The organism is Paraburkholderia sp. DD10, from assembly GCF_049177125.1.
GTDB lineage: Bacteria > Pseudomonadota > Gammaproteobacteria > Burkholderiales > Burkholderiaceae > Paraburkholderia > Paraburkholderia terricola.
The window spans coordinates 3372120-3833492 of record NZ_CP185393.1; the positions used below are offsets into that span (position 1 = coordinate 3372120).

A 461373-nucleotide genomic window follows, 5' to 3' on the forward strand; every position below is an offset into this window, starting at 1 on the left:
AAGCGGCAGCCAAACCCGCAATGGCGAAAAGAAGGGCGATTTGCTTTTTCATATTTCCTCCGGTGCGGGTTTCAATACTCAAGGTTAGCTATGTATTTAACTTTAACGTCGAACCCGCACCTTGCACTTTAGGCAAACCGGAGAGAACGACAAGCACATCTTGTGTGCGGTCGCAACAGTGGCGAATTGTCGCACCACGCGCCGCGCTTGCCTAAACGATAGGCAGCGCCTCGAATAGACAGATTGGTGACGGGTAATTGGTCGATGCGCGGCACTCGTCGCTTTATCCAGTAACGCTTTGCGGCGCTTATTCACGTAAACGAGAGGCTCAAATTAAGTGATTTACTACAATCAATCCGGGGTTTTTGTGCGTTGCACACAAAGTCGTTCGGTTGATTCATCCAGGATCACGAAATAACGGTGTACGTGCAGAAGATAAACAATGCCAGGCGTCAATCGGTGGGCTGAATTCGTCGCGACGGGGTAGACCTTGCGCACGTTGAGCACCGGGGAGAAGTTCTTGCAACGGTTCACTCCGGCGCAGCGCATTCTTGCAATGAGCGAGGCGCAATGCAATTGCGGCGAGTGCTGGGCGGTGCGTTGTCCCAGGCGAGCGAGCCCGCGTTATGAGTGGCGCGCAACGGTACGGGCACGTGCGGTGCTCTACAATGAATTGATGCTCCCACGCCTGGAGGCTACCGTGATCGAGCAATTGATACTGGGCGCGTTTCTGGTGATTCCGCTGCTCATCGTCGCGTTTCTTTTCTCCGACGAATTGTGGCAGGAACACCGTCATCTGCATGACATGCGGCCCATGCACGCGCCACCTCGTCGGCACGACTGGCGGCATCCGCTGCGCCGCTCGCGGCACCGCCCATGAGCCGCCGCGGACAGTCGACCACCCTAGCCGCGCTTAGCCAGCGCCTCAGTCTGCGCGCCAATGATCGCGAATGCGTTTTGCCAGCGCTTCGAGCGTGGCCGCATCGGCGACGTCGCGTGCGTGCATGCGCAGCGGCTGACCTTCCCAGCGCGGAATCACATGAAAATGCACGTGCGGCACGGTCTGTCCCGCCGCGGCGCCGTTGAACTGTCCAATGAATACGCCGTCCGGCCGCAGCGCCGCGCGAACCGCAATGGCGAGCTTCTGTGTCATGCGCATGCAGGCCACGACCGACGCGTCCGACAACTCGAAAATCTCCGCCACCGCTTCTTTCGGCACGATCAGCAAGTGGCCGTCGGCTTGCGGCATCAGGTCCATGAAGGCGAGGGCGGCGCCGGTCTCCGCCACTTTGATGCAAGGTAGTTCGCCACGCAGAATCCTCGCGAATGGATTGCTGTCGTCGTAGTTCATCGCGCTTTCTCTCCAGGTTGAGGTGGTATCGGGGCGTTGCCGCTGCTGCCGATATTGTCCACCACATCGGTTACAGCGCGCGCCGCGCGGTCGGGCGCTTGCGGCTGCTTGAACGCAGCCTAGCGCCAGTCGGTCGCAATGTCGTCGGGATCGGTCAGCGTCAGTCCCGACGACGGCAGCGGCAGCGCCGTCTTATAGCGCACCTGCTTGAGCGCGAAACTCGAGCGGATATTGGAGATGCCCGGAATCTTCGTCAGATGATCGACGATGAAACGCTCCAAGGTCTGCATATCCGGCATCACCACGCGCAGCAGATAGTCGGCGTCGCCGGTCATCAGATAGCACTCCATCACCTCGGGGCGCTCGGAAATCGCCTGCTCGAAACGCAGCAGCGCGTCTTCCACCTGCTTTTCCAGACTCACCTGAATGAACACGTTGATGCGCAAGCCCAGCGGCTCCGGGTTCAGCAACGTGACCTGCTGCTTGAAGAGGCCGAGCCTTTCGAGCGCGCGCACACGGTTGAAGCACGGCGTGGGCGACAGGTTCACTGCGCGGGCGAGATCCGCATTGGTGATGCGCGCGTTCTGCTGCAACTGGCTCAGGATGCCGATGTCGATCCGGTCGAGCCGTCTGGGTGGCGTGGTCATGGATGAAATATTCCGTGGAAGGTGCGAAATCCGGAATAAATAGCCTATCGCAGCGCGGCACCGCAAGCAAATGAGACGCTCATTTTGCGGATGCATGGTTACCATTGTCTCACTCGATCTTGAACCGAACGCGTCGATGCGGGAGTGGTGACATGACGGATTTGTCCAGCGGTAGCGAGCAGTTGCGGTCCTTGCACGTTCAGCGCGCGCAAGGCGAAAACGGCACAGCCGGCACGGACGGCGCGCGGCACGAGGACGTCGATCCGCAGGAAACCGCCGAATGGCTGGAGGCGCTCGACGCGGTGGTCGCGCACGTCGGCCGCGAGCGCGCGCAATTCCTGTTCGACCGGCTCGCGAGCCACGCGCTCTCGCTGGGCGTCGAATCGGCGCACAGCAACGTCACGCCGTACCGCAACACGATTCCGTTCGAAGACCAGCCGCGCTATCCGGGCAATCTCGAACTGGAGGAGAAGCTTGCGGGCGCGCTGCGCTGGAACGCGCTCGCGATGGTGGTGCGCGCGAACAAGGCTTACGGCGAACTCGGCGGGCATATCGCGAGCTACGCGTCGGCGGCCGATCTGTTCGAAGTCGGATTCAATCATTTCTTCCGGGCTGCGGCGCCGGGCGGCGAGGCAGGCACGGGCGACCTCGTTTACTTCCAGCCGCATTCGTCGCCGGGCGTCTATGCGCGGGCGTACCTCGAAGGCTTTTTGAGCGAGCAACAGCTTCAGCACTATCGCCGCGAGATCGGCGGTCCGGGTTTGTGTTCGTATCCGCATCCGTGGCTGATGCCGGACTTCTGGCAGTTCCCAACCGGCTCGATGGGCATCGGCCCGATCAACGCCATTTACCAGGCGCGTTTCATGCGCTACCTCGCCAATCGCGGCCTCGCGCAAACAGAAGGCCGCAAGGTGTGGGGCTTTTTCGGCGACGGCGAGATGGACGAGCCCGAATCCACCGGCGCGCTTTCGCTCGCCGCCCGCGAGGGGCTCGACAACCTCGTGTTCGTGATCAACTGCAACCTGCAGCGTCTGGACGGTCCGGTGCGCAGCAACGGCCGCATCATCGACGAACTCGAAGCGCACTTCATCGGCGCGGGCTGGAACGTGATCAAGGTCGTGTGGGGCTCGGACTGGGACGCGCTGTTCTCGCGCGACCGCAGCGGCGCCTTGCTGCGCGCGTTCGCGCATACCGTCGACGGGCAATTCCAGACCTTCTCCGCCAACGACGGCGCGTACAACCGCGAGCGCTTCTTCGGCCAGAACCCGGAACTCGCGGCGCTCGCCGAGCAGCTTTCAGACGAAGAGATCGACCGCCTGCGCCGCGGCGGCCATGACGTGCGCAAACTGCACGCGGCGTATGCAAGGGCGCTCGCGCATCGCGGTCAGCCGACGGTGATCCTCGCGAAGACGATGAAGGGCTTCGGCATGGGCGCCGCCGGCCAGGGCCGCATGACCACGCATCAGCAAAAGAAGCTCGGCTTCGACGATCTCAAGGCGTTTCGCGACCGCTTTCGTCTGCCGCTCACGGATGACGACGTCGAACAGGTGAAGTTTTACAAACCAGCGGAAGACAGCCCCGAGATGCAATACCTGCATGCTCGCCGGGCTGCCTTGGGAGGCTATCTGCCCAGAAGGCGGAGAGTTGCATCGGCGGGGCTGACCGTTCCGCCGATGTCCTCCTGGGGACAATTCGCGCTGGACGCGAACGGCCGCGAGATGTCCACGACGATGGCGCTGGTGCGCATGCTGACCGCCTTGCTCAAGGACGGCGAAGTGGGTCCGCGCGTGGTGCCGATCGTCGCCGACGAGGCGCGCACGTTCGGCATGGCGAACATGTTCCGCCAGGTCGGAATCTATTCGCCGCTCGGGCAAATGTACGAACCGGAAGACCTCGGTTCGATGCTGTATTACCGCGAGGACACGAAGGGGCAAATTCTCGAAGAGGGCATTTCGGAAGCGGGCGCGGTGTCGTCGTGGATCGCGGCGGCGACTTCGTACAGCGTGCACGACCTGCCGATGCTGCCGTTCTACATCTACTACTCGATGTTCGGTTTTCAGCGCATCGGCGACCTGATCTGGGCCGCGGCGGATCAGCGCGCACGGGGCTTCCTGATTGGCGCGACCTCGGGCAAGACGACGCTCGGCGGCGAGGGCTTGCAGCATCAGGACGGCACGAGCCATCTGGCCGCGTCGACGATTCCGAACTGCCGCGCGTACGATCCGGCGTTCGCCTACGAGCTCGCCGCGATCGTCGACGAAGGCATGCGCGAGATGGTGGAAGCGCAGCGCGACGTGTTCTATTACGTCACCGTGATGAACGAAAATTACGCGCAGCCGTCGGTGCCGGGTGGTGACTTGCAGGCGTTGCGCGAAGGTATTCTCAAGGGCATTTATCCGCTTGGCGAGCAAACGCAGCCGGCAACTTCAGCAGTTTCAGCCCAGGTGCAGTTGCTCGGCGCGGGCGCGATTCTTGGTGAGGTCATTGCTGCGCAGCGGTTGTTAAGGGATGACTGGCAAGTTGAAGCGGCCGTGTGGAGCGTGACCAGCTTCACCGAGTTGCAGCGTGACGGCATGACGTCAGAGAGAGAGGCGCGGCTTGGCGAGGCGACTAGCGCGCCATACATCACGAAGGCGCTCGAAACGTCGCAAGGCCCGGTCATCGCCGCCACCGACTACGTTCGCGCGCTGCCCGAACTGATCCGCGCTTACGTGCCGCGGCGCTACGTGACGCTCGGCACCGATGGGTTCGGACGCAGCGACACGCGCCAGGCGTTGCGCGAGTTCTTCGAAGTGGACCGCAAGGCGATCGTGATTGCGGCGTTGAAGGCGTTGGCGGACGAGGGCGCAATCGAGGCGAGCGTGCTCATGGAAGCGCGTCGGAAGTATCGAGGCGATGCGGCAGTTGGCGCGGCTTCGTGGGAATGCTGATCGATCAAGCGGTGATCGTCTTCTGATTCTGTCCATCGCGCTCGCGCGAGACAGCCCGACGCGGCGTCCGCTCGGGCGTTACACCGGTAATGCCCGGTTACCACTTGCAGCATCTATTTCCGCTCGCGCCGTCCACAATCTGTTCATGCCTGAACGGCGGGAGTCCAACATGAAAAAGATTGCGGTGGCGTTGTTGATGGTCGGAAGCCTGAGCATGGCGGGGCAAGCCTCGGCTCATGGCAATGGTGGCGGCGACGTGATCGGTGCGCTGATCGGCGGGGCGGTGCTCGGCGCGGTGGTGACGTCCGTGCTGAATCCAGCGCCCGTGGTCGCATACCAGCAGCCTGTCTACGCGCAGCCGGTGTATGCACAGCCGGCGTATCAGCCGGCTCCGGCCTACGCGGGGCCGCCGCCGGGATATTGCTATGACCGGTACCAACGCGCGTATGTCGCGTGCGGCGCGCCGCCGCCCGGACAGTATGGCTATTCGGAGCCTCAACCGGGTTGGTAAGCGCGTAGCCGACGCTGCGCCAAACGTAAAAAGCCGTTCCTGCGTAGGCAGGAACGGCTTTTTACTGTCCGCCGCTCAATGCTTGTGGTGCAGCCACTCCGCGTAATGTGTATCCAGCCAGCGCTCCAGCCGTTGCGGCCTTGTCTTCCGGTGATAGTGCGACGCGGCCCAGATGGCAACGCCGACGAACAGCATGACGAGGGGCCCCAGCAAATAAGCGATCAACGATTCAGACATGGGAGCCTCCGCATGAGTTGGGTCACTGCTCCAGTGTAGGCGATGAAATGCGGGAAGAAAGGAGGGCGTGATGGTTCGTGACGAGTGCCGGGACATCGCTGAACCTTGAGGTTCAAAACCTGACGACAAAGCCAATTTCGCTTTTTCTACAAGGTCTTGAGTTCGTTGCATGGTTCGTTGTGTACCAACTAGCCGGCTCTTGCGCGGACGGTGGCGAGCCGCTCACCGCTTTGCAGCGCCTTCAATCTGCGCATCCACGAAATCCGCCCAACGTTGCGCGATTCGACGCTGCCCGGTTGCGTGTTCCTCAGCCGTGGGTTGTTGCCCCAGACCTTCGAGCGCATCGGAGCGTTGCGCCATGTCGCGCAGATGCGCCGAGGCCGTGCGCCGGAAGTCGTGCAAAACGAAATGCTCCACGTCGAGCCCGAGTGCCTTGACCGCCTGATTCAGCGTGCTCCTGGCGATGGGCCGATCGTCGCCCCTGACGCTCGGAAATACAAAATGTCGGCCCGCTCTCGCGCGATGAAGCTCGCGCAGCATGTCGACCGCCTGGTGCGCGAGATGCACGCGCTGGTCCCGGTCCTTCTTCAGACGCGCGGCGGGTATCGTCCACAGCGCCCGGTCCAGATCGAATTCGGCCCACGTGGACTCCACCAGGTCGGACTTGCGCACCATCGTCAGCACCAGCAGATGCAGCGCCAGTTTTAGCGGGCGGCGAATGCTCGACGCGTCGATCGCGCGCAGCATCGTGCCGATTTCATCTCCGCTGAGCACGCGGGTGCGGCTGTCGACGGTGGCGATGGAGCGCGCCGGAATGATCTCGGCCGGGTTGGTCGTCGCGAGTTGGCGGGCGATCAGATACTCGTAGAGACGCTTGACCACGTTGCGCGTATGCAGCGCCATTTTCGGCGAGCCACGGCTTTTGATTCTGTCGCAGATCGCGGCGATGTCGTCGGAGGTGACCGCTTTGATCGCCTTGCCGCCGATGGCGGGCAACACGTCCTTGTCGAGCGTGCGGCGCGTGGTGCGGCGATATTCTTCCGATTTGCCGGCCATTTCCGTGGTGAGATAAAGCTCGGCGGCTTCCCGCAGCACGTCGGCCTTGCTTTCCGCGCCGCGGTCGCGCCGCGCCGTGGCCACCGGCGAGACGCCTTGCGCGACCATCTCCGCATACTTCTGCGCTCGCGCGCGCGCGACGCGCAGCGAGATCATCCTGTAATCGCCGATCGTGGCAAGCGGCTGCCGCTTGCCGTTCAGCGAATAGCGGAAACGCCAGACCTTGGTGCCGGTCGTCATGACTTCGATCACGAGACCGTTGCCGTCGGCGACGGAGTAGCGGGTCGCGCGCGGTTCAAGCGCGCGAATCTGACTTTCGGTGAGAGGAACGGCTAGTTTGGGCATGCTCGAAACCGTGATACATGGGCAGCCGCGATTCTAAACCTTGCGATGTCCGTGTACCAAAGATTTCGCGCCTTTTGGGTCAACCGGCGGGAATGCCGAGGCTGCCGAGGCGGTCGGGAAGAAGTCCGCAAGGCCTTTGTTTCAAGCTAGACGGCGGAAATCGCCAGCTCGCTCTACTTGCCGATGCAGAACCGGCTGAAAATCACTCCCAGCAGGTCGTCAGAACTAAATTCACCTGTGATCGAGTTCAACTGGTCCAGCGCGAGACGCAGCTCCTCGGCGAACAGATCGAGCGCTTGCGAGTTCTGATCGGCGTGCGCGGCCGCCGTCGCCAGATGCTCCGCGGCGGCGCGCAGCGCAATCAGATGCCGCTCGCGGGCGAGGTAGACGCTTTCCGCACCCGCTTGCCAGCCGGCGATTCGCAGCAGTTCGTCCCGCAGCAGCGCCACGCCGTCGCCCTGTTTCGCCGACAGACGCACCTCGCTGAGTTCGAGATCGGGATCGAGCGCGTTCACCGTCGGTGCGAGATCCGTCAGGTCGGTCTTGTTCAGCACGCGCACGACTGGCACGCCGCGCGGAAAGCGCTCGGCGATCGTCTCGTCTTCAGCGGTCATGCCGGTGCGCGCGTCGAGTAGATGCAGGACCACATCCGCGCGTTCGATCTCGCTCCAGGTGCGCGCGATGCCGATTTTCTCCACCTCGTCCTCGGTGTCGCGCAGGCCGGCGGTGTCGATCACGTGCAGCGGGATGCCTTCGATCTGGATGGTTTGCGCGACCTTGTCGCGCGTCGTGCCGGCAATCGGCGTGACGATCGCCAACTCGGCGCCGGCGAGCGCGTTCAACAGCGACGACTTGCCGACGTTCGGCTGCCCCGCGAGCACCACCGACAGCCCCTCGCGCAGCAGCGCCCCTTGCCGCGCCTCGCTCAGCACGAGCGCAAGCCGCTCGCGTATGCGCGCGAGCTTGCCGCGGGCGTCGGCGGCTTCGAGGAAGTCGATTTCCTCTTCCGGGAAATCGAGCGTCGCTTCGACCAGCATGCGCAGCGTGATCACTTCTTCGACCAGCGCGTGGATGTCGCGCGAAAACGCGCCGTCGAGCGAGCGGCCCGCCGAGCGTGCGGCGGCTTCGGTGCTGGCCTCGATCAGATCGGCGACGGCTTCGGCTTGCGCCAGATCGAGCTTGTCGTTGAGGAAAGCGCGACGCGTGAATTCCCCCGGCTCCGCGAGACGCAGGCCGAACGCGCGGCCGGCGTCGATGCAACGCTGCAGCACCAGTTGCAGCACGACCGGACCACCGTGGCCTTGCAGTTCCAGCACGTGTTCGCCGGTGTACGAGTGCGGCGCCGGGAAGTACAACGCGATGCCGCGGTCAAGCACGTTGCCGGTGCCGTCGAGGAACGGCGCATAGCTTGCGTGGCGCGGCGCGAGTGTTTGACCGGTGAGCGCCAGCATGAGCGGCTCGGCCGCCGCCTCTCCCGCGCGACCGAACGAAATCCGCACGACACCGATGCCGCCTCGTCCGGGCGCGGTGGCGATGGCGATGATGGGATCGGAATCGGTGGTCAGCATGGAAAGAAAGGTGGCAAAAAACGGAGAGAAGGGAGGTGCGGGGTGCGTCGACACGGCGCGAGGCATTGTAACGCGGACGCCTCCAGCGACTGCGGCGCTCCCCTGCCGGTCGGTGGCCCCTACCGTTCAATACCGGCGATTCAGATTTATCTCATGCAAGCTAGGATTGATACCGTGTTTCTTAGGAATAACCAGGCTTTGATAGGACAAGGAAGCGCGAGCAGGCCATATCAGACAAGGAAAAGACCAAAAAACCGCGATATGACGAAAGGCTTTGTGGGAAGCGGCATGCAAGCTAAATTTATCTCAAATACGAGAAACCTAAGCTTGTCTGGTTGTCAACTGGGCGCGCGCCGAATTGCACAATCTCGCCCATGCCGACCAACAAAGAAAAAGCCGCCTTCGCCAAGAGGTTGAAGGATCTTCTGGAGCCGCTGAAGATTCGCGGCGGGACCAAGCTTGCCCAGCAGTTTAACCTTCGCTATCACGGCGAGCGGCCGGTCACGCCGCAAACCGCGCATAAGTGGCTCACGGGTACGACGATCCCGAAGCCCGATAAGTTGCGGACCCTGGCCGAGTGGTTGAACGTCAAGGAGCATTGGCTTCATTACGGGCCGTCGCCCGGCATGAATGCGAAGCCGCTGGCGCGCGGCGAGAAATATCCGGTGACGCCCGAGACGATCGAACACGCCTCCAGACTCGTCTCAAAGGTCGTGTCGCTTAATCCAAAGGACCGCTTTCTGGTCGAGGAAATGATCGAGCGGCTGGCCGGCGAGGATCCTGACGAAGCGTAGCCGGCGCGTCGAGCGACTTGCCACGCTGCACCAATAAAAAAAGCCGCCCGGTGCAAACCGGGCGGCTTTTTTTGCAACTGCTTTTCGTGTTTCGTCAGCCGACCATCAGGCCGTTTTCGCCTTCGACTGTCCCATCATTCGCGTGATGTAGTACTGCTGGGCGATCGACAGTACGTTGTTCACCACGTAGTACAGCACCAGACCCGCCGGGAAGAAGAAGAACATGACCGAGAACGCGATCGGCATGAACATCATCATCTTGGCTTGCACCGGGTCCGGCGGCGTGGGGTTCAGCTTGGTCTGCAGGAACATCGAGACCGCCATCAGCACCGGCAGGATGAAGAACGGATCCTGTTGCGACAGATCGTGAATCCACAGAATCCACGGCGCGCCACGCATTTCCACCGACGACAGCAACACCCAGTACAGCGAGATGAATACCGGAATCTGGATCACCACCGGCAGACACCCGCCGAACGGATTGACCTTCTCGGTCTTGTACAGCTCCATGAGCGCGGCGTTCATCTTTTGCGGATCGCCCTTGAAGCGTTCGCGCAGCGCCTGCATGCGCGGCGTGATCGCCTTCATGCGCGCCATCGACTTGTAGCTCGCAGCGGACAGCGGGAAAAACACGGCCTTGATCAGCACCGTGAGCAGCACGATCGCCCAGCCCCAGTTGCCGACATAACCGTGAATCTTCTCGAGCAGCCAGAAGAGCGGCTTCGCGATGATCGTCACGTAGCCGTAGTCCTTCACCAGTTCCAGGCCCGGCGCGATGCCCTCGAGCATGCGCTCTTCCTCGGGGCCGGCGAACAGGCGCGCGGAAACGTCGACCGTTTGACCCGGCGCGATGGCCGCCACCGGCTGCTGCACGCCGACGCGATACAGCGCCGGATCGATCTTCTCGACGTAGATCTTGCGCTTCGCGCCTTGCTGCGGAAGCCACGCCGACGCGAAGTAGTGCTGCACCATCGCGATCCAGCCGTTGTCGGCCGAGTCCGCGAAAGTCGCCTTGTTCTTGTCGATGTCGCTGAAGTCGATCTTCTGGAAGTGATGCTGCTCGGTGTAGACAGCCGGTCCGATGAACGTATGCGAGAAGCGCGGCGTTTCCACCGGTTGATCGTCGCGCACCAGTTCCATATAGACCGACGGGCTCACCGGCGCCGTGCCGACGTTCTGGATCTTCGTGTCGACGCCGATCACATAGCTGCCGCGCGTGAACGTGTAGGTCTTGATGACCTTCAATCCACCCTTGACCGGCGACTCGAAGCTGAGCTGGAACGACTTGGCGTCGCCCGTCAGGTCGTGCGGCTGATTCTGCAACGGCGTATAGACATCGTTATGGTTCGGGAAATCGCCGCCGAGCAGGCCCGTGCGCGCCAGGTACGTGTGATTCGCGGTGCGGTCGAACAGCGTGATGACCAGATCGGGCTGCTTGCCGTCGCCTTGCTTGACGAGCGACAGCTTCGACAGCGTGCCGCCGCGGGTGTCGATTTCGCCGTTATAGACGTCGGTGCTGAATTTGATCAGTTGCGACTGCGTTGCCGCCGGCGCGTTGCCCGGCGCCGCTGCGTTCGTTGCTGCGTTGGTGGCCGGCAGATCGGCGGGCTGGGTTCCCGGCGTCGTGGTTCCTGGTGCGGCGCTACCGACGGTCTTGGTCGGCGTGGCACCCGGGAAGAACATCGACGGGCGTCCGTGGTCGCGTTGCCAGTTGTCGAACAGCATGACAGCTGACATGAAAAAGATGACCCATAGGACGGTGCGTTTGATATCCATGCGTTGTCTCAGTGTCGATGGAACGGCGCGTCAGCGCTTTTCAGAAGTGGGAGGCGGGACGAGATCGATGCCGCCCGCGGAAAACGGGTGGCAGCGGCAAATACGCCTGGCGGCGAGATAAGTCCCGCGCGCGGCGCCATGATACTGGATTGCTTCGCGCGCGTAATCAGAGCAGGAAGGGTAAAAACGGCACCGGTTGCCGAGCATGGGGCTGACGGCAACCTTGTAGAAACGCAATAAAGCGATGAGTACCGTTTGCATGACTGGTGCGGCCCGACGGCGCCGCGCAACGTGGAGTACCGGACGACGCCCTGCGATACGTGCAATACGGGCGGTCACTTGAGCGTCATTCCGTCTTGGGCGCTTCCGCGGGCGGCGCCTCGCGACGGACAATTTCGCGCGCCGCCTTATCGAGCAGCGCCTCGATCTCGCTGCGGCACAGCGCCTTCAACGGCGGCGACGAGGCGCTCGGCAAAGCCTTCTTGTCGAAGCGCGTATGCAAGCGCAGCAGCACATCCCAACCGCCGAATTCCGCGCGACGCAGCCGGAAGGCCTCACGCGCGATTCGGCGTACCAGATTACGCGTGGCCGCGCGCGGCGCATACTTCTTGCCGATGACGAGCCCCAAGCGAGCGTCTTTGCCGGTGGGCCGGCCGTACACCACGAAATGCGCAGTGCGGCGCCACGGGCGCAAACGAAAAACGGATGAAAATTCATCCGTTTTCAGCAGCCTTGCGGCTTTGGGGAAGGCGGCTTGCGCTCGCAACGGAACCGAGCCCTGTTGCTGCGCTCCAGCCGCTCCCGCTTTACCGCGGGCTTCGCTTTCCGGCACAGAGGGAGCGCGCAATCCGCTCGCTGCCTTAGATGGCGAGGCGCTTGCGGCCCTTCGCGCGACGTGCGTTGATGACCTTGCGGCCACCGGCGGTCTTCATGCGAACGCGAAAGCCGTGGGTGCGCTTGCGACGGGTAACGGAAGGTTGGTAAGTACGTTTCATGTTGCTCTCACTTGATCGAAAAATAACCGCGCGATCATCGCTGAAAGCGCAATGGCCGGAGGTCTACAGAACTGGTTTTCGCGGAACCCGCTATTTAAACCCGTTTTCCGTTGGTCGTCAATAGTTTAGCCGGGCCCGGCCGCCGGCCGAGCGTGCTTCCCGAGATGATCGGTCCCTGTGGATAACTCCCTTTTGGCTCCGATTTGGCGTTAGAATCTCGCCTTACTTCCCAAAAATCCTGCACGCCGCTCCGGCCCGCTTGCCCCGCAAACCCTTGTGGCACAAGCGCCTGGAGCCATTGCGCCTGGCTGCTCAGGGCCTCGTTGCGTGCGCGCGACAGGGGCAGCGGCGAACCGCCGTGCACACCATAACGACAGCAACTCGATGAACGATTTCTGGCAACACTGTTCCGCATTGCTGGAGCGCGAGCTCACGCCCCAGCAGTACGTGACGTGGATCAAACCGTTGGCCCCGGTCGCCTTCGACGCCGCTGCGCACACGCTCAGCATCGCCGCGCCGAACCGCTTCAAGCTCGACTGGGTCAAGAGCCAGTTCTCCGGCCGCATCGCCGATATGGCCCGCGATTTCTGGCAGGCCCCCGTGGATGTTCAATTCGTGCTCGACCCGAAAGCCGGTATGCGCGCGCCGGCGGCAACGGCGCCGGCCCAGGCGCGTCCGTCTTCCGGGCCCGGTTCGATGGGCGGTGGCCAGCCGTCTGGCTCGAACGGCGGCGGGGTCGCCGTGGACGCGGCCGTCGGCGCGGTGCAAGTGGCGCACGCCGCGCGTGCCAACGGTGCGATGGCTATGCATCATGCGAACGCCCGCGCGGCGGCTGACGATGCCGCCGACCTCGATCTTCCTGGCCTCGACGCGAACGAAGCGGCAGCCGCCCGCCGCACCTGGCGTCCGGGTCAAAGCGCGAGCTCGAACGGCAACGGCGATAACGACTCGATGTACGAGCGTTCGAAGCTCAACCCGGTGCTGACCTTCGACAACTTCGTGACGGGTAAAGCCAACCAGCTGGCGCGCGCCGCGGCGATTCAGGTCGCGGACAATCCGGGCATCTCGTACAACCCGCTGTTCCTGTACGGTGGCGTGGGTCTCGGCAAGACCCACCTGATCCACGCGATCGGCAACCAGCTTCTGATGGACAAGGCCGGCGCGCGGATTCGCTACATTCACGCGGAGCAGTATGTGTCCGATGTGGTGAAGGCGTACCAGCGCAAGGCGTTCGACGACTTCAAGCGCTACTACCACTCGCTCGACCTGCTGCTGATCGACGATATTCAGTTCTTCTCCGGCAAATCACGCACGCAGGAAGAGTTCTTCTACGCGTTCGAGGCGCTGGTGGCGAACAAGGCGCAGGTGATCATCACCAGCGACACGTATCCGAAGGAAATTTCCGGCATCGACGACCGCCTGATCTCGCGCTTCGACTCCGGCCTCACGGTGGCGATCGAGCCGCCCGAACTGGAAATGCGCGTCGCGATCCTGATGCGCAAGGCGCAATCGGAATTCGTGAGCCTAAATGAAGACGTCGCGTTCTTCGTCGCCAAGCATTTGCGCTCGAACGTCCGCGAACTCGAGGGCGCGTTGCGCAAGATCCTCGCGTACTCGAAGTTCCACGGCCGTGAAATCACGATCGAACTGACGAAAGAAGCGCTGAAAGATCTGCTGACGGTGCAAAACCGGCAGATTTCGGTGGAAAACATCCAGAAGACCGTCGCCGACTTTTACAGCATCAAGGTCGCGGACATGTATTCGAAGAAGCGTCCGGCGAATATCGCGCGGCCGCGGCAGATCGCCATGTATCTGGCGAAGGAGTTGACGCAGAAAAGTTTGCCGGAAATCGGCGAACTGTTCGGCGGGCGCGACCACACCACCGTTCTGCACGCGGTGCGCAAAATCGCCGACGAGCGCAGCAAGGACGCGCAACTGAACCACGAATTGCACGTACTGGAGCAGACCCTGAAGGGCTAGGCGGCTCCATGGAAAAATCGATCTGTTTATTTCGGAACTCGCCCCCATTTTAGGGAAGCGGTTCCGTTTTCAGGCACAATACAGGTTTAACCGCCCGGCGGCCGCGGGCGGATTTCACGCCGTGACGGGCGCTGCGTGGCGCCGGCGGGGGGCCGGGGCTGCGTGCCGGAAAACTGGTAAGCCAGGCGCGCAGGTCGTCATATCAACGAAGGAACTCTATGCAACTGGTCAAGACCGAACGCGATAACCTCCTCAGGCCGCTGCAAACCGTGAGCGGCATCGTCGAACGCCGCCATACGTTGCCGATCCTCGCCAATTTGCTGATTACCAAGAACGGCCCGGACGTGTCGTTCCTGTCGACCGACCTCGAGTTGCAGATCACCACGCGCGCCGATTTCGGCGTGGGCGGCGATTCGGTCGCGACCACGGTGGCGGCAAGAAAGCTCCTCGACATCTTGCGCGCGATGCCTGACGGACAGGTCACGCTGACCCTGAACGACAAGCGCTTGACCGTGCAATCCGGCAAGAGCCGCTTTGCGCTGCAAACGCTCGCGGCCGATGAGTTCCCGACCGTCGCTCAGGCTAAAGACTACGGCGCGAACCTGGTGGTTCCCCAGAAAACGTTCCGCCAGCTACTCGGCATGGTCCATTTTTCGATGGCCCAACAGGACATCCGCTACTACCTGAACGGCATGCTGCTGGTGGTGGACGGCGACCAGTTGATGGCGGTCGCAACCGACGGCCATCGCCTGGCGTTCTCGTCGATGAAGATCGAAGGCTCGTTCGCACGCCAGGAAGTGATCATTCCGCGTAAGACGATTCTCGAATTGCAGCGCCTGCTGGAAGACATCGACGACACCCTGGAGATCGACATCGCGCCCACGCAGGTGAAATTCACCTTCGGCCAGGTCGAACTGGTGTCGAAGCTGGTGGAAGGCAAATTCCCCGACTTCCAGCGCGTGATTCCGAAGTCGCACAAGAATCAGTTCGTGATCGGCCGCGAAGAACTGCAGCGCTCGCTGCAACGCGCCGCGATTCTGACCTCGGACAAATTCAAGGGCGTGCGCTGCATCATCGAGCCGGGCCAGTTGAAGATCATGTCGACCAACGCCGATCAGGAAGAGGCGCAGGAAGAACTGGAAATCGCGTACGACGGCGACAGCGTCGATATCGGGTTCAACGTCACGTATCTGCTCGACGTGCTCGCGAACCTGAAGGTCGACATGTTGCAAGTGAGCCTGGGCGACGCCAGCTCCAGCGCGTTGATCACGATTCCCGAGAACGACGAATTCAAATACGTCGTGATGCCGATGCGCATCTAACGCGTCCAAAAACCACGAACACACCAAGGGGCGCAGCGCCCCTTTGGCGTTTTTATGGTGTTTTGAAAAGTCCCGAGCAGCAACCTTGCAGTAACGCAGAACCGGAAAAAATCCATGACTGAAACGAACAATTCGCAACCCGATAACAGCAGCTACGGCGCCTCCTCGATTCAGATCCTCGAAGGTCTGGAGGCGGTGCGCAAGCGGCCCGGGATGTACATCGGCGATACATCGGACGGGACCGGTCTGCATCACCTCGTATTCGAAGTGCTGGACAACTCGATCGACGAAGCGTTGGCCGGTTACTGCAACGACATCCAGGTGATCATTCACGCGGACAACTCGATCTCGATCACCGACAACGGCCGCGGCGTGCCCACCGGCCTGAAGATGGACGACAAGCACGATCCGAAGCGCAGCGCCGCTGAAATCGTGATGACCGAGTTGCACGCGGGCGGCAAGTTCGACCAGAACAGCTACAAGGTGTCTGGCGGCCTGCACGGCGTGGGCGTGTCGTGCGTGAACGCGCTCTCGGCGTGGCTGCGCCTCACGGTGCGCCGCGACGGCAAGAAGCACTTCATGGAATTCCACCGTGGCGTGCCGCAGAACCGCGTGCTGGAAGAGATCGACGGCGTGACGGTGTCGCCGATTCAGGTGATCGGCGACACGGAAAACCGCGGCACCGAAGTGCACTTCCTCGCTGACGCGACGATCTTCGGCAATGTCGAATACCACTACGACATTCTCGCCAAGCGGATTCGCGAACTGTCGTTCCTGAATAACGGCGTGCGGATTCGCCTGCTCGATCAGCGCAGCGGCAAGGAAGAAGATTTCGCGTTCGTGGGCGGCGTGAAGGGTTTTGTCGAGTACATCAACAAGAACAAGGCCGTGCTGCACCCGAACATTTTCCACGTGAGCGGCGAGAAAGACGGCGTGGGCGTGGAAGTGGCGATGCAGTGGAACGACAGCTACAACGAAAACGTGCTGTGCTTCACGAACAACATTCCGCAGCGCGACGGCGGCACCCACCTGACCGGATTGCGTGCGGCGATGACGCGCGTGTTGAACAAGTACATCACCGATCACGAAGTCGCGAAGAAAGCAAAGGTCGAGACGGCCGGCGACGACATGCGTGAAGGGCTGTCGTGCGTGCTGTCGGTGAAGGTGCCGGAGCCGAAGTTCAGCGCGCAGACCAAGGACAAGCTGGTGTCGTCGGAAGTGCGCGCGCCGGTGGAAGATGTGGTCGCGAAGGCGCTCGAGGAATTCCTGCTGGAAACGCCGAACGACGCGAAGATCATTTGCGGCAAGATCGTCGATGCGGCGCGGGCGCGCGATGCGGCTCGCAAGGCGCGTGAAATGACGCGTCGCAAGGGCGTTCTGGACGGCGTCGGTTTGCCCGGAAAGCTGGCGGATTGCCAGGAGAAGGACCCGGCGAAGTCGGAGATTTATATCGTCGAGGGCGACTCGGCGGGCGGCTCGGCGAAGCAGGGGCGTGATCGGAAGTTTCAGGCGATCTTGCCGCTACGCGGCAAGGTGCTCAATGTGGAGAAGGCGCGCTATGACAAGCTGCTTTCTTCGGAGCAGATTGTGACGCTGATTACTGCGTTGGGTTGCGGGATCGGCAAGGAAGATTACAACCTGGACAAGCTGCGTTATCACCGCATCATCATCATGACCGATGCTGACGTGGACGGCGCGCACATTCGGACGCTGCTGCTGACGTTCTTCTATCGGCAGATGCCGGAGATGATCGAGCGCGGGTATATCTATATCGCGCAACCGCCGCTCTTCAAGATCAAGGCGGGCAAGGACGAGCGGTATATGAAGGATGAGTCCGAGGTTAATGCTCACATTCTGAAGCTGGCGTTGCAGGGGTCGGAACTCGTGCCGGCTGAGAACGCGACGGCGATTACCGGCGATGCGTTGGGTGAACTGGCTCGGGCTTATTTGCTTGCTCAAGCCGTGGTGAATCGTCTGAGCCGGTTGTATGACGCTGGGGCGCTCGAGGCGGTGATGGACGGGGTCGTGATCGACCTTTCCAGTGAGGAAGCGGCGGAGGCTTCGGCTAAGGCGCTTGAGGCCAAGCTGCGGGATGATGCGTTAAAGCCCGAGGTCACCGTTACGACGATGTATGACCCGGTGCGTGAACTGCGCTCGCTGAAGGTGGCGCGGACGCATCATGGGAATCAGAAGGTGTCCGTGCTGGATCAGGATTTCCAGTTGACCGCTGATTACCAACAGCTGATTAATACCGCTAATACGTTTAAGGGGTTGATCGGGGCTGGAGCTGTCATTAAGCGCGGTGAGCGGAGTATGGCGGTTAATGACTTCAAATCTGCCATGAAGTGGTTGCTGGCGGATGCTGAACGCAATATCTCGAAGCAGCGATATAAGGGCCTCGGTGAAATGAACCCCGGGCAGCTTTGGGAGACTACGATGGATCCGACCGTGCGTCGCTTGCTTCGGGTGCAGATCGAGGATGCTATTGCGGCTGATGGGATCTTTACTACGCTCATGGGGGATGATGTGGAGCCGCGTAGGGCTTTTATTGAGTCGAATGCGTTGCGGGCGGGGAATATTGATGTTTAGTGTTCGTCCGTGTCGCGTAGGGCGCCAGAGTAAGTGCGACTGGCGCCACAGTTTTGCGACTGTGGGACGTAGTTAATGAGACTGGCCTACTTAGACGTGAAGTGCAGGGAAATAGAAATTGTTGGACTAGCGCTGAGTTAGCTAGACTCGAATGCACGGAAATGATTGGATTTTCCCTCCTGTCATCCGACAGCAGTGGTCGTTAGGCCCACGCGGAACGTTTTCAGGGTGGAAGCCGGCTCTCAATCCGATGGTGGACGGCCGATTGGCGGCTACTGTTCTAAAGGTGACGGATTGCGACCCGCTTAAAAACGCTTCGTCCCTTGCTAGACGCGGCGGCCTGGTTCTGGCCGGGACTCTCGGCGCTAGAATTGTTCCCATCAACGAAATTAAAAGGGTTACAGTCGACTAGCCTGTAACCCTTTTGGCGTTTGGCTCTCTGGCAATTGCTATGGTGGCGGGTTCAACCAATATTTTTTCAAAGCAGCCGCTTCCGCACGATTGGACGACGGAGTGCATCAGGTCAACCGGTGTCTCCGACCGTTGCCTTTGGTGCCGTAGATCGGGCCAAAACAGTGCCGTGCCGCCTCAGGAGCGAGGCGTTTGCGAGCTTTTGGGAACACGCCTCGGTTCTTCTGTCCGGCGTACCGCTCAAGAATCGCCTTGGAGGAGGACCGAACTAATCTTCCTGTTTCCTCACACATAAGCGCACCAGGCGTCCAAACGGAATAGATGCCCCCATAAGTATTCTCAATTTTGACGCTTGCCCAACTATCTGGTGAAGGTGCTTAGCTCGCTTTGACGCGCAGCCCAACTCGACTAGCTCGGCCCACCAGTGTTGCAGAAATGGTACACGTCGTCCCAGAGGCTTATAAGTCGCGCACTGTGCGCATGATGCAGTCAAGACGGTTCTAATCTGCTAAAGGTCGGGTGTCCAAGTCACTCACGCCCCACCAAGCTGCCCAAGGGTTTGCCGGTTTTTGCTGGCAAGCCCTTTTTCTTTTTCCGTGTAACCGGCATGTAATCGGATTTCATCTACGTGCGCCCACCGTTTCGCAGTCGGCTGCGGCAGGCTGGCGAAATCCGGGTCGACTTCCCACAACATTCGCATCGCCCCCGATTGCTCAGCAGAATTGTTTAGCGCAAACTCGTGGCCACCAGTGAAGCTTGTAAAAATAGAATAATGGGGGCCCTCCATGGCGGCAGCCAACTTGCAGAGCGCGAAAGCGGACGCTGCGACGCGAACCAATGTAGAGCGAGACATTGACTCTACCGGAGAGGCTACCGCGAGTTTAACGCCGGAACTGGTTATCGCCCTGTGCGGGCCGATCGGATCTCCGCTCCACGCTGCTGCTGAACAAATTACGCATGCGCTGAGCGAATTTGGCTATCGGACCGAAAGGGTTCGACTGAGCGAATTCATCCGCCTTAACGCCGAAGACGGGGCGATTGATCTCACAAGCGAGTTCGCCAGAATCGAGTCTTTGATTCGAGTCGGCGACAAACTCCGTCGGACCCACAAGAGCGACATTCTCGCCAAACTCGCAATCGCCAAGATTGGAGCCGATCGGCAGAAGGCCTTTGGTGGATTCAAAGACACTGCAAACGACGCGAACGCGCCAGAAGGAACGCGGATCCGACGGCATCGCATTTGCCACGTCATCGATTCGATCAAAAATAGTTCAGAGCTCGACCTCCTGCGGCTTGTGTACGGGGACGCGTTATTTGCTATCGGAGTCTTCTCACCGCTCGAGGTGAGACAGCGCAACCTTGAGCGCCCGGGTGCGCTGTTACCCGACGAAATCAAGCAGCTCATTGATATGGACTCTGGCGAAGAGTTCTCTCACGGGCAATCCGTTCGCGATACCTTTCCTCGCTGTGATTTCTTCCTGCGTGTCGATCATTCGGAGGTAGCGCCCTCCGAATCCAAGGCCGTTGCTCAACTGGTCGAAAAGCTTCGCAGATTTTTCAATCTGATTTTCAGGACGTCAATCGAGACACCATCGCCTGAGGAAACCGCGATGTACTCAGCAGCCTCAGCCGCAAGGAACTCTGCGTGCATTTCTCGCCAAGTGGGTGCGGCAGTAACAACGACGACTGGAGAATTGCTGGCGGTAGGTTGGAACGACGTACCACGCAGCGGCGGCGGACTTTACGGAAAACCACCCTTTGACACAAAATTTCGTGGACTGCCGATCGCTAGCGCCGAGGAGCGCTGCTTTGCCCAGACAGGAGCGGCCTGCCACAACGATCGTGAAAAGAAAACGATCGCGGCGAAGATCGTCGAGTCACTCGTAGCGACGGGCATGCTCCCCGAGGAGCATCAGCAAAAGGCAGCCCAGACGATCCTCGACGACTCACGTGTGAGGGATCTCATCGAGTTTTCCCGCGCTGTCCACGCCGAAATGCATGCCATCTTGGGCGCCAGCAGGGTTGCAGGCGACCGCGTCATAGGTGGGAAACTTTACGTGACGACCTATCCGTGCCACTCGTGCGCGAGACATATCGTGGCGGCCGGCATTTCAGAGGTGCATTATATCGAGCCATATCGGAAAAGCCTGGCAACACGCCTGCACGCAGACGCCCTCACTGAATCGAGTGAAGCCGGCGAAAAAGTTCGACTTCTTCAATTCGACGGAATCGCCCCGCGTCGGTTCATCGAGCTATTTGAGGGCGGATCAAGGAAGAAGGACGGCGTGCTAAACTTGACAAGGCGTTTGGAAGCCGTGCCTTCGACGCGCGTTAGTCTGAGGGCGATTCCCCGACTTGAGGAAGTTGTTGTTGCGGAAATCACGAGCAAGCAACTGAGATTTCCAGAACTAATTCAACAGGAGAATGCGCATGCGCAAAACCTCAACTCGCAACCGCCAGCTTGAGTTGCCAGTACTCGTTACCTTAGATGGCGGGCAAACACCGCCGGCCGGTTCCGGAAATAAGGCAGGTCCGCCGACACCCTCCCCCCCCGTCAAGGCCCCAGCTCAGGCATCCACTCAGGATCAGGCGATCTACCGCGCGATCAGCGACAATTACTTCCGAAATTTGGATTGAGGGAAGTCGCGCATCCTTTGTCGGAGCTGACCGATTCGGCCGTGACTGTTTTTAGAGCTTGATTTGTTCGAACTGACCAGCGCCGAACCGCCATGGAACTCGGAACGCCGCCCCGCCTTTGATACGCCGACTCTGGTCCATGATCGCTGGCCACCACTTGACTAGGTTTTGCGCTTTGTCCCAGTGCCGCCGCTCTGCCCACTGACGCTGGAGCACGAAAACGATTAGGCCCGACTCTCGAAGTGCCTTCCGCTCAAGATCGTTTTTGCGCAGTCCGTCCTGGGACAATATCACCCAGTGCCCCTCCGAAGCCAGAGCGGTGATCCAGTCGTGGTCCTTGGCGTTTGCGGCGAATTTGTCGCGTAGGTGAATTACTGCTTCGACAGATTCCTCGACCTTACAAAGCTCACTTACGGCGTGAGCGAGATGAGGCGAGAGGTTGTTGTCGAAGAAATACCTCATGCAACCAACCGCTCGTAGCGGATGGCGGCGTCAACAGCAGAGATGGGGATGCCATACAGTGAAGCGGCCATCTTTTTGCTCTTCTCCACCCTGTACGTCTCGACAACCAGATCGGTTCTCACCCCGTATTCGGCCAACACGGGTTTGCCGAAAGCAATCTCAGGGTCGAGGACCACAACGCTACTGCGCTTCAGAGGAAACCAACGCTTGGCCTGACCATCAGCCGTGAATTCGATGCCGGCGTAAAGCTCCGGCCGAACGATATGTTCGAACACAAGCTGTCGCCTCACAAGGTCTGTTAGTTCGATCTCGCCCTGTTCCTTCAAAGCTTCGTAGAAGACCGTTTTCCCGTCCGTGAGGAAGCGGTTCGCCGTGAAGGGGTACTCTGTCCCAAATATCGCCTTCGCGTTATCAATGGCGGCACGGATCACCCGCAGCGGAACGTCGTGATTTCGGAAAGCCTTCACGATCCGCAACTCCAGCAAATCCTTGAAGCCAATGACCTTCTCGCTAAGCTCGGCAAGTTGGGTGGTCCAAAGTGGCGGACTGATGCCATCCTTGAACGAATAGCCGAACAGCCACCGGCTCACTTCTCGCGCGTCGGCGCCAGTGAGCCTTTCCGCTTCCTGAAGCGTGTAGAGGCCAATTCCGGTCAGATCCATGACCGCATTCTACCGTTTATCCGAGGACGACCTCCACAGCCAAGGAGCGTCTTGAGGACGCGCCCTGCCTAACTGGAACGCCTGACTTTCAGGATTACCTCGAGCTCACCACGCGTCGACGATGGTGCGGGGCTGCTGGATATATGCACAGAGCATTTGTTCAGCGGCAATAAAAGGCCCGAGCGCGGCGACCTATGCGCCTTACCGATCTTGCTCTGCACCGCGCTTGATAGCGGCTGCCTCGCTGGCGCGCATTGTGAGGCCGTAAAGCTGCTCACAAGCAGGACTCACGCGTAAGTAGTAGTTCGTGCCGTCCGGCTTTCGCGGGTGTCCCCGCGGTGAATTCGACTCCTCGAGTAGACCGATATTCCTAAGCTTCAGTGCAAATGGGCCGATGTCGTTGAAAAGATTCAATGGACTTTCATCGTTGGTCATTGGCACCCTCGGCTGGTAAGAGATTGTTGGTGCTATCCCAGTTCTAGTGATAGTCACGGCTGGCTGATAACCGCCTTTGACTAACACAGCTATCGGGCCGCGCGAACCAATGCCCAGCGTCTGATTTTCCAACGCTTTCTTATATTCCATGTCATCGTGGACAAACCCTTTCATCCACGCCTGCAATGACGTGAAGTCGCGATCGTTGAGTACTTCGGCGCCTTCGAAGACCATCTCCTCAATCTCGTCAGCACTTCGATCTTCAAGCACGATACGGGCGGTAAGGAGCCCGATCACCATCGGGCCGATGTCCTTGCTTGCTGAAAGCGCTACCCGGCGGTACGCGTCGAATATAGCGCTCGTCCGTTCATCGTTATTTGCGATCGACTGAAGCATGTCGTTCAGTTCCGCCGACGTGGTTAGAACGTCGTCTTCTTTGCGGACCTCATCGATGAAGGCGCCAAAGAATTGCCGCGCTCGATGCTCGGTCCACCGTCCGATGACCTTGTCTTTGACCATGTCAAAGAGTGCATCCTTTGCCTTGTCCAGTGCTAAATCTGCAGCGCCAGCCAAGACCGTCGCAGTAGTGATCACCATGTTTTGTCTCTCAGACAACGATATGAGCGGAAATGTAAGCACGGCGAAACGTCCGATTACTTATGGCTCTCCAGTCGGCTTTCGCGGTAGTAGACGCCAGCTAATCGAAGTCCAGAGAGCGGCCTTCGCCATCCTCTTACGGTAGCCGTCACGGAGACAAACCCAACTGGCTGGACGCAACGCGCGAATTGTGCCGGTAGATCTATGGCTGGGGAATGATCTTACCCAACCTCCCAGCAAGGCGGGACGTAGAGACCGACATGCTTCGGTGATCCCTTCAATTCTGGCCATGATACGTCAGGGGCCGCCAAGCACCTTCAACGCCGCGGTCTTCGGATCGCCATAGAAGATCGGGTCGACGTGTTCCATAATGTCGGCGCTGACGTCTAGAAAGCTCCGCTTGTTCTCGATCGGAATCAACGCGCGCTTTGCACCGTTATCCCTTGCGACCTGGAGAGGTTCGGTCAGCGAGCGAAGCGGCTTGATGTTCCCTTGCACACTCATGTCGCCCAGGATCAGTAGGGCCGGGCTGACCGGAGCCTTGCGCAGCGCCGAGTAACAGGCAACGAAGAAAGCGACCCCCAACTCGGCCTCGACCCGGTTCGCCAGTAGATCGATGACCTCAACGTGGAAGTCGGCGACGTCGAAGTCCCGAGCGACCCCGAGTTCCGACTTCTTGGCCTGCAGATAGCTGAACGCACGCTGCACCGACTCCTTCATGGTGCCCGATACGCCGCCCGCCAGCCTGAGCTTGCCTGTGCCATTCGACATGGACACTTCCATTCGGTACAGGCCGACGGTTCCGTCTGAGGTCACGCCAGCGGTGTAGGCGGTGCCGGGCGGCAGCGGATCGATCGCGATTAGATCGCGCCCTCCCTGCTCGGGAACACCGACGAACTTTTCCTCACCCGTTTCCTGCAGCGTGTAGCTGAATGAGGTGTGGTAGTACTCGAAGGAGCCCATCTTCTTGAGCTGCTCCTTTACCCGTCGCCGCCCCTCCAGCGCAAGCTCAAGAATTTCACCGAGCTCGTCGTGAGTCACTCCCCCGTGCGGATACAGGATCTTCATAAGCCCGGAAACCGTCTTGCGTACAGCCTTACGATCACGAGCGTTGAGATGAGCTCCCAAGGAAAAATGGCGATCGATGATCTCGGTGAAGTTGTGCTTCCGCATTTCGCGGAGCGCCTCCGCAAGATAGTCGACCACGAAACCATAGTGGTTCGTGAACAGATCGTTCCGCATCTTCGGGATCTCCCAGCCTGGAAGATAGAAGTGCATGCGGTCGATGAACGCCATGTCGTCGCGGATGATGTCCGGCATGGGGGCGAACAGATGGCCTGTCTGCACCATCACGTCCACCGGCTGATTGGTGTTGCCGAACATAGCGATGCTAGCGTCGCCGGATACCGCCTCCTGGCCGCGCTGGAAAGTGCCGGACTCACAGTAGGTCTTCATCGTTGTAATGACCTCTTTCGGCATCTTCTGCAGGTCGGCCACTTCGTCAAATCCAACGACGTCCCAAATCTGCACCATACCCTTCTGCCGCCCCGACATGTGACCGAACAGGTTCGCCACCGTGGTTCCCCCCGTCAGCAATGCGGAGTATGGTGACACTTCCTGCACCACGTAGCTCTTGCCTGTACCACGCGGCCCGAGTTCGACGAGGTTGTAGTTGCGCTCCGCGAGTGGAATCAACCGCACGAGGAACAGCAGTTTGAGGCGTCTCGACATCTCGCTGGGCTCATAACCCATGCTCCGCATGATGAAATCGAGCCACTCATCGCCAGTGAACTCGCTGCGGATACGCCGGTACTCCTCGAGATCGAAGGTGGCGATCTGGATCGGAGTCAGCTTGTCGATCCAGAAGGGGTTCTTCCCGCGCGATTCCTCGTCGTACTCAAAACGCATGTCCACCTGCGCCCAGACGCCGCCCATCACAAGGCGCTCATAGTCTCGTACGTAGTGCTCGGGGATATGCACGTTCTTGTGGCCGAAGTTCGCGACCTCGGCCCAGTAGTTCGAGTCGACAAGGCGTACCTTCACTTTGTCGATGAAGGTGTGGCGGCCGCGGTCCTTCACCATGGCCTGCGCCCGCATCGACTCATCCGAGCGGATGTAGTTGTTGGCCAGCGTGTCGTTGACGACCTGCAGGCCCATCTGGATGGCAATCTCGTCGCTTGAAGCGCAGTACTTCCCGAGGAGGAACTCAAGGACGAAGACCGGCACGTTTGCGCCGACCTTCACCTTTCGGACGAGGTCCTTGCGCACCACCTTCCCGGCAAACAGGCGGTTGACTTTGTCGTCGAGCGCGTCTCGTGTCGGGGTCGCTCCGTTGCTCATGGCTTACACTCCAAGTCGAACCGGGATGTCGGTGGGCGAGCGGAAAAGCTCCGCGTCGGTTGCCGGGTCCTGCACCACGACGCGCAAAGAGGCGGCGCTCTCATCGCTCAACAGGAAAGCGATAGTTACCTGCTTGTTGGGCTCGAGCTCCACGGTGCCCGTGGCGCGGTCAAACTGCGCGTCGACCGCCATACCGACGGTCCCCACCTGCTTGCCAGCCGCCATCAACAGCGGCCGAACTTGAACTCCCGTCGCGCCGAGCGCCATCTGCTTGGCACCGTAGGTGAACGTAACGCTAAAGATGCGGTTTGTCACCGCCTCCGGGAGCCCGGTCGCTTCGATTGGGGCCGCCGTGGGTCGCGCCAACTCGCGCGTTTTCGTGCGCACGGTCAGCACCGGGATGGCCAGCTCCTGGAGCGACGGCCCGCCGTGGTGGAAAGCAAGGTCACCGCCTGCCTTGAAGACCCCCGACGCTGCCGGGAACACGAGATCGAGGTCGGAGGCGTAGCCGAGGGACGACGCCGACACGCGCACACAGCCGGGCGGCGTGGTGCCGCCTCGCCCGATCCAGCAGCGCCGGTGTAGCTCTACGGTGTCACCGCCGGGGGCATCGGTGCGCATGGACTCGTCACGGTCGTTGGCGAAAAACAAATGGCCGTGGTCTGCGCTCACCACAGCGTGCTCGATGCCTGCAGCCGCGAGCTTGCGGATCGCGCGCGCAAGGTTATCAATGACGGTGTCCATCACCTGACGCGCCTGGAAGGTAAAGCCCGTCTCGCCCGCGTGGTCGATCTCCTGCGAGCGAACGACGACGACCTGTGCGCCGTCGAACTTCTTCGCGAGCTTTGAAGGCTGGAGGCTCAAGAGCTCGTCGAGCGCCATGTCGACTACGTTTGGCACACGCGCGGCCGCGTGCTTCTTCCGGCCCGCGAGGTCGGGCAGGAAGCTGTCATCGATGCGGGCGCCGAGTTTGCCGCCTTGCTCGATGACCGAGAAGCTCGCAGAAGCACCGGGCTGCAGCGCCGCCATGCCGACAGACGTGATGCTGGGCAGCGCGCCGACGGCCGCGCGAACTGAGACCTCGGAGGTCTTTGGCAGACGCTCGGCGAGCTCAACGCCCATTTCGAAGCGCATAGCGTCGACGAGGAAGTAGGCGACGGGCTTGGGCCTTTCAGCGACTACTTCGCTCCAGATGTGTGTCTGTTGCAGTGCGCCCGGGACGTTCCACCCGGCCTTGACGAGCGCTTTGGTGAAGCCCTCAGCCATCGCGTGGCAGGCGTCCTCGTGGGCACGGCGGACGACGCCTAACGGACGCTCCTCGGGCTCCTCGTCGAGGTTCGCGACCCACGCTTCCAAGCGGCGCTGAGCTTGATCGAGTCGGAACCAACCATCCTTTGACACATAGGCTTCCAGCCACGCGGCCGCGTCCCCCGAAGTTTTGTTGACTGCGTTCCGCACTTCCACCGCCACTTTACCCAGCTCGGCCATTCTCCGAGTGGCTTCCCACTGGGCCTTCCTGCTGACGTCACGGTCAAGCCAGAAGCTCTGCTCGCGCTCGGCAACAAGTCCCAGCGCCTCACTGAACCTGGTATTCGAGATAAGTTCGCCCGCGTGACGAAGCAGGACACGCTCCTCGAAGCGGAAGGTGTCGATTGCTCCAAGCCCGCCGGGCGGCAGCGTCGCGTTCTTGAGGCCCAGCTCCTGTTCGACGCGGTCCGCGAGTGGCGCGTACGCATCGGGAAATCCCATGCGCAGGCGCCGCGCGAGGTCACGCACAGCAGACTCATCATCCTTTGATGAAGGCTTGGGGACGCTGTCGAAGGAAGCTGGCGAGTCGCACGACAGGTCGAGGCGGAACTCCCCGGCGAGCACATAGCGGAGCGTGATGGCGCGCAGTTTCGCGAGCGGCGCGTCCGATTGCAGCTCGAGCCCGAGACGTGCCTTCACGAGCTTCGTCAGCTCGCGCGTGGCCTCCTTGCTGACGATCTCCGCGTCGCGGGCGTCGCTCACGAGCCAAGTGGCCAGGAGTGTATCGTTGCCGCTCGTGTTGTGGAAGATGCTTTTCAGAATCGAAGGCGGCTCTGCGCCGGGGTCTCCCGCCGCTGCGCGTGCGATATCCTCGTAGGAGACCTTTCGGTCAAAGGGCAGCATCTCGTCGACGACGCCGAGCGTGTACTTCTGGAGGAGAACATTCTTCGCCAGCTGCTTGAGCTGCGGCTCCCACGTCGTGCCGGCCTTCTCCAGCTCCATCAGGACGGAGGAGTGGCGGTCCCGGGCGACATTCGGCATGTAGACGATAACTGCGCCTGGAGCGTCGCTGCTCAAGTGCGGCTCGAGCACCGCGCGCAGCTCGAACATCGATCCGGCATACTCCGCAAGGCTCGTCTTCGTGCCGCCGACGTCAACCGGAACGGGATCGCTTGCTCTGCGAGGACCACTGCGCACTTCGTCGACGAAGGACTGGAACTCGCCGCGCTCGTCGTACCAGACGACGACGCAACGGGACTTGAGCTTGTCGGCGAGTTGCTTCGCCACGTAGTCGTGAAGTGGGTGCATCAGGTGTTTCCTCCCTCGGCAGCAGTCTTGCTGCGGTCACCACGACCGCGCCCGGCGTTGCCGGTGGCGGCGTGCGCTTCGAGCAGGCTCTTGAGCGCTGATTTCACGGCAAGCGAAGTTCGTTCGCGGACGAGCTCCTCCACGCTGCGAGTGGGCGTCGTGCGTACGGTCCACTTGCCGTCAGTTCCCGCGACCCAGAACACGTCCTCGAGACTGTGGGCGATAGCGAGACTCCGGTCCTTTGCGCATTCCGGAACCACGCGCTCGGGCCATAGATACATCGCGAGGTGCGCCCAGTCGTACTTGCCCTCACAGAGCGCGTCCCAAGTGGACTTGAGCTCTTTTTGCCAGGACTTGTTATGTGGAACTAGTCGCCAGAGCGGCGCAAAGTTGACGATGACTCCATCGTCGAGGTTCGGCCTCCAGAGCGGCGCGACACGCTTCACCTCTTTGAGGAACGCGCGCAGCTCGTCGACGAAGCACTGCTGTATAGCTAGCCCTTTACGCTCAGTTGCGGTCGCCTTGTCGCGCAGTTCGCTGATGATCGACGCGAGGCGGCGCTCTTCGTGGGCAAGCTTCGGTGCGGCATAGTCGTTCTGGACGCGGAAGAGCGTGTCGTTGCTGAAAGCGTGGATGTAAATCCAGACCGAGTAGCTCGCCGAGGGCGTCGCGAGCTGCCAGTAGATCGGAGCCTTGCGACGGCTCTTCGAGTACATCTTGATGTGAAGCGGGAAGAGCTCACTCGCGAGCCGAGCGCGAAGGTTATCCGGCACGTCGACGTGGACGCGATCGGCAACCGCGTGAACGCGCGCGGCGAGGTCCTCGGCGTGGCCTTCGTCGTCGACGAGAACGTCGGGGCGATCAGCGAGACCTTCACCCGCGGGGTACATGCCGGGCGAGCGCGAAGGTAGCGGGTCGAAAGGCTCCGACTCGGTCGGGATCGGCCGTTCGCCGGTGGCAAGGCGCGGATCGAAGCGTCCAAACGCTACGCCAACTGCCCAGGAGAGCAGGGCGTCCGAGGTAGCACCACCCGGCGGATCGTCCTCGATCACGTCAACGTCGTTCTCTTCGCTGCTCTCGTAGGTCGCCTCGGCACCAGACGCAGCGCGCTTCGAGGAGGCCTCGACGAGAACGCGATCATCGGCACCAATGCCGTACAGCCCGATGGCCGCGTCATCGACGTCCTTCTGGATCGACTCCAGTTTTTGCTCGACGGTGGCGCGGTCGAGACCGGATACCTTCTCGTTCAACAGCGGAGGCAGGACGAACGCGTGGGACGTCTCGTTGGTCGAATCGAGAGCTCGCTTGAGCGACCATGCTCGCCCAGCCAGCTGCGCGAGCGTTGCGGCATCTCTCTCGGAAAGGTCTGGAACCGGGGTTTGCTGGATGAGACCAACTTCGTATGACTGTGCAAGCTCGGTCCGCGCAAGCTGTACGCTTACGAGGTATCCAAATGCTCGAGAGTTGACGATCGCGCTGAGGGCAAGGAGCCGCTCCGACGAGTCACTCCCCTCGAAGACAGCCGGTCCCTTGTCGGCGAAGATGCAGCCCCGAGGCAGCGCGCGGAACGAGAGACCGTTGGTTCGACGAGGCCATGTGAGACCTGGACGGAAGTAGTGGTCGTGACCGTTGAGCGCAGCGGTCCAGTGGTAGCCCCACCCACGGCTCCCTCGATACTCAGCGATGTCGGACTTTAGCTCAGCACCGTCTTGATACCAGTTCACAACAAGATGGATGTCGGCGTAGTGCGGCGAATGCGCCCCCCCCTTGGCAAAAAGACTCCATCGCTTCCTCGACGAATCCGCTCGGCTTTGCGTGACGTTGTCGTCACCAACCTCACACCAGAGGCGGAGATAGCGCCGATCGTCTTTGGTCGAACCGCCAAACACCGCCTCGCGATTCCCATGTTGTAGCGGCGAGTGCTTCGCGAAGGCTCCGCGAATCTGATCACTCACCCAGTACGCGAATGGGCTTCCGGGCACGGAGACAAACGCCTCCGGGTCCGGCGTATAGATTGCGCCTTCGGAATCACGTCCGGCTGCGCCCCGGTAGGCGGACACCGCTTGAAGGAGCGCCTCAGCCTTTTGATCTACCGACGCGTCGAGCACTCGAAAGAAAACGGTCATGACAGCGCCTCCAAGCAGTATGCAGCGGTTTCCACCATTGCGCTGTCGAGCACCCCAGCGCCAAGATCGGCGAACACCACGGGAGGAGCCTGTTTGAGAAGCACCTGCTCGCGCCACTTCTGGAAACTCGAAAGGAAGAAGCCGGTGCGTGAAGTTATCGCGCCAACGCGACCACACGACGAGAGCAACTCGACGCCGCGCTCTACGAACGCTGCGTACACGTCGCTCTTCGACCTCGGATAAGCTTTCTCGAAGTCTTTCTTTGCGCGCGCGCTTCCAGCACCGAACGGCGGATTCATTAGCACCACATCGAACTTCTTCTCGGCCACGCCGAGCAGCGCCACACCATGCGCGGCGTCGTCGGCGAAGAGGCGCCTTCGCGTGTTCGCGCGTCCGCCCTCGTCGCTCACAAAGCGCGCGAGCGCCGCACGGATGCGCTCCTCGGGCGGAGCGAAAAGGTCGCCTGTCTGACCTCGCTTGGCCTGCCGCCCCACGAGTTGCTCGACGCGCAGGAGGAGGCCCATGTCGCCCGCGAGGTTCAGCGACTTCACGAGCGAGCTGAACACGCGCCCGAGCTCTACGTCGCCGAGCTTCTCGACGAACTCCTTGGCGATCTGCTCGTCGGCGACGAGCGGCTCGGCCACAACGATGTTCGAGCGGCGGATCTGCGCGCGGCCGGCGCGGCCGATACCTAACTCACGGTACGCCTTCTGCGCCCGCATCCACAGCGCGAGCTGGGCGATCTGCGCACAGCGCGGGTCAATGTCGACGCCATGAAGGTTGTGCGCGAGGACGAGCACCGGGACCGCGTTCCGAAGCGCCTCGACGGTCGGGTAGTCCTCCACGAGCGTCCTGCCCGTGGCCTCGCTCTTCGGGCTCTCGGGATCGGTATATGCCTCCTGGTAGATCGCAAGGAGCAGGTCGAAGGCGTAGAGCAGAAAGTGTCCGCTGCCGCACGCCGGGTCGAGCACGCGCAAGTCGCGCGGATCTTTCTTGGCGCGCGGCACGAATGCCTCTCCGAGCTTGCGGACCATGTACTCGCACTTCTCGGCGAGAACTGTCTCGGCGCGACGCATCTCGTACCAGATGCGCCCAAGTGTATTGTCGGTAAGGAACTGGACGACGTAACGGGGCGTAAAGAACTGGTTGCGTACCGCCAGCTCGCGGCTGTTGCGCGGCGCTTGGCTCTCCTCACGCATCTTCCGGCGCTCGTCTTGGCCGTTGAAGAATTGATAGACCCAGCCGATGGTCTCGTCCTCACTCCAAACGCTGGCAAGCGCGGTGGAATTCAGGATCTCGAGAAGCTGCTCGAACGTCGCCCGCTTCGGCCAGAGCACACTCGACGGGTCTCGCCTGTCGAATAGGACCTTCACCTCGGTCGATAGCTCGTCGAACAGCGACTCGATGTAGAGTCGGTAGCCTGCGCTGTTGGGCAAGAGCAGCAGCCCAGGCGCCATGCCGCTGTACTCGAGGAAGCCGGCGGACTGCTCGCCTTTGGTGATGCACTCCTGCACGAGCTCGCGCGCCTCCAACATTTTGAGCGCGACGAAGCGATTGAGCGTGGTAAAAGCGGCGTCGCGCAGGTAGTCCGAAACCGAGTCCGCGATGCCCATGCCGGAGGCACGCTTGTGCTCGATCGCGGCGACGATCCGTTCACGCTGGAAGGCTTGGCGGGGCGAGAGATGCCCACCAGCCTTCGCGGCAACGGCGCCGTCTCGGTGCACGTCGAACTCGCCCTCGAGCTGCGAGGCGAAGTCCTCCTCGAGGAGCTTCCGCGCTCGCTGGGTCGCGCGTTCGATGGCGTTGCGTGTGTCCTTGTCCATGTTAGAGTCCTTCGGTTTCGGACACGGCGACGGCTGGCGCCGCAGAAAACTCGATGAACCGCTCGGCGAACCACCGCACTCTCGCAACGCCCTCTGTCGGCGCCTCAGCGAGCGGAGTCTGAAGGTGCTTGCCGATTTTCGGGAGCAGGAGCACCAGCAGCACATCCGACGAGTCGCGGTCAAGTCTGAACCGTGTCGATTCCTCTGCGTTCATCCGCTGCGCGAACGCCTCAAGCGCTGCTTGTGCAGGATCCGTCATCGGCTCTGGCAGATTGAGCAGCTTCCGGATGCTGTCGGGGTTCAGTAGTCGGATAGGCAGGAGCGATTCGAAAAGCGCCCCGGCGTTGCGGGCGAACTCGATCCCCGGAAACCAGCCGCGCAGCCGCGCGACGAAGTCGTATACGTCGCTAAACGTGCCGCCTTGCTCCCGCTGCCGTCGTTCGGTTTCGGCGAACAGGCTCGAAATAGTGCCGTCGCCCATGCGCACCGATTGGCCAAGCATGACCAGGAAATTCCGCTCCTGCTCTGAAAGCGTGCCAGCGGCCGGCTTGTACCCAAGATCGTGCTCGATCTCGTTCCAGACGTGAGCCATCATGCTGCACACCTGCACCTCACAGGGGACGTCCATAACATTGGCATACGTGCCGACACCGTCGGCCTTGGTCAGGAACACCTCGATGTGGCTCGCGCGATAGAAGTTGCCGGGGTCGTCGCGGTTCTTGTCCTTGCGCTCATGGGGCAGCCGCTGGTCGCTGGAATCGACGAACCGCCGGCAGACGAGCTCCACGACCTGCTCCTCGTGCCGCTGCTCGTAGGTTGCAACTCGCACCGCGGCGAGGTCACGAATCTGCTCGAACACGGCGTCGACGTCCGGGATCGACTTCTTGCCGTTGGCGGCAAAGCGGCGCAGCTTGCCCTCGAGGCTCTTTGGGCTCTTCGCCCGGGACGTCACCTGGGCGCGGATGGCGTTTCCCTCAACGATTTCGGAACGGCAGATCTCGGCCACGCGCGCCGCGAGCTTGAGGTAACGGTCGTACTCGCGGTGGTAGCGCTGAACTGCCTTCTTGATGGTGTCATCAGAGATCGTCATGTCGGCCTCTACTGGACAATGACTTTCTTGCCGGCGCCGATGAGGCGGGAGCACTCCTCTCGAATGCCGTCCAGTGCAGCCTCGAGCTGTTCTTCGGTCTCGATTCCCTCCGCGAAGTAGCTGCCGACGCTGACCGTGGCGACGCGCTCGCCGTCAATGATGCGGCGAAGCTCCGCGACGGCTGCGCGCAGGCGCCCCTCACAGGCATCCCGGTCGGCGCGAAGCTGTGGAATAGGCACAGGGTCGGCCTCACGCTTCTGCCCGCGCTCAAAGGGTTCTGCAAGGCGGCGTTGCTGGTCCTCGTCGATCTCCGTCCAGCCCGGCGTCTTCACAAGCTTCTCGAAGGCCTTGGTGTAAGCGGCCACGCGGGCGTCGAGTGCCTCGTCGAAGCGACGGCTGTACTCGGTCTCGATCGCCTTGGTGTGCTGCTCGATCGATGGCAGCTCCTTGAAGAATGTCTCGCGCGCGAGGAGATCATCAAGCGACAACGCGCGCGTGCGCAGTTCGTCGGCGATATCAGATTCCTGGCTCAGAAAGTTCCAGAGAACGCCTTGAACCTTGCGCGCGCGCTCAAGGTCGTGGAGGCGCGACTCGGAGAGCACCTGCTCGAGCTCGACCGCGCGCTTGATGGCATCCTTGATGGCGCGGTGGCTCGTGTTGAAGGTCGCGATGGCGTTGTCCTCCGAGCCCCGGAGGATGGCCTTCATCTGTCCGATGGCATCGTCCAGCACCACCACTCCCGGCAAGCGATGGGCGTTCAGAGTTGCGAGCGCCGAGGAGACGGTGTCCTCATTGCGCGCAACTTCTTTGCGGAGCTCCGCCACGATCGCTCCCGCGTTCAGCTCCGTCACCTCGCTGCCGAAGGTCTCGCGGAACGCTTCTGAAGCCTTCACCAGCTCCTCGAACTCAATGCCCTTCTTCGGCCGAAACGCCGCCTGACGAAAGAGATTGTTGTTTGAGAAGGTGTCGCGCGCCTCCACTCCGGTGACCGTGTCGAGCGTCAGCCCCTTGCTGGTCGCCTCGATCTTCCCGGCGCGCAGTAGTGACAGAACCAGAAGGCGCACGACCTCGAAGTCCCAGCCGAACGGCTCCTTCGCAAACTCGTCGGTGAGGTAGCGGCCACTCGCAGTGTCGCCGTAGTTCGCGCGCTCCTCGATGCGGTCGAGCACTTCCTTCAGCGGCCCGCTCTCGGTGCGGAAGACCGTCTTGCCTTTCTCGTCACGCAGAAGGCCGATGCCGCCGAACACGCTCGGCAAGCCTTGGAGGTTCTCTGCGGTGAAGAGGGCGTCGGTGCCCTTCTTCACGTCCGTCGCCTTGGCGGCGGCCTCCTTGAAACGGTCGAACACCTCGGGCAGCACCTGCCCGAGCACCTCGGCAGCGGTCTTGCCCACGTCGACGGCGCGGTCAGTCGGGCTGCGGTCGTTACCTCGGAAGTAGATGCGACCCGAGAGGCACGCGGCACGGAACAGGCGACGAAGCTCGTCGCTGTGGCGGCGAAGGCGAACACGCTCCTCAGCAATCAGAGCGGGCGTGTCCTCGCCCTTCGTTTCGCGTTCCTTACGGGCAAGCATCTCCTTGCTGCGGAACAGCTCGACGGTTTCCCGGTCTATGGCATCGGTCAGGCCGATGGCCCAAAAGACGTGCTTGCGCTCCTGCTGACTGCGTGTCCGCAGCTCTGCTGCAAGCGAGTCGAATTCCTTGCCGTCGTCGGCGAGGTGGGCCTGGAACATTAGGTCGCCGCCCGTAATCTCACGGCCGTGGATGGCGAGACCAGCTTTGAAGGTCTTGGTATCGAAGAGCGTATGCGATGGCTGCGGCTGCCAGAATGCGGACAACACCTCCGAGTAGAGGCGGTGCGAGTCACCGAGCTTCGGGCTGATACCGTTGCGCAAACGCTCCCAATCGTCCTCGGCAGGCGTCGGGATGCGGTAGCCGTCGTCGCCGTGGCGTACCTTGTGGGTCGTCTCGAGCTCGCGTAGGGCCTCCTTCACAGAAGCGAGTTGCGAGTCGCCGCTGACGCTGCCGTGCAAAGCCGCCGCGATGTTTTCCGCGCTGCGGTGGACGCTCTTCACGTACTGGAGCAAGCAAATCACTTTCGCGACCGGCTGCGTGAGCGGGTGCATCAGCTCCTTCGAGATAGCAGCGATTTTCGCGCGGACCTCGGAGCCGATGTTGCCCTCGACGAGGTCGTAGACATGGTCGAGGCGCACGAGGTCGCCGAGCTTCGCATCCGAGAGGTTCACCGCCGGGTTGATCAGGAGCTGCTGCGCGAGCTTGATGATGGTGCGGTTTGCGCCGCCGACGTGCTTGCTCGCGCCACCTTGCGTGCGCAGGCCTGAGACGACCTGGATAATGAGGTCGATTTGGTACGGCAGCAGCGGGTACAGGTCGATGAAGGTCTCGCGCGACAACTCCGGGAGCCTGATGTCGGCGGTGAGTCGGGTGTGCTCTGTTAGCCGGCCGCGGTGTTCGTCGAAGAGCTTCCCGAGCGCGGTCTGCGCTACGGCGTTCTTCGAAAGCACGCGGCGGCTGGTGACCTCGGAAATATCCGACGGCTCGAGGTGAACCTGCAGCGGAAAGCGGTCCATCAAGCGGGCCAGCTCGATCTTCTTGTCGTCGAGGCCGCTGACTAATTCGCCGAGCTTTTCCTGAGAGGTGACGACGACCCAATGCTTACCTCGGCCTTTCACACCGAGGCTCTGTACGACGGCCTGTAGATCGAGCATCTTCTGGACGTCTCGCGCGACGAACTGTCCAACCTCGTCGACCACGAACATCAGCGACAGCCCCGGCTTGCGGCGCTTCATCAGTTCGCCCGCGCGCTCGGCGAGCTTACCCGGCGTGATGTCGGCCTTGTTCTTGACGGCCTTCACCCACGAGTCGGCCATCGGGTACGTGTCGGGATCGAGGCTATGAAGTACGCGGCTCGCTTCGGAGAGCGCGAAAGCAACCTTACCCTTCTCGACGGACCAGTCCTTCTTGAAGAGCCGCTTGTACTCCTCCTCGAAGCGGGCAAGCTGGCCCTTCTCCTCAAGCCCGATCTCCAGCTCCGAGAGGTCGAGGTCCTTCGCGTACCCCAAGCTTTGGAGGAAGAGCCCGTACATGATCTCAGTCAAAGTCTGGTTGCCGCTGCGGATGCCTCGGTCCGTCGAGACGTCGAAGATAACAGCGTGGGTCGGTATTTTCTCGTTGATGGCCTTCAGCAGAACCGAGAGCTTCTTGTCGCCAGCGCGCCCGGCGAAGCGCTCGGCGGCGGACTCGCCCGCGACGGTACGGTTCGCGATAGAAAGCCCGAGCATCTTGGCGAAGCTTGACTTACCGGAGCCGAAGAAACCCGAGACCCAGATGGCGATGCCCTCGTGCGGCTTGTTCGGCGTCTCTTGGTAGGCGTCGAAGATGCCGGTGTAGTGCGAGCGGATCGCGTCCGTGACGACGTACTCGTTGATCTCGTCGCGGATGAGCTCTTCGTCGGTCTGGTCGACCTTAATGACTTCTTCGATGCGACGGTGAATGTCATTGGCGAAGAGTGTATTGATGGTGGTATTCGTCGTCATCATCGGCAGTCTTCAGAAGATCTTCGGGCGGTAGTTGTGCTCCGCGTCGAGCACGCCCATGAAACGTAGGCCCGCCGCGCCATCGAGGTCGCCGGGGTAGAAGAGAACGGTTGGAACGTGGACGCGGCCCTTAAGCTGCTCGAGCAGCGAAAAGGTCCGGTACATTGGGAAGAGCGAGCCGGTGCGCAGGACGAATACGACGTCGCGCAGTGGATCGGGGTCCTCTGGCATGCGGGCGGCGACAAGGTCGACGAGCGGCGAGTACTCCGAGAGCACCGAGTGAACGGTCTCGACAACGGTTTCGACGCCCTGTTCGCGCTCGGCGGTGAACCACTCCTCCAGCGGCCGCTGGGACCTCATCGCCTCGTCGAGACACTCGGCGAGCGAGATGCGCTTCACACGCTTGCCCTTCTGGGAAAGTCGCGTCTCGAGAAGGGTCACCTGCTTGCGCAGGTCGAACTCGTCCTCAGGGTCGTAGCGAAACAGGGCGTACGGCATGTCGTGGTACGCGCTGATGCGCTGCCGGGGATCGGGCAGCTCGAGGACTGGCTCGAGGTTCTGCTTGATCCGGTAATCGAGGTCGCTCATGCAACCATCCTCTCTGCGTATTCGCTGGAGGTCGTGCAGGGCAGATTCAGCTGCACGAGGCTACCAGCCACGTGGTATTCGAGCTTGCGAAATTGATGCAACCGTAACAACTCCTGCTCGACGTCGGACGGCCGCATCAGAAAAAGTCTCCAGTCCGGCGAGTTGATGACCTTGCCGGGACTCACCTTCGCGTCGCGCATCGCATGAAGCAGATACATGAAGCTCTGCTCCGGCAGATGGTACGACGCGAATTCCCTTCTTGCCGAACCACGAAGAAGACCGAAATCCGCTGCTATCTTCAATAGCCCTGCAGCGACCCGATTCGTGGTCCGATCGGACCACGCGTGCTCGGTAACTGCGCCGCGTTTTTCAATCTCGATGAGATACGTTTCAATTTCGTCCGTTCGGATACGAAAGGTGCCAGCCTCGTATGCGTCGAAAAGCCATGTTTCAAGGAAGTCGCGTACGAGAAACTCGTCTCGCGTCATGTGCCATAGCAGCAGCGGCTTCCACTCTTCGATGCGGACGCCACGATTTGCTAACAGGACCAGCGCTCGATCGCGCCCTTCGGGATCGAACCTGCGATTTAATACCTTCGCGACATCACGCAGCCACGTGGCACTCTTGGCTCCGATAAAGTTCATGTTGCGAAGGTGATCCAGGTTTTCACGCTTTGAGGCGTTAAAATCCCATGCCGAGAAAACTGCGTAGGTTTCCTCGACCATCGCGCCCTTGATAACCGTAAACGACGAGACAACGTTGGCCCGGGACTTCGACGTCATGTGTCGTCCCTCTTGGCATATGGAACAACCAGAGCGCCAATTTCGCCGCGCGCAAAGCCGAGCGCAAGCAGAGCGACACTCGCGTCGGTGCCATCAAAGATGCCAGGCAGCGGAACGGCGCGCCCCTCCGCTGCGCGACGTAGCCTTGAGTAGGCATCAACTTCTGTCTCGGTCACTAGCCCGACATCGCGGAGAATGTCGACCAGATCAGTGCTGCCCAGCGTCTCGATCCGCTCGAAGAATGGCGTCCAATTACTTGCGTGATCCAGCCACCGCTCCCAGCACGCGTCGAAATCCTCCTCAATGGCCTCGGGCATACTCCAGAGCGTCACACAGCCCGGTGGCCTAAAGACCTCATCGCATCGCTGCGCGGCGACGGCAAAAACCGAGCGCGCTTGCGCAAATCGATAGGTGAGGGGAAATCCGCGTCGCAGCACCGAAGCACCCAGCTTACCCAACTGGCCCTTCGTGTTCCACCAGCGAGCGTTATCAAGCTCCCCGAAGCGCGCCACGACGAGGCGCAGGCGAAGTAGTTTTTCAAAGTCAATCATGCGTCCGCACTCTAAGGCGCCGCTTGCTCGTCTGCGTTGACGTGCATTGTTATCGTTCTCCCGTCGGCTTCGTAATGAATCCGACGGTCAGGTCGTACTTAGTCCAATCGTCGTTCTCGGCACGCGAAAACCGTCGGCCTCTGACAACCTCAAAGCAGGGATCTTCTTGACAACCGTCAGTCAGTAAATCGTCGGCCCGCGAACCTCTGCCAGACGGCGAGCTACGCGATGGCGACAATCTGTCCTGACCGACGGGTCATTGACATGGCGCGATCAATCCGTGTTGGCGGCCTCGGAATGGTACAGGATTTTTCAAGGCGGCAATGAAAACCGGGTGCTCCTGCGCGACTCGTTCCTTACGCGGTCACGCCCCCCGTCGTTGATTGTCGGACGCGAATACTAGCCGAACGTTCGATCGCTTGTTGGCAGGTTCACGACGAAATACCCATAGACTTCGTGGCAGCCGTTGACTCGGCGTAGCAGCTTCGCGAACGTTAGACCTCTCGCAGCTACCCGTCGAACCGCCAGAACTGCCCCGTTTCGCGCGCTTCGGAGAATCTGACTCCGCAAAGCTCGCTGGGCCCGCGACGATGTAGTCGTTGAGGAGGCCAGGTTCAGGGGAACGCGTCGCGGCATGTCGGCTGGCATCTCCCCAACCCCAAAATCCATGGAAGTACAGAGCGCGTTGATCTTCGTCTTCGATGACGCCGATCTGATTTGCGAAAAAGTCTACATCGACCGTGCGACGATCCTACGCCAGTTCGGGGGCCTGCCCTGATTGGTGCCGAAATCAGCGGTGTGCGCAGACTCTGGATGACGCCACAGGCTCCTTCTCCCTGTAGCGGCCTTTCGGTTAAGCCGGTCGAATGTCAGATATTCGGTGGAGTCTGCGAACGGGCCTTCAATCGTTGATATTTATCGAATGGTCATATAACGGGTCACAGCAGCAGCTCGCTCCGGGCCGCATATCTCGTCAATCGCCTGCCGGGCTTGTGGATCGAAGATCGAGCAGACATGCTGAAGAGAATCAACCCGTTCTTTCGAATGAACGAACACAGTTCCATCGTGGTGAACGATCGGGTACGTCGAGCGTCGGCTGTCTTTGTCGGAGACCTCAATGAGCGACTCATGCTGGGAGCCCAACTTCTCTCTCACACGACTGATCGCCGATTGGAACTCTGCTGACTCCAACGAGTGCGCTGTTGACACACGAGCGCCAGGGCCTAGAGGCATGTACTGGTAAATGCTCCAGCGCCACGGCGCCAGATCACTCACGTGCATGGCCAGTTCCGCGAGCGAGTCAACATTGCGCCGGGAAACGACCGTATTGATCTTGAATTGGGCGCCGATGCAGTTGAGCCACCGGAGGCGCCTCATCACGATGTCGAAATGACCGGGCGTGTTCCTCATGTCGTCGTGCACATTCGAGTTAGGACCGTCGAGTGGCAGACCTATCAGATCGATGGTCTTGCTGACTAGCTGCGTGTTTGCCAGCGACTGCGTCAGTGATTTACCGTGGGTGTCGATATGAACGATCAGCCCTGCGGCCTTCGCCCGTTCAGCCAACTCACCGATGTATGGGTACTGAAAAGGATCGCCGCCACCGAACGTAATTGTTTGGAATCGCAGCGATGCAATCCGATCTACTATCCCTGTAACCACCGGCCGCTGGGCTCGGGTGGTTTCGAAGGGTACGTAGCACCATTCGCAATTGAGCGCGCAGCGATGAGAAAAGTTCAGTACGACCCGAGTCGCACGTGCGTTGAAATCAGCAGTCACAAAGGGTTAACCTAGACCGTGTACTGGCGGGGTTTAAGCGCAGGCATGTCCTCCGGAAGTAGCTTCTGTTTCTTTGACTCCTCAATCCACTCTTCGAAGGACGCTCCGGATCGCCAAAGCGTATCCAGATGACCTTTAAACAGACGATATAGCCCCACCCCTTCGGCAGGCGTTGCGGGCTTGACCTGCAAGCAAATGCTTCGGTTCTCGATGCGGTTGTCGATGACGCCTACGTGATATGGGTCAATGAACATGGTCGCCGCAGTAGCGAAGACTGTGGCGTGCATGCCGTAGCGAACAAACCGTACCTCAAGCGTTGGATAAGTGTTGTACAGCTTGATCAGCCCAGGCACGTTCAATTTGGAATCGAAACGCTCGCCGTCGACATTGAGCCTGTTTCGAAAACCCTTCTCCGCTGAGAATGGATCGAGCAGCACGACACGAAATTCCACGCCCTCCTTGAGGCGCCTTTCCACCGCAGGCCAATGCCGATAGACGCCAGGGTCTAGATAGGATGCTCCCGAGTTCGCGCACAACCACATAGCAGTGGCGGCAGCGACCTCATTTTGGGTCGTGCGATTGCGGCGATCCTGTTCGGCTGACTTCTGCATATCAAAGTAGTCAACAGCACCTTGTGGGATAGCCGATGCTGCGATCTTGGCTGCGAGATCCTCCCGCAATAAGATTTCCATCAGCGCGGGCCGAGCTTCGACCAGCTTGATCACCGCAAAGATCACGAAGGCGAGAGCCGAGAACGTGAAGAACATCGGCCACTCGCTGTTCTGACTCAGATAGGCGGTCACCACCGCGACGATGAAAAGGATAAGTTCGCAGGCAACAAGGGTGCGGTGAAGAAATACTCTATTGGAATGCGCCATGGATGCTGGGGCTGGGGCCGTGACCGCCCTTGCTCATATCTGTGATGGCGCAGAGGGTACACCAACGCCAAGCCGCTGGGTACTCTCCGCGTCATTTCAACGTCTCACAGAAACCGTGGGGCAATAGTGCATGTGCCCCGGGACGGCGCAGGTGCACGCTTCGTCACCCTTCCCTGACACCGATCTGTTTGCAAGCTATCTGGTTAATAATCTATGGCTAAACCGAAGCGTCCATCAATTCTGAATTACCATGAGCAAACCTAAAGCACCTCGAATCGGTACTTGTACCTACTGCGGAGAGGAAAAACCGATAACCGCAGATCACGTGCCACCCAAAAATCTATTCGACCGCCCGTTTCCGCCGAATCTGCTAACCGTGCCTGCCTGCGCGGATTGCAACGGAGGGTTCAAGAAGGATGATGAGTATTTTCGAATAGCGCTGACCATCACTGACAAGGCCAAAGGCCAGCGTGGGCGTGACGGCATACTGCCTACCGTGTTGCGAGGCATCAATAGCCCGAAAGCAGGTCGCTTTCGAGCGACTCTACTATCAAACACTCAAATTGCGCCCCGGTTCAGCCCGAGCAGGATCTTTCTCGGCAACCAGCGCCAGATAATCTTAGACGGGGCGCGAATTGAGGGCATTGCTCGTCGCATCGTCCAAGGCCTGTTTTTCCACGTGAAGGGGCAGCGACTACCGGATGATCACGCGATTACTGTGGTCCCGGTGGGACGTTTTCGCGAGATGGCCAACCTTCATCCGGAAATGGATCTCGCGCTGCGCGAGTTTGTTGCGCGGATCATGGCGGAGCCGTTAAAGGAGCATGGGGACGTGTTCGGTTACCGCTGGACTCAATCTCCTAACGGACCATCTCATACCATGTGGCTGCTTTACTTTTACGAACGGCTTGAGTTCTTCTGCACGACTTTCTCCACGGCCAGCATTGAAGGAACCACGCTTGAGGGAGAGATCGAGCGCGTCCGCGCGATTGCGAAAGGATAAGGCGTTCGGCTATAACAACAGCGGGACGTCGGCCATCGGTCTTGAAGCAGTTGTTTTTCGGGAAGCGTCCAATGACCGGCAAGACAGAGGATCTGGCCGCTGATCCGAGCGTTTTGTCGGCCGCTTCCAGGACTGAACTGTCATTTGAACGACACGGGTGGCGCAAGGCCGAACGTCTCTTCCTGGTCGCACTCAGCCTGCCGCCCGCCAGCGATCAGCTTTTGACATAAAACCTGCTCTCGAGCTGTAACGGGTGTAGTAGCTTTATAGATGGAATGGTCGCCTCCCGCCTTAGCGGTCATCTGAAGGCCGCCGTCTGGACGCCAATATCCTGACGCGGGCGATGTGCAACAGTATCGTTTCCGCAAGGTCATGCGGTAAGGAGAAACCAGATGGAACCCACAACCATTGCCATCGATTTGGCCAAACGCGTATTCCAGATCCATTTCGTTGAACCGGGAACTGGCGTAATCCACAGTAAGGCCCTGAAGCGCGCCCAACTCACGCCGTTCTTTGCCAACCGTGCCCAATGCCGGATTGTGATGGAGGCTTGTGGAAGCGCGCATCACTGGGCCCGACAGCTTGCGGCGCTCGGCCACGATGTCCGGTTAATTGCAGCGCAGTTCGTCCGTCCATTCGTCAAATCCAACAAGAACGATGCTGCGGATGCTGCAGCAATCTGGGAGGCAGCTCAACGACCCGGTATGCGGTTCGTCGCCATCAAATCGGAGGATCAGCAGGCCATGCTTGCTTTACACCGGATGCGCCAGCAACTCGTGAGATTCCGCGTGATGCAGGTGAACCAGTTGCGCGGCCTGCTGTACGAGTTTGGCGTGATCCTGCCGCAAGGCCGGCGTGCCTCAATTGACGCGGCCAAAGCATCGCTCGCATCGATCGCCGATCAAGTGCCAGCCATGTTAATCGACAGTCTGCAAGATCAGCTATCAAGGCTGTTAGCCCTCGACGAGCAGATCCTGCACATCGAACAACGCATCACTGAATGGCGTCGCGGCGACGAAGCATGCCGTCGCATCTCCGAGATTCCTGGTGTCGGTCTGTTGACTGCAACGGCTGCAGTTGCAGTCATCGGTAACGCACACGCGTTCAGGTCCGGGCGAGAATTCGCCGCCTACCTGGGGCTGGTACCGAGACAGAATGGCTCCGGTGGCAAGGTCAAGCTGGGCGGCATCAGCAAACGCGGCGACGTCTATTTACGCACGTTGCTGATCCACGGCGCCCGATCCGTCATATCGAGTTCAAAACATCTGCCTGAACGGATGCGAAGCATGCTTGCCCGACGACCCACGAACGTCGTGGCTGTCGCACTGGCGAACAAGGTTGCGCGAATAATCTGGGCATTGCTTGCATACGGTCGAACGTATCAGTGTCCTACGGCTGCGCCAGCCTGAAAATGCGTTGTAGTTGATACAAACCCACTCACGGTTGCATTGGTGATGTTGAACGATGGCAAGACAGGTTGGACCGCGCAAAGGCAAGCCTGAGACATTTCTCGGACTTCGAGTCCGTTATTTAGATTAGGACCTTTGCGGCGAAATCCATCGGGGCCGGCGGGTATGTTCCGCAATCGAGTCCGGATATAAGTCCGCAACCACCCTCCTCGCCAACAACGATATCTCCTTGCAAATGGGAGGCGACCATATAAGAAATGTCGCGTTCTAGCCATTTAGAGATGTCGTGTTCTGCTCTGGGTATGCTTGCCGGTTCCCCGCGGGATTACGGAGCCGGCCATGCATCCAGCGACACTGGTGACATTGAACATGCGCGAACTCGACCGACTGAAGGTGATCCAGGCTGTGGTGGACACCGGTCTGAAACCTGGACGTGCTGCCGACCGTCTGGGCCTGACGGTGCGGCAGATCGAGCGGCTGGTAATCCGGTATCGTGAATCAGGCGCAGCGGGCCTGGTCTCACGCAAACGCAGCCGACCGGGTAACCGGCGGCTGGACGACGACGAGGCCCAGCGCGCCCTGGCGATTATCCGCGAGTACTACGCCGATTTCGGCCCAACGCTGGCCTGCGAGAAGCTGCACGAATGCCACGGCATACGTCTGGCGAAGGAAACGGTCCGCAGGCTGATGACGGACGCGGGCCTATGGGTGCCGCGCCGGCAGCGGCCGCCGAAGGTCTACCAGCCGCGCGCGCGGCGGTCGTGCCTGGGCGAGCTGATCCAGATCGACGGCAGCGAGCATCCCTGGTTCGAGGACCGGGCGCCGCAGTGCACGCTGCTGGTGTACGTCGACGACGCAACGAGCCGGCTGATGCACGTGCTTTTCACGGCCACGGAATCGACCTTCAGCTACTTCGAGGCGACGCGTGCGTACATCGAGCGTCACGGCAAGCCGGTGGCGTTCTACAGCGACAAGGCGAGCGTGTTCCGGAACACGGCCGCAAGCAGGACCGGCAATAGCGTGACGCAGTTTGGTCGCGCGATGTACGAGCTGAACATCGACACGATCTGTGCAAACAGTAGCGCGGCCAAGGGCCGTGTCGAGCGCGCGCACCTGACGCTGCAGGACCGGATGGTGAAGGAAATGCGCTTGCGCGACATCCGCACGATCGCTGCGGCCAATGCCTGGGTGCCCTCCTTCATGGCGGCCTACAACGCGCGTTTCGCAAAGCCTCCGAAGAGCGACTTTGACGCACACCGTCCGCCGAGGGCTGACGAGAACCTTGAACTCGTGCTCACGTGGCGCGAGCCGCGCAAGGTGACGAAGGCGCTGACCGTGCAGTACGACCGCGTCATGTATCTGCTGGACGATACGCCGGCGCATCGCAAGCTGATCGACCGGTATATCGAGGTCTGGGAGTATCCGGATGGGCGAATCGAACTTCGGGCAGATGGCGGTGCATTGTCGTGCAGGCAGTATGACCGGCTGACAGAAATCGATCAGGGCGCGATCGTCGAGCATAAACGTTTGAGCCACGTGCTGCAGGTCGCGCAGGTGATTCAGGCTCAACGCGATAACAGCCGGATCGGCAAGGCGCCTTCACGAACGCATCTGGGGGTTGCAACCAGGGCTGAGGGCAGCTCGCCGGGCAAGAAGAAAGAACGCGAATTCACCCAGACTGACATCGAGCATGTGATCGTGGATCTTGCCCAGCAAAGACAGATAACCCGCAACCCGTAAACCTGGCCGGTGGTCTGCAGGGTCAGTCGAAACAGACGTCGGCGCCCTGCCCATTCACGGCGGATCCTTCGACACTGGGTGATCAGTAACCGATGAAAGACCGACCTTTTAACCCTGAAAACACGACATTTGTATTTAGCCGCCGCCACGACATCTTGAAATGGCCTCGACAAACGGGTGCCCTGCGCAACAGCGGGCGTTTTCGATTGGCACCGCCGCACGGCCGTGCGGCAAGACGCGAGGCATTTGTGGTGATCAAACCGGCAGCAAAGGGCGGCGCTGCGGACTATGAGCCCCAGCATCTGAGTCTGATCTTGGTCGGCTTGCCGACGCTGATCGCCACAGGGTTTCGCGATCTGGATGCGAAGCTCGACGGTGGCATGAACGCCGGTGAGCTGATCGTGATGGCCGGCCGCCCATCGATGGGCAAGACCGCACTGGCCGTCGGCATGGGGGCTTACGTGGCGCGCACAGTCGGCACGGTGCTGGTGTTCTCGCTGGAAATGCCAGGCAGCCAGCTGACCCAGCGCAGCCTGGCACGCGACGGCCGCATCCCCATGCCGCACATCAAGAACGGCGCGAACATGACGGAAGCGGACCTTGCCAGTCTGACGAAAACCGTTGAAGACCTGACGCATCTGCTGATGCTGATCGACGAAAGCCCCTGCCTCTCACTGGCCGAGATTGCCAGCCGCAGCCGCGCTGTGAAGCGCCGGCACGGACTGAGTCTGATCATCGTCGATTACATCGGCCTGATGAGCGGCGGCGAAGGCGAAAGTCGCACACAGCTGTCATCCACGAGGAGTTCACGGCATGAGTGCCCAAAGGACGGACGCAGCCGAAAGATATACGCCCGTGGTCGCCTACCCCACCTGCAACAGTCGAACGCCGGACATCGTGAATTCGGCCTGGCGTTAATAACGGTCTTGTGCTATTTTGCCCCCAAGCGCCCACTGGCGCACTACCACAAACTAGCCGCCAAGAAAAGCCGTGACCGACAAATCCAGAGAGGGCGCCCGATCGCATGTGGAGTTCACGAAGCCGCCGGTCGTCGAGGTAGCCTGCGGCGTCCTATTCTTCAGTCCGCAGCCGCTTCTCAGTGCTCACGTAGGAGCATTTTGGGACCGGGTTCGATCGGAATTCCCTCGCGTGGAGGATGCACCACCCCTACCCAGTGTTGTCGAGCAACTCGGCGTGGGAACTGGACAGGCCCTCGAGTTCAGTAGTGTGCCGCCCCTTCGGCGGTCTTGGATGCTTAGCGAAGATGGCCGCAACCTTATTCAGCTGCAGCAGGATCGTTTTTTGTTTAACTGGAAGCGGACGGCGGACGGGGACTCATACCCGCACTATTCGGCTGTAGTTGAACAGTTCGAACGTCACCTGGATTCATTCCTGACCTTCTTCCGCGAAGTGGCTTCTGCTGAAGTCTCGTTCAGACAGTTCGAACTCGTTTACGTGAACCATATATCGAAGGCGAATGGGCTCGACATTACGGGACTGGATTCCCTGTTGGTCGACCATATCCGAGATCGGAATGCCGAGCGGTTTTTGCCTGAGCCCGAAGGCCTCAGTTGGTCCACGGCCTACGCATTGCCAGACGGGCGGGGGCGACTTCATGTCGCAGCGCAGACGGCGATCAATCTGCCCACGAATGAAAAGCTTGTCCGACTAGATCTGACGGCGCGTGGCATTTCTCCTGATGCTTCAGCAGAGGGCCGTCGGCAGTGGTTTGACATGGCGCACGAATGGATAACGCGTGGGTTTGCCGACGTCACGTCGCCGGCATTACATAACGAAAGTGTCTGGGGGCGAACATCATGAATAATTTCTGCTTCAACGATGATGATCGGCAGTTCAGCATATCGTCCTTTGCCCCGGTTTCTACTGGCGTCACACCGGGAGCAAGAAGTGGCTACATGCAGTCGTGGCGCCTCGTCGAGAGCAACCAGACCGCTCGGGAAATCAAACGACGCGAGGCTGTGGTGGTGACAGAGGTGCCGGATGTGGACGTTGCTGTCCTGCCAGGTCATGCCGTAACAGAGGAAGCACTCAGCTCGGTCAGGAACAAGGCCCAGCTAATCGAACTGATCGAACGCTTCAAGGCAGAGGGTTTCGCCCGCGGCGACGAAGATTTGAAGATTACAGAGGCAACGGCACAAGCATCCAGTTGTCTCTTTGAGATGCTACCTCTAGCGGCACCGCTCCCTAAGATCGCGCCTGACGGTGAAGGGGGCCTAACGGCAATATGGACACAGACGGCTGATGCTGTTGTGCTTGTCGTCGCCGGTTGGCACGTTAGCATGGTTGTCGCCGCCGCTACGCCGCGTGCCGAATACTTTGACGATCTTCCGTTCGACGGCGCGCATCTGCCGCAAGCTTTGATTGAAGCGATCTCATTGCGTTAGGAGTGAACGCTCTTGGTCGACGAGAACGCAAATGAACTGGCGCACGGGGCGCTGGTAGTGGAAGAAATTCCCAATCAAGATGCTGTGAGTCGCCTCATCGATTTTCCGCACAAGTATGACGATTTCCGACATCTGATTTTGGACACGGCCTTTGTATTTACCAAGAGTAAAGGCACGGGCGAATACACCGGCGAATCTGTCAATTGGAGTAAGTATTGCGCGACCGCCGAAGCGATCCACGCGCTCGGCTGCGCTTGGCAAAAAGCGAAGCGCGAACGGAAGCCGGACATGCGATATGTCGGTTACATCGCCTCAGGAGTAGCGGATATTCGGCAGGTGGAGTCGAACCGTGGCCACCGTTTTCAGGTGGTACACGCGCCAGAGGATGGCCAAGGTCTTCATCATGCAGAGGTTAGATACCTTCCAAATGCCGTCGCAGGGGCGCGGTTTGAATCGATCGATAGGGAGGAGTTGAAATTGGCATTGCGGCAAAAGTTTGGCGATCTGGTCGCGCACGACTGCGAGGAATAACTGACCGTCGAGCGATCATTTCGGCGTCGAGCGCCTAGCCGACTTTTTATGCCATTGATGAAGTAACCGCAGTCCCCTAGGGGCAACTTTGGGGGCAACTTCCATGGATCTGCAAAGCGAAGCCTTGTCCGGTGGACGTTTGTAGAAGTTGTTTGGTAGTCCTACTCACCGCATAGCCGACTAACGCTTTCTGCAGCAGAGGATTCGCGCCCGTACGGTGTGATGAGTAGGTCCGCCTCGCCTGTACGGTAGCTTGGACTCCATTGCTTGGCGCGCAGTCGAATGAAATTGCATAGCGGAGATTTGAATCATCCGAGTCGTCGAACTGTCGATCGAGAGCGTCCGTGGATCGCACAATATGCGAGCGATGGATCTGGTGCGACGCCCCCGGATCCCGCGGCGCCGGTGCGGGACGCTGTACGTCCTACATAGGCACTCCAAACAACAATGCAATGCGCGAAATCTGAACGGGGTAATGCATTCAAAAATCAATAGGAAAATTTCATCCCTGCAAGCTGCCCTTCAGATGCTCGCGAGTCAAGCCGAGCACTTCTCGCGTTGATACATCTGACGCGTAGGCTTCCCTAACAAAATCAATCAGAAATTAACTGCGGTCGCAGATATTAGACGTAGCGCGTTTGCCAAGGGAAGAAAAACATATATCTAATTGGCTCCGTTAGAGACGGTTTCCCTAAAGTGCGTGTCTCGTGCCGAGAATCGGCGGTACGGTCGGCCAATTGCTCATCGATTACGCGATCGCTATGCTGTGAGGTAACCTCCCATCCCCCTTTCGTAGTCGATCAAATGACCGCTCTTGGTGCCTTCGTCCGCGATCGTCGAAACGAACTCGGCCTCACGCAGGCCGCGCTCGCGATTCGCGTCGGCGTCGACGATACATACGTCAGTGCTGTGGAAACTGGGCGCAGGACGCCCGATGGCTCGCCCTTCTTGGACGATCTGGCACGGGCTTTGGAACTCGACGGCGATCAGCTTTGCGAGCTATTCCTAGCGGCCCGTCGGTCCCAGCGACTTTTCCGATTGCCGGAGGAGCTTTCAGCGCGCAAGCACGCCGTATTTATGGCGATTGCGGATGATCTTCCGCAACTCAGTGAAGGCGACATCGAGGTTATCGCAAGCGTGCATTCGGCCTTAGTTCGGAACCGAAAGTCCTTCGCCGCAGACATCTCAAAGGTAACCGAAGGAGGGCCTATGTAAACCAAAAAACGCCGCAACCCCGAAGGGAGTGCAGCGCTCTCTGGTCGGGACCTGTGCAGATCCGCGAATGGCCAATTCCAGTCTGCCCTGTCCCAATCTCAGAGTCAAGCCCTTCCTTTTCCCATCGATTTGCTGCCGCTCGAGACTTGACTACTCCGTGTCAAGTCTCGAGACCACGCTCGTCCATTGGGCCGAGAACCCGTCAACAGTTTGTTGATGGGCAGGCAGCGGTATGCCGAAAGGAGGCATCTTGAAAAAACCACAGACACGATTGAGTGGCCCGGCGTCAGCAATTCTCCCGAAGAGTAGTCCCCGGGCACGCAGGCCCCGCCGAATCGTCACCGTCTCAGGTCGAGGCGCACGGGGATACGTCCCTATCCGGAAGTCGGCTTTGGCCCAGTTTGAGAGCCTTGTGGAACTAAAGGCTCTTCAGGCTTTGGAAGTAGCTCCGTCTGTCAAGTCGATCACAACCCAGCCACGAGTGTTTGAATACACAGAAGGTGCGCGCCGTCGACGATATACGCCTGACGTAGAAATCGAGGTCGAGATCGGGGCCGCCATTGAAGCAGTGTTCCTCGAGGTCAAGGACGATGAAACCTTCACCCCGGATTCGGAGGCTGCCGAGCGGATACAGGCCGCGTTATCGCATCTTCGCCAACAGGGCGAGCGATTGCATATCGTTTTGCGGTCCGATCTCATTGCAAACGAGCTCGACCAAAAGCTTGCGCTGATACTCGGGCAGCGTCCACGTCGCATCAGATTCCGCACAGATATCGATCCAACTATCTGGGATCCGGAAATGGGCACGGTTCCTTCAGCCGACATACAGCAACGATGGGAAGACGCAAAGCGCGAATGCGATGAACTGCTTCGGCGGATCACGAATCGCGATCCGGATGACCTTCTACCGGTTTCCACTCGTTAACGGGAGCATCCACCATGGCCAACTTTACTAAAGATCAAATCATTTTTCGCGGTGAGGGAAGGTATCGGCTCGTCCGGGTTCAGGATGACATTGCCTATCTGGAAAACACCGTTACAGGCGAGCTTTCAAATCACAGTGAAGCAGATCTGCTGGAAGAGTATTTGCGAGGATACCTACGTACTGGTAATAGCAAGCAATTTCAGCGACCGCCAAGCTGCAGCGTAGTCAAAGACGCACTCGAGGCCGCAACATCACCGGTCAAGCCAGGAGATTTCGAGACACGGCGGCGCGTGAACTATCTGGTGATGCTTGATCGCCTCGGCGCATTCGATGGCTCCCGATACGCCCTGCGTCGGGCCATCCAAAGCGTGGCGGTGGAACTGAACGACATAAAGCCGCCTCATGAAACGACCATCTATCGATGGCGCAGACGGTACCGGCTCGCAAAATTTGATATTCGAGCATTACTCGATGTAAGCAGTCGGCGGGGGGGTAAAGGAGAGTCGCGACTGGAGCCTGCGGTTGAAGGAATTGTGCTGGAGAAAATCGAAACGGCTTTCCTGAACAGCAAACGCGGGACGGCTGAAGACGTCTATAACGCTGTATTTCTTGAAATTCAGCGACTGAACACAACTCGTATAGAGTCTGAATGGCTCAAGGTACCAGGGCTTCGGACCATTCAGAGGCGAATCCACGGCATGGACGCATTTGAGCGGGCAGTCGCTCGCTATGGCGAGCGGGAAGCTCGGCGGCGGTTCGCCGACCAGTTTTGCGCCCGAAGGGTAACCAGAATTCTTGAGATCGTCGAGATCGACCACACGCCGATGGACGTGATGTATACGGACGCCGAGGGCAGAGTGATTGATCGGCCAGACTTCACGGTCGTGCTTGACCGGCTCTCTCGATGTGTCCTTGGATTCTGCATCAGTTCGGCCGGTCACGGTGTTCACGCCGTGTTCGAAGCGCTACGCCACTCGATGATGCCTAAAAGCTACCTGAGAGAGCGATTTCCCGAACTTCGAATGGAGTGGCCCTGCCACGGTTGGCCCGAACGCTTGCTCATGGACAACGGGCGTGAATTCCATGCGCGCGCCGTCGTTGATGCTCTAACAAACCTTGGCGTGGTTTGCGAATACGCGGCTTCGCGCGACCCGAACGACAAGCCATACGTTGAACGCTTTCTTAGGACGTTTAACTACGCCTTCGTCCACAAACTGCCAGGAACAACCCTGGCAAAAGTCCACCAACGCATAGGCTTCAAGTCGGAAGACGAAGCCTGCATTACATTCGAGCAACTCAATCAAATGGTCCACGTCTGGATCACGTCTGTGTATCACTTACGGCCTCATAAAGGTCTTCAGGGACGCGCACCACTTGATGTGTGGAAGGAGAGCGCAGCTGCATACCCGCCTCTCTTGAAATGCAACGCTGATGATCTCAGCATCGAATTTGGTGAGTTTGCCGAGTCTGCGGTACAGCACTACGGGATCGACCTCAAGACCTTCCGCTATGCCTCTCCCGAATTGCTAACCTTGCGCGCGATGCTTCCAGCTAAGCAAAAGGTGCAAGTCAAGGCCCCGTACGAGAACGCTGGCTTGATCTGGGTGTGGGACCCATTCGACAATAAATATATCCCCGCTTACAACACCGATGAACGGTACAACAACTTGACGGTGGAGCAAGCCAAGGCTCTGAGGCACGGATATAAGACCTCCGATGCCCACCAGCGGACTCGAGCAAACGGCGAGGAATGGATCCGTGAGAGAGCCAATGAGGCGATGCAATCGAAGAAATTGGCAACGCGTAAACAGGGTGCCCGTCAGGCGCATACGACTTCGAAATCCGCCAATCGACCTTGGCCCCCTGCCCCTGATGCCCAAGCTGCGGATCTGCCCCGCACACTCACCCCAGATTCGGACGAGCTTTCCGATTTTGAAGCTGAGTCTATCAACATCGAGGTGAAGCATGAAAACCAATAAAATTTGTGGGGAGATTGTTAAGGATATCAGATCAAGTTTCATAAGATTCCCTCACGTCGAGAGAATATTGATTTCGTTCGACCGTCTATACGAGTATCAGTGCGAAAATGAAGAGGCTGAGCACATCATATTGCTCGGCGAGTCTGGGGTCGGTAAGTCAACATTGGTTAAAAGGTACGCCCATAGGCATCCTCCCATAGAACACGAGGAGTTTACCGAGATACCAGTGCTTTACTTGGTTCTCGGTCCATCGCCGACTCGAAAAAGCCTTGCCCAAACGTTTCTTCGAGCCATGGGAGATCCAATGTGGCGTAGAGGCAGTGAGCCCGAGTTGACTGAGCGAGTTATTGATCTCTTTGCGAAATGCCGCGTGCGGCTCGTGATCATAGACGAGGCCAATCACCTGATAGATAGAGGTGGAGAAAAAACGTTGCACACCGCGGCTGACTGGCTCAAGGTTGTAATCGACAGTTCGCAGGTTTCGTTTGTGTTCGCAGGCATACCCCGAATCAAACGCTTGCTCGCGACCAACGATCAATTGCGCGGGAGGCTCAGAGAGGTCATCGAAATTGAAAGGTTTTCAGTTGCGAACGAGTCCGCGGAGCTCGACCTCCGTAGCGCTCTGAAGCGCTTCAAAAGCTACATGGGAGACCTCCCGACAATTGATATCTCCGGGGCAGCTGTTGCGCGGCTGTTTGCGTTTGCGACTGATGGGCGGTTGCGTGACATCCGTAGGCTCCTGGTGCGAGCTGTCGAACTTGCATACGAAATGCCCGATCCCAGGCTGACCGACGTGGTTTTGGCCGAGGCGTTCCGGACCGTCATTTACTCGGGCTCGCCAGATAGCCGGAATCCTTTTCACAAAACATTCAATCAGATGCCTCTCGTGAAGAGCGACGAGCCGTTCGCACCTGTGGAGCGCTGACATGGACTTTCATTGCAAAACTGACCGACCACTCTGTCGTCCCAGGATGCTTCCCGGTGAGTGGGTCGAGACATATCTTTTCCGTGTTGCAAGAGCCAATGGTATTCGGCGCCCTCGGCTAAGGGATGCAGATGACCTTCGCCCGACACTCGCGGCAACCGCCTTGAGCAAGCCTGATGGCTATCCACTATGGGGCGAAATTACGTTACCGCGGTGGGCTGTCGTCACCCGTAATAATGCCATCCGGTATTGCCCTGCGTGCATGACCCAGTCCAGGCACATTCGCTCGTGGTGGCGCCTTAGGCTATTCGAGATTTGTACCATTCACTATATCCGGCTGAAAGACGATCTGGCCGAACCTGTGATGACGAGAGGCTACAACAAGTCCGGGAAACGCTTCATTACCGAGGTGACTGATGAACAGATGTGGGAAGGAGCAGTATGTCCGATGCCCAGAGAGAGAAGTTATGTCGAGCGACTGTGGTCGGGCTTTGAAAGCTCGATCATCGAAGACGATACTCAGACCGCTATCGAGACGCTCCCATTCGTCCTGCTTCTGGATGCACTGTTCGACGCGATCGCAGCCAGAACCGGCGTCCGGAGAGCTCTACAGCTCGGAATTCCCCGATCAGCCAGCCTAGCCGAACTTGTTGAACAATTCGAATATCCCGTGACGCCAGACTTGGCAGGAATTCGCGCGCTCCTTAAGCTGATTGCGGCCAGGCACCGTTGGGCAGCGCTTACACGGCTCCGCCGAGTGCTGATGGACGAGGTGGACAGGCCGACATGCCTGTCCGGGCTGCCCGTCGCCGAATTGCGAATGGTACTGCGGAATAACCGTCGGAAAATGGCCGATAAGCCGGCACGAAGCCTCGCATGTCCGCTGCAGGCACAATCCGATGAATTCGTGAGTTTCGAGAACGCGAGGTTGCTTATTGGATGCACATCAGGCTGTTTAGGGCGCCTGGTCCGTAACGAGTTACTTCCCGGTATGAAAGCCGTATTACCTGGCCAGAGGCGTTGCACCTATCTCCCTTGGCGGTCAGTAGAGGCGTGCCGTAGCTGGTTCGCGTTGCATGCAACCCGCGAGACCGTGATGAAGGAACTTCACATAAATCGACGCACCTTTTCTGTCCTGCTGGGCGCGGGTCTGCTGCGCGCGGTCGAGGTCGATGCCTATCGCTTTGTTCCGCGAGACGTACTGACTGATCTGTGTCGGCATCTGGCGAATATTTCCAGACCCGACGTTGCACCGACTACTCACCGCTATCCGTTGTTCGGAACATTGTTGTCCGTGGGTGGTATCGGAACAGCGGCGTCGATTGAACTGTGCAAGGAGGCGTTCGCCGGCAAATTCCCTATTTATCGGCGAAATGGAGAACCTGGCTTGTCCGCGTTTTTTGTCGACGAGAGCGTGCAGGATCGTATACGCGTACTCAAGAGGTTCGATTTGGCAAGGCGCCGGTGTCAGGAGCAGTCGTCTCAGCAGCTCGCGTTAGCGTTGTGATGACTCGCGAGTCGGTCCGATTTGCTGATTGGCGATCTCTAAGAACTGCCCTGTTCGCGGGGCAGTTCCTCGTTCGCCCTGCCGCCCACTCGGATGAAAGTTTCCTCGGCTATCGCCTGCGGGTAGCAGATGCCAACGGACTGGCGAACCCTAACTGGCTTGAGTGCATTCAAAGGACCTTGCCAAAATCACATGGCTTGGCACGATGGTGTCCGCATTGCCTCGCGACAGTGAATGGCTACTGGCGAGAGGAATGGCACACTGGTCGGGCAGCGTGCTTAATTCACGGTTGCTGGCTCGCCTCAGTATGCGGTCGGTGCCTGCGGGCCTTGCGCTGGAAGCAGGTTCGTTTTGTCCTGTGCATTTGCGGCGCATCGTTGTGTGATGTGAAAGTCGATAATTTTTCGCCCGAAGTCCTGAGGCTGATTGGCGGGCAAACCGATTCGAATACCGAGTTGCTGTCGGTTAAGGAGCGCTGGAGCCTCGCACGGTTTATTGGCGCACTAGCGCAGTTCGGTCTTCAAGGCAAGCCATTGAAGAAGGCGTCGCGTCGGACGGAAAATATCGAACAGACCTTGCTAACGACAGGCGCATCGCTGATCGCTGATCAGTCAGCCTGTTTCGATTTGCTTGATCGCCTCCGTACTCCTCAGGTTGGTGGGAACAATGTTCCCTTGCTGTCCGAAGTCTTCCCGCATCTGCTCACTATGTTGCGCAAGCAGCTAAATGAAGCAGAACGTGGCTGGATGTTCAACTTGCTGAATGCCTACACCACGTATTCTTCGCTTCGTGGAACTGCAATGATATGGGAAAGGAGAGGTGTTGGGGATCCGTTGAATAAAGGGACGCAAGACAGTCGCAAGGCACGTAATCCTGCCATTGCCAACGTGCTTGGGCAGACTGGCGTGGTTATACCCATCAGGCGAACCCAATCCGGGCGGCAAAAATTCGTGATCAGCCGAGCCGAGTTGCATGGCCTACGGGAAACGCAGCGTCGGCTAGTTTCGGTGAAGACGGCGGCTCGATGTGCCGGATTGTCCACGCGGCGTATTCAGGCACTGGCAAAGGCTGGCCTGATTGCGTCAGCGGGGGTGCGAATTGACATGCGGTCCGTTGACTCCCTGGTAGGCGAACTGGCGACAGCTTGTGTCTGGGATATGTCGGCGTTGGTAGATCCGGTCAGTTTGGTTGAGGCATTACGTCTTTATGTCCCTGTCGACGGATCAGCAGCATTCTTCGATCGCCTCAAGAACGGTTCAGCGCGCCTTGCCTGTGAGCCGAAGAACGTTCCGACGTTGCATCATATGTTTTCCGAGCGCAATGAGGTGATCTCAGCTGTAGCTGTGCCGGTCGCGGAGAGTTCTCAGATATCTATCGTCGAGGCGGCCCGGCGGATTAGTGTCAAGCAGGAAGTCATGTACCACCTGATCAACATTGGCCTTGTCAAGACTCGAATGGGTAAGCTGCGGCGGCGAGCAGCGCGGGTCGTCGATGTTGATGATCTGCAGAAGTTCACTGAGCAATTTCTGCCGCTGTTCACGGTGGCGAAGACGATGGGAATCTCCGCTCGCGAAGCGCCCGATTGGGCCCGGCAGCATGGCATTGAGATCGTCACCGGACCATCTGTCGACGGCGGACGGCAATATTGGATCCGCAGGCGGACCAGTGTGGAAATTCTCCGCAGCGTAGGACGTGAAGCATGAAACATTGGTCTTCGTAGGTCGTATCACCCTGCCCTGCAATCAGGAGCGTATATGGGAATCTGGAAATCTCCGCCTGTTGAGTTACAACCTATGGTCTTACTTTCCTGCTGGCAAGTCATGGAGACGGACGAGGGCTTCCGCTATTTCATTGGGCACAACATGGAAACCATGAGCGGGCGGGTAACTACCTTTATCGTGAAATTTGACCCAAAGACGCGCCGAGGGGTGACCGGATCCGGGAGAATCTACGAACTGGTCGGGGAAAGCGGCGTCGACACGGCGGCCAACTATCTGTGGGCCGTCACCTGCGCTCAGGCTGGCACGACTTCGACGGATGTCTCGTGCGATTACGATCAACCGGTAGTTGCTTTCCACCGACCTGTCGCGCCGTTCGTAGCCCATCTGTTCTATGAAGGCAGGCTGGGTTGCCTGAGCGCCACAATCCCGGCCGCCGGTCAATCCTTCGAGGCGCGGGATCCGGAGGACCTTGCGGAACAGCTGTTTGCCAGAGGCGTGAGACAGGGTTACTTGCGCCTCCCGCCCTTCGACAGGACCGAGAATCGACCCGAGTTAGTCGACCTTGCGCGCGCAGTTGAGCATCGGCTCAATCAATTGGAGCGGGGCTTGCCGCGCGACGCGGATGGAGCTCAAAGTACAGAATGGTCGTCATGACCCTGTGACCTGCCGCAATATAACGCCCTGAATTGGCGTCGGCCAGTCAGCTCAGCAACCAAACCCTGGATCGTGAAACCATGAAGCTGCTCGTCCTGTCTGATCTGCACAATGAATTTGAGTCACTCGCGGCCGACGCTGAGGTCATCGCGCAGGCGGATGCAGTCGTACTTGCCGGCGATATCCATACGAAGGATCGAAGCGTCGAATGGACTCAGTCCTTCGTTAGCGATCCAGCGAAGCCAGTCATTCTGGTGGCCGGAAATCACGAATTCTACGGGGGCCACTTTGACTACACGCTGGGCAAGCTTCGCGAGCGTGCGCACGGCACCAATATTCATGTCCTGGAGAACGATAGCCTGGTTTTGGGTGACGTTCGCTTTCTCGGATGCACGCTATGGACGGATTTCAGGCTATCTGCCAGCGATATCACCCCCGCGATCTGCATGCGGGATGCGCAAAGCGCAATGCAGGACTTCCGGCTGATTCGCGCGACGCCGTCGTATCGGAAGCTGTACCCGGCAGATACGGTGCGGCGACATGAGTTGTCGCGCGCGTGGCTCGCCAATACCTTGAATGAGCCATTTGACGGTAAGACCGTGGTCGTCACACATCACGCGCCATCTCCGGGGTCTGTCGAGGCGGAGTATGAGGGAGATTCGTTGACACCAGCTTACGCGTCCGATCTTGAGCGTCTTATGGGACCCGCAGTCTGCTTGTGGATTCACGGTCACATGCATACAAGCTTCGATTACATCGCTCCGGCCGATGATGATTCCAATGGGTGTGGTACACGTGTGATCTGCAACCCGCGCGGGTATTCGCCCCGGCATCTGAACCCAGGCTTCAATCCTGGCCTGCTGGTCGAGGTATGAGCTGGGGTCCATTACCGACAACGAACATCACGGCGATGCGAATTTTTGTCGATACTGAGTTCACCGATTTCATAGACAGCTAGCCGATCCGTATCGCGCTGGAATATGGATATGACGACTGGCGCGCACTTTCCGGTGCATTGGATCAACGGTCGCAGAGTCGGACGGATGGTCCTCCTCCGCGGGAGTGGGCTCCGCGTCCGGCGTTCCGGGAAAGCCAGCCACTCCCTTGGAGCAACTACACGGCACCGTCCGGCGTTACGATAACCCGACCGATGCTGCATGGCCGAGCAACGACGAAATCTGATTGTAGGGATGACACAACATGAGCACCAAAGCGACCCTCGCGCATCACCACTCGGACGAAGCAGACAAGCCGTCCTGGCATCTCTACGAAGAAGTGTTTGAGCCAGGCGTGGTTTATCTCCAGTTGGAAGGGGTGACCATGGAGTTACGCACGCGGGAACAAGGCGGAGCTGACGTAGTAGTACGATTGCCGATCGAAACGGCAAAACAGCTTGGCCTCGATACAAATGTGCCGCCGGACCGTTGGGCGCTCGCGTGCGATATCGACAAGCCGTGAAAGCCAATTGATATGACCGAATTCCATCGTTCCTACGTTGAAAGCGAGGAGATCGCAGTCAACAGTCTGATATTGAAGCCGGTCAACGTTGATTACCTGGCAGTGGTCTGCCGACAATGTCAGCCAATGAAATCCATGAATTCGGCGCTTCAAACTGAGCGATGTATCGATAATCTAGGTGCGCAAGAATGAGTCAGGTGGATGAGGCCAATCCCGGACCTTCGACCGGTTCATCGCGATTCTGTTGAAGCACGACGACGGATGGCTTTCTGCGTGGCTCGCGCCAGAACGGATCATCGTCGCTGCGGCGGTCGCCCTGTCGCATAATTGTGGCCTCAGTCGCACGTACTCTGGCGCCCTACGCTTCAATCCGGCTCGCGCACGGCGACGGATCCAACCTGTCTTCAACGGGGTAACGCATGCGGCTTTTTGTGGACACGGAATTTACCGACTTCATCGACTGTGACCTCGTGAGCATCGCACTGGTGGCCGACGACGGCCGCGAGTTCTATGGCGAGCGATCGGATTACGATCGCGCGAGTTGCAATGAATTCGTGCGTGCGGCGGTACTGTCCCAGCTCGGCCAATATCCTGACCGCGTATTTACACGCGAGGCGCTGGTCGCCTGGCTTGACCAGTTCGCGGACGAACCCGAACGCGTACTGTGCTTCGATTACGGCGGTGACTGGGAATTGCTGTGCGATCTGCTCGATGGGCCGCCTGCAGGATGGCAGGCGCACCACGTGGGCCAGCAACTCGATCCGGGACGCCAGGAGGATTACTACCGCGAGCATCGCGGCCGGCACCATGCGCTGGTAGACGCGCGCGCAAACCGCCATGCGATGATGGACAGCGACCCGCGCCAGACACGCCGTAAATGAGCCGGCGCGCGTTCGCCTAAAATGAAACAGCGTGGTCAGTCGGCAGCTGGGCTTCGACGACAGGCGTCTCATGAAAAAATGGACAGACAACGGTGCACGGCGCGCATTCACCAACGCAGCGGCTCCGGATCGTACTAACAGCCCTGGCCCCGACCTGACGACGATCATCCACAAGATGTGAGCGGTTCGGCTCAGAGAAAAGTCGAGGCTGTAGCGTAGGAAATCCTCGATATTCCTGATCACCAGCGGGTCATCCAGGCCACGTGCTGGGTCGCAAGCGATGAGCCGCGGCAGCAGCGCCGGGGCAGACGAGAATTCTTTTGGCGCGTCGTCCAAGATCAGATAGTCTGAGGGTGAAAGACGTCTGCGTCGTATGTAGTCGAGAACCCTGAGCGCGCGGCTTTCAATGCGCCTGTTTGTCAGCTGGATGCGCGCTACTGCGCCTAGCCGGGGCAAGTATTCGTCTTGAAGTTTTCGCGCGTCGAACATATAGATCCATGTGCTATGGATCGCGATATCGATCGTTTTTCCAGTGACGATTTCCGCCAGCTTTGCCTCAAGCGCACAAACGCCGACCCGCCTGATCCAGAAATAGGTGGGACGCACCCTAGCGCTGCCGCATTGGAGTTAGAGCGCGCAGCGTCCGGGTCATCGCACCGAAAACGGGATGATGCAGCTGAATGCGGCGCCCGCGATTGTCGGCGCCGATGATGCCGCGGCCGTGCGCTGCTTTGCAGGCGACTCACGAATCCGGAGAAAATGCGAGGCGGCGCACGTCATTAATACCGATACGAGGCCGCCCAGCCGGACTTGGAAATAAATTCCGATTTAACAATTGCTTTTGAATATACGATTGCTGTAAACGTCTTATCTTTTGTATTATCGCGCGATGGCGCGGGGGCGCAATTTGCATAAAAAGAGGCGGTATGGGTGCGCAGGACATTATCGCAGCAATAAAAGGCGGGCTCGCGCAAAGCGATCGACTGCTTAAACTGGACACGCCACTGGGCACCGACGTCCTTTTGCCACAAAGGCTGTTGGGCCATTCGCGCCTCGGCCGGGATTACGAGTTCACACTGGACGTCGTTTCAACCAATGACAATATCGAGCTGAAAACCCTGATCGCCCAGCCGGTCACGCTCTGGATCCAGCAAACCGACCAGCCGTACGCGCCTCACCACGGTTATGTTCATACCGCCCGTCGGTTGGGCTCTGATAGCGCGATTACCAGTTATCAGATCGGTTTTGTCTCCTGGATGCATTTTCTGCGTTTCAGAAAAGATGCACGGATCTGGCAGGATAAAGCCGTCGATGAGATTCTCACCGATGTATTCAATATGCATCCGCAGGCGCAGGGTGCATTCCGGTTCTCATTGCGTAATCCTTTGCCTCGGCGTTCGTTCTGCGTGCAGTACGAGGACGACTGGAATTTCTGTCACCGGCTGATGGAAACGGAAGGCCTGTTCGGCTACTTCGAACAGGCTGCCGATGGTAAATCGCACACGCTGGTTATCACCGACGATATCGGCAGCCTGCGACCGATTTCGCCGCAGGTGGTAGATTTCTACCGCTCGGGCACCAACAGCGAAGCCGACGCCTTCGTGCAGTGGAGCGGTACGCGCACGCTGCAAAGCACTACGCTTACTACGCGTACGTTTGACTACAAGGCCCCGTCGGCACCTGCCAATCCCAAAGGCACGACGATCCCGACGCTGACTACTCAGGGCAACCTTCCGCAGCAGGCGGAAGTGTACGAATACACGGGCGCGTATACGTACGGACAGCAGGACCGCGGTGATCACCTCTCGAAGGTGAGGATGGAGGAATGGGAATCGCAAGCGAAGCGTTTCCACGGCGTAGGCGCAGTCCGTCGCATCGACGCAGGCCGCTGGTTCGAACTGCAAAACCACGCGGAGCACGACACTGGCAGTCAGCAGGACCGACAGTTCGCCGTTATCGCCGTCGAATGGGTCATCGAGAATAACCTGCCGGTCTCTGCCGGCACGACGGACTTCCCGCATAGCCTGAAGCAAACGATAGCCGCAGCCCGTGCGCAGCACGCGAACGATCCCACGTTGCTCATCAAGTCGGCAGACGGCAGCGAAGGTTTCTTCATGGCGACGGTCGAAGCGCAGCGCAAGGCCATCCCGTTCCGCAGTCCGCTCGAGCATCAGAAGCCCAGGATGCACATGCAGACGGCGACGGTGGTAGGCCCCGCGAACGAGGAGGTCTTCACGGACCAGTTGAACCGCATCAAGGTACAGATGCACTGGGATCGGCTGAGCTCCGGAGATGAAAACGCGTCCTGCTGGATGCGGGTGGTTCAGTCAGATACGGGCGGCAGCTACGGTGCAGTCAACGTGCCCCGCATCGGTGAAGAGGTCATTGTGTCTTTCCTCGACGGCGACTGCGACAAGCCGCTCGTTACCGGCCGCGTCTATAACGGCGCAAAGACTCCCGACTGGCATTCGAACGGGATTCTCTCGGGCTACAAATCGAAGGAATATCAGGGCAGCGGCTATAACCAGATGGTGATGGACGACGCTACCGGCCAGAACCGGGTGCAGATGTACAGCAGCAGCGCAAACTCCCAGTTGCATCTGGGCTATCTGATCGCGCAAACGGGCAACTCGCGTGGGGAGTACCTGGGTAGCGGTTTCGACCTGAAGTCGGACGCATTTGGCGCGGTCCGGGCGGCACAAGGCATGTACGTGTCGACGCATCCGTCGACCGGGACCTCCAGCCAGCCCCTCGCCGTCCGTGAGGCGAACAGTCAGCTGGTCAATTCCGAAAGCATGATGGAGTCGTTAAGCCAGGCGAGCGAAACCCATCAGGCTGAAAGCCTGAAAGACGGCTACGACTCATTGAAGTCCTTCACGGACGCGACGCAAAACAGTGTCACAGGCGCCGCAAGCGACGGCGGCAATACTGCCGGCGGTGGCACGGGCAGTGCGAACGCGTTCAAGGAACCGATCATGCTGTTTGCGACGCCTTCGGGCATCGCGATGTCAACGCAAAAATCGGGCCACATCGCGGCAACGGACCACATAAACCTGGTCGGCGGCCAGACCACGCATATCGCGACAGGCAAATCGCTACTGGCAAGCGTCGGCGAGAAAATCAGTCTGTTCGTTCAGAACGCAGGCATGAAGTTGTTTGCTGCCAAAGGTAAGGTTGAAATCAAAGCGCAGTCCGACAACGTGGAATTCACTGCGCAGAAAACGTTCAGGTTGCTCTCGGCAACCGAAAAAATCGAAGCGGCAGCCGATCAGGAAATCCTGTTGACGAGCGGCGGCGCATACATCCGTATATCTGGCGGCAACATCGACATCCATGCGCCGGGAAAGGTCGATGTCAAAGGCGCGCAGCACAGCTTCAACGGTCCGACCAGTCAGGGCTATCCGCTGCCGGCCGCGCGCCCTGATCAACCGGGCCAACTCGAGTTGCTGCACCAGTATGCGAATGGCGAGGCGTTCAAGGGTGGAACGTTCTCGGTGCTGGACGCCAACGGCGCAATTCTACGCAAAGGCGCACTGGACGGGAGCGGGCACACGATCGTGAGCGGCTTGCCGGCCGGTGCTGCACAGGTCCAGTTCGGCGAAGATCCGCGCAACCAGTACGACCCGTCCAGCGTATTCAAGACCGCGACATGGCCTGCACAGCCGCCTCAGTCAGGCGGCGTCGCCACATCGGCACTCTCGCAGCTTGGTGGGTTGTTGCCGTCCGCCACCGGCGGCGCCGGTAAAGCGCTTTCCGGCGCAACGCAGCTCGCGAGTGTGGCGGGACAGGCGGCGCAAGGCAGCAGTGGGCTGACGCAGGCGCTAGGCGGTCAGGCCGTCGGACTCGCTCAAGGCGCACTTTCGCAAGCCCTTCCAGGGCAAGCCAGCGCCGCCTTGTCGAAGGCGAGCCAACTGGGAGCCGCGGCGAAGCAAATCAGCACGCTGGCGCAAACCGCGCGCGCGTCCGTACCTGCATTGACCTCTCTCTGAAGCTCGCGTCAGACGCGAAACCTCACCTTCCCAGAAAAAACCGCTATGGCCGAGTCTTCCGGTGTCCTTCTTCCCAAACCGACAGAGGTGTTCGTCGGTCCGCTGCTCCAGATAGAAACCGTCGATGTGAGCGCTGGCATCAAGGCCTGTGATCGCTGGCTGCGCAGCATTAGCGATGACTTCATCACCATCGAGCGCATCCAGATGGTGGCCAACGCCTTGCCCGTCGTAGCAAACATCATGGCAGCCGTGGATCTTGTGCTCGATATCAAGGACATGGTCGAGCACAGCCAGCAACGGAAAGATCCCGATGTGTTCGACTGGATGAACCTCGGTCTCGACCTGATCGGCATCATTCCGATTCCGCTTGGAACTGCGGAATTCCGCATGGGCGCGCGGCCGGTGATGAAGCTGGTTCGACAAAAGATCGTCGAAAGCGGCAAAGCAGTCGGAGAGGCGACGTTGCAGGTGATGCAGACTGCACTGTTGCAAGCGGTGATCGACAGCCTGAGCGAACAGTTCGCCGGCCGGATACAAAGCTTCGTGGACGGCGTCAAAAAGGAGCTGGATAGCCTGCTCAAGACCTGTGCGGAGTACATCGAGAAGTTCATGCTGGGCTTCGCTCATCTGTTCGCTCAGGCGGCCGGTGACGAGCCGCTCAGCGCAGCGGGAAATGTCCGTGCGGCTGGCCAACACCTGGACCAGGCAGCCGCTGGATTTGCGGCTCACGATTCCCGTAAAACCGCCAGCGGTCTCGGCCATCTGATCGTCGACTTCGTCAAGATTGAGGCGAAGGGGCTAATCAACACCGGCACGTACGTGGCGAAGGCGCTAGACGTCTCGTATCAGAAACCGTTACGTGAGATGGCGGCTGCGTTGCGGGCGATGGTGCCAATGGTCAAGGAGCGAATCCTGGCACTCGGTGGAACGGATGCTGGCAAGATCGGCTGGCTGATCAACCTCATTCAGGTCGCAATCGAAAAGAAGCGCGACATCCTGGCGCGTCAGCGCTTGCATTCGACCGGCATTAAAGAGCGTGGCACGACGAAAGTGCATCGTCAGGAGGGGGAGGGACAGAAGGAGACATTGCGGCATACGGAGGATGCGAAACATCCGGGCCCCAACGACGGCAAGGTTCATTGTCCAAGACCATCCCCACCTGCTCGCACCGGTCACTCAGTGGGCTTTGCGCTGGGTGACGAGCGGCTGAATCATCAGGATTTCGTCCTCCCCGGCGCGATGGCGATCGATTGGACAAGAACTTACCGTTCGTTCTTCGACGCGAACGACGAGCGAGGCGAACTGGGTGCACGCTGGATCACCGCGTACACCACGCGGCTCGATGTACGTCTCGACAAGCTGGTGTATCACGACGCCACGGGACGAAGCCTCGATTACCCCCTTCTTGCACCGGGTGATGAGCACGACGATCGATCCGAGGGGTTCACGCTCGTCCGTCTCGATGAGCAATGGCTGACGCTTGCACGCGACCATGTGCTACTCGAAGTGTACGAAAAGCGAAACGACGCTTTTCGTCTCGCGTTCTATCGCGACAAGTCAGGCAACCAGGTCACGCTTGACTATGACGAGGCGCAGCGTTTGCACCGGCTGATTACGCCGCAAGCCGTGGTGGCGCTCCGGTACGACACCCAAGATCGAATCATCGAGATAGCTCATCACGACGTGGAGGGCAAGCGAGTCGGCACGCTCGCTACGTACGCTTACAACGCCGATGGCGACTTGGTCAGCGCGACGGATCGCTTCGGCAACCGGCGTGAGTATGCTTATCGCCATCACCTGATTACGCGCTACACGGATCGGACCGGACGAGGAATGAATCTCGAATGGAGCGGGACCGATCCAAAGGCCAAATGCGTCCGCGAATATGCGGACGACGGCAGTCATGACACACGCCTGGCCTGGCATCCGGATTTCCGTAAGGTGAGCGTGACGGACGCAACAGGCAACGTTACGCAGCACTACTACGATCTGCACGGTTATACGTTCCGTATCGTTTATCCCGATGGTCGTGAGGAGTGGATGTATCGCGACACCAATCACAATCTTGTCCAGCATGTCTATCCGGACGGCACTAGCGAGCGCATGACCTACGACGCTCGTGGTCGAATGGCGCGACATGCACGCCCGGACGGCAGCACGATTGAAATGGTCTACGACGAAAAGGACCACATGGTTCAGATCGTCGACCCCGAGGGGCATGCCTGGAAGCGCGCTTATGACGATGCTGGCAATCTGGTGGAGGAAACGGATCCGCTAGGCCATTCCACGAAATACAGCTACAACGCGCAGGGCTTGCCTATCGAGGTAACGGATGCCAAGGGCGGCGCCAAGGTCATCGCTTACAACGAAGCCGGACAGATGACCTCGTACACGGACTGTTCAGGCAAAACGACGGCTTGGGAGTACGGCGTCGATGGGCGCCTGAAAACCGTAAAAGATGCGGCGGGTGGCACGACGACCTACCGCTATGGTTCGAATGGTTTTCCTCAGGAAATCCAGAGTCCGGCCGGCATCGAACGCATTCAGTTCGACGCCGAGGGACGCTTGCTGACGAGAACCGACCCGCTGGCGCGCACCACTCAGTACAGCTACGACGGCGCTGGGCGGATCGCCAGCCGTATCGATCCGATGGGCTATTCTCTGAGCTATGGCTACGACCGGCAGGGCCGTCTGGTTCGGCTGACCGATCAGAACCAGGCGACCTACCAGTTCAAGTACGATCCGGCCGGCCACCTGCTCGAATCGATCGGTTTCGACGGGATGCTAACTCGTTACGAATATGACGCGGAAAGCGGTCGGTTGTGCGCGATCGAGGAAGGCGGACAGAAAACGCATCTGGACTTCGATCGAGGTGGCCGCCTGACGAGTCGCGCCAGTGGCGAAGTTGAGGAACGATTCGCCTACGACGCAATGGGGCGGTTGATCGATGCCCAGAACGCCTATAGTCGCGTACAGCATTTCTTCGACGCGACGGGCAACCTGGTACGCGAGCATCATGCCTACAATCTTTTCGGTGTGCAGCGTAGCTACGTGTGGCACCACGCCTACGACGAGCTGGGTATGCGCGTTCGAACGGTGCGACCGGATGGTCACGCGATCGACTGGCTGACCTACGGCTCGGGCCACGTCCACGGCATGGCGCTCGATGGTGAGGAACGTCTTCAGATTGAACGTGATGATCTTCACCGCGAAGTGAAGCGCATTCTGCCCAGCAAGATTGTTCAGCGCACGGACTACGATTCGGCGGGACGGATGCTGCGGCAAACCATCCAGCGCGGCAACGCGCCGGCGCCGCTTGCTGCGCGCATATACCGTTACGATGCGGCCGGCCAGCTCTCACACATTGAGGATAGCCGTAAGGGCCTGACGGATTATCGCTATGACCCGCTCGGCCGGTTGGTCGAATCGATTGGTCCGGGTGGCACGGAACGGTTCTCGTTCGATCCCGCCAGTAACCTACTTGACGCAGGTACCCCGGAAAGGGCTCGCACCCATTCCACCTTGATCGCCTCTCGACCGGAGAGCACGTTGCCGGCAACGGCGCCCAAGGTGCTGGGAAATCTTCTCAAGGAATACGCAGGGACTCATTTCAATTACGACGAACGCGGAAATCTGACGGAAAAGCGTTCCCCCGGACGGATACAGAGCTTCGAATGGGACGGTTTTAACCGCCTGACGCGAGCACGCACGGAGAGGCTCAATGAACGTGTCGAAGCACGTTACTTCTACGATGCGTTTGGTCGAAGAATCGCGCGAGAGGTGGACGGCGAACGGACTGTGTTTGGATGGAGCGGCAATACTCTCGCGTACGAAAGCAGTGTAAAGCGCAGCACGCATTTTGTTTACGAGGCCGGGTCGTATGTCCCGCTTGCACAGTATGCCGGGGAGCCGGTATCTGGGACACCAACACCGGTGGCTGGTGCGCATGAGCGGTATGCACCTGAAGACGATCCATTGCAACGCATCCCGGCGCCTGTTTCGGATGTACACCTGTTTTTCTATCACTGCGACCAGATTGGCACACCGCTTTTGCTCACCGATGAGCTGGGCGATGTAGCCTGGGAAGCATCGTACAAGGCTTGGGGCGAAGCAAAAGAGGTGATCGCCCGCGCCTCCAGTGCGACTGGAACCGCGCCGCAGAATCCGATCCGTTTTCAAGGTCAGCAGGCAGACGGCGAAACAGGGCTTGTCTATAATCGGCACCGTTACTACGACACCGATTCAGGGCGGTTCGTCAGCAAGGATCCGATCGGGCTGGCGGGTGGCATCAATCTTTATCAATATGCACCGAACGCCATTGGCTGGATTGATCCATTAGGTTGGGCTGGTGGCAACATACTTGCGCTGCCCGCTCCTACCAATGCGGAACCATGGATGCCCAATACGCCGCTGATGTCGGCGCCTGCCCCGGCAGGCGGACTGACGGTCCAGATGGCGATGGCTCCTGGTCAGACACGTCCGGGGGGATGGGCGACAACGGATAACATCACCAGCGTCGATTACGTGCGCAACGATCTGGCTGTCACGCCCGAGTTTAAGCAGGACGTGTCTCACGTCCAGACTTTCCATATCCCCGAAGGTGTGCAGCTACAGCACGGTACCGTTGGTCCTCAAGAATACGGTTGCGCGTTGTATCCGGGGGGAGCAAGTCAGGTACAGATCCTAAACTACTCGGATCGGGCCAAGCTGGTTCCGATCGGAGCGCCGAGACCTATTGAATGAGTACTTTAGAAAAAATCGCGGACCTTCGGATCGTCGACCGCCACCCCGGTTACGACAAGGTCAACAATCCTCAGCGATTGAGCGTTGCGGAATTGGCGCCTGTCGGCTTTACGTGGCAGTCGGGCGGCGTTCAACACGCCATTCACAGTCTGGCGGGTGTGAGTGGACGACTTCTTGGTGACGCGAGCGGTATCGCAGTCGTTGAAGGGCCATACGACCCTTCGGCGAATCGGGCTTATATCGTCAATGCAGACGGGTCATTGAGGGCGAAAATTCCCGCACAAATCGGCGGCGAGCGTGTCATGTTTTATGACGTGATCGAAGCTAACGGCTCAGTCGCATTTCTGGCTGCGGCGCCTGGAAGAGATGTTCGTATCGAAGTGCGAGAGGCAGACGGTGCCATCGTGCAAGTCACAGAAAGTCGGTAAGTGCACGTCGACGCGATGAACAGCGGTCTGACGCCTTGGTGCGACTCGACGCGTCGTGTCCAATGATGGGTAGGTCGCATCGCAGGTCGTCAAACTGGATTAGATTCGAACGGTTGCGGTAGACCTCGGAGACACATTGAAACGATATCTGGTTTTGAACGGCGACAAGACGACGGCCAATGGGGTCGTCCAAGCGACGCCAACTTCGATTCGATTGAGTGACAAAGACGTCGCCCATGACGGCGACGAGATTGCGTGCCCGGCTTGCAATTCGACGGGGAAAATCCAATGCGATGGACCGCGTCAGATCATGACGGCGCTGGACCGAAGGCACGCCGCCTTAAGTGATGACTTGTCTATATGTGGTTGCCATCCGCCGGCACGCTTGGTGACATCGCAGCAAATGATGTCTACCGAGGCGTAGCTAGATGGGACAGCAGAGTTCCGCATGCGGGCCCGGCCGGTTTGACTAAATCATGAACATCGATACAACGAACGGTACCCTAACGGTCAATCAAATTGTCATTCCGGCGACGCTGACATTGCAAGAATTCCTGCCCGGCGCCATGTATCAGCCTCACACGAAGGTGCTGGAGAATGGCCCTTTCGTGACGTACAAGACAGAGTCAATATGCGACGACCATAAGTACACATTTGTCTTGTACTTTCAGTCCGGTCTCCTTGATTCGATTTCACTGTGTGTCTCTGACTCAAGCCCGGCGACAGGCCGCGGCAGTTGGAGCGAAGCCGAGGAACAGAAGTGGTTGCAATCTCTTGTCGATCTTCTCACACAGCAAGGAATTGCCAACGGACAGCGCTTTGCCTGGGGTATTGTGAGTGCTTCGTACGACCAGCGTTCAGGGGACTCAAGCATTACGATCAGATATGCACGGCCGTAGATCAATGTTCAGCGGGTCCGGTCTACGACGATGTGATCGTCGGTATCTGGGAACGCGTCGAATGATTCCTCGATGCAGCATACGTCGACGGCGGCAGTCGTTATTAGGCGGCTATGTTTGATTTTTCCGCGGGCACGCTGACCATTGATGCGTCTACGAGCCTGGTTCACGGCAGCCCTTCGCCTGAAGACCGGCCGTTGCCCGGGGCAACGGAACTGGCGAAGTACGGCGAATGGGAAAACTATGGCATCAAGAACGTGAAGGTCTGGGGGAAAACCTTTGGCGTGACGGCCCGCTATTGCAACAAGAAGCTCGTAATGATCGACTTCGTATGGGTAGACGGCGTCGCAAGGAAAACCGACTGGTCGGTGACCGAAGACGACCTTGTGAAGGAAAAGAAGACGCTATCGAAAATGATCGCTTCGGAAGCGCAACAGGCTTGCCTGGCTTCTACGCTCGGCGCGGATACGTTTGTTTTCACCTGGGGAACGCTTACGGTGCGGGCGGATCTGCGCTCAATGGTTGTTACGACCAGCGTCGCGTACACGGACTCGAAGAAAGAGTAGGCGGGTAACGTAGCGGCTCGCGAAACAGGATTGAATTCCCGAGAAACCTTAAGCTCCAGAGACATCATGAAACGATTTCTAATTTTGAACGGCGACAAGACGACGGCTAACGGCGTCGTTCAGGCAGTGCCGGCCACCATTCAATTGAGCGATAAAGACGTTGCCCATGAAGGGGATCCGATCGCGTGCCCCGCTTGTAATACAACGGGGAAAATCCAGTGCGACGGACCGCGCCAGGTTATGACCGCGCCGGACGGAAGGCATGCCGCGTTGAGTGACGATTTATGCATTTGCGGCTGCCATCCACCGCCGCGACTGGTGTCCTCGCAGCAGATGATGTCCGTCGATGCCTAACGATTGACCCGCGCCTCCGCCTCTGTCTTAATCCACAACGGGGCACCGCGCGTGGGGGTACCTGACCAACGAGGAAAGGGTCCACGTGCACGATAGTTTCTATCGAGGTTTGAAAGATGAGTTCACGCAGACTTTGTCCGCGCCATGGTTTTCAGGGGTACATCGAATCATCAAAGGATATTGATGCCTGCATCGGTGCGAGGGGACAGTTTGCTGCTGGTCAGCTAGTCAAGGTGTCGTTCGACAGACCGAAGCGCAGCAGGGAGGTCTGGGTGCACCTAGCTGAACTGGCCGAGTACGCACACCTCATCACTTACGCGGGAAAGACCGCTCATCTGAAAGACTTTCCGTCTATAGCCGCAATCGAAAGGTCTTTGGTTCCGGTCTGCCCGCGCTGTCTCGGCGAATTGTTGGCGCGCTCCGACGAGCAGCCCTTGCAGGTCACCTCAAGAGAAAGCGCTTTCGACACTTCTCTCGTCGCTGAAGACGCCAATGTGTCGGAAGACGTTCTCTCCTGCCCGATACATGGCCTTGTGCGTCCGAAGAGAACTTCGCCGCAGATTGCTGACGCAATCGATTCAGGTGGGGCGCTTCCAAGTAGCCCTTTGATTAAAACCATTCTCGAATCCGACAAACATGAAGACGTGTTCTGGTTTGAGGCCAGCTATTTGCGTAGGCGGTTTGGCCCGGGAATCGATTTGACATCGTCGACCTATCGGTTGAATTGGGGGGAGCAAAAGGAAGCACTGCTGGAAGGCGCCGTGCGGGTCTGCCCTTTGTGTTTACGCGACTTTCTTATTCGTAACGGTATCGAAGTCTGAACGACTACTTCAAGCCCGAGATATTTCATTAAACGATATTTGATTCTGAACGGCGACAAGACGACAGCTAATGGCGTCGTTCAGGCTGTGTCAACCACCATTCAATTGAGCGATAAGGATGTTGCCCATGAAGGGGATCCTGTCGCCTGCCCCGCTTGCAATACAACGGGGAAAATCCAGTGCGACGGACCACGCCAGGTTATGACTGCGCCGGACGGAAGGCACGCCGCGTTAAGTGACGATCTATGTATTTGCGGCTGCCATCCGCCACCGCGGCTGGTGTCCTCGCAGCAGATGATGTCCGTCGATGCCTAATCCAAGACGCGTGCCTGTGTCGCTGGCTTAGCCCACAACAAGACGCCCAAAAAAAGCAAGAAATATCCTTGCTGCAGCATTTATGGACATGCATGTTGTTTTTACCGAATCCATATGTGCATCGAACCAAGGCGAAACAAATTCCGATTTAACATTTGTTTTTGAATATACGATTGCTGTAAACGTCTGATCTTTTGTATTATCGCGCGATGGCGCGGGGGCGCAAATTGCATAAATAAGAGGCGGTATGGGCGCGCAGGACATTATCGCGGCAATAAAAGGCGGCTTGTTGCAAAGCGACCGCCTGCTTAAACTGGACACGCCATTGGGCGCTAATGTTCTTCTGCCACAAAGACTGGTGGGCCAGTCGCGCTTGGGCCGTGATTACGAGTTCACGCTGGATGCCGTTTCCACGTATGACAACATCGAACTCAAAACGCTGATCGCCCAGCCAGTTACGCTCTGGATGCAGCAAACCGACCAGTCCTACGCCCCGCACCACGGTTATGTCCACACCGCCCGCCGTTTGGGCTCCGACAGCACCTTAACCAGCTATCAGATCGGGTTTGTGTCGTGGATGCATTTTCTGCGCTTCCGGAAAGATGCACGGATCTGGCAGGATAAACCGGCTGATGAAATTCTCACCGATGTATTCAATATGCATCCGCAGGCGCAAGGTGCATTCCGTTTTGCGTTGCGCAATCCTTTGCCGCAGCGCTCGTTCTGCGTCCAATACGAGGATGACTGGAATTTCTGCCACCGGCTGATGGAAACGGAAGGCCTGTTCGGCTATTTCGAACAGGCCGCCGATGGTAAATCGCACACGCTGGTGGTCACTGACGATATCGGCAGTCTCCAACCCTTGTCGCCCCAAACGGTCGATTTCTACCGCTCAGGTACCAACAGCGAAACTGACGCTTTTGTGCAGTGGAGCGGCACCCGCACGCTGCAGAGCACGACGCTCACCACCCGCACGTTCGACTACAAGTCGCCATCATCGTCTGCGAATCCGAAGGGCACGACGGTCCCGACGCTGAGCACCCAGGGCAACCTGCCGCAGCAGGCCGAGGTGTACGAGTACACGGGCGCGTATACGTACGGACAGCAGGACCGTGGTGATCACCTCTCGAAGGTGAGGATGGAGGAATGGGAATCGCAAGCGAAGCGTTTCCACGGCGTAGGCGCAGTCCGTCGCATCGACGCAGGCCGCTGGTTCGAACTGCAAAACCACGCGGAGCACGACACTGGCAGTCAGCAGGACCGACAGTTCGCCGTTATCGCCGTCGAATGGGTCATTGAGAACAACCTGCCGGTCTCTGCCGGGACGACGGACTTCCCGCATAGCCTGAAGCAAACGATAGCCGCAGCCCGTGCGCAGCACGCGAACGATCCAACGCTGCTCATCAAAGCGGCAGACGGCAGCGAAGGTTTCTTCATGGCGACGGTCGAAGCGCAGCGCAAGGCCATCCCGTTCCGGAGTCCACTTGAGCATCAGAAGCCCGAGATGCACATGCAGACGGCGACCGTGGTGGGTCCGGCGAACGAGGAAGTCTTCACCGATTCGGTGAACCGCATCAAGGTGCAGATGCACTGGGATCGCCTGAACCCCGGCGATGAGAACGCGTCGTGCTGGATGCGCGTTGCGCAATCGCATGCTGGTGGCGGGCATGGCGGCGTACATGTACCGCGCATCGGCGAAGAAGTCATTGTGTCGTTCCTCGACGGCGACTGCGACAAGCCGCTCGTCACCGGCCGCGTCTATAACGGTGCGAAGACTCCCGACTGGCATTCGAATGGGATCCTGTCGGGATATAAGTCGAAGGAATACCAGGGCAGCGGCTACAACCAGATGGTGATGGACGATGCCACCGGCCAGAACCGGGTGCAGCTCTACAGCACGAGCGCAGACTCCCAACTGCATCTTGGATATCTGATCGCGCAAACAGGCAACTCGCGCGGCGCCTATCTCGGCAGCGGCTTCGATCTGAAGTCCGATGCGTATGGTGCGGTCCGGGCGGGGCAAGGCTTGTATGTGTCGACGCATCCAACGACCGGGACATCAAGCCAGCCTCTCGACATCCGTGACGCGAGTAATCAGTTGGTCAATTCGGAAAGCGTGATCGAAGCGCTAAGCCAGGCAAGCGAAACCCATCAGGCAGAAAGCCTGAAAGACGGTCACGACTCGCTCAAAACTTTTACCGATGCGACACAGAGCAGCGTAGCGGGCGCAACAGGTAGCGGTGGCAATACCGCAGGCGGTGGCACTGGCAATGCCAACGGCTTCAAGGAGCCGATCATGCTGTTCGCGACGCCATCGGGCATCGGGATGTCGACACAACGGTCAGCACACGTAGCCGCGACCGAGCATGTCAACCTCGTCAGCGGCCAGAGTACCCACATCGCAACCGGCAAGTCGCTGCTCGTGAGCGTTGCCGAAAAGATCAGCCTGTTCGCACAGAACGCGGGTATGAAGCTTTTCGCGGCGAAGGGAAAAGTCGAAATCCAGGCGCAAGGCGATAACCTTGAAATCACCGCCCAGAAGACGCTGAAGTTGCTCTCCGCGACCGAGAAAATCGATGCGGCTGCCAAGCAGGAAATTCTTCTCACGTCGGGTGGCGCGTACGTGCGCATTTCCGGCGGCAACATCGAGATTCATGCGCCGGGAAAGATTGACATCAAAGGAGCCCAGCACGCTTTCAGCGGCCCGACGAGTCTCGATCGAACTTACAACGCGGAAGGCAAGAAAGCCGACATGCGCATCCGCTACATGGATGCGGAGGGCAAAGTGCCCGAAGGTGAACCGATCAAGCTCGCGTCGGAGGATGGCGCGCTGCATATCGTCGTTCTCGATGGTGAGGGCAAAGGCGAACTGAAGGGCATCGATTTCGGCAAGTTCGTGGCAGACCAAGTCAAGCGAAGCGGAGAATAACAATGGCCGACCGTCCCCTGATCCAACATACCGTGTGCATCGATTTACCGGGTGAACCGGTCGAATGCTGGGCCGAGACTGATATCACCGTTCTGCTACGCAAGCACCGCGACGTGATATTCGATATTCAGGTGAAGAAGGGAGCAACCTATACCGTCGAAGCAACCGAGGACTGGATTTACGACGTGGTCAGGAAAAAGCGCGTCAAGCAGGGGCAGTTCCAGGACGGCCAGCGTTATCACATCTGGATTAGCAGGGATTTCAAGGGACATCTGATACTCAAGCAGAATGGCAAGGTGTATCAGAACTATTCTATGCAGATGTTCGGTTTGACGAACACCGCCGCTTCGCCGAAAGCCAAGCCTGAGCCGATCATCATCGCGATCGGTACGAATCACGCCTCGCATCCGCCTACCGCTCCAACGTCATCGAAGTCGACGAACGTATCGCCACTGATCACGTACCCGCAAGCGCCCACCCCCGAGTATCTGCGCCTTGCGCCGCCGTTTGATCCGCTGCGCGCAGATCAGCTATGGTCGTGCCCGTTGCCGATCAAGTTGGCGCCTGGCACCACGGTCGAGCCGACGCAGGAGGCACATGTCTTCGAAGTCGACAAGAGCTCGGTTCCCAAGGAAGTTGTAGATGCGCTGGCCGCGGGCGGCTCTGACGAAACGGCGATCGACACTAACAAGATTGCGACACGTAACTGGCTAATTGGGCAACTGGCCGGTACAACGGCGTTTCTAAACGATAACAAGCAATGGATTCAGGAGCTCTGGGGAGAGAAGTTCAGATTGACGAAGGTTGTTCACAAAAACGTCGGAGAAAGGCTGTATGTCGTTTTCACCGGCAACCCGAGATTGCGCAAGCTGGTGACGGCCGCGCGGTATGGCGTGAAGAACGAAAAGGTGCTGACGATTGCTGGCGGCGCTGGCACGGCAGAGTCGGGCGCGGCGGCCGCCTGGGAAGGATCCAAGGGCGCATTCAAGAAGGCCGGTTTGATTGCGTTGATTTTTACCGTCACGCTCGATACGGCTGAATGGCTTCACGATTACGAAGAGATCGGTCCGGACGGAAAGCGAAAGAAGGACTTTGCGGATTTGCTCGGCAAGATAGGCATCGATCTTGCCAAAGCAGGCTTAAGTGCCGCCATTGCTTCCGTCGTGGTTGGTGCCATTGTGGCCGGACTGGCGGGCACTGTGGCCCTGCCGGTTGCCGCAATCGTGGTGGGAACCATTGTCGTGGCGATCGCGGTGGGTTACGGGCTCGACTGGGTCGACAAGAAAACGCACGCGACGGAGCATGTCACCTCGTGGTTCCGCTCCATCGGCGAGTCGATGAAGCACGCGGCTGAATACTTGGAAAAGTCCATGCCAAAAGATTACGATACGTACCCAATGATGTACATGCCGTGATAGGACATCCACCGGAAAGCGAACCTAGATGCCACGAGCACAATCGATGACGAAGCCCCAGGCGGAACCGAAAGACTCGGTTTGGGAGATGACGAAGAAAGCCGCGCCGATGAGCCTGTTGCTTCCCTTGCTGGGCACGGGTATTTCGTACGCGGCATATGCGGACGATCTTGCGGTATCTGGATGGCCATGGAAAATCGGCCTGCTCGTTACGCTGTTTTGCCTTTTCGTACCGTTCGCTGTCTCGATGATGTACCGCCGCACGAACCTGTTGTGGGTGTGCGGATTGGTACTGTCGACCGGAATATTTGCCGTCTATTTTTTCTTTGGTGTATTCGCTTATTTTTACTATTTTGTGTTTGCACCAATGTCCCCCGTTCTGCGTTGGCCAGGACTATTGGGCGGGATTGCATTGACGCTGTACTGGATCGTCATGTCGCGGCAAACAGTGAAGCATACGATCACGACAACCTCTTTCGTCATGGAGGCCTTCGACGAAAATGCATCTGACTTTCGCTATCGAACGCAAGCCGGAATGGCGCTGTTCGAGCGGCTCAATAAAGAGCGTTCGCCGTTTCCAAAAATCTATTCCTACATTGCCTTCGGTATTGCCCCTTTCTATCTGATATTGGGTCGATTATTGTCGTCGAGCTTTGGGACGAACGGTGTGTTGTTCGCCTTGGCGGTGTTGGGTATGCCAGTGTCGCTTTGGTTTGTTGGCCTGCTCGTCCGCATCTATCTCGTGATGATCCGATTACCTAGAAAGCTGGAGCAGGAACATCGCAAGCCTGTGTTGGTGGCCGATTAGGGAATGGGGCATTTTATGCAAGTGATGCGCCACCATCTGTCGGGACTGAGGGTTTGTGCCACGCGCGGTGGAGCGTGAAGGTGGAAGACGATCTGCCGGCCTACAAGATCAGACTTCGATAGAAGTCGAGCACTGAGCGGCAACCAGTTTCGGCGGCGGAGTGCACTGGCAGATGCACAGATCGTCGCTCGGTGCCGATAGTCGCGTGCATGCCTGCGTGCTGCCCCGGCACTGGCGCCCGACCGAACCGCTGCACCGCGCCATAGTTGAAGGGGCGGTGCCGGTCTCGAACCGAACCAGTGTACCGGCTTCTTTGGCACTCGGCGCCCGATGAGGCGCGCATCCCAAGAAGAGCTGCGAAGTCACCACGGTGACCGCTTGTCGCTTTTTCCGAAATGCAGCACACGCTGCTGGGCTTCGCCAATTGCATAAACCGGGGCACGCTGCAACTGCTGTTCGTGCAAATCGAGAATCCCGGTAATCAGCAAGCAGTCGGCTGCTTCGATGAGCCAGATGTTTTTCCTTGCGTTTCTGGCCGCAGCATCCAGGATGCGTTCTGCATCAAGATAGAGTTCACGCTTCGCTGCACCGAACCCAGCCTCCTGAAGATACCAGGCGAGATAGAGCCTCTTTACCAGTTCTGCCAGCAGATCGCCGTTACCCTTGCCGGCCCGAAATGCTGCCAGGGCGAGGTGCCAGTGCAGCGACTGTTCGCGCACAAAAGTAGCCGTGTGTGGCAAGAGCATGGTCTTGCCAAGCGGCTTTCTGCTCGACCGCCCCCCTGCGGACCGCCTCTTACGATTTTGTGACATGAATTATGCTTTCTGATTGGTATCTGTTTACGCCGACCGGAAATTGAGCCACTTGTAGGAGTCGCGCCGACTGAAAACTGAGCCGGGCAATCAACCTATCCTGCTAGTTTTTCTGGCAGGGTGTTTGGGGATGATCCCGATGACCATGATTGGCAAGGTGCGGCGGATGTTCCACCGCCAGAACAAGTCGGTACGCGAGATAGCGCGTCTCACAAGCCTGTCGCGCAACACGATCAGTAAATATCTGAACATGGATGTTCAGGAGGAGCCGAAGTATCAGCGGCGCTCGCAGCCGACCCGGTTGACGCCGTTTCATGAGGTGCTGGTGCAGGCGCTCGGTGTCGACGCGCGGCGACCGAAGAAGGAACGCCGCACTGCCTGGATGCTGTTCCAGGAGATCAAGGCTGGCGGCTACGACGGCTGTTACTCGCGGGTGACCAATTTCATCCGGACCTGGCGGCAAGGCGAAGGCAAGGCGGTTTCGAAGTCGGCGTTTGTGCCGTTGCGATTCGAGCTGGGCGAGGCATTCCAGTTTGACTGGTCTGAGGAAGGACTGGTTGTCGGCGGCATTTACCGCAAGCTGCAGGTGTCGCACATGAAGCTATGTGCGTCGCGGGCGTTCTGGCTGGTTGCCTATCCGAGCCAGGGTCACGAGATGCTGTTCGATGCCCATACGCGCTCGTTCGCGGCCTTCGGCGGGGTGGCCCGCCGGGGCATCTATGACAATATGAAAACGGCCGTAGACAAGGTGCACAAAGGCAAGGGTCGCACGGTCAATCCGCGTTTCGCAGTGATGTGTTCGCACTACCTGTTCGATGCGGACTTCTGCAACGTGGCCAGCGGCTGGGAGAAAGGCGTCGTCGAGAAGAACGTGCAGGACAGCCGCCTGCGTATCTGGATTGAGGCGCGTGGGCAACGCTTCGGCAGTTTCGCCGAGCTGAATGCATGGTTGGCGACGCGGTGCCGGTCATTGTGGGATCAGGTGAAGCATCCTGACTATCGTGAGCTGAGTGTCGCCGACGTGTTCGAGCAGGAACGCGCCCATCTGATGCCGATGCCAACACCGTTTGACGGTTATGTTGAGCGCGCAGCACGGGTCTCGTCGACCTGCCTGGTGGTGATTGGCCGCAATCGCTACTCCGTGCCATGCGAATTCGCAGGCCAGATGCTGAGCACGCGGCTCTATCCTGGCCGTGTCGTGGTGGTGGGCGACGATGCCGTGGTGGCCGAACACGATCGACTGGCCGATGAAGGTCTGGTGCGATATGACTGGCAGCATTACATCCCGCTGATCCAGCGCAAGCCAGGAGCCCTGCGCAACGGTGCACCGTTCCAGGATATGCCCGAGCCGCTGCAACGGCTGCGTCGGGCGTTACTACGCGAGCCAGGTGGTGACCGGGTCATGGCGAAGGTGCTGGCACTGGTTCCGGAAAGCGGTCTGGATACCGTAGTGGTTGCCGTCGAACTCGCATTGGAGCAGGCGCCGCCCTCAGGGCGCGTGAGCGTCGAGCATGTAGTGAACGTGCTGTCGCGCATGCGCAGCGTGCAGATGCCGCCGAAGATCGATACTGCGCTACAACTGACGACACCGCCGCTGGCCGACACATCGCGCTACGACGGGCTGCGCCCGGCACTGCAACAGCCGGAGGCCGGTCATGCGTGATCTGATCGTCGAACTCAAACACTTGCGGCTGCACGGCATGGCTGCCGGCTGGGCCGAACTGCTCGAACAGGTGAATGTCGAGGCGGCGTCTTCGCAATGGCTGCTCGAACGGCTGTTGCAGGCTGAGGTCGCGGATCGGGCCGTGCGTTCGGTCAGCCACCAGATGAACGCGGCGAAGTTCCCGGTGCATCGCGACATCGCGGGCTTCGACTTCGATGGCTCGCCGGTCGACCGTCAGCTCGTCACGCAACTGGCCGCCATGACGTTCACCGAGGGCGCACAGAACCTGGTTCTGGTCGGTGGCCCGGGCTCGGGCAAAACGCATCTGGCGACCGCCATCGGCGTGTCCGGAATCATGCATCACGGCAAGCGGGTGCGCTTCTACTCGACGGTAGATCTGGCCAACGCACTGGAGCAGGAAAAAACGCAGGGCCGTGCCGGACGGATCGCGACGAGTCTGCTGCGTCTTGACCTGGTCATTCTGGACGAACTCGGGTATCTGCCCTTCAGCCAGGCCGGCGGGGCGTTGCTGTTCCATCTGCTGAGCCGCTTGTACGAACACACGAGCGTTGCCGTCACAACAAATCTGGACTTCGCCGAATGGTCCAGTGTATTCGGCGACGCGAAGATGACCACGGCATTGCTGGACCGGCTGACGCACCACTGCCACATCGTGGAGACCGGCAACGAGAGCTACCGTTTCCGGCATAGCAGCGCCAGTGCAAAGAAACGCATCCGCTCGCGTGAAGCGATGCGCAGAGGCGACGGCGCGAACCCCGCCGAATCAGCCTGACGTCGTTCGCCAGCGCAGGGGAATCTGCTACGGGCTACGCCCTTCGCAGAATCCCCTGCGCAACGCGCCCTCATACGCAGGAGGACAACGACCCCGGAAACCCATACACTTATCCACAACCGGTTCTGCTTCAGACCTGTCTCCACCCCGGCTCAAAATTCAATCGGCCCGGTGGCTCAAAATTCCGTCGGCGCGGACACGGCACGGGCTTTGTTTGCTCCACTCATGCGTTTCGCATATTCCGCTAAAGACGTTTTCGGTTCTCGTGTTTTGCTGGCATGATGCACTCCTGCTTAATACGTCCAACCGTTTATGTTTCGTATTCCGTCGCAACACGTCAAGCTACTCGTGCGCTGCTCCGCGGTGTACTTGGCCCTGTGCAGTTCACAATTGAACGCCACCGCCGCCGAAGTGCTCGCAGCACCTTCGAGAACACTGCCGGCCTCCGGTACGACATGGTGCTATAGCATCGGATCTCCCCAGCCATCCACCATGACGCTTAAAGGTGTGTCCGCAGGTATTGCAAGCTATGACATCGGTGGCCCCGGTGCAATCACGCGCATCGATGAACAGACCGCCACGTATACGTCGGTCAACGCGACCCGGCGCGGGCAGCGAAAACTGCTTGTATTCCCGCTCGCGAAGGACAGGAAGTGGTCCGACGAGTTCACAGAAGACCTCACCTCGCATCTCGGTGGCGATGCCGAGTGGCAGTTCACCTATCACGCCATTTCCCAAAGTCATGTCATTGGCACTGAGAAACGACATGTTGGCGCTGGGACCTTCGATACGTTTGTGATCGAGCGCAATACTGCCTGGACGAAAAGCAATCCGCACTCTTCAAGCAAGCTGTTGCAAGCCCAGAAATGCGGCGATGCCGACTGCACCGTCACCGGCTACAGCAAGGAAGTGTATTGGTATGCGCCGTCGGTCGGTCGCGCAGTCCTGCGGGCGTATTCGCAGAGCGGAGATTCCGACTTCATCTGGAATCTATCTCCGGACGACCTCCTCAGCAACGCTAGCTCGCTCGTCACTGAACTCGTCGGGTACGGCCGTGCTGCGTCCTGCGAAGCCCTCCATCCGCCATTGCACGCCCGCGTACCGTCAGCACCATGGTACGGTTTTCCGTTGCTCATGAACGACACTTGGGAGTTTCTGATGCTACGGAACATAGCACCCGAATAGGCGTCCCGTAGTGCTTTGATGAACCGGTTTCCGACCACGAGTCGATAGTCGTATGGAGCATTTTGTTGAAGTCACCAATCGTCGTAACACTTCTCGTCGCGTGCTGTATGAATAGCTACGCACAGGTTTCTGGAACGGATCACGATGCTATCCAGACAACGGCGGGCGTAGTGTCGATTTCGAAGATTGGGAAAGCGCAGGCGGACGGCGTGACCTTTAATGTGACATTGAGGGGGGCACACTTCGACCAGCTCTACGGGTCGCGTTACGCTTATTTCACAGATGGCGATACGGCGCACAAACCAGCCGACCGCATCATCATCGAGGACTTCGTCGGCGGCTTCTCCGAACCTCCGTCGGTATCCATGTATGACTTCCGGAAGCCGCAGCCGGTAGTTTTGTCCATCGGTAACGCACTTGATCTCGACGAGGTTCGTTGGACCAATGACAACGTGTTCTTGAGTGCGAGCGGGGAATGGTACACGTTTGCCCACGATCGATTGTTCCGTTCGAAGCCGCCAAAAGGGACGGCTCCATGAATGGGGATCTTGATAGTCGTGCGGGCTGTCGCCGCCGTCATTTTCGCGGGCCGACTGGGGGGCTGTGCCGACTACTGACATGGTGAAACTATACGGAGCCGCATGGAGTGTCTATGTGCGGATCGTCCGGCTTGCACTGGAAGAGAAACAGGTCAAATATGACCTGATCGAAGTGGATGTATTCGCAGAGACGGGTGTTCCGCGGGAGCATTTGACGCGTCACCCGTTCGGCCGTATTCCAGCCTTCGAGCATGGCGATTTCCATCTTTACGAGACCGGCGCGATTGTTCGCTATATCGACGACGTTTTTCCCGGATGCAAACTGCAACCGACAGATCCGAGAGCCCGCGCCAAGGCAAACCAGATCGTTGGGATACTGGACTCCTATGCTTACCGAACGCTCGTTTGGGACATATACGTTGAACGCGTGGTTTCAGCTCGCGAAGGCCGGTTGGCAGATGAGCGGAAAATCGCCGCCGCGCTACCGTGTGCCGCTGTATGTCTGTCTGAATTGACCCGGCTGTCCGACGACCGAGAGTTTCTGATTGGCGGCGACGTGACAATTGCTGATCTTTACGCCGCTCCAATGTTCGCATGCTTCATGCAGGCACCTGAAGCCGTTCCGTTAATGGAAGGGTGCGAAAAATTGACCTACTGGTGGCAGCGATTCGCCGCTCGCCATAGCATGTCCCGAACAACGCCATGAGCAACCGCGTGCGGCACGCAACGGGCAGGAGCGGCTGTTCGGTGCAGCCTCATAGCTCGTCAGCAATCACCTGACGGAAACGGACTAGACCGCGCATATTGTGCCCTTGTTTGGACCTTGAGCGGGCACTTCAAGGGCACTCAATACTGCAAGAAGATTACGCTGGCGACGTGTCGGCAAACTTAATCGCCAGCGCAGTGCTCCGTACGTGATAGTCAGTAAATAGCTCGCGCACGCAATTCCGAAGATCGAATTGAACACCACGGTCGCTGACAATCCGTTTCCGCTCGGCTCACCGTGTCCTAGATATGCGAACAGAGTGAAGGCCAATACCGCGAACGCGCCGAACACAGAGGCCTGTTTCCATCTGCTTTTTCCCCAAAACCGAGGGAGCCGCGGTAGGTAGTAAATTTGACTGTCTGGCATGGTCCCCTCGAGGGAGCCGGCCGCGAACGCTACGAAGACACGCGGGTCGGCAGTATTGCGAAAACCATAGACAAGATGTCGGCCAGACAATGCCTCTGACGCAATTGCCAGGCATATGCTGTCGCCCTCCGCAAGCGGTAACTCCACCTTACTGTAGTAGGGAATGCAATCTTTCGGCGTATATAGGACAACGAAGACGCCATTCACCTGAAATCGAAACGAACGCATTGTTCCGTGGTTAAAACTATTTCCGTTCCAATCGGTTGTCACCGTAAACTGCGCGCACTCTAACTCAGCTACTTCGCCTTCTAGCTGGACAATCTGCGCGTGCCGCAACCGATCCTTAACGTCGTCCGAGAGATTTTCCTCGACATCGTTCGGCGTACCGGTTGAGGAAGGATGATTTCGTGATTTGAGTCGGTGCGCCATTCGCTCAGGGGAAAAGTGCGATTGACGAAGAATGCCACGGTCTAATGGGCCGAGGCAACTACGAGCATCGTGGTCGGTTCGGCCCAATGCTATTGACCTACGCCGACCGGTTTATGCTTGTCAAATAACGGCACGGTCCAAGCTACGGTGACCACGATTCAACCGAGCGGGCGGGATGTTGCACACGAAGGCGATAGCGTGTCCTGCCCAGCCTGCAACACGACAGGCAAAATCCAGTACGACGGCCACCCGCCAAGTGATGACCGCACCGGATGGCACCCGAGAGATCAATCCTGAGCTTTTCGCGCATCATCCTGACCACCCGACCAGCCGGGAGAACATAAACGAAATCGTTGACCGGCGAAATAACTTCGCCTCGATTCATAACTGGGAGGGATTGAAGTGATACGTATGGCAGGATTGTTCACGGTTGTTTTGTTGTCTCTCGTTAGATATGACGTGGCGAATGCGAAGACTCAGTTGTCGCAGGATGACCAGACGCTTTGCAACGAAGGCGAGGAGATTTATTTCAGTTGTCCGCTGGAGAACGGGAAGACCGTTTCCATCTGTGCAAAGAACAACCCTGACCCTGACCGGGGCTACGTGCAATACCGATACGGTAGCAAGGACGATGTCTTCGTATTTCCGCCCGAGAATATTCCGCCTGCCAAGACGGTCGAGATCACCGACGTATCCGAAGGAAGTATTCGTGGCCTGCATTTGAAGTTCTCGAAGGAGCCGTACACGTATGTCGTGTCCTCGGTCTGGCCGGGTGAACTCTATGTATCGAAAAATGGGAAGATAATTTTCGATAAAGAATGCCAGGCTTCAAGATATAAGAACTTTTCGAACAAAATTTTCGACGAAGTCAACGAGGCGCCCGTGACGAAGGTCGATATGCACTGAATGATGTTCATAGGCACCTTTTCGGCAATTCATAGGGTGCCACTCGACGAAGATGCCCATTCGTTCTTGATCCTCAGCCAGAAATCCGGATATTTCATGAATTATCGAAACCTTATAGCAGCGTCTCTGACTCTTGTGCTCGGTTCGCTCGCCCCAGTCGCTCACGCAGGCGGTATGAAGGCATCAGTATCGGCGATACCGGCGCTGAATCAGCACACTGCGCCGCTGGACGCATCATTACAATCGTTGCGCGCCGGTATTCTTAAGGACGCGAAGGAATGTGTAGACAACGCGAGCGGCATGGGTGCAACGGCGCAATATCGCGCCGATATAAAGAAGACGATTGAGACGCCGAGCATCGTTGGGTTCGAAGTGACCGGGAGTTCGCAGTGCGACGGCGCGCATCCTAACGCGTACCAGTATGGCATTTCATATCGCATCAAAAATGGCAAGCGATTCGATCTGAACGAGGTGTATGCAGTAGGACATCGCGATGGCGGTAGCCTGTTTCTGACAAAGGAATCGGTTGTCCCCATCATGGCTGAGTTCAAGCGGATCAATGCTGGGAAATCTGATTGCCTCGATGCGTCGACGTTTAATGATGAGTATCTGATGTCGAAGCCGTTTACGTTGGCCGTACGGACAGACGGGAGTCTGCAGTTTTACTTCGACACGGCCTATGTAGAAGCAGCGTGTTTTGCGCCGATCCGGTTGGGTGCGCAAGCGGTCAGTGCGTTCAAGGATGAAAAGAAGGCTGTGCAGTATGGATTGCCTTGATCCGGCTCGCGCGCGCTCATCCGGCTAGGTGAGAACGCTGAATTGCTGCTGCTCAAGCGACACCGTCTCGACAATCGTTTCGAACTGAGCCAGCAGGTCTGGTTGGCGTTGCCGCAGGTATTGAGCTACCAGTTGGTTCTCCACAAGCCTGGCGAGATATCCCTTTGCGAGCACTAGGTTCAGCACATCCTGTCCGTAGGTCTGCTCGACAAGTTTGTATTGCCCTTGCAGATTGCTCATCTCCCGCTCCATTTTCGCCATCTGTTCAGGTGTGACTCCGGTCAGCTTCGGCGGCTTCTTTCCGTCAACCAGGCGTGCTGCGGGTGTTGCGACAAGCAGCGCTTCGGCATAAGGCACGGTCACGTTGTTCGCCGCTATCATCAATTCGACGCATTCGACCTGCCGCGTCGGCTTCATTTTTCGAATTGCGCGAGCGAGGTCTACTGAGAACTGGCGATCTCCCAGAAGTTCGGCGGCTTCAGGACATATGCCGTCCAGCAGCGAAAGCTTCTTGAGGATCATGGACACGTCCATAGCGAGGGCCTTTGCCAGCCTCTCCGGCGACACGCCCCGTTCGACGACGCGCCGGATCATATAGTGCTCCTGGATTGTGGACAACCGATTGACACGATTGTTGTACGTGTAGCTTTCGTCGTCGGTTGCAACCAGGCACGATACCTCGACAAATCCTAGCTTCTGCATTGCAATGAGGCGTAGGTGGCCATCAAGCAGCACATGTTGACCCGTGCTTTGGTGTACTGCAGTAACCGACAGTGGCTCAATCAGGCCGATCTCCTCGATCGAGGCCTTGATCTGTTTGAACTTGCGGGAATCGATGATCGTCGCCGGCATCTTGCGCGACGGCAAGATGCACACTAAGGGAACAGATAGAGGTTCGGGAATGAAACCGAGCGTTACGCCTGTCATGTGACGCTCCCGCCCGACCAGACGCGCTCGGCAAGATATTTCGGCAACGTTGCCAACCCTTCCGCACGCAGCAGATTGACGAAGTTTTCATCTGCAAAAATTTGCCGAAGCGCGCCCACGACGAACATGAGCCGCTGCTGCGCAAATTCGGCCTTACGCACCATCGACTTCTGGCGTTCGACTTCATGCTGATAGGTCCGCACCAGGCTCGATGTCGTCACATCCGCGAGCTTGCCCGACATGTTGCGGGCAGCGGAGCGCCCAAGTGTTTTACGTCGCTCGATAATCCGGCGGGCATCTATCAATTGCTTGCCACGTAACTTGCCGGATTCGTAAGCTTCCTGCAGAGCAGCCTGCATTGCCGTGTCGTCGTCACCGGCGCTGACAATAGACAGTGCGGCGTTGAGTGGAATCCGTCCCTTCTCCACGGCTATGACCAGGCGCTCTTCACCATGATGCAGTAGCATCAGGATACCTTGGACATATGATTGCGTGAGCCCCGTTTTTTCCGCGATCACCTTCGAAGTGTATCCCTGCTCCTGCAATTGCCGGATGCCGGCGAGGAGTTCGAGCGGTCGGCACTGGCGACGCGCAATGTTCTCCGCGAGACTCATGATGAATGCGTCTTCGTCGCTGACATTCACAACCATCGCCGGAATGGTCGTTTCGCCTAGTGAACGGAAGGCCTTCAGGCGGCCTTCACCGCACACAAGCAGATACTTCTCGACGCCGTCGGCAGTGGCTCGCGGAGTGACCTTGATCGGTTTTTTGAGGCCGATCGCCCTGATGTTGCCAACGATTTCGTTGAAGACGCGGTTGTTACGCTCGCGCGGATTGATGACCTCGATCTGGTCGACCGGAATCATGTGGACCTCGCCCGCCTGTTGCTGCTGGTTCATGCCACCCTCCGGAGACGGGCCCGCTCAGCCATGCCATAGAGATAATCAAGCGTGTCAAAACGATAGCTCTCGAACTCAATCCTGTTCTGGTCGGCGAGGCTGATACGCGGCTGGCCGAAATCCAGGCGCGGCAGGAGGTAATAATCGAGCGCCGCAGAATTCGCGTGGTCGAGCCTAACGGCTACGGTAATGTCCGGCAGCAGACTCGTGTCAAACCGGACCTTCCAGCGATGCCGCCCATTTTCGTGTGTCTGGCAACGCGCGAGAACGAGGCAGGTAGTGAACTCATGGTTGACGGTGAGCATATCTGTGGCTGGATCGCGCAGTACCGTGCCACCGAGATCGGCGATCTTCTTCTCCGTCTGCGCAATGATTTCCGGGTGAAGCTGACGGAGGAACCGGTTAGTTTCGAGATAGCGGTAATCGCGACCAGGCGTGAAACCAACGGTCTGGTATGCGCGGATCAGGCTGCCGAATCTGTACATATAAACGGAGCTTGATGGCATGCCATCAGTTTCGTCGATAACGAGGCCGGACAGGAAACCACGGTTGCGGTACAGGTTGCGCAGACGCTCGATGAGCTCCTCATTCGAATAGCGCCGGGCGCGCGCCCGCATGATGCCCTGTGCTGTGTAAAACGTCTCACCTGGTACGATAGACTGAAATGCACCTTCCTTCCGGATCCACATGTCAGGTGTATTCACGACGCGCATTTTCTTGAGTTTGAACGACACGCGGTTGTAGACGTTGTTGCCGATGTATTTCTCGTTGGTCAGTACCTCCCGTACAGTCGCTCGCGTCCATTCCCGATCGAGATTTGTGCGAACTCGCATACCATTTAACCGGGCCGCAATTTCATATTCATTTAATGACCCGTCGATAAACCAGTTGTAGATGAGATTGATAATCCGGATTTCGCTCTCGGGCCCTGGCATAAGGATCACCCGATCGGTCTGCAGGCTCTTGTGTTCGCCTCGCTGAAGTTCTCCTTTCATGATTCCGTGCTGATCGATGAGGACGCGGCGTAAACCGTAGCCAGCCGGTCCGCCCTGCCGGAAGCCGAGCTCGATCAGCCTGCACTGGCCGGCAAACACCTTGGCCGACAATTCCCGGCTGTATTCGCCGGCCATTGCCCGCTTCACTCCTTTCACGATGGTGGAAACCGGCGAGCCGTCGTTTTCGAACTGTTCGGCGCAGTACGCGACCTGGATGCCGACACGCCGGCAGACATATTCGTAGTACGCACTTTCATCCGCGTCCTGGAATCTCCCCCAGCGACTCACGTCATAGACGAGGATCACCTGAAAATCCGCTCGACCACTTTCAACGTCCTTGATTAGCTGCTGAAGCGCCTGCCGCCCGTCGATACGCAGACCGCTTTTACCCTCGTCAGCGTAGGTGCGAACGATCTCGAGACCGCGCCGCGTGGCGTACTCCCGGATCCTGTCGCGCTGGTTCTCGGTCGAGTATTGCTGATGCTCGGTCGACATCCGAACGTATTCGGCCGCCCGTACCGAAGGGGCCTGTACGACGACGGTATCGTCTATGTGATCGAGTGACACGGTCCTGCTCCCGCTGCTTCGAATCCTCGCTCCCCTGAGCTCGCGTATCCGGCATCGCGTCGGACACGCAGATCGTCACTTTCGAAACGCAACCGCGTCGCAACTGCGGTGGTGTCTGATTCAGAGCGGGTACAAGGCAAAGGTAGCAGGCGTGGCGCGGAAGTCGATCACGTCATCTCTTTGCAATCACGTATGGGTGGCCCGTTTGGTGTCGACAGCACGGCGATATGGACGGTGCACGCGTTCATCTTTGCAATGCCCGTTTCGACCGCACGGCGCAGTATGTAGAACCCTGATGCGAGCGGGTGTAAATGCGGTGACGCGTCCATGTTTGCAACAGGACTGGAACTTCGTCGCGCATTCCGCTCCCGTTGCATCGCGCAATTGCGCTCCCGATAGGCCGGGTGCGTCGCGCGGTATTGACGCCAGTAGTCCGGGTGACGAGCACGCCAGTTCGATTGGGCCCGCGCCTGGTTATCGCGGTAGTCGGCGTCGACGCGAAGTCGCCGCCGTTGCCAGCGGCGCCGGCGTTCCCGCTGACAAGCCGCGGCCGAGCAGTACCGTTGATTGGGGACCCGCAAAAGGGGATGAAACGGATTGCCGCAGGCAAGGCAAAGTCGGGCCGATTTCATGATGGCGCTCCACGCTGATATCACAGGCGGGTCCGTTATGCCCGGGGCGGATCGGGTTCGGAGCCTCGGGGCGGCGGCGACCCACCCGAGACGATCTTCCCGCTTTCTACGGCCGCTGGTTTTCGTTTTTGTGGCCCGAGCCGCATTACGGCCGGCCCGGGCCGGTGATGAAGCCGTTCTTAATTAGGGTCGCACCCAAACGCTACTACTTTGGCGTGAAAGTAGGCCAGTCGCGGGAACTCCGTCGCACCCGACAAGACGTCTTTGGCGCGGCCTCGCGTAAGTCTTTGATTTTTTGTGTGCGCCGTCGCATTAACTGTGGCGCCCTACGTGTCGGGCGTAGGGCGCCAGAGTAATTGCGACTGGCGCCACAGTTTTGCGACTGTGGGACTGAGGTAATGTGACTGGCCTATTTAGACATGAAGTGCCGCCACTATTGCAGGCGTCGACCGCAAGACTAATTGCGACTGACGCCGCAGTTTTCGCGCTGGCAGGCTCTAGAGATCGCGAATAGCCTACCGTGTCATACATGATGGGTCATTCGTCTATGCGTTCGAACGTCCATGCTGGGTTCAGCTGCATGGGAATTATTGAAATCTGCTTTGGCATGTCGCGCGTGAATTGCTCGCCAAGCGGATTTCCTCTTTATCGTAGAAGGGAAGTTGTTCGACTCGTAGACCTGTTCCATTTCGATACGCCTCATGAGATCGCCGTAGTTACCGGGGCCTGCAAGATGCGAAATGGAAAGCAAAATAATTCGGCGCCTTGCCCTGGCCGAAATTGTGCAAAACAAACAAGCAAAAACAGGCGTTGGCGATTACAGACCGCCAAGACCTCCCTGCTTGACCCAATGACGAGCGTCCATGCTTGTTTCCTTTACGATTGAGCAGGAAGTTACCTGCTCTCCTGCGAAAATACCTTGGTCCTGTCTCAATTGCAAGAAATCTGTCATGAGGCTCCCGGGCCACTGGGCTGAAGACAGACTCAGAACGGACCTTTCCGTGCCTTCATCGATCAATTGAGTACAGAGAATGATCGGCCGTTAGATCTTCGTTCTATGCAGAGAGGCGTCATTTATCGATCGCTTATGCTTAGTCCCCCATTCATGCGCACCACTTGCGTGTTATTGAGCGCAGGCTCGAGTGTACTAACGCCAACTGCAAGCTTTTAGATAAAGGCAGAATTTCCTACTCGAATTGTTAAACGGTAAAAATTCCACGGTATGTCGCATGCATATTGAAGGGATTTTTGCATCGTTAGGTGTCCGCGTGCAGTGAGAAAAACGTCTTCTGCACGATGGCTACCGGGGTGAGGATCGTATAAGTATTCATGCCCGGTACGGCAAGCACGAACAGCGCGAGCGTCACGCCGGTCAAACGAAGACACAGCAAACGCCAGCCGCTACCTGTGCCCGCCGTCGCCACCGTGCGTCTTTTTCGTTTCGCACGCTTACGGTATTGCTCCAGTGCACCGGCCAGCAGTGACGGAACAACCAGCGTATAAAAGAACACCAGTACATTATTCGGCCAGACGTTGATGATGCTGTTTGAATCCAGCCGGATGTAGCGGCCTTCGTGAACGTCGATAAACATCAACCCGCCGAGCCAGCGAAGTACTTCGAGCACCGCCCACATTGACGTCAGGAACGCGCCGACCGCCCCAAAGGCCAACACCGCGAAAATCACGGTCTTCAAACGGCTTTTCCAACTGGAAGCGGTGGCTTGCTGCATGACGGGGGCTCGCTATCGGTGACTTTTTTCGCGGCTGCGTGTGCCTGGTAATTGCTGACCCGCGCAAAGCCGGGGCGGCGGCCCACATTAATCCCAATCGATCGAGCCGGGTGCCGGACAGGTCCACGACGCCCTAAGCCGGTCTCGGATCTCGGCGAGAGATTGGCGGGCCAGAAGCGCGCCGTTGCGAAAGACCGGGACCAGCGCACCGCCTTCGGCCTGTTCGACGGTCTGCTGTTCGTAAAGCACGAAGCGCTCGCCTTCCCTCTCGACGCGCAACAGCCCCCTGGCCGACTTCTTGGTGCCATCGTCGGTGGCCGGATCCTTGTAGATGGCCAGCAGGCGACCACTCGGCACCCGATTGGTACACAGCGCAGTCAGCGCTCGCGCAACTTCCAACGGATAACCCAAAGCATGAATCGCAGAGTAAACACGTCCCGCATGAACCGACGCAAAAAAATCGGTCAGATCGAAGCGAATCACAACCGCTTTTCCAGCGTGAGGCGCCGCGAACGTGACCGTGTTCCTGCCGCGCCGAAAACCATGCACCGCATCGTGAGCGGGAATCCGGTCGAGCAGGCCATGCAGCACTTTCCGCTGCAATTCCCGCAACCGCGACTTGGGAATTTCGATGATTCGACATCGACCGTCGCGTTTCTCTATCGCCTTGTAGGAATAGTGGTGAAGCCGCGTCGTCGCATCGTGAGCCGCTACACGCCAGCGATCTGCAAACCAGTCCAACTCCAGGGGTTCCACATCGAGCCACGCAGCCAGATCGCCGATTGTCGGCAGTTGCGGCAGCGTGACGTCCCGCAACCAGCGCGGAGCAGGTCGCTGAACAGGCGGTCGCGTGAGCACACGAACAATGCGCGGACGGTTCTGGCTTTTCCACGCCGCAACAAAGCCCGCGGTTTCAGCGATGATCTTTGACAGGTGTTTGGCTTCGACGCTGTCCCAGCGCGCGCCAAATCGTTTCTCGACCCGGCGCGCCAATCCGGTCATCCAGCCGGCGGACTCGCCCAATACGCGCGTCATCCGCTCGACCATCGTGGCCGGATCGGCAGGCCCGGCGAGCATGGCGTCGGCGATCGCGTAGGTGACGACTTGCAGGGAAGATTGCGGCATAGAGCAAAGGAGGGCGGGACGACAGTCAACGCGTCTTGTGCTGCGTGAGCGTATTTGCGCAACGCGCAACAACGGGCTCATGCGACGAACTGCGGAGGTCATTCTGATCCACGGGGTAGCCCCGTAGTGCCCGGAACGTATGCGGCCCGAACCGGGGCAAGCTTGACCAACCGTCCCGCGACGCGACGATAAGCGACGGGCTCGCAGCTTGTCAACGCCTTGGTAGTGCGAACATTTTCGCGATAAACGCACCGGCGCTGCGGCGCATGAATCGAGGGTTTGCGCCAAAGCCTTTCCTCCTTGGCCGGGCGACACAAAGCCGTCCAACTTATCCACAGTCCCCTCTGGACAACTTTTGTAAAAGCCGCCTGACACGTTGTGGGCGAAACCTTGATAAGGCCGCGGCGTCGCCGGACGGCACAAAAGTTTTCCCTGGCTGAGCGTCGCTGTCCGCTGGCGCTTCGCAGGGTTATCGATTCCGCAGGCTTCTGATTCGAAAACGAAGTTTCAGGTTATCCACAACCGCATCCCATGCTTGTTAACTATTACTACGTATACATATACAAAGACTATAAAAACCAGAGAGACATCCGCGAAGCCCGCTGCACAAGCGGGCACCGAGCAGGCAAAGCGGCGTACAAGGCATCAAACCAGACGTTCGGCAAAACATCACCCGCCCATTCAATCCTCGCCAAACAGCCCCCGCAGTTAAGCGCCCACTGATATAACCTCCGCCAAAATTTGCCGAATTTCGATAACACCTCGATTAATGGCTCACTACCATCGGCGGAAGCCTGTCCGCCCATGCACCGCAAAGCCTTGCGGCGTCGAGCAAGCGGCACCCTCAGGAGAGTCCGATGAAAACAGAGTCCAGCAGTCAGCACGTCGGTAAGGTCACGCATCACGAGTTGAAGCAGACGCTCGGCACGTGGCAATTGTGGGGAATCGCGGTCGGCCTCGTCATTTCCGGTGAGTATTTCGGCTGGAGCTATGGCTGGGCGAGCGCGGGCACGCTGGGCTTCGTCATCACGGCGGTCTTCATCGCCGCGATGTACACGACCTTCATTTTCAGTTTCACCGAACTCACCACGTCGATTCCGCATGCGGGCGGCCCGTTTGCCTACGCGCGGCACGCGTTCGGCCCGACCGGCGGTTATCTGGCGGGCGCGGCGACCCTCGTCGAATTCGTGTTCGCTCCCCCGGCGATCGCATTGGCGATCGGCGCCTATCTGCACGTGCAATTTCCGGGTCTCGAGCCGAAGCACGCGGCGATGGGTGCATATCTGATCTTCATGGCGTTGAATATCGTCGGCGTGCAGATCGCCGCAGCCTTCGAATTGTGCGTGACGCTGCTCGCGATCTTCGAGTTGCTGGTGTTCATGGGCGTGGTGTCGCCGGGGTTCCAGTGGTCGAACTTCACGAAAGGCGGCTGGGCCGGCGCGGATACCTTCAGCATGGGCTCGTTCCACGGCATGTTCGCGGCGATTCCGTTCGCGATCTGGTTTTTCCTTGCGATCGAAGGCGTCGCGATGGCCGCCGAGGAAGCGAAGAACCCGAAGCGTTCGATTCCGATCGCCTATGTCGCCGGCATCCTGACGCTGGTGGTGCTCGCGATCGGCGTGATGGTGTTCGCCGGCGCGGCGGGCGACTGGACCAAGCTGTCGAACATCAACGATCCGCTGCCGCAAGCGATGAAGTACATCGTCGGCGAAAACAGCGGCTGGATGCATATGCTGGTGTGGCTCGGCCTGTTCGGACTCGTCGCGTCGTTTCACGGCATCATCCTCGGCTATTCGCGGCAGATTTTCGCGCTGGCTCGCGCGGGCTATCTGCCCGAGTGGCTCTCGAAAGTGCATCCGCGCTTCAAGACCCCGCATCGCGCGATCCTGGCGGGCGGCGTGGTCGGCATCGCCGCGATCTATAGCGACGAGCTGATCCAGTTCGGCGGCCAGACGCTGACGGCGAACATCGTGACGATGTCCGTATTTGGCGCTATCGTGATGTATATCATCAGCATGATGTCGCTGTTCAAGCTGCGCCGCACCGACCCGAACATGGAGCGCCCGTTCCGCGCGCCGCTGTTTCCGTTCTTTCCGGCGTTCGCGCTGGTGGCCGCGGTGATCTGTCTCGGGACGATGGTCTACTTCAACTTTCTGGTGGCCGTCGTGTTCGCAATCTTCCTCGCGCTGGGCTACGTCTATTTCCTCTTGACGCGCCATCAACGCGAAGCGGCGCCGGCGGACGCCTTGCTGGAAGAGTGACGAATCGAGCCGCTGTGCGAGCAGCGGCGATGGAGTCGTAAAGATGAGCTATACGGAGACGATCGGCAGCCGCGCATATCGCTTTGCCGATCTGAAAACCTTGATGGCGAAGGCAAGCCCGCAGCGTTCCGGCGACCAGCTCGCCGGCGTCGCGGCGGCGAGCGAGGAGGAGCGCGTCGCGGCCAGGATGGCGCTCGCGCAGGTGCCGCTGCGCACGTTCCTGAACGAAGCGCTGATCCCGTACGAAAGCGACGAAGTCACGCGTCTCGTGATCGACGATCACTCGCAAGAGGCGTTCGCCGAGATCGCGCATCTGACGGTGGGCGACTTCCGCAACTGGCTGTTGAGCAGCACGACCGACGCCGACGCGCTCACGCGCATCACCGCCGGCCTCACGCCGGAAATGGTCGCGGCGGTCTCGAAGCTGATGCGCAACCAGGATCTGATCGCGGCGGCGCGCAAACGTCCGGTGATTACGCGCTTTCGCAACACGGTCGGATTGCCGGGGCACATGTCGGTGCGCCTGCAGCCGAATCATCCGACGGACGACGTGAAAGGCATCGCCGCCTCGATGCTCGACGGCCTGATGTACGGCTGCGGCGACGCGATGATCGGCATCAATCCGGCCAGCGACAATCTCGGCGCGATCACCAGGCTGTTGCTAATGATCGACGACTTCCGCCAACGCTACCAGGTGCCCACGCAATCGTGCGTGCTCACCCACGTCACCAACACGATCGCCGCGATCGAAAAAGGCGCGCCGGTCGATCTCGTGTTTCAGTCGATCGCGGGGACGGAAAAAGCGAACGCCGGTTTCGGCATCTCGCTCGCGCTGCTGCAGGAAGCGCATGAAGCGGGACTGTCGCTGAAGCGCGGCACGGTCGGCAATAATCTGATGTATTTCGAAACGGGCCAAGGCAGCGCGTTGTCGGCGGACGCGCATTTCGGCGTCGACCAACAGACCTGCGAAGTGCGCGCCTATGCGGTGGCGCGCAAGTTCAATCCGTTTCTCGTCAACACGGTGGTCGGTTTCATCGGGCCGGAGTATCTGTACGACGGCAAGCAGATCACGCGCGCGGGTCTGGAAGACCATTTCTGCGGCAAGCTCTTGGGCGTGCCGATGGGCTGCGACATCTGCTACACGAATCATGCCGAAGCCGATCAGGACGACATGGACAATCTGCTCACGCTGCTCGGCGTGGCCGGCATCAACTTCATCATGGGCATTCCGGGCGCGGACGACGTGATGCTCAACTATCAAAGCACCTCGTTCCACGACGCGCTTTACGTGCGCGACGTGCTCGGCTTGCGCCGCGCGCCCGAATTCGAAGCGTGGCTGGAGTCGATGCGAATCACCGACGCGCGCGGCGCGCTGCTGAGCGCATCCACGCAACAACCGCTCCTGGAAGGCGCGCGCGACTGGATGGGCATAGCATGAGCGACTTCCTCGAAAAGAACCCGTGGAACGCGCTGCGCCAGTTCACCAACGCGCGTATCGCGTTGGGCCGCGCGGGCAACAGCTTGCCAACCGCGCCGTTGCTCGCGTTCAACCTGTCGCATGCGCAGGCGCGTGACGCCGTGCATCATCCGCTCGACACCGACGTGCTGCACGAACAGTTGCGCGCGCAGAACTTCAGGACGTTGGACGTGCATAGCGCCGCGCCGGATCGCGAGCATTACTTGCGGCGTCCCGATCTCGGCAGGCGGTTGAGCGATGAAAGCCGCGAGGCGCTGAAACAGCTCACGGTCGATTCGCCCGAGGTCGTGTTCGTGATCGCCGACGGCCTGTCGGCGTTCGCGGCGTCGAAGCAGTCGATTCCGCTTTTGCAAGCCGTCCGCACGAAACTCACGGATTGGAAGATCGGACCGGTGGTGGTCGCACGCCAGGCGCGCGTCGCGCTCGGCGACGAAATCGGCGAGTTGCTCGGTGCGAAGCTGGTGGTCATGTTGATCGGCGAGCGGCCAGGCTTGAGTTCACCCGACAGCCTCGGCATCTACCTGACGTACGCGCCGAAAGTGGGTTGTAGCGACGCGCAACGCAACTGTATTTCGAATGTGCGTCCCGAAGGTCTCGACTATCCGGCGGCCGCGCACAAGTTGCATTACCTGCTCACGCATGCAAGGCGCCTGGGCGTCACCGGCATCGGCCTGAAAGACGATAGCGACGCGCTGCTCGCGAGCGCGGCGCCAACGCCCTCGATCAGCGACGCATCAAACTCGAGCGCTGAATAAAACAATCAGGCATCCGCCCGCGCCACCGGATGCTTTGCGAGCCACGCGTTCTCGTCGTCCTCGAAAAGCCGGGAGCGCGTCAGGAACCGCAATCCGCTAGGCCGTTCCAGCGAAAACATGCCGCCATTGCCGGGCACCACGTCGATGATCAATTGCGTGTGCTGCCAATATTCGAATTGCGAGTTGCTCATGTAAAACGGCGCGCCGGCAATCGTTCCGAGTTTGACATCGGACGAACCCACCATGAATTCGGCTTGCGGAAACATCATCGGCGCGCTGCCGTCGCAGCATCCGCCGGATTGGTGGAACAGTACCGCCCCGTGTTCGGCGCGCAGCTTGTCGATCAGTTCGACCGCGGCGGGCGTTGCGATTACGCGGGCGACTTCCTTCTCATCAGCCATCACATGTCCTCGCTAAAAAGAAGCGAGCCGCGCAAGGCGGCCCGCTGGAACGTGAGCGCTACCGCTCAGAAGAAACCGAGCGGCTTCTCGCTATAGCTCACGAGCAGGTTCTTGGTCTGCTGATAGTGGTCGAGCATCATCTTGTGATTCTCACGGCCGATGCCCGATTGCTTGTAGCCGCCGAACGCCGCGTGCGCCGGATACGCGTGATAGCAGTTGGTCCATACGCGGCCCGCCTGAATCTGCCGGCCGAAACGGTAGGCGCGCGTGCCGTCACGCGTCCAGACGCCGGCGCCCAGGCCGTAGAGCGTATCGTTGGCGATGTCGAGCGCTTCTTCCTCGTTCTTGAACGTCGTCACCGAAACCACCGGGCCGAAGATCTCTTCCTGGAAGATGCGCATCTTGTTGTGGCCGCGGAATACGGTCGGCTTCACGTAATAGCCCTTGCTTAGTTCGCCGTCGAGCTGGTTGCGCTCACCGCCGATCAGACATTGGGCGCCTTCCTGCTTGCCGAGATCGACATACGACAGGATTTTTTCCAACTGTTCCTGCGAGGCCTGCGCGCCGATCATCGTCTTCGTATCGAGCGGGTGCCCTTGCGTGATCGCGGCGACGCGCTTCAATGCGCGCTCCATGAAGCGGTCGTAAATCGTTTCCTCGACCAGCACACGCGACGGACACGTGCACACTTCGCCCTGATTCAGCGCGAACATCGCGAAGCCTTCGAGCGCCTTGTCGAAGTAGCTGTCGTCCTGGCTCATCACGTCGGCGAAGAAAATGTTCGGGCTCTTGCCGCCGAGTTCGAGCGTCACCGGAATGATGTTCTGGCTCGCGTACTGCATGATCAAACGGCCGGTGGTGGTCTCGCCGGTGAACGCGATCTTCGCGATGCGTTTGCTCGATGCAAGCGGCTTGCCGGCTTCCAGGCCGAAGCCGTTCACCACGTTCAGCACGCCCGGCGGCAGCAGGTCCTGGATCAGTTCCATCAGGACGAGAATCGACGCGGGTGTCTGCTCGGCCGGCTTCAACACGACGCAGTTGCCGGCGGCAAGCGCGGGCGCGAGCTTCCACACCGCCATTAGAATCGGGAAATTCCACGGAATGATCTGACCGACCACGCCGAGCGGTTCGTGAAAGTGATAGGCGACGGTGTCGTCGTCGATCTCCGAGATCGAGCCTTCCTGCGCACGGGCGCAGCCGGCGAAATAGCGGAAGTGATCGATCGCGAGCGGAATGTCCGCGGCCATGGTTTCGCGCAACGGCTTGCCGTTGTCGATCGTTTCCGCGACCGCGATACGCTGCAGATTCGCTTCCATCCGGTCGGCGATGCGGTTGAGGATGTTCGCGCGGTCGGTGGTCGAGGTCTTGCCCCATGCAGCTTTTGCGCGATGCGCGGCGTCGAGCGCGAGTTCGACATCGGCTTCGCGCGAACGTGGGATCGACGTGAACGGCTCGCCGGTGATCGGCGATACGTTGTCGAAGTACTCGCCGCCCACCGGCTTGACCCATTCGCCGCCGATAAAGTTCGCATACTGCTTTTTGTACGGGAATTCGGTGGTCAGAAACTGCATCTCTGCGTGATTCATCAGTGTGCTCCTCACATGTTTAACGGGCTCTATTCGGCGCGATGTTTCGCTGGGCCGCAACAGCGTAGAGCCAGAAGTGTGCCAATGCACCGCACTGGTGAGCCGTGCACGCGCAGCACGCACTCGCACCCGACATGACGCGTTGCCCCGTTCAAGCGGAGACAGGTGAACGTATCGTTTCGGATCAACGCGCGCGGCGCTGTTCATGAAATGAACAGGCGGCGTGGCTTGCGTGGACGCGCGTGCAAGCGGATCGCCCAATCCGTTCGGCATGGGAATTGCCTTGTTTTCGCCGATATTCCGTTTTCGCCGATCCGGTATGACGATTGAAGCCCATCCCGAGAGCCTGACAGGTTCAACGCTCGCGCAGCAGCCCAGCTTCTGCGTGCAGACTTGCGTCGCTCACGACGCCGACGAGCAGGCCCGCAACCTGCACGGCTGGCATCAGACCTACGACCAGTTGACCGCCGGCCGTTTTATCGGCGGCCTGACGGAGTTATGTCTCGACGATATGCAGGTGTTCGTCGAGACGACCAGCCATACGCTGCGGCAAACCTGCGAGGTGCGAAAGGACGCGTACTGGTTCGGCATTCCCACGTGCCCCGCCGGCTCGGGACGTATCGACGCGCAAGTGATCGCGGGCGATGCGCTCGCATTCCGTCCGGGCGGCATCGAATTCGAATTGCTGACCTCGGCGGGCTACGAGATTTTCGGCGTGGTGGTGAAGGGCGAGGTGCTGCGCCGCTATGCGGCGGAAGTGGAGCGCATCGGTTTGGCCGAGCATCTGCCGAATACGGCGGTCGTGCCGATCGGCCTGCCGCGCAAGGAGCGGTTGTGCGCCTCGCTGCGCCAGCTTCTCGACGACGGAGCGGCGCGCGGCACGCCGCTCTCCGCGCTAGCGCGCGCCAACTTGCAGGCGTCGGTGCTCGCGTCGCTGTTCGACGTGGGCGCATTGCGTGGCGGCGAGCCGCTGGCGATGCCCGCGCGTGCGCGTCGTCAGTCGATCGTTTCCGAAGCGCGCGAGTATGTGCTCGCCAACCGCGAGCGCGCGGTCAACGTGCCCGAGTTGTGCGAGCGCCTGCACGTGAGCCGGCGCACGCTGCAATACTGCTTTCAGGACGTGCTCGGCATGGCGCCCGCCATCTATCTGCGCACGATTCGCCTGAACGGCGCGCGGCGCGATCTGTGCAATGCGTCGCGTGAATCACGCTCGGTGCAGGACGTCGCGGCGGCGTGGGGCTTCTGGCATCTGAGCCAGTTCGCCACCGATTACCGGAAGCTTTTCGGCATGCGGCCGTCGGATACGTTGAAGGCCGGGATCGGCGCGTTTCAAACCACGGCGAGTCGTTCGTTCGCTCACTGATCTGACTGGCGCAGCAGCCGCAGCCCGTTCGCCACCACCAGAAGACTCGCGCCCACATCGGCGAACACCGCCATCCACATCGTGCCGAGGCCCATCACCGTCAGCACGAGGAACACGCTCTTGATGCCGAGCGCCAGCGCGATGTTCTGCACCAGCACCGAATGCGTCGCCTTCGACAGACGGATGAACAGGGGAATCTTGCGCAGGTCGTCGTCCATCAGCGCGACGTCGGCGGTTTCGATCGCGGTGTCGGTGCCCATCGCGCCCATCGCGAAGCCGATGCTGGCGCGCGCCAACGCGGGCGCGTCGTTGATGCCGTCGCCGACCATGCCCACTGTCGCGCCGTCCTTCGACCACTGCGCCACCGCGTTCAGCTTGTCTTGCGGCAACTGATCGCCGCGCGCTTCGTCGATGCCGACCTGCTGCGCGATCGCCTCGGCGGTGTGCGGATTGTCGCCGCTGAGCATCGCGGTACGCACGCCGAGGCGGTGCAGATCGGCGATGGCGGCGCGGCTCGTCTCCTTCACCGTGTCCGCGACGGCGAACAGCGCGAGCACGCGTTCGGCGTCGGCCAGCATCACGACGGTTTTGCCCTGGCGTTCGAGCGCGTCGAGCCGCGCTTCGAGCGATGCCGAACAGCGCCCGAGTTCTTCGATCAGGCGATGATTGCCGAGCCAGTACGGCGTGCCGTCGATGTCGCCGCGCACGCCGCGTCCCGCCAGCGCCTCGAACGCATCGACGGTCACGCTCATCACGCCGCCTGTCCTGGCCGCCGCCGCAATCGCCATCGACACGGGATGGTCCGAGCGGCCAGCGAGACTCGCCGCGAGCGTCAGGCAACGGGGCTCGTCGAGATCCGCGAGCGCTTCGAATTCGGTCTGCACCGGCTTGCCGTGCGTAATCGTGCCGGTTTTATCGAGCGCGAGCCGGCTCAGCTTGCGGCCCTGTTCCAGAAAGGCGCCGCCTTTGATCAGAATGCCCTTGCGGGCGGCCGCGGCGAGGCCGCTGACGATCGTCACCGGGGTCGAGATCACGAGCGCGCAAGGGCAGGCGATCACCAGCATCACCAGCGCCTTGTAGACCCACTCGCGCCACAGTCCGTCGAGGAAGAGCGGCGGCAGCACCGCCACGGCGAGCGCGACGCCGAACACGGCCGGCGTATAGATCCGTGCGAACCGATCGACGAAACGCTGCGTCGGCGCTTTGCTGGCTTGCGCTTCCTCGACCGCGTGAATGATGCGCGCGAGCGTCGTATTGCTGGCCGAGGCCGTCACCCGATAATCGAACGAGCCCGCCTGGTTGATCGTGCCGGCGAACACGGCGTCGCCCGCTGCCTTGTCGACCGGCAGGCTTTCGCCGGTGATCGGCGCCTGATTCACGCTCGAGCGGCCCGCGGCGATTTCGCCGTCGAGCGCGATCCGCTCGCCCGGTTTCACGCGGACCAGCGCGCCCAGTGCGATCGCTTTCAGGTCCATCGAGCGCCAACTGCCGTCGGACTGCCGCACGCTCGCCTGTTCGGGCGTGAGTTGCATGAGGCCCTCGATCGCATTGCGGGCGCGGTCCAGCGACTTGGCCTCGATTAGTTCGGCAATCGTGAAGAGCACCATCACCATGGCTGCTTCAGGCCATTGGCCGAGGATCAGCGCGCCCGTCACCGCAATGCTCATCAGCGCGTTGATGTTCAGGTTGCCGTTGCGGATCGCGAGCCAGCCTTTCCGGTAGGTCGTGAGGCCGCAAGAAGCGATGGCGGCGAGCGCGAGACCCGCGGCTAGCCACATCGGTGCGCCGAGCCAACCGACGGCCTCTGCGCCCGCCGCGGCGACGCCCGCGAGCGCGAGCGGCCACCACGGCTTCGACGGTACGTGAAAAGCGGCGGCGGGCGTGGTGTCCGCGTCGTCGTTCGCGAGTTCGGGCGTGAAGTCGAGCGAGCGCAGCGCGGAGAGGATCGAGTCGAGCGCCTCGGGCGCATGCACGACCGTCAGCACGCGCTGCATCAGGTTGAAGTCCATGCCGCGCACGGACGGCATGCGGCTGAATTTCTTGCGGATCAGCGCTTCTTCGGTTGGACAATCCATCTGCATGATGCGGATCGCGGTGCGCACGTCGCTGCCAATGGTTTCCGAACGAGGAAGCTGGACCGGCGCGAATGAAGCCGGTGCGGGGACGCAGCAGCCTGCGGCGACGTGGTTGTGAGCTTGTGCATTGCTCTGGCTGTGGCCGTGATCGTGCATCTTGTGATCGTGCCCGCGACATTCGCCTGTCGTATGCGCGTGTTTGCGGTTCGGCTCACCGTCGAGTGCCACCGGCTGGTGGCCGTAGCTTGCGTCGTGCGCATGAGCATCGGCAGCGTGCGCGCCGTGTTCATCGCCATCCGCACAGGCTTTCGGCTGTTCATGGCGGTCGGCTTCGGCGTGATGAGCGTGGGGCATAGGTGGCTTCCTGGTTCGATTTGTGGTCTAGTAAACACCTTGAAGCCACTACAAGGTCAAGACCGCCACCCGGAGGGTCCATGAAAATCGGCGAACTGGCGAAAATCGCCCATTGCACGACCGAAACCATCCGCTTCTACGAAAAAGAAGGCTTGTTGCCCGAAGCGGAGCGCACCGAGGCCAATTACCGCAGCTATACCGCGAGGCACGTCGAGCGGTTGCGCTTCATCCGCAATTGCCGCGCGCTCGACATGACCCACGACGAGATCCGTGCGTTGCTGCTTCTCACGGACGCGCCGGCGAACGGCTGCGGCGGCATCAACGATTTGCTCGACGAGCACATTGCGCACGTCGACACGCGCATCGAGGAATTGACGCAGTTGAAAGCGCAGCTCACCACACTGCGCGAGCAATGCCACGGTGAACAGGCCGTCGAAGACTGCGGCATCGTGCAGGGCCTCAACGACATGGACGTGAGCGCGACGCGTGCGCGGCATACGCATCTGGGTTGAAGCGCGCGGCGCGTGAGCGGCGGCAACCGCGGCAACCGCGGCGGCGACCCAAACCTCATTCACGGCCAGGCCGTTCGTGCGGCCCGTCCCATAGACAATCGAATCCAGTTGGAGAATCAACGTGTTTACCTGTAGAAACCAGTCCTGCGGCGCGCAATGGGAGCAGTCGGACGTCGTCATCAAGAACGAGGGCCAGGGGCTCCTGTTCCGTTGCCCGATGTGCGGCGCGCGCAATTACGTCGAACGTTTCGACGCGGACGATGGCTCGGTGCTGTACGAGCAGATCGAAGGCCGTCCCTCCCCCGGCCCGATGGCCGTTTAGTCCCCAGCCTTCAGTCGATAGCGAGTCATCACCTCCATGAACAGTCCCACCACCGCGGGCGCGCCGTTTAGCCAACTGGCGCTGCCGCCCGCGACGCTCGCCAACCTCACGCAACTCGGCTATGTCGAGATGACGCCGATTCAGGCCGCGAGCCTGCCCATCGCGCTCTCCGGCCACGATCTGATCGCGCAGGCGAAAACCGGCAGCGGCAAGACGGCGGCGTTTTCGCTGGCGCTGCTCAACCGCCTCGACGTGCGCAACTTCGCCGTCCAGGCGATGGTGCTGTGCCCGACGCGCGAGCTCGCCGATCAGGTCACGCAGGAAATCCGCCGCCTCGCGCGCGCCGAGGAAAACATCAAGGTGCTGACGCTGTGCGGCGGCACGCCGATGCGTCCGCAAACGGCGAGCCTCGAACACGGCGCGCATATCGTGGTCGGCACGCCGGGCCGCATCATGGATCACCTCGAGCGCGGCAGCCTGCCGTTGCAGTCGCTCAACACGCTGGTGCTCGACGAGGCCGACCGCATGCTCGACATGGGTTTCTTCGACGATATCGCGACCGTGGTGAAGCAATGCCCGAAAGAACGGCAAACGCTGCTGTTTTCCGCGACGTACCCCGAAGGCATCGTCAAGCTGAGCCAGCAATTCCTGCGTCACCCGAAAGAGGTGAAGCTCGCCGAGCGGCACGACAATACGAAGATCCGTCAGCGCTTTTATGAAGTGACCGAGGACGAGCGTCTGCATGCCGTCGGTTTGCTGCTGAACCACTATCGTCCGGTGAGCACGCTCGCGTTCTGCAACACCAAGCAGCAGTGCCGCGATCTGCTCGACGTGCTGCGCGCGCAAGGTTTTCATGCGCTCGCGCTGCATGGCGAACTCGATCAGCGTGAACGCGACCAGGTGCTGATCCAGTTCGCGAACCGCAGTTGCTCCGTGCTGGTCGCCACCGACGTCGCGGCGCGCGGGCTCGATATCGCGCAACTGGAGGCGGTGATCAACGTCGACGTGACGCCGGACCCGGAAGTGCACGTGCACCGCATCGGCCGCACGGGCCGCGCCGATCAGGAAGGCTGGGCGCTGAGTCTCGCGAGCATGAACGAGATGGGCCGCGTGGGCAGTCTCGAACAGGCGCAAAAGCGCGACGTCGAATGGCACAAGCTGTCCGAACTCAAGGCGGCAAGCAACGAACCGCTGTTGCCGCCGATGGAAACGCTGCAGATTCTCGGCGGCCGCAAGGAAAAAATCCGCCCCGGCGACGTGCTCGGCGCGCTGACCGGCGAGGCCGGTTTTGCCGGCTCGCAGATCGGCAAGATCAACGTGACGGAAATGTCGACGTATGTGGCGGTGGAGCGCAGCATCGCGCGCGAAGCGGTGCGCAAGCTCAGCGCCGGCAAGGTGAAGGGCAAGAAGGTCAAGGTCCGCATGATGGACGACGCCTGACAGCCGGGCGGTCCGGCTGTCGAGGTTGCCGAGGCTGCGATCGGTCACGGTCGCGGCCTTGAACATCCGCATCACATTACTTCATACCTGCGCTGTTTTCCGCGTTGCTCCAGCGGCCTCAATTCCTCCCCGAAAGCCCAAGCCCATTGGCCTTGCCGATGCGGCACGCCTTCTCGCCCGCCATGACGTAAACGCATGCCGCGCATGACAAAGTTTCGATTGTGACGATTCTTTGGCTGATGCCTAATCACCGAACCGGACGGAACCGCCGCGCAGTCGGCTGTGCGCGAACCCGCCGCCGGATGGAGAAAGGGAGAAAGTCTTATGCAGAGCGCCATGCAAGCCCGCTCGAAACTGCCTGACGTAGGCACGACGATTTTTACCGTGATCGGTCAACTGGCCGCGCAATACGACGCGCTGAATCTGTCGCAGGGCGCGCCGAATTTCGCGCCGGACGCGAAACTGGTCGACGGTGTCGCTCAAGCCATGCGCGCCGGTCACAACCAGTACGCGCCGATGGCCGGCATCGCCGCGTTGCGCGAAGCGCTCGCGGACAAGGCCGAAACGCTGTACGGCGTGCGCTACGATCCGGCCAGCGAAGTGACCGTGATCGCGAGCGCGAGCGAAGGGCTGTATTCCACGATCAGCGCCTTGGTGCATCCGGGCGACGAAGTGATCTACTTCGAGCCGTCGTTCGACAGCTATGGACCGATCGTCCGCCTGCAAGGGGCGACGCCGGTCGCGATCAAGCTCTCGCTGACCGATTTCCGCGTGAACTGGGACGAGGTCGCCGCTGCGATCACGCCGAGGACGCGCATGATCATCATCAACACGCCGCACAATCCGACCGCGACGGTGCTTAGCGAGGCCGACATCGCGTGCCTGAAGGCCGTAACGCGCAACACCGATATCGTGATTCTCGCCGACGAAGTCTACGAACACGTGGTGTTCGACGGCGCTAAACATCAGAGCATGGCGTGCGATGCCGAACTCGCGGCGCGCAGCGTGATCGTCTCGTCGTTCGGCAAGTCGTATCACGTGACCGGTTGGCGCGTCGGCTATTGCCTCGCGCCCGCCGCGTTGATGGACGAGATTCGCAAAGTCCATCAGTTCATGGTGTTTTCCGCCGATACGCCGATGCAGTACGCGTTCGTCGACGCATTGGCGAATCGCGACAGCTATCTCGGCTTGTCGGCGTTCTATCAGAAGAAGCGCGACCTGCTCGCGCATGCGCTCAGCGATTCGCGCTTCGAATTGTTGCCGAGCGAAGGCAGCTTCTTCATGCTCGCGCGTTTTCGCGGTTTCTCCGACGAAAGCGATAGCGATTTCGTGCTGCGCCTGATTCGCGATGCACGCGTTGCGACGATTCCACTGTCGGCGTTCTATACCGACGGCACGGATTCGGGTTTGATCCGCCTGAGTTTCTCGAAGGACGACGCGACGTTGATCGAAGGTGCGCGGCGTTTGTGCGAGATCTGATTAGCGACATCTCATGCGCGGCTGCATGGGAAGAGAAGGCCGCATTTTTTGACCAAAGTATGATCGTCGCGAGATGACGCCGCAGTGACGCCAGGCGCGTTGCCCGACGGCGCTACAACAACATCGAAGAGAAAGGGACCAGCCATGAAATTGCTCAAACCGCTATTGGCGCTGACGTGCGCATTCACGTCGCTTGCGGCGTCGTCGGTCGCGATAGCCGCCGACACCTCGACGCTGCGTTTCGGACTCGAAGCGCAGTATCCGCCGTTCGAATCGAAAGGCCCGAACGGTGAATTGCAGGGGCTGGATATCGACGTCGGCAATGCGGTGTGCGCCGCCGCGCATTTGACCTGCAAATGGGTCGAGACTTCGTTCGACGGGTTGATTCCCGCGCTGCAAGGCCGCAAGTTCGACGCGATCAATTCGGCGATGAACGCCACCGAGCAACGCCGCCAGGCCATCGATTTCACCACCGTCGTATATCGCGTGCCGACGCAACTGATCGCGCGGCGCGACAGCGGTCTGCTGCCGGCCGCCGAATCCTTGAAGGGCAAACGCGTCGGCGTATTGCAGGCGTCGATTCAGGAAACCTTCGCGAAGACGCATTGGGAATCGGCGGGCGTCACCGTCGTGCCGTATCAGGACCAGAATCAGGTTTATACGGACCTCGTCGCGGGCCGTCTCGACGCGACGCTCGTGCTGGCGCCGGCAGGTGAGACGGGTTTTCTGTCGAAGCCCAGCGGCAAGGATTTCGCGTTCGTCGGCAAGCCGGTGCGCGACGACAAGATTCTCGGCAGCGGTATCGCCTACGGGATTCGCAAGGGCGATACGGCGCTGCGTGAGCAGCTGAACGCGGCAATCGCCAAGGTGCAGGCCGACGGTACGGTGAAAACGCTGGCCGCGAAATATCTCGGCAATATCGACGTGACGGCGAAGTAGTTTCGCCGCACGTTGCGGTGCGCCGCGCCGCATGCGTTCTCCTCCAGTTCGCTTGTTGACGGTGCGTTTGACGGCTACGATACGTGGGCTTCGCCGCGGCGAGGTCTGCTTGAGAACCGGAGAGCGCATATGAACGAGATGAGCGGAGCGGCGACGGCTGCAATCCACACCAAAAGCGCTCGTGCGCCGAAGTTCTGGCGCAGTGACGCGCTGCCGTTCATCGAGGCGCGTTCCATCGACGACGGCCGCGAAGTCTGCTACGCCAAACATTCGCATGAAACGTTTTCGATCGGCGCGGTTACCGGCGGACGCAGCGTATACGTGAATCGCCGCGCGCGCGAATGGATCGGCGCGGGCGCGGTCGTCATGATGAATCCGGATGACGTGCATGCGTGCAATCCGGTGGCCGGCGAGCGCTGGTCGTATCGAATGCTGCATGTCGATGTCGCGTGGCTCAACCGGCTGCAGCACGAACTGGGCTTCAGCGAGAATCACGCGTTTCGGGCGTTCTCGCAGACCATGACGACTGACGCCGCATTGTTCGACGGCTTGAACCGGCTGTACGGGATTCTCGTCGACGGCACGGCCGAAACCATGCGCAAGGAAAGCGCGGCCGTCACGTTCTTCTCTGAAGTACAACAGAAGCTGAACCCGGCGCCCTTGCCCGATCACGACACGAGCCTGCAACTCTCGCGGGCGGCGGAATTCATCGCGGCAAACTGCACGCGTTCGCTAAAACTCGAGGACGTCTGCAAGGTCGCTGAGTTGTCCGCCTCGCATCTGATCCGCGCTTTTAAACAGCGCTACGGCATGACGCCGCACGCGTATCAGATCAATCGGCGTATTCAGTACAGCCGCGCGCAACTCAGGCGCGGTCGTCTGATCGCGGAGGTCGCGCTCGACGCGGGTTTCGCCGACCAGGCGCATTTGCAGCGCACCTTCAAGCGGTTGGTCGCGGCCACGCCGGGGCAATATCGCAGTTGAGGCACGCGCCCGCATGCGGGCGCCCTGGCTGGCGCATCACGCGGCCAGCAGGTACAACGCGCTGGCCGCAAGCAATGCCGCCATCACACGATTGAACAGCCTGACGCTTTTCGACTCCTGCAAGTAGCGTCGCAGGAACGCGCCGGCATAGGCCCAGCTCGCAATCGACAAGTAACAAATCACTAAATACACGACGGTGAATTGCCACACGAGCCGACCATCGCCGTCGGCCGCATAGGCGCCCATGCCGGCGAGCGACGCGAGCCATGCTTTCGGGTTGAGCCATTGCATGGCCGCGCCGTACATGAACGACGGGCCGCGCGACGGTTTATCCGCGCCCAACTGGCCGCTATCGACGGCGAGTTTGTAGGCCATATAAAGCAGGAATGCGACGCCCGCCCATTTGACCGCGCTCATCAGAGCGGGGAAATGCGCGAGCAGTTCATGCAGGCCCAGGCCGATGAGCAGAAGCAGCAAGGTGAAGCCGACGATCGCGCCGGTAACGTGGCGCATGCTCGCGGCGAGTCCGTGCCGGGCGCCGGCGCTGAGCGCGACGACATTGACCGGCCCCGGCGTGATCGACGAAGCCAGCGCGAAAGCGGCCATGGAAAGTAACACGGTCATCTGATGCCTCGATACGTGAGTGCGCGGGATTGGCGACGCTCAACGGTAGCGGGCAACAAGACGGACTGTATTGAAGGAAATTGCTTTTCAGCGATGGCGGCGCGCGAAGCCGATGCCGCCAGCCAACAGGGCGTGAAATTCTTTGTAACATGCGGCGCGCGCCGACGCTCGTCAGACCTCTGCAAATTGTGTGCACGGCAGGAAAGTTGAGCGGACTTCGTGATCAGGCGACCAGCGGCGGACTGTGGCTCGTCACGTCGCCAAGGACCGGGACATTGCACGCCATGAGAGCGTTGACGCCAAAGTTGCTGCGCTGTGCAAGCGCGGAACGCTCGCGGACAAGTTACGCTTCGTTGCAAATTCTAAAAAGGCCGTGCCCCCCTTTTTGTATCCTTCATTCACAAAAACTTGGGGGAACAAACATGAAAACGATACTTAAGGCATGCATCGGTTTGCTGGCTATCCCAGTCATGCTGGCCGGATGCGGCGGAGGCGATGGAGGTTCAGGCGGTGCGGCCGGCACGCTTCATGTGGCCATGACAGACTCGCCGTCCTGCGGGTTCGATCACGTTTACGTGACGGTCTCGAAGGTCCGGGTCAATATGAACGCGCAGGCGGGTGACAGTGACGCCGGTTGGTCCGACGTGACGCTGGCAAGCCCGCAAAAAATCGATCTGCTTTCACTCACCAACGGCGTGCTGGCGGATCTCGGACAGACCGCGCTACCCGCTGGGCAATACCAGCAAATCCGCCTCGTCCTGGCGCAAAACCAGGGCAACACGCTCGCCAATTCGGTGGTGCCCACCGGTGGCGCCGAGCAGGCACTGGCAACGCCGAGCGCGGCTCAGAGCGGCTACAAGATCATCCGTCCGTTCACCGTTCAGCCGAATACGCTTGTCGACCTCGTGCTCGATTTCAATGCGTGTAAATCGGTCGTGCAGAAGGGTAACGGCTCCTACAGCCTGAAGCCGGTCGTGACCGCCACGCCCACGGTGGTGAGCGGAACGATCTCGGGCTACGTGGCGCCGGGGCAAGCAGGCGCGGCCGTGTACGCCGAGCAGAACGGCCATGTCATCAAAGGCACGGTCGCGGATGCCAACGGGCAGTTCATCTTGACGCCGCTGGTGCAGAGTTCGACGAACGGTAGCTACGATGTCGTGATCGTCGAGAACAACTTCGCGACGGGGATCGTACGATCCGTGCCGGTCGTGGTGAATTCGTCGACGGCTGTTTCGACGTCGGGCGCGCCGATCACCTTGCCTGCTTCGATCATGCGTACGGCTAGCGGCACGGTGACGCCGGTGAGCGCTCAGGCAATCGTCAGGGCCCTGCAGTCGGACGGTGCCGCGACGTACGAGATCACGTCGTCCAACGCGAATCTGGATACGGGCGCGTATTCGCTGAACCTGCCGGCTGCGGCGCCGCTTACCGGAACGTACTCGGGCAGCCTGCCGGTCGCGCTGGCAGCGGTGCCCGCGTCGGCGGGGATTTACACAGCGGAAGCCGACTCGATCACTGGCGCGACGCAATCCGCGGCGGTCAACGTGACGACGACGAATCAGGCGAACGTCAACTTCGCCTTCTAATAATCAACGAGTGCAGTCGGGAGGGAGCGTGCTCCCTCCCTGGAGAGAAACATGACAAGAATGATGTGTATCTGGATCGCAAGCGCGAGCTTGCTCGGGGGATGTGCGCTGTATGTGCCGGATCAGCCGGGTGTGGTGGTGGTGCCGCAGGGTGGCCATCAGGGCGGGCCGGGCAATGGCTTCTGTCCGCCGGGACAGGCGAAGAAGGGCAACTGCTGAGGAAACAGGTGACGGCCGCGCAATCAACCTGCGCGGCCGATTTCCGATCCGTGGCTTATTCGAGCTCACGAGAGATCCGCGCGATTCCATTGACGGGATCGCGCTTCCCCGATTAGAACGGCGTGCCGTGCGGGTTTTGACGGCGCGTCTTTTTTGCTTCTTAAGGGCATGCAAACCCCGACAGACGGCATCCGCATCGGAAGATGTGGCCGCCCTCGCGGGAAGAAATCGACATTCGAAGTGGATGCGTTGAGATGAACAGTTTCGATACGGCGGTGCAGGTTTTCCTCACGCAACACGCTTTTCAGTCGGCGACGATCAATCACATCATCAGGGTGATTGCGGGTCAGGCCAGTTTCAAAGGCTTCGTGCTCGTCCCCGTGTTGTGGTGGATGTGGTTCGGCCGCAGCGAGCGCACGGGGTGGAAGCGCGAGATGATCATCGCGACCGTCGCGAGCGGCCTCGCCTCGCTCGCCGCGGGCCGGCTCCTCGCCGCCTCATTGCCTTTCCGCGAGCGGCCGCTTTATGACCCGGACCTGCATCTGAACTTTCCGGCGGTTGGTCTGCAAGACGCGATCGTGCGCACGTGGAGTTCATTTCCCAGCGATCACGCGATGCTGTGGACGGCTATCGCAATCGGAATCTTTCTGATCAATCGGCGCGTCGGCACGCTTGCGCTGCTCTATACGGCGGTTTTCATCTGCCTGCCGCGGGTTTATCTCGGACTGCATTATCCGACCGACATACTCGCCGGAATGGCGCTCGGCATGGTTTCGACTTATCTCGCGACACGGGACGCCGTGAGGGTGCGTTTCGCCGCGCCGATTTTGCGGCGGATGCAGATGTTTCCCGCGCCGGGATATACGTTCGCGTTTCTTTTGAGCTTCGAACTCATTACTCAGTTTGATGATTTACTGCTGTTCGTGCATGCGGGGTTGAAGGTGTTGTGATGATGGAGCGCGAGACCGCGGATAACGATTTCTAAACCGCCGCGCACACGAAAATGCGGATGGGTTCATCTCCGGCGGTTGCCCCAATAATCAAGAGTTTGGTAACCTCACCGGTAATCGCCGCGGCACATTCAAGAATGCCGGGACCGGGCCGATAATAAAGTAAGATCAGTACCGATCTCACCCATGGTTTTCTGCTGGGACGCGTCGGCGGGAAGTCCAATATCCCGCCATGCGGCAGCCCCGAATGGACCAATAGACGGCGGGTTCTCCAATAACAACTACACACCGATGATTAGCGGCCCCGGTTGCGAGAACTTCAAGAAACACGAGTGCATGTCCAATATCGAATCTCCATCTGAGAACCACCAACGTATCCGCGTTCTCTTCCACATCACGGATTTCAACGACGGCGGTATCGAATCTTCGCTGATCCAGTGGCTGAGGATTCTCGACCGAACCCGCTTCAAAGTCTCGCTATCGGTGATGCACACGTCGCCGGCATTCGAAAATCGCTTTCGCGCGCTGATCCCGCCCGATGTGGACGTGGAAGTCCTCGTGGATCGTCCGTGGCTCGGATATTTCCAGTCGAAGCGATACGGGCGGCGTCTCGGCAAACTGGGGCGCATCGCGCGCGACGTCCACAATACGTTGGCGGTGCGTCCGCATGTGGCAAAGCGGGCGGCACGGCTTGCGCATGGCGTGGACGTTATCGTCGACTTCGACATGTCCTTGCGTCGGCTTTCCGGCCGCTTCGACGTCGCGTGGCTGGGCGTCAATCACTTCAGCTTCGACGCGCGTCTCGGCGGCCGGCATCGCAAGATCCAGCGTCTGCTGACCCAGTACCGGCGTTATCACGGCGTTGCCGCGTTGAACCAGCATATGGCCGACGAGGCGACGCGGATTTTCGAGGGCAAGTTGGAGCGAGTGATTGTCTTGCCGAACGCCATCGATATTGAATCGATCCACGAGCGCGCCTCGGCGCGCCACAGCGACACTCAGGTGACGCCCGATGGCGCGCCCTACATCGTTTCCGTCGCGCGTCTCGATGAGGTTCAGAAGGATCATCGAACGCTATTGCGCGCGTATGCCGAACTGGCGCGGCGAGGTACCGTTGCCGAGCATCTGGTCATTGTCGGGAACGGCGCCCATCGCGAGGAACTGGAGAGCCTGGCGCGCGAACTGGGTGTGCGCGAACGGGTGCATTTCGTGGGCCAGCAAGACAATCCGCACCCCATCGTGGCAGGCGCATCCTTACTGGTTTTGAGCTCGAAATACGAGGGGATGCCGATGGTGTTGCTGGAAGCCCTGGCAATCGGCAAGGCAATCGTCGCGACCGATTGTCCGACCGGGCCGCGCGAGATTCTCGATGGTGGAAGAGCCGGCGCTCTCGTGCCGGTGGGCAATGTCCGTGCGATGGCGGATGCGATCGAGCGGCTGTTGACGGACCGCCGGACTCGCGAGGCATTGAGCGCTCGGGCCCGGACGCAGGCGGCGCATTACGGTATCGAGGAGAGTAATCGCAGGCTGCTGTCGTTTCTCGAGGCGGTGGGGGCGGCGTAGGCGAACTGGAGATGGACCGCGTTTGCCGGTTTTGCTGGAGACGCGCCTGGCGGGTGAGTCTCGGTCCATAAGCTTGTTGGTCTGGCTTGGCTGGAAACACCTGCACTCTTTCGGCAGGGGATACGGAAAGCAAAAAGCCCGGTCACGAGGACCGGGCTTTTTGCTTGATATCTTTGGTGGGGCGTGAGTGACTCGAACACTCGACCTACGGATTAAGAGTCCGCTGCTCTACCAACTGAGCTAACGCCCCCAACAGAAGCGAAATTATGCAGAAATTTCGCGAGCTTGCCAAGTCCCCCTCGCAGATTTCTTAAAAAAATATTCGCCCTGACCGACTCGACTAACCCCTCGGCCGACCAACATCCACCGACAACGCGCCGCGTTCAGCGTCCCGGTATCATGTCGCGGACACGTGCCGCGCGAAGCGTCGCGCGCTTTCGACCGGAGGCTGGCTGCAATGGATGACAAAGAGATTATCGATCTGCTCGACCGCATCCTCGCGCCGTGGGTCCGCGCGCTCACCCTGGCTCCGGTCAAGGTCGACGACGCCGGCGCGACGCTGCGCCTGCCGTTTTCTGGTGGATTTCGCCATTCGGGCGGCGTGATCTGCGGCCAGGTCTTCATGGCCGCCGCCGATACCGCGATGATCGTCGCCATTTCCGCCGCGCTCGGCGGCTTCAAGCCGATGAGCACCGTCTCGCTCAACATCAATTTCATGCGCGCGGTCCGCAACGGCGACGTGCTCATCACCGCGCGCGTGCTCCGCATGGGCCGCAATCTGGTGTTCGGCGAAGTCGAATTGTTCGACGAAGCGGGCAACATGGCCGTCCACGCCACCACCACCTACGCGCTGCTCGACTAGAGCGCGGCCGCGAGCCGCATCAAAGGGAAAGCCAGGATGTTCGATCAGGTCGTATTCGCAGGCGGCGGCAATCGCTGCTGGTGGCAGGCGGGTTTCTGGGACGTGGCGCAACCGGCCTTGCACATCCGCCCACGCGTCATTGCCGGCATTTCCGCCGGCGCCGCCACCGCGTGCATGCTCTACACGCGCGATTCCGATTGGGTCATGCGCTATTACGAAAACGCGTTGCGCCACAACACCCGCAACGCCTATTGGGGCAATCTGCTGCGGGGCGAGTCCGTGTTTCCGCATTACCGCATCTACCGGCAGGCGCTGCTCGACATCTACGGCGACAAATTTTCGGCGCTCGCCGATGCCCCGGAAATCCGCATCGGCGTGTCGCATCTGCCGCGTTGGCTCGGCGCGCGCAGCGCGGTCGCCGCGGGTCTCATCGCGTACAACATCGAAAAATACGTACGCAAGACGCTGCATCCCACGCTGGGTCAGACGCTCGGTTTTCATCCGGAATTCGTGCGCGCGCAGGATTGCGCGACCGTCGAGGATCTCGCGGATCTGATTCTGCAATCGTCGAGTACGCCGCCGTTTACACCCGTTCTTCGGCGCAATGGCCGGCCGGTGCTGGACGGCGGAATGGTGGACAACGTGCCGGTCGGCGCGCTCGATGCCGATGCGCCAGGCAACGTGCTGGTGATGGTCACGCGTCTTTATCCGCGGCCGCAGATGTTCGTCGTGCCGCACGGCGTGCAGCAACGGCTCTATGTGCAGCCATCGCGCAAGGTGCCGATTTCGAGCTGGGATTACACGAGCCCCTCGCAGATGGTGCACGCGTACAACCTGGGGCGCGTCGATGGCGAGGCTTTCCTCGAACGCATGCCCGATCTTCTGGAAGCCGGCTCGCACGAAGTGCGTTGAGCCGGCGGCGTTGTTTTAGCACAGCGAGCGGGAGAACCGCGCCGCGCCAAACCAAACGAACCGCTTCGCGAACAACGCCCCTTGACGAGCGCTCGACGCTCAGCGCCGCCGTCCACCCTGCAACGCTTCGGGATTCGCCACACTGGCCGTATCGCCAGCGTCGAAAGCCAGAATGTTGTTGAACGCCGCGGTGAAGTACTGCTCGTAGCTTTCGCGTTCGACATAGCCGATGTGCGGCGTGCAGATCACGTTTTCCATGCGCAGCAGGCTATAGCCCTGCAGAATCGGCTCGCTTTCGTAGACGTCGATTGCGACCATTCCCGGGCGGTTGTGCGACAGCGCGTTGACCAGCGCATTTTCGTCGAGCAGCTCGGCCCGGCTCGTGTTGACGAGCAACGCGGTCGGCTTCATCCGCATCAAGTCTTCCTGCTTGACGATGCCGCGCGTGTCGTCATGCAGACGCAGATGCAGCGACAGCACGTCGCTCTGCTCGAATAGCGCCTCGCGGCTCTCGGCCACGCCGTAGCCGTCGGCGCGCGCCGCTTCGCGCGAATGCTCGCGGCCCCAGATCAGCACGTTCATGCCGAACGCCTTACCGTAGCCCGCAACCAGCCGGCCGATCTTGCCGTAGCCCCAGATTCCGAGCGTCTGACCGCGCAGCACCTGGCCCAAGCCGAAGTTCGGCGGCAACGCGGACGTCTTCAAACCGGATTGCTGCCAGGCTCCTTGCTTAAGGTTTGCCACGTATTGCGGAATTCGCCGTTGCGCCGCCATGATGAGTGCCCACGTCAGCTCGGCCGGCGCGAATGGCGAACCGCTGCCTTCCAGCACGGCGATACCGCGCTCCGTGCATGCCGGCAGATCGATGTGGCTGGACACCTTGCCGGTTTGGCTGATCATGCGCAGACGCGGCAGTTTATCGAGCAGTTGCGAGTTGATGCGGGTCCGTTCGCGAATCAGAACAAGCGCGTCGACTTCGGAAAGACGACTCGCCAATTGGCCGAGACCGCGCACGGTGTTGTTGAAAACCTTGACCTCATGGTCGGCCAGCAGTTGAAAACAGTCGAGCTTGCGAACGGCGTCCTGGTAATCGTCGAGGATGGCAATCTTCATGGTATGTGTCTTGCGACGCACCATAGCGGTGCGGAACGGAGTGTTATGCTGACTGTCCCAGCATGTGACTTGGGTCACATGCTGGTCTGGCTGGATGCCTTAACGTAGAAGCTGTCGCCAAGAACGGCAGTGCCACGTCAAAGGTCGATTGATATCGTTTTTAACAGTTTGTTGCGTGTTGAGGCAAGCCGCTTTACAGACGGTTGCAGAAGGCCGCCGGTAGGCGCTTCCGCCCAACAAGCTGTGTAGCCCATGATGACCTGCACAATTGCGCGTCGAGTGGTGGAAACGTCGACGCGATGAATTGGACGCCTCTCGCATGCAGCGTCACTGGGCTTGTACCGTTTTCTTTTGCTTTCATAACGGAGACAGGTCGATGAATCATCCCTCATTCGAAGGACAGCCCACCGTCGAGGCGCCCGCGTGGGTCAAACACCGAAAGCTGATCGACTGGGTTCAGCGCATTGCCGCCATTGCCAAGCCCGCCAGGATCGTCTGGTGTGACGGCTCCCAGGAAGAATACGACCGCCTCTGCGCGCAAATGGTCGAAGCAGGCACCCTCAAGAAGCTCAATCCCGCCAAACGCCCCAACTCTTATCTGGCATGGTCCGATCCCTCGGACGTGGCGCGCGTCGAAGACCGCACCTTCATCTGCTCGCAGCGCCCGGAAGACGCCGGTCCCACCAATAACTGGGTTGCACCGGCCGAGATGCGAACCACGCTCGACGGTCTGTTCGACGGCGCCATGCGCGGCCGCACGATGTACGTGGTGCCGTTCTCGATGGGCCCGCTCGGCTCACCGATCGCGCATATCGGTGTGGAGTTGAGCGATAGCCCCTACGTGGTGACGAACATGCGCATCATGACGCGCATGGGCCGCAAGGTGTACGAGGTTCTCGGTGAAAACGGCGACTTCGTGCCGTGCGTGCATTCGGTCGGCGCGCCGCTCGCGGCAGGTGCGAAAGATGTGCCATGGCCGTGCAATTCGACGAAATACATCGTTCACTTCCCCGAATCGCGCGAAATCTGGAGCTATGGGTCCGGCTATGGCGGCAATGCGCTGCTCGGCAAGAAGTGCTTCGCGCTGCGCATCGCGTCGACCATGGGCCGCGACCAGGGCTGGCTCGCCGAACATATGCTGATTCTTGGTGTGACGTCGCCGGAAGGGCGCAAGCATCACGTCGCGGCCGCGTTTCCCTCGGCCTGCGGCAAGACCAACTTCGCGATGCTGATTCCGCCGCAAGGGCTGAACGGCTGGAAAATCTCCACGATCGGCGACGACATTGCATGGATCAAGCCGGGCAAGGACGGCCGCCTGTACGCGATCAATCCGGAAGCCGGCTACTTCGGCGTGGCGCCGGGCACAAGCGAAAAGACCAACTTCAATGCGATGGCGACGTTGAAGGAGAACGTGATCTTCACGAACGTCGCGCTCACCGACGACGGCGATGTGTGGTGGGAAGGCATGACCGACGAGCCGCCCGCGCACCTGATCGACTGGCAGGGCAAGGACTGGACGCCGGCCGGCGCGAAGGAGAGCGGGCGCAAGGCGGCGCATCCGAACGCGCGCTTCACGGCGCCGGCCGCGCAATGTCCGTCGATCGATCCCGAGTGGGAAAATCCGGCGGGTGTCGCGATCGACGCGTTCATTTTCGGCGGCCGCCGTTCCACCACCGTGCCGCTCGTCACCGAAGCGCGCAACTGGGTCGAGGGCGTCTACATGGCGGCGACCATGGGCTCCGAGACAACCGCCGCCGCCGCGGGCCAGCAGGGCGTGGTGCGCCGCGACCCGTTCGCGATGCTGCCGTTCTGCGGCTACAACATGAGCGACTACTTCGGCCACTGGCTGAAAACCGGCGAGCGTCTGGAGCAGTTGAACGCGAAGCTGCCGAAAATCTTTTGCGTCAACTGGTTCCGCAAGGGCGAGGACGGCAAGTTCGTCTGGCCCGGATTCGGCGAGAACATGCGGGTGTTGAGCTGGATGGTCGGCCGCATAGAAGGCACGGCTCAAGGCGAGGAGCATGCGTTCGGCGTATCGCCGCATTACGAGGACATCGACTGGAGCGGCCTTGATTTCAGTCGCGAGCAGTTCCGCCAGGTGATTTCCGTGGACGATAAAGCCTGGCGCGACGAACTCGCGCTGCATGCCGAACTCTTTGACACGCTGCAACATGGTCTGCCGCCAGCGCTGGCGCAAGCAAAACGTGCCCTGGAAGGCAAGTTCATCGCCTGATCATGTGAGCGTTCGCTTCAGACAAAGCCGCCTCCGGGCGGTTTTTCTTTTGGGTCTTGCCGTTCAAGCGTCATTTTTTGCCTTTGGACAGTAGCGAAGCAGCCCTGCCGGCTGTTCGAACAAAAAAGCCCGTTCAAGCTGCATTGCAGCACATTGTTTCCTGATCCGGAACAATCGGCGCCCATGCCCTACGTTGGGGAATACAGTGGCACGAAAACCGACAAAATTTCCGCTTTCGCGGGCAACTTCTGCACGATTTCGGGAGTCGTAGGAGAATTCCAGGTTCCGCTTCACTGGTTTTCACTAATTGTCAGGAAGCAGCAATACGGCAGGAGTCGTTATATGGATCATTTGCAGTCGATGCGAGTTTTCGTCAAAGTGGCGGATCTCGGCAGTTTCGCCCGCGCTGCGAGCGCGATGGATATTTCCAACGCAGTTGCCACCCGTCACGTTGCCGATCTCGAAGGGCGTCTGGGTACGCGGTTGCTCAATCGAACCACCCGCAGTTTGTCTCTGACCGAATCCGGCCAGGTTTATCTCGAGCGTGCGCGCCAGATCCTCGACGAACTGGAAGACGTCGAGCAGATGGTGGTCGCGCGAAATCACGAGCCGGTCGGCACGTTGCGAATCGTCGCACCGGTCGTGTTCGGCCTGCATAACCTCGCGCCCGTGCTGCAGACGTACGCCGAGCGCTATCCGAAAGTCATTCCCGATGTCACGCTGGTCGACCGCCAGGTCGATCTGGTCGAAGAAGGCTTCGACGTGGGCGTGGTGATCGCACGGCAGATGCGCAGCGCAAGCATCGTCACGCGGCGTCTGACCACCGGCTGCATGACCGTGTGCGCCACGCCGGCCTATCTGGAGAAGCACGGCACGCCGACGCGTCCCGAGCATCTGCTGGAGCATCCGTGCCTGAGCCTGCCGTCCGAGTACTGGGGCGACGAGCGGGTGTTTACCGGCCCGGAAGGCGAAGTACGGGTGCGGCCGTCGAACGTGATCGTGGCCAACAACACGGAAATGTTGCGGCAATTTGCGTTGCTTGGCATGGGCATCGCAATCCTGCCGAGCTATCTGATCGGCCGCGATATGACACGCGGCAGGCTCGTGCGTCTGCTCGGCGACTACCGTCTGCCGCAGGTGGAGATCAACATTGCGTATCCCAGCCGTCGTCACTTGCCGGCGAAGGTGCGTACGTTCATCGACCATCTGGTCGAGCATTTCAGCCAGACACCGAACAGCTTGCTCGGCGAACAGTGGATCAAGGACGGCCTTGGCCGGCCTGCCACGTCCGGGGCGCTCGATTCGGCGGACTCCATGCCGCCGGAAGCGTTCGACGGCGCTGAGCCGCTCTCACGCCTCCTGGATAGCGAGTTATCGCCGGTGCCAAGCACTTTGGCAAAGACCACGAATCGTCCGAGGACGACGGTTTTGTCGCGGCTGTAAGCGGTGGGGCGATGGGGACGGTAGCGCTTCCCGGCACGCAAAATGAAAAAGGCGCAGTCACGTGAAGTGACTGCGCCTTTTTTCGTGGGCACGCACGATGGCGGCCGGCAGTTCAAGATCTCCCGGCCACAGGTTTTTGAATCACGAGCCCGTCTTTCGAGCCACCGCTTTCTTCGCCGGTGCCTTCTTTGCAGCCGCGGTTTTGGTCGCGGATGCCTTTTTAGCCGCCGCTTTTTTGGCCGCGGGCGCGGTCTTCACCGCGACCTGCGCTTCTTCGTCATCCGACTCCGTCGCGGCGTCGGCAGCCGACTTTGCCGCTGCCGCCTTCGCAGCCGTTTTGGCGGACGGCTCTTTCTTCTCGAACTCAAAGCCGATCTTGCCGTCGTTCTGCTTGACGAGGAACGCCTTGAAGTTGCGGCCTGTGCGCGACGACTTGAAGTTCGTCAGCAGATCGGTGCGCCCCTCTTCGAGCAGCTTGGACATCTGCTCGCGGGCAATTTCCTGCTGCAGAATGACCTTGCCCGAGCGGAAGTCGCAAGTCTTCGGATTGGCGACCGAGTTCTCGCAGACATAGCTCATGCCATGCTCGAACACGTGCCCCTTGCATTTCGGGCATGCGCCGACCGGTTGTTGATCGGAGAAGTCCGGCGGTTCCCCATCTTCGCCGCCTGAATCCTGGCCGAAATCAAACTCCAGCTTGTAGTTCTTGATTTCGTCGTCGAGCGACAGCTTCAGGATTGCCGAGAAGGGCCGGCCCATCTTGCTGCGGAAACCAGAGAGTGGTCCGATCGTCTTGTTCTGCAACAACTCCTCGACTTCGGGAATCTCGAACTGACGTCCGCCCGGAATCTTCGAAATCGAGAACTCGCATTTCGAGCAGGCAAAGCGCCGGTAGTTTTCCTTCACCTGACCGCCGCAATTCGGACACGGTGTTTGCAACGTGGCGTAATCGCCGGGAATCGTGTCGGAATCGTATTCCTTCGCGCGCTTGACGATGGTTTGCGTCATGCGGGCAATTTCCTGCATGAACGCGTCGCGCGGCAGGTTGCCCCGCTCCATCTGCGAGAGCTTGTACTCCCATTCGCCGGTCAATTCCGGCGCGGTCAGTTCCTTCACGCCGAGGCCGCGCAATAGCGTCATCAGCTGGAAGGCCTTGGCGGTCGGAATCAGATCGCGGCCTTCGCGGATCAGATACTTTTCACCGAGCAGACCTTCGATGATGGCGGCGCGCGTGGCCGGCGTGCCGAGGCCTTTGGCCGCCATGGCTTCGCGCAGTTCGTCGTCCTCGACCAGCTTGCCCGCGCCTTCCATGGCCGACAGCAAGGTCGCTTCGTTGTAGCGTGCGGGCGGCTTCGTCACCAGTTGCTGGGCGGCGATCTTGTCGGTCTTGACCTTTTCGTCCTTCTGCACCGGCACGAGGTTCGCGTCTTCGCCGCTGATTTCACGACCGTAGATTTGCAGCCATCCCGGCTCCACCAGCACCTTGCCTTCCGTCTTGAAGTGATGGCCGACCACTTCCGTGATCCGCGTCGTCACCTTGAATTCGGCGGCCGGGAAGAACACCGAGAGGAAGCGCTTCACGACCAGGTCGTAGAGCTTCTGTTCCGGCTCGGACAGATTCTTCGGCGCTTGCAGCGTCGGGATGATTGCGAAGTGATCGCTGATCTTCGAGTTGTCGAAGATGCGCTTGTTCGGTTTCACCCAGCCCTTGTCGAGCACCTGCTTGGCGAACGGCAGATAGTTGTTGCTCTCCTTGAGCATGCCGAGCGTCTGCTTGACCGTATCCATATAGTCTTCCGGCAGCGCGCGAGCGTCGGTCCGGGGATAGGTCAGCACCTTGTGCTTTTCGTACAGCGCCTGGGCGAGACCCAACGTGTTCTTCGCCGAGAAGCCAAAGCGGCCGTTGGCCTCGCGCTGCAAGCTGGTCAAATCGAACAGCGCCGGCGACAGTTGCGTGGACGGCTTGGATTCTTCCGTTACCGTGCCGATCTGGCCGCGGCAGGCGGCGACGATGGTCTCGGCCGCGGGCAGCGCCCACAGACGCGAATCGCGTTTCTCCGGGTCGAACTCGTCGCGCTTGAATTTCGGATCGAACCAGCGGCCTTCGTAAAAGCCGGCCGCGCAGACGAAGTCCGCTTTCACTTCCCAATAGTCGCGCGGCACGAAGCGGCGAATTTTCTCTTCGCGCTCCACGACGATCGACAGCGTGGGCGTCTGCACCCGCCCGACCGTGGTCAGGAAGAAGCCGCCGCCCTTGCTGTTGAATGCGGTCATTGCGCGCGTGCCGTTGATGCCGACCAGCCAGTCCGCTTCCGAACGGCAGCGCGCCGCGTCGGCGAGCGGCTGCATTTCCTCGTCGCTACGCAGACGAGCGAAGCCGTCGCGGATCGCAGCCGGCGTCATGGATTGCAGCCACAGGCGTTGCACCGGCTGCTTGGCTTTCGCGTGCTGCGCGATCAGGCGGAAAATCAGCTCGCCCTCGCGCCCCGCGTCGCATGCGTTGATCAGGCGGTCGACATCCTTGCGCTTGAGCAGCTTGGTCAGCACCTTCAGGCGCGACTCGCTCTTGGCGATCGGATTGAGATCGAAATGCGGCGGAATGACAGGCAGATTGGCGAAACTCCACTTGCCGCGTTTGACTTCGTAGTCTTCGGGCGCGGCGATTTCCAGCAGATGGCCGACTGCCGAGGAAAGGACGTACTCGTCGCTTTCGTAGTATTCGTCATGCTTGGTAAAGCCGCCCAAAGCGCGCGCGATGTCGTTCGCGACGGAAGGCTTTTCGGCGATGATCAGTGCTTTGGACATGACTCGATGTGAGGTTGGTAGATCAGGGTTGATGGCCTTGAGTGCGCTTTCTCCAGCGCGACCCTCGTTTGCGACCTTTGCGACCCAATAACGACCGCTTTATAGCACACGCCGTGAAAGCGGCGTGTCAAGTGCATGAAAAGCGCGCCATCATAATTGCGCGCCTGGTAATCGGGCAAGCTGCGGCAAACGCGCGGTGCACCGCCCGCAACGTCCGTGCCGCAAGGCTGGACGGCCGGCGCTACGTTCAGGCCACCGCCAGCGCGGGTCGCAGTTTCGGCGCACCGCTGATGCCGGGCACGGCCGTCAGGTCGGACAACATCCGCTCCACGATTGCCGCTTGCGGCAATACGGTGCCGAAAAAACGTGTCGTGATCGAGTCTTCGATCAGGATGGTGGGGAAATTCTCGACATCCAGATCGTCGAAACGGTCCGCGTGGGTTTCGATGTCTATCCATGCGAAACAGATATCCGGGTGCCGATCGGCCAGCTTGTCGAAGGCGTCCCGATACTCGCGACAGGTTCCGCACCACTCCGCGCACAGACACGCAACGAACAGCGTGTCCGGGTCGTTGACGCGCTCGGCGATCCGGTCTTGGTCGGTGTCGAGGTTTAGCGCGGGCATGGTGGTTCCTTACGTACTTTTGTCAGGTGCTTTGGCGCGAATGTAGCATGGCCGATTCCGGATCGTGGTCAACCTTGTGCACCGCGGGGGCGGCCTGGGCTCGCCCGCATGAAGCGGCCGCCGGGTAGCGCGGTCACCTGGCCGGCAAGTTCGAGTTGCAGCAAGGTGGTTTGTAAAGCCGCGTCCTCCATCTCGGTGCGGGTGGCAAGAATTTCAAGCGTGGCGGGCGCGTGGCCGAGCGCCGCGAGCAGTCGCTCGGCTTCCTTGCTGAACGTGGGCGAGGGCGGACTGCATGCTTGTGTCGAGGCGGCGTTCGCCCGAGGCGGCGCGCTTGTTTGCGGCCCTGCAAAGTCGGACGAAGTAGCGCCTGGTGGCGTCTGTGCGGACGCCGCCACTTTTGCCGCTTGCGCCCCGGCTGGCTCGGCCGCCGACTCCTTCGCGTCTGTGGAATTCGTCCGCGCCGCTGCGGCGTCCGGCACCACGGCTGTCGTGGCACTCACCTTCCGCGGATGCCGCGAATCGGCTCCGTCCCACCGAACCGTTCGCGTGCCGGCAGCCTTATCTCCCGCCAGCCTGGCGAAGCCGAGTTCCTCGAGTACCTCGTCGGGTGTCTCAACCAGCTTCGCGCCTTGCTTGATGATCCGATGACAGCCACGCGAAAGCGGCGCGTGGATCGAGCCGGGCAGCGCGAAGATATCGCGGCCCATTTCGTTGGCGAGCCGCGCCGTGATCAGCGATCCGGAGCGCATCGCGGCCTCGACGATCACGACACCGCTCACGAGCCCAGCGATCAGGCGATTGCGCTGCGGGAAGTTGGCGGCGCGCGCCGGCGTGCCAAGCGGCCATTCGGACAGGATCGCGCCCTGCACCGCGATCTGCCGCGCGAGCGCATGATGCGCCGCCGGGTACACCAGGTCCGCGCCGGTGCCGATCACCGCGACCGTGCCGCCGATACCTTCCAGCCCGCCGCGATGCGCCGCGCCGTCGATGCCGAGCGCCAGCCCCGACACGATCGTCACGCCGGCGGCCGACAGCTCCCGCGCGAAACGCTCCGCGTCCTCGACGCCTTGCGGCGTGGCGCTGCGGCTGCCCACCAGAGCGACCGCGCGCGTGTGCAGCAGATCCAGCCGGCCCTTTATATATAGCAGTGGAGGCGGATCAGGCATGGTTAGGAGCGCGGGCGGGTACGCCGGGTCGTCGAGCGTGACGACCTGGTTGCCGGGCAGCGCGCGCCACGCGAGAACCGCGTCGAGCTGGGCGTCGAGATCAGGGCCCGCGGGAGCCAGCGCGGCGCGCGCGGCGGTTTCGCCGGCGATCGCGGCAAGCGTCGCGTGCGATTGATGGAAGATTGCTTCCGGCAGCCCGAAAGCGCCGAGCAGTAAGCGCAGCGCGGCCGGTTTGAGCCCTGGTGCGAGCGAGAGCCGCAGCCACGCGGCGAGTTCGATATCGGTTGCGGGCAAGGTGTGCATTGCGAGTGAATCCTCTTGCAGGGCCAGCGGGCAGGCGGGCGCCATGCTAAAATTTTCATCATCCGAAATAACTGCAGCGCCGCGCCCACCCGCGCGGGCTCGTCGTTGGCGCACGAGGCGCGTTGAATCGAACCGGTTCGACACCATCTATCCTGTGCGCAATGCGATGCGCCCACACCCTGGCCGAACGGCTAACGCGAGCCTTCCACCGGTCAGCGGCGCCCAAAATCACATTCAAGATCATGGCTTTACTGAACATCATCAATTACCCGGACAAACGGCTGCACAAGATTGCGAAACCGGTCGAGGCGGTCAACGACCGCATCCGCCGCCTCGTCGCGGACATGGCTGAAACGATGTACGCCGCACCCGGCGTGGGCCTCGCCGCGACCCAGGTGGACGTGCACGAGCGCGTGATCGTGATCGACGTGTCGGAGACGCATGACCAGCTGCTCGCTTTCATCAACCCGGAAATCATCTGGTCGAGTGACGAAAAGAAGCTGTCCGAAGAGGGCTGCCTGTCGGTGCCGGGGATCTATGACAACGTCGAGCGCGCCGAGAAAGTGCGTGTGCACGCGTTGAACGAGAAGGGCGAGATCTTCGAGATGGATTGCGAAGGGCTGCTCGCGGTGTGCATTCAGCACGAGATGGATCACTTGATGGGCCGCGTGTTCGTCGAATATCTGTCGCCGCTGAAGCAAACGCGCATCAAGAGCAAGATGAAGAAACTCGCCCACGCAATGTAATGCGCGTCCACCTCGCCTACTGCTCCCGTTCATGAGTCATTCGTTGCGCGTCATTTTTGCCGGTACGCCGGAGTTTGCGGCGGCCGCGCTGGCCGCGATTCACAGCGGCGGTTTTCCCGTGCCGCTCGTATTGACCCGAGCCGACCAGCCTGCCGGACGCGGAATGAAAATGCAGGCGAGCCCGGTCAAGCGCTACGCGCAGGAGCACGGGATCGCTGTCGCTCAACCGCCCTCGCTGCGCCGCGCAGGCAAATATCCGGCCGAAGCCGCAGCCGCGATCGATCAGCTACGCGCCACGCCGCACGACGTCATGGTGGTGGCCGCCTACGGTCTCATCCTGCCGCAGGAAGTGCTGGAGATTCCGCCGTTTGGCTGCATCAACATTCACGCATCGTTGCTGCCGCGCTGGCGCGGCGCGGCGCCGATCCACCGCGCGATCGAAGCAGGTGACGCGGAAACCGGCATCACGCTGATGCAGATGGACGCGGGCCTCGACACCGGCGCAATGATCTCGGAAACGCGCACGCCGATCTCCGACGACGACACCACCGCCACGCTGCACGACCGTCTCGCGCAAGACGGCGCGAAGCTGATCGTCGAGGCGCTGATCGAACTGGAGCGCAACGGCAAGCTGGCGGCAACGCCGCAACCGGCGGACGGTGTGACGTACGCGGAAAAGATCGCCAAGCACGAAGCAGCGCTGGACTGGCGCCGTCCGGCCGCAGCGCTCGCGCGCCAGGTGCGTGCGTTCGATCCGTTTCCCGGCGGCGTGGGCACGCTGGAAGACGGCACGTCGATCAAGGTCTGGTCGGCTGCCCCGGTGGACGCGCCTGGCAACAGCGCCGCAGCCGGCACGATCATGGCGGTATCCGCCGAAGGCGTGGTGGTGGCCTGTGGCGAAGGCGCGCTGCGTCTCACGCAACTTCAGAAACCCGGCGGCAAGCGTCTGCCGGTGCGTGAATTCCTGGCGGGCGCGACGCTGGCCGCTGGGCAGCGTTTCCAACTTCCCGAAGCAAAATAACAGACTCGCGCGGGTCTTGAACATCGTCCGTTCGGCCGAGGCTCGCGGCCGCCGCCGCGAGCCGCTGCGCGTTAGAATCACTTAAGCAACGGTCCAGGTTTCGAGGATTTCCATGTTCGGCATCACCCATTTTGAGTTCTTCGTCGTCGCGGTCTTTTTGCTAAACGTGACGCCCGGTCCCGATACGGCTTACATAGTCGGGCGCAGCGTTGCTCAGGGCCGCGGCGCGGGTCTGATGTCGGTGCTCGGCATCTCGGCCGGCTCCTGCGTTCATTCGCTCGCCTGCGCGTTCGGCTTGACCGCGCTGCTGGCGGCGTCGGCTACAGCGTTCACGATCATCAAGTTCGTCGGCGCCATCTATCTGATCTATCTCGGCGTGCGCCTGATTTTCGCCAAACCGGCCACGGATCAAGCGGGTGGTGAAGCGCGCGGGGCCGGTGCCCCCAAGTCGCTGCGCCAGCTTTTCCTGCAAGGCTTCTGGACCAATGTGCTGAATCCTAAGGTCGTGCTGTTTTTCGTGTCGTTCTTCCCGCAATTCGTGACCACCGGCGGCGATCATAAGACGCTGGCGTTTCTCACGCTCGGCGGCGTGTTCGTCGTCATGAGCATGATGTGGAACAGCTTCGTCGCATGGATCGCGGGTAGTGTGACGCAACGTTTTTCCGGCAAGCCGTCGGTGAAGAAGTGGCTGGATCGCGGCGTCGGCGGTGCATTCGTCGGCTTGGGCATCAAACTCGCCACCGCATCAAGATGATTGAATTTTCCTCACGCGCCCATATCTAACATTTCGCTTACAATCAGGCGCCGCGATCATGCGGCGCAGAGATGAACCGCGTTAGGCAAGGAGTTGCAGACATGTTCAATTGGGTCAAAACCGCGATGTTGATGGCCGCGATCACGGCCCTTTTCATCGTGATCGGCGGGATGATCGGCGGGTCGCGCGGCATGATGATCGCGCTCGTGATCGCCCTCGGCATGAATTTCTTTTCGTACTGGTTCTCGGACAAAATGGTCCTGCGCATGTACAACGCGCAGGAAGTCGACGAAACCAGCGCGCCGCAGTTCTATCGCATGGTGCGCGAACTCTCCACGCGCGCGAATCTGCCGATGCCGCGCGTCTATCTGATCAACGAAGACGCGCCGAATGCATTCGCCACGGGCCGCAATCCGGAGCACGCCGCGGTTGCCGCGACCACGGGTATTTTGCGCGTATTGTCGGAGCGCGAAATGCGCGGTGTGATGGCGCACGAACTGGCGCACGTGAAGCACCGCGACATTCTCATCTCGACCATTTCGGCGACCATGGCCGGCGCGATTTCCGCGCTGGCGAACTTCGCGATGTTCTTCGGTGGCCGCGACGAAAACGGCCGTCCCACGAACCCGATCGCGGGCATCGCCGTCGCGCTGCTGGCGCCGATCGCGGGTGCGCTGATCCAGATGGCGATTTCGCGCGCGCGGGAATTCGAAGCGGACCGTGGCGGCGCGCAGATTTCCGGCGACCCGCAGGCGCTTGCCTCGGCGCTCGACAAGATCCACCGCTACGCGAGCGGCATTCCGTTTCCCACGGCCGAGCAGCATCCCGCTACCGCGCAGATGATGATCATGAATCCGCTATCGGGGGGCAGCATCGCGAATCTGTTCTCCACGCACCCGGCCACCGAGGAACGCATCGCGCGTCTGATGGAAATGGCACGCACGGGGCGCTTCGAATAACGAGCGACGAGCGCTGCGTGCAGTCAACGTGGTGCGATGAAGGGCGAGCCCGCGGGCTCGCCTTTTTTTCGGGCAGTAAAAATCGCGCGAGCGGCAACGGCGTCCCGCGTGCGCGCGAAGTCGCGCAGAGCCTGGCATCGCGAAACCCGCACGATCTACGCGGCGTATGCGCTAAGTACGGGCTCGACCGTCTCCTTCACGCACCCCTCGGCTCCGCCAAGCCCCCGTCGCACAAGCCCCGTTGCCGCGCCACGCTACAATGTCCGCTGTTTGCGTCGCGCGCACCGCGCTACCCGCCCTTGCCTTTTTCATGACCCAAAAATCTTCTTCGCGTTCTGCTTCGCCGTCGGCGCGTCCGCGCGAATCCCGTTTGTCGATGCTGCATCTCGCGCCCGAATCGCTCGCCTTCGCGCTCGACAGCGCGGGCCAGGCCGTCGGCGCCGTGCGTCTCGGCGCGGCTTTGCCCGCCGCGCTGCAATCCGTATTCGTGAACGCGCCTGAGGGTAGCGCCGCCGCCGCACGCGGCGCGGTGCAGGACATTGCGTACCGCACCATGCGGCGTCTCGCAACCGCCGAATGGCTGATCGCGAAGCTGGTGAAGAAAGCGCCGCCGCCGCACGTCGGGCACGTGCTCGCGTGCGCGCTGGCCTTGCTCGTCGACGACGAAGCGAGCGCCGCCTACACCCCGTTCACCGTGGTCGACCAGGCGGTGAGCGCGATCGGCGCGCGTCGCGAATTCGCGTTCGCCAAGGGCCTCGTCAACGCGGTGCTGCGCAATTTCTTGCGCGAGCGTGAGGCGCTGCTGAACGCCGCGCAAGCCGACGAAGTCGCGCGCTGGAACTATCCGGCGTGGTGGATCGAGGCAGTGAAACGCGCATGGCCCGACGCCTGGCAAACGGTGCTCGCGGCCGGCAATACTCAAGGCCCGCTCACCCTGCGTGTGAACGCCCGCCGCTCGACGGTGGACGCCTACCTGCAAGTGCTCGCGGACCATCACATTCCGGCGAGCAAAGCCGGCGACCACGCCGTCAAGCTGGCCGCGCCAATGCCGGTTGACCGCATTCCCGGCTTCGAGGACGGTGTAGTCTCAGTGCAGGACGCCGGTGCGCAACTCGCCGCTCAACTGCTTGGCGTGCGCGACGGCATGCGCGTGCTCGACGCGTGCGCCGCGCCCGGCGGCAAGACCGGGCATCTGCTCGAACTCGCCAACCTTCAACTCGTGGCGCTCGAAAGCGACGTCTCGCGCGCGCGCCGCATCGGCGAAAACCTGCAGCGGCTCAAGCTCGAGGCGGAAGTGCGGATCGGCGACGCGGGCGCGCCGGCAAAATGGCACGACGACATCGACCAGCCGTTCGATCGCATCCTGGCCGATGTGCCGTGTTCGGCGTCGGGCATCGTGCGGCGTCATCCGGATATCCGCTGGCTGCGCCGCGAATCCGATATTCCCGCACTGGTCGCCGAACAGCGCCGCATTCTCGGCGCGCTTTGGCCGCTCGTGAAGCCAGGCGGCGAGTTGCTCTACGTTACGTGTTCGATCTTTCCAGAAGAAGGCGAATTGCAGGCGCAGTGGTTTGGAAACAAGTATCAGGATGCGGTACGATTGGACGCGCCGGGGCAACTTTTACCTACAGTCGCTCGCGCGCCCGCCGATACATCGGCCGGTTCCGATGCCGGACAACTCGCTGAAGCGAGCGACGGCGCGAACTCAGACCACGACGGATTCTTCTACGCGCGCTTTCAGAAACGGTGACCATCAAACGCTTCCTTCCGCTTCGGCTCGCCGCCGTGCTCTGGATCGCGCTGGCCGTATGGCTGGCCGCACCGGGCGTGGCGCACGCCGACTCGATCGCGGTGCAGCGTGCGTCGCTGCAAGCTGACAACTCCGGCTGGAGCCTCGACGCGCGTTTCGACTTCGACTTGAACAGCAATCTCGAAGACGCCGTCAATAAAGGCATTCCGCTTTACTTCACGACCGACTTCGAACTAAGCCGGCCGCGCTGGTACTGGTTCGACGAGCAACCGGTGAGCGTGTCGCAGAGCATCCGCCTGTCGTTCCAGCCGCTGACGCGCGAATACCGCGTGTCGAGCGTGTCGTCCGGCGGTTTGCAGCTCGGCTTCACCACCCTCAAGGACGCGCTCGCGGTGATCAAGCACATTCCGTCGTGGCATGTGATCGAGCGCAATCAGGTGAACGTCGGCGAGACTTACACCGCGTCGGTGCGCATGCAACTCGACATCGCGCTGATGCCCAAGCCGTTCCAGATCGACGCGGTGAACAACCGCGACTGGAACCTCGCGTCCGAATGGAAGCGCTTTACCTTCACGGTGACCGAACGTGCTAAATAGAGTGCGCCGAGCCACCAGTGTCAGCAGCGTCGTCGTGCGCGTGCTGGTGTCCACGGTCGCGGTGACCGCCGTGCTGCTGCTCGTGCTGCTGGCCGCGGCGAGCGCGAATACCGAATTCTTCGACCGCTATTACCAGTGGCTCTATGCCGCGAACCTCGTGGTCGCGATGATCTTTCTGCTGGTGGTGGCGACGCTCGTCATCATCATCATCGTGCGGCTGCGAAAGGGGAAGTTCGGCACGCGGCTGCTGGCGAAACTCGCGTTCTTCATGGCGCTGGTCGGCGTGGTGCCGGGCGGCATCATCTACGTCGTCTCGTATCAGTTCGTGTCGCGCAGTATCGAGTCGTGGTTCGACGTGAACGTTGAAACCGCCCTGACCTCGGGCCTGAATCTCGGCCGCGGCATGCTCGACGCATCGCTGTCCGATCTGCAAACCAAGGGCCGCTTGATGTCCGAACAGCTGGCGAGCGCGGACGCGGCCGGCACCACGCTCACGCTCCTGCGCTTGCGTGATCAGTTCGGCGTGCAGGACGCGACGATCGTCGAACCCACGCGCAGCATGTCGGGCGCGACGCCGGATATGCATGTGGTCGCGCAAGCCTCCAGCAATTACGCGACGCTCGTGCCGAACGATCTGCCCACGCCGCTGATGATCGACCAGGCGCGCGGCCGCGGTTATGCGGCGATCGAAGGCGAAGTCGACGGCGATCCGCGCGCGCATGGCAGCAAGGGTGCGTTGCGGCTGCGCATCGTGCAGCGCATTCCCGATTCGAACGCGGCGCTGCTGCAGCCCACTGAACGCTTCCTGCAACTCACGCAGCCGGTGCCGCCATCGCTCGCACGCAACGCCGACGCGGTGCAGCGCGCGTATCGCGAGTATCAGGAGAAGGCGCTGGGGCGCACCGGCTTGCGCAAGATGTATATCGGCACGCTCACGCTCGCGCTGTTTCTCGCCACCTTCATCGCGATGATGCTGGCGCTCGCGCTCGGCAATCAGCTCGCGCGGCCGTTGTTCCTGCTTGCGCAGGGCACGAAGGAAATTACCGAAGGCGACTACACGCCGAAGCGCGAAATCAAGTCGCGCGACGAATTGGGCTTCCTCACGCAATCGTTCAACGCGATGACGCGGCAGTTGTCCGAGGCGCGCGCGGCGGTCGAAAACAACCGCATCGCGCTCGAACATTCGAAGGCGTATCTGGAAAGCATTCTCGCGAACCTGACCGCGGGCGTGTTCGTGTTCGACCGGCAATTCCGTCTCACCACCGCGAACCGCGGCGCCGAGCGGATTTTCCGCCAGCCGTTCCAAACGGTGATGGGTTCCGCGCTCGAGCAGATCGGCGTGTTGAGCGAATTCGGCGGCATGGTGCGCAAGGCCTTTGCCGATCGCGAAGCGGCGAGCGGCGACGGTCACGACGACCGCGGCCACTGGCAGCAGCAATTCTCGGTACAGGTGCCGGGCGAGACGGAGCCGCTCACGTTGCTCGTGCGCGGCGCGCGCCTCGTCTCCGCCACCGACCGCGACGCGGAAGACATGCAAACGTCCGGCTACGTGGTCGTGTTCGACGACATTTCCGACGTGATCTCCGCGCAGCGTTCGATCGCGTGGGGCGAAGTCGCGCGCCGCCTCGCGCACGAGATCAAGAATCCGCTCACGCCGATCCAGCTTTCCGCGGAGCGTCTGCAAATGAAGCTCGCCGACAAGCTGTCGCCGACGGACGCCGACGTGTTGAAGCGCGGCGCGACCACGATCGTCAACCAGGTCGCGGCAATGAAGCAGATGGTCGACAATTTCCGCGACTATGCGCGCACGCCCCCGGCCGTGCTCGCGCATCTGCAACTGAACGAACTGGTCAGCGAGGTGCTGACGCTGTACGGTATCGAGGAAGGCAAAAGCGCGATTCAGGTCGAACTCGCGGCGTTGCCGGCGATCCGGGGCGATGCGACGCAATTGCGTCAGGTGATTCACAACCTGCTGCAGAATGCGCAGGATGCGGTAGCCGACGTCGAACAGCCGCATGTGCTGCTCGAAACGAGGACAGTAGAATACGGAGACCCCGACGCGGAAGGCAAAGTACGTGTCGCGGTGCGTCTGACGGTGTCGGATAACGGACCCGGTTTCCCCACGCGTATCCTCACCCGTGCATTCGAGCCTTACGTCACGACCAAGGCCAAAGGTACGGGTCTGGGTCTTGCGATGGTCAAGAAGATCGTCGACGAACATGGCGCGCGCATCGACGTTCGCAACCGGATGAAAGCGGGCGATGTGGTCGAGGGCGCGCAGATTTCGATTCTCTTCCTTCAACTGGCAGACGATGCCGCGGCGCCCGAAACAGGGTCGCGGCCGGCGCACGGCGGTGCGTCGCAGGGAACGACAAAAGCAACAGTGCAGACAAGGGCAGCGTAAATGGCAACCATCCTGGTGGTAGATGATGAAATGGGCATCCGGGAATTGCTCTCGGAGATCCTGAGCGACGAGGGGCATGTCGTGGAGGCTGCGGAAAACGCGCAGGAAGCGCGCGAGTTCCGCTTGCGCCAGGCGCCGGATCTGGTGCTGCTCGACATCTGGATGCCCGACACCGACGGCGTGACGTTGCTCAAGGAGTGGGCCGCGCAGGGGCAACTGACCATGCCGGTGATCATGATGTCCGGTCACGCAACCATCGATACCGCGGTGGAAGCGACCAAGATCGGCGCGCTCAATTTTCTCGAGAAGCCGATCGCGTTGCAAAAGCTGCTGAAGGCCGTCGAGCAGGGCCTCGCGCGTGGCAATGCGGCGAGTGCGCCCGGCGGCGCGGCGGCGAAGCCGATGTTGCCGGTCAGCGCCTCGGCCGTGGCTTCGGCGGCCGCGTTGCCGATGCTGTCCGCGGACGGTATCGGCAGCGGCGCGTTGGCTGCGCAAACGGCCTCGATTTCGTTCGATATCCCGTTGCGCGACGCGCGCGACGCCTTCGAGCGCGCGTACTTCGAATATCACCTCGCACGTGAGAACGGCAGCATGACGCGCGTCGCCGAAAAAACCGGTCTGGAGCGCACGCACCTGTACCGCAAGCTCAAGCAGCTCGGCGTCGATCTCGGCAAGAACAAAGGGGAATAAGTAGCCCTTGCGGCCGGCGCGAGGGCCGCTCGGGGCAGATTTTTCGAGAAGGGACTTGCCCGCCTGCTGACCCTTTGATATCATTTCGTTCTTCGTTGGCCCGGTAGCTCAGTTGGTAGAGCAGCGGATTGAAAATCCGCGTGTCGATGGTTCGATTCCGTCCCAGGCCACCAGGATTCAGCCCCAGGAAATCGCAAGATTCCTGGGGCTTTTCCTTTTCTGACGGGCTTTCGTTGCTTCGGCCTGTACGCGCGGTGTGCCGAGACGGGCGCGGCGGTATTCGGCGTCGCATGATAAAATCGCGTCAGTTCAAGGACTTGCATGCGAGTGGGTCGCCTGAGTGCCGCTGCGCCAGCCAAGTCCTTTGGCGTTTCTGGGCGGACCTTTTGCGCTGCAACCCGGCATGGGAGCGGCCAGGGCGACAATCGGCAACTGGCACCAAAGCTTTCGCCCGACGATCGGTATAACGCCCAGCGACTCTGCGCGCGGAAGGCGCGGCCTATACTGATTTGGGCCGGCAGCAATGCCGGCACGCGTCGCGTTGCTCGCATGGCGCACCTCGCGCAGCGCGACGCGGCGCTCATCATTCACGGAGTTTCACGGTGATCCGCAAAGACGCTAAACGTAGCGCTCTCGTGCTGTTTTCCGGCGGCCAGGATTCCGCCACGTGCCTCGCTTGGGCGCTCGAACGCTACGAAACGGTCGAGACGCTCGGCTTCGATTACGGTCAGCGGCATCGCGTCGAACTTGAATGCCGCGAAGGATTCCGTCAGGCCGTCGCGCGCGCATTTCCGGCGTGGGCGAAGCGCCTCGGCGACGATCATATGATCGACTTGTCGGTCTTGGGCTCGATCAGCGATACCGCCATGACGCGCGAAATCGCGATCGAAGCCACGGCCAACGGTTTGCCGAATACGTTCGTGCCGGGCCGTAACCTGATGTTCATGACGATTGCCGCGGCCATCGCGTATCGGCGCGGTTTGCAAGTGCTGGTCGGCGGAATGTGCGAGACGGATTTTTCCGGCTATCCCGATTGCCGCGACGACACGATGAAGGCATTGCAGGTTGCGTTGAACCTCGGCATGGACTCGCGTTTCCTGCTCGAAACGCCGCTCATGTGGCTCGACAAGGCGGACACGTGGCGTCTCGCGCACGAGCTGGGCGGCGACGAGCTGGTCGAGTTGGTGCGCGTTGAAACGCATACATGCTACGTCGGCGAGCGCGCGGAATTGCATGCGTGGGGTTTCGGTTGCGGCGAATGCCCGGCGTGCCGCTTGCGCAAGCGCGGCTACGAAGCGTATCTGGCCGGCGAAAAGGTCACCGAGCCGGTGTGAGGCCGGGTCTGGTTTCAACGCCCACGCCGGCATACGCCGCGCGGCGAACTTGAATACGGGGCGCTGGGCAGCACCTACGCCTGGCCACGGCAGCATGCGAACAGGCAGCATCTTCAGGAACACGAGGCAAAAAGCAGCATGACTTACGCGGTCAAGGAAATCTTCTACACGTTGCAGGGCGAGGGCACGAACGCCGGGCGTCCGGCAGTGTTCTGCCGGTTCGCCGGCTGCAATCTGTGGTCGGGCCGCGAGGAAGATCGTGCGGATGCCGTGTGCCGCTTCTGCGATACCGATTTTGTCGGCACCGATGGCGAGAACGGCGGCAAATACCGTAGCGCCGAGGAACTCGTGCAAATGATCGCGTCCCTGTGGCCGCAAGGCGAGGGCGAGCGCTTCGTGGTGTGCACCGGCGGCGAGCCGATGCTGCAGATCGACCCGCCCTTCGTCGACGCGCTGCATGCGGCCGGCTTTGAAATCGCCATCGAAACCAACGGCTCGCTGCCGGTGCTCGAGACCATCGACTGGATTTGCGTGAGCCCGAAAGCCGGCGCGCCGCTCGTCGTCACCAAGGGCAACGAACTGAAGGTCGTGATTCCGCAGGACAACCAGCGCCTGTCCGACTATGCGAAGCTCGACTTCGAGTATTTCCTCGTCCAGCCCATGGACGGCCCGTCGCGCGACATCAACACCAAACTCGCGATCGACTGGTGCAAACGCCATCCGCAATGGCGCCTGTCGATGCAGACCCACAAGTATCTGAACATTCCCTGACTTGCCGTGCTGACGATTACACGAAAACTCGAATTCGATGCGGGTCACCGCATCCCCGATCACCGCAGCCAGTGCCGTAATCTGCACGGCCACCGCTATGTGCTCGAAATCACGCTGCAAGGCGATCTGGTCGACACCGAAGGCGCGCCCGACCGCGGCATGGTGATGGACTTCGCCGATGTGAAGTCGCTCGCCGTCGAGCATCTGGTCGACAAGTGGGACCATGCGTTCCTCGTCTACGAAGGCGATACGCAGGTGCGCGGCTTTCTGGAAACGATGGCCGGCCACAAGACGGTCGTGCTCGACCGCATCCCTACTGTCGAGAATCTTGCCGCCGTCGCGTTCGACATTCTCGCGAACGTCTACGACGCGCATTACGGCGTGAATCTGCGTCTGCACAAGCTGCGTCTGTACGAGACGCCGAATTGCTGGGCCGACGTGGTCCGCGATTAAGCGCCAAGGCCGATCGCGCACGCCGAACCCCCGCGTTATTGTCACGGTATGATCGCTCCGATAACCATACGGAGCGAGACATGCCGGTCACCGCATTGCGTCGCAGCAGGCAGCCGGGCCGCGAGAGTCCTGGCGTTCGCCTGCACTGCATCACCCGCATCCTGAGTCGCTTTCCGCACGACGTATCCCGTCGCCGTGACGGAGCGCGCCGATGAGCACTTTCACCAATCCCCTCAAGCAACGGTTGAAGGAAGCCGATCCGCTGTTCGGCCTGTGGCTGTCGCTCGGCAGCGACGCCGCGGCGGAGGCGCTCGCGCACGCGGGTTTCGACTGGTTGCTGATCGACATGGAACACGCGCCGAACGATAGCGGCGACGTTACTTCGCAATTGCGCGCGATCGCGGCGGCGCATCTGCCGAGCGAGCCGGTGGTGCGCGTGCCGGCCACCGAGGCGTGGCTCGTCAAGCGCGTTCTGGATGCCGGCGCGCGCACGCTGATGTTCCCGAATATCGCGTCGGCGGACGAAGCGGCGCATGCCGTGCGTCTCACGCAATATCCGAGCGCCGAGGCGCTCGACGGTCAGCGCGGCGTCGCCGGCATGGTGCGGGCGGGAGCCTACGGCATGCGGCGCGACTACGTGCAGACGGCGAATGCGCAGATCTCGACCATCGTGCAGATCGAGTCGGCGCGCAGCCTCGAAGAAGTGGAAAAGATCGCGGCGACCCCAGGCGTCGATTGCCTGTTCGCGGGACCGGCCGACCTGGCCGCGAGCCTCGGTCATCTCGGCGATTCGAAGCACGCCGACGTGCAGGCGGCGATGGCGCGCATCGTCAGCGCCGCCGACAAGGCCGGCATCGCGGCGGGCATTTTCGCCATGGACGCCGTGAGCGCGAGGCAGTATCGCGATGCCGGTTTTCGTTTTATCGCGCTGGCCGCCGACGTCTTGTGGATGTTGCGCGCGACTCGCCAGGCGTTGCAGGAGGTGAGGTCATGAAGGTGAAGGTGCAGGGCGTCGTCGCGCGCCTGGCGATTGCGGCGGTGTTGATGGCGAACGTGGCGGCGCATGCGCAGGACCGGGTCGCGAAGCCTTCCGATGCCGAGACGCAAACCGCGGTCGCGGACTACAACGCCGGCAATCTGACCGCGGCGCTTGCCGAATTCCGCAAGGCCGCCGAGCGCGGCAGCCGGCTCGCCGAGTTCAATTACGCGATGATGCTGCTCAACGGCGAAGGCACCCCGGCCAACGTCGATGAAGGCAAGAAATGGCTGCGCAAGGCCGCCGACGCCAACATGTCTCACGCGCAATACGTGTACGGCAAGATGTACGACGATGGCGAGTTCGTCGGGCGCGATCCGGTCGAGGCGCATCGCTGGTTCCTGAAGGCCGCGCAGCAAGGGCACGTGCAGGCGGAGCTTGCGCTTGCCAACCAGTTCCTCGACGGCCGCGGCACCGAGCGCGACAACAAGCAGGCATTCGTCTGGTACAAGAAAGCGGCAGAGGGCGGCGACATGACCGCGCAATACGTGACGGGCTCGTTCTACGAGCGCGGCGGCGACGGCGTGGACAAGAACCTGAACGTGGCGCGTGCCTATTACGCGGCCGCCGCGGCACAGGGCGATCCGGCGGCGCGGCTCAAGTACCAGGAGCTCAGCACGCAGTTGCGGGATCGGAAGGAAGTGAAACCGCAGTGAACGCTGCAGTGAACGAGGCCGTAAACGAAACAGGGCGCTCCTTGCGGTGCGCCCCTTCCGGTTCGTCGAATTCGTTGCGGCGCTTTGTTTGCGACAGCCCGCATCGGTTTGCGGTTGCCAGCGCGCTGGAGCGCTAGCTCTGCATCAACCGTTTCTGTCGCGCGACGTTCATGATCAGGCCGGCCGCGACCCCCAGCGTAGTGAGCGCGGTGCCGCCGTAACTCATGAACGGCAACGGCACGCCTACCACCGGCAAGATGCCGCTCACCATGCCGATGTTGACGAACGCGTAGGTGAAAAACGCCATCGTCAGCGATCCGGCCAGCAGACGTCCGAACAGCGTGGCTCCATTGGCCGCGATATAGAGTCCGCGCGCGATCAATAGCATGTACAGGACGAGTAATACGATCCCTCCCGCCAGCCCGAATTCTTCGGCGAACACGGCGAAGATGAAGTCGGTGTGCTTCTCGGGGATGAATTCCAGATGCGCCTGCGTGCCCTTCAGCCAGCCCTTGCCGAGCGGGCCGCCCGAGCCGATTGCAATCACCGCCTGGATCGTATGGAAGCCCTTGCCGAGCGGATCGGAGGTCGGATCGAGCAGCGTGCAGATGCGGTGCTTCTGATAGTCGTGCATGAGCGGCCACTGCACTTGCGGCTGGCAGATCTTGTCCTGAAACGCCGCGATGGAGCCGACCGCGATCACCCCGGCAAGCAGCACCGGCACGATCAGCTTGAAACTCAGACCCGCGAAGTAGATCACGAAGAACCCGGCCGCGAACACCAGCACGGCGGTGCCGAGGTCGGGCTGCTTGGCGATCAGTCCGACCGGCACCGCGAGAATCAGCAGACCGACCAGATAGTCATACCAGCGCATCACGCCTTCGCGGCGCTGGTAGTACCACGCGAGCATCAACGGTGTGGCGATCTTCAGCATCTCCGAAGGCTGAATCACCACGCCGACGTTGATCCAGCGCTTCGCACCCTTGCGCGTGAGGCCGAACAACGCCACCGCGACCAGTAACGCGATCCCGAACGTATAAAGCGGGACGGCGAAGCGCATCAGCATGGTGGGCGGCACATTGGCAAGCGCCCACATCAGTAGGAACGTCAGCATGATGTTGCGCAGTTGATCTTCCACGCGGCCGGGAACGTCCAGACTCGCGCTGTACAACGTGACGAGGCCGACGCACAACAGCAGGAACACGATCAGTGCGAGCGGACGGTCGAAGCCCGCGAACATCCGCTTGATGCGGTCGAGCCAGGCGCGCTTGTCGAATTGCATGCCTTTCTCCTTACTCGTCGATGCCGCCGGAAACCGGCTGGCGTGGCGACGTGGGCTGAGTGCCGTTATCCCGCGACGGTTCTGCGACGGGATTTCCTTCGGGGCGTGCGGCGGCGCTCGGCGCCGGCTCGCTACCCGGACCGGGTGGATGCGGAGCGCGGGGTTTGCGCGGCGTCTTTACGGCGGAGGACGCGGGCGTGGCTGCCGACGCCCCCGCACCCGTCGCAGCGGGCGCCGACGAGCCCACCGCCGCCGATGCCGCCGCCGATGCGGATGCCGCCGCCGCGGCAGAAGCCGCCGCTGCCGCAGAAGCCGCGCCCGGCATCGGCAACGCCGTGAAGCCCGCGGCGATCCTGACCGGCTGCGTCGCCGCATCCTGAGGTGCCGGTGCGCCGCCCACTTCGGGCGCGGAGGCATCCTGGGTCGCGGAAGCCGCAGTCGCGATAGCCGCTGCTTGCGCGCCGGGCTTGTTCTTGCCGACGAGGTAATAATCGAGCACACGTCGCGCGATCGGACCGGCGGATTCCGCGCCCCAGCCGCCGTTTTCCACGATCAGCGCGAGCGCGATCTTCGGCTGCTCGGCGGGCGCGAACGCAATGAAGAGCGCGTGATCGCGCAGGTGCTCGGCGGTCGTCGCATGGCCGCGGTAGTTCGCGCCCTGCAGCGAGTAAACCTGGGCCGTGCCGGTCTTGCCGGCCGCCAGATACGGCGCGCCGATGAACAGTTTCGACGCCGTGCCGTTGGTCACGACGCCTTCCATCGCGCGCTTGATGATGTCGATATCGGATTGCTTCACGGCGAGCTTGTCGGTCGGATCGCGCACGACCGCGCGCGTGTCCTTCGTGATCGGATTTTCGACGTCGCGCACGAGGTGCGGCTTCATCACGACGCCGTTGTTCGCAAGCGTGGCGGTGGCATGAGCGAGTTGCAGGATCGTGAACGAGTTGTAGCCTTGGCCGATGCCGAGGCTGATCGTTTCACCTTCGTACCAGCGTTGCTGCTCGGGCTTGCGATACGCCTTGCGTTTCCAGTCGGTCGAAGGAAGAATGCCGCGCGCCTCGCCCGAAATGTCGATGCCGGTGATCTGGCCGAAACCCCACGGCTTCATGAAGCCGGCGATCGCATTGACGCCGAGATCGTGCGCGAGCATGTAGAAATACGTGTCGTTCGACACCACGATCGCGCGGTTCATGTCGACCCAGCCCTGGCCCGAGCGCACGTCGTTGCGGAACGTGTGGCCGCCGAACGTGTACGAGCCCGGATCCTGGAAGCCCCAGCCCGGCGTGCGCTTGTGCAGCGTCAGCGCGGCGAGCGCCATGAACGGCTTGTAGGTCGAGCCCGGCGGATAGGTGCCGTGCAGCGGGCGGTTCAGAAGCGGGTGATCCGGCGAGTTGTTGAGCTCGTCCCAGGTTTGCTGATCGATGCCGTCGACGAACGAATTGGGATCGAAGCTCGGCGCCGACACGAAGGCGAGCACGTCGCCCGTGGCCGGCTCGATCGCGACCAGCGCGCCGCGGCGGCCCGCGAATGCCTGCTCGGCGACCTGCTGCAAGCCGATATCGAGCGACAGCACGAGGTTGTTGCCGGGCGTCGCCTGGGTGCGCGACAACGTCCGCACCGGGCGGCCGCCGGCGGTGACTTCGACTTCCTCGAAACCGGTCTGGCCGTGCAGCTCGGTCTCGTAGCTCTGCTCGACGCCGATCTTGCCGATGTAGTCGGTGCCCTTGTAGTTGTTCGCGTCCAGACGCGGATCGTAGTGGTCCGGGTCCTTGTCGTTCTGGTCGCTGGCGTCGTCGATGCGTTCCTGGTCGCGCTGCGAGATCCGGCCGATATAGCCGATCACGTGCGCCGCGGTCGGCCCGAGCGGATATTGGCGGAACAGGCGCGCGCGCACTTCCACGCCGGGGAAACGGAAGCGCTGCGCGGTGAAGCGCGCGACTTCGTCGTCGGTGAGGCGGGTGCGGATCGGCAGGCTCTCGAAGTTCTTCGAGTCTTCCTGCAGCTTCTTGAAGCGGCGCCGGTCGCGTGCGTCGATCGAGACGACCGTGGCCAGGCTGTCGATCACGTTTTCGAGCGAATCGTTCAGCTTCGACGGCGTGATTTCAAGCGTGTAGGCCGAGTAGTTCTTGGCCAGCACCACGCCGTTGCGGTCGGTGATGATGCCGCGGTTCGGCACGATCGGCGCGACCGAGATGCGGTTTTCGTCCGCTTGCAGCGAGTACTTGCTGTAGTGCCAGACCTGGAGGAACAGGAAACGGAAGCCGATCAGCCCGAAGCAGACGAACACGAACACGCCCGCCGCCGCCACGCGCACGCGGAACTTCGAGAGCTGTTGCTGAGTGTCCTTGAATTCGGTCATGCGATTCTGCAAAAAGGCCGGGTCGCGGCCATCATGAGTGTGCGCCTGATCCGGTCGGAACCGGGAGGCATGAACGGCGACGTGCGTCGAGCGGGCCGCGGGCGTGGGTTCGACTGGAACGGCCTGCGCGCTCGCTGCGTGATCGATCAAATCGGCCGGGTGTCGTCCGGGTCGGCCGGGCGGCGTTGGGGCATCAACAGCAGGATGCTTGCAATCGGCCACAGCGCGGCTTCCACGAAGCCGTCGATCAGATAACCCCAGCCCGGAAACGCCGCGCCCGTCAGCAGACGGATCACGAACGGCACCAGTTGCGCGACCACGAGAAGCGGCATGACCGCGAACGTCTGCACGCCGAGCGGCATCCACAGCACCCGGCGGTGGATCGTGATCGCGCCGTACGACAGCAGCGTGTACGCCAGCGCGTGCTCGCCGAGCAGGCTGGCGTTGTGCACGTCCATCAACAAGCCGAGGAAGAACGCGATGCCCATGCCGACTTTGCGCGGCTGGTGCACGTTCCAGAACAGCAGCACGAGGGCGACGAAGTCCGGCACGCCGACGAGGCGCCCCCACGGCATCAGGTTCAGCAGGAACGCCGCAGCGAGACTGAACGCGATGAAGTACGGATTGACCGGCTGCAGAATGTATTGCGGACGGTTCATGGTTGCGCCCCCGGCGCGGCTTGCGGCTTCACGTTCTTGTCAGCGGTCGGCTTCTTTTCGGCGGCGGATTTTTTCTCCGTGGCGGCGGGCGCGGCCGGTGTTTTCTCAGCAGGCCTGGCGGCGGCCGCGGGTTTTTCAGCCGGTTTCCCGGCTGGCTTGGCTGCGGACTTATCCGCCGCAGCCTTGCTGTCCGCACCCTTGCCGGCTTTCTTGGCCTTCGCGGCTTCTTTCGCCGCGGTGGCCGGATCGGGCTCTTCCGGCGGACGCGGCGGTATGTCGTTCACGTAATGCAGCACCAGCAGTTGACGCGCGCCGCGCACCGGTGCGACCGGCAGGCAGATCACGCGCGCAAAGGCGGTATCGGCCTGTTTGTCGACCCGCACCACCTTGGCGACCGGCAGCCCCGGCGGATAAATGCCGTCGAGTCCGCTGGTGACGAGTTCGTCGCCGGTTTGCACGTCGGCGCTGATCGGCACGAAACGCAGATCGAGCGTATCGCCCTTCGGCGTACCGTAAATCACGCTGCGCAAACCGGTGCGCACGATCTGCACGGGCACCGCCTGATCCTTGTCGGTGAGGAGCGTCACCTCCGCCTGCAGGGGGAACACACGCGTGACCTGGCCGACCACGCCGTCTTCATTGACGACCGGCGAGCCGTTCTGGATGCCTTGCTGCGCGCCACGGCCGATCACCACCTTCTGCGTGAACGGATCGCGTGTGTCGTACTGGATTTCAGCGGGCAGCGATTGCGTGGTGGCGCGCTGCGACAGTTGCAGCAGCGCGCGCAGATGGGCGTTCTCGGCGGCCAGTTCGGCGGCTGTATTGGCTTGCTGCGAGAGTTGCAGGTCTTTCGTGCGCAGCTTGTCGTTTTCGCTGCGCAGCGTGGCGCTGGTCACCGCGAGGTCGGCGGCGCCCATGAAGACGTCGCGCGGCACGAGGGCCGCGCGCTGCAACGGGTAGAGACCGGCACCGAGCACGCCGCGAACGATCTCGAGCGTTTTGAACCGTGCATCGGAGATCAGCAGGGCCAGCGCCAGCACGACGAAAAACACCAGCCGCGCGAGTGCGGATGGGCCTTGCTTGAACAGGGGCGGCGGACTGTATTCCATGGTCGGCGCCGGGGGCGTGAGCGGTTGGGTGAGACGGCGGCGCGCCGGGGACGCGCGTTCAGCACGCGGAGGCTGGAAGGTCCAGCCAACGGCAAACCGGCCCGCAAGGGGCCGTTTGCCTGATCCGCGCTACTGACATGGAGACGGGCTCGCTTACTCGTACGAGAAGATGCTGCCCAGCTTGTCCATGCGTTCGAGCGCCATGCCCGAGCCGCGCACGACGCACGTGAGCGGGTCTTCGGCGACGAGCACCGGCAGGCCGGTTTCTTCCGCGAGCAGGCGGTCCAGATCGCGCAGCAGTGCGCCACCGCCCGTGAGCATCATGCCGCGCTCGGCGATGTCGGCGCCGAGTTCCGGCGGCGTTTGTTCGAGCGCGATCTTCACCGACGACACGATCTGGTTCAGCGGATCGGTGAGGGCTTCGAGAATTTCGTTGCTGGAAATCGTGAAGCTGCGCGGAATGCCTTCCGACAGGTTGCGGCCCTTCACTTCCATTTCCTTGACTTCCGAACCCGGGAACGCGGAGCCGATTTCTTTCTTGATGGCCTCGGCGGTTTGTTCGCCGATCAGCATGCCGTAGTTGCGGCGGATGTAGTTGACGATGGCTTCGTCGAACTTGTCGCCGCCCACGCGCACCGAACCTTTATATACGATGCCGCCGAGCGAGATCACGCCGACTTCCGTCGTGCCGCCGCCGATGTCGACGACCATCGAGCCGGTAGCTTCCGACACCGGCAAGCCAGCGCCGATCGCGGCGGCCATGGGTTCTTCGATGAGATAGACCTGCGAAGCGCCGGCACCGTGCGCGGCTTCCTTGATGGCACGACGCTCGACCTGAGTCGAACCGCACGGCACGCAAATGATGATGCGCGGCGACGGCGAGAACATGCGCGATTCATGGGCAGTTTTGATGAACTGCTTGATCATCTGTTCGGTAACGGTGAAGTCGGCGATCACGCCGTCTTTCATTGGGCGGATTGCCTCGATGTTGCCCGGCACCTTGCCGAGCATCTGCTTGGCTTCCTTACCGACTGCCTGAATGGTTTTCTTGCCGTTGGGACCGCCTTCCTGGCGGATCGAGACCACCGACGGTTCGTCGAGAACGATACCTTTGCCACGCATGTAGATGAGCGTATTGGCAGTGCCAAGGTCAATGGCCAGATCGTTGGAGAAATAGCTGCGCAAAAAACCGAACATTCAAAATCCTGTCTCGCTTGGCGCCGGGCCTCGCAACATATGCGCAGGGCGGCAGCGGAAAAAATAACAGCCTCAACCGGGCGAAATGGGCGCCGCTGATCTTGAAGCTGCGGGGGAGTCTACCGGAGGCCGGTGCAAAGCCACGTTAGAAAAATCCGAACCATCTTTGAGAACTGATCGGAAAGGCCGTGTTAAGTCGGTCCGGGTTTGGGTCGAACGCGTAATGATACCTTATAATTTTGGATGTTTTGAAGGAAACGGCTGGCACTTTTTGCCACCGCTGGCCCCTTTTTCGAGGTCTTCCTCCAGCGTCGTAACCCGCTGTCGCGGCATTATTTTTTCGTTGCCGCGGCGGTCCACCACATTTTCCGGTGACTGCATGGCTCTGACCCTGACCGATGTAAAACGCATCGCGCATCTCGCGCGGCTCGACCTCGCCGAAGCCGACGCTGAGCACACGCTCGTCCAGCTCAATGACTTCTTTGGCCTCGTCGAGCAGATGCAGGCGGTCGATACCACTGGCATCGCCCCGCTTGCTCATCCGATCGAGCAGATCGAAGACGTCGCGCTGCGCCTGCGCGACGACGCGGTAACCGAAACAGTCGAACGCGAAGCTTTCCAACGCCCGGCGCCGGCCGTGCAAGACGGCCTGTACCTCGTGCCGAAGGTGATCGAGTAAGAATCGCGCATCAAGCCCGGCACGGCGTGCGAACGGAATACCGCTCGAATCCGCGCCATCCGGCTTCCTCGGCTCGGCTTGCCGGCGGGCAGCCGAACGCCCAAACGGCAGCGTCGCCCGCGCTGCCGCGCTCTTCAGGATAAAACGCAATGCATGAAAAAAGCTTGACCGAACTGCGCGCCGCACTGGCGGCCAAGGAATGCTCCGCAGTCGAACTGGCCCAGTTGTATCTGAAGCGGATCGACGCCGCCAATAGCCTCAACGCATTCATCCAGGTCGATGCCGATCTGACGCTCGCGCAGGCAAAAGCCGCGGACGCGCTGCTGCACACCGGCCACGCGGGTCCGCTGGCCGGCCTGCCGATCGCGCATAAGGATGTGTTCGTCACCAAGGGCTGGCGCTCCACCGCCGGCTCGAAGATGCTGTCGAACTATCAGAGTCCGTTCGACGCAACCGTGGTCGCGCGTCTGCAGAACGCCGGCATGGTGTGCGTGGGCAAGACCAATATGGACGAGTTCGCGATGGGCTCGTCCAACGAGAATTCGTACTTCGGCCCCGTGCAGAATCCGTGGGATCGTCAGGCTGTGCCCGGCGGTTCGTCGGGCGGCTCGGCGGCTGCGGTCGCCGCGCGTCTCGCGCCGGCCGCCACCGGCACGGATACGGGCGGCTCGATCCGTCAGCCGGCATCGTTCTCGGGCATCACCGGCATCAAGCCGACCTACGGCCGCGTGTCGCGTTACGGGATGATCGCGTTCGCCTCGTCGTTGGATCAGGGCGGCCCGATGGCGCGGAACGCCGCGGACTGCGCGACGCTCCTCAACGCAATGGCCGGTTTCGACGAACGCGACTCCACGAGCCTCGTTCGCGACGACGAAGACTACACGCGCTACATCGGCAAGCCGTGGCAGGAAGACGGCGCCAGCAAGCCGCTCGCCGGCTTGCGCATCGGCCTGCCGAAAGAGTATTTCGGCGCGGGTCTCGCCGACGACGTGCGTGCCGCCATCGACGCCGCGTTGAAGCAATACGAAGCACTCGGCGCAACGCTGGTCGAAGTCTCGTTGCCGAAAACCGAACTGTCGATCCCCGTCTACTACGTGATCGCGCCGGCGGAAGCTTCGTCGAACCTGTCGCGTTTCGACGGCGTGCGCTTCGGCCATCGCGCCGCGGAGTATCGCGATCTGCTCGACATGTACAAGAAGTCGCGCGCCGAAGGTTTCGGACCTGAGGTGAAGCGCCGTATTCTCGTCGGCGCCTACGTGCTGTCGCACGGCTATTACGACGCGTACTACCTGCAGGCGCAAAAAATCCGCCGCATCATCGCCCAGGATTTCCAGGAGGCGTTCAGGCAGTGCGACGTGATCATGGGACCGGTCGCGCCGTCGGTGGCGTGGGACCTCGGCGCGAAAGGCGACGACCCCGTGCAGATGTATCTGGCCGACATCTACACGCTGTCGGTGAGCCTCGCCGGTTTGCCGGGCATGAGCGTGCCGTGCGGCTTCGGCGCGGGCGCGAATGCGCAGCGTCCGGTGGGCCTGCAGATCATCGGCAACTATTTCAATGAAGCCCGGATGTTGCAGGTGGCCGACGCGTTCCAGCGCGCGACCGACTGGCACCGCAAAGCACCGGCAGGAGTGTGAGCACCATGACCAAGCAATGGGAAGTCGTGATCGGTCTGGAGACCCACGCGCAACTGTCGACCCAATCGAAGATTTTCTCGGGCGCTTCGACGCAGTTCGGCGCCGCGCCCAACACGCAGGCGTGCCCTGTCGATCTCGCATTGCCGGGCACCTTGCCGGTGATGAACCGCGGCGCCGTCGAGCGCGCGATCCAGTTCGGTCTCGCGATCGGTTCGACGATCGCCCCGCGCAGCATCTTCGCGCGCAAGAATTACTTTTATCCCGATCTGCCGAAGGGCTATCAGATCAGCCAGTATGAAATCCCCGTCGTGCAGGGCGGGCAGGTGAAGATCCAGGTGCCGGCCAACGAAAAGGCGGGCAAGGAAGCGTACGAGAAAATCGTCAATCTCACGCGCGCTCACCTTGAAGAAGACGCCGGCAAGTCGCTGCACGAAGACTTCGCGGGCATGACCGGCATCGACCTGAATCGCGCGGGCACGCCGCTGCTGGAAATCGTCACCGAGCCGGAAATGCGCAGCGCGGCGGAAGCGGTCGCCTACGCGAAAACGCTGCACACGCTCGTCACGTGGCTCGGAATTTGCGACGGCAACATGCAGGAAGGCTCGTTCCGTTGCGACGCGAACGTGTCGGTGCGCCCGGTCGGTCAGGCGGAATTCGGCACGCGCGCCGAAATCAAGAACCTGAACTCGTTCCGCTTTCTGGAAGAAGCGATCCAGTACGAAGTGCGCCGTCAGATCGAATTGATCGAGGAAGGCGGCACGGTGGTGCAGGAAACGCGGCTGTACGATCCGGACAAGCGCGAAACGCGTTCCATGCGCAGCAAGGAAGACGCGCACGATTACCGCTATTTCCCCGATCCCGATCTGATGCCGCTCGTGATCGATCCGGCGTGGGTCGAGCGTGTGAAGCGCGAGATGCCGGAATTGCCGGCAGCGATTCAACAGCGCTTCGTGACGCAATACGGCCTCACGCCGTACGACGCGAACATGCTCACGTCGAGTAAGGCGATGGCCGCGTACTACGAAGCGGTGGTCGCCAAGGTCGGCCCGGCGAACGCCAAGGTCGCGGCCAACTGGCTCATGGGCGAGGTGTCGTCGCAACTGAATCGCGAAGGCCTGGATATCGCCGAAAGCCCGGTTTCGTCCGCGCAGCTTGCGCTGTTGTTGCAACGTATCGCCGACGGCACGATCTCGAACAAGATCGCCAAGGAAATTTTCCTCGCGATCTGGGAGGAAAAGGCCACGGACGAAGCCGCCGCGGATCGCATCATCGAGGCCAAGGGTTTGAAGCAGATTTCGGACACCGGCGCGCTGGAAGCGATCATCGACGAAGTGCTCGCCGCGAACCAGAAGTCGGTCGAGGAATTCCGCGCCGGCAAGGACAAGGCGTTCAACGCGCTGATCGGCCAGGCGATGAAGGCGACCAAGGGCAAGGCCAATCCGGCGCAGGTGAATGAGCTGCTGAAGAAGAAGCTGTCCTGAGCCGGCGCGCAGTTCAGACGCAGTTGGGGAAACCCGGTTGAAGCGCGAGCTTCAGACATCGCGGGCCGTTGCCGGAAACGAAAGTGGGGCAACGGCCCGTTTCATTTACGGGCCCGTTTGAACGCAGATCACGGAGAGTGTGAATGGCGAAGCAACCCGAACTCGACGACTTCCGCGTGCCGTATTTCGAGGCCGGCAAGAAGAACGGCAAGTTCTCGCTCGGCAACGTCGACCCCGCCGCAAGGCCGTTTTCGAGCGGTTCGAAAGACGCCGACCGGGCGCGCTTGTCCGAGATCGGCGCGAAGCTCGACATACAGCAGGAGTGTCTCCACGCGCAGCAGAAGCGTCGCGTGCTGCTGGTGCTGCAAGGCATGGACACGAGCGGCAAGGACGGCACCATCCGCGCGGTGTTTCATGAAGTCGATCCGCTCGGCTTGCGCATCGTGCCGTTCAAGGCGCCCACCGCCACCGAACTCGCGCATGATTTTCTGTGGCGCGTGCATTCGCAGGCGCCCGCCGCCGGCGAGCTGACCGTCTTCAATCGCAGTCACTACGAAGACCTGCTCGTGCCCACCGTGCTCGGCACGTTGGATGCCCAAGGCTTCGAGCAACGCTGCCGCCACATTCGCCAGTTCGAGGAGATGCTGGCCGATAGCGGCACGACCATCCTCAAGTGCATGCTGCACATTTCGAAAGACGAGCAGCGCGTGCGCTTGCAAGCGCGCATCGACGATCCGAGCAAACACTGGAAGTTCGACGTGTCCGATCTCGATGCCCGCAAGCACTGGGACAAATATCAGGCGGTGTATCGCGACGCGTTGGCGGCGACGTCGACCGAATACGCGCCTTGGTACGTGGTGCCGGCCGATTCGAAAACGCACCGCAACGTCATGATCGCCGAGTTGCTGCTGCGCACCTTCGAATCGTTGAAACTCGAATATCCGCCGCCCAAGGAATCGCTAAGGGGTGTTAGGGTCGCGTGACCCCGTGCCCTCCGCTACCAGAAACGAATCGACATCAAAAAGGAACGACATGTTGCGTGTGATTACCGCCAACCTGAACGGCATCCGCTCAGCGGCCAAGAAGGGCTTTTTCGAGTGGTTCGGCGAGCAGCAGGCCGACGTGCTGTGCGTGCAGGAAATCAAATGCTCGCAGGACGATATGACGCCGGAATTCATGGCGCCGCACGATTTCACCGGCTACTTCCAGCATGCGGTGAAAAAAGGCTATAGCGGCGCGGGCGTGTACACCCGCCATGAGCCGGACGAAGTGGTGATCGGTTTCGGCAGCGAGGAGTTCGACCCGGAAGGGCGCTATGTCGAATTGCGTTTCGGCAAGCTGTCGGTGATCTCGGTGTATGTGCCGTCGGGGTCGAGCGGTGACGAGCGTCAGCAGGCCAAGTACCGTTTCATGGACGAATTCATGCCGCATCTCGCTGAACTCACCAGGGAGCGCGAGGTGATCGTGTGCGGCGACGTGAACATCGTCCACAAGGAAATCGACATCAAGAACTGGAAGAGCAACCAGAAGAACTCAGGCTGCCTGCCGGAAGAGCGCGCATGGCTGACCAGGCTGTTCGACGAAGTGGGTTACGTCGACGTGTTCCGCACGCTCGACCAGCGGCCGGAGCAGTACACGTGGTGGAGCAATCGCGGCCAGGCTTATGCGAAGAACGTTGGGTGGCGGATCGATTATCAGATCGCGACGCCGGGCATCGCGAGCAAGGCGAAGCGCACCGACGTGTTTCGCGACATCAAGTTCAGCGACCATGCGCCGCTGACCGTCGATTACGATCACCAGATCGACAAGTAGCCATTGCCCGCGCCGCACGCGGCGTGCGGCTCGCGAAATTCATTCGCGGGCCAGCTTGCGGCGCGGACGGCCTATGCCGCCGTAGTCGGGCAGCTCGTCGATCGTTTTGTCGATGGCCTTTGCGTAGAGCGGCAACATATCCGGCAAGCGCTTGATGATGTCCTGGCGGCGCGCCTGCGTGTACGGATGCACGTAGATGAAACCTTGCTCGCGGTTGGCGCGCGTCGCCGCCGCCAGTTTGTCCCATAGCCCGATGGCTGCGCGCGGATCGAAGCCGGCGCGCGATGCGATATCGCTGCCGATCACGTCGGCTTCCGTCTCGTCGGTGTTTTCGTACTTCATTTCGAGCAACTGCGAACCGATGCCGAGCGGCGCCACGCCGAGATCGGCGAGACCGAAGAGTTGCGGGATCGCGCCCGACGAACTGATCTGTCCCGCCTGCCGTTCGCCGAGCCGCTCGCGCGCATGCTCGCGCAGCGCGTGCGCGATCTCATGCCCGAGCAGCATGCCGAGTTCGTTGTCGTTCAGACGCACCCGGTCGAGCAGTCCGCTATACACGACGATCTTGCCGCCAGGCAGACAGTACATGCGGATATCGTTCGAGCGCACCACCGCGACGTCCCACTTCCAGCCCTTGGCCCGCTCGTTCCATTTCAGCGAGTAGGGAATCATCTTGTCGAGCATCGAACGCACGCGCGTGACGTGCGCGTCGGCATCGCCGTACAGGCGATTCGCGTGCTCCGCGCCATAGGCGATCTGATCGAACTCTTCGGCGGCTTGCGTTTCGAGCACCGGCGAGGGGATCAGATTGCGGAACACCAGGTAGCCGCCGTAGCGTAGCTGTGTGTTGGGGCCGTACGAGGGCGACGCCGGCACGCTGGCGGCGGTTGCCGACGTGGCGGCGGGCGCCTTGGCGGCTGCGGGCGGTGACGATGTGGCCGCGGGCGTGCGCGGCGTCACCGGCGCCGGGGGCGGTTGCGGCGAAGGCGGCGTGACGGCCGCGGGCGCGCTGCCGGCGCTGGTGGCGCTGTTCGCGCCGGGCGTCGATGTCGAATTCTCGGGGCTCGCCGGGTTCTGCGCCGGTTTTGCCGTTGGCGCTGCGGAGGGTGCCGTTGCGGTTGCCGATGTCGGTGCGCTAACGCCGGCCGCCGGGGCCGTGGCGTAGGCGTTCAACGGCACGACGGCCCATGCGAGGCCCGCGCAGCCGAGCGCCCATACGACATGCAGCGCGATGCGGCCAGGCTGGAACGCCTGCGCCTTGGCGCTATCCCGGCGCCCCGCGCGCGTAGCCGCAAGCGCCGTCACGACTGAGTCCTCCACGGCGCGATGCGCAGCAGAAGCAGCATGCCGGGCAGCGCCAGCACCGTGCAGACGATGAAGTAGTCGAACCAGCCAATCTGCGCGACCACGTAACCGCTTGCCGCCGACGCCAGCGTGCGCGGCACCGAAGCGAGACTCGTGAAAAGCGCGAACTGCGTGGCCGTGTAGCGCGGATCGGTGGTGCTGGCGATATACGCGGTGAAAGCCGCCATCGTCAGGCCGGTGGAAAAAGTCTCGAATCCGTAGACGAGCGCCAGCGCGACCGAGCGCGGCTCGAGCTGCACGGCCCAGTCGATGCCCACCAGCGCCAGCAGCTTCGTCGTGCCCTCGCTCAGCCACACGGCGATGTCGTAAATCACCACGAGACCCGGCGAGGCGGGCCCGAGATGCGCGAGCCACGCGAAACCGAGCGTCGACACCATTTGCAGCACGCCGAAAATCCACAGCCCGCGGCCGATGCCGATCTTCATCAGCCAGATTCCGCCGACGATCCCGCCCGCGAGACTCGCGCCGAACGCGGTAGTCTTCGCGATCACGCCGACCTGCGTGCGCGAAAAGCCGATATCGAGGAAGAACGACGTGGACAGCGTGGTCGCCATCGTGTCGCCGAGCTTGTACAGAAAGATGAAGCCGAGCACGAACAGCGCGCCGCGCCAGCCGTCGCGGTGAATGAATTCGCTGAATGGCTGCACGATCGCCTCGCGCAGATTCTTGGGCGGCGTGCCATGCACTTCGGGCTCGCGCACCACTAGCGTCATCACCATGCCCGGCAGCATGAACGCTGCCGTGACGATGAAAACGGTGGTCCACGGCAAATGGTCGGACAGAATCAGCGCGAGCGATCCAGGGACCAGCGCCGCGATCTTGTAAGCGTTCACATGAACCGCATTGCCGAGCCCCTGCTGGGTATCGCTCAGCAGTTCGCGCCGGTAGGCGTCGATCGAGATATCCTGGCTTGCGCCGAAGAACGCGACGAGCGCCGTCAACGCGGCCACCGTCCAGATCGAATCGCGCGGCGACACGAAGCCGAGCGTCGCGATCGCGCCGGCGACCAGAATCTGTGTGACCAGCATCCAGCCGCGCCGTCTGCCCGGACGCCAGCCCGGAAAACGCGGCACGTAGCGGTCCATCAGCGGCGCCCAGATGAATTTCCAGGTATACGGAAACTGAATCAGCGCAAACAGGCCGATTTCCTTCAGGTTGACGCCTTCAGAGCGTAACCACGCCTGCACCAGATAGACGAGCGTGAACAGCGGCAATCCCGACGTGAAGCCGAGAAAGACGCAAATCAGCATGCGCGTATTCAGGAATGCGCGCCAGCCGGGATGTTCTTCGTGAGCGGTAAGTGCGGGCGCCTCATGCGGCGGGTTCGACATGTGGATAACTTGCGTTAGCTTTTCTTGACGCGATAGACCGCAAGACTACCACGCCAGTTCGCCCCCCATCGCACCGCCTGACCTTCGTGGAGGACGACGCGGTCGAGAATCTCGATGCCGACTTCGGGCGCGAGCGCCTCGAAATCCTTGATGGTCAGCACCCGCACGTTCGGCGTGTTGTGCCACTGATAAGGCAGCGACTTCGACACCGGCATGCGGCCTTGCAGGACCGAAAGCCGGTGCGCCCAGTAGCCGAAATTCGGGAACGAGACGATGCATTCCTTGCCGACGCGCACCGTCTCGCGCAGGATCGCCGCCGTCTGATGAATGGTTTGCAGCGTTTGCGACAGAATCGCGAAGTCGAAACTGCGGTCTTCGAACAGACGCAGGCCGTCTTCCAGATTCTGCTGGATCACGTTCACGCCGTTTTGCGTCGACGCCAGCACGCCCGCGTCGGTGATTTCGATGCCGTAGCCCTGCACGTCCAGCTCTTCGGTGAGCAGCGACAGCAGCGAGCCGTCGCCGCAGCCCAGGTCGAGCACGGTGGCGCGCGTTTCGACCCAGCGGGCGATCGCGCGGAAGTCCGGGCGTAGCGCCAGGTAATCGAGTGCTCGCTGGTTCATGCGTTCACCTCGTTCGCAATGCGTTCGTAATAAGCGCGCATCAGGTTGTGATAGCGCGCGTCGTCGAGCAGGAAGGCGTCGTGGCCGTGCGGCGCGTCGATTTCAGCGTAGGTGACCGTGCGCTTGTGATCGAGCAGCGCCTTCACCAGTTCGCGCGAGCGGGCCGGCGCGAAACGCCAGTCGGTTGCGAAGCTTGCAATCAGGTATTTCGCCGTGGTGTGCGCGAGCGCGGCGGTCAGATCGCCGTCGAAGGCCTTGGCCGGGTCGAAATAGTCGAGCGCGCGGGTAATCAGCAGATACGTGTTCGCGTCGAAGTAGTCGGCGAATTTGTCGCCCTGATAGCGCAGATACGATTCCACCTCGAATTCCACGTCGAAGTTGAAGTTGTACGCATCGAGCGCGCCTTCCGCGCGGCGCAGCGAGCGGCCGAATTTCTCGGCCATGTCGTCGTCCGACAGATAGGTGATATGGCCGATCATGCGCGCGACGCGCAAGCCGCGCTTCGGCTTCACGTTGTGCGCGTAGTAATTGCCGCCGTGAAAGTCGGGATCCGACAGGATCGCCGAGCGCGCCACCTCGTTGAACGCGATGTTCTGCGCCGACAGCTTCGGCGTGGACGCGACCACGATGCAGTGCGCGACACGCTCGGGATACATCATGCTCCACGCGAGCGCCTGCATGCCGCCGAGGCTGCCGCCCATCACCGCGGCAAAGCGCGTGATGCCGAATTCATCGGCGACGCGCGCCTGGGCGTTGACCCAATCTTCGACCGTCACCACGGGGAACGTCGCGCCGTACGGTTTGCCCGTGGCCGGATCGATGCTCATCGGCCCGGTCGAACCGAAGCACGAGCCCAGGTTGTTCACGCCGATCACGAAGAATCTGTTGGTGTCGAGCGGCTTGCCGGGGCCGACCATGTTGTCCCACCAGCCGAGGTCCTTCGGATTGTCGGCATACACGCCGGCCACGTGATGCGAGGCGTTGAGCGCGTGACATACCAGCACCGCATTGCTGCGCGCGGCGTTGAGCGTGCCGTAGGTCTCGACCATCAGGTCGTAACCGTCCAGCGAGCTGCCGTTCTGCAAACGCAGCGGCTCGGTGAAATGCATTTTTTGGGGAGCGACGATACCGATCGATTCCATTCATTCCGCCATTTGACAAAGACAGGGCGGCTAGATGGCGTCGGCGAAGCACGGAGAGGAACGACTGTGTGCGCGGCTGACGACCTCTTTAGCCGCATTTATAGTGAACCGCGGGATCTTCCCGGCAGTTCGCGCGCCCGCAATCGAGTCAGCAAATCGGCGCGTGATGGATGTTCAGGAGCGCGGCCCCGGATGCTTCGTGGTGCCGCAGTCAGGCGCAAAGTATAGCGGAAAATCCCATGCGGCAGCGTCGCGGGCACAGTCCTGGCGCGACATCATCCGAGATGCGCGGCGTGGACTATTGGAGAATTAGCAGGAGCTGCGCGTCGGCATGTTCGGCGGGCATGCGCGCGAAACCGCTGCGCACATAGCGATGCCAGCGGCCGATGATATAGCTCAGCAAAAGGCTCGCGCGGACGGCCGGGTCGTAGCCGGCGGGCAGCGGGACGGCAACGTTTTCGCCCGTGGTTGCTCCCGCTTCCATGTGTGCCACTCGCAGACATTGTTTCAACGACGCCTCGACGCGCTCCAGCATCTGATTCACACGCTCGGTCAGCCGTTCGTGCTCGCCGACCAGCGCCTCGCACGTCAACACACGCGTCATGCCGGGATTCTTCGCGGGGAAGTTGAGCAGCATCAGCGCGATCGCGCGGGCTTGCAGCACGCCGTTGCTTTCCTTGTCGGCGATCTGGTTGATGAGCCCGAAGATGGTTTGCTCGATGAACTCGATCAGCCCTTCGAACATTTGCGCCTTGCTGGCGAAATGGCGGTAGAGCGCCGCTTCCGACACGCCGAGCCGGGCGGCGAGCGCCGCCGTGGTGATCTTTTCGCTCTTCGGCGCCTCCAGCATGGCGGCGAGCGTCTGCAGGATGTGGACGCGGCGCTCGCCCGGCTTCAGGCGCTGCGCGCGCGCGGCGACGGGCGCTGTGCGCTCGTGTTCGGCTAAGGCTTCGTCGGGCTTGTCGATCGGCTGCATGGCTGTCGTCCCTGCTGTCCCTTCAATCGAACCGAGCGGGTGCCCAGTCGAAGCGATTTTAACGAACGAATGGTCCGATCGACATAGTGCGGCCGGCCGGTGCCCGGCAGGCGCGTCGGCACGCCGTCCGCATGCGGCTTGCGCGGCAGATGGCCGGTGATCCACACGGTGCGGATGCCGAGGCGCCGATAGTGCTTTAAATGCGAGCGCGTGTCTTCAACGAGGATCACGTCCTTGAGCGACACATGCGCGTCGCGCATCGCCTTGCGCAACATCGCGTGGTCGGGTTTGGCGCGCCAGTTGCGGCGATCGCGCATGTGCTCGATGGCGATCACCTGTTCGAACAGACGCTCGATGCGCAGTTTGGCGAGCACCGCGCGCGCATAGCTTTCGGGCGCGTTGGTCAGCACGATCTTGCGGCCCGGCAGCGCCGCGACGAGGCGCGCGACACCGCGTTCGTGGCGAATCATCGAACCGAGGTCGGGAAACGTATGCACGACCTTCAGGAAGTCGTTCGGATCGAGCGGATGGTGGCGCGCGAGACCGAGCAGCGTCGCGCCGTAGCGCTGCGTGTAACCGGTGCGCAAGCGATTGGCTTCGTCCATTTCGACTTGCAGCGCGTCGATGATGTACTGCGTCATCGCCTGATTGATCGCCGGAAAGATCGCGTGCGAAGCGCGGTGCAGCGTGTTGTCGAGATCGAACAGCCAGACCGGGCGGCCGCCAGCGATGTGCGGGCGGCGGCGTCGGGAAGTGGGAGTGCGCATGATGAAAGGCGCCGTTCAGGCGCGAGCGGTCGCATTACGCGGCAAACGCGGACGGTTCGCGGCGCGGACGGCGATCGAGGAAGGGTGAGTGTGTCGGCGTGAGACGCTGGCGTGCAGCGGGATAACGGCCAACGCAGCAGTGAAACGACGCGGCACACATGGCGCGTCTTGCGAGCGCGCCGTGCGTGCCGGGTTTGAGGCAGGAATCAATGCGAGCGGATCATCGTGCCGAACGGCTGTTCGGTGAGGATTTCCAGCAGCACCGAGTGCTCGATCCGGCCGTCGATGATGTGCACCGAACGCACGCCGCTCTTGGCCGCGTCCAGCGCCGACGAGATTTTCGGCAGCATGCCGCCGGAGATCGTGCCGTCGGCGAACAGGGCGTCGATTTCGCGCGCTGAAAGATCGGTGAGCAGATTGCCTTCCTTGTCCATCACGCCCGGAATGTTGGTCATGATGACCAGCTTTTCCGCGTTCAGCACCACGGCCAGCTTGCCGGCGACCAGGTCCGCGTTGATGTTGTACGACAGGCCGTCTTCACCGAAGCCGATCGGCGAAATCACCGGAATGAACGCGTCGTCTTGCAGCGCCTTCACGACGGCCGGATTGATTGCCTCGACTTCGCCCACCTGGCCGATGTCGACGTATTGGCCGGGGTTGTCGCGATCCGGCATTTGCATCTTGCGCGCGTGGATCAGGCCGCCGTCCTTGCCGGTGAGGCCGACCGCATGACCGCCGAAATGATTGATGAGCGTGACGATGTCCTGCTGCACCTCGCCGCCGAGCACCCATTCGACGACTTCCATCGTCTCTTCGTCGGTGACGCGCATGCCCTGGATGAACGTGCCCTGTTTGCCGATCTTCTTCAGCGCCTGATCGATTTGCGGACCGCCGCCGTGCACGATGACCGGGTTGATGCCGACCAGCTTCAGCAGGATCACGTCGCGCGCGAAGCCTTGCTTCAGGCGCTCTTCGGTCATGGCGTTGCCGCCGTATTTGATGACCACGGTCTTACCGTGATACTGGCGGATGTAGGGCAGCGCCTCGGCCAGGATTTCAGCCTTCAGGGTGGGCGCAATCTGCGAAAGGTCGGGAAGCTCGGACATGGCGGCAGGCTCGGGCACGGGACGGTTAAAACAGGGCGAATTGTACAGGACTGGCGCGTTGCAACAGGGTTTTCGACAGCGACGGCAACGCCTGAGCGCGCCGGTTTTGTACACCGCGTAGAGGCGGCCCGCAACCTGTAGCCGACGATCGAGCGTACCGCTGTTGAGACGCGCCCCGCAATTGGCCGAATGGGCGACTGACGGAGCTTCGCCAGTCGTGGCATCATTTCCTGACCAAGGCTGAAGCGAGACCACCTGGCACGTCATGAAACCGTCCGCCTCCCGCTCCGAAGGCAGCGCGCGCTGCCCGCGCTGCGGTAACGCTTTTGATTGCGGCATGCATGCCCAGCCGTCCGAGTGCTGGTGCCGCGAGATGCCGGTATTGCCGGCAGACAGACTCGATGCGGCCGGCCGTTGCCTGTGTCCCGAATGTCTTGCCGCGGAAATTGCACGAGCGGCTCGGGAGCGACCGAACGCCGGTTCGTCCTGAAGCAGGCGCAAGCGGCGCGGCTTCGACGAAACGCGGCGCTCTATGCCACGCGATGCTGGGCCGCGAGTGCGCTCAGGTCACGGGCGACGTTTTCCAGCACCGGCTCCCATTGCCCGAACCGTGGCTGCCGGTACAGCGTCGCGCTCGGATACCACGGGCTGTCGCGCCGATCGAGTAACCAGACCCAATGCGGGTTGACGTCGAGCAGCACCCAGGTGCGCTGGCCGAGCGCGCCGCTCAAATGCGCGGCCGACGTGCATACAGTGATCACGAGGTCGAGCGCGCTGACGAATGCGGCGGTATCGTCGAAGGTTCTGAATTCGGCGGTGTAGTCCGTCATGGGCAGGCCGGCTGCTCGCGCCGCCGCAACGTCGGCGTTCGCGCCCGGTTGCAACGAATAGAAGGACACGTTCCGCATGCCGCTGAAATGGGCCGCATAACGTTCCCAACCGACGCGCCGGAACGGATTGCGCTGATGGCCGTGGCTGCCGGTCCACGTGAGTCCAACCTTGAGCCTCGTTTCTCCGGCGAGCCGTTCTTGCCACGACGCGCGGGCTGCCGCGTCCGCGTGCAAATACGGCGTGGCGCGCGGAATCGTGTCTTCGCGCGTGTCGAAAATCAGCGGCAGGCTGAGTAGCGGTATTTCGTAATCGAACGGCGGGAGCGAATCGACACCGCCGCCGGCCGAATAAGCGTCGACATGATGACCGAGGCTGCGCGCGAGCAGCGCGCCCATCTGCGGAAACGAATTCCAGACGAGACGGCCGCCGTCGCGATGAACACGCTCGGCCAGCATCGGCATGTAGCGGCAGAACTGCAAGAGATCGCCCATGCCCTGTTCGCCCCACACCAGCAGCGTTTTGCCGCCGAGCGGTTCGCCTTGCCAGGTGGGCGCCGGCATGACGGGGCGGTTGCCGCTCAGTTCCTGGGCGCCCTCCCAGCGCGCTTCGTGCGAGAGCCAACCGGCCGCGTAATCGCCTCGCACGAGTTGCAGCATCGCGAGATTGGAGCGCATCTTCGCGTCGTCGGGCGCCAGCGCGCAAGCCGCTTCTCCCGCTTGCGCCGCCTCGTCCCAGCGTTGTGCCTCACGCAGCGCCAGCGCATAGTTGTTGTGCGCCAGCGGGCTGCCCGGCGAGCATTGCACGGCTCTCGCGCCGGCTTCGATCGCGAGCGGCACGTTCATGCTCATGCGGTATACGTTCGCGAGATTGGTCCAGCCGTCCGCATCGTCGGGATCGTCGCGGACGGTGCTCTCGAGTAGCGCCAGTTGCTCGCTCAGGTCGCCGCCGGTAAGCATCAATGCGGCGGCGAGATTGCCGCGCAGGCGCGGAAGCTGCGGATCGATTGCGAGCGCCCGGCGATAGGGCGCGATTGCGTCGGCGTGCCGGTTTGTCATCTGCAGTGTGTAGCCGAGGCGGAAGTGCGGAATGGCGCTTTGGGGATCGAGTTGGGCAATAATGGCGGCGAGTTGGATCGCGTCGGCGTGCCGGTTGCGCTCACGGAGCGCGGCGGCGAGCGAATCGAGCGAGGCGTCGTCGAGCGGATGGATTTCTGCCGCGGCGTTGAGCCATCGAGCCTCCTCTTCGGCCGCGCCGTTTTTCCTGGCCGCGGCGGCGCGCAGCAGGAAGGTCAGGAACGCTGAGAGGGCGTGCGTCTCGCTATCAGAGGTGGGCTGCATGAGTGGATTGTGCGGTGGAAGAACCGATGATGACCGATCGGTCCGTGCGAGGCGTTCGCAAAAAATGTCATCTTACCCGCGCGAGGTGGCTGCATAAGTCGTACCGGTCCGAACAGGTGAGCTAAAGAGTCATGCATCGTATAACCAACACCGGCCGGGTCAATCTCGGTCATCTGTTCTGGCTGCGCAGCCTCGCCATCATCGGGCAACTGGTGACGATCGCGGTCGTGCAGATGTTCGTCGGCGTGCACTTGCCGTTGCCCGCGATGCTGCTTGTGATTGCCCTCGAAGTGATCTTCAACGCACTCACATGGTGGCGCGTCTCGCAGCAGCGGCCCGAGTCCAATATGGAGCTGTTCGGCCAGATCTGGGTCGATCTCGGCGCATTATCCGCGCTGCTGTTTCTCTCCGGCGGCACCACCAATCCATTCGTTTCGCTATATCTGCCGTCGCTCGCGATTGCCGCCGCCGTGTTGCCGTGGCATCTGATGGCGTGGCTCGCGGCGTTCGCCGTGGCCTGCTACGCGGTACTCGGTTTCGACTCCGTGCCGCTGAATCTCGACAACCCCGCGAATCTGTTCGACTACTATCGGGCCGGCATGTGGGTGAACTTCATGGTCAGCGTCGGGCTGATCGCGTGGTTCGTCGCGCGTATGTCGCGGGCTCTGCGGCTACGTGACGCAGCGCTAGGAGAAGCGCAGCAGCGCTTGCTTCACGATGAACGCGCGGTCGCGCTCGGCGTGCAGGCCGCCACCGTCGCGCACGAAATCGGCACGCCGCTGTCCACCATTGCGATGCTGTCCGAGGAATTGCGCGACGCGGCGCGCACCGACAAAGGACTCGCGCCGTACAGCGCCGATCTGGAATTGCTCGAACAGCAGATGACACTGTGCACGTCGGCGCTTGCCCGATTGCGTAGCCGCGCATCGACAACCACCAACCGTCAACTGATCGGCGAGTGGCTCGAGTCGTTCGGCGAGCAGTGGCGCTTGCGGCATCCGCATGTGAAATTCGAACGGCTCGGCGTGCCGCCCGCGGACGTCAGCCTTGACGATACGGTTGCCGTGAGTCAGATTCTCACGATTCTGCTCGACAACGCCGCGCGCGCGAGTCGCGATCACGTGACGTTGTCCTGCGCGCTTGCGGTTCGCGGCGACCAGATCGTATTCGAAGTATGCGACGCGGGCCCCGGCATTCCGGCGCCGCTGCGCGGGTCGCTCGGCACCATGCCGGTCGACAGCACGCAAGGCGGGCACGGCGTGGGCCTCTATCTGGCGTTTTCGGCGGCCGCGCGTCTCGGCGGATCGATCGAACTGACCGATGTCAGCCCGATCAAGCCGCGCGGCACGCGCGCAGTCCTGAGACTGCCGCTCGCGGGGCGCAAATTAGCAGGCGCGGGCCGCCAGGGCGCCGCGCCATCCAACACGGAGAAACAGGCATGAGTGACAAGAATTTTCTGGTGATCGACGACGATGAGGTGTTCTCCGGCATCCTCGCCCGCGGTCTCACCCGGCGTGGTTATACGGTGAGCGAGGCGCATAACGCCGAGGAGGCGATCAAGCTGGCGAATCAGCAGAAGTTCAGCCAGATCACGGTGGACCTGCACCTCGGCAACGACTCCGGCCTCACGCTCGTCGCGCCCTTGCGCGACTTGCAGCCCGACGCGCGCATGCTGGTGCTGACCGGCTATGCCAGTATCGCGACGGCGGTGCAGGCGGTGAAAGACGGCGCCGACAACTACCTCGCCAAGCCGGCCAACGTCGAGACGATCCTGTCGGCGCTGCAAAGCGAGGCGAGCGCGCTGCAAGCCGAGGAGGCGATCGAGCATCCGACGCCGTTGTCGGTCGCGCGTCTTGAGTGGGAGCATATTCAGCGCGTGCTCGCCGAGCATGGCGGCAACATTTCGGCTACCGCGCGTGCGTTGAACATGCATCGCCGGACGCTGCAGCGCAAGCTGGCGAAGCGGCCGGTCAAGCAGTAAGCGCGAGCCGATTCCTCCGCTTGCGTCGCGGCGGAAAACAAAACGGGCTGCCTTGGCAAAGGCAGCCCGGTTTTTATCGTGACGCTTGATCTGCTTCAGGCAATGCGCGCAGCTCGTATTGGCATCAGCAGCGGCATCACAGCACGTAACGCGACAGATCTTCGTCTTCGGCCACTTCGTTCAACGCGCGATCCACATAGGCGGCGTCGATCTGCACCGTCTTGCCCGAATGATTGCCGGCCGCGAACGAGACTTCCTCGAGCAGCTTTTCGATCACCGTGTACAGCCGGCGCGCGCCGATGTTCTCGGTCTTCTCGTTCACCGAGTACGCGATTTCGGCGAGACGGCGAATGCCGTCGTCGGCGAATTCGAGGTGCACGTCTTCAGTGGCGAGCAGCGCCTGGTATTGCTTGACGAGGCTCGCATCCGTGGACACCAGGATCGATTCGAAATCCTTCACCGACAGCGAATCGAGTTCGACGCGAATCGGAAAACGGCCCTGCAGTTCGGGAATCAGATCACTCGGCTTGGCTAGGTGGAACGCGCCGCTCGCGATGAACAGGATGTGATCGGTCTTCACCATGCCGTACTTGGTGTTGATCGTCGTGCCCTCGACGAGCGGCAGCAGATCGCGCTGCACGCCCTGACGCGACACCTCGCCGCCGCCGGCTTCATTGCGCGACGCGATCTTGTCGATCTCGTCGAGGAACACGATGCCGTTCTGCTCGACGTTCTGCACCGCCCGGGTTTTCACTTCCTCGTCGTTGAGCATCTTGCCGGCTTCTTCGTCGGTGAGGACCTTGAGCGCTTCCTTCACCTTCAACTTGCGGCGCGTTTTCTTGCCGCCGCCGATGTTCGCGAACATCGAGCGGATCTGCTCGGTCATGTCTTCCATGCCCGGCGGCCCCATGATGTCCATGCCGACTTGCGGCTGTTCGACGTCAAGTTCGATTTCCTTGTCGTCGAGCAGGCCTTCGCGCAGACGCTTGCGGAATGTCTGACGCGTGGTGCCGCCTTCATCGGCGGTGTCCACGGCGCTCGAACTCGCGCCGAAACCGACCGGGCGCGCGCTCGGCAGCAGAATATCGAGGATGCGGTCCTCGGCCTGATCCTCTGCCTTGGTGCGCACCTTGCGCATTTCGGTTTCGCGCGTTTGCTTGACCGAAATTTCCATCAGATCGCGCACGATGCTGTCGACGTCGCGGCCCACGTAGCCAACCTCGGTGAACTTGGTGGCCTCGATCTTGATGAACGGCGCGTCGGCCAGTTTCGCCAGGCGCCGCGCGATTTCGGTCTTGCCGACACCGGTCGGGCCGATCATCAGGATGTTCTTCGGCGTGATTTCCTGGCGCAGCGGTTCTTCCACCTGCTGACGCCGCCAGCGGTTGCGCAGCGCCACGGCCACCGCTTTTTTCGCGCGGCCTTGGCCGATGATGTGTTTGTCGAGTTCCGAGACGATCTCGGCAGGGGTCATGGTGCTCATCGTGGGGTCCTTACTCGATCGTCTCGATAACGCGGTTGTGGTTCGTGTAGATGCACATGTCGCCGGCGATCTCCAGCGACTTCTCCACGATTTCGCGGGGCGACAACGCCGTGTTGTCGCTGAGCGCTTTCGCCGCGGCCTGCGCGTAGGCGCCGCCCGAACCGATCGCGCAGATGCCGCCTTCCGGATCGAGCACGTCGCCGTTACCGGTGATGACGAGAGTGGTGGTCGCGTCCGCCGCGATCAGCATGGCTTCGAGACGGCGCAGCATGCGGTCGGTACGCCAGTCCTTGGCGAGTTCGACGGCGGCGCGCGTGAGATTGCCCTGGTGTTTTTCGAGCTTCGCTTCGAAGCGGTCGAGCAGCGAGAAGGCGTCGGCCGTGCCGCCGGCGAAGCCGACCAGCACCTTGCCGTTGTAGATGCGCCGGACCTTCTTCGCCCCGCCCTTCATGACGATGTTGCCCAGCGTGACCTGGCCGTCGCCGCCGAGCGCGACCTGATCGCCGCGGCGCACGGAGACGATCGTCGTGCCGTGAAATTGCTCCATATGCGTTCCTCTTTGCAAAACGGGTAGGACGCGGCAGCGCAGCCACCGCATGAATCCGGCAAGCGGACGGCGCGCGACGCTGAAACCGGACCGGCCGGTGCGCGCGCTCGTACAACGCATGTTCGATTTATTTTAGGGCGTACGCGGTCATATCAAGAGCCGGCAAATGGCATAAGACAAAAAACCGTGTTTCGGCGGAAGTGCGCGTGCGGAGTAGGCAAACTTCGCGGGCAGGGCGAGCGAGGCGCTAAAGCACCGGCAGCAGGCGTGGAGCGGGATGGTCGGCGCGAACCGACGGGTGTCGCGCAAAAGAAAAAAGGCGCACGGACCACCGTGCGCCTCTCGACGAAGCAGCGTAACAGGGCGCGGAGCCGAAGCCGCGCCGCAGGCGTTCAGTCGCCGAACAGCTTCTGGCGCAGTTCGCGGCGTTCCTGCGCTTCGAGCGACAGGGTGGCCGTGGGGCGGGCGAGCAGACGCGGGATGCCGATCGGCTCACCGGTTTCCTCGCACCAGCCGTAATCGCCGGAATCGATGCGCGCGAGCGATTGCTGCACCTTCTTCAGCAGCTTGCGCTCGCGGTCGCGCGTGCGCAGTTCGAGCGCATGCTCTTCCTCGATCGTTGCACGGTCGGCCGGGTCCGGCACGATTACGGTTTCGCGCAGGTTCTCGGTTGTTTGGCCGGCATTGCGGAGAATTTCCGCCTGCAGCTGTTCGAGCTTGTTCTTGAAGAAAGCGAGCTGATCCTCGTTCATGTAATCCTTGTCGCTCATCTTCAGGATTTCGGCTTCGGTCAAGAGTCGTTTCGTCGTCATCTGGCTTACTTCTTCAATGTGAGGCAAAACTCTTACATAGTGCCCGCACTTTCGTATTGCCCGCAAAGGCGCTTGTGGACGCTGAACGCGGGGCTCGCACCGACGCTGAACTGTCGTGACGCCCAAGCGCCTCCGCGCCCACACACCGGGCGTCGCTACGCCAATGCGGGGCCGAACTCCTCTGGAAACCGGTTCTCAAATGCTCCTGAGGCATTGCTTGCCGCCAGCACGCCTTTCAGGCTGTGCCTGCCGGCATCATCGGCGCGTTTCCGGATAAGGTTTTCCGGCGCCGCTTCAGGCCCGGCACGGTGAACGCGCTGACCGGGCAATTCGTTGTCATTCTCCAGTGGGCACGTATTGTAACTGAACCACAATCCGGCACGGCAACCGGTGAAAATCCCCCTGCGCTGCCGCGATATCCCGAAAATATAACGCGCGCAGCACCAAAAAGCGATGCTCGTGCACGTTTAATACAGCAGGGTTTTCACGCGTTTTTCATACATACGACTTTTCGCCCTCCTTTCGGCGCCGTTCAGCCGGATTCGGCAGAGGATTGGCCCTGATTTTCCCATTGCGCATAGGTGCGATTCGAGTGCCGCGCATGGCGGACGCCGCCGGCTGGCCGGCCTGCGGCGATGTCGCTCATGCGCATGGGCATGCGCTTACGCGAGGCAAGCGTCCAACCCGTCCGTGATCAGGTCTTGCGGCAGTTCGATGCCGATGAACACCATCTTGTTGGTTTTCTTCTCGACCGGTTGCCACTTCGCGGCCAGATCGCTGCCCATCATTTGATGCACGCCCTGGAACACGACCTTGCGGTCGACGCCCTTCATATACAGCACGCCCTTGTAGCGCAGCAGGCGCTCGCCGTAGATTTGCAGAATCCCGCCGAGGAAGTCCTCGAGCTTGTTCGGATCGAACGGACGGTCGTTGCGGTACACGAACGACTTGATTTTGTCGTCGTGATGCGCGTGGTGGTGGTTCGTGTGAGCGTGGCCTTCGTGATCGCAATGGCCGTGGTCGTGATCGTGATCGCAGTTTTCGTGATCGTGGTCCGCGTGCGTATGGCCATGCTCGTCGTGCGCGTGAGCGTGGCTGTGCGCATGGTCGTCTTCGACGAGGAAGTCCGGATCGATCTCGAGCTTCGAATTCAGGTTGAAGCCGCGCAGGTCGAAGATTTCCTTGATGTCGGCATCGCCGAAATTGACGACCTTGATCGCCGCCTTCGGGTTCATGTGCAGCAGGCGGTGGCGCAGATCGGCCACGTGCTGTTCGTCGACCAGGTCGGCCTTGGTGATGAACAGGCGATCGGCGAAACCGACTTGGCGCTGCACCACTTCATGCTCGTCCAGTTGTTGGTTCGCGTGCTTCGCGTCGACCAGCGTGATGATCGCGTCGAGCAGGAATTCGTTGGCGATCTGGTCGTCCATGAAGAAGGTCTGCGCGACCGGGCCCGGATTGGCGAGCCCGGTGGTCTCGATCACGACGCGGTCGAAGTCCAGCTTGCCGGACTGTTTCTGCGCCGCCAGATCGCCGAGCACGCGCGAAAGATCGCCGCGGATCGTGCAGCAGATGCAGCCGTTGCTCATCTGAATGATCTGTTCGCCCGTGTCCTGCACGAGGATTTCGTTGTCGATGTTCTCTTCGCCGAACTCGTTTTCGATCACGGCGATCTTCATGCCGTGCTTTTCGTTCAGGATGCGCTTGAGCAGGGTGGTTTTGCCGCTGCCGAGAAAGCCGGTCAGGATGGTGACTGGAATCATGTTGGTCGCCTGTATGTACGTGAAACGGTCCGTAATGGAAAGCATCGCGGGCGCGGCGGCCTGGCGGCGCGCGGCCCTGTCTAGCCGGTTATTGAAACATATCTGTCAAGCCGGCGCTGGCCGACGGGGTTCGAGCCGGCACGGCGCGCACCCCATGTGCAAGGCATGGCGCGGCAAATAGACCCGAAACTATGGGCGATCAGGCGATTTGCAACAATAGGCCTTTCAGGTATTCGCCTTCCGGGAAAGCGGTGAGCAGCGGATGATCCACCCCGGCGCCGAGGCGCTTGAGAATCCGCGCATCCACGCGCGCGTCGGCCGCCGCGCTCGCGACGATCTTCTGGAACAACTCGGAGTCGATCGCGCCGGAGCACGAGTAGGTGAAGAGCAGCCCGCCCGGGCGCAACAGCTTCAGGCCAGTCAGATTGATGTCCTTGTAGGCGCGCGACGCGCGGTCCACATGTTCACGCGACGGCGCGAATTTCGGCGGATCGAGCACGATCAGGTCGAAGCGCTCGCCCTCGTCGTACAGGCGCCGCAGTGTCTTGAAGGCGTCGGCGTCGAGCCACGCGGCGCGTTCGGCATCGAAGCCGTTGGCCGCCACGTTCTGCTGCGCGAGCGCCAAGGCCTCGCCCGACGAATCGATCGACACCACGCGTTTGGCGCCGCCTTTCAAGGCCGCCAGCGAGAAACCGCCCGTGTAACAGAAGCAATTGAGGACGTCGCGATCCTGAGCGAGTTGCTGGACCAGCAGGCGGTTGTCACGCTGATCGACGTAGAAGCCGGTCTTGTGGCCGTTGCGCACGTCGACGTGATAACGCACGCCGTTTTCGCTGGCGATCAACGTCTCCGACGGCGCTTCGCCCGCGAGCACGCCGGTGATCTGTTCGAGTCCTTCCTTCTGGCGAATCGACACGTCCGAGCGCTCGTACACGTTCGGGCAGCCAGTCGCTTCGACCAGCGCCGCCACGATCGCTTCCTTCCACGCTTCGACGCCCGCCGCCATGAACTGGCAGACCAACTGGCTGCGCTGTCCTTCATCCTCGGCGACGTAGTGATCGACGATCAGGCCGGGCAGTCCGTCCGCCTCGCCGAAAATCAGCCTCACGGCGCCGGTGTCATGCACCATCGTTTGACGATGCGCGAGCGCGCGCTGCACGCGGCGCTTGAAGAACGCGTGATCGATCGGCTCGGTTTCGTCGAAGCTCCACGCGCGAGCGCGGATTTGCGAATGCGGGCTGTACGCGGCGCGCGCGAGAAAGCGGCCGTCGTGCGCGCGCACCAGCACGGTGGCGCCGGGAGCGGGATTGCCGTCGACCCGGTCGATCGCATTGGCGTAGACCCACGGATGGCGGCGCAGCAGCGATTTTTCTTTCGACGGTTTGAGCGTAACGGTATTCATCAGGGTGTCAGCAGGGCAATGGGCCGCAGGGTAGAAGCATGCGGCCGGTGAAGCAAGGCGGAAACTGCAAACCGCAAAAAGAAGGCGGAGTCAGTCGCGTTTTTTGGCGCGCGGGTGCGCCTGATCGTAGACCTGCGCGAGATGCTGGAAATCGAGCGCGGTGTAGACCTGGGTGGCGGTGATGCTGGCGTGGCCGAGCAGTTCCTGCACCGCGCGCAGGTCGCCGCTCGATTGCAGCACGTGCGTGGCGAACGAATGGCGCAACACGTGCGGATGCACGTTGGCGGGAATCCCGGCGACCAGCGCCGCGCGCTTCACGCGGTCCCGCACCACGTTCGGCGACAGACGATTGCCGCGCGCCGACAGAAACAGCGGATGCGGATCGTGCTTGATCATCTGCTCGCGCACCGCGAGCCACGCGTTCAAGGCCTCGATCGCCTTGCTGCCGACCGGCACGACGCGGCGCCGGTTGCCCTTGCCGAGCACTTCGACTTCGGCGGACTCCAGCTTGAGCCAGCCGGCGGAGCGGTAGCCGTCGGCATCGGCGAAACGGGCGTCGAGTCCCACCAGTTCCGAGAGACGCAGGCCCGACGAGTAGAACAGTTCGAGCATGGCGTGATCGCGCAAACCTTCGAGCGACGCGGCGGGCGGGCTTTCCATCAGGCGCGTGGCGTCGTCGACGGAAAGCGCCTTGGGCAGCGCCTTGGGCTGTTTCGGCGCGCGCACGGTAGCGACCGGGTTGGCCGGCAGATCGACGCGGCCGGCAAACCAGCGGTAAAACGCGCGCCACGCCGAGAGCCGGTGGCTGATCGAGCGCGCCGTCAGTCCGCCCGCATGCGCACGCGACACGGCGCCGCGAATGTCGACGGCGGTGAGGCTGGCGAGCGGCCGCCCCTTGGCCAGCAACCGGAGTTCCTCGAGTTCGTGGATGTAGCTGCGCAGCGTATGCGCCGATAGCCGGCGCTCGTGTTCGAGATTCGACAGATAGGCGGCGATCGGGTCGGCTTCGGTCACGATGTTTTTATAGCGGCGCGATGTGCTCAGCGCGGCAGCAGACGGCTCAGCGCCGCGCTCGCCAGCGCGCCGATCTGCGTGAGGAAATCGGTGGCCATCCCCTCGTGGAACCTGCGCGGGTCGGCCGAACCCATCACCAGCAGGCCGAAGGCGGGCGCTTCTTCCTTGCCTTCCGGGTCGCGCAACGCGAGCAATGCGATCGATTCGGTGGCGTGCGCGGATTCGGCGGTGCTGCCCGCCGCCGACGCTTCCTCGCTCACGGCCGCCGCCGGCAACAGCCATTGCGCCGCCTCGAAGCCGGTGTTCGCGCCGCAATACGGCGTGGCGAGGCTGTTCGCGAAGAGCCGCACTTCCTCGCCGACATGGCGCGCGAAGTCGGCTTGCGCATAAGGCTCGGCCACGTCCCACACGCGCAGCGCGGCTTGCGGCACGTCGAAAATATCGCGCAAGCCGGTGGCGATCGTGCGCGGCAGCGCATACGGATCGCGCTCGGAGATTACGCGGATGGTCCAGCGATTGAATTTCGACGCGATGCTGTCGTTCTCGTGACCGTAACGCAGCAGTTCGGCGAGGCGCCGTTCCAGATGCTTGTTCTTGTCGCGCAGCATTTCCATCTGCCGCTCCTGCAGCGACACCGCGGCTTTGCCGTGCGGGTTCGCAAGCCGGATCGTCGCGAGCATCTCCGCGTGTTCGGCGAAGAATTCGGGGTTGGCGAGCAGGTATTCGGCGACTTCGCGATCGTTCATGGTTTCAGCTAGAGGACTACGGGCCGACGCGGTGAGGGGCGCATCGGTCAATGGGTTTAATCGGCCGCTCGACCGGCAGGTTCATCGGAGAACCCGGTCGGGCAATTCAGTCGCAGCTCAATCGGCCAACTCGATCTCGCCTTCGAAGACGGTCACCGCCGGGCCGGCCATCAGGAGCGGCTGGCCGTCCTGCGTACCGTCCCACGAGATCGTCAACTTGCCGCCGTGCGTGTGCACGAGCACCGGCGCGTCCAGCAGTCCGCGGCGGATGCCCGCGGCGACCGCCGCGCACGCGCCCGTGCCGCACGCCAGCGTTTCACCGGCGCCGCGTTCGTAAACACGCAGCCTGATTTCGCCGCGGCCGACGATCTGCATGAAGCCCGCGTTCACCCGCTGCGGGAAGCGGGCATGCCGCTCGATCACCGGGCCTTCGACCAGCACCGGGAATTCCTCGACGTCGTCCACTACTTGCACGGCGTGCGGATTGCCCATCGACACCACGGAGATCCAGCGGGTCTCGCCGTTCACGTCGAGCGGCCAGAGCGTATCGGCGCCTTCACGGCGGCCTTCGAGACCCTTGGTCGCGAACGGCACGCGCTCGGGGTCGAACACCGGCGTGCCCATGTCGACCAGCACTTCGCCGTTTTCCTGCATGGTCAGCGTGATGATGCCGTTCTGCACTTGCACGCGCACGCTGCGCTGATCGGTCAGGCCGCTGTCGCGAACGAACTTGACGAAGCAGCGCGCGCCGTTGCCGCAATGCTCGACCTCGCCGCCGTCGCAATTGAAGATGCGATATCTGAAATCGACACCGTCCACGGTGGGCTTTTCGACCAGCAGCAACTGATCGGCGCCGACGCCGAAATGCCGGTCCGCGAGCGCGCGCACCTGCGCCGGCGTGAGGTTGACCGGTTGGCGGTAGCCGTCGAGCACGACGAAGTCGTTGCCCGCGCCGTGCATTTTGGTGAATTTCAGTTTCATCTCGCTATTGTAAGTGACGCGCCCGCGGCTGAGCCGAACGCCGCATTTTTTCCACCGGCTCCCCCGCGGCGGTTGTCTGTGCGCTCGGGCACGTTTTTCGAAGACCGCTTTGAAAACCTTGGCGCAAGCCGCGTCGAAAACCGCTCAATACACGCTCGGCTGGCCCGGCGGGCGCGTCTTGAAGCGCTTGTGCACCCAGTAATACTGCTCGGGAATCAGCGGAATCTGCGTTTCCAGGAAGGCGTTCATGCGTCGCGCATCCGCGTCGTCGTCGCCGCTCGGGTAGTGTTCCCATGGCTCGAACACCCGCAGCCGGTAACCCTTGTAGTTCGGCAGCACCTCGCCGATGAACGGCACCACTTGCGCATGCCCGACCTTCGCGAGACGGCCCACTGCGGTCAGCGTGCAGGTCGGCACGCCGAAGAACGGCACGAAGGTGGAATTGCGCGCGCCGTAGTCCATGTCCGCGCCGAGCATGACCGGCTTGCGTTCGCGCAGCCAGCGCAACACGACGCGCGCGCTGTCGGCGCGGCTCGCCATATCCGCGCCGAAGCGCGCGCGCGCCGCCTTGGCGACTTGCTCCAGTTCGGGGTTCGACATCGGCTGATACAGCGAGCCGCAGTGGCGCTTGAGCGAGTAGTTGAGGAAGATCGAGCCCGCCTCGATACCGACGAAGTGAAAGCCGAGAAACAGCGTGGGTGGCAGGTTCGGGTCGGTGAGATCGATTGCGCTGTCGAGTTCGATCAGCTTTTCGAGCTTTTTCGCCGAGCCGAACCACTGCACGCTGCGCTCGACATAGCTGCGGATCGCATGGCGGAAATGCTGTTGCGCGATCTCTTCACGGCGCGCGTCGCTCCATTCGGGGAAGCACAGCTTCAGATTGATATGGACGATGCGCTTGCGGTTGCTCGGAACCTGGTAGAGCAGCCAGCCGAGCCCGTCGCCCAGGCGGGCGATGAAACCATAGGGCAGCAGCGCGAACAGTTTCAACAACCCGATCGCGAGCCTCGCGCCATAGCGGCTCAGCATGCGACCTCCAGGGAAGACTTGGATGAGGCGTTCTGCGTGACGGGTTCAAGGAAAGCGGAAGAATTGACGTAATACCGCACTCGTGGACACTCTGTGACAATCAAGGGAAGTCGCTATAATAAGGGCTTCGCCGAGTTAATAGACAACTTGCGGGGCGAAGCCGGCGGGTGCGATCCACGTGAAATGACGTGATATGCGCCCATTGGTAAGGTAATCCGCTAAAGCGTCGCCGCTTCAAGGCTCCCGAAGCTGGCTACGTGAAACTCAACCGTAACCACACAACAGGAGTCTGCAACGTGGCAAACGACTATCTCTTCACCTCCGAATCGGTCTCCGAGGGCCATCCCGACAAAGTCGCGGACCAGATTTCGGACGCCATTCTCGACGCCATCCTGACGCAGGACAAATACTCGCGTGTTGCAGCGGAAACGCTGTGCAACACGGGTCTCGTCGTGCTGGCCGGTGAAATCACCACCACCGCGAACGTCGATTACATCCAGGTCGCGCGCAACACGATCAAGCGCATCGGCTACGACAACACCGACTATGGCATCGACTATCGCGGCTGCGCGGTGCTCGTCGCGTACGACAAGCAGTCGCCGGACATCGCCCAGGGCGTGGACCGCGCGCACGACAACAACCTCGATCAAGGCGCCGGCGACCAGGGCCTGATGTTCGGTTACGCCTGCGAGGAAACGCCCGAACTGATGCCGTTGCCGATTCACCTGTCGCATCGTCTGGTGGAGCGCCAGGCGAATCTGCGTCGCGACGGCCGCCTGCCCTGGCTGCGTCCGGACGCGAAGTCGCAAGTCACCGTGCGTTATGTCGACGGCAAGCCGCATTCGATCGACACCGTCGTGCTGTCCACGCAGCATTCGCCGGACATCGATCTGGCCGTGCTGCGCGAAGCGGTGATCGAGGAAGTCATCAAGCCCACGTTGCCGGCCGATCTCATCAAGGGCGACATCAAGTTCCTGGTGAACCCGACCGGCCGGTTCGTGATCGGCGGTCCGCAGGGCGATTGCGGTTTGACGGGCCGCAAGATCATCGTCGATACCTATGGCGGCGCGGCGCCGCATGGCGGCGGCGCGTTCTCGGGCAAGGATCCGTCCAAGGTCGACCGTTCGGCTGCTTACGCCGGCCGTTATGTCGCGAAGAACATCGTGGCCGCCGGCCTCGCTTCGCGCTGCCTCATCCAGGTGTCGTACGCGATCGGCGTTGCCCAGCCGACTTCGGTGATGGTGAATACCTTCGGCACGGGCCGCGTGTCGGATTCCACGATCACGAAGCTCGTGCAGGAGCATTTCGATCTGCGCCCGAAGGGCATCATCCAGATGCTGGATCTGCTGCGCCCGATCTACGAGAAGAGCGCGGCCTACGGCCACTTCGGCCGCGAAGAGCCGGAATTCACATGGGAAGCCACGGACAAGGCGCTGGCGCTCGCCGAAGCGGCCGGCACGGAACCGGTTGTGGCGTTGGCGGAATAAGCCGGCAAGTCGTTCGCCGTTTGCTTTTGTAAAAAACCCCGTCGGCGTGAGCCGACGGGGTTTTTTCTATCTGTGCGATCCGCACGGACGCGGCGCGCCTACGGTCGACGCCACAGCGGCGGCGGGCACGCGCTGTCGCAAATGGACGCGCACGGCGTCACGCGAGGCCAAGGATTGCGACGTTCGGCGCGCTCAATGATCCGCGAGGCGCCGGCCTACAGCGGCGGGCTCCAGCGCGCCGAACTCAACGCGCCGAACCCGACGCGCCAAGCTCAACGCGCCGAACTCAACGCGCCAAGCTCAACGCGCCGAACTCAACGCGCCGAACTCAACGCGCCGAACTCAACGCGCCGAACTCAACGCGCCGAACTCAACGCGCCGAACTCAACGCGCCGAACTCAACGCGCCGAACTCAACGCGCCGAACTCAACGCGCCGAACTCAACGCGCCGAACTCAACGCGCCGAACTCAACGCGCCGAACTCAACGCGCCGAACTCAACGCGCCGAACTCAACGCGCCGAACTCAACGCGCCGAACTCAACGCGCCGAACTCAGCGCACCAAACCCAGCGCACCAAACTCAACGGCTCGCGAATGCAAACGCAAACCAGCCGGTGCTGCCGCTCGTCGACATGCGGCGCGGCCGGCGGCTCGTGCTCTGCGGCACGGCGACCGGCGCCGCACGGCGCGTAGCGGCGAGGCGCAGCGGCGTCGGTTTGCGCAGCAGCGTGCGCAGCGAAAAACGGCGCGAACCGCCTTGCAGACGCAGTGCCGAAAAGAAGGTATGGAACCAGGTGCGAATGCCGTCGACCGCTTTGGCCTCGCGCCATTGTTCGCCCAATGCGCGAGTGCGCGTGGCGTGGTGACGCAGCGCACGCACGACGTGGCGGCGCGCCGGACGCGCCGCTTTCAACGCGGCGCGAGTAAGACGGGTGCTCAGAAGAGTATGCATGGCTTCAGAAGTGGGCAACGTGTCGCGCGACGGAATGTGTGCCAACCGCAGCACCAAATGTGCCAATGGCGTGGTCGCGAGGGACGGCGTGAAAGCCCGGAATTCGATTTGAAAGCGCACGAGGGACGGCGGAATCGGCGTGGACGGCCTGTGCGCGCCGTGAAAGTGTGGGAATGGCGATCAACATGCGTGCAGGCTACACGCGATTCGTGACGTCAGAAAGTCCGTTTTTACCCTGCGAGCCAGGGTTTTCACGGGGCGCCCGATTGCCGCGCGCGCCCCTCGGCCGTGCCCTCCATGATCGACGATCGTGCGTGTTTGCCCATCGAGCGTGCTAGACGGTTCGTCGTTGGGAACCGGGGTAATGCGCATCTCATGACTTTTCGCAAGGCGAACAGCACGCAGCCTGATCGCGCCCGTTTTACAATCGAGCATCAGCTAGTCGACAGTCGCGGAGCACCATGTCACTTCACTCGAAGAAAGAGCAGATTCACACGTTGCGGGAGCAGGGCTTTGTCGTCGTGCCCGGACTGGTGTCGCCGGAGCGTTGCAATGAACTCAGGCAGATTGCCCAGCGGCAGTTAGAGGAAGCCGCGGCGCCGATCGAGTTCGAGGCGGATCTGCAGTACCCGGGCGCGCCGACGTCGAGGCATGCGGCAGGCGGTCATACGGTCCGGCGGCTGCTGGATGCGTATGGGCGTCATCCGAGCTTCGCGCAATGGGCCACCGCGCCGGAAATTCGCGGCTGGATGGAGCTGTATTTCGGCGAGGAACCCCGCCTGTCGCGGGCGCATCACAACTGCATGATGACCAAGCATCCCGAGTACGGCAGTTTGACCGGCTGGCATCGCGACGTGCGTTACTGGTCGTTCGAACGGGACGACCTGGTGTCGGTGTGGCTCGCCATCGGTTCGGAGACGGTGGACAACGGCGCACTGTGGCTGGTGCCGAAGTCGCACAGTGCGGCGTTCACGTCCGACCGGTTCGACGAAGCCAAGTTTTTCCGTTCCGATCTGGAAGAGAATCAGGCATGGATTCGCAACGCGGTCTCGCCTGAACTCAAGGCCGGGGACGTGGTGTTCTTTCATTGCAACACACTGCATTCGGCCGGTAAGAACCTCAGCGATCAGGTGAAGTTTTCTCTCGTGTACACCTATCACGGCGCGAGCAACGTGCCGTTGCCCGGTACGCGCTCGGCCGCGAAGCCCGAGATCGCTTTTTAAGTTTCTGACCGAAGCGGCGGCGCTCGTTCGCGTGCGTCCAAAGCGCGCGGGATGCAACGCGCCGCCCGCGCGGCAAGCCGCTTACCGCTTTCGCCTTATTGCTTACGCTTACCGCTTGCGTCCGGACAACGCCATTCCGGTCAGTCCCGCGATAGTGGCGATGACACCGCCCACGATCAGCATGATCGCCTTGTTGGTCGGCGAGCCGGTGAACACGCGCGACACGTCGCTGCTAACCGAATTGAACGCCTGCCCGCCGAAATACAGCAGCACGATACCGCCGACAATCAGCGCGATTGAAATCGCCTTCGCCATGCACTTCTCCCATCAGCCTTGATCGGCGAAAGTGTAGGGGACCCGCCAGCAATCGTCCATCCCGCATGCTGGGCGTCTGCACGCATTGCGTCGATTGGCTACCATGACGATCTTGCCGCACGCAGTCGCACGAACATTACATAAACATAAAGACAGCACGCCTCCCGCACCATGCGATTCCCCACGCCCGACATAATCGGGCGGCCTCAACATCAAGGACTCTAGCAATGGCTTACGAAGCAGCTTCAGAACGCTATTCGGACATGCAGTACCGCGTCTGCGGCAAGTCGGGTCTCAAACTGCCGGCGCTGTCGCTCGGCTTGTGGCACAACTTCGGCGATACCACGCCGATCTCCACGCAGCGCGACATTCTGCGCACGGCCTTCGATCTGGGCATCACTCACTTCGATCTCGCCAACAACTACGGCCCGCCGTACGGCAGCGCGGAAACCAATTTCGGCCGGCTCTTCAAGGACGATTTCAAACCGTATCGCGACGAACTGCTGATTTCGTCGAAGGCGGGTTGGGATATGTGGCCGGGCCCATACGGCCAGGGCGGCGGCTCGCGCAAGTATGTGCTCGCGAGCCTCGATCAGAGCTTGCAACGCATGGGCCTCGATTACGTCGACATTTTCTATTCGCATCGTTTCGACGCCGACACGCCGCTCGAGGAAACCGCCGGTGCGCTGGCGAGCGCGGTGCAGCAGGGCAAGGCGCTGTACATCGGCATCTCGTCGTACTCGGCGACCAAGACGCTCGAAATGACGAAGCTGCTCGCCGAATACAAGGTGCCGCTGCTGATTCATCAGCCCGCGTACAACATGCTCAATCGCTGGATCGAACATGAACTGCTCGATACGCTGGAGAAGGTCGGCGCGGGCGCCATCGCCTTCACACCGCTCGCTCAGGGCCTGCTGACCGGCAAGTACCTGAACGGCGTGCCGGAAGACGCGCGCGTGAACAAGCCGGGCGGCGGTTCGTTGAAGCAGGAGCATTTGAGCGCGCAAAACATCGAGCACGTGCGCAAGCTCAATGACATCGCCGCGCGCCGCGGGCAAAGTCTTGCGCAGATGGCGCTCGCCTGGGCGCTGCGCGATTCGCGCGTCACCTCGGTGCTGATCGGCGCGAGCCGTGCGGAGCAGGTGCGCGAGAACGTCGGCGCGTTGAAGAACCTCGCGTTCTCGAAGGAAGAACTGGCGGAGATCGATCGCTACGCGACCGAAGGCGGCATCAACCTGTGGGAAAAACCGTCGACGGATCAGGCGATCTGATCCGCGCGAGTTTCACGCCGCGGATATGCCGTGGAGATAGAGAAAGCCGCCCGGGAGGCGGCTTTTTTTCGCTATACCAGCGCGGGTAAGCCTTCGACCAGCACGACCGCGAACACCACGCCGAGGAGCGCCCCTAGTACCCGCAGCACGTTGTGCCGGAATTCCGTCTTGCACGGAAGCGCGCCGACAAACAGCGCCCCGGCCAACGCCATCGGAATCACCAGGATGAAATCGCCGATCGTGAAGTAGGTCGTCATAGTCGTCTCCTTATGTATTACCGGCGCAAGCAGCGGCTCTGTTTTGTGGAGTCGTGCGCTGCCAACGTCCGATACGAGTATAGGTGACGCTCCAGCCAACGTAACGACGCATCGAGCTGCGGCCTTGCTTATTCGCAAGCCGCTGAGCCCGCGCTGCCAAGGCGCGCCGCAATTGGCGCGCCGCAACAAACAGCGCCAAAACGGCGAAGCGCATGCTTACGCGGGCCTTACTTTCTATAGCGATCCGATGCGCGGCGAATCGACTCGATCAAGCGGCTGTGCGTTCGCGTGCGCGCAACCCACGCAACCCGCGCAACCTCAAGGCCGCCGCGAGGCCGATGACGAGCAGCACGCCCACTAGTCCCGCGACGCCGTTCCATCCGTAACCGGCCCATACGTGACCGCCATACGAACCAACGAGGCTCGAACCGAGGTAATACGCGAGCAGATACAGCGCGGCGGCCTGGCCCTTGGCTTCTCTCGCGAGCCGGCCGACCCACCCGCTTGCCACCGAATGTCCCGCGAAAAAGCCAAAGGTCACACACGCGATGCCGAGCGCGATCGCCGTCAGCGGATGCAGCAGCGTGAGCGCGAGACCGAGCGCCATCAGCGCCAGGCTGCCGATCAGCACGCGAGCGCGGCCGAAGGTATCGGCCATGCGCCCCGACAACGGCGAGGCGATCACGCCCGCCAGATACACGATGAAGATCGCGCCGATCTCCGCTTGACTCAATCGATAAGGCGGCGCCAGCAGCCGGTAGCCGATGTAGTTGTACAGCGTGACGAAACTGCCCATCAGCACGAAGCCGAGCAGAAACAGCAAGGGCAGGCCGGGTCGCGTGAACTGTTTGAGCAGCGCGGTGCGGTGATGGTTGAAACCCAGCCCGCGCCGCGGCACGAAATGATGCGACGGCGGCAGCAGCGCGCGAAACGCGAGCGTCGACAGAATGCCGAGCACGCCGATCGTGCCGATCGCGACCCGCCACGAAAACAGATCCGCGACGACGCCCGTAATCACACGCCCGGCCATGCCGCCGATCGCGGTGCCGCCGACATAGAGGCCCATCGCCAGGCCGAGCCCTTCGGGGTGTACTTCTTCGGCGAGATACGCCATCGCGACGGCGGGCACGCCGCCGAGCGCGAGTCCTTCGAGCGTGCGCAACACGAGCAGTTGATGCCACTGCGGCGCGATCGAGACGCCGATCGTCAGCAGCGCGGACGCCATCAGCGATAGCGTCATCAGATGGTGGCGGCTCCAGCCTTCCGAAACGAAACCGGCGATGAACACGGCAAGCGCGAGCGCCGCCGTGGTCAGCGACAGCGACAAACTGCTTTCGGCCGGCGTCACATTGAACGCCGCTGAAAACGACGGCAGCAACGGCTGCACGCAGTACAACAGCGAGAACGTGGCATAGCCCGCAAACAGCAGGGCGATGCTGGCACGCCAATAGGCACGCGTGCCGCGTTCGAGATAGGGAATGGGGTGGGCGTCGGGCACGGCGGGGAACATGAAAGAGGCGGAAAAAGAAAGAGCCGAAGCGATAGGCCGATGACACTCCGGCGGCGCGACCAAGGAATCTCCGTTGGCGGGTGCAACGCATTGAAAGGCGTTAACGATACGCTGAAAAAAGCGCTGAGGTGGCGCGCCGGCCATGATGGGCGGACTGTCGGACCGCTGCCTGGTTTTGATATCTCGCCCTCGCAGGGTTTATGATGGTCTCGTTACGGCGCGCTCGGCATCATCGGCTCGGCGCACCGTGATGGGGATGACGCGAAACGACGGGTGAAGTCCCTTTTGTTCGCGCTATCCACGGCCCCGCAAAACGGGAACAATGATTCGAAATTCTCACGCGGTTGACGCGCAGCAGATTGGGGGCGTTCGCAACGTCATCGGCGAAGCGGCGCTTTTATCATCACCTTGACCGGCGAGGAAACCATAAAGCCGGCTATGGGAGAACGGGGAAACATCATGCAAATCGGTTCCATTGTCCGATCGGTGCATATCGCCGTGCCGCAAGGCGCGCGCGGGATCGTCATGCGCATTCTCGGCGACATGGCCATGGTGGCGTGGTATGCCGGCGAGCCCGGCGCTTCGCCGCAACTGAACACTGAACCCTTTTTCCTCGAAGACCTGATCGATACCGGCGAACTCGTGCGTCCGTCGAGCGCGCAGATGCATTGAAAGCAGTTTGCGTTCGACTTGTCTGTCAGTTGTAAGACGCGCGACGAGCGGCGTGGTGAGCCGTGACCCTCGTCTTTGACAGCGGCACGGCGCACAATGCGCCCATGAACAACGACACTCCCGATTCGCGGGACGACGCCGATAGCGCCGTCCCTTTCGCCCGGCTCAGGCCGGAAATCGTGCTCGACGCGCTCGACAGCGTGCTCGCCAGCGTCGGTGTGCGTACCGATGGCCGCATGCTCCCGCTCAACAGCTACGAGAACCGCGTCTACCAGGTCGGCGTCGAAGACGGTCCGCCCGTGGTCGCGAAGTTCTATCGGCCGGAGCGTTGGAGCGACGCCGCCATTCTCGAAGAACACGCGTTCGTCGCCGATCTCGCCGCGCGCGAAATTCCGGCGGTGCCCGCGCGTGTTTTCGAAGGCCGTACCCTGCATGATTTCGACGGTTTTCGCTTCTCGATCTTCGAGCGGCGCGGCGGCCGCGCGCCCGATCTGGACCGGCGTGACACGCTCGAATGGCTGGGGCGTTTCATCGGCCGCATTCATGCCGTTGGGCAGACGCGGAACTACATCGAGCGTCCCACGCTCGACATCCACACCTTCGGCTATGAGCCGCGCGACTTCCTGCTGTCGCAGCGCTTCGTGCCCGACGATGTGCGCACGGCATGGGAAACCGTGGTGAACCTCGCGCTCGAAGGCGTCGAGCGAGCGTTCGAGCGCGCGGGCGAGATTCGCATGATCCGCATGCACGGCGATTGCCATCCGAGCAATGTGTTGTGGACCGACGCGGGTCCGCATTTCGTCGACTTCGACGACAGCCGCATGGGTCCGGCCGTGCAGGATTTGTGGCTGCTGCTGCCGGGTGAGCGCGCCGAGGCGTCGCGTGCATTGACGGATCTGCTTGCCGGTTACGAAGACTTCTGCGATTTCGAGCCGCGCGAACTTCATCTCGTCGAAGCGTTGCGCACGCTGCGTTTGATTCACTACCAGGCGTGGCTCGCGCGTCGCTGGGACGACCCGGCGTTTCCCGCCGCGTTCCCGTGGTTCAACACGCAGCGCTATTGGGAAGAGCGCATCCTCGAACTGCGCGAGCAGCTCGGCGCGATGCAGGAAGGCCCGTTGTGGCCGGTTTGAGCGGTCGGTGTTCGCGCGCCCGCGCGGCTCAATGTGTTCAGCGCTTCAAGGCGCCTGCGATGCCACATTCGACGATTCCACCAGCGTCGACTTGACGATCACTTCGGCGCGCACGTCGCGCCCGATCGCTTCGATCGCGGGGCGCATCTGCGCGAAGTCGTCGGGCGTGCAGACGTCGCTGTCGAAATGGGTGGCGCCCTCGCGCGTCATCGTCACCGCGTTGCCGTGCGGATCGAACGTGTACTGCGACTCGAAATCGACGAAGCGGTTTCGCGTTCGCTGCGCCTCCGGCATGTCGAGCACGCGAAAATTGGCCGGCAATTCGACGCGCGCCCGTTCATGCAACACGAGGTTGTGGCAGACGAACGGCTGCGTGCGCTCGCGTTCGCCGAGCCAGTAACGCGCGTCCGCCGCGAAGCCGCCGGCGAGGCTCGTCAGCGCCGGAATGGCCGCTGCCGCGCCCGGCACCACGAGATTTTCCAGCGTGCCCTTCATCGTGATGGTCAGCGGGCCGTCGGCGACCGTGAGGTCGCTGGTGGCGAGCGTCGCGGTGCCGCGCAGATTGGCGCTGCGCAACTCGGACTGGATCGACTCCTCGCGTTGCGCGTGAGTCTGCCGGCGTAGCAGGGCGCGCGTCTGCTCAACGGAGGCGCCGGACGCTTCCAGCCGATACGTGAAGCTCGCGGAGCCATCCGGCTGGACCTTGATCGACAGGTCCGTGCTGCGCGTCACGAGCGCGGTGGCGGGTGTTCGCGCGAGCACGCCCTGGCCGACGAGCACGGTCGGCCGGTTCATATCGGACGAGGGCAGAAAGCCGAATTCCACATTCGACGCCGTGGAGTCGGCGTAGAGCTGCAAGTCCGGCAGCCATGTGATGACGTGATTGGTGACGCCATAGCCCGGCACGCTCGGCAGCGTGTAGATCGTGCCGCTGCTGATCAAGGCCGGCTCGTTACGGATGCCGACCGCGTCGAGCAGCGCGCCGTAGAGCGCTACGTGATCCTTGCAGTCGCCATAGCGGTTGACGAGGACCGCGCTCGCGCTGTGCGGCACCACGGCGCCGCGTCCGACGTTGATCGCCACGTAGCGGATACTGCGGCGCACCCAGTCGTACAGCGTCTTGGCCTTGTCGCGCGGCGTGCGGTCATGCGCGGTGAGGTTCCGCGCGAGCAGCGTGACGGCGGCGTCGCGCGCGCCCGGATCCGCGGCGGACGCCCGATAGCTTGCGGCGAACGTGGCGTAGTCGGGGAAGGTGGACACCATCAGCCGGTCGCCGTATGACACGTATGCAATCGAGCCGCGTTCGAGGCGGCTGAAATGCGCCTTGTCATAGCGGTATTCGTAGCGCGTGCGGCCCTCGCGCGTCACCGGTTCGAGCGCCGTGAAGCCGCGCGCGTCCGCATAGAGCGGCTTGTTGGCGGGCAGATCGTAGATCAGACGGAAGTTGCGCGTCGGCGCGAGTTCGGGCGCCGTGAAGTCGCTGAATTCTCCCGGCACGATCGGCTGCTTTTGCGTTTTGCGGTAGGTGAGATGCACGCGCGCGCCGGGTTCGACGGCAGGGAACACGATCACCTTTTCCTGGATGTCCTGGAACATCGGTGCGTCGAACGAGCGCGCTTCCTGCACGTCGCGGATCTGCTCGGGCTGCACGTCATGGCGTACGCCGTCCGCGGTGGTCGTGTAGGCCTCGAGGATCTGCACGTCCGCCATGTTGCGGTTGAACCAGACGTATTGCTGCGCCGCCCGCGCGACGCCTGCTTCGTTGTTGACGCGCAGCGTCATTGAATCGAGCTTCGCGTAGGAGCCGTCGGCGTTGACGGTGAAGGTCTGGGTTTCGCCTTCGTTCGTATAGGGATCGTCCAGTTTCGCCGCGCTGTTCGCGTTCGCGGCGTGGACGCCGGCAAGCCAGCCCAACGAGGCAAGACAGACGCAAGAGAAAAGACGCATGGCAGGCAGGTATCCAGAACCGCAACATTGACGGGGTCGCCCGCTAGAGTCCGTTTGCGCCGTCTGGATGTCAAGCGGATGTCGCGCGCTGCGATTGAGCAAATACCATTATCGTGTAATGATAGCGATTCTCAATTGAAAGGCATCGCCAGCGTTCGTCACATTTCTCCTCCTCTGTGACGGCCAGCCAGCCTCTCAACCGGACGGCCCGGACCGCAAGCCGGGTCGTCCGGCCCCTCCTTTCGATACCTCATTCACTGCTGCTGTGAGCGTGCGCGTTGTCGCCGCGCGCCGGCGATGATTAACCTGCTGCGCCTGGAGCCTGGATGTGAACGCGCCTGAATCGATCGACCTGAAACCTGCCGCGGGTGGCACGCAATACAGCGCTCACGCTCCAGAGCGCGGTCGTCATCTGATGGACGACGCCGAGCAGGCGGCGCGGCGCCAGCGTTCGCGGCGCGCGAATTTCATCAAGTGGCTGCGCAAGGTGCATGGCTGGGTCGGCTTGTGGGGCGCGGTGCTCGGGCTAATGTTCGGCGCGACGGGTTTCCTGTTGAATCATCGGGCCGGGCCGCTGAAGGTGTCGTCGGGTGAGCCGCAGGTCGAGGAGATGCAGATTTCCGTGCCGCAGAAGCAACTGCACTCGCCGATGGACATGGCGAAGTGGCTCAAGAGCGAACTGAAGATCGACGGCAAGCCGGGCAAGGCGAAACGCGAGCCGGCGCATCCGGTGGCCTGGGGCGATCGCAGCACGATGCAGCCGGAATTCTGGCAGGTCGGCATTTTTGGGCCGACGCAGAATGTGCAGGCTGAGTACTGGGTGGGCAATGGCTTTGTCGCGGTGAAGCGCACGCACAACTCGTTTCTTACCACGATGAATAATCTGCACCGGGGCGTGGGATTGAGCGTCGGGTGGGTGTTGTTGATCGATACGATCGCTGGCGGGATGATTCTGCTTTCGTTGACTGGTGTGTTGCTGTGGACTGAGCTGAATAAGCGTCGGTTGGTGGGGGTGGTGTTGGTGGGTGGGTCGGTTGTTGCTGCTGTGGTTTGTGGGTTGATGTAGTGGTTTTTTTGCCTGGGCGGCGGTGGTTGTGCTGTTATGGGCGTTGGCCTTTCCTTGTGTTGTTAGTGGTCTATTAGTGTTGCCCCTGTGCGGGGCGGCACCTACTTTCTTTGCCGGCCGCAAAGAAAGTAGGCAAAGAAAGCGGCTCACACCGCCAGCTTTCAAGTGGGTCTCCTGGCTTGGAGGGGGCAGTGGTGCATCTGGAATCGGTGCCCTCGCGCATTCGACGCTCGTGACACAGCAGTCATACTTCCCGCCTCGCGCTGCGCGCTCGCCGGAAGGGGCACGCGCGGAAACCGGCGGTTCATTTGTGCGTGGTGGGAGCCATCGGCTTCGCCTCGGCGATGCGCGAAACCAGACGCGCTCGTGACAAGGCAGTCATTCCTCCGGCTGCGCTTCGTCAAACCGCAGGCTGCTTCGGCGGTCAGCAGTACATCTCCACACCTTTAGTGCTGCACGCGCCAAGCGCCGCTTCACCAACCGCTGGCGACTTCCCGCGCGTCGATGCGCCGTCAGACTATTAGCGCCGCGCCGCGACCGGCGCCCCGCAACCGGCACCGAGATCGGCACTTAGGGCGTTGTATTTATGGCGTTGCCTCCAGCGCGCTGCGACCAGCGGCATCTCCAAAACAACCGCGCGATTTCAGCACCTCGCCGAGGCGAAGCCGATGGCTCCCACGTGCGCAAACGAAGCCCATGGTTTCCCTGGCAGACCCCTCCGCGACGCACGCAGTGCGGAGTGGGAGCGGATGACGGCCTGGTCACTGACGCTAGCTGCGCGAGGGATCATCCGTTTATCGCACCACTACGCCCTCCAAGCCAGCGGACCCGCTTCAGAACTGGCGGTGTGAGCCGCTTTCTTTGCCTACTTTCTTTGCGGCCGGCAAAGAAAGTAGGTGCCGCCCCGCACAGGGGCAACGCCAATAGACCACTAACACCACAAGAAAAGGCCAACAAACCAACCCCACAAACCCCACAACCCCCACCGCCGCCCAGGCGAAAAAAATTCCACCCCGCGTCCCCCCAATTTGTGCTTTACTTTTCGGCAGACTCATAAAAAACCGCAGCACCCTATCGGACCCCACGAGCAGGCAGCTGAAGGCAAGAAAAACCAAAGGTCCGGTCTCACCCATCAGGAGACAACTTCATGGCGATCAGCATCAGTCTGACGGTGAACGGCGCGCCCATCAGCGCCTCAGTCGACCCCGGCACCCTACTTGTCCAGTTCCTTCGCGATCAACTTCGCTTAACCGGTACGCACGTCGGCTGCGATACCGCGCAGTGCGGCGCCTGCACCGTCCATCTGAACGGGCGCGCGGTCAAGGCCTGCAACATTCTCGCGGTGCAAGCCGAAGGCGCCAACGTCACGACCATCGAAGGGCTCGCGAAAGACGGCGCACTCCATCCGATGCAGGCGGCGTTCAAACACTGCCACGGCTTGCAATGCGGCTTCTGCACGCCCGGCATGGTGATGAGCGCGGTCTCGCTCGTCGAGCGTCGACCCAATCTCACCGGCGACGACGTGCGCGCCGAGCTCGACGGCAATCTGTGCCGCTGCACGGGCTACCACAACATCGTCAAAGCCGTGCTCGAAGGCGCCGAAGGGATGAAGACATCCAGCGCCGCCCCGGCCGCCGCGCCGGCCACCGCCTGAGGAGCAGACGATGAACGCACCCGACTCCCATCGCCTCGTCGGCGCATCCGTCGAACGAAAGGAAGACTATCGCTTCCTCACCGGCAACGGCCAGTACACCGACGACATCGTCCTACCCCAGCAAACCTACGCAGTGTTCCTGCGCTCGCCATACGCGCATGCGCGGATCAAGCGCATCGACACCGCCGCGGCGAAGCAGTCGCCCGGCGTGGTGGCGATCTTCACCGGCGCCGACATGGCCGCGGACAACGTCGGCGGGCTGCCGTGCGGCTGGCTGATTCACAGCACCGACGGCAAGCCGATGAACGAGCCGCCCCATCCGATCATCGCGCACACGAAAGTGCGGCACGTCGGCGATCAGGTCGCGCTCGTGATCGCCGATTCGATCAATGCCGCGAAAGACGCCGCCGAACTGATCGACGTCGACTACGACGTGTTGCCGGCCGTGGTCGACACCGCGCACGCGGCCGATCCGGGCCAGCCCGCGGTTCACGACGAAGTGCTGGACAACGTCTGCTACAACTGGGGCCACGGCGACAAGGCCGCGACCGACGCCGCGTTCGCCAGGGCCGCGCACGTCACCACGCTCGACATCGTCAACAACCGGCTGATTCCGAACGCAATCGAACCGCGCGCGGTCAACGCGAGCTATTCGGCGCAGGACGACGGCTACACGCTCTACGTCGCGAATCAGAACCCGCACGTCGAGCGCCTGCTGATGGCCGCGTTCGTGCTGTCGTTGCCGGAATCGAAGCTGCGCGTGATCGCGCCGGACGTAGGCGGCGGCTTCGGCTCGAAGATTTTCCTGTACGCCGAGGACGTCGCGCTGACGTGGGCGTCGAAGAAGATTCGCCGTCCGGTGAAATGGACCGCCGAGCGCTCGGAAGCTTTCGTCTCGGACGCGCATGGCCGCGATCACGTCACGAGGGCCGAACTGGCGCTCGACGCCGACGGCAAGTTCCTCGCCATGCGCATCCACACGATCGCGAACATGGGCGCGTATCTGTCCACCTTCGCCTCGAGCGTGCCGACCATTTTGTACGCGACGCTGCTCGCGGGACAGTACGCCACGCCCGCGATCTACGCCGAGGTGAAAGCGGTTTTCACCAACACCGTTCCCGTCGACGCTTATCGCGGCGCGGGCCGCCCCGAAGCGACATTCGTGGTCGAACGCCTGGTCGAAACGGCGGCGCGCGAGATGAAGCTCGATCCAGCGGAAATTCGCCGCCGCAATTTCATTCGCGAGTTTCCGTATGCGACGCCGGTCGGCCTCACCTACGACACCGGCGACTACGAAACCATTCTGGCCCGCTCGCTCGAACTCGCCGACGTGAAAGGCTTCGAGGCGCGCCGCCAGGAATCGGAGAGGAACGGCAAGCGGCGTGGCCTCGGCTACTCGTGCTACATCGAAGCCTGCGGCCTCGCGCCGTCGAACATCGCGGGCGCGTTGGGCGCGCGCGCGGGCCTGTTCGAGGTCGGGCAGATTCGCGTGCATCCGACCGGCTCGGTGACCGTGTTCACCGGTTCGCATAGTCACGGCCAGGGACACGAGACCACCTTCGCCCAAGTGGTCGCGGACCGGCTCGGCATTGCATTGGAAAGCGTCGAGATCGTCCACGGCGATACCGGGCGAATTCCGTTCGGCATGGGCACCTACGGCTCGCGCTCGATCGCGGTGGGCGGCTCGGCGATCATGAAGGCGCTCGACAAGATCGAAACCAAGGCGAAGAAAATCGCCGCCCATCTGCTCGAAGCGGCGGCGGAAGACATCGAGTTCAAGGACGGCGTGTTCCGCGTCGCGGGCACCGATCGCACCAAGGCGTTCGCGGAAATCTCGCTCGCCGCCTACGTGCCGCACAACTATCCGCTGGACGTGCTCGAACCGGGCCTCGAGGAAAGCGCGTTCTACGATCCGAGCAACTTCACGTATCCGTCGGGCGCGTATATCTGCGAGGTCGAGGTCGATCCGGAGACGGGTGTGTGCAACATCCAGCAGTTCACCGCGGTCGACGATTTCGGCAACGTGATCAATCCGATGATCGTCGAAGGCCAGGTGCATGGCGGGCTCGCGCAGGGCATCGGCCAGGCGATGCTGGAGCGCTGCGTGTACGACGACGAAAGCGGCCAACTGCTCTCCGGTTCGTACATGGATTACGCGATGCCGCGCGCGTCCGATCTGCCGAACTTCACCGTCGAAACCTCCAAGGGCACGCCGTGCACGCACAACCCGCTCGGCGTGAAAGGCTGCGGCGAAGCGGGCGCGATCGGCTCGCCGCCGGCGGTGATCAACGCGATCATCGACGCGCTCGCGCCGCTCGGCGTGACCGACCTGCAAATGCCGGCGACGCCGCATCGCGTGTGGTCCGCGATTCACGCCGCGAAGCAACCCCATTGAGATCCTAGCGGAGCATTCGACATGTATTCATTCGAGTATCAACGCGCGACGGATCCCAAAGCGGCCGCCGCAGCCATCGCCGCCGACAGCGACGCCAAGTTCATCGCGGGCGGCCAAAGCCTGCTGCCCACCATGCGGCTGCGCCTCGCGCAACCGTCGCAACTGATCGACGTGACGCGCATTCCGGCGCTCAAGACGATCGCCGTCGACGCCACAACGGTGACGATCGGCGCCGCCGTCTGTCATGCCGACGTAGCGGAGCACGCGGAAATCCAGCGCGTGTTGCCGGCGCTCGCGGAGCTTGCCGAGCACATCGGCGACCGCCAGGTGCGCGCGCTCGGCACGATCGGGGGCTCGCTCGCCAACAACGATCCCGCCGCCTGTTATCCGGCTGCGGCGATGGGCTTGGACGCAACCATCGTCACCGACCGGCGGCGCATTTCGTCGAGCGATTTCTTCGTCGGCATGTACGAGACCGCGCTGGCGCCCGACGAGCTGATCGTCGCGGTGGAGTTCCCGGTGCCCGAGCGCGCGGCCTACGAGAAATTCCGCAATCCGGCTTCGCACTTTGCGCTCGTCGGCGTGTTCGTCGCGAAGTTCGCCGGCGGCGTGCGCGTCGCGGTGACGGGCGCGGCGGCTTCGGTGTTTCGTGTGCCGGAACTGGAAAGCGCGCTCACGGCGAATTTTACGCCCGACGCGGCACGCGCGGTCAGCGTGCCCGCCGACGATCTGAACACCGACATGCATGCCAGCGCCGAATATCGCGCGCATCTGATTCCGGTGCTGGCCGCGCGAGCGGTGGTGAAGGCGAACGCCTAGCGGATTCCCGCCGTTTGCGGTCGAAGTGGCATTCGCGAGCAGCGGAACGCCACTTCCGCCGCGTTCGCTCACGCACGCGCGACGGCCACGCCGGCTCGCGTTTCACCGTGCAGATTCAGGATCATCATGCAGCCTGCTTCCATCGACGACACCCTCGCGCAACTCGCCGCGCAAAGCTACTTCGCCAGCCGCGAACTCGCGACCGCGTTGTATCTCGCGCTGCGCATGGAGCGGCCGTTGTTCGTCGAAGGCGAGCCGGGCGTCGGCAAAACGGAACTCGCCAAGGCCGCGGCGGGGATGCTCGGCACCGCGATGCTGCGGCTGCAATGCTACGAAGGCCTCGACACCGCCAGCGCGCTCTACGAATGGGACTATCCGCGCCAGATCATGGCGCTGCGTCTCGCCGAGGCCGCCGGCGAGCGCCCCGACAACGACACTTTGTACCGCGGCGAATTCCTGCTGAAGCGTCCGCTGCTGCAGGCGCTGATGCCGGACGAAAACCATCCGGGCGCGCGGCGCGTGTTGCTGATCGACGAAATCGACCGCGCCGACGAGCCGTTCGAAGCGTTTCTGCTGGAACTGCTGTCAGACTTCCAGGTATCGATTCCCGAATACGGCACCGTCCGCGCGGAGCAGAAACCGCTCGTCGTGATGACTTCGAACCGCACGCGCGAAGTGCACGACGCGCTCAAGCGCCGCTGTCTGTATCAATGGATCGGCTATCCCGAGCGCGATCGCGAACTGGAAATCGTCGCCGCGCGGGCGCCGCAAACCTCGGCGCAATTGCAGCGGCGCGCGGTCGATTTCGTGCATCGGCTGCGCGGCATGGATCTGTTCAAGGCGCCCGGCATCGCGGAAACGATCGACTGGTGCCGCGCGCTTGAAGCGCTGTCGGTGACGGAGCTCGATCCGCAATCGGTGCAGAACACGCTGGGCGTCCTGCTCAAGTATCAGGACGATCTGGCGCGCGTCGACGCCGCGCAAATCGCGCAGTGTCTTTCCGAGCCGGGATAGCGGGCATGAGCAAGCGATCGGATGCGAGCGGCGGTGATTCGGCTGGCTTTGGCGAGAAGGCCGGAGCGTCCCCCACGCTCGCCCGCAACGTCGTGCATTTCGTGCGCGTGCTGCGCGGCGCGGGTTTGCCGATGTCGCCCGCGCAAGCCGTCGATGCGATCGCCGCGTTGCACTGGATCGACCTCGGCCGCCGCGACGACGTGCGCGCGGCCCTCGCCGCCTTGCTGGTATCGGCGCCCGACGAGCGCGAACTGTTCAACGCCGCGTTCGACCTGTTCTGGCGCGATCCCGATTGGGAAGGCAAGCTGCGCGCGCTGCTGCTGCCGAAGGTCCGCGACGGGCTGCCGCCGCCCAAACGCAACAACCGTCTCGCGGACGCGCTTGCCGTGCGCGCGCCGCCGTCGCCGCATGCCAGCGCGCAGCAGGAAACCGAGCAGCACGAATTGCACGCGCACATCAGCTTCAGCGCGGAAGAGCGCCTGCGTCACCGCGATTTCGACTCGCTGTCCCCTGACGAATGGCGCAGCTTGCGTCATCTGATCCGCGGCCAGCGCCTGCCGCTCGCCACCGAGCCGACGCGTCGCCTGAAGGCCGCCTCGCACGGCACGCACGCGGACTTGCGCGCGAGCGCCCGGCACGCGGTGCGCGCGGGCGGCGACTGGACCGTGTGGAAGTATCGCGCGGTGGTCGAACGCAAACCGCCGCTGGTGTTGCTGCTCGACATATCCGGCTCGATGAGCAGCTATTCGCGCGCGGTGCTGTATTTCTGCCACGCGCTGTTGCAGTCGCGCGAACGCTTGCAGGTGTTTCTGTTCGGCACGCGTCTCACCAACGCGACGCGCGCGCTGCGCGAGCGCGATCCCGACGTGGCGATCGCCGCGCTCGCCGATCAGGTGGTCGACTGGTCGGGCGGCACGCGGATCGGCGCCGCGCTCGCCGAGTTCAACCGACGCTGGGCCCGGCGCGTGCTCAGCGGCCGGGCCACGGTGCTGCTCGTGACCGACGGCCTCGATCACGAAGCGATCGACGTGCTCGGCGCCGAAATGGCCCGCCTGCGCCGCTTCGCGCACCGTATCGTGTGGCTCAATCCGCTGCTGCGTTTCAGCGGTTTTTCACCGAAGGCGCGCGGCATACAGGCGATCCTGCCGTATGTCGACGCGCATCGTCCGGTTCATAATCTAGACAGTCTGGCCGCGTTCGGCCGCGACCTCGCGCAACTCACGCGCGCGCCGCGTTCGGGCGCATCCGCCACGACATCCGCGGGAGCAATGCCATGGAACTGAGCGAAACTCATACGCTGCCCGTTTCGCAGCAACGCGCGTGGGAAGCGCTGAACGACACCGACATCCTGCACGCGTGCATTCCCGGCTGCGAGACCATCGAAGCGGACGGCGAGCACGCGTACAACGTGGTGCTGAGCGCGTCGGTGGGTCCGGTGAAGGCGCGCTTCAAGGGGCGCATGCAACTGACCGATATCGAGGCGCCGAACACGTACACCATCGTGTTCGAAGGTCAGGGCGGCGCGGCGGGCTTCGGCAAGGGCACCACGCGCGTCACGCTCGCGCCCGAGGGCGACGAGGCGACCCGGCTCGAATACACGGCGAGCGCGCAGGTCGGCGGCAAGCTCGCGCAGATCGGCTCGCGTCTGGTCGACGGCGCGGCGCGCAAGCTCGCCGGCGAGTTCTTCAAGCGTCTCGGCGTTCAGCTGGGCGGCGACGCGGGCGCCACGGCGGCCCCCGCTGTCAGCGAGCCTGCAGCCAATGAAACGATGCCGCAAAATAGCGAATCGCATGAGGCCGCGGACGGCGAGTCCGGCGGCGATGCACCGAAAAGGAAGAAATCATGGACAGCGTGGATCTCGAAGTCCTGAAGTCCAGCGCACGATGGCTGGAAGAGGGACATCGCGCGCTACTGGTGACGGTGGTGAAGACGTGGGGCTCGTCGCCGCGTCCCGAGGGCGCGATGCTCGCGGTGCGCGACGATGGACTCGTGGTGGGGTCGGTATCGGGCGGTTGCATCGAAGACGATCTGATCGACCGCGTGCGGCAAAGGGGCATCGAACAGACGCGCCCCGAGGCGGTGAAGTACGGCATCACGGCGGAAGAGGCGCATCGCTTCGGCCTGCCTTGCGGCGGCACGATCCAACTGGTGCTCGAACCGCTGACGCCGCACAGCGGCATTGCCGAACTGTGCCGCGCGGTGGAAGACGGACGCCTCGTGGCGCGTGAAGTGGATATGACGACGGGCGCCGTGCGGCTCGATCACGCGCAGGCGACGGACGGCGTGCATTTCGACGGCGAGCGTCTGCTGACGATTCACGGCCCGCGTTACCGGATGCTCGTGATCGGCGCGGGGCAGTTGTCGCGCTATCTGTGCCACATCGCGGTGGGGCTCGACTATCAGGTGACGGTCTGCGATCCGCGCGAGGAGTACACCGAGGAGTGGAACATTCCGGGCACGAAGATCGTTCGCACGATGCCGGACGATACGGTGACAGAGATGAAGCTCGATGAGCGTTGCGCGGTGATCGCGCTGACGCATGATCCGAAGCTCGACGATCTTGCGTTGATGGAGGCGTTGAAGACGCCGGCTTTTTATGTCGGCGCCTTGGGTTCCAGACGGAACAATCAGGCGCGGCGCGAGCGGTTGAAGGAGTTCGACCTGAACGACACTGAACTCGCGCGCTTGCATGGGCCGGTCGGGATTTATATCGGCAGTCGGACGCCGCCTGAGATCGCCGTGTCGATTCTTGCCGAGGTGACGGCGGCCAAGAACGGGGTTTCCTTGCCTACCTTGCTGCAGGTTGAAGGCGCCAAGGCAGCGCGGGAGATTGCGGCTTCGGGTGGGGCGGCTTGTAGCGTTTGATTTTTTTGCTCCCGCAGTGTTGTTGGTGGTGTTTCCGGTTCTTCTTTCACATGCCCCGGTTTGCCGCTGCGTCACGCTGGTCCGAGCCGGCAGAGGTCTTGGATCATCGCTCGGGTCGGCCGTCGAACTGCGCGGTTCACGGTCCTGCCGCTCCAGCGCTTTCATACGTCGAAGAAAGTAGGTGCTGCCCCGCACAGGGAACCTGTCCGCATTTTTGTGTGCGAGGCGATGGGCGGAGTTACCCGCGTGCGTTGGTGAATCGCTCACCAAACAGGATAGCAAACTGGTTCATGGCGGATGACCAGTCGAATGCCGCCCGTACTGATTTTGCCAGCACGTTGCGCAGCGCCAGCCAGAGCAGCTTGATGGCGGCCTCGTCGTTGGGGAAGTGGCCGCGGGTCTTGATGATCTTGCGCAGCTGCATGTTCAGACTCTCAATGGCGTTTGTGGTGTACACGACCCGGCGTATCTCGGGGGGAAACACGAAGAACGGCGTGACGTTCTCCCACGCTCGTCGCCACGACTGCACGATCGTCGGGTACTTCGCTCCCCATGGGCCTTCGGCGAAGGCCTCCAGGGCCTGCAGGGCGGCCGGTTCGCTCGCGGCTGCATAGATCGGACGCAGCGCCGCGGCGACGCTCTTGCGGTCCTTGTAGCTCGCGTACTCCAGACTGTTGCGGATCAGGTGCACGATGCAGGTCTGCACGGTCGTGCGCGGGTACGCCGTGCCGATCGCCCCGGCCAGGCCCTTCAGGCCGTCGACCACCGCGATCAGGATGTCCTGGCAGCCGCGCGTCTTCAGTTCATTGAACACCTTGAGCCAGAACTTCGCGCCCTCGGTCTGTTCGATCCACAGGCCGAGCACGTCGCGCTGGCCATCGGCCTGGATGCCCAGCGCCAGATAGACGGCCTTGTTGCTCACCACGCCGTCGTCGCGGATCTTCACGCGCAGCGCGTCGAAGAACACCACCGGATACATCGCCTCGAGCGGGCGGCTCTGCCAGGCGAGCGTCTCGGCCATCACCTCGTCAGTGACCGAACTGATGAAGTCGGGGGAGACCCCGGTGCCATAGCTCTCGGCCAGGAACGCCTGGATTTCGCGCACGCTCATGCCCCGCGCGTACATCGCGATGATGCGTTCGTCGAAGCCCGTGAAACGGCGCTCGTGTTTGGGAATCAGCAGCGGCTCGAAACTCCCCTCGCGATCGCGCGGCAGATCGACCCTGAGCGGGCCGCGCTCGGTGATCACCGTCTTGCCGCTGGCGCCATTGCGTTCGTTGGTCTGCTCGGAGGGTTTGGGCTGACCGGGCCGGTAGCCCAGATGCATGTTCATCTCGGCGCCCATCGCGCGCTCGATGAGCGCCTTGTTGAACGCGAGCATCAGGTCCTGGACCTCGGCGGGCGTCATCGGCCCCTTGACCAGTTCATCGAGCAGCGCTTCAGGCAGGGCAGGCAGCGGCCCTCGGGCCGCTGCCTGCGAAGCGACGGTGCGTTTCTTCTTCATCGGCATATCCATGACTTTGATCCTTCATGATATGCCTCGCCCACGAAATTACGGATAGGTCCCGCACAGGGGCAACGCCAATAGACCACTAACAAATCAAGGAAAGGCCAACCCACCAAGGCAACGAACCCAAACCGCCGAGCAGGCAAAAAACCAAAACCCCTACTTAACCGCCAACTTCGACCGCCGCCGCGAATACCCAAAATAAATAACCATCCCAACGAGCAACCAGACCACAAACGCCACCCAGGTGACAGCCTGAAGATTGGCCATTAAAAACAGACAGGAGGCAACAGCCAACACCGGCACAACCGGCACACCAGGGCAGCGAAACGCCCGAGGCAACTCAGGATGCGTCTTACGCAAAACGAGCACCGCAATCGACACCATCGAAAACGCGGCCAGGGTTCCGATGTTGATCAGCTCGGCCAGCACCTTCAACGGCACCAGCGCACCAATCAAACCGAAGAAAATCCCCACCAGCCACGTAGTAAAAAACGGCGTGGCAAACCTCGGATGCACCCGCGACAGTCTCGCGGGCAACAAGCCATCACGCGACATCGCGAAGATCACCCGCGTCTGCCCATAAGCCATCACCAGAATCACCGTCAGCATGCCCAGCACGGCGCCCAGGTCGATAAAGCCGGCCACCCACGTTTGACCGGCCACCTGCAACGCGTACGACACCGGATTCGGAATATCCGCGAACTGCGCCGACGGCACGATGCCCGTGACAACCGCCGCCACCGCCACGTACAACACCGCGCACACGCCCAGCGATGCAATGATCCCGATCGGCAGATCGCGCTTCGGGTTCTTCACTTCCTCGGCCGCGGACGACACCGAATCGAAACCGATGAACGCGAAGAACATCACCGCCGCCGCGCCGAATACGCCGCTCCAGCCATTCGGCATGAACGGATGCCAGTTGGCCGGCGTCACGTGAAAGACGCCCACGCCGATCACCAGCAGCACCACGGTCACCTTGATCGCCACCATCACGTTGTTGATTCGCGTGGATTCGCGCACGCCGACGGACAGCAACGCCGTAATCGCCATCATCACGAGGAACGCGGGCAGATTGAAGAACGTGTCCTGGCCCGGCAATGCGCCCGGCGCCGCCGTCAACGCAACGGGCAACGAAACGCCGAAGCCCGACAGCAGCGATTGCAGATAGCCCGACCAGCCCACCGATACCGCCGACGTGGCCAGCCCATACTCCAGCATCAAGTCCCAGCCGATGATCCACGCGGCCAGTTCGCCGAGCGTCGCGTACGAGTACGTGTAGATGGAACCCGCCACCGGAATCGTCGACGCGAACTCGGCGTAGGCCAGTGCGGCGAAACCGCACGCGATCGCCGCGACCAGGAAGGAGACCATCAGCGCCGGCCCGGCCTGGACGGCGCCCGTGCCGGTCAGCACGAAAATGCCTGTGCCGATGATGGCGCCGACACCGAGGAAAGTCAGATCGAGCGCGCCGAGCGCTTTCTTCAGGCCGGCGTTTTGAGCGCTCGCCGCGATCATGTGCTCGACGCTCTTCTTGCGAAACAGGGACATTGGCGGGGTCTCCAGTAGTGCACGCATCTTGCGCGCCGAATGTCGGAAAACCCACGATTTTAGCGGATGCGCGCCGCCGCACCATTTTGGGATCAGCTTTTTACGGGCGATGGTGAAGGGCGGAAAATCCCTCCCAGCGGGATGCCGATGGCACATTCCCGCGCCAGACAATGGCCATCGGCAAAGCCTTCGCACGATGCGCGGCCGGGCCGCTCAGAATCGCTCTCGCGCACGCTCGCTCGTCGGGGCGCGCGCCATTCAGCGACGCAGCGGCGTCGCGTTGCCGGAAGCAGATGTCAGCCCGCCATCGCCGGATTCAGATCGACCAGGCGGTTGCTCATCACATAGAAGGTCAGTTCGGCGTTGTTGCGCAGCTTCATCTTCTCGAGTAGCCGTGTGCGATACACGCTAACCGTCTTCACCGACAGCGACAGCGCCGCGGCGATGTCCGTCAGCCGTTTGCCCGATGCGAGCATGCACAGCGTCTGATATTCGCGATCGGAGAGCTTCTCGTGCGGCAATTGTTCGCCGTCGAAGGAGACGTAGTCGGCCAGCGCTTCGGCCATCGCCGGGCTCACATATTTGCGGCCTGCGGCGACCTGCTGGATCGCGCCGATCATCTGCGCGGCATCGACCGTTTTGGACAGGTAGCCGGCGGCCCCGGCCTTCAACGCGCGCACCGCGTACTGGTCCTCGCGATACATCGAGAACATCAGCACGGCCACGCGCGGCGCCTTGCGCTTCAGACGCTTGAGCACTTCCACGCCGTTCATGTCGGGCAGCGAAATGTCGAGCAGCACCACGTCGTAGCCATGCAGGGTGACGGCGTCGAGCGCTTCGGCGCCGCTTTGCGCCTCGGTGACTTCGCGGGCGACGCCGCGGTCGAGCAGCAATTGACGGACACCCTGGCGAACCACCGCGTGGTCGTCGGCGATCAGGATACGCAGACTCATGACGGCGTGCTCACGATTGCAGCGCGCGGCGTTCGACGTGAGGCGCGTTCGCCAGCATCGCGTCCCACGCAAAACGCGCATGCACGAGCGTGCCGCGCGATTCCCTGGCGCCGTCGCCGCGGCGCTGGCCAACGCGCCGGGCGCCCACGCGCAGCGTGCCGTCGAAGGCCGCGCAGCGCGCCTGCATGCCGCTCAGGCCGAAATGGCCGCGACGGCTGCGCGCGTTGCGCGTGACGCCGATGCCGTCGTCGCTGACGATCAGCGTGAGATGACGGCGGCTGGTTTCGATCCGCACGTCGGCGGATTCGGCGCGCGCGTGCTTGGCAATGTTGTTGAGCGCTTCCTGCGCGACACGGAACACGGCCAGCGCCGCTTCGGCGGGCAGGCGCGTGAGACGCACGTCGGCCGCGCAGACAAAGCTCGTGCGCAACTGCGTGCGCGTGGCGAAGTCGCCGGTCCATTGCGCCAGCGCCCCGACGATGCCGGCCTCGAGCGACGGCGCATGCAGTTCCGCGACGGCCTGGCGGCTGGCGGCGCACACGGCGTCGAGCGAACGGTTGGCGACGGCGAGCGCGGCGGCGCACTGGGACGGCGCGTCGGCGGGCAGCCAGGTTTCGACGCCAGCCAGCGCGAAGCGCGTCGCGGTCAACTCGGCGCCCACGCCGTCGTGCAGTTCGCGCGCCACATGGCGGCAGGCGGCTTCCTGTGCCTGCACGAGTTCGGCCGACAGTTCGCGCACCCGGGCGCGCAGCCGTGCCAGTTCACGTTCAACCGACGGCGACGCCACGACGGCACTGGCCGCGACGGACGCGTCGCATCCGTCACGCGGCGGTGACGACGGCAGAGGCGAGGCGAACGGGACGACAGTCGACGTATCCATGACTTTCCCTCTCAGGAAGCGGGGCGGACGACGAAGCGCGTGCGCGTCGGCGGCGCGAAGACGAAAGAACGCATGCGAGTCTCAAGCCTCCAGGTGCGGCCGGAACGCGTACGGTTCGACGGCCGGATTACTACGGTCGAGCGTAACGAAATTTACATTCAGTAACATGTAGCGCGGACTCTGGCAGGCATGCCGGAGCGGCGGTCGTGTGCCGCGATAATATCTCAAAAAAAGAAATAATGTAGGCGCACCAAGGCTTAGCGCCGATATTTCGCGCGACGGTTGACGTTCCGCAACACCGGCTCTGTCAGAAGAACACTGACGCGAAATGTCAGGCCGAGCGCGTCAACTTGTAACCGCCAAACAAAAAAGGAGCCCGGAGGCTCCTTTTGCCGAGTCCGCGGCGTGAGCCGCGAATTCGAATGTACGTCTTAACCGACGAACGCCTTTTCGACCACGTAGTGGCCCGGCGCGTTGTTGCTGCCTTCCTGGAAGCCCAGGTCGTCGAGCAGCTTGCGCGTGTCGCGCAGCATGTGCGGACTGCCGCACAGCATCACGCGGTCGTCTTCGAGCGAGAAGCCCGGCACGCCGAGGTCGGCGAACAGTTTTTCCGTTTCGATCAGTTCGGTGATGCGGCCGCGGTTCTGGAATGCCTCGCGCGTGACCGTGGGGTAGTACAGCAGCTTTTCCTGCACCAGTTCGCCCAGGTGCTCGTGCGCCGGCAGGTGCTCCGTGATGTATTCCTTGTACGCCAGCTCGTCGACGAAACGGCACGTATGCGTGAGCACCACGCGCTCGTAGCGGTCGTAAATGTCCGGATCTTTGATGATCGACATGAACGGCGCGAGGCCCGTGCCGGTGGAGAGCAGCCACAGCGTCTTGCCCGGCAGCAAGTTGTCGGCCATCAGCGTGCCGACCGGCTTCTTGCCGATCAGAACTTCGTCACCGACTTTCAGATGCTGCAGACGCGACGTGAGCGGGCCGTCCTGCACCTTGATGCTCAAGAATTCGAGGTGCTCTTCGTAATTCGCACTCGCGAGACTGTAGGCGCGGATCAGCGGCTTGCCCTCGACTTCGAGGCCCACCATCGTGAACTGGCCGTTTTCGAAACGGAACGACGGATCGCGCGTGCAGGTGAAGCTGAAAAGCGTATCGGTCCAGTGATGGACGCTCAGAACGGTTTGTGAATTGAGGTTGCTCATGGCTTCTTGGATAGTGCGAAAACAAAGGCGGCCAGTCGTTTTAGCCGGCCGGCACGGCAAGGGCGATGCTGCGCTGACCCGAGGTCGGAAAGCACGCGCAATCCGCTATTTTACCGCGCCGGCTGCCCGAAGGCGGCGGTGCGGCGGTTGAGCGTGGTCAAGCGGATGACTGAAGCCGGCCGCGTCGGCGCTGGAATGTCGTGCATACCGGCACCGCGAAGAACCTGGCGTGGATGCGGCCGCGCTTCGGCAAAAAGTCCGGCGAGGGACGAACGCCGCACGGGGCGGCAGCCATCGGCTGTCCGGCATGCGCCGGATAGGCGCGCCACACGGGCAACATTTTCGAGATCATACCGAAACCCGCCGTGCGCTGCAGCATTGACCCTGCTGATAAAACTGGCAAACGCCGAGCAAGTCGGCATGAAACGCGAGGAAATTGCGGCTTGCGAAAATGGCTCGCGCGAGTGGGGCGGCTTACTTTTCCCCGAGCCGACTGGTCCCTGCCGTATTGGTACACAGCGGCGCGCACGAGACCCGGTGAATCGCTGCAATGCCTTCAGGAAAAAGGCTTTTGGCGTTTTATATTTTGGTTACTTCGGGCGAGCGCTCATTCAACCCGCAACCGCGCCATATACGGCAAGTGATCCGAAAGCCACGCGGTTTCCTGGGTAGGCGGAATCCATTCGATCGGCTTCATGCCGCGCACGAACATCTTGTCGAGCGCGAGCGCCGGTGAAAAGGCGGGGAAGGTGCGGCCCGATTCGCCGAGCAGCGTCGCCACCTCATGCAAGCCGTGCTCGCCGAAGAGCGGCACCGAATCATTGCGCCAGTCGTTGAAGTCGCCCGCCAGGACCAGCGGACCCTCCGGCGCTTCCTTCGCGATCCAGTGCGCGATCCAGTTCATCTGACGCAAACGCGCCGAGCGCGTGAGCGCAAGGTGCGCGCACAGCAGCGTGACCGAATGACCGCCGAAGGTCGCGCGCGCCACCAACAAACCGCGTTTCTCGAAGCGATGCGCGGAGATGTCCCAGCGTCCGCCGAGATCGAGCGGATGCGGCGACAGGATCGCATTGCCATGCCGCCACGACGGCTTGAATACGTTCGGCCCGAGCGCGATCTCGAGTTCCAGCGCGCGCGCGATCTCGGTGGCCTGGCAGTGCCAGATGTCGCTCAACGGATCGGCGACCGGCGCGCCGAAACTGCTCGCCAATACCGGCGACGGCATGCGCCGCGCCATGGCTTCCTGCAAAAAATAAGCGTCGGCGTGAGTCGACTGAACCCAGCGCTGCATCGCCTGCCACGCTTGAAAGCCAAGCGGCGTGCGGCCTTTGTGCAGGTTCCAGCTCACCGCAACGAAATCCTTGGGCGCAATGCCCTCGCGGATCAATTCTTCTGGGTTTCGCATGCCGCGTTGTCCACGTGTTCTGTTTGGGCTTCGGTTGTTCGGTTCGGTTGTTCGCTTCAGTTCACGCTGCTCTCGACTCCCGCGCGCACGCGGTAGACCAGGTTCGGGTCCTTGTCGACGATCGTCCAGCTCGCCCATTGGCCGGTCGGCACCTTCAGGCCCGGATGGGTGGCGCTCACCTGGCGCGGTTGCGGCGGCAGCTTGCAGCCGGTGTCGGTTTGGCGCGCGGCGTTTTCCTCGAAGGTTTCCTGCGCTTCGATCGACATGGTGACCTCGTTGGTATCCGCCTGCAGCGGCGACACCGTCAGCGTGCGCGCCAGATCGATGCTGCCGGCAGGCTGGTCTTTACATCCGACGTTATGCTGCACCATCTTGTGATGCGTATCCGTGCGCGCCTGGCCGACCGTGGTGGTGCCCTCGAAGGCGTCGATCTGCTGGCCGTCGCGCATCACCTGCAATTGCCATTGCACGACCTGCTGGGCCGGCCGTTGCTGCGCGCTCGCAAGCAGCGAGGTGCCGAGCAGCACGGCCACGAGACTGGTTTTCCACATAAAGAAAATCTCCGGTTACTGCGTCCGGCAGTGTAGTCAGAGAGGGCCATCTTACCCCCGATGGACGCAACACTTTTGTGACCTATGCATGAGGGCCGGGTTCAGCAATGGTGCATTTCAGATGGGGCGGTGAGGCCGCTAAAACAACCCGTCGTTAGCAGCAGAGCCGCATGACTGCTGGCTTGCACGCGATTCTGGCGTCATTACACTGGACTTGAAACGGCGCCCGCGAGGCGCCGCCGCAGCAAGACCAGCCAGACGGGGTGAGCGATGACAACAGCAATGGTCAAACAGGAAATCGCCGTGGCGTCCTTCAGCCGGGTATACGACCTCGATCAGGTCGAGACCGCGTTGAATGATCTCGGCGAAGGTGCGAACGAGGCGCTGCGCGCCACGTACGAAAAGATGCTGAAAACCGGCAATTTGCGCTTTTGCGTGAAGCCGAACCGGATGCCGTCGATCGACGATCTGATCGACGCGCTGCCCAACTTTTCCGCGCCTCTCGACGATATCCGCAAGCAGGTCGCGCTGTGTCTTGAAACCGACGACCGGCTCGAACTGATGCCGATCCTGCTGCTCGGCGACCCCGGTATCGGCAAGACGCATTTTGCCAAGCAGTTGGCGCGCCTGCTCGGCACCGCCTATCAATACGTGGCGATGAGTTCGTTGACGGCCGGCTGGATTCTCTCGGGCGCTTCCTCGCAATGGAAAAACGCGAAGCCGGGCAAGGTGTTCGATGCGCTCGTGAACGGCAGCTATGCAAACCCGGTGATCACCGTCGATGAAATCGACAAGGCCTCCGGCGACTCGCAATACGACCCGCTCGGCGCACTGTACGCGCTGCTCGAACACGACACCGCGCAGACTTTCATCGACGAGTTCGCCGAGATTCCGATCAATGCCGGCCACGTGATCTGGATCGCGACGGCCAACGACGAGCGCTCGATCCCCGAGCCGATCCTCAACCGGATGAACGTGTACGAGATTCCGTCGCCGGATCATGACGGCGCGCGCCGCATCGCGCAGTCGATCTACGACGAGATCCGCTCGGCGCACAACTGGGGCCTGCGCTTTCCCGAGACGCTCGGCGACGCCGCGCTCGAGGCGCTCAAGCAGGCATCGCCGCGAGCGATGCGTCGCGCGATATTGAATGGATTCGGCGCGGCGCGCATCGACGGACGCGACAGCATCGAAGCTGGCGATATCCGCCTCGACTACGGAAATCGCCGAAAACCGATCGGTTTTTGAGCGGTTTTTGCACAAAAGCCGCCTGCGGGCGGCTTTTTCACGGCGGCAAACCGGGCCTTCTCCATACGATTGTGTTTGCCCCGTCCGGGACTTTGAAACTGCTCAACGGCCGAGCGCCCGCAACCGTTCACGACGACGGCCATTGCTGTCTGTGCGGCGTCGTACAATTTGCATAGCGGTTGCGATAGGGCAGATGCGTTCGACAGCGAGCGGTGTGCGGCACTCGATAGCCGCATCCTGTCCTCATGTGTATCGGGTGAACGAGGCAGCGCGCGGCGAAATCGGCCGCGTCAAGGGACATGGACCAAATCGAATGTGTAGTGATCGGCGCCGGCGTGATCGGCCTGGCGGTGGCGCGCGCACTGGCGGCGCGCGGACATGAGGTGATCGTGCTGGAGGCGGCCGAGGCGATCGGCGTGGGCACCAGCTCGCGCAACAGCGAGGTGATTCACGCGGGCATCTACTATCCGCGCGGTTCGCTCAAGGCCACGCTTTGCGTGCGCGGCCGCGAGTTGCTTTACGACTACTGCGCCGCGCGCAACGTCCCGTATTCGCGTTGCGGCAAACTGCTGGTCGCCACCTCGCGCAATCAGATCCCGCAACTCGAAAGCATCATGGCGAAGGGGCGCGACAACGGCGTACTCGACCTGATGCGGATCAGCGGCGACCAGGCGCAGGCGCTCGAACCGGCGCTCGAATGTGTCGAGGCGGTGTTCTCGCCGCAGACGGGCATCGTCGACAGTCACCAGTTGATGCTGGCGCTTCAGGGCGATGCGGAGCGCGACGGCGCGGTGTTCGCGTTTCATGCGCCGGTCGAAGCGATCGAGGCGAGCAACGGCCGCTTCATCATCAAGGTGGGCGGCAATGCGCCGACCACGATCAGCGCCGCATGCGTGATCAACAGCGCCGGTCTGCACGCGAATGCGCTGGCCCGCAAGATTCGCGGACTCGACGCGCGCCACGTGCCCCCGCTCTATCTCGCGCGCGGCAACTACTTCAGCATTTCGGGGCGCGCGCCGTTCAGCCGCCTCATCTATCCGATGCCGAACGAGGCCGGTCTCGGCGTGCATCTGACGATCGATCTCGGCGGCCAGGCGCGTTTCGGTCCCGACGTCGAATGGGTCGACACGATCAACTACGACGTCGATCCGCATCGAGCGGAATCGTTCTATGCGGCGATTCGCACGTACTGGCCCGCGCTTCCCGACGGTGCGTTGCAGCCCGCTTATGCGGGGATTCGTCCGAAGCTTTCGGGCCCCGGCGAGCCCGCCGCCGACTTCGTGATTCAAGGTCCGGCCGCGCATGGCGTGCGCGGGCTCGTCAATCTGTTCGGGATCGAATCGCCGGGCTTGACGGCGTCGCTCGCGATTGCGCGGCGCGTCTGCGAACTGAGCGGGCGGGAGTGACCGGCATTCACCTGGCGGCCCGCCTTGCGCGGATCGAACCGCATCGCACGCGTGACGTCCGAGCCTGGCGTCGTACCGATTCGCTTATCTCTATCATTTGAGTCGTCACGCGCGGCGGCTTCGTTGCTATGCTTGGGGACCGCTGTCATCAGAACGGCGATCAGTTCATATAAACGGAGTGAGTCCCCATGAAACCTTCCCGTCGTACGTTTTTGATCACGAGCATCGGTGTGGCGTCCAGCTTCGCGCTGTCGCGCCAGGCTTTCGCGGATACACCCAAGGTCGCCGAAAGCGACCCGACCGCGCAGGCGCTCGGCTATAAGGAGGATGCGAGCAAGGTCGACAAGGCCAAGTTCGCCAAATATGCGCCGGGCCAGGACTGCGGCAACTGCAGTTTTTATCAAGGCAAACCCACCGACGCCTACGCCGGCTGCCCGATGTTCGCGGGCAAGCAGGTCGCGGCCAAGGGGTGGTGCAGCGCATATAACAAGAAGGTCTGATGCCGCTCTTGCCGCGTGTGTATTCGATATCGCGGCAGATGCGCTGCAACATGCCCGCGCGAGATTCAGCGCGGATGATCGAGGCGTCTGCCGCTCAGTGCGGCAGACGCCTTTTTGCTGCTTGAAAACAGCTTGCGCCCTCTTTACACTCCGTGACGGCCGCTGCGGGCAGCGTCGGTTTGTCCGGCGTACTCACGCGCCTCTACGTTGATACGACGCACCGCGAGACACTTTTCGCAAGCTGGAGATTTGAATGGCACCAGCGTCAAGTAGCCTCCACAGACGGGCCGTCGCCGCGGCGGTGATCGGCAATGCGCTCGAGTGGTATGACTTCACCGTGTTCGGTTTCCTGACGGTGGTGATCGCGCAGTTGTTCTTCCCGGCGGCCAACGATTATTCGTCGCTGCTCCTGACCACCGCGACCTTCGGCGTCGCTTTCGTGATGCGGCCGGTCGGCGGCATCGTACTCGGACTCTATGCGGATCGCGCGGGACGCAAGGCGGCGTTGTCGCTCGTCATCGCGCTGATGACGCTCGGCATTCTGCTGCTCGCGATCGCGCCGCCGTATTCGGCGATCGGCATCGGCGCGCCCTTGATGATCGTGCTCGGGCGTTTGCTGCAAGGCTTTTCCGCCGGCGGTGAGTTCGGCAGTTCGACCGCCTTGCTGATCGAAGCGGCGCCGTTCTCCAGGCGCGGCTTTTACGGCAGTTGGCAGATGTCGAGCCAGGCGGCGGCGCTCCTGCTCGGCGCCCTGGTGGGCGCGTTGGTCACGCGCGGCCTGTCGCCCGAGGCGTTGAAGTCCTGGGGCTGGCGCGTGCCGTTCATTCTCGGCTTGATCATCGGGCCGATCGGCTTTTACATTCGCCGGCATCTTGCCGATTCCGAAGTTTTTTTGCTCGCGAAAAAAACCGCGCGGCGCGCGACACTCGGCGAACTGTTCCGAAACCATAGCCGCGACGTGCTGTGCGGGCTAGGCGCGGTGATCGCGCTCACGGTGACGATCTACGTACTGATCAGCTATCTGCCGACCTTCGCGGTCAAGCAACTGAAGCTGCCTTACGGGCAATCGTTTTATGCGGTGATCGTCGGCAATCTGCTGTTGACCGTGCTCTCGCCGCTTACCGGCGCATGGTCCGACAGAATCGGACGCAAGGGGCTGTCGTTGTGGTCGCTGGCGATCACGCTCGTGATCATCTATCCGCTGTTCGCATGGCTCGCGGCAGAGCCGAGCGTGTCGAAACTGATACTCGTGCAGGCGCTGCTGTCGATCACGCTGTCCGGCTACTACGGGCCGTTCGGCGCGCTGATCGCCGAACTGTTCCCGGCTAACGTGCGCTCGATCGGTCTCTCCCTTGCCTACAACGTCGCGGTGATGATATTCGGCGGCTTCGGGCCTTTCATCGTGACGTGGCTCATCAAGACCACCGGCTCGCCGCTCGCGCCGACGTACTACGTGATGGCCGGGCTGGCGCTCTCCCTCGTCGCGGTGGCGTGCATGCCCGGCAAGCGCCACGCGGATCTCGACGCGCAGCGCAAACCGGCGTGACGTCGTCGAGACGATGAGCGGGCGTTACTCCATCTAGCTGCGCGCCGGCATCAGCGGCGGCCGCTTGTCGAACCACGGCCGCGCCGCTTCGAGTTGCGCGGCCAGCCGAAACAGCGTTGCCTCGCCGCCGTCACGCGCGGCGAATTGCACACCGACCGGCAGGCCACGCGCGTTCCAGTAAAGCGGCACCGACATCGCCGGCTGCCCGCTCAGATTGAACAGCTCGGTGCATCCCGCCCACGCGAATGCCTTGTTCGACGCTTCCATCAGCAGCTTTTTCATTAGCGGTTCGAGCGGCATCGCGGTGACGGCGCGCATCTGCATGCGTTCCGCGGAGGTGGGCTGCATCTCGCCGATCTTGATCGGCGCCGCCGCGAGCGTCGCGCACAGAATCACGTCGTAGCGGTGCAGCAGATCGGTGAGGCGTTCGGTGATGCGGCGTTGTTCCTCGAGCGCGGCGGGCAAGCCGCGTTCGCCGAGTTTGCGGCCGACGTGCGCCATCGCCCACGTCGAGATTTCGAATTCCTCGCGCAGCGGCTTGCGACCGGTGATGCGGTCGGCGTTCAGCACGAGTTCTTCGGCGGTCACCGACCAGAGCGTCAGAAACGCATGGCGCACAGCCGCGAAATCAATGCCGAGCGAGACGGGCTCGATGTTGTGACCGAGCGAGCGCGCGAGTTGCGCGGCGTCCTCGAGCGCGGCGCGCGCGTCGGCGGAGAGCGAAGGCGCGAGCATCGGTTCGGTGACGTAGGCGATGTTCAACGGCTTGCAGGGTTCGCGGCTCGCACCGAGGAACGTGCCTGGCGCACCGGACGGTCGGTCCGCATTGCCCGCCAGCAGATCGAGCAGCAACGCGCTGTCGCGCACGCTGCGCGATACCGCATGATCGACGCCGAGTTCGCCGGCGGCGCTCGGCGTGACGCGCGGCACGCGCCCGCGAGAGGGTTTGAGACCGAACAGTCCGCAGCATGACGCGGGAATGCGGATCGAGCCGCCGCCGTCCGACGCATGCGCGAGCGGCACGATGCCCGCCGCGACCGCCGCTGCCGCGCCGCCGCTCGAACCGCCGGGCGTATGGTCGAGATTCCACGGATTGCGGCACGCGCCGAACAGTTCGGGTTCCGTATAAGGCATCTGGCCGAGCTCGGACGTGCTGGTCTTCGCGAAGATATTGAGGCCGGCCGCTTTCGCGAGTGCGACCACCGGCGCGTCCTCGGTGGGAATGAAGTGCCGATAGTGGCGGCTGCCCATCGACATGCGCAGCCCGGCGACCGGCGCGCCCAGATCCTTGATCAGAAAGGGCACGCCTGCGAGCGCTCCTTGCGCGCGGTCGCTGTCGGCATGGTTCGCGCCGTTTGCCCGCTTCGCGTCGTCGCGCGACGCGCGTTCGCGCGCCGCGTCGTAGTCCTTCAGCACGATCGCATTGATCGCGGGATTGACGGCCTCGGTGCGCGAGATCGCGATGTCCAGCAATTCGCGCGCGCTGGCTTCGCGGGTTCGCACGAGTTCGGCGAGGCCGATGGCGTCATGGGCGAGATAGTCGGATTGCACCACGGATGAGCCCTCGCGAATCGAGTGTTGGATCTGCCGGTTGCCTATGCGCGCGACGAACCGCTCTGCCGGAGATTCGCTGGGCGGGGTTCATCGCCATGCATCGAGGAGGACGGCGCGCCGAACGCGCGCCGTCTGTGGGGAGAGTACCTGAGTTGCGGGGGTGAACTGCGCGCGCGGATCAAAAGCGCGCGTGACGGTCACGGGCCACGGGTCACAGCCGCGAGTCTCGCGAGTTATAGCCGGCGAATTACAGCCGCTCACCGAGGAAGGTCAGCGTGCGGCCATGCGCGAGCGCGGCGGCGCGCTGGTTATACGACGCACGGTCCGAGCAGTTGAAGCCGTGATCGGCGTTCGGATAGATGTGAAACTCGGCATCGGTGCGGCCGGCGAAGCGCTCCTGAACCTGGCCGACCGCCGACACCGGAATATTCGCATCGAGTTCGGCGTAGTGGAATTGCATCGGCACCTTGATCTTCGCCGCTTGCTCGAGCTGATTCTGGATGCCGCCGCCGTAATAGGCGACCGCGCCATCGAGCGTGCCCTGCGCCGCCGCCAGGTAAGCGAGCCGTCCGCCGAAGCAGTAGCCGATTGCCGCAATCTTGCCGGTCACTTCCGGCATGGCGCGCAGCGCCGCGGCGGTCGCGCCGATATCGGCGACGGCCTGATCGACGTTGGTCTTTTGCAGCAGTTCGATGCCCTTCGCGCGATCCGCGCCGTCATACGTCAACTCGACGCGCGGCTGCACGCGCCAGAACACGTCCGGCGCGAGCGCGACGTAGCCGTCTTGCGCATACTGATCCGCGACCGAGCGGATATGGCTGTTCACGCCGAAGATTTCCTGGATGATGATGACGGCCGGTCCCTTGCCGCCCTTGGGCAACGCGAGGTAGCCGCCGAAGCTGTCGTTGCCGGCGGGGATGTCGATCCATCGGGAAGTCGTGCTCATGCTGCTCTCCATATACCCATGCGCCGCTGCGCGAGGTCGGTCTGAATGAAGCCAAGGCTTGAATGCCTGAAGCGGGCGGTCAGTTTGCCACCAAAAGAAACGCCTTGCAGGACGCCCCCTGCGCCGCGAAGCCGCACTCGACGAAGCGCGGCGCGCGGTGAGAACCGCGTGCGGCGAATGAGCATGCTCGATGATTCATCTTTCGGCGGGCGGCGCGAATCGTCGCGCTGGCGCGTTTGCTTCGGTGTGGTTCGAGCGCGTTCGCACGCGTCTCGCGCGCGCCCGTATAAAGCCTGTTTTTTAGGCAAAAAACATGACCGAAGCATTAACGGTTTAACACGCTAAAAGCGTTGAGCCGCGCGGTTAGACGAAAGCCTCACATAGCGGAAACCCGCATGGGTTGGTGCTTTCCAGTCGATGCGTCCAGTCGGAATCGGTCGCTGTTGGATAAACGCTATTAGTGTTGATCCCACTTCCTCAAAAAAGCCCCACAAATTAATTTGATGGCCTACACTTGCGCGCAAGTACGGCTTGCCGCCTGCCACAAACAGTCCGGCAAACGTGCTTGCCAAGTGCATGAACGATGCAACCGGCGTGGTCGTCCACGGGATTGAGCGACACGTGTTGGTGAAGCGGGGGCACAGGCGATTACGTTGTTTTTGGGACCGAAACTGGAGACTTACATGAACATCAAGATTCAAAAGCTGTTGCCCATCAGCGCTGCGGCGATGCTGTTCGCAACGTTGGCAACAACGGCTGCAGCCGACACGGTCGTGAAGATCGGTCACGTTGCGCCGCTCACTGGCGGTATCGCTCACCTGGGGAAAGACAACGAAAACGGCGCGCGCCTGGCAGTTGAAGAAATCAACGCCAAGGGCCTGACGATCGGCGGCCAGAAGGTCACGCTGCAACTCGATCCGCAAGACGATGCAGCCGACCCGCGCACGGCTACGCAAGTCGCGCAGAAACTGGTCGACGACAAGGTCGTCGCAGTGGTCGGCCACCTGAACTCGGGTACGTCGATCCCGGCTTCGAAGATCTATAGCGATGCGGGCATCGTGCAGATCTCGCCGTCGGCAACCAACCCGGCCTACACGCAACAAGGTTTCAAGACGACGTACCGCGTCGTGGCAACCGACGCGCAACAAGGTCCGGCGCTGGCTAACTACGCCGCCAAGGGTCTGAAAGTGAAGAGCGTCGCGATCGTCGACGACTCGACCGCTTACGGCCAGGGTCTCGCAAACGAATTCGAGAAGACCGCCAAGTCGCTGGGCCTGAAAGTGATGTCGCATGACGCGACGAACGACAAGGCTGTCGACTTCCGCGCGATTCTGACGAAGATCAAGGGCGAAAACCCGGACGCGATCATGTACGGCGGCATGGACGCCACCGGCGGCCCCTTCGCCAAGCAAGCCAAGCAGCTCGGCCTGCGCGCCAAGGTGCTGGCAGGCGACGGCGTGTGTACCGACAAGCTGGCCGACCTGGCAGGCGACGCAACCGACAACATCGTTTGCTCGGAAGCCGGTATGGCGCTCGAAAAGATGGCCGGCGGCCCGGCGTTCCTCGCCAAGTATCAGAAGCGTTTCGGTCAGCCGATCCAGATCTACGCGCCGTTCACGTATGACGCGGTGTACATCGTCGTCGACGCCATGAAGCGTGCGAGCTCGACCGATCCGGCGAAGATCCTGGCAGCGATGCCGAGCACCGACTACAAGGGTGTGATCGGCGAAACCACCTTCGACGCGAAGGGCGATCTTCAGCATGGCGTGATCTCGCTGTACAACTACAAGTCGGGCAAGAAGACGCTGCTCGACGTGGTGAAGATGTAAGACTGCATGACCGAAGACAGCGTTTGTCTGTCTTCGGTCGAGCGGTTAAAAGGCACGCGCGCCGTAGGGCTCGCGTGCCTTTTCTTTTATGCGTGGTCGATATGCCGATTCAAGGCGCCGCGCTGGCGCAATCGTTTGCCCGCGCGTGGATGGATAGGCTGGGTGTCGTGCGCGGCCCGCGCTCGTGTCAGATCTTCAAACGACGCAGCACCTTCGGCCCGGCAATCGCGATCAATGCGCAACACACGGCCACCACGGACAAGCCGATCGGCAAACTGGTCGCCTGCGTCACGGCGCCGATGATCACCGGCCCAAGCAGCAGCCCGAAGTAAGCGAGTCCGGCGACGTGCGCGAGTCCTTCCGCAGCGTGAATGCCCTTGACGCTCGCCGCCGCCGCGAACAGCACGGGCATCATGTTCGCGAGGCCGAGCCCCATCAGCGTGAAGCCGACGAGCGCCGCCACCGGGTTGGGCAGCAGCAATGCGCCGACCATTCCGGCGCCGGCGAGCGTCGCGCTCGCCATCACCAGTTGTGGCGCGCCGAAGCGGGCGCGCACCGCGTCGCCGGCGAAGCGCGCCGCCGCCATGCCGCCCGAGAACGCCGCATACGCGGCACTCGCGAGCGCGGGCGTGCTCAGCACGACGTCGCGCATATAGACAGTGGCCCAGTCGTACATCGCGCCTTCCGCGATCAGCGCGACCAGGGCCATCACGCCCAGCGCCCACAAGGCCGGCGAGCGCCAGCGGTTGGCGCGCGGCGTGGCGGCGTCGGGATGCTCGGCATGCGGCACGTGCGGCAGCACCGCGGGGCAGGCGGCGATCAGAACCAGCGCGCTGACCGCCGCGGCCAGCGCGAGATGCAGCGCCGGCGCCATGCCGCGCGACAGCAACGCGCCGCCAGCCGCCGCGCCGAACATCCCGCCGACGCTGAACATGCCGTGCAGCGATGACATGATCGGCTTGCCGAGCGCCTTTTCGACGGCGCTGGCTTCGGCGTTCATCGCGACGTCGAGCGTGGCCATGCCCGCGCCGAAAATCGCCAGCACGATCAGCAGCAGCCAGTAAGCCGGCACGATCAGAATCAGCGCCGCGCACGCCGCCATCACGAGGCCGCCGGCGAGGCAGGCGCGGCGCGTGCCGACTCGCGCGATCCACGACGCATTGGCCGCCATGGCGCCGATCGAGCCGCCCGCCACCGCCAGCAGCGCAAACGAGAGCATCGCCGCATTCAGATGAAAGCGGTCGCGCACCGTCGGCACATGCACGCCCCACGACGCGTACATCATCCCCGCGATGAAGAACACGGCCATCGTGGCGAGGCGGGCCCGCTGCCTGGCTGTGTCGGACAGTTCGCGGTGAGCGGCAGGAAGGGCGGCGAAGTCGGAAGAGCGGTCGGACACTGAGATCCCGTGGACGGATGACACGCGGAAAGCGCGTTGCGGTGAATTTCCGATTCTAGCGAAGCGGCCGGGCTTATGCTTGCGAGGCGCTTTCAGGAGACTTGGAAGCCGGTACTTGAACGCCTACGATTATTTGAGCCATACGTGACGGGCGCATTAGGGGCGTCCGCTATCCATCGAGGAACGCGTACTTGAACATTCCCGCTCATGCTCCGCTGCATCTGCTGCACACGACTGCCGTCGGCACGCTGGCTACTCACGCTCGCGAGCCGGAGGGCTTTCCTTATCCCACCGTGCTGCCGTTCGCGCCGGACCCGCGGCATCGCCCGACGATTCTCATCAGCCGGCTCGCCGAGCACACGCACAATCTGCGCGCCGACCCACGCGCCGGTTTCCTCGTCGTCGACGCACCCGACGGCGACGTGCTGAACGGTCAGCGCGTGACCTTGCTGGGCACCTTCGAAGCGATCGACCCGGCTCCCGAGGTCGTGCAGCGCTATCTGCGCTATCACCCGGATGCGCAACGCTATCTCGCGCTCGGCGATTTCACGTTCTGGACCCTGCAAATCGAGCGTTTGCGCTATATCGGCGGCTTCGGTGCGATGGGATGGCTCGACGGCGCGGAACTCGATCCGCTGCCGCCGCTCGGTTTCGACGAGGAAAGCGCGCTGCTCGCGCACTTCAGCGACTATCGTGAGGGCGTCGGCGGTGGGCAACTGCTCGGCGTCGACCGATATGGCGCCGATCTGAAACTGAACGGAGCACGCAGCCGCTTTGCCTTCGAGGACGCCAAACTCGATCGTGAAGCGTTGCATGCGGCAGTGGAAGATTGCATGCGGCGACACGCCAATTAGGTGATTCATTGCCATGCCGGGAAAACACGCATGCGGCAATAACACCGCGCAACAAGTCTGACAATATGTTACGGGATTGCAGCTAAGCTGTCATGAAATGAAATGTTGATGCTCGATCGACATCTTAAGTTTCATTTTTTGATAATTAATCCAATAATTACTGATGCCGGTTGGAATGCTTCTGTAAAAATCTCAATCCATCTATTCGGAACATGTGCACAACCCCACGTTGATCCGAAATTTTTCGAAACGAAATTGAATTAATTTTCTCCGCCCGCTTTTGTTGTCTTTCTATTTTGTGTTAATCTCGCCGTCAAATTCCGAGGCATGATCACTTACAAGGGCAAGCCGGCTTAAGACTGGCAGTCATTTATCCGAACCACAAAGGGAATCTATGTCTTCCTACAAGGAACTACTCGCACAGCGCGAGAAGCTTGAAAAGCAGATCGAAGAAGCGAAGTCGCGCGAATACGCGGAAGTGTTGAATGAGATCAAGCAGAAAATGGCCGATTACGGCATTACGCTGGCGGAACTCGGTGGCGGCCGTGCTGCCAAGGGCGCTAAAGCCGGTCGTCCGCGTGCAGGTGTCGCACCGAAATATCGCGACCCGGATAGCGGTAGCACATGGTCGGGCCGTGGCAAGCCGCCGCGCTGGATCGCCGGTCTGGACCGCGATAAATTTCTGATTCAGAAATAATCCCATCGCATCAATAGTCGTACAAATAGGTTCAATCAGCCGCGCACATGATGCGTTGCTGTCCGACAAAAACCGCGTACCAGTCAGGGCGCGGTTTTTTTATTGCGTCGGCGTGCTGCCGCGGTCTCTTGCATACGCTCGAAATGGTTCGAACACGAATGCTTTTCGTTTAGATAAGCAACTGATTTGAAAGGATATTTCTGGCATTTTCCGCTCGTTTTCGAGATGCAGCGGGTAGAATACAGGGATTGAACTTTTCATCTGCTTCTCCGATGCCTTCCGTCGCCGCAGTTCAGTCCGCAGAGAAACAGCACGTTGCGCGCAAAAGCACCCTTGTGAGTATTGCGCTCAACGCGGTGTTGATGACGCTGCAAATCTTCATTGGCGTGTTTGCTCACTCCCAGGCACTCGTCGCGGACGGCATCCATTCGCTCGCCGATCTGATTTCCGATTTTGTCGTCCTGATCGCCAATCGGCACAGCGGCGCAAAGCCCGACGCGGATCACAATTACGGACACAGCCGCTATGAAACGGTGGCTTCGTTATTTCTGGGCGGATTGCTGATTGCGGTGGGCGTCGGCATGTTGTGGCGTGCCGGCACGCGTCTCGCCGATCTGGAAAGCATCCCGGCCGTCCATATGAGCGCGCTCGTCGTCGCCGTGCTGGTGCTGATTTCAAAAGAGAGCCTGTTTCGCTACATGCTGCGCGAAGCGCAGCGCGTGCGCTCGGCCATGTTGATCGCGAACGCCTGGCATGCGCGCTCGGATGCGGCGTCGTCGTTGGTGGTGGCGATCGGCATTGTCGGCAGTCTCGCCGGGGTGCGCCTGCTCGACCCGATCGCCGCGGCGATCGTCGGTTTCATGGTGGCGCGCATGGGCTGGATGTTCGGTTGGGACGCGCTGCAAGATCTCTCGGACCGCGCGCTCGATCAGTCGGCTACCGCCGACATGCGCGCGCTGCTGCTCTCCACGCCGGGCGTGCGCGACGTGCATGAAATGCGCACTCGCAAGATGGGCGACTTCGCGCTCGTCGACGCGCATATTCTGGTCGATCCGCTGATTTCGGTCTCGGAGGGCCATTACATCGCCGAGTCGGCGCGCTTGCGGGTGCTGACCGACAATCGCGTGCTCGACGCTCTGATTCACGTCGATCCGGAGAACGATGCGCTCGCGCGTCCGCCAGTCGATCTGCCTACCAGGGAGCGGGTGGTTGCCGAGGTGGACGCCGCCTTGGCCGCGGCCGGCGTGAAAGCCGCAGCGGTCAACATCCACTACCTGAGCACGGGACTCGACGTCGAAGTGGTGTTGCCCGCGCTGGTTTCCGGTGCCGACGCGGACGTCGGGCGACGGTTAGCGCGCGTCGATCTAGGTGCGCTCAAGCGTCGCCTGGGCGCCCGCAAACTCGACGTACTGCAGGAATTGAACGCGCCCTCAGCCGGCGGATCCGATTCGGCGGCAGTGACGGGGAGCGGTGGGTCGATCGCGCGCGCGAAGGGCGCGGAGCGGCACAGTACCACCTGATCGCGGCGCGGGCACGAACGGCGTCACTAGACACACCCAAGCGCCAAGGCTCGAGCGCGGCGGCGGAATCCACTCGTCCTTACAGCGGCAATTGCGTGTCGAATTTGATTTCGCGCAGCACGACGCTCGTGCGCACCTGCGCGACGGCGGGAATCTTGAAGATGCGTTCGTGCAGAAAGCTGTCGTACGCCTTGATGTCGGGCGCGACGATCTTGAGGATGTAGTCCGATTCTCCGGTCGTGCTGTAGCACTCGGTGACTTCCGGACAGGTGGCGATTTCCCGCTCGAACTGCTCCACGCCGCCTTCGGTATGGCGCGTGAGATGAATGTGCGCGAGCGCGCAAACATGCAGCCCCAGCTTTTCGCGATCGAGCAGCGCCGTGTAGCGCTGGATCACCCCCGATTGCTCCATGTCCTTGATACGCCGCCAACATGGGGTGCTCGACAGGCCGACCTGGTCGGAAATCTCTTGCACCGAACGGCGCGCGTCGAGCTGTAGCAGACGCAGGATTTTTTGAGAGAACGTATCGAGTGTCAACTGCGCCTCCGTTTGCGTCGCCGTATCATGCATGGTAGAGGGCGCGAAAACGAAACGCAATCTAAAACGGCTCCAACGAGGGAGATTCCCTAATTTGCCGGTTCCTCAGCGGCGTTTTGTCCTGAGCCGTCCCCATCTTTAGCTGTTGCGAGTACCGCGGCCTGGGTTGCCGCCTGGGTCGCGCGCAAGTCCTTCAGCATGTTGCAGAAGAGCGCGCCCTGTTCGATCGCATCGTCCAGCGCCACATGCGTATGCGGATGCTCGTCGAACCAGTGTTTCGGAAAGCGCGGCTTGATGTTCTTGCGGTACGGCAGGCCGGTCATCGCGAACGCAAGCGTCTTGATGTCGAGCGCCGACCATGAAAACGGGCAGCGGCCGACGAACCGCATCATGTACCAGAACATATAGGTGAAGTCGAAGCCCGCCGGCATCGCCACGAATACCGGCTTGCCCGGCAAGGCCTCGACCCAGTCGACGTAAGCCGTCAACGCGGCCGCGGGATGCTGCAAGTCCTTGCGGCAGGCTTCCCACGCCTCGGGCTGCGTCTTCCACCACGCTTCCTGCACCGGATGCGGCTTGGCGCCCTCGAGCAATTCGAGATTCGCCGAGAAAGTGGCGATCAACTGCTTGTCTTCCGTGTAGGCGGCGGAGGCGAAACTGAGCATCGAATGCGGGCCGGGAATCGGACCGTCCGCTTCGACGTCGGTGCTCACATAGATTTCGCTCATGCCTCGACTCCGTCGGCGACATACGGATTGGTGCGGCGCTCGTCACCGAACGTCGAGGTGGGCCCGTGGCCGGGCACGAACGTCACGTCGTCGCCGAGCGGCCAGAGTTTTTCGCGGATCGAACGCACCAGGTCCGCGTGATTGCCGCGCGGAAAATCCGTGCGGCCGATCGAACCGGCGAATAGCACGTCGCCCACCAGCGCCAGCCGATGCGCGCGGCTAAAGAACACCACGTGACCCGGCGTGTGTCCGGGGCAGTGATAAACCTCGAGCGTTTCGTCGCCGAACTGCACGGTGTCGCCGTTGTGCAGCCAGCGGTCCGGTTCGAACGCGTCGGCGGCGGGGAAACCGAAGCGGGTGCTTTGATCCGGCAGCTTGTCGAGCCAGAACCGCTCGTCGGGATGCGGGCCTTCGATCGGCACGCCGTAATGCATGGCGAGCGTCTTTGCGCCGGCGCAGTGATCGATATGGCCGTGCGTGAGGAAGACTTTTTCGACCGTCACGTTCTGGCGCGCGATCTCGCCGTGGATGACGTCGAGGTCGCCGCCCGGATCGACGACGGCCGCGCGTCCGGTCGCCTCGCACACGAGCAGCGAACTGTTCTGCTGGAACGGCGTGACAGGGATCAAGGTGACTTTCATGAGTGACGGCGCCGCAGGTAAAACGTTGATTGTACCGGCCTCTTGCCGACTCTCGCGGAGGCCGCCGAGGTCCGTGGTCGGCGACTTTTGTCTGCTCATTTTTGCAGCACGCGTGAAAATTCATCAAGGTTTTCAGTCGCTTGCCGTCTCAAAAATTTCTTTTAGGTATAATGCCGCTATGCACGGGTCATTGTGCATGCCACACGGCGATGCGTCCCCATCATAAAAGGGGCGCGGGATCGCCAGTCAAGTATGGGCCGCCGCAGTTGTCGGCGGCCGTCAGGTATCGATGCATTCGATGCACACGTCTTGCCCAGCCAGGCGCCGCGCGCCTGCTACGGACTTAACGTCCGTGACGCTGGGTGGGGCCTACGCCGCCGTTCCTGTGCGCTGAGTTTCGCGCGCAAGAACGTGTTTGCCACGTTCGATGGCGGCATGTGGGGTCTGGTCAGGCTGCCGGGGACAGGTTGCGCCAGACGTGAAAATTAACCGTGCGGTAGCGGCTGGTTAGCCGCATCCGGGCTTTGACGTACTGCGCTCATCTGCGCGGCGCGTTGTCGTCCCTTATCGCCGGAGTCGCAGGCAACACGCTCAACTTTCGCGTGATGCGGCTCGACAATGTGATTACACGTCTTATGAAAACTCGGTTATCCCGTGGTCTGGGGACTCTTTTTGCTTTTTTTGTGCTGGCCGGCTGTGCGACCCCTCCGGACGCCCGCAACACCTCGGCAAGCGGTGCGCCGCTGAGCACGAAAAACGCGCAAGCGGCCTCCTTCGGGCCGCAAGCCTTCGGTAGCGCGCCGGCATCCGGCGCTGCGGCCCAAGGTCCGTCGCTGGCCGACGCGAAGCCCCTCACCGAGGACGGCCCCGCCGCCGCGGATTTCCGCCAGACCGGTCGCGCGTCGTGGTACGGCCGCGCCTTCCATGGCCGCCGCACCGCCAACGGCGAGCGTTACGACATGCATGCGCTCACCGCCGCACATCGCACGTTGCCGCTCGGTTCTTTTGTGCGGGTGACCAATCCGGCAACTTCGCGCTCGGTCGTCGTGCGTATCAACGACCGCGGCCCGTACGCGCGCGGCCGGGTGATCGATCTGTCGATGGCCGCCGCAAACGCGCTCGACATGCGCCACGCGGGTACGGCGCGGGTCAAGATCGAGGGTTTGACGCAGCAGGAAGCACGCGCCGCGCGTAACGAAATGCTGGCGTCGAACGCGTCGGGACCGAGCGCGGAGAAATAAAGTGATGACGGCGGGCGCGTTTCGGGCGCGCTCGTGGTTGCCGCGCGGCACGACGGGCAGATCATGCTCACGCGCTGCCGCAGGAACGAAAAGGGCCGCACAGTCGAATAACTGTGCGGCCCTTTTCGTTTGCCCCTGTTGCCCTCTGTTTATTCTTCGTCTTTCTTCAGCGCCAATGCGCGGGTGTATAGCGCATTGCGCGACGCTCCGGTGATAGCCGCCGCGACTTTCGCCGCGCTGCTCACCGTCAGTTCTTCCAGCAAGATGCCCAGCAGAGCGTCGTGATCGTGTTCGCCGGCGGCCTCGGGCTGCGCACCTTCCACCACTAGCACAAATTCACCGCGCTGCCGGTTCGGATCGGCCGCGAGCCACGTTGGCCCTTCGGCCAGGGTGCCGCAATGCAGCGCTTCGTGTAACTTCGTCAATTCCCGTGCGATGAGCAGCTTGCGCTCGCCGTCGAAAGCGTCGGCCAAGGCTTGCACCGTTTCGACGATCCGGTGCGGCGCTTCGTAGAACACCATTGCGTGCGGATGCTTCGCGAGCGCTTGCAGCGTCGCGGCGCGCGCCTTTGCCTTCGGTGGCAGAAAGCCGAGGAACGAGAACGTCGCCACCCAGTCGCCGGCCGCGCTCAATGCGGTCGCGAGTGCGCTCGCGCCTGGCAATGGAATGATCGGATAGCCGGCTTCGCGTACTGCGTCCACGAGTTTCGCGCCGGGATCGGAGATGCCCGGCGTGCCCGCATCCGACACGTAGGCGACACGTTCGCCGGCTTGCAGATGCTCGATCAGGCGCTGCGCCGCCGCGCGCTCGTTGTGCTGATGGACCGCGACGAGCGGCTTGGAAATGCCGTAGCGCGCGAGCAGTTGACCTGTGTTGCGGGTGTCTTCGGCGGCGATGCGGTCCACCAGTCCGAGCACATGCAGCGCGCGCAGCGTGACGTCGGCGATGTTGCCGATCGGCGTCGCCACCACATACAGCGCGGCGGTGGGGTACTGCTGCCCTTGCGCGAGTTCGGAGAGAGGAGTCATGAGGCAGAAGACGCAAACAGACGGAAGAAGGCCGCCATTGTGCCACGCAGGGCCGGGCGATCCGGGCGGCGGCCCGCCGGCGCGGCGCGCATCCGCCGACCGGCACAACTTTTCGAGATCAACTGGGTCGAAATTCGTCGGCTCCGCTTTCGAGGCGCGCGCGCAGGAATTCTTGCAGCGGCAGCGCTTGCGGTTCGTCGCGCGTAACGTGTCGTGCCGTGGCGGCGAAATCGATCTCGTGATGCGCGATCGCGACGGCGCGCTGGTGTTCGTCGAAGTCCGTGCGCGGGCGCAACGGCACTATGGCGGCGCGGCGGCGAGTATCGGCTGGCAGAAGAAGCAGCGGATCGTGCGCGCCGCGCGGCATTATCTGGCGAGTCGCAGCCAGCGTTCACAGGATGAGCCTGCATGCCGTTTCGATGTGATTGCGTTCGAAGCGGGTCGGCTCATCTGGCTGCGCGATGCGTTTCGCGCAGACGAAGTCTGACGCCATGCGCTGAGAAGGCGCGTGAGTGCGATAAACTTGCGCTCGCGTGCGGGCCACGGGGCGATGCCGATGATGCAGCCAGCAGCGTGTCTCGCGATGTTCGTCACGCGACCGATGAGTGCGCTGCATGACCGGCATGGCTCGTCAACGTCACGCGACTTCGCAATACGACTTCACAACACGGCCGCGCACTGCGGTCCATTCGCGGTAGAAAGATAGAGACTCGATGTCAGTCGAACGCATTCAACAACACTTCCGCGATAGCGCGGCAGTCAAACTCGAAGCCTTGGAAACCCTGTCGATGCCGATCGCCGCCGCGATCGACACGATGTTCGCCGCGCTCGCCAACGGCAACCGCATTCTGGCGTGCGGCAACGGTGGCTCGGCGGCGGACGCGCAGCATTTCGCCGCCGAACTGATCGGCCGGTTCGAGCGCGAGCGTCCGGGCCTGCCCGCGATCGCGCTTTCCACCGACACGTCGGTGCTTACCGCGATCGCCAACGATTATTCGTTCGAGCAGATTTTCTCGAAGCAGGTCTGGGCGCTCGGCCAGCCGGGCGACGTCTTGCTGGCGATCACCACCTCGGGCAATTCCGCCAACGTGCTCGCCGCGATCGAGGCCGCGCACGAGCGCGAAATGATCGTGGTCGCGCTGACCGGCAAGGGCGGCGGGCGCATGCAGGACGTATTGAGCGATACCGATATCCACGTGTGCGTGCCGTCCGATCGCACCGCGCGTGTCCAGGAAGTGCATTTACTGACCATCCATTGTCTGTGCGACGGCATCGATGCCATGTTGCTGGGCGAAGACTGACTGATTTAAGGAGAGCTGGTTGATGAGCGTATTCCGCGTCAAGAAGACACTGGTGAGAACCGTGCTCGTGGTTGGGTTCGCGGCGGGGTTGTCCGCGACGTTGCAGGGTTGCTTCCTTGCGGTTGCCGGCGCGGCGGGCGGCGGCGCGCTGGTGGCGACCGACCGGCGCACGCTCGGCGCGCAGACCGAAGACCGTGAATTGCAGGTGAAGGCGCTGTCGCAGATCAGCCAGAATCTGCCGGACGCGGCGCACGTCAACGTGGCGGTGTTCAATCGCCGCGTGCTGCTGACCGGCGAGGTGCCGGGCGAAGTGTCGAAGCAGCGCGCCGAGACCATCGTGCGGGGCTTGAACAACGTGAATACGATCGTCAACGAACTGGCGATCATGCCGGCGACCTCGTTCTCGTCGCGCACGAACGACACGTATCTGGAGACGCGTGTGAAGACCGCGCTGATCGCGGAGAAGAATATTTCGGCGAACAACTTCAAGGTCGTGGCCGAGCGTGGCTCGGTCTATCTGATGGGGCTCGTCACGATGGACGAAGGCAATCGCGGCGCCGACGTCGCGAGCCGCGTGCCGGGTGTGACGCAGGTCGTGAAGGTGTTCCAGTACATCCAGCCGCAGGAAGCCACGGCCGCGGCCGCTGCCGCGGGAACCGCGCCGGTGGCCGCGTCGCAACCGGACGCCAGCGCTCCGACGATCGGGGCGATTCCGGATTCGTCGGTGAGTTCGCGCCCGCTCGAACAGCAGGCGCCCGCGCCGGTTACCAATTCGAACTCGGTGCATCCGGGTAATCCGAAGGCGACGACGCCGTGAAGCGGGACGTGGCTGTCTTTGCCGCCACATTGACGCTTGGCGTGGCGGCGAGTGCTTTTGTATCCACGGCGCACGCTGACGATGCGCCGCGTGGTCGAATGGTCGCGAACGCGAATGCCTGCATGGGATGTCACGCGGTGGACCGCAAACTGGTCGGGCCGTCGTTCCAGCAGATCGCCGCGAAGTACAAGGGTGACGTCCAAGCGCCGGCGAAATTGTCGCGCAAGGTGAAGGAGGGCGGCTCCGGCGTGTGGGGCATGATTCCGATGCCGGCGCATCAATCGATGAGCGATGCGGACATTCGCACGGTGGTGGATTGGGTGCTTGCCGGCGCGCCATCGAAGTGACTTTTGGCGTGCCGCGGCGCTTGGCAAAACGGAAAATGCTTGTGCTAGAATTGTTCGCACGTTGGGGGGGTAGCTCAGCTGGGAGAGCGTCGCGTTCGCAATGCGAAGGTCGGGAGTTCGATCCTCCTCCTCTCCACCACCGAAGTTGCAGTTAGCAATGTCTTTCACGGAAACCCCGAAGGTCTATCGTCCTTCGGGGTTTTTTATTGCCTGCGTTGATCAAGTTCTTAAACTGGCAGGCGCAAGCAGAACGCCAGCGTCGACCCGTCGGAAATCTTGTCTACAGTGTTTGAGGCCGGAGCCTCAATCCGCGAAGCCGCGCGATCCCAGCCAGCTATCCTCGATACCCTCTTCCCCCCGACAATCGCAATCCGATATGGCAGTCATCGACATGCATTGACGCGCACATGGCCGCCAACTCGAATCCGGGCAACCACACATCCACGACGAGAAACACGCAATACGCAACACCGCAACCGCGGCAAATAGATTTTCCAACGCTACCCAACACCCGCCCCTAACGCATCAAAACCCCCTCTTCTCGGCCATTCGCCACCCCCCATCGTCTGCTACCCTACCGAAATCCCGGCCCGCGCCCCGCACGCCGCCAACCCCAACCTCCTCCGCGCGCAACCCCGCGCCAGCCTCGAACCACGAAAACCCATGGTGATGCGCCACCCGAACATTGTGATTGCGATCAGCATCGTGCTGGCCAGCGCGATACTCGCGCTCGCCGTGTGGGTGCTCGCGCAAATGCACGATGACGCGTTGCGGCGCGCGCAGGATTCCGTCTTCAACGTGTCGCTGCTGGTCGAGCGCGACGTGTCGCGCAATCTCGAGATTTACGACCTGTCGTTGCGCGCGGTGATGGAGGGGTTGAAACAGCCCGGCGTGCAGGACTTGCCGCCGGCCATGCGTCAACTATTGCTGTTCGACGGCTCCATCGGCGCGAAGGATATGGGCTCGATTTTCGTCCTCGACGAAGCCGGCGACATCAAGTTCGACTCGCAAGCCTCGCCGCCGCGCCGTATCAACCTCGCGGATCGCGAGTACTTCAAGGTGCAGCGGGATTCTCCCGACGTGGGCCTGTACGTCAGCCGTCCATTTTTGCCGAAGATCGCCGGCAAGGAAGTCAGCATCGCGTTGAGCCGGCGTATCTCCCGGCCGGACGGCAGCTTCGGCGGCGTGGTCGTCGGCACCATGCGCCTGAGTTATTTCCGCGGCCTGTTCGCCGATATGAATCTCGGCCCGGGCGGCTCGATGGCGTTGATGCTGAGCGACGGCACGATGCTGATGCGACGACCCTACGATCCAAAAATCATCGGCCGCAATCTGAAGGGCACCGCGAATTATTCGCGCTTTCTCCTGCAGCCGAGCGGCGATTTCTTCGGCACGGCGGCGATCGACGGTGTGGAGCGCTGGTACGCGTTCCGCCATATCGACATGTATCCGCTGATCCTCGACGTCGCGCTTTCCACGCGCGACATCTATGTGGAATGGCGGCGTCGCGCATGGATCATCGGCTCGCTGATCGGCGCGCTCGACCTGACGATCATCGCGCTTGCGATCCTGTTCTCGCAGCAGTTGCGGCAACGCCGCGCCGCCGAGGAAGAGTTGCGCGTGCTAGCGCGCACCGACGGACTCACCAGCCTGAACAACCGCCGCATCTTCGAGCAGGACCTGGACGAGGAATGGGGCCGCGCGCAACGCAATGCGTGGCCGTTGTCGATGTTGTTGATCGACGTCGACAGTTTCAAGGGCTTCAACGATCTGTATGGCCATTCCGCCGGCGACGCTGCGCTCATCGAGGTCGCGCGCTGCATCACGAACAACTTGCGGCGTCCCGGCGATACCGCGGCGCGCTACGGCGGCGAAGAATTCGCAGTGCTGCTGCCGGACACCGACGAAGCCGGCGCAATGAACCTTGCCGAGCAGATTCGCGCCGCGATTCAGGAGCGCGAGGTTCGCCACGTGGCGAGTTCGCACCATGTGCTGACGGTCAGCATCGGCATTGCCTGCACGAGCGGCCAGATATTCGCCACGGCTCGCGAGCTGATCAACGCAGCCGACGAGGCGCTCTACGAAGCCAAGGACGCGGGCCGCAATCGCACTGTCGTCTACGGCACGGCCGCGCAAGCGCCAGGCGGCGACACCGGCGTCCCAGGATACTTAACTCCAGAATTCTCGCCCCACATCTATCGTTAATTTCATCCGGGTAATATGTTGCTTTTGTATTTTACCCGGCTATAATTCGACAAATTCTTTTCTGGAGTTTGTCATGACCGTTTATCGCGCTACTTGCACTGCCTTCGAAGGCCACCGCCGCATCGCGTCCGGCGCCCTCTCCGACGTAGCGCTAGCGGTCAGGGCGGTGCTGGCGCGTGGCGAACAGGCGCCGGTGCTGATCTTCGACGACGCCACCAGCCACCCGGTCGAGTTCGATCTGCGCGGCACGCCCGAAGAGATCGTGGCGAGGCTCGCGGCCGAGCACCCGAGTGAGGAAGCCGAAGCTGCGCAAACCACCCCCGCCTCCGACGCGACGGCTGAGGACGCCCCGCGCGGGCGAGGTCGGCCCAAGCTGGGTGTGGTGGCAAGGGAGGTCACCTTGTTGCCGCGTCATTGGGACTGGCTGAACGGGCAGCCGGGCGGCGCTTCCGTGGCGTTGCGCAAACTGGTCGAGGCGGCGCGTGTCGCCGGCGAGCACAAGGATCGTCAGCGTGCGGCGCAAGAAGCGGTGTATCGCTTCATGACCGCGCTGGCCGGCAATCTGCCGGGTTACGAGGACGCCACGCGCGCGCTGTATGCGGACGATCGGCCGCGCTTCGAAGCGTTCGTCGCTGCCTGGCCGGAGGACGTGCGCAATCACACATTGCGTCTCGCGAGCCGCGCTTTCGTCGAGCAGACATGAACGGGCGCGGCTCGCAGCGAATGGGATGCGATGAAACGCACAGGCAAAAAAAAGCCGCTTACACCGGGGAGCGTGAGCGGAAAGTCGGAGAGTTACAACAACATCGCTTGCGCTTACTCATGGGGGTCAACGCAGCCAATAAAGTCTAAGCAGTACGTGCGTGCGTATATATAAGACAAATCCCAATCATGTCCGGATCTAGCCGTAAGAACGCGCAGACGTTCGGGGGCTACGCTATTAAGCCCGGTTGAACGTCCCATTTCGCTTATTCCCGTCATTTATCGCTTCAGCCCCTTGCCATCGCGGCCGTAAAGAGAAGGAGAGAAGGGCCCCAAACAGAAACTTAACCAGGATGGCGAAATGAAGTGGTTCGACCGCATGACCGTGTTCCGAAAGCTGCTGCTCGCATTTGCCGTCGTGATCGGCTTTTCGGTCGTAATCGGAGGAATGGCGTTGGCGGCGCTTTCGTCGCTGCATGAGATTTCCGACGCCATTGCCGATAAAAGCATGGATGGCCTGTATTGGCTCGAAGAGGCGAACCGTCACAAGATCGACGCCGATCTTGCCGCCGCGAATCTTGGCTATGCCACCGACGACGCCGGCCGCCAGAAGCTGAAGGACAGCATCGTCGCATCGCTCAAGGACATGCATGGCGCGTACGACCAGTATCGCCCGACCATCGCGAGCAGCAAGGGCCAGGAGCTGTTCGACGAAGTGCTGCGCAAGTCGGCGCTTTGGGAAGCTATCGTGCATCAGCAGATCGGTCTCGAACCGATTCCCGCCGGGGTCGACAACAACGAAGTCGTGCGCCGGGCGATTGCATCGAGCGAGGCGCTGCGCGATCGCATCGTCGCGCTGATCGACTTTCGCCGGCAGCAGGCGGACGACTTGCAGGCCCAGTCGGCCAGCAAGTACGAGCGCATGCATCTCGTGATGCTCGGGCTGGTGCTCGGCGCGATCGTGGCCGGCGCGCTGCTCGCGTCGACGATCGCGCGCCGCCTGTCGCGCCAGCTAGGCGGCGAGCCGTACTACGCGATGGAGATCGCCAACCGCATCGCGGACGGCGACTTGAGCGTGCGCGTCGACACCCGCGCGGGCGACACCGACAGCATGCTGTTCGCGCTGCGCAACATGCGTGAACGGCTGGCCGGCATCGTGTCGGGCATCAGCGTGTCGAGCGAATCGATCCTGATGGCTTCGGGCGAGATCGCGCAGGGCAACACCGACCTGTCGCAGCGCACCGAAGAGCAGGCCGCCGCGTTGCAGGAAACCGCGTCGAGCATGCAGGAACTGACGTCGACGGTAAAGACGAACGCCGAGAACGCGCAGCAGGCGGGCAGCGTGGCGCACGGCGCGTCGGAGGTGGCGGCGCGCGGCAGCAGTCTCGTCGGCGATGTCGTCGAAACGATGCGCGAGCTGGCGGCCGGCTCGAAGCGCATGACCGACATCATCGCCGTGATCGAAGGCATCGCGTTCCAGACCAACATTCTCGCGCTCAACGCTGCTGTCGAAGCCGCGCGCGCGGGCGAACAGGGACGCGGCTTTGCCGTGGTGGCGGGTGAAGTGCGCTCGCTCGCGCAGCGCAGCGCCGTGTCGGCCAAGGAGATCAAGGCGTTGATCGAAAGCTCGACGGCGCGCGTGGGCAGCGGCGCCCAACTGGCCGAGCGGGCCGGTCAGACGATGGCCGATGTCACGCTCGCGGTGAAACGCGTGACGGACATCATGGGCGAGATTTCGTCTGCGTCGCAGGAACAAAGCACGGGCATCGAGGAAGTCAATCGCGCTGTGGCGCAGATGGACGACGTGACCCAGCAGAACGCGGCGCTCGTCGAGCAGGCGGCGGCCGCGGCGTCGTCGATGGCGGACCAGGCGAGGCAATTGCAGGCGGCCGTCACGGTGTTCTCACTGGAACCGCGGCGCGGCTGATTTTTCGTCGCCGACTCTTCGCGCAGGCGGGCTGTTGCGTCGGCGTGATCGGGAGGCGAGGCGTTCGTCGCGGGTTCGAACCGGTCGATCAGCGCGGTTGTCGTCAGCTCATCGGCCTCGTATCGCGATCGGTTCAGCGCGCCTTTCGCCGCCCTTGCCAGGCCAGGTGGCACTCCGTACACTCGCGCGTAATTCCTGGGCGGCGCGTTTTCGGGCGCCGTCGCCATCACGCCGAACAGAGGAGAACCCCCGCCATGGCCGATTCCTATTTCCCGCGCTGGCGCGCGCAGTCCACCGCCGCCGAGGGCCTCATCGTCGGTATCGACGAACGGCTTGCGTGGCCGCAGATGTTCGCGATGGGCATTCAGCACGTCGTCGCGATGTTTGGTTCGACGGTGCTCGCGCCGCTCCTGATGGGCTTCGATCCGAATCTGTGCATCTTCATGTCGGGGATCGGCACGCTGCTGTTCTTCGTGGTGGTGGGCGGGCGCGTGCCGAGCTATCTCGGCTCGAGCTTCGCGTTCATCGGTCTCGTGATCGCCGTGACGGGGTACGGCGGGCAAGGCCCGAACATGAACATTCCGGTGGCGTTGGGCGGGATCATCGCGTGCGGCGTGGTGTACGCGATCATCGGGTTGATCGTGTCGGCGGTCGGCACCCGATGGATCGAGACGCTGATGCCGCCGGTGGTGACGGGCGCGATCGTCTGCGTGATCGGTTTGAATCTTGCGCCGATCGCGGTGCGCGGCGTGAGCGCCAGCAATTTCGATTCGTGGATGGCGCTCGTGACGGTGCTGTGTGTCGGCGCGGTCGCGGTGTTTGCGCGCGGCATGCTGCAGCGTTTGCTGATTCTGGTGGGGCTGCTGATGGCGTATGTGATTTACGCGATCGTCACGAACGGCCTCGGCATGGGTAAGCCGATCGATTTCTCGATCGTCGCGAACGCCGCGTGGTTCGGCATGCCGCACTTCACGGCGCCGGTGTTCGAGCCGCGGGCGATGACCTTGCTCGCGCCGATCGCGGTGATTCTCGTCGCGGAGAACCTCGGGCATATCAAGGCGGTGAGCGCGATGACCGGTCAGAACCTCGATGGCTATATGGGCCGCGCATTTTTCGGCGATGGTCTCGCGACGATAGTCTCCGGTTTTGCCGGCGGCACGGGCGTGACGACTTACGCCGAGAACATCGGCGTGATGGCCGTGACCAAGATCTATTCGACGCTGGTGTTCGTGATTGCTGCTGTGATTGCGCTGGTGCTGGGTTTTTCGCCGAAGTTCGGCGCGGTGATTCAGACCATTCCGGGACCGGTGCTGGGCGGCGTGTCGATCGTCGTATTCGGTTTGATTGCCGTGACCGGCGCGCGGATCTGGGTCGTCAATAAAGTGGACTTTGCCGACAATCGCAATCTGATCGTTGCCGCGGTGACGCTCGTGCTTGGGGCGGGGGATTTTTCGTTGAAGCTTGGTGGGTTCGGGCTGGGTGGGATTGGCACTGCCACGTTTGGGGCGATTATTCTTTATGCCTTGCTCAGGGGGGAGCCGGCGCGGGGGCCGGTGGGTTGAAGGTGGGGTTTGGCCTGCTCGGCGGTTTGGGTTGTGGGGTTGGTTTTTTGGGCTTGGTTTTTTGGCCTTTGCTTGATTTGTTAGTGGTCTATTAGCGTTGCCCCTGTGCGGGGCAATGCTCTCAACTTAAGCCCCGCTGCATCAAGCGAGTTTGTACGCGAGATGGAAGTGGGGCTTGGCTTTTCTGGGTGGTCTTGGATAGGAGCGTGAGGGCTGTATCCGGCATCGGGTCTGGTGGATCATTTCCAGCACACCGGCGAGGCCGTCCAGACAGCGCTGGATGCGCAGAAGACACGCGCCGAGGATGGGCTTGAGTGCGCCCAGTGCATACACCCGGTTAGGACGGCTGGCATGTCTGTCGTCGTGCGGCGCATCGAGATCGCTGAGCAGTGTGCACAGGTTGTCGGCGAGGATTTTTGCGCCGAAGTCCTGCTGTAACGCCAGGTAATCGAGGCCTGTGACGGCTTCCAGCCGCAGCCGGTGCTTGAGTCGTTTGAATGCTTCCTCGACCCGCCAGCGCTGGTGATAGAGCGCGCCGAACGATGCCGCCGGATAACGCCCGCCATCGAGCAGCGAGGTCATCAGCACACGCACGCGACCGCCCGGCGTGACGTCGCGGATCAGGCGCACAGTCGTGGGCGTACGCGCCAGTTCATAGGCGCGGGCATCCGGTTCGCTGGGCGCTTCCAGTGTCACCACATGCTCGGCTTTACCGCTGCGGGTAAAGGCGCTGACGCATTTCCAGTTACGCGCATCGACGCGCATGCAGAACGGGATTTCGCGCTGTGCGAGCGCCGCCACCATCGCGTTGCCGATATAGCCGCGATCGAGCAGCAGCAGGTCGGTATGCGGTTGCAGTACATCGAGGGCTTCGAACAGCATCTGCCGCTCGCCGCCGTCGGCGGGATGAAGTGCAGCGTGCAGGGTCAGTTCGGAACCCGGCAGGAACAGCGCAAACGCGTAGTGATCGGCGCGCAGTTCATGGCCGCGACGCGTGCCCACACGCAGGCGGCTACCGTCAGCGGCGACCAGCCTCAGGCCGTGCCAGCGCATCGAATCGATATGGGGTTGGGCCAGCGAGATCAGGCGGGCGCGGGCCAGCTCGAACAGTTCGGCAGACACTCCCCGTCGCGCCTTGCTGAAGGCCTGTGCGCTGACAGCGCGGGTGCGCCCGCCGCTGCTTCCCAGTGCGCCGAATAGCGCGTCAAGTTCGGCCTGCACACTGGCGCACATGCCGGACATCATCAGCGCGGCCATGCGCGGCAAGGTCAGTGTGCGATTGCGGGTAAAGGCAGTGGGAGAACGACGCACGCGATCGGCGAGCGCCGGATCGAGCAGGAAATCGGAGAACTCAGCCAGAAGCCGCGAGGACGCTGGTATTTGAGTTCATATCGTTGATTTATCAGTGAGTTATGCGATGAAGTTTACAGGGGCAATGCCTCGTTTACAAGCTCTTTGAGGCTTAAGTTGAGAGCATTGCTGTGCGGGGCGGCACCTACTTTCTTTGCCGCCGCAAAGAAAGTAGGCAAAGAAAGCGGCTCACACCGCCAGCTTTGAAGCGGGTCCCCTGGCTTGGAGGGCGCAGTGGCGCATCTGGAATCCGTGTTCTCGCGCATTCGGCGTTCGTGACAAGGCAGTCATACTTCCCGCCTCGCGCTGCGCGCTCGCCGGAAGCGGCGCGCACGGAAACCAGCGGTTTCATTGGGCGCGGTGGGGGCCATCGGCTTCGCCTCGGCGAGACGCCGAAAAGCCAGGTGCTGTTTCAGACGTGTCGCTGGTTGCACAGGACACCGGTTGTGGGTTGTGAGGCGGGTCGCCGGTCGCCGTGCTGAGCGTCCGGCCGCGCGCCGATGCGCCGGCAAATTGTCGGCAACTCGCCAGCATTCGATGCAGTGACGCCGGGCGCACGCAGCGCTATTGGTTTGGAGAACTGCGGCTGACGGCGGAAGCTGTCTGCGGCATCGAGAACTGCTGCCGACCGCAGAAGCGCCGTGCGACTTTATGAAGTACCGCGACGGCGCGCGCAGCGTCGCCGGAAGAATGACTGCTGTGTCACGAGCGCGGAGTGGGCGAGAACACGGATTCCAGATGCACCACGATCCCCTCCAAGCCAGGAGACCCGCTTCAAAGCTGGCGGTGTGAGCCGCTTTCTTTGCCTACTTTCTTTGCGGCGGCAAAGAAAGTAGGTGCCGCCCCGCACAGCAATGCTCTCAACTTAAGCCTCAAAGAGCTTGTAAACGAGGCATTGCCCCTGTAAACTTCATCGCATAACTCACTGATAAATCAACGATATGAACTCAAATACCAGCGTCCTCGCGGCTTCTGGCTGAGTTCTCCGATTTCCTGCTCGATCCGGCGCTCGCCGATCGCGTGCGTCGTTCTCCCACTGCCTTTACCCGCAATCGCACACTGACCTTGCCGCGCATGGCCGCGCTGATGATGTCCGGCATGTGCGCCAGTGTGCAGGCCGAACTTGACGCGCTATTCGGCGCACTGGGAAGCAGCGGCGGGCGCACCCGCGCTGTCAGCGCACAGGCCTTCAGCAAGGCGCGACGGGGAGTGTCTGCCGAACTGTTCGAGCTGGCCCGCGCCCGCCTGATCTCGCTGGCCCAACCCCATATCGATTCGATGCGCTGGCACGGCCTGAGGCTGGTCGCCGCTGACGGTAGCCGCCTGCGTGTGGGCACGCGTCGCGGCCATGAACTGCGCGCCGATCACTACGCGTTTGCGCTGTTCCTGCCGGGTTCCGAACTGACCCTGCACGCTGCACTTCATCCCGCCGACGGCGGCGAGCGGCAGATGCTGTTCGAAGCCCTCGATGTACTGCAACCGCATACCGACCTGCTGCTGCTCGATCGCGGCTATATCGGCAACGCGATGGTGGCGGCGCTCGCACAGCGCGAAATCCCGTTCTGCATGCGCGTCGATGCGCGTAACTGGAAATGCGTCAGCGCCTTTACCCGCAGCGGTAAAGCCGAGCATGTGGTGACACTGGAAGCGCCCAGCGAACCGGATGCCCGCGCCTATGAACTGGCGCGTACGCCCACGACTGTGCGCCTGATCCGCGACGTCACGCCGGGCGGTCGCGTGCGTGTGCTGATGACCTCGCTGCTCGATGGCGGGCGTTATCCGGCGGCATCGTTCGGCGCGCTCTATCACCAGCGCTGGCGGGTCGAGGAAGCATTCAAACGACTCAAGCACCGGCTGCGGCTGGAAGCCGTCACAGGCCTCGATTACCTGGCGTTACAGCAGGACTTCGGCGCAAAAATCCTTGCCGACAACCTGTGCACACTGCTCAGCGATCTCGATGCGCCGCACGACGACAGACATGCCAGCCGTCCTAACCGGGTGTATGCACTGGGCGCACTCAAGCCCATCCTCGGCGCGTGTCTTCTGCGCATCCAGCGCTGTCTGGACGGCCTCGCCGGTGTGCTGGAAATGATCCACCAGACCCGATGCCGGATACAGCCCTCACGCTCCTATCCAAGACCACCCAGAAAAGCCAAGCCCCACTTCCATCTCGCGTACAAACTCGCTTGATGCAGCGGGGCTTAAGTTGAGAGCATTGCCCCGCACAGGGGCAACGCTAATAGACCACTAAGCCAGCAAGGAAAGGCCAACAACCCAAGCCCAACAAACCAAGCCCACAACCACAACCCAAACCGCCGAGCAGGCCAAACCCTTACCGCCTCCGAACAGTCAAAGCCGTCTCCGACAAATCCACCTCCCGCATGAGCTTGTTCAAAGTTTCATCGTTAATCGCCTGAGAACCACGCAGCGCGAGCAGCGTCTTCCTCTCGGCCCGCATCGCCGCCAGCTTCATCCTGAACTCCAACGCATCGGCGCGGCGCGCCAACTCGCGCGGCTCCTGGTCCTCTCCGAGCGTGGCGAGCCGCCGTCGATAAAGGTCCATCACGCGCGCGGTCACATCAGCGGCATACGCCGACGCCGCTTCGTCCAGATTCGCGCACTCGCTGTCGTGCACATCGTCGACAGCGCGAATCGCCGCCTGCGCCGCCAGCTTGCGCGCGAAAACTTCCTCCGCCGCATGCGGATCCTTGCCGCGCCGCCAGCCGCGCAGCAACAACGGCAAGGCAACCACCGCGACCAGCAGCGACAGCAGAATCACGCCCGACGCGATGAAAATCGCGAGGTCGCGGCCCGGCAACGGCACGCCGCCAGGCAACACCTCCGGCAACGACAGCACGCCCGCCAGCGTCAGCGCGCCGCGCACGCCGGCCACCGTCGTCACCGCCACCGTGCGCAAGCCCGGCACCGCGTTCGCCACGCCGTGCTTCGCCGCGCCGCGGCTCGCGAACCAGCGCAGCAGCCACACCCACACGAAGCGCATCGCATACAGCGCGGCCCCGACCGCGGCGATGTAGCCGATCAGCAGCCACACCTGCGCATCGCCGGTCTCGTGCGCGTCGAGCAGAGCCCGGCCGAAAATGTGCGGAAACTGCAGCCCCAACAGAATGAACACCATGCCATTGAAGACGAACTCGATCATCGTCCACGTGCTGTTTGCACGGATGCGCGACGACACCGAGCCGGCGTTCACGATGCTCGTGTAATTCATCATCATGCCGGCCGCGACCGCGGCGAGAATGCCCGATAACTCCAAACGCTCGGCGATCAGATAAGCGGCGAACGGAATCAACAGCGTCATCACGACGATCGGCGCCGGATCGCCTTCTTCCGTGAGGTTCAGAAAGCGTGTCGACACAATGCTGAACAGCCAGCTCGCGGCCGCGCCCGTCGCGAGTCCGCCGGCGGCGATGATCACGAAGCTGATCGACGCGTCGCGCAGCGAGAACACGCCGGTCAATGCCGCGGCAATCGCGAACTTCAACGCGACGAGGCCCGACGCGTCGTTCATCAACGCCTCGCCTTCGAGGATATGCATGAGCCGTCCGGGAATCTTGCCCTTGCCGGCAATGCCGGAGAGCGCCACGGCATCGGTCGGCGACAGCACCGCGGCGAGCGCGAATGCCACCGGCAGCGGCATCGACGGCACCAGTTCATGGACAAAGTAGCCGACCGCGAGCACCGTCATGAAAACCAGCCCGAGCGCGAGCATCAGGATCGCGCGGCGCGCCATGAAGAATTCGCGCTTGGGAATGCGCCATCCGTCCGCGAACAGCAGCGGCGGAATGAACAGCATCATGAAGATTTCCGGATCGAACGTGACGTGCAGTCCAAGCCGCGGCCACGCGAGCATGGCGCCGATCGCGATCTGCACGAGCGGCAGCGGCAACGTGACCGGCAAGAGGCGCGTGACGACGCCTGACGCGGCAACCGCAAGCAAAAGAATCAATACGGTGAAGACAATTTCCATCGGTCTGTTCTGAGCCTATAACGTGTTTATTCGCGATGTCGACGGCCTCGCCGCGTCATGCCGCGCAGGGCGGAAGGCCGAAGTTTAGCCCGAGGACGCGCGACGCCCATGCGACCCCGGCGCGGCTTCGAGCGAGTGAGCCGCCGCGAACGAGGCAGGCGAGCGCGCGAACCGGGCGGCGCACCTAAAGAGTGCCTGCCGCGCCCACGCGCGGCGCATTGGCCCTTTTGCCGGTGCAATCTTTCATGCGAATTACTTACCAAGGTGCGTTAGCGCGCGCATGGAGCTTGCTTAACCCATATCGACAACGCACATTTTGAGAGAGACGGCGCCGAGGTTGCTCGCTTCCGCGTTCGGACCGGCCCGGCTTTCGCGTGAGAGGATCGCATGACGATTGCGCAGCAGGAAAGGACGGCCAGTGCGCCGCATGGTTTCGACGTCGAGGTGACGTCGGGACTCGAACGTTTTTCGGTGCAGCATGGCGAGCTGACGCTCACCAGCGTGTTTCAACCGATTTTCAGCCTCTCGCATATGCGGGCGGTCGGCTACGAGGGACTGCTGCGCGCGCACGACGCGCTCGACCGTCCCGTGTCGCCGCTCGATGTATTCGGCGAGGCCGCGCGGGTCGGCGACGTCCTTCAACTGGACCGGCTCTCGCAGACGCTGCATCTGGAAAACTTCAAGGTGCTCGGCGCCGAGCGCGAATGGCTGTTCCTCAACGTGCATCCCGGCGCGCTCACCGATCCGTACCACGCCGCCGCATTGCTGGCCAATCTGCGGCGGCTCGATCTGCCGCCGCGGCGCATCGTGCTCGAAGTGCTCGAACAGCGCGCGGAAGATCTCGAACGTCTCGCCGACGCCGTGCGCCAGTTCCGCGACCGCGGCTTCCTGATCGCGCTCGACGATTTCGGCGCGGGACATTCGAACGTCGAGCGGATCTGGCAACTGAACCCGGACATCGTGAAGCTCGACCGCATCATGCTCTCGCACGCCGCGCATCGCGCCGACATGGCGACGATCTTGCCGGGACTCGTCGCGCTGCTGCACGAAGCGGGCAAGCTCGTGCTGATCGAAGGCGTCGAAACCGAGCACGAAGCGCAGATGGCGCTCGCCTGCAACGCCGACTTCGTGCAGGGTTTCTTTTTCGGCCGCCCGAGCCCCGCCGCGGCGGACGCCCTCCAGGCGACGACTTGCATCAGCGACCTCACCGAGCGCTATCGCGAACAGGCCGAAGCGCGCGAGCGCCACAATGCGAGCCGCCTCGCACCGTATCTGCGCGCCTTCGAGCGCGCGGCCGAGCGGCTTGCCGCCGGCGAGCCGCTAGAGGAGGTCTGCTGGAATTTTCTCGCGCTCGATCACGCCGCGCGCTGTTTCCTGCTCGATTCGAAAGGCCGGCAGGCGGGCCGCAATGTCGTGCTGCGCGCCGATCGCGCGGCGCATGAAACGCGCTTTCTGCCGCTCGCCGACGCGCAAGGGGCGAACTGGCTGCGTCGTCCATATTTCCGCGCGGCGATCAATGCGCCGGAACGCGTGCATGTGACGCGTCCGTATCTGTCGATCAACGAGGCGTTGCCGTGCGTGACGCTTTCGGTGGCGACGCGCGTCGGCGCGCAAACCTGCGTGCTGTGCGGCGACATCGACTGGGTGGACGAAGAGCGGTTCTGAGATGATGTCGTTTTCCACGACGCGCTTTCATCCTCATGTCCGTTCTGCTCGAAGTCATTGCCACCACGGTGGCCGATGCGCGCCTCGCCGCGCAAGCCGGCGCCGACCGTCTCGAACTCGTCACCGCGATGGGCGAGGGCGGCCTGACGCCGAGCGTCGGCTTGATCGAAGCGGTGGTGAGCGCGGTTGATATTCCTGTGAATGTGATCGTGCGGCCGCACAGCCGCTCGTTCGTCTACGACGCCGACGACTCCGCGGTCATGCTGCGCGACGTGGGCGCGGCAAAAGCGGCGCGCGCCAACGGCGTGGTGATCGGCATGCTGACCCAGGCAGGGCAGATCGACCGCGACACACTCGCCCGCGCGATCGACGCGGCCGACGGCCTTGCGATCACCTTCCACCGCGCATTCGACGAAGCGCGCGATCTGCAAGAAGCGCTCGACGTGCTGCTCGAATTCGAAGCGGTGACGAACGTGCTGACGTCGGGCGGAAAAGCCTCGGTGCTCGACGCGCAAGCAACGCTAGGCGACCTGGTCAGGCAAGCGTCCGGCTCGCATTGCACGGTGCTGGCCGGCGCGGGCTTGACGGTCGACGCGGTTGCCGGCTTCGTCCGCGCGACGCAAGTGCAAGCGGTGCATTTCGGCTCGGGCGTGCGCGTCGGCGGCAAGGGGCTCGCGCCGGTCGATGCCGCCAGGGTTGCGCAAGTGAGAGCGCTGCTGAACGCGGCATAGCGCGGCATAGCGCGTGCAAAGCGCGATAAAAAATGCCGCTTCGGAGCCGAACCCCGAAGCGGCATTTGCAACACGCACATGCCCACGCACACGAGCCTTACTTCGCGACCACCACCGGAATGCCGCGCAACTGCCCGGCGCCTTTCACCTCTTCCAGCGACTTCTTCACGCACGCGCCCGTTGCTGCTTCGATCTGCAAGCGCGCGGCGAGATCGCGTTCGCCACGCTTCACGCCCGCCAGATTCGCCAGCTTCACGTGACCATAACCGCGCACGCGGGCATGCAGGTCGGCCAGCTTCGCGACGTCTTCCAGGTTGTTCGCGTTGAGCTTTGCAAACGCGCGTTGCAGCGTGGTTTCGTAATCGTCGGCGAGTTCGCGCTCCATCTTGCGTTCGAGCGTGCGGCCGAACGGATCGAGCATCGTGCCGCGCAGGCCGCGCCATTTCGCCAGCATGCCGAGCACCGGCCACATCCATTGACCGAAGGTTTTTTTGGCCGGGTTGATGCCGGGCTGCGGATGCGTCAGCGTCGGCGGCGCGAGATTGAACCTGATGCCGAAGTCCTTGCCCGCCACGCCTTCGAATTGCGCTTCGAGCGCCTCGCGGAATGCGGCGTCCGTATGCAGGCGCGCCACTTCGTATTCATCCTTCACGGCGAGCAGACGGTAGAACGTGGTCGCCACCGCGCGCGTGAGGCGCTCGCTCCGTGCGTCCACCGCGGTCTCGGCGCGACGTGCAGCATCCACCAGCGCGCGATAACGCTTCACATAGCGCTCGCCGCCATACGTTTGCAGACGCCCCTCGCGATGCGCGATCACTTCATCGAGCGTATCGACGCGCACCGTTTGCTTCGCGACATGCCGCGCTTCCCACAATGCTTCGAGCGCGGCGGGGTCTTCGGCGGCGAGCCGGCCGATCGAGAACGCCAACTGATTCATCTGCACGGCGACGTTGTTCAACTCGATCGCGCGCATCATCGCGGCGAACGATACCGGCACGAGACCGAGCTGCCACGCATAGCCGAGCATCAGAATGTTGGCGCCGATGGTGTCGCCGAGAAAGCGCGTGGCAAGCGCTTGCGCGTCGCACGTGGACATGCGTTCCGCACCCGCCGCGTGACGCATCTTGTCGATCAGCGCATCCGCATGCAGCGTCGCGTCGGGGTTCTGCACGAAGCTCGCATTCGGAATCGCATGCGTATTCACGACGATGCGCGTGCGGCCATGACGCACCGTTTGCAGCGCATCGGCGCTCGCGCCCACCACCATGTCGCAGGCGAGCAGCACGTCGGCCTGTTGCGTGTCGATCCGCACCTGGTTGAGCCACTCGTCGCGCGCGGCGAAGCGCACGAACGACAGCACCGAGCCGCCCTTTTGCGCGAAGCCCATGAAGTCGAGCACCGACGCGCTCTTGCCTTCCAGATGCGCCGCCATGCTGATCAACGCGCCGACCGTCACGACGCCGGTCCCGCCGACGCCCGTCACCAGAATGTCGTAGGGCGCGGCGTCGAGATGCGTCGCGGGAACGCGCAACGCAGCGACGCGCGCCGCCAGCGCTTGCGGATCGAACGCCACGCCCGCGGCTTTCTTCAGCTTGCCGCCTTCCACGGTGACGAAGCTCGGGCAGAAGCCGTTCACGCAGGAATAATCCTTGTTGCACGACGATTGGTCGATGCGCCGCTTGCGTCCCAATGCCGTTTCAACGGGTTCCACCGACAGGCAATTCGATTGCACGCCGCAATCGCCGCAGCCTTCGCAGACTTCCTCGTTGATGAACAGACGCTTGTCGGGATCGGGGAATTCGCCTTTCTTCCTTCTGCGCCGTTTTTCCGCCGCGCAGGTCTGGTCGTAGATCAGCACTGTGACGCCGTCGGTGTCGCGCAACTGGCGCTGCACGGCGTCCATTTCGCTGCGATGGTGAAACGTCGTGCCCTTCGGAAACAGATCGTGATGGCCGTCGTATTTCTCCGGCTCGTCGCTCACCACGACGAAGCGCGACACGCCTTCGGCTTCCACCTGGCGCGCGATCTGCGGCACCGAGATGCTGCCGTCGACCGGCTGCCCGCCCGTCATCGCAACCGCATCGTTATAGAGAATCTTGTACGTGATGGTGGCTTTCGCGGCCACCGCCTGGCGGATCGCGAGAATGCCCGAATGAAAGTACGTGCCGTCGCCGAGATTCTGGAACACGTGACGCGTTTTCGTGAACATCGAATGCGACGCCCAGTCGACGCCTTCACCGCCCATCTGGATCAGCCCCGTCGTGTCGCGCTCCATCCACGAAGCCATGAAGTGACAGCCGATGCCCGCTTGCGCGATCGATCCTTCCGGCACTTTCGTCGATGTGTTGTGCGGGCAGCCCGAACAGAAATACGGCGTGCGCTTCACGCTGTCCGCGGCGTTCGAGAGAATGTGCGGCGCGACCAGATCGACCACGCGCTCGCGCCGGTCGAGCGCGGGCTTGTGTTCGGCGAGCCAGTTCGCGAACACCGGCAAGATACGCGAAGGCCGCAATTCACCGAGCGACGACAGCAGCATCGTGCCGTCCTCGGCATGCTTGCCGATCACGATCGGCCGCGTGCCTTGCGTGCGGTTGTACAGATAGTCCTTGATCTGCTGTTCGATGACCGGGCCCTTCTCCTCGATCACCAGCACTTCGGACAAACCGGCAACGAACGCGTCGATGCGCGTCATCTCCAGCGGAAACGACAAGCCGACCTTGTAGATCCGCACGCCGGCGGCGTCCAGATCGGCGACCGTCAGATCGAGCCGGCGCAGCGTCTCCATCAAGTCAAGATGCGCCTTGCCGCAAGTGACGATGCCCACGTTCGCGTGCGGGCTCGGCGCGATCCATTTGTCGATGCTGTTGGCGCGCGCGAAGTGGCGCACCGCATCGAGCTTCGCGTGCATGCGCGATTCGATCGTGAGGCTCGGCAGATCGGGCCAGCGGTTATGCAGGCCGCCGGCTGGCGCCTGGAAATCGTGCGGCGGCGTCCATTCGGTATGCAGCGCGTCGAGGTCGACGGTCGAGCCCGATTCGACCGTCTCGGAGATCGCCTTGTAGCCGACCCACGCGCCCGAGAATCGCGACAACGCCCAGCCGTACAAGCCGAATTCGAGCATGTCGGCGATGTTGGACGGATTCACGATCGGCATATGCCAGGCCATCATCGCGAAGTCGCTCTGATGCGGCATCGACGACGACACGCAGCCGTGGTCGTCGCCCGCCACCACCAGCACGCCGCCATGCGGCGACGAGCCGTATGCGTTGCCGTGCTTGAGCGCGTCGCCGGCGCGATCCACGCCGGGGCTCTTGCCGTACCACATCGCGAACACGCCTTCGACGGTGCGCTCCGGGTCGGCCTCCACGCGCTGCGTGCCGAGCACGGCGGTGCCGCCGAGTTCCTCGTTGATCGCCGGCAGGAAGCGAATATCGCTCGCCGCGAGCAGTTTGTTCGCTTTCCACAACTGCTGATCGACCATGCCGAGCGGCGAGCCGCGATAGCCGCTGATGAAACCGGCGGTGTTCATGCCGCGCGAACGATCGAGCGCGCGCTGCATCAACGCGAGGCGCACCAGCGCCTGGGTGCCGGTCAGGAAAATGCGGCCGCGCGTCGCGGTGAGGTTATCGGACAGCTTGTAATCGGCGAGAGCGGGCGTGCCATCGATGGGCAGGCGAGCGGTCATGGGTGAGTCTCCATTATCTGCATCCGCGCGCCGTGGGTGGGGACCACATGGGCGACGCGGCGAAAGAGACTCTATTTTTCAGCGCCGATTAGAGTAGATTTTTTCTAGTTCGAACGGCTGACGGCGAATGAGCGAGAAGAGTCGCGCATTTTGCCGACGTTTCGAGAGGGATTTGCCAGGCGGGCGGAGGCTTCGGGTATGCCCTGGTGTTCCCGCGCGACGCCCAAGGCGGCGTATTCAGTTCCCGGCGACCGTATCCGGCTGCGCGGTCGCGGCGGCCCGCGCCGTGACGTCGAGCGGTGCCGCGTCGAGCGGCACGATCTCGTCGAAATGCGAGTAGTCGATGTGACTCACGCCATCCACCTCGCTCATGACGTCCACGAAGCGATGCTGCCAGTAGATCTCGTCGAACGTCCACACGTAGCGCGCCTGCATGGTTTGCGCAGTGGATTCGTCGACCCCTTCGAGCGTCAGCAGCAGCGAGGTGTCGCGATTCTTGAGCGTTTCGGCGGTTTCGCCGAACAGCGGACTGCTTTCGTCGATGACGTGCATGAGGCTCCAACCCAGCTTGAATACGGGATGCTGGTCCCGCACGAGCGTCAGGTCGTGGAGCTTGCGCAGCGTATAACCCTCGGCGGTGGTTTCCCTGCGCAGAATGCGCAGCTTCGCGCGCGCTTCGGCGATGACGTTCTGACGCGCGTTGGCCGTGCGCACCATCAGCGTCATGCGGCCATCGAGCGGCCGCACGACCGCATAACGGGCGAACATGATCTTGGCGTGCGGACGCGAAAAGCGCGCGAAGATCAGGCCCGTCGCCAACGCGATGCTCGACATGCCGATGAAGATTTCGAGCGTGGCGATCCAGTGCGCGTAGGTGGTTCGCGGATGCATGTCGCCGTATCCGACGGTCGCGAGCGTTTCGACGCTGAAGAAAAACGCGCCGCCGAAGCCCGGCGGAAACTGATTGGCGATCGCCTCGTCACCGAGCATGTAGAGCGCGGCGAACGCGGTGTTGAGCACCAGGAACAGCACCGCGAGCGAGACGAAGAACATCGGCCAGCGCACCACGAGCGCGCGGTGATAGAGGTCCTGCCAGAGCGGCGTGGGCATGCCGTGCGCGATCACCACGCGATCGTCGAGGCGCATCTCGCGGCCGCCGGGCGTGCGGCGCCGCCGCGCACGCACGCCAGCGTCGCCGAGGCCGGTGCCGGAAAATCGGTCTGAGGGTTCGCTAGCCATTGCGTGCTCGTGGAGATGAAAACGCGCAAAGCGTAGCACGGCGCCTTGCGCGCGTTCGCGCTACGGAAATGTTCGCGGCTTGGGTATGCCGGCGCCGTGCTCGATATCGTTGACGGCTTGCTGATGCGCGGCGGCGACCGCTTCGGCTTCGTCGGCGTAACCGTCGTCGCCGCCGACGGTCGCCCACGTTTTGACCGCTTTCTCGCGATGCCGGATTTCGTATTCCGCGTCCCAGCGCGCGCCGTTGAGTTCGAGTGGGCGGACGTGAATGGAGTACACGCCGTAGAGGAAGAGCTGTTCAGCCATGATCGCCTCCAGCCGGTTGTTCGGGTGGCGCAGCGCGCGACGCAACGCGGCGCCGGTTTGACTACCTAGAGTTCGATTTCCCCGAGAATACGGTGAGCGAGCGCCTTGGCTTCCTCGAGCGCTTCCTCCGGCGTCGACGAAGTCGCTTCCACTTCGTAGACCGTCGTCTCCTGATCGTTGGCTCCGCCGCCTTCGTCGCGCGTGAGGGTGACGAGGCCCTGGTACGAGTCGGTCTGTAACTCTCTTACCGAGGCGGTAGCCGTGTAGATGCCTTTGGTGTAGGTGATGTCGTCCATGGCGTCGCTCCTTCTTCCAAAGGTTTCGGTTTTTTCATGCTAGCACGATGATCGAGCTTCGGTTTTCGCGGCGCGGCGCTCCGTCGTCATGACAATGCGCGCCGCGCAAGACAGCGGAATTACAGCAGCGCGACGACTTCATCCAGCGACGGCGCGTGCGCGCCGGCGTGCCGGCAAGCCGCCGCGCCAGCGGCCAGCGCGAACGCCAGATGCTCCGGCCAGGCCCGCTGCGGCGCGGTCATCAAGCTGAACAGCAAGCCGCCGATGGAAGCGTCTCCCGCCCCCACGGTGTCGACCACCTCGACGCGCGGCGGCCGTGCTTCCGTCAGCATCGCGCCGTCGATCAGCATGGCCGTTTCCGGTCCGCGCGTCACCAGCACGGCGGCGGACGGATTCATGGCTTGCAGTTGCGCGAGCGCGGCGGCCTCGTCGTCGGTCTTGAAGAGCAGGCGCAAATCCTCGTCCGAGACCTTGATCAGATCGGCGAGCGCGGCCATCTTGCGCAGCGTGGGCGCATACCCATGCTCCATCAGATTCCGGTAATTCGGATCGAAGCTGATCTTCACGCCGCGCGAGCGCAGTTCGGCCGCCAACCCGGCCAGCGTATCGCCGAGCGGCTGCCGCACGAGGCTGATGCAGCCGAAGTGCGCCCACTTCACCTGCTCGATCCAGCCGGCCGGCAAGCGCGCCGGGTCGAACGCCAGGTCCGCGCCGTTTTCGCCCATGAAAAAATACGCGGGCGGATGCGTCTGATGAACGATCGCCAGCAAGGGCGGGCGCTCCACGCGCTGCATGAAGCGCATGTCGAGCCCGGCGGCGACGCTCGCGTTCCACAGTTCGTCCGAGAAATTGTCGACGCCGAGCGACCCGGCGCACGCGGTCGGCAAACCGAGCCGCGCGACGCAGCGCGCCACGTTCCAGCCGGCGCCGCCGGGACGCGACAGCCATTGCGAGGGGCCAGTGCGCACGAGATCGGTGAGGATGTCGCCGGCCGAGACGAAGAGAGGGAGTGCGCTATTCGCGCTGAGGTCGTTCATTTCGTCTGCTCCGCGGATTCCTTCGCAGCGGCCGTGCTGTCGGGCAGTGCGTGCGCCAGCACCTCGTAGCACGCGCCCATCGTGTGATAGTCGGTCTTGCCGGCGGGACTCTTTTCGTCGCTGTACTTGCGGTTGTCGCAGGTGAGGATGCGATACCACGCGCCATGCTTGTGATCGACGAAGTGCGCCCAGCTATAGCGCCAGATCTCGTCGTACCAGTCCCAGAAGCGTTCGTTGCCGGTGCGCTTGCCGAGCAGCGCGGCGGTGGCGAAGGTCTCGGCCTGGACCCAGAAGTATTTGTCGTGGTCGCACACGGTGCCGTCCGGGCCGAAGCCGTAATAGAGGCCGCCGTGGTCTTCGTCCCATGCGTGCGTCATCGCGGCGTCGAACAGTTCGATCGCGCGCGGCAGCAGCCACGGCAACGGACGGTAGCGCTCCAGAATCAGCAGCAGCTTCGCCCATTCGGTTTGATGTCCCGGCTGAAAGCCCCACGGGCGGAAGATGTTCGAGCTGTCTTCCTCGTTGTAATGCCAGTCCACCGACCAGTCCGCGTGAAAGTGCTCCCACACGAGCCCCTGCGAGAGCTTCGCCTGGCGCAGCGTGATATTCGACGCGACCCGTTCCGCGCGATCCAGATAGACGAGGTGGCCGGTTGCTTCATGCGCGGCGAGCAGCGCCTCGGTGGTGTGCATGTTCGCGTTCTGCCCGCGGTACGAACTCACGCGCCATTCGGGCGATGCCTCGTCGGCGTAGAGACCGGCGGCGGGGTCCCAGAAGCGGTGTTCCATCAGTTCGAAGGTCGCGCCGATCATCGGCCTCGCTTCCTCGACGCCCGCCATCGCCGCATGCGAATAGGCGAGCAGCACGAACGCGAGACCGTAGCAGTGGCGCGTGGCGTCGAGCGTGCGCTTCTTGCCGTCCCGCCATTCGAGCTCCCAGTCGTAGCCCTCGTGGTGCGGGTCCCAATGCACTTCGCGCAGGAAGCGCAAGCCGTGGCGCACGTACTCGAGATGCCGCGGGTCGCCGAACTGGCGATACGCCATCGCGTAGTTGAAGACGTAGCGGCAACTGCTCACCAGATGCCGCGTGGTTTTGTCGTAGACGGAACCGTCGTCGCGGAAAAAATGAAAGAAGCCGCCGCTCGGATCGAGCACGTTCGGCGCGTAAAAGCGCAGCGTGTCCTGCACATGCGCGAGCAGGAAATCGCGGCTGCGGAAACTGTCGACGGGCGGCACGGCAGCGGCCGCGCCGTTTGCGGGTTGATGCGGATCGGATTGCGTCATGGCTTTTCCATCAAAGTACTGGCACGGGCAATGAGATGAACGGGCAAGCGGATTTCCAGTTCGGCAGGCGCGTCTTCGAGCAGCAACTCCACGCCGCGCCGGCCGAGCGCTTCCTTGTCGACCGAAATGGTGGACAGCGGCGGCGTGGCGTGGGCGGCGGCGGGAATGTCGTCGAAGCCGATGATGGCGATGTCCTCGGGCACGCGCAGGCCGCGCGCGAGGCACGCGCGCAGCGCGGCGAGCGCGGCGGCGTCGTTGTAGGCGAACACGGCGTCGGGCCATGGGCCGGGCGCGTCGAGCAACTGATGCATCGCGCGCGCGGCGCCGCTGTCGGGGTCGAGGCCGGCGTCGATGGTCACTTCAAGCGACGGGTCGAACAGCAGCCCCGCTTCGAAAAACGCGCGCCGGTAACCGAGCGCGCGCTGGGCGATGCTGAAGTGCGCGAGCGAGCCGCCGATGAACGCGATGCGCTTGCGCCCCTGCCCGAACAGATGCCGCATGGCGAGCATGGCGCCCGCGGCGTTGTCGAGGTTCACCGAGCGCAGGCCGGGCGCCCACAGGTCGATCAGCACGAGCGGACGGCGCATCGCCACCAGCGTGCTCAACGTTTCGGGTTCGACGAAACCGGCGATCGCCACCGCGTCCGGCGCGTGCAGGCGCATCTGCTGGATCACGTCCTCGGTGGGACCGGCGGTCAGCACCGACGGGACGATGCCGCGTTCGCGGCACGCGTCTTCCACGCCGTGCAGCACGTGCGAAAAAAACGGGCTGACGGCGAAATTATTGTGCTGACGATGCAACAGGAAGGTGAGACGGCGAATGCGCGGACGCAATTGGGCGGCGTCGTAACCGAGCTGCCGCGCCGCTTCGACCACGCGCACGCGCGTGGCTTCGGAGAGGCCGGGCTGGTTCTTCAGTGCACGGGAGACGGTGCCGATCGACACGCTCGCCGCGCGGGCGACGTCGCGGATGGTTGTGGCCATCGAATGACACGGCCGAGCAGGGCCGCACGGTGTTTGAATTCGGGCGATTGTATAGTAAAACCCGCCGGAAACACCTTTGGAAACCGGCGATCCACACCCGGAAATACCCGTAGATGTTGAGGTTGGCCCGGAATTTGTCGTTTAGTAAAATTCACTAAACATGGCGTGGATCGTGGCTCCAAGGGCTGTTGCTGTTGCGCATTCAGTCGAAGGGCGCTTGAAGAACGGCCTCGGCCTGGCCGCGTAATAACGTCAGGCTTTCCTCCGCGTCGATCAGGACGAAACCGCTCGTCTCGTGCTTCGCGCGACGCTTCGCCAGCGCCGCGACCGAGGCGATCTCCTCGCTGCTGTAGAGCGCGGGGCCGCCGTCCGGTGCCACGCGCACGCAGCCGATCGCCATCGTCACGAAACCGAAGAAGGTCGGATTGCCGCGCCGGTCTTCGCCGTGGATGCCGCCCGCGAGCCGGTCGGCGGGCGCATAGAAGCGCTGCGCGCCTTCGTTGAACACGTGGATCGCGCGCAGCACGCGCTCGCGCCAGTCCTCGCTCTGGAACAGGATCAGGAAGTCGTCGCCGCCGACGTGGCCGAGAAAATCGCGCGTCGGATCGCACACGTCGGCGAGCACGGCGGCGGCGAATTTCAGCACTTCGTCGCCTTGCCAGTAGCCGTACTGATCGTTAAAGGGCTTGAAGTGATTCAGGTCGACGTAACACGCGTGAAAGCCCGCGTCGTTGCCGAGCAGGCGGGCGATATGCGAGCTGATCGGAATGTTGCCCGGCAGGAAGGTCAGCGGATTCGCGTAGCGCGCGGCTTCGATGCGCACCTCGGTCACCGCGCGCACGAGGTTCTCACCGGTGCCCAGCCCCGCGTATTTGCCGTTCTCGGTGATCACGAAACCGTCGGCGAGATAGCGCTGGTCGTCGCTTGCGAGCAGCCTGGCCATCTGCTCGACGGTCATCGATTTCTCGATGATCACCGGCGATGCGTTGGCGAACAGCAAACACGGACGCTTGCCGAACAGCTCGCGGTGGTACGGCAGCGCGTAGCGGTCCATGAAGCTGCGGCGGTTGATCAGCGCGACGGGTTCGTCATGTTCGACCACGGCGACCGCGTGCAGGTCGGGCAGACGGTTGAACAGTTCGAGCACGTCGTTGTTGGTGGCGTGACGCGGCAGCGCGGGCGCATGCACCAGCATCTTCGCCGACGCCATGCCGCCCGACGGCGACGCGCCGCTCGCCATGCGCGTCGGCTCCGGGAATACGGCGATGTGACCGGCGCGCAGCGCGTCGCGGGCGTCGTCGGTTACGTGGCGCGCCGGCTGCGCATGCGGGCGGCCGAAAAAATAACCCTGCCCGCAGGCGATGCCCATGTCGCGCACCACGATCAGATCGGCTTCGTTCTCGATACCCTCGGCCACCAGTTGCGCGCCGCTCGCGCTGGCGAAGTGCTGCATCGCGCGCACGGCTTCGAACTTGAGCGGATCGCAGGCGATGTCGTGAATGAAGAAGCGGTCGATCTTCACCACATCCGGTTGCAGCCGCACCCACAGATTCATGCTGGCGTTGGCGGTGCCGTAGTCGTCGAGCGCGAATTGCGCGCCCGCCGTGCGCAGCGCCGAGATCACCGGCAGGAAGCTGCCGACGTCCGCGATCATGCTTTGCTCGGTCAACTCGATCACGATGCGCTGCGGGTCCAGCCCGCGATGCCGCAGCAGCGCGAGCGTGTCCTCGCGCGCGTCGGCCAGTTGGCGGATCGCGCCCGCGCTGAAGTTGAGGAACAGCTTGCCGTCCACGCCGAGTCTCGCGAACGCCTCGATGCAGGTGTGCGCGGCGGCGCGTTCGAGTTCGATCGCGCAGCCCTCGGCGAGCGCCTGCGAAAACAGCGCGAACGGCGCTTCGAGCGGCGTGCCGGCCGGGCCGCGGATCAGCCCTTCGTAGCCGAGAATCGCGCCGTCCTCGAAATCGATGATCGGCTGGAATACGGCGGACAGATCGCGCCGGGAAATCAACTCCGCGATGCACGGCGTGGCGAATCGGGAGGGCGAGCGAGGTTGCATGGCAGGTAGGCGTAGCGATCGACGTTCGGCTTATCGGCCCGCCTGGCGTGGAATTAAGTGAAGTTTTAGTGAAGCGTCGCACTGGATTGGTGCGCGAGGCCAGGCGCCTCCAGGATTTTGCCTATGCCGTCCGGCCGAGGCGACAGCGGCGGCGTTTGCGCGTGAAATAACAAAAAAGCCGCACGCGGCGGCTTTCTTCAAATGACGCTCAGGGAGGGCGCTTATGAATGTCCTGATTGCATTGCGCGCGTATTCAACGGCGCGCCACGGCGGCGGCGGACCGCTCGCGCGCGGCGGCGCGGGTTTCGCCGCTGGTGTCGCGGGCGCCCCAGCGCTGCGCGAGCGCGGCGCACACCATCAACTGGATCTGGTGGAACAGCATCAGCGGCAATACCACGGCGCCCACCGCATGCGAGGCGAAAATGACCTTGGCCATCGGCACGCCGGCGGCAAGGCTTTTCTTCGAACCGCAGAAGATGATCGTGATCTGGTCGGCGCGGTTGAAGCCGAGCCGCTTGCTGACGAACATCGTCGCGGCCAGCGCGAGCGCGAGCAGCACGACGTTGACCACCAGCAGGCCGCCGAGCGCGGAGAGCGGAATCTGATGCCAAAGGCCCTGGTTGACCGCTTCGCTGAACGCGCCGTACACCACCAGCAGGATCGAGCCCTGGTCCACGAACTTCAGCACGCCGCGGTTGCGCTCGATCCACTTGCCGATCAGCGGCCGCAGCAACTGCCCGGCCACGAACGGCACCAGCAGTTGCAGCACGATATTGCCCACCGTATGCCACGGCGAACTGCCGCCGGCGGCGTGATTGGTGACGAGGAGGCTGACGAGCGCGGGCGTGATGAAAATGCCCAGCAGGCTCGAGGCCGACGCGCTGCACACGGCGGCCGGCACATTGCCCTTCGCAATGGAAGTAAACGCGATGGACGATTGCACCGTCGACGGCAACGTGCAGAGGAAGAGGACCCCCGCATAGAGCGCCGGCGTGACAAGTGGCGAAAGGAGCGGCTTAAGGGCGAGGCCGAGCAGCGGAAACAGCGCGAACGTGCTGAGCAGCACTACCAGATGAAGACGCCAGTGCGTCGCCCCCGCAATAATCGCTTCGCGTGAAAGTTTTGCGCCGTGCAGGAAAAACAGCAGGCCGACCGCCACGTTCGTCACCCAGTCGAACCCGGCGGCGGCCTGCCCGTGAACCGGCAGGAAGCTGGCAAGGATCACGGTGCCGACGAGGCACAAGGTGAAGTTGTCGGGAAGCAGTTTCGGGCGAGCCATGTCGGAATCTCGATTCGGTGATGCGGAAAAGCGCACGGCAAACGCGCGTGCAAGTCGCCAGCCTCAAGCTATGGGAGGCGTCTATTGTTGTTGAAAATCGATTGAAAAAGCAAATTCATTTGCCGAATTCATTAATGAATAGCCTGCATCCAATCACATGAGCAAGCGGCTGGCCGGCTATCGGTGGTCGCCGTTCAAGATTCGCGAGGCGGTTTGTCCGGTCCATGGTTTCGACAATCGGGCGAAGAATCCGGGGGCGATTGGTCGTAAGCAAGCGTGAGCCAGGTGCCCTCGGCGATGCCCCCGAGCAAGCGGTTCCAAGGCTTTAACGCAAGCGCACTGTCGCGGAAAAACGTCGCAGTAACAAGGTGTTACATCCGCGGTTGGGGCATAACACTTTTTGGCTCGACACCCTTTGTCAGCACCCATAAATTACGCTTCAAAGGCCATCGGGATGCTCCCGCGCCGCGATATATCCGCAGCGCTCGTGCCAGTCCCAGAACAAGTCCATCGCAGCTCGAACGGTGGGTTTCAGGCAAGTCTTCGGGCATGAGAGTCACTGGGTGGACGCGTTGTCGAGAACGAAGCACTGGGTGTTGGGCGCAGTCATCGCCGCGCTGTGCTCGTTCGCCTATGCAAAAGCGCCGGGCATGCTGCACGGCGGCGGTGGCGGTGGGTACGCGTCGGGAGGCGCGGCACATGCGATGCGCGGTGACGCGCGCAACGACAACCGTTACTACGGCGCGCCCAACGCAAGGCCGGCCCGCAACGACACGGCTGACCGGAACATGCGCCTGCCGCGCGGCGGTGCGGACCTGGCTGGCGGCATTTACGCGAACGGCTTCGGCAACAACGAGCCGCGCATGCGTCGGATTGCAGGACCGTCGGGTCCCGCCTATCCGGGCGTGGGACGCGGCGGCATCCAGTACGCGGGCGCGATTAAGCCGGTGAGCGCCGAATCGCGCTCCGCGCAGCGGCCGCCGGGCAATGGGCCGGTTCGCAGCGGTTCGATCCGCGCCGACGTCGCCCGCTATAACGAAGAGCGCGGCTCGACGCGCGCCATGCCGCGCCAGTCGGACGATCCGCGTCAACAGGAAGGTTCGCCGTACCGGAACTAGCCGTCGCACGGTGACGCAGCCGTCGCCGTTCTTGTTGCACGGGCAGGCAAACGCTCGCTCGCGGGTACCACAAGCGTTGTTCGCTTCCTTCTTCCTCTCCTTCGCCGCATTACTGCGGCGCTCGCCCGTTTTCCAGGCGGCCTTGGCATCGTCCGAAATGCCCCCGCCAATCTGACGTTTCGACGCCACACTTTTTTGAAAACGCTCGGCAGCGAACCGTCTCCCATCGTCAAATTTGGTGGTTTGCGCGGCGGCGCGTCATCCGCATGCCGTCTGAAGCGGTGTTACCCGGCCCGGCGCAATGTCAGCACTGTTTTTGATGGCGCGGCGAGCTTTGCGGCGCTGCCGCGCGGGCGGCTGGAACACGCGCTTTATCAGGCCGATAAGCGACAAAACTAATCAGACCGATATACCCGCAATAACCAACGATATTTTTGTCCATAAAAATGGTCCGCAAAGATGGTCCCGCCCAGATTGGCTCGATCACCGAACGGACAACAACAATGGTTCGCGCGAGCTTCCCCTTTCGCACAGCCACCCCTTTTGACAAAGACAGGAGAATCCATGAAAACAAGCATCAGCCGTGCGCTGAAGACCACTCTCAAGGCAACCGCGTGTGCCGCTCTGCTGGCCAGTGCATCGTCTGCTTTTGCGCAATCGAGCGTGCAGCTTTACGGTCAGGTCGACGAATGGGTCGGCGCGCAGAAGTTTCCGGGCGGCAAAACGTCGGTGCAGGTGTCCGGCGGCGGCATGTCCACGTCGTACTGGGGCTTGAAGGGGGCTGAGGATCTGGGCAACGGCTACAAGGCGATTTTCACGTTGGAAGACTTCTTCCGCGCGCAGAACGGCCAGTACGGCCGCTTCAGCGGCGATACGATGTTCTCGCGCAATGCGTATGTCGGTATCGAATCGCCGTACGGCACGGTCACCGCCGGCCGTCTGACCACCCAATTGTTCGTATCGACGATCCTGTTCAATCCGTTCATCGACTCGTATGTCTTCTCGCCGATGGTCTATCACGTCTACCTCGGACTCGGCACGTTCCCGACCTACTCGACCGATCAAGGCGTGACGGGCGACTCGGGTTGGAACAACGCGGTGCAATACTCGTCGCCGAATTTCAACGGGCTCTCCGCGAGCGCGATGTACGCACTCGGCAACACGACGCAGAACGGCGCGAAAAAGTGGAGCGGCCAGGTGCTGTACTTCCACGGCCCGTTTGCGGCGACCGCGGTGTACCAGTACGTGAACTTCAACAACTCGCCGGGCGACCTGGGCAGCTTCGATTCGTCCGGCGTGCCGGGCCTGAAGGCGCAGGGCGTGGCGCAGCTCGGCCTGTCTTATGACCTCAAGTACGTGAAGCTTTTCGGTCAATACATGTACACGCACAACGATCAGACCTCGACGAGCTGGCACGTGAACACGGCGCAGGGCGGCGTCTCGGTGCCGGTGGGCCCGGGCACCGTGATGGCGTCGTACGCGTATTCGCGCGACGGCGGCGGCTTCGACCAGACCCGTCAGACGGCCGCGGTCGGCTACGACTATCCGCTGTCCAAGCGCACCGACATCTACGCGGCCTACCTGTACGACCACATCACGGGCCAGTCGAGCGGCAACACCTACGGCGTCGGCATGCGCGCCAAGTTCTGAGCGTGCCGCGCGGCGTCTGCTTCGCGGCAGTCGCCGCATGACGGCTAACCTGCCGCGGCAATATCCGCAAGGCCCGCTTTCTCCCGAAGGCGGGCTTTGTCGTTTCTGACGTCCGCGCGTAGCCGATCCGCTCACCGTCTGGTTGATAAACCCTGCAAAATGACGCTGATTAATTCCCTCAGCGAGCGATTGAGATGGACACCCTCGTCAGCATGAAAGTGTTCCGCCACGTGGTCGAGATCGGCAGCTTTGTCGGCGCGGCCGAGCGGATGGAGATGTCGGCGGCGATGGCGAGCAAGCACGTGATGCACCTCGAACAGCAACTCGGCGCGCGTCTTTTGAACCGCACGACGCGGCGCGTCGCGCCGACCGAGGCGGGCCGCGAATACTACGAGCGCCTCTCGCAGGTGCTCACCGAACTCGAGGAGGCCGAGCAGGCGGTCGGCGCGGCGAGCGTCGTGCCGCAGGGGCGCTTGCGGGTGTCGTCGCTGTCGGCGTTCGGCTTGAGCCACGTGATGGCCGCCGTGGCCGACTACGCCGCGCAGTATCCGCAAGTCACCGTCGACATGACCTTGTCCGACCGCGTGGTCGAACTGATCGACGAGGGCTTCGACGTCGCGATCCGGGCCTCGCCGGGCGGGCTGAAGTCGTCCTCGCTGATCGCCCGGCAGATCGCGACCGCTCACCTGGTGCTGTGCGCGTCGCCGGCCTATCTGCGCCGTCACGGCACGCCGAAAACCGTCGCCGATCTCGCCCGCCATAACTATCTGCACTATGCCGGCGTGTCGGCGCTCGAAATCGCGCCCGGCATGGGCGACGCCTCGCGCATGCGTCTGTCGGGCAACCTGATCGTCAATCATCTGGAAGCGCAACGCGTGATCGTGCTGCAAGGCGCGGGTATCGCGTTGCTCGGCACCGAGGTGATCGGCGACGATCTGGCCGCGGGGCGTCTCGTGCCGTTGCTGGTGGACGAGGTGCCGCCGCGCGAGCTGCCGATTCATGTGGTGTATGCGAGCCGCCGGCATCTGTCGGCGAAGGTGCGTTCGTTTGTCGACTTCCTGGCGGAGCGGTTCGCGAACGAATCGCTGTGGCCGTCGCTGGAGCAGATCAAGGCGTTGGCCGCGCGTTAGGCGCTGGCGGTGCGCCGCCGTTCATCGGTGATGACGGACGACGCCAAAGTTGCCTATCGGTGATGGTCGGGCTAACTGGCGCGCCGCACGCGGGGGGTAGGGGAAGCGGCCTGCCGCGCCAAACGCGTCAAACGCGCCAAACGCGCCAAACGCGCCAAACGCGCCAAACGCGCCAAACGCGCAAAAGACGCAAAAGACGCAAAAGACGCAAAAGACGCAAAAGACGCAAAAGACGCAAAAGACGCAAAAGACGCAAAAGACGCAAAAGACGCAAAACGTGGCAAAGGCGAAGGACGCCAGCCACGCCACACCCCGCCTCCATCCCGCCCGGACGCCGCCCCTCGTTTAGCTATACTGGTTGCCAGCACCCATACGCGTAACGATCTGGGGGAGACATGACCGATCTGTCCACGCCGCGGCGCGCCGGTAGCCACAAGCTGCCAGCGGGCCGGCGTCTGCGTTTCGTCACGGCCGCCGCGCTATTCGACGGACACGACGCGTCGATCAACATCATGCGGCGCATCCTGCAGGCGAGCGGCGTCGAGGTGATTCACCTGGGCCACAACCGCTCCGTCGATGAAGTCGCCACCGCCGCGCTGCACGAAGACGCCGACGGCGTCGCCGTGTCCAGCTATCAAGGCGGGCATAACGAATACTTCCGCTATTTAGTCGAACTCTTGCGCGCGCGCGGCGGCGAGCGCATCAAGGTATTCGGCGGCGGCGGAGGCGTGATCGTCCCCGAGGAAATCGCCGAGCTCGAACGCTACGGCGTGGAGAAAATCTATTCGCCGCATGACGGTCAGCGGCTCGGCTTGCAAGGCATGATCGACGACATGATCGCGCGTTGCCTGGAAGCCGCGCGTGCCGTCGAGGGCAGCCGGGAAAATGCGGTGGGTGCGTGGATCGCCGATCTGTCGGCGCGCAGGTTGCCGCGTTTGGAAGCGCGCACGGAGGCGTCCGCCGACCATCAAAGCGGCGGCGGTCGCGATCCGCTCCACAACGCTCGCGAAGCCGGCGAAACGGCGCAAGCGGACACCGTCCCGCACACCGTCGGCAAGGCGTCCGCCGACCATCAAAGCGGCGGCGGTCGCGATCCGCTCCACAACGCTCGCGAAGCCGGCGAAACGGCGCAAACGGACCCCGTCCCGCACACCGTCGGCAAGGCTTCCGCCGACCATCAAAGCAGCGGCGGCCGCGACCCGCTCCATAGCGCTCGTCAAGCCGGCGAAACGCCACAAGCGGACACCGCAAAGGCGCCCGCCGTCACGCCCACTGCTCCCGTCCTCGATGCACGCGATTCGGTATCGCCCACCTTCCGCCGACTCGCGCAACTGATCAGCGCGTTCGAAACGGGCGGCGTCGCGCCGGCCGAGCGCGAAAAACTGTCGGCGCTTGCGAAGGCGGCCGAGGTACCCATCCTCGGCATCACCGGCACCGGCGGCGCGGGCAAATCCTCGCTCACCGACGAACTGGTTCGCCGTTTCCGGCTCGACCACGGCGACGCGCTCACCATCGCCGTACTCGCCATCGACCCGTCGCGCCGCAAATCCGGCGGCGCGCTGCTCGGCGACCGCATTCGCATGAACGCGATCGCCGACTGGGGCGGCGGCGCGCGCGTGTACATGCGCTCGATGGCGACGCGCGAAGCGTCGAGCGAAATCTCCAACTCTTTGCCCGACGCGCTCATGCTGTGCAAAGCGGCGGGCTTCGATCTGATCGTCGTGGAGACGTCCGGGATCGGCCAGGGCGATGCGGCGATCGTGCCGTTCGTCGACGAATCGCTGTATGTGATGACGCCCGAGTTCGGCGCGGCCAGCCAGTTGGAGAAAATCGACATGCTGGACTTCGCTGGCTTCGTCGCGATCAACAAGTTCGATCGCAAGGGCGCGCCGGACGCGTTGCGCGACGTCGCCAAGCAGGTGCAGCGCAATCGCGGCGACTTCGCGAAGCCGCCCGACGCGATGCCGGTGTTCGGCACGATCGCCTCGCGTTTCAACGACGATGGCGTGACCGCGCTGTATCAGCAAGTGGCAAGCGCGCTGCGCAAGCACGGCTTGCGCGCGGGCGGCGGCCGTCTGCCCACGCTCGATAACGTGCGCTTTTCGAGCGGCCGCAACGCCATCGTGCCGCCGGCCCGTGTGCGCTATCTCGCCGATGTCGCGCAGACGGTTCACGCTTACCGTGAGCGCGCCGACGCGCAAGCGCGCGTGGCGCGCGAGCGTTGGCAACTGGTCGAAGCGCGCCGCATGCTCGGTGAAGCAAATGCGGGCGAGGGTGCGAATGCGGGCGCACATAACAGTGCGATCTCGACGTCAACGGCGAGCGTAGCGTCCTCCGCAGAACAAGCGCCCGAACAAGCCACCACCGCCGAAACCCCGCTCGACAGCTTGATCGCCCAGCGCACCGCCGCCCTCGGCGAACGCGAACGCCAACTACTCGAAAGCTGGCCGCAAACCGTCGCCGCCTATTCCGGCGACGAACACGTCGTCCGCATCCGCGACCGCGAGATTCGCACCGCGCTCACCGTCACGACCCTGTCCGGCTCCGAAGTCCGCAAGGTCGCACTGCCGAAGTTCGTCGACCACGGCGAAATCCTGCGCTGGCTGATGCTCGACAACCTGCCCGGCTACTTCCCGTTCACCGCCGGCGTGTTCCCGTTCCGCCGCGAAAACGAAGACCCGACGCGCATGTTCGCCGGCGAGGGCGACCCGTTCCGCACCAACCGCCGCTTCAAGCTGCTCTCCGAGAGCATGCCGGCCAAGCGTCTTTCGACGGCCTTCGATTCCGTCACGCTCTACGGCGAAGAGCCGGACGAGCGGCCGGACATCTACGGCAAGGTTGGCAATTCGGGCGTGTCGGTGGCGACGCTCGACGACATGAAAGCGCTCTACGACGGCTTCGATCTGTGCGCGCCGGAAACCTCGGTCTCCATGACGATCAACGGCCCCGCGCCGACCATCCTCGCGATGTTCTTCAACGTCGCGATCGATCAGCAGATCGCGCGTATGGAACAGCAGCACGGCCATCCGCTCACGCAAGACCAACTCGCCGCGGCGCGCCGAGCCGCGCTTGAAAACGTGCGCGGCACCGTGCAAGCCGACATCCTGAAGGAAGACCAAGGCCAGAACACCTGCATTTTCTCGACCGAGTTCAGCCTGAAAGTGATGGGCGACATTCAGGCGTATTTCGTCGAGCACGGCGTGCGCAATTTCTATTCGGTGTCGATCTCCGGCTATCACATCGCCGAGGCCGGCGCGAATCCGATTTCGCAACTCGCCTACACGCTCGCGAACGGCTTCACCTATGTCGAGGCCTATCTGGCGCGCGGCATGTCGATCGACGATTTCGCGCCGAACCTGTCGTTCTTCTTTTCAAACGGCATGGACCCGGAGTACACGGTGCTGGGCCGCGTCGCGCGACGCATCTGGGCCATCGCGATGCGCGAGCGCTACGGCGCGAACGAGCGCAGCCAGAAGCTCAAGTATCACGTGCAAACCTCGGGCCGCAGCCTGCACGCGCAGGAAATCGACTTCAACGATATTCGCACCACGCTGCAGGCGTTGATCGCGATCTACGACAACTGCAACTCGCTGCACACCAACGCATTCGACGAAGCGATCACCACGCCCACCGAGGACTCGGTGCGCCGCGCGGTGGCGATCCAGTTGATCATCAATCGTGAATGGGGTTTGGCGAAGAACCAGAACCCGAATCAGGGCAGCTTCGTGATCGAGGAGCTGACCGATCTGGTGGAAGAGGCGGTGTTGGCCGAATTCGATCGGCTCACCGAGCGCGGCGGCGTGCTCGGCGCGATGGAAACCGGTTATCAGCGCGGGCGCATTCAGGACGAATCGATGCTGTACGAGCATCGCAAGCATGACGGCTCGTATCCGATCGTCGGCGTGAATACATTTTTGAGCGCGCATCCGCATGAAGCGCCGCAGCCGATCGTGCTGGCCCGCTCCACCGACGCGGAAAAGCAAAGTCAGTTGAAACGTCTGCGCGACTTCCAGGCGCGGCATCGCGAGGACGCGCCCGCGGCGCTCGAACGCCTGAAACGCGCGGTGATCGATGACGAAAACGTGTTCGCGGTGTTGATGGATGTCGTGCGCGTTTGCTCGCTGGGGCAGATCACGCACGCGTTGTTCGAAGTGGGCGGGCAGTATCGCCGCAATATGTGAGGCGGGTATGAGCCGCGGCTCGGCAGCAGACGTACGAGCCGCGACCAACCGCCTTGAAGCGAAGCACTCGCCTCGCGCTCAGCGCGCAATCCCCAGCCGTGCCTTCGCATCGTCGTATTCCTTCGACAAGCGCCGCACCAGTTCCGCGACGCTCGGCACGTCGTCCATCAAACCGACGCCCTGGCCCGCGCCCCAAATGTCTTTCCACGCCTTCGCCTTGTCGCCGCCGAAGTTCATCTTGGTCTTGTCCGATTCCGGCAGCGCGTCCGGGTCGAGCCCCGCGTTCACGATGCTTTCGCGGATGTAGTTGCCGTGCACGCCGGTGAACAGGTTCGTGTAGATGATGTCCGACGCCGTGGAATTGACGATGGCCTGCTTGTAGCTGTCCACCGCGTGCGCTTCTTTCGTGGCGATGAAACGCGTGCCCATGTACGCGAGGTCCGCGCCCATCGCCTGCGCGGCGAGAATCGAGCCGCCGTTGGCGATCGAGCCCGACAGCACGATCGGGCCGTCGAAGATGCGCCGCACTTCGCCCACCAGCGCGAACGGCGAAGTCGTGCCCGCGTGGCCGCCGGCGCCCGACGCCACCAGGATCAGTCCGTCGACGCCCGCTTCCAGCGCCTTCTGCGCATGGCGCAGATTGATCACGTCGTGCAGCACGATGCCGCCGTAGCCATGCACCGCATCGACGATTTCACGCGCGGGCGCGCGCAGGCTGGTGATGAAGATCGGCACCTTATGTTCGACGCACACACGCACGTCGTGCTCGAGCCGCGTATTCGACTGATGAACGATCTGGTTGACGGCAATCGGCCCGATGATCGCATCGGGATGGGCGGCCTTGTGATCGGCGAGCTGCGTCTGAATCTGCGTGAGCCATTCGTCGAGCAATTCCGCGGGGCGTGCGTTCAGCGCGGGAAACGAACCGACAATGCCGGCCTTGCATTGAGCCAGAACCAGTTCGGGATAGCTGACGATGAACATCGGCGAGGCGACGACGGGCAGCGCAAGTTTTTGCAGGACGGCGGGCAATGCCATGATGCGAGTCTCCTGATTTGAGCGACCGGTGCGGCGTGCAGCGCCCGGCGATGATGAGTTTAGCGGCACCTGGCCGACGGCGCTTCGAAGCTCGCGCATCTGTCCATCATGCCGCCGTCTATTAAAGAACGGTCGTTCGATTATAGGCGAAGCGCCTCGCTTGCGTTCGCGTGTTGCTTTGGAACGGTTGGAGGGAGTGTTCAGGTTCTATGCTTGCGTGGGCTAACCCACTCGGGGTGTACATATTGCGCTCCTACAATGCACAGACTTCCAAACGACACGAGACTCCGTTATGGCCTTCGAGAAATTCACGCCCTTTCGCGTCGCCACGGGCGATGTCGACATTTTCGGAGTGAAGGGCGGAGCGGGGCCGCCGCTTCTGTTGCTGCACGGTCATCCGCAATCGCATCTGATCTGGCGGCGCTGCGCCGCGCAACTGGCCGAACACTTCACCGTCATCGCCACTGATCTACGCGGCTACGGCGCGTCGGACAAACCGCCGAGCGACGCCGCCCACACGCCCTATTCGAAACGCGCGATGGCGGCCGACCAGGTCGCCGTGATGCGCCACTTCGGCTTCGAACGTTTTCTGGTGTGCGCGCACGACCGCGGCGCGCGCGTCGCGCATCGCATGGCGCTCGACCATGCCGACGCCGTCGAGCGTCTGATGCTGCTCGACATCGCGCCGACGCTCGCGATGTACGAAGCCACCGACCGCGCGTTCGCCACGCATTACTTCCACTGGTTCTTCCTGATCCAGCCCGAGCCGCTACCCGAGACGTTGATCGGCGCGAACCCGGCCGCGTATGTCGATTCGGTGATGGGCAGCCGTCATGCGGGGCTGGCCGCGTTCGAACCCGACGCGCTCGACGCCTATCGCTCCGCGCTCGCGCAACCCGGCGCGGTTCACGCGATGTGCGAGGACTACCGCGCGGCGGCGAGCATCGACCTCGAGCACGATCGCGCCGATATCGAGCGGGGCCACAAGATCGGCTGTCCGCTGCGTGTGCTGTGGGGCGACAAGGGCGTGATCGAAAAGTGCTTCGACGCGCTGGCGGAATGGCGCCGCGTGGCGCGCGACGTGAGCGGCCGGTCGCTGCCTTGCGGGCATTACATTCCCGAAGAGGCGTCTGAGCCACTGCTCGCGGAAATGCTGTCTTTCTTCGAAGCGGTCGAACAGTAAGCCGCTTCATTCATGCGCGAGCGCCCGCTTGTTAAGAGCCCGCCGCGCCCGCCGCTCAACCGAGCGGCGGCAAGCGGCGCGCGACCGGCGTCGACTTGACGATCGCGGTGCTGGTTTCCGCCCGCTCGGTGACTTTCGACAGAATCTCATCCAACTGCTCGATCGAATGCAGATACAGGCGGCAGATAAAGCAGTCGTCGCCCGTCACCTTGTCGCATTCGACGAACTCCGGAATGCGCCGGATCACTTCCTCCACCAGATGCAACTGACCGGGCAGGGGCTTCACGCGCACGATCGCCTGCAACGTGAAGCCGAGCGCGCGCGGATCGATCTGCACCGTGAAGCGCTCGATCACGCCTTGCGCTTCGAGCCTGCGGATGCGCTCCGCCGTGCTCGGCGCCGACAGGCCGACCGCACGCGCCAGTTCGGCGACCGGCTGACGGGCGTCCTCGGCGAGCGCGGCGAGCAGCGCCCGGTCGGTTTCGTCGAGCGACGCGGGCACGGAGGGAGCGAGGCGTTTAATCATGATGGCCTTCGATTCTTAGGTTTAATCGCCGGAAGGCTTAAGTTTAGCCATGTATTGGCGTCCTCGGATTAATTACACTGCCTGTCATGCAGGATTCAATTCGAGGATCGAATCATGGCTTCAAATGAAATTCGCCGCGGGGCCGCGGAGATGAGCATGGCCATGCTGATGTCGGGCACCATCGGCTGGCTGGTGGTGTCGTCGCAGCAGAGCTCGTTCAACGTGGTGTTCTTCCGCTGCATTTTCGGCGGCGCGACCTTGGCGCTGGTGTGCGCCGTATTGGGTCTCTTCAGGCGCAAGCTGTTTTCGTGGACGATGCTCGGCCTCGCCTTGCTCGGCGGCGCGGCGATCGTGCTGAACTGGGTGCTGCTGTTCGCGGCGTATTCGCGCGCGTCGATCTCGATGGCGACGGCCGTCTACAACACGCAGCCTTTCATGCTGGTCGCGCTTGGCGCGCTGATTTTTCGCGAGCGCATTAGCGCGTCGACGGTGGCATGGCTGGTGGTCGCGTTCATCGGCCTCGTGTTCGTCGTGAAAGTCGAGCCGGCGGTGTTGGCGGTGCCGGGGCAGTATCTGGTGGGCGTCGCCTATGCAGTGGGCGCGGCGGCGATGTACGCGGTGTCGTCGATCATCACGAAGCGGCTCAAGGGCACGCCGCCGCATCTCATCGCGCTGATTCAGGTGTCGCTCGGCGTGATGATGCTCGCGCCATTCGTGCGTTTCGACGCGCTGCCGACCAACGGGGTGCAGTGGCTCGAATTGATCGTGCTCGGCGTGGTCAATACCGGCCTCATGTACGTGCTGCTTTACGGCGCGATCCAGAAGCTGCCGACTTCGATGACCGGCGCGCTGTCGTTCATTTATCCGGTGGTGGCGATCATCGTCGATCGAATCGCGTTCGGGCAGACGCTCGCATGGATTCAGATACTCGGCGCGGTGCTGATTCTGCTCGCGGCGGCCGGTGTCAATCTCGGCTGGCGGATCGTGCCGCAGAAGCGCTTGTCGTCGACGTGACGAGCCTCCGCTTGCTCGCGTTCCGTGTGGATGCTACGGATTCCGGAACGAGGGATTGTTCATATGGGCGGATCAATGCGCGAACGGATCGCGCGCAAAGCGAGCGGCCATGCGGGTTCGCGCGACACCACCTGTATGCCGGATTAAAACGCGGCGTCAAACTTCTGTAGGGAAATCACTGATGCGGTCGCAAATCCGGCGCGCGTATCATTCGTAACGACGCTGATCACGTCCGACAGAATTTCCGCCGCTCGCCATTCTCATTGGTCGAGCGGCTTTCTTTTTGTGGCGACGGTTTTTAGCCGCACGCCGCTTGGACCCCACACCAGCGCGCGAGCGTCAAGCCTGACGGGCGACAAGGCGCGCGCCGTCCACCGCCAGCGGCCCATTTCGCGCCGCGAGTTCCTCGACGATCTCCCGCACCAGCGCCGGCCATTCGCCGCGCGGCTTGAGCATCGACGCGGCGGCGCGCATCGCGGCAGCTTCATCGAGCATTCGCAGCAGGACGTCGAAGCCCATCTCGCGGACTTCGAGCAGCTTGAACACGATCAGCACCTTCAACGCATTCCTCGCATTGCGCGCCGGATCGGCTCGCAACCATGCGACGCGCGAAAACGCCCGCTCCAACGCTTGCCCGACATTCGTGAAAGGCGCGCCGTGGCCGGGAATCACGAGGCGCACGTCCCGTTCCGCAATTGCTTCGAGCACCGCTTGTTCCTCGGCGAAACCGCTTTCACCTTCCAGCTCGGGGAAAATCACGCCGAAGCCGTTTTCCCACAGCGCGTCCGCGCTGATCAGGATGCGCTCGTCCGCGCAATACAGCATCAGCGAATGCGGATCGTGGCCGGGCGCACCGAGCACCTGCCAATCGAGCGCGCCGAGCCGCAACCGCACGCCGGGCGCGATGGTCTCGGTGAAGCTGAAGCGCTCGCAAGTTTGCCCCGTCGCGCGAAACGTCAGACGCGTTTCGTCCCATGCGCGCACGGCGTCGGCTTCGGAGACGGGAATCGCGGTCCTGCACGGCCACGTTGCCTGCAAGAGCGCGTTACCGCCGCAGTGATCCGAATGCAGATGCGTGTTGACGATCAGATCGAGCGGCCGCGCGCCGAGCGTCTGCCGCACCAGGGCGAGCGTTTGCGGCGCATGTGTCGCATAGCCGGTATCGACGAGCGCGGCGCACGCATCGTCGATCAGCAGCACGTTGTTCGACGAGAGCCAGCCACGCTCGAATACCTTGATGGATGGCGGCAGCGCAATCACGATGCGTTCGCCGATGCTTCGGGCTTCGGCATCACCAGAACGGTGGAGGCGCCGATCAACACGGTGTCGCCGCGCTGGTTCACCACCGCTCCATCGAGATGCGTCAGATCGCCGTTCAGGCTCGGCTTCCAGTAGGCGTCGCGCACGCGCCAGGTGATCGTGAGCGTGTCGTTCGCATGGACCGCCTTTTTCAGCTTGATGTCGAACTCGAGACCGAGCGGCTGCGCGTAGGTCGAAAAATGCGTCGCCAGCAGCGCCATGAAATAGGCGGTCGGCTGCGTGCCCGAAGCGATCAACCCGCCGAAGCGGCTTTGCGCGGCATAGGTGTCGTCGTGATGCAACGGGTTCAAGTCGTTGACGAGCGTGGCGAACGATTTCACCGACTCCGCCGAAAGCGCGAGCGTCGAGCTGAACGTCTCGCCTATCGTGACGATGCGCGGCGGCGCGTTCATCGCGGCACCTTCGCTTGCGTCGCCATGAGCTGCGCGTGACGCGCCTCGATCGCGTCCCACACCGCGCGCTTCGCGTCGTTGTCGAACGAGGACCAGCCGGCGATTTCGTCGATGCTGCGCAGACACCCTTCGCACCAGCCGGTCGACGCGTCCATCTTGCAGACGTTGATGCAGGGCGACGGCACGGCAGCGCCGTCGTCGTCGTGGCCGAGGCTTTCGGTCATGGCTTCACGCGGTTTCGCGCAGCGCCACGTCGATCACCGGCGCACCCGTCAGCGTAATCAATTCCTGTGCCGTGAGATTGAACACCGCATGCGGATGGCCCGCCGCGGCCCACAAGCTGTCGAGCGTCAGCAGGTCGGCATCGATCAGCGTCACCGGTTCGGTCGCATGGCCGATCGGACACACGCCGCCGATCGCATAGCCGGTTTTTTCGCGGACGAACTTCGCATCCGCGCGGCCGATCTCGCCGACCTGCTCGGCCACCTTCTTCTCGTCGACGCGATTCGCGCCGCTCGCGACCACCAGCACGGGCGCGTCGTCCTCGCGACGGCGAAACAGGATCGACTTGGCGATCTGCGCGACCGAGCAGCCGAGCCCGGCGGCGGCTTCGGCGGAAGTCTTGCCGGTTTCCGGCAGCATCACGATGCGGCCGGCGTGGCCGCGCTCGCGCAGCAACAGCGCGACGCGGCGCGCCGAGTCGGGCAGCGCGGCGAGATTGTCGGATTCGAGGAAAGCGTCGTCCATCATTGTTTTAGATCCTGATTGATTGGCTGAGGTCAAACACAGTTGCCCGCTTCGCTGCGCGCCTTGGCGAGCAGCGCCTTGCCGGCGCGCGATACGTTGGGCCGGCCGATCGACGTCGAGATGAAATCGCCGATCGCCACGACTTGCGCGAGGTCGATGCCGGTTTCGATGCCGAGGCCGTTCATCAGATACAGCACGTCCTCGGTCGCGACGTTGCCGGTCGCGCCCTTCGCATACGGACAGCCGCCGAGCCCCGCCACCGACGCGTGATAAATCTCGATGCCTTCCTGCAACGCGGCGTAGATGTTCGCGAGCGCCTGGCCGTAAGTGTCGTGGAAGTGGCCCGACAGACGTTCACGCGGAAACACCTTGGTCACCGCATCGAACACTTCGCGCGTGCGCTTCGGCGTGCCGACGCCGATCGTATCGGCAATGTCGATTTCGTCGCAGCCGAGCGCCGCGAAACGTTCGACCACATCGACCACCGAGGCCACCGGCACCTCGCCCTGATACGGGCAGCCCAGCGCGCACGACACGCTACCGCGAATCCGCAGGCGGTTTTCCTTCGCCGCGCGCGCCACGGGTGCGAACCGGTCGATGCTTTCCGCGATGCTGCAATTGATGTTCTTCTGCGAAAACGCTTCGCTGGCCGCGCCGAAAATCACGATCTCGTCGGCGCGCGCGGCGAGCGCGCCTTCGAAGCCGCGCATGTTCGGCGTCAGCACCGAGTAGATCGTGCCTGGGCGCCGTTCGATACCGGCCATGACGTCGGCGCCGTCGGCCATTTGCGGCACCCATTTCGGCGAGACGAACGACGCCGCTTCGACGTTGCGAAAACCCGCCGCCGATAAGCGGTTGATCAACTCGATCTTGATCGCCGTGGCGACGAATTCCTTTTCGTTCTGCAGCCCGTCACGCGGACCGACTTCGACGATTTTCACTTGCTGCGGTAAGGCCATGATGTGTCTCCTGCCGCGCTTGGCGGCGCTCCTTCATTGATGTCTCTCAGTGCCTGCTCGAAGCTCACCCGGCTCTCAATACCCGCGTTCGATATTCACCACGCCGCTGACCGTTTCGCCGCGCGCGAGCGCCGTGATTTTCCGCGCGACCTGCGCGACGCTTTCCTCGCGCAACGTCAGCGCGGAGATGTGCGGCGTGATCGTGATACGCGGCTCCCGCCAGAACAGATGATCGGGCGGCAACGGCTCCTCGCGGAACACGTCGAGCGTGGCGGCGGCGAGTTGGCCGCTCGCGAGCGCTTCGAGCAGATCCTGTTCGACCAGATGCCCGCCGCGCGCGACGTTGATCAGATAGGCACCGCGCGCGAGCTTCGAGAAGGTGCGCGCGTTCAGCACGCCGGCTGTATCCGGCGTATGCGGCAGCAGATTCACCAGCACTTTCACGCCGTCGAGAAAGGCATCGAACTGCGCCTCGCCGGCGAAGGTCGTGATGCCCTCGATGTGCCGCGCGCCGCGGCTATAACCGCGCACCGGCATGCCGAAGCCCGCGAGCGTTTGCGCGACATGCGCGCCGAGCACGCCAAGCCCGAGCACGCCGACCGTGAAGGTCTCGCGCGGATGCGGTTCGAGCACTTCCCAGCGGCGTTCGCTTTGCAGCGTCTGGTATTCGTCGAAACGGCGCAGGTAGCGCAGCACCGCGTGCGCGACGTACTCGGCCATTTGCGGCGCCATGCCGGTGTCCTCCAGGCGGATCAACTGGGCGTTGCGCGGCAAGATGCCCGGCTGTTCGCTTTCGAGCGCGAGGATCGCATCCACGCCCGCGCCCAGATTGAAGATCGCGCGCAAGTCGTCGCGGCCGGCCAGCATCTCGCGCGGCGGCCGCCACACGACCGCGAAGTCCGCCGGCGCGGTGTCGCCAGGCTGCCACTCGCGCAGATCGGCCTCGGGCAGCGCGCGGGCAAAGTCGTGAAGCCAGGCGGCGGCATCGGCATGCGGCATGTAGAAGAGGATTTTCATACGGTCAGAAAGACGCCTGCGTTGTCGGGGCGGATTGCGGGGAAGGCCCCTTGTGACGGCTGCGACGCGCGCGGCGCTTCAGACGACGCTTGCGGCATGGAGCCTCCTCCTTTTATGGGTAGGCTTCATTCTACTTTTTCGACGCCGATCGCGCGCGTTTGCGGACGGCCGTGCAATTCGCCGGTCACGCGGCACATGGCACCGGCCGTCGCTCGGGCCAGTCGCCGGCCACGTCGCCTGCTACGTCGACAGTCACGGCGCCGCCATCTCGACCGCCATTTAGCCCGATAAACAAAGCACAAAAACTTGGTTCGTTCGCGCGGCGCGCAGCGGGACAATACCTTCCCGGATTCCCTTTGCGAGGGACAGACATGCTTTCATGCACCAAATCGACATGGCCGCCGCGGCTCGTGACCGTGCCCGGTCTGCACGGCAGCGAGGGCGCGCATTGGCAAACATGGCTGGAGCGGCAGTTCGCGCGCTCGCTGCGCGTCGAACAGGCCGACTGGGACGCGCCGGACCTCGCACTATGGGCGAAGTCGCTGCGCGATCTGCTCGCGCGCGAGCGCGGACCGTTCGTGCTGGCCGCGCATAGCTTCGGTTGCCTCGCGACCGCGCATGCGTTGCAGCAGGCGTCGTATGCGAACGACGTGGTCGGCGTGCTGTTCGTCGCGCCCGCGAGCCCGGAGAAATTCGGCTTCGCGGGAACGTTCGACGCGCGGCGCCTCGGCGTGCCGTCGATCCTGATCGGCAGCGAAACCGATCCGTGGATGCCGCTCGCCGGTTCGCGCGATCTCGCGCAGCGTTTCGGCAGCGCGTTCGTCAATCTCGGCGACGCGGGACATATCAACACCGCGGCCGGTTTCGGCCCCTGGCCGCGAGCCAAGTATTTCATCGACACGCTGGTGCATTGCGCCGCGCCATTGCGCTTTCGCGAGGATGCCTTCGAGGCCGCGCAGCACGCATTCGTTTGAGGCTTCGCGCCGCGCTCGATGCACCGGCCCCGGCACGAGTGAGCCAGTAAGCGATCCGTTAGAATCCCGCTTCATGCCGCGCGTTCGTGCGGCCACCGGTTTTCATCATCGATAGGCGGGGACAAGATGGCAGGCAAGACGGGCACATCGCGCTGGCTGGCAGCCGGCATGACGGCAATCACGCTCGCGCTCGGCGGCGTGTCGACGGCGCACGCGCAAGCGTCGTTGCTCAACGTCTCGTACGACGTGACGCGCGAGTTGTACAAGGACATCAACGCCGGCTTCATCGCGGCGTACAAGCAGAAGACCGGCGAGACCGTGTCGATCCGCCAGTCGCACGGCGCGTCGAGCGCGCAGGCCTTGTCGGTGCTGCAAGGCTTGCAGGCCGACGTCGTGACGATGAACCAGCCGAACGACATCGACCTGCTCGCCGAAAAGGGCCAACTGGTGCCGACCAACTGGCGTGCGCGCATGCCGAACGACAGCGCGCCGTACACCACGACGATGGTGTTCCTCGTGCGCAAGGGCAACCCGAAGCACATCAAGGACTGGGACGATCTCGCCAAGCCCGGCGTGCAGGTGGTGATCGCCAATCCCAAGACCTCGGGTAACGGCCGCTATACGTATCTGGCCGCGTGGGGTTATCGCAAGCAGCACGGCGGCACCGACGCGCAGGCGCTCGACTTCGAAAAAGCGATCTTCAGGAACGTGCCGGTGCTCGACACGGGCGGCCGCGGCGCGACCACCACGTTCACGCAGCGCGGCATCGGCGACGTGCTGGTGACGTTCGAAAACGAAGTCGCGCTGATGAACACAGGTGTGGGCGCGGGCAATTTCGAAGCGGTGTATCCGTCGGTGAGCTTGCTGGCGGCGCCGCCCGTGGCGATCGTCGACAAGGTGGTGGACAAGCGCGGCACGCGCAAGGAAGCGCAGGCGTATCTCGACTATCTGTGGTCGGCGGCCGCGCAGGAAATCATCGCGCAACATCATCTGCGTCCGCGCGACAGGAACGTGCTCGCCAAGCATGAGGCGGAGTTCAAGCCGATCAAGACCTTCACCGTCGAAGAGATGTTCGGTAGCTGGCAGAAAGCGCAGCAAACGCATTTCTCCGATGGCGGGACGTTCGATCAGATCATCGTGGATAGGAAGTAAAGCTTCGCGTGAAGCACAAAGGCCGCCTTCGGTTCGTTACCGAGGCGGCCTTTTTTATTGCGCGAATTGCTATCGCATGCGCTTGTTGCGTTTAGTTGGGCGCAGCGTGCGAGTCATGACCGTGTTCGCAGCCATGCTCGCAACCGCTCTGATCGAGCGGCATCTGTTGCGCCGCTTCCGCCCGAATCCCCAGGCGCTCCAACAGCTTGCGATCCGCCTCCGCTTGCGGATTGCTGGTGGTCAGCAACTGATCGCCATAGAAAATCGAATTCGCGCCGGCGAGAAAGCACATGGCCTGCAACGCTTCGTTCATCTGCTCGCGTCCCGCCGACAGACGCACCATCGCGCGCGGCATCGTGATGCGTGCAATTGCGATCGTGCGCACGAACTCGAATGGGTCGATCGCTTCCGTGCCGGTCAGCGGCGTGCCTTCCACTTGCACCAGGTTGTTGATCGGCACCGACTCGGGATACGGCTCCATGTTCGCCAGTTGCGCGATCAAGCCAGCCCGCTCGCGGCGCGACTCGCCCAAACCGACGATGCCGCCGCAGCACACGTTGATGCCCGCGTCGCGCACCCGTTCGAGCGTGTCGAGACGGTCCTGATACGTGCGCGTCGAAATGATCTGGCCGTAGAACTCCGGCGACGTATCGAGGTTGTGGTTGTAGTAGTCGAGGCCCGCTTCGCGCAGAGCTTGCGCCTGGTGCGTCTCCAGCATGCCGAGCGTCACGCAGGTTTCGAGACCCATCGCCTTCACGCCGCGGATCATGTCCTTGATCGGCTCCAGGTGCCGGTCTTTCGGATTGCGCCACGCGGCGCCCATGCAAAAGCGCGTTGCGCCGTTTTGCTTGGCGGCGCGCGCGGCGGCGAGGACTTCGTCGACCGGCATCAGCTTGTCGGCCTGCAGGCCCGTGTCGTGATGCACCGACTGCGGACAGTACGCGCAATCTTCCTCGCAGCCGCCCGTCTTGATCGACAGCAGCGTCGACAGTTGCACGGTGTTCGCGTCGAAATGCTCGCGATGTGTTTGCTGCGCGCGGAACATCAGATCGTTGAACGGCAGTTCGTACAGCGCGACGATGTCGGCGACGCGCCAGCGCGCGAGCTGTTTGCTGTCCGATGCGGCGCTATTGGCGTTGTGATTGGCATTGTTGTTGGCGGCCGCCGTGTCGACCGGCGTCGGAGCGATGTTCAGTTGCGTCATGTCGTCAATCCTCATGGATGGATGTGATGTTGATCAGCGCCGCGCGTCGCGCAGCGTCTGCAAGAGTCGGTCGATGTCGAGCCGGTCCGCCGCGAGTTCGGGCGAAGCCGGACTCAGATGCGGCACGATGCCGAGCAAGGGCGCGTCGTGTTCGCGCGCAAGATGCTCGCGGATCGACGCGATGTTTTCGTCGGGGAACGTCATGTCGGGGTCGACGCGGTTCGCCACCCAGCCGGCCAGCGTCAGTCCGCGCGCGGCGATCGCTTCGGCGGTGAGCAGCGCATGGTTGATGCAGCCGAGGCGCAGGCCGACCACCAGCACGACCGGCAGCTTCAAGGCGACGGCGAGATCGGCGGTGTCCGCAGTCGCCGTCAACGGCACGCGAAAGCCGCCGACGCCTTCCACGACCACGACGTCCGCGCGTTTCACAGCTTCGGCATGGCAAGCGACGATGTGCGCGATATCGAAGGTGACGTTTTCCAGCGCGGCCGCGATGTGCGGCGCGGCCGGTTCTTTCAGCAGATAGGGCGTGCGAATGTCGGGCGGCAACAAGACGTTCGATGCGGCGTCGAGTTGATCCGCGTCCTCGTTATGCAGAACGCCGTCGAGTTCGAACGCGCCGGCGGCGATCGGCTTCATCGCGGCGGCTTGCAGGCCTTCGCGAACGAAGCCGCGCAACAGCGCCGACGAAACGAACGTCTTGCCGATTTCCGTATCGGTGCCGGTGACGAAGAGAGACAGCGCCGTGCTCATGCCGCTTTCGCTCCCGCTTGTTGAAGGCCCGCTTCGAGCCGGTCGAGATCCGCTTGCGCGTGCGCGGCGGAAAGCGAAATACGCAAGCGCGACGTGCCGGTGGGCACGGTCGGCGGACGAATCGCCGGCACCCACAGACCCGCGCGGTCGAGCAGGGCGGCGATGTCGAGCGTGGCTTCGTTCGCGCCGATGACGAGCGGCTGCACGGCGGTATGCGAATCGACCGGAAGCCACGGCGTGGCTTTCAGCATCTCACGCGTGCGTTCGATCAATTGCCGAAGATGCGCGCGCCGCGCATCGCCTTCGTCGCCGCCGATGATGCGCAAACTCGCCGACACCGCATACGCGGCGGCAGGCACCGAGGCCGTGGTGAAAATGTACGGACGCGCGCGCTGCACGAGCCATTCGATCACGGTGCCGTGCGCGACGACGAACGCGCCCGAGACGCCCGCCGCCTTGCCGAGCGTGCCGATCGAAATCAGGTTCGGCGAGCGCAGCGCGGCCTGCGCGATCGCGCCGCGGCCTTGCGGACCGAGCACGCCGAAGCCATGCGCGTCGTCGAGAATCAGCCACGCGCCGTGTTGCTCAGCGAGTTCCAGCAGACGCGGCAGCGGCGCGATATCGCCGTCCATGCTGAACACCGTATCGGAGACGATCACTTTCACTTCCGCGTCGGAAGCGTCGAGCATCGCGCTCAACGCTTCGGTATCGCAGTGCGGGTAGATCTGCACGTCGGCGCGCGACAGGCGCGCGCCGTCGATCAGCGACGCGTGATTCAACGCGTCGGAGAAAAGCGTCGTGCCGCGGCCCGCGAGCGCGGTGAGCGTCGCGAGGTTCGCCATGTAGCCGGTGCTGAAGTACAGCGCGCGCGCATTGTCGACGAAGCCGCCGACGAATTCCGCGAGGTCGTCTTCGAGTTGCGCATGCGCGCGCGAGTGGCCGCCGAGCAGATGCGAACCGCCGCTGCCCGCGCCATAGCGCCGCGCGCCTTCCCCGATCGCGGCGATCAGTTGCGGATGCGCGGCGAGGCCGAGGTAGTCGTTACTGGCGAAGCCGATGATCTCGCGGCCGTCCACCGTCATGTGCGCGGCGCACGGCGTGTCGGCGGTGCGGCGGTGACGGCGCAGGCCGCGTGCGTCGATGTCCTTCAGGCCTTGTGCAAGTGTGTCGAGCAAGTGCATTAGCGCGCCTCCGCGAGCGTGGCTTCGAACGTTTCATGAGTGCGCGAGGCGAGCAGCGCGAGTTCTTCGTCGTCGAGAATGTACGGCGGCATCAGATACACGGTGGTCGAAATCGGGCGCAGCAGCAGCTCGCGCTGCAACGCGTTTTCGAAGAAGCGGCGCGAGAATGTCCTCGCGTGTTGAGCGTCGTCGATCACCGCGTCGAACGCGAAGATCGTGCCGCACTGGCGCGGATTGCGCACCTGCTCGTGCCCAGCGAGCGGAGCAAGCGCGGCCTTCAGTTTCGCGGACTTCTGCGCGTTGACGGCGAGGACGTTGTCGCTCGCGAACAGGTCGAGCGTGGCGAGCGCCGCGCGGCACGCGAGCGGATTGCCGGTGTAGGAATGCGAATGCAGGAAGCCGCGCGCGGTGTCGTCGTGATAGAAGGCCGCGAAGATTTCATCGCGCGACAACACGATCGAGAGCGGCAGATAACCGCCGCTAATGCCTTTCGACAGACACAGAAAGTCCGGCCAGATGCCCGCCTGCTCGCATGCGAAGAACGTGCCGGTGCGGCCGCAACCGACGGCGATTTCATCGGCGATCAGATGCACGCCGTACTGGTCGCACAACGCGCGCAATCCGGCGAGATACGACGCGTCGTGCATCGCCATGCCGGCTGCGCATTGCACGAGCGGCTCGACGATCAGCGCGGCGATTGTGTCGGCGCGCGCTTCGAATAGCGAGCGCACGTGATCGAGCGCGCGGCGCGCGACGTCGTCGGCGGTCTCGCCAGGCTGCGCGAGACGCGCATCGGGCGACGCGACGACGTGCGCGTGACGGATCAACGGGTCGTAGGCGTCCTTGAAGAGCGCGACGTCGGTGACGCCGAGCGCGCCGATGGTCTCGCCGTGGTAGCTGTTGGCGAGGCAGACGAATTCCTGCTTGTCGGCGAAGCCGCGATTGCGCCATGAGTGGAAGCTCATCTTCAGCGCTATTTCGACGGCGGATGCGCCATCGGACGCGAAGAACGCGTGGCCGAGCGTGTTGCCGGTGAGCGCGCCGAGGCGCTCCGCGAGTTCGATGGCCGGCTCGTGCGTGCAGCCCGCGAGCATCGCGTGTTCGAGCGTGTCGAGCTGGTCTTTCAGCGCCGCGTTGATGCGCGGGTTCGCGTGGCCGAACAGGTTGACCCACCAGGAGCTGATCGCGTCCAGATAACGGTGATCGGCGCGGTCGTAAAGCCACGCGCCCTGGCCGCGCGCGACGGGAATGAGCGGCAGACGCTCGTGGTGCTTCATCTGCGTGCAGGGGTGCCAGATGGCGCGCAGGCTGCGGGCGATCCAGTCTTCTCGTGATGACGGTTGTGTTGCCGGGTTTTGCAAAGCGGGTACTCCAGGATGCTTTTTGCCGCTGCGCGTAGGGCTTTTTAGGGCCGTTTCGTTGCGCTGCGCGCGGCGTTTGGCGATGCGCGCGGGGTCGAGATTAGCGGTTTATTTCGTTGCGCGCACCTGCGCTGGAATTTGGGGTTTTGCTTGCTGGGCTGGGGTTTGGGGCTGTTCGACGCAGGTCGTTTCTGTTTTCTCGTGAAGGTCGCTGATCGGTGCAGTTGACGACGGCAAAGTAGTGGGATGTAGGTGGGGTTTGGCCTGCTCGGCGCTGTTGTTTTGCGCGTTTTGGCCTTTCCTTATCTTGGCCTTTGCTTGATTTGTTAGTGGTCTATTGGCGTTGCCCCTGTGCGGGGCAATGCTCTCAACTTAAGCCTCAAAGAGCTTGTAAACGAGGCATTGCCCCTGTAAACTTCATCGCATAACTCACTGATAAATCAACGATATGAACTCAAATACCAGCGTCCTCGCGGCTTCTGGCTGAGTTCTCCGATTTCCTGCTCGATCCGGCGCTCGCCGATCGCGTGCGTCGTTCTCCCACTGCCTTTACCCGCAATCGCACACTGACCTTGCCGCGCATGGCCGCGCTGATGATGTCCGGCATGTGCGCCAGTGTGCAGGCCGAACTTGACGCGCTATTCGGCGCACTGGGAAGCAGCGGCGGGCGCACCCGCGCTGTCAGCGCACAGGCCTTCAGCAAGGCGCGACGGGGAGTGTCTGCCGAACTGTTCGAGCTGGCCCGCGCCCGCCTGATCTCGCTGGCCCAACCCCATATCGATTCGATGCGCTGGCACGGCCTGAGGCTGGTCGCCGCTGACGGTAGCCGCCTGCGTGTGGGCACGCGTCGCGGCCATGAACTGCGCGCCGATCACTACGCGTTTGCGCTGTTCCTGCCGGGTTCCGAACTGACCCTGCACGCTGCACTTCATCCCGCCGACGGCGGCGAGCGGCAGATGCTGTTCGAAGCCCTCGATGTACTGCAACCGCATACCGACCTGCTGCTGCTCGATCGCGGCTATATCGGCAACGCGATGGTGGCGGCGCTCGCACAGCGCGAAATCCCGTTCTGCATGCGCGTCGATGCGCGTAACTGGAAATGCGTCAGCGCCTTTACCCGCAGCGGTAAAGCCGAGCATGTGGTGACACTGGAAGCGCCCAGCGAACCGGATGCCCGCGCCTATGAACTGGCGCGTACGCCCACGACTGTGCGCCTGATCCGCGACGTCACGCCGGGCGGTCGCGTGCGTGTGCTGATGACCTCGCTGCTCGATGGCGGGCGTTATCCGGCGGCATCGTTCGGCGCGCTCTATCACCAGCGCTGGCGGGTCGAGGAAGCATTCAAACGACTCAAGCACCGGCTGCGGCTGGAAGCCGTCACAGGCCTCGATTACCTGGCGTTACAGCAGGACTTCGGCGCAAAAATCCTCGCCGACAACCTGTGCACACTGCTCAGCGATCTCGATGCGCCGCACGACGACAGACATGCCAGCCGTCCTAACCGGGTGTATGCACTGGGCGCACTCAAGCCCATCCTCGGCGCGTGTCTTCTGCGCATCCAGCGCTGTCTGGACGGCCTCGCCGGTGTGCTGGAAATGATCCACCAGACCCGATGCCGGATACAGCCCTCACGCTCCTATCCAAGACCACCCAGAAAAGCCAAGCCCCACTTCCATCTCGCGTACAAACTCGCTTGATGCAGCGGGGCTTAAGTTGAGAGCATTGCTGTGCGGGGCGGCACCTACTTTCTTTGCCGCCGCAAAGAAAGTAGGCAAAGAAAGCGGCTCACACCGCCAGCTTTGAAGCGGGTCTCCTGGCTTGGAGGGGGCAGTGGTGCATCTGGAATCCGTGTTCTCGCGCATTCGGCGTTCGTGACAAGGCAGTCATACTTCCCGCCTCGCGCTGCGCGCTCGCCGGAAGCGGCGCGCACGGAAACCAGCGGTTTCATTGGGCGCGGTGGGGGCCATCGGCTTCGCCTCGGCGAGACGCCGAAAAGCCAGGTGCTGTTTCAGATGTGTCGCTGGTTGCAGGACACCGGTTGTGGATTGTGGGGCGGGTCGCCGGTCGCCGCGCTGAGCGTCCGGCCGCGCGCCGATGCGCCGGCAAGTTGTCGGCAAGTCGCCGGCATTCGATGCAGTGACGCCGTGCCCACGCACCGCTATTGGTTTGGAGAACTGCGGCTGACGGCGGTTTGTCTGGGCATCGAGAACTGCTGCCGACCGCAAAAGCGCCGTGCGACTTTATGAAGTACCGCGACGGCGCGCGCAGCGTCGCCGGAAGAATGACTGCTGTGTCACGAACGCGGAGTGTGCGGGAACACGGATTCCAGATGCACCACGATGCCCTCCAAGCCAGGAGACCCGCTTCAAAGCTGGCGGTGTGAGCCGCTTTCTTTGCCTACTTTCTTTGCGGCGGCAAAGAAAGTAGGTGCCGCCCCGCACAGCAATGCTCTCAACTTAAGCCTCAAAGAGCTTGTAAACGAGGCATTGCCCCTGTAAACTTCATCGCATAACTCACTGATAAATCAACGATATGAACTCAAATACCAGCGTCCTCGCGGCTTCTGGCTGAGTTCTCCGATTTCCTGCTCGATCCGGCGCTCGCCGATCGCGTGCGTCGTTCTCCCACTGCCTTTACCCGCAATCGCACACTGACCTTGCCGCGCATGGCCGCGCTGATGATGTCCGGCATGTGCGCCAGTGTGCAGGCCGAACTTGACGCGCTATTCGGCGCACTGGGAAGCAGCGGCGGGCGCACCCGCGCTGTCAGCGCACAGGCCTTCAGCAAGGCGCGACGGGGAGTGTCTGCCGAACTGTTCGAGCTGGCCCGCGCCCGCCTGATCTCGCTGGCCCAACCCCATATCGATTCGATGCGCTGGCACGGCCTGAGGCTGGTCGCCGCTGACGGTAGCCGCCTGCGTGTGGGCACGCGTCGCGGCCATGAACTGCGCGCCGATCACTACGCGTTTGCGCTGTTCCTGCCGGGTTCCGAACTGACCCTGCACGCTGCACTTCATCCCGCCGACGGCGGCGAGCGGCAGATGCTGTTCGAAGCCCTCGATGTACTGCAACCGCATACCGACCTGCTGCTGCTCGATCGCGGCTATATCGGCAACGCGATGGTGGCGGCGCTCGCACAGCGCGAAATCCCGTTCTGCATGCGCGTCGATGCGCGTAACTGGAAATGCGTCAGCGCCTTTACCCGCAGCGGTAAAGCCGAGCATGTGGTGACACTGGAAGCGCCCAGCGAACCGGATGCCCGCGCCTATGAACTGGCGCGTACGCCCACGACTGTGCGCCTGATCCGCGACGTCACGCCGGGCGGTCGCGTGCGTGTGCTGATGACCTCGCTGCTCGATGGCGGGCGTTATCCGGCGGCATCGTTCGGCGCGCTCTATCACCAGCGCTGGCGGGTCGAGGAAGCATTCAAACGACTCAAGCACCGGCTGCGGCTGGAAGCCGTCACAGGCCTCGATTACCTGGCGTTACAGCAGGACTTCGGCGCAAAAATCCTCGCCGACAACCTGTGCACACTGCTCAGCGATCTCGATGCGCCGCACGACGACAGACATGCCAGCCGTCCTAACCGGGTGTATGCACTGGGCGCACTCAAGCCCATCCTCGGCGCGTGTCTTCTGCGCATCCAGCGCTGTCTGGACGGCCTCGCCGGTGTGCTGGAAATGATCCACCAGACCCGATGCCGGACACAGCCCTCACGCTCCTATCCAAGACCACCCAGAAAAGCCAAGCCCCACTTCCATCTCGCGTACAAACTCGCTTGATGCAGCGGGGCTTAAGTTGAGAGCATTGCCCCGCACAGGGGCAACGCCAATAGACCACTAAGCCAGCAAGGAAAGGCCAAAAAACCAACCCCAAAAACCAACCCCGCCGAGCAGGCAAAAAAAACCGACCCTCACTCCCGGCTAGCAATAGCATGCCGACCTTGATCCGCACCGCTCGCAGCGGTCTGAGTGCCCCCAGAACCCCAAACAACAGCGTTATCCACCGCATACAACCGGCAAGGCGCCGAACTCTGCTTCTGGCAATTGGCAACCGCCACCGACATCGGATCGTCGCCGCCCTCGGCCCACGACCACGCGCCGGTATCCGACACGGCAAAAGCCCGGCTAGGATACTGATGCAGGAAGTTCCGATAGCCATTGCGCCCGGCTTCGTCGACGAACGGCACCGCATCCACCGCATCGACAGCGGCAAACCCGCTCGCCTTCGGCAACGAAGGATCGGACACGCGATACTGCACGCCCGTCGGCATGCCCACGCGGGCCAGGAAAGCCTCGACGGCCGGCCACCACACATGCACGCCGTCGCGGTCGCCCACCAGCCGATGCGCGTCGTTCTTGTAGTTGCCGAAATCCACCATCTTCGCGCTCGCGCCATGCTCGGCATACGCGGCGTACATGCCCGCCACCAGCGGCGCGGTCCACACCGAGTCGTTATCGCCGTACATCCACAACGACGGCACCTTGGTCTTTTCACCGTACGCGCCGAATGCGCGCGTGAGATTGGCCTGCCAGCCGCTGCACGCGTCCTGCCGCAAACCGCCCGAGAAATTGATCAGCGCCCGCACGCCCGGCGCGGCTTCGGTGCCGTAGGCCATCGTCGCGAGACCGCCGTGCGAGGTGCCGGCCACCACGATATGCGTAGCGTCCACGTAAGGCTGCTTCGACATGTAGCCGATGGTGGCCGCCACGTCGCCGGCCTGGCTCATGCCATTGCGTTCGACGTCGCAACCGTCCTGCTGATAAACGCCGTCCGAATGGCCGAAGCCCTGGCGGTTCGGCGCCACCACCACGTAGCCGCGGCGCACGAATTCGCGCGCGAACGGCAGCGGGTTGCTGCGTTCCTGCGTGCGCGGGTCGCCGGGAATCTTGCCGTGGTTGAACACGATCATCGGAAACGGGCCTGGGCCGTCCGGTTTGTAGATCGTCGTTTCGAGCGTGACCGCGCCGGCAGCGTCCACCGGCACGCGGATGATTTTTTCGTTGAGGCCCGCAGCCGGCAGATAGACGTCGTCGTCGAGCGCGATGCGCGGCACCTGCGCGCGGGCGAGAGGTCCCGCCTGGGTGTCGGCGAGCGGAGCGGCGTGCGCGACGGCGACAGCGCACGCAGCCGCTGCACAGATCACCGCACACTTCGTCAGAACCTTGCTGAACACCATTAACGCATCCGCCTCAAAAACTTGCCCTGAATACCGTCATGCCCACTTGTCCAGAACGGCTGCTGACATTTTGCTTTCACCGGTGTTTTCGACACGCAAAAACACACCCGCGTACTGCTGCGCGAAGCGCACGCACGCCACTGGAGATCGCACGGGATTGAACCCAAACGGCCGACGCGACCCCACGCGCCGATGATGAGCGCCACCCATGCTGCCCGGAAGCGCCGCCGAACCCACACTATCTGGTGACCGGCAGCGTCCTTGCGCATTTTGCGTAGCCGGTTATGACCGGCTTTCGCAACGTGACGCCATGAAGCTACGGCCTCATCCTGGCACGACAATTTTGTTTTGTGCAATCAAGGAGAACCCGCGACGAAAAAATTGCCGTGCGCGGATCGGGCTCATGCGGGCTTGAAGACGCTGGTCTCGCCGGCGGCCGGCTGCACGAGACAAAGTGGCGGGCGCATGGGCTGTGGCGCCGGGCCAACACGAACAGGAAGCCGGTCTTTGAGGGCCGCATGTGAACGCGCCTCGCAGGCTGGCGCGTGGTGTAAGGCTCGGGAAGACGTCGGGCTATTCGCTCACGTCGCCATCGACATAGCGCCAGCGGCCGTCCTCATCGCGGATAAAGCGGCTCAGCTCGTGCAGCCGGTGCGCGCGGCCACCCACCTTGTAACGCGCGACGAATTCGACCGTCGCGTGATCGGCGTCGCTTTCGGCGAATGCCTTGATCTGAAGTCCGAGCCAGCGTGGCGCATCGGGCGCGGCGGGGTCCGCGTCGAGGTCGGCGGGGCAGGTGTGCGGTGCCCAGGTGGCGCGCAAATAATCCGTCGCGCCGAGAACGTACGCGCTGTAACGCGAGCGCATCAGTTCGAGCGCGCGCGGCGCCGCTTCGCCGCCGTCGATGTAACGGCCGCAGCATTGCGCGAAGCGGGGCGCGCGGGCGCCGGCGCGCTGGCCGGGCGCGGCGCCGCCGCAGGGACAGTCGGATGGACGCTGCGCCGGCAACAATGGCTCGTTCATTGGACGTTCAGCCAAGACCGCGAGCGATCAGGATCTTCTGGATGTCGCTCGTGCCTTCGTAGATCTGGCACACGCGGACATCGCGGTAAATACGCTCGACCGGGAAGTCGCTCAGATAGCCGTAGCCGCCATGAATCTGCAAGGCCGCGGAACAGATGCGCTCGGCGGCTTCGGAAGCGAACAGCTTGGCCATCGCGGCTTCGGTGAGGCACGGCTGGCCGGCGTCTTTCAGCGCCGCGGCATGCCAGATCAGTTGACGCGCGGCCTCGAGTTGCGTCGCCATGTCGGCGAGGCGAAACTGCACGGCCTGATGCGAGAAGAGCGGCGCGCCGAAGCTCTCGCGCTCCTTGGCGTAGGCCAACGCCGCCTCGAACGCGGCGCGCGCCATGCCGACGCTTTGCGCGGCGATGCCGATGCGCCCGCCTTCGAGCCCCGACAACGCGATCCGGTAGCCTTCGCCTTCCGCGCCGATGAGGTTCGCGGCCGGCACGCGGCAGTCCTCGAAAATGATCTGCGCCGTATCCGACGAATGCTGGCCGAGCTTGTCCTCGATTCGCGCGACGACGTAGCCCTTGGTATCGGTCGGCACGATGAACGCGCTGATGCCGCGCTTGCCCGCCGCCTTGTCGGTCACGGCCATCACGATCGCGACGTTGCCGTTCTTGCCGCTCGTGATGAACTGTTTGACGCCGTTCAGCACGTACGCGTCGCCCTCGCGGGTCGCGGTGGTGCGCAGCGCGGAGGCGTCGGAGCCGGCCTGCGGTTCGGTCAGGCAGAACGCGCCGAGCATCTCGCCGCGCGCGAGCGGCGTGAGCCAGTCGCGCTTCTGCGCGTCGTTGCCGTAGCTCAGCAGGATGCTGCACACCGGGCAATTGTTGACGGAAATGGCGGTGGACGTGCCGCCGTCGCCAGCGGCGATTTCCTCGAGGATCAGCGCGAGCGCCAAGGCGTCCATGCCCGCGCCGCCGTAGGCTTCGGGCACCAGCACGCCGTATGCGCCGAGTTCGGCGAGTTGCCGATGCACGTCGTGCGGAAAAACCCGCTCGCGGTCCCACCGCGCCGCGTGCGGCGTGACGGCTTCGCGCACGAACGTGCGCAGCGCGTCGCGCACCATCAGGTGGTCCTGGTCAAGCACCATCGCTCAGTCTCCTCATTCTTGGCGCTCTCACCAGTCGAGCGGCGTGCCGTCGTATTGATAGAAGCGGCCATTGAACGCCTCGCGCGCGGCCGCGGCCTGCGCCAGCAATTCGCGCATGCCGGTGACGCTGCGCGCCGGATCGATCGCCGCCTCGGCGCCGCCCATGTCGGTGCGCACCCAGCCCGGATGCAGCGAAACGCAGGTCGCGCGCCTGACCTCGAGCGACGCGAGTTTCAGCGCGTTGTTGAGCGCCGCCTTGCTCGCGCGATAGAGCCAGCCGGTCGTGCCGCCCGCGTCGCCGATGCTGCCCATCTTGCTCGAGATCACCGCGAACACGCCGCCGGTTTCCTCGACGAGCGGCAGCAGGATCGGCATCAACTGCATGGGACCGCGCACGTTGGTGTGCATGACATGGTCGAAGTCATCGGCGGTGATGGTCTCGATGCCTGCGGTGCGCGGGCCGTAGACGCCCGACACGACGATCGCCGCATCGAGCCGTTCGCCGTCGAGCTTCCAGCCGAGCGCGGCGATTTCGTCGGGCGCGGTGACGTCGACGGAAAAAGTCTCCGCGCCGAGTTCGTTCAATGCGTCGAGCGCGGCCCCGTCGCGCGCGGTGGCGAGCACGCGCCAGCCGCTCTTTTTGTATTGCCGCGCAAACTCCTGGCCGATGCCGCGCGACGCACCCACGATCAACACTGTCTTCATCGAATCACCTCGTGCCTCAACTGCCGCAACGGCCCCGACTGCCTGGAGTGCCTGGAGCCGCGCGTCAAACCAGTTCGATACCCATCGCGGTGGCTTCGCCGCCGCCGATGCACAGCGTCGCGACGCCGCGCTTCAAGCCGCGCTTTTTCAGCGCGCCGATCAGCGTGACGAGAATCCGTGCGCCCGACGCGCCGATCGGATGCCCCAGCGCGCAAGCGCCGCCGTTCACGTTGACCTTTTCGTGCGGCAAACCGTGTTCCTTCATCGCGGCCATCGTGACGACGGCGAACGCTTCGTTGACCTCGTACAGATCCACTTCGTCCGCGCGCCAGCCGTTCTTCTCGAACAGCTTGCGAATCGCGCCGACCGGCGCGGTGGTGAACTTCGCCGGCTCCTGCGCGAAGGTCGAATGACCGACCACGCGCGCGATCGGCTCGACACCGAGGCGCTTCGCGGTCGACTCGCGCATCATCACGAGCGCGGCCGCGCCGTCGGAAATCGACGACGAGTTCGCCGCCGTCACCGTGCCGGTCTTGCTGAACGCGGGCTTGAGCGTCGGAATTTTTTCGAGGTTCGCCTTGAACGGCTGCTCGTCGCGATCGATGCTCACCTCGCCCTTGCGGCTCGCGACTTTCACCGGCGCGATTTCCCACGCGAACGAGCCGTCCTCGTTCGCGCGCTTCGCACGGTTCAACGACTCGACGGCGAACGCGTCCTGCGCCTCGCGCGTGAAGTCGAACGACGCCGCGCATTCCTCGGCGAACGTGCCCATCAGGCGGCCTTTCTCGTAGGCGTCTTCCAGGCCGTCGTAGAACATGTGGTCGAGCACCTGGCCGTGGCCCATGCGCATGCCGCCACGCGCCTTGGGCAGCAGATACGGCGCGTTCGTCATGCTCTCCATGCCGCCCGCGACGATCACCTCGACCGAACCCGCGGCCAGCATGTCGTGCGCGAACATCGCCGCGCGCATGCCGGAGCCGCACATCTTGTTGACGGTGGTGCTGCCCGTGGCGAGCGGCAAGCCGGCGCCGAGAGCCGCTTGACGCGCGGGCGCCTGACCGAGCCCGGCGGGCAGCACGCAGCCCATCACCACTTCGTCGATCTGCCCGGGTTTCAGGCCCGCGCGTTGAACGGCGGCTTCGATCGCGACCGAACCGAGTTGCGGCGCGGTCAACGAAGCGAAGTCGCCTTGAAATGCCGCCATCGGCGTGCGGGCAACGCCCACGATGACGATCGGATCAGCGTTTGTCTCACTCATGTTTCAGCTCCTTGATCACACCTTCGACGATCGCCGGCACCTCGCCGAGTTGCGCGGCGTCGGCCGCGACCATGTCGTTGTCCGCGCCGTGCGCGCCGCTTGCCGATACTCCCGCGACGCAGCCCTGATACACCGCGTCGAGCGCGCCCGGTTCGCCGACGGTCATGCCGAGATTGCGCACCTTGCCGTCATGCACGCCGTACACCCAGCCGTGCACGGTCAGTTCCTGGCCGCGCGCCCAGGCATCGTTGACGATGGTCGTGCGGCACACGTTCACCACCTGCTCGATGGTGTTCAGTTCGACCAGCCGCCGATGCCGCGCTTCACCGAGCGGCCATTCCTCGATCAGCGCCGCATGCTTGGTGCGCACGTCCTGCACGTGATGCAGCCAGTTGTCCGCGAGTCCCACGCGGCGGCCGTGCAGCGCCGCGCCGACGCCCGAGCAGCCGTAGTGGCCGACCACCATGATGTGCTTGACCTTCAGCAGATCGACGGCGAACTGGATCACCGACAGACAGTTCAGATCGGTATGCACGACCACGTTGGCGATGTTTCTGTGCACGAATACTTCGCCCGGCGGCAGGCCGATGATCTGGTTGGCCGGCACACGCGAATCGGAGCAGCCGATCCACAGATATTCGGGCGTCTGCTGATGCGCGAGGCGCGAAAAGTACTCGGGGTCTTCGGAGAGCTTGCGAGTCACCCACGCATCGTTGTTGTCGAAGAGATGCGCGAGCGGGTTCGGAGGAGTGGAAGCGTTCGAGTTCATGGTGCGTCTTGGCGGTTGCTCGACCGATAGACCGGTCGGTGTCGTTACATAAGGTTTCGGACGATGCGTTCAGCAATGCGGACGGCGCAGGATGTTCACGCCACCCGCACGCTGCGCTCGTCGGCTTGCGCGTCCGTTGCGTCTGATGGGGCCGGTGCTTTCGAAGCATCGGCGAAGCGTTCCGGATAGCGGATACAAAAGCGCACACTGCTGTCGTACGGGAAAAAGTCCGGCAGTTCGCCTTTCAGTAGATGATCCTTGTGCCGCTGCCACAGCGCGGGATCGAAAAAGTCCGCGTGATGCCGCATGAAGGAACGGCGCACGCGCGGGTCGCCGAGCAGGAACGTGCCATACGTCTCCGGGAAAATGTCGTGCACGCCGACCGAGTACCACGGCTCGCCCGACATTTCGTCTTCCTCGTTGCGCGGCGTGGGCACCGCGCGCACGTTGCAGTCGGTCAGGTATTCGATTTCATCGTAGTCGTAGAACACGACGCGGCCGTGACGCGTCACGCCGAAGTTCTTGTACAGCATGTCGCCCGGAAAGATGTTCGCCTGCATCAGTTCCTTGATCGCGTTGCCGTATTCCTTGATGCCGTGATCGACGTCCTCGTCGGAGCCGTGTTGCAGGAACAGATTGAGCGGCACCATGCGGCGCTCGATATACATATGGCGGATCACGAGGTTCTCGCCGTCGTATTCGAGCAGCGACGGCACTTCCTTTTCGAGTTCGCGCACGAGCGCTTCATCGAGCCGCGAGCGCGGCAGCGCGACGCTCGAATATTCGAGCGTGTCGGCCATGCGGCCCAAACGGTCGTGCCGCTTGACGAGCTGATACTTCTCCTGGATCTGCGCGCGCGTGGTTTCCTTCGGCGGCGGGAAGCTGTCCTTGATCAGCTTGAAGACGTACGGGAAAGACGGCAGCGTGAACACCAGCATCACGAGCCCCTTGATGCCGGGCGCGACGATGAACTGGTCGCTCGAATGCGACAGGTGATGCAGCAGATCGCGATAGAACAGATTCTTGCCCTGCTTCTGCAAGCCCACCGAGGTATAGATTTCCGCCTTCGGTTTGCCCGGCATGATCGTGCCGAGAAACTCCACGTAAGCGGACGGCACTTCCATATCCACGAGGAAATACGAGTGCGAGAAGCTGAAGATGATCAACAACTGATCGCGCTTGAGCAGCACCGTGTCGAGCGCGAGCACGCCCGGCCTCACATGACGCAGCGGCACCGCGAACGGCAACAGCAAATCGCCGTTGATGATCCGCCCGACGATATACGCCGACTTGTTGCGGAAGAACAGCGACGAGAGCACGTGAATCTGGAAGTTGGGCGCTTCGTCGAATACGCCGAAGGCGTCGTGAATCGCCTGCATCACGCAGCCGACGTCGCGTGTCAGATCCTCGAACGGCGTCTCCAGCTGAAAGTTCGTGACGATGCGCTCGAGCGTGGCGGCAAGACCGTCCTTGCCGGGGTAATACGCGCGATACGTCGGCTTCGCGGCCGGTTCGTCGTTCTCGATGTATTCGGTCGAGATCGCCGGCCGCACGAAAATGAAGGCGTTGTTGAAATACGAGCGATGCAGGATCTTGCAGCAGACTGAATTGAAGAACGTCTCGGCGCACTCGGGCTGGCGGTGCGTGGTCAGAAGGCCGATGTAGTGCAGCTTGATCTGCTGCCACACGTCGCTGTCGATATTTTCCGCGTCGTATTCGTCTTGCAGCAGTTCGACGCATTCCTCGACGCGATCGTCGTATGACGTAATGCGATCGCGCGCGAGTTTTTGCAGGCCGTGCCAGTCGCCGCGTTCGAACAGCGTCTTGGCATGGACCGCGGCCTCGCGAAAGATGCGGTAGTGGCGCTCGAATCCTTCGAGCATCGTCTGGGCGACGTCAAAGCCGATCTGCGACGACAACAGTTTGGGGAAGTGATTCATGTCGACCGTGCATTCGTCCCATGTCGTGAAGACACCCGTAATTGTATCGTCCGGGTGGGCCCGCGACGCATCGCGCCGCTCGACTCATGCCTTGGCGCATGCCGCGCGCGGCTTGCATTTTCGCGGGCGTTCGCCGACTTTCCGGCTATCTCCGCTCAATGCGTCAGTTTGGCATGCCTTAATCGGCTCAACTGCCGGCAAAAAAATTTGCGCGGTCCGCTTTCATGCGGGCCTGGCTTCGCGTGTGCCGTTTTCCAGCAGCGCGCGCGCCTGGGTTTCGTATTGCGCGAGGTCTTCGAGCGTCGCGTTCAGGTCTTCCAGTTGACGTTCCAGCACTTCGCGATGGCGCGCGACCGTGGCGAGGAACGCGTGCAATTGCGCGACGGTGTCGGTCGGCGATTCGTACACGTCCAGCAGATCGCGGATCTCCGACAGCGTGAAGCCGAGCCGTTTGCCGCGCAGCGTGAGCTTGAGGCGCGTTCGGTCGCGGCCTGAATAGACGCGGCGCAAGCCGCTCGATCCTTCGCGGCTTGGCGAGAGTAAACCCTGGTCTTCGTAGAAGCGGATGGCGCGCGGCGTGACGTCGAATTCCCGCGCGAGCTCGGTGATCGTGTATTGCGTGTTCATCGGGGCATGCCGTGGCCGGGCAGAAAGTTGGATTGGACGATAGAATCAACGTTAACGTTATCGTCAACTTGAGCGAAACGCAACCAGGCGCAATACGGCACCGGCATGCCCCAACCGGGCCGCAACCACGCCGCCCGGCATCGCATACCTCGCCATGCCGGACGGCCGACGGAGGAAGACACCCGCAATGAATGCACTCGAACATCAACTCGACTATCCGTTCAACGACAGCTTGCCGGAAGCCGGCCGCGCGATGGAAGTCGCGCCCGGCGTGTTCTGGCTGCGCATGCCGCTACCCTTCGCGCTGGACCATATCAACCTGTGGCTGTTGCGCGATGAGATCGACGGTCAGCCGGGTTGGACGGTGGTCGATTGCGGCATTACGTCGGACGTGATCAAGGAGAACTGGGAGAGAGTATTCGACTCGGTGCTCGACGGCCTGCCGGTGCTGCGCGTGATCGTCACGCATTGCCACCCGGATCACATCGGTCTCGCGCACTGGGTGTGCGCTGGCGGCGACAAGCAACGCTGGGACGCCCGGCTATGGATGACGCTCGGCGAGTACATGCAAGCGCGCGTGATGGCGGCCGGCGACGGCTCGAATGCGGGCGGCGAGGGCGCGGCGCGTCACTTCGCGCGGCACGGCGTGACCGACGAAGCGTCGCTGGACAAGCTGCGCGCCCGCAAGAGCTATTACGCGAGCCTCGTGCCGGCGATTCCCGGCCAATACCGCCGTTTGCGCGAAGCGGACGGCGTGAGGATCGGCGGCAAGACGTGGCGGGTGGTGACGGGCTTCGGCCATTCGCCGGAGCACTGCGCGCTGCACTGCGAGGAGACCGGCGTGCTGATCTCCGGCGACATGGTGCTGCCGCGCATTTCGACCAACGTGTCGGTGTTCGACATCGAGCCGGAAGGCTCGCCGCTCGCGCTGTATCTGGAATCGCTCGGCCGTTACGAGACGATGCCTGAAGAGACGCTGGTGCTGCCGTCGCATGGCAAGCCGTTTCGCGGCGTGCGCACGCGCATCAGGCAACTGCGCGAGCATCACGACGCGCGCCTCGCCGAAGTGCGCGAGGCGTGCGCCGAAAAACCGCAAAGCGCAGCGGATATCGTGCCGCTGATGTTCAAACGCCAGCTCGACATCCACCAGATGACGTTTGCGATGGGTGAAGCCTTGGCGCACTTGCATCTGCTGTGGCTTGCGGGCACGTTGAAGCGCACGCAGGCTTCGGATGGCGTGATCCGGTTTGCGGCTTGATCGGTTTTACCCTTCAACCTTTTGATGAAAAAAGCCCGGTGCTTTCGCAACCGGGCTTTTTCATGCGGTTTCGTTCAAGCCTAAGCGGTATTACTGCACGGCCACCGTGCCGAAGTTCTGCCGGCCAAACGGGCTCACGTGATAACCGCTCACGTTCGTGCGCGTGATCGCCGCCGCGGTCGGATAACCGAGCGGAATCCACAGCGCCTGGTCGTGGATGATCTGCTGTGCCTGTTCATACGCCTTCGCACGCTTGGCCTGGTCCGGCGTGGCCTTGCCGTCCGCGATCAGCTTGTCGAGGTCCTCATTGCAGAAGCGCGCGAAGTTGATGCCCGACTTCACCGCGTTGCAACTGAAGAGCGGCGACAGATAGTTGTCCGGGTCGCCGTTGTCGCCGGCCCAGCCCATGAACAGCGAATCATGCTGGCCTTGCTTCGCCTGCTTGATGAGTTCGCCCCATTCGATCACCTTCACGTCCGCCTTCACGCCGATCTTCGCGAAGTCGGCCTGCAGCAGTTCGGCGCCGGCCTTCGGATTCGGGTTCAGCACGCTGCCGTTCGGACGCACCCAGATCGTCGTTTCGAAGCCGTTCGGGAAACCCGCGTCCGCGAGCAGCTTCTTCGCTTTCGCCGGATCGTACGGCCACGCCTTCACCGCCTTGTCGTAGCTCCACGTGTTCGGCGGATACGGGTTCACGGCCGGCGTGGCGGTATTGTCGAACACTGTCTTGAGATACGTGGTGCGATCGAACGCCATGTTCAGCGCGGCGCGCACCTTCTGGTTGTCGAGCGGCTTTTTCTGCGTGTTCAACGCGACGAACGCGGTCATGAAGGCGGGCGTCTTGACGATATCCAGCGACTTGTCGGTTTTCGCGTCGGCGAGATCCTGCGGCTTCGGCGACAGGGCGATCTGGCATTCGCCCGCCTTCACCTTCTGCGCGCGCACGGTGGCGTCCGGCGTGATCGCGTAGATCAGGCGATCGATCTTCGGCTTGGGACCCCAGTAGGTCGGGTTCACGTCGTAGCGAATCACCGCGTCTTTCGTATAGCTCTTCAGTACGAACGGGCCGGTGCCGATCGGCTTCGCGTTCAGATCGACCTGCTTGCCGGCCTTGAGCAATTGATCGGCGTATTCAGCCGAATAGATCGACGCGAAACCCATTGTCAGGATCGGAACGAAGGTCGCGTCCGGCGCGTTCAACTCGAACTTGACGGTGTTGTCGTCGACCTTGGTGACCGCCTTGATGAGCTTGGGCAAGCCCATCGACTGCGCATGCGGAAAGCCGCTCGCGCCCGCCACCTTGTGCCACGGATTGCTGTCGTTGAGCATGCGGTCGAACGTGAACACCACGTCGTCGGCATTCAGCGTGCGAGTGGGCTTGAAGTAATCGGTGGTCTGGAACTGCACGTTCGGACGCAGATGGAACGTGTAGGCGAGGCCGTCGGCGCTCACCTCCCACTTGTCGGCCAGCGCCGGCACCACCTTCTTCGTGGCCTCGTCGTATGAGACCAGCGAGTTGAAGACCACGTCCGCCGACGCATTGGTCGTCACCAGCGAATTGAACTGCACGACATCGAAGCCGTCGGGGCTCGACTCGGTACAGACGGTCAGCGGTTTGGCGAGCACGAGCGCGGGCGCCGTGAACAGTACGGCGGCTGCGAGCAGTTTGAAGCGCATAGGATCTCCCATAACGAGCGCGGTCAGGCAGTGCGTCTTGGTGTGCTTGTGTTCCGGTGGCGGGTGGCGGGTCGTCAAGGGTAGCCGACGCCCGCCTCTATGATTGTGATACGTTTCCGGCGCTGCCGCATGGGTGGATGTCGCCTCCATCGACGCGGCGCGGCCTTCGCGAAAGCTTATCGAAGGGTGCTGGCGGCGACAACCACTTAATCCACATATCCATATGGACGGCGGGACGGCGGGACGGCGGCGCTTATCCCCGCGCGGCGCGTTGCATCAGATAGTCGATGCCCTCGATCGCGCGCACGCCGTACCACGACACCAGTTCGCCATCGATCAGTTCGATACGCTTCCTCGCCAGTCGCGGATCGCGTTTCAACGCATCGCAATGCGCTTGCGTGAAGCGATAGGGTTCGCTGGACAGCAGAATGCGATCGACATCGGCAAGCCACGGAGCATGGTCGAAGTCGAGCGCGGTGAGCACGGGATAGCGAGCGGCGCCCGCCGCACCGCCTCGCACATCGGGCAGCGTGCGCCAGTTGACGAGCCGCAGCATGGCGGCGATATAGGTATCGCGCGCGACGGTCATCCACGGCTCACGCCAGATCAGATACAGCACGTTTTGCGCGGCAAACGTATGCGCTGCGGCTTCATGCAGGCGGTTTTCGAGCGCGTCGCTCAGGCGCCGCGCTTCCTCTTCACGGCTGAAAATCGCACCCAGCAGCGTGTAGAGCGATTGATTGTCTCGCGGCGTGCGCGGATGCGTGACGACGATATGCGGCACGAACGCGCGCAACTGGTCGACGGTATCGCGCTCGTTTTCGTCGACATTGACGATCAGATGGGTAGGGCGCAACGCGCGAACGGCGTCGATATTCACGGCCTTGGTGCCGCCTACCTTGCGCACCTGGCGTACCTTCTCACGCGGATGCACGCAAAAACCGGTGCGCCCGACGATCTGCCTGTCCAATCCCAAGGCAAACAGCAGTTCAGTGATGCTCGGCACCAGCGAGACGATGCGCGCCTCGGCGCTCGCCGGTTCGTGCGCGACGCCGGCTGCATCGACCGCACTGTTCTCCATGGCCTACTCGGTGACGGCGCGCGGCTTGCGCGGCGCGCGTTCGAAAACGCGGTCGTAGAGCCAGCGCGGCAGCACATGCAGCAGCATCGCCGCGATGCGCATTTGCCACGGAAACACCGCAAAGGCGGTTTGACGCTCGATCGCCCCGGCAACCTTCACCGCGAAACGGTCGGCGTCCATCAGGAACGGCATGGTGTACGGGTTGTGCTCGGTCATCGGCGTGCGGATATAGCCGGGCGCGATGGTGACCACGCCCACGCCGTGCGGCCGCATCTCGACGCGCAACGCTTCCAGGTACTTTTGCGCCGCCGACTTCGACGCGCTGTACGCGCCCGACCCCGGCAAGCCGCGCACGCCCGCGACGCTGGCGATGCCGACCAGCGTGCCGCGTTTCGCGGCGACCATCGCGGCGGCGAACGGCTCGAAGGTCGCGACCATGCCGAAGTAATTGATATCCATCACTTCGCGGAACGTGCGCAGGTCGCCGTGGCCGGTGAGCGCGCCGCGGCTGATCCCGGCGTTGGCGATCACGACGTCCGGCAAGCCATGCTGCGCGATGAAGCGCGTGGCCGCCTCGGCGAGCGCCTCGGCGTCGCGAACGTCGACGGCGTAGACAGAGACAGCGTTTTGGGGATGGGACTGTTGGAAAGCCGCGAGCGCGTCGCCGCGGCGGGCGACGAGGCCGAGAATCGCGCCGCGCCGCGCATATTCGGCGGCGAGCGCGAGGCCGATGCCGCTCGACGCGCCGGTAATGAAGACCTTCAACGGTGAACTCATTCCGGCGCCTCGGACATTACATCTTCTTGGCGCGGACCTGCTGCACCAGGTAGTCGAGGACGTCGAGCGTGCCCGTCAGGCTGTTGGTCGCGGCCGGACCCGTCTCATACTTGCCCTGCACCGCCAGCGTCGGCACGCCTTCGATCTTGTAGCTTTCGAGCATCTTCTTGTCTTTTTGCAGCGCGCTTTGCGTCGAGAACGAGTTGTACGCTTCCATGTACTTCTTCGGATCGACGCCGTTCTTCGCGAGGAATTTGGCCTGATCTTCCGGCGTCAGCAGGTAGTTCTTGTTGACGTGGATTTCCTTGAAGATCGTCGGCGTGAGTTTCTCACTGAGGCCGAGTGCTTCGAGCGCGTGGAACATCTTCGAATGCGGAATGAAGTCGTCGCGGAAGGCAACCGGCACGCGCTTGAACACCACGTCCGGGCCTTGCTTCTTCACCCAGCCGTCGAGGTACGGGCCGAATTCATTGCAGTGCGGGCAGCCGTACCAGAAGAACTCGATGACTTCGATCTTGCCGGCCGGCACGTCGGTGGGTTGCGCCGTGGACAGCACGGTGTAGTCCTTGCCCGACACCGGCGTGGCGGGCGCGGCATGCGCCGCGGCGGCGATGAGGCCCAGCGAAAGGAACAGAATGCTCAGCAGTTTTTTCATGTGTTGATGACCCAAGTAGGCGGTAAAGCGGTGGCGCCACGCAATGCCCGTCACCGTTTGTGAATCGGCGTTGAACGTTTTCAGTGTTCCGTTGCCTGTGACACGCGCCGTTCGCCGATAGTTCATCGGCGGCGCGCTCCGGCAAATCAAGGTTTATTGGTGATTGGCGTGTTGCTTCATTGTTTCGTAAAGCGGATCACGGCGGTATCCACGCCCGCGTCGGACAGACGCTGACGGCTCGAATTCATGTCCTCGAACTTGGAGAACGGCCCGATGCGCACGCGATAGTACGTGACACCGCCCGCATCGCGCTGCGTGACCTTCGATTCAAAACCCTGGAACGCGAGACGCGCGCGCTGTTGCTCGGCGTCGGCGGCGGTCTTGTAGGCGCCCACTTGCAGGAAGTAGCCGGTGTTCGCATCGCCCGGCGCCGGCGCCGCGCCCGAACCGGGCTTGGCGTTGGCGGTCGTGGCCGATGACGTGCTCTTCGGCGCGGAGCCCGCGGCGGTGGCGCTCGGCGCGCTCTCGCCCGGCTTCTTCACGGGCGCCGTTGCCGTGCCGTTGTCCGGGGCGGGCTTCGGCGCGATCGCCGTGCCGTTCGCATTGCCGTTATTGGCATTGGACGGCGGCACTTCGACGATTTGCGGTTCTTCCAGCATGCCCGACTGGGTCTGCGCGTTGGTCGCGCCGGGCGCGGTGTTCGGCGGTGCGGGTTGCGCGGCTTGCGGCACCGGCTGGCCCGGCGTCTTGCCTTGCAGCGGACGGTTCGGATCGTATTGCTGCGGCTGGCTCGCGCCGGCATCGGACGCCGCGGGCGGCGCCACCTTCGAGACGAACGGCGTAGGCGCACGGGTGATATACAGCGCCACCACTACCGCGATCGCAAGGCCGACGATCAGGCCCAGCACGATGCCGAGAAAAGTCCCCCCGGTTTGTTTCGATTGCTTTGTTGTGCGGCGTGGTTTTGCCATCGTATGAATCACCTACGAAAAGAATCCTGGAACGGCCGCCGATTATAGCGACGGCCGCATGCATGTTGCGCCGGAGGACTTACATCTTGACGGGAGCGGAGACGCCGATCGTCGCGAGACCGTTGGCCAACACCTGGCGCGTGGCCGCGAGCAGCGCGACGCGTGCATTGCGTTCGGCTGCATCGTCGACCAGCACGCGCTCGGCTCTGTCATTGTAGAACGAGTGGAATTCCCCGGCGAGGTCGCGCAGGTAGAACGCGACCGCGTGCGGCGCGAGTTCATCGGCCGCGTGTTGCAGCATGTCGGGGAATTCGGCGAGCTTGTTCAGCAAGGCCATGGCGCGTTCGCTGGTGAGCGGCGCGACGTTCACGTTGGCGAGCGTGCTTTCGTCCATGCCGTAGCGCGCCTTGCATTCGGCGATGACCGAGCAGATTCGCGCGTGCGCATATTGCACGTAATGCACCGGGTTTTCGTCATTCTGTTTCAACGCGAGGTCGATGTCGAACACGAATTCCGTATCGGCCTTGCGCGAGATCAGGAAGAAGCGCACGGCGTCGCGGCCGCGGCGAATCGTCTCTTCGTCGATCAGGTCGACGGCGGCCTCCGTGCCCGGCGTCGCGCCGCCCGACCATTCGATCAGGTCGCGCACCGTCACATAACTGCCGGCGCGCTTCGAGATCTTCACTTCCTCGCCGTTGCGCATCACCGTGACCATCTTGTGCAGGACGTAATCGGGGTAGCCATTCGGAATGCCGACGCCGAGACCTTGCAGACCGGCGCGCACGCGCGCGATCGTGCCGTGGTGGTCGGAGCCCTGGATGTTGATGACCTTGGTGAAGCCGCGTTCCCACTTGGCGACGTGATAGGCGACGTCCGGCACGAAGTACGTGTAGGTGCCGTCGGTCTTGCGCATCACGCGGTCCTTGTCGTCGCCGTCGTCGGTGGTGCGCAGCCACAGCGCGCCTTCCTGCTCGTAGGTCTTGCCGGCGGCGATCAGCGCCTCGACGGTTTTCTCGACGCGGCCTTCCGTGTATAGCGACGACTCCAGATAGTACTGGTCGAACTTCACGCCGAAGGCCTGCAAGTCCATGTCCTGCTCGCGGCGCAGATAGGCGACCGCGAACCGGCGGATCGCTTCGAGATTTTCGACGTCGCCCGCGCCGGTGACCGGCTCGCCGTCGCTCGCCGCCACCGTGACGCCGTTCAGATAGTCTTTCGCGATGTCGGCGATGTACTCGCCGTTGTATGCCGAAGCCGGCCAGCCCGCATCGCCGGGGGCGAGGCCGCGGGCGCGCGCCTGCGTGGACAGCGCGAGCGTGTGGATCTGCACGCCGGCGTCGTTGTAGTAGAACTCGCGATGCACGTCCCAGCCTTGCGAGGCCAGCACGTTCGAAAGCGCGTCGCCGAGCGCGGCCTGGCGGCCGTGGCCGACATGCAGCGGGCCCGTGGGGTTGGCCGAAACGAATTCGATCAGCACGTGCTTGCCGGCGTCGCGTGGCGAGCGGCCGAACGTCTCTTTCTCCGCGAACACGGCGGCGATCACCGCCTGCTTCGCGGCAGCCGCGAGGCGCAGGTTGATGAAGCCGGGACCGGCCACTTCGGCGGTTTCGATGAGACCCTGGGCGCGCGGCTGCGCGAGCAGCGCGTCGACGATCTGTTGCGCCAGTTGGCGCGGATTGGCGCGCAGCGGCTTGGCGAGTTGCATCGCCACGTTGCACGCGACGTCGCCGTGCGCGGCGACCTTGGGACGCTCCAGCGTGATGGTGGGCGACACGAAAGCGGCTTCGGTCGCGCCTTGGGAGGCTTGCGCCACCTGCTTCACCGTATCGGCGAGCAGTGTTTCGAGAGTGTGTTTATGTGCGGGCAGCATGCTTGTTGCGAGTCCAGTGAGGCAATCCGGTGATGCGGAAGAGGCGCCGGCCGCGCGACGGGCGCAGCCGGTTCGTCAGAAGCGTGGAAAGCGGCGATGTGCCCGCCCGGATTTGCCGGGCGCGCCGGGCACATTAGCGGCGCCACTGGGCACATTGCCTGCGTCGCGGTGAGCGCGGCGTGCGGCGACATGCAAGGGCTGCCGCGGCGGGCAGCAAGCGGTGGCAACAACCGCTTGCCGTTGCACGCAGCGCCTAAGCGGGGTGGGCCAACCGGGCCCAGCCGCGCCGCCTGCGCCATGCCGCGCGCGGCGCATGGCGGCGCGCTTTTCCGTCCAGACGGATTTTAGCAGGTGCTAATATGTTCAATGAGATGCCCGGCAAGGGCCGTGGCCGCCGCGCCTGATCGGCGGGCTAACGTAACGCGCGCCGGCAGTCGTCCACGAGCCGCTCGCGCGTCGATCCAACATAACGAAAAAGGGAACAGACATGCTGATTACTTTCAAATGCCGCGCCTGCCCCGACGTGGTGATGCTGGAGAACCTCGCACAGTATCTGGTCGGCATCATCGGCAAACGCCTTGGCGAGCGGGGCGTCGTTGCCCATGATGAACTGGGCGTGGCGATCGCGAAACTCGAAGCGGCCATCACCATCGACAAGCAGGAACGCGCCGAGCACGACGGCCATTTCCACGAAGGCGAGGAAGGTCACGAGCATCATGAAATTCCGCCGGGACTCGCGCAGCGCGCGTACCCGTTCCTCGACATGCTGCGCGCGGCGCAGAAGGAAAACGCGGATATCGTGTGGGGCCTGTGATCCCGGCGCGATCTCGGTGACGGCGCGCGGCGCGCGTTGCGCCGCTGACGCCGGTGTGCCAATGAAAAGAGCCCGCTGAGTGCGGGCTCTTGTGTTTACCGGACGCGAACAACCGGCCGGCGTGCGCTGCTTACTGGCTGGCGGCCTCCGCCGGGGCCGCTGCCGGCGCCGACGCACCCTTCTTCATTTTCTGCTTCCTGGGTTTCTTGACGTGCTTCACGGTGGGCGGCGAATACGAGCTGACCGCGCTGGAGCCGCCGGGAGCGGCAGGCTGGGCCAGCACCGCCGGGGCGCCCAAGGCAAGGGAAACTGCAGTCAATAACAGCGTCAGCTTCTTCATATGATTCTCTCCGTCGACGATTGCAATTAGATGAGCCGACGCGTTTTTTGGCCGCGTCTGGCGGTAAAAGCAATTCAGTCTACAAAGACGAAAATTACGCCGCCGCAAATATTCAGTGTTTCTCGCCCGATATAGTGGGTTTCACACCACGCCACGCCACGCCACGCCGTGCCTAGAGCAATGGTGCGAGAGCCCGTTCGGCATCGGCCTTCGATAACGACATGCGCTGTGCGTAGTCTTCGAGTTGATCCTGACCGATCTTGCCGACCGAGAAATAGGTGCTGTCGGGATGCGCCAGATAGAAGCCGGAGACGCTCGCCGCCGGCAGCATGGCGAGCGATTCGGTCACCGTCATGCCGATTTCGTTGGCTTGCAGCACGTCGAACATATCGCGCTTCACCAGGTGGTCCGGGCAGGCCGGGTAGCCGGGCGCCGGGCGGATGCCGCGGTACTTTTCCGCGATCAGTTCGTCGTTGGAAAGCGTTTCGGCGTTCGCATAGCCCCACAGGTCGCGCCGCACGCGCGCATGCAGCGCCTCGGCGAAGGCTTCGGCGAAGCGGTCGGCGAGCGCCTTGAGCATGATCGCGCTGTAGTCGTCGTGATCCTTTTCGAACTGCTTTTCCTTCACGTCCACGCCGAGGCCCGCCGTGACCGCGAACATGCCGATGTAGTCGGCCACGCCCGAATCCTTCGGCGCGATGAAGTCGGCAAGCGACCGGTTCGGCCGCATCACGCCGTCCACCACCGGCCGCACGCTTTGCTGACGCAGGTTGCGCCAGGTCAGCGCGACTTGCGAGCGTGATTCGTCCGTGTAGATTTCGATGTCGTCGTCGTTCACCGTGTTGGCCGGCAGCAGCGCGATCACGCCGTTGGCTTGCAGCCAGCGGCCCTGGATCAGGCGCGCGAGCATCGACTTGCCGTCGGAGAACACACGCCGCGCCGATTCGCCGACGATCTCGTCGTTCAGGATCGCCGGGTACGGGCCGGCCAGGTCCCAGGTCTGGAAGAACGGACCCCAGTCGATATAGTTCGCGAGTTCGTTCAGATCGAAGTTCTTGAACACGCGGCGACCGATGAACTTCGGCTTGACCGGCTGATAGCTCGCCCAATCCACTTTGGTTTTGTTCGCACGGGCTTCGGCGAGCGTGACCATCGGCAGCGCTTTCTTGTTGGCATGCTGAAGGCGGATACGGTCGTAGTCGGCCTTGAGTTCGTCGACGTACTTCGCCGCGCCTTCGTCGGAGAGCAGGCTCGACGCCACCGACACCGAGCGCGACGCGTCCGGCACGTACACCACCGGGCCTTCGTAATGCGGCGCGATCTTCACGGCGGTGTGCACGCGCGACGTGGTCGCGCCGCCGATCAAAAGCGGTATCTTCTTGATGCGGAAATGATCGTCGCGCTGCATTTCGGACGCGACGTAGGCCATCTCCTCCAGGCTCGGCGTGATGAGCCCCGAGAGGCCGATGATGTCCGCGCCCTCGACCTTTGCTCTCGCAAGAATGTCGTTGCACGGGACCATCACGCCCATGTTGACCACTTCGAAGTTATTGCACTGAAGCACCACCGACACGATGTTCTTGCCGATGTCGTGCACGTCGCCCTTGACGGTGGCGATGACGATTTTGCCCTTCGCGCGCACGTCGCCGCCGGCGGCGGCCAACTGCTTCTTTTCTTCCTCGATGTACGGAATCAGGTGCGCGACCGCCTGCTTCATCACGCGCGCCGACTTCACCACTTGCGGCAGGAACATCTTGCCCTGGCCGAACAGATCGCCGACGACGTTCATGCCGTCCATCAGCGGACCTTCGATCACGTTGATCGGCCGGCCACCCGCCGCGGCGATTTTCGCGCGCACTTCCTCGGTGTCCTCGACGATGAAGTTGGTGATGCCGTGCACCAGCGCATGCGACAGACGCTTCTCGACCGGCTGATTGCGCCATTCGAGGTTCTCTTCTTTCTTCGCGGCGCCGGTCTTGAACTTGTCGGCGATTTCGAGCAGACGGTCGGTGCCGTCTTCGCGGCGGTTCAACACGACGTCTTCCACGCGCTCGCGCAACTCGGGGTCGAGTTCGGCATACACGCCGAGTTGCCCGGCGTTGACGATGCCCATGTCCATGCCGGCCTGGATCGCGTGGTAGAGGAACACGGTGTGGATCGCTTCACGCACCGGATCGTTGCCGCGGAACGAGAACGACACGTTCGACACGCCGCCGCTCACCTTCGCATACGGCAGGTTCTGCTTGATCCAGCGCGTGGCGTTGATGAAATCGACGGCGTAGTTGTTGTGCTCTTCGATACCCGTTGCGATCGCGAAGATGTTCGGATCGAAGATGATGTCTTCGGGCGGGAAGCCCACTTCGTTCACGAGGAAGTCGTACGAGCGCTTGCAGATTTGCGTCTTGCGCTCGAACGTATCGGCCTGGCCTTGCTCGTCGAACGCCATGACCACGGCGGCCGCGCCATAGCGGCGAATCAGGTTCGCGTGATGGCGGAACGCTTCCTCGCCTTCCTTCAGCGAGATCGAGTTGACGATCGCCTTGCCTTGCACGCACTTCAGGCCCGCTTCGATCACTTCCCACTTCGACGAGTCGATCATGATCGGCACGCGCGCGATGTCCGGCTCCGACGCGATCAGATTCATGAAGCGCACCATCGCCGCTTTCGAATCGAGCATCGCCTCGTCCATGTTGACGTCGATGACCTGCGCGCCGTTTTCCACCTGCTGGCGCGCGACCGCTACTGCTTCGTCGAACTGGTCGTTCAGGATCATTCGCGCGAACGCCTTGGAGCCCGTCACGTTGGTGCGTTCACCGACGTTGATGAAGAGCGTCCCGGAGGTGACGTTGAACGGCTCGAGGCCGGCAAGGCGCATGGTGTGATCGGTCATGGCGTAGGTGCGAGTGATTTGCGGGCGATTGATGCGTCTGTTTCGATGGCGGGAAGCGGCGGCCCGGAATCCGGGCCGCCGTTTTCAGGCTGCGTCGCGGTATTGCGTCGGCCATTGGCGCGGCTTTACTTCAGCCAGCGCCTTGGCGATCGCCGCGATATGCTCCGGCGTCGTGCCGCAGCAGCCGCCGGCGATATTCACGAGGCCTGCCTGCGCGAATTCCTTCAGCAGCCCGGAGGTATCGGCGGGCAACTCGTCGAAGCCGGTGTCGCTCATCGGGTTCGGCAAGCCCGCGTTCGGATAGCACGACACGTAGGTGTCGCACAGCTTCGCCAGTTCGGCGATGTACGGGCGCATCAGCGCCGCGCCCAACGCGCAGTTCAGGCCGAACGTGAGCGGTTTGGCGTGACGCAGCGAGTTCCAGAACGCCTCGACGGTCTGCCCCGAGAGAATGCGCCCCGACGCGTCGGTGACGGTGCCCGAAATCATGATCGGCAGACGCTCGCCGGTGTTTTCAAACAGCTCGTCGAGCGCGAACAACGCGGCCTTCGCATTGAGCGTGTCGAAGATCGTTTCGACGAGGAACAGATCCGCGCCGCCGTCGAGCAAGGCCTTGGCCTGTTCGTAGTACGCCGTGCGCAATTCGTCGAAGGTAACGTTGCGTGCACCAGGATCGTTCACGTCGGGCGAAATGCTCGCCGTCTTGGGCGTCGGCCCGATCGCGCCGGCGACGAAGCGCGGCTTGTCGGGCGTCGAATACTTGTCGCACGCCGCGCGCGCGAGCTTGGCCGACTCGAGATTCATCTCGACTGCAAGCGCTTCCATGCCGTAGTCGGCTTGCGCCACCGTGGTCGCGCCGAACGTGTTCGTTTCGATGATGTCCGCGCCCGCGGCCAGGTATTGCTCGTGAATCTCGCGGATGATCTGCGGTTGCGTGATCGACAGCAGCTCGTTGTTGCCCTTGATGTCGCGCCCATAGTCCTTGAAGCGCTCGCCGCGATAGCGGGCTTCGTCGAGCTTGTAACGCTGGATCATCGTGCCCATTGCGCCGTCCAGGATCAGGATGCGCGACTTGAGCAGCGCGGGCAGCGCCGCGCCGCGCGTGTAGGCGGCGTCGGGACGGGCTGACGGGGCAATTTGAGCAGGCTGGTTCATGGCGGACTTGGGCTTGCGCCGGCTTTTCTCGGGAGCCTGTCATTGTAGCCGCTGCTGCCCGGTTCCGCCGGGCGCGGGCCGGAGCAACCATGCCCGCAATCGGGGCATGCGCCGCGCGGATAACAAAACGGCCCAGCAAGGCAAAAGCCTGCTGGGCCGTTTCATGCTGCTGACCGCCTTATAAGGGCCGCTGGCGGAGCCGGACGGCGCGGTCGATGTAGGTCGCCAAAAACGTTGAGCCGAACCCTGCGGTTAGTGAAGAATGACCGGTTGATGCATCAGGCTGTCGAACTGGCCGAGAAATTCGTCTACTTCGTCCAGCGACGGTTCCTCTTCGATCAGCTTTTGCACGTGCTCGCGAAAACGCGCCGCCATTGCACCGTCGATGTAAATTTCGCGCTGCATGTTTTTATCGACGATCTCATAGCCACCTGACTTCATGGCCAGCGGACCTTCCTGCGGCGGAAACTCGACGACACAATAGTTGGGGCTGTTATAGATCATTTGCATGGCGACACTCCTTATTTCCGTTGGCTCCTGGCCGTTCCTGCGCCATATCTGGAGCTTGTGGTGTGGAATTCAAGGGGTGGGTCCGGGATTGACGCTCCTAAAGGTTCCGAACCTACCGGTTAGACCGGTCTTTCAAGAAACGTTTCAAGCAGTGCAGCAAAACGGTGAGCTTGCTCGACAGGCGCAAGATGAGCGGCGTCGAGTAGTTCGAACTGCGCGCCTTCGATGGCGTCTGCTACCGCCTGTGTCGCAGCAGGCGGCGTGCCCGTGTCGTGGCGGCCCGCCACGGTCAAGGTTGGACAACGTATGGCTCCCAGCTTACTGCGTACGTCGAAATCGCGCAGGGCTTCGCACGCCTTGGCGTAGCCTTCCGGCAACGTATGGCTCAGTACCTCGCTGATCTGTTCGACCGCTTCGGGGTGCGCGGCCTGAAAGCCGGGCGTCAGCCAGCGGCTCAGTGTGGCGGATACCAGCGGCGCCATCCCGTCCTGGCGGGCCGCGGCGGCGCGTTGATCGAAAAGCGCGCGGCCCTCGGGCGGCGTCCCGCCCGTGCTGTCGGCAACGGTCAACGTATCGACGCGCGAAGGGTAGTCCAGTGCGAATTGTTGCGCGACCATGCCGCCCATCGACATGCCGACCAGATGCGTGCGAGGTGCGTCGAGCGCATCGAGTAGCGCGGCGAGGTCGCGCGAAAGGTCGGCGATGGTGAAGGGTTCGCTCGATACCGCGGTTTCTCCGTGACCGCGCAGGTCGTAGCGCAGCACGGTGTAGTCGTCGCGGAAATAGCCGGCGAGCTGGTCCCACACGGACAGGTCGCCGCCGAGCTGGTGGATGAACGTGAGCCAGGGGCCGCCGCCCTCATTGCTCAGCACATAGCGCGTCTCGATGCCGTTGATGTTCACTTGCATACGGGCTCCTTGAAGGGAACGCAGTAGAAGGATCCATTCGCGCGCTGTAGCGGGCGTCGGACGACACGCCGTTACCACATCATACTCAGCGCCGCGCAAACGGTTGGAACTGTTTGTGCGAGCGAGCGTTGACGCGGAAGTTTCGCGATTTGCTCGAGACCCTGCTCGGGTCCCAGGCTTTCAGGGCTTGATGATGCCTGGGTTATTGGCGGGATCGGACGAATCGGCGGGAGCGGGTGGCGCGGGCTCCGGCCCTTGCCCGGACGGAACCGCTGACGCGCCTGAAGGCGGCGGGCTCGCCGAATCATCAGGCGACGCCGTGCGGCCATCGCCAATACCATTGGCTCCTCCCGCATTCGACGAACCGACGGCACCACTGGCGTCGAGCTTGCCGCGCCACACCAGTTCGAATTGCGTGCCGTTCGGCTCGGTCTGCAGGATTCTCGCGGGGAGCCAGCCGAGCGAGGGCGCGAGCCACACGTCGATGCGGCGCCGGTCGCCCTCGCGGCGGGGCAGGCGTTTGAAATGGCGCGTATCGAGGTAGCCCTGAGCGGTGCGGATGGTTTCGTCGCCGATCGTCTCGACCGGCCAGTTTTCGCCGCTATCGCTATCGGCCACGAAGAATTGCCGCGTCACGCCCGGTTGGTAGGCGGCGGGATCGCCACGCACCAGGCTCGCAAGCTGCATCACCATGCTGAAACGGTCTTGCGCGCCGTCGGGCAGCGGCAGTGTGGTCGGCGTGCGCGTAAAGGCGATCTTTTTGTCGACGCGATTGAAGATCGAAATGTCTTCCGCGCGGCGGCCGCGTTTTTCGACGTACTGATCGGGCGCGAGGCCGAATGCGTCGATGCGGCCGTGGCTCGAATAGACGAATGTGCCGACGAACGGCAACGGCACGGAGACGACCATTTCGTAGTTTTGTGCGCTGCTGGACCAGTGGATCGTGCCGGGCTGGTTACGCACGCCGTTGTAGAACGTGTCGTATTGCAGTTCGCCGGATGGCGGAACGGAGAACTTCACGCCCGGTGATGCTTGCGGTGCGCTCGCGCCTGCGGGCGCGCTGGCTGCACCGGCGCCGCTGGCACCCGCATTGGAGTTCGCATTTGCGTTCGCATTGGGGGCGCTTGCCGCGGTGTCCGATGCAGCAGCCGGAGCTTGCGTCGCCGGCTGCAACGCCGTCAGCACATGCTCGCGCGGCTTGCTTGGAACTGCCTTATGCGTCGACGCAGGTGTTGGTGCTTGCTGCGCGGCGGTCGGTTTCCGCTCGATGCGTTCAGGCGTCAGCAGCGCGACCTGCACGGGGACACGCTCGTTATCCGACGGATTCAGCGTCGCGCGGTTGCGCTCGAACCATTGCGCGGCGATCCAGTGCAGAACGGCCACCAGCACGAGAGCCGCAATCCACCGCCACGCGCGCGAGCCGGCGCGCTGCGCGGCGGGCGGCAGGCGGTCGGAGCGGCGGCGTGCGGTGAAGGGTGAGGCCATTTTTTGGCGATGAATGCGTGCGGAAGGAAGTGTCGGGATTGGACAACGCCTGTGGGCATGTGCGCGGCGGCTACCGTGAAAAACCGCCGCAAAAACCGCCGCCGAATGCCGCCGCAAAATGCCGCGAAGAACTGGCGGGCCGCATCGGCCCGCCGAGCCGCGAGGCCGGCAGCGAACGGATTCGACCGCGCCGCCGCAAACGATGTTCCGCGACGGCGAAATCGCACCCACGCCGAAGGCATCGAATCGCGTCAAGCTGGCAACGTCAGCGTGCCGGCCTTATGCCGCGCGGGCTCGAACCCTAGCGGGGCGTCGCACTATACCCCAACTCATACGAGAGCTTCTGCGCGCATTCGCGCAACGCCGTATCGATCTCGCCGCCCCAGCGGATATCGAACGCACCCTCATGGCCCAGCGCCACGATGCCGAGCGCGAGCTCGCCGGTGGAGTCGAACACCGGCATGCAGAAGGCGTGGATGGTCGGCAGCAGCATGCCTTCCACGCGTGCCGCTTCATGCCGCCGCACGTCGGCGAGCACACGCTCGACCTCTTCGTGCGTGCGCGGCCCGCCCATATGGGACGAGCGGCGCGAATCGGCCAGTTCGCGTTCGAGCATCGCCGCCGTCTTGCTCGACGGCAGATACGCGGCAAACAGCAGACCGGTCGCGGAGCCGAGCAACGGCATGACGTCGCCGAGTTTCAGCGATGCCTTGGCCGGATGGCTCGATTCCATCCAGTGAACCATTGTGGGTCCCTGATTGCCCCAGACCGCGATGCCCACTGTCAAGTCGAGCCGCTCGCGCAGTTCGGCGAGCGCAATGCGCGCGAGCTTCACGCCGTCGACGCGCGCGAGCCGCGCAAGCCCCAATTGCAACGCGAAGCCGCCCAGTTCGTAGCGACCCGACAGCGGATCTTGCGCGACCACGCCAAGGCGCAGAAAACTCACCAGATAGCGATGCGCCTTCGCCGGGCTCATGCCGGCGCGTTGCGCCAGATCGCGCAGCATCATGGCGCGCGGCTCGTGGGTCAGCACGTCGAGCAAGCGGAAACCGACTTCGATCGACTGAATGCCCGAGCGCAGTTTCTCCTCGCCGGTCTCGACGCTTTCGTCGTCGGTTTCCGGCGTATCGAGCGGCTCAGCGGAGTCGGCGTTGCTGTGAATCGCGCCGGAGCGGGCAGTTGGAGGCATGAGCGAGGCGCACGGAGCGCGTTTAAACGACGGTGAGAAAGGTGCCTTGATCGGCGTGGCTCGCGGCCGAAACCTGCAGTCGCTTGGGCCGCGCCGATTCACCATCGTAGAATAGATTCCTTCCATCGTCACCAACACGGTTCACTCCCCTATGAAACTTGCCACGCTGAAGGACGGCACGCGCGACGGCCAACTGATCGTCGTGTCGCGCGACCTGCATACCGCGGCCATCGCCGACGCGATCGCGCCCACGTTGCAGCGCGTGCTCGACGACTGGACCTTCTACGCGCCGCAATTGCAGGAACTTTACGAAGCGCTCAATCAGGGCCGCGCGCGCAACACCTTCGCGTTCGACGCGAAGGAATGCATGGCGCCGCTGCCGCGCGCATTCCAATGGGCCGACGGGTCGTCGTATGTGAACCATGTCGAGCTGGTGCGGCGCGCGCGCGGCGCGGAAATGCCGTCCGAGTTCTGGACCGATCCGCTGATGTATCAAGGCGGCAGCGACGACTTCATCGGCCCGAAAGACGATGTGCTGTGCGCGTCGGAAGCGTTCGGCATCGACTTCGAGGCGGAACTCGCCGTGATCACCACCGACGTGCCGATGGGCGCCACGCCCGACCAGGCGCTCCGAAGCGTGCGTCTGATCACGCTCGCGAACGACGTCTCGCTGCGCAATCTGATTCCCGCCGAACTGGCGAAAGGCTTCGGCTTTTTCCAGAGCAAGCCGGCCACCTCGTTCGCGCCGGTCGCCGTGACGCCCGATGAACTCGGCGAACATTGGCGCGAAGGCCGCGTGCATCGGCCGATGATCGTCCACTGGAACGGCAAGAAGGTCGGCCAGCCGGACGCGGGCACCGACATGGTGTTTCACTTCGGCCAGTTGATCGCGCACGCGGCGAAAACGCGCAATCTGCGCGCCGGGACGATCGTCGGTTCGGGTACGGTGTCGAACAAGGACGCGAAGCGCGGCTACTGCTGTATCGCCGAGAAGCGCTGCCTGGAGACCATCGAGCACGGCGCGCCGCAAACCGAATTCATGCGCTACGGCGATACCGTGAAGATCGAAATGTTCGATGAAGCCGGCAAGTCGATTTTCGGTTCGATCGACCAGGGCATCGCGCCGCTGGATTGAAGCGGCGAAAGGGTTTCGCCCGATGCCGCGGCCCCGGCGCGCCGCTACACTGACTGGCGCGGCCGCACGCCTCGGGGTGGCCCGCCGCCGTTCATCGCGAGCGTCGGCGCGCGCGGTACAAACAATCAGCAAACAAGCCGCAAAAAAAGCAGCACGACATCGGCAGTACATCAAAAAACGAAAGACCGACGTGAGGAGACAGCATGCCGCGACTTGAATCCTTTGAACCTGCAACCGGAGACGCTCGCGCTTGCGCCGCGAAAGCCCGCACGGGCAAATCGCGTCTTGCGCTTCAGGGTATCGCCGCCGGACTCGGCGCCGCGCTCGCCGCGTCATGGCCCGCCCTGGCGCTCGCGCAGGTAAAGATCGGCCTCGTGTTGTCGCTGACCGGACCGGCCGCATCGCTCGGCATTCCCGCCCGTGACACGGCCACGCTGCTGCCCAGACAGATCGGCGGCCAGAGCGTCGAATACATCGTGCTCGACGACGCGTCCGACACCACCCAGGCGGTGCAGGACACCAAGAAGCTGATTTCGGAGAATCGCGTCGACGCGATCATCGGCTCCTCGATCACGCCGAATTCGCTGTCGATGATCGACGTGGTCGCCGATGGCGAAACGCCGATGATCTCGCTTGCGTCGTCGGCGAAAATCATCGAGCCCGTGGACGCCAGGCGCCATTGGGTCTTCAAGACGCCGCAGACGGACGCGATGATGGCCTCGGCCATCGCCGAACACGCCAGCACGCGCGGCGTCAAGACGATTGCGTTCATCGGCCAGGCCGACGCGCTCGGCGAGACGTTCTACGTCGAGGTCGCGAAGTTCGCGCAGTTGCATCGCATCAACGTGGTCGCGAGCGAGCGTTTTAACCGCACCGATCCGAGCGTGACCGGCCAGGTCCTCAAGATTCTCGCGACGAAGCCCGACGCGGTGGTGGTGGGCGCCGCCGGCACGCCCGCCGCGTTGCCGCCGAAGACGCTCAGGGAACGCGGCTACAAAGGGCTGATCTATCACAATCACGGCGTCGGCAACAACGACTTCCTGCGCGTGTGCGGCGCCGATTGCAACGGCACGTTCCTGCCCGCCAGCCCGGTGCTGGTGGCCGCGCAATTGCCGGCCGATCATCCCGCGAAACGCCTCGCGCTCGACTACATCGCGCGCTTCGAAGCGCTGCGCGGACCGGGCAGCGTGTCGGCGTTCGGTTCGTACACGTGGGACGCGGGCATGCTGCTCAGCAACGCCGTGCCGATCGCGCTGAAGACGGCCGCGCCGGGCACGCCAGAGTTTCGTCGCGCGCTGCGCGATGCGCTCGAAGGCACGCGCGGTCTCGCGGACACCAACGGCGTGGTCAACATGAGCGCCACCGACCACCTCGGGCTCGATCAACGAGCGCGCGTGATGGTCGAAATCAGAAACGCGAAGTGGGTTTATCAGTCGCGCTGAACGGGTTTTTAGCGCAGCGGTTTCAACCGATGCATCGATCGACGGATTACCTGCCATGTCTCACGCACCCCATCGCAACGACGCGCATTACGCGCACTACCAGGCGCTTCAATTGCACCGCCATCCGCACGGCGTGCTCGAAGTCGTGATGAGCGGCGAGGGCGCGAACCGCAGCGCACTCGCCACCGCCGACGCGCGGATGCATTTCGAGCTCGCGGAAATCTGGCGCGACATCGATCGGGATCCTCAAGTGCGTGTCGCGATCATTCGCGGCGAAGGCAAGGGCTTTTCGGCGGGCGGCGATCTGCAACTGGTCGAGGACATGGCGACCGATTTCGACGTGCGCGCGCGCGTGTGGCGCGAGGCACGCGATCTGGTCTACAACGTCATCAACTGCAGCAAGCCGATCGTCTCGGCGATGCACGGCCCGGCGGTCGGCGCGGGGCTCGTGGCGGGCCTGCTCGCCGATATCTCGATCGCGGCGAAGACGGCGCGCATCATCGACGGGCATACGCGTCTGGGCGTCGCCGCCGGCGATCACGCGGCGATCATCTGGCCGCTGCTGTGCGGCATGGCGAAAGCGAAGTATTACCTGATGCTGTGCGAGCCGGTGAGCGGCGCGGAAGCGGAGCGGATCGGCCTCGTATCGCTCGCGGTCGACGAAAACGATCTGCTGCCCAAGGCCTTCGAGGTCGCGCGCAAACTGGCCGACGGCTCGCAAACGGCGATTCGCTGGACCAAGTATGCGTTGAACAACTGGCTGCGCTCGGCGGGGCCGGCGTTCGATACGTCGCTCGCGCTGGAGTTCATGGGGTTTGCCGGGCCGGATGTGCGCGAAGGCGTGAGTTCGCTGCGCGAGCGGCGCGCGCCCGACTTCGGCGGAGCGGATCCGTGGAGTGGGCGGCCGCAAAAGTCGGCCCGCGGCGCTGCGTCGGACGACGAGAATTCCTGAGGCGCGGCGGCGCGCGGCCTACGCAGCGTATCAAGATGCGCCGGCAAAAAACGGCCACGAGCGAGACGCAAAAGCAGGCGCCTCGCACGGTATCATCGAATCAGACGCGCGCGGGACGGCGCTATTTCCTTCCCTTCAAGCAGCGAGGCGACAAGCATGACCGATACACCTGGCTCCACGCCGCCCTTTCCCGGCTTCCCTGGCTTTCCGCCCGCTGAAATGCTCGACCAGATGTGGGGCATGATGCGGCTCTCTCCGTTCGGCTCGGCTTTTTCCGGCGCGCAACCCGGCGCCGGCCTCGGGCCGTCGCTCTCGATGATGTCCGACATGATGGCGCCGCTCACCAGCGTCGAGGAACTCGACAAGCGCATTACCGACATGCGCGCCGTCGAGCAATGGCTCAAGCTCAATCTGAGCATGTTGCAGTCCGCCATTCAGGCGCTCGAAGTGCAGCGCGCGACGCTCGCCACGTTGCGCGCGTTCGGCGCGTTCGCGCAGGCGTCGATGGAACAGCCGGCTGCATCCGCCGCGCCGAGCCCGTCACCGGCGACCGGCTGGCCGCATTCCGACGCGCCGCGTCCAGCCTCTAGCAGTGCCGGGCCATCGGGGGCATCGTCTCCGGGCGCGGCCGAATCGGCGGGCGATCAGGACGAGGCCCCCGCGACCACTCCCTTCGACGCCTCCGCGTGGTGGAACCTGCTGCAATCCCAGTTCAATCAGATCGCCCAATTCGCGATGACACAGCCCGCGGCGGGCGCCGCAACAGACAGTTCGCCGACGGAGTCCCCGGAAGAGGAGGCGAAAGCGCCGGCGTCGGAAGGCGCGCAACCGCCTGACGCGCGCGAGGAGCCCGAGTCGGTGCCGCGAGCCGCGCCCAGGCGACCGGCGGCGAAGCGGGCATCGACATCCACGAAGCGCGCGGGCAGCGCGAGCGTGAGCCCGCGAGTCGCGAAAAAGTCGGTTTGACGGCGGCAATGAAACGGGGCGCGACTGGCGCGGCCTGACATAGACGACGCAAAGCGCGCAAAAGACGCACGAACGGGCGGTGCCTATTCAATCGAGAACTTCACCGCCTGTCATGGTTTTGCCCCAGATCGTCCACCACACTCGCTGGATCGCGTGGTTCGTTGAGGCAGGTCAATCGGGCACCGCACTTGCGGCCGCTACCGCGAGGGTCCCGTAAAGTCAGCGTGCTATGATTGTGTAAGCTTTATCTGGCTTTTGGGCGTGCGCTGAAAACAACCAATCCAGCCGCCCTTGCTCCATTCGTCGCCGGCACCACCGGCGCAGGGCTGGACGGTGCGGCTTCATCGCAAAACTGGCTCGACCTCAGGCACAGGGTATCCCTCACCCACGGTTGGCCGCGCAGCGCGTCATCAAGATCAGGCGCCCGCGCAAACGCCCGGACTTCTTGCTGCCCGGCGCATCCAGGCAGCCGATTACCGCGTAAAATTGAATGCTTGGCCGGCGAACGGTGCGTTCGTTCGTCGTCAGCAAAAGTGCTACATGTAGTAGTGACAGACACAGACAGTATGCGCAGAACAGGGGTGGGACTATGAACACCATGCTTTATCCGGAACTTTATAAATCGCTCGAATCCGTTCGATGGGACATGGAGAAAGACATTCCCTGGGACAAGTTCGATGCATCGCTCTTGACCGACGAGCAGGCCGCGACGATCAAGATGAACGCGATCACCGAATGGTCGGCGTTGCCCGCCACGGAAATGTTTCTTCGTGACAACCACCACGACAGCGATTTCTCCGCGTTCATGAGCGTGTGGTTCTTCGAGGAGCAAAAGCATTCGCTGGTGCTGATGGAGTATCTGCGCCGCTTCAAACCGGAAATGTGTCCGACGGAAGAAGAACTGCACGCCGTGCGTTTCGAATTCGATCCGGCGCCGCCGCTCGAAACGCTGATGCTGCACTTCTGCGGCGAAATCCGCCTGAATCACTGGTATCGCCGTGCGGCAGAGTGGCACACCGAGCCGGTCATCAAGCATATCTACGAAACCATTTCGCGCGACGAAGCGCGTCATGGCGGCGCTTATCTGCGCTACATGAAGAAAGCAATGGCGCAGACCGGCGACATCGCGCGCGCGGCCTTCGCCAAGATCGGCGTGTTGATGGCGTCGGCGCGCCGCACCGAAAAGCCGCTGCACCCCACCAATCTGCACGTGAACCAGGCGCTGTTCCCGCGCGACACGATTCAGTCGCGTCTGCCGGATCCGGAATGGCTCGAACGCTGGCTCGACGAGCAAATCCGTTTCGACGACGGCTGGGAAAAGAAGGTGGTCGAACGTATCCTGCACAATCTGTCGATCCTGTTCGAGCGCACGTTCAATACGGCGCAGGAATTGAATCGCTACCGCAAGGAAGTGGTTGCGCGCTTGCAGGCCGACCAGAAATCGGCTGGGCAGCCGGCTTGATGGCTGTGAATTCGCTGGCTTGAGTTTGCCGGTATGAGTCGACTCCGGCGGCGCTCGCGCCACGAACAGGTCTTACGGTTTCAAAGAACGGTCCGGCAGGCGTGAGCTTGCCGGACCGTTTTGCTTCGTGCCGCCCAACGTGTATCGTGGCGGCACTTTCCCGTTTCTTTCCGACTCCGTCATGGCTGCTACTTTCGAACGCAAGATTCTCACGCGCGATGCGCTGGTCGAGCTCCGTCCCTCGTTGAGCGCGCCGGTGGTATTTACCAATGGGGTGTTCGATATCCTGCATCGCGGGCATGTCACGTACCTGGCGGACGCGAAAGCGTTGGGCGCCTGTCTGATCGTCGGCGTGAATAGCGACGCCTCGGTCCGCATGCTAGGCAAGGGCGACGATCGGCCTATCAATAACGAGGCTGATCGGATGGCTCTGCTGGCGGCTCTGGAGAGCGTCGATTACGTCGTGTGCTTCGGCGAAAAGACGCCTGTCGAGTTGATTTCGGCACTGCGGCCGGACGTGCTCGTCAAGGGCGGTGACTACGACATGGATGCGTTGCCCGAGTCGGCCATCGTGCGCGGATGGGGCGGGAAGGCGTTGGCGATCCCGTTCGAGCATGACCGCTCGACCAGCGCGCTGCTGAAGAAGGTTCGCACGCAAGGCTGAACGACGCGCTCGCGCGCCGCGCAAGTCTGATGCGCTTACGCGCTGCCTGGCCCCCTTCGAGTGTCTGCTTACTGAGGCAAGGCCGATGCCGCGATCGGCGCGGCCGGCGCCGGGCCGCCGACTACCGGCTGGTCGGCGGCCTGAGCCGGCGTGATGGGTTGAACGCGCAACCACTCCGGATGGACTTGCCGGTTCAAATGGTTAGGCTCGCGTCCTCCGGCTGTGGGCGGGGGCCCGAATACGCCGCGCACCGCGACGAACGCCAGCAGGTTGGCAAGAAAGAGTATGGCGATCAGCCAGCGCAGCATTGTTGTTCTCTCACTCCGAAAATCGGGCCGCCGTTATCTTGATGGGCGGAACTCAGGCGCCGCGTTGCATCGCGCGTTCGGCGGCAATCAGCGCAAGACCGGACAGCACGAGCGAATCGTGGCGAGTATGCGGCACTTTGAGCGCGCTTGTCACTTCATCGGCGGCGCCGCCGCTCACTACCAGACGCACCGGCACCTGCCATTCTTCCTGCAAGTCGCGCCACATCCGCTCGATCAAGCCGGCTTGCGCCAGCGTGCAACCGGCCGACAGCGAACGCGGCGTGTCCGTCGCGAAGAACGGGCCGCGGTGCGCCGCCCGGAGCGTGCCGCCGGCGTCGAGCAGGCCGCGCGCCGCGTCGGCGTCGAGCGTCGGCAGTTGCGCGGTGTGCTCGCCCAGTGAGCGCATCATCAAGGTCCAACCCGGCGCGATCAGGCCGCCGACAAAACAGCCGTCCGCCCGCAACGCCTCCAGCGTGGTCGCCGTGCCGAACGTCGCGATCAGCAGAGGTTCGCCGGGAAACGCCGCGTGCGCGCCGATCATGCCGGCCCAACGGTCGCTGCCGAGCGCGTGCGGCGTGGTGTAGCTGTTGGTCACGCCGCATTGCCGCGCGCAGGCGCGAATCGTCGTGAGCGGCAATTGCGGCCAGTGAGTGGCAAGCAGCGCTGTGATCCGCGCCGCGACGCCATCGCCCGCGACGTTCGATAACCATGCGCTGCCGGGCGTCGGCAAGTTCGACCACTCAAGAGCGTCTTGCGCGCCGTCGTGCGCCAGCGCCCCCGACGCGATCCGCGCGCCGTCCGCCTGCACCAAAGCCCACTTGATGCGGCTATTGCCCGCATCGATCAGCAGATAGGGCGCACCGTTCGTCATGCGGCACCGTCGGCGAGACGCAGCGAGACGTCGCCGGTGGCGATGGCCTGGCGGCCCGCAGCCGTGTCGAGCAGCAATTGACCCCGCTCGTCGACGCCCGCCGCCACGCCGCGCGCCAGTTCCTCGCCTTGCTCCAGCAACACGACTTCGCGCCCCGCGTACGCATGCACGGCGTTCCAGCGCGCCTGGAACGGCGCGAAGCCGTCGGCGCCGAAGCGCTGCAGCGCGGGTTCGAGCGCGTTCAGTTCGGCGGCGAGCGTGTCGGTGAGATTCGCGTTGGGCAGTGCGCGTTGCAGTGCCGTCGGCGCGGTGCCGCGCGCCTGCGGCGGCGTGCCGGCGTTCAGTGCGCCGACCTTGGCCGCCAGTTCGTCCGCGCCCTTCACGTTGGTGCCGATGCCGATCACGACGGCGCTGGCCTCGTCGGTACTCCACGCGGTTTCGATGAGGATGCCGGCCAGTTTGTCGCCTTCGAGCAGCACGTCGTTCGGCCACTTCAGCGCGATCTGGCCGGGACCCGCGACCGGCAGCGAACGCAGCCCGTCGACCAGCGCCACGCCGACAGCGAGACTTAGCCCCGCCAATCCTTCGAGAGGGCGCGGCAGCACGCACGCCACCGAAAACAGCAGCGCATTGCCGGGCTCCGCATACCAGGGCCGGCCGCGGCGCCCGCGCCCGGCCGTTTGCAGATACGCGACCCGCACGATCGGACGCGGCAGCGCGCCGGCCTTGCGCGGCAACGCCTTGACGCGGGTCATGAGGTCGGCGTTGGTCGAGCCGGTTTCCTCGACGATTTCGATCGGCCAGTCATGCGCGTGCGGGCCGAACAGCGCGACGGCGCGCTCGCGATCGATACGCCAGTCGGCAGCCGCGGCGGCCCGGGATGAGGTCTTGTCAGCGTTCATGTCCGGTATTGTAGCGACAGCCAACCGGGCCGGCCGCCGGCACGATCTATCCGCCGCGCCTTCGCTACAATGGCCGCTTAATCCGATAACCAGATTCCTGCGATCCTTGAACTACGACACTCCGCCCGGCCTTGAAGTCGCGGCCGGCAGCCAGGGCAAGATCGTCCGGCTCTCGGGCCAGTGGACGGCGCTCGCGCTCGCGCGCGACCGCGCGACCGGACACGTGATTCCCCAGTTGCGTTCGCTGATAGGCGCCACGGGCATCCGCCAGTGGGACCTCTCGGGCATCGACCGGATGGACCACGTGGGCGGCCAGGCGCTATGGCGCGTGTGGGGCCACCGGATGCCGCCGGACACCGAGCTCACCGATACGCAGCGCGATATTTTCGAGCGCATCGCGCTGCTCGACACGGCGCGCGAAACGGCCGAGCCGGTCGTCAAGTTCGATCCGTTCACGCGGCTCGGCCTCGCGATCTTCTCGTTCTTCGAGCATCTATATGGCGGCGTCGGCATGCTCGGGCGCGTCGTGCTCGATCTGCTGGCGATCGTGCGCAAGCCGAAAATCACGCCGTGGACCGAGATCTCCGCGAACATCTACAACGCCGGCACCCGGGCGCTGCCGATCACCGCGCTGGTGGCGTTCCTGATCGGCATCGTGCTCAGCTATCTGTCCGCGCAGCAACTGCGGCTCTTCGGCGCGAATCAGTACATCGTGAATATTCTCGGGCTCTCGGTGATCCGCGAACTGGGGCCGGTGTTGTCGGCGATCCTGGTGGCGGGCCGTTCGGGCTCGGCGATCACCGCGCAGATCGGCGTGATGCGCGTGACCGAGGAACTCGACGCGATGCGCGTGATGGGCATTCCGCACGGGCTGCGGCTGATCCTGCCGCGCGTGATCGCGCTCGGCGTGGCGATGCCGCTGCTCGTGATGTGGACCAACATCATCGCGCTCGCCGGCGGCGCGCTGGCCGCCAAGATCGTGCTCGGCATCGACATGAGCTACTTCGCGCGCGCGTTGCCGGGCGTGGTGCCGGTCGCGAATCTGTGGATCGGCCTCGGCAAGGGCGTCGCATTCGGCATGCTGATCGCGCTCGTCGGCTGCCATTTCGGGTTCCGCATCAAGGCCAATTCGCAGAGTCTCGGCGAAGGCACGACGACTTCGGTGGTGACCTCGATCACCATCGTGATTCTCGCGGACGCGGTGTTCGCGATCCTCTTCCAGAACGTGGGGCTCGGATGATCGCGCCGCTTACCCAGGCCGTGCGCGGCCAGCCGATGCCCTCGATCGCCGAGCCGGTGATCGAGGTGATCGACGTGACCAAGCGCTACGGCCGCAACATCGTGCATCAGCACCTGAATCTGGACGTGCGGCGCGGCGAGATCGTATCGATCGTCGGCGGCTCGGGCTCCGGCAAAACCACGCTGGTGCGGCAGATTCTCGGTTTGGAGCGGCCGTCGTCGGGCACCATCAAGCTGTTCGGCGAGGACCTCGCGACCATCTCGCCGGAAACCGCGCTGCTGATGCGCAGCCGCTCCGGCATGCTGTTTCAGCGCGGCGCGCTGTTCTCGTCGCTTTCGGTATTCGACAACATCGCGCAGCCGGTGCGCGAACTCGGCCAGGTGCCCGAGGACCTGTTGCGCGACATCGTGATGCTCAAGCTGGAAATGGTCGGTCTGCCGTGCAAGCACGCGTCGAAGATGCCGTCGGCGCTGTCGGGCGGAATGATCAAGCGCGTGGGCATTGCGCGCGCGATCGCGCTGGAACCCGAACTACTGTTTCTCGACGAACCGACCGCCGGGCTCGATCCGCAGGCGTCCGATGAATTCGTCGAACTCATCTCGGCGCTGCATCGCGCGCTGGGTTTGACCGTGGTCATGGTCACGCACGATCTCGACACGATGGTCGCGCTGTCCACCCGCGTCGCGGTGCTGGCCGATCGCAAGGTGCTGGTCGCCGCGCCGGTCGAGGAGGCGGCGGGCGTCGATCATCCTTTCATCCGCGAATATTTCCTCGGCCTGCGCGGGCGCCGCGCGTTGCAGGCGCTGCCGCCGGAGCGCCGCGCGAAACTGCCGCGCGCGGCGCTCGAACCGGCGTCGTCCGAATTGCCGCTGTGAACCAGGGAACCTGACAATGGAAAACAAATCACACGCCTTCTGGGCGGGGCTCTTCACGATCGTCCTGCTGGTTGCGATCGCGGTGGCGGCTTTTTTGTTCAACGTCGACCGTTCCGTGCGGGTGCCGTACGATCTGATCGCGCGCACCAACGTGACGGGTCTTTATACCGACGCGGCGGTGCGCTATCGCGGGCTCGACGTCGGCAAGGTGCAGTCCATCAAATTCGACCGGGCTCATCCGGGGCAGATTCTGATCCGCATCCTCGTCGACACGCACGCGCCGATCACCCATTCGACTTTCGGCAGCCTGGGCTTCCAGGGGGTGACGGGCATTGCCTTCATCCAGCTGGACGACAGCGGGCGCGATCCGTCGCCGCTGCCGTCGTCGCCCAAGCAGGTCGCGCAGTTGCCGATGCGTCCGGGCTTGCTCGATCAATTGCAGCAACGCGGCGACGTGCTGCTGCGCAAACTCGAAAAAGTCGCGGACGACGTCGATAATCTGCTGTCGCCGGAAATGGCCGCTCAACTGCAAGGCACAGCGGCCAGCATCCAGAAGGCCGCCGACGGTGTGGCCACGCTGACCCAGCAGGCGGCGCCGGTCGCCGGCAAGCTGCCCGCCACGATCGACCAACTGGATCGCACGCTCGCGTCGACCAATCAGTTGATCACCAGTCTGAACCGCCCGGACGGTCCGTTCGAGACCAACCTCAACAAGGTCGGCGCGGCGGCGCAGCAGGCGGGCGACGCGTTGACGTCGATGAACGGCTCGCTGCAGGAGTTGTCGGCGCGGGTCGGCTACGACACCTTGCCGCGCGTCAATTCGCTCGCCGAGGACGTGCGCTCGGCGGCCCGTTCGGTGGACCGCGCGGCCGATACGTTGAGCAGCAATCCGCGCAGCGTGCTGTTCGGCGCGCCGGGCGCGGCGCCCGGACCTGGCGAGGCCGGTTTCAAGTGGCCCGCCGCCCGCGCCGATAAATGATTTGAAGGTTTTGAGGAAGGAAGATGGTTATGTCACGCTCGATTCACCGATTGTTGTCCTCGGGATGGTCCACGCGCGCCGCGCTGGCGGCGCTGCTCGCGTTCGGCGTGCTGGCCGCGGGTTGCGCGGGTAATCCTGCGGCAATCTCGGACATCCGCTACGATTTCGGCCCGCCGAATCAGGCCGCTTCGGCGGGCCAGTTGCCGGCTGTGAAGATACTCGACGTCAGCGCGCCGGGCATGCTCGAATCCGACAAGCTGATCTACCGGCTCAGCTACGCCGACGCGCAGCAAACCGCCGCCTACGCGAACAGCCACTGGACGATGCCGCCCGCGCAGTTGCTGACCCAGCGTCTGCGCAACGCGCTCAGTTCGAACGGCACCGTATTGACGGGCGCGGACGGCGTGCGCGCACCGGTGCTGAAGGTCGATCTGAGCGAGTTCGAGCAGGTTTTCGACAGCAGTTCCCAGAGCCACGCCGCAGTCACCGCGCGCGCCACGCTGACGCAGAACGGCAAGGTGATCGGCCAGCGCACGTTCGTCTCGCGTGCGCCGGCCAGTTCGTCGGACGCCGCCGGCGGCGCGCAGGCGCTCGCCACGGCCAGCGACGATCTGGTCGCGCAAATCGGCGCATGGCTCGGCGTGCAGGCGCTGGTCGCCGCGCAATGACCTCCCGGCGGCGCACGCAACGGAGCGCTGCATGAGCGAAAAGCCCTGGCAGCGGCGCCCGTCGGCGCTCTCCCGGCAGGCGCTGGTGCTGTATGCCGCGCTGATCGTCTACGGTTCGTGGTATCCGTTTTACGGTTGGCGCTCGCTCGGCCTCGCACCGTTCGCCTTTCTGTCCGATCCCTTGCCGCAGTACCTCACGGCCTTCGACGTGATCACCAACGTGCTCGGCTACATGCCGTTCGGCGCGCTCGTGGTGCTCGCGGTCTATCCGCGCTGGCGCGGCCCGCTGGCGGTCGCGCTGGCCTTCGTGCTGGGCGGACTGCTGTCGGGGACCATGGAGGCGGTGCAAACCTATCTGCCCACGCGCGTCGCTTCCAACGTCGATCTGGCCGCCAACGCGCTCGGTGCGCTGCTCGGCGCGGCGATCATGTCGCCCGCCACCGGCGCGCTGCTCGATCGCGGCTTGTTGCGGCGCTTGCGGCTCCTCTGGTTCGAACGCGACCGTGCGGCGCTCGCGTGCCTCATCTTCTCGTGGCCTTTCGCGACGATGTATCCGGCGCCCCGCCTGTTCGGTCTCGGCAACTGGCCGCGCGCGTTGTGGCTGCGCTTCGATTCGACGACACAGGATGCGCTGCTCGCATGGACGCCGCTGCGCTGGCACGTCGGCGCATGGCCGGCACGGGTCGCCGCGTGGCTGCCCATCGACCTGTGGGAAGCGGCGATCACCACCCTCAATCTGTTTGCCGCGCTCGCGCTGGCGTCGCTGGCGGTGCGCCGTCATGCGCCGCGCGTGCGACTGTTGATCGCGTTCATCGTCATGACCTTGGGCGTCAAGGTGGGCGCGACGTTTCTACAGTCGCAGTCGGGTCTGACATTCGACTGGGCGACCTCCGGCGCGCTCGCCGGGCTTGCGTGCGGCACCGTCGCGGCGCTGCTGGCGCTGCGCTTGCGGCGCCGTTCGCGCGCGGCGCTCGCGGCCTGCGCGCTGACGGTCGCGCTGGTGTTCGTCAATCTGCTGCCGGTGAATCCGTATTTCGACGTCGTGCTGGCGGACTGGCGGCAGGGGCGGTATCTGCATTTCAACGGTCTCGCGCACTGGCTCGCGTGGATCTGGCCGTATGCGGCGCTGGTGTGGCTCGCGTTCGTCGTCGAGCAGGCGTGGCTCAAGCGGCGCGTGACGCACGTTTGACGGCGCGTGGGGCGCCGGTTTGCCCCGGCGCGTGAAGAAGCCGGTGCGGCCGCCACCTCCATGCGTAGCGCGGACCCGCCGAAGCACGGCCCGCCGCCAGCGATCGCGAGCCCCGCTCGCTATAATCGTCCGCATTACCGACAGGCGCGCCGTGGCGCATCCAGCGCCTTTTCCACTCTTACAGCCTCGCCACCGCACACATGGATTCCTTCTACAAGTACCACGTTTTCTTCTGCCTCAATCAGCGCGAACCCGGCGCCGATCGCCCAAGCTGCGCGAACTGCAACGCCCAGGCGATGCAGGAGTACGCGAAAAAACGCGTGAAGCAACTGGGCCTCGCCGGCCCCGGCCAGGTGCGCATCAACAAGGCCGGCTGTCTCGACCGCTGTGAACTCGGCCCGACGCTCGTCGTGTACCCCGAAGGCGTCTGGTACACGTATATCGACGAGAGCGACATCGACGAAATCGTCGATTCGCATCTCGTGAACGGCAAGATTGTCGAGCGTCTGAAAATCGATCAATAAGCGTCCCCATGAACGTACACACGAAGAAGTATCTGATCGACGGCCCGGTCGGCAAGATCGAGGTCGCGCGCGATCTGCCCGACGGAACCCGTGAAAACGGCGCCGCGCCGCGCGGCATTGCGCTGGTCGCGCATCCGCATCCGCTGTTCGGCGGCACGATGGACAACAAGGTCGCCCAGACGCTGGCGCGCACGCTCGTGCAGTTGAACTACGTGACATATCGCACGAATTTTCGCGGCGTCGGGCAAACGCAAGGCGAGCATGACGCGGGCATCGGCGAGCGCGACGATCTGCGCGCCGTGATCGATCACATGCGCGCCGAAGCCGGGCAGGGCGATCTGCCGCTCGTGCTCGCGGGTTTTTCGTTCGGCACGTTCGTGCTGTCGCACGTCGCCGCGAAGCTGCGCGAGGAAGGCCAGGCAATCGAGCGCATGGTGTTCGTCGGCACGGCGGCGAGCCGCTGGGAAGTCGCGCCGGTGCCGGACAACACGCTGCTGATTCACGGCGAAACCGACGACACCGTTCCCATTCAATCCGTTTACGACTGGGCCCGGCCGCAGGAATTGCCCGTGATCGTGATTCCGGGCGCCGAGCACTTTCTGCATCGCAAGCTGCACATTCTCAAGCGGATCATCGTCGACGCGTGGCGCTGAAGGGCGGGCAGCGCGCGTTTTCCGGGGTACAGGTACGCACAAACCGCAATTAATCGCCGCGCCCCGCGGATGGTTGGCGAGATAGCGCGCGTATAATGGGCGCTCTTTTTTGGGCGCAGCGCCGCCCACCCGGCAGTTCGCGCGACGCGTGGTTTCTTCTCGCGCGCAGCGGTGCCGGATGCGGGCGTGCTGTGCGAACCGACCGCGTGGCCGGAAGTCCAACGGGCGCCGCGCCGTTTTACGGCCAGACGCTCGCCGACCGGCTCTTCCAACAATGCGCCCTGCGCACGATGTACTTTTCCGCACGAATCGACCCTATGCGTTTCTCCACTTTCGGCCGCACGTCATTTCCATCCGCTGTTTCCTTCGTTCCTAATACGCTTGGCCGTGCCGTCACCCTCGGCATCGTGTTGCCGGCAACCCTCGTTGCCAGCACCGCGTTCGCGCAAGTGCCGCCGCCGGCGGTGAACGCGCGTTCGTGGGTACTCGTCGACGCGACCAGCAACCAGGTGCTCGCATCCGGCAATCCCGACGAGCGCGTGGAGCCGGCGTCGCTCACCAAGCTGATGACCGCGTATCTCGTCTTCGAGGCATTGCAGACGAAGAAGATCACGATGGAGCAAACGGTGATGCCGGGCGAAGCGGTGCGCCGCGTTCGCACCGACGAATCGCGCATGTTCATCGAATCGAATAAGCCGGTCACCGTGCACGACCTGGTGTACGGCATGATCGTCCAGTCGGGTAACGACGCGGCGATCGCGCTGGCCGAACTGGTCGGCGGCAGCGAGTCGCAGTTCGTCAACATGATGAACACCGAGGCGCAGCGCCTCGGCATGAAGAACACCCATTTCGCCGACGTGAACGGCATGCCCGATCCGCAGCACTACACCACCGCGGGCGACCTCGCGGTGCTGTCGGCGCGTCTGATTCGTGACTTTCCCGACTACTACAACATCTTCTCGGTCAAGGACTTCACGTACAACAAGATCAAGCAGCCGAACCGCAACCGTCTGCTGTGGATCGACCCGACGGTCGACGGTCTGAAGACCGGCCACACGCAAGCTGCCGGCTACTGCCTGATCGCGAGCGCGAAGCGTGAGCTGCCGGGCACGCCCGGCGCGGCGCGCCGTCTGGTCACGGTGATGATGGGCGAGCCGAAGGAGCACGACCGCGTGCAGGACAGCCTGAAGATGCTGAACTACGGCTACACCGCGTACGACACGGTGCGTCTGTACAAGGCGGCGCAGGTGGTGGGCACGCCGCGCGTCTACAAGGGCGCGCAGGACACCGTGCAGATCGGCGTGAAGAGCGATCAGTACATCACCGTGCCGAAGGGCATGGCCGACAAGGTGAAGCCGCAGATCGAGCAGATCGATCCGCTGATCGCGCCGATCGCCAGCGGTCAGCAGGTCGGCACGGCGAAGCTGGTTGCGGACGGCAAGGTGCTGGCGCAATTCCCGGTGGTCGCGTTGCAGGCCGTGCCGCAAGCCGGCGTGGTGGGCCGCGTGTGGGATTCGCTGATGCTGATGTTCAACAAGAAAAAATAAGCGCCCAATCGCGATGACCGCCCTTTCCGATGTTTCGCTCGACCCGATCGTTTATCTGAACGGCGAACTGGTGCCGTTGTCCGAAGCGCGCGTGCCGGTTCTCGACCGCGGCTTTATTTTCGGCGACGGCATTTATGAAGTCGCGCCGCTGTATGCGCATGCCGGCGGCCGCACGGCGTTCCGTTTCACGCAACATCTCGCGCGCCTCGCCCGGTCGGTCGACAAGATCGGCATCGTCAATCCGTTTGGCGACGCCGGCTGGCGCGAGTTGATCGAGCGCGTGGTCGCGGCGAACGAAGCGGACGCCGGCCTCAGCCCCGAGCAGGACGCGATCGCCTACATCCAGGTCACGCGCGGTGTCGCGAAGCGCGCTCACGCGTTTCCGGCCGGCATCCAGCCGACCGTGTTCGTGATGGTCACGCCGCTCAATCTGCCCGGCGCCGCGCAGCGCGCGCAAGGCGTGCGCTGCGTGAGCGCCGAAGACCGTCGCTGGCTCAATTGCGACATCAAGTCGGTGTCGCTGCTCGGCAATGTGCTGATGGCGCAATACGCGGCGGAAAACGACGCGTTCGAGACGATCCAGTTTCGCGACGGCATGCTGACCGAGGGTTCGTCGTCGAACGTGTGGATGGTGAAAGACGGTGTGTTGTCCGCGCCGCCGCGCAGCCACAAGATTCTCGAAGGGATTCGCTACGGGCTGATCGAAGAACTGGCGAGCGAGTGCGGCATCCGCTTCGAGGCGCGCGAGATCGCCGAAGCCGAATTGCGCGCGGCCGATGAGATCATCGTCAGCTCGGCCACCAAGGAAGTGCTGCCGGTCACGCAACTGGACGGTCAGCCGGTTGGCGACGGTAAGCCGGGCGCGGTGTTTGCGGCGCTGTACGCGGCGTATCAGCGCGCCAAGGCAAAGCAGGCGCGAGAAGCGCGGCAAGGAGTGGAAAATGAGTTCCGTGAACGAATCATTGCTTGAGTTTCCGTGCGATTTCCCGATCAAGATCATGGGCAAGTCGCACCCCGAATTCACCGAGACGATCGTCACGGTGGTTCGGCAGTTCGATAGCGAAGTCGACGCCGCAAACGTCGAGACGCGGCCGTCCAGCAGCGGCAATTACACCGGCCTGACGGTGACGGTTCGCGCCACCAGCCGCGAACAGCTCGACAATATCTACCGCGCGCTTACCGGTCACCCGATGGTGAAGGTGGTGCTTTAACGCCTGCGCGAGCGTCACGGCGCGGCGCGCAAGGCGTTCGCCGTCTGCTCGGTGCCTGCCGCGGGCCGCGCCTCGCAAGCCCGCTCGAAAAGCTGTTTGAAGCGGCCCACCTCGTCGAATACCCAGTCGCGGAACGCCTTGACCCGCGCGGTTTCGAGCATCTGCGGCGGGCAGATGAAGTAGTACTGCCACGGGCTCGGCCCATCCACATCGAATAGCCGCACGAGGCGCCCCGCGGCGATTTCGTGCATCGCCAGCGAGCGGCGCGTGAGCGCGACCCCCTGGCCGTCGATGGCCGCTTGCAAAAGATTCGACGAATCCTGATACAGCACGCCGCGTTTCGGCTCCGGCCAGTCGGTGAGGCCGGCGGCGTCGAACCACGGACGCCACAATTCGTCGTCGGAGCGCAGCAGCGGTACCTTGGCCAGATCGGTCGGCGTTTGCGGTAGCTTGCCGCCGTTGAAGGTCGGCGCGCACGCCGGAAAGAAAATCTCCTCCAGCAGAAGCTCCGAATGCAGCCCCGAATATTTGCCGAAGCCGAAACGGATCGCCACGTCGACGTCGTCGCGCGCGAAGTCGGTTAGCGCGTTGGTGGACAGCAGTTCGAGATCCCACTGCGGATGCGCTTCAATAAAGCTGCCGATGCGCGGCGTCACCCAGCGCGCCGCGAACGAAGTCAGCATCGACACGACCAGCCGCCGCTCACGGTCGCCCGCGCGGATTTCGCGGGTGGCGTCGGCGAGCGCCATGAGCGCCGAGCGCACCTGTGCGGCGTAGCGCCGGCCGGTTTCGGTGAGCCGCACGCGTTTGCCGTCGCGGGCGAACAGCGAGACGCCCAGTTCGGCCTCGAGCGCACGAATCTGATGGCTGACGGCGCCGTGGGTGACGAACAGTTCGTCGGCGGCGCGCGAGAAGCTCTCGTGGCGGGCGGCGGCCTCGAATGCCTTGACTGCGTTCAGCGCGGGTAATTGCCGGAGATCCATCGAAATTTTTCTCACATAGAGGTGAAAATAGATCGTTTTGCGTCAACCCTTGCTACGCCTACGATTGTAGCCATGAAACGATTTTTGGCGAGGGCATCATGCGAGAAATTTCCTCTAGCATTGCGTTTGAAATCCGCCGTGGCGAAACGGTTCCGATGAAGGTGGCGCGCAGCACCAGGCTCGTCGTGCAAGGCGGCGCGGTCTGGGTGACACGCAGCGACGACACGGAAGACTATTGGCTGCAACCCGGCCACACGCTACGGCTTCGGCGCGGCGAGCGGCTTTGGCTGAGCGCCGAGGACAGCGCGCAGGCGAACGTGATGTTTTCCGTGCCGACGCGCTGCGACGAACGCGCGTTGAACTGGTTCGCCCGGGTTGGCGAACGGCTGGCGGCGCGCATGCGCGGCGGCTGGCGGACGGTTTGAGCGGGGAATCGCGCACTGGCAGGCCGCGGCGCGCGGCCTGCCGCGCATGTCCGGCGCAGGCCGCGCTTCCGGCGTTCGCCTCGGCGTCGCCGCCGCGCCCGGCGGGGATCGCTGGTTTTCGGTAAACTAGCGCCACCATGTGCGCCACCCCGGTTTCCCCGTCTCCATTGTCCGCCACGGCGCCGCTCACGCTGCGCTGGCGCGGCGGCGAACCTTACGAAGCCAGTTTCGAAGCCATGCGCGCATTCACCGACGCGCGCACGGCCGACACTCCCGACGAAATCTGGCTGGTCGAACATCCTCCCGTCTTCACCTTGGGCCAGGCCGGCGATCCGTCGCATCTGCTGGCGGCCGATAGCGGCATTCCGCTCGTCAAGGTGGACCGTGGCGGTCAGATCACGTATCACGGGCCCGGTCAGGTGGTGGCCTACCTGCTGCTCGATTTGCGCCGCCGCAAACTGATGGTTCGGGAACTGGTCACGCGGATCGAGCAGGCCGTGATCGACACCCTCGCGGCGTATAATCTCGCCGGAGAACGCAAGGCGGGCGCCCCCGGCATCTACGTGGCGCCTCATCCGCAAGCCGGCTTGCACGCCGGCGCGAAGATCGCCGCGCTGGGTCTGAAAATCCGCAACGGCTGCAGCTATCACGGCGTGAGCCTCAATGTGAACATGGACTTGCGGCCGTTTCTGGCCATCAACCCATGCGGCTACGCGGGGCTCGAAACAGTCGATATGGCGACGCTCGGCGTTGCCGCCGGCTGGGACGACGTGGCCCGCACCCTTGCAGCACGCCTCACCGCAAACCTCGACGGCAGTCCCGCGGCCGTCGCCCAACCGCAGGCCGGTGCGATCACCGCCTGACTGGACCGAACGAATGACTGACGTTACCGCGAACCTCGCAACTTCTCCCGCCGCCGAAGCCGTGCCGGCTTCCGCCGCCTACGACGCCACCGCGAAGCAGAAGGCACAAGCCAAAACCGCCCGCATTCCGATCAAGATCGTCCCAATCGAAAAATTGAAGAAACCGGATTGGATCCGCGTCAAGGCGGCGACCGGCAATTCGCGCTTCTACGAAATCAAGCAGATTCTGCGCGAGCACAATCTGCACACGGTGTGTGAAGAAGCAAGCTGCCCGAACATCGGCGAATGCTTCGGCAAGGGCACCGCGACCTTCATGATCATGGGCGACAAGTGCACGCGCCGCTGCCCGTTCTGCGACGTCGGCCACGGCCGCCCCGATCCGCTGGACACCGAGGAGCCGGGCAACCTCGCGCGCACCATCGCCGCGCTGAAGCTGAAATACGTGGTGATCACCAGCGTCGATCGCGACGATTTGCGCGACGGCGGCGCGGCTCACTTCGTGGAGTGCATTCGGCAGACGCGCGAGCTGTCGCCGGAAACGCGCATCGAAATTCTGACGCCGGACTTCCGCGGCCGCCTGGATCGCGCGCTCGGCATTCTGAACGCCGCACCGCCCGATGTGATGAACCACAACCTCGAAACGGTGCCGCGTCTGTACAAGGAAGCGCGTCCGGGTTCGGATTACGCGCATTCGCTGAAGCTGCTGAAGGACTTCAAGGCGCTGCATCCGGACGTCGCCACCAAGTCCGGCCTGATGGTCGGCCTCGGCGAAACCGAGGAAGAAATCCTGCAAGTGATGCGCGACCTGCGCGAGCACGACGTGGACATGCTGACGATCGGCCAGTATCTGCAACCGTCGGAACATCATTTGCCGGTGCGCTCGTATGTGCATCCCGACACGTTCAAGATGTACGAGGAAGAAGCGTACAAGATGGGCTTCACGCATGCCGCCGTGGGCGCGATGGTTCGATCGAGCTACCACGCCGATTTGCAGGCGCACGGAGCAGGCGTGGTCTGAGCGGGTTGATTACGGTCGGTTTGAAAAAAGCAAAGCCCGCACATGTTGCGGGCTTTGTTCTTTTTGGCAAGCGAACTGTGAGCGCTGGAATCATGCGCTCACGGAACATGCGAGCGGACTACCGATAGTAGCGCGCGAGCAGCATTGAGATCGAAGCCAGCGTTGCACCAATTAACGTGAACGGGTACATGAGGTCGATAAAGCGATTGCGCAGCGCGCGATTCTCGATGAGGTGATCGATCAGATTCGGCATGTTGGCTCTCCCTGTTAGGCTCGGTGAAAAAGTATAGTGCAATCGTCCTGGTATTGGTTAGGCTAGCGAATAATGAGATGCGGAGAAAGAGGCGGCGACGGCTGCGGTCATGAATAGCGAAAACCACATCAGCCTTCGGTCGCACGGTTCTTCGCTGTCGTTTCGCGCGGGGTGATACACCGCGTCAGCCGCAGCGAACGATACGAGGATCGACGCCACGATGATAAACAACACATGCCAGACCAGCCCCGCCAGCATGAAAGCCAGCGAGCCGTCGGTTCGTGCGTCGCCTAGCGCAGAGTCAATCTCATAACAAGCGCTCGCGCACATCGAAATGACGACCCAGAGAAGCTGTCCGTCTTTGATGGCTTTTATCGCAATGCCCTGCGACGCCCGCCGAAAAACGCGCGATAAACTCAACAAGGGCAGCAGTGCAATCGGCCCAAACACCGGCACGCCGACATTGAAGAACAGCCAGCTCAAACAACTGAATACGAAGACCATGGCGGATGCGAAGAATGGCAACGCGAAGATCATCGCGCTGCGTGCCGCACGCGGTCAATCTGCCGAACGGCCAGCTTGCGCAACTGGATATCGACGCGTCATCATTCGCGAGAACCCATGCAGTGCCCGCTATAGGTTGCTCAGTCGCGGCATCCAGGCGCTGGAGCCGCGGTTAACACCGTCGAGGCGACGCCTGTCGATTCAAGCAAACAGCTCGATCACCGGCCAGCCGCGTTCTGCCGCAATCGCTCGCAGCCGCGCGTCGGGATTCGTCGCGACCGGGTGCGTGACGCGCTCCATCAAGGGCACGTCGTTGATCGAGTCGCTATAGAAATAGCTCTGCGGAAAATCCTGCAAGCAATGGCCGAGCGACGCCAGCCAGTTCTCGGTGCGCGTGATCTTGCCTTCGCGAAAAGTCGGCACGCCCACTGAGCTTCCGGTAAAGCGCGCGAGCGGATCGCCGTGTTCCGTGTCGAGTTCGATCCCGAGCAGATGCTCGAAGCCCAGCGCCTTGCCGATCGGCTGTGTGATGAACACATTGGTGGCGGTAACGATGCAGCACAAATCGCCCGCCTCGATATGGCGTTGCACGAGTTCGCGCGCGGCCGGCAGAATCGCCGGCGTGATCACGTCCCGCATGAACTGCGCATGCCATGCGTCGAGTTGCTCGCGCGAGTGGCGGGCGAGCGGCGCCAGCGTGTAGTTCAGATAGTCGGTCATATCGAGCGTACCGGCCACGTACTGCCGGTAATACTCGTCGATCTCTTGCGCGTGCCGCGCAGCGCCCTCTATGCCCAGGCCCGCAATGAAGTGAGCCCACGCCTGATCGCTGTCGAGCGGCAGCAGCGTGTGGTCCAGGTCGAACAGCGCAAGATTGCGGCTCATCCAGCGTCCTCGTGATCAAGTGGGCGAACGAAGTAAGTAGCGGAGCGATGAACGACGAAACATGCGTCCACAAAGGTCGACGCCATTCGTACACCGCGTGCCACCGAGCGTATATTTAAAAGCACAAAATTACAATAAGGCAAAATTGTGCAACACTACTGTCATACGCCCCGGGTGCCGGTTCGCGCGGCATGCGGTTCGGGTCATGGCAGCAGGAACGGACGCGCAGTGCCTTATGTTGATACTCCTTAACCTCCTGGCCGGTGTGGCGCTCCTCGTGTGGGGCTCGCACATCGTGCGTACCGGCATCCTGCGGGTGCTCGGCGCCGATCTGCGCAGCGTGCTCGGCCGCAGCACCAGCAGCCGTTGGCGCGCCTTTCTGTCGGGCGTCGGCGTAACGAGCCTGGTACAGAGCAGCAATGCCACCGCGGTGATCGTCACGTCGTTCGCGGCGCAAGGTCTGGTGCCGCTGACCAGCGGCCTTGCGATCATGCTCGGCGCCGATGTCGGCACCGCGCTGATGGCGCGAGTCCTCACACTCGACCTTTCATGGCTGTCGCCGATTCTGATTCTGTTCGGCGTGCCGCTCTTCCTGTCGCGCAAGCAAACGCGCCTGGGGCAGGTCGGGCGCACGCTGATCGGTCTCGGCCTGATCCTGCTGGCGCTGCATCTGATCGTCGAGGCCGCCCAGCCGATGACGCAAGGCGCCGGCGTGCGCGTGATGTTCGGCGCGCTGACCGGCGACACCATGCTCGATGCGCTCGTCGGCGCGGCGTTCGCGATGCTGTCCTATTCGAGCCTCGCCGCGGTTCTGCTCACCGCGACGCTCGCCTCGTCCGGCGTGATCTCGCTGAAGGTCGCGTTGTGTCTGGTGATCGGCGCGAATCTCGGCAGCGGCGTGCTCGCGCTCATGGGCACCGTCGCGCAAAATTCGGCGGCGCGGCGGCTCGCGTTGGGCAGCTTCGCGTTCAAGCTGGCCGGTGCGCTGCTGATCCTGCCGTTCACCTCGCTGCTCGCGCGCGGTTTGCCGGTGTTGATCGCGAATCCGCGTGAAGCCACGGTCGGCTTCCATCTGATCTACAACGCGCTGCGTTGCTGCGCGTGCCTGTCGCTGATCGACCCGGTCGCGCGCATCTGCACCCGCGTGCTGCATGACCGGCCGCTGCCAAACGGCGAACTGCGGCCGCTGCACCTGGATACGGCAGCGCTGTCCACGCCCACGCTCGCGCTCGCGAATGCCTCGCGCGAGGCGCTGCGTATCGGCGACATCGTGCGGACGATGCTCGACAACGTGGCGGAGCTGATTCACCACAACAACCTGGACAAAGCGCGCGAAACCGTCCGCATGGACGACGACGTCGATGAACTCTACGCCGCGGTCAAAACGTACCTCACGCTGATCTCGCGCGAGCAGTTGGACGAAGCCGACAGCCGCCGCTGGACCGACATCATTTCGCTGACGATCAACCTGGAGCATGCGGGCGACATCATCGAGCGGATCGTCGGCGATATCGAGGAGAAGAAGATCGCGCACCGCCTTTCGTTTTCAGAGGAAGGGCTGGGCGAACTGGACGACCTCCAGGCGCGGCTCGTCAGCAATCTGCAACTTGGCCTCTCCGTGTTCCTCAATAACGATCTACGTTGCGCCGAGCGCCTGCTGGCGGAGAAGGAGCGCTTTCGCGACCTGGAGCGCGCGTATTCCTACAAGCACCTCGATCGTCTCGCGGGACAGAGCCTGCGCAGCATCGAGACCAGCGCGTTGCATCTGGACCTGATCAGCGACATGAAGCGGCTCAACTCGTTGTTCTGTTCGACCGCCTATCCGGTGCTCGACGCAGCCGGCGCGCTGCACGACACGCGCTTGCGCAAACGCGTGCTCGATACGATGCATGTGAAGGAATAGGCGCGAGCGCCCGATCCTAGGCCAGCACGATTTCTTCCAGCTTCTTTTTTAGCGATGCAAAGTCGGCGGCCTCGGCCGCCTTTTTGTTGGTGACGAGCACGTCGATCCGATCGATCGGGCAATACGAAATGCGGCTGCGCTGGCCGATCTTGCTGTAGTCGGCGAGGATGATCACGCGGTCCGCGTTGGCGACCATCGCGCGCGCCACTTCCGTTTCGGCGTGGTCGTAGTTGGTCGCGCCATGCCGGTGGTCGACGCCGACCGGCGACAGCAGCGCCATGTCCGCGCGATAGCGCTGGATGTCGAGCACGGTGGTGGCGCCGGTGGTCGCCATTGCGCGGTCGCTGATCGAGCCGCCGAGCAGGATCACTTCGTTGGCCGCGTCGGCTTGCTCCACGGCGCCGCGCATTTTCAGCGCGACGTCGATCGAGTTGGTGACAACGGTGAGATTCGCCAGTTTCGCCAGTTGTTCGGCGAGCGCCGCGGTGGTCGTGCCCGCGTCGATGAAAAGCGTCTGGCCGCTCGCGATCAAACCGGTGGCCGCCTTGGCAATCGCCGTTTTGGACTTGACGCGCGTGTGAGCGCGTTCGGCGATCGGCGCTTCGTCGGCGGGTCTGATTGCGCCGCCGTGCACGCGCCGCAGTTCGCCGAGCGCTTCGAGATCGAGCAGATCGCGCCGCACGGTTTCGCGTGACACGCCAAGGTCCGCCATGATCCGTTCGGTCGACACGCGTTGAAGCGTCGACAACAACGCTCGAATTCTCTGATGACGGTCTTCCTGCCACATGCGTTTTTCCCTGGATGCGAACGCGCGTTACACGACTTTGTTTCTAAGGACGACATCGTGGACACGAATGTGTGTCCGGGCGATGTCAAGCGTACTACTTTAGCCGGATTGTGTTGTATTTTTTTGGCAGCTTGCAAGTTTGTGTATTTCAACTTAGCCTTCGCAAATCATAGCGTCGTGCCTATTTCGAACTATCCGCATGGAAGGTGACGAGACGTGGGAAACGGGATTGATCGCGCTGTATCCGCAGACTGGCCGTATCCGCAACTGGTCGCGCATCGTTGCGGCGGCAGCCTCGCGCCTGAGAACACGCTGGCCGGTTTCGACGCGTGCGTGCGCCACGGCTACCGCATGGTCGAATTCGACGCCAAGCTTTCCGCGGACAACCAGCTTTTCCTGCTGCACGACGACACCCTCGAACGCACCACCAACGGTCATGGCGCCGCCGCCGACTACACCTGGGCGCAACTCGCCGCGCTCGACGCCGGCGCCTGGTACGGACCGCAATTCGCGGGCACGCGTCTGCCGACGCTGGCCGACACGGCCATGCGTTGCGCGCGCGACGGCATTGCCGCCAACATCGAAATCAAGCCGTGTCCGGGCCGCGACGAGATCACCGGTCGGCTGGTCGCAAGCGGCGCGCTGACATTGTGGCAAGGACAGACGCCGCCGCTGCTTTCATCGTTTTCATTCGACGCGCTCGCCGCGGCGCGCGACGCCGCGCCTTCATTGCGACGCGGCATGCTGTTCGAAGAGGTGCCGGCGGACTGGCTGCGCATCGTGCGTGAACTGGACTGCGTGTCGCTGCACGCAAGCCACCGGTATCTGAGCGAGCCGCTGGTCGCGGACATCCACGCGGCCGGCTTGCGCGTGCTCGCCTACACGGTGAATGAACCGGCGCGCGCCCTGCTGCTGGCGCAGTGGGGCGTTGACATGATTTGTACCGATCGTATCGATAGACTGAAACCCGACATGTTTTCCGCACTGGCTAATCCGGTGTGAACATGCCGCGGGCGGGCGAGTGCGAATCACACCCGCCCGCCTTGATGCTCGAACCAGAAATTTTCCAAACGTAGCAATTTCGGCAGAGGATGGGGAAAACCATGAACCGCACCGCGTTAGCTCGCATACTTTCGCTGTCGACCGTCGCGGGCGTTGCCGCAGCCGGCGTGAGCAGCGCCTCGGCCGCGCCGCTCGACGCGCTGGTCGCCGCCGCCAAGCAGGAAGGCCAGCTCACCGTGATCGCGTTGCCGCACGACTGGTGCAACTACGGTCAACTGGTCGCCGGCTTTCAGAAGAAATATGGCATCAAGATCAACGAACTGAATCCGGACGCCGGTTCCGGCGACGAAGTCGAAGCCATCAAGGCGAACAAGGGCAACAAGGGGCCGCAAGCGCCCGACGTGATCGACGTGGGTTTGTCGTTCGGGCCCACGGCGAAGGCGGAGGGTTTGCTGCAACCGTACAAGGTTTCGTCGTGGAACTCGATTCCCAAGGAACTGAAAGACGCCGACGGCTATTGGTACGGCGACTACTACGGCGTGCTGTCGTTTGAAGTGAACGCCGACATGATCGACAAGGCGCCCACCGACTGGAGCGACCTGCTCAAGGCGGACTACAAGAACGCCGTGTCGCTCGCGGGCGATCCGCGCTCGGCCAACCAGGCGATTCAGGCCGTGTTCGCGGCGGGTCTGTCGCAAAGCAAGGGCGACGTGAGCAAGGCCGATAAAGCCGGCCTCAAGTACTTCGCCGATCTGAACAAGAGCGGCAACTTCGTGCCGGTGATCGGCAAGGCCGCATCGCTCGCGCAGGGCACGACGCCGATCATCGTGCGCTGGGACTACAACGCGCTGGCCGACCGCGATACGTTGAAGGGCAATCCGAAGGTGCAGGTGGTGATTCCGAAAACCGGCGTGGTCGCGGGCGTGTACGTCCAGGCGATCAGCGCGTATGCGCCGCATCCGAACGCGGCCAAGCTGTGGATGGAATACCTGTACTCGGACGAAGGCCAGATCGGCTGGCTAGCCGGCTATTGCCACCCGATGCGCTATAACGAAATGGTCGCGGCGAAGAAGGTTCCGCAAGCGCTGCTCGACAAGCTGCCGCCGCCTTCGTCGTACAAGAACGTGGTGTTCCCGACACTGTCGCAACAGGACGCGTACAAGGAAACCATCACCAAGCATTGGGACGAAGCGGTCGGCGCGAACGTCAAGTGAGCGTCAGGTAAGCGCTCAACTGAGCGCCAACTGAGCATCAACTGAGCGCAGCGACGAACCTGGCCGCGGACGTACCGCGGCTTCAAACCATAGCGTGAAGTCGGGCCGGCGGCGCGCCGCTCGTAATGAGCGGTGCCCCCGGCGTTAGCCAGATTGCCAAGGGTGAGCTATGAGTGCTTCATCGGATGCCGGGTCGGTCCAAACGGAACTGCTGGTTCCTCCCGTGCCCACCCCAACGCCTCGCGTCGACGGTCCGGGCCGCGCGTCGCAGTTGCTTGCCTGGATCGGCGTGGTGCCGTTTTTCACCTTCGCGCTGCTGTTTCTGATTCTGCCGACCGGCTTTCTGATGATCGGCGCGTTCCAGGATTCGCAAGGTCACTTCACGCTCGCCAACTTTCGTGACCTGCTTCAGCCCACGGTCATGAACGCGTATCTGATCAGTTTCAAGGTGAGCGCGGCGTCGTCGCTCGGCGGCGCGGTGATCGGCTCGCTGCTGGCCTGGGCGGCGGTGCAAGGCAAGCTGCCGCGCTGGATTCGCCCGACCCTGATGACGTTTTCCGGCGTCGCTTCGAACTTCGCCGGCGTGCCGCTCGCGTTCGCTTTCATCTGCACATTGGGGCGCGTCGGACTCGTCACCGTGTTGCTGAAGAAGTACCTCGACATCAATCTCTATTCGACCGGCTTCAGCATTCTGAGCTTTACCGGCCTGACGCTGACTTACCTGTACTTCCAGATTCCATTGATGGTGCTGATCGTCACGCCCGCGCTCGACGGCCTGAAGCGCGAATGGCGCGAGGCGTGCGACTGCCTCGGCGGCACCGCGTACCAATACTGGCGCCACGTCGCGTTGCCGGTGCTGTGGCCGAGCGTGCTCGGCGCCACATTGCTGCTGTTCGCCAACTCGTTCGGCGCGGTCGCCACGGCCTATGCGTTGACGGGAAGTTCGCTGAACATCGTCACGATCCTGCTGTACGCGCAGATTCGCGGCGACGTGATGCACAACCAGAACCTCGGCTACGCGCTCGCGCTCGGCATGGTGCTGGTGACGGGCCTCTCGAACGGCGGCTACATCTGGCTGCGTTCGCGCGCTGAAAGGGGGCGCCGATGAAAAGCCAGTCGCGGGTGGGCGCGTGGACCGCGATGATCGTCGGTTCGCTGTATTTCCTGATTCCGTTGATCGCCACGGTCGAGTTCAGCATGCGCATGAAGCGCGGCGTCTACAGCTTCGAGGCGTACCGCGTCGTGCTGGCCGATCCGCGCTTTCAGGCCTCGTTCGGCTATTCGATCATGATGGCGGTGTTCACGATCGTCGTCGGCGTGCTGCTGGTGGTGCCGACCGCCTACTGGGTGCAGTTGCGGCTGCCGAAGCTGCGGCCGGTCGTCGAATTCATCACGCTGCTGCCGCTGGTGGTGCCCGCGATCGTGATCGTGTTCGGCTATCTGCGCATCTATAACAGCAGTTCGATCCTGCCGCTCACCGGCAACGAGCGCGCAACGGATTTGCTGCTGGTGTTCGGTTACGTGACGCTCGCGCTGCCGTACATGTACCGCGCGGTGGACGCGGGCCTACGCGCCGTCGACGTGCGTTCGCTGACCGAGGCCGCCGAATGTCTCGGCGCGAACTGGCCGACGATTCTCTTCAAGGTGATCTTTCCGAACATCCGCTCGGGGATTCTCTCCGGCGCGTTTCTCACCTTCGCAGTGGTGATCGGCGAGTTCACGCTGGCGAGTCTGCTCGATCGGCCCGCGTTCGGTCCGTATCTGCAATTGATCGGCGCGAACCGCGCTTATGAGCCGTCGGCGCTTGCGATCATCGCGTTCGTGATCACGTGGGCGTCGATGGGATTGATTCAGGTATTCGGCTCGGCCCGCGCGACCGGCGGCCAAAAAACTTGACGGACTGAGGCAGCGAATCATGGCATTCCTTGAGATCGAAAATCTGCATAAGTCCTTCGGGACGAACACGGCGCTGCATCACTTCGACATGAAGATCGAGCGCGGCGAATTCATCACCTTTCTCGGGCCGTCCGGCTGCGGCAAGACTACCGTGCTGCGGATGATCGCCGGCTTCGAAACGCCGACGCGCGGCGTCATCCGGCTCGACAACAAGGACGTCACGCACCTTCGCACGCGGCAGCGCAAGGTCGGCATGGTGTTCCAGTCGTATGCGCTGTTTCCCAACATGACGGTGGCCGAGAATATCGGCTTCGGCCTGAAGATCACGCATCGGCCGCAGGCGGAGATCAACAGCCGCGTCGAGGAGATGCTGCATCTGATCAAGCTGCCGCATCTGGGCGGGCGTTATCCGTGGCAGTTGTCGGGCGGGCAGCAGCAGCGCGTGGCGTTGGCGCGCGCGCTGGCCGGCAAGCCGCAAGTGCTGTTGCTCGACGAGCCGCTTTCCGCGCTCGACGCCAAGATTCGTATTTCGCTTCGGCAGGACATTCGCGCGTTGCAGCGCGAGCTCGGCATCACGTCGATTTTCGTCACGCACGACCAGGAAGAGGCGCTGTCGATTTCCGACCGCATCGTCGTGATGAACGAGGGTCGCGTCGAACAGATCGGCTCGCCTTCGGAAATCTACAACTATCCGCGCACGCGCTTTGTCGCGTCGTTCGTCGGCACGCTGAATATTCTGGCCGGGCATGTGGTCGATCCGGCGACCGGCAAGATGGCCGTGGACGGTCAGGAGCTCACCACCACCCAGGAACTGCCGCCGGACGATGCCGGCAAGAAGCGTCTGCTCGCGTTGCGCCCTGAAGCGATCGTGCTGGAGCCGGCGGCGCCGGGCCGCAACACGCTGAACGCCACCGTCGAGGAAGTGAATTTCCTCGGCGCGGTGGTGCGCATCAGAACGCGCGTGAAAGACGCCGTGATTTCGCTCGACGTGTTCAACGATCCGAATCGCGGCTTGCCCGAACGGGGGCAGCCGGTGTCGCTCGGTTTTTCTCACGAAAACTTGCTGGTGCTGGAAGAAGGCGGTGCTTGACCTTGATTGACGCAGCGCGCGCGGCGGCCGAACCGCGCCGTTGAAAAGGCGTCCGGGTTTTCCCGAGGCCGCCGCCCCGATGGATTCCGGATTACCCGACGCCCCTTGTCCCGATTTCCGGAATCCCGGACGCCGCATTCCGCCGCGCGACGAAAAACCGATAAAAATCAAGCCGTTGCGTTTTGATTCGAGCTGGCATCGACCTTGCGAAATAGATAACGCGGCCGCAACGGTCCGACAACTAAAGCAAGGAGACAACGATGTCTGATTTCCCTTCCCGGTATTTCTGAATTCGTCGTCTTGTCGCGGCCTAATGCCGTGCACAGGCGTGACGGGTTCCGTTCGCATGATGCGCAGCGTGGCAGGCCATGGGCTCACCCACATCGCAGGTAATATCGTGAAGAAACCTTTCTACAAAGTGCTGTACGTCCAGGTGATCGCGGCGATCATCATCGGCATCGCGCTCGGCCATTACTATCCGACGCTCGCGGTCGACATGAAACCGCTCGGCGACGGCTTCATCAAGCTGATCAAGATGGTGATCGGGCCGATCATCTTCTGTACGGTCGTGACCGGTATCGCCGGCATGGAGGACATGAAGAAGGTCGGGCGCGTCGGCGGCAAGGCGCTGCTGTACTTCGAGGTCGTCTCCACTTTCGCGCTGATCCTCGGCCTGATGGCGACGCATCTGCTGAAACCGGGCGTCGGCTTCAACATCGATCCGGCCACGCTCGACGGCAAGGCTGTCGCCTCGTATGCCGCGAAGGCGCACGGCCAGACCACCGTCGACTTCCTGATGCACCTGATCCCGGACACGCTCGTGTCCGCGTTCGCCCAGGGTGAAATCCTGCAGATCCTGCTGATCGCGCTGCTGTTCGGCGCGGTGCTCGCGACGGCCGGCGAGAAGGGCAAGGTCGTGACGAACTTCATCGACGGGATCTCGCATGTGCTGTTCGGCATCGTGCGCATCATCACGAAGCTGGCGCCGATCGGCGCGTTCGGCGCGATGGCGTTCACGATCGGCAAGTACGGCATCGGCTCGCTGCTGCCGATGCTCAAGCTGATCGGCACGTTCTATCTGACCTCGATCGTGTTCGTGGTGGTGGTGCTCGGCATCATCGCGCGCGCGGTGGGCTTCAACATCCTGCGCTTCATCGGCTACATCAAGGAAGAGATGCTGATCGTGCTCGGCACGAGCTCGTCGGAAGCCGCGCTGCCGCAACTGATGCTCAAGCTCGAGCGGCTCGGCTGCTCGCGTTCGGTGGTGGGTCTGGTGGTGCCGACCGGTTATTCGTTCAACCTCGACGGCACCAACATCTACATGACGATGGCCGTGCTGTTCATCGCCCAGGCGACCAACATCGACCTCACGTGGACGCAACAGCTCACGCTGCTGGCGGTGACGATGCTCACCTCGAAGGGCGCGAGCGGTGTGACCGGCGCGGGCTTCATCACGCTGGCCGCGACGCTCGCCGTGGTGCCGACCATTCCGCTGTCGGGCATGGTGCTGATTCTCGGCATCGACCGCTTCATGAGCGAATGCCGTGCGCTGACCAACATCGTCGGCAACGGCGTGGCGACGGTGGTGGTGTCGGCATGGGAAAAGGAACTGGACCGCAACAAGCTGAACGCGGCATTGCGCGGCGATGTGCCGCTCAAAGAGCCGGCCGGCGTTTAAGCCGCGTACCGGCTGCCAGAACCACGACGCTCACGGCCGCGGACACCTCGCATGAAACCGGTGGCCGCGAGCCGCAACCCCACGCCGTCGGCCGACGAAGCTCGCGCCGACGGCGTGTCGCCTTATGCCACAATAACTGATCCTCACCGATCGGATATTGCCAACGTGACGCGCCGCCTGCTGATCCTCTTCGCGCTCGTCGCCGGGCTCGTGGCGGCGTGCGGGCTCACTTACAGCGTCGCGTGGCAAAGCGGGATCGACGACTTGCGGCGCAACGCCGCAGTGCGCGTCGACCGCACCACCAGCGCGCTGAAGAGCACGCTGGAGCGCTACGAATCGCTGCCCTATCTGCTGGCCGAACATCCCAGCGTGCAAGACGTGCTGGTCGATCCGACTCCGGCCAACGTCGAGCGCGCCAATCACTATCTCGAAGACCTCAACCGTCACGCGCGCGCGACGGTCACCTACATCATTCCGCTCAACGGGTACTGCGTGGCCGCGAGCAACTGGCGCGGGCCGGGCAGTTTCATCGGCGCGGGCTATCACTTCCGGCCGTATTTTCTCGATGCGGTCAAAGGCGGCGTGGGCCGCTTCTTCGGCATCGGCACGATCTCGCAGGCGCCGGGCTACTACATTTCGCAGCCGGTGCGGCGCGCGGGCAAGATCGTCGGCGTGGCGGTCGTCAAACTCGATCTCGAATGGTTTCAGAGCGCGGATGCGTCCGAGCCGCTCGTCGTCACCGACGATCATGGCGTGATCTTTCTGTCCGCCGTGCCCGCGTGGAAATATCACACGATACGGCCGCTGTCGGGCCAGGTCGCCGATTCGATCTACCAGGCGCGTCAGTACGCGCAGCAGCCGATCGCGCCGCTGCCGGTGACGATCGAGCGCACGCTCGAAGGCAACGCGCAGATCGTGCGCATCGGCGGCGGCCGCTATGCGCCGCGCTACCTCGCGTCGCGGCGCGGCATGGGCGAACCGGACTGGCATCTGATCACGATGTCGCCCGTCGATCCGGTCGACGCCGACGCGCGCAACGCGACCATCGTCACGGGCTTCGGCTACCTATCGCTCGTGCTGCTCGCGTTCTACTGGAGAATGCGCCGCGCTCGCGTGCGCGAGGTGATGAGAAGCCGCGCGCTGCTGCAAAAGGCCTACGCCGAATTGAATCGGCGGGTCGCCGAGCGCACCGCGGATCTTTCGCAGGCGAACGAGCAATTGCAGAAGGAAGTCGCCGAACGCACGCGCGCCGAACAGGAACTGCGCGCCGCGCACGACGAGCTGATCCAGGCGAGCAAGCTCGCCGCGCTCGGCCAGATGGCGGCCGGCATCACGCACGAATTGAATCAGCCGCTCGCGGCATTGCGTGGATTCTCGGACAACACGCGTGTGCTGCTCGATCGCGGCGACCACGCGTCGGCGCGCGACAACCTCGAAGCAATCGCCTCGCTCACCGAGCGCATGGGCAAGATCACCAATCAGTTGAAGCTGTTCGTCGGACGAGCGCGGCCGCGCAATGCGCGCGCGCCGGTCGTGCGGGCGCTGCGCAACGTGATCGGTTTGCTGCAAAAGCGCTTGCAAGGCGTGGAAATGGAGTTCGCCTTGCTCGACGCCGACAGCGGCGCGCGCGCGCCCTTGAACCTCTCCGACGACCATCCCGAACTGATCGCCCATTGCGACGACTTGCGGCTCGAACAGGTGCTGATCAATCTGCTCGGCAATGCGCTGGATGCAACCGCTGGCATGAGTCCGCCGCGCATTTCGATCGAGATCGAAGTCGCGGAGGCGAGCTTGTCGTTCGCCGTGAGCGACAATGGTCCGGGCATTCCCGAAGACGTGCTGCCGCGCCTGTTCGAACCGTTCTTCACCACCAAGGAAATGGGGCAAGGGCTTGGCCTCGGCCTCGCGATTTCGTCGTCGATCGCCCGCGATTGCGGAGGGACGCTGGTGGCGCGCAACGCGGCGCACGGCGGCGCATTATTCGTGTTGACGCTGCGCCGCGCTGGCGTGCAAACGAGCCATACATCAGACCCGCTGACGACGGGTTCCTGAATCAGACGGAAAACGACAATGGTGAACCACGGCTTGCAAGTGCTGTATATCGAAGACGACGAACTCGTGCGGCGCGCCAGCGTGCAGAGTTTGCAACTCGCCGGCTTCGACGTGATCGGCCATGCGTCGGTGGAATCCGCGGCGAAGACGATCAGCGCGGATTTCTCCGGCGTGATCGTCAGCGATATTCGCTTGCCCGGCGCGAGCGGTCTCGATCTGCTCGCGCAATGCCACGAGCGTGCGCCCGACGTGCCGGTGATTCTGGTCACCGGTCACGGCGATATTTCGATGGCCGTGCAGGCGATGCGCGACGGCGCGTATGACTTCATCGAAAAGCCGTTTGCGTCCGAACGTCTGATCGAAACCGTGCGGCGCGCGCTGGAGCGCCGCAAGCTGGTGCTCGAAAACCTCGCGCTGCGGCGCGAGTTGGCGGAACAGAATTCGGTGGCGCCGCGCATCATCGGCCGCAGCCCGGCGATCGAGCAGGTGCGGCGGCTGATCGCGAACGTTGCGCCGACCGATGCATCGGTGCTCATCAACGGCGACACCGGCGCGGGCAAGGAATTGATCGCGCGCAGTCTGCACGAGTTGTCGCCGCGGCGTGACAAGCCGTTTATCGCGGTGAATTGCGGCGCGCTGCCGGAGCCGATGTTCGAGTCGGAAATGTTCGGCTACGAACCGGGCGCCTTCACCGGCGCGGCGAAGCGCCGCATCGGCAAGCTCGAACATGCGTCGGGCGGCACGCTGTTTCTCGACGAAATCGAAAGCATGCCGCTCGCGTTGCAGGTCAAGCTGCTGCGCGTGCTGCAGGACGGCGTGCTGGAACGGCTCGGCTCGAATCAGCCGATCCGCGTGAATTGCCGCGTGGTTGCCGCGGCGAAAGGCGACATGGCCGAGCATGTCGCGGACGGCTCGTTCCGCCGCGATCTGCTGTACCGGCTGAATGTGGTGACGATCGCGTTGCCGCCGTTGGGCGAGCGGCGCGAGGACATCGTGCCGCTCTTCGAGCACTTTCTACTCGACGCGGCCGTGCGCTATCAACGCCCGGCGCCGATCCTCACCGATCGTCAGCGCGCGAGCCTGATGCAGCGCGACTGGCCGGGCAACGTGCGTGAGTTGCGCAATGCCGCCGACCGTTTCGTGCTCGGCGTCGCCGAAGATCCGGTGATGTCCTTCGCCGATGACGGCGCGCCCACTCAGCCGCTGAAGGAACGCGTCGAGCAGTTCGAGCGCGCGGTGATCGCCGAGGCGTTGGAGCAGACGGGCGGTGTAGTCGCGGTCGCGGCGGACAAGCTGCAGCTCGGCAAGGCGACGCTCTACGAGAAGATCAAGCGGTATGGCCTCGCGGCCAAGGGGGAAGGGGAGCGGTGAGGATTTGAAGCGCCGGCCAAGGAGATGCCAGGCCGGCGCGTTTGAGTCAGGTTGGAGCGTAGGAACTTCGCCTGCGTTCAGGCGGCGTTCAGCGCTTTTTCCAGCAGCTTGTCGAGTTCCGCGAATTGCGGCTCGCCGACGTAGCGCTTCAGAATCTTGCCGTCCTTGTCGACCAGGAACGTGGTGGGCGTGAGCTGGACGTTACCGAACTGCTTCGCGGCCGAGCCGTCGTCCATGGCCACCTTGAACGGCAACTGACGGGTTTGCGTGTAGTTGGTCACGTACATCGGCGCGTCGTAACTCATCGCGACGGCGACGAATTCAAGCCCTTGGCCCTTGAAGCGGTTGTACGTCTGGACCATCTGCGGCATTTCCTTCATGCAGGTGTCGCAGCTCGTCGCCCAGAAGTTGACCAGATAAACCTTGCCTTTCAGGTCGGCGGTCGAGATTTTTTGGCCGGAGAGCAGCGTGAAGGTGGCGTCGGGTACGCGCTGCTGGCCCGCAAACGCGAAATAGCCGGCGATCGCGATTGCGACGGCCACGGCGGCGATGATGACGTAGCGAACCGGACTCGCGCGCCGGGCGGCGGTGGACGGGGTGGTGCTCATTGGGGTGGAACTCATGAACGGAACCTCGAGAGTCGCGCGGAACGCGCGGAACAGTGCGCCGGTTCGGGCTTTTCAGCCCGGCGCAGCATGACTGCCGCCATTGTAGCCCCAATCCGTCGGCGCGGCAGGACGCGGGCCGGGAGCGGATAATAGGGTTTTCCGCTTCCGTCAGTCCGATCTTCCGCCCCATGTTCCGAACCGTTTCGCTCGTTTTTCATCGCGTTTTCCATCTGTTCGCTCGAATTTCTTCTGTCCGCCCGTTCGTTCGCCGCTCGCAAGACCGTTTTTCGACTGACTGTCGTTCCGCCGACGGCACTTTGCGCCCCCGGCGGGCCCGGACGGTGATCGGCACGGCGGCCTGCATGCTGGCACTCGGCGCGGCTTTGTCGGCATGTTCGCCCGCTTTCGACTGGCGCACCGTGGCGAACAGCGACAACGGCTACACCATCGACCTGCCTGCCAAGCCGGGCAACGATCAGCGAACGGTGCAGATCGACGGCACGCCGATGCAGATGGCGATGCAGACCGCCGAAGCAGGCGACGCCGTATTCGCGGTGGGCACCGTGATGCTGCCGAACGACGACGAGACGACGCAGCGCGCCGTGCTCGAATTCCTGCGCACCGGTCTTGCCCATAACGTGGGCGCCGCGCCCGTCACCCATGCGGTGCAAATCCCGCTTGCCGCAGGCGGCCAGGTGCTGGGGCTGGAAATGAAAGTGAGCGGCGAGGCCGGTTCCCAGCATGAATCGCGCACCGTCTATGCACGGCTGGCAGCACGCGGGCGGCACGTTTATCAAGCCGCAATCATTACGTCGAAACCATTGCAACAGGAGCAGATCGATCAATTCTTTTCGTCGTTCCATCTGTATTAAAAACGGTAGTTTTGGCCGACGAGGCGTCGCGCCGGTTCTTCATGCACAGTGAAAGTTCCTTCGCAGCATCGTGCGCTAATTGCCGGTTTACGTTGAAGTTTTCCCGTTGCGCAGACGCCCTGTGGATAACTCTGTTGAGAACTCCGCTTTAATTGCCGCAAATGCCCATCCGGTGGGCACTCCGTCAGTTTCACTTCGCCCGCGCCGGTTGAAAAAACGCAATCGAATCAACGGTCTTTCGTTGAATCGCGCGCCGCACCTTTCACATGTTTCAAAAGTTTGCAGGAACGCGCGAATGTGCATAAGTCAAGTCTTGACAGCATGTTTTTCGCTTTATATCGGGCTCAACGCCCGGCGATATTGGACGGCTTCACCGATTTGCGCGGCGCTCGGCATGGCGGCGCCCGCGAGATCGGCGATGCTCCGGGCCACCTTCAGCACGCGGTAATAAGCCCGCGCGGACCAGCCGAAGCGCTCGCCTGCCTCGCGCAGCAGCGCTTCGCCCGTTGCGTCCGGCCGGCAGACTTCGTCCACCTCGCGCCCGCTCAGTTCGCGGTTGGTTTTGCCCTGCCGGCTCAGTTGCCGTTCGCGCGCGGCGTTCACCCGCTCTGCGATCGTGGCGCTCGTCTCGCCCGTCGCAGTCGATCGGGCCGATAACTCAGCCGGCGTGAGCGCCGGAATTTCGAGCTGGATATCGATGCGGTCCAGCAACGGCCCCGACAGTTTGCGCAGATAGCGCGCGGCGATCTCCGGCGTGCAGCGACAGCGGCCGTTGGGGTCGCCGCGCCATCCGCACGGGCAGGGATTCATCGCGGCGATCAATTGGCAAGCCGCCGGAAAATCCGCCTGCAAGGCGGCGCGTGAGATCGTGATGCGACCCGCTTCCAGCGGTTCACGCAGCGTTTCCAGCACGTGGCGATCGAATTCGGGCAATTCGTCGAGAAACAACACGCCCAAATGCGCCAACGTGATCTCGCCCGGTTGCGGTGGGTTGCGGCCGCCGACCAACGCCGCGGCACTCGATGAATGATGCGGCGCGCGAAACGGCCGTTGCCGCCATTGCGAGGGAGTAAAACCGGCCCGGCTCGCGGATAGCAGCGCGGCGGAGCTGAGCGCTTCGTCGTCGGTCATGGGCGGCAGCAGGCTCGGCAAACGGGCGGCGAGCATCGACTTGCCGGCGCCGGGCGGCCCGATCAGCAGGACATGATGTCCGCCCGCCGCCGCGACTTCCAGCGCGCGGCGCGCGCCGCGCTGGCCGATCACGTCGCTCATGTCAGGTGCGGCGACTGGCGCCGTTTCGCCGAGGTCGGGTGCGGCGACAGGGTCGAGCCGCGCGTCGGGCGCGCCCGCCAGATGCGCGCATAACGATGGCAGATCGGCGGCGCCATAGACGTCGACGCCGGGCACCAGCGCCGCTTCCGCGGCGCTTGCGACCGGCAGATAGAGTTGCGGCGTGTGCGGTGCCGGCAAACCGGCTGCCGCGAACTCGCCCGGTGTGACGGAAAGTGCGGCGCCGCTGCCATGCGCGACGCCGCCGCGCGCCGTGCCGCACGCCATCGCAAAAGCGCCGCGCATCGGCCGTAGCGCGCCGGTCAACGACAGTTCGCCGGCGAATTCACGCTGCAGCAGGGATTCAGCCGGAATCTGGCCACTCGCCGCGAGAATGCCCAAGGCGATCGGCAGATCGAAGCGGCCGGACTCCTTTGGCAAATCGGCGGGAGCGAGGTTGACGGTAATACGCCGCACAGGAAAGTCGAAGCCGCAGTTCTGCAGCGCCGCGCGTACGCGCTCGCGGCTTTCGCGCACTTCCAGATCGGGCAGGCCGACGATCGAGAAAGAGGGTAATCCGTTGGCGAGGTGAACCTCGACGGTAACTTCGGGCGCGCGGCCAGAGGCCGGCGCGCGACTGCGCACCACGGCAAGCGACATGTTTTCTCCCGTCGGACAGCGCGCCGGGGTGCGCGCAAGTCCCCTAAAACGCTGATGACGTCACGGCTCGCTTGCCAGTGATGTGCAGCACTGCGCAGCTAATGCGCGGCGAGCAAAGCCTTACGGCGTTTGCGTGACCGGCAGCTTCTGCTCGAGTTCGGCGACGCGGCGCTCCAGTTCCTCCAGGCGAGCGCGCGTGCGCACCAGCACCTGAGTCTGCGTATCGAATTCCTCGCGCGTGACCAGGTCGAGTTTCGAGAAGCCTTGCGACAGCATGGCTTTCAAATTGCGTTCGACGTCCTTGGCCGGTGAGTTCTTGAACAGCTCGCTCATGCGGGCCTGAAAGTCGTTGAAGACATCGTTCGGTTGTTTCATGGTGTTCCCTTTTCTGCACGGAAAGTGTGCATGTTTCATTGCGGCTGTGCCTTGCTGCGCGAAATGCTCAACCTTGGTGCATGACCGGTGGTATGAGGTGTCCTCATGGGCGGCTTTGGTGCGCATCGGGCTGTTCCACGCCGTCAGAACACTCTAGCAACGATCAATAAGCCGCGCCAGCGTGCGCCGACAACGTTGGCCGTCCGGCCAGGCACGCTTGAGCCCTTGCGCAGCGTGCCCCACGCGAAGTCTGACACAACATGGCATGCGAGTTGCTGTTACTGCCCCGCGCGCACTGCCGGTAGCGTTTTGCCGACAGCGGAACGAGACCACGCGAAGGGGTTACGGGTACGCAAACAGGTTACGAACGGGTTACGCAACTTAGCGAGGATTTCATGAAGCTCATTACCGCAATCATCAAGCCGTTCAAGCTCGATGAGGCGCGCGAAGCCTTGTCGGCCATCGGCGTCTCGGGCATCACGGTGACGGAAGTGAAAGGGTTCGGCCGTCAGAAGGGCCATACGGAACTGTATCGGGGCGCTGAATACGTCGTCGATTTCCTGCCGAAGGTGAAGATCGAGGCAGCCGTCTCGGACGACATCGTCGACCAGGCGATCGAGGCACTCGAGCGCGCGGCACGCACCGGCAAAATCGGCGACGGCAAGATTTTCGTCACGCCGATCGAACAGGTGATTCGAATCCGCACCGGGGAGACCGGCGCGGACGCCCTGTAACACTAAAAGATAGCGACACAGATAGCGATAAGAGGAAACGAAAGATGCGCAAATTATTGATGTCCTTGCTGATGGCCGGTTCGCTGCTCGCGGGCGGTATCGGCGCCGCCCTCGCGGACGACGCTTCCGCCCCGGCAGCCGCCTCGGCCGCTGCTTCCGATACGGCCGCCAGCGCGCCGGCAGCGGACGCATCGGCTCCGGCCGCGGCCTCGGCGCCGGCAGCGGACGCTTCCGCCGCCCCGGCCGCCAGCGCCGCAGCCGCACCCGCGGCATCGGACGCCGCACCGGCCGCGCCGACCGCGCCGTTCTCGGTCGATTCGTCGAAGATCAATTCGGGCGATACCGCCTGGATGCTGACCTCCACCGCGCTCGTTCTGTTCATGACGATCCCCGGTCTCGCGCTGTTCTACGGCGGCATGGTCCGCAAGAAGAACGTGCTCGCCACGCTGATGCAAAGCTTCGCGATCACCTGCCTCGTGACGATCATCTGGGGCGTGGTGGGCTACAGCCTCGCGTTCACGCCGGGCGGCTCGTTCATCGGCGGCTTCTCGCGCGTATTCATGTCCGGCATGAACTACATCAAGGGCGACAAGGCCACGACGCTGACCGTCAGCCATCTGGCCCAGACGATCCCGGAAACGGTCTACTTCGTCTACCAGATGACGTTCGCGATCATCACGCCGGCGCTGATCACCGGCGCGTTTGCCGACCGGATGAAATTCTCGGCGATGCTGGTGTTCATGACGCTGTGGTCGATCATCGTCTACTCGCCGATCGCGCACATGGTCTGGGAACCGACCGGCTGGCTGGCTAGCGCCGGCATCCTCGACTTCGCGGGCGGCACGGTGGTGCACATCAACGCGGGTGTCGCGGGTCTGGTCTGCTGCCTCGTCCTCGGTAAGCGCGTCGGCTACGGCAAGGAAGTGATGGCCCCGCACAACCTGACGCTCACGCTGATCGGCGCGTCCATGCTGTGGGTGGGCTGGTTCGGCTTCAACGCGGGTTCCGCGGTGGCGGCTGACGGCCGTGCCGGTTTCGCGATGTTCGCGACGCAAATCGCAACGGCGGCGGCAGCGCTGGCATGGATGTTCGCCGAATGGGCGGCCAAGGGTAAGCCGTCGGTGCTCGGTATCGTGTCGGGCGCGGTGGCGGGTCTGGTGGCGATTACGCCGGCTTCGGGCTTCGTCGGCATGACGGGTTCGCTGGTGATCGGCATCGTGGCCGGCGTGGTCTGCTTCTGGTCGGCAACGTGGCTCAAGCACAAGCTCGGCTACGACGATTCGCTCGACGCGTTCGGCGTGCACTGCATCGGCGGTATCGTGGGTGCGCTCCTGACCGGCGTGTTCGCGGTCAAGGACATCGGCGGCTTCGACGGCAGCGTCCTTCTGCAAGCCAAGGGCGTGGTGACGACGCTGGTCTACAGCGGCGTCGTGAGCTTCATCCTGCTGAAGGTCATCGACATGGTGATGGGCATCCGCGTGACGGAAGAACAGGAACGCGAAGGTCTGGACGTGACCCTGCACGGCGAACACGTCGAATAAGAAAACATGCGCAAGCCCGGCTTCAGGGCTTGAACAATCAGAATCAAGCACAGCGACTTTGGCCCGCCTTCATGGCGGGCTTTTTTCTTGCTGAAAGAGTTGTTCCGTCTTGTGAGCAACAGTTTTCCCCACCTATCATGACGATAGTGAGAATGCATTCGTATCGGCTTGCGAATGGAGAAACCGTCCCCAAATGGGCAAAGCATTTGCTCTACAATCTTTTTTCTCCAGTCTGCGAGTGATCAATGGTTCCGCACCTAGTTACGGCGTTAAACGGCCCGCTGCTCGACCTCGAGCGGAAGATCCTCGACGCTACGCCCGCTATCGAACGCTGGTTCCGGCTCGAATGGCAGGAGCACACGCCGCCTTTCTACTGTTCGGTCGATCTGCGTAATGCGGGTTTCAAGCTGGCTCCGGTCGACACCAATCTGTTCCCCGGCGCATTCAACAATCTGCCGCAGGAAGTGTTGCCGCTCGCCGTGCAGGCCGCGATGGCGTCGATCGAGAAGATCTGCCCGGACGCGAAAAACCTGCTCGTGATTCCCGAGCGCCACACCCGCAACGCGTTTTATCTCGAGAACGTCGCCCGGTTGGCCGCGATCATGCGCCAGGCCGGCCTGAACGTGCGTTTCGGCACGCTCGACGAAAGCATCGTCGGGCCGGTCACGATCGCACTCTCCGACGGGCAGAAGCTCGTGCTCGAACCGCTCGAGCGCACGCCGCGGCGGCTCGGCCTGAAGAACTTCGATCCGTGCTCGATTCTTCTGAACAACGATCTCTCCGCCGGCATTCCGCCCGTGCTGGAAAATCTGCACGAGCAGTATCTGCTGCCGCCGTTGCATGCCGGTTGGGCGGTTCGGCGCAAATCCACGCATTTCTCCTGCTATGACGACGTTGCGAAGAAATTCGCCAAGATGGTCGAGATCGATCCGTGGATGATCAATCCGTACTTCGCGCACGTCGAAGGCGTCGATTTCCAGGAGCGTACCGGTGAGGAAGCGCTGGCCGATGCGATCGACGGCGTTCTGAAAAAGATCGCCAAGAAGTATCGCGAGTACGGCATCTCCGAAAAACCGTATGTCGTCATCAAGTCTGACGCGGGCACCTACGGCATGAGCGTGATGACCGTGCACGACGCGTCGGAAGTGGCCGCGCTCACCAAGCGCGAACGCGCCAAGATGGCGGCCACGAAAGACGGCCTCGAAGTGCACGACGTGATCGTGCAGGAAGGCGTGTACACCTTCGAGCGGATCGGCGAAGAGGTCGCCGAGCCGGTCGTGTACATGATCGACCGCTATGTGGTGGGCGGCTTCTACCGCGTGCACGGCAGCCGCGAGCGCGATCAGAATCTGAACGCGCCGGGCATGCACTTCGTGCCGCTCGGCTTCGAGCATACCGCGCTGCCGGATGCGCACGCGAAGCCCGGCGCGGCGCCGCCGAACCGCTTCTACATGTATGGGGTGGTGGCGCGGCTCGGGTTGCTGGCCGCATCGGTCGAACTGGAAAAGACCGATCCCGAAGCGATTCAGGTCTAACCACCTTGGGTGGCCGATGGCGGCATGCGTGCCGCCATCGTCATTTTCAACGAGTATATTGACGTTCAATGCCAAGCCCGTCAGGGCGCACCGGGACCTTCATGGACATTCTCTTCATCGCCGATCCGCTCACGCAATTCAAGATCTATAAAGACTCGACCTACGCGATGATGGCGGAGGCCGCGCGCCGCGGCCACACGCTTCACACGTGCGAGCCGAAACATCTGGCGTGGACGGGCGGCGACGTCGAGGCGAACGTGCGGCGCTTCGCGATCGCGGGCGACGTGACCGATCTGCATCGCGACACCTGGTACGCTGCCGAGGCCGCCGCGCCACGCTCGCTGAAAAGCTTCAGCGCGGTGGTGATGCGCAAGGACCCGCCGTTCGACATGGAATACGTCACGTCGACGTGGCTGCTGGAAATGGCGGAACGCGGCGGCGCGCGAATCTTCAACAAGCCGCAGGCGATTCGCGATCACTCGGAAAAGCTCGCGATCGGCGAGTTCGCGGAGTTCGTCGCACCGACCTTGGTCACGCGCGACGCGGCTCGCTTGCGCGCTTTCCACGAAGAGCACGGTGATGTGATCCTGAAGCCGCTCGACGGCATGGGCGGCATGGGCGTGTTCCGTGTGAAGGCCGACGGCATGAATCTCGGCTCGATCATCGAAATGCTGAGCCACGACGGCGCACGCTCGGTGATGGCGCAAAAATTCATTCCGGAGATCAAGGAAGGCGACAAGCGCATTCTGCTGATCGGCGGCGAAGCGGTGCCGTTTTCGCTCGCGCGCATTCCCCAGGGCAACGAGGTGCGCGGCAATCTGGCCGCGGGCGGGCTGGGCGTGGCGCGCCCGCTCACCGATCACGATCGCAAGATCGCCGGCACGCTTGCGCCCGTGCTGGCGGCGCGCGGTTTGCTGCTAGTCGGGCTGGACGCGATCGGCGACTGGCTGACCGAAGTCAACGTGACGAGCCCGACGTGTTTTCGCGAGATCATGGATCAGACCGGCTTCGACGTCGCGGCCATGTTCATCGACGCGCTGGAGCGGGCGGTCGGCTGAGGCACTGCCCTTGATTGGACGCCATGGCCCCCAAACTATGTAGTAGCTCCGCGCGGGGCGAAACGCCCGCTTTGGCGCGAAAATGAGCCTGCTACAATGCCCGCTCCGCCGCGCCAAGCCGACTCGGTGGCGTCAGCCGGACGTCACGGGCATGGATTGCGGACTGTGAGCGAGCAGCTTTCCGCATGCGTCCCGGTTGGACCGGGCGTCGCGGGCCGCTCGTCAAAACGATGCGTTCCGGCCCTCATGGCCCACGGCCGGTCGAGGGCGCTTGGGATCCGGGCCTCGTCCCGGTCCACGGTTTGGGGCCGTTCTTTTGCAGTAAGGCTGACATGGCAGGCATTCTGATCATTGCGCACGCTCCGTTCGCCACCGCGTTGCGCGATTGCATTTCGCATATCTATGGTGGCTTGCCGGCTCGCATCGGCGTGATCGACGTATCGCCGGATTGCGATCCCGCACAAATGGTCTCGTTCGCCAATTCGGAAATCGAGCGGCTCAAGGAAGAGAACGGCGCGCTCGTGCTCACCGACATGTTCGGCGCCACGCCGGCGAATATCGCCGGGCGGCTCGCGTCGGTGCCGAATGTGCGCGTGCTGTGCGGCGTGAACCTGCCGATGCTGGTGCGTGCCGTCTGTTATCGCGCCACGCCGCTCGACACGCTGGTCGACAAGGCGCTCGCCGGCGCCACCAAGGGCGTGCATGCAATCGGCCCGGCCACCCCACAGCCCGCCGCGGCTTGCGAACCGTGTTCGCCCGCGTTGCCCGCCGATGCCGCTGCTGGCGACTGTTTGCCCGCCTTGCCCCCCGAGGCCGATTTGACCCAGAAAACCGACTCCACGGGCTTGTAACCGGATCGAACGGCGTTCAAAGGGCGTCAAGCGATTTCAAAACGCATTGCAACCGGTTTGCAGTTTCATCCTTCACAACAACACTTACCCGCGCTTCGGACCATCACATGCTGCAACAGGAAACGACCATCGTGAACAAGCTGGGGCTGCACGCGCGTGCGTCGGCCAAGTTGACGCAACTCGCCGGCAACTACCAGGCGGAAATCTGGATGAGCCGCAACGGCCGCCGTATCAACGCCAAAAGCATCATGGGCGTGATGATGCTGGCAGCAGGCATTGGAAGCACCGTGCTGATCGAAACGGAAGGCACCGACGAAAAGGAAGCGATGGACGCACTGTTGAAACTGATCGCCGATAAATTCGGCGAGGGCCAGTGAGCTTGCGCGTCCACGTTGCGAAGAGCATCCACCACGCCGCGGCTGTCCGCGGCGTTTTTTTTAGCGCATGACAATGGGTGATTCGGCGTCCATGAAACCGACGACGATCGTTGCGGCTGCGACAATTCGTGCTGCGCTGCACACAGCCCCGGCGCCCGCGCGAGGGGCGTGGAATTTATAATGGCGACGAGAGTCTGAGAGCACTGCAGCGGTTTGCCGCGGCATCACACAACTAGAGGAGGTGCGCGTGTCCTTCACGCTGCATGGAATTCCCGTGTCACGCGGTATCGCCATTGGGCGGGCTTACCTGATCGCCCCGGCTGCACTCGACGTAGACCATTACCTGATCGAACCCGCTCAGATCGAGAGCGAGGTCGAGCGTTTCCGTGCGGCCCAGCAGTTCGTTCATGGCGAACTCGACACGCTGCGTGCCGACCTCGCCGCGGACGCGCCCAGCGAAATGGGCGCGTTCATCAACGTTCATTCAATGATCCTGAACGATGCGATGCTCGTGCAGGAAACCATCGACCTGATCCGCACGCGCCGCTATAACGTGGAATGGGCGCTGACCGAACAACTCGAGCGCCTGTCGCGCCATTTCGACGACATCGAGGACGAATACCTGCGTGAGCGCAAAGCCGACATCGAGCAGGTGGTGGAGCGCGTGTTGAAGGCGCTCGCGGGTGCGTCGGTGGCGCTGGTGGACGGTGTGCACGGCGCGTGCGACGAAATGATCGTGGTTGCGCACGACATCGCGCCGGCCGACATGATGCAATTCAAAACGCAAACGTTTCAGGGTTTCGTCACGGACCTCGGCGGCCGCACCTCGCATACGGCGATCGTCGCGCGCAGTCTCGGCATTCCGGCCGCGGTCGGCGTGCAGCACGCGAGTGCGCTGATCCGTCAGGACGACCTGATCATCGTCGACGGCGATCATGGCATCGTGATCGTCGATCCGGCGCCGATCGTGCTGGAAGAGTATTCGTATCGTCAAAGCGAAAAGGCGCTCGAACAGCGCAAGCTGCAGCGCCTGAAATTCTCGCCGACGCAAACCCTGTGCGGCACGCGTATCGAACTGTGCGCGAACATCGAACTGCCGGACGACGCGCGCGCGGCGCTCGATGCGGGCGCAACGGGTGTCGGACTGTTTCGCACCGAATTCCTGTTCATGAACCACAAGGACCGCTTGCCCGAGGAGGAGGAGCAGTTCGGCGCGTACCGTCGCGCGGTCGAGTTGATGAACGGCTTGCCGGTCACGATCCGCACGATCGACGTGGGCGCCGACAAGCCGCTCGACTCGATGGGCGGCGGCGATGGCTACGAAACCGCCGCGAATCCGGCTCTCGGGCTGCGAGCGATTCGCTGGAGCCTCTCGGAGCCGCAGATGTTCCTCACGCAACTGCGCGCGATTTTGCGCGCGTCGGCGTTCGGCACAGTGAAGATCCTGATTCCGATGCTCGCGCACGCGCAGGAAATCGACCAGACGCTCGATCTGATTCGCGAAGCCAAGCGTCAACTGGACGATGCCGGCATGGCCTACGATCCGAACGTGCAGGTCGGCGCAATGATCGAGATTCCGGCTGCGGCGATCGCGTTGCCGCTGTTTTTGAAGCGACTGGATTTCCTGTCGATCGGCACGAACGATCTGATTCAGTACACGCTGGCGATCGATCGCGCGGACAACTCGGTCGCGCATCTGTACGACCCGCTGCATCCGGCGGTGCTGCATCTGATCGCGTTCACGCTGCGCGAGGCGAAGCGGGCGGGGGTGCCGGTGTCGGTATGCGGCGAGATGGCGGGCGATCCGGCGTTGACGCGCCTGCTGCTCGGCATGGGCCTCACCGAGTTCTCGATGCATCCGAGTCAACTGCTGGTGGTCAAGCAGGAAATTTTGCGCTCGCATCTGAAGACGCTGGAAAAGCCGGTGGCCGATGTGCTGGCTTCGTTCGAACCCGAAGAAGTGCAGGCCGCGCTCAAGCGCGTGGCGTTGGCTTAGCGAGGTTTGCCGGATCGGCTTCGAATGAACAAACGCCGCACATCTGCGGCGTTTGTTCATTCAGCGTCTTGCATGCTCAGTCCCGATGCTGTTCACCACACACCGGGCAATCCGGCTGGCGCGCAATGCGCATCGTGTTCCATTCCATCCGCAGCGAATCGAGCATCGTCAGGCGGCCCGTCAGCGGCGTGCCGATTTTCCCGATCACTTTGAGCGCCTCCGCAGCCTGCATCGAACCGATGATGCCGACCGTCGGCGCGAATACGCCCATCGTCGAGCAGGCGACTTCCTCGAACGGCTGGTCTTCCGGAAACACACACGCGTAGCAGGGTGACGCTTCGTCACGAAAATCGAAGGTGCTGATCTGGCCGTCGAAGCGCAGTGCCGCGCCCGACACCAGCGGCACGCCGTGCCGCACGCAGGCGCGATTGATCGCGTGGCGCGTCGCGAAGTTATCGGTGCAATCGAGCACGACAGTCGCGTGCGGCACTTCGCGGTCGAGCCACACGTCGTCGACGCGTTCCGCCACCGCGTTCACCGCGACCTCGGGATTGATCCGCGCGATCGCGTCGCGCCCGGATTCCACTTTTTTTCTGCCAACCGATGCCGTCACGTGCAGGATCTGCCGTTGCAGATTGGTGAGATCGACCGTATCCGCATCGACCAGCGTCAAATGGCCGACACCTGCCGCCGCGAGATACATCGCAGCGGGCGAACCGAGCCCGCCCGCGCCGACGACGATCGCGTGCGCGTCGATAAAGCGCTGCTGCGCCTCGATGCCGATTTCATCGACGAGGATATGGCGGGAATAGCGGAGGAGTTGGTCGTCGTTCATGGCGGGGCGCGTGAGTGTCGCGCAATGGGACGCAACCGGCGGTTTGCGGCGCGCGTTTTCGTTGCTGTTATTTTAATCGCGCGAAGGGTGCGGCTTGCTGCGGGTTTTGCTGGAGCGTTTTTTCGTGTTCCGAGGCGTGTCTTCGCAGCAAGTTTCGCTGCGAAGACACGTCGGGTGCTGCTTACTTGGCCGGAGCCGGAGCCGAGGCCGGTGCGGCCGCCGAAGCCGGACCCGATGCGCCCGGAACCGGTTGAGTCGGCTTCACCGCCACCGGCGCGGAGGCCGATGTGGCCGGCTTGTTCTGTGCCAGACGCCGCTCGGTCAGCGACTTCGATTCCTGCACGGTCTTGCCTTGCAGCTTGTTCAAAGCCTGTTGCAGCATGAAGTCGTCGCCCGAACCGAACTCCACCGGCTTACGCTCACGATCCTTCTGACGCTGTTCAGGCGTCTTCTTGTCGTTCTGCTCCTCGAGCTGGCGCAACTGATCCATGCGTTCCTGTTCGCGCCGTTCCGCTTCCTTCTTCTCGTTCGGATCCTGGGTGTTCGCCAGGTGATTCGAGTAGTCGACTTCGCGAGTGACCAGCGCGTCGTCCGGATCGCCTTCGGCGTATTGATCCACCGCGATGTCAGGACGGATGCCCTTGTTCTGAATCGAACGGCCGCTCGGCGTGTAGTAGTACGCCGTGGTCAGGCGCAGCGCGGTTTCGGCCGTCATGGGCCGGACGGTTTGCACCGAGCCCTTGCCGAAGGTGGTCTTGCCGACGATCAGCGCGCGGTGCTGATCCTGCAGCGCGCCCGCGACGATTTCCGAAGCCGACGCCGAGTAGGCGTTGGTCAGCACGACCATCGGCACGGTCTTGAAGATCGGCGCTTCGTCCTTCAGCGGATCGCTGTCGAAGGATTGCAAGCGGTAGTTGTCGTAGGTGTCGCGATAGACCTGTTTCGAATCCGGAATCTGCCCGTTGGTGGACACCACCACCGAATTCGGCGGCAGGAATGCGCCCGCGACGCCGACCGCGCTTTGCAGCAGACCGCCGCCGTTGTTGCGCAGGTCGAGCACGAGACCCTTCAGGTTCGGCTGCTGACGCGCGATGTCCTGCAGCCTCGCGGCGAGGTCAGGCGTGGTGCGTTCCTGGAAGCTGGTGATGCGGACGTACGCATAGCCCGGCGCGAGGATCTTCATCTTGACCGACTGGACCTTGATGATCGCGCGCGTGACCGTGAGCGGGAACGTGCGGTCGTCGGTCTTGCGGAAAATGGTGAGCGTGACCTTGGTGCCCGGCTCGCCGCGCATCTGCTTGACCGCCTGGTCGAGCGTCATTCCGCGCACGGGCTTGTCGTTGATACGCGTGATCAGGTCGCCCGGGCGAATGCCAGCGCGGAACGCCGGCGTGTCTTCGATCGGCGAGATCACCTTGATCAGGCCGTCTTCCGACGAGATTTCGATGCCGAGCCCCGCGAAGCGACCCTTGGTCTGCTCCTGCAGTTCTTCGTAATCGGTCTTGTCGAGGTACGACGAGTGCGGGTCGAGGCTCGACACCATGCCCTTGATCGCGGCGGTGAGGAGCTTTTTGTCGTCGACCGGTTCGACGTACTCATGCTTGATCTGCCCGAACACTTCGGCAAAGAGCCTGAGCTGGTCCAGCGGCAGCGGGGTTGCCGTGGCGCTGGCGGGTTGCTGGGCCGAGGCCGAGAGTTGCAGGGTGGCAAATGCGCCAGTAGCAAGGCCCGCGGCAATCAGGCCGATAGTTTTCAGGTTCTTTCGCATAGAGTCTGTTGCGGTCGGAAGCGCGTGGCAGCGTCGATAGAGATGGGGACGGACAAGTATAACTGCACACCCGCGCACTCAGGGCGCGGTGCGGGCAATCGTGATTCGACAGCACATGCCGGGCCTGGTTCGACGGAATGTGCTCCATCGCCGAAGGCATGCACCGCAAGCGGCGGATGCCGGCCACGAGCGCGCCTGGGCGATGCTAGCCGCGTTTCTGCCGTTCGGCGCGGGGCTGCGCCGTTTGCCGCGCCCAGCCGTATTTTTCATCGGAGGGCGGCGGCCGGACGACGCGATCAGCCCGCCTTGCCTTGCTTGGCGACCGCGGCTTGCGCCTTCGCGATCGCTTCCTGATCGCCCAGATAATAGTGCTTGATTGGCTTCAGGTTCTCGTCGAGTTCATAGACGAGCGGCACGCCGTTCGGAATGTTCAGCCCGACGATGTCCGCGTCCGAAATATCGTCCAGGTACTTCACCAGCGCGCGGATCGAGTTGCCGTGCGCCGCGATCACCACCTTGCGGCCCGACTTGATGGCCGGCGCGATCGACTCGTTCCACAGCGGCAGCACTCGCGCCACGGTGTCTTTCAGGCACTCGGTGAGCGGCAGTTGCTCGCGCGGCACCTTGGCATAGCGCGGATCGTCGTAGGGCGCGCGTTCGTCCGACGGCTCGAGCGCCGGCGGCGGCGTGTCGTAGCTGCGGCGCCAGACCAGCACCTGTTCGTCTCCAAACTTGGCGGCGGTTTCGGCCTTGTTCAGACCCGACAGCGCGCCATAATGACGCTCGTTCAGACGCCACGAATGCACCACCGGCAGGTACATCAGATCCATCTGATCCTGTACGTGCCACAAGGTGCGGATCGCGCGCTTGAGCACCGATGTGTAGGCGATGTCGAACGTGTAGTCCGATTCCTTCAGCAGCACGCCCGCTTGCTGCGCCTCACGATTACCCTGCTCGGTGAGGTCGACGTCGACCCAGCCCGTGAAGCGGTTTTCCTTGTTCCACGTCGATTCGCCGTGGCGGATGAGAACGAGTTTGTACATGAGATTGCCGGTCGGTAGTAAGGAAGCGGTAAAGCGCGGCGAGCTTGCTCGCGAGGAGCGTCGCCATCGCGTCAGACGGTTATTTTATAATGGCCGGATTGCCCTTTTCGATTTCTCTCTTTTTCGGCGGATTTTCCGTGAAGTTTTTCACTGATTACACAAACCTTGTACTGATCGCGATCGTCCTCATCTCCGGTGGGTTGCTGCTGTGGCCGACGATCAGCCGGCGCGGCCGCGGTGGCCTGTCGGCCGCTGAAGCCACGCAACTGATCAACCGGCGCAACGCGGCGGTCATCGATCTGCGGCCGTCCGCCGAGTTCGCCAAGGGTCATTTGCCCGCGGCGCGGCACCTTGAATTCGCGGAGCTGCAGGCGAAAGTCGCGCAGCTTGTGAAGAACAAGAGCAACCCGGTGCTGCTGGTCTGCCAGAACGGCCAGCAGTCGAACAAGGCGGCGCGTATCGTTCAGGATGCAGGGTACGCCGAAGTCCACGTTCTGGAAGGCGGCGTCGACGCCTGGCAGAAAGCCGGCATGCCGGTGGTGAAACAAGGAGTAGCCAAGTGAATAAAGTCATCATGTACAGCACGCAGGTGTGCCCGTATTGCCAGATGGCCGAACGTCTTTTAAAGTCGCGCGGCGTCGAGCACGTTGAGAAGGTACTGATCGACAAGGACCCGGCCCGCCGCGAGGAAATGATGACGCGGACCGGCCGCCGCACGGTGCCGCAGGTGTTCATCGGCGAGACGCATGTCGGCGGGTACGATGACCTTTCCGCGCTCGATCGCGCGGGCGGTTTGATGCCTCTGCTCGAAGAAGCCGCCTGAATTCGCGGCGCCCGCGCGCCGCATGAGCAGGGCGGGTGAAATACAAGCCGGCGCATCCCGGCCTTTACAGGGCGGGCGATGCGCCGCAACGATCTGGCGGCCCTTGAAGCCATGGGCCGCCGCTATGCACATCCATCAGGGAACCATTCAATCATGTCCGACGAGAATAACCAGCCGTTCTTCAACATCCAGCGCATCTACCTGAAGGACATGTCGCTCGAGCAGCCGAATTCGCCGGGCATCTTCCTCGAGCAGGAAATGCCCTCGGTCGAAGTCGAAGTCGACGTGAAGGCCGAACGCCTCGCCGACACCGTGTTCGAAATTCTCGTCACGGGCACGGTCACGGCCAAGGTGTCGGAGAAGGTCGCGTTCCTCATCGAAGCCAAGCAAGCCGGCATTTTCGACATCCGCAACATTCCGGCCGAACAGATCGATCCGCTGGTCGGCATTGCCTGCCCGACGATCCTTTTCCCGTATCTGCGCTCGAACATCGCCGACGCAATTACCCGCGCCGGTTTCCCGCCGATCCATCTGGCCGAGATCAACTTCCAGGCGCTGTACGAGCAACGTCTCGCGCAAATGGGCGGCCAGGACGGCGCGGCGCAAAACGGCGTCACGCATTAACGCGCCACGGGCGGTGCCGGCTATGAAGGTTGCCGTACTCGGCGCCGGTGCATGGGGCACGGCCCTCGCCGGCCATCTGGCCGCGCGGCATGACACGGTGTTGTGGGCGCGCGAGCCAGCGCTCGTCGCCGAGCTCCGCGCTTCGCGCGAAAACGCCCGCTACCTGGCGGGCGTTGCCTTGCCGCCGGCACTTCGCTATGAAGCTGACCTGGGCGCGGCACTCGATCACGCGCTCGCCGACGACGCGTTATGCGTCGTCGCAACGCCCGTGGCCGGACTGCGCGGTCTCTTTCAGGCGATGCGGGATGCGGGCAAGGTGCCGGCGCACGTAATCTGGCTGTGCAAGGGTTTTGAAGCCGACTCGCAGTTGTTGCCGCATCAGGTGGTCGCAGCCGAACTGCCGGGGCATGGCAGCAACGGCGTACTCTCGGGTCCGAGTTTCGCGCGCGAAGTCGGCCAGGGCTTGCCGGTTGCGCTGACGATCGCGAGTGTGTCGGCAGCATGTCGCGAGCGCACGGTCGCCGCGTTCCATCACGGCGCCATGCGCATCTATACCGGCGACGACGTCGTCGGGGTGGAGGTGGGCGGCGCGGTGAAGAACGTGCTGGCGATCGCAACGGGCATCGCCGACGGCCTCGGTCTCGGTCTCAACGCACGCGCGGCGCTGATCACGCGCGGTCTCGCGGAAATGTCACGGCTGGGCGTGACGCTCGGCGGACGGGCCGAAACGTTCACCGGCTTGACCGGCCTCGGCGATCTGATTCTCACCGCAACGGGGGACCTGTCGCGCAATCGCACGGTCGGCATGCAACTCGCCGCGGGTCGTACGCTCGACGACATTCTCGGCGGCCTCGGTCACGTGGCCGAAGGCGTGCGTTGCGCGCAGGCCGTGCTGGCGATCGCGCGCGCTCACGCGATCGAGATGCCCATCACGCAAGCGGTGTGCGCCGTGCTGTTCGACGGCATAGCGCCTCGCGACGCCGTCAGCGCCCTGCTGCGGCGCGATTCCAAAGCCGAATAGGCGCCACCTTACAGTTCGAGTCTTCAACCGTTCAGCGCGCAAAAGTGCTGAACGGTTGCCCCATCTCGCTGTCCACGTTTTATCGACGCTTCGGACCAGCGAGGTTCCCATGTTCACCTTCAATCGTTGCACGCTCGAAGCACGCGTGGTCGACATCACGACGCTCGGCGTGGATGCGATCGTCAACGCGGCGAATACGTCGTTGTTAGGCGGAGGCGGCGTGGATGGCGCGATTCATCGCGCGGCCGGCAAGGAGTTGCTGCATGAATGCGAGCAGCTCGGCGGCTGCGCGACCGGCGACGCGAAGCTCACCGGCGGCTACCGCCTGCCTGCCAAACATGTGGTCCATGCGGTCGGCCCGGTCTGGCGAGGCGGGGCGCACGGCGAAGCCGACCTGCTCGCGTCCTGCTATCAGCGTTCGCTCGAAGTGGCGCGCGAGGCGGATTGCAAGAGCATCGCGTTTCCCGCGATCAGCTGCGGCATCTACCGTTTCCCCGCCGACGAAGCGGTGCGGATTGCGGTCGGCACCGTACTCGAAAACTTGCCGCGCGCGCCGCGGATCGAGCGGGTGATATTCGCCTGTTTCGACGATGCAATGCTTGCGCGCTACGAAGCCGAATTGAAGCGCCGTCACGCGCCGCCCTCGAAGCCGGTCTGACGCCAGGCCTCGAACACCACCACCGCCACCGTATTCGACAGATTCAGGCTGCGATTGCCGGGGCGCATCGGCAGACGCACGCGCTGCTCGTTGGCGAACTGGTCGAGCACCGAGTCGGGCAGGCCGCGCGTTTCGGCGCCGAACACGAACCAGTCGCCGGATTGAAACGCATGCTCGTGAAAGCGACCCGAGCCGCGTGTGGTGAAGGCGAACATACGCGCCGGGTCCGGTGATTCCTTGGCGACGAACGCCGACCAATCGGCATGCACGTTCATTTGCGCATACTCGTGATAGTCGAGACCCGCGCGGCGCATCCTGGCGTCGTCGAGCGGAAAGCCGAGCGGCTCGATCAGATGCAGCCGCGCGCCGGTGTTGGCGCACAGACGGATGACGTTGCCGGTGTTCGGCGGAATTTCCGGTTCTACGAGAACGACGTTGAACATGATGAGACCAGGTGGAGACTAGTTTTTCGGTGTGCGCAGCGCGACGAAGTTGGTGACCCGCCGCGCACCGGCGGCTTTGAGCGTGCTTGCCAGCGCCTCGAGCGTGGCGCCGGTCGTCATCACATCGTCGACGATGCCGACATGCAGGCCTTGCACCGGTTCGGCCACCTTGAAGGCGCGGCCCACGTTCAGCCGGCGCGCCTCCAGGTCGAGCCGCGATTGCGGCGCGGTATGGATCACGCGATGCAGCAAGGTGGCGTTGCCGCGCACAGTCAGCGCGCGGGCCAACGGCCTCGCGATTTGCCATGCCTGGTTGTAGCCGCGCTCGGTGAGACGTTGGCGGGCGAGCGGCACGGGCGCGATCACATCGGGCCGCGCCGATCTGTCCTGCCACGAGTCTTGCGCGAGCCGAGCGAGGCGTAGCGCGAACTCGCGCGCCAGCATCAACCGGGCGCGAAATTTCAGGCCGAGCGCCAACGCGTCGAGCGGTGGACGGTAATCCGCCAACGCGAGGGTCGCGTCGAACGAGGGCGGCTCACCGATGCATTCCGCGCAGCGATAGTAGGCACGGCTCGCCGCTCGCATCTCGGACAAGGGCTCGGCGCATACCGTGCACCGCAATCGGCTTTCATTCCAATACGCTTCGTCGCAACCGGCGCACAGTGTCTTATGCGACAAATCGCCGCATAACGCGCACAGATTCGGCAGCACGGCTTGGGTCACATGCGGCCATGCCGAACGCAAGCCGTGTGCAAAACGAACGAAGCGCGTGGTCGAACCGCCGGGGAATGAAGAAAACAGACGGAATGGCATGATTCGACCGCCCGAAGGCCTTTCGCACTGAATGAAGGGAAGCGAACGAGTATACTTCGGGCTCCACGCCAGTACGACACTCATGTCCCCAACTTCCGCTCAATCCGGCCGTCCGGCCTATGATTCCCGGCGTCTGCGGCGGATTTTCGACCGCCGTGCCGCGACCTTCGACGAGGTCGCCTTCCTGCCGCGCGAAATCGCCCAGCGCATGCGCGAGCGTCTCGATTACATCAAGGTGACGCCGGCGAGCGTCCTCGATGCCGGCTGCGGGGCGGGCGAAGACATTCCCGCGCTGCGTGAGCGCTTTCCCGAGGCGCCGGTGTTCGGCTCCGATCTCTCGCATGGCATGCTCAGCCGCGCGCTGCGCCACGATTCCGGCGACACGAGTTGGCGGCGATTTCTGCCGGCAACGCTCGGCAAGGCGCTCGGCGCCCGCGGCCCACGATTCGCGCAGGCCGACTTCTCGGCGCTGCCGTTCGCGGCCGGCGCCTTCGAATTCATCTGGTCAAACCTCGCGCTGCACTGGCATTCGCGTCCCGATCTCGTCTTTCCAGAATGGCAGCGGGTGCTGAAGGTCAACGGGCTCCTGATGTTCAGCACGCTCGGCCCTGATTCGCTCAAGGAGTTGCGCGGCGCCTATGCGGAAGTCGAGGCCGCGCACGGCGTCGTCATGCGCAAGCACGTGATCGACTTTGTCGATATGCATGATCTGGGCGACATGCTGGTCGAGAGCGGCTTCGAGATTCCAGTGATGGACCAGGAAACGCTCACGATCACCTACAAGTCCCCCGAGTCGCTGCTCGCGGACGTGCGCCGCTGGGGCGCCTATCCGTTTGAGCGCGAAGCGTCGTCGAGTGCCGCCGCACGCAGGCTGCACAAGGCACTGCTCGGGGCGCTCGAAGCCCGTCGGCGCGCGGACGGCACCATCGCGCTGACCTTCGAGGTGATCTACGGACACGCATGGAAAGCCGTGCCGCGCACCACGGCCGAAGGTCATGGCATCGTGCGGATCGAGGATATCGGACGAGGTTCCTCGAGGAACCGTTGAGGAATCAACGAGGCGGTAAAGCGGGCATCTGTTATGCCCGAAATTACCGCTTCGAAGGACGCGCAAAAGGTGCGTCAAAACGGCGCGGAGGCTTGTCACGCCTGGCTTGTGAGCCAGCCGAGGCTTGCTTGTGGATGCTATGGATCGCGCCTATAATGCGTCAGTTTGTCGCCCGGAGTTCCCACATTTGGGGCGGCAGGCCCGAGACGCAGGGCTGCAAAATGAAGTGGCGCGGCGGTGTAGCGAGCGGCCGCATGGTGGTCGCGAGCACTGTCAGCAGCCGGGGATTCGCAGGAGGCTGCGATGGAAGCATCAGATCTGCTGGCGGATTCGGAACCGGTCCTCAAAGACTGGATCATGAAGCGCAACTGTTCGATGTCTCCACGGCAGTTCGTATGTCTCTACGTGTCGCTTGCGTTGTTCTCGTTGGCAATTGCTTTCATGCTGGTTCTGGTCGGCGCCTGGCTGGTGTTGCCGTTCACCGGTATCGAATTGCTGGCGGTGGGCGTCGCGTTTGCCATCTATGCGCGTCATGCTGTTGATTACGAGCGCATCCGGCTGTTTCAGAACCGGCTCGTGATCGAGCAGGTCAGCGGCGAGCGGCTCACGCAATTTGAATTCAATCCGCGCTGGGTGCGGATCGAGGCGGGCGCAACGCCGCGCGAGCAGATCAAACTGATCTCGCGCGGGCAGACGGTCATGATCGGGCAACATCTCGCGCAGTATCGGCGCGCGCAGTTCGCAGGCGAACTGCGCATGTGGCTCACACGTTGCTAGACGTGTCGAGCGCGCGGCGTTCACGGGGAGCGCGGGGCAGCCTGCCGGCGGGGTCGAGGGTTTGAATGGAAATTTTGGGTAAGGAAGCTATGAAAACAATCAAGCGAGCCCTCATGGGCGTGCTGGCGACGAGCGGACTGCTTTTCGCCGGTGCCGCCCTGGCAGTGGGCGATGTTCCGGGCGGCCCTGCCGTCAACGAGATCAATCTCCAGCCGCCTGTGACGAAAATCGCTGAGGAGCTCTACAGCCTTCACACGTTCATGCTGATTCTTTGCACGGTGATCTTCATTGGCGTGTTCGCTGTGATGTTCTATTCGATCTTTGCTCACCGCAAATCGAAAGGCCACAAGGCTTCGAATTTCCACGAAAGCACCACCGTCGAAATCATCTGGACGATCGTGCCGTTCGTCATCGTCGTGCTGATGGCGCTGCCCGCCACCAAGACCGTCGTCGCGATGAAGGACACCACGAACGCCGACGTCACCATCAAGGTCACCGGCTACCAGTGGAAGTGGGGCTACGACTACGTGAAGGGTCCGGGCGAGGGCATCAGTTTCCTGTCCACGCTCTCCACGCCGCGTGCGGAAACCGACGGTCGTCAGCCGATTTCCACTACCTATCTGCAGGAAGTCGACAATCCGCTCGTCGTTCCAGTCAATAGCAAGATCCGCATCATCACGACCGCGAACGACGTGGTCCACTCCTGGTACGTGCCGGCTTTCGGCGTGAAGCAGGACGCGATTCCGGGTTTCGTGCGCGACACGTGGTTCAAGGCGGAAAAGGTCGGCACGTTCCGCGGCTTCTGTACCGAACTGTGCGGCAAGGAACACGCGTTCATGCCGGTGGTGGTCGACGTACTGTCCGCCGACGACTACGCGAAGTGGGTCGACACGCAGAAGAAGAAAATGGCGGCCGGCAAGGACGACCCGAACAAGACCTACACGTTGGCCGAGTTGATGGAGCGCGGCGGCAAGGTGTACGCGGCGAATTGCGCGGTCTGCCATCAGCCGACCGGCAAGGGCGCGGGCGCATTCCCGGCAATCGACGGCAGCAAGGTCGCGCACGGCCCGCTGGCCGAGCACGTAAGCCTCGTACTGAAGGGCAAGAACGCGATGCCTGCGTGGGCGCCGACGCTGAACGACGTCGAGATCGCCTCGGTCATCACATACGAACGTAACGCGTGGAGCAACCACACGGGCGACATTCTCCAGCCGAAGCAGGTGGCGGACGCGCGTAACGGCAAGCTGCCCGAAGGCGGCAACCATCTGGCCGACGCAGGCGCCGCGGCGAGCGGTGCCGAAGCGGCTTCGGGTGCGGCGGCAGCTTCGGGTGCCTCGGGTGCGGAAGCAGCCGCGGGCGCTTCGGACAGCGCGGCCGCACCGCAAGCGGCATTGCCGGCAAGCGTCTACTTCGATACGGGCAAGAGCACGCTGCCGGCCGACGCGAAAGCGGCGGTCGAGGCGGCCGCGGCTTACGCGAAGGCGCATCCGGACGCGAAGTTCACGCTGTCCGGTTTCACCGACGCAACCGGTTCCGCCGACACCAACGCCAAGCTCGCGAAGAGCCGCGCCGAAGCCGTGCGCGACGCGTTGAAGGCAGCCGGCATCGCCGAAGACCACATTATTTTGAAGAAGCCGGAAACGATCACGGGCGGCAGCGACGCGAAAGAAGCCCGGCGTGTTCAGATCAGCCCGGCTGCCTGACGTGTTCATGGTCAGCATCGCAGTATTTGCTTTAGGAGATTGTCATGTCTAGCATCGGACACGATGTAGTCGCGGGCCACGAGCACGTGCACGGCGACCATGCCCACGAAACGCCGCATGGCTGGCGCCGTTGGCTGTTCGCAACCAATCACAAGGACATCGGTACGCTGTACCTGATCTTCTCGTTCGTCATGTTCCTCTCCGGGGGCGTGATGGCGCTGATGATCCGTGCCGAACTGTTCGAGCCGGGTTTGCAGATCATGCGCCCCGAGTTCTTCAACCAGTTGACCACCATGCACGGCCTGATCATGGTGTTCGGCGCGATCATGCCGGCGTTCGTCGGCTTCGCGAACTGGATGGTGCCGCTGCAGATCGGCGCATCGGACATGGCTTTCGCGCGGATGAACAACTTCAGCTTCTGGCTGCTGCCGGTGGCGGCTGTCCTGTTGGTCGGTTCGTTCTTCTCGCCGGGCGGCGCGACCGCCGCCGGCTGGACGCTCTACGCGCCGTTGTCCACGCAGATGGGCCCCGGCATGGACTTCGCGATTTTCGCGGTTCACCTGATGGGCGCTTCGTCGATCATGGGCGGGATCAACATCGTCGTGACGATCCTGAACATGCGCGCGCCCGGCCTCACGCTGATGAAAATGCCGATGTTCGTCTGGACATGGCTGATCACCGCATACCTGCTGATTGCCGTGATGCCGGTTCTCGCAGGCGCGATCACCATGGTGCTGTTCGACCGTCACTTCGGCACGTCGTTCTTCAACGCGGCCGGCGGCGGCGACCCGGTCATGTACCAGCATATCTTCTGGTTCTTCGGGCACCCCGAGGTGTACATCATGATCTTGCCGGCGTTCGGGATCGTGTCGCAGGTGATTCCGGCGTTCTCGCGCAAGCCGCTGTTCGGCTATAGCTCGATGGTGTACGCAACCTCGTCGATCGCGATTCTGTCGTTCATGGTCTGGGCGCACCACATGTTCGCAACCGGCATGCCGGTGACGGGCCAACTGTTCTTCATGTACGCCACGATGCTGATCGCGGTGCCGACAGGCGTGAAGGTGTTCAACTGGGTCGCGACGATGTGGCGCGGTTCGCTGAGCTTCGAAACGCCTATGCTGTTCGCGGTCGGCTTCCTGCTGGTGTTCACGTTCGGCGGTCTGTCGGGCCTGATGCTCGCGATGGCGCCGCTCGACATTCAGTATCACGGCACCTACTTCGTGGTGGCGCACTTCCACTACGTGCTGGTGGCGGGGTCGCTCTTCGCGCTCTTCTCCGGCTGGTACTACTGGGCGCCGAAGTGGACCGGCTGGATGTACAACGAAACGCGCGGCAAGATCCACTTCTGGGCGTCGATGTTCTTCTTCAACCTCGCGTTCCTGCCGATGCACTTCGTCGGTCTCGCAGGCATGCCGCGTCGCTATGCTGACTATCCGGCCCAGTTCACCGACTGGAACCAGGTCATCTCGATCGGCGCTTTCGGTTTTGGTCTGGCGCAGGTGTACTTCCTGTTCGCTGTTGCATTGCCGGCCTACCGTGGCGGCGGCGACCATGAAAAGGCCGGCGACAAGCCGTGGGACGGCGCAACGGGCCTCGAGTGGACCGTGCCGAGTCCGGCTCCGTTCCACACGTTCGAAAACCCGCCGACGGTCGAGTAATCGTCAGCCAGCAAGATAGCCGGTTGCGGCGGCGGCGCGGATAGCGCGTCGCCCTCCGGGCCGGCAGCCGTAGCGGCGGTTTCCGCCGTGTCACAAAGGTATTCAGAAGCTTGAGCATGACGCGCAATCCACAGGAAAGACGTACGCCGGAACAGATTCGCGCAAGCAACAGGCGGATTGGACTTGTGATGTTCGCCATCGCAGCGATATTTTTTGCGAGCGTCATCATCAATCAGGCGTGGTTCTCCTGACGCGGCGGTTGAAGTCCGTTTGCAGGTTTGTTGAGGATTGAGATGTCGACGCAACCGCCGGCTCAGGCCGACCGCTCTTTTAACCGTTCGATGCTGATCAAGCTGTTCGTGGTCGCGTTGATGATGTTCGGTTTCGGTTTTGCGCTGGTGCCGATGTACCGCGCGATCTGCGAGATCACCGGCATCAACAACCTCGTGCAGCGTGATGCCACGGCGCGCGAGGCGAAGAATACGCAGGTCGACATGAGCCGCACGATTTCGATCGAATTCGACGCGAACGCGCGCGGCCCGTTGGGTTTCAAGCCGGAGCAGCGCAGCCTCGACGTGCACCCGGGCGAAGTGACGACGGTGATGTACGAGGTCAGCAACGAGCAGGCGCGCACGATTCAGGCGCAAGCCATTCCGAGCTACGCGCCGAAACAGGCCACCGAGTACTTCAAGAAGATCGAGTGTTTTTGCTTTACGCAGCAGACGTTGACCGCGAATCAGACCAAGCGGATGCCGGTGGTGTTCGTGGTCGATCCGAAGTTGCCGAAGGATGTGAAAACGATCACGTTGTCGTACACGTTCTTTGAATTGAGCACGCCGGCCGCGGCGAAGACCGGAAGCGCGGCGCTCCCGGCCAATACGGCGGCAACCGCCGCCAACCCCGCTTGACGGCATGAGCCGCTGGCGAAGGAAGACGAGATGAGCAATAACGGCGGCAGTCCGCGCAAGAGCAGTTTTGGCCAGTCGATGCGAGCCGTGCTCTGGTCGTTTTTCGGCGTGCGCAAGCGCCGCGATCTGGAAGCGGACGCCACGCAGTTGAACCCGCTGCATGTGATTGCGGCGGCGTTGATCTGCGCGGCCGTTTTCATCGGCGTGCTGATCCTGGTCGTGCGGACCGTGGTGGGTTGAAGCGGTAGGCGCGTGCAGGATACAGGGCGAAGCAAAGCCCACGAATTAGAGTGAAGCGGTGCGGTATCGACGCGCCGCCGAAGATACAGCCGGAGATTCCGGAACAACTGGACTGAAGTGGAGAATCAAGAATGAGCGGTCAAAACGAGAGCCCGTACTATTTCGTACCGCATCCGTCGCGGCATCCGATTAGCGCCGCGGTTGGGTTGCTGGTCATGCTCGGATCGCTGGCGGCCTGGATCAATGCGCATGACTGGGCGCCGATTGGCGTTGTCGTCGGTTTGTTGTGGCTGCTCTTTACCTTGTGGCACTGGTTCGGCGACGCGATCGCCGAGTCGGAAGGCGGCATGTACGGCAAGAATGTCGACAAGTCGTACCGCTGGAGCATGAGCTGGTTCATCTTCTCCGAAGTGATGTTCTTCGGCGCGTTCTTCGGCGCGCTGTTCTACGCGCGCGAAATCGCGCTGCATCAACTCGGCAGCCTCGATTACAAGCTGATCTGGCCGGACTTCTCCGCGGTGTGGCCGAACAATGGTCCGGCAGCGCTGGTCTCGACCTTCAAGTCGATGCAGCCGTGGCCGATCCCGACCATCAACACGGCGCTGCTGCTGTCCTCGGGCGCCACGCTGACCGTTTCGCACCACGCGCTGCGCGAAGATCATCGCAAGAAGGCGATGATCTGGCTGGCGGCTACGCTCGTGCTCGGCGTCGTCTTTCTGTTCTTTCAGGGCTACGAGTATTTTCACGCTTACCACGAACTGAACCTGACGCTGGCCTCGGGCGTGTACGGTTCAACGTTCTTCCTGCTGACGGGCTTCCACGGTTTCCACGTGTTCCTCGGCGGCACGATGCTGGCGGTGGTGCTGGCGCGCATGATTCGCGGCCACTTCACGGCGGAGCATCACTTCGCGTTCGAAGGCGCCGCCTGGTACTGGCACTTTGTCGACGTGGTGTGGCTGGGGCTGTACGTCGTGGTGTACTGGCTGTAACGCAGTCCGGCTTGCGTCCGCCGGTTCGCCGGAATCGCATGAGAAGCCGGTCGCGCAACGTCTGTGAAGGACGCGGCGCATAAGGAACGGATCAGCGCCGCCCTCGACCCTGTCAGGGCGGCGTTTTGTTTAGCGGAGTAGGGGACTTTCCGCCGGGCTCAACGCCCGTAAGGAATACCGGTCGACTGAATCCAGCCCATCCAGTGTGCGAACAGGATGAACAGGAACAGCGAGATCGACAGGCCCACCCGCGTGGCGAGCGACCAGACCATCCGCTTGGTTTTGCCCTTGTCATGCATCATGAAGTACAGCGCCGACACCATGCTGGCGATGATCAGGACGAAGGCGACGGGAACGAGAATGTGCATGGAACCAACTGAAAGCGGAAAGCGCATAGGCGAGACGATCATTATCTCACCGCGCGCTAGCGTCTGCCGTACCTTCCCGGTGGTGCGGCGCGCGATGCCGGAGCGCGTTCGATGAAAATTCGCCTCATTCCCGCACTGCTGATTCTGCTGGTGATCGTGGTGACCGTGCGGCTCGGTTTCTGGCAGCGCGAGCGCGCGCATCAAAAGGAAGCGCTCGAAGCGCACATCACGCAGTTCGAGCATGCGCCGGCGCAGCCGGTGAGCAGCCAGGCGGTCGAATTGAAGGACATCGAATTCCATCGCGTGAAGGCGCGCGGCAGTTTCGTCGCGGACAAGGTCGTGTACCTCGATAATCGTCCGTATAACGATCAGCCCGGCTTTTACGTCGTGATGCCTTTTAAACTGGCCGACGGTGGTTATGTGCTGGTCAATCGCGGCTGGTTGCCGCGCAACATGAGCAATCGCGAGACCATCGCGCCGTATGCCACGCCGCAAGGCGAGATCGAAATCGAGGGTATCGCGCGCGCCGATGCTTCGCGCGCTTTCGAGTTGGGGCAGGGCGGTTCTGCCGCGCATCAGTTGATCCGGCAGAATCTGGATATTGCCGCTTACGCCGCGGAAACCGGCCTGCCGTTGCAATCGTTCGTGATCCAGCAATTGAACGACGACGGCGACAAACTGGTGCGCGATTGGCCTGCGCCGACGAGCGGCGTCGAGCGCAATTACGGCTATATGTTCCAGTGGTGGGGCATGGCGGCCGCGGCGCTCGTCTTCGGCGTGTACGCCGCGCGCCGCGCGGCAAAAAAAGAGCACGCGCCGGGCGTGTAACGCAGCGCATGCGGTTTCGTCGGCCACGCACGGGCCGGCGACCGCGCAATCATTGAAAGAGGTTCTGTAGTGTCGACGCAATCTCCCCGTTCGCCGCAAGCCGGCAAATCCGAAGCTCCGAAGCAAGCGATGCCCGGCCAACCCAACGGCAAGGGCTCATGGGAGCGTGGCCGCTGGATCCTGTTGTTGCTGGCGATCGTCTGCGCGGCGCCGATCGTCGTGTCGTATGTCACGTACTACGTGATCAAGCCGACCGGCGGCAGCACGAGTTACGGCAAGCTGGTCGAACCGCAGCGGCCGATCCCCGACTCGCTCATGGTCACGGGCGAGGACGGCAAGCCGCTCAAGTTCGCTTCGCTGCGCGGCCGCTGGCTGCTGATTTCGGTCGACAGCAGCGCGTGCGACAAAGCCTGCGTCACCAAGCTCTACTTCATGCGGCAAATCCGCGCGGCGCAGGGACCGGAGCGCGAGCGCGTCGTCGAAGTATGGCTGCGCACCGACGCAGGCAACGTCGCGGACGTGATACAAAAAGCGTATCCCGACACCAACATGCTGGTCGCCGACCCGGCGCAAGTGGCCGCGTGGCTGCCGGCCGATACCGGCACCCAACTCACCGATCACATTTACATGGTCGATCCGAACGGCAATCTGATGATGCGTTTCCCGAAAGATCCGAACCCCAGCAAGATCAAGGGCGACGTGACCAGGCTGCTCAAATGGTCGAGCATCGGCTGACGCCGCAACCAGGGTAAGAGAGAAGATGTTCGTCCTGCAACTGGCCTTGATCGGCTTGTGTATCGCGTTGTTGCCGCTGTCCTACGTGTGGGTCAAGGCCGACGACAACAAATTCCGCAAGCTGGTCTGGCTCACCACTTTCCTGACGCTGGACCTGGTGATGTTCGGCGGCTTCACGCGCCTCACCGATTCCGGCCTCGGCTGTCCCGACTGGCCGGGCTGCTACGGCACGTCGTCGCCGTTCATCGCGCACGCGGCGATCACTGCCGCGCATCAGGCGATGCCCACCGGCCCGGTCAGCATGACGAAGGCATGGATTGAAATGATCCACCGCTACTTCGCCATGGCGATCGGCGTGCTGATCATCGCGCAGACGGTGATTGCGTGGACGGCGCGCATCAAGCGCCGCCCGCTGCATGTGTCGCCGTGGTGGCCGACCTCGCTGTTGCTGCTGATTCTGGTGCAGGGCGCATTCGGGGCATGGACCGTGACGATGAAACTGCAACCGGTGATCGTGACGATTCACTTGCTGCTCGGCCTCGCGCTGCTCGGCACGCTCGGCTGGCTGGCCGCCCGGCAGACGCCGTTGCCCGCTTACGAACCCGAAGCCGCGCGCTGGCGCGCGGCGGCCATCGCCGGCCTCGTGCTGCTGATCGTGCAGATCGCGTTGGGCGGATGGGTCAGCACGAACTACGCCGTGCTCGCCTGCACGGACTTCCCGACCTGCAACGGCCAATGGGTCCCGTCAATGGACTTCGAGCACGGCTTCCACCTGTGGCGCGCACTCGGGATGACCCGCGACGGCGACATGATCACGCAGGATGCGCTGGTCGCGATTCACTGGACGCACCGCACGTTCGCGATCGTGGTGGTCGCCTATCTGGTATGGTTCGCGCTGAAACTGCGCCGCTTCGAGTCGCTGCGCCGTCCGGCGGACGGCGTGCTGCTGATCGTGCTGATCCAGTTCATCACCGGCCTGTCGAACATCGTTTTGCAATGGCCGCTACCCATTGCGGTCGCCCATAACGGCGGCGCGGCGATCCTGCTGCTGCTACTCGTTATGCTAAACTTTCGAATCGCTTCTAGCCGTCCCGGCCGCGCCGCGTTGCCCGCGCGCGATGCCGCGCCAGCGTGACCCACATGGACAGCACAACTCTCTCCCAAACGCCCGGCAGCCGGGTCTCCCAGTACATCGCCCTGACCAAGCCGCGCGTCACGCAGCTTGCGGTGTTCTGCGCGGTCATCGGCATGTTTCTGTCGACGCCCGGCATGGTGCCGTGGACCGTGCTGATCGGCGGCACCGTCGGCATCTGGCTGCTGGCCGGCGCGGCGTTCGCGATCAACTGCCTCGTCGAACAGAAAATCGACGCGAAGATGCGCCGCACCTCATGGCGGCCGTCCGCGCGCGGCGAAATCACCACCGTGCAGATCCTGTCGTTTTCGGCCGTGCTCGGCGGCCTCGGCATGTGGACGCTTTACACGTTCGCCAATGCGCTGACCATGTGGCTGACGCTGGCCACCTTCGTCGGCTATGCGGTCATCTATACGCTGCTGCTCAAGCCCGCCACGCCCCAGAACATCGTGATCGGCGGCGCCTCGGGCGCAATGCCGCCGGCGCTCGGCTGGGCCGCGGTCACCGGCCACGTGCCTGGGGACGCATGGATTCTCGTGCTGATCATCTTCGTGTGGACGCCGCCGCATTTCTGGGCGCTCGCGCTCTATCGCCGCAAAGACTACGAAAACGCCGGCTTGCCGATGTTGCCGAACACGCACGGCGAGAAGTACACGCGTCTGCATATCCTGCTCTACACGGTGATCCTGTTCGCGGTCACGATGATGCCGTTCATCTCCGGCATGAGCGGCGTGGTGTACCTCGCGGCGGCGGCGCTGCTCGGCGCCGTGTTCCTCGCGTATGCGTGGAAGATCTATCGGGAGTATTCGGACGATCTGGCGCGCAGAACCTTCCGTTATTCGATCGTCTATCTGTCGCTGCTGTTCGCCGCGCTGCTGATCGACCATTACGCACGCGTCCTGATCGGCGTTTAATCCCATGATCAAAAACCGCTTCGCGCGCACGGCGCGTGCTGCCGTGCGGACCGCCGTGATCGCTTGCGCGCTTGGCGGCGCCGCGCTGCTGGCAAGCTGCGGCAAGCAGCCGCCGGCGTTCCAGAATCTCGACATCACCGGCAATACTCAATTCGGGAGCGACTTCGCGCTGCCCGACACGTCTGGCAAGATCCGCACAATGGCGGATTACAAGGGCAAGGTCGTGGTGCTGTTCTTCGGCTACACGCATTGCCCGGATGTCTGCCCGACGACGATGGCCGAACTCTCGCAAGCGCTACAGCAACTCGGCCCGGAAGACGCGAAGCGCGTGCAGGTGCTTTTCGTCACCGTCGATCCCGAGCGCGACACGCCCGCCTTGCTCGCGCAATACGTGCCGGCGTTCAACCCGACGTTCGTCGGCTTGCGTCCGGCCGATCAGGCGCAACTCACCAAGGTCACGAAAGACTTCCGCATCTACTATGCGAAAGTGCCGGGCAAGACGCCGGACAGCTACACGATGGATCACACGGCGGCGAGCTATGTACTCGACACGAACGGCAAACTGCGTCTGTTCGCGCGCGACGGCCAGGGCGCGGCGCCCTGGGTGCACGACATCAAGCTGCTGCTCGACTGACGCTTCGATACATGGGGGCGCGCCTATCAGCCGCGCGCCCCGTTCTCAAATCCCTTCCTCGCTGCCGTTTTCAAGCCGGAACCGGCAAATTCAACCCCGCCGCGAGGCGCGTCGTCTTGAACTCCGTCACTTCATAACGCGCGAGATTTTGCTGCGCGAACGGGTCGCTCGCGAGAATCTCGTCCAGCTTATCGCGCTCGATGCGCACCGCCAGAATGATGCCGCCGTCGCGCGGCATCTTCGGCCCGGCGGCCACGAATACGCCTGCATCGAAGTGCTTCGTCAGAAACGCGCGGTGCGCTTCGAGCGCGTCGTCGATACGTTCGAGCGGTGCGGTGTAGATGAGATTGATGACGTACATAAGTGTTCTCGCAGGCAATTGAATGAATCGAATGGACCGCTCGGATTCGCGGCCACCTGGCCCTCGATTATCGGTCAGCCGCGGGTTTCTTGCGTACGGCCGACTCGCCTCGCGGCCTTTCTTCCAGCCATCGGGCCCCTTACGGTTTTCTCAAGTTGAGCGTCCGCCATGCCGATATAACCGTGGCAATCGTTTGCCGCCGGTATTGGCGTGCGCGGCACTCAAAACGAAATCACACGAGAGAGACCTCAATGAGCAGGATGAGTTTGAATCGCAAACTATGGCTGTCGCTCGCGCTCGTATGGCTGGGGCTGCTCGGCGTCGGCTTGTGGAGCGCGATCGAAACGCGCGGCACGATGCTGGCCGAGCGCAAGGCGGGCATGGCGAACCTCGTCGAGGCGGCGCAGGGCGTCGTGAACGGCTACTACGCGCTTTCGCAGAACGGCAAGATGAGCGAGGCCGATGCCCAGCGCGAGGCGCTCGCCCGTCTTGCGACGATGCGCTACGGCGAGTCCGGCTATCTGTTCGTGATGGATTCGAAACCGGTCGTGCTGATGCATCCGACGCTGCCGCAAATGACCGGCAAGCCAGTGGGCGACTTCAAGGACCCGGACGGCAAGTTGTTGTACGTGGCGATCGTCGATGCCGCCAAGGCCAGCGGCCGCGGCTTCGCGCAATATCGCGGACGTCTGCCGCACAGTGAAACGGCGGTGCCGAAAGTCAGCTATGTGGTGCGTTTCGCGCCGTGGGACTGGAACATCACGAGCGGCGTGTTCATCAAGGACATCGACACCGTCTACTATCAGACGCTGCTGGGACACCTCGCCGTCGTGCTCGTGATCGGCGCGCTCATCTCGCTGGCGATGGTGCTCATCATCCGCAACGTGCGCGCCAGTCTCGGCGGCGAACCGGAACAGGCGGCGCGGCTCGCGGCGCATATCGCGCAGGGCGATCTGACGCAAGCCGTCGCGGTCCGTCCGCATGACAAGACCAGCATGATGGCCGCGATGCATGAAATGCAGAGCCGATTGCAGCGGACCATCGGCGAGATTCGCAGTTCGGCGGAATCGATCGCCTCGGCGACGCAGCAGATTGCAGCCGGCAACGGCGATCTGTCCCAGCGCACCGAGCAGCAGGCGGCCTCGTTGCAGGAAACCGCCGCGAGCATGGAAGAGTTGACCGCGACGGTCAAGCAGAACGCCGACAACGCGCGCCAGGCGAGCGGCCTCGCGCATAACGCGTCCGAGATCGCGACGCGCGGCAACGACGTGGTGAGCCGCGTGATCGACACGATGGGCGAGATCAACGAGAGCTCGCGGCAGATCGCCGACATCATCGGCGTGATCGAGGGCATTGCTTTTCAGACCAACATTCTGGCGTTGAACGCGGCGGTGGAAGCCGCGCGCGCGGGCGAGCAGGGCCGCGGCTTCGCGGTCGTCGCGGGCGAGGTGCGCAGCCTCGCGCAGCGCTCGGGGACGGCGGCCAAGGAGATCAAGCAGTTGATCGGCGCGTCGGTCGAACGCGTGCACAACGGCTCGACGCTCGTGCAGCAAGCCGGCGCGACGATGGGCGAAATCCTGCAAGCGGTGCAACGTGTGACCGACATCATGGGCGAGATCGCGGCGGCGTCCGAGGAGCAGAGCGGCGGCATTTCGCAGGTCGGCCGCGCCGTCACGCAAATGGACGAAGTGACGCAGCAGAATGCGGCGCTGGTCGAGCAGGCCGCGGCTGCGGCGGCTTCGTTGCAGGATCAGGCGAGGCGTCTGCGCGACACCGTGAGTGCGTTTCGCGTGAACGGCGCGGATGCCGTGGCCGAGCGACCGGCTGCCCTGGCGGCGCGCAGAGTGACGGCGGCGGTGCAGGCGGGCCCGAAGCGCGAAGCGGGCGCAACGGGGCGGATGCAGTCGGCCGCGCGTGCCGAGCCGCAGTCGGTTCGGCTGAAGCTTTCCGCGCCTGTCGCATCGGCCACGTCTGCTGCAAGCACGAAGCCGGCGCTCACGCGCCCGGCCGCCGCGGACGCGAAGCCGGCCGCCTCGGACGACGACTGGACCGCGTTCTAGCCAGCCTCGCCGCATTGCAGGCATGTGAGCGCGCGAACCTCTCGTGCGCTCACCAGGCCCGTAGCCGGCCACGGAGGCTCGACCGCTTGTCGCGCCGTCGCCCGCAAGCAAAGCCGCGCACGTTCCTGTCTTGCGCGCGAACGCGCATACCTATATGCGATCGTGATATTTCCCATCTCGCCGGGCCTATGAGAGCATTTACGGTCCAGTTGGCGGCGCTGCAATCAGTCACGCAGAGCAACGCGAAGCATCGCTGAGCAACGCCGCCCGCTTCCACCCGAATCTGACATCGATCAGAAAAAGCGAGAACTACATGCAGCGCAGAAACATACTCAAGGCCCTCTCGGCAGTCGTCGCCGGCGCGGCGATCGTCACCAGCTTCGGCGCGCACGCCGACGACAAAGCCATCAAGGTCGGCACCATCGGCGGCTCGGATGCGCAAATCTGGGAAGTCGTCACGAAGGTGGCGAAGCGCGAAGGGCTGAACGTGAAGGTCGTCGAATTCAACGATTACGTGCAGCCGAACGCCGCGCTCGACGCGGGCGACCTCGACGCGAACAGTTTCCAGCACCAGCCCTACCTCGATAGCCAGATCAAGCAGCGCGGCTACAAGATCGTCAACGTCGGCCTGACGTATATCTCGCCACTCGGCATCTACTCGAAGAAGCTGAAGTCGCTGAAGGATCTGCCGCAAGGCGCGAAGATCGCGGTGCCTAACGATCCGTCGAACGAGAACCGCGCGCTGCTGTTGTTGCAGGCGCAAGGCGTGATCAAGCTCAAGGCCGGCGCGGGCGCGAACGGCAATAACGCGACCGCGCTCGACGTCGCCGACAATCCGAAGAAGATCAAGCTCGTCGAACTCGACGCCGCGCAACTGCCGCGCTCGCTGTCGGATGTCGACGCCGCCGCGATCAACACCAACTTCGCGCTGGCCGCCGGATTGCAGCCGACCAGGGACGCCATCGCGCTCGAGGACATTCACAGCCCGTATGCGAATCTGATCGCCGTGCGCGCACAGGACAAGGACAAGCCGTGGGTCAGGAAGCTGGTCGCGGCTTACCAGTCGGAAGACGTGCGCCAGTTCATCAAGACGCAGTTCAAGGGTTCGGTGGTGCCGTCGTTCTAAGCGGCTGCGTTCAAGCGAGTGCGAGTGAAAGGGGCAACCGGCAGCTCCTTCACTCGCATGCAGGCCAGCCCCGCCCCGCTCCTACAACTCGCGCTCCCACCGCTCAACCGTCAGGTCCTTCCCGAAGCGCCGCTCCGCCGCCGTGCCCGCGAGCGTGAAGCCGGCGCGCTCGCATAGCCGGCGCGGGTCCGCAAGCGTGCTCGCGGTGGTCAGCGTGAGCTTCGTGTAACCCGCGCGCCCGGCGAAGCGCAGGCATTCGCTGAGCAACTGCGTGCCGATGCCGAGACGCCGCGCGTCCGGCTCCACCCACAACAGCCGCACGCCCGCCACCGTCGTCGAGACGCCGACGATGCACACCGAGCCGACCACGATGCCCTCCTGATCGGCGACCCAGCACATCTCGCGCACCGGATCGTTGCGTTGCGTGTAATCGGCGACGACGCGTGCGAGCAGTCCTTCGAACGATTGGTCCCAGCCGTATTGCGCGGCGAACCATTGCGCTTGCCGATGCACGAGCCAGCCGCATTCGCCGACGCGCGGCTGCCGAAGCTCGACCGGTCCAGCGAGTTGCTTGCCGCGGAGCAGCCGCTCGATCAGCTTCATCGCAGCGATGAGATCTTGCTGGGCGCGCGGCGCGAGGCCGCCCAGTACCCCGGACACTTCTTCGATCGCCGCCGCATCGAGCGGCGCATAAGCCGCTTGGCCGTTGTCGGTGAGCGCGATCAGCGACTGCCGCGCATCCGAGTCGGACGGGCGCCGCGTGATCAGATTGCGTCGCTCGAAGCTGGTCAGCAGACGGCTCAGATAACCGCTGTCGAGCCCGAGCGCGCGGCCGAGCGCCGACGCTGTCTGCGCATGTCCGCGGGAGAGTTCGTGCAGGACTCGCACTTCCGTAAGTGAGAAGGCGCTTCTTGCCAGATGCTCATGCAATGCGCCGATGTGCTGGGTATAGAAGCGGTTGAAATGGCGGACGGCCTGAGCGCGTCGCAGCGCCTCGGAATCTGTCAATGCTGCTCCCGGGGGGATTTTTTATGGGCTGGGTACACAACACTATATTTGAAGGCATTCCATTAAAAAAGTCGCTTGGGCGGCGGCGCGGCAAGTGGTATCAAAAAGGTATGGATCATGGTCATCTCGCCCGGCTTGTAGGAGCCCAGTATGGATCGCGTTTTTCGGGTTTCACCTCCCGCGGGCGGGTAAATCCTGGTGCCGGAAAAGCATCGTCAAAGGCGCTGTAATGCCCGGCTGACGCTTATCCGGCAAGGCTTTGACACAGGCCGTGGCAGCATGGAACCAGTCGATTGACTGGTATTATGTTGGTTATATAATGGGCTCTCTTTTTCGTAGGCCGGACTCTTCCACGCACACCGCCGGAGCCCCATGGAAACTCGCTGGTCCGCACTCATGCCTGACGCCCGCAACGTCACGCCGCTCTATTTGCAGCTGGCGCGCAATCTTGCGACGGCGATTCATTGCGGCGTGTGGTCGGCGGGCGAGGCGCTGCCGTCGGAGCGCACCCTCTCCGACGCGATCGGCGTGTCGCGCATCACCGCGCGCAAGGCGATCGAGTTGCTGGTCGAGCAGGGTTTGATCCGGCGCGCGCGGGGCGCGGGCAGCTTCATCACGCCGCGCGTCGAAGATCCGCTGTCGCGGCTCACCGGCTTCACGAAGAAGATGCAGCAGCGCGGTTTCCGCCCGGATTCGGTGTGGCTCGAGCGCGATATCCGCGCCGCCAATCGCGACGAACTGGTGCACCTCGGGCTCTCGCCGGGCGCCGCCGTGGCGAGCTTGCGGCGGCTGCGGCGCGCGGACGGCATCGTCATGGCGGTCGAGCATTCTGCGCTGCCGGCCGCTGTCGTGCCCGACCCGCACGCGATCGGCGTGTCGCTTTACAGCTATCTGGAACAACGGGGCGCTGCCGTCGTGCGCGCCTTGCAGCACTTTCGCGCGGTCAACGCATCGAGCGAGATCGCATCGTTAATGGACATCGAACCGCGCTCGGCGCTGCTGGTCATTACGCGTGTCGGATATAGCGCGGACCAGCGCGCGATCGAACTGACCGACACCTATTGCCGCGACGATTACTACGATTTCGTCGCTGAATTGCGCACCTGAAAAGTCGCTTTGACGCATGGCGGCCTGCCGCCGTCGACAACGCAGGCGAACGCCATTCAGTCGCACCTGTATCGCGCCTCACCAGAGAGACTCATGCTGACCGGAAACATACTCACCACCGATGGGTGGATTCACGGCACGCTCGAATACGAAAACGGCCGCATCACGGCGCTGACGGGCGAGCGTGTCGATCCGTCGACAAACGACGCGCCCTACATCCTGCCCGGCTTCATCGATCTGCACGTGCATGGCGGCGGCGGCGCCGACGTGATGGAAGCCGGCGACGCGATCGAAACGATCGCGCGCACGCATGCGCGCCATGGCACGACGAGCCTGCTCGCCACCACGATGACCGCGCCGCGCGACGAACTGATGAGCGTCGTCGCGGGCTTGGGCGACAACGCAAAGATACGCACGCCGGGTGGCTCGCGGGTGCTCGGCGTGCATCTGGAGGGGCCGTACATCAACCCCGGCAAGCTCGGCGCGCAGCCCGACGCCGCCGTTTCGGCGGTGATGGACGAGGTGCTGAAGTATCTGTCGATCGCGCCGATTCGCGTCGTGACGCTGGCGCCGGAGATCGCCGGCCACATGGAAATCATCTCGGAGATGGCGGCGCGCGGCGTGCGCGTGCAGCTCGGCCATTCGCTCGGCACCTACGACGACGCCGTCGCCGCGCTCAAGCACGGCGCGTGCGGCTTCACGCATCTGTTCAACGCCATGTCGCCGCTGCATCACCGCAATCCCGGCATCGTCGGCGCGGCGCTCGCGCACGCCGAATTCGCCGAAATCATTCCCGACTTGCTGCACGTTCATCCGGGCGCGATCCGCGCCGCGTTGCGCGCGATTCCGCGTCTCTACGTGGTGACGGACAGCACCTCGGCCACCGGCATGCCCGACGGCGAATACCGCCTCGGCAGCCAGCACGTAACGAAGTGCCTCGGCGGCGTGCGTCTCGCCGACGGCACGCTCGCCGGCAGCACGCTGACGATGGATCAGGCGCTGCGCAATCTCGTCTCGATCGGCTTGCCGATCGCCGATGTATCAAACCGTTTGTCGCGCTACGCCGCCGACTATCTCGGCATCGAAGACCGCGGCCGCATCGTGCGCGGCGCGTGGGCCGACCTGGTCGTGTTCGATCGTGAACTGGCGTTGACCGCGACTTACGTCGAAGGAGAAGCAATTGTCGAATATGCTTAAAGAGGCGCTGGCGTCCGCTGAAACGGTCGCCGCGCAACTCACGGACACCGCGCGCGTGGCGGTGTTGGCGGCGAAGCTCGCGCAGCAGCCGCGCCATGTCGCGCTGACGGTCGCACGCGGCAGCTCGGATCATGCCGCGAGCTACTTCGCCAGCCTGACGATGAGCCGCCTCGGCGTGCCGGTCGCCTCGCTGCCGATGTCGGTCGCCACGTTGCAACAGGCGCCGCTACAGGTGCGCGACCAGCTTGCGCTCGCGTTCTCGCAATCGGGCAAGAGCCCCGATCTGATCGGCACCATGCAAGCATTGCGCCGCGCCGGCGCGTTGACGGTGGCCGCGGTGAACGCGCCGGGTTCGCCGCTGGCCGACGCGTGCGAATTCCACTTGCCTCTGCTGGCCGGCCCGGAATTGAGCGTCGCGGCCACCAAGAGCTACATCGCGATGCTGTCGATTTCCGCGCAACTGGTCGCGCATTGGCAGAAAGACGCGGCGCTGCTCGGCGCGTTGAACACGCTGCCCGATGCGCTGCAAGCGGCCGGCAAGCTCGACTGGTCGAAAGCCGTGGACGAATTGCGCGGCATCGAGCGCATGATCGTGATCGGCCGGGGTCTCGGTCTCGCGATCGCGCAGGAAGCCGCGCTGAAGTTGAAGGAAACCTCCGGCATTCAGGCCGAAGCGTTTTCGAGCGCGGAAGTGCGCCACGGTCCGATGGAACTGATCGACCGCGATTACCCGCTGCTGGTGTTCGCACCGCGTGGACCCGAACAGGCCGGCCTTCTGCAACTCGCGCGCGACATGCAGGCGCGCGGCGCGCGCGTGCTGCTCGCCGCGCCGGCCGACGTGCCGGAAGCGAGCTTGCCGCTCGCCGCCACCGCGCATGCGGCGCTCGATCCGATCGCCGCGATCCTTTCCTTTTATGTGATGGCCGCCGGCCTTGCCGCCGCGCGCGGGCGCAATCCTGACGCGCCGCGCCATCTCAACAAAGTCACCGAAACTCACTGACGAGAAAATCAGATGCGACGTGTCGAGGAGTCCCGCTTGAAGAGCCATTCTGAAGGCCATATTGTTTTGCTCGCGCCGATGACCGGTCCGGTCGTGCCGCTCGCGAACGTGCCCGACCCTGTGTTTTCGGGCGGCATGTTCGGCGACGGCATCGGTGTCGATCCGCTCGAGGGCCGACTCGTCGCGCCGTGCGACGGCATCGTCACCCACCTTGCGCGCACCGGTCACGCGTTGACGCTGGCCACCGCGGAAGGCGCGGAAATTCTGCTGCACATCGGTATCGACACGGTCGAGCTGAGCGGCAAGGGCTTTACGCCGATGGTCGAGCAAGGCGCGCACGTGCGCACCGGCGACGTGCTGATCGAGTTCGATCAGGACCAGGTCGCGCTGAATGCGCCGAGCCTCGTGTCGGTGATCGCGATTGCCAATTCCGACGCGTTCGAGATCGTCGAGCGTGTGCAAGGCGGCATGCTGAAAGCCGGCGAAACGCCGCTGCTGGTGCTGCGCGCACGCGGCGGCGCGGCGGCCCATGCGTCGCGCGAGGCAAGTGCGACGAACGTCACCGAGGAAGCGCGTCAGCAGGTCACGCTGGCACACGCCGGCGGCCTGCATGCGCGGCCCGCCGCGCGTGCCCGTGAAGCGGCGCGCGGTTTCGACGCGCGCGTCGAAGTGCGTTACGAGGGGCGCAAGGCGTCGATCGAAAGCGTGGTCGGCCTGCTTGGGCTGGGCGCGGGTGAAGGCGCGACGGTCGAGTTGCTGGGCGTCGGTCCGCAAGCCCTGGCCGCGGTCGATGCAATCGCCCGCGAATTGACGCGCGAAGCGCACGGCGAAGTGGAGGAAAAACCGGCGCGCGCCAGCTCGCCGGCGCCGCAAGCGATGGCGCGCGCGGCGGACGAAGTGCTTGCGCCGAATACGCTCGCGGGCGTGTGCGCGGCGCCGGGCGTCGCGGTCGGCAAGCTGGTGCGCTGGGACGATGCGGACATCGATCCGCCGGAGACGGCGACCGGCACGTCCGCCGCGGAGAGCCGTCTGCTGGACAAGGCGATTGCCACCGTCGATGCCGATCTCGGCACCACCGTGCGCGACGCCTCGCAACGCGGCGCGCATGGCGAAGCGGGCATTTTCGCGGTGCACCGTGTGCTGCTCGAAGACCCGACGCTGCTCGACGCGGCGCGCGATCTGATCAGCCTCGGCAAGAGCGCGGGTTTCGCGTGGCGCGAGGCGATCCGCGCGCAGATCCGCATCCTGACGAACATCGAGGACACGTTGCTCGCGGAACGTGCCGCCGATCTGCGCGACATCGAAAAGCGCGTGCTGCGCGCGCTGGGTTATACGAACGCCGCAGCGCGCACGTTGCCCGACGAAGCCGTGCTGGCGGCCGAGGAATTCACGCCGTCCGATTTGTCTTCGCTGGATCGCTCGCGTGTCACCGCGCTCGTGATGGCGCGCGGCGGCGCGACCTCGCATGCGGCGATTCTCGCGCGCCAGGCGGGCATTCCCGCACTGGTGGCCGTTGGCGACGCGCTGCACGCGATTCCCGAGGGCACGCAAGTGGTGGTGGACGCCAGCACCGGCCGGCTCGAATTCGCGCCGACCGAACTCGACGTGGAACGCGCGCGGCTGGAGCGCACGCGTCTGGCCGGCGTGCGCGAAGCGAACCGCCGCACTTCGCAGCAGGCCGCGGTGACGTCCGATGGCCGCGCGATCGAAGTGGCCGCGAACATCGCCACGCTCGACGACGCCAAAACCGCCGTCGACAACGGCGCCGATTCCGTCGGCCTGCTGCGCACCGAATTGCTGTTCATCCATCGCTCGGCGGCGCCGACCACGGATGAGCATCGCCAAAGCTACCAGGCCATCGTCGACGCCTTGAACGGCCGCACCGCGATCATCCGCACGCTGGACGTGGGCGCGGACAAGGAAGTCGATTACCTGACGCTGCCGCCCGAACCGAATCCGGCACTCGGCCTGCGCGGTATCCGCCTCGCGCAAGTGCGCCCCGATCTGCTCGACGATCAGTTGCGCGGTCTGCTGGCGGTGCAGCCGCTCGGCGCGGTGCGCATTCTGCTGCCGATGGTGACCGACGTCGGCGAGTTGATCCGCATCCGCAAACGCATCGATGAGTTCGCCCGCGAGTCGGGCCGCACGGAGCCGATCGAAGTCGGCGTGATGATCGAAGTGCCGTCGGCGGCTTTGCTTGCCGATCAGCTTGCGCGGCACGCGGATTTTCTGTCGATCGGCACCAACGATCTGACGCAATACACGCTGGCGATGGACCGCTGTCAGGCCGATCTCGCCGCCCAGGCCGACGGCCTGCATCCGGCGGTGTTGCGCCTGATTTCGGCGACCGTGCAAGGCGCGAGCAAGCATGGCAAATGGGTCGGCGTATGCGGCGCACTGGCGGGCGATCCGCTGGCGATGCCGCTGCTCGTCGGTCTCGGCGTGACCGAGCTTTCGGTGGATCCGGTGTCGGTGCCGGGCATCAAGGCGCGCGTGCGCAACCTCGATTATCAACTGTGCCGTCAGCGCGCGCAGGATGCACTCGCGCTCGAATCGGCCCAGGCGGTAAGGGCAGCAAGTCGCGAAACCTGGCCTTTGGACTGAACCCACGCAGTCCGCGGCCGGCTTCGCTCGATCAACCACGTATAGCGACGAAACTCAACGACGACAGTCGACAACGACAGTCCACAACGAGACAAGGATTGGAGATATCAATGGATGGGAATCCGTTTCTGAAGATTCAGCGCCTGGGACGCGCGCTGATGCTGCCGATCGCGGTGCTGCCGGTTGCCGGCCTGCTGCTGCGCCTGGGCCAGCCCGATGTGTTCAACATCAAGATGATCGCCGACGCCGGCGGCGCGATCTTCGACAACCTGCCGCTGCTGTTCGCGATCGGCGTGGCGGTCGGTTTCGCGAAAGACAACAACGGCGTGGCGGGTCTCGCGGGCGCGATCGGTTATCTGATCGAAGTCGCGGTGATGAAGGACATCAACGACAAGCTCAACATGGGCGTGTTGTCCGGGATCGTGGCGGGTATCGTCGCGGGCTTGCTGTACAACAAATACAAGGACATCAAGCTGCCCGACTACCTCGCGTTCTTCGGAGGGAAACGCTTCGTGCCGATTGTCACGGGGGTGGCCTGTCTCGCGCTCGGCATTGTGTTCGGCTATGTGTGGCAGCCGGTGCAAGCCGTGATCGACACGGCCGGCCACTGGCTGACCACCGCGGGCGCGTTCGGCGCGTTCGTGTTCGGCGTGCTGAACCGCCTGCTGCTGGTCACGGGCTTGCATCACATTCTGAATTCGCTCACGTGGTTCGTGTTCGGCACCTTCACGCCGCCCGGCGGCGCCGCGGTGACGGGCGACCTGCATCGCTTCTTCGCGGGCGACCCGAGCGCGGGCACGTTCATGACGGGCTTCTTCCCGGTCATGATGTTCGGTCTGCCGGCCGCGTGCCTCGCGATGTTCCATGAAGCGCCGAAGGAGCGCCGCGCGGTGGTCGGCGGGCTGCTGTTCTCGATGGCGCTCACCTCGTTCCTGACGGGCGTGACCGAGCCGATCGAGTTCAGCTTCATGTTCCTCGCACCGGTGCTGTATGCGATCCACGCGCTGTTGACCGGCGTCGCGCTTGCTGTTTGCTCGGCGCTCGGCATTCACCTCGGCTTCACGTTTTCCGCCGGCGCGATCGACTACGTGCTGAACTACGGCCTCTCGACGAGGGGCTGGTGGGCGATTCCGATCGGTCTCGTGTACTCGGTGTTGTACTACGGGCTGTTCCGTTTCTTCATCCGCAAATTCAACATGGCGACGCCGGGCCGCGAACCCGCTGCCGCCGATGAACAGGTCGAATCGTTTGCCGCCGGCGGCTTCGTTTCGCCGGTAGCCGGCGCAGCCGTGCCGCGCGCGCAGCGTTATATCGCGGCGCTGGGCGGCGCGGCGAATCTGTCGGTGGTGGATGCCTGCACGACGCGTCTGCGTCTGTCGGTGGTCGACTCGGACAAGGTCTCGGAAAACGAACTGAAGACGATCGGCGCGCGCGGCGTGCTCAAGCGCGGCGCGACCAACGTGCAAGTGATCATCGGACCGGAAGCGGACATTATTGCGGACGAGATCCGCACGGTAATCGCGCAGGGCGGCGGCGAAGCGAAGGCGGTTACTGTGTCCGCTGCTGCGCCTGCCGCGGCTTCCGCGACTGCCGCCGCGAGCGCTCAAGGCGGTCCGCTCGATCCTGACCCGCAGCGTTGGCTCGCCGTATTCGGCGGCGCGGGCAACGTGGTGTCGCTGGATGCCGTCGCGGCGACGCGTCTGCGTATCGTCGTGCGCGATCCGTCGGCGGTGGATCGTCAGCGCCTCGCCACGCTCGATACGGCGTGGGTGTCGGCGGACACGTTTCATATCGTGGTCGGCGAGGCGGCGCAGCGCTATGCCGCGCAACTGGCGACGCGTCTGTCGCCCACGAGCGGCGGCGCGACGCCTTTGCCGGCTTGATGCCGTGTGATGCCGCGGCCTCCGCGCCGCTTACCGCGCGTCTCTTCTGACAAGACAACGCGACAATAAAAAAGCGGCACCTTCAATTCAAGGTGCCGCTTTTGCGTTTACCCGCTTGCGCTAACCGGCATCGCCGGCCACGGCTCGATCAACGCGCTTTCTGCTTTCCCACTTCCGCCGGCCGGCGCGATTCCAGCCACATGACGTTGATGATGCCGAACGCCAACGCCACGCCAATGCCGAGAATCCAACTGAAGTACCACATCGCAAACTCCTGTTAATCGTATTGCCGGTCAATACATCGAATGATGATTTTCTTCGAGCGCCGCCGCGGTTACCTTGCCTCGCATCACGCGATAGACCCAGCTCGTGTAGATCAGGATGAGCGGCAGGAAAACCACCACCGCCACCAGCATGATCTGCAGCGTCATGCGGCTCGAGGTCGAATCCCACACGGTGAGGCTGCTGCGGCCGTCGAGCGACGAAGGCATGATGAACGGGAACATCGAGAAGCCCGCCGTCAGAATCACGCCGATGATCGTCGACGAGGTCGCCAGGAACGCGCTCTTTTCGAAGCGCGAGCGCGCGAGCAACGCGGCGAGCACGCCGCCGACGAGACCCGCTATCGGCGCGGCCGTCATCCACGGATAGGTTGCGTAATTGGTGAGCCACAGACCCGGCGCGCCGATCACGCTCTTCATCAGCGGATTGGCGACCGCATCGAGCGGCGCGGCGTCGACGATCTGATAGCCGCCGATCACCACCGCGATCAGCGCGCCCGCGATCAGGAACAGCACGACGCCGGCCAGCGACGCGATGCGCAGTGCGAGCGAAGCGCGTTCGGCGACGATGCCGTCCGATTTCATCTTCACGAAGGCTGCGCCGTGCGCGGCCAGCATCGACACGCTCACGAGCCCGCACAACACCGCGAACGGGTTGAGCAAGGCGAAGAAGCCGCCGTGATAGGTGACGCGCAGGTCGGTGTCGAACGAAAACGGCACGCCCTGCAGCAGGTTGCCGAACGCGACGCCGAACACCAGCGCCGGCACGAAGCCGCCGACGAACAGCGCCCAGTCCCACGCGCTGCGCCAGCGCGGGTCCTCGCGTTTGCTGCGGTAGTCGAAGCCGACCGGCCGGAAGAACAGCGCGAACAGCACCAGCAGCATCGCGAAGTAGAAGCCCGAGAACGACGCCGCGTACACCAGCGGCCACGCGGCGAACATCGCGCCGCCCGCCGTGATGAGCCATACCTGATTGCCTTCCCACGTCGCGCCGACCGTGTTCACGACGATGCGCCGCTCGGCGTCGGTCTTGCCGATGAACGGCAGCAGAATCGCGGCGCCCATGTCGAAGCCGTCGGTGAGCGCGAAGCCGATCAGCAGGACGCCGATCAGCACCCACCAGATCAGTTTGAGGGTTGCGTAATCCATGATGAGGTTTCCCTTGAAGCAGAGTGGCGGCGAATCATGCGGCCGTGTTGGTCGGCAGCGGCTGATTCACCGGCTGATGCCGCGGCTGTTGCAGTTCGTGGTGATAGCGCCCGGTGTGCAGCGACGACGGTCCGAGCCGCGCGTACTTGAACATCAGCATGATTTCGATGATGAACAGCACGGTGTAGAACACCACGAAGCCGGCGATGCTCAGATACAGGTCGCCCGGCGTCAGGCTCGAGGCGGACAGGTGGGTCGGCAGAATGCCGGCGATGGTCCACGGTTGACGGCCCACTTCGGCGACGATCCAGCCGAATTCAGCCGCGAGCCACGGCAGCGGAATCGCCCAGACGGCCCAGCGCAGGAACCAGCGGCGCTTTTGCAGCAGCAGCGAGCGCTGCGCGCAGAACCAGAACGCCAGCACGAAAGTGGCGAGGAACAGGATGCCGAGGCCGACCATCAAGCGGAACGAGAAGAACACGGGCGCGACGGGCGGTATCGTCTTTTTTGCGGCCTGGGCGATCTGCTCCGGCGTGGCGTCGGTCACGTTCGCGGTGAACTGCTTGAGCATCAGACCGTAGCCGAGGTCTTTCTTGTGCGCGTCGAACTCGGCCTTGGCTTCGTCGGTGGCGTCGCCCAGCTTGAGCTTCTGCAGCGCGGCGTAGGCGAGCATGCCGTTCTTGATGCGCACTTCGTTCTGCGCCATCAGGTCTTTCAGGCCGACCACCGGTTCGTCGATGGAGCGCGTGGCGATGAGGCCGAGCGCGTACGGAATCCGGATGGCGTAGTCGGTGCGCTCTTCCTTCTGGTTCGGAAGACCGATGAGCGTGAACGGCGCCGGCGCGGGCGCGGTTTCCCATTCGGACTCGATCGCGGCCAGCTTCACCTGCTGGACTTCGCCGGTACGGTAGCCGGATTCGTCGCCGAGCACGATCACGCACAACGTCGACGCAAGGCCGAAACCGGCGGCGATGGCGAACGAACGCAGCGCGAATTCGGTGTCGCGGCGCTTCAACAGATACCACGACGACACGCCCAGCACGAACATCGACGCCGTCACGTAACCGGCCGAGACCGTGTGCACGAACTTCACTTGCGCGACCGGATTGAACAGCACGGAGAAGATGCTGTCGAGTTCCATGCGCATGGTCTGGTAATTGAAGGTGGCGCCGACCGGATTGTTCATCCAGCCGTTGGCCACCAGAATCCAGAGGGCCGACAGGTTCGAGCCGAGCGCGACGAGGAACGTGACGGTGACGTGCTGCACTTTCGAAAGCCGCGTCCAGCCGAAGAAGAACAGGCCGACGAAGGTCGACTCCAGGAAGAACGCCATCAGACCTTCAACCGCCAGCGGCACGCCGAAGATGTCGCCGACATAGTGCGAGTAGTACGACCAGTTGGTGCCGAACTGGAATTCCAGCGTGAGACCGGTCGTGACGCCCATCGCGAAGTTGATGCCGAACAGCTTGCCCCAGAACTGGGTCATGTCCTTGTAGATCTGCTTGCCGGTCATCACATAGACGGATTCCATGATGACGAGCAGCCACGACAGGCCCAGCGTGAGCGGCACGAACAGAAAGTGATAAAGCGCCGTGATGGCGAACTGGAGGCGCGACAGTTCTACGACTTCGCTAACGGGCATGTTGATCACCTTGGGACGGATGCGGGGCAGGCGTTGACAGCAGCGCCTGCGAAACCTGCTCAGGCGGCAGCCACATGTGCTCCGCCTGGGGATGATTGAAGAACGTGTACTTGAGCACCATCAACAGCGTGAATTTGATGGCGAGGACGATGGCGATATCCCGCGCCAGCGTCGGACCGCGCACCCACCCGGCGAGCCGTTGACGCAGGCTCGGGCGAGGGCGGTTATTGCGATTGAGGGCTAGGGTCATGGGCGGTCGATGGCGACTTCACGCCGGTTGGTCCGGCTGGATCCAGATCGCACGAGCGATCCGGCGAGTGCATCCCGATTTTAGGAGCGGGACCTTGCGCGCGTGGGTTCCGCGCTGCGGCATCGGGTCGCTGGCGCCACACGGTTGATGCAGTATTGCCAGGGGGGTTGAGGTAGGTCAAGGAACGCCGGCCGGCCGGCCGTGGCCCTGAGTCAATGCGCGCACGGCGAAGGAGGCGGGGCTTCGACGCTTCGACGCCTGGACGGAAAAAAGCCCCGCCGTCTTGCGAGGGCGGGGCTTTGCGGCCGGCTGGTCAGCGTGCGTCGCGCGAACCGGTTTGCTGAGTTTTTCAGACCTTACGCATACTCGGTCAGTGCGCCGCGCATCTTCTTCATTGCGCTTGCTTCGATCTGGCGAATCCGTTCGGCCGAGACGCCGAATTCGTCGGCCAACTCGTGCAGCGTCGAGCCGCCCGAGCCGTCGTCCTCCACCTTCAGCCAGCGCGCCTCGATGATGCGGCGGCTGCGGGCGTCCAGTGCATCCAGCGCGCTCGCGATACCGTCGGTTTGCAGCTTGTCGCGCTGACGCGAAGCCAGCACGGCGGTCGGCTCGTTATGCGAGTCGGCAAGGTAGGCGATCGGCGCGTACGACTCTTCGCCGTCTTCGACCTGGCCTTCCAGCGCGATGTCGCCGCCCGAGAGGCGCGTTTCCATCTCGGCCACTTCCTCGCGCTTCACGTTCAACTCCTTGGCGAGACCTTCGATCTCGTCGGGCGTGAACGCGCCCAAGCCCTGCTTATGGCTGCGCAGGTTGAAGAACAGCTTGCGCTGCGCCTTGGTGGTGGCGACCTTCACCATGCGCCAGTTGCGCAGGATGTATTCGTGGATTTCGGCCTTGATCCAGTGCATCGCGTACGACACGAGGCGCACGTTCTGCTCGGGATCGAAGCGTTTCACGGCCTTCATCAGGCCGATGTTGCCTTCCTGGATCAGGTCGGCATGCGGCAGGCCATAACCGAGATAGTTGCGCGCGATCGACACGACCAGCCGCAGATGCGACAGGACGAGACGGCGTGCGGACTCGAGGTTGCCCTGCTCGCGAAATTCGGTGGCGAACTGGCGTTCTTCCGCAGGCGTCAGCATCGGAATGCGATTGACGGCCTGGATGTAGGCGTCGATGTTGCCCAGTTGACCGGGCAGCAGCGAGGAATGCGAGAGCGCCAGTGCACCTGCCGAAGCGGCCTTAGCCGACGACGGGCTCAGAGTACTCGGAAGGGTCATTGCATGGCTCACGTAAAAAACTCCTTTGGAATCAGGTAACAGCGTATTCAGGTGACGACTCCAGCGTTGGATGTTAGCACTCTGATTTCCTGAGTGCTAATACTTAGAAGCGGTAGGGGCATCCAAGTTCCGTCATTTTCTATTGAAGTTCACTTCCTGATAGCCATCATACGCCGCTTCCGCTTGCCCTGTGTGGGCCGTAGAACTTACCGGGCCATCCTATTCCGCGATCATAAATGAACGATATTTGCCGTTTTAGAAGTGACTAATTGCGAAAAATAAGATTTCTTCATACGATCCGCCTGATCGTGATTGAATTTAGAATAGGCAAATCTGTTACAGATTGTTCAACGTTCGGCGAGCTCGGGTGTTAGATGAACAACAAAAAGAAGGCTTGGCGTGTTCTGGCGCTGAAAAGCGCGTCGGCAGCGGTACTGCTGGGTGCATCCGGACTGGCCGCGGCCGATCAGTTCGGTTTGCAGGTCGCCGGCGGCGTGGGCGATCATCATGTGAAAAAGCTCGACCTCGGCGTGGTCTGGGATCCGAACCTCACCTGGTGGCAAATCGGTGACTGGCATTTCACGCTGATCGGCGAGGCGCACATGGCTTGGTGGCACACCAACGAAGGCAACGTGCACGACAACATCGGCGAGATCGGCGTGACGCCGATGATTCGCTTCATCAAGGCATCCGGGTCGATCCGTCCTTTCATCGAAGTGGGCGCCGGCGTGCGGCTCCTGTCGAGTCCGCGAATTTCCTCCGACTTCACGCTCGGCTCGGCGTTCCAGTTCGCCGACGTCGCGGGCGTGGGCGTGCAGTTCGGCCATCGCCAGCAGTATCAGGCGGGCTACCGCTTCCAGCATATTTCCAACGGCGGTATCAAAGAGCCGAATCCTGGTATAAATTTCAGCCAGCTATATTTGCAATATAACTTCTGACGACCGTGGCCATGTTCGGCTCACCGGTGCGAGGGCTGAGCAATGGCGGCAAAGATAATCGAAGCGATTCGCGGGCTCGAGCGAGAGCGCTTTCGTGCGATGGTCGACGGCGACGGGCAATCGCTCGACACACTGCTCGCGGACAACGTGAGCTATGTCCATACCAACGGCAAACGCGAGACGAAGCGGCAGTTCATCGACGGGATTACCGGCGGCCGCCGCCGTTATCGGCAGATCGAGGTGCAGTCGCAAGACGTGTTGCCGGTGGGACGCGAGACCTGCGTCGTCACGGGGCGCGCGCTGATCGAGATGGAGGCGAATAACGGCGCACTCCTGTTCCCCATCGCGTACACCGCGATTCATACGCACGAAGCCGGGCAATGGCGGCTGATTGCGTGGCAAGCCACCCGTTGCGCGATCGAGTGAGCCTGCCGGTTGGCGCTTGAGCGGCGTCGAGCCGTCATGCGCCGGTCGTCCACGCCGCAGCCAGATTGCCCTATCACTCGCATGGCGATGCAGCGACAGCCCGATGCTGTCGCGTCAGGCGAGATTGCGGTCCATCCCTTGCAGCAAGCGCAATCACCGCGCTCGCGCAGCGTCCTTCACGCCTGCGTCTTCGCGACGTCCACGATCAGTTCGACCTGTCGCTCGATCGCGCTCGGCACGGGCGCCTCGCCGCGCAGCACGGCGCCGATCCACGCCGCCGTGGTGGGTGCGTCGCGCGCTTCGGGCAACGCCACTTCCGGCGCGTCCGGCGACGAGCGCTCATGCGGCACGCGCGTTTCGCAGATGCCGTCGTGCAGCCAGTCGACCTGCACCTGGCGCCGCGTGTCGGCTACCGCTTCGCCCTCGGTGCCGCGCGCCAGCAAGGCGCCGCCGGCCGCCGCGTCCGCATGCGTGTTGAACAACTGCGTGAGACTGTCCCGATACGGCGGATGCGTGTAGTTCACGAGCCGCAGGCCGGCCGGCGCAAACGGCTGGAGAATCTTCACGAGCGTATGCGTCGAATTACGCACGCCCATGCGCCGGCGTAGCGCGAGCAGGCGCGCGAGTTTCGGCGCGAGCACGTCGATCGGCGCGAACGCTAGACGGCGCTCGGCGAGACCGTCTTCGATCTCGGCGTGCGAGCGCGCGTGCGGAATCTGCAAATGCGTGAAGATTTCAGCGCTCGTCACGCGCCCCGGATCTTCGGTCACGCCGTGCACCAGCACCGGCACGCCTTCACGCGCGAGCAGCAGGGCGAGCAGCGGCACGAGGTTCGGCTGTTTGCGCGCGCCGTTGTACGTGGGGATCGAGACGGGCCGGAAGGCGCCGTGCGGCACATGAACCGGTTCGAACGACGCATGGGCGCCGGCCAGCATCGCGGCGAGTTCGTCGGCGGTTTCACCCTTCACGCGATAGGCGAGCAGCACCGCGCCGAGTTCGAGCTCGGCGACGCGGCCGTCGAGCATGGCGGTGTAGAGCGCGCGCGTGTCTTCGGCGGTGAGCGCGCGGGCGCCGTTCGGGCCGCGGCCGATTTCCTTGATGAAGCGGGCGCAAGGGAAGGGATTGGCAGTGTCGGCGGAATCAGTCATCGGGACAGTGGAACGGTGTGGCGGTGCCGCCCTGAAGCGGTGGCCACGGTATTCAAGGGACGCTATTGGGTGTGAGTATCGCATCTATGGCAAACCGGCGAGACGATTCGCCTGGCGCGCCCTGTCCATCCGCCGCGCGCCGCACTTTGCCGCGCGTTACACTCGATGTTTTTCTCGCCGCGCTGGCGGCACAATCGAAGAAACGGAGAACGGGATGAGTTACGTATTCGCACCCGCACCGGTGGTCGCGGTGCCAGTTGTCGGGTCCGGCGAGCAGTTCGCGGTGCGTCGCATCTACTGCGTGGGCCGCAACTACGAGGCGCATGCGCGCGAGATGGGACACGATCCCGACCGCGAGCCGCCGTTCTTCTTCGCCAAGCCCGCCGACGCCGTGCTGTACGTCGCGCCCGGCGCCACCGGCGAATTTCCTTACCCGTCGCAATCGAAAAACGTCCACTTCGAGATGGAACTGGTCGCGGCGATCGGCAAGGGCGGCAGGAACATTCCGGCTGAAAGCGCGCTCGATCACGTCTACGGTTACGCGCTCGGTCTCGACATGACGCGCCGCGATCTGCAGGCGGAAGCGAAGAAGCTCGGCCGTCCGTGGGACACCGCGAAGGGCTTCGATCATTCGGCGCCGCTCGGACCGATTCATCCGGCGGCGACGGTCGGCCATCTCGGCAAGGGCGCGATCTGGTTGTCGGTGAACGGCGAGGAAAAACAGCGCTCGGATGTGTCGCAACTGATCTGGTCGGTGGGCGAGACGATCGCTTATCTGTCGACGCTGTTCGAGTTGCAACCCGGCGATCTGATTTTCACGGGCACGCCGGAAGGCGTCGGCGCGGTGGTGCGGGGCGATCTGATGAAGGGCGGCGTGGACGGGCTCGGAGAGTTCAGCGTGCGCGTGGTCTGACAGCCGGTTGGAGGAGGAGACAACAACATGAAGCTCTACAGCTATTTCCGCAGCTCGGCGTCGTATCGCGTGCGCATCGCGCTGAACGTGAAGAACCTGCCGTACGACTACGTGCCGGTGCACCTCGTGCGCGACGGCGGCGAACAGTTGAAACCCGGCTACCGCAAGGTGAATGTCGACGGCATCGTGCCCACGTTCGTCGACGGCAACGAGGTGATGCCGCAGTCGCTCGCGATCATCGAGTATCTGGAGGAAACGCATCCCGAGCCGCCGCTGCTGCCCAGGACGCCGGCCGATCGCGCGTACGTGCGTTCGGTGGCGTTGCAGGTTGCGTGCGAGATTCATCCGCTGAACAATCTGCGGGTGCTGAAGTATCTGAAGCACACGTTGTGTGTCGACGACGACGCGAAGGACGCGTGGTACCGGCATTGGGTGGAAGCGGGCTTTGCGACGCTGGAAACGCATCTGGCCGGCAGTTCACGCACCGGCAAACTGTGTTTCGGCGATACGCCCACGCTCGCCGACGCCTGTCTGATTCCCCAGGTATTCAACGCGCAGCGCTTCAAGGTCGACACGGGCAAGTTTCCGACGATCCAACGCATCTACGATCACGCGATGCAACTCGACGCGTTTGCTCGCGCGGCGCCAGGCGCCCAGCCTGACGCGGAGTGATCTTCGCGGCTGAATGAAGAAGGGCGCTCGTCAGTTGACGGAGCGCCCTTTCTGCTTGTTCAGCCGCGAATGCCGGGTGGCCGTGTTCACCCGCCCAGCAACGCGTCCGAAAACTCTTCCGCGCTGAACGGCTGCAGATCCTCCACCTTCTCGCCGACGCCGATGAAGTACACCGGAATCGGACGCTGCCGCGCGATCGCCGCGAGAATGCCGCCCTTCGCGGTGCCGTCGAGCTTGGTGACGATCAGGCCCGTGAGGCCGAGCGCGTCGTCGAAGGCTTTGACTTGCGCGAGCGCGTTCTGGCCGGTGTTCGCGTCGATCACCAGCAGCACCTCGTGCGGCGCGCCGTCTTGCGCCTTGCCGATCACGCGCTTCACCTTGCGCAGTTCTTCCATCAGATGCAACTGGGTCGGCAGACGGCCGGCCGTGTCCGCCATCATCACGTCGATCTTGCGCGCGCGCGCTGCGCCGACCGCGTCGAAGATCACCGCCGCCGGGTCGCCGCTTTCCTGCGACATCACCGTGACGTTGTTGCGCTGGCCCCAGATGGCCAACTGCTCGCGCGCCGCGGCGCGGAACGTGTCGCCCGCGGCCAGCAGCACCGATTGGTCGAAGCTCTGCAGATGCTTCGCGAGCTTGCCGATGCTGGTGGTCTTGCCCGCGCCGTTGACGCCGGCGATCATCATGACGAGCGGCTGCGCTCGGCCTAGCATCAACGATTTTTCCAGCGGCTTGAGCAGGTCGACGAGCAGCGTGCGCAGCGCCGTTTTCACCTGCTGAGGATCGGAGAGACGTTCGGTGCGGACTTTCTCCCGCAGCGCCTCGAGCAGAAATTCGGTGGCCTCGACGCCCGCGTCCGACATCAGCAGCGCGGTTTCGAGCTCCTCGTACAGATCCTCGTCGATCCTGGTGCCGACGAAGATGCCGGTCAGGTTCGAACTGGTCTTCGACAAGCCGGTCTTCAGGCGGTTGAGCCACGAGCGCCTCGCGCCCGCATCCTGCACCGGCGGCGGGACGATCTCGACGGTTTCCAGTTCGGGCTCTTCCGGCTCGGGTTCCGGTTCGGGTTCCGGTTCGTTTATGGACGAAGCGCCCGGTGACTGAATATCGACGCTGACCGGCGCTGCCGGACGCGGCGTAGCGGAGGCCACCGGGGGCTCCTCGGCGTGTTCGGGCGCCAAGGCCTCCGGCGCCGTTTGCGATTCTGCCGGCGTGTTATCGGACTCTTTCGAACCCTTGAATCGTTTGAAAAAGCTGAACATGATCTGGCGTGGTGAGAGCGCGCGCCGATGCGCGCAGCCGGCAATGACCGGCAAGCGGCAGGCAGCGTTGCGATGCGGGATGCAAGGCGCTGGAAGCCGCACATTTTATCAGGCGCGCCGCCCGCCGTCGTATCGGCCGAACGGCCAGGGTGGACGCCGATAGCCCCTGTGGTAACGTTGCCGCTCCAGCCCGTGCGCATCGACGTCGCGGGCGCTTTCATTACGCAATCAAAACCTGCATGCCTCGTTCCGCACCTTCACGCGCCCACGGCGCTTCATCCAAAGGCGGCAAGCCGCACGCCATTCGCATCATCGGCGGCGACTGGAAACGCACGCCGCTGCCCGTGCTCGACCTCGACGGGCTGCGCCCCACGCCCGACCGTGTGCGCGAGACGCTGTTCAACTGGCTCGGCCAGCGGCTGGACGGTCAGCGTTGCCTCGATCTGTTCGCCGGCAGCGGCGCGCTGGGCTTCGAGGCGGCTTCGCGCGGCGCGGCGCGCGTGCTGATGGTGGAGCGTAACGCGCGAGCCGCCGGTCAGTTGCGCGCCAACCAGGAACGGCTCGCGGCGCGCACAATCGAAATCGCCGAGGCGGACGGCTTGCGCCTTGCCGCGAGTCTCGCGCCCGGATCGTTCGACGTGGTGTTTCTCGATCCGCCATTCGGCGACGATCTGCTCGACAAGGCGCTCGCGCTGGCCGTACCGCTGGTGAGCGCCGAAGGCTTTCTGTATGTGGAAGCCGGTGCCGCCCTCGAACTGGCTGGAAACGAGACGCTTGCAGGTTGGGACGTCATTCGGCACGGCAAGGCGGGTGCGGTCCACTTTCATTTGCTGCAGCGCGAAAATAAGGAATAATGCGCGTTCGATAACAAGCGCCGGGCGGTTTATCGCCACGCGCGCGGCCGGTGCCAAATGCGTCGCGTGGACGCTTTGACGTGCCCATTTGTCTGAAGAGAGGAGAAGTCTCATGGTAGTCGCCGTGTACCCGGGCACGTTTGACCCGCTGACGCGCGGTCACGAAGACCTCGTTCGGCGCGCGTCGAGCATTTTCGACACGCTGGTGGTGGGCGTTGCAGACAGCCGCAACAAGAAGCCTTTTTTCACGCTCGAGGAGCGCCTCGACATCGCGCACGAAGTGCTCGGGCACTACCCGAACGTCCAGGTGATGAGCTTCAAGGGCTTGCTGAAAGACTTCGTTCGCAGCAACAACGCACGTGTGATCGTGCGGGGCCTGCGCGCCGTGTCGGACTTCGAATACGAGTTCCAGATGGCCGGCATGAATCGCTATCTGCTGCCCGACGTCGAAACCATGTTCATGACGCCGTCGGATCAGTATCAGTTCATCTCGGGCACCATCGTGCGCGAAATCGCGCAACTGGGCGGCGACGTCAGCAAGTTTGTGTTCCCCTCGGTCGAAAAATGGCTGACGGAGAAGGTTGCCGCGCTGGACCCGGACGGCGGCACTTCGGCGGCGCAACCGTAACCGGCGTAAACTGTCGGCTTGACGGATTAAGCCGGTTTCAGCCGGCGTGAAGTGAGAGAAGCATGGCCTTGATGATTACCGACGAGTGCATCAATTGCGACGTGTGCGAGCCTGAGTGCCCGAACGACGCAATTTCGATGGGCCCGGAAATCTACGTGATCGACCCAAAAAAATGCACCGAATGCGTCGGCCATTTCGACGAGCCGCAATGCATTCAGGTGTGCCCGGTCGAGTGCATTCCGCGCGATCCCGAACATCTGGAAACGCCGGAAGGGTTGATGGCGAAGTACCACGCGCTGCAGGCCGACAAGGCCGCGTGAGAGTTGAATGAACGGCGAGGTGTCAGCCTCGCCGTTTTCCCTTTTGCGGCAACGTTTTCCGCTGCGCGCGCCGCCGGTCTATCCCACGTAGGCGCTGAAGATATCGCGCAACGCATCCAGCAGAATGTCGCATTCGGCATCGGTGCCGACCGAGATTCGCAGATGCTGGGCGATTCGTGGCGCATTGAAGTGGCGCACGAAAATCTCCCTTTCCCTGAGCCGCAAAAGAAGCGTTGCCGCGTCGTGGCCTTCGTGGCGCGCGAACAGCAGATTCGCCGCCGACGGCACGACTTCGAAGCCCAGCGCCGTCAGGCCAGCGGACAGGCGCTCGCGGCTCGCGATCACTTTCGCGCAATTGTCTCGGGACCACGCATCGTCCTCATAAGCGGCGATGGCCGCGACCTGCGCCAGCCGGTCGAGCGGGTAGGAGTTGAAACTGTCCTTCACGCGGTTCAGCGCGTCGATCAATTCCCGATTGCCGAACGCGAAGCCGACCCGCATGCCGGCCAGCGAGCGCGACTTCGACACTGTCTGAATGACCAGCAGATTCGGGTAGCGGTCGATCAGTTTGATGGCCGACTCAGCGCCAAAATCCACATATGCCTCGTCGATCACGACGACAGAATCGGTGTTTTTCGCCACCACACGCTCGATGTCGGCGAGCGGCAGCGGGCGTCCGGTCGGCGCGTTGGGATTGGGGAATAACACGCCGCCGTTGGGCGCTGCGTAATCGTCCACGTTGATCGCGAAGCTGTCGTCGAGAGCGACCGTCCGGTAATCGATTTCGAAGAGCCGCGCGTAGGTCGGATAGAAGCTGTATGTGATATCGGGGAACAGCAAGGGTTTATCGTGCTTCAGCAATGCCTGGAAGGTGAGCGCGAGTACCTCGTCCGAGCCGTTGCCCGCGAACACCTGCTCGGGGCGAATGCCGTGATGCGCGGCGACCGTCTCGCGCAGCTTGAGCGAGGTCGGGTCGGGATAGCGCCGCAACGATTCGCCGGCGTCGCCCAGTTCCCGCCGGATTGCATCGAGCACGCGCGGCGACGGCGGATAGGGATTCTCGTTGGTGTTCAGCTTCACGGGGCGTGCAGCGATGGGCTGCTCGCCCGGCACATAGGGCGTCAGACGGCGAACGACGTCACTCCAATAGCGGCTCAAGCGGTTCTCCTGTCGATGGGATGGGGCGGGGCGAGCGACTACGAATTGCGATGCAACTGCATCATCGCCCGTTCGAGCTCGCCCTTGATGATCTGCGGCATCACGGCGAGCGCGCGTTCGACCGACGCGTCGATCGCGTCCTGCTCTTCCCGCCGCGGCGGCTTCAGCACGTAATTGGCGACATCCGGCTTGGCGCCGGCGCGCGCGCTTTCGGGAATCAGGTCACGCGGATGGCCGATGCCGATCCGCAGCCGCCAATATTGCTGCGACGACAGATGCGCGGTGATGTCCTTCAACCCGTTATGGCCGCCGCTGCCGCCGCCGAGCTTCAGCTTGACGCTGCCTGGCGGCATGTCGAGTTCGTCGTGAACAACCAGAATCTCGTCGGGGAGAATCTTGAAGAACTGCGCAACGGCGACAACCGACTGACCCGAGCGGTTCATATACGTCTGCGGTTCCAGCAGATGCACTTCCTCGCCGTGAAGCCGCGCCTTCGCATAGAAACCGTGGAAGCGCCGTTCATCGCGCAACGTCGCGCCCGCTTCGCGCGCCAATTGATCGACCAGCCAGAAGCCGGCGTTGTGGCGAGTCGCGGTATATTCGGCGCCCGGATTGCCGAGCCCGACGATCAGCTTGATCATGATTGCGTAGGTCCGTCTGACTCAGGCGTTGAACGCGGCCGAGCCGAAAAAAACCGAAAAAAAACCCGCCGGGGCGAACCTCGGCGGGTCACATCGACCGTTTCATGGAAACGGCTCGAGAGGATTTGCTCGCTCAGTGCAGCTCAGGCAGCCGGCGTTTCGCCTTGGCCTTCCGCAGCAGCCTCGCCTTCAGCGATTGCGCCAGCCGGGATCGTTGCAGCAGCGACCACCGGGTTTTCCGCTTCGAGGTGAGCGACCAGCGCCACGCCTTCCGGCAGCTTCAGGTCTTTTGCGTGCACCGATTGACCCGCTTCGATCGTTGCCAGATCGACTTCGATGAATTCCGGCAGTGCCGACGGCAGGCACTCGATTTCGATTTCATTGATGACGTGCGAAATCACCGCGCTCGACAGCTTCACTGCCGGGTTGGTTTCCTGGTTCAGGAAGTGCAGCGGCACCTTGGTGTGCAGCTTCTTCTTCGCGTCGACACGTTGGAAGTCCACGTGCAGCACGAGCTGACGGAACGGATGGTATTGCACGTCGCGCAGCAGAACCTGTTGCGACTTGCCGCCCACTTCCAGTTCGAGAATCGACGAATGGAAAACTTCTTTCTTCAGCGCGTGCCACAGCGCGTTGTGGTCCAGTTCGACCAATTGCGTTTCAGCACCAGCGCCATATACGATGCCCGGGGTCTTGCCCGAGTTACGCAGGCGGCGGCTCGCACCCGTACCTTGCAAATTACGCTCGAAAGCGACTACTTTCATGTTGAATCTCCAATGCACCGCCCGCGACCAGGCAGTAAAAACGGGGCCTCCAAGCCGTTACGGCTGAGGCCCCCGAACTGCGGCACGAACCTTCGTTCGTTCGCGCCGATTGTGCAAAAGCGCGGCGTGCATTAGTGCAACGCGCGCCGCGCCTTCGCAAATACTTAACTTTCAGCGAACAGCGACATCACCGAATCGCCGCGGCGAATCCGCGAGAACGTTTCGGCCAGCAGGCCAGCGCTGGTCAACGAACGGATCTTCGCGCAGGAGCGGGCTTCGTCGCCGAGCGGGATCGTGTCGGTGACAACGAGTTCGTCGAGTGCGGAAGCCGCGATGCGCTCGCCAGCACCGCCCGACAGAACCGGGTGGGTAGCGTACGCGAACACCTGCTTCGCGCCACGTTCCTTCAAAACCTGAGCCGCCTTGCAGAGCGTGCCGGCGGTGTCGACCATATCGTCCATGATCACGCAGGTACGGCCTTCGACTTCACCGATGATGTTCATCACTTCGGCAACGTTCGCCTTCGGGCGACGCTTGTCGATGATCGCCAGATCACAATTCAGTTGCTTCGCCAGGGCCCGGGCACGCACCACCCCGCCGACGTCCGGCGAGACAACCAGCAGGTCCTCGTAGTTCTGCTTGCGCAGATCGCCGAGCAACACGGGCGTGGCGTAAATGTTGTCGACCGGGATGTCGAAGAAGCCTTGAATCTGGTCGGCGTGCAGATCCATCGTAATGATCCGCTCGACGCCGGCGATTTCCAGCATGTTCGCCACGATCTTCGCCGAGATGGCGACGCGCGCCGAACGCGGGCGTCGATCTTGACGGGCATAGCCGAAATAGGGGATGGCGGCAGTGATCCGGCCAGCGGATGCGCGCTTGAGCGCATCGACCATGATCATCAGTTCCATCAGGTTGTCGTTCGCCGGCGCGCAGGTGGACTGCAGAACGAAGACATCCTTGCCACGCACGTTTTCCTGAATCTCGACCTGGATTTCACCGTCCGAGAAACGGCTAACCATGGCTTTGCCGAGGGGAATACCGAGGATTTTGACGACTTCCTGTGCAAGCGCGGGATTTGCGTTGCCAGTAAAAACCATCAGGCCGTCATGGCTGCTCATCGTGCACCTGCTTCAGGCTGGGGGCGAGGGGAAATGCGAGAATTTTTGGCAGGGGAGAAAGGATTCGAACCTTTGCATGCCGGAATCAAAATCCGGTGCCTTAACCAGCTTGGCGACTCCCCTACACTAACTTTGAGCTCCGCCGAACGTGGAGTTTCGTTCGACGATGCAAAACTTATGACGCGAAAGCAAAGAGTGGATGCTGATCGAGACTGGCGGCCACTGCGCTGTTCCATTCGCCTGGCAGTGTGGCTTGCACCGCTTCTGCCTCGGCTTTACTACGGAACGCTGCAAAAACACTTGCACCTGATCCAGACATCCGCGCTGGCGCGACGTTTTCAAACCATCGCAGCACTTGCGCTACTTCCGCGTATTTTCCTACGACAACCTGCTGCATGTCATTCCGGCCAAAACTTTCCGGCCATTCAGTATTGCAGCTAAGTTCTGCAGGAAAGTCCGTAATTCTGAGGGGTTTTGAATCTCTTGTCAACGTTTTTTCAGAGAAAATCGCTGCGGTCGGAACATGAACCCTCGGCGTCACTACCAGGAAATGACGCGGCGGCAATTGTACAACGTCTAATGTTTCTCCGACACCCTGCGCGAATGCATTTTTCCCAAAAATAAAAAACGGCACGTCCGCGCCGAGTCTTAACGCCAGCGCCTGCAATTCCGGCCGCGGCAGGTCGAGTTTCCACAAACGGTTTAGCGCAAGCAGCGTGGTGGCCGCGTCGGAGCTGCCGCCGCCGAGACCCGCGCCCATTGGCAGACGTTTCTCGATTTCGATGTCGACGCCTTCCGGTGAGCCCGTATGCGCCTTGAGCAGCGTTGCGGCGCGCACGGTGAGGTCGTGTTCGGGCGGCACGTCGGCGATTTCGGTGCTGCGCGTGATCAAGCCGTCGTCGCGCCGCCTGAAGTGCAGCGTGTCGCCCCAGTCGAGCAACTGGAAGACCGTTTGCAGCGTGTGATATCCGTCCGGCCGGCGGCCGGTGATGTGCAGGAAGAGGTTGAGTTTCGCTGGCGCGAGGCAATCGCGCAGCGAGTCGGTCGTTTCGATCATGAGTCTGGGCTACATGCGCCAAAGTGGCGCCGACGAAGCGGCAGGGTCGCGCGACGCGGCGCGGGTTACTGATCCAGCACGAGCTTGATGTCGAGCGGCGGCTCGGCACGGCTCAGGTTCACGCGCTTCACGCCGGTGGCGGGCGCGTCGGCGTAGGCCAGATAATCGATTGTCCAGCCGTCCTGTGTGATCTGCTTCAGATGCGACGGTTGCTCCGGATCCTTCTCCGTCCTGGCGCGCGAGGTGGGCGCCGGCGACGGCTGCAGCCAGTAACGCAAGCCTTCGACCGGCAGCGAGAAGCCGAGCGCGTTCTGCATGAGCGTGGATACGTTATCGGCGGTAAGCGGCTGGCGGTTCGGCAACTCGAGCGTGGCCGAACCGGGCGAAGAAGTCACGATCGCGAGAGTCTGGCCGAGCGGATTGCGCAATTGCAGGGAGACGGTGTCGCCCGTTTCCTGCCAGGAGAAGTTGCCGTAAGCGTTGCGCTGCTGGCCGTTCTGATCGTTGTACTGGATCGCGAAACGGCCCAGGTAGGCACGGCTCGTCTGAGCGGTGACGGCAGTCGCGGCATTCGACGTGGACGGCCCTTGCGGTTTCACCGACGCACAACCGGCCAGCGCGACAACCGCTGCAGCCACGAGTCCGAGCGCCGCGCCGCGCGGCGCCCGGGAACGGGAAATCAAACGGGAAAGACGCATCAAAGATCGTTTACCTGAAGACGTTGCAGCGTTTTAACAAGCGTGTCGTTATCCGGTTCGAGCTTGCGCGCATCGCGGAAAGCGGCGCGAGCCTGGTCCTGCGCGCCGGTTTTCCACAACACTTCGCCGAGATGTGCGCCGATTTCGGCGTTCGGCTGGATGTCGTAGGCTTTGCGCAGCACCTTGATCGCGTCCGACGTATTGCCCATCCGGTATTTGACCCAGCCCACGCTGTCCATGATGAATGCGTCGTTCGGTGCCAGCGACGATGCCTTCTCGACCAGCTTGTCCGCTTCCGCGAGGCGCTGATTGCGATCGGCCAGTGAATAGCCGAGCGCGTTATAGGCCTGGGGATTGTCGGGCTGACTCTGGATCAGCTTGCGCAACTGCGCTTCCATGACATCGAAGTGGCCGTTCTTTTCGGCGGCCATCGCGTAATCGTAGGTGAGGTCAGGATCGTCGGGAAAGGCCGCGGTGACTTGTTGCAGGCGCTTTTCCGCTTCCGGATAGCGCTTTGCGTCGAACAGGATCGCCGCGTCGGTGCGCGCAAGCAGCGCCTGGTCGCGCGGATCGGGCGACTGAAGACTCGCCAGCAGCTTGCGGGCGTCGTCGGTCTTGCCCTGCTTGGCGAGCAATTGCGCGCGCGTGACCTGGGCGGGCATGTATTGCTGGCTCGACGGCGAAATCTTGTTCAGCCAGTCGCCCGCCGCCGCTTCGTTTTTCTGTTCGAGCGCCAGTTGCGCCAGATAGATATACGCCTGGCCCGGATCGGCGCCCGGCGTTTTCTCGGCTTGCTGCGCGTATTGAGTCAGATACGTTTGCGCTTCGTTGAAATTCTTTTGCTGGATCTTGATCAGCGCGAGCGCCATCAGCGGCGTGAGGTCGTTCGCATTGTTCTTGTGCATGACCTCGAACTGCTTCTGCGCGTCGTCCAGACGGTCGCTCGCGAGGTACATCTGTGCGAGCGCGAGGCGCGCGTCGTGCGATTTCGGATTCTGCTGCACGTACTTTTCGAGCGACGCGATGCCTTCCTTGCGCTCCTCGGGACCCATTTGCGACAGCATCAGCGCGGCCGGCAAATAGTCGGGCTTGAGCGTGAGCGCCTGTTCGAGCGACTTGCGCGCGCCCGGCGCGTCGTCCGATACGAGCTGCTGGCGTGCGACGGCCAACTGCGCTTCCGGCCGGTTCATGTCGTTCTTCAGCAAATCCTGCAGCACATGCAGGCCGCCGATGCGGTTGGGGCCGCGCGAGATCAGCAGTTGCAACGCCAGCATCGCGCTGCCGCGATTTTCCGCAGGCACTTTCGCGAGTTCGCGGGCGAGGAGCGGCGAAGCTTCGTCGGGCTTGCCGGACAGCACGAGCAGCGATGCGTCGAGTTGTGCGGCGCGTTCCGAATCCGGCGCATATTGCTGCCACAATTGCGCGGCGGCCAGCGCATCCGATGGACTCTGCGCGGCCAGCGCGATTTCGGTGGCGCGTTGCGCCATGCGCGGATCGTGCGTGTCGCGCGCGAGCGCGAGATAAGTCTGGTAGGCGGGCGCGGGCTGATCGCGTTGCAGCGCGACTTCGGCGGCGAGCACCTGGAATACGATCTGGCTCGACAGCGCGAGCCTGGGCAGCGACTTCTGCTCGTCCGCCGAGGGCGGACCGAGCGGGTCCGCCAGTGCGACGGAGGTGTCGTCCGAGCCGGGTGAAGGGTCCTGCGCGTATGCGGGCACCGCGGACAACGCCCAGACCGCGAGCGCGGCCGCGCCGAGCACCCGCCGGGCGGACACGGCGTGCGGCACGCGGGATGCGCTAGCCGGGCGCTTCGAAAACAGCTTCACGAAGGACAAGTTCATGGAAATCCGTTCAATGTTTCGGACGATTGTAACGCGCTCGCTACAATACGCGCACACCACTCACGCAAGTTGCAGACCAGTCAGACATGCCAGAGTTGCCAGAAGTTGAGGTTACCCGACGGGGAATCGAACCGTATGTGTCCGGCCGCAAGGTTGAACGCGTCGACGTGCGTACGCCCGCGCTGCGTTGGCCGATTCCCGCCGACCTTGCGAAAACCTTGCGTGGCCACGTGGTGCGCAAGGTCGAGCGGCGCGGCAAGTATCTGCTGTTCGAGATCGACGCCGGCTGGTTCATCGTGCATCTTGGCATGACCGGCACGTTGCGCGTGCTGCGTCACGTGCCGCATCCGCCTGCTGCCGCGAAACACGATCACATCGACTGGATCTTCGACGAATTCATTTTGCGCTATCGCGATCCCCGGCGCTTCGGCGCGGTGCTGTGGCATCCTCGCGAAGCCGGCGACGTGCTCGTGCATCCACTGCTCGCGAGCCTCGGCGTCGAGCCGTTTTCGCCGGCGTTTTCCGGCGCGCTGATGCATCGGCTCACGCGCGGGCGCAAGGTTTCGGTGAAGCAGGCGTTGCTGGCCGGTGAAATCGTCGTGGGCGTGGGTAATATCTACGCATCGGAGAGTCTGTTTCGCGCGGGCATCCGACCGACCACCGCGGCGGGCCGCGTCTCGCTCGTCCGTTACGATCTGCTGGCCGACGCCGTGCGCGTGACGCTCGCCGCCGCGATCGAGAAGGGCGGCAGCACATTGCGCGATTTCGTCGGCAGCAATGGCGAAAGCGGTTACTTCCAGCTCGATTATTTCGTCTATGATCGCGCGGGGCTGCCATGCCGCGTGTGTGGAACGCCGATCAAACAGATCGTGCAGGGGCAGCGCTCCACGTATTTCTGTCCCACCTGTCAGCGCTAATTTCAATGCCCTCTCGCTTATCTCCGCGTTCGTCCCCATCGGCCGCACGCCAAGCCCCCGCGTTTGCCGCGATGTCCGATTTTTCCGCGCGGCTGATTGCGTGGCAGCGCCAGCATGGCCGTCACGGTTTGCCGTGGCAGAACACCCGTGACCCGTATCGCATCTGGCTGTCTGAAATCATGCTGCAGCAGACCCAGGTGTCGACGGTGATTCCGTACTACGCGAAGTTTCTGGCGCGTTTTCCCGATGTTGCGGCGCTGGCCGCCGCGCCCGTGGACGATGTGATGGCGCTGTGGGCCGGCCTTGGCTACTACACGCGTGCGCGCAATCTGCATCGTTGCGCGCAGGCCGTGGTCGAGCAGCATGGCGGCGCGTTTCCGGCATCGGTGGATGAGCTTGCGGCGTTGCCGGGCATCGGCCGCTCGACGGCGGCGGCGATCGCGTCGTTCGCCTTCGGCGCGCGCGCGACGATTCTCGACGGCAATGTGAAACGCGTGCTGGCGCGCGTATTCGGCGTGGAAGGTTTTCCAGGTGAAAAGAAAGTCGAGAACGCGATGTGGACGCTGGCGGAGTCGCTGCTTCCGTCGAATGCATCGGACGACGACGTGAGCGCCTACACGCAAGGTCTGATGGACCTCGGCGCGACGCTCTGCGTGCGCGGCAAGCCGGACTGCCTGCGTTGCCCATTCGCCGCCGACTGCGTGGCCAATCTGAGCGGACGCCAGCGCGAATTGCCCACCGCGCGGCCGAAGAAAACCGTGCCGACGCGCCGCACATGGATGCTCGTGCTGCGCGACGGCAACGCGGTGATGCTGGAAAAGCGCCCGCCGTCAGGCATCTGGGGCGGCTTGTGGAGCCTGCCCGAAGCCGCCGGCGAAGACGCGCTCGTCGAGCGTGCGCGCGCCTTCGGCGGCGATGGAACGGTTTCGCCGCTGGCGCCGCTCACGCACGTATTCACGCATTTCAAGCTGAATATAGAGCCGCGAATCGCCGAACTGGATCGTGGGGCGGGCGCGTTGGCCGCGCTAGCCGATTCCGACACCGCGTGGGTCGCGCTAAGCGATCTCGACTCGTTCGGTGTGCCAGCGCCGGTGCGCAAACTGCTGGACGGTTTGCAGGGTTCGCTGATCTGAACGAATCCGGCAAAACAACAAGCGCCAGCGCTTCAAAGCAGTTGATGCTGCTGCATATAGTGATGAACCACGTCGATGCGCGCGCCGGCGTCCTGCACTTCCATCAATTTCTGGCGCGCGCGCAGCGCGATCGGCAGCACTTCCGCGAGACGGTTCGACACCCATGAAGGGTCCTCGAGCCTGAACGGCTCCGCGAACGGCAGGCTGTCGGGGTCCCGTTCACGGATCGTTGCGATGATCCGCTCGAGCACTTCGGCGCACGCGCCGAATTTGGCCAACTGGTCGTTGCCCTCGAGCGGCATGTCGTCGCCGAGCGGCTCCGCCATGCCGACCAGCAAGCCGCTCGACTCCACGCGATGCGACAGCAGACGGAAGCGCCGCGTGCCGCGTGCGCGGATCAGCAGCATGCCGAACGCTTCGACGTCGCATTCCTCGATTTCGGCAAGACAGCCGATTGCTTCGGGTACCGACGGCTCTTCTTCACGCGCCACCTCGGCACCGCTTTTCAGCAGACAGACGCCGAATGGCGTCTTTTCGCGCAGGCAGTCGCGCGCCATGTCGAGGTAGCGCGCTTCGAAAATCTTGAGCGGCAGCAGTCCGTCGGGAAACAGCACCGTATGCAGCGGAAACAGCGGCAAATCGGCAAGCACAGTAGAAGAAGACATGGCGCAACGCTTCGAGTTGAGGCCGCGCGATGCGGCCAGTTAAGCCACTAATCTCGATGACTGACCGGCATCTACCGGCGCATCCCTGTGCCGCACAATCACATTCGCCGAAGGCGCGAGACGCGCGGCGAGCGTCTCCGCAATGAACACCGAGCGGTGCTGGCCGCCCGTGCAACCGATAGCGACCGTCAGATAACTGCGGTTGTCGTCACGGAAATGCGGCAGCCATTTGGCGAGGAATTTCTCGATGTCGTCGATCATTTCATGCACGAGCGGCACTGCGTCGAGAAAATCGATCACCGGTTTGTCGAGGCCCGTGAGGGGCCGCAATTCATGATCGTAGTACGGGTTCGGCAGCGTGCGCACGTCGAAAACGAAATCGGCGTCGAGCGGCACGCCGCGTTTGAAGCCGAATGACTCGAACATCAGCACGAGTCCCGCGTCTTTCTGCTCGATGAAGCGTTTGACCCACGCGCGCAGCACGTTCGCGCGCAGATTGCTGGTGTCGATCTGATGCCCGAATTCGGCGAGGCCCGCCACGAGTTCGCGTTCGCGTTCGATCGCTTCCGCGAGCGAGGTGAGCAGGCCCACATCCGCATCGTGCGCGGTGGAACCGGATAGCGGATGGCGCCGACGCGTTTCGGAGAAGCGCTGAATCAGCGACTGCGTGCTCGCGTTCAGAAACAATACGCGCACGTCGTGAGCGCGCGACAGGTCGCGGATCATGGCGGGCATTTCGTCGAGCGAAGCGCTCGAGCGCGCGTCGATGGCGACGGCGAGGCGGTCTTGCCCGTCCACGGCGAGGTAATTGGCGAGTTGCGGCAGAAAACGCGGCGGCAAATTGTCGACGCAGTAATAGCCTGCGTCTTCAAGCGCGTTCAGGGCAACTGACTTGCCGGAGCCGGATATACCGGTGATCAGGATTATGCGCATGGAGTCGTGGGATCCGTACATTTCATCATAGCATCTGGTCCCCCGTGCGCGTACCCGCGGCTGCCGGTGGCCGCGGGCGCGACGTGGTGCAGCCAGCCTAGATCAATTTGCCGGGGAACTGGCTATCGGGGTCTTGCATCGCCAGACGCTGGCGATCCATGAAGTCACGCAACGTGTCGATGCCGCGCAGTTGCAGGATGGTGTTGCGCACGGCAGCTTCCACCAGCACCGCGAGGTTGCGGCCGGCGGCCACCTGAATCGTCACTTTGCTGATCGGCAGGCCGAGTACGTCGACGGTTTGACTCTCCAGCGGCAGCCGCTGAAATTCGCCGTCGGGACGGCGTACCAGTTGCACGATCAGCTTGAGCTTCATTTTGCGGCGGACCGCGGTTTCACCGAAGATCGTCTTGATGTCGAGCAGGCCGAGGCCGCGCACCTCGAGCAGGTTTTGCAAGAGCGGCGGGCAGCGCCCTTCGACGAAATCCGGGCCGAGCCGCACGAAGTCCACCGCGTCGTCCGCGACGAGGCCGTGGCCTCGGCTGATCAGTTCCAACCCGAGCTCGCTCTTGCCGAGGCCCGAGTCGCCGGTGAGCAGCACGCCCATGCCGAGGATGTCGAGAAACACGCCGTGCAGGGTGGCGCGCGGCGCGAGGATGCGCGACATGTAGAGGCGCAGGCTGTCGATCACCGCGGCGGCCGACATTGGCGTAGTGAAAAGCGGCGTGGACGAGCGCGTGCAGCGCAGCACGAGTTCCGGCGGTGCGGCGACCCCGCCCGCTACCACCAGAAACGGCGGTTCCAACGCGATCAGCTCGGCCATGTGGCGCGAGCGGTCTTCGTCGGTTTGGCGTGTGTAATAGTCGATTTCGGCGTCGCCGAGCACCTGGATCCGGTTCGGGTGGATCAGGTTCAAGTGGCCGACGAGGTCTGCGCTCGACGTGGCATTGGCGACCGATTCCGAAGAAAAGCCGCGTTCCCAGCCTTCATGCCCCGTCAGCCAGCTCAGCTTCAGCGTGGCGGCGTTGTCGTCGAAAATGCTTTGGGCGTTGATGCTGGACGTATCCATGAGTCAGTGACTCCAGTGTGGGCCGCGTGCCGGGCAAGGGGGCGGCCGCGCTAACGCGGGCCGTGCACCTTCCCAGGCTGAACCCGCGTGCTGGCGGGTGACCGGCGTGCGGAGAACCGCCGATGCATCAAGGTTGCCACTGAGTGAGCAGGCGATGCAACGATTCGCGGTCTGCTTCCGTGTGCAGGCGCTCGCGGGCCTCGCGGTCGGACAACAACTGGGCGATTTCCGAAAGGATTTCGAGGTGCTGCTGGGTGGCCTGTTCCGGTACCAGCAGGAAGATCAGCAGCGAGACCGGCTGACCGTCAGGCGATTCGAAGGGAATGGGTTCGGCAAGACGCACGAACGCGGCGAGCGGCTGCTTCAAGCCTTTGATTCGGCCATGCGGAATCGCGACGCCCTCGCCGAGCCCCGTCGATCCGAGGCGCTCGCGCGCAAACAGATTGTCAGTGACTGTGCTGCGGGCGATGCCGTTCTGGTTCTCGAAGATCAGGCCCGCTTGCTCGAACACGCGCTTCTTGCTGGTGACCGATAGTCCGACGACGACGTTCTCGAGGGGAAGAAATTTGGCTAAACGATTCATGTTGACAGGCGAAAACGTGGCCTGGGTTCTCCTCGCTGGGGCATTTGAGTGGTGTTCCATTCGTTTGATGCTCACGGCGACGTACGTGGAGCCCGAAAGCGCAGGACTCCGGCCGACGACCTCCATGTGAACTAACTAGACCCCGATGGTAACCGGAACATTATAGAACAGGGTAGCCGCCGATGGTGCGGCGCGCCATCGATGCCCGATAGGTTTATTCGAAGAACAACTCGTGCCGCGCCGCCGCACCAGAAAGGCGCCTGGAAACGAAAAACCGCCCGGTCTTGGGCGGTTTGGCTGGTGAAAACGGAAGCGAGGAAAATGAAGAAAACCTTCTAATTTTCCTATTGCGGCGGCACGTCTAGCAGCGGCGCCGGTTGGTACTTGATCGCCTCATGCGCATGGCCCTGCAGACGATCTTTGTGGCGTATCACTTGTCGGTCAAGCTTGTCGATCATCAGATCGATCGCAGCGTAAAGATCGCTGTCACAGCTCTCGACAAAAATGTCCTTGCCCTTGAGATGAAGGTTGATTTCAACCTTTTGACGCTTTTCCTTTTCCTTATGGTTGTCGACCGAGAGGACCACACTGCCGTCGATGACCTGATCGAAATGTCTTAGCACCCTATCCAGTTTGGTGATCACGTATTCGCGCAACGCAGGCGTTACTTCGAGGTGGTGTCCACTGATCTGCAGATTCATAGTGCTTCTCCAAGCTAATGGCCGCTTGGTCCACACGATGACGTAGGTCCGGTCGATCTGTCGGCTTGCCTGAGTCGCCCCCCGGTGACTGACTTCTGGCAGGTCGCATCGGCCGGCCTGTCCGCCAAACTGCGGAGCGGCCGGTAAATGCCCGCCACGGAAGGCGACGGGCTACAGAGACTTGCGCAGGTTGACTGCCGGAATCTTGAGCGCTTCGCGGTACTTCGCAACGGTACGCCGTGCGACCACGAAGCCCTGTTCCGCCAGCAGTTCGGCTATGCGGCTGTCTGAGAGAGGCGATTTCGAGTTTTCCGCTCCTATCAGTTGTTTGATGAGCGCGCGAATGGCCGTGGAAGAAGCCGCGCCGCCCGTGTCTGTCGAAACGTGTGATCCAAAGAAGTACTTAAATTCAAGCGTCCCGAATGGGGTCAGCATGTATTTACCGGTTGTCACACGCGAGACAGTTGACTCGTGTAGACCCAGCGTATCAGCAATTTCCCGCAAAACCAAGGGGCGCATGGCAATTTCGCCGTGCACAAAAAAGCTCTTTTGACGCTCGACAATGGCTTGCGCGACCCGGAGGATCGTTTCGAAACGTTGCTGGATATTTTTGATCAGCCAGCGCGCTTCCTGCAGTTGCTGGCGCAACGATCCGCTGCCGGGATCGCCGCGGTTATTGCGCAAAATATTCGCGTACAGGTGGTTGATGCGCAGCTTCGGCACCACTTCCGGATTCAGTTCGGCCTGCCACCCCTGAGCCGTCTTGCGCACCATGATGTCCGGCACCACGTAGTCCGCTTCGGCCTTGCCGTAGGCGGCGCCGGGGAACGGTTCGAGCGAGCGGATCAGCAGGTGGGCATCGCGCAGGTCGTCGTCGCTTGCCTTCAGATGTTTGCGCAGACGCGTGAAATCACGGGCCGCGAGCAGTTCCAGATGATGCGCGACGATCTCGAGCGCGAGCGTGCGGGTAGGAGACGGTTCGAGCCGCAGCAATTGCAGCTTCAGACACTCCGACGCCGAACGCGCGCCAACTCCCGCCGGGTCGAAGCTATGCAGCAGCGCGAGGGCCGCGTTCAGTTCATCCAGGTCGACTTCGAGTTCTTCCGGCAGGTCGGCCAGCACTTCTTCGAGCGTGGCGGCGAGGTAGCCGTCGTCGTCGAGCGATTCGATCAGGAAGGTGATCAGCGCCCGGTCGCGTTGGCCCGCCTGAGTGACGCGCAATTGCGCCATCAGGTGGTCGCGCAGCGAGGTGCTCGATTCGTGGATCTGCAGCGGGGGCAAATCGTCGTCGTCGGACGCATTGCCGGAGCGGCCGTAGTCGTCCAGATTCCATTGCGACGCGTCGCCGTTGCTGTCGCTCGCGAGACCGTTGTATTCGTCGACGCCCTGCGGCTCGCCGTTCTCCGCGCGCTCGCTGCTGCTGGACGATGACGACGCATTGCCGCCCATCTGATCGGGCGGCGGTGAGGAGTTGGGCGACTGGGCAATCAGCGAGCCGTCGGCCGCCACGCGCAGGGGGCTCGCGATCCAGTCGTCCTCGTTTTCGAGGAGCGGATTCTGCGAGATCGCCATGGCGACTTCCTGCTGCAGTTCGAGCGTAGACAGCTGAAGCAGCCGGATGGACTGCTGCAGTTGCGGGGTCAGCGCAAGATGCTGCGATAGGCGGAGTTGGAGGCTGGCTTTCATGGCAATTTGAGATTCATTGTAGAGAGTTTGCCACGACCGCGATACCTTGCGACATTCGCAATTACGCGTGCACCGCGTTTTCGGCGGTGCTGGGCGCGAAACGGCCCAGATCAAAAGTGCTGCGGGGTGCGTGCAAAGGGACCGGCGGGTGGCGCGTTGGCACCGCCGGCAATCCCGTCGTCGCTTACATGCGGAAGTGCTCGCCCAGGTAGACGCGCCGCACGCTTTCGTTTTCGATGATTTCGCTCGGCGCACCGGCGGCCAGCACGCTGCCGTCGCTGATGATGTAGGCGTGGTCGCAGATGCCGAGCGTTTCGCGCACGTTGTGGTCGGTGATCAGCACGCCGATATTGCGCTGCTTCAGAAACTTGACGATTTTCTGGATTTCCAGCACCGCGATCGGATCGACGCCCGCGAACGGCTCGTCGAGCAGGATGAAGCTGGGGTTGGTGGCCAGCGCCCGTGCGATTTCGACCCGGCGACGCTCGCCGCCCGACAGGGACAGCGCCGGATTCTCGCGCAAATGAGCAATCTGCAACTCATCCAGCAAGGCTTCCGTGCGGTTCGTGATGGCCTCTTTCGTGAGCCGCTTGCCGTTGTCTTCGTGCTGCAACTCCAGCACGGCGCGAATATTTTCCTCGACGGTCAGCTTGCGGAACACCGAGGCTTCCTGCGGCAGATACGACAAGCCCAGCGACGCGCGCTTGTGGATCGGCAGCAAGCTGATCGACTTGCCGTCCAGGTCGATTTCACCCGCGTCGAGCGGCACGAGGCCGACGATCATATAGAACGATGTGGTCTTGCCCGCGCCATTCGGGCCGAGCAGGCCGACCACTTCGCCGCTTTTCACGTCGAGCGACACGTCTTTGACGACCGTGCGCGAGCCGTAACGCTTCTTCAGGCTGCGCACCACCAGCGAACTGCTGGTGCCGGCCGGCTTACGATTGGGGAGGGACGCGGAAGAGCTCACTGGTTCGGCGCTCCCTGGATCGTGGTGGACGGCGCGAGCGTGGCCGACGCGCCGTTCAGCGCAGCCGCGCCGCCGTTGCGCGGCGCCAGCATCGCGCGCACGCGGCCGCTCGGGTTGCCCGGGCCGGCGACGTCCTTGCCCGCCTTGGCGGTGTAGAAGTCTTTCTGGCCGTCATACGTGATGACGCTGCCGCGCACCTGGTCCATCACCGTCGAGAGGCCCTGCAGGCGCTTGACCGTGGCGTTGGTGGTGAGCGTGGTGAGATCCTGCTTGCCGTCGTAGTCGATGCGGATAGCCGTGCCTTCGATGTATTCGTCGAGCCCCTCGCGTTTCTGGCGGAAATACGACAGATTGCCGCCGCTCGAGGTGCCGGTGGCGTACTGATAGCCCTGCGGGTCTTGCGTCACTTCCACGCGATCGGCCTTGATCACGATGGTGCCTTTGGTGGCGACCACGTGGCCGGTGAAGACGTTGACCTGCTTGAGATCGTCGTAAGTCATGTTGTCCGCTTCGACGTTCAGCGGCTTGTCCTTGTCGGCGCGGTCGGCGTGCGCAAGCGGCGCGAAGCCGGCGAGCGGCAACGCGACGATGAGCGCGGCGAGTCCGGCGCGGCACGCGGACAGGGTACGCGAGCGGCCGGTGTCAAAACGGGGGAACGATTCGTTCATGCAGTCACGCCTGGAATGGATTTACCCGGGTTGCTTGGGCGAGTTGCCGCCGGCTTCGGACGCGGCGATCGCGCCTTTCACGTTGCCGAACAGCTTCATCACCCGGGTGACGTTGTTGTAGTTCATGCCGCTGGCCGTCATCACGGACATGCCGCGCTGAAGTTTAACCGGCTTTTCGGTCTCGATCACATCGTCGTTGACCAGCACCCTAAAATGCTGCGAATCCGCCTGCATCTGCGGATCGCCGTTGCCGGGCGCCCGCAGGATGCGTGCGTTGTCGTATAGATCGACGATCGACGCGTCGCCGTTCACCTTGCCGATGTCGCCGGTTGCGGTGACGATCGGCTTGCCGGGCTGGAACGCGCGCATGGCGGGTTTCACCAGGTCGCTCAGTTCGTCGTCTTCGTAATGGATCAGTGACTGGGCCGTCAGGCGGTATTGCGTGGAGCCGGACTGATCGAGTTCGGAAACCGAGAAGTTCTCGGCAAAGTAATCCGGCGTGTGTTCCTTGGGACGCACCACGCCTTCGTTCTGGCGCGGCAGCGTGGCTTGCAGCAGCCACCACGTAATGCCGGCGAGCGCGGCCATCGCGACGAGCGGAATCAGCGACGTCAGGCGAAACTGATTCATCCGACGAGACCCCGCTGTTCGCCGCTACAGGCCGCCGCGAGCAGTGCCTCGTATTTGTGCTGCGCGCGCAGCAGTGTGTCGCAGACTTCGCGCGCCGCGCCGTGACCGCCGCGCGCTTCGCTCACCCAATGAGCGCGCGCGATCACTTCAGGATGCGAATTGGCCGGCGCCGCCGCGAAGCCGACCCTGAGCATCACGCCCAGGTCGACCCAGTCGTCGCCCATGTAGCCGCATTCTTCCGGGCTCATGCCGGTTTGCTTCAACAGGTCCGCGAATGCCTGGGGTTTGTCTTGCACGCCCTGATAGACATGGGCGATGTTCATCTCTTTCGCGCGCGCCGCGACGATGCCCGACTGGCGCCCTGTGATGATCGCCGTTTCGATGCCGGCCTGGCGCAGCAGCTTCATGCCGTGGCCGTCCATCGAGTTGAACGCCTTCATCGTGTCGCCTTCCGCCGTGAACAGCAGACCGCCGTCGGTCAGCACGCCGTCGACGTCGAAAATCATCAGCTTCACGCGGCTCGCGCGTTCGGTAGCGGTAGGCGGGGCGACGGCCATCAGATCACCTTCTTCGAGAACAGATCGTGCATGTTGAGCGCGCCGATCAGCTTGTGTGCTTCGTCGACGACCAGCATCTGATTGATGCGGAAGCGTTCCATCAGTTCAACGGCTTCGACGGCGAGGTGGTCCGGGCCGATGGTGCGCGGCCCCGCGGTCATCACCGAGGAGATCGGCAGATTGCGGAAGTCGCCGTCACGTTCGAGCACGCGGCGCAAGTCGCCGTCGGTGAAGATGCCGGCCACGCGGTCGTCCTGATCGACGATCGCCGTCATGCCCATGCGCTTGGCGGTCAACTGGAACAGCGCGTCGCGCACGGTGGCCTCGGGCGTGACCTTCGGCACCTGGTCGCCGGTGCGCATCACGTCGCGCACATAGGTGAGCAGACGCCGGCCGAGCGCGCCGCCCGGATGCGAGCGGGCGAAATCGTCGCGGCCGAAACCGCGCGCGTCGAGCACCGCGACCGCGAGCGCGTCGCCGAGCGCGAGCGCTGCGGTCGTGCTGGCGGTGGGCGCGAGATTCATGGGACAAGCTTCTTTCGCCACGGCGGAATTCAGGTGCACGTCGGCCAGTTGCGCAAGACTCGACGACGGGCGTCCGGTCATCGCAATCAGCTTCGCGCCGAGCCGCTTGATGAGCGGCAGGATTGTCACGAGTTCCTCGGTTTCACCGGAGTTGGAGAGCGCGAGAAACACGTCGTCGGCGGTGACCATGCCGAGGTCGCCGTGGCTTGCTTCAGCGGGATGCACGAAGAAAGCGGGGGTGCCGGTGCTGGCGAGCGTGGCCGCGAGCTTGCGCGCCACGTGGCCGGATTTGCCGATGCCGGAAACCACCACGCGCCCACGGCAACCCAGGATGAAATCGACCGCCCCGACGAAGCCATCGTCGAGTTGATCGCGAAGCGCGCGCACCGCGTCCGCTTCGATGTCGAGCACGTCGCGAGCGAGCGCGAGTGCCCGGTCGCCATTGATTTTCGCTATCATTCGCGGAGTATAGCAAAGGCGCTTGTTCGCCGCGCCGGGCCTGCTGTGCAAAGCCGCTACCTTTGACGGCCCCTCAACCTTGTCGCACGGCGTGTCGCGTGCGCGGTTCCGCTGACGAACGAGGACGCTTCACCCATGCGCTTTTGCCGATGATTTCCCCGCTCGAAATGACGCTGTTCCTGCTGCTGGCTTCAGTCGCGGGCGTGGTGCTTTTTCGCTTTCTGAATCTTCCGCCGATGCTCGGCTATCTGACGGTCGGCATCGTCGTGGGGCCGCACGCGCTAGGTCTGATTCCCGACTCGGCGGGTGCGCAGAACCTCGCGGAATTCGGCGTCGTGTTCCTGATGTTTTCGATCGGGCTGGAGTTTTCGCTCGCGAAGCTGCGCTCGATGCGCCGGCTTGTCTTCGGTCTCGGTCTATTGCAGGTGCTCGGCACCATTGCCGTTGCGGTCACGCTCGGCTTCGTGCTCGAGCGCTGGGTGCATATCAGGTGGCAGGCGAGCGTGGCGCTGGGCGGCGCGCTGGCGATGTCGTCCACGGCGATCGTCAGCAAGATGCTCGCGGAGCGGCTCGAGATCGAAACAGAGCATGGCCGCAATATCTTCGGCGTGTTGCTGTTCCAGGATCTGGCCGTGGTGCCCCTATTGATCGTGATCGCGGCGCTGGGCGGCAATTCCGAGGATCTCATGAGCGCGCTCGGGCTCGCGGCGATCAAGATCGTCGTGGCGTTGGCGCTCCTGCTGATAGTCGGGCAGCGCTTCATGACGCGCTGGTTCAACGTGGTCGCGCGGCGCCGCTCGCAGGAACTGTTCATTCTCAATCTGTTGCTGGTGACGCTCGGCGCGGCGTTCATCACCGACAAGTTCGGCCTGTCGCTCGCGCTCGGCGCGTTCATCGCCGGCATGTTGATCGCCGAAACACCGTACCGGCATCAGGTGGAAGAGGACATCAAGCCGTTTCGCGATGTGCTGCTCGGTCTTTTCTTCGTCACCACCGGCATGCTGCTGAATCCGCGCGTGATCTGGGAGCATCCGTTCATCGTGCTCGGTTTCCTGGTCGGCCCGCTTCTGCTCAAGGCGGTGATGGTGATGGGGCTGTCGCGCCTGTTCGGCGCGTCGCCGGGCGTGGCGATGCGCACCGGCATCGGCCTCGCGCAAGCGGGCGAGTTCGGCTTCGTGCTGCTGAACCTGATCCTCGACAAGCATCTCGTCGACGCCACGCTGTTGCAGGCGATTCTCGCGGCGATGCTGCTCTCCATGCTGGCCGCGCCGTTCCTGATTCAGAATGCTGACCGTATCGTGCTGCGGCTGTCGTCGACTGAATGGATGATGCAGTCGTTGCAGATGACGCGCATCGCCACGCAGAGCCTGAAGCAAAGCGGCCACGTGATTATTTGCGGCTATGGCCGCGCCGGCCAGAATCTCGCGCGCATGCTGGAGCATGAAGGTTTGTCGTACGTCGCACTGGATCTCGACCCTGACCGCGTACAAGCCGCGGCGGCAGCCGGCGAATCGGTCGTGTTCGGCGATGCCGGGCGGCGCGAATCGCTGCTCGCCGCGGGTATCCATCGCGCGGCGGCGATCGCGATCACCTACGCCAACACGCCGTCGGCATTGCGCGTGCTGCACAACATCCACGAGATGGAACCGACGCTGCCCGTCATCGTTCGTACCGTCGACGACGCCGATCTGGAAAAGCTGCTGGCCGCGGGCGCGACCGAGGTGATTCCGGAAATCGTCGAGGGCAGCCTGATGCTGGCGTCGCACACGCTCGTCGTGATGGGCGTGCCGATGCGGCGCGTGGTGCGGCGGGTCGAGGAAATGCGCGACGAGCGCTATGCGTTGTTGCGCGGCTATTTCCACGGCGCCGACGACATGGACGACGACGACGGCCACGAACAGGTGCGGCTACAATCGGTTCCGGTCGACGAACACGCGGACGCGGTGGGCCGCACGCTCGCGGAATTGGGCCTGTTCGATCTGGGCGTCGAAGTGACGGCGATTCGCCGGCATGGCATTCGCGGCGTCGAGCCGGACCCGTCCACCAAGCTGCGCGCGAGCGATATCGTGGTCTTGCGCGGTCTGCCTGAACAGTTGGCGCAAGCCGAGGAGCTGCTGTCGAAGCACCGGCGCGCGGGCGCCGCCGCAGCCTGACTTGCCTTTCACCGGACCCGCGAGGTCCATCCGGAGACAACATGCCCAACGCGCTCGCGAGCGCGCCGCTCGATGCGGCCGACTACATCAAAAGCCACATTCGCACGGTGCCTGACTGGCCGCAGCCGGGCGTGCAGTTTCGCGACATCACGCCGCTTCTGCAGGAGCCGAAGTCGCTGCGCGTGCTGATCGACCTGTTCGTGCAGCGCTATATCGACGCGAAGCTCGACTACATTGCCGGGCTCGACGCGCGCGGTTTCATCATCGGGCCGATTCTCGCGTACGAGCTGAATCTCGGTTTCATCCCGATCCGCAAGCAGGGCAAGCTGCCGTATAAGCGCGTCTCGCAGTCGTACGCGCTCGAATACGGCGTGGCGACCGTCGAGATTCACGAGGACGCCTGCAAGGCGGGCGACCGCGTCGTGATCATCGACGATCTGATCGCCACCGGCGGCACGATGATGGCCGGCAAGATTCTGCTCGAGGGGCTCGGCGCGGTCGTGGTGGAAGGCGCGGCGATTATCGATCTACCGGAACTGGGCGGCTCGAAGCTACTGCGCGACGGCGGCCTGCCGCTCTACACGGTGACCGCATTCGACGGTCATTGACCGTTCGCCGCGAACCCTCTTTCGCGCACGCTGCACACAAGGAAGGTAACAACGATGCCCAACTTTCTGTTGTTTCTCGCCACGTCGGTCGCCATCACCATGGCGCCTGGTCCGGATAATCTGCAAGTGCTCGCCCGCGGCATCTCGCAGGGCCGCGCGGCGGGGCTGGTCGCGGCGCTCGGTTTCGCGGCCGGCATCACGTTTCACACCACGCTTGCAGCGCTCGGCGTCGCTGCGTTGCTGCGCTCCTCGCCGCTTGCCTTCGAGGCGATCAAGCTGGCGGGCGCCGCGTATCTGATCTGGATCGGCGTGAAGGCGCTGCGCAGCCAGGGCCTCGCCACCGCGCATGAGCGTGCGCCGCAACCGCTGATGGCCGTGTTTCGCCAGAGCGTGCTCGGCAATCTGCTGAATCCGAAGGTGACGCTGTTCTTCGTCGTGTTTCTGCCGCAGTTCGTGCAGCCGCACGGCACGCAAAGCGTCACTGTGCAGATGCTCGAACTCGGCGCGCTGTTCATGTTGCAGACCGTGGTGGTGTTTTCGCTGTTCGGCGTGTGCGCGGGGATCATCGGCGGCTGGTTGAAACGGCGGCCGCGCGTCGGCGTGTGGCTCGACCGCCTGGCCGGTGCGACGTTCATCGCGATCGGGATTCGCGTGGCTTTGCGCGATTGAGCGTCGCGGACACCGCTGAAAACAGTTGGAGCTTCACATGACCTTGCCTTGCATCACCGCCGCGCGCCGCTTCGACGTTCACGCACATCTGCCGTTCTGGATCGACGCGGAGCAGGTCGGCTGGATTCGCTCGACCGATGTGCCGCTGCTCGCGCGCTGGCCCGATGTGTTCGACATCGACAGCGCCCGCGTGACCCTGACGCCAATCTTCAACACGATCGATCTGCGCAGTGCGGCGCTCGGCTCCGTGATCGGCGCACTCGCCGCCGAAGGCCGCATTCCTGGCTGGCGCAACGAGACTTACGCGATCCGCAATGGGTTCGATGCGAAGCCGCTCGCGTATATCGAGCGGGCCGCGTCGCGCTTCTTCGGCACGATGACGTACGCGGTTCATCTGAACGGCGTCGTAGAATACGCGGATGGCGCGCCGCAACTGTGGATCGCGCGCCGCAGCGACACCAAGGCGACCGATCCGGGCATGCTCGACAATGTGGTGGCCGGCGGGATCGGCTGGGGCTTCGGCATCGAGGCGACGATCGTCAAGGAATGCTGGGAAGAAGCCGGCATCCCGGAAGAGATCGCCGTGCGCGCCGTGGCGGGCCGCACGGCTCATGTACTGCAATCGTTGCCGGAAGGCACGCAGGCCGAACAGATCTTTATCTACGACCTCGCGCTGCCGGCCGATTTCGCACCGCGCAACCAGGACGGCGAAGTGGGCGAACACCGGCTCGCGCGCATCGACGAAGTGGCGCGCTGGATCGAGGAAGGCGCAATGACGGTGGACGCGAGTCTCGCCACGCTGGATTGTCTGCTGCGCCGCGGTTGGATCGATGCAGACGCGTGTCCGGGCATCGACACGTTGTTCGCACCGCGACGTTCGCATAAGCGCCCGCGCGAGCGACCCGCGCGCTGAAGTACCACTGCACCGTTGGATCTGAATCGCGCTATCGGGCAGCACACACCGAACGAACCACGCATTGAAGAAGGGAGTCACCCAGGTCATGTCGACCGATCACAGCTTTATCCTCAAACTGTCGTGCGCCGACCGGCCCGGCATCGTCCACGCGGTTTCCGGCTTTCTGTTCGAGCGTGGCAGCAATATTCTCGACTCGGCGCAATTCGGCGACAGCCGCACCGGCGAATTCTTCATGCGCGTTCATTTTCAGCAGGTGGGCGGCGATCCGGGGCTGGAGGCGCTGCGCGCGTCGTTCGCCGCGCTCGCTGAACAGTTCGGCATGCGCTGGGAGTTGCACGATGCGTCGGTGAAGCCGCGTGTGGTGATCATGGTGTCGAAAATCGGCCATTGCCTGAACGACTTGCTGTTCCGCTATCGCACCGGTCAACTCGGCATCGAGATTCCAGCGATCATCTCGAATCACAAAGAGTTCTATCAACTCGCCGCCAGCTACGACATTCCGTTCCATCACTTCCCGCTGCTGGGCGGCACGCCCGAGGCGAAGGTCGCGCAGGAAGCGCGCGTGCTCGAAGTGATCGACGAGCACCAAGCCGATCTGGTCGTGCTCGCGCGCTATATGCAGATTCTGTCGCCGAAACTGTGCGAAGCGCTCGCGGGCCGCGCGATCAACATTCACCATTCGTTCCTGCCGAGCTTCAAGGGCGCGAAGCCGTATTACCAGGCATTCGACCGCGGCGTGAAGCTGATCGGCGCAACGGCCCACTACGTGACGACGGATCTCGACGAAGGTCCGATCATCGAGCAGGAAGTGGAGCGGGTCGATCACAGCATGACGCCGGAGCAACTGACGGCGATCGGCCGCGACGTCGAATGCGTGACGCTCGCACGTGCGGTGAAGTGGCACGTCGAGCATCGCGTCGTATTGAACGGCAGCAAGACGGTGGTGTTCCGCTAAAAGCAGCCGACGCGCTTGCGGTGGCGGGGGCCCGACTTTCCCCCAATGCTGCAAGCGTGTGCGCCGGAAGCGACCTTTCCCCGAGAACTACGCCACGGACCTGCCGCCGTCCCGCATGCGACTTGCGTTTTGCGCCGAACGGCGGCGCGCGTTCAGCTTCTTCAGCCAGATCAGCAGTCCCGTCGCGCTCAGCACGGCGACCGCGATGCCGACCGCGCTAATCAGAATCCGCCCGCCGATACCCAGAATGCGCCCCGAATGCAGCGGGTACTGCACCTGCATGAAGATGTCGCCGGCCGTGCCCTTGCCGGGAATCTGCGCGCCGAGCGGCTTGCCGGTGGCGGCGTCCCAATACATCCAGGGATTACCCAGGCCGATATCGCCGTGATCGTTGCCGGTCGCGTAGAAGCCCACGCCATAGGCGTGGAGGAACTCCGCGTAGTAGAGGCCGCCAGGCGGTGCGTTGAGATTACGCGCCTTGCCGGCTGCCTCGGCCAGTTGCACGATGCGCTCGCGGCTCAGCACTTGGTCCCCAGGCTGCGGGGCGCGCAGGATTTCCGGATTGTTGATCGGGTCCGGCGTCAGCGTCGAGAACAGCGACACGATTGGCCGCACGACAGGCGCCGCGAGATTCATCGACACCGACGTCAGCGCGACGATCACCAGCAAGCCCCAGATCCAGACGCCGCCGGAGCGATGCAAATCGAAGGTGAGCGCATAGCCGCCGCGTCCGAAGCGAAAGGCGAACGACTTGCGCCACGCCTTCAGACTAGGGAACGACAGCCATAGCGCGATCACGCTATCGAACAGCCACACGATCCCGACAATGCCCATCAGCCAGACGCCGATATCGACGCCGCCGGTAAACGGCAAGTGCAGCGTGTAATGCAGTTTGTAGATGAAGGGAATCAGATTGAGCCGCGCGAGCGATACCGCACCCCATTCGCGACGTCCCTGAATCTCGCCGGTGGCGGGATCGACCGCGATCTGGTTGAAGTCGAGTGTGTAAGGCTGTTTGGTCGCGGGATTGGTGCGCGGCAGCACCATCATCTGCAACGTGCGGCCGGGTTCGGCGGCAAGCGGCAGATACGTCACCTGGAGACGCGGATCGGCGGCTTCCACGCGACGTGCCAGTTCAAGTCCGGAGAGCGCGGGGCCAGCGGTACGGGCCTTGAAGAACGATGGGTTCAGCGCCGCATCGAGTTCATGATCCCACGCGATGATCGCGCCGGTGAGGCCCGCGACGAACAGAAACAGCGCCGTGGCGACACCGAACCAGCGGTGCAGACGGATGAGTTGCTGCCTCATACGCGAGCCGGAGGGGTAAAGCGGAAGTTCGGATGAGCTGTCACGGCACCGGTTCTGCGTAAATGGGAATTGTTCGCATCTTAGGGAATCGTGCCATCGGTTGCAAGTTTTCCGTAAGCGCAACACGGTTGAGCCGACGGAGTGACGTTCGAGCATTGCGCGACGCCCCATCTGGCATGGCCTCCAGCTCGCATCGGTTATGCGCATGCGGCAAAATGCCGCATCTCGAAGCTTACAATTCGCATAGCTTTTTCGGCATCATCGCGGCCTGTACGAATTGGGAATGATTCTCATTTGTTCGGGATATCCAGAAAAACAGGGTCAGCGATGAGCGTAAGAGACGGGGTAAGAAACGGAATAGAACCGCTGCCGCATAAACGGCTAACGATGCGGCCGCTGCATTGGGCCGCCTGCCTAGCGTTTGCGGCGAGCCACGCTGCCTTCGCGCAGCAGGCGCCGGCATCGGAGACGCCCGAAGCGGGCGAAACAGCGTTGCCAGCAGTCAAGATCACAGCGGCGCAAGACACCGAGCAGCATCTGAAGGAAGAACTGAGCAGTGGCGCGCTCGGCACGCGTTCACAACTCGACACGCCGTTCTCGACCACCGTCGTCACGAGCGAACAATTGCAGGACCGCCAGCCGTCCAAACTCGGCGACGTGTTCGCCACCGACGCCTCCGTCTCCGACAACGGCAACGCCTACAACGCATGGGCCACGTATCTGACGGTGCGCGGCATGCAACTGGACTGGCAGAGCGGCTTCAAAATCGACGGCATGCCGTTCAACAGCTACGGCATCACGATGCCGTACGAGCAGCTCGAAAAAGTGGAATTGCTCAAGGGGCTGACCGGTTTCATGTACGGCTTCGGCGCGCCGGGCGGCGTCGTGAACTACGTGACGAAGAAGCCGCCGCTGTCCGGCACGCCGGTGCGCAGCATCGACATCGGCTATTACACCGACGGCGTGTGGACCGAGCACGCCGATCTCGGCGGCCGCGTCGGCCCTGACGGCATGTTCGGCTATCGCCTGAACGCGACGCATGAAGAAGGCAAGACCTACAACAACGGCAACGTGCGGCGCGATTCAGTTTCCGTCGCGCTCGACGCGCGCATTAACCGCGACCTGAAGGCGACCTTCGGCGCGCTCTACCAGGAGCGTCATTCGACCGGCATCACGGGCGCGATTTCGACGGCGCTGTTTTCCGGCACGGGCCTGCCGCACACGATGAGCGGCGGCACGGGCGACCTCTCTGGTCCCGATCAGCACCTGAACACGAACCTGCAGCTTTACACCGCGGGCGTTCAATACAACCTGAGCCCGGACTGGACGCTCAATGCGAGCTACAGCTATAGCAAAAGCTCGCGCGACCGCAACGAGAGCACATACTACCTGCTCAATGGCGCGGGCGATTACACGGACAGCCGTTTCGCCGGCAAGGAAGGGCATCAGCTGAGTTTGTGGCAAGTGTCGGCGGAAGGCAGCGTGAAGACCGGACCGTTGCAGCACCAGCTCGTGATCGGCGCGGCGTATCAGCGTCAAACGAACGATTACGGCGCGAACAGTTTCTTCGGCCAGATCGGCACCGGCAACCTCTACCAGCCGAACACCAACACCTTCGGCGGCGCGTCGAACTACTACACCTATCGCGACAGCGACATCACGCAAAAAGCGCTGTTCGCGAGCGATACGATCCAGTTGACCCAGCGCTGGTCGGTGCTCGGCGGCGTGCGTTACACCAACTACGAGCAGCACGGCTACTCGACCACCGGCGCGACCACGTCGACCTACAGCCAGAACGGCGTCGTCACGCCGACCGTCGCGCTGATGTTCAAGCTGGCGCCGACCACGACGCTTTACACGAGCTACGTCGAGTCGCTGGAAGCGGGCACCGTGGTGGGCGACACCTACGCGAACCGGGGCGAATTGCTCAAGTCGTTGCGCAGCAAGCAGTATGAAGTGGGCATCAAGACCGAGCATGCGCGCTGGAGCGCGACGGCCGCGCTGTTCCGCATCGAGCGCGGCGCGGCTTACGCGAACAGCGCGAACGTCTATACGCAGGACGGCGAGTCGATCTTCCAGGGCGTGGAGTTTGGTGGCGACGTGCGTCTGGGTTCGAGCTGGAATGTCGGCGGCGATCTCATGTGGATCAACACGAAGTATGAAAAGGGCGCGGCCAACAACGGCAACCGCGTGGCCGGCGCGCCTCAGTTCGTGGTGGCGGGTCATGCGACGTACTCGGTGCCCTACGTGCCGGGTCTGCGCATCGGCGCCGACGCCAAGTTCACGGGCAATACGAACGTGCGGCCGGCCGGCAATCTGAACGCGCCGGGCTATATGCTGGTCAATCTGGGCGCGAGCTATGCCACGCGCATCGGCGGCTATGACGTGACGTTTCGCGCGGCCATCGACAACCTGCTCAATCGCCGCTACTGGGAGTATCAGTACGCGGATTACGTGACGCCGGGCGATCCGCGCACCTTGTCGCTGAATGCGCGCATCGACTTCTGATGCATGCATAAAAAAACGGCACCGCGGTGCCGTTTTTTTTTCGCCTTGCCGTTGTGCGCGCCGCCGCGCGCGGCAGTTCAAACCAGCCGCAGATAAATCAGTTCGCGCTTGATATACGCATAGAAGATCGGCGCCGCGACCACGCCCGGCAGGCCGAACGCGGCTTCCATCACGAGCATCGCGACCAGCAGTTCCCAGGCGCGCGCCTCGATCTGCCCGCCGACGATGCGCGCGTTCAGGAAGTATTCGAGCTTGTGAATCAGGATCAGGAACGCGAGCGACATGACCGCAGCCGGGAAGCTCACCGAGAGCGCCACTGCGACGATGATCGTGTTCGAGATCAGATTGCCGATCACCGGCAGCAAGCCGACGATGAACGTCACCATGACCAGCGTCTTGGAGAGCGGCAACTGATCGTGGAACATCGGCAGTACGACCAGCAGGAAGATGCCGGTGAACACCGCATTGATCGCGGAAATCTTCACCTGCGCGAACACGATGCGGCGGAACGCTTCGGAGAAACGTGTCACGCGCGTGACGAAGGCCGTGGAAAGCGGCAGCCGATGCATATGCTTCTGCGCGCCCACCGCGATGATCGCGCCGATGATCATGCCGATCAGAATGTGAGTGAAAGCGCGCGCCGCCGTCTTGCCGCTTTGCTGCAGCATGTTGGCGTGCGTCTGCATCAGTTCGGCGGCCTTGGCTTTCATCTGCTCGGTGTCGACCGGCAGATAACTGGCAATGAATTGCGGAATCCGCCCCCGCGCCTGATCGATCAACTGCATCGCCTGATCGAGCAGCTTCTGCACGCTCTGCACGTCGTTCTCGAAATGCTCGATGAGGCCGAGCGTGATGCCGGTGAGCGAACCCACGATCACCACCGAGAGCAGCACCACCGCGAGCCAGCGCGCGCGCTGGCTCGACATATGACGCTCGATGCGCGGCGCGATGGTGTGAACCAGTTGGAACACGAGCATCCCGGCCAGCAGCGCGCCGAGCAGCCTGAGTTGAATGACCGCCCACATGCCGATCAACATCACCACGTAACTGCCGATTTCGACCGCCGACAGCTTCGGCAGGCTCATGTCGCTAGTCAGCCTGACCGGGCGTGGGCGTAGGTCCTGCACTTGCCCGTCGTCGCGTGCCTGATTCCGCTTGGCCATGGCTTTTCCCGTTCCACCCGTGTTGTGCACCGTTACTTTCTGCTGGCGGCGCGTTTCAGCAACGGCGCCAGATACCTGCCGGTAAAACTTGCCTTCGACTTCGCAACCTGCTCCGGCGTGCCTTGGGCGATGATCTGCCCGCCGCCCGCGCCGCCTTCCGGACCGAGATCGATCACCCAGTCGGCAGTTTTTATCACATCGAGATTATGCTCGATGATAACGACGGTATTACCCTGATCTCGCAATCGATGAATAACTTCCAGCAGAAGGGCAATGTCGTGGAAGTGCAAACCGGTGGTCGGCTCGTCGAGAATGTATAGCGTGCGACCCGTGTCGCGCTTGCTCAGTTCCAACGATAGCTTGACGCGCTGCGCCTCGCCGCCCGACAAGGTAGTGGCCGACTGACCCAGCCGGATATAGCCCAGGCCGACGTCCAGCAAGGTCTTCAGCTTACGCGCGACGACCGGCACCGGCTTGAAGAACTCGTAGGCGTTTTCCACCGTCATGTCGAGCACTTCGCTGATGTTCTTGCCTTTGTACTGCACGTCGAGCGTTTCGCGGTTGTAGCGCTTGCCGTGGCAGACATCGCAAGGCACATAGACGTCGGGCAGAAAGTGCATTTCCACCTTCAGCACGCCGTCGCCCTGGCAGGATTCGCAGCGGCCGCCCTTCACGTTGAACGAGAAACGGCCCGGATCGTAGCCGCGTTCCTTGGCCGCCGGCACGCCCGCGAACAGTTCGCGGATCGGCGTGAAGAGGCCCGTGTAGGTGGCCGGATTCGAGCGCGGCGTGCGGCCGATCGGCGACTGGTCGACGTTGATGACCTTGTCGAAGTGCTCGAGACCCTCGATCGATTCGTACGGCGCGGGCTCCGTGGCCGAGCCGTACAGGTGATGCGCCACCGCGTGATACAGCGTGTCGTTGATCAGCGTCGACTTGCCTGAACCCGATACGCCGGTCACGCAGGTCAGCAGGCCCACCGGCAGATCGAGCGTGACGTGCTTCAGATTGTTGCCGTGCGCCTCCACGATGCGGAGGCGGCGCTCGTCCGGATCTTTTCGCTCGTCGGGAAATTCGATGTTGCGCGCGCCGGACATGTACTGACCGGTCATCGAAGCCGCGTTGGCCTGCACTTGCCTGGGCGTGCCTTCGGCGATCACCATGCCGCCGTGCTCGCCCGCGCCGGGGCCCATGTCGACCACGTAGTCGGCCATGCGGATCATGTCCTCGTCGTGCTCCACGACGATCACCGAATTGCCGAGATCGCGCAGATGCTTGAGCGTGGCGATCAATCGGTCGTTGTCGCGCTGATGCAGGCCGATCGACGGCTCGTCCAGCACATACATCACGCCGGTCAGACCCGAGCCGATTTGCGAGGCGAGGCGAATGCGCTGCGCCTCGCCGCCCGAGAGCGTTTCCGCGCTGCGTTCGAGCGACAGATAGTCGAGCCCGACGTTATTCAAAAACATGAGCCGCGCGACGATTTCCTTGACGACCTTGTCGGCGATCTCGCGTTTCGAGCCTTCCAGCCGCAGCGTCTGGAAATAGCCGAGCGCATCGCGCAACGGCCAGCCGCTGATTTCGAAGATGCCGCGGGCGTCGCCGTCCGCGCCGATCCGCACGAAGCGCGCTTCGCGGCGCAGCCGCGTGCCGGCGCAAGCGGGGCACGGCTGATTGTTCTGGTACTTGGCGAGTTCCTCGCGCACGGCGGCCGAGTCGGTCTCGCGATAACGCCGCTCCAGGTTCGGGATGATCCCTTCGAACACATGCTCGCGAACCGACGTGCGGCCCCGCTCGTTGATGTACGAGAACGGAATCTCCTGCTTGCCCGAACCGTACAGCAGAATCTTGCGAACTTTTTCCGGCAGATCCTCGACGGCGGTGTCGATGTCGAATTCGTAGAACGCCGCGAGGCTTTGCAGCATCTGGAAGTAAAACTGGTTGCGCCGGTCCCAGCCCTTCACCGCGCCCGCCGCGAGCGAGAGCGACGGATGCGCGACCACCCGCTTCGGATCGAAGAAGGTGATCTGGCCGAGCCCGTCGCATTCCGGGCACGCGCCCATCGGATTGTTGAACGAGAAGAGGCGCGGCTCCAGTTCCTGCAGCGAATACGAGCAGATCGGGCAGGCGAACTTGGAGCTGAACAGATGCTCTTTATCCGTATCCATTTCGAGCGCGATCGCGCGGCCGTCGGCAAGACGCAGCGCCGTTTCGAACGATTCGGCGAGGCGCTGCTTCATATCGCCGCGCACTTTCAGACGGTCCACCACCACGTCGATTGTGTGCTTGTCGTTCTTTTTCAGCTTGGGCAGCGAGTCCACCTCATAAATCCTCGCAACGCCTTCATTCGCGGTGCCGCCGCCCGAGCGCACCCGGAAGCGGATAAAGCCCTGCGCCTGCATTTCCTCGAACAGTTCGACGTGCTCGCCTTTGCGGTTCGCCACCACGGGCGCGAGGATCATCAGCTTGGTCTCTTCCGGCAACGCGAGCGCCGCGTCGACCATCTGCGAGACGCTTTGCGCTTGCAGCGGAATCTCGTGATCCGGGCAGTAAGGCGTGCCGACCCGCGCGAACAGCAGCCGCAAATAGTCATGAATTTCGGTGACGGTGCCGACCGTGGAGCGCGGATTGTGCGACGTCGCCTTCTGTTCGATCGAGATCGCCGGCGAGAGGCCCTCGATCAGATCGACGTCCGGTTTTTCCATCAATTGCAGGAACTGGCGCGCGTAGGCGGAGAGACTTTCGACGTAGCGCCGCTGTCCTTCCGCATAGAGCGTGTCGAACGCGAGCGACGATTTGCCTGAGCCGGAAAGGCCCGTGATAACGACGAGCTTGTGACGTGGAAGGTCGAGATTGACGTTCTTCAAGTTGTGGGTGCGAGCCCCACGAATACGGATTTGTTCCACGGATTTATTCCATGAACTGCGGAAAGAGGAAGAGGCTAAACCTGCTACTATAACGACTTTTCAAGACCGCCGTTACGGCTTCCTGACCGCCCGAACGGGCGCCACGGCAAGCTGTAAGGCAGCGGTCCAGCGTCGCGGGAACAGGTTTAACTGGGGCCGTTTTCCGCGAGTACAAGCTAGCCGCGAGGCAACAGCGGGGCGGCGCGAGCGGGGAGTGCGCGAAGCCGCCGGCTCGAATGCCGCGCCGCATACTGTCTGTGTCCCGCAGTCCCGTGGTAAGCCGGCTGGTCGTGGCCGCCCCGTCTGGGCCGGCCGCCCGCGGTGCGCCGCCCAGCTCATTCGAAGAACGCTCCCGATGTCCAATCCGTCCGCCACACCCTCACGCATGAGCGCGCCCGAACTGCGCGCGACCGTGTCGCTCGCCGCCATCTTCGCGCTGCGCATGCTCGGTCTCTTCATGATCATGCCGGTGTTCTCGATCTATGCGAAAACCATCCCCGGCGGCGACAACGTGCTGCTGGTGGGCATCGCGCTCGGCGCATACGGCGTGACGCAGTCGATGCTGTACATCTTCTACGGCTGGGTCTCCGACAAGGTCGGACGCAAGCCCGTGATCGCCACCGGCCTGCTGATTTTCGCGCTCGGCAGCTTCGTCGCGGCGGGCGCGCACGACATGACGTGGATCATCGTCGGCCGGGTGATCCAGGGCATGGGCGCGGTGTCGTCCGCGGTGATCGCGTTTATCGCCGATCTCACCGCCGAGGAGCATCGCACCAAGGCGATGGCGATGGTGGGCGGCAGTATCGGCGTCTCCTTCGCGGTGGCGATCGTCGGCGCGCCGATCGTGTTCCACTGGGTCGGCATGAGCGGATTGTTCACGCTGGTCGGCATTTTCTCGATTCTCGCGGTGGGCGTGGTGCTGTGGGTCGTGCCCGACGCGCCCAAGCCGGTGCACGTGCGCGCGCCGTTCGCCGAAGTGCTGCATAACGTCGAGCTGCTGCGCCTGAATTTCGGCGTGCTCGTGCTGCACGCGACGCAAACCGCGCTGTTCCTCGTCGTGCCGCGCATTCTCGAAGCGGGCGGCTTGCCGGTCGCCTCGCACTGGAAAATTTATTTGCCGGTGATGGGCCTCTCGTTCGTGATGATGGTGCCGGCGATCATCGCCGCTGAAAAACGCGGGCAAATGAAAACCGTGCTGTTGTCGGCGATCGGTCTTATCCTGATCGGACAGTTGTTATTGGGCGTCGCTCCGCATACGATTCTGAGTGTGGCGGCGATCCTTTTTGTGTACTTTCTGGGCTTCAATATTCTGGAGGCCTCGCAGCCGTCGCTGGTGTCGAAACTGGCGCCGGGCACCCGCAAGGGCGCGGCTGCCGGCGTGTACAACACCACGCAGTCGATCGGTCTTGCGCTGGGCGGGATGATCGGCGGCTGGCTGCTGAAGGTGGACGGTCAGAGCGCCGTTTTCTTCGCGTGCTCTGGCCTCGTGTTTTGCTGGCTTATAATCGCCGCAAAGATGAAACAGCCGCCGCGCAAGGCGTAATACGGCGACCCCGAAGGACGCACCCCGTAGACCGCACTCGGGATTCGCCCCAAAAACACCAGAACTCACCCGGCGGCGGGATGCGGCGCACTTCCGGTCTCGGGCCCGCCGGCCCATGAGACGCGAACCGTGCACCGCCGCGCCGCCCGAAATGGAATCAACAGGAGAAACTCATGGCATCCGTGAACAAGGTCATTCTCGTCGGCAATCTCGGAGCCGATCCGGAAGTCCGTTATCTTCCGAGCGGCGACGCAGTGGCGAACATCCGCCTTGCAACGACGGATCGGTACAAGGACAAGGCGTCCGGCGAATTCAAGGAAGCCACCGAATGGCACCGTGTGTCGTTCTTCGGCCGGCTCGCTGAAATCGTGTCGGAATATCTGAAGAAAGGCTCGTCGGTGTACCTGGAAGGGCGCATTCGCACCCGTAAATGGCAGGCGCAAGACGGCACCGACCGTTACTCGACCGAAATCGTCGCCGAGCAGATGCAAATGCTGGGCGGCCGCGGCGGCTCGATGGGCGGCGGTGGCGACGAGGGCGGTTATAGCCGCGGTGAGCCGTCGGAGCGCAGCGGCGGTGGCGGTGGTGGCCGTGCGATGTCGGGCGGCGGTTCGCGTGGCGGCAGCGGCAGCGCGGGTGGCGGCGCCAGCGGCGGTTCTAGCCGTCCGAGCGCCCCGGCCGGCGGCGGCTTCGATGAAATGGACGACGACATTCCGTTCTAAACCCGACTAAAACAGTTTTGCAGGTACAAGCCCGTCCTCTTTGTCGAGACGGGCTTTTTGTTTGCCCGCCTATTCATGGCCCGCTGTTGAGCCGGCGAATCCCTGCTTCAGCGCGACCACGAAGCGACGCGCCCCGGTGCGTCAGATAACAGCGTTGCTGGCCGCAGCCGCCCGTCCGCGCAGCCAGTTGATGCTCGCGAACAGCAGCACCGCAAACACGATCAACATCGTGGCCACGGCGAGGATCGACGGGTCGATCGAATCGCGAATACCGCTCCACATCTGCCGCGGCACGGTGGTTTGATCCGGCCCGCCGATGAACAGAATGACGATCACTTCGTCGAACGAGGTCGCGAAAGCGAACACGCTGCCGGTCGCCACCGCCGGCGTGATGAGCGGCAACGTCACGCGCCTGAATGCGACCCAAGGCGGCGCGCCGAGTCCGGAAGCGGCCCGCAACAGACTGTGATCGAAGGAAAGCAATGACGCCGTCACGGTGATCACGACGAACGGCGTGCCGAGCGCCGCGTGCGCCAGCACGACGCCGGGATACGAGTTCACGAGGCCGAGCGGCGCGAAGATCAGATAGAAGCCCGCGGCAACGACGACGATCGGCACGATCATCGGCGAGATGATGAGCGGCATGATCAGACCGCGCAGCGGAAACTGCGCGCGCGAGAGGCCCAGCGCGGCGAGCGTGCCGAGACAGGTGGCGATCAGCGTCGAAGCCGCGCCGATGCCGATGCTATTCAGCAGCGCGCGTTGCCAGTCCGCGCTCGTGAGCGCCTGCTCGTACCAGCGCAGCGAAAAGCCCTGCATCGGGTACGAGAAGTACGAGCCAGCATTGAACGAGAGCGGGATGATCGCGAGAATCGGCGCAATCAGAAAGAACAGCACGAGCGCGCTATGCAGCCGCACCCCGCGGGCGGCGATGCGCTCCGTCAGCACCTTGTTGCGTTGATCCTGCATGTCCCGTTCCTTCGTCGTGTGCGTGTTTCGACCCGGTTCAACCGAAGCGCAAGCGGTCGATGCCGACAATGCGGTTGAACAGGAAATAAAAGATCGCCGTGAAAATCACGAGATAGGCCGACAGCGCGCCGGCGAGGCCCCAGTTGAGCTGCGTGTTGGTTTGCATCGCGATGAGCTGGCTGATCATCTCGTCGCCGGCGCCGCCGAGCAGCGCAGGCGTGATGTAGTAGCCGAGCGCGAGCACGAATACCAGGAAGCAGCCGGCGCCGACGCCCGGCAGCGTCTGCGGCACGTAGATCCGCACGAACGCGGTGAACGGATGCGCGCCGAGCGATTGCGCGGCGCGCATGTAAACGGGCGACACGCTCTTCATCACCGAATAGATCGCGAGAATCATGTAAGGCAGGAGCACGTGCGTCATGCCGATCAGCACGCCCGCGCGGTTGAAGATCAGCGGCAGCGGATGCGTGGCGAGACCGAGACCCATCAGCAGGCTATTGATGACGCCGCCCGGTTGCAGCAGCACGTACCACGCGGTCGTGCGCACGAGCAGCGAGGTCCAGAACGGCACGATCACGAGAAGCATCAGCCGGTTGCCGCTTTTCGCGGGCAAGTTCGCGAGCAGCCAGGCGACGGGATAACCGAGTACGAGGCACAGCAGCGTGACGGCGGCGCTGATCGAGATCGTGCGCGCGAACGCCTGCCGATAGACGGAAGCGTTGTCCGGGACGAACCCGACCGCGCCTTGCGGCGCGACTTGCGCATCGACCGCGGCGAGCAGATAGTCCGGCGTCGGCGACGCGGCGGCGCGCTTGAGCAACCGCCAGGTCTCCGGCGAGTTCCAGCGGTCGTCGAGTCCGACGAGCGTCGTTTTCCACGCGGGCGGGGCATCGGCGGGCAGTTGGCGCGCGGTGCGCATCAACAGGCTGCGAAACTCGGGCTGTGCGAAGTTCAGCCGCCGCGCCACCGTGCCGAGCTGCCCGCTCTGCTGCGCCTCCTTGAGCCCCGCCGCGAGCAGGGCGAACGTGTGTTCGTCCGGCACGCCGCCACCGTCCCACGCATCGAGCGCGCGCGCAAGCGCGGGCATGCTGTCGGGCACTTCGCGGTTCTGCACGCTGCGCGCGAGCAACAGCATGATCGGCGCAATGAAGGTCGACAGCAGAAACACGAGCAACGGCAGCGCAAGCAACAGCGCTTGCATCGATGCGCGGCGGCGCGTCTTCTGAAACGACGCGCGGCCGTCGGCTCTCGTCGGTGAGCCCGGCACCGGGCCTTGGGCGGAAGCGGGCATGCTGGTAGTCAAGTTGGGCTCTCGTCGGACGATGGTGTTACTGCGTCAGCCACACCTGGAACCGCTTGTTGATCTGGTCCGCGTTGTCGGCCCAGAAGTTCGCGTTGATCTGCAGCGCGCGCTTGAAGTTCTCGGGTGCGGTCGGCAGATCGGCGAGGCGCTGCTTGTCGACCAGCGCGATCGCGTCCTTGCGCGGCGGCGCGTAGGCGATGTACTTCGACAACTCCGCATAGGCCTTCGGCTGCGAAGCGGTGACGATGAACTTCGCGGCAGCGTCGGCGTGTTTCGCGCCCGTCGGCACACCCCACCAGTCGAAGTCGTAGACTTGCGCGTCCCAGACGGCCTTGAACGGCTTGTTGTCCTTCTTCGCGGCATCGGAAATGCGGCCGTTGTAGGCCTGCGTCATCACGACCGCGCCGTCCGCCAGCAACTGCGGCGCCTGCGCACCCGACTCCCACCACACGATGCTCTTCTTGATCGTATCGAGCTTCCTGAACGCGCGATCCACGCCGGCGGGCGTGCCGAGCACCTTGTAGACATCCTTCGGGTCGACGCCGTCCGCAATCAACGCCCATTCCATCGATACCTTCGGCGACTTGCGCAAGCCGCGCTTGCCCGGGAATTTCTGCAGGTCGAAGAAGTCGTTGACGGTGGTCGGGGCGGTCTTGAGTTTGCTCGCGTCGTACGCGTAGACGGTGGACCAGACCATGCTCGCGACCGCGCAATCGCTGATCGAGCCGGGGATGAAGTCGCTCGTCTTGCCGATCGTCTTCCTGTCGAATTTTTGCAGGAGCCCCTCGTCGCAAGCGGTGATCGCATCGTTGGTTTCGAGGTCGATCAGGTCCCACGTGGTGTTCTTCGCCTGCTCCATCGCGGAGAGCTTCGCGAGGCCGCCGTCATACGATTCGGTGGAGAAGCCGATTCCCGTGGCCTGCGTGAACGGCTCGAAATACGCTTTCTTGGCCGCCGCTTCGTATGCGCCGCCGAAGGTCACGACGGAGAGCGTCTCCGCCGCCTGGGCGGCCACGGTGGCGAATGCGAGTACGGCGAGTGCGGCGCATTGTGCTTGGATGAGGGTGCGCATGTCAGTTGGCTCCTGCTGGTGCGGTCGTGATGATGGAAGGTGAAGGCGGTGCGGATACGGGCATCGCGGGCGCGCTTCGCGGCGCGGTCATCGCGAGAATCTTGCAGTCGTCGTGGCGCCACGCGATCTCGATCGTGCCGCCGGGCGAAGGCAGCGCGTGGCGCTGCGTATTCGGCACTTTCACGACGATCGAATCGCGCGAGCCGAGCTTCAGGTGCACGCGATGATGATCGCCGCAATACACCCGTTCCTCGACGCGCGCGCGCACCACGTTGTTGTGTTCGTCGGCGCGCGTGCTTGCCTGCGTGCCTTCCGCGCTCGGGATATGCGCGCGTTCGGGGCGCAACGCGAGCATCGCGTCGTCGCCTGGCCGCAGGCCGTGTTCGCAACGGCCGCGAATCACGCTGCCGTCCGAGAGCGCCAGCGTCGCCCAGCCTTCGCCCGCGGTGACGACGCGCCCGGTCAACCCGTTGTTCTCGCCGACGAAATTGGCGACGAACGCGTTCTGCGCGTTCTCGTACAGTTCGCTCGGTGTGGCGGCCTGCTGGATACGGCCGTCGGAGAACACGGCGACGCGGTCCGACATCGTCAGCGCTTCGGCCTGGTCGTGCGTCACATAGACGATCGTGAGCGACAGCTCGCGATGCAGGCGCATGATTTCGTATTGCATCGTTTCGCGCAGGCGCTTGTCGAGCGCGCCGAGCGGCTCATCCATCAGCACGACGCTCGGCTCGAACACGAGCGCGCGTGCGAGCGCCACGCGCTGCTGCTGTCCGCCGGATAACTGCGCGGGACGCCGGTTCGCCAGATGCGGCAGCTCGATCATCTCGAGCGCGCGCTTCACACGCGCCTTCTGTTCGGCGCGGCTCACGTGCCGCACGGAGAGCGGAAACGCAACGTTCTCCGCGATCGTCAGATGCGGAAACAGCGCGTAGTTCTGAAACACCATGCCGATGTCGCGTTGATGCGGCGGCTTGTCGTCGAGCCGCCGGCCGTCGAGACGAATCTCGCCGTGAGTGGGCGTTTCGAAACCCGCGAGCATCATCAGCGTGGTCGTCTTGCCCGAGCCCGAGGGGCCGAGCAGCGACAGGAATTCTCCCTTGCTCACGTCGAGATTCAGATCATCGACGACGTACTGGGCGCCGTCATACGATTTGCTCACGCGCGAGAGCGAAATGAAGGCAGGGTTCGACATGTGATCGCGTTCCTCTCGATGGTGCGTCGTAATCAGGGCGTGCCGGGCTTCGTCGCGGCGATCTTGCCGGCGACGTAGCGCGCGAAGTCATGGTTGGGGCGTTCGAGATGGCTCAGATGGCCGGGCTTTGCGAGCGGCGCGTGCACGCCGCGGAACACCGCTTCCACGCCGCGCCGGTCTTCCGCATTCACCTCGTCGAGCAGTTTCTTCAACGTGGCCATGTGCGCGCCGGCCTCGGGATCCGCGATGAACTCCGGCGCAAGCCCGCCGCCGAAACGGATATGCACGCGCCCCACGCCTTGAGGTTGCAGCACGAGATACCAGAAGTAGCCCGGCGTGAGCGTGACGAGATGCGTCGGGTAGATGGCGAGCAGCGCGGTAGTCTTGCGCCAGTGTCCCGTGAGACGCGTGTTGTCCGGATGCGCGTTGCCGATGGGCAAGGACGCTTCCTTCGTGATCCAGTGATAGTTGAACGCGGGATAGCCCGGCGGGCATTCCATTTCATCGAGCCGCGAATGCGGTCCTACCGTCGCGCGATGCAGCATCGGCAGGTGATAGCTTTCCATGAAGTTTTCCGCGAGGATCTTCCAGTTCGTGTCCCACACGTGCTCTTCATGGAAGGTCTCGATGTAGTCCGACATGCCGTATGCGCCGATGAGTTCGCTCAAACCGGCAAGCTGCGTATGCACGGGCGGCGCGTTTTCGTCGAGCGTGACGTAGAGCCAGCCTTGCCATTCCTCACAACGCACGGCGGGCAGCCTGTAGCTTTCCTTGCAGAAGCCCGCTTGCCGATCCATGAGCGGCGCGCCTTGCAGCGCGCCGTCCAGCGAATAGTTCCACGCGTGATAGGGGCAGACGATGCGGCGTACATTGCCGCGTCCTTCGAGCAGCACCGACATGCGATGCAGGCACACGTTCGACATCGCCTTGAGCTGCATCTGTTCGTCGCGCAAGACGACGACCGGTTGCGCTCCGATGCGCGCGGTCATGTAATCGCCCGGCGCCTTGAGCGCGCTGGCGCGGCCGACGCATTGCCATTCCCGCTGGAAGATCGCGTGCTCTTCCAGCCAGAGAAATTCGGGCGACGTGTACACGCCGGGCGGCATCGCATGCGCGTCGCTGAAGGGCCGTTCGCAACCCGTGCGCAGGTCGTCGACAAGCGCTTGCACTGCGATCGTCCTTGCCGGGCTGGTCATGATGTCCCCCTCGAGTCGTCACGTTAAGAGCGCGTCGTCGCGAGGCTTTGCGTGGCGGCGCTCAATATGGACATCAATCTATCAAGCCAATTTGCAAGGCAAAATATTGTTTTCAGATACAAAGCAGAGCTTTTGCCTATGCAGCGCGCGAACGCGCGAAGCGGCCGATTGAGCGCTGCGCGTCATGCGTCGATATGCAGTCGCCGAATATAGTGCTCGCAGAACGAAGCGAAGCGCTGCACGACCTGGCGGGGCTTCATCGTGCGTGATTGCGCGATGCCGAGCATCGTTGCGTTGACGTTGTCCTTGAAGCGCTTGATCGCGAACTCTTCGCCGTCCACGGTGCGATTCGACTTGAGCGGAAAGTTGAGCAGGCTATAGCCGAGACCGTTGGCCACCATGCCGCGCACGACCTCCGGCTGCGATGAACGGAACGCGGGCACCGGGCGGCTGCCCACCGCGTCGAAGAGCGCCGCGAAATACTCGCGGCTGTGCGGCAGATCGAGCATCACATAGGGCTCGTGCAAGAGGTCTGCGAGCGACACCTTGCGCGCGCGCGCGAGGCGATGCGTCTTCGGCAGGATCACGTAAGGCGGCAGCGAGAGCAGCGGCGTGAAGGCGATGTCTTCCGTCAGGTCGAGACTGTAGGTGAGGGCGAGATCGAGCGAGCCGTCGTGCAGGCCTCGCAAGAGGCCATCCTGATGCGCCTCGACGGTGCGAAACGAAATGCCCGCGTGCTCGCCCGTGAAACGGCTGATCAGCCCCGGCATGAGCGGCGGCGCAAGCGAGACGAGACAGCCGAGCGCGATGGCGCCCGTCATGCCGCCGTCCATTTCCTTGGCGGTGGTCTGCAATTCCTCCGCGATCTTCAGGAGATTGCGCGCTTGCCCGAGCAGATCGCGTCCCGCTTGCGTGAGCGACAGACCGCTCGCGTGATGCCGGATGAAGAGTTGCACGCCGAACGACACTTCCAGATCCGCGAGCGCCGTCGAGATGGACGGTTGCGAGATGTGCAGACGCTTCGCGGCGGCGGTGAACGACAACGCTTCGGCGGTGACCACGAAATAGCGCAACTGGCGCAACGAGTAGCGCAACGGGTGGCTTTCCATCGACGACGCTCCCTCTTCAAGGTCTTCAATGCGCCGCATTGTGAAGCGGTCAAAAAGCGCTGCATAGGTAAACCCAATGCTATGCATTTTTTAAATGTGTTTTTCGGATTCGGAACGGGCGGGTAGATTTTCACGCAGACGAATGGCCCAGGCGGCACACGCCATCGCAAACCACCGCCTCTTCAGAAGGACACAGTCATGACAGTGGAAAGAACGTCAATCGATACGCTGGTGGTCGGCGCCGGTCAGGCCGGCGTCGCCATGAGTGAACATCTAAGCAAGCTCGGCGTGCCGCATCTCGTGCTGGAGCGCGCCCGTATCGCCGAGCGCTGGCGCACGGCACGCTGGGATTCGCTGGTGGCCAACGGTCCCGCGTGGCACGATCGTTTCCCCAATCTCGAGTTCGCGGATGTCGACCCGGACGCCTTCGCTTCAAAAGAGCAGGTGGCGGATTATTTCGTCGCGTATGCAAGGAAGTTCGAGGCGCCGATCCGCACCGGCGTGGAAGTTCGGCAGGTTGTGCGCAATGCGGCGCGGCCGGGCTTCACCATCGAAACGTCCGAGGGCGTGGTGGAGGCCAATCGCGTGGTCGTCGCGACCGGGCCTTTCCAGCGCCCCGTGATTCCGCCGATCGCGCCGCGAGATTCGACTCTCACGCAAATTCATTCCGCCGACTATCGCAATCCGGGGCAATTGCCCGAAGGGGGCGTGCTCGTGGTCGGCGCGGGATCGTCCGGCGTGCAGATCGCGGACGAGCTGCAACGTGCGGGCAAGCGCGTCTATCTGTCGGTCGGTGCGCATGATCGTCCGCCGCGCGCCTATCGCGGCCGCGACTTCTGCTGGTGGCTGGGCGTGCTCGGCGAATGGGACGCGGAGGTCATGAAGCCCGGCAGGGAGCACGTCACGATTGCCGTGAGCGGCTCGCGCGGCGGTCATACGGTGGACTTCCGGCGTCTCGCGCAGCAGGGCGTGACGCTCGTCGGTCTCACGAAGTCTTTCGATAAGGGCGTGGCAACCTTCGAAGCCGATCTCGCGGCGAACCTCGCGCGCGGTGACGAAAACTATCTGTCGCTGCTGGACGCGGCCGACGCGTATGCCGAGCGCAACGGCCTCGATCTTCCGCCAGAGCCCGAAGCGCGTGTCATTCCCGCCGACCCCGAGTGCGTCACGCATCCGTTGCGCGATCTCGATCTGGCGACAGCCGGCGTGACGTCGATTGTCTGGGCGACCGGCTACGCGGTCGATTTCAACTGGCTGAAGGTCGACGCCTTCGATGAAAAGGGTAAGCCGGTGCATCAGCGCGGTGTGTCGAAGGAGCCGGGCATCTATTTTCTCGGCTTGCCGTGGCTGTCGCGTCGCGGTTCGGCATTCATCTGGGGCGTGTGGCACGACGCGAAGCACATCGCCGATCACATCGTCACGCAGCGCAAATATCTGGCGTATTACGACGAATCGCAGCGCCATGCGCGAGGCCGCAACGAGGAAAGCGCGGAAAGCGCCGAGGGTGCGTCCGCCGGTTCACGCGTCCACAAAGTTAGCGAAATGGGCGTGAATTGAACGCCACGCCGCTTTGATCCGCGATCTATTTCTTCCCCGCATTGAGGTGCATCGATGAGCCAACCCACGCATACCCGTATCCGCATGTTCAACACGAAGGATACGTATCCGAACCAGACGCTCGACAACGATCTTTGTCAGGCCGTGCGCGCCGGCAACACGGTCTATGTACGCGGCCAGGTGGGGACGGATTTCGAAGGCCGCCTGGTCGGCCTCGGTGATCCGCGCGCCCAGGCCGAGCAGGCGATGAAAAACCTCAAGCAGTTGCTGGAGGAGGCCGGCAGCGATTTGTCTCACGTCGTCAAGACGACGACCTACCTCACCGATATCCGTTATCGCGAGCCGGTCTATCAGGAAGTCGGAAAGTGGTTGAAAGGCGTATTTCCGATTTCCACCGGCCTGGTGGTGGTCGCGTTGGGTCAGCCGCAATGGCTGATGGAGATCGACGTCATCGCCGTGATTCCCGATGGCTGGACGCGGCCGACAGCCTGAGGAGCACGACATGACATTCTCTATCGTCGGACGTTGTGCGCGCTCGGGGCAGCTCGGTATCGCGATCAGTTCCTCCAGCGTCGCGGTCGGCGCTCGCTGCCCGTGGGTGCGGACAGGCGTCGGCGCGGTGGCGACCCAGAACGTCACGCTGCCCGCGCTGGGCCCGCGAGTTCTCGACCTTCTGGAGAGCGGGAAAATCGATCCTGCCGCGGCATTGGACCGCGCGCTCGGCGCAAGCGAGTGGAGCGAATATCGGCAGGTGACGGTGGTCGATAGCCTGGGCCGCACGGCGTTCTTCAGCGGCAAGGAAGCGTTGGGCACCTATCACGCCGTCGCCGGCAAGCAATGCGTGGCCGCGGGCAACATGCTCGCGGGCATCGAAGTGATCGAGGCGATGGTTCCGGCGTTCGAGCAGGCATCCGGCGCGCTGGCCGATCGGCTGCTCGCGGCGATGCATGCGGCGATGGCCGCGGGCGGGGAGGCGGGGCCGGTGCATTCGGCGGCGCTCAAGATCGTCGGCGACGTGAGTTGGCCGATGGTCGATTTGCGGGTCGATTGGGCGGACGACGATCCCATCGGCCAACTCGACGGTTTGTGGCACGCGTATCGGCCGCAGATGCAGGACTACCTGACCCGCGCGTTGAATCCGACCGCCGCGCCCAGCTACGGAGTGCCGGGCAATGAATGACAGATCCAGCCGCGCGCTGCTCGCAAGCCTGATCGGCTTTCCGACGGTCAGCCGCGATTCGAATCTGGACATGATCGCGTTCATTCGGCGCTACCTCGACGAACTCGGTGTCGAGAGCGAACTGTTCTACAACCCCGAGCGCACCAAGGCGAATCTGTTTGCGACCATCGGTCCGCGCGAGCGCGGCGGCATCGTGCTGTCCGGCCATACCGACGTGGTGCCGGTCGAAGGCCAGGCGTGGACCGTCGATGCATTCCGTCTCACGGAACGCGATGGGCGGCTGTATGGCCGCGGCACGGCCGACATGAAGGGTTTCATCGCATCGGTGCTGGCGGCGGTGCCCGGCTTTGTCGAGCGGACGTTGAAGCTGCCGGTGCATCTCGCCTTTTCCTACGACGAGGAAGTCGGCTGCCTCGGCGTGCGGCCGATGCTGGCGGAACTGGAGCGGCGCGCGCATAAGCCGGTTCTGTGTCTGATCGGCGAACCGACTGAACTCAAGCCGGTGCTGGGGCACAAGGGCAAGCTGGCGATGCGCTGTCACGTGAAGGGCGCGCCTTGCCATTCGGCCTATGCGCCGTATGGCGTCAACGCCATTCAGTACGCGGCGCGGATGATCGGCCGTCTGGAACAGATCGGCGATCAACTGGCCCAACCGGAGCATCACGACGAGCGTTTCGATCCGCCGTTCTCGACCGTGCAGACGGGCGTAATCAAAGGCGGCCGTGCGCTGAACATCGTGCCGGCGGAATGTGAATTCGACTTCGAAGTGCGCGCGCTGCCGGGTTTCGACGCGCATCGTGTAGCCGACGCATTGCAGACCTACGCCGAAGCCGAGTTGCTGCCGAAAATGCGCGCGGTGAAGTCCGAAGCCGACATCCGCTTTCAGTCGCTCTCCGCTTATCCGGCATTGGCGACTTCGCCCGATAGCGAAGCGGCGCGTCTTTTGGCGTTGCTCAGCGGCTCCGAGGAATTCGGCACGGTGGCGTTCGGCACGGAGGGCGGGCTCTTCGAGCAGGCGGGCATTCCCACGGTGATCTGCGGACCCGGCGGCATGGACCAGGGACACAAGCCCGATGAATTCGTCACCGTCGAGCAATTGCGCGCTTGCGACGCCATGCTGGCTCGCCTGGCGGATTACCTTTCGGTCGCTCGTTGAGACGGAGCATTAAGGACGGCGCCGCGGTGTCACGCATCGTCCGGTGAGACAGGGGGCGCCGCGAGGAGATGCTCCAACGCATCTCTCATCGGCGAACTGGAAATAACGATCGGCCCTGAAAACGGCGAATCCAGATCGACGATGACATAGATAGCGGAAGCGATCGAAACAGCCCCCAGCGAAATCGTGACGAGCGCCAGCGCGTTGCGAGGCGCGATCAACCCGAAGCTGAGAAAAATCACGCACAACCAGAAAGTCAGCGTCTTGAAGAAAGGCTGCGAGATCGAGCTGTGCGCCTCCTCGATGAGTTTCCACCGCGCATCCACGACGCGCCGGAACTGCGTCAAACCATCATCGAGCGCGCGCTGCTGCAAGGCGTCGCGCGCTTGCAATTGCCGCAGCCGCTGGCCCACCGTGTTCAACAATTCGCCGAGGCGCACGTTTTCCAGCTTCGTCGAGCCGGGTCGCGTGCCGATGTTCTTCGGATAATCACCGGCGGGCGCGGCCTCGCCGGGCCACGTCGACGCAATCGCCGCCGCGGTATAAGCCCGCAACAGGCGGCGCGGCTCGGCGGTTTCGTCGCCGTATTGCCGCAGCGTCGTATCGAATTCGATCAGATCGGCGGCAAAGGTGCGCAAATCATTCGACGCCGTATCGAAGCTGGATTTCGCCGACGCCGTCATCAAGCCCAGCACCAGCGCGGCAAACGTCACCAGCATCCCGATCACCAACTGGACGAGTTGCACCGTTTCGTGCGCCTTGTGCTCTTCGGGCAAAAGCGGGCGCACCCACACGCCGAGTCCGGTTGCGGCGAGCAACAAAACGAAGACCAGCAGAGCCGTGGCTATTTCCGACATAGAAATGCTCCGAAGACGCGTGCCTCGTCACTTTCCATCAACCGCCGCCAACCAGGAACCCGGATAGTCCCGCAAAAGGCTCTCCGGGCAATGGCTTCCCGCTTTCGCTCGTATCTTGATGGATCGCAAGCTCACGCGCTACCAGCCATAAAGTTTTGCGCGATTCAGCCGTAGTCCCTTTATGTGTCGCAGTCGCATGAATTCGAATAAAAAGTTGCGGACCTGGCCGAAGGGGCTTAGGCGCAGCAGGCGTGGCCGAGGCTAATCACTGAACAATTCGGTCAGGCAGCCCCCCTTGGAGAGAGCCAATGCTGAAAAATCTGTCGATTCGCACCTGTCTTACCCTGATGATCGCGTTCTTCGGCGTGGTGCTGCTGCTCGGCGCCGCCGCCGGTCTGCTGTCGCTGCGCGCGAGCAATGCGTCGCTGCAGCAGATGTACACGGTGGATACGCCCGCGGTCGCCGACCTCGAAGGCAGCGCCGGCCAGTTGCTGCGTTTACGCCTGGCGCTCGCGACGTACGCATCGCTCGTCGATCTGAACGATCAGGACGGCGCGGATGCCGTGCTGAAGCGGTTCGATCAATACCAGAAAGCATCCAACGAGCGTCTTGCCCACTATCTGAGCCGCGCGAGCACGGATGCCGACGAACAGCGCCTGATCAAGGAGATGCAAGACAAGCGCGACATTTTCCTGCGCGAGGGCGTCGATCCGTCAATGGCCGCGCTTAAATCGGGCGACAAGACCGCATTCCAGCAATTGCAGGCGCGCAAGCTGCCGTCGCTCTACAGCGCGTACGAAAAGGCGATGCTCGCGCTCGAAAAATTGCAACTCGATCGCGCCGCGCAGCGCTATCAGGATGCGCAGGACCTGTTCTACGCGATCTGCATTGCGGTGGCGATCGGCATGGCGGCGTCGCTGCTGGCCTCGTGGATCGGCCGCGCGGTGCTGGTGCGCGCGATCGTCAGTCCGGTCGATGCCACCATCGCGCAATTCCAGCGCATCGCCGGCGGCGACTTGACCGGCCAGATCGTCGTGAGCAGCGACAACGAAATGGGCCGCCTCGCCGCCGCGTTGCGCAAGATGCAGGACTCGCTGATCGCGACGGTGAACTCGGTGCGTCAGGGCACGGAATCGATCGACACCGGCGTGAGCGAGATCGCCGCGGGCAATACCGATCTGTCGCAGCGCACCGAGGAGCAGGCCGCGTCGCTCGAGGAAACGGCGGCGAGCATCGAACAGCTCACCTCGACGGTCAAGCAGACCGCGGACAACGCGAAGCAGGCGAGTTCGCTGGCCCAGGGCGCGTCGACGTTGGCCGCGCAGGGCGGCAACCTCACCGAGCAGGTGGTGGGCACGATGCATGGCATCGTCGACGACTCGCGGCGGATTGCCGACATTGTCGGCGTGATCGAAGGGATTGCTTTTCAGACCAATATCCTCGCGCTGAACGCCGCCGTGGAAGCCGCGCGCGCGGGCGAGCAGGGACGCGGCTTTGCGGTGGTGGCGAGCGAGGTGCGGTCGTTGGCGCAACGAAGCGCGGCGGCGGCGAAGGAGATCAAGGGTTTGATCGACGCGTCCACGGCGCGGGTGGAGGCCGGCTCGGAACTGGTCGAGCGATCGGGCTCGACGATGACGGAGATCGTCAACGCGATTTCGCGCGTCAGTTCGATCATGGGCGAGATCGCGGCGGCTGCGATCGAGCAGAGTACCGGTATCGATCAGGTCAATCTCGCTGTCGCTCAGATGGACGAGGTGACTCAGCAGAATGCCGCGCTGGTCGAGCAGGCTGCGGCGGCGGCCAGTTCGCTGGAAGAGCAGGCGAGGCGGTTGACGGCTGCCGTGGCCGTGTTTCAGACGGGGGGCGGTCGTGGTGCTGGGGGTGGTGCTTCGGCTGCTTTTGCCGGGCGGCAGAGGGCGGTTGAGGGGGCTGTGGGGGAGTTTGTCGCGGGTTAGGTTTTTTTTGGGGGTTTTTTGCCTGCGGCGGTTTGGGTTGTGGGTCTGGTTTGTTGGCCTTTTCTTGTGGTCTTAGTGGTCTATTAGTGTTGCCCCTGTGCGGGGCGGCACCTACTTTCTTTGCCGCCGCAAAGAAAGTAGGCAAAGAAAGCGGCTCAAACCGTCAGCCTTGAAGTGGGTCTCCTGGCTTGGAGGGCGTAGTGGTGCATCTGGAATCGGTGTCCTCGCGCACTCCGCGCCCGTGACAAGGCAGTCATACTTCCCGCCTCGCACTGCGTGCTCGCCGGAAGGGGCGTGCACGGAAACCAGCGGTTTCATTGGGCGCGGTGGGAGCCATCGGCTTCGCCTCGGCGAGGCGCCGAAATCAGGCGGGTATTTCAGACATGCGGCTGGCCCCTGGCCGTAGGCGCGGATAGTCTGACCGCGCACCGATGCGCCTGGCGAGTCGTCAGCATTCGGTGCAGTCGCTTGGCGCACGCAGCACTACCGGTTTCAAGTCCCCCTGCTGACCGCAGAAGTGGCTTGCAGTTTGGAGAACTACTGCTGACGCAGAAGCGCCCTGCGGTTCGATGAAGTACCGCGACGGCGCGCGCAGCGCTACCGGAAGAATGACTGCCTTGTCACGAACGCGGAGTGTGCGAGAACACGGATTCCGCAGAAGCGCCCTGCGGTTCGATGAAGTACCGCGACGGCGCGCGCAGCGCTACCGGAAGAATGACTGCCTTGTCACGAACGCGGAGTGTGCGAGAACACGGATTCCGCAGAAGCGCCCTGCGGTTCGATGAAGTACCGCGACGGCGCGCGCAGCGCCGCCGGAAGAATGACTGCCTTGTCACGAGCGCGGAGTGCGCGAGAACACGGATTCCAGATGGACCACTAGCCCCTCCAAGCCAGGAGACCCACTTCAAAGCTGGCGGTTTGAGCCGCTTTCTCTTGCCTACTTCTCTTTGCGGCCGGTGTACAGACCGGAGACATAGCTGACAGGTGTGCGAGGACATGGTTGACACTTCCGGGTACGAAAACGCCCGGTCCCGACCATGCCCTGGAACGCAAGAGACACCATGAGCCTCAGACAGGAATTTGTTCATCTGGCCAGTCAGCGCACGCTCACGGTCACCGAACTGTGCGAGCGCTTTAACATCAGCCGGCAGACCGGCTACAAATGGCTCAGACGTGGCGAGGACGCGCTGGCGGATCAGTCGCGGCGCCCTGCCAGCAGTCCCTCAAAGACCACCGTTGAGATGGAGCAGGAGGTGGTGCGCCTGCGTCAGGCACACCCGCGCTGGGGCGGCCGCAAGATCAGCCGGCGCCTGCGGGATCTGGGCTTTGAAGCGGTGCCGCAGCCCAGCACCGTGACAGCCATCCTGCACCGGCACAATCTGATCCTGCCGGCCGGTTCAGCGATGAGTGAACCCTGGAAGCGCTTTGAGCACGAGCAGCCCAACGTCCTCTGGCAGATGGACTTCAAGGGACACTTCGATACCCTCGAGCAGGGGCGTTGTAGCCCCCTGACGGTGCTCGACGACCATTCGCGCTTCAGCATCCTGCTGCGCGCCTGTGGGCCAACCGATACGGCCACGGTGCAGGCGGGCCTGCGCGAGGCATTCGGCCACTACGGCCTGCCGTTGCGCATCAACACCGATAACGGTTCGCCATGGGGTTCACCGGGCAGCCCGGGGCAGCTCACCGAACTGGCCGTCTGGCTGATCCGGCTGGGGATCCGCATCAGCTACAGCCGGCCTTACCATCCGCAGACCAACGGCAAGGACGAGCGGTTTCACCGCACGCTGAAGGCCGAAGTGCTGAACGAACGGAGCTTCGCCACCCAGCAGCACGTGCAACGCGAACTGGACCGCTGGCGCACCATCTATAACTGCGAGCGCCCGCATGAGGCGATCGGCATGGACACTCCGATGAGCCGTTACCAGCCGAGCCCGCGGGCGTTTCCATCGGTCCTGCGCGAGCCGGAGTACGGCCCGGATGACGTGGTGCTGCGGGTCAAGGCAAATGGCGAGCTACGCTTTGAAGGACGGCGCCTGAAGGTCTCGAAAGCACTTTACCGGCTGCCGGTTGCAGCACGCGCAAAGGACGGCGAAGACGGCGTATTTGAATTCTGGTTTGCCCATCACCGCATCCTCACCCTTGACCTGAGGAGCGAAAACCGCTGACCATAAAGTGTCAACGATGTCCTCGCACGTTCGTCAACCATGTCTCCGGTCTGTACACGGCCGGCAAAGAGAAGTAGGTGCCGCCCCGCACAGCAATGCTCTCAACTTAAGCCCCGCTGCATCAAGCGAGTTTGTACGCGAGATGGAAGTGGGGCTTGGCTTTTCTGGGTGGTCTTGGATAGGAGCGTGAGGGCTGTATCCGGCATCGGGTCTGGTGGATCATTTCCAGCACACCGGCGAGGCCGTCCAGACAGCGCTGGATGCGCAGAAGACACGCGCCGAGGATGGGCTTGAGTGCGCCCAGTGCATACACCCGGTTAGGACGGCTGGCATGTCTGTCGTCGTGCGGCGCATCGAGATCGCTGAGCAGTGTGCACAGGTTGTCGGCGAGGATTTTTGCGCCGAAGTCCTGCTGTAACGCCAGGTAATCGAGGCCTGTGACGGCTTCCAGCCGCAGCCGGTGCTTGAGTCGTTTGAATGCTTCCTCGACCCGCCAGCGCTGGTGATAGAGCGCGCCGAACGATGCCGCCGGATAACGCCCGCCATCGAGCAGCGAGGTCATCAGCACACGCACGCGACCGCCCGGCGTGACGTCGCGGATCAGGCGCACAGTCGTGGGCGTACGCGCCAGTTCATAGGCGCGGGCATCCGGTTCGCTGGGCGCTTCCAGTGTCACCACATGCTCGGCTTTACCGCTGCGGGTAAAGGCGCTGACGCATTTCCAGTTACGCGCATCGACGCGCATGCAGAACGGGATTTCGCGCTGTGCGAGCGCCGCCACCATCGCGTTGCCGATATAGCCGCGATCGAGCAGCAGCAGGTCGGTATGCGGTTGCAGTACATCGAGGGCTTCGAACAGCATCTGCCGCTCGCCGCCGTCGGCGGGATGAAGTGCAGCGTGCAGGGTCAGTTCGGAACCCGGCAGGAACAGCGCAAACGCGTAGTGATCGGCGCGCAGTTCATGGCCGCGACGCGTGCCCACACGCAGGCGGCTACCGTCAGCGGCGACCAGCCTCAGGCCGTGCCAGCGCATCGAATCGATATGGGGTTGGGCCAGCGAGATCAGGCGGGCGCGGGCCAGTTCGAACAGTTCGGCAGACACTCCCCGTCGCGCCTTGCTGAAGGCCTGTGCGCTGACAGCGCGGGTGCGCCCGCCGCTGCTTCCCAGTGCGCCGAATAGCGCGTCAAGTTCGGCCTGCACACTGGCGCACATGCCGGACATCATCAGCGCGGCCATGCGCGGCAAGGTCAGTGTGCGATTGCGGGTAAAGGCAGTGGGAGAACGACGCACGCGATCGGCGAGCGCCGGATCGAGCAGGAAATCGGAGAACTCAGCCAGAAGCCGCGAGGACGCTGGTATTTGAGTTCATATCGTTGATTTATCAGTGAGTTATGCGATGAAGTTTACAGGGGCAATGCCTCGTTTACAAGCTCTTTGAGGCTTAAGTTGAGAGCATTGCCCCGCACAGGGGCAACGCCAATAGACCACTAAGCCAGCAAGGAAAGGCCAACAAACCCAGCCCAACAAACCCAGCCCACAACCCAAACCGCCGAGCAGGCAAAACCCGTCACCTACTGCATAGCCGCATAATACTTAGCCAACCCATCAATCTCCGCAGAAGTCATCTCCCGCACCACATTCCGCATCTGCTCGTTAATGTCATTCCGCCGCGCGCCGGAAGCAAACGCCCGCATCTGCGCAGCGAGATAAACAGACGACTGCCCGCCAAGCCAGGGCGCCGCGCCTTTGCGATCGAGTTGCCCATGACAGGCAGCACAAGGCGCGATATTGCGCCGCGGATCACCCTGCATCGCAAGCCTCACGGCATTCGCATCCGGCTGCGCACCGGTCGGCAAAAGCTCGGCCGCGGTCGCGCGAGGCAACGACGCATAGTAAGCCGCCAGATCGTGCAGATCCTGATCGCTGCGCGCCGCGATGATCGGCTGCATGATCGCGTTCTTGCGCACGCCCTTCTGATAATCCCGCAATTCCTTATAAGTCACGTCGGCATATTGCCCGGCCAGCGCGGGCGCCGTCACCTGCACCGTGCCCAGCACGCCGTGGCACATCGAGCAGTTCTGCGTCGCGATCGTCGCGCCGCGGCCGATCGAATTCGCGTCGGCTCGCACGCGGTGCAAGGGCGGCAAAACCACCACGTCGCTCGGCGCCGGGCCGGCGATGTTGGCGCCGCCGTACCAGCTCGACGGCGCGCCCGCGGCGCTGCAAATCGTCGCCCACAAGCCGCGCCCAGCGAACGAACTATTCGCCGAGGGTAACCAGATAAAGCCGATCAGTATCGCCACGACGGCAATCGCAAGCGTGCCGCCCACGCTCACCGTGAACCACGGATTGCGGAAGCTGAAGACGCGTTCCTGATTCATCGCTGTGCTCCGACGACCACCGCGGGCACCGACGTCTGCGGCAACTTGAGCAACTGCACGATCGGCACACTGTAGTTGACAACCGTCAGCCCGATCATCAACGCCACCCACAAGCCGAAGCTGTTGAGCGCGGCGGGCACGCGCTCCACCGGATGCACCGCGCTCGCGAACTGGAAGCGCTGCTGCTCCACCGCCGGTCCGAACTGCGACTTCGCGAGGATGTAGACGAACAGCACGCCGGACACCACCAGGATCAAGCCGCCCACCGCGGACATGCCCACCCAGAACGCCTGCGCTTCCATCCCCGGCATCGTATAGTCGTAATAGGCCATGCGGCGCGGCGCGCCGAGCAGGCCGACGTAGTGCCAGGGCAGCGTCACCACCAGCATGCCGATGAACCACAGCCACAACTGCGTGCGCACCAGCTTCAGCGAGACGATCGCGCGGCCGGTCAATTGCGGCCATAGTTCATACGCGATCGCGAAGTACATGATCACGATCGCGCCGCCGAAGATCAGATGGAAGTGCCCGGTCACCCACTGCGTGTTGTGCACCGTCGAGTTCAACTGGTAGCTCATGTTGATCAGGCCGCCGGCGCCGCCGAGACCCAGCATCACGAACGAAAACGCGATCACGAGCATCATCGGGTTCCGCCACGGCAACGCGGTGAGCCAGCCGAACGCGCCCTTGCCGCCGCGCAGCCTGCCGGCGATTTCCACCGACGCGCAGATCGTGAACACCGTCAGCAGGGTCGGCACCGACACCATGCCGGTGAACACCGCATGCACGAACTTGAAGCCTGAGCCCACCTGCGGATCGACGAACAGATGGTGAATGCCGATCGGCATCGCGAATACGAGGAACAGGATGAACGACACGCGCGCCATCGAGTCGCTATAGAGCCGTCCGCCGATCGCGCGCGGCACCAGCGTGTAATACGCGATGTACGCCGGTATCAGCCAGAAATAGACGATCGCATGCAGCGTCCACGAGAACAGGACGCGTGAGAGGCCGGCGTCGATCGTGCTGGTGAGACCGAGCGCGACCGGGAGGATCTGGAACAGGATCTCGAGCGCCGCGCCGAGCGCGGTCCACGCCCACAGGTAGGCGCCCGCCACGTTGGCGAACATCGCGAGCGGCACGGCCCGGCCCGGATTGGCGCGTTTCCAGATGCGCAGATTCACGTGCATCAGCGCGACCCAGATCCACGAGCCGACCACCACCAGCACCACGCCGATGTAATAGAAGGCGCTGCCGATCATCGGCGGATAGAAGGTGTAGAGCACCGAGGCGCTGCCGAGCGCGACGGGCACCATCGCCATCACGGCGCCGATCGCCAGCATGATGAACGCGGCCCACGCCCATTTGAGTCCGGCGAGCCGCTGCGCGAGCGCGAGTTCGACGATCGCATAGCCGAAACCCATCGAGACCAGGGTGGGCAGCACGTAGGCCATCACCGAACCATGCGCGGTCACCGAGCGGTAGTAGAGCTCGGGGTCGCCGACCCACGGCGCGAGGGGGCTGCGTACCAGCATCTGCCAGGCGCCGAGAAGCAGCGCGATCAGAAACGCGATGAAGGCGAGCCAGAAATGCGCAAGAACGAGTCGCTTAGCGTGAAACACAGCTGAGTCTCCGGGATTGTCGGGCCTGCTCGAAGAAGGCGGCTTTGTCGATCACTTTCACGTGCGCCCACATGGCCTGGTGGCCGAAGCCGCAGAACTCGTGGCACGGCATGGTGTGATCGGCCGGTTTGTCGAAGCGCGTGTTCAGCGTGGCGACGTAGCCGGGCACGACCATCGTGTTGATGTTGGTGTCGGTGACGAGCAGGCCGTGCACGACATCGGCGCTGGTGGTGCGGATCGTGACCGGCGTGTCGGCGGGCACCAGCAGACATTGCGGCGTGAACGAATACTGCTGCGCGACGAAGCGCACGACCACCGAGCCGTCGGGCTCCACCGCCGTGCCCAGGTTGTCCTCGACGAATTCGCCGGACAGTTGCAGCCGCGAGGGATCGATCGTCTCGACCCGCGACGGCGGCATCATCGCCCAATGCAGCCCCGAGTACACGATGACGGCCAGCATCAGCAGGATCAGCGCGCCGGCGAAAATCGCCCAGCGGCGCTCGGCGCGCAAGGCGACCGCGTGGCCGCCCGATGAATGATTGGAATCGGTCGACATGATCAGTGAACGACGCCGCGCGGCAGGAACACGAAAAAGTAGAAGCCGAACCAGATCGCCATGACGATCAGCGTGGCGACGCCGGCTACGGCAATCGCGCCATGCGGGCCGGCCGCGATGACGCTTTCCACCTCGTCATCGGTCGGCGCGGGCGCGCTGCGGGTATCGTTCGCTTCCATCAAAAGTCTCTCCAGTGCAGCGGTTCAATGCAGCGGCGCGTTGCGTAGCTCGTTGACGTCGCGAGCCGTCACCGGCTGGCCGTGATTGCCCCACGCGGTGCGGATATACGTGACCACGGCGGCGGCGTCGGTGTCGTTCAGTTCCTGCGCGAAAGGCGGCATGCCGTAAGGCTCCGGATTGCGCATGGTGCCCGGCGGAAAGCCGCCGTTGAGCACGATACGGATCGGATTCACCGCCGAGTCCATTTCGATCGACTGGTTGCCGGCGAGCGGCGGGTAATGCTGCAACTTGCCTTCGCCCTTCGCGCCGTGGCAAATCGCGCATTTGTCGGCGTAGATCTTTTCGCCGAGCGCGAACACGTTGGTGTTGGTCGGCGCGGACGGCCCCGACTTGCGGCCGCGATTGTCCGGCAACGTCTTGAGATACACGGCCATCGCCTTCACGTCCTCGCCCGTCATGTACTGAAGGCTGTGGTAGGTGACTTCGGCCATCGGCCCGTACACGGCGCCGCGATCCGAAATGCCCGCTTGCAGCAGATCGACGATGTCCTTGATGCTCCAGTCGCCGAGACCGCCGTCCTTGTCGGACGTGAGCGACGGCGCGTACCAGTTCTGCACCGGAATCAGGCCGCCCGCGAACTGCTCGCTCTGCGACGAGCCGCCGAGCATGTTGATCTTGGTGTGGCACATCGTGCAGTGCCCGAGCCCTTCGACCAGATACGCGCCGCGGTTCCATTCCACCGACCTGGTCGGATCGGGCTGGAACTCGCCTTCGCGGAAATACAGCGTGCGCCAGCCGTACAGCAGCTTGCGCTGATTGAACGGGAAGCGCAGCGTGTGCTTGTGGCTCGGCTCGCGTACCGGTTGCACGCTCTTCAGGTAGGCGAAGATCGCGTTCGAATCCTCGCGCGTGACCTTGGTGTATTGCGCGATCGGCATGGCCGGGTACAGCAGCCTGCCGTCCTGCGCGAGGCCGGTGCGCATCATCTTGAAGAATGCTTCCTCGCTCCACGTGCCGATGCCGTATTGCGCGTCCGGTGTGATATTCGGCGAATACAGCGTGCCGAACGGCGTCTCCATGGCGAGACCGCCGGCGAACAGCTTGCCGCGCGGCGCGGTATGGCAGGCGACGCAGTCGCCGGCGCGCGCCAGGTACTCGCCGCGTTTGACGATGTCGGGGCGGGTATCGGCGTTGGCGCCTGGCGTCGTTGCAGGCGTTGCAGCGGGCGTGGCTTCGGCGGCGCGTGCTTCCTCGATCAGCAGCACATGCGGTGCGCGCGGCAGCACGACGCTCATGACCAGGCCGGCAACCAGCGCGCCGCATGCGAGCGACGCGACTGCGTGGCGGCGCTTGTTCGCGACGTCAGACAGAGAGCGCAGGGCGCGAAGCGCGCGCGAAAGGCGAGAGGTCGACTTCATTGCGGTTGGCTCCCGCATGCGAGAGGCAGCCGCTCGGCGGAGGCCGGTGCAGGCCGCGGATCGGCCGGGCGTGGCTGGCGCGCGAGCCAGCTCGATACCGCGGTGATGTCCTTGTCGGTCAGCTTGACGGCGATCGCACGCATGCAGTCGGGGGCGAGCGCATGACGCGTGCCCGAGCGCCAGGTGCCCATCTGTCCGGCGATATAGCTCGCGTGCAAGCCGAGCAGACCGGGGATGCCGGGCTGTTTGCCGGTCATGCGCGCGCCGTGACACGCGACGCATGCGGGTATCTTGCGCGCCGGGTCGCCTTGCGTGACGAGGCGCTCGCCGGCGGCAAGCACGGCCGGCGCGACTTCGCCTTGATCGGCGTTGGGGTAGGGCGGCTGGAGGTCGGCGAAGTACTGGCTGATCTTGCGCAGATAGTCGTCGGGCAGAAACGCCAGCAGATAGCCCATTGGCGGATACGTGCGGCCGCCGTCGCGGAATGCGGCCAACTGATTGAACAGGTAGTCGGCAGGCTTGCCGGCGATACGCGGGAAGTAATCGTTGTTCAGGCCTTGGCCTTGCACGCCATGACACGAGGTGCACGCACGCACGCGCTCGTCCATGGCCGAGGGCATGGTGCCTGACGTGTTGGCCGCGGCGAAAGTCGCGCCGCTCCACAGGACGTAAAGCACAAACAGAACCGAAGATCCAAGAGTTCTACGATGCACGCCAAGCCTCGTTTAGGGACGTTCTTTTTCTCGAGTTATTTTCGATCAATCATCCAATGGATTCATTCGCGAATCCAATGAACGATGCATGACAAATCAGCCCATCTTTCTTTTATAGCGACTGCGTGAACGACAAATCGGAACGGATTTTGAAGGATAACGGTGTCGACTCGATGCGGCGATGCAATAGCCTGGCAAAACAATAATCCGCGCTGAATGCGCCATGAGAGGCGGCTTTCGGGCTGCGGAAATCAACGCATGACACATTGGGCATCGTGTAGCAGTTGCAGGAACTCATCCCATGCGTCAATGGAAAGGCCAAATGGCTACCTGACCATCATAGGCGGCGATTAGGGGCCTTTCAATCATTCAATGACACGCGCTTCGAACACGTACGCGATCGGGCGAATGTGTTCGCGAATGTGATCGATTAGTGTTGGGTGGCGCGCTTTCAAAGGATTCTGCCAGCCGTCGGTCGCAGCCGGCATGACATAGATCAACTGAACAGCCGCATGAGTGCCGTGCGTGCGTTGCTGACCCGTTCGCTTTCACCCACCCGCCCCGGCAACAGATGAAACTCGACCGCGGGCAATGCGGGCAAGCCGACATTCGCCGGGCATGCCACGACGCCGCCGCCGATCGATGATTCGTTCAGACACGAGATGCCGAGCCCCGCCTTCAACGCCAGTTGCAAGCCGGCGACTCCGGACGCGGAATGCGACACGAGATACGGCACCTTGTGCTCGTCGAGCAGCTTCACGACGAAGCGCTGCAACTGGCAACTCGACGGCAGCAGGACGAGTGGATAGGGCGTGGCCGGCCGCGGGTCCGCGTCGGCGGCGCGGACCCACAGCAGTTTTTCGCGCCGCACGACGGTGCTCGGCGCACGGGCGCGCGGGTTTGCGGAGCGCGTTTTGCCGGTGACGAGCCGCAGCGAGAGGCCGATGTCGAACGATGCGTCGTCGCCGGCATGGCTGTCGATCACGGCGCTCGGCAATACGGTGACGTGCAGTTTCAGGCGCGGGTGCTGTTCCGAGAACGTCTTGAGAATGCGCGCGATGTCGTGCGGACGGTAATAGTCGGTGATCGCGATGCGCAATTCGCCATCGAGCGAGCGGCCTTGCAGGTCTTCGAACGCCGCTTCGCTCATTGCGATGATGCGCCGCGCGTGATCGAGCAGACGGCTGCCGGCCGGCGTGGCGCTCACGCCCTGCTTGCTGCGGACGAAGAGCGGCTGGCCGGCGCGCTCCTCGAGTTTCTTCAACTGCTCGCTCACGGAAGACTGCGACAGGAACAGTCGCGCCGCGCCCGCCGAGACGCTGCCCGATTCCGCGAGGGCGACGAAGGTCCGCAACTGCGTCAGGTCGAATCCACGTTGGCTCATGATTCGGTATATCCGATGGATGTTATCTAAATTTCCGGCTTTTCCGATGGAATGCCCAGCCGTAGGATACCTCCAGATTTCTTTACGGAGGGGTGTGATGGCAAACGGATCGGTTGACGCGGTTCGCGCGTTGGGTGAGCGCGGGGCGAGCCATCGGTGGAAGGTGCTGGGAGTCGGCTTCGCGGCCAATGCGAGTTTTTCGGCGGCGTTCTCGGGGATCCCGACGACCGCTGTTTTTTTGCGTTCGGGCTATCACCTCGGCAACGACGGCCTGGGGCTGGTGCTTGGCATGCTCGGCTTGGGCATCGCGGTGAGCGAATTGCCGTGGGGGCTCCTGACCGATCGTTGGGGCGACCGCCGGGTGCTGTTGCTCGGACTGCTTTCGACGGCAGCCGCGCTGGCCGGGCTCGCATTGTTCGTGGTGCCGTCGGGCGATCACGTGCCGGGCGTCGCGACGCTCGCACTCGGCCTGTTGCTGATCGGCCTGCTGGGCGGCAGCGTCAACGGTTCGAGCGGCCGTGCGGTGATGGCCTGGTTTCAGGAGGGTGAGCGCGGGCTCGCAATGAGTATTCGACAGACGGCAGTGCCGGCGGGCGGTGGGCTCGGTGCGTTGTTGCTGCCGGTGCTGGCATCGAGGTTCGGTTTTGCCAGCGCGTATGCGGTGTTGGCCGCGGCGTGCGGGGTCACGGCGGTGTTCGCATGGCTGTGGCTGCATGAACCTTCGCATGCTGATGCGGGCGATGTTCGCGCCGGTCGCAACGCAGTCCAAAACGCGGTGATGGCCGAGGGCGAGCCACCGAAGGTTTCACCGTTACGCGACATCGGCATCTGGCGTGTGGCGCTCGGCGCGGGAGCGCTGTGCGTGCCGCAGCTCGCCGTGATCACGTTCGGGACTGTGTTCCTCCACGATTCCGGCCGCGCCGGCGTGCTGGCGATTAGCGTGACGATGGCCGCCGTTCAGGCCGGCGCTGCGGTCGCGAGGGTTTGGAGCGGGCGTTGGACCGACCGGAATCGCAATCGCAGGCCTTACATGCGTGCATGCAGCTTGACGACCGCCGCGCTGTTCGCATCGCTTGCGTTGCTGACGGGTCTCGCCGGTACGCATGACGCGGCGACGACGGCGGTGTTTGCGCTGATGATCGTGCTGGGCGGCGTGAGCGCGTCGGCGTGGCACGGCGTCGCCTTCACGGAACTCGCCACGCTGGCCGGCACGAGTCGCGCGGGCACCGCGCTGGCGATCGGCAACACTTGCGTCTTTCTCACGCTGTTCGTCACGCCGCTCGCGATCCCGCCACTTCTGACAATAGGTTCGTGGCCGCTGGTGTGGGCTGTGGCCAGCGCATGCGCGCTGATCGCATGGCCGATTCTTCCGCGCGCGGCGCGCGGGGCAAAGACGAGCGCCGCGCGAGCGTGTGATGCGACCTGACGTGACAACGCTGCCGATGTGCGATGCCATCCGCACCGCGACATCAGATGCGGTTTCGCGCAGGCATTAACAGCGATGGAAATATTCGTTTTGGGTCATTCCGCGTTTTTCTTTTAATAGAACCGCAATGGGCTGTCAGTTTCTTTGCCGGATTCAGAACACTCCGATTTCGCTGGCGAGTGTAGCGATGATTTTATGAGCGGCTTGGCGCATTCATGCCGAGCCAAGGTGCCGTTAAAGCATGCGCAGAGCGTGTCAATACTCTGCGCTTTTCGCTGATTACACCTACAACAAAGAGACAAAATCATGGCGAACACTCGAATCATTCTGGCAGACGATCATCCCTTCGTTTTACTTGGCGTCCGTTCCGCGCTGGACGCCCATGTCGGCGTCAGCGTTGTTGGCGAGGCGATCACTCCCACGTTATTGATCGAGTTGTTGCGGAGCACGCCATGCGATGTGCTCGTCACCGACCTCTCGATGCCCGAACCCTCCGGCGCCGTCGAAGATGGCCTCAGCCTTGTCAGGCGAATCCGCGATGAATGGCCGCTGCTGCGCATCGTCGTGATGACAATGCTGACGAACGCCGCGATTCTTCGCGCCGTCGTGTCAGACGGCACCGTGAGTGCGCTCAGCAAGACAGAATCGATGGATCAGCTTTGGCAAGCGATCGAGGCGAGCCGCAGTGGTGGAACGTACCTCGGGCGTTCGATCAACGAGGCGCTCGCCGAGTCGTGGAAGGAGGACCGGGAGCCGCCGCCCGTTGCGCGCTTATCGAGGCTGCAGGCGGAAGTGGTCAAACTGTTTGTGAGCGGCCAATCGATTTCAGAAATCGCGGCGGCGCTTGGGTGCCATCGTCGTACGGTCAGCCGGCAAAAACGCGAAGCGATGGTCAAACTTGGCGTTACTAACGGTCCCGGACTTTTCTCTTACGTCCGTGCGCACGGAATTCCTAGCTTTGAATCGCATATCTAATCAATTACTCAGACCGATTGAATAAGCCATTTCGGAGCGATCTTATGTCTATTCTCCTAGGAATGTTTAATGATCGCCGCAGAGCCAGTTTCTTCGACGAAAGAGGCCGGAACTTCAAGGTAGGGGGAGATAAACAATGAACGACACAGCAGATATAAGCGCACCCATCAGAGCCATCATCGCAGACGATCACCCGCTCGTTCTACTGGCGATCGAGAACCTGATGGGTGGATATCCGAACATGCGGGTCGTCGGTCGCGCTGCTGACGCCACCGAACTTTTCCAGGAAGTCGATCGCAAACCCTGCGAACTGGTCCTCATGGACCTATACATGCCGGGCGGCTTCGATGGCGATGGACTCGAAGCGGTCAGGCAGTTCAAGCTGCGCTACCCGGATATCGCGCTCGTCGTGCTCACCATGGAAACCGAGCCGGCTGCGTTGCAAAAGGTCATTTCGCTCGGCGTGGATGGACTGGTAAGCAAGCGCGACCGGATCGATCTGATTCACGTGGCGGTGATAACGGCGCTGGCGCGCGAATGCTATCTCGGGCCCGCGGTGCGCTCGCTGATTGCGGAGGCAATGGTGAACCGGCGGCTCGATTTCGTACGGCAGATTCTTTCGCGTCGTGAACTCGAGGTGTTCACGCAATATGCGTCAGGGCTCGGCGTCACGGAAATCGCGGCGCGTTTGGGCCGCAGCGTCAAGACCATCAGCGCGCAAAAATGCACCGCGATGCGCAAGCTCGATCTGAACAGCGACGCTGAGTTGTTCCGCTTCGCTGCCGAGTACGGGGTGGTTCCCGAGGAGCGCACGCAAAACTGATAATCAGTGGGCGAGGCGTCGCGCCGCAGCGGCGCGACGAACAGAAGATGTATTGGCACAGCCCGGGGAAACACATCGCGTGCAGGGCGGGCCAGTCGATAAGACAACAAAAATGACACAAAAAATCCGCGTTATCGTTGCCGACGATCACGACTGCGTTCGTGTCGGCGTTCGGCGGTTGCTGCAAGCCGTGCCACATATCGAAGTGACCGGCGAGGCGGCCGACACTCACAAGCTAGCTGAACTGATCGACAGTTGCACATGCGACGTCGTCGTATCGGACATCAGCATGCCCGGCATTCACGGAGGCAGCAATGCAGTGCCGTTCCTGCGGCGCCTGTTGCGGGCGCGACCGCATCCTCACCTCGTCGTGCTCACGATGATCTGCCATGCACACATGCTGACAGGTCTTCTCCACATCGGTGTCAGCGGAATCGTCGATAAACGCGACGCCGCCACGGACTTGATCGATGCAATCGAGGCTGCTGTTGCTGGCGGCGTTTATCTGTCGGGACAGGCTCGCCTCGCGATAGAAGCGGCTGATACGCCGCTGCAGCTTCGAGCAGGTGTGCTGAGCGCACGAGAATGGGAAATCTTCCAGCTTTACGTGCAAGGCCTGGCGGTCCATGAAATCGCGGCGCGCCTGCAACGCAGCGGAAAAACGATCAGCACGCAAAAGCGCAGCGCGATGCGCAAGCTCGGGCTCGAAACGGAATCCGATCTCATTGACTACGCACGGCAAATTGGGCTGGCTTGAGCGCAGTCGGAATTTTCGATCGCACCGGTCGATGATTTGGAGTTTAGGACTGTTCTGATTGGTTGGTGGACGTTGCCGTCTCATAGTTCTGAATTGGCTGCGCCTTTGCTTCATGCTTGTCCAACGAGAGCATTCGTTTGGTCATGCTGAGCAGTAGGAAGCCGGGAAAATTCAGGCAGATGTCTTGCGGCAATTACGAGTGATGCCGTCTGCCTCGTAGAGATAAAACGGGAGGCGGCATGGTCGCGCTAGGTAAGCGATTGTTGGTGGAGGGCGCGGGAACGGCTTGGGTTGTCTTCGTTGGATGCGGTACCGTGGTATTGAATACGAGCGGAATCCAGCAAGGGTACGACGTACTGGAAATGTCGCTAGCGTTCGGCGTCGCGCTTGCCACGGCCACCTACTCGTTCGGTAGGATCTCGGGCGCGCATTTCAACCCCGCTGTCACTGTTGGCTTCGCGATCGCGCAACGTTTTCCGGTCAGGGACCTGTTGCCATACATTGCCGCGCAACTTCTGGGTGCCATCGTCGCTTCAGCACTGCTCGTTTATGTGGCGAGCGGCCGACCCGGATTCGAACTGGCCGCTAGCGAATTTGCGGCGAATGGTTTTGGCGCCCATTCGCCCGCCGACTATCAGTTGCACTCGGCGCTGATCATCGAGTTCGTGCTGTCCTTCGTTTTTGTCCTGGTGTACCTGTTGACGGCGTGCCGGCAAGAGCGGGGATGGGTCGCGCCGCTTATCGCTGGCGCTTGCCTGATGCTGGCCTACATGGTGTCGATTCCGGTCACCAACGGCTCGATCAATCCCGCCCGCTCCACGGCCCAGGCGTTATTTGTCGGCAACTGGGCCTTGGACCAGCTCTGGCTGTTCTGGGCCGCACCAATGTCGGGCGGCATCGCGGCCGGCGCGCTGTTCTCCTTCCTGCGTGGCAGACCAGACTGGTCTGCCGCCACGCCCGCCCATGGGCAGGGCGAAGTTGCGTGAACGCGGAATGGTGCGGCCCCTCGTGTCTCTCCTCCAATCGCTGCAAAGCCTTGCAATGAGGCTGGTACTGCGGCGCGTCTCGCTATGCCTGCTCGCGCTGTCCTTATTCCTTGGCGTGCAGGTAACGGCGCTTGCCCAGTCGGACGGCGACCTCACCCATTCGCAAGCCGCAGGCGCTTTTCCTGAAAAGCTGACCGTCGGCGTTCTCGCGGACCGCTGGCTGCCGTTCGAGGCACTTCAGGACGGTGAACTCACCGGTATGAGCGTCGACTATCTGCGCGCACTCGTCGGGCCGAATGTCGTCATCGAAGCCGAGGCATTTCCAGACATGCCGCAGCTACTTGCCGCTGCATGCGCCGGAAAAGTCGATCTGTTGATGAGTCTTGCGCGAACGCCCGAGCGCGAACGTTGCATCAGTTTTACCGCGCCGTATTTTCGTTCATCCACTTCAGCGGTGGTGCGCCGGGAGAGTGACGACTATGACGGGCCCGCCCGGCTCACCGGTGCGCGCATCGCGGTAGAGAAAGGTTATGCGCGCGAGCGCGCAATGCGCGACCGGTTCCCGCGCGCCGAAATCAATACCTTCGCCACAACGCATGCCGCACTCTCCGCGGTGGCCCAAGGCGAGGCCGACATTTACTTCGGCTTTACTCCCACGGTGCGGTATGCACTAGGCACGGACGAGTTCCGTCGTCTGCGTGTTGCTTTCGAGGAAACCAGCAAGACTGCCGATCTGCGCTTTGGCGTACCGCGAAGCCGGGCCGCATTGCGAGACGAACTCGATCACGCGCTTACGCGCATCAAATCGGCCGACGACGCAGCAATTCGCGCGCGCTGGCTATCGGGCAATTTCGACGCGACATCCGCGTCCAGCATGTATCGGCTTGCACTGACGTCACAAGAGCAGGCCTGGCTCCGTTCGCTGCCTCCAATACAAGTTGGTTTCGACAACGATTGGCCACCGTTCAGCTATGTCGACGAGGCCGGGCGGCCCGCTGGCATTGCAGCGGATTATCTGGCTTATCTGAGTCGTACGCTCGGCGTCGTGTTCAACCGCGCGCGCACCGGCGACTGGCCCGCCACGGTCGACGCGTTTCAAGGCGGGCAGTTGGCGATGCTCGCCACCGCCTCCAGTAGCGACCCGCGTTTAAAAAACGCACGGCACACGCGGACATACGAAAGTTATCCGCTTGTGATCGTCGGGCGGGAAGACGAGCCGGCCGCACGCTCACTCAATGATTTTGCGTCGCGCCGCATCGTCGTCTCCGCGCATGTCGCCGGAGCGGTTCCCCTCGCGTTCAAGCAGATTCCTGCAGACCAAGTCGCTGTTGCGCCCAGCCTGGACGACGGACTCCACATGGTCGAAACCGGCGAGGCCGATGTTTTGGTCGGCAACGTGGCAGCCATCGACATCCTGCTCAAGGAGCGTTACGCCGGCGTGCTCAAGATTCTCGGTACGGTCGGCGAATCGGACCGCCTCGGCTTCGCGGTCCGCGCAAATCTGGGCCCGCTCGCGGGTCTGATCGACCGCGCCTTACTGGCCATGCCGCCCGCCGAAAAGCAGCGCATTCGCCAAAAGTGGGTCACCGGCAATGCGCCGGAAACCCGGCTATGGAGCGTTAACGCAGTGCGTCTGCTGCCGCTGCTGATTGGCATCGGCGTCGTGTTGCTGGTCACACTGCGTGCTTATCTGTTGCTGCAACGCGAAGTGAAGCTGCGCAAGGAGACGGAGCGGCAACTCGAGACGCAGTTGAACTTCCAGGAAACCATGATGAAGATGGTTCCCTATCCGCTCGTTGCCAAGGATCTGAACGGCCGCTACATCGCCGTCAATCAGGCTTATGAAGAGGCGTGCGGAATGCCCCGCGAAGCGGTCATCGGGCGTACGACCACCGATGTCCATACCTGGGGCGAAGCCAACAGCGGCGTGCTCGACGACATGGCGCACGAGGTGCTGCAACATGGCGAGACGGCGAAGATGGAACTGCAGTTCAAGCGCAGCCCCGGCGATTTGCGGCATGGCCTGTTCTGGACCAGCCTCTGTCGTAACAGCGACGGTCAACCGGTCTGCGTGCTTGGAACGATGGTCGACATTACCGACATCCGGCGCGCCGAAATGCGCGCGCGCGAAACAGAGCGGCGTCTGTTTGATGTCACGCGGTCGTTGCCAGCGGTGGTATTTCAACTGCGTCGTACCGTTGACGGTGTTTATTCGTTTCCCTACTTCGGCGGCGACCCCGGCATCTGTTGGGTGGTCTGGATCTTTCTCAGATAGAGCGCGACGACGTCGATTTCCGGTGGATATACAAGCAGGACCGGCCATTGGTGCTGGCCGAACTGGAACGCTCGGCACACGCCGAAACGCCGGTGCATATCGAGTTTCGCTTCGAAACCGAACGTGGCCTTTATTGGGCGCGCGCGGAGTTGGTGCCGCGCCGTGAGCCGGACGGCAGCGTCGTGTGGAGCGGTTACTGGGTGGACGTGAGCGTGGAGCGCGCGCGCTCCGAGGAACTCGCGCGAGCGCGCGACATGGCCGAGGCGGCTTCGCGCGCCAAGGACGACTTTTTCGCCATGATGAGCCACGAAATCCGTACGCCGATGAACGGCGTGCTCGGTCTCGTCGAAGTGCTGGAACGCACGCCGCTCAATAACGATCAAGGAGAAATGCTGAGCATGATCCACGAGTCGGCCGGCGCGCTACTGCAGATTCTGGACGACTTGCTCGACTATTCGAAAATCGAAGCGGGACGGCTCACGATCGAAGCCGAACCCCTCGACATCCGCGAACTGGTCGACAACTCGGTTGGCTTGCTCGCGGGCCGAGCGCATGAAAAGGGTTTGAAAGTGCGCGTGGACATCGCACCCGAAGTCGCCGCCACACTTCGAGGCGACAGCGTGCGACTGCGGCAGATTCTATTCAACCTGCTCGGCAACGCCATCAAGTTTACGTCGGAGGGCGAGGTCGAAGTATGCGTGTCGGTCGTCGCGCAAGCCGCCGGCGCTCAGACGCTGGAAGTAATCGTGGCGGACACGGGCATCGGCATCGCGCCGGAGGTGCAGGCCAAACTCTTCGAGCCGTTCGTGCAAGCTGAATCGTCCACCACGCGCCGCTTCGGGGGCACTGGCCTTGGGCTGACGATCTGCCGTAAGCTGATCGACCTCATGAACGGCTCACTCGCACTGCGCAGTGAACCGGGGGCGGGAACACGCATGATCGTGCGGCTCACCATGCCTGTCGAAACTGAGCGCTATTGCGCTGGCGGCTTGCGCGGCAAGCGCGGTGTCGTGGCCATTGGCGACGCACGCGTCGCTCAGGCTTTGATGCATTTTGGCGAGGCGCTTGGGCTCAAACTGCGCCGCGTCTCACCCGATGCCGCGGAACTGCGCGAGCGCGCCGCGCTGGCAGACGTGGACCTGCTTTTCGTGAGCGAGAACGTGAGGTTGCCGGCAGGCGGCAGCCTAGGCTCACGCGTCATTTGCCTGACCGAAAAGCCGAAGCCGACGGGCTACCGCATTTTCGACGACAACGTACGCGTCAGCATCAACCCTATTTCGTGGCGCGGACTCGGTGCCGCATGCGCCGCCGCGTTGGCGGGGCTGCCGTCGGTGGCTCAGCGCCCGGCGGGCAAGCCGCGCGCGGCCGAGGGCTGCACCGTGCCGCCGGACCGTGAAAGCGCCATTGCCAGCGGCCGCCTGATTCTGGTGGCGGAAGATCACCCGGTCAATCAGGAGTTGATCCGTCATCAACTGGCTTTGCTCGGCTTTGCATGCGACGTGGCGAACGACGGTGCGGAGGCGTTGGTCGCGTTGGAACGCACGAGCTATGGATGCCTGATCACGGATTGCCATATGCCGAACCTGTCCGGCTATGAACTCACGCGGCGCATCCGCGAGCGGGAGCACGGTGGCGCGCAGCGTCTGCCCATTCTCGGTATCACGGCGAACACCGCGCCCGAAGACCTGAATCTATGTCGCGATGCGGGCATGGACGACTGCCTCGTCAAGCCGACCCGGCTCGCCACGCTGCGCGACTACCTGAGCCGCTGGTTCGGCCCCGACAGCGCGTGGCAAGCCGCTCCCATTGAAACGGTGAGCACCCCGGCAGTCGCAGGGCCGGATGTTCACGGCGTCACAGAGCCGTTTGTTCCAGTCGATCTGGCGCACATGACGCAGTTGTGGGGTAGCGAATCGACCGTCAAGGCGTTGCTCGACTCGTTTGTCTCGTCCGTGCGCGAGGACGTGGAGGCGTTGTCGCCACTGGTCGAAAGCGCTGAGATTGGGCGCGTGCGTGAGTGGTTGCACAGGGTGGCCGGGGCAGCGAGCGTGCTGCAATATCCGCCGCTGCTCAATGCGTTGGACGAATATCGTCGAGATATCACCGTCAAGCCACCGGAACGCGTGCGCAGTGAGGGATTGATATTGATCACCAAGTGCCAGGTCATGCTGGATCGAATCGAGCAGCAGGCCGCCTTGCTCGCGTGACATTGCACCGCTTGGGCGGCGCGGTGCCGTTCCTCGCTACAGGTGTGACCGAAAAGAGGACTGAGCAAAACAAATCCAACAATGAGCAGACGAAAAAAAACGCGGCCGAAGCCGCGTTAAGGTTTGGAGACATCCTTCGATGAAGGAGTCACTTCTCGCAGTCGGAAGCATAACTCGGATAGCGCTAACCATTCGTTCCGAAATCCGCAATTAACTGTTTGAGGAAATCGACGAAGGCGCTGCTCGAATTCGCTCGAAGTTGCGCTTATTCAGGAGCGGACGAGATTCGCGCGAGCGGCCTGATGCGTTTCGATACCACGGATAACTACGAAACCAACGAGCACTATGAATCAGCCTCTGCGCTCACGATAGTCAGGCCCTTGTGCCGCGCCCTATACATCGCTTGCTCACCCGCCATCCGCAAACGTATTCAAGAAATTTGCACTAGTATGTGGTGGCTCCGCGCAGCCGAAACGTCGGTGCGGCGGTGCATCAAGTCCGGAGAAGACCATGATTGTGCTTCGAAAACTGAACCTTGCTGTGGTGCTGTGGGTGTTGACGTCGGGCGTCGCCTTCGCGGATACGGTGGCCTTGAAAGCGGATCTTGAGCCGTCGAGCGAGGTGCCGCCGCGAGTGAGTCATGGGCACGGCACGTTGAACGCCACGTTCGATACGTCGACCAAATCGCTGCAATGGACGATCAGCTATGAAGGATTGAGCGGCCCGGTCACCGCCGCGCATTTCCACGGCCCCGCTCCAGTGGGCCAGAACGCCAAGCCTCAGGTGCCAATAGGAAAGAGCGCGCTTGGCAGCCCCATCAAGGGATCGGCGGCGCTCACCGAACAGCAGGTCACCGATCTGATGGCGGGCCAGTGGTACTTCAATATCCACACAGCACAGAATCCGACGGGCGAAATTCGCGGGCAGGTGTTGCCAGCGAACTAGACCGGATAGAAAGAAGCGCATTCGGGAAAGCGCGCGCTTTTAGAGATTAGAATCGCTCGCCCATCGCCGCAACCGCGAACGCACGTACCATGAAGGGACACTATCGAAGGAGCGTGTCCCGATGAGTTGGCAAAGCGCACTCGCCTGCTGGATTTTGCGCAGGCAGTTTCGGCCAGAAACCCTCAAGCCATGTATCGATGTCGAGAGAGCGCGGGCGTTGACCGCCAAGCGCGTCTGGTCACCGCGGGTTCCCGCCGGCTGGCGTCTGCGAGAGTTGTACGGCCCGCATGACCGGCCGCTGCGCGGGGAGTGGATAGAGCGCGCCGGCGGCAAACCAGCGCCTAGCGCTGAACCGACCGTACTGTATTGCCACGGCGGCGGCTATTACTTCTGTTCGCCGCTCACGCATCGTTCGCTAGTGTTCGGTCTTGCAACGCGCGCCAACGCTCCGGTCTTTTCGCTCGACTATCGCCTTGCACCCGAACATCCTTTCCCTGCGGCGCTTGACGACGCCACTGCGGCCTATCGCAAGATAATCGCCGATGGCGTGCCGCCCGAGTCGATTGTGATCGCGGGCGATTCCGCGGGCGGCGGCCTCGCACTCGCCACGTTGATCGCGCTTCGCGACGCCGGCGATCCCATGCCGGCCGGTGGTCTACTGTTCTCGCCGTGGACCGATCTGGCCGCTGCCGGCGCGAGTATCCGCACCAACGACAGTCGCGATCCGATGTTTTGCGGCGCCGCGATCGAGCGGGCCGCGAAGGTCTATCTCGGCGACACGCCGGCCACGCATCCGTACGCTTCGCCGGTTTATGCCGAACTGCACGGTTTGCCACCGCTCTTCATCATGGCGGGCAGCACCGAGGTGTTGCTGGACGATTCGCGACGCGTTGCCGACAACGCGCGCGCGGCGGGCGTCGACTGCGAATTCGAGGTATGGAAGAAGATGCCGCACGTGTGGCCGCTGTTCACGCCGTTCATGCCCGAGGCGAATCGCGCGCTCGACGGCGCCGCGGCCTTCGTGCGGCGCGTCACGAACCGCGCCACGAACGCCGCTCAGCCGGCGAGCGCGATGTCGATCGTCTGATAGGCGGCCTCGACCGTTTCGTGGCCGTACTGCCTTTCCAGCCGCCGCACGGTGAAATGACCGTGCGCGACCTGCTGGAAGTGGTCGATGAACACCGTATTGACCATCGCGCCGAGCACGGCGCCGATCGCCGGAATCGACTTGGCGGCGATCTGTTCGCTCACCTGCACAGAAAAACGCGCGGTAATCGTATGAAGCAGGCGCAGCAAGGCTGCGGAACCGTGCGCGGTGAAACCCTTGGTCGCGATTTCAGATGACGCTTTCGACACCGCCTGCGCCAGCGCGCCGCGCATGATGAAGTAACCGAAGTCGGCGTCGTCGTCGGCAGTGGACGTGCCGCCCATGCCCAGCACCGTCAGACACTGCAGTTGCGTATCGATCGAGGTCAGGTCTTCGCCCTCGCTGCGCGCGATATCGCAGATCGAGCGGAACATGAGCGTGGTCGTGATCGGCAACTCGACGGGCAGCGCGAACAGGCCGAAGGCGCCGCCGGCGGCGCCGGTGGTCGCCACAGCGAACTTGTGCAGCAGGTTGCTCGGCTTGTCGGGCGCGGCGAGCGGCGCAGCGCTGTCTTGCCGCCCCAACGTGCGCAGCGCGATCGCGAGGCACTTGCGCAATGCCAGTTCCGTTGCATCGGCGATCTTTTCGTTGGCGAACGCCGGCATGCGCGCGAGCAGTTTCTCCAGCGGCGCACCGACGATACTCGCCAGCTTCATCGCCAGCGCGGGGCTTTCCAGCTCGTGTTTGGCGCGCCGCAGCGCGTTCAGGTCTTCGTCCGATAAGGATTGTGCTGCGAGCGAACTCTGCTCCATATGCCTCCCTGGCATCATTTGTTGACTATTTGCGGTCGATAGTCCGTTCAGCGACGGCCTGCGCACGGTCCAGCTTAGAGCATGGCCTCGTGGTATGATTCCCCATCATTTGACAAGTCAACTGTTGCGTCCGCAAAAATGGCTGTCCATACCGCTGCCCACCATT

General features: G+C 62.9%; 413 protein-coding genes, 4 tRNA genes and 4 pseudogenes (2 of these 421 running past the window's edge). 228 read left to right on the forward strand and 193 right to left on the reverse strand.

The features are described 5' to 3' along the window. On the reverse strand, positions 1-52 hold the 5' portion of the coding sequence (gene sap1 / locus ACOCG7_RS30655) for a surface attachment protein Sap1 (protein WP_073427895.1). The gene continues 287 nt to the left of window position 1, outside the view; the window shows 52 of its 339 coding nt (coding positions 1-52); its start codon is at positions 50-52; its stop codon lies off the left edge, out of view. Between the two features lie 438 nt (positions 53-490). On the opposite strand from sap1, the gene ACOCG7_RS30660 reads away from it, so the two are divergent. Continuing rightward, positions 491-880 carry a hypothetical protein gene (locus tag ACOCG7_RS30660; RefSeq protein ID WP_235004820.1) on the forward strand — a complete coding sequence of 130 codons (390 nt, stop codon included), beginning with the start codon at positions 491-493 and terminating at the stop codon, positions 878-880. A 45-nt stretch (positions 881-925) separates the two neighbouring features. Here the strand turns inward: ACOCG7_RS30660 and ACOCG7_RS30665 are convergent, their stop codons facing one another. Both ACOCG7_RS30665 and ACOCG7_RS30670 read right to left on the reverse strand, forming a co-directional pair. Next, positions 926-1351 carry an HIT family protein gene (locus tag ACOCG7_RS30665; RefSeq protein ID WP_073427897.1) on the reverse strand — a complete coding sequence of 142 codons (426 nt, stop codon included), beginning with the start codon at positions 1349-1351 and terminating at the stop codon, positions 926-928. A gap of 119 nt (positions 1352-1470) precedes the next feature. Next, positions 1471-1998 carry an Lrp/AsnC family transcriptional regulator gene (locus tag ACOCG7_RS30670; RefSeq protein ID WP_073427898.1) on the reverse strand — a complete coding sequence of 176 codons (528 nt, stop codon included), beginning with the start codon at positions 1996-1998 and terminating at the stop codon, positions 1471-1473. A 152-nt stretch (positions 1999-2150) separates the two neighbouring features. On the opposite strand from ACOCG7_RS30670, the gene mdeB reads away from it, so the two are divergent. Together mdeB and ACOCG7_RS30680 are read left to right on the forward strand one after the other, a co-directional pair. Then, complete coding sequence (mdeB, locus tag ACOCG7_RS30675) at positions 2151-4928, forward strand: alpha-ketoglutarate dehydrogenase (RefSeq protein WP_073427899.1); 2778 nt, start codon at positions 2151-2153, stop codon at positions 4926-4928. 169 nt (positions 4929-5097) lie between these two features. Next, on the forward strand, positions 5098-5439 hold the full coding sequence (locus ACOCG7_RS30680) for an ecotin precursor (protein WP_073427900.1): 342 nt from the start codon (positions 5098-5100) through the stop codon (positions 5437-5439). A 75-nt stretch (positions 5440-5514) separates the two neighbouring features. Here the strand turns inward: ACOCG7_RS30680 and ACOCG7_RS30685 are convergent, their stop codons facing one another. From ACOCG7_RS30685 to mnmE, 3 genes are all read right to left on the reverse strand, one after another. Beyond that, a complete protein-coding gene (locus ACOCG7_RS30685; RefSeq protein ID WP_167363270.1) occupies positions 5515-5676 on the reverse strand; it encodes a hypothetical protein in 162 nt (53 codons plus the stop codon). Between the two features lie 222 nt (positions 5677-5898). Continuing rightward, positions 5899-7077 (reverse strand): tyrosine-type recombinase/integrase, encoded by a 1179-nt coding sequence (locus tag ACOCG7_RS30690; RefSeq protein WP_073427901.1) that lies wholly within the window; start codon positions 7075-7077, stop codon positions 5899-5901. 173 nt (positions 7078-7250) lie between these two features. Next, positions 7251-8645: a tRNA uridine-5-carboxymethylaminomethyl(34) synthesis GTPase MnmE gene (gene mnmE, locus ACOCG7_RS30695; RefSeq protein ID WP_073427902.1), complete on the reverse strand. Its 1395-nt coding sequence runs from the start codon at positions 8643-8645 to the stop codon at positions 7251-7253. 374 nt (positions 8646-9019) lie between these two features. On the opposite strand from mnmE, the gene ACOCG7_RS30700 reads away from it, so the two are divergent. Beyond that, positions 9020-9439 carry a transcriptional regulator gene (locus ACOCG7_RS30700; protein WP_073427903.1) on the forward strand — a complete coding sequence of 140 codons (420 nt, stop codon included), beginning with the start codon at positions 9020-9022 and terminating at the stop codon, positions 9437-9439. Positions 9440-9544: 105 nt separating this feature from the next. Here the strand turns inward: ACOCG7_RS30700 and yidC are convergent, their stop codons facing one another. The 4 genes from yidC to rpmH form a co-directional block, all read right to left on the reverse strand. Then, positions 9545-11215 carry a membrane protein insertase YidC gene (gene yidC, locus ACOCG7_RS30705; protein ID WP_073427904.1) on the reverse strand — a complete coding sequence of 557 codons (1671 nt, stop codon included), beginning with the start codon at positions 11213-11215 and terminating at the stop codon, positions 9545-9547. Positions 11216-11245: 30 nt separating this feature from the next. Continuing rightward, positions 11246-11476 (reverse strand): membrane protein insertion efficiency factor YidD, encoded by a 231-nt coding sequence (gene yidD / locus ACOCG7_RS30710; protein ID WP_007180115.1) that lies wholly within the window; start codon positions 11474-11476, stop codon positions 11246-11248. 85 nt (positions 11477-11561) lie between these two features. After that, complete coding sequence (locus ACOCG7_RS30715; protein WP_073427905.1) at positions 11562-12047, reverse strand: ribonuclease P protein component; 486 nt, start codon at positions 12045-12047, stop codon at positions 11562-11564. A 28-nt stretch (positions 12048-12075) separates the two neighbouring features. Continuing rightward, positions 12076-12210, reverse strand: coding sequence for a 50S ribosomal protein L34 (gene rpmH / locus ACOCG7_RS30720; protein ID WP_004198824.1), 135 nt, complete (start codon positions 12208-12210; stop codon positions 12076-12078). Between the two features lie 384 nt (positions 12211-12594). Between rpmH and dnaA the strand changes: the two genes are divergently transcribed. The 3 genes from dnaA to gyrB all read left to right on the forward strand — a co-directional run bounded on the left by dnaA (position 12595) and on the right by gyrB (position 18101). After that, positions 12595-14190, forward strand: coding sequence for a chromosomal replication initiator protein DnaA (gene dnaA / locus ACOCG7_RS30725; RefSeq protein ID WP_073427906.1), 1596 nt, complete (start codon positions 12595-12597; stop codon positions 14188-14190). A 218-nt stretch (positions 14191-14408) separates the two neighbouring features. Continuing rightward, entirely contained in the window at positions 14409-15512 is a 1104-nt protein-coding gene (gene dnaN, locus ACOCG7_RS30730) for a DNA polymerase III subunit beta (protein WP_073427907.1), read from the forward strand. A gap of 114 nt (positions 15513-15626) precedes the next feature. Further along, positions 15627-18101: a DNA topoisomerase (ATP-hydrolyzing) subunit B gene (gene gyrB / locus ACOCG7_RS30735; RefSeq protein WP_073427908.1), complete on the forward strand. Its 2475-nt coding sequence runs from the start codon at positions 15627-15629 to the stop codon at positions 18099-18101. A gap of 943 nt (positions 18102-19044) precedes the next feature. On the opposite strand, the gene ACOCG7_RS30740 is transcribed toward gyrB, so the two are convergent. Beyond that, positions 19045-19299 (reverse strand): hypothetical protein, encoded by a 255-nt coding sequence (locus ACOCG7_RS30740; protein ID WP_421378495.1) that lies wholly within the window; start codon positions 19297-19299, stop codon positions 19045-19047. On the opposite strand from ACOCG7_RS30740, the gene ACOCG7_RS30745 reads away from it, so the two are divergent. Next, complete coding sequence (locus tag ACOCG7_RS30745) at positions 19298-20977, forward strand: anti-phage dCTP deaminase (protein ID WP_421378498.1); 1680 nt, start codon at positions 19298-19300, stop codon at positions 20975-20977. The two genes, ACOCG7_RS30740 and ACOCG7_RS30745, sit on opposite strands and share 2 nt — an antisense overlap. A 223-nt stretch (positions 20978-21200) precedes the next feature. On the opposite strand, the gene ACOCG7_RS30750 is transcribed toward ACOCG7_RS30745, so the two are convergent. The 12 genes from ACOCG7_RS30750 to ACOCG7_RS30805 form a co-directional block, all read right to left on the reverse strand. Beyond that, positions 21201-21611: a hypothetical protein gene (locus tag ACOCG7_RS30750; RefSeq protein ID WP_421378501.1), complete on the reverse strand. Its 411-nt coding sequence runs from the start codon at positions 21609-21611 to the stop codon at positions 21201-21203. Further along, positions 21608-22273 carry a DUF433 domain-containing protein gene (locus ACOCG7_RS30755; RefSeq protein WP_421378504.1) on the reverse strand — a complete coding sequence of 222 codons (666 nt, stop codon included), beginning with the start codon at positions 22271-22273 and terminating at the stop codon, positions 21608-21610. The genes ACOCG7_RS30750 and ACOCG7_RS30755 overlap by 4 nt, the downstream gene beginning before the upstream one ends. Before the next feature lie 201 nt (positions 22274-22474). Then, entirely contained in the window at positions 22475-23305 is an 831-nt protein-coding gene (locus tag ACOCG7_RS30760; RefSeq protein WP_421378507.1) for a hypothetical protein, read from the reverse strand. A 297-nt stretch (positions 23306-23602) separates the two neighbouring features. After that, positions 23603-25645: a protease Lon-related BREX system protein BrxL gene (gene brxL, locus ACOCG7_RS30765; RefSeq protein WP_421378510.1), complete on the reverse strand. Its 2043-nt coding sequence runs from the start codon at positions 25643-25645 to the stop codon at positions 23603-23605. A gap of 3 nt (positions 25646-25648) precedes the next feature. Next, positions 25649-28201, reverse strand: a complete 2553-nt coding sequence (locus tag ACOCG7_RS30770; protein WP_421378513.1) for a PglZ domain-containing protein — start codon at positions 28199-28201, stop codon at positions 25649-25651. Continuing rightward, the gene (locus tag ACOCG7_RS30775) at positions 28201-30327 is read right to left on the reverse strand and encodes a type II restriction endonuclease subunit M (protein ID WP_421378516.1); all 2127 of its coding nucleotides are present in this window, start codon (positions 30325-30327) and stop codon (positions 28201-28203) included. Before ACOCG7_RS30775 ends, ACOCG7_RS30770 begins: the two co-directional genes overlap by 1 nt. Continuing rightward, a complete protein-coding gene (locus ACOCG7_RS30780) occupies positions 30324-32150 on the reverse strand; it encodes an Eco57I restriction-modification methylase domain-containing protein (RefSeq protein ID WP_421378519.1) in 1827 nt (608 codons plus the stop codon). The genes ACOCG7_RS30775 and ACOCG7_RS30780 overlap by 4 nt, the downstream gene beginning before the upstream one ends. Before the next feature lies 1 nt (position 32151). Next, on the reverse strand, positions 32152-33240 hold the full coding sequence (locus ACOCG7_RS30785) for a GTP pyrophosphokinase (protein ID WP_421378522.1): 1089 nt from the start codon (positions 33238-33240) through the stop codon (positions 32152-32154). Between the two features lie 8 nt (positions 33241-33248). Further along, positions 33249-36797 carry a BREX system P-loop protein BrxC gene (gene brxC / locus ACOCG7_RS30790; protein WP_421378525.1) on the reverse strand — a complete coding sequence of 1183 codons (3549 nt, stop codon included), beginning with the start codon at positions 36795-36797 and terminating at the stop codon, positions 33249-33251. 9 nt (positions 36798-36806) lie between these two features. Continuing rightward, positions 36807-37382 carry a BREX protein BrxB domain-containing protein gene (locus ACOCG7_RS30795; RefSeq protein WP_421378528.1) on the reverse strand — a complete coding sequence of 192 codons (576 nt, stop codon included), beginning with the start codon at positions 37380-37382 and terminating at the stop codon, positions 36807-36809. After that, positions 37379-38164, reverse strand: coding sequence for a BrxA family protein (locus ACOCG7_RS30800; RefSeq protein ID WP_421378531.1), 786 nt, complete (start codon positions 38162-38164; stop codon positions 37379-37381). Before ACOCG7_RS30800 ends, ACOCG7_RS30795 begins: the two co-directional genes overlap by 4 nt. Beyond that, the gene (locus ACOCG7_RS30805) at positions 38161-38715 is read right to left on the reverse strand and encodes a BrxE family protein (RefSeq protein ID WP_421378534.1); all 555 of its coding nucleotides are present in this window, start codon (positions 38713-38715) and stop codon (positions 38161-38163) included. The genes ACOCG7_RS30800 and ACOCG7_RS30805 overlap by 4 nt, the downstream gene beginning before the upstream one ends. Before the next feature lie 592 nt (positions 38716-39307). Here ACOCG7_RS30805 and ACOCG7_RS30810 point away from each other — a divergent pair. Then, positions 39308-39493: pseudogene (locus ACOCG7_RS30810) on the forward strand (hypothetical protein); the annotation flags it as partial. 137 nt (positions 39494-39630) lie between these two features. Here the strand turns inward: ACOCG7_RS30810 and ACOCG7_RS30815 are convergent. After that, positions 39631-40494, reverse strand: coding sequence for a radical SAM protein (locus tag ACOCG7_RS30815; protein ID WP_421378537.1), 864 nt, complete (start codon positions 40492-40494; stop codon positions 39631-39633). An 11-nt stretch (positions 40495-40505) separates the two neighbouring features. After that, the gene (locus tag ACOCG7_RS30820) at positions 40506-41372 is read right to left on the reverse strand and encodes a hypothetical protein (protein WP_421378540.1); all 867 of its coding nucleotides are present in this window, start codon (positions 41370-41372) and stop codon (positions 40506-40508) included. Positions 41373-41622: 250 nt separating this feature from the next. Here ACOCG7_RS30820 and ACOCG7_RS30825 point away from each other — a divergent pair, with 250 nt between their 5' ends. The 18 genes and pseudogenes from ACOCG7_RS30825 (at position 41623) to ACOCG7_RS30910 (ending at position 59725) form a co-directional block, all read left to right on the forward strand. Further along, entirely contained in the window at positions 41623-42375 is a 753-nt protein-coding gene (locus tag ACOCG7_RS30825; RefSeq protein ID WP_421378542.1) for a hypothetical protein, read from the forward strand. Positions 42376-42446: 71 nt separating this feature from the next. Further along, positions 42447-42605, forward strand: coding sequence for a hypothetical protein (locus tag ACOCG7_RS30830; protein WP_421378545.1), 159 nt, complete (start codon positions 42447-42449; stop codon positions 42603-42605). A 162-nt stretch (positions 42606-42767) separates the two neighbouring features. Next, a complete protein-coding gene (locus ACOCG7_RS30835; protein ID WP_083083750.1) occupies positions 42768-43784 on the forward strand; it encodes an IS110 family transposase in 1017 nt (338 codons plus the stop codon). Between the two features lie 339 nt (positions 43785-44123). Beyond that, on the forward strand, positions 44124-45524 hold the full coding sequence (locus ACOCG7_RS30840; RefSeq protein ID WP_176035857.1) for an ISNCY family transposase: 1401 nt from the start codon (positions 44124-44126) through the stop codon (positions 45522-45524). Between the two features lie 92 nt (positions 45525-45616). Continuing rightward, a pseudogene (locus tag ACOCG7_RS30845) lies at positions 45617-46306 on the forward strand (DnaB-like helicase C-terminal domain-containing protein); the annotation flags it as partial. Positions 46307-46550: 244 nt separating this feature from the next. Next, positions 46551-47345, forward strand: a complete 795-nt coding sequence (locus tag ACOCG7_RS30850; protein ID WP_310159515.1) for a TIGR04255 family protein — start codon at positions 46551-46553, stop codon at positions 47343-47345. Further along, positions 47342-47929 (forward strand): hypothetical protein, encoded by a 588-nt coding sequence (locus tag ACOCG7_RS30855; protein ID WP_421378550.1) that lies wholly within the window; start codon positions 47342-47344, stop codon positions 47927-47929. Before ACOCG7_RS30850 ends, ACOCG7_RS30855 begins: the two co-directional genes overlap by 4 nt. A 12-nt stretch (positions 47930-47941) precedes the next feature. Beyond that, the gene (locus ACOCG7_RS30860) at positions 47942-48460 is read left to right on the forward strand and encodes a hypothetical protein (protein WP_310159460.1); all 519 of its coding nucleotides are present in this window, start codon (positions 47942-47944) and stop codon (positions 48458-48460) included. 804 nt (positions 48461-49264) lie between these two features. Continuing rightward, complete coding sequence (locus ACOCG7_RS30865; protein ID WP_310159461.1) at positions 49265-49675, forward strand: helix-turn-helix transcriptional regulator; 411 nt, start codon at positions 49265-49267, stop codon at positions 49673-49675. A 391-nt stretch (positions 49676-50066) separates the two neighbouring features. Continuing rightward, positions 50067-50600 (forward strand): Tn7 transposase TnsA N-terminal domain-containing protein, encoded by a 534-nt coding sequence (locus tag ACOCG7_RS30870; protein WP_421378554.1) that lies wholly within the window; start codon positions 50067-50069, stop codon positions 50598-50600. Positions 50601-50614: 14 nt separating this feature from the next. Next, positions 50615-52579: a Mu transposase C-terminal domain-containing protein gene (locus ACOCG7_RS30875; RefSeq protein ID WP_421378557.1), complete on the forward strand. Its 1965-nt coding sequence runs from the start codon at positions 50615-50617 to the stop codon at positions 52577-52579. After that, the gene (locus ACOCG7_RS30880) at positions 52566-53504 is read left to right on the forward strand and encodes a TniB family NTP-binding protein (RefSeq protein WP_421378560.1); all 939 of its coding nucleotides are present in this window, start codon (positions 52566-52568) and stop codon (positions 53502-53504) included. The genes ACOCG7_RS30875 and ACOCG7_RS30880 overlap by 14 nt, the downstream gene beginning before the upstream one ends. Positions 53505-53550: 46 nt before the next feature. Further along, complete coding sequence (locus ACOCG7_RS30885) at positions 53551-55011, forward strand: hypothetical protein (RefSeq protein ID WP_421380588.1); 1461 nt, start codon at positions 53551-53553, stop codon at positions 55009-55011. Between the two features lie 386 nt (positions 55012-55397). After that, on the forward strand, positions 55398-56714 hold the full coding sequence (locus ACOCG7_RS30890) for a hypothetical protein (RefSeq protein WP_421378563.1): 1317 nt from the start codon (positions 55398-55400) through the stop codon (positions 56712-56714). 51 nt (positions 56715-56765) lie between these two features. Then, positions 56766-57386 (forward strand): hypothetical protein, encoded by a 621-nt coding sequence (locus ACOCG7_RS30895; protein WP_310159474.1) that lies wholly within the window; start codon positions 56766-56768, stop codon positions 57384-57386. Between the two features lie 80 nt (positions 57387-57466). Then, positions 57467-58261: a metallophosphoesterase gene (locus ACOCG7_RS30900; RefSeq protein ID WP_310159476.1), complete on the forward strand. Its 795-nt coding sequence runs from the start codon at positions 57467-57469 to the stop codon at positions 58259-58261. Positions 58262-58586: 325 nt separating this feature from the next. After that, positions 58587-58844 (forward strand): hypothetical protein, encoded by a 258-nt coding sequence (locus ACOCG7_RS30905; RefSeq protein WP_310135913.1) that lies wholly within the window; start codon positions 58587-58589, stop codon positions 58842-58844. 470 nt (positions 58845-59314) lie between these two features. Beyond that, positions 59315-59725, forward strand: coding sequence for a hypothetical protein (locus tag ACOCG7_RS30910; protein WP_421378568.1), 411 nt, complete (start codon positions 59315-59317; stop codon positions 59723-59725). Positions 59726-59983: 258 nt separating this feature from the next. Here ACOCG7_RS30910 and ACOCG7_RS30915 read toward each other — a convergent pair. Continuing rightward, positions 59984-60331 (reverse strand): annotated as a pseudogene (locus ACOCG7_RS30915) (HAD domain-containing protein); the annotation flags it as partial. 320 nt (positions 60332-60651) lie between these two features. On the opposite strand from ACOCG7_RS30915, the gene ACOCG7_RS30920 reads away from it, so the two are divergent. From ACOCG7_RS30920 to ACOCG7_RS30975, 12 genes are all read left to right on the forward strand, one after another. After that, a complete protein-coding gene (locus tag ACOCG7_RS30920) occupies positions 60652-63714 on the forward strand; it encodes a type VI secretion system Vgr family protein (protein ID WP_421378571.1) in 3063 nt (1020 codons plus the stop codon). Between the two features lie 45 nt (positions 63715-63759). Next, positions 63760-68457 carry an RHS repeat-associated core domain-containing protein gene (locus tag ACOCG7_RS30925; RefSeq protein ID WP_421378574.1) on the forward strand — a complete coding sequence of 1566 codons (4698 nt, stop codon included), beginning with the start codon at positions 63760-63762 and terminating at the stop codon, positions 68455-68457. Then, positions 68454-68885 (forward strand): hypothetical protein, encoded by a 432-nt coding sequence (locus ACOCG7_RS30930; RefSeq protein ID WP_421378577.1) that lies wholly within the window; start codon positions 68454-68456, stop codon positions 68883-68885. The genes ACOCG7_RS30925 and ACOCG7_RS30930 overlap by 4 nt, the downstream gene beginning before the upstream one ends. A gap of 154 nt (positions 68886-69039) precedes the next feature. Further along, on the forward strand, positions 69040-69309 hold the full coding sequence (locus tag ACOCG7_RS30935; protein ID WP_374710962.1) for a PAAR domain-containing protein: 270 nt from the start codon (positions 69040-69042) through the stop codon (positions 69307-69309). A 52-nt stretch (positions 69310-69361) separates the two neighbouring features. Further along, positions 69362-69784 carry a hypothetical protein gene (locus ACOCG7_RS30940; protein WP_421378580.1) on the forward strand — a complete coding sequence of 141 codons (423 nt, stop codon included), beginning with the start codon at positions 69362-69364 and terminating at the stop codon, positions 69782-69784. Between the two features lie 113 nt (positions 69785-69897). Continuing rightward, positions 69898-70350: a hypothetical protein gene (locus ACOCG7_RS30945; protein WP_421378583.1), complete on the forward strand. Its 453-nt coding sequence runs from the start codon at positions 69898-69900 to the stop codon at positions 70348-70350. 66 nt (positions 70351-70416) lie between these two features. Then, complete coding sequence (locus ACOCG7_RS30950) at positions 70417-70704, forward strand: PAAR domain-containing protein (RefSeq protein ID WP_201643742.1); 288 nt, start codon at positions 70417-70419, stop codon at positions 70702-70704. A 116-nt stretch (positions 70705-70820) separates the two neighbouring features. Beyond that, on the forward strand, positions 70821-71525 hold the full coding sequence (locus tag ACOCG7_RS30955) for a hypothetical protein (RefSeq protein WP_421378587.1): 705 nt from the start codon (positions 70821-70823) through the stop codon (positions 71523-71525). 27 nt (positions 71526-71552) lie between these two features. Continuing rightward, complete coding sequence (locus tag ACOCG7_RS30960) at positions 71553-71840, forward strand: PAAR domain-containing protein (protein WP_310159506.1); 288 nt, start codon at positions 71553-71555, stop codon at positions 71838-71840. 247 nt (positions 71841-72087) lie between these two features. After that, positions 72088-74769, forward strand: coding sequence for a type VI secretion system Vgr family protein (locus ACOCG7_RS30965; RefSeq protein WP_421378590.1), 2682 nt, complete (start codon positions 72088-72090; stop codon positions 74767-74769). 2 nt (positions 74770-74771) lie between these two features. Continuing rightward, the gene (locus ACOCG7_RS30970; protein WP_201643621.1) at positions 74772-76184 is read left to right on the forward strand and encodes a hypothetical protein; all 1413 of its coding nucleotides are present in this window, start codon (positions 74772-74774) and stop codon (positions 76182-76184) included. Positions 76185-76230: 46 nt separating this feature from the next. Beyond that, positions 76231-76992: a hypothetical protein gene (locus tag ACOCG7_RS30975; RefSeq protein ID WP_421378593.1), complete on the forward strand. Its 762-nt coding sequence runs from the start codon at positions 76231-76233 to the stop codon at positions 76990-76992. 362 nt (positions 76993-77354) lie between these two features. Here ACOCG7_RS30975 and ACOCG7_RS30980 read toward each other — a convergent pair whose 3' ends face one another. After that, positions 77355-77738 carry a hypothetical protein gene (locus ACOCG7_RS30980; RefSeq protein WP_310135943.1) on the reverse strand — a complete coding sequence of 128 codons (384 nt, stop codon included), beginning with the start codon at positions 77736-77738 and terminating at the stop codon, positions 77355-77357. Between the two features lie 205 nt (positions 77739-77943). Here ACOCG7_RS30980 and istA point away from each other — a divergent pair, with 205 nt between their 5' ends. The 5 genes from istA (at position 77944) to ACOCG7_RS31005 (ending at position 82690) form a co-directional block, all read left to right on the forward strand. Next, entirely contained in the window at positions 77944-79467 is a 1524-nt protein-coding gene (gene istA, locus ACOCG7_RS30985) for an IS21 family transposase (RefSeq protein WP_421378597.1), read from the forward strand. Continuing rightward, a complete protein-coding gene (gene istB / locus ACOCG7_RS30990; protein ID WP_421378600.1) occupies positions 79460-80260 on the forward strand; it encodes an IS21-like element helper ATPase IstB in 801 nt (266 codons plus the stop codon). The genes istA and istB overlap by 8 nt, the downstream gene beginning before the upstream one ends. A gap of 390 nt (positions 80261-80650) precedes the next feature. Further along, the gene (locus tag ACOCG7_RS30995; protein ID WP_421378603.1) at positions 80651-81445 is read left to right on the forward strand and encodes a hypothetical protein; all 795 of its coding nucleotides are present in this window, start codon (positions 80651-80653) and stop codon (positions 81443-81445) included. Positions 81446-81552: 107 nt separating this feature from the next. Further along, positions 81553-81984: a hypothetical protein gene (locus ACOCG7_RS31000; RefSeq protein ID WP_421378606.1), complete on the forward strand. Its 432-nt coding sequence runs from the start codon at positions 81553-81555 to the stop codon at positions 81982-81984. 79 nt (positions 81985-82063) lie between these two features. Beyond that, positions 82064-82690 (forward strand): glutathione S-transferase family protein, encoded by a 627-nt coding sequence (locus tag ACOCG7_RS31005; protein WP_421378609.1) that lies wholly within the window; start codon positions 82064-82066, stop codon positions 82688-82690. 84 nt (positions 82691-82774) lie between these two features. Here the strand turns inward: ACOCG7_RS31005 and ACOCG7_RS31010 are convergent, their stop codons facing one another. Continuing rightward, positions 82775-83545: a hypothetical protein gene (locus ACOCG7_RS31010; RefSeq protein ID WP_421378612.1), complete on the reverse strand. Its 771-nt coding sequence runs from the start codon at positions 83543-83545 to the stop codon at positions 82775-82777. Positions 83546-83720: 175 nt separating this feature from the next. Between ACOCG7_RS31010 and ACOCG7_RS31015 the strand changes: the two genes are divergently transcribed. From ACOCG7_RS31015 to ACOCG7_RS31025, 3 genes are all read left to right on the forward strand, one after another. Next, the gene (locus ACOCG7_RS31015; protein WP_421378616.1) at positions 83721-83951 is read left to right on the forward strand and encodes a hypothetical protein; all 231 of its coding nucleotides are present in this window, start codon (positions 83721-83723) and stop codon (positions 83949-83951) included. A 5-nt stretch (positions 83952-83956) separates the two neighbouring features. Next, positions 83957-84451 (forward strand): hypothetical protein, encoded by a 495-nt coding sequence (locus tag ACOCG7_RS31020; protein ID WP_421378619.1) that lies wholly within the window; start codon positions 83957-83959, stop codon positions 84449-84451. 174 nt (positions 84452-84625) lie between these two features. Then, complete coding sequence (locus ACOCG7_RS31025) at positions 84626-85228, forward strand: hypothetical protein (RefSeq protein WP_421378621.1); 603 nt, start codon at positions 84626-84628, stop codon at positions 85226-85228. Positions 85229-85252: 24 nt separating this feature from the next. Here the strand turns inward: ACOCG7_RS31025 and ACOCG7_RS31030 are convergent, their stop codons facing one another. The 6 genes from ACOCG7_RS31030 to ACOCG7_RS31055 all read right to left on the reverse strand — a co-directional run bounded on the left by ACOCG7_RS31030 (position 85253) and on the right by ACOCG7_RS31055 (position 92103). Further along, positions 85253-86155, reverse strand: coding sequence for a plasmid partitioning protein RepB C-terminal domain-containing protein (locus ACOCG7_RS31030; protein WP_421378624.1), 903 nt, complete (start codon positions 86153-86155; stop codon positions 85253-85255). Continuing rightward, positions 86152-87054: a ParB/RepB/Spo0J family partition protein gene (locus ACOCG7_RS31035; RefSeq protein WP_421378627.1), complete on the reverse strand. Its 903-nt coding sequence runs from the start codon at positions 87052-87054 to the stop codon at positions 86152-86154. Before ACOCG7_RS31035 ends, ACOCG7_RS31030 begins: the two co-directional genes overlap by 4 nt. Beyond that, positions 87051-88616, reverse strand: a complete 1566-nt coding sequence (locus tag ACOCG7_RS31040) for a recombinase family protein (protein WP_421378630.1) — start codon at positions 88614-88616, stop codon at positions 87051-87053. Before ACOCG7_RS31040 ends, ACOCG7_RS31035 begins: the two co-directional genes overlap by 4 nt. A 167-nt stretch (positions 88617-88783) precedes the next feature. After that, positions 88784-89248, reverse strand: a complete 465-nt coding sequence (locus tag ACOCG7_RS31045) for a hypothetical protein (protein WP_106356122.1) — start codon at positions 89246-89248, stop codon at positions 88784-88786. A gap of 1256 nt (positions 89249-90504) precedes the next feature. Further along, positions 90505-90978 carry a hypothetical protein gene (locus tag ACOCG7_RS31050; RefSeq protein ID WP_421378633.1) on the reverse strand — a complete coding sequence of 158 codons (474 nt, stop codon included), beginning with the start codon at positions 90976-90978 and terminating at the stop codon, positions 90505-90507. Positions 90979-91065: 87 nt separating this feature from the next. Then, positions 91066-92103 carry a reverse transcriptase family protein gene (locus tag ACOCG7_RS31055; RefSeq protein ID WP_084561442.1) on the reverse strand — a complete coding sequence of 346 codons (1038 nt, stop codon included), beginning with the start codon at positions 92101-92103 and terminating at the stop codon, positions 91066-91068. A gap of 857 nt (positions 92104-92960) precedes the next feature. Here ACOCG7_RS31055 and eat point away from each other — a divergent pair. From eat to eutC, 3 genes are read left to right on the forward strand one after another with little or no spacing between them, the layout of a single operon-like run. Next, positions 92961-94364, forward strand: a complete 1404-nt coding sequence (gene eat, locus ACOCG7_RS31060; RefSeq protein WP_073430378.1) for an ethanolamine permease — start codon at positions 92961-92963, stop codon at positions 94362-94364. Positions 94365-94407: 43 nt separating this feature from the next. Continuing rightward, the gene (locus ACOCG7_RS31065) at positions 94408-95802 is read left to right on the forward strand and encodes an ethanolamine ammonia-lyase subunit EutB (protein WP_073430377.1); all 1395 of its coding nucleotides are present in this window, start codon (positions 94408-94410) and stop codon (positions 95800-95802) included. Beyond that, a complete protein-coding gene (eutC, locus tag ACOCG7_RS31070; protein WP_073430376.1) occupies positions 95799-96596 on the forward strand; it encodes an ethanolamine ammonia-lyase subunit EutC in 798 nt (265 codons plus the stop codon). The genes ACOCG7_RS31065 and eutC overlap by 4 nt, the downstream gene beginning before the upstream one ends. A 5-nt stretch (positions 96597-96601) precedes the next feature. On the opposite strand, the gene ACOCG7_RS31075 is transcribed toward eutC, so the two are convergent. Together ACOCG7_RS31075 and adh are read right to left on the reverse strand one after the other, a co-directional pair. Beyond that, positions 96602-96997 carry a DUF779 domain-containing protein gene (locus tag ACOCG7_RS31075; protein WP_073430375.1) on the reverse strand — a complete coding sequence of 132 codons (396 nt, stop codon included), beginning with the start codon at positions 96995-96997 and terminating at the stop codon, positions 96602-96604. Between the two features lie 65 nt (positions 96998-97062). Continuing rightward, positions 97063-98583, reverse strand: coding sequence for an aldehyde dehydrogenase (gene adh / locus ACOCG7_RS31080; protein ID WP_073430374.1), 1521 nt, complete (start codon positions 98581-98583; stop codon positions 97063-97065). A 319-nt stretch (positions 98584-98902) separates the two neighbouring features. On the opposite strand from adh, the gene ACOCG7_RS31085 reads away from it, so the two are divergent. After that, positions 98903-99946, forward strand: a complete 1044-nt coding sequence (locus tag ACOCG7_RS31085) for a helix-turn-helix domain-containing protein (RefSeq protein WP_073430395.1) — start codon at positions 98903-98905, stop codon at positions 99944-99946. Here the strand turns inward: ACOCG7_RS31085 and ACOCG7_RS31090 are convergent. Continuing rightward, positions 99940-102375: a heavy metal translocating P-type ATPase gene (locus ACOCG7_RS31090; RefSeq protein WP_235004900.1), complete on the reverse strand. Its 2436-nt coding sequence runs from the start codon at positions 102373-102375 to the stop codon at positions 99940-99942. The two genes, ACOCG7_RS31085 and ACOCG7_RS31090, sit on opposite strands and share 7 nt — an antisense overlap. Positions 102376-102455: 80 nt before the next feature. Here ACOCG7_RS31090 and cadR point away from each other — a divergent pair, with 80 nt between their 5' ends. From cadR to ACOCG7_RS31120, 6 genes are all read left to right on the forward strand, one after another. After that, on the forward strand, positions 102456-102887 hold the full coding sequence (gene cadR, locus ACOCG7_RS31095; RefSeq protein ID WP_073430373.1) for a Cd(II)/Pb(II)-responsive transcriptional regulator: 432 nt from the start codon (positions 102456-102458) through the stop codon (positions 102885-102887). A gap of 121 nt (positions 102888-103008) precedes the next feature. Then, positions 103009-103209 (forward strand): hypothetical protein, encoded by a 201-nt coding sequence (locus tag ACOCG7_RS31100; RefSeq protein WP_073430372.1) that lies wholly within the window; start codon positions 103009-103011, stop codon positions 103207-103209. A gap of 36 nt (positions 103210-103245) precedes the next feature. Then, on the forward strand, positions 103246-104649 hold the full coding sequence (dbpA, locus tag ACOCG7_RS31105) for an ATP-dependent RNA helicase DbpA (protein ID WP_073430371.1): 1404 nt from the start codon (positions 103246-103248) through the stop codon (positions 104647-104649). 324 nt (positions 104650-104973) lie between these two features. After that, positions 104974-106128: a pyridoxal phosphate-dependent aminotransferase gene (locus tag ACOCG7_RS31110; protein ID WP_073430370.1), complete on the forward strand. Its 1155-nt coding sequence runs from the start codon at positions 104974-104976 to the stop codon at positions 106126-106128. A gap of 144 nt (positions 106129-106272) precedes the next feature. After that, positions 106273-107067, forward strand: coding sequence for an ABC transporter substrate-binding protein (locus tag ACOCG7_RS31115; RefSeq protein ID WP_073430369.1), 795 nt, complete (start codon positions 106273-106275; stop codon positions 107065-107067). A 129-nt stretch (positions 107068-107196) separates the two neighbouring features. Beyond that, positions 107197-108051 (forward strand): AraC family transcriptional regulator, encoded by an 855-nt coding sequence (locus ACOCG7_RS31120; RefSeq protein ID WP_090518803.1) that lies wholly within the window; start codon positions 107197-107199, stop codon positions 108049-108051. A gap of 36 nt (positions 108052-108087) precedes the next feature. Here ACOCG7_RS31120 and ACOCG7_RS31125 read toward each other — a convergent pair whose 3' ends face one another. After that, a complete protein-coding gene (locus ACOCG7_RS31125) occupies positions 108088-108675 on the reverse strand; it encodes a LysE family translocator (protein WP_073430368.1) in 588 nt (195 codons plus the stop codon). 422 nt (positions 108676-109097) lie between these two features. On the opposite strand from ACOCG7_RS31125, the gene ACOCG7_RS31130 reads away from it, so the two are divergent. The 4 genes from ACOCG7_RS31130 (at position 109098) to ACOCG7_RS31145 (ending at position 112993) form a co-directional block, all read left to right on the forward strand. Further along, a complete protein-coding gene (locus ACOCG7_RS31130; protein WP_073430367.1) occupies positions 109098-110261 on the forward strand; it encodes a DUF4382 domain-containing protein in 1164 nt (387 codons plus the stop codon). A 51-nt stretch (positions 110262-110312) separates the two neighbouring features. Next, entirely contained in the window at positions 110313-110480 is a 168-nt protein-coding gene (locus ACOCG7_RS31135) for a hypothetical protein (protein WP_167363294.1), read from the forward strand. 254 nt (positions 110481-110734) lie between these two features. Beyond that, the gene (locus ACOCG7_RS31140; RefSeq protein WP_073430366.1) at positions 110735-111430 is read left to right on the forward strand and encodes a phosphatase PAP2 family protein; all 696 of its coding nucleotides are present in this window, start codon (positions 110735-110737) and stop codon (positions 111428-111430) included. A 702-nt stretch (positions 111431-112132) separates the two neighbouring features. Then, positions 112133-112993, forward strand: coding sequence for a glycosyltransferase (locus ACOCG7_RS31145; protein WP_235004899.1), 861 nt, complete (start codon positions 112133-112135; stop codon positions 112991-112993). Between the two features lie 174 nt (positions 112994-113167). Here the strand turns inward: ACOCG7_RS31145 and ACOCG7_RS31150 are convergent. After that, positions 113168-113243, reverse strand: a tRNA-Lys gene (locus tag ACOCG7_RS31150). Between the two features lie 207 nt (positions 113244-113450). Here ACOCG7_RS31150 and ACOCG7_RS31155 point away from each other — a divergent pair. Both ACOCG7_RS31155 and ACOCG7_RS31160 read left to right on the forward strand, forming a co-directional pair. After that, complete coding sequence (locus ACOCG7_RS31155; RefSeq protein ID WP_073430364.1) at positions 113451-113855, forward strand: PaaI family thioesterase; 405 nt, start codon at positions 113451-113453, stop codon at positions 113853-113855. Between the two features lie 36 nt (positions 113856-113891). After that, positions 113892-114767: a patatin-like phospholipase family protein gene (locus tag ACOCG7_RS31160; protein WP_073430363.1), complete on the forward strand. Its 876-nt coding sequence runs from the start codon at positions 113892-113894 to the stop codon at positions 114765-114767. 99 nt (positions 114768-114866) lie between these two features. Here ACOCG7_RS31160 and ACOCG7_RS31165 read toward each other — a convergent pair whose 3' ends face one another. Beyond that, positions 114867-115880, reverse strand: coding sequence for a D-2-hydroxyacid dehydrogenase family protein (locus tag ACOCG7_RS31165; RefSeq protein WP_073430392.1), 1014 nt, complete (start codon positions 115878-115880; stop codon positions 114867-114869). A 376-nt stretch (positions 115881-116256) separates the two neighbouring features. On the opposite strand from ACOCG7_RS31165, the gene ACOCG7_RS31170 reads away from it, so the two are divergent. After that, the gene (locus ACOCG7_RS31170; protein WP_073430362.1) at positions 116257-118113 is read left to right on the forward strand and encodes a phosphoenolpyruvate carboxykinase (GTP); all 1857 of its coding nucleotides are present in this window, start codon (positions 116257-116259) and stop codon (positions 118111-118113) included. Between the two features lie 342 nt (positions 118114-118455). Further along, positions 118456-119556, forward strand: coding sequence for a LysR family transcriptional regulator (locus tag ACOCG7_RS31175; RefSeq protein ID WP_073430361.1), 1101 nt, complete (start codon positions 118456-118458; stop codon positions 119554-119556). 141 nt (positions 119557-119697) lie between these two features. On the opposite strand, the gene ACOCG7_RS31180 is transcribed toward ACOCG7_RS31175, so the two are convergent. From ACOCG7_RS31180 to dprA, 3 genes are all read right to left on the reverse strand, one after another. Continuing rightward, complete coding sequence (locus ACOCG7_RS31180; RefSeq protein ID WP_073430360.1) at positions 119698-122361, reverse strand: DNA topoisomerase III; 2664 nt, start codon at positions 122359-122361, stop codon at positions 119698-119700. 247 nt (positions 122362-122608) lie between these two features. Continuing rightward, positions 122609-122986, reverse strand: coding sequence for a thioredoxin family protein (locus ACOCG7_RS31185; RefSeq protein ID WP_073430359.1), 378 nt, complete (start codon positions 122984-122986; stop codon positions 122609-122611). A gap of 68 nt (positions 122987-123054) precedes the next feature. Next, positions 123055-124455: a DNA-processing protein DprA gene (gene dprA / locus ACOCG7_RS31190; protein ID WP_073430391.1), complete on the reverse strand. Its 1401-nt coding sequence runs from the start codon at positions 124453-124455 to the stop codon at positions 123055-123057. A 242-nt stretch (positions 124456-124697) separates the two neighbouring features. Here dprA and def point away from each other — a divergent pair, with 242 nt between their 5' ends. The 14 genes from def to ACOCG7_RS31260 all read left to right on the forward strand — a co-directional run bounded on the left by def (position 124698) and on the right by ACOCG7_RS31260 (position 137625). After that, positions 124698-125201 carry a peptide deformylase gene (gene def / locus ACOCG7_RS31195; RefSeq protein ID WP_073430358.1) on the forward strand — a complete coding sequence of 168 codons (504 nt, stop codon included), beginning with the start codon at positions 124698-124700 and terminating at the stop codon, positions 125199-125201. A gap of 31 nt (positions 125202-125232) precedes the next feature. Beyond that, entirely contained in the window at positions 125233-126222 is a 990-nt protein-coding gene (gene fmt / locus ACOCG7_RS31200) for a methionyl-tRNA formyltransferase (RefSeq protein ID WP_073430357.1), read from the forward strand. Positions 126223-126334: 112 nt separating this feature from the next. Next, complete coding sequence (locus tag ACOCG7_RS31205; RefSeq protein WP_073430356.1) at positions 126335-126976, forward strand: LysE family translocator; 642 nt, start codon at positions 126335-126337, stop codon at positions 126974-126976. A 101-nt stretch (positions 126977-127077) separates the two neighbouring features. Further along, the gene (htpX, locus tag ACOCG7_RS31210) at positions 127078-127935 is read left to right on the forward strand and encodes a zinc metalloprotease HtpX (protein WP_073430355.1); all 858 of its coding nucleotides are present in this window, start codon (positions 127078-127080) and stop codon (positions 127933-127935) included. Positions 127936-128245: 310 nt separating this feature from the next. Further along, on the forward strand, positions 128246-129685 hold the full coding sequence (rsmB, locus tag ACOCG7_RS31215) for a 16S rRNA (cytosine(967)-C(5))-methyltransferase RsmB (RefSeq protein ID WP_073430354.1): 1440 nt from the start codon (positions 128246-128248) through the stop codon (positions 129683-129685). Beyond that, on the forward strand, positions 129682-130281 hold the full coding sequence (locus ACOCG7_RS31220; protein WP_073430353.1) for a DUF4390 domain-containing protein: 600 nt from the start codon (positions 129682-129684) through the stop codon (positions 130279-130281). Before rsmB ends, ACOCG7_RS31220 begins: the two co-directional genes overlap by 4 nt. Further along, positions 130271-132685 (forward strand): sensor histidine kinase, encoded by a 2415-nt coding sequence (locus ACOCG7_RS31225; protein WP_073430352.1) that lies wholly within the window; start codon positions 130271-130273, stop codon positions 132683-132685. Before ACOCG7_RS31220 ends, ACOCG7_RS31225 begins: the two co-directional genes overlap by 11 nt. Continuing rightward, positions 132686-133375 (forward strand): response regulator transcription factor EsaR, encoded by a 690-nt coding sequence (gene esaR / locus ACOCG7_RS31230; protein WP_073430351.1) that lies wholly within the window; start codon positions 132686-132688, stop codon positions 133373-133375. A gap of 97 nt (positions 133376-133472) precedes the next feature. After that, positions 133473-133548, forward strand: a tRNA-Phe gene (locus tag ACOCG7_RS31235). 429 nt (positions 133549-133977) lie between these two features. Then, a complete protein-coding gene (gene queC, locus ACOCG7_RS31240) occupies positions 133978-134709 on the forward strand; it encodes a 7-cyano-7-deazaguanine synthase QueC (RefSeq protein WP_073430350.1) in 732 nt (243 codons plus the stop codon). Positions 134710-134847: 138 nt separating this feature from the next. Beyond that, positions 134848-135480, forward strand: coding sequence for a 7-carboxy-7-deazaguanine synthase (gene queE, locus ACOCG7_RS31245; RefSeq protein WP_073430349.1), 633 nt, complete (start codon positions 134848-134850; stop codon positions 135478-135480). Between the two features lie 9 nt (positions 135481-135489). Beyond that, positions 135490-135933, forward strand: a complete 444-nt coding sequence (gene queD, locus ACOCG7_RS31250; protein ID WP_090518804.1) for a 6-carboxytetrahydropterin synthase QueD — start codon at positions 135490-135492, stop codon at positions 135931-135933. A gap of 211 nt (positions 135934-136144) precedes the next feature. Continuing rightward, on the forward strand, positions 136145-136927 hold the full coding sequence (locus ACOCG7_RS31255) for an HpcH/HpaI aldolase family protein (protein ID WP_073430347.1): 783 nt from the start codon (positions 136145-136147) through the stop codon (positions 136925-136927). Between the two features lie 50 nt (positions 136928-136977). Beyond that, positions 136978-137625 carry a tetratricopeptide repeat protein gene (locus ACOCG7_RS31260; RefSeq protein WP_235004901.1) on the forward strand — a complete coding sequence of 216 codons (648 nt, stop codon included), beginning with the start codon at positions 136978-136980 and terminating at the stop codon, positions 137623-137625. A 133-nt stretch (positions 137626-137758) separates the two neighbouring features. On the opposite strand, the gene rodA is transcribed toward ACOCG7_RS31260, so the two are convergent. The 6 genes from rodA to ACOCG7_RS31290 form a co-directional block, all read right to left on the reverse strand. Beyond that, on the reverse strand, positions 137759-138907 hold the full coding sequence (gene rodA, locus ACOCG7_RS31265) for a rod shape-determining protein RodA (RefSeq protein WP_073430345.1): 1149 nt from the start codon (positions 138905-138907) through the stop codon (positions 137759-137761). Positions 138908-138917: 10 nt separating this feature from the next. Next, positions 138918-141266, reverse strand: a complete 2349-nt coding sequence (mrdA, locus tag ACOCG7_RS31270) for a penicillin-binding protein 2 (protein ID WP_073430344.1) — start codon at positions 141264-141266, stop codon at positions 138918-138920. A gap of 146 nt (positions 141267-141412) precedes the next feature. Beyond that, positions 141413-141925 carry a rod shape-determining protein MreD gene (gene mreD, locus ACOCG7_RS31275; protein ID WP_073430343.1) on the reverse strand — a complete coding sequence of 171 codons (513 nt, stop codon included), beginning with the start codon at positions 141923-141925 and terminating at the stop codon, positions 141413-141415. Further along, positions 141922-143034 carry a rod shape-determining protein MreC gene (gene mreC / locus ACOCG7_RS31280; protein ID WP_073430342.1) on the reverse strand — a complete coding sequence of 371 codons (1113 nt, stop codon included), beginning with the start codon at positions 143032-143034 and terminating at the stop codon, positions 141922-141924. The genes mreD and mreC overlap by 4 nt, the downstream gene beginning before the upstream one ends. Positions 143035-143187: 153 nt before the next feature. Beyond that, on the reverse strand, positions 143188-144231 hold the full coding sequence (locus tag ACOCG7_RS31285; protein ID WP_004189550.1) for a rod shape-determining protein: 1044 nt from the start codon (positions 144229-144231) through the stop codon (positions 143188-143190). A gap of 231 nt (positions 144232-144462) precedes the next feature. Further along, positions 144463-144612, reverse strand: coding sequence for a hypothetical protein (locus tag ACOCG7_RS31290; protein ID WP_159442580.1), 150 nt, complete (start codon positions 144610-144612; stop codon positions 144463-144465). On the opposite strand from ACOCG7_RS31290, the gene gatC reads away from it, so the two are divergent. The 5 genes from gatC to ACOCG7_RS31315 all read left to right on the forward strand — a co-directional run bounded on the left by gatC (position 144611) and on the right by ACOCG7_RS31315 (position 149840). Further along, complete coding sequence (gatC, locus tag ACOCG7_RS31295; RefSeq protein ID WP_073430341.1) at positions 144611-144910, forward strand: Asp-tRNA(Asn)/Glu-tRNA(Gln) amidotransferase subunit GatC; 300 nt, start codon at positions 144611-144613, stop codon at positions 144908-144910. The two genes, ACOCG7_RS31290 and gatC, sit on opposite strands and share 2 nt — an antisense overlap. Before the next feature lie 149 nt (positions 144911-145059). Further along, positions 145060-146547 (forward strand): Asp-tRNA(Asn)/Glu-tRNA(Gln) amidotransferase subunit GatA, encoded by a 1488-nt coding sequence (gene gatA / locus ACOCG7_RS31300; protein ID WP_073430340.1) that lies wholly within the window; start codon positions 145060-145062, stop codon positions 146545-146547. A 5-nt stretch (positions 146548-146552) separates the two neighbouring features. Further along, entirely contained in the window at positions 146553-148028 is a 1476-nt protein-coding gene (gatB, locus tag ACOCG7_RS31305; protein ID WP_073430339.1) for an Asp-tRNA(Asn)/Glu-tRNA(Gln) amidotransferase subunit GatB, read from the forward strand. A 143-nt stretch (positions 148029-148171) separates the two neighbouring features. Continuing rightward, positions 148172-149011, forward strand: coding sequence for a PPK2 family polyphosphate kinase (locus tag ACOCG7_RS31310; protein WP_073430338.1), 840 nt, complete (start codon positions 148172-148174; stop codon positions 149009-149011). Between the two features lie 49 nt (positions 149012-149060). Then, on the forward strand, positions 149061-149840 hold the full coding sequence (locus ACOCG7_RS31315; protein ID WP_073430337.1) for an exodeoxyribonuclease III: 780 nt from the start codon (positions 149061-149063) through the stop codon (positions 149838-149840). Positions 149841-149879: 39 nt separating this feature from the next. On the opposite strand, the gene ACOCG7_RS31320 is transcribed toward ACOCG7_RS31315, so the two are convergent. The 7 genes from ACOCG7_RS31320 to argB form a co-directional block, all read right to left on the reverse strand. Next, the gene (locus ACOCG7_RS31320) at positions 149880-151073 is read right to left on the reverse strand and encodes a M48 family metallopeptidase (protein ID WP_073430390.1); all 1194 of its coding nucleotides are present in this window, start codon (positions 151071-151073) and stop codon (positions 149880-149882) included. 68 nt (positions 151074-151141) lie between these two features. Further along, entirely contained in the window at positions 151142-152536 is a 1395-nt protein-coding gene (locus ACOCG7_RS31325) for an AmpG family muropeptide MFS transporter (RefSeq protein ID WP_073430336.1), read from the reverse strand. Positions 152537-152550: 14 nt separating this feature from the next. Continuing rightward, complete coding sequence (metW, locus tag ACOCG7_RS31330; protein WP_073430335.1) at positions 152551-153159, reverse strand: methionine biosynthesis protein MetW; 609 nt, start codon at positions 153157-153159, stop codon at positions 152551-152553. Continuing rightward, positions 153156-154301 (reverse strand): homoserine O-succinyltransferase MetX, encoded by a 1146-nt coding sequence (metX, locus tag ACOCG7_RS31335; RefSeq protein ID WP_073430334.1) that lies wholly within the window; start codon positions 154299-154301, stop codon positions 153156-153158. Before metX ends, metW begins: the two co-directional genes overlap by 4 nt. Before the next feature lie 298 nt (positions 154302-154599). Continuing rightward, positions 154600-155277 (reverse strand): nucleoid occlusion factor SlmA, encoded by a 678-nt coding sequence (slmA, locus tag ACOCG7_RS31340; protein WP_073430333.1) that lies wholly within the window; start codon positions 155275-155277, stop codon positions 154600-154602. Then, positions 155244-156044 (reverse strand): pyrimidine 5'-nucleotidase, encoded by an 801-nt coding sequence (locus ACOCG7_RS31345; RefSeq protein ID WP_073430332.1) that lies wholly within the window; start codon positions 156042-156044, stop codon positions 155244-155246. The genes slmA and ACOCG7_RS31345 overlap by 34 nt, the downstream gene beginning before the upstream one ends. A 206-nt stretch (positions 156045-156250) precedes the next feature. After that, a complete protein-coding gene (argB, locus tag ACOCG7_RS31350; RefSeq protein WP_073430331.1) occupies positions 156251-157150 on the reverse strand; it encodes an acetylglutamate kinase in 900 nt (299 codons plus the stop codon). A 265-nt stretch (positions 157151-157415) separates the two neighbouring features. On the opposite strand from argB, the gene ACOCG7_RS31355 reads away from it, so the two are divergent. Further along, positions 157416-157640 carry a cysteine-rich CWC family protein gene (locus tag ACOCG7_RS31355; protein WP_073430330.1) on the forward strand — a complete coding sequence of 75 codons (225 nt, stop codon included), beginning with the start codon at positions 157416-157418 and terminating at the stop codon, positions 157638-157640. A 40-nt stretch (positions 157641-157680) separates the two neighbouring features. Here ACOCG7_RS31355 and ACOCG7_RS31360 read toward each other — a convergent pair whose 3' ends face one another. Next, positions 157681-159318: a tetratricopeptide repeat protein gene (locus tag ACOCG7_RS31360; RefSeq protein WP_073430329.1), complete on the reverse strand. Its 1638-nt coding sequence runs from the start codon at positions 159316-159318 to the stop codon at positions 157681-157683. Positions 159319-159449: 131 nt separating this feature from the next. Between ACOCG7_RS31360 and ACOCG7_RS31365 the strand changes: the two genes are divergently transcribed. After that, positions 159450-160760, forward strand: a complete 1311-nt coding sequence (locus ACOCG7_RS31365; protein ID WP_073430328.1) for an ATP-binding protein — start codon at positions 159450-159452, stop codon at positions 160758-160760. Continuing rightward, a complete protein-coding gene (locus ACOCG7_RS31370; protein ID WP_073430327.1) occupies positions 160757-161299 on the forward strand; it encodes a response regulator transcription factor in 543 nt (180 codons plus the stop codon). Before ACOCG7_RS31365 ends, ACOCG7_RS31370 begins: the two co-directional genes overlap by 4 nt. Before the next feature lie 136 nt (positions 161300-161435). Here ACOCG7_RS31370 and hslU read toward each other — a convergent pair whose 3' ends face one another. From hslU to ACOCG7_RS31415, 9 genes are all read right to left on the reverse strand, one after another. Next, positions 161436-162782: an ATP-dependent protease ATPase subunit HslU gene (gene hslU, locus ACOCG7_RS31375; RefSeq protein ID WP_073430326.1), complete on the reverse strand. Its 1347-nt coding sequence runs from the start codon at positions 162780-162782 to the stop codon at positions 161436-161438. 10 nt (positions 162783-162792) lie between these two features. After that, positions 162793-163329 (reverse strand): ATP-dependent protease subunit HslV, encoded by a 537-nt coding sequence (gene hslV, locus ACOCG7_RS31380; protein ID WP_073430325.1) that lies wholly within the window; start codon positions 163327-163329, stop codon positions 162793-162795. 392 nt (positions 163330-163721) lie between these two features. Next, positions 163722-164141 (reverse strand): RNA polymerase-binding protein DksA, encoded by a 420-nt coding sequence (gene dksA / locus ACOCG7_RS31385; protein ID WP_006050516.1) that lies wholly within the window; start codon positions 164139-164141, stop codon positions 163722-163724. A 662-nt stretch (positions 164142-164803) separates the two neighbouring features. Continuing rightward, positions 164804-165904, reverse strand: coding sequence for a CobW family GTP-binding protein (locus ACOCG7_RS31390; RefSeq protein ID WP_073430389.1), 1101 nt, complete (start codon positions 165902-165904; stop codon positions 164804-164806). 199 nt (positions 165905-166103) lie between these two features. Continuing rightward, positions 166104-167306 carry a class I SAM-dependent rRNA methyltransferase gene (locus ACOCG7_RS31395; RefSeq protein WP_073430324.1) on the reverse strand — a complete coding sequence of 401 codons (1203 nt, stop codon included), beginning with the start codon at positions 167304-167306 and terminating at the stop codon, positions 166104-166106. A gap of 90 nt (positions 167307-167396) precedes the next feature. Further along, the gene (xerC, locus tag ACOCG7_RS31400; protein WP_073430323.1) at positions 167397-168320 is read right to left on the reverse strand and encodes a tyrosine recombinase XerC; all 924 of its coding nucleotides are present in this window, start codon (positions 168318-168320) and stop codon (positions 167397-167399) included. Positions 168321-168346: 26 nt separating this feature from the next. Then, entirely contained in the window at positions 168347-169066 is a 720-nt protein-coding gene (locus ACOCG7_RS31405; RefSeq protein WP_073430322.1) for a DUF484 family protein, read from the reverse strand. A 117-nt stretch (positions 169067-169183) separates the two neighbouring features. Further along, positions 169184-170047 (reverse strand): diaminopimelate epimerase, encoded by an 864-nt coding sequence (gene dapF / locus ACOCG7_RS31410; protein ID WP_073430321.1) that lies wholly within the window; start codon positions 170045-170047, stop codon positions 169184-169186. 144 nt (positions 170048-170191) lie between these two features. Next, on the reverse strand, positions 170192-171076 hold the full coding sequence (locus tag ACOCG7_RS31415; RefSeq protein WP_073430320.1) for a lipid A biosynthesis lauroyl acyltransferase: 885 nt from the start codon (positions 171074-171076) through the stop codon (positions 170192-170194). Positions 171077-171372: 296 nt separating this feature from the next. On the opposite strand from ACOCG7_RS31415, the gene metK reads away from it, so the two are divergent. Next, positions 171373-172563 carry a methionine adenosyltransferase gene (gene metK, locus ACOCG7_RS31420; protein ID WP_073430319.1) on the forward strand — a complete coding sequence of 397 codons (1191 nt, stop codon included), beginning with the start codon at positions 171373-171375 and terminating at the stop codon, positions 172561-172563. A 580-nt stretch (positions 172564-173143) separates the two neighbouring features. Here metK and ACOCG7_RS31425 read toward each other — a convergent pair. Next, positions 173144-173515 (reverse strand): hypothetical protein, encoded by a 372-nt coding sequence (locus ACOCG7_RS31425; protein ID WP_073430388.1) that lies wholly within the window; start codon positions 173513-173515, stop codon positions 173144-173146. A 461-nt stretch (positions 173516-173976) separates the two neighbouring features. Between ACOCG7_RS31425 and ACOCG7_RS31430 the strand changes: the two genes are divergently transcribed. Further along, a complete protein-coding gene (locus tag ACOCG7_RS31430) occupies positions 173977-174738 on the forward strand; it encodes a phytanoyl-CoA dioxygenase family protein (protein ID WP_073430318.1) in 762 nt (253 codons plus the stop codon). 108 nt (positions 174739-174846) lie between these two features. On the opposite strand, the gene ACOCG7_RS31435 is transcribed toward ACOCG7_RS31430, so the two are convergent. Further along, on the reverse strand, positions 174847-175053 hold the full coding sequence (locus ACOCG7_RS31435; protein WP_073430317.1) for a DUF3185 family protein: 207 nt from the start codon (positions 175051-175053) through the stop codon (positions 174847-174849). A 227-nt stretch (positions 175054-175280) separates the two neighbouring features. Here ACOCG7_RS31435 and mgrA point away from each other — a divergent pair, with 227 nt between their 5' ends. Further along, entirely contained in the window at positions 175281-176324 is a 1044-nt protein-coding gene (gene mgrA / locus ACOCG7_RS31440) for an L-glyceraldehyde 3-phosphate reductase (RefSeq protein WP_073430316.1), read from the forward strand. A gap of 71 nt (positions 176325-176395) precedes the next feature. Here the strand turns inward: mgrA and ACOCG7_RS31445 are convergent, their stop codons facing one another. Then, entirely contained in the window at positions 176396-176581 is a 186-nt protein-coding gene (locus tag ACOCG7_RS31445; protein ID WP_073430315.1) for a hypothetical protein, read from the reverse strand. A 268-nt stretch (positions 176582-176849) separates the two neighbouring features. Further along, on the reverse strand, positions 176850-178154 hold the full coding sequence (locus ACOCG7_RS31450) for an MFS transporter (protein ID WP_412534865.1): 1305 nt from the start codon (positions 178152-178154) through the stop codon (positions 176850-176852). A gap of 396 nt (positions 178155-178550) precedes the next feature. On the opposite strand from ACOCG7_RS31450, the gene ACOCG7_RS31455 reads away from it, so the two are divergent. After that, entirely contained in the window at positions 178551-178763 is a 213-nt protein-coding gene (locus tag ACOCG7_RS31455) for a hypothetical protein (RefSeq protein ID WP_006050502.1), read from the forward strand. Between the two features lie 104 nt (positions 178764-178867). Continuing rightward, entirely contained in the window at positions 178868-179896 is a 1029-nt protein-coding gene (locus ACOCG7_RS31460) for a serine/threonine protein kinase (RefSeq protein WP_073430387.1), read from the forward strand. A gap of 45 nt (positions 179897-179941) precedes the next feature. On the opposite strand, the gene ACOCG7_RS31465 is transcribed toward ACOCG7_RS31460, so the two are convergent. Further along, on the reverse strand, positions 179942-181843 hold the full coding sequence (locus ACOCG7_RS31465) for a DUF3857 domain-containing transglutaminase family protein (RefSeq protein ID WP_073430313.1): 1902 nt from the start codon (positions 181841-181843) through the stop codon (positions 179942-179944). Positions 181844-182171: 328 nt separating this feature from the next. Here ACOCG7_RS31465 and ACOCG7_RS31470 point away from each other — a divergent pair, with 328 nt between their 5' ends. The 8 genes from ACOCG7_RS31470 (at position 182172) to ACOCG7_RS31505 (ending at position 191656) form a co-directional block, all read left to right on the forward strand. Continuing rightward, positions 182172-182909 carry a PepSY-associated TM helix domain-containing protein gene (locus ACOCG7_RS31470; RefSeq protein WP_083084948.1) on the forward strand — a complete coding sequence of 246 codons (738 nt, stop codon included), beginning with the start codon at positions 182172-182174 and terminating at the stop codon, positions 182907-182909. Positions 182910-184056: 1147 nt separating this feature from the next. Beyond that, positions 184057-184563, forward strand: coding sequence for a (2Fe-2S)-binding protein (locus tag ACOCG7_RS31475; protein ID WP_073432412.1), 507 nt, complete (start codon positions 184057-184059; stop codon positions 184561-184563). Between the two features lie 10 nt (positions 184564-184573). Continuing rightward, positions 184574-186958 (forward strand): xanthine dehydrogenase family protein molybdopterin-binding subunit, encoded by a 2385-nt coding sequence (locus tag ACOCG7_RS31480; protein ID WP_073432411.1) that lies wholly within the window; start codon positions 184574-184576, stop codon positions 186956-186958. Between the two features lie 21 nt (positions 186959-186979). Beyond that, a complete protein-coding gene (locus tag ACOCG7_RS31485; protein ID WP_073432410.1) occupies positions 186980-187777 on the forward strand; it encodes an FAD binding domain-containing protein in 798 nt (265 codons plus the stop codon). 126 nt (positions 187778-187903) lie between these two features. Beyond that, complete coding sequence (locus ACOCG7_RS31490) at positions 187904-188791, forward strand: AAA family ATPase (RefSeq protein WP_073432409.1); 888 nt, start codon at positions 187904-187906, stop codon at positions 188789-188791. A 5-nt stretch (positions 188792-188796) separates the two neighbouring features. Beyond that, positions 188797-190074, forward strand: a complete 1278-nt coding sequence (locus ACOCG7_RS31495; RefSeq protein WP_421378689.1) for a vWA domain-containing protein — start codon at positions 188797-188799, stop codon at positions 190072-190074. Next, a complete protein-coding gene (locus ACOCG7_RS31500) occupies positions 190065-190661 on the forward strand; it encodes a CoxG family protein (RefSeq protein ID WP_073432407.1) in 597 nt (198 codons plus the stop codon). The genes ACOCG7_RS31495 and ACOCG7_RS31500 overlap by 10 nt, the downstream gene beginning before the upstream one ends. Beyond that, complete coding sequence (locus tag ACOCG7_RS31505; protein WP_073432406.1) at positions 190634-191656, forward strand: XdhC family protein; 1023 nt, start codon at positions 190634-190636, stop codon at positions 191654-191656. The genes ACOCG7_RS31500 and ACOCG7_RS31505 overlap by 28 nt, the downstream gene beginning before the upstream one ends. Positions 191657-191894: 238 nt before the next feature. Here ACOCG7_RS31505 and ACOCG7_RS31510 read toward each other — a convergent pair whose 3' ends face one another. The 7 genes from ACOCG7_RS31510 to ACOCG7_RS31540 form a co-directional block, all read right to left on the reverse strand. Further along, the gene (locus ACOCG7_RS31510) at positions 191895-193166 is read right to left on the reverse strand and encodes an IS256 family transposase (RefSeq protein ID WP_412534878.1); all 1272 of its coding nucleotides are present in this window, start codon (positions 193164-193166) and stop codon (positions 191895-191897) included. A gap of 156 nt (positions 193167-193322) precedes the next feature. Continuing rightward, positions 193323-194717: an amino acid permease gene (locus tag ACOCG7_RS31515; protein ID WP_073432405.1), complete on the reverse strand. Its 1395-nt coding sequence runs from the start codon at positions 194715-194717 to the stop codon at positions 193323-193325. A gap of 296 nt (positions 194718-195013) precedes the next feature. Further along, the gene (gene rqpR, locus ACOCG7_RS31520; protein WP_073432404.1) at positions 195014-195670 is read right to left on the reverse strand and encodes a response regulator transcription factor RqpR; all 657 of its coding nucleotides are present in this window, start codon (positions 195668-195670) and stop codon (positions 195014-195016) included. 10 nt (positions 195671-195680) lie between these two features. Next, positions 195681-196550 carry a sensor histidine kinase gene (locus ACOCG7_RS31525; RefSeq protein ID WP_073432403.1) on the reverse strand — a complete coding sequence of 290 codons (870 nt, stop codon included), beginning with the start codon at positions 196548-196550 and terminating at the stop codon, positions 195681-195683. Positions 196551-196981: 431 nt separating this feature from the next. After that, positions 196982-197752: a ferredoxin--NADP reductase gene (locus tag ACOCG7_RS31530; RefSeq protein WP_073432402.1), complete on the reverse strand. Its 771-nt coding sequence runs from the start codon at positions 197750-197752 to the stop codon at positions 196982-196984. Between the two features lie 607 nt (positions 197753-198359). Continuing rightward, positions 198360-199157, reverse strand: coding sequence for an endonuclease/exonuclease/phosphatase family protein (locus ACOCG7_RS31535; protein ID WP_083084936.1), 798 nt, complete (start codon positions 199155-199157; stop codon positions 198360-198362). A 56-nt stretch (positions 199158-199213) separates the two neighbouring features. Continuing rightward, complete coding sequence (locus tag ACOCG7_RS31540) at positions 199214-199708, reverse strand: hypothetical protein (RefSeq protein WP_073432400.1); 495 nt, start codon at positions 199706-199708, stop codon at positions 199214-199216. A 270-nt stretch (positions 199709-199978) separates the two neighbouring features. Here ACOCG7_RS31540 and ACOCG7_RS31545 point away from each other — a divergent pair, with 270 nt between their 5' ends. The 4 genes from ACOCG7_RS31545 to ACOCG7_RS31560 all read left to right on the forward strand — a co-directional run bounded on the left by ACOCG7_RS31545 (position 199979) and on the right by ACOCG7_RS31560 (position 204408). Continuing rightward, entirely contained in the window at positions 199979-200956 is a 978-nt protein-coding gene (locus tag ACOCG7_RS31545; protein WP_073432399.1) for an AAA family ATPase, read from the forward strand. Between the two features lie 299 nt (positions 200957-201255). Further along, positions 201256-202362: an NAD(P)/FAD-dependent oxidoreductase gene (locus tag ACOCG7_RS31550; RefSeq protein ID WP_073432398.1), complete on the forward strand. Its 1107-nt coding sequence runs from the start codon at positions 201256-201258 to the stop codon at positions 202360-202362. A gap of 188 nt (positions 202363-202550) precedes the next feature. Beyond that, entirely contained in the window at positions 202551-202862 is a 312-nt protein-coding gene (locus tag ACOCG7_RS31555) for a high-potential iron-sulfur protein (RefSeq protein ID WP_073432397.1), read from the forward strand. A 253-nt stretch (positions 202863-203115) separates the two neighbouring features. Then, complete coding sequence (locus tag ACOCG7_RS31560) at positions 203116-204408, forward strand: MFS transporter (RefSeq protein ID WP_073432396.1); 1293 nt, start codon at positions 203116-203118, stop codon at positions 204406-204408. A gap of 33 nt (positions 204409-204441) precedes the next feature. On the opposite strand, the gene ACOCG7_RS31565 is transcribed toward ACOCG7_RS31560, so the two are convergent. After that, complete coding sequence (locus ACOCG7_RS31565) at positions 204442-205959, reverse strand: amidase (RefSeq protein ID WP_073432415.1); 1518 nt, start codon at positions 205957-205959, stop codon at positions 204442-204444. Positions 205960-206209: 250 nt separating this feature from the next. Next, positions 206210-206908 (reverse strand): dienelactone hydrolase family protein, encoded by a 699-nt coding sequence (locus tag ACOCG7_RS31570; RefSeq protein WP_073432395.1) that lies wholly within the window; start codon positions 206906-206908, stop codon positions 206210-206212. Positions 206909-207591: 683 nt separating this feature from the next. On the opposite strand from ACOCG7_RS31570, the gene ACOCG7_RS31575 reads away from it, so the two are divergent. Then, entirely contained in the window at positions 207592-208737 is a 1146-nt protein-coding gene (locus tag ACOCG7_RS31575; protein ID WP_073432394.1) for a branched-chain amino acid ABC transporter substrate-binding protein, read from the forward strand. A 187-nt stretch (positions 208738-208924) separates the two neighbouring features. Here the strand turns inward: ACOCG7_RS31575 and ACOCG7_RS31580 are convergent, their stop codons facing one another. Next, complete coding sequence (locus ACOCG7_RS31580; RefSeq protein WP_073432393.1) at positions 208925-210136, reverse strand: MFS transporter; 1212 nt, start codon at positions 210134-210136, stop codon at positions 208925-208927. A 191-nt stretch (positions 210137-210327) separates the two neighbouring features. Here ACOCG7_RS31580 and ACOCG7_RS31585 point away from each other — a divergent pair, with 191 nt between their 5' ends. From ACOCG7_RS31585 to ACOCG7_RS31595, 3 genes are all read left to right on the forward strand, one after another. Further along, the gene (locus tag ACOCG7_RS31585) at positions 210328-210990 is read left to right on the forward strand and encodes a HugZ family protein (protein ID WP_073432392.1); all 663 of its coding nucleotides are present in this window, start codon (positions 210328-210330) and stop codon (positions 210988-210990) included. A 394-nt stretch (positions 210991-211384) separates the two neighbouring features. Beyond that, positions 211385-211687 carry an H-NS family nucleoid-associated regulatory protein gene (locus tag ACOCG7_RS31590; protein WP_073432391.1) on the forward strand — a complete coding sequence of 101 codons (303 nt, stop codon included), beginning with the start codon at positions 211385-211387 and terminating at the stop codon, positions 211685-211687. A 272-nt stretch (positions 211688-211959) separates the two neighbouring features. Then, positions 211960-213207 (forward strand): cation diffusion facilitator family transporter, encoded by a 1248-nt coding sequence (locus ACOCG7_RS31595; RefSeq protein ID WP_073432390.1) that lies wholly within the window; start codon positions 211960-211962, stop codon positions 213205-213207. Between the two features lie 79 nt (positions 213208-213286). Here the strand turns inward: ACOCG7_RS31595 and ACOCG7_RS31600 are convergent, their stop codons facing one another. The 3 genes from ACOCG7_RS31600 to ACOCG7_RS31610 all read right to left on the reverse strand — a co-directional run bounded on the left by ACOCG7_RS31600 (position 213287) and on the right by ACOCG7_RS31610 (position 215114). Next, positions 213287-213745, reverse strand: a complete 459-nt coding sequence (locus ACOCG7_RS31600; RefSeq protein WP_012431468.1) for an Lrp/AsnC family transcriptional regulator — start codon at positions 213743-213745, stop codon at positions 213287-213289. An 89-nt stretch (positions 213746-213834) separates the two neighbouring features. Next, on the reverse strand, positions 213835-214473 hold the full coding sequence (locus ACOCG7_RS31605; protein WP_073432389.1) for an exonuclease: 639 nt from the start codon (positions 214471-214473) through the stop codon (positions 213835-213837). Continuing rightward, the gene (locus ACOCG7_RS31610) at positions 214470-215114 is read right to left on the reverse strand and encodes an MBL fold metallo-hydrolase (protein ID WP_073432388.1); all 645 of its coding nucleotides are present in this window, start codon (positions 215112-215114) and stop codon (positions 214470-214472) included. The genes ACOCG7_RS31605 and ACOCG7_RS31610 overlap by 4 nt, the downstream gene beginning before the upstream one ends. Positions 215115-215749: 635 nt before the next feature. Between ACOCG7_RS31610 and ACOCG7_RS31615 the strand changes: the two genes are divergently transcribed. Beyond that, positions 215750-216355, forward strand: a complete 606-nt coding sequence (locus tag ACOCG7_RS31615) for a septal ring lytic transglycosylase RlpA family protein (RefSeq protein WP_374710913.1) — start codon at positions 215750-215752, stop codon at positions 216353-216355. A gap of 149 nt (positions 216356-216504) precedes the next feature. Here the strand turns inward: ACOCG7_RS31615 and rsmI are convergent, their stop codons facing one another. Beyond that, positions 216505-217383, reverse strand: coding sequence for a 16S rRNA (cytidine(1402)-2'-O)-methyltransferase (rsmI, locus tag ACOCG7_RS31620; RefSeq protein WP_073432386.1), 879 nt, complete (start codon positions 217381-217383; stop codon positions 216505-216507). 37 nt (positions 217384-217420) lie between these two features. Here rsmI and ACOCG7_RS31625 point away from each other — a divergent pair, with 37 nt between their 5' ends. From ACOCG7_RS31625 to ACOCG7_RS31665, 9 genes are all read left to right on the forward strand, one after another. Beyond that, positions 217421-217870 (forward strand): YraN family protein, encoded by a 450-nt coding sequence (locus ACOCG7_RS31625; RefSeq protein ID WP_073432385.1) that lies wholly within the window; start codon positions 217421-217423, stop codon positions 217868-217870. A 226-nt stretch (positions 217871-218096) separates the two neighbouring features. Then, complete coding sequence (locus ACOCG7_RS31630; protein ID WP_073432384.1) at positions 218097-218684, forward strand: phosphoheptose isomerase; 588 nt, start codon at positions 218097-218099, stop codon at positions 218682-218684. Between the two features lie 22 nt (positions 218685-218706). Further along, complete coding sequence (locus tag ACOCG7_RS31635; RefSeq protein ID WP_073432383.1) at positions 218707-219501, forward strand: BON domain-containing protein; 795 nt, start codon at positions 218707-218709, stop codon at positions 219499-219501. Then, complete coding sequence (locus tag ACOCG7_RS31640; protein ID WP_167363318.1) at positions 219498-219848, forward strand: c-type cytochrome; 351 nt, start codon at positions 219498-219500, stop codon at positions 219846-219848. Before ACOCG7_RS31635 ends, ACOCG7_RS31640 begins: the two co-directional genes overlap by 4 nt. A 63-nt stretch (positions 219849-219911) precedes the next feature. Next, positions 219912-219987, forward strand: a tRNA-Ala gene (locus ACOCG7_RS31645). 524 nt (positions 219988-220511) lie between these two features. After that, positions 220512-222053 (forward strand): sensor domain-containing diguanylate cyclase, encoded by a 1542-nt coding sequence (locus ACOCG7_RS31650; protein WP_073432938.1) that lies wholly within the window; start codon positions 220512-220514, stop codon positions 222051-222053. A 73-nt stretch (positions 222054-222126) separates the two neighbouring features. Beyond that, positions 222127-222756, forward strand: coding sequence for a DUF2239 family protein (locus ACOCG7_RS31655; RefSeq protein ID WP_073432939.1), 630 nt, complete (start codon positions 222127-222129; stop codon positions 222754-222756). Positions 222757-223116: 360 nt separating this feature from the next. Next, positions 223117-224682, forward strand: coding sequence for a methyl-accepting chemotaxis protein (locus ACOCG7_RS31660; RefSeq protein ID WP_073432940.1), 1566 nt, complete (start codon positions 223117-223119; stop codon positions 224680-224682). A 254-nt stretch (positions 224683-224936) separates the two neighbouring features. Next, positions 224937-226244, forward strand: a complete 1308-nt coding sequence (locus tag ACOCG7_RS31665; protein WP_073432941.1) for a solute carrier family 23 protein — start codon at positions 224937-224939, stop codon at positions 226242-226244. Between the two features lie 141 nt (positions 226245-226385). Here the strand turns inward: ACOCG7_RS31665 and ACOCG7_RS31670 are convergent, their stop codons facing one another. After that, complete coding sequence (locus ACOCG7_RS31670; protein ID WP_342346033.1) at positions 226386-227624, reverse strand: IS4 family transposase; 1239 nt, start codon at positions 227622-227624, stop codon at positions 226386-226388. Positions 227625-228587: 963 nt separating this feature from the next. On the opposite strand from ACOCG7_RS31670, the gene ACOCG7_RS31675 reads away from it, so the two are divergent. Beyond that, a complete protein-coding gene (locus ACOCG7_RS31675; RefSeq protein ID WP_114161999.1) occupies positions 228588-229784 on the forward strand; it encodes an IS4 family transposase in 1197 nt (398 codons plus the stop codon). Positions 229785-229926: 142 nt separating this feature from the next. Here the strand turns inward: ACOCG7_RS31675 and ACOCG7_RS31680 are convergent, their stop codons facing one another. After that, on the reverse strand, positions 229927-231582 hold the full coding sequence (locus ACOCG7_RS31680; protein ID WP_073432235.1) for a Na+/H+ antiporter: 1656 nt from the start codon (positions 231580-231582) through the stop codon (positions 229927-229929). A gap of 387 nt (positions 231583-231969) precedes the next feature. Here ACOCG7_RS31680 and ACOCG7_RS31685 point away from each other — a divergent pair, with 387 nt between their 5' ends. Then, a complete protein-coding gene (locus tag ACOCG7_RS31685; protein ID WP_073432234.1) occupies positions 231970-233247 on the forward strand; it encodes a sensor domain-containing phosphodiesterase in 1278 nt (425 codons plus the stop codon). A 35-nt stretch (positions 233248-233282) separates the two neighbouring features. Then, the gene (locus ACOCG7_RS31690; RefSeq protein WP_073432233.1) at positions 233283-233978 is read left to right on the forward strand and encodes a copper homeostasis protein CutC; all 696 of its coding nucleotides are present in this window, start codon (positions 233283-233285) and stop codon (positions 233976-233978) included. Positions 233979-234075: 97 nt separating this feature from the next. Here ACOCG7_RS31690 and ACOCG7_RS31695 read toward each other — a convergent pair whose 3' ends face one another. From ACOCG7_RS31695 to ACOCG7_RS31735, 9 genes are all read right to left on the reverse strand, one after another. After that, positions 234076-237663: an indolepyruvate ferredoxin oxidoreductase family protein gene (locus ACOCG7_RS31695; protein WP_421378714.1), complete on the reverse strand. Its 3588-nt coding sequence runs from the start codon at positions 237661-237663 to the stop codon at positions 234076-234078. Positions 237664-237900: 237 nt separating this feature from the next. Beyond that, on the reverse strand, positions 237901-238902 hold the full coding sequence (locus tag ACOCG7_RS31700) for an ion channel (RefSeq protein ID WP_114161764.1): 1002 nt from the start codon (positions 238900-238902) through the stop codon (positions 237901-237903). Between the two features lie 60 nt (positions 238903-238962). Further along, the gene (locus ACOCG7_RS31705; RefSeq protein ID WP_083085059.1) at positions 238963-239208 is read right to left on the reverse strand and encodes a hypothetical protein; all 246 of its coding nucleotides are present in this window, start codon (positions 239206-239208) and stop codon (positions 238963-238965) included. Positions 239209-239273: 65 nt separating this feature from the next. Further along, positions 239274-239504, reverse strand: a complete 231-nt coding sequence (locus tag ACOCG7_RS31710; RefSeq protein WP_073432230.1) for a hypothetical protein — start codon at positions 239502-239504, stop codon at positions 239274-239276. 119 nt (positions 239505-239623) lie between these two features. Continuing rightward, a complete protein-coding gene (locus ACOCG7_RS31715) occupies positions 239624-240541 on the reverse strand; it encodes a carbohydrate kinase family protein (RefSeq protein ID WP_114161765.1) in 918 nt (305 codons plus the stop codon). After that, entirely contained in the window at positions 240538-241824 is a 1287-nt protein-coding gene (locus ACOCG7_RS31720) for an AGE family epimerase/isomerase (protein WP_114161766.1), read from the reverse strand. Before ACOCG7_RS31720 ends, ACOCG7_RS31715 begins: the two co-directional genes overlap by 4 nt. Then, positions 241821-242807, reverse strand: a complete 987-nt coding sequence (locus ACOCG7_RS31725; RefSeq protein ID WP_114161767.1) for a LacI family DNA-binding transcriptional regulator — start codon at positions 242805-242807, stop codon at positions 241821-241823. The genes ACOCG7_RS31720 and ACOCG7_RS31725 overlap by 4 nt, the downstream gene beginning before the upstream one ends. Before the next feature lie 202 nt (positions 242808-243009). Beyond that, positions 243010-244863: an EAL domain-containing protein gene (locus ACOCG7_RS31730; RefSeq protein WP_421378720.1), complete on the reverse strand. Its 1854-nt coding sequence runs from the start codon at positions 244861-244863 to the stop codon at positions 243010-243012. Between the two features lie 253 nt (positions 244864-245116). Continuing rightward, positions 245117-246142, reverse strand: a complete 1026-nt coding sequence (locus tag ACOCG7_RS31735; RefSeq protein ID WP_073432225.1) for a bile acid:sodium symporter family protein — start codon at positions 246140-246142, stop codon at positions 245117-245119. 593 nt (positions 246143-246735) lie between these two features. On the opposite strand from ACOCG7_RS31735, the gene ACOCG7_RS31740 reads away from it, so the two are divergent. The 5 genes from ACOCG7_RS31740 (at position 246736) to ACOCG7_RS31760 (ending at position 254221) form a co-directional block, all read left to right on the forward strand. Continuing rightward, the gene (locus ACOCG7_RS31740) at positions 246736-247260 is read left to right on the forward strand and encodes a hypothetical protein (protein WP_244219950.1); all 525 of its coding nucleotides are present in this window, start codon (positions 246736-246738) and stop codon (positions 247258-247260) included. 195 nt (positions 247261-247455) lie between these two features. Beyond that, on the forward strand, positions 247456-247659 hold the full coding sequence (locus ACOCG7_RS31745; protein ID WP_152035324.1) for a hypothetical protein: 204 nt from the start codon (positions 247456-247458) through the stop codon (positions 247657-247659). Positions 247660-247824: 165 nt separating this feature from the next. Then, positions 247825-248910: a porin gene (locus ACOCG7_RS31750; RefSeq protein WP_073432223.1), complete on the forward strand. Its 1086-nt coding sequence runs from the start codon at positions 247825-247827 to the stop codon at positions 248908-248910. 194 nt (positions 248911-249104) lie between these two features. Continuing rightward, positions 249105-250040, forward strand: a complete 936-nt coding sequence (locus ACOCG7_RS31755) for a LysR family transcriptional regulator (protein ID WP_073432222.1) — start codon at positions 249105-249107, stop codon at positions 250038-250040. Positions 250041-250435: 395 nt separating this feature from the next. After that, complete coding sequence (locus tag ACOCG7_RS31760) at positions 250436-254221, forward strand: methylmalonyl-CoA mutase family protein (RefSeq protein WP_114161770.1); 3786 nt, start codon at positions 250436-250438, stop codon at positions 254219-254221. 78 nt (positions 254222-254299) lie between these two features. Here ACOCG7_RS31760 and ACOCG7_RS31765 read toward each other — a convergent pair whose 3' ends face one another. Next, the gene (locus ACOCG7_RS31765) at positions 254300-255259 is read right to left on the reverse strand and encodes an NAD(P)H-dependent flavin oxidoreductase (protein ID WP_114161771.1); all 960 of its coding nucleotides are present in this window, start codon (positions 255257-255259) and stop codon (positions 254300-254302) included. A 292-nt stretch (positions 255260-255551) separates the two neighbouring features. Here ACOCG7_RS31765 and ACOCG7_RS31770 point away from each other — a divergent pair, with 292 nt between their 5' ends. Then, a complete protein-coding gene (locus tag ACOCG7_RS31770; RefSeq protein ID WP_114161772.1) occupies positions 255552-256442 on the forward strand; it encodes an alpha/beta fold hydrolase in 891 nt (296 codons plus the stop codon). A 55-nt stretch (positions 256443-256497) separates the two neighbouring features. On the opposite strand, the gene ACOCG7_RS31775 is transcribed toward ACOCG7_RS31770, so the two are convergent. Then, on the reverse strand, positions 256498-256968 hold the full coding sequence (locus ACOCG7_RS31775; RefSeq protein WP_073432218.1) for an Lrp/AsnC family transcriptional regulator: 471 nt from the start codon (positions 256966-256968) through the stop codon (positions 256498-256500). Between the two features lie 114 nt (positions 256969-257082). Here ACOCG7_RS31775 and ACOCG7_RS31780 point away from each other — a divergent pair, with 114 nt between their 5' ends. Continuing rightward, positions 257083-257982 carry a DMT family transporter gene (locus ACOCG7_RS31780; protein WP_073432217.1) on the forward strand — a complete coding sequence of 300 codons (900 nt, stop codon included), beginning with the start codon at positions 257083-257085 and terminating at the stop codon, positions 257980-257982. Between the two features lie 339 nt (positions 257983-258321). On the opposite strand, the gene ACOCG7_RS31785 is transcribed toward ACOCG7_RS31780, so the two are convergent. The 6 genes from ACOCG7_RS31785 to ACOCG7_RS31810 form a co-directional block, all read right to left on the reverse strand. After that, positions 258322-259242 carry an MBL fold metallo-hydrolase gene (locus ACOCG7_RS31785; RefSeq protein WP_421378730.1) on the reverse strand — a complete coding sequence of 307 codons (921 nt, stop codon included), beginning with the start codon at positions 259240-259242 and terminating at the stop codon, positions 258322-258324. After that, a complete protein-coding gene (locus ACOCG7_RS31790) occupies positions 259239-259694 on the reverse strand; it encodes a MaoC family dehydratase (RefSeq protein ID WP_073432215.1) in 456 nt (151 codons plus the stop codon). The genes ACOCG7_RS31785 and ACOCG7_RS31790 overlap by 4 nt, the downstream gene beginning before the upstream one ends. Next, positions 259691-259918 (reverse strand): DUF1289 domain-containing protein, encoded by a 228-nt coding sequence (locus ACOCG7_RS31795; protein WP_073432214.1) that lies wholly within the window; start codon positions 259916-259918, stop codon positions 259691-259693. The genes ACOCG7_RS31790 and ACOCG7_RS31795 overlap by 4 nt, the downstream gene beginning before the upstream one ends. Positions 259919-259922: 4 nt before the next feature. Beyond that, on the reverse strand, positions 259923-260444 hold the full coding sequence (locus ACOCG7_RS31800; protein WP_114161776.1) for a YbaK/EbsC family protein: 522 nt from the start codon (positions 260442-260444) through the stop codon (positions 259923-259925). Positions 260445-260473: 29 nt separating this feature from the next. Beyond that, positions 260474-261400, reverse strand: a complete 927-nt coding sequence (locus tag ACOCG7_RS31805) for a hydroxymethylglutaryl-CoA lyase (protein WP_073432212.1) — start codon at positions 261398-261400, stop codon at positions 260474-260476. A gap of 75 nt (positions 261401-261475) precedes the next feature. Continuing rightward, a complete protein-coding gene (locus ACOCG7_RS31810; protein ID WP_073432211.1) occupies positions 261476-262417 on the reverse strand; it encodes a 2-hydroxyacid dehydrogenase in 942 nt (313 codons plus the stop codon). Positions 262418-262788: 371 nt separating this feature from the next. On the opposite strand from ACOCG7_RS31810, the gene ACOCG7_RS31815 reads away from it, so the two are divergent. Both ACOCG7_RS31815 and ACOCG7_RS31820 read left to right on the forward strand, forming a co-directional pair. Then, positions 262789-263391, forward strand: a complete 603-nt coding sequence (locus ACOCG7_RS31815; protein ID WP_073432210.1) for an RBBP9/YdeN family alpha/beta hydrolase — start codon at positions 262789-262791, stop codon at positions 263389-263391. A 126-nt stretch (positions 263392-263517) separates the two neighbouring features. Continuing rightward, complete coding sequence (locus ACOCG7_RS31820; protein ID WP_073432209.1) at positions 263518-264543, forward strand: sulfate ABC transporter substrate-binding protein; 1026 nt, start codon at positions 263518-263520, stop codon at positions 264541-264543. Positions 264544-264634: 91 nt separating this feature from the next. Here ACOCG7_RS31820 and bioB read toward each other — a convergent pair whose 3' ends face one another. Genes bioB through bioA form a run of 4 tightly spaced genes read right to left on the reverse strand, consistent with a single transcriptional unit; the run spans position 264635 to position 269042 of the window. After that, the gene (bioB, locus tag ACOCG7_RS31825; RefSeq protein WP_073432208.1) at positions 264635-265747 is read right to left on the reverse strand and encodes a biotin synthase BioB; all 1113 of its coding nucleotides are present in this window, start codon (positions 265745-265747) and stop codon (positions 264635-264637) included. Between the two features lie 33 nt (positions 265748-265780). Further along, positions 265781-266500 carry a dethiobiotin synthase gene (gene bioD, locus ACOCG7_RS31830; RefSeq protein ID WP_073432207.1) on the reverse strand — a complete coding sequence of 240 codons (720 nt, stop codon included), beginning with the start codon at positions 266498-266500 and terminating at the stop codon, positions 265781-265783. Further along, positions 266497-267681 carry an 8-amino-7-oxononanoate synthase gene (gene bioF / locus ACOCG7_RS31835; RefSeq protein ID WP_073432206.1) on the reverse strand — a complete coding sequence of 395 codons (1185 nt, stop codon included), beginning with the start codon at positions 267679-267681 and terminating at the stop codon, positions 266497-266499. Before bioF ends, bioD begins: the two co-directional genes overlap by 4 nt. After that, positions 267681-269042, reverse strand: a complete 1362-nt coding sequence (gene bioA, locus ACOCG7_RS31840) for an adenosylmethionine--8-amino-7-oxononanoate transaminase (RefSeq protein WP_073432205.1) — start codon at positions 269040-269042, stop codon at positions 267681-267683. The genes bioF and bioA overlap by 1 nt, the downstream gene beginning before the upstream one ends. 500 nt (positions 269043-269542) lie before the next feature. Between bioA and ACOCG7_RS31845 the strand changes: the two genes are divergently transcribed. Both ACOCG7_RS31845 and ACOCG7_RS31850 read left to right on the forward strand, forming a co-directional pair. After that, positions 269543-270739: an IS4 family transposase gene (locus ACOCG7_RS31845; RefSeq protein WP_114161999.1), complete on the forward strand. Its 1197-nt coding sequence runs from the start codon at positions 269543-269545 to the stop codon at positions 270737-270739. An 887-nt stretch (positions 270740-271626) separates the two neighbouring features. Continuing rightward, complete coding sequence (locus ACOCG7_RS31850; RefSeq protein ID WP_421380594.1) at positions 271627-272823, forward strand: IS4 family transposase; 1197 nt, start codon at positions 271627-271629, stop codon at positions 272821-272823. 131 nt (positions 272824-272954) lie between these two features. Here ACOCG7_RS31850 and ACOCG7_RS31855 read toward each other — a convergent pair whose 3' ends face one another. The 8 genes from ACOCG7_RS31855 to ACOCG7_RS31890 all read right to left on the reverse strand — a co-directional run bounded on the left by ACOCG7_RS31855 (position 272955) and on the right by ACOCG7_RS31890 (position 281680). After that, positions 272955-274220 (reverse strand): dienelactone hydrolase family protein, encoded by a 1266-nt coding sequence (locus ACOCG7_RS31855; protein ID WP_073429298.1) that lies wholly within the window; start codon positions 274218-274220, stop codon positions 272955-272957. Positions 274221-274793: 573 nt separating this feature from the next. Further along, complete coding sequence (locus tag ACOCG7_RS31860) at positions 274794-275243, reverse strand: YchJ family protein (protein WP_073429299.1); 450 nt, start codon at positions 275241-275243, stop codon at positions 274794-274796. Between the two features lie 7 nt (positions 275244-275250). Then, positions 275251-276381, reverse strand: a complete 1131-nt coding sequence (locus ACOCG7_RS31865; protein ID WP_073429300.1) for an acyl-CoA dehydrogenase family protein — start codon at positions 276379-276381, stop codon at positions 275251-275253. A gap of 27 nt (positions 276382-276408) precedes the next feature. Then, positions 276409-277086 carry an SDR family oxidoreductase gene (locus ACOCG7_RS31870; RefSeq protein ID WP_073429301.1) on the reverse strand — a complete coding sequence of 226 codons (678 nt, stop codon included), beginning with the start codon at positions 277084-277086 and terminating at the stop codon, positions 276409-276411. A gap of 64 nt (positions 277087-277150) precedes the next feature. Then, complete coding sequence (locus ACOCG7_RS31875) at positions 277151-278344, reverse strand: acetyl-CoA C-acetyltransferase (protein ID WP_073429302.1); 1194 nt, start codon at positions 278342-278344, stop codon at positions 277151-277153. Further along, positions 278337-279113 carry a carbonate dehydratase gene (gene can / locus ACOCG7_RS31880; RefSeq protein ID WP_073429303.1) on the reverse strand — a complete coding sequence of 259 codons (777 nt, stop codon included), beginning with the start codon at positions 279111-279113 and terminating at the stop codon, positions 278337-278339. Before can ends, ACOCG7_RS31875 begins: the two co-directional genes overlap by 8 nt. 95 nt (positions 279114-279208) lie before the next feature. Beyond that, on the reverse strand, positions 279209-281053 hold the full coding sequence (gene aceK / locus ACOCG7_RS31885; protein ID WP_073429304.1) for a bifunctional isocitrate dehydrogenase kinase/phosphatase: 1845 nt from the start codon (positions 281051-281053) through the stop codon (positions 279209-279211). A 222-nt stretch (positions 281054-281275) separates the two neighbouring features. Then, positions 281276-281680: a MerR family transcriptional regulator gene (locus ACOCG7_RS31890; RefSeq protein ID WP_073429305.1), complete on the reverse strand. Its 405-nt coding sequence runs from the start codon at positions 281678-281680 to the stop codon at positions 281276-281278. Between the two features lie 187 nt (positions 281681-281867). On the opposite strand from ACOCG7_RS31890, the gene ACOCG7_RS31895 reads away from it, so the two are divergent. Next, entirely contained in the window at positions 281868-282938 is a 1071-nt protein-coding gene (locus tag ACOCG7_RS31895; RefSeq protein ID WP_073429306.1) for an MBL fold metallo-hydrolase, read from the forward strand. A gap of 90 nt (positions 282939-283028) precedes the next feature. On the opposite strand, the gene ACOCG7_RS31900 is transcribed toward ACOCG7_RS31895, so the two are convergent. From ACOCG7_RS31900 to argS, 6 genes are all read right to left on the reverse strand, one after another. Continuing rightward, the gene (locus ACOCG7_RS31900; RefSeq protein ID WP_073429307.1) at positions 283029-284615 is read right to left on the reverse strand and encodes an ABC transporter substrate-binding protein; all 1587 of its coding nucleotides are present in this window, start codon (positions 284613-284615) and stop codon (positions 283029-283031) included. A 253-nt stretch (positions 284616-284868) separates the two neighbouring features. Then, positions 284869-285696 (reverse strand): helical backbone metal receptor, encoded by an 828-nt coding sequence (locus ACOCG7_RS31905; RefSeq protein ID WP_073429308.1) that lies wholly within the window; start codon positions 285694-285696, stop codon positions 284869-284871. Positions 285697-285699: 3 nt separating this feature from the next. Further along, a complete protein-coding gene (locus ACOCG7_RS31910) occupies positions 285700-286473 on the reverse strand; it encodes an SDR family oxidoreductase (RefSeq protein ID WP_073429309.1) in 774 nt (257 codons plus the stop codon). Positions 286474-286489: 16 nt separating this feature from the next. Next, positions 286490-287128, reverse strand: a complete 639-nt coding sequence (locus tag ACOCG7_RS31915) for a thiol:disulfide interchange protein DsbA/DsbL (RefSeq protein ID WP_073429446.1) — start codon at positions 287126-287128, stop codon at positions 286490-286492. A 176-nt stretch (positions 287129-287304) separates the two neighbouring features. After that, positions 287305-288099 (reverse strand): SPOR domain-containing protein, encoded by a 795-nt coding sequence (locus ACOCG7_RS31920; RefSeq protein WP_073429310.1) that lies wholly within the window; start codon positions 288097-288099, stop codon positions 287305-287307. 79 nt (positions 288100-288178) lie between these two features. Further along, positions 288179-289969: an arginine--tRNA ligase gene (argS, locus tag ACOCG7_RS31925; RefSeq protein ID WP_073429311.1), complete on the reverse strand. Its 1791-nt coding sequence runs from the start codon at positions 289967-289969 to the stop codon at positions 288179-288181. Between the two features lie 487 nt (positions 289970-290456). Here argS and ACOCG7_RS31930 point away from each other — a divergent pair, with 487 nt between their 5' ends. Then, positions 290457-290783, forward strand: a complete 327-nt coding sequence (locus ACOCG7_RS31930; RefSeq protein ID WP_073429312.1) for a DUF1840 domain-containing protein — start codon at positions 290457-290459, stop codon at positions 290781-290783. A 130-nt stretch (positions 290784-290913) separates the two neighbouring features. On the opposite strand, the gene ACOCG7_RS31935 is transcribed toward ACOCG7_RS31930, so the two are convergent. The 7 genes from ACOCG7_RS31935 to ACOCG7_RS31965 all read right to left on the reverse strand — a co-directional run bounded on the left by ACOCG7_RS31935 (position 290914) and on the right by ACOCG7_RS31965 (position 299392). Then, a complete protein-coding gene (locus ACOCG7_RS31935) occupies positions 290914-291123 on the reverse strand; it encodes an acid-shock protein (RefSeq protein ID WP_073429313.1) in 210 nt (69 codons plus the stop codon). Between the two features lie 172 nt (positions 291124-291295). Next, on the reverse strand, positions 291296-294031 hold the full coding sequence (metH, locus tag ACOCG7_RS31940; protein ID WP_268801996.1) for a methionine synthase: 2736 nt from the start codon (positions 294029-294031) through the stop codon (positions 291296-291298). A 66-nt stretch (positions 294032-294097) separates the two neighbouring features. Beyond that, the gene (locus tag ACOCG7_RS31945) at positions 294098-295168 is read right to left on the reverse strand and encodes a homocysteine S-methyltransferase family protein (protein WP_073429315.1); all 1071 of its coding nucleotides are present in this window, start codon (positions 295166-295168) and stop codon (positions 294098-294100) included. Positions 295169-295420: 252 nt separating this feature from the next. Then, positions 295421-295678 carry a DUF3567 domain-containing protein gene (locus tag ACOCG7_RS31950; RefSeq protein ID WP_007179533.1) on the reverse strand — a complete coding sequence of 86 codons (258 nt, stop codon included), beginning with the start codon at positions 295676-295678 and terminating at the stop codon, positions 295421-295423. Between the two features lie 119 nt (positions 295679-295797). Further along, positions 295798-296586 (reverse strand): alpha/beta fold hydrolase, encoded by a 789-nt coding sequence (locus ACOCG7_RS31955; protein WP_073429316.1) that lies wholly within the window; start codon positions 296584-296586, stop codon positions 295798-295800. A gap of 180 nt (positions 296587-296766) precedes the next feature. Beyond that, entirely contained in the window at positions 296767-298071 is a 1305-nt protein-coding gene (locus tag ACOCG7_RS31960; RefSeq protein WP_421378753.1) for a DUF3108 domain-containing protein, read from the reverse strand. Between the two features lie 301 nt (positions 298072-298372). Continuing rightward, the gene (locus ACOCG7_RS31965; RefSeq protein ID WP_412534863.1) at positions 298373-299392 is read right to left on the reverse strand and encodes an IclR family transcriptional regulator; all 1020 of its coding nucleotides are present in this window, start codon (positions 299390-299392) and stop codon (positions 298373-298375) included. 19 nt (positions 299393-299411) lie between these two features. Between ACOCG7_RS31965 and ACOCG7_RS31970 the strand changes: the two genes are divergently transcribed. The 6 genes from ACOCG7_RS31970 (at position 299412) to rfaE2 (ending at position 305881) form a co-directional block, all read left to right on the forward strand. Further along, a complete protein-coding gene (locus tag ACOCG7_RS31970) occupies positions 299412-300395 on the forward strand; it encodes a fumarylacetoacetate hydrolase family protein (protein WP_073429320.1) in 984 nt (327 codons plus the stop codon). A gap of 203 nt (positions 300396-300598) precedes the next feature. Further along, entirely contained in the window at positions 300599-301837 is a 1239-nt protein-coding gene (locus ACOCG7_RS31975; protein ID WP_073429321.1) for an ABC transporter substrate-binding protein, read from the forward strand. 55 nt (positions 301838-301892) lie between these two features. Then, entirely contained in the window at positions 301893-302789 is an 897-nt protein-coding gene (locus ACOCG7_RS31980; RefSeq protein WP_073429322.1) for an enoyl-CoA hydratase/isomerase family protein, read from the forward strand. A 156-nt stretch (positions 302790-302945) separates the two neighbouring features. Then, positions 302946-303755: a PhaM family polyhydroxyalkanoate granule multifunctional regulatory protein gene (locus ACOCG7_RS31985; RefSeq protein WP_073429323.1), complete on the forward strand. Its 810-nt coding sequence runs from the start codon at positions 302946-302948 to the stop codon at positions 303753-303755. 589 nt (positions 303756-304344) lie between these two features. After that, positions 304345-305217, forward strand: a complete 873-nt coding sequence (locus ACOCG7_RS31990) for a ferritin (protein WP_073429324.1) — start codon at positions 304345-304347, stop codon at positions 305215-305217. Positions 305218-305398: 181 nt separating this feature from the next. Further along, positions 305399-305881, forward strand: a complete 483-nt coding sequence (rfaE2, locus tag ACOCG7_RS31995; protein WP_073429325.1) for a D-glycero-beta-D-manno-heptose 1-phosphate adenylyltransferase — start codon at positions 305399-305401, stop codon at positions 305879-305881. 68 nt (positions 305882-305949) lie between these two features. Here rfaE2 and ACOCG7_RS32000 read toward each other — a convergent pair whose 3' ends face one another. The 3 genes from ACOCG7_RS32000 to ACOCG7_RS32010 are packed head-to-tail and all read right to left on the reverse strand — an operon-like array spanning position 305950 to position 307962. After that, a complete protein-coding gene (locus ACOCG7_RS32000; RefSeq protein WP_073429326.1) occupies positions 305950-306189 on the reverse strand; it encodes a hypothetical protein in 240 nt (79 codons plus the stop codon). 52 nt (positions 306190-306241) lie between these two features. Beyond that, positions 306242-307060 carry a type III pantothenate kinase gene (locus ACOCG7_RS32005; RefSeq protein WP_073429327.1) on the reverse strand — a complete coding sequence of 273 codons (819 nt, stop codon included), beginning with the start codon at positions 307058-307060 and terminating at the stop codon, positions 306242-306244. Next, complete coding sequence (locus tag ACOCG7_RS32010) at positions 307057-307962, reverse strand: biotin--[acetyl-CoA-carboxylase] ligase (protein ID WP_073429328.1); 906 nt, start codon at positions 307960-307962, stop codon at positions 307057-307059. The genes ACOCG7_RS32005 and ACOCG7_RS32010 overlap by 4 nt, the downstream gene beginning before the upstream one ends. 106 nt (positions 307963-308068) lie before the next feature. Between ACOCG7_RS32010 and ACOCG7_RS32015 the strand changes: the two genes are divergently transcribed. The 10 genes from ACOCG7_RS32015 (at position 308069) to ACOCG7_RS32060 (ending at position 316848) form a co-directional block, all read left to right on the forward strand. After that, positions 308069-309202 carry an MlaE family ABC transporter permease gene (locus tag ACOCG7_RS32015; protein ID WP_073429329.1) on the forward strand — a complete coding sequence of 378 codons (1134 nt, stop codon included), beginning with the start codon at positions 308069-308071 and terminating at the stop codon, positions 309200-309202. Continuing rightward, on the forward strand, positions 309199-310077 hold the full coding sequence (locus ACOCG7_RS32020; protein WP_073429330.1) for an ABC transporter ATP-binding protein: 879 nt from the start codon (positions 309199-309201) through the stop codon (positions 310075-310077). Before ACOCG7_RS32015 ends, ACOCG7_RS32020 begins: the two co-directional genes overlap by 4 nt. A gap of 16 nt (positions 310078-310093) precedes the next feature. Beyond that, positions 310094-311056 carry an MlaD family protein gene (locus tag ACOCG7_RS32025; protein ID WP_073429331.1) on the forward strand — a complete coding sequence of 321 codons (963 nt, stop codon included), beginning with the start codon at positions 310094-310096 and terminating at the stop codon, positions 311054-311056. A 29-nt stretch (positions 311057-311085) separates the two neighbouring features. After that, positions 311086-311724 carry an ABC-type transport auxiliary lipoprotein family protein gene (locus ACOCG7_RS32030; RefSeq protein ID WP_073429332.1) on the forward strand — a complete coding sequence of 213 codons (639 nt, stop codon included), beginning with the start codon at positions 311086-311088 and terminating at the stop codon, positions 311722-311724. Between the two features lie 31 nt (positions 311725-311755). Beyond that, positions 311756-312913: a VanZ family protein gene (locus ACOCG7_RS32035; protein WP_073429333.1), complete on the forward strand. Its 1158-nt coding sequence runs from the start codon at positions 311756-311758 to the stop codon at positions 312911-312913. 200 nt (positions 312914-313113) lie between these two features. Next, positions 313114-313437 carry a (2Fe-2S) ferredoxin domain-containing protein gene (locus ACOCG7_RS32040; protein WP_073429334.1) on the forward strand — a complete coding sequence of 108 codons (324 nt, stop codon included), beginning with the start codon at positions 313114-313116 and terminating at the stop codon, positions 313435-313437. An 8-nt stretch (positions 313438-313445) separates the two neighbouring features. Further along, positions 313446-314090: an alpha/beta hydrolase gene (locus tag ACOCG7_RS32045; RefSeq protein ID WP_073429335.1), complete on the forward strand. Its 645-nt coding sequence runs from the start codon at positions 313446-313448 to the stop codon at positions 314088-314090. 317 nt (positions 314091-314407) lie between these two features. Continuing rightward, positions 314408-315637, forward strand: coding sequence for a D-alanyl-D-alanine carboxypeptidase family protein (locus ACOCG7_RS32050; protein ID WP_073429447.1), 1230 nt, complete (start codon positions 314408-314410; stop codon positions 315635-315637). A 13-nt stretch (positions 315638-315650) separates the two neighbouring features. Continuing rightward, positions 315651-316607, forward strand: coding sequence for a D-amino acid aminotransferase (locus ACOCG7_RS32055; RefSeq protein ID WP_073429336.1), 957 nt, complete (start codon positions 315651-315653; stop codon positions 316605-316607). After that, complete coding sequence (locus tag ACOCG7_RS32060; protein ID WP_073429337.1) at positions 316579-316848, forward strand: DUF493 family protein; 270 nt, start codon at positions 316579-316581, stop codon at positions 316846-316848. The genes ACOCG7_RS32055 and ACOCG7_RS32060 overlap by 29 nt, the downstream gene beginning before the upstream one ends. Before the next feature lie 14 nt (positions 316849-316862). Here ACOCG7_RS32060 and ACOCG7_RS32065 read toward each other — a convergent pair whose 3' ends face one another. Beyond that, positions 316863-317831 (reverse strand): transcriptional regulator GcvA, encoded by a 969-nt coding sequence (locus ACOCG7_RS32065; protein WP_073429338.1) that lies wholly within the window; start codon positions 317829-317831, stop codon positions 316863-316865. A gap of 98 nt (positions 317832-317929) precedes the next feature. On the opposite strand from ACOCG7_RS32065, the gene ACOCG7_RS32070 reads away from it, so the two are divergent. From ACOCG7_RS32070 to lipA, 3 genes are all read left to right on the forward strand, one after another. Further along, positions 317930-318256, forward strand: a complete 327-nt coding sequence (locus ACOCG7_RS32070; protein ID WP_073429339.1) for a DUF2917 domain-containing protein — start codon at positions 317930-317932, stop codon at positions 318254-318256. Positions 318257-318393: 137 nt separating this feature from the next. Continuing rightward, positions 318394-319119: a lipoyl(octanoyl) transferase LipB gene (gene lipB, locus ACOCG7_RS32075; RefSeq protein ID WP_073429340.1), complete on the forward strand. Its 726-nt coding sequence runs from the start codon at positions 318394-318396 to the stop codon at positions 319117-319119. 13 nt (positions 319120-319132) lie between these two features. Next, positions 319133-320137, forward strand: a complete 1005-nt coding sequence (gene lipA, locus ACOCG7_RS32080) for a lipoyl synthase (protein WP_073429341.1) — start codon at positions 319133-319135, stop codon at positions 320135-320137. 118 nt (positions 320138-320255) lie between these two features. On the opposite strand, the gene ACOCG7_RS32085 is transcribed toward lipA, so the two are convergent. From ACOCG7_RS32085 to ACOCG7_RS32095, 3 genes are all read right to left on the reverse strand, one after another. Beyond that, a complete protein-coding gene (locus ACOCG7_RS32085) occupies positions 320256-320390 on the reverse strand; it encodes a hypothetical protein (protein WP_268801995.1) in 135 nt (44 codons plus the stop codon). A 57-nt stretch (positions 320391-320447) separates the two neighbouring features. Then, positions 320448-320927 carry a hypothetical protein gene (locus tag ACOCG7_RS32090; protein WP_244744659.1) on the reverse strand — a complete coding sequence of 160 codons (480 nt, stop codon included), beginning with the start codon at positions 320925-320927 and terminating at the stop codon, positions 320448-320450. Positions 320928-321095: 168 nt separating this feature from the next. Next, positions 321096-321779: an HAD family hydrolase gene (locus tag ACOCG7_RS32095; protein WP_073429342.1), complete on the reverse strand. Its 684-nt coding sequence runs from the start codon at positions 321777-321779 to the stop codon at positions 321096-321098. A gap of 235 nt (positions 321780-322014) precedes the next feature. Between ACOCG7_RS32095 and ACOCG7_RS32100 the strand changes: the two genes are divergently transcribed. Further along, a complete protein-coding gene (locus tag ACOCG7_RS32100; RefSeq protein WP_073429343.1) occupies positions 322015-323682 on the forward strand; it encodes a Na/Pi cotransporter family protein in 1668 nt (555 codons plus the stop codon). Between the two features lie 16 nt (positions 323683-323698). Here ACOCG7_RS32100 and ACOCG7_RS32105 read toward each other — a convergent pair whose 3' ends face one another. Next, positions 323699-324469 carry a DeoR/GlpR family DNA-binding transcription regulator gene (locus tag ACOCG7_RS32105; RefSeq protein ID WP_073429344.1) on the reverse strand — a complete coding sequence of 257 codons (771 nt, stop codon included), beginning with the start codon at positions 324467-324469 and terminating at the stop codon, positions 323699-323701. Positions 324470-324685: 216 nt separating this feature from the next. Here ACOCG7_RS32105 and ugpQ point away from each other — a divergent pair, with 216 nt between their 5' ends. The 8 genes from ugpQ to ACOCG7_RS32145 all read left to right on the forward strand — a co-directional run bounded on the left by ugpQ (position 324686) and on the right by ACOCG7_RS32145 (position 334772). Next, complete coding sequence (ugpQ, locus tag ACOCG7_RS32110) at positions 324686-325471, forward strand: glycerophosphodiester phosphodiesterase (RefSeq protein ID WP_073429345.1); 786 nt, start codon at positions 324686-324688, stop codon at positions 325469-325471. A gap of 101 nt (positions 325472-325572) precedes the next feature. Beyond that, complete coding sequence (locus ACOCG7_RS32115) at positions 325573-326685, forward strand: ABC transporter substrate-binding protein (protein WP_073429346.1); 1113 nt, start codon at positions 325573-325575, stop codon at positions 326683-326685. 169 nt (positions 326686-326854) lie between these two features. Beyond that, on the forward strand, positions 326855-327793 hold the full coding sequence (locus tag ACOCG7_RS32120; protein ID WP_073429347.1) for an ABC transporter permease: 939 nt from the start codon (positions 326855-326857) through the stop codon (positions 327791-327793). Further along, complete coding sequence (locus ACOCG7_RS32125) at positions 327790-328581, forward strand: ABC transporter permease (RefSeq protein ID WP_073429348.1); 792 nt, start codon at positions 327790-327792, stop codon at positions 328579-328581. Before ACOCG7_RS32120 ends, ACOCG7_RS32125 begins: the two co-directional genes overlap by 4 nt. 19 nt (positions 328582-328600) lie before the next feature. Continuing rightward, positions 328601-329671 carry an ABC transporter ATP-binding protein gene (locus ACOCG7_RS32130; RefSeq protein WP_073429349.1) on the forward strand — a complete coding sequence of 357 codons (1071 nt, stop codon included), beginning with the start codon at positions 328601-328603 and terminating at the stop codon, positions 329669-329671. A gap of 397 nt (positions 329672-330068) precedes the next feature. Next, the gene (locus tag ACOCG7_RS32135) at positions 330069-331349 is read left to right on the forward strand and encodes a dicarboxylate/amino acid:cation symporter (RefSeq protein ID WP_073429449.1); all 1281 of its coding nucleotides are present in this window, start codon (positions 330069-330071) and stop codon (positions 331347-331349) included. Between the two features lie 51 nt (positions 331350-331400). Further along, on the forward strand, positions 331401-333401 hold the full coding sequence (locus ACOCG7_RS32140; protein WP_073429350.1) for a sensor histidine kinase: 2001 nt from the start codon (positions 331401-331403) through the stop codon (positions 333399-333401). Positions 333402-333419: 18 nt separating this feature from the next. Further along, positions 333420-334772, forward strand: coding sequence for a sigma-54-dependent transcriptional regulator (locus tag ACOCG7_RS32145; protein ID WP_073429351.1), 1353 nt, complete (start codon positions 333420-333422; stop codon positions 334770-334772). Positions 334773-334849: 77 nt separating this feature from the next. On the opposite strand, the gene ACOCG7_RS32150 is transcribed toward ACOCG7_RS32145, so the two are convergent. Further along, positions 334850-335380, reverse strand: a complete 531-nt coding sequence (locus ACOCG7_RS32150) for a TlpA disulfide reductase family protein (RefSeq protein WP_073429352.1) — start codon at positions 335378-335380, stop codon at positions 334850-334852. Positions 335381-335610: 230 nt separating this feature from the next. Between ACOCG7_RS32150 and ACOCG7_RS32155 the strand changes: the two genes are divergently transcribed. Next, entirely contained in the window at positions 335611-336252 is a 642-nt protein-coding gene (locus ACOCG7_RS32155) for a hypothetical protein (protein ID WP_421380599.1), read from the forward strand. Positions 336253-336585: 333 nt separating this feature from the next. Here ACOCG7_RS32155 and ACOCG7_RS32160 read toward each other — a convergent pair whose 3' ends face one another. Both ACOCG7_RS32160 and ACOCG7_RS32165 read right to left on the reverse strand, forming a co-directional pair. After that, complete coding sequence (locus ACOCG7_RS32160) at positions 336586-338181, reverse strand: YifB family Mg chelatase-like AAA ATPase (protein ID WP_073429354.1); 1596 nt, start codon at positions 338179-338181, stop codon at positions 336586-336588. A 120-nt stretch (positions 338182-338301) separates the two neighbouring features. After that, entirely contained in the window at positions 338302-338556 is a 255-nt protein-coding gene (locus ACOCG7_RS32165) for an accessory factor UbiK family protein (protein ID WP_073429355.1), read from the reverse strand. Positions 338557-338951: 395 nt separating this feature from the next. On the opposite strand from ACOCG7_RS32165, the gene ACOCG7_RS32170 reads away from it, so the two are divergent. The 7 genes from ACOCG7_RS32170 (at position 338952) to ptsP (ACOCG7_RS32200) (ending at position 346648) form a co-directional block, all read left to right on the forward strand. Then, positions 338952-339290 (forward strand): P-II family nitrogen regulator, encoded by a 339-nt coding sequence (locus ACOCG7_RS32170; protein WP_006048089.1) that lies wholly within the window; start codon positions 338952-338954, stop codon positions 339288-339290. 44 nt (positions 339291-339334) lie between these two features. Beyond that, on the forward strand, positions 339335-340831 hold the full coding sequence (locus tag ACOCG7_RS32175) for an ammonium transporter (protein ID WP_073429356.1): 1497 nt from the start codon (positions 339335-339337) through the stop codon (positions 340829-340831). Between the two features lie 245 nt (positions 340832-341076). After that, complete coding sequence (gene gshA, locus ACOCG7_RS32180; RefSeq protein ID WP_073429357.1) at positions 341077-342366, forward strand: glutamate--cysteine ligase; 1290 nt, start codon at positions 341077-341079, stop codon at positions 342364-342366. Positions 342367-342467: 101 nt separating this feature from the next. Beyond that, positions 342468-343424 (forward strand): glutathione synthase, encoded by a 957-nt coding sequence (gene gshB, locus ACOCG7_RS32185; protein ID WP_073429358.1) that lies wholly within the window; start codon positions 342468-342470, stop codon positions 343422-343424. Positions 343425-343756: 332 nt separating this feature from the next. After that, positions 343757-344275 (forward strand): PTS sugar transporter subunit IIA, encoded by a 519-nt coding sequence (locus ACOCG7_RS32190; protein WP_073429359.1) that lies wholly within the window; start codon positions 343757-343759, stop codon positions 344273-344275. 107 nt (positions 344276-344382) lie between these two features. Then, positions 344383-344652: an HPr family phosphocarrier protein gene (locus tag ACOCG7_RS32195; RefSeq protein WP_054035732.1), complete on the forward strand. Its 270-nt coding sequence runs from the start codon at positions 344383-344385 to the stop codon at positions 344650-344652. A 247-nt stretch (positions 344653-344899) separates the two neighbouring features. Further along, positions 344900-346648 carry a phosphoenolpyruvate--protein phosphotransferase gene (gene ptsP / locus ACOCG7_RS32200; protein WP_073429360.1) on the forward strand — a complete coding sequence of 583 codons (1749 nt, stop codon included), beginning with the start codon at positions 344900-344902 and terminating at the stop codon, positions 346646-346648. 76 nt (positions 346649-346724) lie between these two features. Here ptsP (ACOCG7_RS32200) and ACOCG7_RS32205 read toward each other — a convergent pair whose 3' ends face one another. The 3 genes from ACOCG7_RS32205 to gpmA all read right to left on the reverse strand — a co-directional run bounded on the left by ACOCG7_RS32205 (position 346725) and on the right by gpmA (position 350294). Then, positions 346725-347483 (reverse strand): HesA/MoeB/ThiF family protein, encoded by a 759-nt coding sequence (locus ACOCG7_RS32205; protein ID WP_073429361.1) that lies wholly within the window; start codon positions 347481-347483, stop codon positions 346725-346727. A 181-nt stretch (positions 347484-347664) separates the two neighbouring features. Continuing rightward, positions 347665-349251: a S41 family peptidase gene (locus ACOCG7_RS32210; protein ID WP_073429362.1), complete on the reverse strand. Its 1587-nt coding sequence runs from the start codon at positions 349249-349251 to the stop codon at positions 347665-347667. 296 nt (positions 349252-349547) lie between these two features. Next, positions 349548-350294: a 2,3-diphosphoglycerate-dependent phosphoglycerate mutase gene (gene gpmA / locus ACOCG7_RS32215; RefSeq protein ID WP_073429363.1), complete on the reverse strand. Its 747-nt coding sequence runs from the start codon at positions 350292-350294 to the stop codon at positions 349548-349550. A 137-nt stretch (positions 350295-350431) separates the two neighbouring features. Between gpmA and ACOCG7_RS32220 the strand changes: the two genes are divergently transcribed. From ACOCG7_RS32220 to ACOCG7_RS32240, 5 genes are all read left to right on the forward strand, one after another. Next, positions 350432-350857: a rhodanese-like domain-containing protein gene (locus ACOCG7_RS32220; RefSeq protein WP_073429450.1), complete on the forward strand. Its 426-nt coding sequence runs from the start codon at positions 350432-350434 to the stop codon at positions 350855-350857. Beyond that, on the forward strand, positions 350854-351117 hold the full coding sequence (gene grxC / locus ACOCG7_RS32225; RefSeq protein ID WP_073429364.1) for a glutaredoxin 3: 264 nt from the start codon (positions 350854-350856) through the stop codon (positions 351115-351117). Before ACOCG7_RS32220 ends, grxC begins: the two co-directional genes overlap by 4 nt. A gap of 153 nt (positions 351118-351270) precedes the next feature. Next, entirely contained in the window at positions 351271-351741 is a 471-nt protein-coding gene (secB, locus tag ACOCG7_RS32230; protein ID WP_073429365.1) for a protein-export chaperone SecB, read from the forward strand. Between the two features lie 22 nt (positions 351742-351763). Beyond that, positions 351764-352762, forward strand: coding sequence for an NAD(P)H-dependent glycerol-3-phosphate dehydrogenase (locus tag ACOCG7_RS32235; protein ID WP_073429366.1), 999 nt, complete (start codon positions 351764-351766; stop codon positions 352760-352762). Positions 352763-352871: 109 nt separating this feature from the next. Further along, entirely contained in the window at positions 352872-353420 is a 549-nt protein-coding gene (locus ACOCG7_RS32240) for an O-acetyl-ADP-ribose deacetylase (protein WP_073429367.1), read from the forward strand. Here the strand turns inward: ACOCG7_RS32240 and trmL are convergent. Next, positions 353393-353863 (reverse strand): tRNA (uridine(34)/cytosine(34)/5-carboxymethylaminomethyluridine(34)-2'-O)-methyltransferase TrmL, encoded by a 471-nt coding sequence (gene trmL, locus ACOCG7_RS32245; RefSeq protein ID WP_073429368.1) that lies wholly within the window; start codon positions 353861-353863, stop codon positions 353393-353395. The two genes, ACOCG7_RS32240 and trmL, sit on opposite strands and share 28 nt — an antisense overlap. 18 nt (positions 353864-353881) lie before the next feature. Then, positions 353882-354676 (reverse strand): ComF family protein, encoded by a 795-nt coding sequence (locus tag ACOCG7_RS32250; RefSeq protein ID WP_073429369.1) that lies wholly within the window; start codon positions 354674-354676, stop codon positions 353882-353884. A gap of 82 nt (positions 354677-354758) precedes the next feature. On the opposite strand from ACOCG7_RS32250, the gene ACOCG7_RS32255 reads away from it, so the two are divergent. From ACOCG7_RS32255 to ACOCG7_RS32290, 8 genes are all read left to right on the forward strand, one after another. Next, positions 354759-355724 (forward strand): methyltransferase domain-containing protein, encoded by a 966-nt coding sequence (locus ACOCG7_RS32255; RefSeq protein WP_073429370.1) that lies wholly within the window; start codon positions 354759-354761, stop codon positions 355722-355724. Between the two features lie 303 nt (positions 355725-356027). Then, positions 356028-356501 carry a DUF2244 domain-containing protein gene (locus ACOCG7_RS32260; RefSeq protein ID WP_073429371.1) on the forward strand — a complete coding sequence of 158 codons (474 nt, stop codon included), beginning with the start codon at positions 356028-356030 and terminating at the stop codon, positions 356499-356501. 65 nt (positions 356502-356566) lie between these two features. Next, positions 356567-358204, forward strand: a complete 1638-nt coding sequence (gene coxB / locus ACOCG7_RS32265) for a cytochrome c oxidase subunit II (protein ID WP_073429372.1) — start codon at positions 356567-356569, stop codon at positions 358202-358204. Positions 358205-358248: 44 nt separating this feature from the next. Continuing rightward, entirely contained in the window at positions 358249-359862 is a 1614-nt protein-coding gene (gene ctaD, locus ACOCG7_RS32270; RefSeq protein WP_073429373.1) for a cytochrome c oxidase subunit I, read from the forward strand. Between the two features lie 116 nt (positions 359863-359978). Further along, the gene (locus ACOCG7_RS32275) at positions 359979-360113 is read left to right on the forward strand and encodes a cytochrome oxidase small assembly protein (protein ID WP_090518769.1); all 135 of its coding nucleotides are present in this window, start codon (positions 359979-359981) and stop codon (positions 360111-360113) included. 42 nt (positions 360114-360155) lie between these two features. Continuing rightward, positions 360156-360770 carry a cytochrome c oxidase assembly protein gene (locus ACOCG7_RS32280; RefSeq protein WP_073429374.1) on the forward strand — a complete coding sequence of 205 codons (615 nt, stop codon included), beginning with the start codon at positions 360156-360158 and terminating at the stop codon, positions 360768-360770. A gap of 30 nt (positions 360771-360800) precedes the next feature. Further along, positions 360801-361010, forward strand: coding sequence for a DUF2970 domain-containing protein (locus ACOCG7_RS32285; RefSeq protein ID WP_073429375.1), 210 nt, complete (start codon positions 360801-360803; stop codon positions 361008-361010). 131 nt (positions 361011-361141) lie between these two features. Beyond that, positions 361142-361999: a cytochrome c oxidase subunit 3 gene (locus tag ACOCG7_RS32290; protein ID WP_073429376.1), complete on the forward strand. Its 858-nt coding sequence runs from the start codon at positions 361142-361144 to the stop codon at positions 361997-361999. Between the two features lie 158 nt (positions 362000-362157). Here the strand turns inward: ACOCG7_RS32290 and ACOCG7_RS32295 are convergent, their stop codons facing one another. Then, complete coding sequence (locus ACOCG7_RS32295; protein WP_073429377.1) at positions 362158-362367, reverse strand: twin transmembrane helix small protein; 210 nt, start codon at positions 362365-362367, stop codon at positions 362158-362160. 111 nt (positions 362368-362478) lie between these two features. Here ACOCG7_RS32295 and ACOCG7_RS32300 point away from each other — a divergent pair, with 111 nt between their 5' ends. The 5 genes from ACOCG7_RS32300 to ACOCG7_RS32320 all read left to right on the forward strand — a co-directional run bounded on the left by ACOCG7_RS32300 (position 362479) and on the right by ACOCG7_RS32320 (position 366610). Then, the gene (locus ACOCG7_RS32300; protein WP_073429378.1) at positions 362479-363195 is read left to right on the forward strand and encodes an SURF1 family protein; all 717 of its coding nucleotides are present in this window, start codon (positions 362479-362481) and stop codon (positions 363193-363195) included. Positions 363196-363264: 69 nt separating this feature from the next. Then, the gene (locus ACOCG7_RS32305; RefSeq protein WP_073429379.1) at positions 363265-363930 is read left to right on the forward strand and encodes an SCO family protein; all 666 of its coding nucleotides are present in this window, start codon (positions 363265-363267) and stop codon (positions 363928-363930) included. A 25-nt stretch (positions 363931-363955) separates the two neighbouring features. Continuing rightward, positions 363956-365065, forward strand: coding sequence for a COX15/CtaA family protein (locus ACOCG7_RS32310; RefSeq protein WP_073429380.1), 1110 nt, complete (start codon positions 363956-363958; stop codon positions 365063-365065). A gap of 5 nt (positions 365066-365070) precedes the next feature. After that, positions 365071-365976, forward strand: a complete 906-nt coding sequence (cyoE, locus tag ACOCG7_RS32315) for a heme o synthase (RefSeq protein ID WP_073429381.1) — start codon at positions 365071-365073, stop codon at positions 365974-365976. A gap of 4 nt (positions 365977-365980) precedes the next feature. Beyond that, positions 365981-366610: an SCO family protein gene (locus ACOCG7_RS32320; RefSeq protein ID WP_073429382.1), complete on the forward strand. Its 630-nt coding sequence runs from the start codon at positions 365981-365983 to the stop codon at positions 366608-366610. A gap of 70 nt (positions 366611-366680) precedes the next feature. On the opposite strand, the gene ACOCG7_RS32325 is transcribed toward ACOCG7_RS32320, so the two are convergent. Continuing rightward, complete coding sequence (locus ACOCG7_RS32325) at positions 366681-366971, reverse strand: YciI family protein (protein ID WP_073429383.1); 291 nt, start codon at positions 366969-366971, stop codon at positions 366681-366683. A 251-nt stretch (positions 366972-367222) separates the two neighbouring features. On the opposite strand from ACOCG7_RS32325, the gene ACOCG7_RS32330 reads away from it, so the two are divergent. Both ACOCG7_RS32330 and ACOCG7_RS32335 read left to right on the forward strand, forming a co-directional pair. Continuing rightward, positions 367223-369031, forward strand: coding sequence for a methyl-accepting chemotaxis protein (locus ACOCG7_RS32330; protein ID WP_073429384.1), 1809 nt, complete (start codon positions 367223-367225; stop codon positions 369029-369031). A 313-nt stretch (positions 369032-369344) separates the two neighbouring features. Beyond that, positions 369345-370157, forward strand: coding sequence for a MetQ/NlpA family ABC transporter substrate-binding protein (locus tag ACOCG7_RS32335; RefSeq protein ID WP_073429385.1), 813 nt, complete (start codon positions 369345-369347; stop codon positions 370155-370157). 81 nt (positions 370158-370238) lie between these two features. Here ACOCG7_RS32335 and ACOCG7_RS32340 read toward each other — a convergent pair whose 3' ends face one another. Then, positions 370239-371165 (reverse strand): bifunctional helix-turn-helix transcriptional regulator/GNAT family N-acetyltransferase, encoded by a 927-nt coding sequence (locus ACOCG7_RS32340; RefSeq protein ID WP_073429386.1) that lies wholly within the window; start codon positions 371163-371165, stop codon positions 370239-370241. On the opposite strand from ACOCG7_RS32340, the gene ACOCG7_RS32345 reads away from it, so the two are divergent. From ACOCG7_RS32345 to nagE, 6 genes are all read left to right on the forward strand, one after another. Further along, positions 371165-371395 (forward strand): hypothetical protein, encoded by a 231-nt coding sequence (locus ACOCG7_RS32345; RefSeq protein ID WP_421378797.1) that lies wholly within the window; start codon positions 371165-371167, stop codon positions 371393-371395. The genes ACOCG7_RS32340 and ACOCG7_RS32345 overlap by 1 nt on opposite strands. Positions 371396-371537: 142 nt before the next feature. Beyond that, complete coding sequence (locus ACOCG7_RS32350; protein WP_073429387.1) at positions 371538-372272, forward strand: GntR family transcriptional regulator; 735 nt, start codon at positions 371538-371540, stop codon at positions 372270-372272. 93 nt (positions 372273-372365) lie between these two features. Further along, a complete protein-coding gene (nagA, locus tag ACOCG7_RS32355; protein WP_073429451.1) occupies positions 372366-373469 on the forward strand; it encodes an N-acetylglucosamine-6-phosphate deacetylase in 1104 nt (367 codons plus the stop codon). Further along, positions 373462-374469, forward strand: a complete 1008-nt coding sequence (locus tag ACOCG7_RS32360) for an SIS domain-containing protein (RefSeq protein WP_073429388.1) — start codon at positions 373462-373464, stop codon at positions 374467-374469. Before nagA ends, ACOCG7_RS32360 begins: the two co-directional genes overlap by 8 nt. Before the next feature lie 12 nt (positions 374470-374481). Then, a complete protein-coding gene (gene ptsP, locus ACOCG7_RS32365) occupies positions 374482-377073 on the forward strand; it encodes a phosphoenolpyruvate--protein phosphotransferase (RefSeq protein ID WP_073429389.1) in 2592 nt (863 codons plus the stop codon). A 110-nt stretch (positions 377074-377183) separates the two neighbouring features. Beyond that, a complete protein-coding gene (gene nagE / locus ACOCG7_RS32370; RefSeq protein ID WP_073429390.1) occupies positions 377184-378956 on the forward strand; it encodes an N-acetylglucosamine-specific PTS transporter subunit IIBC in 1773 nt (590 codons plus the stop codon). Between the two features lie 148 nt (positions 378957-379104). Here nagE and cydX read toward each other — a convergent pair whose 3' ends face one another. The 5 genes from cydX to rpoH all read right to left on the reverse strand — a co-directional run bounded on the left by cydX (position 379105) and on the right by rpoH (position 383570). Then, positions 379105-379221: a cytochrome bd-I oxidase subunit CydX gene (gene cydX, locus ACOCG7_RS32375; RefSeq protein ID WP_073429391.1), complete on the reverse strand. Its 117-nt coding sequence runs from the start codon at positions 379219-379221 to the stop codon at positions 379105-379107. Between the two features lie 28 nt (positions 379222-379249). Continuing rightward, entirely contained in the window at positions 379250-380386 is a 1137-nt protein-coding gene (gene cydB / locus ACOCG7_RS32380; RefSeq protein WP_073429392.1) for a cytochrome d ubiquinol oxidase subunit II, read from the reverse strand. 34 nt (positions 380387-380420) lie between these two features. Continuing rightward, a complete protein-coding gene (locus tag ACOCG7_RS32385) occupies positions 380421-382028 on the reverse strand; it encodes a cytochrome ubiquinol oxidase subunit I (protein ID WP_073429393.1) in 1608 nt (535 codons plus the stop codon). Then, on the reverse strand, positions 382018-382278 hold the full coding sequence (gene cydP / locus ACOCG7_RS32390; protein WP_073429394.1) for a cytochrome oxidase putative small subunit CydP: 261 nt from the start codon (positions 382276-382278) through the stop codon (positions 382018-382020). The genes ACOCG7_RS32385 and cydP overlap by 11 nt, the downstream gene beginning before the upstream one ends. Before the next feature lie 356 nt (positions 382279-382634). Continuing rightward, positions 382635-383570, reverse strand: coding sequence for an RNA polymerase sigma factor RpoH (rpoH, locus tag ACOCG7_RS32395; RefSeq protein WP_073429395.1), 936 nt, complete (start codon positions 383568-383570; stop codon positions 382635-382637). A 362-nt stretch (positions 383571-383932) separates the two neighbouring features. Between rpoH and ACOCG7_RS32400 the strand changes: the two genes are divergently transcribed. Both ACOCG7_RS32400 and ACOCG7_RS32405 read left to right on the forward strand, forming a co-directional pair. Beyond that, positions 383933-384496 carry an acyloxyacyl hydrolase gene (locus tag ACOCG7_RS32400; protein ID WP_073429396.1) on the forward strand — a complete coding sequence of 188 codons (564 nt, stop codon included), beginning with the start codon at positions 383933-383935 and terminating at the stop codon, positions 384494-384496. A 42-nt stretch (positions 384497-384538) separates the two neighbouring features. Continuing rightward, positions 384539-384922, forward strand: a complete 384-nt coding sequence (locus ACOCG7_RS32405; protein ID WP_073429397.1) for a nuclear transport factor 2 family protein — start codon at positions 384539-384541, stop codon at positions 384920-384922. 176 nt (positions 384923-385098) lie between these two features. Here the strand turns inward: ACOCG7_RS32405 and ybiB are convergent, their stop codons facing one another. Continuing rightward, on the reverse strand, positions 385099-386070 hold the full coding sequence (gene ybiB, locus ACOCG7_RS32410) for a DNA-binding protein YbiB (protein WP_073429398.1): 972 nt from the start codon (positions 386068-386070) through the stop codon (positions 385099-385101). Between the two features lie 214 nt (positions 386071-386284). Between ybiB and ACOCG7_RS32415 the strand changes: the two genes are divergently transcribed. After that, positions 386285-386983, forward strand: a complete 699-nt coding sequence (locus tag ACOCG7_RS32415) for a fumarylacetoacetate hydrolase family protein (RefSeq protein ID WP_114161830.1) — start codon at positions 386285-386287, stop codon at positions 386981-386983. Positions 386984-387010: 27 nt separating this feature from the next. Then, on the forward strand, positions 387011-387655 hold the full coding sequence (maiA, locus tag ACOCG7_RS32420) for a maleylacetoacetate isomerase (protein ID WP_114161831.1): 645 nt from the start codon (positions 387011-387013) through the stop codon (positions 387653-387655). An 86-nt stretch (positions 387656-387741) separates the two neighbouring features. On the opposite strand, the gene ftsY is transcribed toward maiA, so the two are convergent. Then, positions 387742-388917, reverse strand: a complete 1176-nt coding sequence (ftsY, locus tag ACOCG7_RS32425; protein WP_114163411.1) for a signal recognition particle-docking protein FtsY — start codon at positions 388915-388917, stop codon at positions 387742-387744. Positions 388918-389156: 239 nt separating this feature from the next. Between ftsY and rsmD the strand changes: the two genes are divergently transcribed. The 3 genes from rsmD (at position 389157) to ACOCG7_RS32440 (ending at position 390719) form a co-directional block, all read left to right on the forward strand. Then, positions 389157-389771 (forward strand): 16S rRNA (guanine(966)-N(2))-methyltransferase RsmD, encoded by a 615-nt coding sequence (rsmD, locus tag ACOCG7_RS32430; RefSeq protein ID WP_083084721.1) that lies wholly within the window; start codon positions 389157-389159, stop codon positions 389769-389771. Positions 389772-389883: 112 nt separating this feature from the next. After that, complete coding sequence (gene coaD, locus ACOCG7_RS32435) at positions 389884-390399, forward strand: pantetheine-phosphate adenylyltransferase (protein ID WP_073429401.1); 516 nt, start codon at positions 389884-389886, stop codon at positions 390397-390399. A gap of 62 nt (positions 390400-390461) precedes the next feature. Beyond that, a complete protein-coding gene (locus ACOCG7_RS32440) occupies positions 390462-390719 on the forward strand; it encodes a YfhL family 4Fe-4S dicluster ferredoxin (RefSeq protein ID WP_073429402.1) in 258 nt (85 codons plus the stop codon). A 78-nt stretch (positions 390720-390797) separates the two neighbouring features. On the opposite strand, the gene hisC is transcribed toward ACOCG7_RS32440, so the two are convergent. The 8 genes from hisC to ACOCG7_RS32480 form a co-directional block, all read right to left on the reverse strand. Then, positions 390798-391877 (reverse strand): histidinol-phosphate transaminase, encoded by a 1080-nt coding sequence (gene hisC, locus ACOCG7_RS32445; RefSeq protein WP_114161832.1) that lies wholly within the window; start codon positions 391875-391877, stop codon positions 390798-390800. Positions 391878-391915: 38 nt separating this feature from the next. Beyond that, positions 391916-392518, reverse strand: coding sequence for an aminoacyl-tRNA hydrolase (gene pth, locus ACOCG7_RS32450; RefSeq protein WP_114161833.1), 603 nt, complete (start codon positions 392516-392518; stop codon positions 391916-391918). 143 nt (positions 392519-392661) lie between these two features. Next, positions 392662-393282 (reverse strand): 50S ribosomal protein L25/general stress protein Ctc, encoded by a 621-nt coding sequence (locus ACOCG7_RS32455; protein WP_073429405.1) that lies wholly within the window; start codon positions 393280-393282, stop codon positions 392662-392664. Positions 393283-393446: 164 nt separating this feature from the next. Then, positions 393447-394403 (reverse strand): ribose-phosphate pyrophosphokinase, encoded by a 957-nt coding sequence (locus ACOCG7_RS32460; RefSeq protein WP_073429406.1) that lies wholly within the window; start codon positions 394401-394403, stop codon positions 393447-393449. 46 nt (positions 394404-394449) lie between these two features. Then, positions 394450-394526: transfer RNA gene (locus tag ACOCG7_RS32465), tRNA-Gln, on the reverse strand. A gap of 52 nt (positions 394527-394578) precedes the next feature. Continuing rightward, the gene (ispE, locus tag ACOCG7_RS32470; protein WP_073429407.1) at positions 394579-395460 is read right to left on the reverse strand and encodes a 4-(cytidine 5'-diphospho)-2-C-methyl-D-erythritol kinase; all 882 of its coding nucleotides are present in this window, start codon (positions 395458-395460) and stop codon (positions 394579-394581) included. A gap of 65 nt (positions 395461-395525) precedes the next feature. After that, on the reverse strand, positions 395526-396158 hold the full coding sequence (gene lolB, locus ACOCG7_RS32475) for a lipoprotein insertase outer membrane protein LolB (RefSeq protein WP_073429408.1): 633 nt from the start codon (positions 396156-396158) through the stop codon (positions 395526-395528). Further along, the gene (locus tag ACOCG7_RS32480; protein WP_083084711.1) at positions 396158-397999 is read right to left on the reverse strand and encodes a tetratricopeptide repeat protein; all 1842 of its coding nucleotides are present in this window, start codon (positions 397997-397999) and stop codon (positions 396158-396160) included. Before ACOCG7_RS32480 ends, lolB begins: the two co-directional genes overlap by 1 nt. An 86-nt stretch (positions 398000-398085) precedes the next feature. Between ACOCG7_RS32480 and mutM the strand changes: the two genes are divergently transcribed. After that, positions 398086-398916, forward strand: coding sequence for a bifunctional DNA-formamidopyrimidine glycosylase/DNA-(apurinic or apyrimidinic site) lyase (gene mutM / locus ACOCG7_RS32485; RefSeq protein WP_114161834.1), 831 nt, complete (start codon positions 398086-398088; stop codon positions 398914-398916). A gap of 5 nt (positions 398917-398921) precedes the next feature. Further along, positions 398922-400049 carry an A/G-specific adenine glycosylase gene (mutY, locus tag ACOCG7_RS32490; RefSeq protein ID WP_208645231.1) on the forward strand — a complete coding sequence of 376 codons (1128 nt, stop codon included), beginning with the start codon at positions 398922-398924 and terminating at the stop codon, positions 400047-400049. A 32-nt stretch (positions 400050-400081) separates the two neighbouring features. Here the strand turns inward: mutY and ACOCG7_RS32495 are convergent, their stop codons facing one another. From ACOCG7_RS32495 to kdsD, 11 genes are all read right to left on the reverse strand, one after another. Beyond that, positions 400082-400714, reverse strand: coding sequence for an LON peptidase substrate-binding domain-containing protein (locus ACOCG7_RS32495; RefSeq protein ID WP_073429412.1), 633 nt, complete (start codon positions 400712-400714; stop codon positions 400082-400084). Between the two features lie 39 nt (positions 400715-400753). After that, positions 400754-401647, reverse strand: a complete 894-nt coding sequence (gene rapZ, locus ACOCG7_RS32500) for an RNase adapter RapZ (protein WP_073429413.1) — start codon at positions 401645-401647, stop codon at positions 400754-400756. Between the two features lie 97 nt (positions 401648-401744). After that, positions 401745-402713 (reverse strand): HPr(Ser) kinase/phosphatase, encoded by a 969-nt coding sequence (gene hprK / locus ACOCG7_RS32505; protein ID WP_073429414.1) that lies wholly within the window; start codon positions 402711-402713, stop codon positions 401745-401747. A gap of 127 nt (positions 402714-402840) precedes the next feature. Further along, entirely contained in the window at positions 402841-403356 is a 516-nt protein-coding gene (locus ACOCG7_RS32510; protein WP_073429415.1) for a PTS sugar transporter subunit IIA, read from the reverse strand. Between the two features lie 284 nt (positions 403357-403640). After that, positions 403641-403997: a ribosome hibernation-promoting factor, HPF/YfiA family gene (gene hpf / locus ACOCG7_RS32515; RefSeq protein ID WP_073429416.1), complete on the reverse strand. Its 357-nt coding sequence runs from the start codon at positions 403995-403997 to the stop codon at positions 403641-403643. A 171-nt stretch (positions 403998-404168) separates the two neighbouring features. Then, positions 404169-405683: an RNA polymerase factor sigma-54 gene (locus ACOCG7_RS32520; RefSeq protein ID WP_073429417.1), complete on the reverse strand. Its 1515-nt coding sequence runs from the start codon at positions 405681-405683 to the stop codon at positions 404169-404171. A gap of 184 nt (positions 405684-405867) precedes the next feature. Continuing rightward, on the reverse strand, positions 405868-406653 hold the full coding sequence (lptB, locus tag ACOCG7_RS32525) for an LPS export ABC transporter ATP-binding protein (protein ID WP_073429418.1): 786 nt from the start codon (positions 406651-406653) through the stop codon (positions 405868-405870). After that, positions 406650-407321 carry a lipopolysaccharide transport periplasmic protein LptA gene (gene lptA, locus ACOCG7_RS32530; protein ID WP_073429419.1) on the reverse strand — a complete coding sequence of 224 codons (672 nt, stop codon included), beginning with the start codon at positions 407319-407321 and terminating at the stop codon, positions 406650-406652. The genes lptB and lptA overlap by 4 nt, the downstream gene beginning before the upstream one ends. 21 nt (positions 407322-407342) lie before the next feature. Next, entirely contained in the window at positions 407343-407951 is a 609-nt protein-coding gene (gene lptC, locus ACOCG7_RS32535) for an LPS export ABC transporter periplasmic protein LptC (RefSeq protein WP_073429420.1), read from the reverse strand. After that, positions 407948-408508, reverse strand: a complete 561-nt coding sequence (locus ACOCG7_RS32540) for a KdsC family phosphatase (RefSeq protein WP_073429421.1) — start codon at positions 408506-408508, stop codon at positions 407948-407950. The genes lptC and ACOCG7_RS32540 overlap by 4 nt, the downstream gene beginning before the upstream one ends. Beyond that, positions 408508-409491, reverse strand: coding sequence for an arabinose 5-phosphate isomerase KdsD (kdsD, locus tag ACOCG7_RS32545; protein WP_073429422.1), 984 nt, complete (start codon positions 409489-409491; stop codon positions 408508-408510). Before kdsD ends, ACOCG7_RS32540 begins: the two co-directional genes overlap by 1 nt. A 149-nt stretch (positions 409492-409640) precedes the next feature. Here kdsD and ACOCG7_RS32550 point away from each other — a divergent pair, with 149 nt between their 5' ends. The 5 genes from ACOCG7_RS32550 (at position 409641) to purU (ending at position 414792) form a co-directional block, all read left to right on the forward strand. Then, positions 409641-411644, forward strand: a complete 2004-nt coding sequence (locus ACOCG7_RS32550; protein WP_073429423.1) for a monovalent cation:proton antiporter family protein — start codon at positions 409641-409643, stop codon at positions 411642-411644. A 41-nt stretch (positions 411645-411685) separates the two neighbouring features. Continuing rightward, positions 411686-412252 (forward strand): adenine phosphoribosyltransferase, encoded by a 567-nt coding sequence (locus ACOCG7_RS32555; protein ID WP_073429424.1) that lies wholly within the window; start codon positions 411686-411688, stop codon positions 412250-412252. A gap of 54 nt (positions 412253-412306) precedes the next feature. Then, positions 412307-412921 carry a LysE family translocator gene (locus tag ACOCG7_RS32560; RefSeq protein ID WP_073429425.1) on the forward strand — a complete coding sequence of 205 codons (615 nt, stop codon included), beginning with the start codon at positions 412307-412309 and terminating at the stop codon, positions 412919-412921. Positions 412922-412958: 37 nt separating this feature from the next. Continuing rightward, positions 412959-413834 (forward strand): NUDIX hydrolase, encoded by an 876-nt coding sequence (locus ACOCG7_RS32565; RefSeq protein WP_073429426.1) that lies wholly within the window; start codon positions 412959-412961, stop codon positions 413832-413834. 88 nt (positions 413835-413922) lie between these two features. After that, a complete protein-coding gene (purU, locus tag ACOCG7_RS32570; protein ID WP_073429427.1) occupies positions 413923-414792 on the forward strand; it encodes a formyltetrahydrofolate deformylase in 870 nt (289 codons plus the stop codon). Positions 414793-414879: 87 nt separating this feature from the next. Here purU and ACOCG7_RS32575 read toward each other — a convergent pair whose 3' ends face one another. Beyond that, complete coding sequence (locus tag ACOCG7_RS32575) at positions 414880-416100, reverse strand: PepSY-associated TM helix domain-containing protein (protein ID WP_073429428.1); 1221 nt, start codon at positions 416098-416100, stop codon at positions 414880-414882. Positions 416101-416487: 387 nt separating this feature from the next. Between ACOCG7_RS32575 and ACOCG7_RS32580 the strand changes: the two genes are divergently transcribed. After that, positions 416488-418608 (forward strand): TonB-dependent siderophore receptor, encoded by a 2121-nt coding sequence (locus tag ACOCG7_RS32580; RefSeq protein WP_090518768.1) that lies wholly within the window; start codon positions 416488-416490, stop codon positions 418606-418608. Between the two features lie 77 nt (positions 418609-418685). Here the strand turns inward: ACOCG7_RS32580 and ACOCG7_RS32585 are convergent, their stop codons facing one another. Together ACOCG7_RS32585 and uvrA are read right to left on the reverse strand one after the other, a co-directional pair. Further along, complete coding sequence (locus tag ACOCG7_RS32585) at positions 418686-419771, reverse strand: AI-2E family transporter (protein ID WP_421378826.1); 1086 nt, start codon at positions 419769-419771, stop codon at positions 418686-418688. Between the two features lie 32 nt (positions 419772-419803). Continuing rightward, complete coding sequence (uvrA, locus tag ACOCG7_RS32590) at positions 419804-422677, reverse strand: excinuclease ABC subunit UvrA (protein ID WP_073429431.1); 2874 nt, start codon at positions 422675-422677, stop codon at positions 419804-419806. Between the two features lie 355 nt (positions 422678-423032). Between uvrA and ACOCG7_RS32595 the strand changes: the two genes are divergently transcribed. Together ACOCG7_RS32595 and ACOCG7_RS32600 are read left to right on the forward strand one after the other, a co-directional pair. Then, positions 423033-424220, forward strand: coding sequence for an MFS transporter (locus ACOCG7_RS32595; RefSeq protein WP_114161842.1), 1188 nt, complete (start codon positions 423033-423035; stop codon positions 424218-424220). Positions 424221-424393: 173 nt separating this feature from the next. Further along, a complete protein-coding gene (locus tag ACOCG7_RS32600) occupies positions 424394-424942 on the forward strand; it encodes a single-stranded DNA-binding protein (protein ID WP_114161843.1) in 549 nt (182 codons plus the stop codon). A 141-nt stretch (positions 424943-425083) separates the two neighbouring features. Here the strand turns inward: ACOCG7_RS32600 and ACOCG7_RS32605 are convergent, their stop codons facing one another. The 6 genes from ACOCG7_RS32605 to ACOCG7_RS32630 all read right to left on the reverse strand — a co-directional run bounded on the left by ACOCG7_RS32605 (position 425084) and on the right by ACOCG7_RS32630 (position 431786). After that, positions 425084-425911, reverse strand: a complete 828-nt coding sequence (locus ACOCG7_RS32605; protein WP_114161844.1) for an ABC transporter permease — start codon at positions 425909-425911, stop codon at positions 425084-425086. 37 nt (positions 425912-425948) lie between these two features. Next, positions 425949-427202, reverse strand: a complete 1254-nt coding sequence (locus tag ACOCG7_RS32610) for an ABC transporter permease (RefSeq protein WP_114161845.1) — start codon at positions 427200-427202, stop codon at positions 425949-425951. A gap of 37 nt (positions 427203-427239) precedes the next feature. Further along, on the reverse strand, positions 427240-428286 hold the full coding sequence (locus tag ACOCG7_RS32615; RefSeq protein ID WP_083084686.1) for an ABC transporter substrate-binding protein: 1047 nt from the start codon (positions 428284-428286) through the stop codon (positions 427240-427242). A gap of 1 nt (position 428287) precedes the next feature. Continuing rightward, positions 428288-429481 (reverse strand): ABC transporter ATP-binding protein, encoded by a 1194-nt coding sequence (locus ACOCG7_RS32620; protein ID WP_114161846.1) that lies wholly within the window; start codon positions 429479-429481, stop codon positions 428288-428290. Between the two features lie 32 nt (positions 429482-429513). Next, positions 429514-430677, reverse strand: a complete 1164-nt coding sequence (locus tag ACOCG7_RS32625) for an SRPBCC family protein (protein WP_114161847.1) — start codon at positions 430675-430677, stop codon at positions 429514-429516. A 182-nt stretch (positions 430678-430859) separates the two neighbouring features. After that, positions 430860-431786 carry a LysR family transcriptional regulator gene (locus ACOCG7_RS32630; RefSeq protein ID WP_073429439.1) on the reverse strand — a complete coding sequence of 309 codons (927 nt, stop codon included), beginning with the start codon at positions 431784-431786 and terminating at the stop codon, positions 430860-430862. 198 nt (positions 431787-431984) lie between these two features. Between ACOCG7_RS32630 and ACOCG7_RS32635 the strand changes: the two genes are divergently transcribed. From ACOCG7_RS32635 to argE, 4 genes are read left to right on the forward strand one after another with little or no spacing between them, the layout of a single operon-like run. Beyond that, positions 431985-433343 (forward strand): flavin-containing monooxygenase, encoded by a 1359-nt coding sequence (locus ACOCG7_RS32635; RefSeq protein WP_114161848.1) that lies wholly within the window; start codon positions 431985-431987, stop codon positions 433341-433343. A 54-nt stretch (positions 433344-433397) separates the two neighbouring features. Further along, positions 433398-433835 carry a RidA family protein gene (locus ACOCG7_RS32640; RefSeq protein WP_073429441.1) on the forward strand — a complete coding sequence of 146 codons (438 nt, stop codon included), beginning with the start codon at positions 433398-433400 and terminating at the stop codon, positions 433833-433835. 10 nt (positions 433836-433845) lie between these two features. After that, entirely contained in the window at positions 433846-434523 is a 678-nt protein-coding gene (locus ACOCG7_RS32645) for a DUF1028 domain-containing protein (RefSeq protein WP_114161849.1), read from the forward strand. After that, complete coding sequence (argE, locus tag ACOCG7_RS32650; protein WP_114161850.1) at positions 434516-435679, forward strand: acetylornithine deacetylase; 1164 nt, start codon at positions 434516-434518, stop codon at positions 435677-435679. Before ACOCG7_RS32645 ends, argE begins: the two co-directional genes overlap by 8 nt. Before the next feature lie 29 nt (positions 435680-435708). On the opposite strand, the gene ACOCG7_RS32655 is transcribed toward argE, so the two are convergent. After that, a complete protein-coding gene (locus ACOCG7_RS32655; RefSeq protein ID WP_114161851.1) occupies positions 435709-436536 on the reverse strand; it encodes a DUF4239 domain-containing protein in 828 nt (275 codons plus the stop codon). 308 nt (positions 436537-436844) lie between these two features. Between ACOCG7_RS32655 and ACOCG7_RS32660 the strand changes: the two genes are divergently transcribed. Together ACOCG7_RS32660 and ACOCG7_RS32665 are read left to right on the forward strand one after the other, a co-directional pair. Then, entirely contained in the window at positions 436845-438491 is a 1647-nt protein-coding gene (locus ACOCG7_RS32660) for a methyl-accepting chemotaxis protein (protein WP_114161852.1), read from the forward strand. A 1037-nt stretch (positions 438492-439528) separates the two neighbouring features. Next, a complete protein-coding gene (locus tag ACOCG7_RS32665; RefSeq protein ID WP_114161853.1) occupies positions 439529-440659 on the forward strand; it encodes an IS481 family transposase in 1131 nt (376 codons plus the stop codon). 121 nt (positions 440660-440780) lie between these two features. Here ACOCG7_RS32665 and ACOCG7_RS32670 read toward each other — a convergent pair whose 3' ends face one another. From ACOCG7_RS32670 to ACOCG7_RS32705, 8 genes are all read right to left on the reverse strand, one after another. Beyond that, positions 440781-442019, reverse strand: a complete 1239-nt coding sequence (locus tag ACOCG7_RS32670; RefSeq protein ID WP_342346033.1) for an IS4 family transposase — start codon at positions 442017-442019, stop codon at positions 440781-440783. A gap of 212 nt (positions 442020-442231) precedes the next feature. After that, positions 442232-443041, reverse strand: a complete 810-nt coding sequence (locus tag ACOCG7_RS32675; RefSeq protein ID WP_083084673.1) for a c-type cytochrome — start codon at positions 443039-443041, stop codon at positions 442232-442234. Beyond that, positions 443038-444663, reverse strand: coding sequence for a b(o/a)3-type cytochrome-c oxidase subunit 1 (locus ACOCG7_RS32680; protein ID WP_083084671.1), 1626 nt, complete (start codon positions 444661-444663; stop codon positions 443038-443040). Before ACOCG7_RS32680 ends, ACOCG7_RS32675 begins: the two co-directional genes overlap by 4 nt. After that, the gene (locus ACOCG7_RS32685; protein WP_114161855.1) at positions 444650-445219 is read right to left on the reverse strand and encodes a cytochrome C oxidase subunit II; all 570 of its coding nucleotides are present in this window, start codon (positions 445217-445219) and stop codon (positions 444650-444652) included. The genes ACOCG7_RS32680 and ACOCG7_RS32685 overlap by 14 nt, the downstream gene beginning before the upstream one ends. A 2-nt stretch (positions 445220-445221) precedes the next feature. Continuing rightward, positions 445222-445398, reverse strand: a complete 177-nt coding sequence (locus ACOCG7_RS32690; RefSeq protein WP_167363320.1) for a hypothetical protein — start codon at positions 445396-445398, stop codon at positions 445222-445224. Between the two features lie 24 nt (positions 445399-445422). After that, positions 445423-446694, reverse strand: a complete 1272-nt coding sequence (locus ACOCG7_RS32695) for a c-type cytochrome (protein WP_421380608.1) — start codon at positions 446692-446694, stop codon at positions 445423-445425. Between the two features lie 119 nt (positions 446695-446813). After that, the gene (locus ACOCG7_RS32700) at positions 446814-447530 is read right to left on the reverse strand and encodes a c-type cytochrome (RefSeq protein WP_114161856.1); all 717 of its coding nucleotides are present in this window, start codon (positions 447528-447530) and stop codon (positions 446814-446816) included. A gap of 496 nt (positions 447531-448026) precedes the next feature. Further along, entirely contained in the window at positions 448027-448914 is an 888-nt protein-coding gene (locus ACOCG7_RS32705) for a LysR family transcriptional regulator (RefSeq protein ID WP_073432550.1), read from the reverse strand. A gap of 97 nt (positions 448915-449011) precedes the next feature. Here ACOCG7_RS32705 and ACOCG7_RS32710 point away from each other — a divergent pair, with 97 nt between their 5' ends. The 8 genes and pseudogenes from ACOCG7_RS32710 (at position 449012) to ACOCG7_RS32745 (ending at position 460395) form a co-directional block, all read left to right on the forward strand. After that, the gene (locus ACOCG7_RS32710; RefSeq protein WP_114161857.1) at positions 449012-450340 is read left to right on the forward strand and encodes an MFS transporter; all 1329 of its coding nucleotides are present in this window, start codon (positions 449012-449014) and stop codon (positions 450338-450340) included. Between the two features lie 306 nt (positions 450341-450646). Then, complete coding sequence (locus tag ACOCG7_RS32715; protein WP_114161858.1) at positions 450647-451315, forward strand: response regulator transcription factor; 669 nt, start codon at positions 450647-450649, stop codon at positions 451313-451315. Positions 451316-451451: 136 nt separating this feature from the next. Beyond that, positions 451452-452138: a response regulator transcription factor gene (locus ACOCG7_RS32720; RefSeq protein WP_114161859.1), complete on the forward strand. Its 687-nt coding sequence runs from the start codon at positions 451452-451454 to the stop codon at positions 452136-452138. Between the two features lie 112 nt (positions 452139-452250). Then, entirely contained in the window at positions 452251-452895 is a 645-nt protein-coding gene (locus ACOCG7_RS32725) for a response regulator transcription factor (protein WP_114161860.1), read from the forward strand. Positions 452896-453134: 239 nt separating this feature from the next. Beyond that, complete coding sequence (gene aqpZ / locus ACOCG7_RS32730; protein ID WP_083084659.1) at positions 453135-453881, forward strand: aquaporin Z; 747 nt, start codon at positions 453135-453137, stop codon at positions 453879-453881. Positions 453882-453936: 55 nt separating this feature from the next. Then, positions 453937-458363: pseudogene (locus ACOCG7_RS32735) on the forward strand (ATP-binding protein). Positions 458364-458873: 510 nt separating this feature from the next. Beyond that, entirely contained in the window at positions 458874-459308 is a 435-nt protein-coding gene (locus tag ACOCG7_RS32740; protein WP_114161861.1) for a CHRD domain-containing protein, read from the forward strand. 121 nt (positions 459309-459429) lie between these two features. After that, positions 459430-460395, forward strand: a complete 966-nt coding sequence (locus ACOCG7_RS32745; protein WP_114161862.1) for an alpha/beta hydrolase — start codon at positions 459430-459432, stop codon at positions 460393-460395. On the opposite strand, the gene ACOCG7_RS32750 is transcribed toward ACOCG7_RS32745, so the two are convergent. Further along, complete coding sequence (locus tag ACOCG7_RS32750; protein WP_114161863.1) at positions 460365-461207, reverse strand: EcsC family protein; 843 nt, start codon at positions 461205-461207, stop codon at positions 460365-460367. The genes ACOCG7_RS32745 and ACOCG7_RS32750 overlap by 31 nt on opposite strands. Positions 461208-461345: 138 nt before the next feature. Between ACOCG7_RS32750 and ACOCG7_RS32755 the strand changes: the two genes are divergently transcribed. Beyond that, positions 461346-461373: the start of an MDR family MFS transporter gene (locus tag ACOCG7_RS32755; protein ID WP_073432560.1), read on the forward strand. The gene runs 1568 nt beyond the window's last position; 28 of the gene's 1596 nt are visible here — the first part of the coding sequence; its start codon is at positions 461346-461348; the stop codon falls past the right edge of the window.

Excerpts from the sequence above, each read along its gene's own strand:
- ACOCG7_RS30665 (WP_073427897.1), bottom strand. The coding sequence starts at position 1,351 with ATGAACTACGACGACAGCAATCCATTCGCGAGGATTCTGCGTGGCGAA.
- ACOCG7_RS30670 (WP_073427898.1), bottom strand. The coding sequence starts at position 1,998 with ATGACCACGCCACCCAGACGGCTCGACCGGATCGACATCGGCATCCTG.
- mdeB (WP_073427899.1), top strand. The coding sequence starts at position 2,151 with ATGACGGATTTGTCCAGCGGTAGCGAGCAGTTGCGGTCCTTGCACGTT.
- ACOCG7_RS30680 (WP_073427900.1), top strand. The coding sequence starts at position 5,098 with ATGAAAAAGATTGCGGTGGCGTTGTTGATGGTCGGAAGCCTGAGCATG.
- ACOCG7_RS30685 (WP_167363270.1), bottom strand. The coding sequence starts at position 5,676 with ATGTCTGAATCGTTGATCGCTTATTTGCTGGGGCCCCTCGTCATGCTG.
- ACOCG7_RS30690 (WP_073427901.1), bottom strand. The coding sequence starts at position 7,077 with ATGCCCAAACTAGCCGTTCCTCTCACCGAAAGTCAGATTCGCGCGCTT.
- mnmE (WP_073427902.1), bottom strand. The coding sequence starts at position 8,645 with ATGCTGACCACCGATTCCGATCCCATCATCGCCATCGCCACCGCGCCC.
- ACOCG7_RS30700 (WP_073427903.1), top strand. The coding sequence starts at position 9,020 with ATGCCGACCAACAAAGAAAAAGCCGCCTTCGCCAAGAGGTTGAAGGAT.
- yidC (WP_073427904.1), bottom strand. The coding sequence starts at position 11,215 with ATGGATATCAAACGCACCGTCCTATGGGTCATCTTTTTCATGTCAGCT.
- yidD (WP_007180115.1), bottom strand. The coding sequence starts at position 11,476 with ATGCAAACGGTACTCATCGCTTTATTGCGTTTCTACAAGGTTGCCGTC.
- rpmH (WP_004198824.1), bottom strand. The coding sequence starts at position 12,210 with ATGAAACGTACTTACCAACCTTCCGTTACCCGTCGCAAGCGCACCCAC.
- dnaA (WP_073427906.1), top strand. The coding sequence starts at position 12,595 with ATGAACGATTTCTGGCAACACTGTTCCGCATTGCTGGAGCGCGAGCTC.
- dnaN (WP_073427907.1), top strand. The coding sequence starts at position 14,409 with ATGCAACTGGTCAAGACCGAACGCGATAACCTCCTCAGGCCGCTGCAA.
- gyrB (WP_073427908.1), top strand. The coding sequence starts at position 15,627 with ATGACTGAAACGAACAATTCGCAACCCGATAACAGCAGCTACGGCGCC.
- ACOCG7_RS30745 (WP_421378498.1), top strand. The coding sequence starts at position 19,298 with ATGGCGGCAGCCAACTTGCAGAGCGCGAAAGCGGACGCTGCGACGCGA.
- ACOCG7_RS30740 (WP_421378495.1), bottom strand. The coding sequence starts at position 19,299 with ATGGAGGGCCCCCATTATTCTATTTTTACAAGCTTCACTGGTGGCCAC.
- ACOCG7_RS30750 (WP_421378501.1), bottom strand. The coding sequence starts at position 21,611 with ATGAGGTATTTCTTCGACAACAACCTCTCGCCTCATCTCGCTCACGCC.
- ACOCG7_RS30755 (WP_421378504.1), bottom strand. The coding sequence starts at position 22,273 with ATGGATCTGACCGGAATTGGCCTCTACACGCTTCAGGAAGCGGAAAGG.
- ACOCG7_RS30760 (WP_421378507.1), bottom strand. The coding sequence starts at position 23,305 with ATGGTGATCACTACTGCGACGGTCTTGGCTGGCGCTGCAGATTTAGCA.
- brxL (WP_421378510.1), bottom strand. The coding sequence starts at position 25,645 with ATGAGCAACGGAGCGACCCCGACACGAGACGCGCTCGACGACAAAGTC.
- ACOCG7_RS30770 (WP_421378513.1), bottom strand. The coding sequence starts at position 28,201 with ATGCACCCACTTCACGACTACGTGGCGAAGCAACTCGCCGACAAGCTC.
- ACOCG7_RS30775 (WP_421378516.1), bottom strand. The coding sequence starts at position 30,327 with ATGACCGTTTTCTTTCGAGTGCTCGACGCGTCGGTAGATCAAAAGGCT.
- ACOCG7_RS30780 (WP_421378519.1), bottom strand. The coding sequence starts at position 32,150 with ATGGACAAGGACACACGCAACGCCATCGAACGCGCGACCCAGCGAGCG.
- ACOCG7_RS30785 (WP_421378522.1), bottom strand. The coding sequence starts at position 33,240 with ATGACGATCTCTGATGACACCATCAAGAAGGCAGTTCAGCGCTACCAC.
- brxC (WP_421378525.1), bottom strand. The coding sequence starts at position 36,797 with ATGATGACGACGAATACCACCATCAATACACTCTTCGCCAATGACATT.
- ACOCG7_RS30795 (WP_421378528.1), bottom strand. The coding sequence starts at position 37,382 with ATGAGCGACCTCGATTACCGGATCAAGCAGAACCTCGAGCCAGTCCTC.
- ACOCG7_RS30800 (WP_421378531.1), bottom strand. The coding sequence starts at position 38,164 with ATGACGTCGAAGTCCCGGGCCAACGTTGTCTCGTCGTTTACGGTTATC.
- ACOCG7_RS30805 (WP_421378534.1), bottom strand. The coding sequence starts at position 38,715 with ATGATTGACTTTGAAAAACTACTTCGCCTGCGCCTCGTCGTGGCGCGC.
- ACOCG7_RS30820 (WP_421378540.1), bottom strand. The coding sequence starts at position 41,372 with ATGGCGCATTCCAATAGAGTATTTCTTCACCGCACCCTTGTTGCCTGC.
- ACOCG7_RS30825 (WP_421378542.1), top strand. The coding sequence starts at position 41,623 with ATGAGCAAACCTAAAGCACCTCGAATCGGTACTTGTACCTACTGCGGA.
- ACOCG7_RS30830 (WP_421378545.1), top strand. The coding sequence starts at position 42,447 with ATGACCGGCAAGACAGAGGATCTGGCCGCTGATCCGAGCGTTTTGTCG.
- ACOCG7_RS30835 (WP_083083750.1), top strand. The coding sequence starts at position 42,768 with ATGGAACCCACAACCATTGCCATCGATTTGGCCAAACGCGTATTCCAG.
- ACOCG7_RS30840 (WP_176035857.1), top strand. The coding sequence starts at position 44,124 with ATGCATCCAGCGACACTGGTGACATTGAACATGCGCGAACTCGACCGA.
- ACOCG7_RS30855 (WP_421378550.1), top strand. The coding sequence starts at position 47,342 with ATGAATAATTTCTGCTTCAACGATGATGATCGGCAGTTCAGCATATCG.
- ACOCG7_RS30865 (WP_310159461.1), top strand. The coding sequence starts at position 49,265 with ATGACCGCTCTTGGTGCCTTCGTCCGCGATCGTCGAAACGAACTCGGC.
- ACOCG7_RS30875 (WP_421378557.1), top strand. The coding sequence starts at position 50,615 with ATGGCCAACTTTACTAAAGATCAAATCATTTTTCGCGGTGAGGGAAGG.
- ACOCG7_RS30880 (WP_421378560.1), top strand. The coding sequence starts at position 52,566 with ATGAAAACCAATAAAATTTGTGGGGAGATTGTTAAGGATATCAGATCA.
- ACOCG7_RS30885 (WP_421380588.1), top strand. The coding sequence starts at position 53,551 with ATGCTTCCCGGTGAGTGGGTCGAGACATATCTTTTCCGTGTTGCAAGA.
- ACOCG7_RS30895 (WP_310159474.1), top strand. The coding sequence starts at position 56,766 with ATGGGAATCTGGAAATCTCCGCCTGTTGAGTTACAACCTATGGTCTTA.
- ACOCG7_RS30900 (WP_310159476.1), top strand. The coding sequence starts at position 57,467 with ATGAAGCTGCTCGTCCTGTCTGATCTGCACAATGAATTTGAGTCACTC.
- ACOCG7_RS30905 (WP_310135913.1), top strand. The coding sequence starts at position 58,587 with ATGAGCACCAAAGCGACCCTCGCGCATCACCACTCGGACGAAGCAGAC.
- ACOCG7_RS30920 (WP_421378571.1), top strand. The coding sequence starts at position 60,652 with ATGGGTGCGCAGGACATTATCGCAGCAATAAAAGGCGGGCTCGCGCAA.
- ACOCG7_RS30925 (WP_421378574.1), top strand. The coding sequence starts at position 63,760 with ATGGCCGAGTCTTCCGGTGTCCTTCTTCCCAAACCGACAGAGGTGTTC.
- ACOCG7_RS30930 (WP_421378577.1), top strand. The coding sequence starts at position 68,454 with ATGAGTACTTTAGAAAAAATCGCGGACCTTCGGATCGTCGACCGCCAC.
- ACOCG7_RS30940 (WP_421378580.1), top strand. The coding sequence starts at position 69,362 with ATGAACATCGATACAACGAACGGTACCCTAACGGTCAATCAAATTGTC.
- ACOCG7_RS30945 (WP_421378583.1), top strand. The coding sequence starts at position 69,898 with ATGTTTGATTTTTCCGCGGGCACGCTGACCATTGATGCGTCTACGAGC.
- ACOCG7_RS30950 (WP_201643742.1), top strand. The coding sequence starts at position 70,417 with ATGAAACGATTTCTAATTTTGAACGGCGACAAGACGACGGCTAACGGC.
- ACOCG7_RS30955 (WP_421378587.1), top strand. The coding sequence starts at position 70,821 with ATGAGTTCACGCAGACTTTGTCCGCGCCATGGTTTTCAGGGGTACATC.
- ACOCG7_RS30965 (WP_421378590.1), top strand. The coding sequence starts at position 72,088 with ATGGGCGCGCAGGACATTATCGCGGCAATAAAAGGCGGCTTGTTGCAA.
- ACOCG7_RS30970 (WP_201643621.1), top strand. The coding sequence starts at position 74,772 with ATGGCCGACCGTCCCCTGATCCAACATACCGTGTGCATCGATTTACCG.
- ACOCG7_RS30975 (WP_421378593.1), top strand. The coding sequence starts at position 76,231 with ATGACGAAGCCCCAGGCGGAACCGAAAGACTCGGTTTGGGAGATGACG.
- ACOCG7_RS30980 (WP_310135943.1), bottom strand. The coding sequence starts at position 77,738 with ATGCTCTTGCCACACACGGCTACTTTTGTGCGCGAACAGTCGCTGCAC.
- istA (WP_421378597.1), top strand. The coding sequence starts at position 77,944 with ATGACCATGATTGGCAAGGTGCGGCGGATGTTCCACCGCCAGAACAAG.
- istB (WP_421378600.1), top strand. The coding sequence starts at position 79,460 with ATGCGTGATCTGATCGTCGAACTCAAACACTTGCGGCTGCACGGCATG.
- ACOCG7_RS31000 (WP_421378606.1), top strand. The coding sequence starts at position 81,553 with ATGAATAGCTACGCACAGGTTTCTGGAACGGATCACGATGCTATCCAG.
- ACOCG7_RS31005 (WP_421378609.1), top strand. The coding sequence starts at position 82,064 with ATGGTGAAACTATACGGAGCCGCATGGAGTGTCTATGTGCGGATCGTC.
- ACOCG7_RS31010 (WP_421378612.1), bottom strand. The coding sequence starts at position 83,545 with ATGGCGCACCGACTCAAATCACGAAATCATCCTTCCTCAACCGGTACG.
- ACOCG7_RS31015 (WP_421378616.1), top strand. The coding sequence starts at position 83,721 with ATGTTGCACACGAAGGCGATAGCGTGTCCTGCCCAGCCTGCAACACGA.
- ACOCG7_RS31020 (WP_421378619.1), top strand. The coding sequence starts at position 83,957 with ATGGCAGGATTGTTCACGGTTGTTTTGTTGTCTCTCGTTAGATATGAC.
- ACOCG7_RS31025 (WP_421378621.1), top strand. The coding sequence starts at position 84,626 with ATGAAGGCATCAGTATCGGCGATACCGGCGCTGAATCAGCACACTGCG.
- ACOCG7_RS31030 (WP_421378624.1), bottom strand. The coding sequence starts at position 86,155 with ATGACAGGCGTAACGCTCGGTTTCATTCCCGAACCTCTATCTGTTCCC.
- ACOCG7_RS31035 (WP_421378627.1), bottom strand. The coding sequence starts at position 87,054 with ATGAACCAGCAGCAACAGGCGGGCGAGGTCCACATGATTCCGGTCGAC.
- ACOCG7_RS31045 (WP_106356122.1), bottom strand. The coding sequence starts at position 89,248 with ATGAAATCGGCCCGACTTTGCCTTGCCTGCGGCAATCCGTTTCATCCC.
- ACOCG7_RS31050 (WP_421378633.1), bottom strand. The coding sequence starts at position 90,978 with ATGCAGCAAGCCACCGCTTCCAGTTGGAAAAGCCGTTTGAAGACCGTG.
- ACOCG7_RS31055 (WP_084561442.1), bottom strand. The coding sequence starts at position 92,103 with ATGCCGCAATCTTCCCTGCAAGTCGTCACCTACGCGATCGCCGACGCC.
- eat (WP_073430378.1), top strand. The coding sequence starts at position 92,961 with ATGAAAACAGAGTCCAGCAGTCAGCACGTCGGTAAGGTCACGCATCAC.
- ACOCG7_RS31065 (WP_073430377.1), top strand. The coding sequence starts at position 94,408 with ATGAGCTATACGGAGACGATCGGCAGCCGCGCATATCGCTTTGCCGAT.
- eutC (WP_073430376.1), top strand. The coding sequence starts at position 95,799 with ATGAGCGACTTCCTCGAAAAGAACCCGTGGAACGCGCTGCGCCAGTTC.
- ACOCG7_RS31075 (WP_073430375.1), bottom strand. The coding sequence starts at position 96,997 with ATGGCTGATGAGAAGGAAGTCGCCCGCGTAATCGCAACGCCCGCCGCG.
- adh (WP_073430374.1), bottom strand. The coding sequence starts at position 98,583 with ATGAATCACGCAGAGATGCAGTTTCTGACCACCGAATTCCCGTACAAA.
- ACOCG7_RS31085 (WP_073430395.1), top strand. The coding sequence starts at position 98,903 with ATGACGATTGAAGCCCATCCCGAGAGCCTGACAGGTTCAACGCTCGCG.
- ACOCG7_RS31090 (WP_235004900.1), bottom strand. The coding sequence starts at position 102,375 with ATGCCCCACGCTCATCACGCCGAAGCCGACCGCCATGAACAGCCGAAA.
- cadR (WP_073430373.1), top strand. The coding sequence starts at position 102,456 with ATGAAAATCGGCGAACTGGCGAAAATCGCCCATTGCACGACCGAAACC.
- dbpA (WP_073430371.1), top strand. The coding sequence starts at position 103,246 with ATGAACAGTCCCACCACCGCGGGCGCGCCGTTTAGCCAACTGGCGCTG.
- ACOCG7_RS31110 (WP_073430370.1), top strand. The coding sequence starts at position 104,974 with ATGCAGAGCGCCATGCAAGCCCGCTCGAAACTGCCTGACGTAGGCACG.
- ACOCG7_RS31115 (WP_073430369.1), top strand. The coding sequence starts at position 106,273 with ATGAAATTGCTCAAACCGCTATTGGCGCTGACGTGCGCATTCACGTCG.
- ACOCG7_RS31120 (WP_090518803.1), top strand. The coding sequence starts at position 107,197 with ATGAACGAGATGAGCGGAGCGGCGACGGCTGCAATCCACACCAAAAGC.
- ACOCG7_RS31125 (WP_073430368.1), bottom strand. The coding sequence starts at position 108,675 with ATGACCGTGTTACTTTCCATGGCCGCTTTCGCGCTGGCTTCGTCGATC.
- ACOCG7_RS31130 (WP_073430367.1), top strand. The coding sequence starts at position 109,098 with ATGAAAACGATACTTAAGGCATGCATCGGTTTGCTGGCTATCCCAGTC.
- ACOCG7_RS31135 (WP_167363294.1), top strand. The coding sequence starts at position 110,313 with ATGACAAGAATGATGTGTATCTGGATCGCAAGCGCGAGCTTGCTCGGG.
- ACOCG7_RS31140 (WP_073430366.1), top strand. The coding sequence starts at position 110,735 with ATGAACAGTTTCGATACGGCGGTGCAGGTTTTCCTCACGCAACACGCT.
- ACOCG7_RS31155 (WP_073430364.1), top strand. The coding sequence starts at position 113,451 with ATGGATGACAAAGAGATTATCGATCTGCTCGACCGCATCCTCGCGCCG.
- ACOCG7_RS31160 (WP_073430363.1), top strand. The coding sequence starts at position 113,892 with ATGTTCGATCAGGTCGTATTCGCAGGCGGCGGCAATCGCTGCTGGTGG.
- ACOCG7_RS31165 (WP_073430392.1), bottom strand. The coding sequence starts at position 115,880 with ATGAAGATTGCCATCCTCGACGATTACCAGGACGCCGTTCGCAAGCTC.
- ACOCG7_RS31170 (WP_073430362.1), top strand. The coding sequence starts at position 116,257 with ATGAATCATCCCTCATTCGAAGGACAGCCCACCGTCGAGGCGCCCGCG.
- ACOCG7_RS31175 (WP_073430361.1), top strand. The coding sequence starts at position 118,456 with ATGGATCATTTGCAGTCGATGCGAGTTTTCGTCAAAGTGGCGGATCTC.
- ACOCG7_RS31180 (WP_073430360.1), bottom strand. The coding sequence starts at position 122,361 with ATGTCCAAAGCACTGATCATCGCCGAAAAGCCTTCCGTCGCGAACGAC.
- ACOCG7_RS31185 (WP_073430359.1), bottom strand. The coding sequence starts at position 122,986 with ATGCCCGCGCTAAACCTCGACACCGACCAAGACCGGATCGCCGAGCGC.
- dprA (WP_073430391.1), bottom strand. The coding sequence starts at position 124,455 with ATGCACACCTTGCCCGCAACCGATATCGAACTCGCCGCGTGGCTGCGG.
- def (WP_073430358.1), top strand. The coding sequence starts at position 124,698 with ATGGCTTTACTGAACATCATCAATTACCCGGACAAACGGCTGCACAAG.
- fmt (WP_073430357.1), top strand. The coding sequence starts at position 125,233 with ATGAGTCATTCGTTGCGCGTCATTTTTGCCGGTACGCCGGAGTTTGCG.
- ACOCG7_RS31205 (WP_073430356.1), top strand. The coding sequence starts at position 126,335 with ATGTTCGGCATCACCCATTTTGAGTTCTTCGTCGTCGCGGTCTTTTTG.
- htpX (WP_073430355.1), top strand. The coding sequence starts at position 127,078 with ATGTTCAATTGGGTCAAAACCGCGATGTTGATGGCCGCGATCACGGCC.
- rsmB (WP_073430354.1), top strand. The coding sequence starts at position 128,246 with ATGACCCAAAAATCTTCTTCGCGTTCTGCTTCGCCGTCGGCGCGTCCG.
- esaR (WP_073430351.1), top strand. The coding sequence starts at position 132,686 with ATGGCAACCATCCTGGTGGTAGATGATGAAATGGGCATCCGGGAATTG.
- queE (WP_073430349.1), top strand. The coding sequence starts at position 134,848 with ATGACTTACGCGGTCAAGGAAATCTTCTACACGTTGCAGGGCGAGGGC.
- ACOCG7_RS31255 (WP_073430347.1), top strand. The coding sequence starts at position 136,145 with ATGAGCACTTTCACCAATCCCCTCAAGCAACGGTTGAAGGAAGCCGAT.
- ACOCG7_RS31260 (WP_235004901.1), top strand. The coding sequence starts at position 136,978 with ATGGCGAACGTGGCGGCGCATGCGCAGGACCGGGTCGCGAAGCCTTCC.
- rodA (WP_073430345.1), bottom strand. The coding sequence starts at position 138,907 with ATGCAATTCGACAAGCGCGCCTGGCTCGACCGCATCAAGCGGATGTTC.
- mrdA (WP_073430344.1), bottom strand. The coding sequence starts at position 141,266 with ATGACCGAATTCAAGGACACTCAGCAACAGCTCTCGAAGTTCCGCGTG.
- mreD (WP_073430343.1), bottom strand. The coding sequence starts at position 141,925 with ATGAACCGTCCGCAATACATTCTGCAGCCGGTCAATCCGTACTTCATC.
- mreC (WP_073430342.1), bottom strand. The coding sequence starts at position 143,034 with ATGGAATACAGTCCGCCGCCCCTGTTCAAGCAAGGCCCATCCGCACTC.
- ACOCG7_RS31285 (WP_004189550.1), bottom strand. The coding sequence starts at position 144,231 with ATGTTCGGTTTTTTGCGCAGCTATTTCTCCAACGATCTGGCCATTGAC.
- gatC (WP_073430341.1), top strand. The coding sequence starts at position 144,611 with ATGGCTCTGACCCTGACCGATGTAAAACGCATCGCGCATCTCGCGCGG.
- ACOCG7_RS31290 (WP_159442580.1), bottom strand. The coding sequence starts at position 144,612 with ATGCAGTCACCGGAAAATGTGGTGGACCGCCGCGGCAACGAAAAAATA.
- gatA (WP_073430340.1), top strand. The coding sequence starts at position 145,060 with ATGCATGAAAAAAGCTTGACCGAACTGCGCGCCGCACTGGCGGCCAAG.
- gatB (WP_073430339.1), top strand. The coding sequence starts at position 146,553 with ATGACCAAGCAATGGGAAGTCGTGATCGGTCTGGAGACCCACGCGCAA.
- ACOCG7_RS31310 (WP_073430338.1), top strand. The coding sequence starts at position 148,172 with ATGGCGAAGCAACCCGAACTCGACGACTTCCGCGTGCCGTATTTCGAG.
- ACOCG7_RS31315 (WP_073430337.1), top strand. The coding sequence starts at position 149,061 with ATGTTGCGTGTGATTACCGCCAACCTGAACGGCATCCGCTCAGCGGCC.
- ACOCG7_RS31325 (WP_073430336.1), bottom strand. The coding sequence starts at position 152,536 with ATGTCGAACCCGCCGCATGAGGCGCCCGCACTTACCGCTCACGAAGAA.
- metW (WP_073430335.1), bottom strand. The coding sequence starts at position 153,159 with ATGAACCAGCGAGCACTCGATTACCTGGCGCTACGCCCGGACTTCCGC.
- metX (WP_073430334.1), bottom strand. The coding sequence starts at position 154,301 with ATGGAATCGATCGGTATCGTCGCTCCCCAAAAAATGCATTTCACCGAG.
- slmA (WP_073430333.1), bottom strand. The coding sequence starts at position 155,277 with ATGCAGCCGATCGACAAGCCCGACGAAGCCTTAGCCGAACACGAGCGC.
- ACOCG7_RS31345 (WP_073430332.1), bottom strand. The coding sequence starts at position 156,044 with ATGCGCACTCCCACTTCCCGACGCCGCCGCCCGCACATCGCTGGCGGC.
- argB (WP_073430331.1), bottom strand. The coding sequence starts at position 157,150 with ATGTCCGAGCTTCCCGACCTTTCGCAGATTGCGCCCACCCTGAAGGCT.
- ACOCG7_RS31355 (WP_073430330.1), top strand. The coding sequence starts at position 157,416 with ATGAAACCGTCCGCCTCCCGCTCCGAAGGCAGCGCGCGCTGCCCGCGC.
- ACOCG7_RS31360 (WP_073430329.1), bottom strand. The coding sequence starts at position 159,318 with ATGCAGCCCACCTCTGATAGCGAGACGCACGCCCTCTCAGCGTTCCTG.
- ACOCG7_RS31365 (WP_073430328.1), top strand. The coding sequence starts at position 159,450 with ATGCATCGTATAACCAACACCGGCCGGGTCAATCTCGGTCATCTGTTC.
- ACOCG7_RS31370 (WP_073430327.1), top strand. The coding sequence starts at position 160,757 with ATGAGTGACAAGAATTTTCTGGTGATCGACGACGATGAGGTGTTCTCC.
- hslU (WP_073430326.1), bottom strand. The coding sequence starts at position 162,782 with ATGAGCACCATGACCCCTGCCGAGATCGTCTCGGAACTCGACAAACAC.
- hslV (WP_073430325.1), bottom strand. The coding sequence starts at position 163,329 with ATGGAGCAATTTCACGGCACGACGATCGTCTCCGTGCGCCGCGGCGAT.
- dksA (WP_006050516.1), bottom strand. The coding sequence starts at position 164,141 with ATGACGACGAAACGACTCTTGACCGAAGCCGAAATCCTGAAGATGAGC.
- ACOCG7_RS31390 (WP_073430389.1), bottom strand. The coding sequence starts at position 165,904 with ATGATTCCAGTCACCATCCTGACCGGCTTTCTCGGCAGCGGCAAAACC.
- ACOCG7_RS31395 (WP_073430324.1), bottom strand. The coding sequence starts at position 167,306 with ATGAATACCGTTACGCTCAAACCGTCGAAAGAAAAATCGCTGCTGCGC.
- ACOCG7_RS31405 (WP_073430322.1), bottom strand. The coding sequence starts at position 169,066 with ATGAACGATCGCGAAGTCGCCGAATACCTGCTCGCCAACCCCGAATTC.
- dapF (WP_073430321.1), bottom strand. The coding sequence starts at position 170,047 with ATGAAACTGAAATTCACCAAAATGCACGGCGCGGGCAACGACTTCGTC.
- ACOCG7_RS31415 (WP_073430320.1), bottom strand. The coding sequence starts at position 171,076 with ATGCTGAGCCGCTATGGCGCGAGGCTCGCGATCGGGTTGTTGAAACTG.
- ACOCG7_RS31425 (WP_073430388.1), bottom strand. The coding sequence starts at position 173,515 with ATGCATACTCTTCTGAGCACCCGTCTTACTCGCGCCGCGTTGAAAGCG.
- ACOCG7_RS31430 (WP_073430318.1), top strand. The coding sequence starts at position 173,977 with ATGTCACTTCACTCGAAGAAAGAGCAGATTCACACGTTGCGGGAGCAG.
- ACOCG7_RS31435 (WP_073430317.1), bottom strand. The coding sequence starts at position 175,053 with ATGGCGAAGGCGATTTCAATCGCGCTGATTGTCGGCGGTATCGTGCTG.
- mgrA (WP_073430316.1), top strand. The coding sequence starts at position 175,281 with ATGGCTTACGAAGCAGCTTCAGAACGCTATTCGGACATGCAGTACCGC.
- ACOCG7_RS31445 (WP_073430315.1), bottom strand. The coding sequence starts at position 176,581 with ATGACGACCTACTTCACGATCGGCGATTTCATCCTGGTGATTCCGATG.
- ACOCG7_RS31455 (WP_006050502.1), top strand. The coding sequence starts at position 178,551 with ATGCAAATCGGTTCCATTGTCCGATCGGTGCATATCGCCGTGCCGCAA.
- ACOCG7_RS31460 (WP_073430387.1), top strand. The coding sequence starts at position 178,868 with ATGAACAACGACACTCCCGATTCGCGGGACGACGCCGATAGCGCCGTC.
- ACOCG7_RS31465 (WP_073430313.1), bottom strand. The coding sequence starts at position 181,843 with ATGCGTCTTTTCTCTTGCGTCTGTCTTGCCTCGTTGGGCTGGCTTGCC.
- ACOCG7_RS31475 (WP_073432412.1), top strand. The coding sequence starts at position 184,057 with ATGGCGATCAGCATCAGTCTGACGGTGAACGGCGCGCCCATCAGCGCC.
- ACOCG7_RS31480 (WP_073432411.1), top strand. The coding sequence starts at position 184,574 with ATGAACGCACCCGACTCCCATCGCCTCGTCGGCGCATCCGTCGAACGA.
- ACOCG7_RS31485 (WP_073432410.1), top strand. The coding sequence starts at position 186,980 with ATGTATTCATTCGAGTATCAACGCGCGACGGATCCCAAAGCGGCCGCC.
- ACOCG7_RS31490 (WP_073432409.1), top strand. The coding sequence starts at position 187,904 with ATGCAGCCTGCTTCCATCGACGACACCCTCGCGCAACTCGCCGCGCAA.
- ACOCG7_RS31495 (WP_421378689.1), top strand. The coding sequence starts at position 188,797 with ATGAGCAAGCGATCGGATGCGAGCGGCGGTGATTCGGCTGGCTTTGGC.
- ACOCG7_RS31500 (WP_073432407.1), top strand. The coding sequence starts at position 190,065 with ATGGAACTGAGCGAAACTCATACGCTGCCCGTTTCGCAGCAACGCGCG.
- ACOCG7_RS31505 (WP_073432406.1), top strand. The coding sequence starts at position 190,634 with ATGGACAGCGTGGATCTCGAAGTCCTGAAGTCCAGCGCACGATGGCTG.
- ACOCG7_RS31510 (WP_412534878.1), bottom strand. The coding sequence starts at position 193,166 with ATGCCGATGAAGAAGAAACGCACCGTCGCTTCGCAGGCAGCGGCCCGA.
- ACOCG7_RS31515 (WP_073432405.1), bottom strand. The coding sequence starts at position 194,717 with ATGTCCCTGTTTCGCAAGAAGAGCGTCGAGCACATGATCGCGGCGAGC.
- rqpR (WP_073432404.1), bottom strand. The coding sequence starts at position 195,670 with ATGAGTCTGCGTATCCTGATCGCCGACGACCACGCGGTGGTTCGCCAG.
- ACOCG7_RS31525 (WP_073432403.1), bottom strand. The coding sequence starts at position 196,550 with ATGGATACGTCGACTGTCGTCCCGTTCGCCTCGCCTCTGCCGTCGTCA.
- ACOCG7_RS31530 (WP_073432402.1), bottom strand. The coding sequence starts at position 197,752 with ATGAGCAACCTCAATTCACAAACCGTTCTGAGCGTCCATCACTGGACC.
- ACOCG7_RS31535 (WP_083084936.1), bottom strand. The coding sequence starts at position 199,157 with ATGCGAAACCCAGAAGAATTGATCCGCGAGGGCATTGCGCCCAAGGAT.
- ACOCG7_RS31540 (WP_073432400.1), bottom strand. The coding sequence starts at position 199,708 with ATGTGGAAAACCAGTCTCGTGGCCGTGCTGCTCGGCACCTCGCTGCTT.
- ACOCG7_RS31545 (WP_073432399.1), top strand. The coding sequence starts at position 199,979 with ATGACAACAGCAATGGTCAAACAGGAAATCGCCGTGGCGTCCTTCAGC.
- ACOCG7_RS31550 (WP_073432398.1), top strand. The coding sequence starts at position 201,256 with ATGGACCAAATCGAATGTGTAGTGATCGGCGCCGGCGTGATCGGCCTG.
- ACOCG7_RS31555 (WP_073432397.1), top strand. The coding sequence starts at position 202,551 with ATGAAACCTTCCCGTCGTACGTTTTTGATCACGAGCATCGGTGTGGCG.
- ACOCG7_RS31560 (WP_073432396.1), top strand. The coding sequence starts at position 203,116 with ATGGCACCAGCGTCAAGTAGCCTCCACAGACGGGCCGTCGCCGCGGCG.
- ACOCG7_RS31570 (WP_073432395.1), bottom strand. The coding sequence starts at position 206,908 with ATGAGCACGACTTCCCGATGGATCGACATCCCCGCCGGCAACGACAGC.
- ACOCG7_RS31575 (WP_073432394.1), top strand. The coding sequence starts at position 207,592 with ATGAACATCAAGATTCAAAAGCTGTTGCCCATCAGCGCTGCGGCGATG.
- ACOCG7_RS31590 (WP_073432391.1), top strand. The coding sequence starts at position 211,385 with ATGTCTTCCTACAAGGAACTACTCGCACAGCGCGAGAAGCTTGAAAAG.
- ACOCG7_RS31595 (WP_073432390.1), top strand. The coding sequence starts at position 211,960 with ATGCCTTCCGTCGCCGCAGTTCAGTCCGCAGAGAAACAGCACGTTGCG.
- ACOCG7_RS31605 (WP_073432389.1), bottom strand. The coding sequence starts at position 214,473 with ATGAGCGAAATCTATGTGAGCACCGACGTCGAAGCGGACGGTCCGATT.
- ACOCG7_RS31610 (WP_073432388.1), bottom strand. The coding sequence starts at position 215,114 with ATGAAAGTCACCTTGATCCCTGTCACGCCGTTCCAGCAGAACAGTTCG.
- ACOCG7_RS31615 (WP_374710913.1), top strand. The coding sequence starts at position 215,750 with ATGAAAACTCGGTTATCCCGTGGTCTGGGGACTCTTTTTGCTTTTTTT.
- rsmI (WP_073432386.1), bottom strand. The coding sequence starts at position 217,383 with ATGACTCCTCTCTCCGAACTCGCGCAAGGGCAGCAGTACCCCACCGCC.
- ACOCG7_RS31630 (WP_073432384.1), top strand. The coding sequence starts at position 218,097 with ATGTCAGTCGAACGCATTCAACAACACTTCCGCGATAGCGCGGCAGTC.
- ACOCG7_RS31635 (WP_073432383.1), top strand. The coding sequence starts at position 218,707 with ATGAGCGTATTCCGCGTCAAGAAGACACTGGTGAGAACCGTGCTCGTG.
- ACOCG7_RS31650 (WP_073432938.1), top strand. The coding sequence starts at position 220,512 with ATGGTGATGCGCCACCCGAACATTGTGATTGCGATCAGCATCGTGCTG.
- ACOCG7_RS31655 (WP_073432939.1), top strand. The coding sequence starts at position 222,127 with ATGACCGTTTATCGCGCTACTTGCACTGCCTTCGAAGGCCACCGCCGC.
- ACOCG7_RS31660 (WP_073432940.1), top strand. The coding sequence starts at position 223,117 with ATGAAGTGGTTCGACCGCATGACCGTGTTCCGAAAGCTGCTGCTCGCA.
- ACOCG7_RS31665 (WP_073432941.1), top strand. The coding sequence starts at position 224,937 with ATGGCCGATTCCTATTTCCCGCGCTGGCGCGCGCAGTCCACCGCCGCC.
- ACOCG7_RS31680 (WP_073432235.1), bottom strand. The coding sequence starts at position 231,582 with ATGGAAATTGTCTTCACCGTATTGATTCTTTTGCTTGCGGTTGCCGCG.
- ACOCG7_RS31685 (WP_073432234.1), top strand. The coding sequence starts at position 231,970 with ATGACGATTGCGCAGCAGGAAAGGACGGCCAGTGCGCCGCATGGTTTC.
- ACOCG7_RS31690 (WP_073432233.1), top strand. The coding sequence starts at position 233,283 with ATGTCCGTTCTGCTCGAAGTCATTGCCACCACGGTGGCCGATGCGCGC.
- ACOCG7_RS31695 (WP_421378714.1), bottom strand. The coding sequence starts at position 237,663 with ATGACCGCTCGCCTGCCCATCGATGGCACGCCCGCTCTCGCCGATTAC.
- ACOCG7_RS31700 (WP_114161764.1), bottom strand. The coding sequence starts at position 238,902 with ATGGCTAGCGAACCCTCAGACCGATTTTCCGGCACCGGCCTCGGCGAC.
- ACOCG7_RS31705 (WP_083085059.1), bottom strand. The coding sequence starts at position 239,208 with ATGGCTGAACAGCTCTTCCTCTACGGCGTGTACTCCATTCACGTCCGC.
- ACOCG7_RS31710 (WP_073432230.1), bottom strand. The coding sequence starts at position 239,504 with ATGGACGACATCACCTACACCAAAGGCATCTACACGGCTACCGCCTCG.
- ACOCG7_RS31715 (WP_114161765.1), bottom strand. The coding sequence starts at position 240,541 with ATGAACGACCTCAGCGCGAATAGCGCACTCCCTCTCTTCGTCTCGGCC.
- ACOCG7_RS31720 (WP_114161766.1), bottom strand. The coding sequence starts at position 241,824 with ATGACGCAATCCGATCCGCATCAACCCGCAAACGGCGCGGCCGCTGCC.
- ACOCG7_RS31725 (WP_114161767.1), bottom strand. The coding sequence starts at position 242,807 with ATGGCCACAACCATCCGCGACGTCGCCCGCGCGGCGAGCGTGTCGATC.
- ACOCG7_RS31730 (WP_421378720.1), bottom strand. The coding sequence starts at position 244,863 with ATGCAACCTCGCTCGCCCTCCCGATTCGCCACGCCGTGCATCGCGGAG.
- ACOCG7_RS31735 (WP_073432225.1), bottom strand. The coding sequence starts at position 246,142 with ATGGCTCGCCCGAAACTGCTTCCCGACAACTTCACCTTGTGCCTCGTC.
- ACOCG7_RS31750 (WP_073432223.1), top strand. The coding sequence starts at position 247,825 with ATGAAAACAAGCATCAGCCGTGCGCTGAAGACCACTCTCAAGGCAACC.
- ACOCG7_RS31755 (WP_073432222.1), top strand. The coding sequence starts at position 249,105 with ATGGACACCCTCGTCAGCATGAAAGTGTTCCGCCACGTGGTCGAGATC.
- ACOCG7_RS31760 (WP_114161770.1), top strand. The coding sequence starts at position 250,436 with ATGACCGATCTGTCCACGCCGCGGCGCGCCGGTAGCCACAAGCTGCCA.
- ACOCG7_RS31765 (WP_114161771.1), bottom strand. The coding sequence starts at position 255,259 with ATGGCATTGCCCGCCGTCCTGCAAAAACTTGCGCTGCCCGTCGTCGCC.
- ACOCG7_RS31770 (WP_114161772.1), top strand. The coding sequence starts at position 255,552 with ATGGCCTTCGAGAAATTCACGCCCTTTCGCGTCGCCACGGGCGATGTC.
- ACOCG7_RS31775 (WP_073432218.1), bottom strand. The coding sequence starts at position 256,968 with ATGATTAAACGCCTCGCTCCCTCCGTGCCCGCGTCGCTCGACGAAACC.
- ACOCG7_RS31780 (WP_073432217.1), top strand. The coding sequence starts at position 257,083 with ATGGCTTCAAATGAAATTCGCCGCGGGGCCGCGGAGATGAGCATGGCC.
- ACOCG7_RS31790 (WP_073432215.1), bottom strand. The coding sequence starts at position 259,694 with ATGAACGCGCCGCCGCGCATCGTCACGATAGGCGAGACGTTCAGCTCG.
- ACOCG7_RS31795 (WP_073432214.1), bottom strand. The coding sequence starts at position 259,918 with ATGACCGAAAGCCTCGGCCACGACGACGACGGCGCTGCCGTGCCGTCG.
- ACOCG7_RS31800 (WP_114161776.1), bottom strand. The coding sequence starts at position 260,444 with ATGATGGACGACGCTTTCCTCGAATCCGACAATCTCGCCGCGCTGCCC.
- ACOCG7_RS31805 (WP_073432212.1), bottom strand. The coding sequence starts at position 261,400 with ATGGCCTTACCGCAGCAAGTGAAAATCGTCGAAGTCGGTCCGCGTGAC.
- ACOCG7_RS31810 (WP_073432211.1), bottom strand. The coding sequence starts at position 262,417 with ATGAAAATCCTCTTCTACATGCCGCATGCCGATGCCGCCGCCTGGCTT.
- ACOCG7_RS31815 (WP_073432210.1), top strand. The coding sequence starts at position 262,789 with ATGCTTTCATGCACCAAATCGACATGGCCGCCGCGGCTCGTGACCGTG.
- ACOCG7_RS31820 (WP_073432209.1), top strand. The coding sequence starts at position 263,518 with ATGGCAGGCAAGACGGGCACATCGCGCTGGCTGGCAGCCGGCATGACG.
- bioB (WP_073432208.1), bottom strand. The coding sequence starts at position 265,747 with ATGACGCAACTGAACATCGCTCCGACGCCGGTCGACACGGCGGCCGCC.
- bioD (WP_073432207.1), bottom strand. The coding sequence starts at position 266,500 with ATGAGCACGGCGCTGTCTCTCTTCGTCACCGGCACCGATACGGAAATC.
- bioF (WP_073432206.1), bottom strand. The coding sequence starts at position 267,681 with ATGCACTTGCTCGACACACTTGCACAAGGCCTGAAGGACATCGACGCA.
- ACOCG7_RS31855 (WP_073429298.1), bottom strand. The coding sequence starts at position 274,220 with ATGGTGTTCAGCAAGGTTCTGACGAAGTGTGCGGTGATCTGTGCAGCG.
- ACOCG7_RS31860 (WP_073429299.1), bottom strand. The coding sequence starts at position 275,243 with ATGAACGAGCCATTGTTGCCGGCGCAGCGTCCATCCGACTGTCCCTGC.
- ACOCG7_RS31865 (WP_073429300.1), bottom strand. The coding sequence starts at position 276,381 with ATGGTGCTTGACCAGGACCACCTGATGGTGCGCGACGCGCTGCGCACG.
- ACOCG7_RS31870 (WP_073429301.1), bottom strand. The coding sequence starts at position 277,086 with ATGAAGACAGTGTTGATCGTGGGTGCGTCGCGCGGCATCGGCCAGGAG.
- ACOCG7_RS31875 (WP_073429302.1), bottom strand. The coding sequence starts at position 278,344 with ATGAGTGAGACAAACGCTGATCCGATCGTCATCGTGGGCGTTGCCCGC.
- can (WP_073429303.1), bottom strand. The coding sequence starts at position 279,113 with ATGAACTCGAACGCTTCCACTCCTCCGAACCCGCTCGCGCATCTCTTC.
- aceK (WP_073429304.1), bottom strand. The coding sequence starts at position 281,053 with ATGAATCACTTCCCCAAACTGTTGTCGTCGCAGATCGGCTTTGACGTC.
- ACOCG7_RS31890 (WP_073429305.1), bottom strand. The coding sequence starts at position 281,680 with ATGAACACGCAATACACGATCACCGAGCTCGCGCGGGAATTCGACGTC.
- ACOCG7_RS31895 (WP_073429306.1), top strand. The coding sequence starts at position 281,868 with ATGAATGCACTCGAACATCAACTCGACTATCCGTTCAACGACAGCTTG.
- ACOCG7_RS31900 (WP_073429307.1), bottom strand. The coding sequence starts at position 284,615 with ATGCGCTTCAAACTGCTCGCAGCCGCCGTACTGTTCACGGCGCCCGCG.
- ACOCG7_RS31905 (WP_073429308.1), bottom strand. The coding sequence starts at position 285,696 with ATGGAGAACAGTGCGGTCGATGCAGCCGGCGTCGCGCACGAACCGGCG.
- ACOCG7_RS31910 (WP_073429309.1), bottom strand. The coding sequence starts at position 286,473 with ATGAGTTCACCGTTGAAGGTCTTCATTACCGGCGCGTCGAGCGGCATC.
- ACOCG7_RS31915 (WP_073429446.1), bottom strand. The coding sequence starts at position 287,128 with ATGAAAAAACTGCTGAGCATTCTGTTCCTTTCGCTGGGCCTCATCGCC.
- ACOCG7_RS31920 (WP_073429310.1), bottom strand. The coding sequence starts at position 288,099 with ATGGCAAAACCACGCCGCACAACAAAGCAATCGAAACAAACCGGGGGG.
- argS (WP_073429311.1), bottom strand. The coding sequence starts at position 289,969 with ATGCTGCCCGCACATAAACACACTCTCGAAACACTGCTCGCCGATACG.
- ACOCG7_RS31930 (WP_073429312.1), top strand. The coding sequence starts at position 290,457 with ATGCTGATTACTTTCAAATGCCGCGCCTGCCCCGACGTGGTGATGCTG.
- ACOCG7_RS31935 (WP_073429313.1), bottom strand. The coding sequence starts at position 291,123 with ATGAAGAAGCTGACGCTGTTATTGACTGCAGTTTCCCTTGCCTTGGGC.
- ACOCG7_RS31945 (WP_073429315.1), bottom strand. The coding sequence starts at position 295,168 with ATGAACCAGCCTGCTCAAATTGCCCCGTCAGCCCGTCCCGACGCCGCC.
- ACOCG7_RS31950 (WP_007179533.1), bottom strand. The coding sequence starts at position 295,678 with ATGCAAATGATCTATAACAGCCCCAACTATTGTGTCGTCGAGTTTCCG.
- ACOCG7_RS31955 (WP_073429316.1), bottom strand. The coding sequence starts at position 296,586 with ATGCAAGTGAACATCAACGGCATCGAGACGCGCTATGTGCTGAGCAAT.
- ACOCG7_RS31960 (WP_421378753.1), bottom strand. The coding sequence starts at position 298,071 with ATGGCCTCACCCTTCACCGCACGCCGCCGCTCCGACCGCCTGCCGCCC.
- ACOCG7_RS31970 (WP_073429320.1), top strand. The coding sequence starts at position 299,412 with ATGAAACTTGCCACGCTGAAGGACGGCACGCGCGACGGCCAACTGATC.
- ACOCG7_RS31975 (WP_073429321.1), top strand. The coding sequence starts at position 300,599 with ATGCCGCGACTTGAATCCTTTGAACCTGCAACCGGAGACGCTCGCGCT.
- ACOCG7_RS31980 (WP_073429322.1), top strand. The coding sequence starts at position 301,893 with ATGTCTCACGCACCCCATCGCAACGACGCGCATTACGCGCACTACCAG.
- ACOCG7_RS31985 (WP_073429323.1), top strand. The coding sequence starts at position 302,946 with ATGACCGATACACCTGGCTCCACGCCGCCCTTTCCCGGCTTCCCTGGC.
- ACOCG7_RS31990 (WP_073429324.1), top strand. The coding sequence starts at position 304,345 with ATGAACACCATGCTTTATCCGGAACTTTATAAATCGCTCGAATCCGTT.
- rfaE2 (WP_073429325.1), top strand. The coding sequence starts at position 305,399 with ATGGCTGCTACTTTCGAACGCAAGATTCTCACGCGCGATGCGCTGGTC.
- ACOCG7_RS32000 (WP_073429326.1), bottom strand. The coding sequence starts at position 306,189 with ATGCTGCGCTGGCTGATCGCCATACTCTTTCTTGCCAACCTGCTGGCG.
- ACOCG7_RS32005 (WP_073429327.1), bottom strand. The coding sequence starts at position 307,060 with ATGACGAACGGTGCGCCCTATCTGCTGATCGATGCGGGCAATAGCCGC.
- ACOCG7_RS32010 (WP_073429328.1), bottom strand. The coding sequence starts at position 307,962 with ATGAACGCTGACAAGACCTCATCCCGGGCCGCCGCGGCTGCCGACTGG.
- ACOCG7_RS32020 (WP_073429330.1), top strand. The coding sequence starts at position 309,199 with ATGATCGCGCCGCTTACCCAGGCCGTGCGCGGCCAGCCGATGCCCTCG.
- ACOCG7_RS32025 (WP_073429331.1), top strand. The coding sequence starts at position 310,094 with ATGGAAAACAAATCACACGCCTTCTGGGCGGGGCTCTTCACGATCGTC.
- ACOCG7_RS32030 (WP_073429332.1), top strand. The coding sequence starts at position 311,086 with ATGTCACGCTCGATTCACCGATTGTTGTCCTCGGGATGGTCCACGCGC.
- ACOCG7_RS32035 (WP_073429333.1), top strand. The coding sequence starts at position 311,756 with ATGAGCGAAAAGCCCTGGCAGCGGCGCCCGTCGGCGCTCTCCCGGCAG.
- ACOCG7_RS32040 (WP_073429334.1), top strand. The coding sequence starts at position 313,114 with ATGGATTCCTTCTACAAGTACCACGTTTTCTTCTGCCTCAATCAGCGC.
- ACOCG7_RS32045 (WP_073429335.1), top strand. The coding sequence starts at position 313,446 with ATGAACGTACACACGAAGAAGTATCTGATCGACGGCCCGGTCGGCAAG.
- ACOCG7_RS32050 (WP_073429447.1), top strand. The coding sequence starts at position 314,408 with ATGCGTTTCTCCACTTTCGGCCGCACGTCATTTCCATCCGCTGTTTCC.
- ACOCG7_RS32055 (WP_073429336.1), top strand. The coding sequence starts at position 315,651 with ATGACCGCCCTTTCCGATGTTTCGCTCGACCCGATCGTTTATCTGAAC.
- ACOCG7_RS32060 (WP_073429337.1), top strand. The coding sequence starts at position 316,579 with ATGAGTTCCGTGAACGAATCATTGCTTGAGTTTCCGTGCGATTTCCCG.
- ACOCG7_RS32065 (WP_073429338.1), bottom strand. The coding sequence starts at position 317,831 with ATGGATCTCCGGCAATTACCCGCGCTGAACGCAGTCAAGGCATTCGAG.
- ACOCG7_RS32070 (WP_073429339.1), top strand. The coding sequence starts at position 317,930 with ATGCGAGAAATTTCCTCTAGCATTGCGTTTGAAATCCGCCGTGGCGAA.
- lipB (WP_073429340.1), top strand. The coding sequence starts at position 318,394 with ATGTGCGCCACCCCGGTTTCCCCGTCTCCATTGTCCGCCACGGCGCCG.
- lipA (WP_073429341.1), top strand. The coding sequence starts at position 319,133 with ATGACTGACGTTACCGCGAACCTCGCAACTTCTCCCGCCGCCGAAGCC.
- ACOCG7_RS32085 (WP_268801995.1), bottom strand. The coding sequence starts at position 320,390 with ATGCCGAATCTGATCGATCACCTCATCGAGAATCGCGCGCTGCGCAAT.
- ACOCG7_RS32090 (WP_244744659.1), bottom strand. The coding sequence starts at position 320,927 with ATGATCTTCGCGTTGCCATTCTTCGCATCCGCCATGGTCTTCGTATTC.
- ACOCG7_RS32095 (WP_073429342.1), bottom strand. The coding sequence starts at position 321,779 with ATGAGCCGCAATCTTGCGCTGTTCGACCTGGACCACACGCTGCTGCCG.
- ACOCG7_RS32100 (WP_073429343.1), top strand. The coding sequence starts at position 322,015 with ATGTTGATACTCCTTAACCTCCTGGCCGGTGTGGCGCTCCTCGTGTGG.
- ACOCG7_RS32105 (WP_073429344.1), bottom strand. The coding sequence starts at position 324,469 with ATGTGGCAGGAAGACCGTCATCAGAGAATTCGAGCGTTGTTGTCGACG.
- ACOCG7_RS32115 (WP_073429346.1), top strand. The coding sequence starts at position 325,573 with ATGAACCGCACCGCGTTAGCTCGCATACTTTCGCTGTCGACCGTCGCG.
- ACOCG7_RS32120 (WP_073429347.1), top strand. The coding sequence starts at position 326,855 with ATGAGTGCTTCATCGGATGCCGGGTCGGTCCAAACGGAACTGCTGGTT.
- ACOCG7_RS32125 (WP_073429348.1), top strand. The coding sequence starts at position 327,790 with ATGAAAAGCCAGTCGCGGGTGGGCGCGTGGACCGCGATGATCGTCGGT.
- ACOCG7_RS32130 (WP_073429349.1), top strand. The coding sequence starts at position 328,601 with ATGGCATTCCTTGAGATCGAAAATCTGCATAAGTCCTTCGGGACGAAC.
- ACOCG7_RS32140 (WP_073429350.1), top strand. The coding sequence starts at position 331,401 with ATGAAACCGGTGGCCGCGAGCCGCAACCCCACGCCGTCGGCCGACGAA.
- ACOCG7_RS32145 (WP_073429351.1), top strand. The coding sequence starts at position 333,420 with ATGGTGAACCACGGCTTGCAAGTGCTGTATATCGAAGACGACGAACTC.
- ACOCG7_RS32150 (WP_073429352.1), bottom strand. The coding sequence starts at position 335,380 with ATGAGCACCACCCCGTCCACCGCCGCCCGGCGCGCGAGTCCGGTTCGC.
- ACOCG7_RS32160 (WP_073429354.1), bottom strand. The coding sequence starts at position 338,181 with ATGTCGCTTGCCGTGGTGCGCAGTCGCGCGCCGGCCTCTGGCCGCGCG.
- ACOCG7_RS32165 (WP_073429355.1), bottom strand. The coding sequence starts at position 338,556 with ATGAAACAACCGAACGATGTCTTCAACGACTTTCAGGCCCGCATGAGC.
- ACOCG7_RS32170 (WP_006048089.1), top strand. The coding sequence starts at position 338,952 with ATGAAGCTCATTACCGCAATCATCAAGCCGTTCAAGCTCGATGAGGCG.
- ACOCG7_RS32175 (WP_073429356.1), top strand. The coding sequence starts at position 339,335 with ATGCGCAAATTATTGATGTCCTTGCTGATGGCCGGTTCGCTGCTCGCG.
- gshA (WP_073429357.1), top strand. The coding sequence starts at position 341,077 with ATGGTTCCGCACCTAGTTACGGCGTTAAACGGCCCGCTGCTCGACCTC.
- gshB (WP_073429358.1), top strand. The coding sequence starts at position 342,468 with ATGGACATTCTCTTCATCGCCGATCCGCTCACGCAATTCAAGATCTAT.
- ACOCG7_RS32190 (WP_073429359.1), top strand. The coding sequence starts at position 343,757 with ATGGCAGGCATTCTGATCATTGCGCACGCTCCGTTCGCCACCGCGTTG.
- ACOCG7_RS32195 (WP_054035732.1), top strand. The coding sequence starts at position 344,383 with ATGCTGCAACAGGAAACGACCATCGTGAACAAGCTGGGGCTGCACGCG.
- ACOCG7_RS32205 (WP_073429361.1), bottom strand. The coding sequence starts at position 347,483 with ATGAACGACGACCAACTCCTCCGCTATTCCCGCCATATCCTCGTCGAT.
- ACOCG7_RS32210 (WP_073429362.1), bottom strand. The coding sequence starts at position 349,251 with ATGCGAAAGAACCTGAAAACTATCGGCCTGATTGCCGCGGGCCTTGCT.
- gpmA (WP_073429363.1), bottom strand. The coding sequence starts at position 350,294 with ATGTACAAACTCGTTCTCATCCGCCACGGCGAATCGACGTGGAACAAG.
- secB (WP_073429365.1), top strand. The coding sequence starts at position 351,271 with ATGTCCGACGAGAATAACCAGCCGTTCTTCAACATCCAGCGCATCTAC.
- ACOCG7_RS32235 (WP_073429366.1), top strand. The coding sequence starts at position 351,764 with ATGAAGGTTGCCGTACTCGGCGCCGGTGCATGGGGCACGGCCCTCGCC.
- ACOCG7_RS32240 (WP_073429367.1), top strand. The coding sequence starts at position 352,872 with ATGTTCACCTTCAATCGTTGCACGCTCGAAGCACGCGTGGTCGACATC.
- trmL (WP_073429368.1), bottom strand. The coding sequence starts at position 353,863 with ATGTTCAACGTCGTTCTCGTAGAACCGGAAATTCCGCCGAACACCGGC.
- ACOCG7_RS32250 (WP_073429369.1), bottom strand. The coding sequence starts at position 354,676 with ATGCCATTCCGTCTGTTTTCTTCATTCCCCGGCGGTTCGACCACGCGC.
- ACOCG7_RS32255 (WP_073429370.1), top strand. The coding sequence starts at position 354,759 with ATGTCCCCAACTTCCGCTCAATCCGGCCGTCCGGCCTATGATTCCCGG.
- ACOCG7_RS32260 (WP_073429371.1), top strand. The coding sequence starts at position 356,028 with ATGGAAGCATCAGATCTGCTGGCGGATTCGGAACCGGTCCTCAAAGAC.
- coxB (WP_073429372.1), top strand. The coding sequence starts at position 356,567 with ATGGAAATTTTGGGTAAGGAAGCTATGAAAACAATCAAGCGAGCCCTC.
- ctaD (WP_073429373.1), top strand. The coding sequence starts at position 358,249 with ATGTCTAGCATCGGACACGATGTAGTCGCGGGCCACGAGCACGTGCAC.
- ACOCG7_RS32275 (WP_090518769.1), top strand. The coding sequence starts at position 359,979 with ATGACGCGCAATCCACAGGAAAGACGTACGCCGGAACAGATTCGCGCA.
- ACOCG7_RS32280 (WP_073429374.1), top strand. The coding sequence starts at position 360,156 with ATGTCGACGCAACCGCCGGCTCAGGCCGACCGCTCTTTTAACCGTTCG.
- ACOCG7_RS32285 (WP_073429375.1), top strand. The coding sequence starts at position 360,801 with ATGAGCAATAACGGCGGCAGTCCGCGCAAGAGCAGTTTTGGCCAGTCG.
- ACOCG7_RS32290 (WP_073429376.1), top strand. The coding sequence starts at position 361,142 with ATGAGCGGTCAAAACGAGAGCCCGTACTATTTCGTACCGCATCCGTCG.
- ACOCG7_RS32295 (WP_073429377.1), bottom strand. The coding sequence starts at position 362,367 with ATGCACATTCTCGTTCCCGTCGCCTTCGTCCTGATCATCGCCAGCATG.
- ACOCG7_RS32300 (WP_073429378.1), top strand. The coding sequence starts at position 362,479 with ATGAAAATTCGCCTCATTCCCGCACTGCTGATTCTGCTGGTGATCGTG.
- ACOCG7_RS32310 (WP_073429380.1), top strand. The coding sequence starts at position 363,956 with ATGTTCGTCCTGCAACTGGCCTTGATCGGCTTGTGTATCGCGTTGTTG.
- cyoE (WP_073429381.1), top strand. The coding sequence starts at position 365,071 with ATGGACAGCACAACTCTCTCCCAAACGCCCGGCAGCCGGGTCTCCCAG.
- ACOCG7_RS32320 (WP_073429382.1), top strand. The coding sequence starts at position 365,981 with ATGATCAAAAACCGCTTCGCGCGCACGGCGCGTGCTGCCGTGCGGACC.
- ACOCG7_RS32325 (WP_073429383.1), bottom strand. The coding sequence starts at position 366,971 with ATGTACGTCATCAATCTCATCTACACCGCACCGCTCGAACGTATCGAC.
- ACOCG7_RS32330 (WP_073429384.1), top strand. The coding sequence starts at position 367,223 with ATGAGCAGGATGAGTTTGAATCGCAAACTATGGCTGTCGCTCGCGCTC.
- ACOCG7_RS32335 (WP_073429385.1), top strand. The coding sequence starts at position 369,345 with ATGCAGCGCAGAAACATACTCAAGGCCCTCTCGGCAGTCGTCGCCGGC.
- ACOCG7_RS32345 (WP_421378797.1), top strand. The coding sequence starts at position 371,165 with ATGCTGCTCCCGGGGGGATTTTTTATGGGCTGGGTACACAACACTATA.
- ACOCG7_RS32350 (WP_073429387.1), top strand. The coding sequence starts at position 371,538 with ATGGAAACTCGCTGGTCCGCACTCATGCCTGACGCCCGCAACGTCACG.
- nagA (WP_073429451.1), top strand. The coding sequence starts at position 372,366 with ATGCTGACCGGAAACATACTCACCACCGATGGGTGGATTCACGGCACG.
- ACOCG7_RS32360 (WP_073429388.1), top strand. The coding sequence starts at position 373,462 with ATGCTTAAAGAGGCGCTGGCGTCCGCTGAAACGGTCGCCGCGCAACTC.
- ptsP (WP_073429389.1), top strand. The coding sequence starts at position 374,482 with ATGCGACGTGTCGAGGAGTCCCGCTTGAAGAGCCATTCTGAAGGCCAT.
- nagE (WP_073429390.1), top strand. The coding sequence starts at position 377,184 with ATGGATGGGAATCCGTTTCTGAAGATTCAGCGCCTGGGACGCGCGCTG.
- cydX (WP_073429391.1), bottom strand. The coding sequence starts at position 379,221 with ATGTGGTACTTCAGTTGGATTCTCGGCATTGGCGTGGCGTTGGCGTTC.
- cydB (WP_073429392.1), bottom strand. The coding sequence starts at position 380,386 with ATGGATTACGCAACCCTCAAACTGATCTGGTGGGTGCTGATCGGCGTC.
- ACOCG7_RS32385 (WP_073429393.1), bottom strand. The coding sequence starts at position 382,028 with ATGCCCGTTAGCGAAGTCGTAGAACTGTCGCGCCTCCAGTTCGCCATC.
- cydP (WP_073429394.1), bottom strand. The coding sequence starts at position 382,278 with ATGACCCTAGCCCTCAATCGCAATAACCGCCCTCGCCCGAGCCTGCGT.
- ACOCG7_RS32400 (WP_073429396.1), top strand. The coding sequence starts at position 383,933 with ATGAACAACAAAAAGAAGGCTTGGCGTGTTCTGGCGCTGAAAAGCGCG.
- ACOCG7_RS32405 (WP_073429397.1), top strand. The coding sequence starts at position 384,539 with ATGGCGGCAAAGATAATCGAAGCGATTCGCGGGCTCGAGCGAGAGCGC.
- ybiB (WP_073429398.1), bottom strand. The coding sequence starts at position 386,070 with ATGACTGATTCCGCCGACACTGCCAATCCCTTCCCTTGCGCCCGCTTC.
- ACOCG7_RS32415 (WP_114161830.1), top strand. The coding sequence starts at position 386,285 with ATGAGTTACGTATTCGCACCCGCACCGGTGGTCGCGGTGCCAGTTGTC.
- maiA (WP_114161831.1), top strand. The coding sequence starts at position 387,011 with ATGAAGCTCTACAGCTATTTCCGCAGCTCGGCGTCGTATCGCGTGCGC.
- ftsY (WP_114163411.1), bottom strand. The coding sequence starts at position 388,917 with ATGTTCAGCTTTTTCAAACGATTCAAGGGTTCGAAAGAGTCCGATAAC.
- rsmD (WP_083084721.1), top strand. The coding sequence starts at position 389,157 with ATGCCTCGTTCCGCACCTTCACGCGCCCACGGCGCTTCATCCAAAGGC.
- coaD (WP_073429401.1), top strand. The coding sequence starts at position 389,884 with ATGGTAGTCGCCGTGTACCCGGGCACGTTTGACCCGCTGACGCGCGGT.
- ACOCG7_RS32440 (WP_073429402.1), top strand. The coding sequence starts at position 390,462 with ATGGCCTTGATGATTACCGACGAGTGCATCAATTGCGACGTGTGCGAG.
- pth (WP_114161833.1), bottom strand. The coding sequence starts at position 392,518 with ATGATCAAGCTGATCGTCGGGCTCGGCAATCCGGGCGCCGAATATACC.
- ACOCG7_RS32455 (WP_073429405.1), bottom strand. The coding sequence starts at position 393,282 with ATGAAAGTAGTCGCTTTCGAGCGTAATTTGCAAGGTACGGGTGCGAGC.
- ACOCG7_RS32460 (WP_073429406.1), bottom strand. The coding sequence starts at position 394,403 with ATGAGCAGCCATGACGGCCTGATGGTTTTTACTGGCAACGCAAATCCC.
- ispE (WP_073429407.1), bottom strand. The coding sequence starts at position 395,460 with ATGATCGAAACGACCGACTCGCTGCGCGATTGCCTCGCGCCAGCGAAA.
- lolB (WP_073429408.1), bottom strand. The coding sequence starts at position 396,158 with ATGCGTCTTTCCCGTTTGATTTCCCGTTCCCGGGCGCCGCGCGGCGCG.
- ACOCG7_RS32480 (WP_083084711.1), bottom strand. The coding sequence starts at position 397,999 with ATGAACTTGTCCTTCGTGAAGCTGTTTTCGAAGCGCCCGGCTAGCGCA.
- mutM (WP_114161834.1), top strand. The coding sequence starts at position 398,086 with ATGCCAGAGTTGCCAGAAGTTGAGGTTACCCGACGGGGAATCGAACCG.
- mutY (WP_208645231.1), top strand. The coding sequence starts at position 398,922 with ATGCCCTCTCGCTTATCTCCGCGTTCGTCCCCATCGGCCGCACGCCAA.
- ACOCG7_RS32495 (WP_073429412.1), bottom strand. The coding sequence starts at position 400,714 with ATGTCTTCTTCTACTGTGCTTGCCGATTTGCCGCTGTTTCCGCTGCAT.
- rapZ (WP_073429413.1), bottom strand. The coding sequence starts at position 401,647 with ATGCGCATAATCCTGATCACCGGTATATCCGGCTCCGGCAAGTCAGTT.
- hprK (WP_073429414.1), bottom strand. The coding sequence starts at position 402,713 with ATGGATACGTCCAGCATCAACGCCCAAAGCATTTTCGACGACAACGCC.
- ACOCG7_RS32510 (WP_073429415.1), bottom strand. The coding sequence starts at position 403,356 with ATGGAACACCACTCAAATGCCCCAGCGAGGAGAACCCAGGCCACGTTT.
- hpf (WP_073429416.1), bottom strand. The coding sequence starts at position 403,997 with ATGAATCTGCAGATCAGTGGACACCACCTCGAAGTAACGCCTGCGTTG.
- ACOCG7_RS32520 (WP_073429417.1), bottom strand. The coding sequence starts at position 405,683 with ATGAAAGCCAGCCTCCAACTCCGCCTATCGCAGCATCTTGCGCTGACC.
- lptA (WP_073429419.1), bottom strand. The coding sequence starts at position 407,321 with ATGAACGAATCGTTCCCCCGTTTTGACACCGGCCGCTCGCGTACCCTG.
- lptC (WP_073429420.1), bottom strand. The coding sequence starts at position 407,951 with ATGAATCAGTTTCGCCTGACGTCGCTGATTCCGCTCGTCGCGATGGCC.
- ACOCG7_RS32540 (WP_073429421.1), bottom strand. The coding sequence starts at position 408,508 with ATGGCCGTCGCCCCGCCTACCGCTACCGAACGCGCGAGCCGCGTGAAG.
- kdsD (WP_073429422.1), bottom strand. The coding sequence starts at position 409,491 with ATGATAGCGAAAATCAATGGCGACCGGGCACTCGCGCTCGCTCGCGAC.
- ACOCG7_RS32550 (WP_073429423.1), top strand. The coding sequence starts at position 409,641 with ATGATTTCCCCGCTCGAAATGACGCTGTTCCTGCTGCTGGCTTCAGTC.
- ACOCG7_RS32555 (WP_073429424.1), top strand. The coding sequence starts at position 411,686 with ATGCCCAACGCGCTCGCGAGCGCGCCGCTCGATGCGGCCGACTACATC.
- ACOCG7_RS32560 (WP_073429425.1), top strand. The coding sequence starts at position 412,307 with ATGCCCAACTTTCTGTTGTTTCTCGCCACGTCGGTCGCCATCACCATG.
- ACOCG7_RS32565 (WP_073429426.1), top strand. The coding sequence starts at position 412,959 with ATGACCTTGCCTTGCATCACCGCCGCGCGCCGCTTCGACGTTCACGCA.
- purU (WP_073429427.1), top strand. The coding sequence starts at position 413,923 with ATGTCGACCGATCACAGCTTTATCCTCAAACTGTCGTGCGCCGACCGG.
- ACOCG7_RS32575 (WP_073429428.1), bottom strand. The coding sequence starts at position 416,100 with ATGAGGCAGCAACTCATCCGTCTGCACCGCTGGTTCGGTGTCGCCACG.
- ACOCG7_RS32580 (WP_090518768.1), top strand. The coding sequence starts at position 416,488 with ATGCGGCCGCTGCATTGGGCCGCCTGCCTAGCGTTTGCGGCGAGCCAC.
- ACOCG7_RS32585 (WP_421378826.1), bottom strand. The coding sequence starts at position 419,771 with ATGGCCAAGCGGAATCAGGCACGCGACGACGGGCAAGTGCAGGACCTA.
- ACOCG7_RS32595 (WP_114161842.1), top strand. The coding sequence starts at position 423,033 with ATGTCCAATCCGTCCGCCACACCCTCACGCATGAGCGCGCCCGAACTG.
- ACOCG7_RS32600 (WP_114161843.1), top strand. The coding sequence starts at position 424,394 with ATGGCATCCGTGAACAAGGTCATTCTCGTCGGCAATCTCGGAGCCGAT.
- ACOCG7_RS32605 (WP_114161844.1), bottom strand. The coding sequence starts at position 425,911 with ATGCAGGATCAACGCAACAAGGTGCTGACGGAGCGCATCGCCGCCCGC.
- ACOCG7_RS32610 (WP_114161845.1), bottom strand. The coding sequence starts at position 427,202 with ATGCCCGCTTCCGCCCAAGGCCCGGTGCCGGGCTCACCGACGAGAGCC.
- ACOCG7_RS32615 (WP_083084686.1), bottom strand. The coding sequence starts at position 428,286 with ATGCGCACCCTCATCCAAGCACAATGCGCCGCACTCGCCGTACTCGCA.
- ACOCG7_RS32620 (WP_114161846.1), bottom strand. The coding sequence starts at position 429,481 with ATGTCGAACCCTGCCTTCATTTCGCTCTCGCGCGTGAGCAAATCGTAT.
- ACOCG7_RS32625 (WP_114161847.1), bottom strand. The coding sequence starts at position 430,677 with ATGACCAGCCCGGCAAGGACGATCGCAGTGCAAGCGCTTGTCGACGAC.
- ACOCG7_RS32630 (WP_073429439.1), bottom strand. The coding sequence starts at position 431,786 with ATGGAAAGCCACCCGTTGCGCTACTCGTTGCGCCAGTTGCGCTATTTC.
- ACOCG7_RS32635 (WP_114161848.1), top strand. The coding sequence starts at position 431,985 with ATGACAGTGGAAAGAACGTCAATCGATACGCTGGTGGTCGGCGCCGGT.
- ACOCG7_RS32640 (WP_073429441.1), top strand. The coding sequence starts at position 433,398 with ATGAGCCAACCCACGCATACCCGTATCCGCATGTTCAACACGAAGGAT.
- ACOCG7_RS32645 (WP_114161849.1), top strand. The coding sequence starts at position 433,846 with ATGACATTCTCTATCGTCGGACGTTGTGCGCGCTCGGGGCAGCTCGGT.
- argE (WP_114161850.1), top strand. The coding sequence starts at position 434,516 with ATGAATGACAGATCCAGCCGCGCGCTGCTCGCAAGCCTGATCGGCTTT.
- ACOCG7_RS32655 (WP_114161851.1), bottom strand. The coding sequence starts at position 436,536 with ATGTCGGAAATAGCCACGGCTCTGCTGGTCTTCGTTTTGTTGCTCGCC.
- ACOCG7_RS32660 (WP_114161852.1), top strand. The coding sequence starts at position 436,845 with ATGCTGAAAAATCTGTCGATTCGCACCTGTCTTACCCTGATGATCGCG.
- ACOCG7_RS32665 (WP_114161853.1), top strand. The coding sequence starts at position 439,529 with ATGCCCTGGAACGCAAGAGACACCATGAGCCTCAGACAGGAATTTGTT.
- ACOCG7_RS32675 (WP_083084673.1), bottom strand. The coding sequence starts at position 443,041 with ATGAATCAGGAACGCGTCTTCAGCTTCCGCAATCCGTGGTTCACGGTG.
- ACOCG7_RS32685 (WP_114161855.1), bottom strand. The coding sequence starts at position 445,219 with ATGTCGACCGATTCCAATCATTCATCGGGCGGCCACGCGGTCGCCTTG.
- ACOCG7_RS32690 (WP_167363320.1), bottom strand. The coding sequence starts at position 445,398 with ATGGAAGCGAACGATACCCGCAGCGCGCCCGCGCCGACCGATGACGAG.
- ACOCG7_RS32695 (WP_421380608.1), bottom strand. The coding sequence starts at position 446,694 with ATGAGCGTCGTGCTGCCGCGCGCACCGCATGTGCTGCTGATCGAGGAA.
- ACOCG7_RS32705 (WP_073432550.1), bottom strand. The coding sequence starts at position 448,914 with ATGAGCCAACGTGGATTCGACCTGACGCAGTTGCGGACCTTCGTCGCC.
- ACOCG7_RS32710 (WP_114161857.1), top strand. The coding sequence starts at position 449,012 with ATGGCAAACGGATCGGTTGACGCGGTTCGCGCGTTGGGTGAGCGCGGG.
- ACOCG7_RS32715 (WP_114161858.1), top strand. The coding sequence starts at position 450,647 with ATGGCGAACACTCGAATCATTCTGGCAGACGATCATCCCTTCGTTTTA.
- ACOCG7_RS32720 (WP_114161859.1), top strand. The coding sequence starts at position 451,452 with ATGAACGACACAGCAGATATAAGCGCACCCATCAGAGCCATCATCGCA.
- ACOCG7_RS32725 (WP_114161860.1), top strand. The coding sequence starts at position 452,251 with ATGACACAAAAAATCCGCGTTATCGTTGCCGACGATCACGACTGCGTT.
- aqpZ (WP_083084659.1), top strand. The coding sequence starts at position 453,135 with ATGGTCGCGCTAGGTAAGCGATTGTTGGTGGAGGGCGCGGGAACGGCT.
- ACOCG7_RS32740 (WP_114161861.1), top strand. The coding sequence starts at position 458,874 with ATGATTGTGCTTCGAAAACTGAACCTTGCTGTGGTGCTGTGGGTGTTG.
- ACOCG7_RS32745 (WP_114161862.1), top strand. The coding sequence starts at position 459,430 with ATGAGTTGGCAAAGCGCACTCGCCTGCTGGATTTTGCGCAGGCAGTTT.
- ACOCG7_RS32750 (WP_114161863.1), bottom strand. The coding sequence starts at position 461,207 with ATGGAGCAGAGTTCGCTCGCAGCACAATCCTTATCGGACGAAGACCTG.